This window comes from Microbacterium tenebrionis, assembly GCF_903645325.1.
GTDB lineage: Bacteria > Actinomycetota > Actinomycetes > Actinomycetales > Microbacteriaceae > Microbacterium > Microbacterium tenebrionis.
Window position 1 is genome coordinate 1 of the sequence record NZ_CAHJXQ010000001.1, and the last position, 451,330, is coordinate 451,330.

The following is a 451,330-nucleotide window of genomic DNA, read 5'->3' on the forward strand; positions in this document are numbered from 1 at the left end:
CTCGTCACCTCTGAGGGGCCGCGCGTCCGAGGCAGCCGCAGCAGGCAGGCGACCGGTCGCGAGGCGACCCCCGCGTCGATGGATGCCGCGATCGCCGCGGTCGTCGGCCACGCACTGGCCGCGGTGCCCCTCGACGCCGCGTTCGTCGGAGCTGGCGTCGGGAGCGCGGGGCCTGTCGACCGGGCCACCGGCACGATCATCCCGGTGAACATGCCCGCCGTCCGCGGCTACGGACTGGCGGACGCGGTCCGTTCGGCGGCATCCGTCGTCCTCGGCCACGACGTCGGCACCGTGTTCGGGCACGACGGCGAGCGCGAGCGCCGCCTGGGCGCAGTCTCAGGGCTGGACGGGCGCGACCGGCGAGGACCTGGCGAGGGATGCCGCGGCGGGCGACGCCACCGCCCGTGCGGCGATCGAACGCTCGGCGCGTGCCGTCGGCGAGGCTCTGGCGGATGCCGCGACCCTCGTCGACCTGGACGTGATCGCGATCGGCGGAGGCTTCTCGCGGGTGTCGGACGACTACATCGACCTCGTGCAGTCCGCCCTCACGGCATCCGCTGCGCACGACTACTCGCGCGCTGCCCGCGTGGTCCGCTCCGGCCTCGGAGACGAGGGGCCGCTGATCGGCGCCGCCGCGTTCGTGCTGCGGTAGCGCCCGACACTTCGGGGGCCGAGGCGACGGATGTCGGACCGATAGGCGTGATCCGTCCGACATGCGTGTCGACGGACCCCCAGAGTGTCGGCCGGTCGAGGTCGTAGGCTCGAGCAATGCGCGTACTCGGCCTGCTCTCCGGCACGTCCCACGATGGCATCGACGTCGCCGTCGTCGACTTCGATGAGAGCGACGGGATGCTGCGCGGCGAAGTCCTGCGCACCGGCAGCGTGCCGTACCCGGCCGCGCTGCGCGCCCGTCTCGTCGCAGCGCTCCCGCCGGCGGCCACCACGCTGGCCGAGGTGTGCGAGCTGGACACGCTGATCGGGCAGGCGTTCGCCGACGTGGCACGGGATGCCGCGGCATCCGTCGGCGGCGTCGACGCCGTGTGCTCGCACGGCCAGACCGTCTTCCATTGGGTCGAGGACGATCGCGCCCGCGGAACCCTGCAGATCGGCCAGCCCGCCTGGATCGCCGAGGCGGTCGGCGCTCCCGTGATCTCGGACGTCCGCATCCGCGACATCACCGCCGGCGGGCATGGAGCGCCGCTGGTGTCGTTCCTCGACGAACTGCTGCTGCGCGAGCACGCCGGGGTCTCGGCCGCCCTGAACCTCGGCGGCATCGCCAACATCACGGTCGTCGGCGACGGCCTGCGCGCTTACGACATCGGTCCGGCGAACGCCCTCGTGGATGCCGTCATCAGCGCGTACGGCCTCAACCCGCTCGGTTACGACGAGGATGCCGCGATCGCGCGCGCCGGCGCCGTCGACGACGAGTTGCTGACGGCGCTCCTCGCCGATCCGTACTACGCCCTGCCGGCGCCCAAGAGCACGGGCAAGGAGCACTTCCACCTCGCATACGTGCGCGAGCACGTCGCCGCTCTCGGCCGGGATCTGCCGATCGCGGATCTCGTGCGCACCCTCACCGAGCTCACGGTGCAGACCGTGGCGCGCGATGTCGCCGCCGCCGGCGTCGGCTACCTCGCGGTCTCGGGTGGTGGTTGCCGCAACCCGCTCATCATGGACGGGCTCCGCGCCGCGCTCCCCGGCACCGAGGTCGTGCTCGCCGATGAGCTCGGAGCGTCGGCGGATGCGAAGGAGGCGATCCTGTTCGCCCTGATCGGCTGGTGCACGATGCACGGCATCCCCGCGGTGATCCCCGGCGGCACCGGCGCGCGCGAGCCCCGCATCCTCGGAACGATCACCCCTGGTTCGGGCCCGCTGCGGATGCCGGAGCCGGTCGCCGCGCTCCGCGGCCTGGAGCTCACCGCCGGCTGAGGAACCGCTACCGCGCAGGCGGAGTTTCGGGCGCGAGGTGGCGCGAATCGTTGCTTTGGCCCGAGTATGGCCGCCGTTCGCGACCCCTGCTTGCGCGGGCGGAGCCGGCCTCGAGCGCGAGGTGGCGCGAATGGTTGCTTTACCCCGAGTGTGGTCGCCGTCTACGACCCCTCTCGCGGGACAGTCGCCCGCGCGTCAGCGCTTGTCCTCGTCCCAGGGCCCTTCCCACCAGTTGCCGCCGCGGTCGTCGGACCCGCCGCGACGGCGTGAGCGCACCCACTGCACGATGATCACCGTGAGCGTCGACAGCGTGATGAGGATCAGCACGAGGAACAACACGTCCTGCTGGGTCATGGGCGCTTCCCTTCTGCGGCATCCGCGACCATCTTCGCGATCCGCGCGGACCGCGTCTCGGGACGCCGTGCCAGCGCGATGTTCGTCAGCCCGAACTTCTTCACCGACTTCGGAAAAGCATCCCAGTTCGCGCGGGCGGCGGGAACAGCATCCAGTGCGGCGGCGAACTCATCGGGCTCGATGCCGGCCTCCGGGCCGTCGAGCATCTCCCACGTGCCGTTCGCCTTCGCGACCTCGATCGCTCGGATGCCAGCGGGAGCGAGCTCTCCGGATGCCTCGAGCTCGGCCAGCCGCGCCTTATTCGTCGCCGCCCATCCGCTCGACGGGCGACGCGGTGAGAACCACTGCGCGTTCGCCGAGTCGAACTTCCGCACCGGTCCGTCGATCCACCCGAAGCAGAGCGCCAGGCGGACGGCATCCTCGTACGACAGCCCAGACGCATCACCGCGAACGTTCAGCACCCAGACCCCCGCGGCGGTCGCGTGGTTCTCCTCGAGCCAGGCGCGCCAGGTCGCGGCATCCGCTGCCGTGATCCGCTCGCCGTCGTCGAGAACGCCCATCATCCCTCGACGGTGCGAACCGTCCCGGTGATGGTCGGCAGCAGATCGGCGACAGAGTCGACGATCTCGTCGGGGCGGAAGGGATACTTCTCGATCTCGCGCTGGTCGCTGATGCCCGTGAGCACCAGCACCGTGTGCAGGCCCGCCTCGATGCCGGCGACGATGTCGGTGTCCATGCGGTCGCCGATCATGCCGGTCTTCTTCGAGTGCGCGCCGATCTTGTTCAGTGCAGACCGGAACATCATCGGGTTCGGCTTGCCGACCACGTACGGCTCGCGGCCCGTGGCCTTGGTGATCAGCGCGGCGATCGCGCCGGTTGCCGGCAGCACGCCGTCGGCGCTCGGGCCGGTCGCGTCGGGATTGGTGACGATGAAACGCGCGCCCTTGTTGATCAGGCGGATGGCCTTGGTGATCGCCTCGAACGAGTAGTTGCGCGTCTCGCCGACGACGACGAAATCGGGGTTCGTCTCGGTCATCACGAACCCGGCCTCGTGGAGCGCCGTGAGGATGCCCGCCTCGCCGATGACGAACGCCGAGCCGCCAGGAACCTGCTGCTTGAGGAAGTCGGCCGTGGCCAGCGCCGACGTCCAGATCCGTTCCTCGGGAACCCGCAGACCGCTGGTGCGCAGCCGCGCTGAGAGGTCGCGCGCGGTGAAGATCGAGTTGTTCGTCAGCACGAGATAGGGGATGCCGTTCGCCTCCCACCCGGCGAGCAGTTCGGATGCGCCGGGTATGGCGTCGTTCTCATGCACGAGCACGCCGTCCATGTCGGTGAGCCAGCATTCGATGTCATCGCGGTGTGCCATGTGCTCAGCCTATTGGTCGGTGCGACGCCGCGGTGGTGTTGCCGTCGGATTACGCCGTGAGCCAGATCGCCTCTGCGGCGCCGTCCGGCAGGGCGACGGGGGAGCCGTCGACCTCGATGCCGTCGGCGGTCACGACGACGGTGTGCCCGACGCCGAGTCCGGATGCCTCGATCTCGCGCAGCAGCTGGGGGTCGACGTCGCTGACTCGCAGCACGCGCCCGGTGTGACCGATCTCGGCGGAGGCGAGCAGCACGAAGGGGTCGCGGACGACCGTGCCCGCGGCATCCGGGATCGCGTCGCCGTGCGGATCGAACCGGGGGTGGCCGAGGCGCGCGTCGATGCCCTCGAGCAGCCGTTCGCTGATCGTGTGCTCGAGGACCTCGGCCTCGTCGTGCACCTCGTCCCACGCGTAGTCGAACTCCTGCACGAGCCAGGTCTCGATGAGACGGTGTCGCCGCACCATCTGCAGCGCGCGCGCCTCGCCGGCATCCGTCAGCCGGACGGCGCCGTACGGCACGTGCGAGACGAGCCCTGCGGTGGCGAGCTTCTTGACCATCTCGGTCACGCTCGAGGGGGCGATGCCGAGCTTCGCGGCGAGCTGCGAGGGAGTGATCGCGGCGTCCTGCCATTCGGTGTGCGCGAACACCGTCTTCAGATAGTCGTCAGCTGCGGGGGATGCCACGCTCCCAGTCTAGGTGGGCGCTGTTCACGCCCCCGTGAGCACCAGCCAGAGCAGAGCCCCGTTGAGCGCGATGAGCAGCACGGATGCCACGAAGCCGGAGGCCGTCGTCCACGCCCGGTTCGCCCACGGGCCGAGCGTGCGCCGCTGCGCCGTCAGCGCGACGAGCGGGATGAGCGCGAACGGGATGCCGAACGACAGCACGACCTGACTCAGCACGAGCGCGAGCGTCGGGTCGACGCCGACGCCGAGGATCAGCAGCGCCGGGATGAGCGTGATGAGGCGGCGGGCGAGCAGCGGGATGCGCACGTGCAGCAGTCCGTGCATGATCTCGGCACCCGCATAGGCACCGACCGACGTCGAGGCGAGACCGGAGGCGAGCAGTCCCACGGCGAAGAACGTCGCGACGACCGGCCCGAGACCCGCGGTGAGGGCGGCATGCGCTCCTTCGAGCGAGTCCGTTCCGTCGACGCCGGCGAGGTTGGCCGCCGCGAGCAGCAGGATGCCGAGGTTCACGGATCCCGCGATGATCATGGCGATCGTGACGTCCCAGCGGGTCGCGGTCAGCAGGCGCCGGATGCGGGATGTCTCGGTGCGGGCGGCCTCGGCGGCGGCATCCGCCGGGCGGGTGCGCGAGTTCGCGCCGAAGCGGTCGCGGCTGAGCGCGGAGTGCGCGTAGATCGCGTGCGGCATGATCGTCGCGCCGAGAATGGATGCCGCCAGCAGCACGGACCCGGTCCCCTCGAAGCGCGGGACGATGCCCGAGACCACGCCTGCGGCATCCGGCGGGGCGATGAAGACGCCGGCGAGGAATCCGACGGTGATGATCACCATGAGGCCGACGATCACGAACTCGAACGGCCGGGCACCGCGACGGGACTGCACCGCGAGCAGGATCATCGAGACCGCGCCGGTGATCAGTCCCCCGAGCAGGAGCGGCACGTCGAAGAGCAGATTCAGCGCCACGGCGCCGCCGATGACCTCGGCGAGGTCGGTGGCCATGGCGACGAGTTCGGCCTGCAGCCAGTACGCACGGCGGCCCCAGCGATTGCGCAGCCGGGTGCCGAGGACTTCGGGCAGGCTCTGCCCGGTGACGACGCCGAGCTTCGCGGACAGGTACTGGATGAGCCAGGCCATGACGTTGCCGGCGAGCACGATCCAGACCAGCAGGTAGCCGTACTGCGCGCCGGCGGTCATGTTGCTGGCGACGTTGCCCGGATCGAGGTAGGCGACGCCGGCCACGAGCGCGGGCCCGAGCAGCCACAGGCTCCGCGGGGGAGCGGCGCTGGCGGTCGGAGCATCCACCGTCAGATTTTTAGGCACGCCGAAATCGTAGCCTATTTTTAGGTGCACCGAAATATCCGGGAGCGGCGTGAGGCGGCCGGATAATCTGGCTGGATGGACGAGCAGACGCCCGAGCGCACCACCCACGGCGTCGGACCCTGGCAGGGCGAGCTGCCCGACGGAGACCAGTACGACCCCGAACTGCTCGAACACGGCGACACCCGCAACGTCATCGACCGCTACCGCTACTGGCGCATGGAGACGATCGTCGCCGATCTCGACACGCGCCGGCATCCCTTCCACGTCGCGATCGAGAACTGGCAGCACGACATGAACATCGGCTCGATCGTGCGCAGCGCGAACGCGTTCCTCGCCGACACCGTGCACATCATCGGCCGTCGTCGCTGGAACAAGCGCGGCGCGATGGTCACCGACCGCTATCAGCACGTGGTGCACCACGAGGACGTCGCGTCGTTCGCAGCATGGGCGGCTTCGGAGCGCCTGCCGATCATCGCGGTCGACAACGTCGACGGCGCCGTCCCCGTCGACAAGGCGGATCTGCCCGAACGCTGCGTCCTGCTGTTCGGTCAGGAGGGGCCGGGCCTCACCGACGAGGCTATCGCCGCGGCATCGGGCCACATCGAGATCACGCAGTACGGGTCGACCCGGTCGATCAACGCGAGCGCGGCGGGCGCCGTGATCATGTACGAGTGGTGCCGGAGGTGGGCGTAGCCTGCCTGAGGCACCCGCCGTGCGGAGCGCGGCAGACCGGCGCAGCGCCGGGTGAGGCCCGCGTGCGGGCCGAGCCGGAGGTGGGCGTAGCACCGGCGCCGCGCCGGATGAGGCTCAGTCGCGCTGAACGCCGAACGTGTGTCGCATCAGCGCGTTGACGTCGGCGTCGAGTCGGTCGAGGCGACGGTGAACGCCCTGGATCTCCGTGCGGATGATGCGGACGAACATCGTCGACATGAGCGTCATCATGCCGAACAGACCCGTGGCGAACACGCCGATCAGGGTCCAGACCTGCGGTTCGGTCATCGTCAGCATCCCTTCATCATGCTCGCTTTCCCGCAAGGATGCCAGGGGCGGGCCGACCTCGTTCGCGGATCCCCGCGAACGGGGGGAAGCCCGCGATTCTCGTCGCCTGTGGAGAACGAGTCGGCCCGACTCAGGAGAACCGGCCCGCCACGCTCAGCTCGTCACCGGTGCCGACGCGGATGTCGTGGAGGCGGATGCCCGATCCCTCGTCGTTGAACATCTCGCCCGCGTCGAAGGTCCTCCCGACGACCTCGCGCACGTGTCGCCGCGCGAACAGCAGCGCGACCTTCACCGCGGGGTTGTGGCTGCCGAGCGTCAGCGCCTTCACGGTGACGACCCCGTCGTGAGTGACGGAGACAGTCGCCTCAGCTCGCGCCGATGCGAAGAGCAGCTTCCAGCGCAGACCGGCTGACGCGCTGATCCGGATGTCGTCGCCAGCGCCGTCGACGGCGATGCGCACCCGACCGAGCCGCACCCCGCCTTCCCGCAGTAGCGGACGCATCACCATCGTGACGAGCGGGCCGATGTCGTCGGCGGCGATGGCGAATCGGAATGTCCCGCGCAGCCCGTCGCGCTCATCGTCCGGAGCCAGGGCGTAGCGGCTCTCGGGGAGGCCCGGCTCCGTCGGCTCGGCGTAGGTGATCCAGGCGAGCGGCAGGTCCTCGACGCGGATGTCGATCGTCACGGGCGTCTTTTGAATGCGCATCGGCAGCGCCGTGAACCGCACAGTTCTCGCGATCCCGACCTCGCGTGCCAGCTCGTCCGGCTGAACGGCGTCGCCCGGCCGAGCGCCCGGCGCCGCGTCGCGGTTCGGCGTGATCCGCAGGTCGGCGCGCGTGGCATCCACGGTCAGCTCGCGCAGGTCGAGGCCGTCGAGATCGGCGGTCACACGGACGCCCTCGAGCCCCCGCACCGCGATCTCGTCGACGGAGGCCGAGTGCCGCAGCACCGCCCGCACCCAGTTCTCGACGGTGGCGGAGTCTCCGGGCCAGGCTGCGCTCATGCCACCATCCTGGCATCGTCCGATCGAAGCCCCTACGCCTCCGCCCGCAGCCAGCCGCCCGTCTTCACCCGCCAGCCGAGGGTCGCGAACCGGGCGAGCATGTACACCCCGAAGAACGCCACCGCCAGCCAGGTGACGCCGGCGGTTCCCGTCACACCGGTGAGCGCGACGATGAGCAGCGCGGGCACGAAGGGCACGAGGTTGAGGCCCCCGGCGATCGCCAGGTAGCGGACGTCCCCTGAGCCCATGAGCACGCCGTCGAGCACGAAGACGATCCCGGCGATCGGCTGGGCGACGGCCAGCACGATGAGTGCCGGCTGGATCAGCTCCGCCACGTCCGGGTCACCCGTGAACGCCAGTCCGATCACGCCGGAGAGGGCACCGATGATCAGTCCGACGATGACGCCGAACCAGGCGCCCCAGGCGACCGTGCGGGCGAGGACGTGCTTGACGCCGGGGATGTCACCGGCGCCCAGGCGCTCATCGGCAAGAGCCTGGGCGGCGATCGCCAGAGCATCGAGGGCGAAAGCCGCGGCCGAGAAGATCGTGAAGACCACTTGCCATCCGGCGAGCTCATCGGTGCCGATGCCCGTCGCGACGCCGACCGTGATCAGCAGAGCCGCGCGCAGACTGACCGTGCGCAGGAACAGCCAGCCGCCCGACCGCGCCGATCCGCGCACGCCGTCGCGCTGCGGGCGGACCGATGCCGAGTGCTTGCGTGCGAGGCGCCCGACGACGATCACGTAGGCGGCGACCATGGCCCACTGAGCGGTGACCGTTCCGACGGCGGATCCGGCGATGCCCCAGCCGAAACCGTAGATGAACAGGAGGTTCAGCAGCGCGTTGGCGCCGAACCCGAGGCCGGCGATCCACAGCGGCGTCACGGTGTCCTGCATGCCGCGCAGCAGCCCGGTCGCGGCGAAGACGATGAGCATGGCCGGCAGGCCCCACATGCTGATCATCAGGTAGGTGTCTGCCTGTTCGGCGACCTCGGTGGATGCGCCGAACAGCGAGACGAGCCAGTCCGACGACGTCGCGCCGACGACCGCGAGAACCGCGCCGAGTCCGAGCGCCAGCCACATGCCGTCGATGCCGACGGAGACAGCGTCCTTGTGATCCCCGGCGCCGAACCGGCGGGCGACGGCCGGCGTCGTCGAGTACGCGAGGAAGATCATCAGGCCGACGATCGTCTGCAGCACGGCGCTCGCGATGCCGAGCCCCGCGAGCGGGACGGTGCCGAGGTGGCCGACGAGCGCGGCATCCACCATGAGGAACGCGGGTTCGGCGACGAGCGCGCCGAGCGCCGGGACCGCCAGGCGCAGGATCTCCCGATTGAGGGAGGCGGGGCGGGCGGTCATCCCTCGAGCCTATGGCCTGCCGGCGACACGGATCCGATGCGCGCGTAGGCTGAAAGGACCGGCATCCGGAGGTGGACGATGACTGATCCTCGAGACGCCGCGGCCCGCTATCGGGCGCGGCAGAACGGCGATCCTGCTGCGCACCGAGGACCGCGAGCTCGATGCGACGCTCGACCGATTCTCGCGCGAGACCGACGTCCGTGAGCTGCTCGAGGACTTCAACAAGCGCGTGATCGAGGCGCGACGGCAGTTGCTGGGCGGACCGCCGGTGGTGACGAAGACCCGCGATGTGGATGCCGAGGCGCGGCGCTGGCGGGAGCGCCGGGCGACCCGTGCCGCCACCGACGTTCCGGAACCCGACCTGGCAGCCCGCCGCGGCTTCTTCCGCCGCCACTGATTCGCGCGCATAGGGTGGACGCATGACTGATGTTCTTCCTGCCGGTCTCGCGACCGAAGAGTTCAGCTCCGACATCCGCCCGCAGGACGACCTGTACCGCCACGTCAACGGCGCGTGGCTCGAGCGCACCGAGATCCCCGGGGACAAGGCGCGCTGGGGGTCGTTCCACATGCTCGCCGAGCAGGCCGAGAAGGACGTGCGCACGATCATCGAGGAGGCGCAGAGCGCCGAGCCCGGCACGCTCGAGCGCAAGATCGGCGACCTGTTCACGAGCTTCATGGACACCGCGCGCATCGACGCCGCCGGCATCCAGCCGCTGCAGGAGACCCTCGCCGAGATCGATGCCGTGGACGGCATCCCCGCGCTGCTCGCCCTCGCCGGGGCCTACGAGCGCGACGGCCGCGCGCACCTCATCGGTCTGTACGTCGACGGCGACCCCGGCGACCCGGAGCGATACGTGCCCGTGCTCGTGCAGTCGGGCCTCTCGCTGCCCGATGAGAGCTACTACCGCCTCGACAACTTCGCCGGCACGCGCGACGCCTACCGGGCGCACCTCGAGCGCCTGCTCGCGCTCGCCGGAGTCGCGGATGCCGCCGGCGACGCCGAGCGCTCGTTCGCCCTCGAGACGGAGATCGCCTCGCACCACTGGGACAACGTCGCCAGCCGCGACGCCATCAAGACGTACAACCTGAAGACGTGGGACGAGTTCCAGACGCTCGTCGGCGTCGACCTGGCCGGATGGCGGGATGCCGTCGGCCCGACGAACCCGGATGCCTTCGCCGAGGTCGTCGTCAGCCAGCCGAGCGCCTTCGAAGGGCTCGGCTCGCTGCTCACGGCAGGCCGCCTCGACGACTGGAAGGCATGGCTGCGTGCGCACGCCGTGCACGCGGCAGCTCCGTTCCTCACCGACGACATCGTGCAGGAGAACTTCTCGTTCTACGGCACCGAGCTCACCGGCGTCCCCACGATCCGCGAGCGCTGGAAGCGCGGCGTCTCGGTCACCGAGGGGGCCCTCGGCGAAGCGATCGGCAAGGTCTACGTCGAGCGGCACTATCCGCCGACGGCGAAGGCCGCCATGGACGAGCTCGTCGGGAACCTCATCGAGGCGTACCGGCAGAGCATCACCACGCTCGAGTGGATGAGCCCCGACACCCGTGAGCGGGCGCTCGCCAAGCTCGACGCGTTCACCCCGAAGATCGGGCATCCCGAGGTGTGGCGCGATTACTCGACGCTCGAGATCGACGCCGCCGACATCTTCGGCAACGTGCGCCGCGCCAACGTCTTCGAGCACGACCGCAACATCGACAAGGTGGGAAAGCCCATCGACCTGGGCGAGTGGCACATGCCGCCGCAGATGGTGAACGCCTACTACAACCCGTCGATGAACGAGATCGTGTTCCCCGCCGCGATCCTGCAGTACCCGTTCTTCGACGCCTCGCGCGATGCCGCGGCGAACTACGGCGGCATCGGCGCCGTGATCGGTCACGAGATCGGCCACGGCTTCGACGACCAGGGCAGCCGCTACGACGGCACCGGCAAGCTCGACGACTGGTGGACGGATGCCGACCGCGCGGCGTTCGAGGAGCGCACCAAGGCTCTGATCGCGCAGTACGACGCGCTCGTGCCGGTCGGCCTCGACGAGGAGAACCACGTCAACGGCGCGCTCACGATCGGTGAGAACATCGGTGACCTGGGCGGGCTCGGGATCGCGCTGAAGGCGTACGAGCTGTCGCTCGGGGGAGCCGAGGCGCCGGTCATCGACGGCCTCACCGGCGTGCAGCGACTGCTGCTGAGCTGGGCGCAGGTGTGGCAGCAGAAGAGCCGCGACGCCGAGACGATCCGTCTGCTGACGATCGACCCGCACGCCCCGAACGAGTTCCGCTGCAACCAGATCGTTCGCAACATCGACGCCTTCTACGAGGCGTTCGGGGTGGCCGAAGGAGATGCGCTGCACCTTCCGAGCGACCAGCGCGTGACCATCTGGTGATCTTCGGCGCAAGCCAGGACAGGTTGTCGACGGCCGGGGTTAGGATGGCCTGAGTCGCCGACGCCCCGGCCGGTGCGGCACCTCCCCACCTTCTCGGAAGGACCTCGCGTGGGCACTCCCCCTGAGCCTGCGATGATGCGCAGATCGCAGCGCAGCACCCGTCGTCTACCGCGCCGTGCAGCCATCGGGCGGAGGTCGTTCGCCGCGACGACGCGGGCCCTCGAGGAGCTGGCGGATGCCGGCGCCCACGTGGCGGTGCACGTGATCGACCTCGACAGCGGCTCGCAGGTGCTCGCCGGAGATGACCACCTCACGCTGCCGATCGCCGGGCTCGGCGTCGTGCCGCTGCTCATCGAGGTGGCATCCGGGTTCGAGTCGGGCGCCCTCGATCCGCTCGAGATCGTGGACCGCGCCTCGCCCGATGCTGTGGCGGCATCGGGCCTGTGGCGCAGTCTGCGCGCTCCCGCCCTGCCGCTCAGCGACCTCGCTGTGCTCGCCGCCGCCGTCGGCGACCCCATCGCCGTCAACATTCTGCTGGAACAGGTCGGGCTCGATCGGGTGCGCGAGCGCATCGCCGCGCTCGGCATGCCGCAGACGGCGGTCCTGGACCGTTTCCGTGACGAGCGCGGGCTCGACGACGCGCCGCAGGTCGCCGTCGGCACCGCACGCGAGCTGGCCGGACTCTTCTCGGCCCTGGTGAACTCCCGGGCTGTGGACGCCGCGGTCAGCGCGCAGGTCGCCGAGTGGCTGAGCCTGAACCAGGACCTCAGCCTCGTGGCGGCATCCACCGGCCTCGATCCGTTCGCGCACGACCACGACGCCCACGGTCTGCTGTTCATCAACAAGACCGGGCGCGATCGGGGCGTGCGCGCCGAGGCCGGTGTGCTCGCCGGCCCCCGATCCGGTGTCGCCTACGCCATGATCGTCGGCTTCGACGACCTCTCGATCGCGCACCGGCTGCGTGTGCACGACGCGTTCCGCGTCCTCGGCGTCGAACTCATGGAGTACGCGCACTGAAGCCCCGCCCGTGATCGGACGGGGCTCCGGATCGAGCGATCAGGCGCGCGCGTGCGCGCCCACCCAGGTCCGCTCGTCGCCGGTCCAGCGGTTGACCGGCATCTGCCGCCGGGCCGACTCCATGTGCATCCGGGCGAAGGCCGGTGCGAAGACCTCGTTCACGGCATCCAGGCGATCCTGCTCCTCCCGGATCCGCGGCATGATCTCGCGGAATGCGGCGAGGACCGCGTCCTCGTCGACGAGAGTGAGCCGGCCGTGCTCGACCGTGACGACTCCGTCGACCATGACACGCACGATCGACGATCCGTTCTCGCTGTAGACGAGGTGGTTCTCGAGGCGGTTGGTGGGCAGGAACGCCAGGGTCGTCGTGTCGAACATGACGAGGTCGGCGCGCTTGCCGACTTCGATGGAGCCGATCGTCTGGTCCAGCACCCCGCTGCGGGCGCCGCCGATGGTCGCGGCGTCCAGCACCTCGGGCACGGTCGGCCAGCGCTCGAAGTCCGGTTCGGTGACCTTGTGCAGGAGAGCCGCGGTCTTCATGACCTCCATGAGGCGCGGTGTGTCGCTCGAGGAGCATCCGTCCGTGCCGAGGCCGAGATTCACGCCCGCGTCCTGGTAGTCGCGCCAGGGCAGGATGCCGGACCCGAGCTTGAGGTTCGAGATCGCATTGTGCGAGACGGAGACGCCCGACCGTGCGATCCGCTCGATGTCGTCGCCCGTGACCCAGATGCCGTGAGCGAACGTCGTACGCGGGTTCAGGGCGCCGATCTCATCGAGGTGCTGCACGAGGGTGCGTCCGCCGTAGAGCTCGTCACCGGTCACCGCCTGCGTCTTCGTCTCGAGCACGTGGATGTGCACCTCGGCGTCGAACTCCGCGGACAGGGATGCCGCCCCCACGAGCAGATCGTCGGTGCAGCGCTGCGGGCCGGACGGCGCCAGCATGTACCGGATGCGACCGCCCGCCGTGCCGTGATGCCTGCGGAAGGCATCACGGGAATAGTCGAGGTACTCCGCCGCGGTGAGCGTCGGTGCCTGCCGCACCTGGCGGACGACCTCCTCGGGCAGCCAATCGGCGACGAACGGCAGGGTGTCGACGAACGGCCGGTTGATGATGTGGCCAGAGACATTGGCCCGGATCCCGATGTCGCTGTACGCGCCGGCGACGGCCGCGAGCTGGTCGAGGTCCTGCCCTGGCGTCTCGAGCACATCGTCGATGAGCGTGGTCACGCCCGACTTCATCGACTCCATCGCGAACATGAGCGTGCGCAGCCGGATGAGATCCGGCGGGGTGGGGCTGCCGCCGAGGATGGGGTAGGAGTACGCCATCCACAGCTCCAGCGGCATGTTGTCGTAGCGGCCCTTGTAGAGGTACTCCCACGAGTGGGTGTGCGCGTTGACGAAACCCGGGGTGACGAGCATTCCCGTGCCGTCGATCACGGTCTCGCCCGGTCGCGCTTCGAGGTTCGTGCCGATCTCGGTGAAGCATCCGTCCGCGATGCGCAGGTCACGCCGCACCGGAGTCGCGTGCGTGTTCGCGTCCATGGTGATGATATCCGCGTTGCGGATCAGGGTTGCGGTCATTCGCCCGCTCCGTTCTGTGCGTTCGTGTGCTGTGCGTTCGCATGCTGTGCGGCGTCCGGCGCCGGTGTTGCGGGAGACGCCGCGACCGCGGCCGGGCGGGTGCTGCGGGCGACCCAGTGGCAGATCGGGGCGGCGATCACGGCGACGAGGACGCCCTGGATGGCCGGACTGCCGATGCCCGTGACGGAACCGAACGCGGCTGCTGCCGTGCCCAGCAGATAGGCGATGATGCCGGGCCAGATGAAGGCCGGGACGTTGTCGAGGTCTGTCCCCGGGTCGCGGCGCCGCCAGACGAACAGGAACGTTCCGATGATGACGCCGCCCAGTGGCGGGATCACCGTGCCGAGCGTGACGAGGAACATGGTCATCGAGTCGGCCAGGCCGCTGACGGCGAGGGCGATGCCGATGATGACTCCGCCGATGATGAAGGGGCGCTTGTCGGCCTTGCCGAACAGCTCGGACCCTGCGACGCCGAACGCGTAGGCCGCGTTGTCGTTGGTGGTCCAGAGGTTGAACGTGAGCATGAAGACGCCGAGGCCGGCGAGGCCCATCGTGAACAGCAACGTGGCGAAGTCGGCCTCGTCGAACGCGATCGCACCGATGCCGCCGAACACGAGCATCGCGGTCTCGACGACCAGGAGCGCACCCAGGCAGACCAGGAAAGCGGTGCGCGCGCTGCGGGCGAAGCGGGTCCAGTTGCCGATCTGCGTTCCGCCGGAGATGAAGGTTCCGATCATCATGGTGATCGCCATGCCGGGGGTGATCGAGCTGTCGCCGCTCGTCGCGAAGAGTCCGCCGATGCCGCCGGCCTCGTCGAGGGAGAGCGCGGTGATCCAGATGCACAGGGCGAACATGAGCGGCACTGACACCCACGAGAGCACTTCGATGCCCTTGAACCCCCAGTAGGCGGTGGTCGCCATGAGGAGGCCGCCGAAGATCGCGAGCGGCCACGACTCCGACCAGCCGAGGGCGGATGCGAGGAGGTTCGCGAAGATGCCGACCGTGATCCCGTACCAGCCGATCTGGGTGCCGCCGAGCACGATCGAGGCCCACTTGCCGCCGACCCGACCGAGGGTGAGGCGCGAGATGAGGACCGTGGACAGACCGGTGCGGGCGCTCGCCGCGCCGAGGGTGGAGATGTAGAGGCCGAGCACGGCGGTCGCGACAGCGCACAGGAGTAGGAACGTGCCGAAGCCGAACGCGCCGGCGACCTGTCCGCCGGTGACCATCGTCGGGGTGAAGAAGACGAACCCGCCGACGACGACGAGGACGCCGAACCAGCCCTGTCGAGAGTGTGCGGGGACGCGGGAGAGCGGATAGTCCTTGTCGACGCGCTCGGCCGCGGGCGGGGCTGCGGGTGTGGCGGGAGGTGCGGATGTGGTGGTCATGGCGCATTCCTTTCGGTCACCGCTCATTGGAGTCCTCGAATGTTTCGGCGCTGTTGCAGGAGGGGATTGTGTGGAGGAGATCACCCGTCCGCGCCTGCGGAGGTGGGGGAGAGCACACCTCCGGCAATCTCGGGGAAACGGTGGCGAAACACGACCGCCTTATCGTCGGGTCATGGTCGGGCGGAGAAGGGAAGACGCGGATGCGCTGGTCGGCGACGTCCGCGTCGCGGACCTGCTCGCGTGGGACGGGCCGCCGATGGCGCTCGCCGGACGGCCGGTCGGCCTCGATAGGGTGATCCGCTGGTCGCTGCCGTCGGATCTGCTCGACCCGAGCCCGTACCTGCGCGGCGGCGAGCTCGTGCTGACCTCGGGGATCTCGATGACCGAGGTCGAAGCGCAGCGCAAGTTCGTGGCGGCCGTCTGCGATGCCGGCGCGTCCGCGATCGGCTTCGCCCTCGGCGTCGTGACCGATGAGGTGCCGGCGCCGATCATCCGGACGGCGAACGCCCTGGGCGTCGCGGTGCTGCGGATCCCGGCCGATGTCGCGTTCGTCGAGATCACGCAGCGCCTGGCGGCCGAGCAGCATCGGCAGGAGCAGGAGGCGCGCGAGCGCGCCCGTGTCGGGGCGATCATCGACATGGTGCGCCGCGGGCAGGCCAGCGCCGTCGTCCTCGGAGCCGAACTCGACAACGCGGATGCTGTGCACATCGTCGTCGCGCCCAGCACGATCCGTCTGCCGCTCCCCGAGGGCTCTGTCGTCGGCACGGTCGGCGCGGACACGGTCGCGATCGTGCCGGGCACCATCGGCGGCTTGCTCTCCGCACCGCACGACATCGATGCTGTGTTCGGCTGGAGCGGTCCGATCGCGCAGGAACGCATCGCGATCGCGCTTCGGGAGGCGTTCGCCGCTGCCGCCATCGCGCCCCGGCTGCGGCGACCGGCAGGTCCCCGCGACCTCGCCACGTGGGAGGGGCTGGTGCACCGGCTCACGCCCGACCAGATCGCTCCGTTCACGGAGCACGTGATCACGCCGCTGCGCCGGTACGACGCGCGTCACCGCACGCAGCTGCTGCAGACGGCCGAGGCTCTCTGCCTGAAGGACGGCGGGGTGCAGGCGGCCTCAGCCGATCTGTTCATCCACGAGAACACCCTCCGCAAGCGCGCCGCGCGCATCGAGGAGATCACCGGGCTGAACCCGCTCAACGCCCTCGATCGCGCGGCGTTCCTTGTCGCCATCCTCGGTGGCATGTGAACAAGCCGCTCCGTTCAGCGCCCTGGCACCCCGAACCGCTGCTGGGGGTCCAGTGCCTCGAGCACGGGTTCGAGGGCATCGGCGAGGTGGTCGAGCTGCTCCGGGTTCAGCCGGTCGAGGACCAGTCGGTGCACGGTGGCGAAGTGGTCGGGCGTCGCGAGCACGAGCTGACGGCGCCCCTGCCGCGTGAGCTCGAGCAGGATGCTGCGCCGGTCGTGCTCGCTCTCCTCACGCTGCACGAGTCCGCGCTGCTGGAGTCTGCTGACGACTTTCGAGGCTCGGGGGAGCGTGGCGTTCGTCGCCGCGGCGAGGTCGCTCAGGCGCATCGCGCCGGTGCGCTGCAGGGCGCTCAGCAGCATGAACTCGTAGTGGGTCAGTGACGCGTCGCGTTGCAGCTGAGCATCCAGAGCCGCGGGGAGCAGTTCGGCGGTGCTGATGAGCGCGAGCCATGCTCGGGACTGCTGCGGGGTCATCCGGGGGAGCGATGCGGCCATGTTCTCCATTCTGTCGGGAATAGTTGCCGAGACAAGGGCGTTTCGATGCGTAGTTGCCGAAGCAAGCAAATGCGGCGGCGGAACAACAGACGAAAGGCATCACAATGACCGCGATCACCGTCATCGGAACCGGGAACATGGGCCAGGCAATCGCCGGCATCGCAGCCAAGGGCGGAGCGAGCGTGCAGATCCTCGCGCGCGACATCGAGAAGGCGGGAACCGCTGCAGCATCCATCGGCGCGACCGCCGGGGTCGTGGGCGACGCGATCACGGGTGAGATCGTCGTGCTCGCCGTGCCGTACCCGGCACTCGCCGAGATCGCCGCTGCGTACGGCGAGCAGCTCACCGGCAAGGTCGTCGTCGACATCACCAACCCGGTCGACTTCGCCACGTTCGACGGTCTCGTCGTGCCGGCCGACTCGTCGGCCGCGGCCGAGCTCGCAGCGCTCGTGCCCGGTGCGAAGGTGGTCAAGGCCTTCAACACGAACTTCGCCGCGACCCTCGCCGCGGGTGAGCTGGGCGGCGAGCCGACCGTCGTGCAGGTCGCGGGCGACGACGACGCCGCGAAGAAGCTCCTCGCCGACGTCGTCACTGCTGCGGGCCTGAAGGTCGCGGATGCCGGTGCTCTCAAGCGCGCACGCGAGCTCGAGGCCCTCGGCTTCCTGCAGATGGTGCTCGCCGTGCGCGAGCAGATCGGCTGGACCGGCGGCTTCGCCGTCCGCGCCTGATCCGATCCCCTGACACTTCGGGGGCTTTCTGTACGGATGTCGGACGGAACAGACGGTTCCGTCCGACATCCGTCGTTTCCGCCCCCGAACCGTCGCGGCCGCGTACCATCGTCGGATGGACGACTGGACCCCGCACCGCCGCGACGACGGCGAGCTGCTCGGCTGGATCCGCCCCTCGGGCGACGACTGGGTGGCCGTCGACGTACTCGGACGCACCGTCTCCGACCCGGTCGACTGGCTCGTGGCCGAGGAGGCGCTCGAGGCGCACGGCCTCGCCTGGCTCGCCGAGCCGTGGATGCTTGAGGACGACGGGCGCCCCACCCGCGTCCGCATCGTCGAGGTCACACCTGACCGCGACGGCATCGCCGGCCGCATCGTCGTGAAGGCCGAGGACTACGGCGACATCACGCGCCCGGCATCCGAGCCGATCGTGCTCGCCTGGCCGCTACCCGCCCGGCTGCGGCCGCCGCAGCCCGGTGATCCGGACGGCTTCACGCTGTAGAGCTGCAGGCCCGAGCCGTCAGCTCGGCAGCGAGGGGTGCTTCTCGAGCGGGCGGATCTTCGGGATGAACAGCGACAGCACGAGCGCCACCAGGCCGGCGACGATCGCGAGCCAGAAGCACACCTGGAACGCGTCGTGGGTGGGGACCGCGACGCCGTCGACGTCGATGGTCATGCTGGCGAGCACACCGCCCATGACGGCCGAGGCGCTCGAGGTGCCGACGGAGCGGAACAGGGCGTTGAGGCCGTTCGATGCCCCGGTCTCGTTCGAGGGCACCGAGCGCATGATGATCATGGGCATGGCGGCGAACGTGAAGCCGATGCCGACGCCGATGATGGCGTTCGCGATGAGGATGTGGATCCACTCGCTCGACCAGATGAGCACGTACACGTATGCGATGACGAGCGCGGCTGCACCGCCCGTGAACAGTGGGCGAGGGCCGATCGTGCGCTCCAGCCAGCCGGACAGCGGCGAGATCACCATCATCACGAGGCCCGCCGGCATGACGACGAACGCCGCCGAGATCATGTCGAGCCCGAAGCCGGATCCGGTCTCGACCGGCAGCTCGAGCATCTGCGGGAACGTGACGTTCGATCCGAACAGCGCGAAGCCCATGCCGATCGCCGCGATGTTCGTCAGCAGGACGGCGGGTCGTGCGGCGACGCGCAGGTCGAGCAGCGGGTCGGTGGTGCGCAGCTGATACCAGCCCCACAGCAGCAGGACGAGGATGCCGCCGATCACCAGGCTCAGGCCCAGCGGCGAGGTCCATCCCCACTGAGCGCCGCGCGAGACGTAGAGCAGCAGCCCGGTCAGGCCGATCGCGAGGCCGATGGCTCCGGGGACGTCGAGGCGTCCGGGGGAGAGCAGCACGTCCTCGGGGACGAAGAGGAGAACGAGCACGAGCCCGGCGACGCCGAGCCCGGCGGCGAGCCAGAACAGCGAGTGCCAGTCGGCGTTCAGGGCGAGGTACGCGGCCAGCGGCATCCCGAGCGCGCCGCCGACGCCCATCGTCGCGCTCATGAGCGCGACGGCCGTGCCGAGGTGCTTGGGCGGCAGGATGTCGCGCATGATCGCGATGCCGAGCGGGATGACGCCGGTCACACCGCCCTGCAGGGCGCGCCCGATGATGACACCGACGATCGATCCCGACATCGCTGCGATCACCGAGCCTGCGATGAGTGCGATCATGAGGGCGATCACCACGCGCCGCTTGCCGTACATGTCGCCGAGCCGGCCCGAGATCGGGGTCGCGATCGCGGCGACGAGGAGCGTGATCGTCACGACCCAGCTCGTGTCCTCGCGGGACGCGTTCAGCAGCGTCGGCAACTCCGCCTGCAGCGGAACGACCAGCGTGAACATGAACGAGGATGCGAGTCCGGCGAAGGCGAGGACCGCGACCGTCAGGGACTTGTTCGGGGTGCGCGAGAGGCGTTTCCTGGCTTTGTCGTCGCTGTCTCCCACCTGTCCAGGCTAGTGACGGATTCCGCAGACGGGCGCGAGAGGGGCAGACTGGGTTCGTGCGAACCATCCGTGACCTCGACACCGTTGAACTCATCATCGACGCGCAGGGCCTGCTGGACTCCATCCGCGGCCCCGAGCGCGTCATCGACGCGGGAACGCTGCGCGCCCTGCAGCAGTCCGGCAACTACGTCGTCGGCCTGTTCGACGACGAGGGAGGCCAGGAGCGGATGGTCGGAGCATCCATCGCCTTCTTCGGCGAGCCCGGAAAGCGCCGGATGCACTCGCACATCACCGCGCTCCTGCCCGACTACCGCGGCCGCGGCTGGGGCCGCGAGCTCAAGGAGCACCAGCGCCAGTGGGCGTTCTCGCGCGACGTCGGCCGCATCACCTGGACCTTCGACCCGCTCGTGGCGCGCAACGCGCACTTCTTCCTCACCGTGCTCGGCGCGCGCGTGACCGGCTACTCGGTCAACAACTACGGCATCTTCGGCGGCGGGGATGCCGGTGACGAGAGCGACCGACTCGACGTCGAGTGGGCCCTCGCCGACATCGCCAAGCCCCCGGCGGACGACGCGGTCGTCGCGACGCTCGAGATCCCGGAGGACGTCGAGGGGATGCGCGAGACGGATGCCGCGGCCGCCCACGAATGGCGCACGCGTCTGCGCGGCGAGATGGAGCAGCTGCTCGGTCGCGGGCTGCGCATCGCCGGATTCGACGTGAAGCGCGGGTACCTGTTCACCGAGTGAGCAGTTCTGCTTTCATGGGCGGATGACCTCCGAACCAGAATTCGAACAGCTCCCGGCCGAGTCGCCGTTCCACGCCCGCCTGCCCATCGGCGAGCGGCTGGATGCATCGGCCCTGACCGACGGCCTGCCGTGGGCATTCGAGGAGATCCGGATGCGGCCCCTCGAGCCGATGGTCGTGCCGGAGAAGCCGCGCGGCGGCGAGACGGACCCATCGGAGTGCCGCCCGTGCATGCCGTCCCCTGGAACGATATGGCAGGACGAACACTGGCAGGTCCGGGTGATGTCGGACCCGAGCGGGCTGCCGTTCATGGCGGCGATCTCGCCCCGCGAGCACTGGCTGCTCGAGGATGCCCCGATCGAGGTGCCCGCCGCGCTCGGTCCGCTGATGCAGCGGGTCTCGGAGGCCGTGAAATCGATCCCCGGTGTCGCCCGCTGTCACTTCGGCCGTTGGAACGACGGTTCCGCGCACCTGCACCTGTGGGCGCTCGCCCGACCAGCAGGGATGATGCAGGGGCGCGGCGCAGCACTCGCGTTCTGGGATGACGTTCTTCCGCCGATCCCGCGGGAGATGGTCGAGGACCATGTCCGCATCGTTGCGGAGTCGCTTGCCGCCGGAGGGGGCGTGACCTTCCCCCATCGTTGATCGTCGCGCGGATGCCTTCCTGACCTCCCTCACGTGGGGCTGATCGACAGCAGGGGCGCGGATAGGATTGGAACGCCCATGTTCCTGGGCGCATTCCCCGTCGCATCCGACCATTGGAGCCACCGTGGCCGAACAGTCCCGCCTCGACAAGGTCATCAGCCTCGCCCGCCACCGCGGGTTCGTCTTCCAAGCGGGTGAGATCTACGGCGGTTCGCGCTCCGCATGGGACTACGGACCCCTCGGCACCGAGCTCAAGGAGAACATCCGCCGGCAGTGGTGGCAGACCTTCGTCCGCGGGCGCGGTGACATGGTGGGCCTGGACTCCAGCATCATCCTCCCCAAGCGCGTGTGGGAGGCATCCGGTCACGTCGCGACCTTCACCGACCCGCTCGTCGAGTGCCTGAGCTGCCACAAGCGCTTCCGCGCCGACAACCTCATCGAGGACTTCGAGGCGCGCAAGGGCCGCAAGGCCGAGAACGGCCTTGCCGACGTGCCCTGCCCGAACTGCGGCAACAAGGGCCAGTACACCGAGCCCAAGTCGTTCTCGGGCCTGGTGAAGACCTACCTCGGCGTCGTCGACGACGAGTCGGGCCTGCACTTCCTGCGCCCCGAGACCGCGCAGGGCATCTTCGTGAACTTCTCGAACGTGCTCACCGCGAGCCGCAAGAAGCCGCCGTTCGGCATCGGTCAGGTCGGCAAGGCGTTCCGCAACGAGATCACGCCCGGCAACTTCATCTTCCGCACCCGCGAGTTCGAGCAGATGGAGATCGAGTACTTCGTGCCGCCCGCCGAGGCGACCGAGTGGTTCGAGCACTGGGTCGAGGCGTGCTGGGACTGGTTCATCGACCTGGGCGTCAACCCCGACAACATGCGCCGGTTCGACGTCCCCGAGGACGAGCGGGCGCACTACTCGGCCGGAACCATCGACTTCGAGTACCGCTTCGGATTCCCCGGCAAGGAGTGGGGCGAGCTCATGGGCGTCGCCAACCGCACCGACTACGACCTGTCGAGCCACACCGAGGCATCCGGCCAGAGCCTGACCTACTTCGACCAGGCATCCGGCGAGCGCTACACGCCGTACGTGATCGAGCCGTCCTTCGGCCTCACCCGCTCGATGATGGCGTTCCTCGTCGACTCGTACGTCGAGGAGGAGGTGCCCAATGCCAAGGGCGGCACCGACACCCGCACCGTGCTCAAGCTCGACCCGCGCCTGGCCCCCGTCAAGGTGGCCGTGCTGCCGCTGTCACGCAACGAGCGCCTCTCGCCGCTGGCCCGTGAGGTCGCCGACTCGCTGCGCGGTCGCTGGACGATCGACTTCGACGACGCCGGTGCCATCGGCCGCAGATACCGTCGCCAGGACGAGATCGGCACGCCGTTCTGCGTCACGGTCGACTTCGACTCGCTTGACGACAACGCCGTGACCGTCCGCGACCGCGACACCATGGCGCAGGAGCGCATCGCGATCGACAAGCTGAACGAGTACCTCGCGGAGCGTCTGAAGGGCGCCTGAGGCTCTTTCCCTTCGCCGGGCCCCCGCTGGTCGCAGACGCCCCTCCGGGCTGACGCGAATCAGCGGGGGCCTCGTCGTGCAGGAGGGACCTCGGCGACGGGGGCGCGCGGGGCGTGCGACGATGGCTGGGTGGAGACGACGACCTTCGACGCGACAGACGGATTCCCGCATACCGCCCTGGTAGGCGTGACGGATGCCGAGCGCACCCTCGCCGTGCAGGGCGACCCGCGCGCGGCGCTGCCGCTCGCGTCCGTGTCGAAGCCGATCACCGCGTGGGGCGTGCTGATCGCGGTCGAACGCGAACTCGTCGACCTCGATGAGCCGGCCGGCCCGGACGGGTCGACGCTGCTCAACCTCCTCGATCACACCAGCGGCCTGCCGTTCGAGGGAGAGCAGACCCAGGCGGCCCCGGGCACCCGCCGCATCTACTCGAACGCCGGCTTCGACGCACTCGGCGCGCGCGTCGCGGAAGCCGCAGGGATGCCGTTCGCCCAGTGGCTCGCCGCCGAGGTGACCGGGCCGCTCGGGATGCAGGATGCCGTCGTCACCGGTCGTCCCTCGGCCGGGTACCGTGCCTCGATCGAGGACCTGCTGATCTTCGGCCGCGAGGTGCTGCGCCCGACCTTGATCCCGGTGGAGCTGCGCGATCTCGCCCTCATGGTGTCGCAGCCGGGGCTCAAGGGCGTCGTGCCCGGCTACGGGTCGTTCGACGACAACCAGTGGGGGCTGGGCTTCGAGCTCAAGGGCGTGAAGAGTCCGCACTGGCTCGCCGATTCGTTCGCACCCGAGACCGCCGGGCACTTCGGCGGGCAGGGCAGCTTCTTCTTCGTGGATCGCTCGCGCGATCTGGCGGCGGCATTCCTGTCGGGCGTGCCGTTCGGCGACGAGCACAAGCGCATCTGGCCGCCGCTCACCGAGGAGATCGTCACCCGGTACGGCGGCCGCTGACGCGCGCCCGCGATCGCGCGTCCGCGGCCGTGACCGCTCGTCCGCGATCGCGGGATTGCGTCCGTCCCCGGGCCGCGTGATTCCCCGCCCGATTCACAGACCCCGTCTGAACGACGAGACCTCCTCGTAGCAACGTCGGTACGAGGAGGTCTCGTAGGCATGACGGGGTCTGTCAGCGCTGGGATGCGGGATGCGGGATGCGGGAGGCGGGATGCGGGATGCCGGGATGCGGGGAGTGGGTGGATGCGGGTGCGGGATGCCGGGAGCGGGCCGGCTCAGTCCTGCACGGTGATCAATTCAGCACGGTGATCTGGGCGTACTCGTCCCCGCCGGACTCTGTCCAGGACACGACGTCCTGGAGGATCGGGCGCAGCGCATCCAGGTCGACCTTCTCGAGGTCCTTGATGTACAGGCATCCGACGCCCGTGGTGTGGGGTCCGAGCGCGGCCAGGGCAGCGGCGTGTTTCGACTCGCTTCGCTCGCTCAACCTTGTTGCCCCGTGACGCATCAATGCTCCTTCGTCGCATTGCTCCGCGCCGCCGTAACCTTCATCGCTTTCTTGTGCTCGCGGACCTTGGTGAGCGACTCGGGCGAGACGATGTCGGCGACGCTGCGGAACGAGCCCTCCGTGCCGTAGTCGCCCGCCGCCTCGCGCCACCCCGCACCGGTGAATCCGTACTGCTTCCCGAGCAGCGCCAGGAAAATCTTCGCCTTCTGCTCGCCGAAGCCGGGCAGCTTCTTCAGGCGCCGCAGCACCTCCGGCCCGTCCGGGTCGCCCTGGGTCCACAGCGCCGCGGCATCCCCACCCCAGTCGTCGACGAGGGTCTGGCAGAGCGTCTGCACCCTGGTCGCCATGGACCCGGGGAAGCGGTGCACCGCCGGGGTCTGCTTGAACGCCTGGAGGAACTCCTCGGGGTCCATGCCCGCGATCGCGGCCGCATCGGTCGCGCCGGTGCGCTGCTCGATCTTCAGCGGCCCGGCGAACGCCGTCTCCATCGGCACCTGCTGGTCGAGGAGCATCCCGACCAGGAGCGCGAGCGGGTTGTCCGTGAGCAGTTCGTCGGCTGCCGTGTCGCCGGTGATGTGCAGAGCCATGCCCCCAGTCTGGCACCGTGTGGCAACCCCCCGGAGCGCGGGTCCGTCCCCTGTCCTAAGGTAAGGAGCATGGGGGGTAGGTTCAGCGTCGCCATCGTCGACGACCACGCGCTCATCGGGCTGGCGATCGGCCCGCTCATCGAGCACTCGGACGATCTGGTGTTCCTGGGCGCCGTGCGGTCGGTCACCGCCCTCCGACAGGGCGAACTGCATCCCGACCTCGTGGTGCTCGACCTCATGCTCCGCGACGGGACCACACCGGCCGACAACGTGCAGGTGCTGCGCGACCGCGGCGCGCAGGTGCTCGTCCTGACGTCGGGGGAGGACTGCTATCTCGTCCGAGAGGCGCTGCGCACAGATGCCCTCGGCGTGGTGCGCAAGTCCGCCCCGCCGGCCGCGATCCTCGCGGCGATCCAGCGCGCCGCTCGAGGCGAGCTCGTCGTCGACGCGGAATGGGCCGTGACCGTGGATGCCGACCCCGACCTGGAGAGCGCACCCCTCACGGATCGCGAGCGAGACGTGCTCGCGCTGTACGCCTCGGGCATCGGCGCCAAGCAGGTTGCCACGCAGCTGGGCATCAGTGAGAACACGGTCAACGACCACCTCAAGCGCATCAAGCTCGCGTACCAGCGTCTCGGGCGCCCCGCTCCGACCAAGGTCGAGCTGTATCGCCGTGGCGTGGAAGACGGCTTCCTGCCCGTGCCAGGACGGCGATGAATGGCCGGGCCGAGGCCGGTCGGCGACGCCCTGTGCGCGAGCGTTCGGCCCACCGACATGAACTGCTGACCTCGCGGTTGCTCACCGCCGGCAACGGCGCCGTCTCTGCGGTCGCGGCCCTCGGGTTCGCGACCGTCGTCGTGCAGCCGGACGCGCTCGCCCTGCCTCTCCCGTTCCAGGGGGCGATCCTCAGTCTCTACGGCGCGGCCATCGTCGTGGCGCTCGTTGCCCTGGCGTGCTCGCGGCGCGCCATCCGCATGCTCAACGGCGCCGTGGCCATCGGCTACCTGCTGCTGGTCGCGTCGACGTGGCCCGTCGTCGCGCTCACCCGATCGGAGTCCAGCGGTCAGCTCTCCTGGGTGCTCACCGTCAACGCGATCGCCGTGCTCGCGGCCGTCATCGCCTGGGGGCAGGTGGCGGGCTGGATCGTGCTCGGCGTGCTCGCCGTCTTCGTCCCCCTGCTGAGGTTCGCCCTGGCGGATACGACGGCGAACGCGATCACGAACGATCTGCAGGCGCTGGGGGCGGCAATGCTGCTGTGCGCGCTGGCCGGGGCGGCGCTCGGCCGAGCCCGGCGGGCGGATGCCGCGGCAGCGGCCGTCCGCGAGGCCGACGTGCGCGACGCCGAGAGCTCGGCGCGTCGAGACGTCGAAGCCCGCGCCCAGGCGCTGGTGCACGACGAGGTGCTCGCCACGCTGGCTTTCGCGGCGCGGGCCAGTACCGAGATGCTGCCGGTGCTGGCCGCTCAGGCGCACCGCGCCCGTGCGGCGCTCGCCGCGCTCGCGACTCCGCAGACCGGGACGGTCGCGGTCTCGGCGTTCCGGTCCGAGCTGCAGGATCTCGCGCGCGCGCACGGGGCGGAGTTCGTCGAGGAGGGCGCCGAGGAGCAGTCCGTGGAGGTTCCCGCCGACGTGGCGGCCGCCATGACGGGGGCGGCAGAGCAGGCGCTCATCAACGCTCGGGTGCACGCTCCCGACAGCGAGAGCAGTCTGACGCTGAGACACGACGGCCACGGCCTCCGCGTCGCCGTGAGCGACGACGGGCCCGGGTTCGACAAGCGCGGCGTCACCCCTGGGCGGCTCGGGATCGCCGTCAGCATCCTCGCTCGCCTCCGATCGGTCGGCGGCCTGGCTGAGGTGCACACCGAGCCCGGCCGTGGCGTCGTCGTCGACACCTCCTGGCAGCCGGGAGTGCCAGCCGCTGCCATCCAGCCGCCGCCGGTCGGGCTGCTCCCGGATCGCGACATGCGCCTCGCCGGTGGTCTGTTCGCGGCCGGCCACCTTCTCCTTGCGGCGTGCTCGTTCGTATGGCTGCGCAATCCACTGCCCGGGCTTCTCGCCGGCCTCGCCCTCGCCGCGGCCTTCGTGGTCGTCTCCTGGCGCGCCGATCGCGCCCGCGCCGGCGTCGTCGTCTGCGCCGCAGCGCTCGCGGTCGCCGCCGTGTGCACGATGTTCGCCGGTGTGGCCGTTCCCGACACGGCCGGCATGCCGACCTTCGCCGGAATGTGGCCGCTGGTGGGCGCATCCTTCGTTCTCGGGATGCTGTGCCTGCGCAGTCGTCCACGCACAGCGCTCGTCCTTCTCGTGACAGTCGTCGCCCTGGCCGTGATGGCCGTCGTCCCCGGACCGTACACCGAGATGCGCGCCGCCGTCATGCGCGCGGTGGTCGTGGTCGTCGCGACGACCGCGCTCGCCGTCTCGATCCGCACCCTGGACCGGCACGTTGAACGGGACAGGGCCCTCACGCGGGCGGCGAGCACGGAACGCGCGTGGCTCGCCGAGGGCACGGCCCTCGCCAGGGAGAAGACCGCGAGCTGGGATGCGACGATCGGCCCGCTCCTGGACCGCATCGGCGAGGGGACCGCACTCACCGACGCTGAGGTCGCCCAGTGCCTCGTCCACGAGGGCGCGCTGCGCGACGGATACCGCGCCGGTCGCCTCGACGTCCCCGTCGTCGCGGCCGCCGCCGCGCGGGCGCGGTCGCGCGGCGTCGACGTCGTCCTCATCGATGATGTCGCCGACCGCGACATCGACGATGACGTGCTCGAGCGGCTGCGCGCCTGGCTGGTCGGAGAACTCGACCGGGCGGACGGCAGTTTCATCGCACGCATCCTTCCGGACGGGCGGTCCGCCCTCGCGACGGCATCGTCCGACACCGCATCCACCCGTTTTGGTGGCTGAAAGACCTAGTGCCGCCTGGTCAAAGGTCTATATCGTCGAAGTATCGATGACGGGCCGCGTTGATCTCCTGGTGAGATACCCGCGACGAGGGCCGGCATCGGAATGCTGGGGACGAGGCAGAGCCGGTGACCGAGCAGCAGAGGGAACCGGATCAGCCGTCAACGACCGAAACGAAGCTGCGGTCGATGGGGGTGGCGCTCTGGCATGGCGTGAGTGCGGGCATCTTGGGAATGCTCGTGCTCACCGCCGTGCTGGCGCCGGGCATCGGCGCTGATCAGGCCGTCGCGGCGTGTACGTCGTTCGCGTCGTCGGCGGCAGGAGTGATCCCGTAGATCGTCTCGAGCGCTGCGACGAACTCCGCCCCTCGGCCTTCCGCTGCGAGCTCGTGCGCCCGCGTCGTCGGCGTGTGGGTGAGGACACCTGCGAGATGACGCATCGCCTGCTCGACCCGGCCGTCCTCGTCGCCGCGGGCACGGGCGCGCTCGATCTCGGCCTCCATGAGGGCGAAGATGTGCGAGCGGAAGGCGACGACGGCCGGCGTGACACTCTGACGGTCGCCGAGAACGTTGAAGGTGTCCGCCGCGTCGCGCACGATCGTGCGAGCGGCATCCGTCGCCTGGAGCTCCTCGAGCGGCGCGTGCAGGCGGATCGTCTCGAGATCGAGCAGCGCGACGCCCTCGAGCTGCGCGACGGCGGGGTCGACGTTGCGCGGCATCCCCAGGTCGATGACCAGCTGCGAGCGGGCGTGCGTGCTCGGGGCGTGCACAGGGCATCCGATGGCGACCGGAGCGGACGGCGCCTGCAGGTGCTCCGGACCGAGGACGGGTTCCTCGGCCGCGTTCGTGCAGGTGATCAGCAGGGTCGAGCGCGACGCCACGCGGGCGTAGTCGGCGTCTGCGACAGCCGTGATCCCGTGCTTGTCCGCGAACAGCTCCGCGCGGCCCGAGGGCGAATGCACCGAGATGTCGACGGCCCCGCGCTCGCGGAGCGTGGCGAGGGTGACGGCGGCATACGCGCCGGTGCCGACCAGCAGCACGCGCTCCGCCGACCAATCGGCGATGCGGCTGTCGGCCAGCTCGAGCGACAGACGCACGAGCGAGCGGCCGGCACGGCCGAGCGCCGTGACGTTCTTGACCTTGCGCTGCGCCTGGCTCGCCCGCTGGAACAGCCTCTCGAGTTCGGGAGAGGTCGTGCCGTCCTCGCGCGCGGCCGTGAGAGCGCGGCGCACCTGACCGGCGATCTCGCCCTCGCCGGGGACGACGGACTCGAGGCCGGATGCCACCGCGAACAGGTGCTCGGCGACACGTCGCCCCGAGTGCACCTCGTAGGCGCCGTCGAGCTCTGCGGTGGGGATGCCGGTGGACTGCTCGATCGCCTCGAGCACGGCCTCGACGCCCACGGCGCCGGCGGCTGTGACGGGTTCGTCGACCTCGACGTACGCCTCGAAGCGGTTGCATGTGGAGAGCACGACGGCCCCCTGCACGCACGATGTCAGGCGCAGAAGATTCGGCGCGACGTCGTCAGGGGTGCGGCTCAATCGTTCGAGCATGTCGAAGGAGGCGGTCTTGTGACTCGCCGTCAGACACAGCAGCACGAAATCCATTCTAAGCCCGCTCCGCTGGACGCCCGCCCGCGCCGCCGCTGACAGGCGGTTCATGTGCGCCGGATGGGAGGATGGACCCATGCCTTCCCCTCACGCCCCGTTGCTGCGCGCGCTCGCCGGAGACCGACCCGAGCAGACCCCCGTCTGGTTCATGCGTCAAGCCGGACGCTCGCTCCCGGAGTACCGAGAACTCCGCGTCGGAACCCGGATGCTCGACGCCTGCCTCACCCCGGATCTCGCGGCCGAGATCACGCTGCAGCCGGTGCGCCGGCACAAGGTGGATGCCGCGGTGTTCTTCAGCGACATCGTCATCCCGCTGCGGCTGGCGGGCGTCGACGTCGTGATCGAGCCAGGCCGAGGCCCCGTGTTCGCCGAGCCGGTCCGCACTGCCGCCGACGTCGACCGCATCACGGCGATCGATCCGAACGATCTGGACACCACGGCGATCACCGATGCCGTGCGGATCGTCACCGCAGAACTGGGCGACACCCCGCTCATCGGCTTCGCCGGTGCGCCGTTCACGCTCGCCGCCTACCTCGTCGAGGGCGGGCCGTCGAAGGAGCATCTTCGTGCTCGCGCCATGATGCACACCGATCCGGATGCCTGGGACCGGCTCGCCGGCTGGCTCTCCCGCGTCTCCCGCCGATTCCTCGAGGCGCAGCGCGACGCCGGGGCCGCGACCGTGCAGCTGTTCGACTCCTGGGCCGGGTCCCTGAGCCCCGCGGACTACCGCGCCCATGTCGCCCCGCACTCGAAGGCCGCGGTCGAGGGCCTCGGACTCCCTGTGATCCACTTCGGCGTCGGCACCGGACCGTTCCTCCGCGACATGCGCCTGGACGGAGCGGCATCCGCCGTCGGCGTCGACTGGCGGCAGCCGCTCGACGAGGCCGCCGGCATCCTCGGCCAGGGCGTCACCGTCCAGGGCAACATCGACCCCGCGATGCTGCAGGCCCCGTGGCCGATCCTGGAGGCGCACGTGCGCGACGTCCTCGAACGCGGACGCGCTGCCCGCGCCCACATCCTCAATCTCGGTCACGGCGTGCCGCCGGAGACCGACCCCGATCAGCTCACGCGCATCGTCGAGCTCGCGCACTCATGACCGCCGACACCACGGCTGACCTCGCCGCGCGCGCCGCGCACCGTCACGTCGTCGTCATCGGGGGCGGTATCGGTGGACTCGTCGCTGCGCGCGAATGCGCCAAGGTCGGCATGCGGGTCACCCTGCTCGAGGCAGACGATGAGCTCGGCGGCGCGATCCGCCGGGCGGACCTCGACGGCGTGGCCGTGGATGCCGGCGCCGAGTCATACGCGACCAGGGGAGGTCATGTCAGGACGATGCTCGCCGAGCTCGGCCTCGACGACCGGATCGTCACACCGAACCCGGAGGGCGCCTGGCTCGTCGGAGCGCCCGGCGTCGACGCGGCGCCGCTTCCGAAGGGCGGCATCCTCGGCATCCCGGCGAACCCGTTCGCGGAGGACGTGCGACGCATCATCGGCTGGGGCGGCGCGTGGCGCGCGTACGTCGACCGCCTGCGTCCGCCGCTCACCATCGGCCAGGAGCACAGCCTCGGTGCCCTCGTCGCGAAGCGCATGGGAAGCAAGGTCCGCGACCTGCTCGTCGCGCCCGTCACCGCCGGCATCTACTCGGCGGACCCCGACGACGTCGACACCGAGGTCGCGGCCCCGGGGTTGAACGAGGCCCTCACGAGGGCCGGATCGCTGTCCGGCGGCGTCGCGCAGCTGCTCACCGACCGCGCCGACCGTGCCAGAAAGGCTCCGGGTTCTGCGGTCGAGGGGATCGCCGGCGGCATGAGTCTTCTCATCGATGCGCTCGCCGCCGATCTCGGTGGGCTGGGCGCCGTCATCCGGACGAACGCTGCCGTGGAGACGATCGAACGCACCGATGCCGGGTGGGCGGTCGGTCTCGCGCTCGCCACCCCGCAGGACGATCTCTCAGCGGACGCCGGGCTGCTCGCAGCGGATGCGGATGAGCAGGGCGAGACGATCGCGGCCGACGGCGTCATCGTCGCCACAGAGGAGCCCACGGCACGCGCGCTGCTCACCGCGCACGTCGCCGGCCTGGGAGCGGCCGGTCAGGCGCCGCAGATCGAGATCGTGAGCCTGCTGCTCGAAGCGTCCGCACTCGATGCCTCGCCTCGTGGAACAGGCGTGCTCACCGTGCCGGGCAGCCATGTCGCCAAGGCGCTGACGCACGCGAGCGCGAAGTGGGACTGGCTGCGCGAGTCGGCGGGCAGTCGCCACGTGGTGCGCGTCTCATTCGGCGCCCAGGGCGAACCGGCCGCCACCGGCGCGCTCGACGACGACGCTGCGGCGCGGCTGGCGTTGAGCGAAGCATCCGCCCTGCTCGGGGTCGCCCTGCCGGAGTCCGCGCTCGTCGCCGCGCACCGTGCTCGCTTCACGCAGTCGCAGCCGGCGTCGCTCATCGGGGCGTCGAATCGCCGCCGTGAGATCCGCGCCGCAGTGGCGAAGTCCGCGGGTCTCGGCGCGGTCGGTGCCTGGCTCTCCGGCACGGGCCTGGCGCAGGTCGTTCCCGACGCGACCGCCGAGGCCGACCGTGTTCGCCGCGCGCTTCTCTGGGGTTCAGATGGCCGGCTGTCAACCCCCTGAAGGGTAGATGCCGTTTTCGGCATATGGGGCTACGCTAGAACCCTGGCCTACGGCATCCAGCCGGAGGCTCGACCGGAACCAACGTGAGGGAGCCCCGCATGAAGGGAAAGATCGGAATCGTCGTCGGACTCGGCGTCGGATACGTTCTCGGCACGCGCGCCGGACGCGAGCGGTACGAGCAGATCAAGAAGCAGTGGCTGAAGGTCTGGAACCAGGAGCCCGTGCAGCGACAGGTCGACAAGGCGAAGGCATTCGTCGGGGCGAAGGCCTCGGCCGTTCCCGGAGCGATCTGGAACGGTGTGGTGAAGGTCGCGAAGTCCGTCGGCGACGGCGACACCCCCGGTGAGAAGCTCGACTCGGCGATCGCCACGGGAAAGAAGGCGGCAGAAAACATCGAGGACGCCCTCGAAGACGCCGTCGACGCCGCGAAGAAGACTGCGTCATCGGTGAAGAAGACGACGAACACGCGCTCCACGGGTGCGAAGAAGACCACGACGAACGGGAACTGATATGGTCCGCGGATATCGTGACCGCGCCGACGACAGCCTCCTGACGCTGCTGGGCGATCTGCCCGAGCTCGTCACGAAGCTCGTCAAGGCCGAGATCGACGCCGCGAAGGCGTGGGTGTCGCGCACGGCGAAGGATGCCGGGATCGGCAGCGTCTGGTTCGTCATCGCGCTGTTCTTCCTGTTCTGGCTCGGGCCGCTGATCCCCGTGTTCGCGGTCGCCGGGCTCTCGTCCTGGTGGCCGGTGTGGCTGTCTGCGCTGGCCGTACTCGCCCTGCTGCTCGTGTGCGTGCTGTTGTGCGTCGTGTTCGGGCTGCTGAAGTTCCGCAAGGTTCTGCGCCGTGAGAACCCCGGCCAGGCCATCGCGACCGATATTCGAATCGTTAAGGATGCCGGTGATGACAAGCTCTGACTCCCTGCCCCGCACCGTGGTCCCGGCGGGGATCACCGACCCTGTCGAGTCGGCGCGAGCCGAGCTGAAGGCGGCGCTCGCCGCCATCGAGATCAAGGGCAACGTGCCCCGCCGTCTCGAGAAGGCGTCCCAGCGCGGCATCGCCAGGGCGCGCACGTTCGCGGACCGCAATCCGGCCGGAGCCGTGGCCGCCGTGGTCGGCGTCGCCGCCGTCACCGGCGGCCTCGTCTGGGCGATCGCACGGGCCATCGCCCGCTGAGCCCCGCACGTACCCCACGCCCCACTCCAGCCGGCGCTGCGCGCTGACCGGAGCCTCGGGGCGGGTGGGCCCTGCATTCGCTCCCCGCTCCAGAAAGGGGCAGACTGGGGGCATGTCCGAAGCGAGTGAACAGAACCCGTCCGGTTTCACCCTCTGGGCCGTCTGGCGACGCAACCCCGATGCGCCCGTCGTCGAGACGGACGCCACCGAGCTCGAGACGATCGTCGGTCACATCGAAGACTCCGGTGTCACCGTCCGCGGCTTCTACGACGTCTCGGGGCTGAAGGCCGACGCCGACCTCATGGTCTGGCTGCACGGCGAGACCGCCGAGGACCTGCAGAAGGCTCTGCGGCGAATGCGGCGCACCGAGCTGCTGCGCACCCTGCTTCCCGTGTGGAACGTCATGGGCGTGCACCGCGATGCCGAGTTCAACCGTGCGCATGTGCCGGGGTTCCTCCGTGGTGTCGAGGCCAAGGGCTGGCTGTGCCTGTACCCGTTCGTCCGCACGCCCGAGTGGTACCTGATCGATGAGGCCGAGCGTCGCCAGATGCTTGCCGACCACGGCCGCAAGGGCGCCGCGTTCACCGGCGTCATCGCCAACACCGTCGCGGCCTTCGCGCTCGGTGACTACGAGTGGTTGCTTCCGCTCGAGGCGGACGACCCGACCGAACTCGTCGATCTCATGCGCGATCTCCGCTATACCGATGCCCGTCGCTTTGTGAAGGAGGAGGTGCCGTTCTACACCGGGCGGCGCCTGCGCTTCGACGAGATCGCGGACGTGCTGCAGTAAGCCATGTCGACCTCAACCCGACAGCGTCCGATCCGCTTGGGCACCCGGCGCAGTGCGCTCGCCCAGGCCCAGTCCGGGCACGTCGCCGCAGCCCTCGAGAAGATCTCCGGCCGCCCCGTCGAGCTCGTCCCCATCGTCTCCGAGGGCGATACGAACCGCGCCTCCCTGTCCGAGATCGGCGGGCTCGGCATCTTCGCGACGCGTCTTCGTGAGGCTCTGCTCGCCGGCCAGTGCGACATCCTCGTCCACTCGCTCAAGGACCTGCCCACCGCGATCCCCGACGGCCTCGTCATCGCAGCGACGCCCGTGCGCGAGGACGCCCGCGATGTCGTGATCACGCGCGACGGGACACCGCTGCACCGGCTGCCGGCCGGCGCGAAGATCGGCACCGGCTCGCCGCGACGGATCGCACAGGTGCGCATCCGCGCCCGGCGCGCTGAGGTCGTCGACATCCGCGGCAACGTCGACTCGCGCCTCGCGCGCGTCGAGGCCGGCGAACTGGATGCGGTCATCCTCGCCGCCGCCGGCCTGTCCCGGCTCGGATCCGAGACGGCGCTCCAGCGCGAAGAGCTGGGGCTCGCCGAATGGCCGACGGCTCCGGGGCAGGGATCGCTCGCGGTCGAGACCACGGCGGATGCGGCATCCGATCTGCGCGCAGCGCTCGCCGAACTCGACGACGAGAACACCCGTCTGGCGATCACAGTGGAGCGCGCCGTGCTGGAGGGACTGGATGCCGGATGCCAGGCGCCGATGGCTGCGCACGCGGTCGTCACGGGTGACGCCGTGCGCGTCCGGAGTGTCGTCTACGACCCAGCCGGAGAGCGGCGGATCGGACTCGACGTCACGGAATCCCTGAACCGGGGGTATATTCGGAGTCACGGCAGTGGCAACGAAGCGGATGCTGCCGATGGCGCAACCCTGACTCTCGCCGCACGCGAGCTCGGGATCTCTGTCGCCCGTCGGCTGCTCGAACAAGGGGCGGCCGACCTCGTACCCCGAGAGCAACCGTTATGACCACACCCGAAACCAAGCACGACAAGCCACTGTCCGGCTGGCGCGTCCTCGTTCCGCGAGGAGGCCCGTGGGGCGACGGCGTCGCCGCTTCCCTGCGCTCCCAGGGCGCCACGCCCGTCGTGGCGCCGCTCATCAACTTCGGCCCCACCACAGACCAGGCCGCGCTGGACGACGCGCTCGAGAAGCTCGCCGCCGGCGAGTACGACTGGCTGACGGTCACGAGCGCCACGACCGTCGACGTCCTCTTCGCGCACCGCGCCGTCGTGCCGAAGTCCACGAAGATAGCCGCCGTCGGCGAGACGACCGCAGCGGCGCTCCACGCCGTCGGCTACGAGGTCGCGCTCGTGCCCGACGCCGACAACTCCGCAGCGGGCATGGCCCAGCAGCTCATCGCGCTCGAGCCGGAACCGCGCCGCATCCTGACCCTCCGCAGCGAGATCGCCAAGCCCGTGCTGACCCGCTCGCTCATCGCCGCGGGCCACGACGTGTCGAGCATCGTCGCCTACCGCACCGTCGGCGTGCCGGTCACCGAGCGCATCCGCCGCGACGTCGAGAGCGGCCGCATCAACGCGATCCTCATCACGAGCGGCTCGGTCGCCGAGCAGGTGCGCGAGCAGTTCCCCGACATCCCAGATGAGACCCTGCTTGCCGCGATCGGGCCGCGCACCGCGAACGACGCGCGTCGGGCCGGGCTCCCGATCGCGGTGGTCGCCGACAGGCAGACCGTCGACGCCCTGATCGACGCCGTCGCGCACTTCACGCTTCCGCACGCGGCCGACGAGTTCGCGCCGTGAGTTACGCATCCGCCGGCTTCCCCGAGATCCGACCGCGGCGGCTGCGGCAGTCGCCGGGTGTCCGCGCTCTCGTGCGCGAGACGACGGTCGAGCCGCAGCAGCTGGTTCTGCCGATGTTCGTGCGCGAGGGGCTGAGCGAGGCCGTGCCGATCTCGTCGATGCCCGGCGTCGTCCAGCACTCGCTGGACTCCCTGCGCCGCGCAGCCGTCGAGGCTGCGGAGGCCGGAGTCGGCGGCGTCATGCTGTTCGGCGTCCCTCAGGTGCGGGATGCCACCGGCTCCGGCGCGGACGATCCGGACGGCATCCTCAACGTGGCCACGCGCGCGCTGGCCTCGGAGGTGGGCGATCGTCTCGTCGTGCAGACCGATCTCTGCCTCGATGAGTTCACCGACCACGGGCACTGCGGAGTGCTGGCGGACGACGGCTCCGTCGACAACGACGCGACTCTGGACCGGTACGTGGCGATGGCGATCGCGCAGGCGCGCGCTGGATCGCACCTGCTGGGGCTGTCGGGAATGATGGACGGTCAGGTCACGGCGATCCGTCGCGGACTGGATGCCGAGGGCTTCACCGACACGCTCCTGCTCGGGTACGCGGCCAAGTACGCCAGCGCCTTCTACGGTCCGTTCCGCGAGGCGGTCGATTCGCAGCTGCAGGGCGACCGGCGCACGTACCAGCTCGATCCGGGCAACCGCCGCGAGGGCGTCCGCGAGGCGCTGATCGACGAGGCCGAGGGTGCGGACATCGTGATGGTCAAGCCGGCGATGAGCTTCCTCGACGTGCTGCGCGAAGTGCGCGACGCGGTGCGCGTGCCGGTGTGGGCCTACCAGATCTCGGGCGAGTACGCGATGATCGAGGCGGCCGCCGCGAACGGCTGGATAGACCGCCGTGCGGCCGTGCTCGAGTCGTTGCTGTCGATCCGTCGCGCCGGCGCCGACGCCGTCCTCACGTACTGGGCGACCGAAGCCGCCGGCTGGCTCCGCGAACGCTGAGCCGCCCGGGCGCCCGGGTGGCCTCTCGGGCGGGCCTCGAGAGCCTGACTTTCGCGGGTCGCCCCGCGAAGGCGCGAAGCGCCGAAGACGAAACGGGCTGAGCGACCGAAAGCGAGCCGACGCCGAACCGAAGCACGAACAGGAGCCACCATGACCGACCGCAACGACGAGCTCTTCTCCGCCGCGCGCACGGTGACCCCCGGAGGCGTGAACTCGCCCGTCCGCGCGTACGGTTCCGTCGGCGGGACGCCGCGGTTCCTGGCATCCGCCCACGGCGCGTACGTGACCGATGCCGCGGGCGACGAATACGTCGACCTCGTGGCATCGTGGGGGCCGGCGCTGCTCGGGCACGCGCACCCTCAGGTCGTCGCCGCCGTGCAGGATGCCGCCGCCCGCGGCCTGTCGTTCGGCGCTCCCACCGAGGGCGAGGTCGCACTCGCGCGCAAGATCACCGAGCGCGTCCGCCTCGGCGACCTCGCACCGATCGAGCGCGTGCGCCTGGTCTCCACCGGCACCGAGGCGACCATGACTGCGATCCGCCTCGCCCGCGGCGCCACCGGCCGCGACCTCCTCGTGAAGTTCGCCGGGCACTACCACGGCCACTCGGACGGACTGCTCGCGGAGGCCGGTTCCGGCGTCGCGACCCTCGCCCTGCCCGGTTCGGCCGGAGTCCCGGCCCCGATCGCCGCGCAGACCCTTGTGATCGGATACAACGACCGCGACGCGCTCGAGGCCGTGTTCGCCGAGCACGGCGACCGGATCGCCGCCGTCATCGTCGAGGCCGCCGCCGCCAACATGGGCGTCGTCGCTCCCGAGCCCGGCTTCAACCGGTTCATCGCCGACACCGCGCACGCGCACGGCGCGCTCATGATCCTCGACGAGGTGCTCACCGGATTCCGCGTCCACCACGCCGGGTTCTGGGCGCTGCAGGCGGCGACGGGCGAGGAGTACCTGCCCGACATCATCACGTTCGGAAAGGTCGTCGGCGGGGGGATGCCGCTGGCCGCCCTCGGCGGACGCGCCGACGTCATGGATCTGCTCGCGCCGACCGGCCCGGTCTACCAGGCGGGAACCCTGTCGGGGAACCCACTGTCCGTCGCCGCGGGCCTCGAGACCCTCCGCTTGGCCACGCCCGCGGTCTACGCGAAGGTGGATGCCGCGGCATCCCGCATCGCCGACGCCCTGGACGCCGCGCTCACGGAGGCCGGCGTCGTGCACGCCATCCCCCGGGCGGGCAACCTGTTCGGCGTGGCCTTCGCCGAGACCGCGCCGCGCACCTACGCCGAAGCCCAGGCGCAGGAGTCCTTCCGCTACGCGCCCTTCTTCCACGCCATGCGCGAGCAGCGCGTCGCGCTGCCGCCGAGCGTGTTCGAGGCGTGGTTCCTCACCGCGGCCCACGACGACGAGGCGCTGAGCCGCATCGAGGCTGCGCTGCCGGCGGCTGCGCGGGCCGCGGCATCCGCCTCCCGTCCGGCATAGCTCCGGAGTTTCTTCCGATTTCCGCTGTCTTCGTCGCGCCGCACAGCGACGGAGCGCACTTTCTCCGGAGTTGTGCTCGGCGCGACTGAGGAACCGCACAACGCGATCGTTGTCGGGCTGTGAGGAAGTCGCACGCCGTTTACAGGTCGACGCTGGCAGACTGGACGAATGGTGACCCTGTTCCTGGACCAGACGCAACTCGAGGTTGTGCTCTCTCCGGTCGAGCGTGCGGCCACGTTCCACCGCGAGAACCTGCGGATCGCGCGGGAGACCATCACGAAGGTGCAGCTCACCGATGACGCGTGGACCTGGTTGCGCGGCGTCCCGGGGCCGGGCACGCACCTCCCCGGCATCCTCGCCGCGGGCACCTGGAAGGCGGCTGCGACGACGGACTTCGTCCTCATCCGCCGGCGCCGGCCGAGCGTGGTCATCGATCTCGACGGCGACGAGCAGTTCCAGCGGTTGATCTTCACCACCCGGCACGGACTCGCCCTCACGCAGGCGCTTCGGCTCGATGCATCGGAGGAGCCGGTGGACGTCGTCGAACTCGCGGGAACGGCGCCGATTCCGGTCGTGACGGGACGTCAGCGGCCGGTCATCCGGCCGCGCCCGGTCTGAGCTCAGCCCCGGTCGGACTCTTCGGAGTCGTGCTCGGGCGCGCCCTCTGCTGCGCTCTCATCGGGTGCAGTTCCCTCGTGCGGTGCCTCGCCGTCGGCCGGAGCGTCTTCGGGTGCGGCGTCGTCAGTGGCGGCCTCGTCAGGGGCGGCCTCGTCGAACCCCGGGACGATGTCGATCACGCGGGTGGCGTCGTCGGCATCGGCGGTTTCGGACTCTGCTTGGCCCTCGGCTGCTTCGGGTTCCTCCGCGGCCCCGGCCTCGACGGCCCCGGCCTCGACGGCCTCGACCTCGGCCGCCGCGCCGCTCGGGTCGGTGACCGGGTTCGCGAACATGCTGGCGACAGCGGCGAGACCGGCCAGGCCCGGCAGCGGGCGCTCGTCGGTGGATGCTTCGGAGGAAGCAGACGCTTCGCCCGCCTCCGTGGTCTCAGCGTCGACCAGCGCAGTGTCGTCGTCGCGCGGAGCGTCGTCCAGCGGTGCGTCGTCGTCCTGCGACGCGGCGTCGTCGCGCGACGAGTCGTCCTCCTGCGACGCGGCGTCGAGCGAAGCGAGTCGAAGCCGCTCGTCCTCGTCGGAGGCTTCCCCGGCAGCAGCCGGCTCCGCATCCCCGGCATCCGTCATCTCGAACAGCGTGTCCGCGTCTGTCGTCGCAGCCGGCTCCGGGCGGACGTACCGGTCGTTGACGAGGTCGAGGAAGACGTCCTCGAGCGTCGGACCGCGCTGCTGCAGAGTCGTCAGCGCGACGCCGGCGCGCGCCGTGACGCGACCGATCGTCGCGGCGTCGCTGCCGCGGACGGTGAGGCCGGATCGCAGGATCTCGTACTCGTATCCGGCATCCGCCAGCGCACCCGACAGGGCATCGCGATCGGGAGCATCCACGACGACGGGCCCGCTGCGGGGGTCGGCGAGATCTTCCATGGTGCCGGCGAACTTCAGCTCGCCGCGCGCGATCACGAGGATCTCGTCGGCGATCTGCTCGACCTCCGACAGGACGTGCGACGAGACCAGGACGGTGCGTCCTTCGTCGGCGAGGCCGCGGATGAGCGTGCGCATCCAGCGGATGCCCTCGGGATCGAGCCCGTTGGCCGGCTCGTCGAGCACGAGGACTCCGGGGTCTCCGAGCAGAGCGGTCGCCGCGCTCAGGCGCTGGCGCATCCCGAGCGACAGGGCGGCGATGCGGGTGTCGACGTCGGCATCGAGTCCGACGAAGGAGATGAGCTCGCCGACGCGGCCCAGCGGGATGCCGTTCGCCTTGGCCGTCGTGATCAGGTGGCGCTCGACCGTGCGACGGGCGCGGAAGCCGGGGTCGTCGAGCATCGCGCCGATGACGCGGGCGGGGCTGCGCAGCTCCGCGTAGCGGGAGCCGCCGATCGTGGCCGTGCCGCTGGTCGGCCGCTCGAGCCCGAGCAGCATCCGCAGAGTCGTGGTCTTGCCCGCGCCGTTGGGCCCGAGGAACCCGGTGACGACCCCCGGATTGACGCGCGCGGAGAAGTCCGACACCGCGGCGACCGCGCCGAAGCGCTTGGTCGCACGGTCGAACTCGATCAGCTGTCCGTCTGCCATCAAGTGCCTTTCCTGCATGGGCGTTCTCCCCATCTTGCCGGAAAACACGCAGAATTCCGCATCGACCGAGCGCAGAAACCCCAGAACAGGCCCATGTAACGTGGCCAGGGTGACTGACATCGACGCCGAGCCCACCGTTCTCGTTCGCACCGAGGGTGCGCTGGGGCGGCTCACCCTCAACCGGCCGAAGGCGATCAACGCGCTCGACCTCGACATGATCGGGCAGCTCACCGCCGCCCTCAACGCCTGGCGCGCCGACACCGACATCGACATCGTCCTGCTCGACGGGGCCGGCGACCGCGGGCTGTGCGCCGGCGGCGACGTGCGCGCTCTCTACGACCAGGTCACAGCCGGCGAGGCGCAGAGGACGGCAGATTTCTTCCGTGCCGAGTACGCCTTGAACCTCATGATCTCCGAGTATCCGAAGCCGATCGTCGCGATCGCCGACGGCATCACGATGGGCGGCGGCATCGGCCTCGCCGGCCACGCCGCGATCCGCATCGTCACCGAGCGCAGCCGGCTGGCCATGCCGGAGACCCGCATCGGATTCACCCCCGACGTCGGCGGCACGTATCTGCTGGGCCGGTCCCCGGGACGCCTCGGCGAGTACCTGGGGCTCACCGGGGGCATCATGACGGCGGCGGATGCGGTGTACGCCGGCTTCGCGGATCACTACGTGCCCTCGCAGCGGCTCGACGACCTGCGCGAGGCGCTGCGCAACCGCGCCGATCCGACGAGCCCGTCCGAACTCGTGCTGCTGTTCGATGAGACGCCCGAGGCCTCGGCGCTCGCGGGGGAGCGCGCCTGGATCGACGAGGTCTTCTCCGCGGACTCCGTGGGCGAGATCGCGGATCGGCTCTCCGCACGCGCAGAGGTGTCGGCATCCGCCACCGCAGCCACGCTCGCCGAGCTGTCGCCGACGGGCCTCGCGGTGACGCTGGATGCCGTGCGCGAGGCGCGCGAGGGCACCCTTCGGGATGCGCTGATCGGCGAGTACCGGCGCGTGATGTGGTTCGCGACGCAGCATCCCGACCTCGCCGAGGGCATTCGAGCGCAACTGGTCGACAAGGACCGCTCGCCGCGGTGGCAGCCGGCGACGATCGTGGAACTCGCCGAGGATGCCGGTGCCGGCGCTCGCGGATACGTCCCGGAGACCCCGCTGTTCGGCTGACGACGACGTCGCAGGTTCTTGGACGCGGGTGAGAAATCCGGTCTCATCTGCGGGTCGTTCGCCTTGAGCGGATAATCCTCACGGGGGATGGGCAATGTCGGCGGGTCGTGGCACGCTAGCTTCTGGCCCTTTCGGGCTCTTCTCCAGAAGGACTCCTCCTCCATGCTCGGAAAACTCCTCTTCCGCTATCTCTCCAAGTACTGGCCGTTGCTGGTCGGCGTGCTGGTCTTCCAGTTCGCCAGCGCCCTGGCCACGCTCTACCTGCCCCGCCTGAACGCCGACATCATCGACCAGGGCGTCGCGGCCGCCGACACCGGGTACATCTGGCGCACCGGCGCCTGGATGCTCGTCGTGTCGCTGGGCCAGATCGTCTGCTCGGTCGTCGCCACGTACTTCGCCGCGAAGGCGGCCATGAGCGTCGGCCGCGACATCCGCTCCGACGTGTTCGCGCGCGTGAGTAGCTTCTCGGAGCGCGAGGTGTCGCAGTTCGGCGCCGGCTCCCTCATCACCCGCAACACCAATGACGTGCAGCAGGTGCAGATGCTGGCGATGATGGGCGCGACCATGTTCGTCACCGCGCCGCTGCTCGCCATCGGCGGCATCATCATGGCCGTGCAGCAGGACGTCGGCCTCAGCTGGCTGATCGCCGTCTCCGTGCCCGTGCTGCTGATCGTCGCCGTGCTGATCATCATGCGCATGGTCCCGCTGTTCCGCAAGAACCAGGGCAAGCTCGACCAGATCAACCGCGTCATGCGCGAGCAGCTCACCGGCGTCCGCGTCGTCCGCGCCTTCGTGCGCGAACGCGTCGAGGAGGAGCGGTTCCGCGAGACGAACACCGACCTCATGAAGCTCGGCCGCAACATCGGCTCGCTGTTCGTGCTGCTGTTCCCGCTGTTCATGCTGATCCTCAACGTCACCGTGGTCGGCGTCATCTGGTTCGGCGGACTCGAGGTGCAGAACGGCAACGTCGAGGTCGGCACGCTGTTCGCCTTCATGCAGTACATCGGCCAGATCATGATGGGCGTCATCATGTCGAGCTTCATGGCGATGATGATCCCGCGTGCGGCCGTCTCGGCAGAGCGCGTCGGCGAGGTGCTCGACGCCGAGTCGAGCCTCGAGCGTCCCGAGGACGGCGCAACCGACTTCCCGGTGCCCGGCACCGTGATGTTCGAGGACGTCGAGTTCACCTACCCCGGAGCCGACTCCGCGGTGCTCAGGAACATCTCGTTCGGCGCGGAGCGCGGCCAGACCGTCGCGATCGTCGGATCCACCGGCGCCGGCAAGACGACGCTGGTCTCGCTCATCCCGCGGCTGTTCGACGTCACCGGCGGCACGGTGCGGGTCGGCGGCGTCGATGTGCGCGAGGCCGACATGGACGCGCTGTGGAAGACGATCGGCCTCGTGCCGCAGCGTCCGTTCCTGTTCACCGGAACGATCGCGTCGAACCTGCGCTACGGCCGGTCCGATGCCACGGACGAGGAACTGTGGCGAGCGCTCGAGATCGCCCAGGCCAAGGACTTCGTCTCCGAGATGCCCGACGGGCTCGAGACCCGCATCGCCCAGGGCGGCACCAACGTCTCCGGCGGTCAGCGCCAGCGTCTGGCGATCGCCCGAGCCCTGGTGCACCAGCCCGAGATCCTCGTCTTCGACGACTCGTTCTCGGCGCTGGACCTGACGACGGACGCCAGGCTCCGGCAGGCGCTCTGGCGAGAACTGCCGCAGGTGACGAAGATCGTCGTCGCCCAGCGCGTTTCCACGATCACGGATGCCGACCGCATCGTGGTCCTTGAAGGAGGAGAGATGGTCGGCGTCGGCACGCACGACGAACTCGTCGAGACCAACGACACCTACCGCGAGATCGTCGAGTCGCAGCTGGGGGTGGACGCATGAGCGGCAACGCCCCCACTCCTGGGTCCGACGCACAGGTGGGCCCCACCGAGACGCTGACTCCCGAGGAGCAGTACGAGGCGGAGCTCGCCGAGGCGGCGCGTCAGAACTCCGGCGACTGGGACGCCATCAAGCCGGGCAAGGCCGACAACTTCGGCAAGAGCTTCGCCCGCATGATCGGGCTGCTCAAGCCCTCCGCCGCCTGGTTCGTGCTGGTGTCGTTCTTCGGCGCCGTCGGCGTCGTGCTCACGGTCGCCGCACCCAAGGTGCTCGGCGAGGCGACCAACCTCATCTACGAGGGCTATATCTCGAAGGTCCTCGGCGACAACGGCGTACCCGCCGGAACGACGCAGGAGCAGGTCGTCGAGATGCTGCGCTCGCAGGGGCAGGACGACTTCGCGAACATGGTGGCCGCGTTCAGCGACTTCCAGGTCGGCGCGGGCATCGACTTCGACCGCCTGCGCTGGGTGATCATCGCGGTGCTGGCGATCTACGTCGTCGCGGCGCTCCTGAGCTGGCTGCAGGGCTACGTCATCAACGTGATCATGGTCCGCACCATGTGGCGCCTGCGCGAGTCCGTCGAGGCGAAGATCAACCGCCTGCCGCTGTCGTACTTCGACAAGGTGCAGCGCGGTGAGCTCATCTCGCGCGTCACGAACGACATCGACAACATCACCCAGACGATGCAGCAGTCGCTGTCGGGCGTGCTGACCTCGGTGCTGACCGTCATCGGCGTGCTGGTCATGATGTTCTCGATCTCGTGGCAGCTCGCCCTGGTCGCCCTCGTCGCGCTCCCGCTGATGGGCGTCATCTTCGGCATCATCGGCCCGCGCTCGCAGAAGGCGTTCGGAACGCAGTGGCGCAAGGTCGGGCGCCTGAACGCCCGCGTCGAGGAGTCCTTCTCGGGCCACGCGCGCGTCAAGGTCTTCGGCCGCGAGCAGGAGGCCCTGGAGAGCTTCCAGGCCGAGAACGAGGAGCTGTACCAGGCGAGCTTCAAGGCGCAGTTCCTGTCGGGCATCATCATGCCCGCCATGACCTTCGTCGGCAGCCTGGCCTTCGTCGGCATCGCAGTGCTCGGCGGTCTGATGGTCGCCAGCGGCCAGCTGCGCCTGGGCGACGTGCAGGCGTTCATCCAGTACTCGCAGCAGTTCACCCAGCCGCTGTCGGAGCTCGGCGGCATGGCGGCGGTCGTGCAGTCCGGCACGGCGTCGGCCGAGCGCGTGTTCGACTTCCTCGACGCCGACGAGCAGGAACCGGATGCCGAGGACGCTGCGGCCCTGCCCGACCCCGATGTCGCCGGCCGTGGCGTCATCGAGTTCGAGGACGTGTGCTTCTCCTACACGCCGGACCGTCCGCTGATCAAGGATCTGTCGTTCCGGGTCGAGCCGGGTCAGACCGTCGCGATCGTCGGGCCGACAGGTGCGGGCAAGACGACTCTGGTGAACCTCATCATGCGGTTCTACGAGCTGAGCTCCGGCCGTATCCTCATCGATGGACAGGACATCGCCGGCGTCACCAGGGAGGAGCTGCGCTCGCGCACCGGCATGGTGCTGCAGGACCCGTGGCTGTTCGCCGGGTCCATCCTCGAGAACATCCGCTACGGCCGTGCCACCGCGACCGATGAGGAAGTCGTCGAGGCGGCCACGGCGACCTACGTCGACCGGTTCGTGCGCTCGCTCCCCGACGGGTACGAGACGATACTCGATGAGGACGCCTCGAACGTGTCGGCCGGTGAGCGTCAGCTGATCACGATCGCGCGCGCGTTCGTGTCGCAGCCGTCGATCCTCATTCTCGACGAGGCGACGAGCGCGGTCGACACGCGCACCGAGCTGCTGCTGCAGCACGCCATGGCGGCACTGCGACAGGGGCGCACGTCGTTCGTGATCGCGCACCGCCTGTCGACGATCCGCGACGCCGACCTCATCCTCGTGATGGAGCACGGCGACATCGTCGAGAAAGGCTCGCACGACGAGCTCATCGCGGCGCAGGGCGCGTACTGGCGTCTCTACCGGTCGCAGTTCGAGCAGGCCGCGACCGACATCGACGCCGAAGAGGCGCTGAGCGATTCGGTCCCCGTCGTCGTGACGGGCGAGGCGTCGGATGCCGAGAGCGTCGCTGCGGGGAGCGCCGAACAGCGCGGCGACAACTGACGCAGGAGTGAGGGGCGGGGCGACCGGGAGGGCGCCCGCCCCTCAGCGTTCCGGTCCGGTCACTTCGTGATGACGGTCACTTCGTGATGATGCCGAGCAGCTGCAGCGGGTGCGTCAGGCGCCACCAGGGGCTCGGACCCGTGACCTCTTCGGCGAGCGAGACATCGACGGACTCGGCATCCACGGGTCCCTGCACGGCGAGCGTGCCGACGTCATCGCCCTCGGCCCGTTGATCCATCAGATCGAGGGTCACGGTCGCGGCCGAGGCTGCTCCGTTCCACTGCACGACGGTGGCGTCGTCGTCCGTGACGATGTCGACCGTCGTGCCCCAGTCCGTCTGGACTCTGCCGACGACCGTGCCGGCGGCGACGGTCGGTCCGGCAGCTGTGAGGTCGGCCTCGACCTGCGTGAACAGGGAGCGCGTCGCCGCGAGCCGGCCCTCGTCATCGTCCTGCCCGAGGACGGCCGCGTACAGGTGCACCGTGACGTCGTCGACCGTCACGTCCTTGGCGGTGAGGAGGTTCCAGTCCTCGCCGAGCGTGCCGGTCTTGATGCCGACGACGCCAGCGTCTGCCAGCATCCCGTTGGTGTTCGTCACCACCCCCGCGCCGGGCAGCTCCACGCTCTTCGTGCCGACGATCTCGGCGAAGACGGGGTTCTGCATGGCGCGCTCGCCGAGCTTCAGCAGGGCGGCGGGTGTGGCCGTGTTGCGGTCGTCGAAGCCCGACGGCGTGACGATCGTGATGTCGCTCAGGCCGCGATCGGCGAGCCACGTCTTCGCCGCAGCGGCGAATTGCGCCTCCGACCCCCAGATCTCCCGCGCGAGCCGGTCGATGTAGTTGTTCGCCGATCCGAGCAGGGTCCCCTGCAGCAGCTGGTACTCGGTCAGTACGCCGTCGACGGGAACATCGAGTGCGGACTGGTCCGAGACGCGGTAGTCCCAGTACTCGACGCTGTCGGCGTACGTGAACGCGTATTCCGGTCCCTGTTCGCCCAGCGCCAGAGGCAGTCGGTCGAGCACCATCAGGCTCGAGACCACCTTCGTCACGCTGGCGATCGGCACGGCTCCGGTCGCCGACGCGACGGAGGACACTCCTGCGATCCCGACGCCCGAGCTGCCCCCGGACGGCCACGTGATGTCGGATGCCGCGGCCGGCGCGATCCGGACCTCGACGGCCGCGGCCACCGGGGCGACGGCGTGCAGCGGCCACAGGAGCATGGAAGCGCCGTAGGCGACCGTGCACAGCGCGAGGGTGCCCAGCGGTACGAGCCAACGCGTGCGCAGCAGTCCGGAACGGGTCCCGGCGAGCAGGTCGTCACCGGACGGGCGGGTCGCCGCAGCACCCAGATCGGCGGGAAGCGTGGTCTCGATGACATCGGCTGTCTCGAGCCAGAGGAGTGCGGTCGCGGGCCGTTCGGCATCCGCCCACTGGACGGCAGGCTCTTGATCCTCGGGCGACTCCGGCGGCGGAACGGGAAGCGGCGCCTCGACGGATGCCGGTGCCGAACCGGTGGGGACCGTGGTGCGTTCCCGGTGAGCACGGAAGGCGCGACGGGTCGTCACAGGCGTCGCATCGTCAATGGTCACCTGCCCACGCTACCCAATCCCCGGTGTCGATCTTGTAACGCCGGGCGCGGGAGGCGGGTATGATCGAGGGCACAACCACGGGAGTCCGGGCGATGCCGGGCTGAGAGGGAGCGAGAAGCGCTTCGACCGTCGAACCTGATCCGGATCATGCCGGCGCAGGGAGGAGCTCAGATGAGTACGTCTACACGCACGCCCGCGATCGCCGAGACGGTCGCACCGAGTCGCTGGCGCTGGCGCGTCGTCGACATCGTCGTCGCCGCCGTCCTCGGCGTCGCGATCGGCCTCGTCTTCTGGGGCTGGAACACCATCGGCTACGCATGGTTCAGCGCCGCCGACGCGCTGCCCCCCGGCTTCGGCGGCATCGCGGTGGGCATCTGGCTGCTCGGCGGCGTCGTCGGCGGCCTCGTGATCCGCAAGCCGGGCGCCGCCCTCGTCGTCGAACTCGTCGCGGCCATCGTCTCGATGCTGATCGGCAACGTCTGGGGAGTATCGACGATCCTCTCCGGCATCGTGCAGGGTCTCGGGGCCGAGCTCATCTTCGCGCTGTTCCTGTACCGCCGCTTCGGCATCGTCGTCGCCGGTCTCGCCGGTGCGGGCGCCGGCATCGCCGCGTGGATCTTCGAGCTGTTCTACGGCAGCTCCCCGAACATCCTGAAGTCCCTCGAGTTCAACACGATCTACCTCGTGTGCCTGATCGTGTCGGGCATCGTGCTCGCCGGTGTCGTGGGCTGGCTGCTGGTGCGCGCCCTCGCCGCCACAGGGGCGCTCAGCCGCTTCGCGGCAGGGCGAGAGCGCATCCGCGAGGTCTGAGATGAGCGGGGCTGGGACCACCCCGGCCCGCGTGCAGGCGGCGGGCTGGGGCTGGCGTTACGCGGGCCGCAGGCGTCCGGCGGTCTCAGACGTCACCTTCACGATCGAGCCCGGCGAGCGCGTACTGCTGCTCGGCGCATCCGGCGCGGGCAAGTCGACCCTGCTCGCCGGGCTCGCAGGAGTCCTCGGCGACGCCGATGAGGGTGAGCGGACCGGCTCGCTGCTCGTCGACGGCGCGGCCCCCGAGGCCCGCCGAGGGCAGGCGGGGCTCGTGATGCAGGACCCGGATGCCGGGATCGTGCTGTCCAAAGTCGGCGACGACGTCGCGTTCGGATGCGAGAACCTCGGCGTGCCGGCATCCGAGATCCCCGATCGTGTCGCGGAGGCCATGGAAGCCGTCGGCCTCGCCGTGCCTCTGCAACGCGCGACCAAGGCGCTCTCCGGAGGGCAGAAGCAGCGTCTCGTGCTCGCCGGTGTCCTGGCGATGCGGCCCGGTCTGCTTCTGCTCGACGAGCCGACCGCGAACCTGGATCCCGAAGGGATCGCCGAGGTGCGGGCGAGCGTCGAGCGCGTCGTCGAGGCGAGTGGCGCCACGCTCGTGGTGGTCGAGCACCGCACGCCGGTATGGGTCGATCTGATGACCCGCGTGATCGTGCTCGGCGCCGACGGGGGGCTGCTTGCCGATGGTGCACCGGATCGGGTGTTCGCCGAGCACGGCCAGATACTGGCGGATGCCGGCGTGTGGGTGCCCGGGCTCGACGTCGAGCTGCCTGAGCTGCCGCCGGCGCCTTCGGGCGCGGAGCCGGTGCTCAGTGATTTCGGCGAGCCAGTGCTCGCGGCATCCGGTCTTGCGATCGCCCGCGAACCGCGCACGATCGTGCAGTCCGGGCTCGAGGTGCGGGTGCCGGGCGGTCACGCGACAGTGATCACCGGACCGAACGGGGTCGGCAAGTCGACGCTCGCTCTCACCCTCGCCGGGCTCATCCCGGAGCGGGCGGGCAGCATCGAATCGGCGGAGTCGCTCGCAGGAAAGAGCGGGCGGCGGCCGATCCGCTGGACCTCGCGAGAACTGCTCACCCGCATCGGCACGGTTTTCCAAGAGCCCGAACACCAGTTCCTCACCCAGACCCTGCGCGACGAGCTCGCCGTAGGGCCGAAGGCGCTCGGCTGGACGGCATCCCGAACGGCATTCGTCGTCGACGGGCTGCTCGAACGCCTCCATCTCGCACCGCTCGCCCTCGCGAACCCGTTCACGCTGTCGGGTGGGCAGAAGCGCCGTCTCTCCGTGGCGACCGTGCTCGCGGCATCCCCCGAGGTCGTCGTGCTCGATGAACCGACCTTCGGGCAGGATCGCCGCGGCTGGGTGGAGCTGGTCGCGCTGCTCCAGGAGGAGATCGCCTCCGGGACGTCGGTCATCGCGGTGACGCATGACGAGGGCGTGGTCCGGCACCTCGGCGGTCAGCGTATCGAGCTGAGCCCGCAGGCGGTGCGCGCATGACGGACTCGCGCCTGAACGATTCGCAGGCGGGTGCTGTCGACCTGGAGCCGCGCGCCTGGCTCGATGGCGTCAATCCGGTCACGAAGATCGTTCTCGCACTGCTGCTGTCCGTGCCGCTGTTCGCCTCGATCGACGTCGTCAGCGGACTCGTCGCGATCGCGTTGCAGCTGCTGTGCCTACCGCTCACCGGCCTGCGTCTGCGGACCGTGATCCGGCGCATCCTGCCAATCGTCGTGTTCGCCCCGATCGCCGGTCTCAGCATGCTGCTCTACGCCGAGCCCGCAGGTCACATCTACTGGAGCTTCGGCTTCGCGACGATCAGCGACGACTCGATCTCGCTCGCGATCGCGGTGAGCCTGCGGGTCGTTGCGCTCGGACTGCCGACGATCATGCTGTTCGGGCGCACCGACCCCACCGAGCTCGCCGACGCCCTGGCACAGGTCGCGAAGCTGCCCAGCCGGTTCGTGCTCGGCATCCTCGCCGGTACCCGGATGCTCGGGCTGTTCCTCGACGACTGGCGCACGATGGGCCTCGCGCGCCGCGCGCGGGGGGTGGGCGACAGCGGAGCGATCCGGCGCTTCTTCTCGATGGCGTTCGTGCTGCTCGTGTTCGCGGTGCGCCGGGGGACCAGGCTCGCGCTCGCGATGGAGGCCCGCGGGTTCGGCTCCGGCATCCCGCGCACCTGGTCTCGGCCGTCGAGCCTGCATGGACGGGATGCCGTCGCGCTGCTCGGTGCGCTGGCGATCATGGCCCTCGCGCTCGCCGCCGCCGTGCTCGCCGGCACCTTCCGGTTCGTCTGGAGCTAGTCCTCGTCGAGCCGCTTCACGAGCCGGCGGTACGTGGTCACCCGGTAGGAGGCGTCGACGAGCTCGGAGATCTCCTGCCAGTCGGTGCCGGCGGTGAGGTCGACACCCAGCCAGCCAGACGGCCCGAGATAGGCGGGCAGAACATCAGCGGATGCGCCATCCGGAATCCCTCACATCGGGTCGCCGCGCCGTGCACAGCTTCGGAACCCCGGTGCGACCCGCCGTCGATTAGGCCACCGTCGCGGCGTGTCGAGCGCCGGATCCGAAGTTGTGCTCATGGCAGCAGTGCTCGCAGCGCCTGCTCGAGGATCACGGCGTGGTTGTGCTTCTCATCATGCGCGGCGTAGACGAGGGTGACGGTGTCGTGCATCTTCAGTTCGCCGGCCAGAGCGTCGAGTGCCGCGGCGGACTCGCCGTCGAGCTCGGCGCGGTAGCGGTCGGCGTAGGTGCCCCAGTCATCATCGGATGCCGCATGCCAGGCCTTGCGCAGCTCCGGGCTCGGAGCGGTGTCCTTGGCCCACAGATCGATCGCCGCGCGCTCCTTCGACAGACCCCGCGGCCACAGCCGATCGACCAGCACACGGAACCCGTCGGAGGATTCGGCGGTGTCGTAGGCTCGCTTGCGACGCAGTTCCATGACCCCAGCCAACACCTCCGTGATCGGAATGACCAGAGGTGACACTGAGAACCGCGTATGCTGACACTGAGTTGCAATCCGTTCGAGGGAGAACCATGCAGATCCAGGGATCCGGTGCGCTGATCACCGGCGGAGCCTCAGGGCTCGGCCTCGCCACCGCCCGCGCGCTCGCGGCCGCGGGTGCGCACGTAACGCTTCTCGACCTGCCGTCGTCGGCCGGCGCCGAGATGGCCGCAGAGCTCGGCGGAGCGTTCGCCCCCGGCGACGTGACGAACGCCGAGGACGCCGCATCTGCCGTCGCCGCCGCGAACGAGCACGCGCCGCTGCGCATCGTCGTCAACTGCGCCGGCGTCGCGACCCCGGCCAAGGTGCTCGACCGCGACGGCAACCCCACCGCGCTCGCCGACTTCGAGCGCGTCATCCGCATCAACCTCGTCGGCACGTTCAACGTCGCATCTCAGGCCGCGGCCGTGATCGCGAAGAACGACCCCACCGACGGCGGGGACCGCGGCGTCATCGTGAACACGGCATCCGTCGCCGCGTTCGACGGTCAGATCGGTCAGCCCGCCTACTCGTCGTCGAAGGGCGGCGTGCACGCCATGACGCTGCCGATAGCCCGCGAGCTCGCGCGCTACGGCATCCGCGTGTGCACGATCGCGCCGGGGATCATGGAGACCCCGATGCTCGCCGGCCTCCCGGAGGCGGCGCAGGCGTCGCTCGGCCAGCAGGTGCCGTACCCCGCGCGCCTCGGCAAGCCCGCCGAGTACGCAGCCCTCGTGCAGAGCATCATCGAGAACGGCTACCTCAACGGCGAGACGATCCGCCTCGACGGCGCGATCCGCATGGCGCCCAAGTAAGCATCCGCAGAACCACCACCCAGGGAGACCCATGAGCACCCTCGCCGGAAAGACCATCCTGATGTCGGGCGGCAGCCGCGGCATCGGCCTCGCCATCGCCCTGCGCGCCGCGCGCGACGGCGCGAACATCGCGATGCTCGCCAAGACCGACACCCCGCATCCGAAGCTCGAGGGCACGATCCACACTGCCGCCGAGCAGATCCGGGCGGCCGGGGGCAACGCCCTCCCGATCGTCGGCGACGTGCGCGACGACGATGACATCACCGAAGCGGTCATGAAGACGCAGGGCGAGTTCGGCGGCATCGACATCGTCATCAACAACGCCAGCGTCATCGACCTCTCGCGCTCGCTCGACCTGGGCGCGAAGAAGTACGACCTCATGCAGGACGTCAACGTCCGCGGGACGTTCATGCTCTCCCGCGCCGCCGTGCCGGTGCTGCGCGGTTCGGCGAACCCGCACATCCTGTCGCTCTCGCCTCCGCTGAACCCGACGCCGAAGTGGCTCGGTGCGCACACCGCCTACACGCTCGCGAAATTCGGCATGACGATGGTGACGCTCGGGTTCGCCGCTGAGTTCGCCGAGGACGGCATCGCCGCGAACACGCTGTGGCCGCGCACGACGATCGCGACCGCGGCGGTGCAGAACCTGCTCGGCGGCGACAAGGTCATGGCCGCCAGCCGCACGGCCGACATCTACGCGGATGCCGCGTATTCGGTGCTCACGAAGCCCGCGGCGTCGTACACGGGCCAGTCGCTCATCGTCGAGGATGTGCTCGAGGCCGACGGCGTGACGGACTTCTCCGGCTACGCCGCCATCCCCGGCACGCCCGACGACCGCCTGTTCCCGGACATATTCCTGGACTGAGCAGCCTTCGCTCGCGCTCGGGTCTCGGCGTCAGAACAGCAGGTAGACCGCCCCGACGATCGTCAGACCGATGACGATCCGGTCGAAGAGGCGCTGATCGATCCGCCGGGCGATGCGCAGGCCGATCAGCGCGCCGATCACGACCAGCGGTGCGAGCACGGCATCCATCAGCAGCACCGGGCCGGGGAACAGCCCGAGACCGGCGAGGAACGGCACCTTGACGATGTTCACGATCGCGAAGAACCATGCCGACGTGCCGAGGAACGTCATGACCTGCGCGCGTGTGGCGAGGAAGTACATCGACATCACGGGGCCGCCCGCGTTGGCGACCATGGTCGTGAAGCCGCCGAGCGTGCCGTACGTGCCCGCCAGCAGCAGATTGCCCCGGGGCGATGGCGCAGGAGGAGCATCGCCGCCGTGGAGGTACGAGCAGGGAGCACTGAGGCGAACAGCGCGATCGCGAGTGTGCTGCCGCCCGGCAGCGCGGTCTTCGAGATGCCGATCGTGACGGCGGCCGCCCCGAGCGCCACCCACGCCCAGGGCAGCAGGTCGGGCAGCGTCACCCGCGCACGGCGGCCAGCGCCGCAGCGAACCGAGCGGCGCGCGCCGTGATGTCGTCCCAGTCCTGCGCGGCGATCGACGCCGAGTTCGCGAGGTCGCCTCCCGCGCCCACTGCGACCGATCCGGCGGCGAACCACGCGGCGAGGTTGTCGGGGCTGACGCCGCCGGTGGGCATGAGTGGAGCATCCGGGAACGGTCCGCGCAGCGCGCCGAAGTAGGACGGCCCGCCGAGGGATGCCGGGAACACCTTCACGACGTCGACGCCGAGCCCCAGTGCCCCCATGATCTCGGTCGGCGTCAGCGCGCCGGTCATCACGACCGCTCCGGTGTCGAGCATCGTGCGGGTGAGGTCGGGCAGGGTGCCGGGGCTCACGAGGAACTCCGCGCCCGCCTCCACGGCGGCGTGGGCCTCGTCGGCCGAGGTCACGGTTCCCGCGCCGACGTACGCGGCATCCCCATGGCGGGCGATGAGCTCGCGGATCACCGCCGGCGCATCGGGTGTGGAGTACGTGACCTCGATGCCCGTCACCCCACCGCGGATGATCGCCTCGGCGGTCTCGAGGGCGGACTCGGGGGAGGGGGCGCGGAGGACGGCGAGGACGCCGGAGGTGCGGGCGCGGGCGAGGCGGTCGGTCATCGGGCTCCTTCATCGGGGGATGCCCCATTCTCGCGGACCCCAGCCTGTAATGACAAGTGCCGTGACTCACGCCGCCCCAGGGCCTTTCCACCTCCCAGCCCGTACCCTGGAGGTATGACCGAGAAATCTCCCATCCGCCTGACGGGGCCTGCGAACCCGCAGGTGCGCCCACGCACCGAGGGCTGGACCCAGAAGAAGGATGAGAGCGGTCGTCCACTGCTGCAGTTCGCCAGCCCGAAGCGCGGCAAGCCGCCGGTGCACCTGGCGGATCTGACGCCGGCCGAGCGCATCGAGAAGGTCAAAGAACTCGGTCTGCCGGGCTTTCGCGCCAAGCAGCTCGCGACGCACTACTTCACGCACTACACGTCCGACCCCGCCGAGATGACCGACCTCCCCGCCGCGCAGCGCGAGGAGCTCGTCGCGGGGATGCTTCCGCCGCTGCTCACCGAGGTGCGGCGCCTCGAGACCGATCGCGGCGACACGATCAAGTTCCTGTGGCGTCTGCATGACGGCGCGCTGGTCGAGTCCGTCCTCATGCGCTACCCGGGCCGGATCACGCTGTGCGTGTCGAGCCAGGCAGGATGCGGCATGAACTGCCCGTTCTGCGCCACCGGACAGGCCGGGCTCACCCGCAACATGTCCACCGCCGAGATCGTCGAGCAGATCGTCCGCGCGAACCGCCTGATCGCCGAGGGCGGTCTCGGCGGCAAGAAGGCCGACGACCACAGCATGGAGCGCGTCAGCAACATCGTCTTCATGGGCATGGGAGAACCGCTCGCGAACTACAAGCGCGTGATGGACGCCGTGCGCATCATGGTCGCCCCGCAGCCCGACGGCCTCGGCATGAGCGCTCGCGGCATCACCGTGTCGACGGTCGGCCTGGTGCCGGCCATCAGAAAGCTGGCGAACGAGAACATCCCCGTCACCTTCGCACTGTCCCTGCACGCGCCCGACGATCATCTGCGCGACGAGCTCATCCCGGTGAACTCGCGCTGGAAGGTGGACGAGGCGCTGGATGCCGCGCACGAGTACTACGAGAAGACCGGTCGCCGCGTCTCGATCGAGTACGCGCTCATCAAGGACATGAACGACCACGCCTGGCGCGCCGACCTGCTGGCGGAGAAGCTCAATCAGCGGGGCCGCGGATGGGTGCACGTCAACCCGATCCCGCTGAACCCGACGCCCGAGTCGGTGTGGACGGCATCCGAGAAGGACGTCACCGACGAGTTCGTCCGCCGGCTCAACGACGCCGGCATCCCGACGACCCTCCGCGACACCCGCGGCAAGGAGATCGACGGCGCCTGCGGCCAGCTCGTCGCGACCACCGAGGATGAGGTCGCCGCGGCCGCCCTCTCCGCGGACTGAGGCTTCCGGCTGTCGCTCAGGCGGAGTTTCGTAGCCTCTAGGGATGTCCTATTCCGCGCATCGCCCTGGCCGTATGGGCTCCGACGGGCAGATTTCGATCGACGGCGAAACCCCTGAGGGCTCCGTCACCGACGAGGATCTCGACTTCCTCCGCAGCTACGAGCCCACCGGCAGCGAGGCGTCCGCGACCGGCGACCAGCCGCGCAGGGCCGAACCCGCAGCTGATGAGCTGGGCGACCTCGAGCGGGCGCAGGGCGTGTTCGGACCCACGAAGATGAAGCGCGCGCAGCGCCGCGCCGCGAAGGCGAAGCGCGAGAACAAGCCGCGCACGCGCGGGTCTCGACTGCGCACCATGGCGATCCTCGGCGGCGCGGACGGCGAGATCCTCGACCGTGTTCCCGGTGAGACGCCGCGATTCGTGCAGATGTTCTTCGTGCTCGCAGGTACCGCGCTCGTCTCGGCGATCTCGATGTTCTTCGCCCTCACCACGGGCGTGCAGGCCGCGATGTGGATCGCCGTTCCCCTCGCGATCGTGTGGGCCGGCATCATCTTCAACCTCGACCGGTTCCTGACATCGACCATGACGTCGACGCGCAGCATCGGAAAGCTCATCGGACTCGCGCTTCCCCGAGTCGCCATGGCGGTCCTGATCGGATTCCTCGTCGCCGAGCCGCTGGTTCTGCAGGTGTTCCACAACGACATCAACCGCGAGGTCGCCGCGACGAACATCGTGCAGGCGCAGTCGGACCAGGATGCTCTCGAGAGCGGCCCGGAGAAGAAGGCGCTGGATGCTGCGACCGCACGGGTCGCCGCGCTCGAGAACCAGGCGGCCACGGGAATCGTCGCCGACACCGAGTCGGGTTCGGCATCCACGACCGCCGCGCAGGCCACCGTCGACGACATCACGTCGAAGATGGCCGAGCAGCAGAAGGTCATCGACCAGGCACGCGCGCTCTACCAATGCGAGCTCACCGGTGAAGGCGCGGGCGAGGTCCCCGGCTGCACGGGGGTCAACGGCGAAGGGTCGAGCTCGGATGCCGCCCAGGCGCAGCTCGCGCAGGCCCAGCAGACCTACGATGCGCTGGCCGCACAGCTGCGCACGGCGAACGACGAACTCGCCGCCGCGGAGACCGCCGCCAAGGAGAACACCGCTTCGTCGGAGTCGGCGAACCGCCAGCAGGCGAACGACCAGCTCCCCGCCGCTCGTGAGACGTACGAGCAGGCGCTCGCCGCTTACAACGCCCGCGCCGACTCCGTCGCGCAGGGGAACGCCGGAGCGGTCGGTCTGCTGAGTCAGATCAGCGCCCTGAACCGCCTCGCCGAGGAGGAGCCGACCATCTGGTGGGCGCACTGGCTCATCGCGGCGCTGTTCTTCATGATCGAGCTGCTCCCCGTCATCGTGAAGGTGCTGACGAGTTACGGCGACCCGTCGCTGTACGAGAAGGCGTACGCGATCCGCAAGCAGGTCGATCTGGATCGGGTGACCGCCGAGGGCTTCCGCGATCGGGCGTCGATCGTGACGACAGCGGATGCTGCGGCATCCGACCCATCTCCGGCATCCGAGGCGCCGGCATCTGCTGCCTCGACCGCCGCCCCCTCGACCACCGACGTGCCGACGCAGCCGATCACCCGCGCCGACCTGCGCGAATCGATCGACGCCTGACTCTCGGAGAAGAGTTTCCGGGCCCGGGATCGATTCCGGGCCCGGAAACTCTTCTTCGCTGACGCGCCGGGTGATCTCCCAGGGTGCGCCAATACGGTCGCCGCATGAACGAACCGCGCCGCGCGACCGTCCTCGTCTCGATTCTCGGTGCGGTCGCCGTCGCCGCGTACGCGGTCTGGGGGGCCCTCCAGATCATCGTCCTGACGCCGCTGGCCGCAGTTCCAGGCCGAAGCCTCGCTGGGATCCGGGGCGAGATGGCAGCGGCCGGTGAGTCGCCGTCGGATGCGGGCCCGGTGATGTTCCTCGTGCTCGGCGTCGTCATCGCGGTGGTCGTCGCCGTGCTCGTGATCCGCACCAGCGCGGACCCGCAACTGGCTGCGCTGCTCTTCCTGGCTGTGCTGACGCTCGGCGCTCCCGCGTTGTTCATCGCCTCTTTCGGGCCGGGCATGAGCCTAAGTGACACGTACTTCGTCTCCGGCGGCGTCACGCTGCCCGGCGTCGCGCCATTGTATGTCGTGAGCGTCGCCGCCGCGTTCGGATGCGTCGTGCTCGGGGCGATCGTCAGTGGGCGAAGCGGGCCGGCACGCGTGATGATCTGACATACCGGCGCCGTGCCGGCCGAGTGGCCGTAGCGTTGAGACATGGTCAACTATCGCTATCTCGGTAACAGCGGCTTCAAAGTCTCGGAGATCACTTACGGCAACTGGGTGACGCACGCCTCCCAGGTCGAGGACGACGCCGCGGTGAAGACCGTGCACGCCGTGCTGGATGCTGGCATCACGACGTTCGACACGGCCGACACCTATGCCAACACCGCGGCTGAGGTCATCCTCGGCAAGGCGCTCGAGGGCCAGAGGCGTGAGAGCCTCGAGATCTTCACCAAGGTGTACTTCCCGACCGGGCCCAAGGGCCCGAACGACACCGGGCTGTCGCGCAAGCACATCCTCGAGTCGATCAACGGTTCGCTGAAGCGTCTCGGCACCGACTACGTCGACCTGTACCAGGCGCACCGCTTCGACTACGAGACACCGCTGGAGGAGACGTTCCAAGCGTTCGCCGACGTCGTCCGGGCCGGCAAGGCCCTCTACATCGGCGTGAGCGAGTGGACGGCAGAGCAGCTGCGCGAGGGCCACGCCCTGGCGAAGCAGCTGGGCGTGCAGCTCATCTCGAACCAGCCGCAGTACTCCATGCTGCACCGCGTCATCGAGGGCAAGGTCGTCCCGGCATCCGAAGAGCTCGGCATCTCGCAGATCGTCTGGTCGCCGATGGCGCAGGGCGTGCTCAGCGGCAAGTACCTGCCCGGTCAGCCCGCGCCGGAGGGCTCGCGCGCGACCGATCCGCACAGCGGCGCCCACTTCATCCAGCGGTTCCTGCAGGATGACATCCTCGAAGCCGTCCAGAAGCTGAAGCCCATCGCCCAGCAGGCGGGCCTCACGATGCCGCAGCTCGCGATCGCCTGGGTGCTGCAGAACAAGAACGTCGCGGCTGCGCTGGTCGGAGCATCCCGCCCCGAGCAGCTCACCGACACCGTCAAGGCGTCGGGCGTGACGCTGGATTCCGACACGCTCACCGCGATCGACGAGGCACTCGGCGACACGGTGAACCGCGACCCGGAGGACACGTACTCGGTCTCCCCGAAGGAGCGACTGGTCTGAGTCGATCTGCGATCGCGCTCAGTCGAGCGTGATGTCGACCTGGAGCTCGGAGGTCAGACGCTCCAGGTCGACACGCAAGGCGGCGAGATCGGCGGCTGCCGGGACCGTCGCCGCAACGGACGCCTCGAACAGGCGTCCGCCGGCCATCGCCGCATCCCGGGTCTCGGTCGTCATGTCGTGGATGCTGAGGTCATGAGCGCGGAGCACGGCAGAGACCTCGCGCACGATCCCCGGTCGGTCGTTGCCGAGGATCTGCAGGGTGATGGGCTGATCGCGAGCCGGAGCATCCGCACCCGTGTGCACCGAGACCGTCAGCGTCCCGTCCAGCGCCCGCAGCGCCTGCTGCAGATCCTCCTCCTGCTCGGCGGGGATCGCGACCTGGATGACTCCCGCGAACACGCCCGCGAGCTCGGCGAGCTGGCTGCTCTCCCAGTTGCCGCCATGCGCGTCGACGATGTCGGCGACGGCGGCGACGAGGCCAGGGCGGTCGGATCCGGCGACGGTGAGGATCAGAGTGGTCATGCCGTCATCGTAACCGGGTCAGTCGTTCCAGACCCCGGTGTCGAGGAACCGCTCGAGATGCGCCCGGTGCGGGGCGAGATCCCAGCCCTGATCGGACACCCAGTCGTCCGCATAGTACGTTCCGGCGTAGCGGGCCCCGCCGTCGCAGATCAACGTCACGACGCTGCCGGTGCGTCCGGCGGCGAGCATGCGTGCGATCAGCTCGAACGCGCCGACGAGATTGGTGCCCTGGTCCAGGAGGTCAGGCGATCCCGGACTGCGCCACCTGCCAGGCGATCACGGCGCCAGCGACGGCGGCGAGCACGACGACGACGATGACGGGCACAAGCCAGCGCGCAGCGCGCTTGGGCGGCCGCACGACCGGAGCGGGCTTCGTCAACGGCCCGGGAGTCGGCGCCGGGCGGTCGGTCAGATCGGCGATCGGCGGTACGGAGCCGGTCTCGGGCTTCTGGGTGGCATCGCCCGGGGCGGCGTCATCTGCGGCGTCGACCATCGTCCGTCATCCTCTCCGAGGCGGCACTCGCCTCAGACAGAGACTGTACCCGCCTGGAACGTGCCTCCGCTGCCATCGACATGCAGAAGCGACGCCTGCGACTGCTCCTGACGCAGCTGGAACTCGAACCGCGACCGGTCGCCGCGGTGCAGGGCGATGAAGTACTCGATCGGCGTTCCCGACGCATCCCGGCTGATGCTGCGCAGACGCAGCAGCGCCGACCCGGCGCTGATCCCGAGGTGGTGAGCCTGGTCGTGCGTCGCGACGGTGGCCTCGGCCGAGCGGACTCCGTCCGTCGCCTGGACTCCGTGCTCCGCGAGCAGCCGGTAGAGGGATGCCTCGGACAGGTCGACGTCGAGAGTCAGCGCACCGACCGCTTCCGGCATCCACGTCGTCGACAGCGACCAGGGCTCGCCGTCGACGTGGCGGAGGCGCTCGAGGGCGATGACCGGCGAGCCGACGGGGATCTCGAGGGCCGCCGCGACATCGGCGTCCGCCTCTTCGCGCTCGTGCCGGAGGATGTCGCTGTGCACGTGGCCGCCGCGGCGCTCCACATCGTCGAACAGGCCGATCAGCGTGTGCACGAGAGACTCACTGGTGCGGGGGCGCGAGACGAACGTTCCCTTGCCCTTGACGCGCTCGACCATGCCTTCGTGCTCGAGCTGGGCGAGCGCCTGCCGGACGACCGTGCGCGAGATGCCGTAGCGCTCGCACAGCCGGTGCTCGCCGGGGAGCGGGTCGCCGGGCTGGAGTCCGTCCCGCTCGATGCCGTCGATGATCAGCTGCCGCAGCTGGTCGTACATCGGGGCGGCCGAGTGCCGATCGATCGTGTCGACGGTGGGGGACATCTAGTACGCCACCCCCGCGTGCAGGATCACGTTCGCGTACGGTGTGAACTCGCCGGAGCGGACGAAGGCGCGGGCGTCGTGGGTGAGCTTTTTGAACTCCACGTGCGGCACGAGCTCGATCTCGATGCCGGGGAGGCGTTCTCGCAGCTGCTCCAGCACCTGGGGGCTGTGATCGGCGACCTCGGCAGAGACGGTCGCACCCTCCACGACGAGCTCGGCGAGCACGGTGTCGAGCACGTCGAAGAACGCCGGCGCACCCGGGCGGTAGGCGAGGTCGATCCGATCCGATCCCGGCGGAATGGGCAGCCCCGCATCGGTCACGACGATGAGGTCGGTGTGGCCGGTCTCGCTGATCACGCGGGAGAGCGCGGGATTTATCGTCGTGGACGTCTTTCGCATGGTGGTGGGGCTCCTGTTCAGGATGCGGCGCGCGCAGCGCTCTCGGTGCGCTCGGCGAGGAAGGCGTCGACCTCATGGCGCTCGGGGAGACTCGGCGAGGCGCCCTGCTTCGTGACGGTCAGAGCGCCGGCGGCGGTGGCCAGGCGCACGGCATCCGTCAACGTCGCGCCGTTCGCGAGCGCCGCGCCCAGGTAGCCCGCGTAGGCGTCGCCGGCGGCGGTGGTGTCGACGGCGTCGACGGGCAGCGGTGGGACGATCGTCGTGCCGTCGGGGGTGACGACGCATGAGCCCTGAGCCGCCAGAGTGATGACGGCCGCGCCGACGCCCTGGTCGAGGAACCAGCGGCCGGCCTGCTCTGCGGATACCGCATCGGTCACCTCGATGCCGCTGAGCACCGAGGCCTCGGTCTCGTTCGGGGTGACGATGTCGATGCTCCGCCACACGTCGGCTGCCAGCGGTGCAGCAGGCGCCGGGTCGAGGATGACCGTGAAGCCGAGCTCGCGGCCGCGTCCGGTGATGTGCGCGGTCAGAGCCGACGGCGTCTCGAGCTGCGTGAGCAGCACGGAGCTCGAGCTCGCCAGCGCATCCAGCGCGGTGTCGATCTGCTCCGTGTTCAGCTCGGCGTTGGCGAGCGGGACCATGACGATGTCGTTCTGGGCCGAGGCGTCCACACGGATGTGCGCGATGCCGGTCGGGCCGGGCACGGTGCGCAGATGGGCGAGGTCGACGCCGGCCTCGGTGAGCCCGTCGACGACGAGGTCCCGGAACAGGTCGTCGCCCACGCACCCGACGAAACTGGTGCGAGCACCGGCTAGACCGGCCGCGACGGCCTGGTTCGCACCCTTGCCGCCGAGGAACAGGGTGAACTGATCGCCGAGGATCGTCTCGCCGCGGGCGGGGAGCCGCTGGGAGAAGGTGGTCACGTCCGCCGTGACGCTCCCGACGATGACGACGCCGGTGCGCCCTTCGGTGGGGGAGGTGGGCATGGGGCTCCTTTGACTTCGCCGTTCGCTGTCATTACATTAGCCGAATCCGCACCTGTAACGACAGGTTGCCGGTCCCCTGCGCTCTCGAGGAGTCCCGCATGCCTGTTGCCGCCATCGCTCCGCGTCTGTACGTCGACAGCGCCGACGTCGAACGGGTCTCGCGCCTGCTCGCGGCGCGGGTCGTGCATGGCGTTACGACGAATCCCACGATCCTCGAGCGGGGTGGTTGCTCGGCCGCGCAGATCCCCGAGCTCTACGCCCGGTGGGAGGGCGAGGGCGCGCCCGAGATCTTCTTCCAGACCTGGGGCGGCAGCGCGGCCGAGATGCTCCGCAACGCCGACGCGACCCGCGCGCTGGGCGACCGGGCTGCGGTCAAGGTCCCCGCGACCGCAGCGGGCTTCGCCGCGGCATCCGCCCTCGTCGCCGATGGAGCGAGCGTTCTCGTGACGGCCGTGTACTCCGTCGGGCAGGCGCTCGCCGCGGCGAGCATCGGCGCGCGGTACATCGCCCCCTACCTCGGGCGCCTGCGGGATGCCGGTGTCGACGGCGACGCTCTCATCGCCCGGATGCAGGAGGTCTGCGCGGGCAGCGAGACGAACGTCCTCGCTGCCAGCCTGCGCTCCGCGGACGACATCGTGTCCCTGCGTATGGCCGGTGTGCCGTACTTCACCGCCGCGCCGGACGTGCTCGACGCACTGCTGCAGCACGACGTCAGCGATTCCTCGGCCGCCGAGTTCGAGGCAGCCATGGGGCGGATCGGCGCGTAACTCTCGAGGCTGCCAGGCCGCCCCGAGACAGCGCAGTGATGGTGCAGTCTTGGCGCGGCCCGGGGGATTCGAGGATCAGGCTGTGGCGGCCTGACGCAGCCAGCGCTCGACTCCGGCGATGTGCGCCGTGGCGAGCGAGGTGGCCAGGTTCGGGTCGTGCTGGGCGATCGCGTCGGCGATCGCACGGTGCTCCGACAGTGTCCGTTCGACCGCGTCCTGCTCGGTGAGACCACGCCAGATGCGCGCCCGGACCGTCTGGCCGCTGAGGCTCTCGATGAGGCTGGCGAGATACGCGTTGCCCGCCATGCGGACGATCTCGCGATGGAAGCGGATGTCGTGCGCGACGAGGTCGTCGATGCTGACCTCGGAGCTGACGGCGTCGAGCTCCTGCTGCAGCGCGCCGATCGCGTCGTCGGAGCCGAGCGTGGCAGCGAGGCCCGTCGCCTGGGACTCCAGCATCCGCCGCACGGCGAAGATCTCGAGGAGCGAGTCGTCGTCGTGCATGTCGGCGACGAACGAGATCGCCTCCAGCAGCAGGTGCGGCTCCAAGCTCGTCACGTACGTGCCGTCGCCGCGCCGCACATCGAGCACGCGGATGACCTCGAGCGCCTTGACCGCCTCGCGCATCGAGTTGCGGCTGAGGCCGAGGCGCTCGGCGAGCTCCTTCTCGGGAGGCAGGCGGTCGCCGGGGGAGAGCTCCCCCGACACGATCATCGCCTTGATCTTCTCGATCGCCTCATCGGTGACAGCCATGAGGGCATCCTAGCGATTGATCGGATGTCTGCTCGGGCTGTGTGAGGATGGGGTCATGCGTGTCGTCGACAGCCACCTGCACCTGTGGGATCCCGACGTCCTCACGTACGACTGGCTCCAGGGCGAGCTGGACGGCACCTTCGCCGTGGAGGCGCTGCGCGAGGACCTGATCGACGATGTCGAGCAGCAGGTCGCGGTGTTCGTGCAGGCGGACCCTCTCCCCAAGCAGGCGCTCGCCGAAGTCCGGTGGGTCGAGTCGATCGCCCGGGAAGCCGGAGTGGTCGCCATCGTGGCGGGCGCCCGATTGGACCGCGTGCGCAAGCTCCGCAAGCACCTCGACGCTCTGGCCGAGCACGAACTCGTCGTCGGCATCCGACACCTGCTCCAGGGAGAGGAGGACGGCTTCGCCCGTCGCCCCGCGTTCATCGAAGGAGCTCGCGAGCTCGCCGCCCGCGACCTCACCTTCGACGCCTGCGTCCGTGCGCATCAGATCCCCGACGTCACGGCGCTCGCCGAGGCGGTACCAGGGCTGCGGATCGTGCTCGACCATCTCGGCAAGCCGGCGATCGGCACGCGGGAGCAGCCTCTCGCGCCCAGCGCGCAGTGGATCCGCGATCTGCGCGCGCTCGCGGCCAACCCGCAGGTCTCGGTCAAGCTCTCCGGGCTCCCCGCCGAATCCCAGGGGCAGATCGACGAGGAGCAGATGGAGCCGTTCCTCGACGTCGCCGCGGATGCGTTCGGCGAGAACCGTCTGATGTGGGGCAGTGACTGGCCCGTCTCGTCCTCGACTCACGACGGCAGCCCCGAGGACACGTACTACTGGCCGGGCAATCGCGACGACTGGTGCCACACGGTCCGCAACTGGGCCGAGGCGCGTGGTCTCGACGATGAGAAGCTGTTCTGGTCGAACGCGGTCCGCTTCTACGGCATCCGCTGAGGTTTCGCCGCGGCGCCGGTCACTCGGCCCGCAGGCGCAACTGCGCCATGCCTCCGTCGACCTCGATGAAGGTTCCGGTCGTCGAGCCCGCAGCCGGCGAGACGAGGTAGGCGACGGCCGCTGCGACCTCGTCCGGCGAGACCAGGCGTCCGTGCGGCTGGCGCGCCTCGAGCGCCGCGCGCTCGGCCCCGGGGTCGCTCGCCTGATCCAGCAGGCGCCCGACCCACGGGGTGTCGGCGGTGCCCGGGTTCACGGCGTTGACGCGGATGCCCTCGCGCAGGTGGTCGGCGGCCATGGCGCGCGTCAGTGCCGCGACCGCGCCCTTGGACGCGGAGTACAGCGCGCGCTGGGGGAGGCCGGTCGTCGACGCGATGGAGGCCGTATTGCACACCGCGGCAGACGGCGACTGCCGCAGCCACGGGAGCGCTGCCGAGGTGACCCGTGCGATGCCCGTCACGTTCACGGAGAGCACCCTGGCCCACTCGTCATCGTCGTTCGCGGCGATGTCGCCGACGGCGCCGATGCCGGCGTTGTTGACGACGATGTCGATGCGGCCGAAGCGCTCGGCGACCGCGGCGACCGCGGCATCCACGCTCGCGCGGTCCGAGACGTCGGCCGTGAACGCGGCGAAGCGCTCATCGGCGCCCGACGGGTCGCGGTCGAGGACGGCGATCTGCGCGCCGTCGGCGTGCAGGCGGGCCGCCACCGCGGCGCCGATGCCCGACGCGCCTCCGGTGACGATCGCGACGAGCCCCTCCAGCGGCGCGCTCATCGCTGCGCCTCCCAGGCGGTGAAGGTCTGCCGCTGATGACCCAGACCATCGATCTCGATGTCGACGACGTCGCCGTCCTTCAGGTACGGGAACCGGCCGGAGAGTGCGACGCCCTGGGGCGTGCCGGTGAGGATGAGGTCGCCCGGCTCGAGGGTGACGTACTGCGACAGGTGGTGGACGATCGTGCGGACGTCGAAGATCATGTCGGAGGTGTTCGAGTCCTGGCGGGGCTCGCCGTTGACGAAGCTGCGCAGGTTCAGATCGTCGACGTCGACCTCGTCGGGGGTGACCAGCCACGGGCCGGTCGGGTTGAAGCCGGCCGCGATCTTGCCCTTCGACCACTGACCGCCCGAGACCGCCATCTGGAAGTCGCGCTCCGAGACGTCGTTGGCGACGACATAGCCGGCGATGTGGGCGTCGGCCTCGTCGGGGGAGTCCAGGTACGCGGCTCTGGCACCGATGACGATGCCGAGTTCGACCTCCCAGTCCGTCTTCTCGCTGCCGCGGGGGATCGTCACGGTGTCGTTCGGGCCGACGACGGTGTTCGGAGTCTTCAGGAAGATGATCGGGATGCTGGGCGGCTCGGAGTTCGACTCGGCGGCGTGCTCGGCGTAGTTCATGCCGATGCAGATCACCGCGCTCGGGCGGGCGATCGGGGCGCCGATGCGCAGTTCGGCGGCGTTCTCGAGCTCGGGCAGTTCGCCGGATGCTTGTGCCGAGGCAACGCGAGCGCGGAAGTCGCTCTCCAGGAAGTCACCGTTGACATCGGATGTCACGGCGCGGAGGTCGAGATGGCGATCGCCGTCGATCAGGACGGGAATCTCGGATCCAGGGGCGCCAAGCCGCGCGAACTTCATGGTTCTCCTACTTCGTCGGGGGATCCGCCATGCGGCGGTGCATCTGATTGACAGTATAGACATCGGATGTTTACACTCCAAGGGATCCGTCGAGAATCCCTTCTCGAGAGGATCGGGACTGCACAAGGAGACCATCGCAGTGAGCCGCATCGTCGCACTCGACACGACCGACATCCGCTTTCCGACGTCGCTGAGCCTGGACGGCTCGGATGCGATGAATCCCGACCCCGACTACTCGGCCGCCTATGTCGTGATCCGCACCGATGATGCCGACGGCATCGCCGGGCACTCCTTCGTCTTCACGATCGGCCGCGGGAACGACGTGCAGGTCGCGGCCATCGAAGCGCTCGCCGATCACCTCGTCGGGCGCGAGATCGAGCCGCTGCTGGACGACATGGGCGGAACCTTCCGCGAGATCATCGGCGACTCGCAGCTGCGGTGGCTGGGCCCGGAGAAGGGCGTCATGCACATGGCCATCGGCGCCGTGACCAACGCGCTGTGGGACATCAAGGCCAAGCGCGCGGAGCTCCCGCTGTGGCAGCTGCTCGGCCGCATGAGCCCGGAGGAGCTCGTCGACCTCGTCGATTTCCGCTACCTCACCAACGCCCTCACGCGCGAAGAGGCGCTCGAGATCCTCCGCGCGGGTGCCGTCGGTCGCGAGGAGCGGGAGACCGAACTCCTCGCGACCGGCTATCCCGCCTACACGACCAGCCCTGGTTGGCTCGGCTACTCCGACGAGAAGCTCGAGCGGCTCGCCCGTGAAGCCCTCGCCGACGGCTTCACGCAGATCAAGCTCAAGGTCGGGGACGACCTCGACGACGACATCCGTCGCTTCCGCAAGGCGCGCGAGGTCGTCGGCCCCGACTTCCCCATCGCGATCGACGCCAATCAGCGCTGGGAGGTCTCCGAGGCGATCGAGTGGGTGAACGCCCTCGCCGAGTTCCAGCCGGCATGGGTGGAGGAGCCCACGAGCCCCGACGACGTCCTCGGTCACGCGGAGATCGCCCGTGCGATCGCTCCGATCCGCGTCGCGACGGGCGAGCACGCGCAGAACCGCGTGATCTTCAAGCAGCTGCTGCAGGCGGACGCGATCAGCGTCATGCAGATCGACGCGGTGCGCGTCGCCGGCGTCAACGAGAACATCGCCAACCTGCTGCTCGCCGCCAAGTTCGGCGTTCCGGTCTGTCCGCACGCCGGCGGCGTGGGGCTCTGCGAGGCCGTGCAGCATCTGTCGATGTTCGACTTCGTCGCCGTCAGCGGCGCGCGCGAGGGCCGCCTGATCGAATACGTCGATCATCTGCACGAGCACTTCGTCGTGCCCACCGACATCCGGGGCGGCTCCTACATGGCCCCGACGGCACCGGGCGCGGGCATGGAGATGAAAGCCGAGAGCATCGCGGAATACACCTGGACGGGCGCGCATGTCGCAGCCTGACACGTCGGGGGCCGACACGACAGATGTCGGAAGATCCGCGACGAACGGTCCGACACGTGACGCATCGGCCCCCAGAATGTCGCCGGCCGGCTTCCCGACGCTCGGGTACGGCGCCGCGAACGTCGGGAACCTCTTCCGCGAACTCACCGACGATGAGGCGTGGGCGGTGCTGGATGCCGCATGGGAGAGCGGCATCCGCTACTTCGACACCGCTCCGCACTACGGTCTCGGGCTGTCGGAGCGGCGCCTGGGCGCGTTCCTGCGGACGAAGCCGCGCGACGAGTTCGTGTTGTCGACCAAGGCCGGGCGCCTCCTGCGGACGAACCCGGCTCATGAGCCGGGCGGCCTCGACACGGCTAACGACTTCTTCGTGCCCGACGACCTGCAGCGGGTGTGGGACTTCTCGGATGCCGGGATCCGCGCGTCCCTCGACGAATCGCGCGAGCGGCTGGGCATCGACCGCATCGACATCGTCTACCTGCACGACCCCGAGCGCCACGATCTCGATCTCGCGCTCGCCGAGGGCTACCCCGCGCTGGAGGCGCTGCGCGCCGAGGGCGCGATCGGGCCGATCGGCGTCGGGTCCATGGTCAGCGATGCACTCGCCCGATCCGTGCGCGAAGCCGACCTCGACATCGTCATGATCGCCGGCCGCTACACGCTGCTCGAGCAGCCCGCGGCAGCCGACGTGCTGCCGGCGTGCGTCGACCGCGGCACCGGGGCGGTCGCCGCATCCGTCTTCAACTCGGGCCTTCTCGCGAAGAGCGAGCCGGTCCGCGGCGATCGCTACGAGTACGGCGGCGTCCCCGACGAGATCTGGGACCGTCTGCAGCGCATCGTCGCCGTGTGCGCGGCGCACGATGTCGTACTGCCCGCCGCGGCGATCCAGTACCCGCTGCGCTCGTCCGTCGTGCAGTCGGTGGTCGTCGGAAGCTCCCGCCCCGAGCAGGTGCGGCAGAACGCCGACCTCGCCGTCGCTGAGATCCCGGAGCAGTTCTGGGACGACCTGACCGCCGACGGACTGATCCCGTCGGTCGCCGAGGAGGACTGATGCTCGAAGGAATCAACCCCCTGCTGACCGGTGAGCTGCTGCTGCACCTGGACCGGATGGGCCACTCCGACGCCGTCGTCATCGCCGACGCGCACTTCCCGGCGTGGGCGCTGGGGGAGCGCGTGATCGATCTGCCCGGCACCACGACACCCGAGGTCCTGGCGGCCATTCGCAGCGTGATCCCGCTCGATGACGCCCCTGCCCTCGATCTCATGGAGTCCGCGGACGGCGAGATCCTCTCGGTCCAGCGGGAGCTGATGGATGCCGCGGGCACGGCCGAGCAGACGACGCGCTTCGTCGAGCGCTTCGCGTACTACGACGTCGCCCGCCCCGCCTACCTGATGGTGCGGACGGGGGAGACGCGGAAGTACGGCAATGCGCTGCTGCGGAAGGGCGTTGTCGGCCATGCCTCTGCGTAGCGAGGCCCTAGTTGTACGGGGTCAGGACGTTGGTTGCAGTCGGCTGATCGGGGGGTTGCCTCCGAGGGCTGAGTGGCGTCGTCCAGTGTTGTAGTGCTCGAGCCAGGGGTCAAGTGCTGCGGTGCGGTCGTCGTTCGAGGTGAACGGTTGCCGGTAGGCCCATTCGGTTTGCAGGGTCCGGTTGAACCTCTCCACCTTGCCGTTCTGCCACGGGCAGTGCGGTTTGATGAACTTCTGCCGGATGCCGTGCGCGCCGCAGACGCCGCGCAGCGACCATCGGTAGGCCCAGGCGTTGTCGGTGATCAGCCGCTCGATGCGGGGGATGCCGTGCGCGGCGAAGTAGCCGATGGCGCGTTCGAGGAACGCGGCGCAGGTCGGGCCCTTCTCGTCGGGGAGGACCTCGGAGTATGCGAGCCGGGAGTGGTCGTCGACGACGGAGTGCACGTAGTCGTAGCCGACGACGGTCTGTTTCCGGGCGGCTGTGGAGCCCATCGCTCTGCCGTGCGCCTTCCACCCGCCGCCGTCGGGGATGCGACCGAGCTTCTTCACGTCCATGTGCACCAGCTCGCCGGGCTGCTCGCGTTCATAGCGGACCGCTGTGGTCTTCGACGCGCGGATCCGCTCCCCGGTCATCGGGTCCAGATCGACCAGACGAGGCAGCCCGGACCGGGCGATGATGCGCGACACCGTCCGCGCCGGCACCCCGGTGCGGGCCGCGACCTCGTCACGGCCGACTCGTTCCTTCTTCCGGATCGCGACCACCGCCGCGGCCCTGGCATCGGGGGTGCGGTTGGCGACGTGGTGAGGCCGCGAGGAGCGATCGTAGAGACCGGCTTCACCCTCGGCGCGGTAGCGGTCCAGCCACCGCTTCACGCAGCGTCGGGACACGCCCATTGCCGCGGCGATATGCGCCTGCTTCCACCCGGCACCGGCACGATGGACGATGAGCAGCCTGCCGTGCACGGTCAAGCGGGCATTACGGTGGGACACGAGAACCTCCGAGTTCGTGAAGACGTCAGACATCTCCACTAAGCCCGGAGGTTCTCCCCTTTCACAAGACCGGAAACGCCACCAACCTCATGGCCGGGTACACCTAGTGGCGGTCGATCGTCGCGACCGCATGCATCGCGTCGCGGATGTACCGGTTCGCGTGCGCGGCGAGGTCGTCGGAGTCCTGCCACAGGTTGCGCCAGATGCCGAGCGTGTTGCTGAGCTCGGCGCTCACCACGACCGAGGAGAACGACTCGAACACGACCGGTCCGTCGTACGCGACATCGTGCAGGGCGCGGAAGAAGGTCGCGAAGTCGACGGTGCCCGTGCCGAGGTAGCCGCGATGGCTGTCGCCGATGTGCGCGTAGCCGAGCTTTCCGGATGCGGCGACGTCGTGCACGGGCTGGAAGAAGTCGGACTCCTCGATGTTCATGTGGTACGTGTCCAGGTGAACACTGACATCGCCCGCGACGCCGTCCAGGAACCGCAGTGCGCCGCGGCCGGTGTTGAAGACGTTCGACTCGTAGCGGTTGACGACCTCGAGGGAGAGCCGGACGCCGCGCTCCGCCGCGAAGGCTGCGAGTCCGCTGATCGCCTCCTGGCTGTGTGCGACGCCGCGCTCGGTCACCGGCGCCATGTACTTGCCCATCGCCGAGTAGATGACCCCGCACAGCACGTCGCCGCCCATCGTCGCCACGTGATCGATGCAGCGTTCGAGCAGTGCCCGCCCGGCGGCGACGACTGCCGGGTCGTCGTTGGACAGGTCCGTCGCCGGGGTCAGTCCGAGGGATGCCGTGACGGCGAGGTCGTTGTCGCGCAGCATCCGTCCGGCCAGGGCCGAGTCGAAGGCCGCGGCATCCATCAGAGGGATCTCGATGAGGTCGAATCCCGCGTTCTTCGTGCCCTCGATCGCGCGCCGCAGGCCCGCCTCGTTGAAGGTTCCGGTGAAGACAAGGCCGTGCGCGCCGATGAGCATGTCGATCCCTTCCGGTGCGCATCCGCGCGCACCCGTGACAAAGTTGTTATTACAGGTCTACCATCTGAGACAGCGCTTAGGTACATTTAGGTACAACTTGCGTCGCCGTATCCTGAGCGGCACAATTGATCCGATGTTTGAAATGGATTCCACGACGGAATCGACAGCACGACCTTCAAGGAAGCAGGTGAGCACATGAGTGATCCCATCCTCCGGGTGGAAGGCATCAGCAAGGGGTTCCCCGGGGTGCAGGCGCTCCAGGATGTGCATCTCGAGGTGCGCGCGGGTGAGGTTCTCGTCCTCGTCGGCGAGAACGGCGCCGGCAAGTCGACGCTCATGAAGATCCTCTCGGGGATCTACACGCGGGACGAGGGGACGATCCGCTTCGAGGGTCAGGAGGTCGAGTTGACCGGCCCGCTCCAGGCTCAGCAGCTCGGCATCACGATCATCCATCAGGAGCTGAACCTGATGCCCGACCTGACGGTCGCGCAGAACATCTTCATCGGCCGTGAGCCGGTCTCTGCCGGGATCCTGTCGGAGCGGAAGCTGAATCGTCAGACCGCGGAGCTGCTGGCCAGGCTGAAGATCCGGCTCGATCCGCGCCAGAAGGTGGGCGAGCTGACGGTCGCCGAGCAGCAGATGGTCGAGATCGCGAAGGCGCTGTCGTTCAACGCCAAGGTGCTCATCATGGATGAGCCGACCTCGGCGCTCACCGACAGCGAGGTCGAGACGCTGTTCACGCTCATCGAGCAGCTCAAGCAGAGCGGCACGGGCATCGTGTACATCTCGCACCGGATGGACGAGCTGCGCCGGCTCGCGGATCAGGTGACCGTGCTCCGCGACGGGCAGTACATCGGATCGCTCGAGAAGGACGAGATCAGCATCCCCAGGATCATCGAGATGATGGTCGGGCGTGCGATCGACGAGGGGACGCGTCCGACGCCGCGCGATCACGCCTCGGCGCCGATCGTGCTCGACGTCGTGGGGCTGTCGACGCGGCAGCTGCTGAAGGACGTCTCGTTCCAGCTGCACAAGGGCGAGATCCTCGGGTTCGCCGGGCTCATGGGCGCGGGGCGCACCGAGACCGCACGTGCGGTGATCGGCGCCGATCCGCGCACGGCGGGGACGATCACGATCAATGGCCGGGATGCGCGCATCCACAAGCCGGCGGATGCCGTCCGCCGCGGTGTCGGATACCTCTCCGAGGACCGCAAGCAGCTGGGCCTCATGCTCGAGCAGGATGTCACGTTCAACACGGTTCTCGCGTCGCTGAGCAGCTACGCCGGGGCTATCGGCTGGATGCGCGACGGCAAGGCCAAGAACCAGACCAAGCAGTACGTGCAGCAACTGCGCATCAAGACCCCGTCGGTGAATCAGATCGTCAAGCTTCTCTCCGGCGGCAACCAGCAGAAGGTCGTCATCGCCCGATGGCTGATGCGCGACTGCGACATCCTCATCTTCGACGAACCGACCCGCGGCATCGACGTCGGTGCGAAGGAGGAGATCTACCGGCTGATGCAGCAGCTCGCCGACGCCGGAAAGTCCATCATCGTCATCTCGTCGGAGCTCCCCGAGATCCTTCGCGTAGCCGGCCGCATCGCCGTGTTCGCGAACGGCCGGATCACCGGGACCCTCCGCAACGAGGAAGCCAGCCAGGAGAAGATCATGCAACTCGCAGCCCACGCGGAGGAAGACTGATGAGCACCCCACAGAAGTCCGCCGGAGAGACGACGACTCTCATCCAGCAGGCCGTGAACGAGAACACCGACAAGCGGGACATCGCAGGCTTCCTCAAGCGCCAGCTCCAGCAATCGCTGGCGTTCGGAACGCTCGTGATCCTGGTGATCTTCTTCGCCATCGCGAGCCCGAATTTCTTCACGTTCAGCAACATCGCCACCGTGCTTCTGTCGACCGCGGTGATCGGCATCCTCGCCCTGGGCACGACGTTCGTGATCATCACCGGCGGCATCGATCTGTCGTTGGGAACCGGTATGGCGCTGTGCGCCGTGATGACCGGTGTGATCATCACGAACTGGGGCCTGCCCGTCTGGGTCGGCATCCTCGGCGGCATCGCGACCGGTGTGCTCATGGGGCTCGTCAACGGCGTGAACATCACATTCCTGCGGCTTCCTCCGTTCATCGCGACGCTCGCGATGATGATGATCGCCGGCGGTCTCGCGCTGGTCGTCTCCAACGTCGCGCCGATCTACTTCTCCACGTCCGCCCCGGACTTCAAGAAGATCGCGCTGGGCGTCATCATCCCCGGCATCCCGAACGCCGTCCTCATCACCGCGGTCCTCGCGATCATCGCGGCGATCGTGCTGTCCAAGACGCTGCTGGGCCGCTACACGTTCGCGATCGGCTCGAACGAGGAGGCCACGCGCCTGTCGGGTGTGAACACCCGCCGCTGGACGATCCTCATCTACATGTTCGCCGGCGCCTTCACCGGCATCGCGGGCATCATCATCGCCTCCAGGCTCGACTCGGCACAGCCGCAGATCGGCACCGGATACGAGCTCCAGGCGATCGCCGCGGTGATCATCGGCGGCACCTCGCTGCTCGGCGGCCGCGGCTCGATCCTCGGCACCGTGATCGGCGCCCTCATCATGAGCGTGCTCGTCAACGGTCTGCGGATCATGTCGATCCAGACCGAGTGGCAGAACGTCGTCGTCGGCTTCGTCGTGCTGCTGGCCGTGTTCCTCGACTCGCTGCGCAACCGTCAGCGGACCTGACCGTTCCTTCCCTGTCCACCACCGCCGGCCCCGGCCGGCATCAATCACAGAACAATGGAGTTTCCAATGCGATTTGGCAAGAAGACCGCATTCGCGGCCCTGGTGGCCGCATCCGCTCTCGTCATGGCCGGCTGTGCCGGCGGCGGCGACGTCATCGAAGAGGGTGGCGGAACCGACACCGGCAGCGGCGACGGCGAGATGTACATCGCCCTCGTCTCGAAGGGCTTCCAGCACCAGTTCTGGCAGGCCGTCAAGAAGGGCGCGGAGCAGAAGGCTGAAGAGCTCGGCGTCAGGATCACCTTCGAAGGTCCGGCCGCCGAGACCGAGATCGCCCAGCAGCTCGAGATGCTGACCGCCGCGATCGACAAGAACCCGGACGCCATCGCCTACGCCGCCCTCGACCCGGAGGCGTGCGTCGCCCCGCTCGAGCAGGCGAAGTCGAAGGACATCCCGGTCGTCTACTTCGACGCCCCGTGCAACGGCGACGTGGGCCTGAGCCTGTCGGCCACCGACAGCAAGGTCGCCGGAGCGCTGGCCGCGGAGCACATGGCCGAGCTCATCGGCGGCGAGGGCGAGGTCGGCATCGTCGGCCACTCGCAGATCAACTCCACCGGAGTCGAGCGCCGCGACGGCTTCGTCGAGAAGATCGAGGCGGACTACCCCGACATCAAGATCGTCGACATCCAGTACGGTGACGGCGACCACTTGAAGTCGGCTGACATCGCGAAGGCCATGATCGCCGCTCACCCCGACCTCAAGGGCATCTACGGCACCAACGAGGGCTCGGCCATCGGCGTCGTGAACGCGGCGAACGAGCTGGGCCTCGAGAAGGGCAAGATCAAGATCGTCGGCTTCGACTCCGGCGCCGCTCAGATCAACGCGATCAAGGACGGGACGATGGCCGGCGCCATCACGCAGGACCCGATCGGCATCGGCGAGCAGGTCGTGCAGGCGGCGTACGACGCAGCCAACGGAGACTCGGTCGAGGAGTTCTACGACACCGGTTCGTACTGGTACGACGCCGACAACCTGGACGACGAGAAGATCGCCGCGGTCCTCTACGAGTGATCGTCGTCTGACACGGGCGGCCCCGCACCTTCGGGTGCGGGGCCGCTTCGCGTTCGCGGCTACAGGAATCGTCCCGCCTCGGCACAGATGCAGGACGAATGAACGGATGCAGGGCAGATCCTCGGCCTGTCGCCCTGCATCCGTTCAGGGCCCCGACGTCTGTACCCGGGCCGTACTTCGCCTCAGCGCGACAGCTCGAGCAGCCGCGCGGGGCCTGCGACCAGCATCCGCTCGACGGCATCCGCGCCGATCGCCGACCGCAGCCGCGGCAGGTACCGTTCGCCGAGGTAGGCCAGGCCCGGCATGCCGCCGTAGGCGATGTACCGGGTGCGCCGGGCGACGTCGCCGCCGAGCAGGATGCGGTCGGCGCCGACGTGGCCGACGACGCGTTCGGTCAGGGCGAGCAGTTCGGCGTCGGAGCGCGTGCGGGGGCGGGCGAAACCGTCGTAGCCGAGATAGGCCCCGCGTTCGACGAGCGAGGCGTGCAGGCCCGCATCCGGGTCACGGTCGGCGTGGGCGAGGACGACCCGGTCGGATGCCACGCCCGCAGCATTCAGCAGATCGAGGACCTCGTGCGCCGCGGTGCAGAATTCCAGGTGCACCATGACAGGGGCGCTCGTGGTCCGGTGCGCGGCGGCCAGCGCGTCGAGCGTGGTGCGCTCGAACGGGCTGATGCGCCAGTAGTCGATGCCGGCCTTGAGCATGCCGGCGCGCACCGGGCGTCCGTCCGGCGTCCGCGCGGGTGCACCTGCAACACCGGGGGACACGTGCGCGGCATCCGAGAGCGCCATCCCGTGCTCGAGGTCAGCGATGAACAGTGCGGCGAGCCGGTCGGCACTCCAGGTGCGGGTCGGGTGGTCGGAGGCGTAGTGCGCCTCGCGGTGCCTTCCCGTCGTTGCGACGATGTTCAGGCCCGTCCCGGCGCTGATTCGCGCGAGGGCCTCGGGGTCACGGCCGAGACCGAAGGGCGTGGCATCCACCATCGCGGCGAAGCCGCTTGCCTGCAGGAGCCCGGCCTCGCGGCCCGACGCTTCCTCGTCGTCGAGCTCGTCTCCGGGCAGGAGGGGCGTGACCTGGAAGAGGTGCTCGTGATAGTTCGTCGGCCCCAGCTGAGCGGGATCGATGTCGCCGAGCACCGTGCGGATCATCAGCGCACATCCTCCGCGGCCTGCGCGAGCTGCTCGACGATCTCGGGGGTGAGCTCGAGCTCGAAGACGTCCGCGACGACCTGCGACCATCCGTGGATGAAGTATCGCCAGCCGTCGACGACGTGCAGATTCCGAGCGGCCTCCTGGGCGCGCGCCTGGTGCAGGAACTCCAGCGACCCGCGGTAGTTGAACTCCCAGACGTAGGCGTCGTCGGGGAAGACCGCGTCGTCGGGCAGCGGGGACCCGGGGCGGTCCTTGCCGAGCCCGGTCGCATTGACGATGAGGGAGCCGCGGGGAGCGGCCGCGACGAGGGATGCGGCATCGTCGACGGTGTCCGTCCGCACGTACTCGATGAGACCCTCGCGGGTGCCGTGCTGGCGGTGCACCTCGCGCAAGTGCTCGAGCTTGGCGTCGTCGCGCGCCGTTACGGTCACCTTCGCGGGTGCGTCATCGCGCTCCGACAGCGCCCAGCTGAGTGCCGTCCCCGACCCGCCCGCACCGAGGATGACGACCTCGGCGCCGGTGGTCGCGAAGTGGTCGGCCGGCAGGAAGTCGTTCAGCGCCAGATCGACCGTGATCGGGTCCTTGGCGCGGCCGGACAGGCGCGTGCCGCGCTTGGCGACGCTTGAGATCTCCGAGCACGAGACGGCGAACGGGTCGAGTTCGTCGAACAGGTCGGACGCCGCGGCGTACACGTTCATCTTGTGGGTGGTCACGAGCGCGCCGCGGTGGCGGGGGTCGTCGCGGATCTGCTCGACGAGTGCGCGGTACTGCTTGGGGGAGGCATCCATCGGCAGGTCGTGGCCGATGAGCCGGCGGGTGGGGAGCCCCAGGATGTCGGCCCACAGCGGGAAAACCTTCATGATCGAGGACGAGCCGGTGGTCACGCCGACGAAGCCCATGTAGTCGGCGTCGGGAGCGCTGGTCATGAGGAGCCTTTCACGGGATGGGCGGGCGTGCGACCCGCGAGGACGGCGAGCGCATCGTCGAGCGACATGGAGCCCATGTTGTCGACCGCCTGTGTGGTCTGCGCGCCCAGGTGCGGGGTGACGATCACGCGATCGGCCAGGTCGTCGGCGAGGAGCGCGCTGGATGAGGCCGCGGTGTCGCCGTCGAGAGTATCGGCGGCGTAGCCGGAGACGCGGCCGTCGCGCAGCGCGGCGGCGAGAGCGGACTCGTCGACGAGGTCGGGTCGTGCCGTGTTCACGATGACCGCGCCGGGGCGGATGCCGGCGAGCCGCTGCGCGTCGATGAGGCGCTGCCCGCCGGGGGCGTGCAGCGTGATGAGGTCGGCGGTGCGGAACAGTTCGTCGAGGCCGGTGGGCTCGGCGCCGAGATCGCGGACGCGGCCTGCATCGAGGAACGGATCCGCAGCGAGGATGCGCGGGCCGAAGCCCGACAGGCGCCCCGCGACGCCCTGCCCGATCCGGCCGAAGCCGACGATCCCGACCGTGGCGGCGCCGAGCTCGCGGCCGCGGCGGACGCTCCAGTCGCCCTGTCTGACGCGGCGATCTCCGTCCGGGATGAGCCGGAGCGCGGCGAGCATGAGGCCCACAGCGTGGTCGGCGACGGCATCCGCGTTCGCGCCGGGGGTGTTGGTGACGGGGATGCCGCGAGCGGCGGCCGCGTCGAGATCCACGGCCTCGGTGCCGACGCCGTAGCGTGCGACGACCTTCAAGCGGGGGCCGGCGTCGAGATGCGCGGCGGTGACCGGGCCGGTGCCGGCGATCCAGGCATCCGCGTTCGCAAGGAGCGGGGCCAGTTCGCCGAGGTCGTGGTGCGCGGGACCACGGACGATCTCGTGCCCGGCGGCGGCGGCGCGCGCGACGAGGTCGATGTCGCCGTCCGAGAACGACCGGCTGGTGGCGAGGATGACGCCCATCAGCGCGCGCCTCCCGTGAACCAGGGCGCGAGGGCGTCGTAGGCGGCGGTGAAGCGGCCGTGCCGCTCGGCGTAGACGTCGTGGCGCGCGGCATCCGGCGTGAACTCCGCCGTCACCTCGCTCAGCGCCCTGGCCGCGGCGAAGTCGGCGAGTCCGAGGCCGACCGCCCCGGTCACCGCCGCGCCGAGGCTGTTCGCCTCTTCGACGATCGTGCGCCGCCGCACCGGCACGCCCCACACATCTGCGAGGACCTGCAGCAGCACATCGCTCTGTGCCCCGCCGCCGACGGCGTCGATCCGGTCGATCGTCGCGCCCGACTCGCGGAACGCGTGGATGCTGCTGAGCAGATTGAACCCGATCCCCTCGAGCACGGCGCGGACGAGGTGGCTGCGCGTGTGGTGGCGGCCGATGCCGAGGAACGCGCCGCGGGCGTTCGGGTCCCAGATGGGGGAGCGCTCGCCGAGCAGGTACGGCAGGAAGTAGAGGTCCTCGGTGTCGGCGTCCTCGGCCTCGGCGGTCAGTCGCGCCGTCTCCGGATGCCGGGGATCCGCGGAGAGCGCCTCGGCGATCCATTGGATCGATGCGCCGCCAGCCTGCATCGTCGCGGTCGGCACGAACGACCCGGGTACGACGTTGTCGAATGTGAAGGTGCGCAGGCCGCGGTCGATCAACGGTGCGTCAGCGGCGAACGAGATCCACGAGGAGGTGCCGAGGCACACGTAGGCGCCGTCCTCGGGCGCGACGATCCCGGATCCGACCGCCGCCATCGGGCCGTCGCCGCCGCCCATGAGCACGCGGACCCCGGCGTTCAGGCCGAGGGCGGATGCCGCGGCATCCGTCAGCGTGCCGGCGATCGCGGTCGAATCGAGGATCTCCGGGAACAGCGCGCGGTCGAGGCCGGCTGCAGCCAGCACCTCACCCGACCAGTCGCCCGTGCGCTGGTCGTAGGCGTTCGTGCCGGATGCATCCGAGCGGTCCGTCGCCAGGCGTCCGGTGAGGCCGAGGACGATGTAGTCCTTGGCGACGCAGAACCGCCGCACGCGCTCCCAGACCTCCGGCTCGTTGTCGCGCACCCACATGACCTTCTCGACGGAATAGGTCGGGCTGAGCCGGTGGCCGAGCAGTTCGTAGGCGTGCTCGGCGCCGAGGGCCCGCTCGAGCTCGCGCTGCTGGGCGCCGGCACGGGTGTCGGCCCAGATGATCGCCGGGCGCACCGGGCGTCCCTCTCCGTCGAGCAGCACGGCGCCCATCATCTGGCCGCTCACGACGAGTCCGCCCACATCGCCGGGCGCGGTGTCCGTGCTCGAGAGGAGGTCGCGGGTGGCTCGGACGACGGCATCCCACCAGTCGTCGGGGTTCTGTTCGGCGACTCCGCCGACGGCGAAGTGCGCCGGGTAGCCGACGGTCGTGGCAGCCACGAGCCTGCCGTCGTCGTGGTGCAGCGAGGCCTTGTTCCCGGTGGTGCCGAGGTCGTGGGCGATGATCACAGTTCTTGCCTGCTTCGTTGGTTGCGGTTCCGGATCGTGCTGAGATGGAGTATACCTGTAATTACAAGTCCTGTAGTTACAAGTCGTAGGAGAACATCGTGAGCACCCCCGTCGTGGACGTCCCCGCCCTGCTGGAGATCTCGCCGGAGGGCGGCATCGAGGGGCGGTCGCGCCGCTACGAGAAGTTCCTCGGCGACATGGACGGCGTGTACCGCGACGATCGGGCCTGGCAGGACGCCGTCGGCGAGCGCGGCACGGACGAGCTCGTCTACTGGGTCGACGACCACCGCTACCAGGAGGGGTCCGGAGCACTGATCGTCGGCACGAGCACGCTGCTGCCGGGTCGCTACGGCGAGGAGTTCGCGGTCACGCGCGGCCACCTGCACGCCGTCGCAGACCGCGCCGAGCTGTACTACTGCCTCAGTGGACGCGGGGTGATGCTACTCGAAACGCTCGACGGTCAGAGTTCGGCCATCGAGCTCACGCCGGGCAAGGCCGTCGACGTGCCGGGGCACTGGATCCACCGCAGCGTCAACGTCGGCGACGAGCCGTTCGTCACGCTCTTCTGCTACGCGGCCGACGCCGGACAGGATTATGAGGTGATCGCCGAAGCCGGCGGCATGAAGAACCTCGTCGTGGCGGACGGCGACGGGTGGAAGCTCGCGCCGAACCCGGACCACACCGGGTATCGGGTGCGCTGACGCCTCAGCGCTGCCGGGCGCGATACGCCGCCACGGCGTTGCGGTTCGTGCAGGCGACCGAGCAGTAGCGGCGCGAGCGGTTGCGCGACAGGTCGAGCACGACGCCCTCGCAGTCGTCGTCCGCGCACACCCCGAGCCGGCTGCCCTCGTCGGCGCGGACGACGTCGAGGAGAGCCATAGCCGTCTCGGCGAGGATGCGCTCGGCGAGCGGGCGGTCGTCGGCGACGGCGTGGAGGTGCCAGTCGGCGCCGTCGTGGCGGACGACGTGCGCGTCGAAGACGATGTCGCGGAAGGCGTCGTTGATCTCGTCGACCATGTCGTCGCGCGGGGCGAGGAGCATCCGGCGCAACCGCGGTCGCAGGGCGCGCACGACTGCGAGCTCGTCGGCGTCGCGGTCGATGCGGCCGGTGTACGGGAACTCGGCGAGGAAGGCATCGAAGTCCGCACGGGTGACGAGCGTGTCCGGGTCCTGCGCGCTGTTCGCGAGGTGGACGGCCGCTCGCATCGCCTCGGCCGTGTCATCGGTGAAAATCATGTTGACACCTTACAACCCCGCTCGCTACTGTCATCGATCATGAGGACTTTGACAGATGACACCCGCGTGCGCTCGGGGTTGCGGCTCGGGCTTCCGCTCGCGATCGCGGCGGCCTTCGCGTTCGGGATGTCCGGGGCCTGGGCGCGCGGGCTCATCGACGCCGGCTGGACGCCGGGAGCTGCGGTCACGGTGCGGATCTGGGTCGCAGCGCTCGTGCTGCTGGTTCCGGCGGCCATAGCGCTGCGCGGGCGCTGGATGCTGCTGCGCCGCAACCTCGGAATGATCGCCGCGTACGGACTGCTGGCCGTCACCGCCACGCAGCTGTTCTACTTCCAGGCCGTCGCCGTGATGGACGTCGGACTCGCCCTGCTCATCGAATACACCGCACCGATCGCCGTGGTCCTGTGGCTCTGGATGCGGCGCGGCGAGAAGCCGACCAGGCGCAGCATCCTCGGTGCGCTGATCGCGTTCGCAGGTCTCGTGCTCATGCTCGATGTGCTCTCGGGCCGCAGCGTCGACGTGGGCGGCATCCTCTGGGCGTTCGGGGCGATGATCGGTGCGGCGGCGTACTTCGTGCTGTCGGGGCGGAGCGACACCGGGTTGCCGCCGATCGCGCTCGCAGGGTCCGGGCTGCTCGTGGGAGCCGTGGGGCTCACTGTCGCCGGAGCCGTCGGCATCCTGCCGATCGCCTGGAACACGGATGACGTGACCTACCGGTTCGGAACCGTGTCATGGTTCGTCCCGGTGCTGGCCATCGGGATCATCGCGACCGCGCTCGCGTACGTGCTCGGCATCGCCTCGACGCGGCTTCTCGGATCGCGATTGGCGTCGTTCATCGCGCTCGCCGAAGTTGTCGCCGCGCTGCTGTTCGGGTGGCTGCTGCTCGGCCAACTGCCGAACCTGCTGCAGGGGCTCGGTGCTGTTCTCGTGCTCGCGGGGGTCGTCGTCGTGAAGCTCGGCGAGCCTGCGGCATCCGTCTCGGGCGATCCCGTGCTGGACTTCGCCGAGACCCCTTGATCTCGGGCCGGGGCAGGGCGAGACTTGCCGTGCCGGCGCCTCCCGGCGTCGTCCACGAAACGACGGAAGGACTCGACATGGCACACGGCGACATCACGCACATCGACATCCCGGTCAGCGATCTGGCGAAGGCGCAGGCCTTCTACTCGGGGCTGTTCGGCTGGGAGATCTCGGAGATGCCCGGCTACGAGGGCTACCCGATGTGGCAGGCGCCGAACAAGATCTCCGGCGGCGGCCTCGCGCCGCGCAGCGATGACTTCACCCAGCCGCGCTCCTACGTCGAGGTCGATTCGATCGAGGGGACGATCGCCGCGGCCGTCGCCTCCGGCGCGACGGTGCTGATGGAGAAGCAGCCGATCAGCGAGACGAGCTGGTGGGCGGTCATCAGTGACCCCGACGGGAACTCGATCGGCCTGTACGAGGGCGCGTCCGAGTAGGCCTCTGTATACCTTCGCAACCGCCTGAGGGGCCGCCGCACCCCGGAGCGCGAATTATGTATACAATGATCGTGTGAGCACCACTGTCGAGCGCACTGCCCCCGAGCGCACCCGCGCCAGCGATCGCGCGTATGCGACGCTGCTGGACGAGATCCAGTCCGGCGTGCTCGCGCCTGGCGCCGTGCTCGCCGAGGTCGAGCAGGCGGCCCGCCTCGGCGTCAGCCGCACGCCGCTGCGCGAAGCCCTGCAGCAGCTGAGCGCCGACGGACTCGTCGAGCAGCAGTCGCCCCGCGTGACCGTCGTCGCCGGCGTCGACGCGGATGACATCCGCTCACTGTTCGAGCTCCGTCGTGCGCTCGAGGAATCGGGCGCACGGCTGGCCGCCGTTCGCGGCGACGCCGCGCTGTTCGGGTCTCTGGCCGACGAGTTCGCCCGGGCTGCGGCATCCCTCGACGCCGACACCGGACGCGACAACTACTACGCCCTCATCGCCCGCTTCGACGCCGCCGTCGATGCGGCGGTCGCGAACGACTACATGGCGGCGGCCCTGCGCACCGTCCGCACGCACCTCGTGCGGGTGCGGCGCATGGCCCGCGACAAGCCGGAGCGGCTCGCGGCATCCGTCGCCGAGCACCGGCTCATCGCCGAGGCGCTCGCCGAGCGCGACGGCGACCTCGCAGCCCATGCCACGCACGTGCACCTGCGCAATGCGCTCACGAGCATCCTCGACTCTTTGGAACAGCAGAGCTCCCTGCCGGAAGGAACGAAATGACCGTCAACCACCACGTCCGCGTCTACAAGAGCGAAGAGGACCTGCCCCGTGAGGAGCAGCTGGCCTGGAAGATCGCCGAGGTCGCCGCCGACCCCGTCGCGGTCGAGCAGGACGTCGTCGACATGATCATCAACCGCATCATCGACAACGCGTCGGTCGCCGCGGCATCCCTCACCCGCGCACCGATCGTCGCCGCCCGCGACCAGGCGTTCACCCACCCGGTCTCGACCGGCGGCGCCGGCGCGACCGTCTTCGGCGCACCCCTCGAGAAGCGCACGAGCCCCGAGTGGGCGGCGTGGGCGAACGGCGTCGCCGTGCGCGAGCTCGACTACCACGACACGTTCCTCGCCGCCGAGTACTCGCACCCCGGCGACAACATCCCGCCGATCCTCGCGGTCGCGCAGCATGCGGGCAGTGACGGTGCGGCCCTCGTGCGCGCCATCGCGACGGGCTACGAGATCCAGGTCGACCTTGTGAAGGCGATCTGCCTGCACAAGCACAAGATCGACCACGTCGCCCACCTCGGCCCGTCGGCCGCGGCAGGCATCGGCACCCTGCTCGGACTCGATACCGAGACGATCTATCAGGCCATCGGCCAGGCGCTCCACACCACGACCGCGACGCGGCAGAGCCGCAAGGGCGAGATCTCGACGTGGAAGGCGCACGCCCCGGCATTCGCCGGCAAGATGGCCGTCGAGGCCGTCGACCGCGCCATGCGGGGCCAGACCAGCCCGTCGCCCATCTACGAAGGCGAAGACGGCGTCATCGCCTGGATGCTGGACGGCAAGGATGCCGCGTACGATGTGCCGCTTCCTGCGAAGGGCGAGGCCAAGCGTGCGATCCTCGACACGTACACGAAGGAGCACTCCGCCGAGTACCAGGCGCAGGCGTGGATCGACCTGGCGCGGAAGCTGCACAACGACGGCGTCGACACGTCTTCGATCGCGGCGGTCGTGCTGCACACGTCGCACCACACCCACTACGTGATCGGCTCGGGCGCGAACGACCCGCAGAAGTACGACCCGACGGCATCGCGCGAGACGCTCGATCACTCGATCCCTTACATCTTCACGGTCGCCCTGCAGGACGGCGCCTGGCACCACGTCGACTCGTACGCTCCTTCACGGGCTTCGCGGGCCGACACCGTCGCGTTGTGGAACAAGGTCACCACGCTCGAGGATGCCGAGTGGACGCGTCGCTACCACTCGAACGACATCAGCGAGAAGGCCTTCGGCGGTCGCGTCGAGATCACGTTCGAGGACGGCACGACTCTCGTCGACGAGATCGCCGTCGCGGATGCTCACCCACTCGGTGCTCGTCCGTTCGCGCGGGAGAACTACATCGCGAAGTTCCGTCTGCTGGCTTCCCCTGTCCTGGACGACGCAGAGATCGAGCGGTTCCTGTCGCTCGTGCAGCGCCTGCCCGAACTGAGCGCTTCCGAGGTCGCGGAGCTGTCGATCATCGCGAGGCCGGGCGTCGTGGCATCCGAGGCCGTCACGCGGGGGCTGTTCTGATGCTGTACTCCTCCACTCCGGCGGCCGAGAAGCGGCGGCTGTTCCGCGAGCGGCTTGCGACCGGTGAGCTGCTGCGGTTCCCCGGCGCGTTCAACCCGCTGTCGGCTCGGCTCATCGAGCAGAAGGGCTTCGAGGGCGTCTACATCTCGGGCGCCGTGCTGTCGGCCGATCTCGGTCTGCCCGACATCGGGCTGACCACGCTCACCGAGGTCGCCGGCCGCGGTCAGCAGATCGCGCGGATGACCGACCTGCCGGCCATCATCGACGCCGACACCGGATTCGGCGAGCCGATGAACGTGGCGCGCACGATCCAGACCCTCGAGGATGCCGGGATCGCCGGCGCCCACATCGAGGACCAGGTCAATCCGAAGCGGTGCGGCCACCTCGACGGCAAGGCCGTCGTCGACGCCGATACGGCGGTCAAGCGCATCCGCGCCGCCGCCGACGCGCGGCGCGATGAGAACTTCCTCATCATGGCGCGCACCGACATCGCCGCCGTCGACGGCCTGGAGGCGGCGAAGGACCGCGCGAAGGCGCTGGTGGATGCCGGCGCCGACGCGATCTTCCCCGAGGCGATGCGGTCGCTGGAGGAGTTCGCGGCGATCCGGGATGCCGTCGACGTGCCGATCCTGGCGAACATGACCGAGTTCGGGAAATCGGATCTCTTCTCGGTCGACCAGCTGCGCGATGTCGGCGTGAACATCGTCATCTGGCCGGTGTCGCTGCTGCGTCTGGCGATGGGCGCGGCCGGGCGGGGCCTCGATACCCTGCTGGGGGAAGGACACCTGACCGGCAGGCTCGGCGAGATGCAGCACCGCGCCGACCTCTACGAACTGATCGACTACGAGTCGTACAACCATTTCGACTCCGGCGTCTTCAACTTCACCGTTGACCGCTGATCCAGCGAAACGCACTGCGAAGGAGCACAGCATGACCGACATCAAGAAGGGCCTGGGCGGCGTCGTCGCCGATGAGACGGCGATCAGCAAGGTCAACCCCGAGACGAACAGCCTGCTCTACCGCGGATACCCCGTGCAGGAGCTCGCCGCCACGCAGCCCTTCGAGGCGGTCGCGTATCTGCTGTGGCACGGCGAGCTGCCGACCGATGAGCAACTGGCAGAGTTCCGCGCGACCGAGCGTGCGAACCGTTCCCTCCCCGCCGAGGTCAAGGAGGCGATCGACCGCCTGCCGCTCGACTCGCACCCGATGGACGAGGTGCGCACTGCGGTCAGCGTGATCGGCGCGATCGAGACGGCCGGCATCACCAATGTTCTGGATGCCGCCGGCACGCCTTCTGAGAACCTGGAGCGGAGCCTGAAGCTGTTCGCGGTGCTTCCGGCGATCGTGTCGTACGGCCAGCGGCGTCGTCGCGGCCAGGAGATCGTCGAGTCGCGGGACGACCTCGACTACGCGGCGAACTTCCTGTGGGTGACCTTCGGCGAGGAGCCGGATGCCGTGGTCGTGGATGCCTTCAACCGGTCGATGATCCTGTACGCGGAGCACTCCTTCAACGCGTCCACGTTCACGGCGCGCGTGATCACGTCGACGCTGAGCGACATCTACTCGGCCGTCGTCGGCGCGATCGGCGCGCTGAAGGGCCCGCTGCACGGCGGTGCGAACGAGGCCGTGATGCACATCTTCGACGAGATCGGCACGGCATCTGAGGTTTCTGCGTGGTTGGACACCGCGCTCGCCGAGAAGCGCAAGATCATGGGCTTCGGTCACCGCGTCTACAAGCGCGGCGACTCGCGGGTGCCGACGATGAAGGCCGCACTCGACACTCTTGTCGAGCACTACGACCGGCCGGATGTCGCGGAGCTCTACGAGACCCTCGAGGACGAGTTCGTCTCGCGCAAGGGCATCTACCCGAACCTCGACTACCCGTCGGGCCCGGCCTACAACCTCATCGGCTATGACACGCTCACCTTCACACCGCTGTTCATCGCGGCGCGGGTCACCGGATGGACGGCCCACATCATCGAGCAGCAGGCGTCGAACGCACTGATCCGCCCGTTGTCGGCATACAACGGCGTGGATGAGCGGCACATCGAGGGGTACGTCCCCGACACGGCTGCGGTCGAGGTGCAGGAGCGGCCCGAGGAGGCGGCGGGCTGAATCGGCTCAGCGCCCGAGCCACCCGCGCAGCATCCGCGTCACCCACGGCAGCACCCAGTACGTCATGATCGGGGTGAGCACGACGGTGGTGGCGAGCGCGCGCAGCCAGATCGGCAGCTGATCCCAGCCGGGGACGGGCGCGATGGCGTAGTTGAACGCGACGTTCACCGGGAAGAACCCCAGCCAGATCGACACGGCCTGCTTCCACCGCGGCGGCGTGTGCACGACGGCCACCGTCGTCGTCCCTCCGGTGTCGGGGTTGGGAATCGTGATCGTCCCGGTCGTCGGCTCGTCGAACCATCCCTCGATCCCGGTTCGCCGCTGGACGCGTTCGCTGAGCACGAAGCCCTCGCCCATGGAGAGCCACCCCGCGCGCTCGGGCGAGCGCTCCCACTGCTCCAGATCCTCGTCCGTCGCGAACCGGTAGAGCATGTGCCAGACACGGGAGTCCGCGCCTTCGCGCACCCACCCGGAGCCGAGGAAGCCCGGGTAGCGGTTGGCGAGGTTGACGCCGGTCTGCACCCAGGCGGTGGCCTCGGGGATGCGGTCGGGGTCGACTTCGCGGCGGATGGAGACGGTGATGGGCTCGGACAAGGTGGGTCCTCAGGATGCTGCTGCTCGGGTCTGAGCGGTACGGGGCGGCGGATGCCCGGATACGAGTGTAGATGAGCGGGGGCGGCCCCGGCTGGGCTGCAGCCGAGGCACAATCGAAGGCATGAGCAACGAAGCCGTGATCGTCGACGTCATCCGCACACCCGTGGGCCGGGGCAAGCCGGGCGGGATGCTGTCGGGCGTGCACCCCGTCGATCTCGCTGCAGGCGTGCTGCAGGCGCTCCTGGAACGCAACGGCCTCGAGTCGGCGCAGATCGACGACGTGCTGCTCGGCTGCGTCAGCCAGGTCGGCGAGCAGGCGATGAACATTGCACGGCAGGCGGTGCTCGCGGCCGGCTTCGACGAGCAGGTCCCGGCGACGACGATCGACCGCCAGTGCGGATCGAGTCAGCAGGCGGTGCACTTCGCCGCTCAGGGCATCGCTGCCGGCGCCTACGACGTCGTGGTCGTCGGGGGAGTGGAATCGATGAGCCGCGTGCCGCTCGGGTCCTCGCTCGGCGGGGCCTCGCCGATGTCGCCGCGGATGCGGAGGCGCTATCCGGACGGGCTCGTGAACCAAGGAGTGAGCGCCGAGCTCATCGCCCAGAAATGGGGCCTCGGGCGTGAGGAGTTGGATGCGTTCGCCGCCGAGTCGCACCGCCGGGCCGCGCAGGCGTGGGAGGACGGATTCTTCGATCCCACTGTCGTCCCCGTTGCCGAGGCTCCCGAAGCGCGCATCGACGAGACCGTGCGGGCAGGCACCACCGTCGAGAAGCTCGCCGGGCTCCCGGCATCCTTCCGCACCGACACACTCGCCGAGCGCTTTCCCGACCTCGACTGGCGCATCACGCCGGGCAACTCCTCACCGCTCACCGACGGCGCCTCCGCCGCGCTGATGATGAGTGCGGAGCGCGCGGATGCCCTGGGACTCGCTCCCCGCGCCCGCATCCGAGCTGTGGACGTGATCGGCGACGACCCGATGTTCATGCTCACGGGCCCCATCCCCGCGACCCGGCGCGTCCTCGAGCGCGCTGGGCTCGGCATCGAAGACCTCGACGCGTACGAGGTGAACGAGGCCTTCGCATCCGTTCCGCTGGCGTGGGCGGCCGAGCTCGGCGCGGACCCGTCCAAGCTCAATCCGCGCGGCGGAGCGATCGCCCTCGGGCACGCGCTCGGGTCTTCGGGGACGCGGCTGCTGGGCACCCTGATCGACCACCTCGATGCGACGGGTGGTCGCTACGGTCTGCAGACGATGTGCGAGGGCGGCGGCATGGCCAACGCTCTGATCCTCGAGCGGCTCTGAACCCGTTCAAGTAACGCAAATGGCCCGATCCGCGCCGTGGATGCGGTCATTTGCGTTACTTGAACGCAGCCAGGGCCGCGGCCACACGTCGGACCAACTCATCGGGATGGTTCAGGAGCGGCGACGTGACCTCCAGAACGTTCCACCCGGCGGCGCGCAGCCGGGCGATGCGCTCCACGTCTTGCGCCCAGCTCGCGCCGTGCAGCATCCCCAGGTACTCGATCGCGACCTTGCGCTCGGGGTACGCCATGTCTACGCAACCGAGGAAGCGGCCCCCGTCGTCGAAGAGGTCGATGTTCAGGCGCGGCTCCGGGAGGCCCGCGGCCACCAGGATGATGCGCACAGCACTTTCCCTCGGCGACCACGAGTCCTCGCGGATCAGGTCGAGGGCCGTCCGCAAGCGGGCTGCGCCGCGCCGACGACCGGCTTCCAACAAGGTCCGCAGTTCGTCGATCTCGGCGAGGGGTGGCGTTCCCACGTTCGGCCGCCCGTAGCCCGGACGCCATCTGCGGCAGAAGTAGTCGCCTGCGGCGACGATATCCTTGAGCGCGAGGTGGCCGAGTTGCACCCATGTAGCCGCCGGTGACGGCACGCGCAGACCATCGTGTTCGTCCGGAACCGTGAGGCTTGCATAGGTCTTGTGCCGGGTCACTCCTGCGGTGCGCGGTATGGGCGCGGGGCCGACGGCGCACACGTGCAGTTCAAGATCCTTCGCCTCGGCGATACGGCCGAACGAATCGAAGAAGAGAGGCAGCGGCGCACCCCAGATCGCGGCCGCCGTCTCGTGACTGAAGAGGTGTCCTGTGTGCAGCCGTGGCGCGTACTGGCGTGCACGAGCGATCCGTCCATGGCGTTGACGCTCGTACGGATCGTCGGATGCGGACTCGGACTCGGTGGGTGGCTCCGTCCGGATGCGGACGCCATGGAACGGAGCATCCAGGTCGCTCCCGTTCAAGCGCGAGCGACTGGTTCCATGTCCTCGCGCGAGCGCGGTGGAGAACGCGGTTGGAAGTTCCGTCGGCAGCGGGGTTCGTCGTCCCATCGCTGCAGGTTGGCACGTTTGCTGACCTCGGTGACGGCGTTATCCACAGCCCCTCGTCTGTTCAGGTAACGCAAGTTACCCGATGCAACGCGGAGATCGGGTCATTTGCGTTACTTGAACGCGGTGGGGAGGCAAGACCCCCGCCGACCCGATTCGGCGGGGGTCTTTTCGGGAGCCGAGCTCACCGAGGCGCGGAAAGCTTCTGACTACCCGATCCGGTCTGAGTCGCTCCGCGCACCAGCAGTTGTATGCGTTCCGGGTGACGTTCGGGTGAACCGCACCTGAACGGCGGGGAGCACCTGGGTCGTGCGCACTCAGTCCTCTTTCTGAAAACGCTTGCACATCGGCGTCGGGTGCTGGTACTTTCGCTTCCACGCACATCGTCGTGCCTGCCGCCGATCCCCCACGGAGCCCCAGTGTCGAAGCAGACCGCCGTACGCCCTGCCGCTTTCCTGACCGCGACAGCTCTTGCCGTCTCGGCGCTCGCCGCCGTCGCCCTCGCCCCGGCGCCGGCATCCGCCGCCGACCGCACGGTCGCGCTGGTCGGCAGCCTGCAGTCCGAGCTCGGCTGCACCGCCGATTGGGCACCCGACTGCGCCGAGAGCGAGCTCGCCCCGACCGGGGCCGAGGGCATCTACTCCACCGAGTTCGAGGTGCCCGCAGGCACTTACGAGTACAAGGTCGCGATCAACGACGCGTGGGACGAGGCATACGGCCTCGACGGCGGCGCCGACAACATCCCGCTCACGATCGCGGGGCCGGCGACGCTGCGCTTCACGTTCGACGACAACCTCAAGCGGGTCGGCGTGGAGGTCGTCGATCTGCGCGGCGCCTACACCGCCGACGACGAGGATCTGATCGCCGACCCGGTGCGTCAGGGCGGCGCGGGGGAGCAGTTCTACTTCGTCATGACCGACCGCTTCGCGAACGGCGACGCGTCGAACGACACCGGCGGGCTGACGGGCGACCGCCTCGTGACGGGGTTCGACCCGACCGACAAGGGCTTCTACCAGGGCGGCGACATCGCGGGTCTGCGCGACAACCTCGACTACATCGAGGGTCTGGGCACGACGGCGATCTGGCTCACCCCGAGCTTCGCGAACAAGCCCGTGCAGGGCGAGGGCGCGAACGCCTCAGCGGGCTACCACGGCTACTGGATCACCGACTTCACCCGCATCGACCCGCACCTCGGCACGAACGAGGAGCTCGAGGCGCTGATCGCCGAGGCGCACGACCGCGGCATCAAGGTCTACTTCGACATCATCACCAACCACACCGCCGACGTCATCGACTACGAAGAGGGCGAGTACGGCTACATCGACCAGGCGACGAGCCCCTACACGAACGCCGACGGCGAGGCGTTCGACCCGGCCGAGTACGCCGGCACCGACGGCTTCCCGGCCCTCGACCGCGCGACGAGCTTCCCGTACACCCCGGTCGTCTCCGAAGCCGAGGCTGACGTCAAGGTTCCCGCCTGGCTGAACGACCCCACGCTCTACCACAACCGCGGAAACTCCACATGGTCGGGCGAGTCGGTCACCTACGGGGACTTCGACGGCCTCGACGACCTCATGACCGAGCATCCGACCGTCGTGAACGGCTTCGTGCAGGTGTACGACCAGTGGATCGACCTCGGCATCGACGGCTTCCGCGTCGACACGGTCAAGCACGTGAACTTCGAGTTCTGGCAGAAGTGGACGACCGCCGTCCTCGACTACGCCCACGGCCAGGGCAAGGACGACTTCTTCATGTTCGGCGAGGTGTACGACGCCGATCCCGTCAAGCTCGCCCCCTACGTGCGCGACACCGACATGAACTCCGTGCTCGACTTCACCTTCCAGTCGTCGGCGGTGAGCTACGCCTCGGGCAACTCGGCCAAGGGCCTGCAGACGCTCTTCGCGGGAGACGACCGCTACACCACGCCGGATTCCTCGGCGACGGCGCTGCCGACCTTCCTCGGCAACCACGACATGGGTCGCGTGGGCTCGTTCCTGCGATCCACCGACGCGCCTCTCGAGCGCGACGAGCTCGCCCACGAGCTGATGTTCCTCACCCGCGGCCAGCCGGTCGTCTACTACGGCGACGAGCAGGGCTTCGCCGGCACGGGCGGCGACAAGGACGCCCGCCAGACGCTGTTCGCGACGCAGGTGGCCGAGTACGCGAACCAGCCGCTGGTGACCGGAGAGAACGCCGGCTCAGTCGATCGCTACGACACGGATGCCGCGCTGTATCGTCACATCGCCGAGCTCTCGGCGCTCCGCTCGGAGACCCCTGCGCTCAGCGACGGCGCCCAGATCGAGCGGTACGCGGCATCCGGCGCGGGCGTGTACGCGTTCTCGCGCGTCGACGCCGACGAGAAGGTCGAGTACCTCGTCGCGGTGAACAACGCCGCGACCGCGCAGACGGTCGACCTCACGACCCTCACGGCGGGAGCGTCGTACGCCGTGGTCTACGGCGACGGTTCGCCGATCACGACGGATGCCGGCGCCGGGACCTCCATCACGGTCCCGGCCCGCTCCGCGGTGGTCTGGAAGGCCGGCGCGACCGTCACTGCTCCCGAAGAGGCGGCTGCCCTGTCGGTGAGCGCACCGGCCGCGGGCGCCGGCATCTCGGGGCAGTCCGCCGTGCAGGCCGACATCGCCGACCAGTGGGCGCAGACGAGCTTCGCGTGGCGCGTCGTCGGCTCCGACGAGTGGCACGCGCTCGGCACGGCGGAGGACACCGAGCCCCGGGTCTTCCACGACGTCCGCGGCCTCGCGAAGGGCACGCTCGTCGAGTACCGCGCGATCACGACCGATGCCGCCGGCGACCACGCCGCCGCATCGACGTTCGCCTCGGTCGGCAACGCGGTCACACTCGAGGTCGGCGAGGAGCCGGAGTCGCCGATCGACATGGTCACGGTGGCGGGCAGCCTGAACTCCGAGATGGGCTGCGCGGGCGACTGGGATCCCGCGTGCGAGAAGGCCAAGCTGACGCTGCGCGCCGACGGCGTGTGGGCCGGCACCTTCGACCTGCCCGCGGGCGACTACGAGTACAAGGCGGCCGTGAACGGCAGCTGGGCCGTCAACTACGGCGCGAACGGCGTGCTCGACGGCCCCAACATCGCGATCAGCCACGACGGCGGTCCGATCACGTTCTACTTCGACCCGCGCACGAACGTCGTGCAGTCGACCGCAGAGGGCCCCGTCGTGACGCTCCCCGGCTCGCTCCAGGACGAGCTGGGCTGCTCCGGTGACTGGATGCCCGACTGCCTCGGCACGCTCATGGCCGACGGCGACCACGACGGCGTCTACGAGTTCAGCACCTCCGACCTCCCGACGGGCGCGTACGAGCTCAAGGTCGCGCACGGCCTGAGCTGGGCCGAGAACTACGGCGTCGACGGCGTCCGCGACGGCGCGAACATCTCGTTCAGCGCCGCCGAGGGCAAGGTCACGACCTTCCGGTACACGCTCGAGACGCATATCCTCGAGATCTCCAGCGACGACACGCCGCTGCCGGGAGCAGGACAGCTGCGTGCGCAGTGGATCGACGAGGCCACCATCGCGTGGCCGGCGACCCTCGGTGCGATCGACCGCGCATCGTACGAGATGTACTCGTCCGAAGACGCGTCGGTCGCGGTCGTCGACGACGAGGTCGAGGGAGGCGGTCCCATCGCCCTCTCGGTCGTGGACGGCGGACTCACGTCGGAGCAGCTCGAGCGCTTCCCCGCGCTCGAGGGCTACCTCGCGCTCCGCGTCGACGACGCGGATGCCGCGGAACGGCTGCGCACGCAGCTGGCCGTCGCCCAGCGCGACACGTCGGGCGCGCTGACGGCCTTCACGGGCGTTCAGATCGCCGGCGTACTCGACGATCTCTACGCGGATGCGCTCGACGCGGCCGAGCTCGGAGTCGACTTCTCCGGCAAGGCGCCCGCGTTCCGCGTCTGGGCTCCGACCGCGCAGCAGACGACGCTACTCACGTGGGATGCCGGCTCCGACGACGAGCCGGTGCGTCACGAAGCCGAGCGCGACGACGCGACCGGCGTGTGGGAGGTCGCGGGCGCTGCGGGGCTCGCGGGCGACGAGTACGCCTGGGAGGTCCGCGTCTACGCTCCCTCCACCGGTGCGATCGAGACGAACGTGGTCACCGACCCCTACTCGGTGGCACTGACGCTCAACTCGGAGCGCTCGGTCGCCGTCGATCTGGCAGACGAGGAGTGGCAGCCGAAGCAGTGGCGGACGACCACGGCACCCGTCGTCGAGCGTCCGGTCGATCGAGCGATCTACGAGCTGCACATCCGTGACTTCTCGATCGGCGACGACAGCGTGCCCGAGACCGAGCGCGGCACGTACCTCGCGTTCACGCGCGATAGCGCCGGCACCGCGCAGCTGCGCGAGCTGGCCGACGCCGGCATCAACACGGTGCACCTGCTGCCGTCGTTCGACATCGCCACGATCGAGGAGGACCGCGAGGCGCAGGCCGTGCCGGACTGCGATCTGGCGTCCTACGGTCCTGCTGACGACGCGCAGCAGGCGTGCATCCAGGCCGTCGCAGACGAGGACGGCTTCAACTGGGGCTACGACCCGTACCATTTCTCGACCCCCGAGGGCTCGTACGCGGTCGACGCCGACGGCGGTGCACGCGTGAGCGAGTTCCGTTCGATGGTCGGTGCGCTGCACGGCATGGGCCTGCAGGTCGTGCTCGACCAGGTCTTCAATCACACGGCGGAGTCGGGCCAGGGCGAGCGCTCGGTGCTCGATCAGGTAGTGCCCGGGTACTACCACCGGCTGAACGCCGCCGGTTCGGTCGAGACGTCGACGTGCTGCCAGAACGTAGCCACCGAGCACCTGGCTGCGCAGAAGCTCATGGTCGACTCGATCGTGACCTGGGCGCGCGACTACAAGGTCGACGGGTTCCGCTTCGACCTGATGGGGCACCACTCGACCGCCAACATGCAGGCGATCCGCGATGCGCTCGACGAGCTGACGCTCAAGAAGGACGGTGTCGACGGCCGGGCGATCTACCTGTACGGCGAGGGCTGGAACTTCGGCGAGGTCGCCGACAACGCTCTGTTCGAGCAGGCCACGCAGGGGCAGCTCGGCGGTACGGGGATCGGCACGTTCAACGACCGGCTGCGCGATGCCGTGCACGGCGGCAACCCGGTCGACGGCGCGTCGACGTTCCAGCAGGGCTTCGGCACGGGGCTGGGCACCGACCCCAACGGCAACGCGATCAACGGGACGACCGAGGAGGCTCTCGCCGATCTCGGGCACCAGACCGATCTCGTGAAGCTCGGGCTCGCGGGCAACCTGCGCGACTTCTCGTTCGTCACCAGCGACGGCGAAGTGACGGCCGGAGAGGACATCGACTATCGCGGTGCCCCGGCCGGCTACGCCGACGAGCCCGACGAGGTGATCAACTACGTCGACGCACACGACAACGAGACGCTGTACGACCTGTCCGTTCTCAAGCTGCCGGTCGACACGTCGATGGAGGACCGGGTGCGCATGAACACGCTGTCGCTGGCGACCGTCGCGCTCTCGCAGTCGCCGTCGTTCTGGCACGCCGGAACCGAGCTGCTGCGTTCGAAGTCGCTCGATCGCGACAGCTACAACTCCGGCGACTGGTTCAACCGCATCGACTGGACGGGCCAGGAGTCGACATTCGGCTCCGGACTGCCGACCGCGGCAGCCAACCAGGAGAAGTGGTCGATCATGGAGCCGCTCCTGTCGAACGCCGACCTCAAGCCCGGCGCGGCGGACATCGGCTCGGCTGAGGCGCAGGCGCTCGAACTGCTGAAGGTGCGTCAGGAGGTGCCGCTGCTGCGTCTGGGCTCGGCCGACCTGATCGAGCAGAAGGTCACCTTCCCGAACAGCGGCGCTGACGCCACCCCCGGCGTGATCGTGATGCAGATCGACGATCTCGTCGGCACGGATGCCGATCCCGCACTCGACGGAGCACTCGTCGTCTTCAACGCCTCGCCCGACGCGGTCACCGAGACCGTGGCCGGTCTCGCCGGTCGCGAGTTCGAGCTGACCCCCGCTCAGGCGGACGGCGTGGATGAGGTCGTGGTCTCGACGACGTGGGAATCGACGACGGGAACTGTGTCGGTGCCGGCGCGCTCCGTGGCCGTCCTGGTCGACGACCAGAAGACGCCGCCCACCGGCCCGGGCGATGGCGATGGCGACGGTGATGGCGACGGAAACGGTGATGGCGACGGCAGCGGCGACGGCGATGACTCCGACGCGTGGGGCACGCTCTCACTGTCGGCCGATCGGGTCGAGCAGGGCGGCTCCTTCACGGCGACCGTGACCGGCCTCGAGCCCGGGCAGAAGATCACGGCGACGCTGCACAGCGACCCGCTGGAGATCTCCGGCATCCCCGCAGCCGACGCGTCAGGGCGCGTGAGCTTCGAGGTCGTGATCCCCATCGACTTCGCGCTCGGCGAGCACACGCTCGTGATCGAATCGGGATCGCTGACGCCGCTCGAAGGCTCGATCACGGTCGTCCGCGCGGGCGAGCTCGCCACCACGGGGGCCCAGGCGCCGTGGGGCTGGGCGCTCGGCGCCGTGCTGGTGCTCGTGGCGGGAGGAGTCCTGTACGCCACCCGCCGTCGCGGCGTGTTCGTCGCCCACTGAAACGACCCGGTGCGCACCGCCGCCTGGTGCGCACCGGGTGACCAACCCAGATCTCCGATATACAAGGGCATCCTCGTAATTATCCGGGTGGCAGAGTAATCTGTTCATCACGCCAACGGCGGCGTGAAGGGACAGTGCACAATGACTCGTACGATCCCGCATCTCATAGGCGGATCGCTGACAGCACCCGAGAGCGGCCGCTTCGGCGACGTGTTCGACCCGAGCACGGGAGCCGTCCAGGCGCGAGTGCCGCTGGCATCCTCCGACGAGGTGCGCCGTGTGATCGGGAACGCCGAGGCGGCGCAGCCGGAATGGGCCGCCACCAACGCGCAGAAGCGCGCTCGGGTCCTCATGCGCTTCGTCGATCTCGTGAACCGTGACATGGACGAACTGGCCAAGCTTCTCTCCAGCGAGCACGGCAAGACCTTCGACGACGCCAAGGGCGACATCCAGCGCGGGCTCGAGGTCATCGAGTTCGCCGCAGGCGCGCCGCATCTGCTCAAGGGCGAGTACTCGACGGGCGTCGGAACCGGGATCGATGTCTATTCGCTGCGGCAGCCGCTTGGCGTCGTCGCCGGCATCACCCCGTTCAACTTCCCGGCCATGATCCCGCTGTGGAAGGCAGGGCCCGCGCTCGCCGCCGGCAACGCCTTCATCCTCAAGCCCAGTGAGCGCGACCCATCGGTGCCGGTGCGCCTGGCCGAGCTGTTCCTCGAGGCGGGACTGCCCGAAGGCATCCTCAACGTCGTCCACGGCGACAAGGAGGCCGTCGACACCCTGCTCACCGACGACCGCGTCAAGGCCGTCGGCTTCGTCGGATCCACCCCCATCGCGCAGTACATCTACGAGACCGCCGCCGCGCACGGCAAGCGCGCGCAGTGCTTCGGCGGCGCCAAGAACCACATGATCGTGATGCCCGATGCCGACCTCGACCAGGCGGTCGACGCTCTCATCGGCTCCGGCTACGGCTCGGCGGGCGAGCGCTGCATGGCGATCTCCGTCGCGGTTCCCGTGGGCACAGAGACCGCGGACGCGCTCGCCGCGAAGCTCACCGAGCGGGTCGCGCAGCTCAAGATCGGCCCTTCGCTCGCTGAGGGCGTCGACTACGGGCCGCTGGTCAGCCGCGCTGCGGTCGAGCGCGTCGAGGACTACATCCAGCAGGGCGTGGATGCCGGCGCCACGCTCCTCGCCGACGGCCGAGGCTTCTGCGTCGAAGGCCACGAGGAGGGCTTCTATCTCGGCCCGACCCTGTTCGACCACGTCACCACAGACATGTCGATCTACCGCGAGGAGATCTTCGGACCCGTGCTCGTGATCGCCAGGGCGAACGACTACGAAGAGGCGCTCGCGATGGCATCCGACCACGAATTCGGCAACGGCGTCGCGATCTTCACGCGCGACGGCGATGCTGCCCGCGACTTCACCGCTCGCGTGAACGTCGGAATGGTCGGCGTCAACGTGCCGATCCCCGTGCCGATCGCCTACTTCACGTTCGGCGGCTGGAAGAAGTCCGGGTTCGGCGACCTCAACCAGCACGGCGCCGACGCCTTCCGCTTCTACACGAAGACCAAGACCGTGACGAGCCGCTGGCTGTCTCACGACACCCGTGACGGCGCCAGCTTCGTCATCCCGACCATGCACTGAGCCCACAAGGACGCACCATGACGATGATCACCACCACGACCGCCGAGGAGCGCGAGGCCATCCTCGGCGCCGTGCGCGAATACGCCGAGACCGAACTCTCCCCGTTCTCGAGCGAGCGCGACGAGAAGCACCTCTTCCCGCGGAAGTCGCTGCACCGCGGCGGCGAACTGGGCCTGGGCGGCATCTACGTCCGCGAGGAGAACGGCGGCACCGGGCTCTCCCGGGTCGACACCGTCGCGATCTTCGAGGAGCTCGCGAAAGGCGACCCCGCCGTCGCGTCGTACATCTCCATCCACAACATGGTCGCCTGGATGATCGACACCTACGGCGACGACGCCCAGCAGAGCCGCTGGCTGCCCGAGCTCACCGCCATGGACGGGTTCGGCAGCTACTGCCTGACCGAGCCCGGCGCCGGATCGGATGCCGCGGCGATCGCGACGAGCGCCGTCCGCGAGGGCGACGAGTTCGTGCTCACCGGGGTGAAGCAGTTCATCTCGGGCGCGGGAGAGGCGGCGGTCTACGTCGTCATGGCGCGCACCGGCGACGCCGGCAGCGGTGCCCGCGGCATCAGCGCGTTCCTCGTTCCCGGCGACGCCGAGGGCCTGAGCTTCGGCGCGCTGGAGAAGAAGATGGGCTGGCACGCCCAGCCCACCCGTCAGGTGATCTTCGACGGCGTCCGTGTTGCGGCATCCGCGATGCTCGGCGACGAGGGAACCGGATTCGCGATCGCGATGTCGGCTCTCAACGGCGGGCGCCTCAACATCGCCGCCTGCTCGCTCGGCGGCGCGCAGTGGGCGCTCGACCGCGCCGTGCAGTACGTGCACGAACGGGTCGCGTTCGGCGAGCCGCTCGCCGAGAAGCAGTCGATCCTGTTCGCCGTCGCCGACATGCGCACCGAACTGCAGGCCGCGCGCCTGATGGTGAGGGACGGCGCGCAGGCCGTGGACGAGAAGGCGCCGGATGCCGCGATGCGCTGCGCCATGGCCAAGCGCTTCGCGACGGATGCCGGATTCGACGTCGCCAATCGTGCCCTCCAGCTGCACGGCGGGTACGGCTACCTTCAGGACTACGGGATCGAGAAGGTCGTCCGCGACCTGCGCGTGCACCAGATCCTGGAGGGCACGAACGAGATCATGCGGCTCATCGTGGGCCGTGAGATGCTTCGCCCTGCGGGCTCCGCGTCGATGCGCAGCGCCGTGAGCGAGCCGGTGAGGAGCGCATCATGACCCGCATCGCCTTCCTGGGGCTCGGCCACATGGGCCTGCCGATGGCCCGGAATCTGGTCACGGCGGGTCATGAGGTCGTCGCCTTCGACGTGATGGATGCTGCGCGCGCCGCGGCTGCCGACGCCGGTCTGGTCGTCGCTCCGTCTGGGCCGGATGCCGCCTCCGGCGCTGAGGTCGTCGTCACGATGTTCCCGGCGGGCAGGCACGTGCTCGAGGCGTACCGGGGCGGGCTGCTGGACGCAGCGGCGCCGGGCACGCTGTTCATCGAATCGTCGACGATCGCCGTCGATGAGGCGCGCACGGCGCATTCCCTTGCTGTGGAGGCCGGGCACCGCAACATCGACGCGCCTGTGTCGGGTGGCGTGGTCGGGGCGGAGAACGGGACGCTCGCGTTTATGGTCGGCGCATCCGACGCGGACTTCGAGGCGGCCAAGCCGCTGCTCGAGGCGATGGGCAAGCGCATCGTGCACTGCGGCGGACCGGGGCTCGGTCAGGCGGCGAAGGTGTGCAACAACATGATCCTCGCGGTGTCGCAGATCGTGGTGGGGGAGGCGTTCGTGCTCGGGGAGCGGCTGGGACTCTCGCACGATGCACTGTACGACGTCGCCGCGAACGCCTCCGGACAGTGCTGGGCGCTGTCGACGAACTGCCCCGTGCCGGGGCCGGTGCCGACGAGTCCGGCCAATCGCGACTACCAGCCCGGGTTCGCCGGGGCGCTCATGGCGAAGGATCTCGGTCTCGCGCTCAAGGCGATCGAGCAGACCGGCACCGACGCGAAGATGGGGCGCCTGGCACAGGAGCTGTACGCCGCGTTCGCCTCGGGCGATGGGGCGGGCCGCGACTTCTCCGGCATCATCACCGGCATCCGTGACGGGCGGGTCTGATCGGCATCCGGCAGACTGAACACGACCCCGATGGAGAGGAATCCGATGACCGAGTACGAGACGATCCTGGTTGAGCAGCGCGGACGCGTGGGCTGGATCACGCTGAACCGCCCGCAGGCGCTGAACGCCCTGAACTCGCAGCTCGCCGAGGAGGTCACCGCCGCCGCGACCTCCTTCGACGCCGACGAGGGCATCGGGGCGATCGTCGTGACCGGTTCGGAGAAGGCTTTCGCTGCCGGTGCCGACATCAAAGAGATGGAGGGGATGACGGCATCCGACATGCTCTCCACCGACCACTTCGGAATCTGGCGCGACTTCGCCGCAGTGCGCACTCCCGTGATCGCGGCTGTCAGCGGGTTCGCGCTCGGCGGCGGATGCGAGCTGGCAATGATGTGCGACATCATCCTCGCCGCCGACACCGCGAAGTTCGGCCAGCCCGAGATCAACCTCGGTGTCATCCCCGGCATGGGCGGCACGCAGCGCCTGATCCGCGCCGTCGGCTATTACAAGGCCGCTGAGCTTGTGCTTTCCGGCCGGCTCATGGGGGCCGAGGAGGCCGAGCGCGCCGGTCTCGTGTCACGGGTGGTGCCGGCATCCGATCTTCTCGACGAGGCGACCGCGCTCGCCGACACGATCGCGTCGAAGAGCCTGCCGTCGCTCTATGCGGCGAAGGCGGCGCTGGATGCCGCGATGGAGACGACCCTCACCGAGGGGCTCGCGCACGAGAAGCAGGCGTTCGCGGAGCTCTTCGACACCGTGGATCAGAAGGAGGGCATGTCCGCCTTCCGCGAGAAGCGGGCGCCGAACTTCACGAACAGCTAGGGTCGCCGGCGCGTGCCCTACGCGCGCGCGTGCCGCGGGCATGCCGTGGCCAGGCGCTGCACGCGCAAACGGCTGGCCGTTGGACGCATGGCTGGCGATCGGGGGATGCTTCTCCAGCCGTTCGTGCGAATCGCCGGCCATCTGGGCGCGGACTCACTCGCGAAACGGCGGGGTCGGGGTACCGGCCCGCGAACTCACGCTGGACGGACAGTGCGCAGCGGGGGTCAGAGGGGATCGGGCTGCGGTCGCGGATCCGTGAAGTCGCCCGCGTCCCGGCGGAGACGGGCGACGATGGCCGTGAGGTCGGCGGTGTCCTCGTCGCTCAGCCCCGGATTGGCGAAGACCTGGCTGTTCAGCGCCGCGGTCGCCCGCTCGACGAGATCCCGTCCGGCCTCGGTCAGCGCGAGCATCGCAGCGCGGCCGTCGTGCGGATGCGGCTCGCGCACGACGAGCTCGTCGCGCACCAGACGCTCCGCTGTGCTCGTGACGGTCGTCGCATGCACCTGGAGGCGCGCGACGACGCTCGACAGCGGAAGGCGCCCGGCGCGGCTGAATGCCAGCAGCCGCAGCACCTCGTACCTGGCGAACGACAGGCGGAACGGCTTGAGCGCGGCATCCACCCGCGCCAGCAGCAGCTGCTGCGCCCGCATCACCGAGATGACGGCGGTCATGCCGTCGGCGGCATCCGTCCACCCGTGCGCGAGCCACTGCCGCTTCGCCTCGGCGAGCGGATCGATCGGTAGCGGACGGGGACGGGCCATGGGTCTACGGTATCGGGTGCGCACAGCCTCCACTGAGAACCTCTTCTGAATCTGAGTATCATGGTTTATGACACTCGATTCCACACCCTTCCGCGGTTAGACTCGACTCAGTCGTGAGGAGCATTCGATGAAGATCTTCGTCCTGGTCAAAGAGGTGCCCGACACCTATGGTGACCGCAAGCTGAATCTGGAGACCGGATTGGCCGATCGTGCGGCCGGGGATGTCGTCCTGGATGAGATCACCGAGCGTGCGCTCGAGGTCGCGTTGAGCTACGCCGACAAGAACGATGGCACCGAGGTCGTGGCGCTCGCGATGGCTCCGGAGTCGTCGACGGCATCCATCCGTCGTGCGCTCGCGATCGGTGCGGCGTCGGCGGTGCATGTCGTGGATGCGGAGCTCACCGGCGCCGACCTCGGACTCACCGCCGAGGTTCTGGCTGCTGCGATCCGCCGTGCCGAGCCCGACCTCGTCATCACGGGCAACCTGTCGACGGATGGCTCGGGCGGCATGATCCCGGCGATGCTCGCCGAACATCTCGGTTTCGCGCAGGCGACGGCGCTGAACGCGGTCGAGATAACCTCCGACGGCGTTTCCGGAACGCGCGCCGCGAACGACGGCAACCAGTCGGTTTCGGTGCCGTTCCCGGCGGTCATCTCGATCACCGAGGCTCTGCCGGATGCGCGTTTCCCGAACTTCAAGGGCATCATGGCGGCCAAGAAGAAGCCGCTGGAGGTGCTGTCGCTCGCCGATCTGGGCGTCTCGGCCGACCCGGCCGCAGCGCCCCGCACGATCATGACGACCGTGTCCGAGAAGCCCCCGCGCGCGGCGGGCGTGAAGATCACCGATGAGGGCGATGCCGGCGCACAGCTGGTGGAGTTCCTCGTGCAGAACAGGCTGGTGTGAGCATGTCGTACCCCGCAGATTCGATTCTCGTCCTCGTCGACGTGACCCCCGCAGGCGATGCCGCGTCATCGACGGCGGCGCTGATCGGCGCCGCGTCCCAGATCGGTTCACCGGTCGCGCTCGTTCCCGGTGGTTCGCAGGCGGCGGTGGATGCCGCGGCTGCCGCCGGTGCATCCGTCGTGCTGACGGCATCCGTGGACGCTGAGGCGCTCACGGTCCCGCTGGTCGACGCGGTTCAGGCCGCTTACAAGCAGGTGCAGCCCGACGCCGTGCTGATCTCGAACTCGATCACCGGCCGTGATGTCGCCGGCCGCCTCGCCGTGCGCGAGAAGCTCGCCGTCTCGGTCGACGCGATCGGCGTCTCGCGTGACGACGAGGGCATCGTCGCGCACCACTCCGTGTACGGCGGGGCGTATCTCACGGATTCCGCGCCGACGTTCGGCGCGCCTGTCATCACGATCCGTCAGGGGGCGGTCGACCACCGTGCGGAAGCTGTCGCGTCGCCGACTGTCGAGGCGCTCGAGGTGGCCGCATCCGGTGCCGTTGCGGCGAAGGCCGGTGCGGTCGAAGTCGTCGAGGTCGAGTCCTCTCGTCCCGAGCTGCGCGGAGCGGCGAAGGTCGTCTCGGGCGGCCGCGGGCTGGGCTCGAAGGAGCAGTTCGTGCTCGTCGAGCAGCTCGCCGACGCACTCGGCGCCGCGATCGGCGCATCGCGCGCAGCCGTGGACGCCGGGTACATCCCCTACGCGCACCAGGTCGGTCAGACCGGTGTCTCGGTGTCGCCGCAACTGTATGTCGCGGTCGGCATCTCGGGTGCGATCCAGCACCGTGCCGGAATGCAGACCGCGAAGACGATCGTCGCGATCAACAAAGACGGTGAGGCCCCGATCTTCGACATCGCCGACTTCGGCATCGTCGGCGACCTGTTCACCATCGTTCCGCAGGTCGTCGAGGCGCTCGAAGCGCGGAAGAAGTAACCATGGCGACGCGGATGCTCCGGCGCGGTCTGCCGCGCGTCGCAGGGGGCGACCCCTGGCCCCCGGCCGGGGATGCCCCGGTGGCGGATGCCGCGGATGTTCCGGCTGAGGCTCCTTCGGCGGGAGAAGGCTTCGATTCCCTGACGGTCGCTCAGCCGGTCCCTGAGTCCGTCGAAGGGTCGTCTGCGCAGCCTGCGGCTGCTCCGCTCAACGACCCGCAGGCTCAGCCCGCCGGAGACGTGACTCTGCGGCGGGGGCTTCCGCGCACTCCCGGCGGAGGGCCGTGGCCTCCGGCTGGTGCCGCTGCAACCGTCGACCCTTCGACAGGCTCAGGGATCGACTCCGTTCCCGAGGAGAGTCCTGCGCGTGTCGCCCCGCGAGTGGAGCGAGCCGAAATCGCTTCCGCCCCCGCAGCATCTGGCGAATCCCTGCGCCGTGGTCTGCCGCGCACGCCCGGTGGGGAGCCGTGGCCGCCGGAAGGGACCGCTGCAACTGTCGCAGTCAAGACCGTCGACCCTTCGACAGGCTCAGGGATCGACTCGAAAGGCTCAGGGATCGACTCGAAAGGCTCAGGGATCGACTCTGACCTCATCGAGGCATCCGACATCCCGGCATCCACCGCTGTCTCGACGGTCGACGTGAGCACCCCGTTGCCGTTCCAGCAGACCGTGTTCCCCGGCGCGACCGCGTTCGAGCGCCCGGCGCCGAAGCCGGAGCCCGAGCGCGTCGGACCGTTCACCAGGGCCCAGTGGGCGGGCGCCGTCATCGTCGGCGGGGCCGCGCTCCTGGGCGCCGCGGCGATGGCCGTGCTGCTCGTCCGCTGGCTGCTGAGCTTCGGCGCCCTGCAGGACTTCGTGGCGACGTTCCCCGGCGAGTACCACCTGCCCGAGGGAGCCCCGGTCGGGTTCCCCGGCTGGCTGGGCTGGCAGCACTTCCTCAACGTGTTCCTCATGGTGCTGATCATCCGGTCGGGTCTGCGCATCCGAAACGAGAAGCGGCCCACCGCGTTCTGGACGCCTAAGAACAACCCCAAGGGCAAGGTCAGCCTGACGATCTGGTTCCACCAGGCCCTCGACATCCTCTGGCTCGTCAACGGCATCGTGTTCGTGATCCTGCTGTTCGTGTCCGGGCAGTGGATGCGGGTGATCCCCACCAGCTGGGAGGTCATCCCCAACGCGATCTCCGCCGCACTGCAGTACGTGTCGCTGGACTGGCCCACCGAGAACGGCTGGGTCAACTACAACTCCCTGCAGCAGCTCGCCTACGGCACGACGATCTTCATCGCGGCGCCCCTCGCCGCCGTCACCGGGTTCCGGATGAGCGGCATGTGGCCCAAGAACGCCGAGAAGCTCAGCAAGGCCTACCCGATCGAGTGGGCGCGCGCCGTGCACTTCCCGGTCATGCTCTACTTCGTCGTGTTCATCGCGATCCACGTATTCCTCGTGTTCGCCACCGGAGCGCTGCGGAACCTCAACCACATGTACGCCGCGCAGGGCTCGACAGACCCGAACGCCTACGCCGACAACTGGACCGGGTTCTGGTTCTTCGTGGCATCCCTCGTCGTCATCGCCGCAGCCTGGGTCGCCGCCAGACCTCTCGTGCTCGCCCCCATCGCGAAACTCTTCGGCAACGTCAGCAGTCGCTGACCGCGCACAGACCCCGCGTTATCGACGAGACCCCGCCCTGCCGACGTCAGCAGGACGGGGTCTCGTCGCGAAGACGGGGTCTGTCGAGGCGTCAGGGGCGGACGAAGCGGACTTCGGTCAGCGTCTCGCCGAGGAAAGGCTCGGTGTGCGTCGCGCCGTCGAGGTGGAACCCGTTGCGCTCATAGAAGCGGTGGGCGCGCGGGTTGTCCTCGGCGACCCACAGGTACAGCGGCTGGTCCTGCTCGACAGCAGCATCGAACAGCTTCTGGCCGAGACCGGTGGAGTGCCACTCGTCGAGCAGGTAGATGAAGTACAGCTCGCGGAACGCGGGAGCATCCTTGTCGCGGGCAGGACCCGAGCCGACGAATCCGACGATCTCGCCGTCGACGAGTGCGGCGCGCATCGTGAAGTCGTCACCCTGCGAGGCCCAGTGCGTCCAGAGCTCGGCCATGCGGCGAGGGGAGACGCGCTCGAGCGCAGCCTTGCTGATCAGGTGGTCGTAGGTCTCGTGCCAGCACTTGGCGTGCACGCGCCCCAGGGCCTCCGCATCCACATCACGGACCGGACGGACAATGACTTCAGGCTGGGCTTCGGCGCTCATGCCGCGACTCTACGCGCGCCCTCTGCTAACGGGAAATCGAGAGCGGGTGAACGGGGAATCGGCCGACGCGACTGTGGGAACTCCACAAACGTCTCAGTGCATCGTGCGCCTGTGGCTACCATCAGACATCGTGAACGTGATCTGGCGAACCCTTCTGGTGATGTGGCGAGCGCGCCGCCGAGTCCGACGTGAGGGACGCCTCGCTCCGGCGGAGATCGGCCGCATCCGCGTGACGACGCTGCCCACCGACATCGACATCCTCCGGCACATGAACAACGGCCGCTACCTGTCGCTCTTCGACCTCGGCCGCTGGGATCTGCTCGTGCGCACCGGGATGCTGGACGTGATGAAGCGCAACGACTGGTACGCGGTCGTCTCGTCCGAGACGATCACGTTCCGCAAGTCGCTCGAGCTCTGGCAGCGGTTCGACGTCGAGTCCCGCATGATCGGTCACGACGACAAAGCCATCTACCTGGAGCACCGGGCGGTCGTCGACGGCGAGGTCTACGCGCGGGCGATCATCCGCAGCCGCATGCTCAAGCGGAGCGGCGGCACCCTGTCGCACGAAGAGCTGTTCGCGGCGGTCGGCCGCCCGGAGGGCGTCCCCGAGATCGAGCCGTGGATCCACGACTGGGCCGACGCCACAGCGCTCCCGCCGACGAGGGCCGAGGCCCCCAGCGTGTGGAAGTGAGCCCCGGAACCTGGTGACCCGGCCGCCGACCTATTAGTGTCGAGCGCACAGGCAGGCGATGAGGGAGCACAGGATGTCTGACGAGCGCATGAACTCCGACCCCGAGAAGTACGGAACACCCGACTACCCCGACCCCATCGCCCCCGTCGCCTATCCGGGTGTCACCGGCCCGGCGAACATGGCAGGCGCGCCCGGCAGCATGCACGAGCAGTACCCCGGCTACACCGGGCCATCGCCGTACCCGCCCGCACCGATCACCGCGAGCAACGGACCCGGCGGCATGGCGATCGCCGCGCTCATCGTCGGGATCGCCGCGTTCGTCCTCGGCTGGGTGCCCTTCGCAGGCCTCATCCTCGGCGTCGGCGGCGTCGTGCTCGGCATCCTGGCGCTGCGCGGTCAGCGCGGCAAGGGATTCGGCGTCGCCGGGCTCGTCCTGTCGGGGCTCGTCGTGCTCATCGGACTGATGATGCTGTTCCTCATCTTCATGTGGTTGCCGTTGGCCGTATCCTGAGCGTGTGCTGCCGATACTGACGACTGCGGGGCGCGTGCTGTGGCGGCACTGGCCTGCGCTCATGGCGTGGTACCTCGCCGGCATCCTGGTGCACTATGTCATCATCCAGGTCGCCGGTTTCATCGGGGCCTCATCGGCGACCCTCGGCTTCCTCGTGCTGCCGATCGCGATCCTCGCCCGCCTCGTGAGCCTCGTGGCGATGTTCCTCGTGCTGCGAGACGGACTGCGCAATCTGCAGGAGGTCGCGCCGCTGCCCGAGCCCGTGGCAGAACGGCGCCGCACGTTCCTGACCGCTCTGCTCGCCGGCATTCTGCCGTTCTTCGCGGTGTACTGGGCACAGGGGCTGCTCAGCGAGGACGTCCGGGCCTATTCGCTGCGCGCTCTGGAGGTGCGCAGCGGCATCATCGCGACGTCGATCTTCGACGGTGGCGAGCCGGTGAGCTCCGTCACGGCAACAGCATAGAGTGTCGCCGCCCCGCTGACTGCCCGCGACCTAGGCTGATCACATGTCAGTGTCGCCCGATCACACGGCGTCTCTCGCCGACCGCGCCGTCGAGCTCGCGCAGCGGTGGATCTTCGAAGCATCCGAGGCCGAGGTCGATCCGGCGGCGGGCCGGCTCGCCGCCGTCCTGCAGGACGACAACGGGCTCCCGTTCACCCTCGGGTTCGTCCACGGCGTGATGCGACCGGAGAGCCTGTCGGCCGCCGCGGGGCGCAGCCTGATCGATCGCGATCGTCCCCGAGTTCCTGCCGTGGTACCTGCGCGGCGCGGTGCGTGTGGGCGGGGCGGTGGCACCGGCGCTGCCCTCGCCGGTCGTGCCCATCGCCCGCCGGGTGCTCCGCGAGATGGTCGGGCACCTCGTCGTCGATGCGCGGCCGGCCAAACTCGGCGCGGCGATCGAGAAGCTGCGCGAGAGCGGCGCCCGCCTGAACCTCAACCTGCTCGGCGAGGCCGTGCTCGGGGAAGAGGAGGCGAAGCGCCGGCTCGACGGCATCCACGAGCTCGTCCGTCGCGACGACGTGGACTACGTCTCGGTCAAGGTCTCGTCCGTCATCAGCCACGTCTCGATGTGGGCCTTCGACGAGATCGTCGACCGCGTCGTCGAACGGCTCACCCCGCTCTACATCACCGCGGCGAAGACCGCGACATTCATCAACCTCGACATGGAGGAGTACCACGACCTCGACCTGACGATCGCGGTGTTCACGCGCATCCTCGAGGACCCGCGGCTGCAGCTGCTCGAGGCCGGCATCGTGCTGCAGGCGTACCTGCCCGATGCTCTCGGCGCCTATCGCGAGCTCGCAGCATGGTCCAGGGATCGCATCGCGCACGGCGGAGCAGCCATCAAGGTCCGCCTCGTCAAGGGCGCGAATCTGCCGATGGAACGCGTGGATGCCACGATGCACGGATGGCCGCTGGCCACCTACGACACCAAGCTCGACAGCGACGCCAACTACATCCGGGTTCTCGATGAAGCCCTGCGTCCGGAGAACGTCGAGGCCGTGCGGCTGGGCATCGCCGGACACAACCTGTTCGGCATCGCGTACGCCTGGTTGCTCGCGGGGGAGCGCGGGGTGCGCGGGCGCATCGAGTTCGAGATGCTGCTGGGCATGGCCCAGGGCCAGGTGCAGGCCGTCTCGCGCGAGGTCGGACATGTGCTGCTCTACGTTCCGGTCGTGAAGCCCGCGGAGTTCGACGTCGCCATCAGCTATCTCGTGCGCCGGCTGGAGGAGAACGCCGAGAACGACAACTTCCTCTCGGCCGCGTTCCACCTGCACGACGACGAGAGCCTGTTCGCGCGCGAGCGCGACCGGTTCCTGCGAGCGCTGGATCGCGCCGACGACCCGACGCTCCGCACGGCGCCGTTCCGCACGCAGAACCGGCAGACGCCCGTCCACGAGTCGTTGCGTCCGTCGGCTCCGACGACCGTCGACGACGGCGACCTGACCAAGGCCGTGCTCGGCATCGCCCGCGGCTCGGGTACGAGTTCGAGCGGCGACGCGTTCGTCGAGACCGCCGTCTACGCGCCGCGCGAGATCGAGGTGGGGTCCGCCGGTGCGCCGGGCTTCCAAAACACCCCCGACAGCGATCCCGCCCTGTCGGCCAACCGGGAGTGGGCACGCGGCATCCGGGCGAACGTCGAGGCATCGACGGCAGGCGACGTCACGCTGCGCGCCGCGCTCGTCGATGACGAGGGGCTGCTCGACGAGGTCATCCAGAAGGTGACCGCCGCCGCGCCCGCGTGGGGCGCCAGGCCGGCTGCCGAGCGCGCCGAGACGCTGCTGCGCGCTGCCGCTGCCCTCGAGTCGCGTCGCGCCGAACTCATCGAGGTCGCGGCATCCGAGACGGGCAAGGTGCTCGCCGAGGCCGACATCGAGGTGAGCGAGGCCGTCGACTTCGCGCGCTACTACGCCGCGAAGGCGCGCGAACTGGATGCCGTGTCCGGCGCCGCGTTCGAGCCGGCACGCCTCACGGTGGTCACCCCGCCGTGGAACTTCCCGTTGGCGATCCCCGCCGGCTGTGTGCTCGCGGCGCTCGCCGCAGGATCCGGCGTCGTGTTCAAGCCGGCACCGCAGGCGCGGCGGTGCGCGGCGGTGATCGCCGAGGCTCTGTGGGAAGCCGGCATCCCGCGCGACGTGCTCGCTCTCGTCGACATCGCAGAGGGCGATCTCGGGCAGCAGCTGATCTCGCACGAGGCCGTCGATCGCGTCATCCTCACCGGGTCATGGGACACCGCGGCCCTGTTCCGGTCGTGGCGTCCGGACCTCCCGCTGCTCGCCGAGACCAGCGGCAAGAACGCGATCGTCATCACGCCGTCCGCCGATCTGGATCTCGCCGTTGCCGATCTCGTCAAGAGCGCCTTCGGCCATGCCGGGCAGAAGTGCTCGGCCGCATCGCTGGCGATCCTCGTCGGCCCGGTCGGGCGATCCAAGCGCTTCGCGCGGCAGCTGGTGGATGCCGTCCGTTCGCTGCACGTCGGCTGGCCGGCGGATGCCCTGAGCGAGGTGGGCCCGGTGATCGAGAAGCCGCAGGGCAAGCTCGCCTGGGCCCTCACCGAGCTCGAAGGAGACGAGCAGTGGCTCGTCGAGCCGGAGCCTGTCGTCGGCGATGAGACCGGACGGCTGTGGCGACCTGGCGTGCGCGTCGGCGTGCAGCCCGGATCGCGCTTCCATCTCAAGGAGTTCTTCGGCCCTGTGCTCGGGATCATGCACGCTTCGAGCCTGGAGCGGGCCGTCGAAATCCAGAACGCCGTCGACTACGGGCTGACCGCCGGCCTGCACACGCAGGACCCGCAGGACCTCGCAACCTGGCTCGACCGCGTGCAGGCCGGAAACCTGTACGTCAACCGGGGTATCACCGGCGCCATCGTTCAGCGTCAGCCCTTCGGCGGCTGGAAGCGCTCGTCGGTCGGACCGGGTGCGAAGGCGGGAGGGCCGAACTACCTGATCGGGCTCGGCACCTGGCGGGCGAGCAGCCGGGGCGCGACATCCAGCACGCTGCACCTGCGAGGACTCGACTCGCGGATCACGGATCTCATCGAGGCGGCCCAGCCCTCCCTGGACTTCGAGAGCTTCGAGTGGTTGCGGCGCGCGGCGCTGTCCGACGCCCTGGCCTGGGATCGCGAATTCGGCCGGGTGCGCGATGTCTCCGGGCTGGGCGTGGAGCGGAACCTGTTCCGCTACCGGCCGCTGCCGGTCATGATCCGGGCGGTCGGAGGTGCCGGATGGCACGAGCTGCTGCGCGTGGTCGTCGCCGGCATCCGCACCGGGTCGAAGTTCTTCCTCTCCACTCCGGTCGGGCTGCCCGCCGAGGTGCGCCGCACGTTGTCGGAGCTGCGCGTCGCCGTCGCGGTCGAGAGCGACGACGAATGGATCGCGAGGATGGCAGCCGAGCCCGAGAACGAGATCCTCGAGGGGGATGCTCCGCCGCGGGCGTCCCGCGTGCGCCTGGTGGGCCCGCGCGATGCCGTGGCGGCTCTGCATCGCGCGCTCACGACCGCCACGGGCGGCGATCCCGATCTCGCGGTGTACGACGGCGAGGTCACGTCGGCCGGCCGGATCGAACTGCTGCCGTTCGTGCACGAGCAGGCCATCGCCATCACCGCGCATCGCTTCGGCAATCCGGACGACTGGAGCGCCGACATCATCTGACGCACGATGTAAAAGATTCTTGACATGGCTGCTGCTGCGGCGGCGTCGTCATCACGATCCTCTGGGGGATCGTGGCCGGCATCCGCGATCGTGATGGCGCGATGACCGGTGACATCCGCGACCGCGACATCAGTCGCCTGGGCGGACGCGTGGAGTCTTCGTTCTTCACGATCGCCGGGCTCGGCGTGATCGCGCTGTGCGCCGTCGGCGCCGACGTCTTCTGGATTGCGAACACCATGTTCCTCGGCTTCGCGGTGGCGGCCTTCACCGGCGGCATCGCCCGCGTCATCGCCTACCGCCGCGGACTCGTCTGATGGTCAAGCCCACGCTCGTCACCAACAGCATCCGCTCGCGCCGCGAGGAGGTCGGCATCACGCAGGCCGACCTCGCCGGCCGCATCGGCGTCACCAGGCAGACGCTGATCGCCATCGAGCAGGGCAAGTACTCGCCCACGCTCGAACTCGCCTTCCAGATCGCCCGAGCCTTCGGGGTCGGCATCGACGATCTCTTCCAGTACCCGGAGGACTGACGTATGAACATCGCGATCCCGGTCACCATGCCCGCCTGGCTGCGCGAGACGGATGTGTCGAGCATCCCGGCATCCTTCGACGCGATCATCGACATCGCACGCGACCTGCCGCTGCGCCGCCTGCGCAGGCTCCTCACCCCGACCGGCGCCATCGCGATGGTCGGCGGGGAGGGCGGGCGCGTGCTCGGCCCCATCCCGCGGATGCTGCGGGCGATGCTCCTCTCGGTCGGCTCTCGCCGGCGCATCCGCATGGTCATGGCCGTGGCGAAGCGCGAGATCGACGAACAGCTCGTCGCGCTCGCCGCGGACGGCCGCATCACCCCGGTCATCGAGCGGGTTCTGCCCTGGGATGCCGCGGTTTCGGGTCTGGAGCGCCTGGAATCGGGTCGCACGGTGGGCAAGGTCGTGGTGCTCGGGCGGGAGTGAGTTCCGTCGCGGCGGTGGCGGATGCTCAGGGGCGGATGCCAGAATATGAACTGGCGTGCCCTGAGCGCATCTTCCCCGAGTACGGGTCGAACTTCCGCCGGGCCCCTGGACAGCGTCCGCCGCGTCCCCCCTTCCAAGGAGCACCATGTTGACGCCTGAGACCACGCTTTCCGCAGCTGCGACCCGTACCGCGCAGCATCGCCGCTACCTGATGTGCCGCCCGGAGCACTTCACGGTCAGCTACAAGATCAACCCGTGGATGGAGCCCGCCAAGCCCACCGACACGGCCAAGGCCATTGCGCAGTGGCAGAAGCTGTACGACCTCTACCTCGAACTCGGCCACGAGGTCGAGCTCATCGAGCCGCTCGCCGGATACCCCGACATGGTCTACACCGCCAACGGCGGATTCCTGATCGACAACCGCGCGTACGTGCCGAAGTTCTACTTCGAGCAGCGTGCCGGCGAGGCGCCCGCGTTCGCCGAGTGGTTCCGCGCCAACGGCTTCGACACCGTGGAGCCCGAAGAGGTCAACGAGGGCGAAGGCGACTTCCTGCTCGCCGGCGACACGATCCTCGCCGGCACCGGCTTCCGCTCGGCCGGCGACAGCCACCGCGAGGTCGCCGAGGTGTTCGGCCGCGAGGTCGTCACCCTCACACTCATCGACCCGCGCTTCTACCACCTCGACACCGCACTCACCGTGCTCGACCCGGTCATCGGCGCAGAGAACGGCGGGCCCGAGAAGGCCAACATCGCCTACCTGCCCGGCGCGTTCGACGACGCGAGCCGCGCGATCCTGGAAGAGCGCTTCCCCGACGCCATCCTCGTCTCGGATGAGGACGGCGCAGTGTTCGGCCTGAACTCCGCCAGCGACGGCTACAACGTCATCATCTCGCCGCGCGCCACGGGGTTCGAGAAGCAGCTGCGCGAGCGCGGCTACAACCCCATCACCGTCGACCTGTCCGAGCTCCTGCTCGGCGGCGGCGGCATCAAGTGCTGCACGCTCGAACTGCGCGGTGCACTGAGCGAGAGCGGTGCGAAGTGACCACGGCGGAGACGCACGTGGCCGTCGAGGCGCACGTCGCGGAGAACTACCACCCGCTGCCCGTCACCATCTCCTCCGGTGAGGGCGTGTGGGTCACGGACGTCGACGGCAAGCGCTACCTCGACCTGCTCGCCGCCTACTCGGCGGTGAACTTCGGGCACCGGCATCCCTCGCTCGTCGAGGCGACCGTACAGCAGCTCGGACGCGTGACTCTCACCAGCCGGGCGTTCATGAACGACCGGCTCGAGCCGTTCGCCGAGGCGCTCGCGCGCCTGTGCGGCAAGGAGCTCGTGCTGCCGATGAACACCGGCGCCGAGGCCGTCGAGACGGGCATCAAGGTCGCTCGCGCCTGGGGCTACCGCGTCAAGGGCATCCCCGCGGGCAAGGCGCGCATCGTCGTCGCCGCCGGCAACTTCCACGGCCGCACGACGACCATCGTCAGCTTCAGCGACGACGACACCGCGCGCGACGGGTTCGGTCCGTTCACGCCCGGCTTCGACGCCGTGCCCTACGGGGATGCGGATGCCATCGCCGCCGCCATCACCGACGAGACCGCAGCGGTCCTCGTCGAGCCCATCCAGGGCGAGGCCGGCGTCATCATCCCGCCGGAGGGCTACCTGAAGCGCATCCGCGAGATCTGCGACGAGAAGAACGTGCTGTTCATCGCCGACGAGATCCAGGCGGGCCTCGGCCGCGTCGGCGAGACGTTCGCCTGCGACCGCGAGGGCGTCGTCCCGGACCTGTACCTGCTCGGCAAGGCTCTCGGCGGCGGCATCCTGCCCGTCTCCGCCGTCGTGGGGAACCGCGACGTCCTCGGTGTCATCCGCCCCGGCGAGCACGGCTCGACGTTCGGCGGCAACCCGCTCGCCGCCGCGGTCGGACTCCGTGTGGTCGAGATGCTCGAGACCGGCGAGTTCCAGGATCGCGCCCGCCAGCTCGGGGAGCACCTGCGCGCAGGGCTCGAGAAGCTCATGGGCGACGGCGTCACCGGCATCCGCGTCGCGGGCCTGTGGGCCGGTGTCGACATCGACCCGGCACGCGGCACCGGACGCGAGATCAGCGAGAAGCTCATGGAGCGCGGCGTGCTTGTCAAGGACACGCACGGCCAGACGATCCGCATCGCGCCGCCGCTGGTCATCCGCGCGACCGAGATCGACTGGGCGCTCGAGCAGCTGCGCGTGGTCCTCGCGGGCTGACCCACTTTCAAGTAACGCAAATGACCCCATCCGCTGCCCGGATGGGGTCATTTGCGTTACTTGAGCGCCGGGAGGGCTACCTCACCGGCGGGGCCTCGTCGTCGCCGCGGGAGGGGACGTCGTGGTCGTCGTACCCGGACAGTTCGTCCGACGACACCAGATCGTCGACGTCGAGGGGGGCAGGTCCCGAGTCCGCGCTGCGCTCCGCATCGAGGATCGCCTGCGGAATGCGGATGGGCGTCGCGGGCGACACCGGCATGCCCAGCCGCTTCTGCAGCTGGCGCAGCCAGCGCGGCTGCGCACCGATGATCCCGCGCTCATCGCGCGACTCGACCTCGAGGCCGTAGTAGTCGCCGATCTTGTCGATGAGCTGTGCGCGTTCTGCTCGCGCGTATGCACGACGTTCGCGCGTGAACGCGACGATCGTCGACCAGCAGATCAGCAGCATGACCACGCTGAACGGCAGGGCGATCGTGATAGCGGCCGTCTGCAGGGCCGTAAGCCCGCCGGCCAGCAGCAGCGCGATCGCGAGCGCCGCGGTGACGGCGACGAAGAAGGTGCGGATCCAGCGCTTCGGGTTCTGCTGGCCGCCGGTGGCGATCATGCCCATCACGAGGGCGCCCGAGTCCGCCGAGGTGATGAAGAAGATCGCGATCAGCAGCAGCACGCCGATGCTGACGATGCTGCTTCCCGGCACGTGCTGGAGCATCTCGAACAGCGCGCCCTGCAGGTCGACCCCGCCTTCGCTGTTGCGGAGGATGCCCGGGTTCTCCAGCTCCATCGCCAGGGCGGACCCGCCCATGACCGCGAACCAGAGGATGCCGATCACGGTCGGCACGAGGATGACGCCTGCGACGAACTGGCGAACCGTGCGCCCCTTCGAGATGCGGGCGATGAAGATGCCGACGAACGGCGCCCACGACATCCACCATCCCCAGTAGAACGAGGTCCAGCTCGCCTGCCAGGCCTCGCCTGCCTCGCCCTGGAAGGCGCTGACGTTGAACGAGAGCCCGATGAAGTTCTGGATGTAGTAACCCATCGACTGCACGAAGTCGCGCAGCAGGAACTCGCTCGGGCCGACCACGAGCAGGTACAGCACGAGCAGCCCGGCGAAGACGAGGTTGAACGTCGACAGTCACTTCATGCCCTTCGTGACTCCCGAGAGCACCGAGGCGAGCACGAACACCGAGATGATGAGGATGACGACGACCTGGGTCGCCTCGTTCGGGTCGGCGATGCCGGCGACGTCGAGGCCGGCGCTGATCTGGATCACGCCGAGGCCGAGCGAGGTGGCCACGCCGAATAGGGTGCCGACGAGGGCGATGACGTCGATGAGGTGCCCCCAACCGCCCTCCACGCGCTTGCCGAGAAGCGGCTCGAGCGTCCACCGGATCGAGATCGGGCGGTGCCGGCGGTGGATAGCGTACGCGAGGGCGAGCCCGATGACGACGTAGATCGCCCACGCGTGCACGCCCCAATGCAGGTAGGTCTGACCGAGGGCTGCCTGCGCGAGCTGCTCCGGGGTGCCCGAGACGCCGGGCCGCGGGCTGACGAAGTGGGTCAGCGGCTCGGCGACGCCGTAGAAGACGAGGCCGATGCCCATGCCCGCGGCGAACAGCAGCGAGAACCAGCTGAGCATCGAGAACTCCGGCTCGTCATCGTCCTTGCCGAGCTTGATGTCGCCGAACTTGCTGAAGCCGAGGAACAGGCTGAACGCCACGAAGACGGCGGCGATCAGCACGTAGTACCAGTTGAACGCGTTGACGATGCCGGTCTGGACCGCCTTGAACAGGCTCTCGGCGACACCGGGGACGATGAGCGTGAACGCGACGAAGGCGATGACGATCACCGCGGCGGGCCAGAACACCCAGCGCTGCACGGGAGGCAGAGACCGGTGGGGCGGTGCCGCAGCATCCGTCGCATCCGAGACGGTGGATGCCGCGGCATCCCGGTTCTGTGCTTCCCCCGAAGAGCTCATGGCTACACGGTACCGAGAAGCCCCCGGGACCGCAGGATCAGTCGGCGCGTTCCGTGCGGATCGGGGTGGTCGCTGCGGCGACCTCGTCGCTGAACTCCACCGGATCCACCGGAGCGATCGTGATCGGCCGGGTCTCGTCGAGCGTCAGGCGGAACCGCGCGCCGGTCTCGCGGCGCAGTCGGCCGGAGGCGATGATCCACGTCAGTCCGACGCCCGCGGCGACGAGCCCGGCGACGCCGCCGAAGATGATGGCCGCGCGCGGACCTGCGGCATCCGTGATCCATCCGGCGATGGGGGCTCCGATCGGGGTCGAGCCCATCACGACGGCCATGTACAGGGCGAGCACGCGCCCGCGCAGCGCCGGGTCGGTCGTCGTCTGCACGTACCCGTTCGCCGTGGTCAGCATGGTGACGGTCGAGAACCCGACGACGACGAGGACGGCGGCGTACGTCCCGTACGTCGGCATGGCCGACGAGACGATGGATGCCGCGCCGAAGAGCCCCGCCGCGACGATCAGCACGCGCACGCGCGCCCGATCGCGCCGGGCCGCGAGCAGTGCTCCTGCCAGCGAGCCGATCGCGAGGATCGAACTGAGGATGCCGTACCCGTCAGCCTCTCGGTCGAACTCGAGCGCCATCGTGGAGGCGTAGATGGGGAAGTTCATGCCGAACGCGCCGATGAGGAACACCATGACGAACACGACCTTGAGGTCGCTGCGCGCCCAGACGTACCGGAAGCCCTCGGCCAGACCGCCGCGGCCGCTGTTCTTCGCGCGGGGGATGAGCTCGCCGCGGCGGATCAGCATCAGCGCCACGAGCATCGCCAGGAACGTGGCCGCGTTGACGACGAACACCCACCCGGTGCCGACCGCGACGATGAGCAGGCCGCCGACGGCCGGTCCGATCAGGCGTGCCATGTTGAAGGAGGCCGAGTTCAGGGCGACGGCGTTCGAGGCATCCTCGAGGGTCACCATGTCGGACACGAACGCCTGACGCGCCGGGGCGTCGAACGCGTTCGTGATGCCGAACGCGAGGGCGAAGCAGAACATCAGCGGCAGCGTCATGACGCCGGTCAGCAGCAGGGCGGCGACGCCGAGCGCGAGGAGCATGAGCACCGACTGGGTCAGCAGCAGGATGCGCCGGCGGTCGAACCGGTCGGCGACCCAGCCGGTGAGGCTGACGAGCACGAGCGGCGGACCGAACTGCAGCGCCATGGTCACGCCCATCGCAGTCGCGTCGTTGTCGGTGAGCTCGGTGAGCACGACCCAGTCCTGGGCCGTCGCCTGCATCCATCCGCCGATGTTGGAGACGAGGGCGCCGAGGAACCAGATGCGGTAGTTGATGTTCGTGAAGGAGCGGAACATGGCGCTCATCGTTCTGTCACCTTCCGCATGAGGGCCGAGGCTTCGCGCAGGGTGCGCAGCTCCTTCGCCGTGAAGTCGAGTTCGGCCAGGGCGTCGGCGAGGGCGGCGTCGCGCTTGCGCACGGTCGCTGAGACGATCTCGATTCCGGCATTCGTGATCTCGATGTAGACCCGGCGGCGATCCTCCTCGGAGGGTACTCGGACGACGAGGCCCGCCTCGGCGAGGGCGTCGACGCTGCTGGACATGCTCGGAGCGCTCACCCGCTCGCGCTGGGCGAGCTCGCCGATGGCCATGCGGCCGTGCGCTTTCAGATTGGCGAGGACGGCGAAGTGCGCGTCGCTGATGTCGTCGCGGGCGCGCTCGCGGCGCAGCCGGCGTGCGAGCCGGAACGTGGCGAGGCGCAGATCGGTGGCGGTGTCGTGGAGGAGGTCGTCATCGTGGGTCATTACTTAGGTAGTCTAACTAAGTTTTCGGGGGAACGGGGTGCAGTATGGGGGAGGGCGGACCCGAGATCCACGTCCTCATCCGCCCGCGCGCGGGCGGATTCCGCTACGACGCCGACGAGATCGCCGTGTCGGTGCGCGACGTCGAACAGGCCGTCGCAGCCGGAGCGACCGGTGTCGTCATCGGGGATCTCGACCCGGCGGGCGGGCTCGACACGGATGCGCTCGCACGTCGACGTCACCGCGGACCCGGTCGCGACGCTCGAGCAGGCGATCGATCTGGGTCTGCGCCGCGTGCTCAGCTCCGGTGGAGCATCGACGGCGCAGGGCGGCATCGACACCCTGCGCGCGATGGTGGACGCGGCTTCCGGGCGCATCGAGGTCATGGCAGGCAGTGGCGTGAATGCGGCATCCGCCCCGGCGCTCGCCGCCGTCGGCGTGGACGCGCTGCACTTCTCGGCCAAGCGCACGATCGCCGCTCCCTCGGACGGATCGGTGGCGGCGAGCATGGGCGGGCACGACGTCACCGACCGCGACGCCGCATTCGCCGTGCGGAAAGCCCTCGGCCTCTGACGCGCGAGGCTCCGCGACCCTAGACTCGACGCATGCCCCAGACCTCGGAGTTCACCGACGCGCACGGCGTCGCGATCGTCTACGACGTTCACGCGGCCGAGGGGGTGCCCCGAGGCGTCGTGCAGCTGCTGCACGGCGTCGGCGAGCACGCGGGGCGGTACGGCAAGCTCATCGCCGCCCTCACCGCGGCTGGATTCATCGTCTACGCCGACGATCACCGCGGGCACGGGCGCACCGGCATCCGTCAGCACGGAGGACCTGCGAAGCTCGGGCACCTCGGCAAAGGCGGTCTGCGTGCGGCGAAGGATGCCGTCTGGCAGCTGACCGGGATCATCAAGGACGAGCACCCGGATCTTCCCCTCGTGCTGCTCGGACACTCGTGGGGGTCGTTTCTCGCGCAGATGCTCGTGAACGAGCATCCGGAAGCCTGGGATGCCGTCGTGCTCTCCGGCTCGGCGCTGCGCACGATCCGCGACCTGAACGCGGCACCGCTGAACGCCAAGTGGGAGGACAAGGACGCCACCGGGTACGAATGGCTCAGCCGCGACAAGGCCGTCTGGGCGGAGTTCGACGACGACCCGCTGACGACCAACGTGCCGCTGCTGAAGCTGTTCGGGCCGATCGAGGCGTTCAAGCTCTACGGACGGCCGGCGAAGGACCTGGGCCGCGACATCCCGATGCTGCTCATGGTGGGGCGCGACGATCCGGTCGGCGGTCCGCACAGCGTGCACAAGCTCGCGGACGAGTACCGCTCGCGCTCGGGTCTGACCGACGTCACGACGCTCGTGTATCCGGATGCCCGTCACGAGATCTTCAACGAACTGCAGCAGCAGGAGGTCCGCGCCGACCTGCTCGCCTGGCTCGACAAGCACATCCCGAGCCGCTGACGCCGCGGGTGGTTAAGCTGGTCTCGTGCATGGTGAGTACAAGGTCCCCGGTGGAAAACTCGTCGTCGTCGACGTCGAGGTCGCTGACGGCAGACTGACGGACTTCCGGCTCGCCGGCGACTTCTTCCTCGAGCCGGACTCGGCTCTCGACGACATCAATGCCGCCGTCAACGGCCTACCCGCTGAGTCCGACGTCACGGTCATCGCCGACGCCGTGCGGGCGGCCCTGCCCGCAGGTGCCCAGCTGCTCGGCTTCAACCCCGAATCCGTCGGGACCGCCGTGCGCCGCGCACTCGTGACCGCTCCGGGCTGGCGCGACTTCGACTGGGAGATCGTGCACGAGAAAGCCGTCTCGCCGCGGATGAATCTCGCGCTCGACGAGGTGCTCACCTCACGGGTGGGAGAGGGGCGACGGCGTCCGACGCTGCGCATCTGGGAGTGGGACGAATCCGCCGTCGTCATCGGCTCCTTCCAGTCGTACCGCAATGAGGTCGACCCCGAAGGCGCGGCCAAGCACGGCTTCGACGTCGTCCGCCGCATCTCCGGCGGCGGGGCGATGATGATGGCGGCAGGCCAGATCATCACGTACTCGCTGTATGTGCCGGCATCCCTCGTGCAGGGTCTGACGTTCGCGGACTCGTACGCTTTCCTCGACGACTGGGGTGCTGCAGGCGCTGCGCTCGCTCGGCATCGATGCGACCTACCAGCCGCTCAACGACATCGCGAGCCCTACGGGAAAGATCGGCGGCGCCGCGCAGAAGCGCCTCGCCAACGGCGGCGTGCTGCACCACGCGACCATCTCGTACGACATCGACGGCCAGGTCATGACCGAGGTGCTGCGCATCGGGCGCGAGAAGCTCAGCGACAAGGGCACGACCTCTGCCGCCAAGCGCGTCGACCCGCTGCGCACGCAGACCGGACTCAGCCGCGCCGAGATCATCGATCGCTTCACGGACACGTTCCGTTCGTTGACGAATGCCGAGGACGGCGCGATCACGCCCGACGAGTACGCGGATGCCGAGGCGCTCGTCGAGTCGAAGTTCTCGACCGAGGCGTGGCTGCACCGTGTGCCGTGAGTGAGGCAGCATCCGCCGACCCTTCGACCCCTGAGCCCGTCGAAGGGTCAGGGACCGGCGCCGTCCGGATCATCGAGGGCGACAACCTCGACGTCGCGCGCACCCTGCCGTCCGCATCCTTCACGCTGATCTATCTCGACCCGCCGTTCAACACAGGCCGCGCCCAGGAGCGGCGGGTCGTCACCGCCCGGCGGACATCTGCGGATGACGAGCCGGGCGGCGAGGTCCGGCACGGGTTCCATGGGCACGAGTACGAGCGGGTGCGCGGGATGCTGCGCACGTACGACGACCGGTTCGACGATTACGGCGACTTCCTCATGCCGCGGCTCGAGGAGGCCTGGCGGCTGCTCGCGGACGACGGCACGCTCTACCTGCACCTCGACTACCGCGAGGCGCACTATGCCAAGGTCATGCTCGATGCCGTGTTCGGGCGCGACGCCTTCCTCAATGAGCTCATCTGGGCGTACGACTACGGCGCGAAGTCGCGGCGGCGTTGGCCGACCAAGCACGACACGATCCTCGTGTACGTGAAGACGCCCGGAGGGCACGTGTTCAACTCGGACGACGTGGACCGCGAGCCGTACATGGCTCCGGGGCTGGTCACCCCCGAGAAGGCCGCGCGCGGCAAGCTCCCCACGGATGTCTGGTGGCACACGATCGTACCGACCACGGGTCGGGAGAAGACCGGCTACCCGACGCAGAAGCCGGAGGGGATCCTGCGCCGGATCGTCCAGGCATCCAGCCGTCCTGGCGATCGGGTGCTCGACCTGTTCGCCGGCTCAGGGACGACGGGGGCCGTGGCATCCGCGCTCGGCCGCGATGCCGTGCTCGTGGACGACAACCCGGAGGCCATCCGCGTGATGCGCGAGCGGATGCCGCACGCCGAGGTCGCCGGTCCTTGAGGGCAGGCCCGCCCGATGCGGCGGGTTGGTCGGACAGCACTCGCATCCCCCGGCATCCGCCGCTGAAAGAAGAGTTGCCCGCGCCCGAGAGGTATTGGAGGCGGGAAACTCTTCGTTCAGGACGCGGGAGACTCTGGGCGTGCCGGTCACGGATGGCGTCGAGCTGTACTGCGACGCCAGCAGAGCGCAGTCGAAACGATGTCAGACGAGCGGGAGCACGCTGTCGTAGGCATCCTCCGCGATGTCCGCACCGTCGCCGCCGAACACCCGCGCGATGCCGGGAGCGCTCGACCATGCAGGCCAACCCGGGTTTCCGCCGACGATGAACGCCACGGCCGCGGCGTGCATCTCATCCGCCAGCGCCTGCGGCGGGTGCTCCCCTGCAAGGTTCGCCACCCTCTCGCGGTCGAGCCCGTCGAACCAGAACGGCACATCGAGGCAGTGGCACGCCCAGCCCAACGCCTGCGACACCCACGAGAACCGGTATGCCCAGGTGCCGGCATCCGCGTCGCCGCCGCTGCGTCTGCTGCGCGCCTCGGCGACGCGCGGAACGAGCGCGCGGAACACGTGGTCGCTGATGAAGCGGCCGATCATCGCCGCCCCGCCCTTGCGGCGCTGGGCGCGATTGGCGGCCAGGTATGCGCGGCGGACGCACCATGGTCGCAGGAACGGCAGCAGCAGGAGCCAGGACGGCAGCCAGCGGATCCTGGCACCCTCGCGCTCGGCGACCATCGTGAACTCGTCGTCGGCCGCACCGATCAGCAGCGGCTTGTCGGCGCCCACGCCCTCGGCGAGCGAGTCGACGGCCGGGCGCCGGATCAGCTCGCCGTCGATCATCGGCCCCCACGGCAGCCCGTCCTCCAGCAGATCAAGCACCATGCCGATGCCGGTGCGGGGCGTGGCGGCTTGGGGTTGCAGCTGTCGGATGCGGCGCTCGGTGAGCGTGCGCAGCCCGTCGACGTCCGCAGAGACGCCGCCCAGATCGGCCAGCCGCCGGCCGCGGGCCTTCGCCGTGGCGAGCGGCACGTCGGCGAGAGCGCCCGAGAACGACATCGCCCGGTGGAAGAGGTGCTGCGTCTGCGGCATCCCGAGCAGCGTGAGCACCGCGCCCCCGCCCGCCGACTGCCCGCCGATCGTCACGCGGGACGGGTCTCCGCCGAAGGCGGCGATGTTCTGCTGCACCCACTCGAGCGCGGCGATCCAGTCGAGCACGCCACGGTTCGCCGGAGCTCCTTCGATGTGCCCGAAACCGTCGAAGCCGATGCGGTACGAGATCGTCACGGTCACGACGCCGTCGCGGTTGAAGCGTGCCCCGTCGTACCAGGGGCTCGCCGGCGACCCCTCGGTGTAGCCGCCGCCGTGGATCCAGATCAGCACGGGGAGGGCGCCGTCGAGGGCAGGCGTGAAGACGTTGACGTTCAGCGTGCTCTTGCCGGGGATCGCGGGCTCCGGGATGAGGTTGTCGACGCCGGTGATGCGCAGCGGCGTGGCGCCGTAGGCGGTGGCATCCAGCGGGTCGGTCCACGGCTGGGGCGGTACCGGGGCCGCGAATCGCAGCTTTCCGACCGGCGGCTTCGCGAACGGGATGCCGAGGAACGCGGCCGACGCGTCCGGCGTGCCGTGGTCGCGCCAGAAACCGCGCACCGGGCCCGAGGCCGTCTCGACGACGGGGGAGTCGGTCACGCGATGCCTCCTTCGATCAAGAGCGCGTGCTTCGCAGAAATGCACGAACTTCGCACGAATCTACGGAATTCCTGCGAGATGAGTGCAGATCTGCGAGCGAGGCGCACAGCTCAGTCCGCGCTGCCGGTGGGTGCGGCCGTGAGCGCCCTCGTGTGCCGCCGCTCGTGCAGCACCAGTCCTGGTCGTTCCTCGACCTTGGCCCCGCCGTCGGCGTTCCAGCCGTGGCGCTCGTAGAACGCGGCAGCCCGCTCGTTGCCGTCGAGTACCCACAGGTATGCGGTGGCGTGCCCGGCATCAATCAGTTCGCGTTCGACGGCCGCGATCATCGCGTGTCCGATCCCTGACGACCACGACTCGGGCAGCGCGTAGATGCCCCACAGCTCGCCGGTGCCCGGGGCATCCGCATCGCGCGCGGCGCCGAAGCTCGCCCACCCGACGATGCGCCCCTCGTGCTCGGCGACGAGCGTCCGCGAGGCGCGCGACATATCGCCGAGGATGCCGCGCCACCCCTCCGCGCGCTGCTCGACGGACAGCCCGTCGAGCACCTCCTGCGGCATGAGGTCGCGATATGCGGCCTGCCACGAACGGACGTGCACCTCGGCGACGCCGTCCGCGTCTGCGGGAACAGCCGGGCGGACGATCATGACTCAGCCCGCGTTGCGGCGGGCCTCCCAGCCGGTCTGCACCATCTCGTCGACCGTGTAGCGCATCTGCCAGTCGAGGTCGCGGGCGGCGAGCTCGCCGGTGGCGACGATGCGGTCCGGGTCGCCGGGGCGGCGGGGCCCGATCTCGGGGACGAAGTCGATGCCCGTGACGCGCACCATGGCGTCCATGATCTGCTTCACCGACAGGCCGTCGCCCGAGCCGAGGTTGTACGCGGCCTCGATCGGCTCGCCGGATGCCAGGCGCTTGGCGGCCTCGACGTGGGCTGCGGCGATGTCGCCGACGTGCACGTAGTCGCGCACGTTCGTGCCGTCGGGGGTGTCGTAGTCGTCGCCGTTGATCCGCGGGGTCTCACCCGCGAGCAGCTTCTCGAACACGATCGGGAAGAGATTGTGGGGGCTCACGTCGTACACGGTCGGATCGGCCGAGCCGACGACGTTGAAGTACCGCAGCGAGGTGTGCCGCAGGGGTGCGGCGGACTCGGCCGTCGCGATGGCCTGGTCGCGCAGCATCCACTCGCCGATGAGCTTGGACTCGCCGTAGGGGCTCGCGGGCCGCTTGGCGGTGTCTTCGACGACGAGCTCGACATCGGGCGTGCCGAACACCGCGGCCGAGGAGGAGAACACGATATTGCTGACGCCCGCGGCATCCATCGCCTCGAGGATCACGCGGGTGCCCTCGACGTTCTGCGCGTAGGTGTGCAGCGGGCGCTGCACCGAGACACCCGCGTACTTGAACCCGGCGACGTGGATGACGCCCTCGGCCGCGTGATCGCGCAGCGTCTTCTCGACGAGATCGCGATCGAGGATGCTGCCCTCGACGAGGGTCACGTCCTCGGGCACGAACGACGGGATGCCGGAGGAGAGGTCGTCGAGGACGACCGGGGTGAGCCCGGCTGCTGCGAGTGCGCGCACGACGTGCGCTCCGATGTAGCCGGCGCCGCCGGTGACGATCCAGGACATGTGCTCTCCTCGTGCTCGATTCGCAGTGTCTCCATCCTCGCACTCTGCCAACCGCGCGACGTGCGAGCCCGCGCCGTGACGGGTGTGCTCCGCGCGCTCGCTAAGCTCCGAGGATGACGACTGTTGTGATGGCTCCCGACAGCTTCAAGGGGACGATCTCGGCCGCGGAGGCGGCCAGGGCACTCGCTGACGGCTGGCGCCGCATCGATCCGGCTGCGGTGATCCTGTCGCGCCCGATGGCGGATGGCGGCGAGGGGACCGTCGATGCGTTCGCCACGGCTGTTCCGGGTGCCCAGCGGATGCCGATCGCCGTCGACGGTCCGGCCGGGACGCCGACCGATACATCCTGGCTGCTGCTGCCGCCGACGCCGGACTCCCCCGCCGGCACCGCCGTGATCGACATCGGTTCGACGTCGGGCATCGAGATGCTCGACGAGCTGCGTCCCTGGGATGCCGACACCTCTGGCTTCGGACAGGCGATCGTGGCGGCCCTCGACCACGGCGTCTCCCGTCTGGTGCTCGGCATCGGGTCGAGCGCATCGACCGACGGCGGCGCGGGTCTGCTCAGTGTGCTCGGCGCTCGATTCCTCGACGAGTCCGGCGCACCCGTAGCGCCCGGCGCGCGCGGTCTCCTCGACGTCGCGGCCGTCGACCTGACAGGGCTGCGTCCGATCCCCGACGCCGTCGTGCTCACCGACGTCACCAACCCGCTGACCGGCGATCGCGGCGCCGCGGCCGTGTTCGGTCCGCAGAAGGGCTTCGCGGCGGATGCCGACATCCGACGGGTGGATCGCTCGCTCGCCCGCCTGGCAGGTCTGATCGGCGTCGACCCGAGCCTGCCCGGGGCCGGCGCCGCCGGTGGTGCCGGTGCCGCCCTGATGAGATGCGGCGCGCGGATCGAGCCCGGTGCAGCCGAAGTCTCCCGTCTGATCGGACTGGCGGATTCCGTCACCGGTGCCGACGTCGTCATCACGGGCGAGGGCTCCTATGACGGGCAGTCCGGAGACGGCAAGGTCCCCTCGTACGTCGCCGGGATCGCCGCAGCCGCAGGAGCGCGCGCCGCGGTCGTGGCCGGTCGCATCGCACCGGAGGCGGACACCGGCCTGTTCGCGGCAGCCGTCTCGCTCACCGATCTCGCCGGCTCCGCTGAGGAGTCCCTCGGTGAACCCGCCCGGTGGCTGAGAGCCGCCGGTGCGGACCTCGCTCGGCGGCTCTAGCCGCCCAGCGCCTCAGCAACGACCGCTCTGGCCTCCTCCTGGACCTCAGCGAGGTGCTCGGGGCCCTTCAGGCTCTCGGCGTACAGCTTGTAGACGTCCTCGGTGCCGGACGGGCGCGCCGCGAACCAGGCGTGCTCGGTCTGCACCTTCAGGCCGCCGATCGCGGCGCCGTTGCCCGGCGCGTGTGACAGCTTCGCGGTGATCTCCTCGCCGGCGAGCGTCGTCGCCGTGACGGACTCGGGTGTGAGCTTTCCGAGCTTCGCCTTCTGCTCGGGCGTCGCCGGGGCGTCGACCCGCTGGTAGGCGGATGCCCCGAATGCCTGCTCGAGCTCGGCGTAGCGCTCAGACGGGGTCTTGCCCGTGACGGCGATGATCTCGGCCGCGAGCAAGCACAGCAGGATGCCGTCCTTGTCGGTCGACCACACGGATCCGTCGCGGCGCAGGAACGATGCGCCGGCGGACTCCTCGCCGCCGAACGCGACGGAGCCGTCGAGGAGGCCGGGCACGAACCACTTGAATCCGACCGGGACCTCGAGGAGTCTGCGCCCGAGCGACTCGGCGACGCGGTCGATGATCATGGACGACACGAGGGTTTTGCCGACCGCGGCATCCCGTGGCCAGTCCGCGCGGTGCGAGAACAGGTAGTCGATCGCGACGGCGAGGTAGTGGTTCGGGTTCATGAGCCCGGCATCCGGAGTCACGATGCCGTGCCGGTCGGCGTCGGCGTCGTTGCCGGTGAGGACGTCGAAGTCGCCCTTCTTCGCGACGAGGGACGCCATGGCGTTCGGCGAGGACGGATCCATGCGGATCTTCTCGTCCCAGTCCAGGGTCATGAAGCGCCACGTGGGGTCAACCTCGGGGTTGACGACGGTCAGCTCGATGCCGTGCATCTCCTTGATGAGCGCCCAGTAGTCGACCGAGGCTCCGCCGAGAGGGTCCGCGCCGATGCGGACGCCGGCCTTCTTGATCGCCTCGATGTCGATGATCGTCGGCAGATCACGGACGTACGCGTCGCGGAAGTCATAGTTCGGCAGGGCATCCCAGTCGATGTCGGCGAAGCTCTGCGCCTTCACGCCGTCGAGGCCGCCCTCGATCAGCTCGTTCGCACGGTTCGCGATCCAGCTCGTCGCGTCGGTGTCCGCGGGGCCGCCGTGCGGAGGGTTGTACTTGAAGCCGCCGTCGCGCGGCGGGTTGTGCGACGGCGTGACGACGATGCCGTCGGCCCGGCCCGCGGCATCCGCGTCGAGGCCCTTGTTGTACGTGAGGATCGCGTGGCTGAGCGCGGGCGTCGGCACCCACGAGTCGCGGGCGTCGACGCGGATGTCGACGCCGTTCGCGACGAGCACCTCGATCGCGCTGCGCTCGGCGGGGAGCGAGAGCGCGTGCGTGTCGCGGCCGAGGAACAGCGGGCCTTCGATGCCCTGCTGGCGGCGGTAATCGACGATCGCCTGGGTCGTGGCGAGGATGTGGTTCTCGTTGAAGCTGCCCGACAGCGACGAACCCCGGTGACCGCTCGTGCCGAACACGACGCGCTGCGCGGGGTCTGACGGATCCGGATGCCGGTCGTAGTACGCGGCGATCAAGGCGTCGACATCGATGAGGTCACTTTCCTCCGCGGGGAGGCCGGCACGACTGGTCATGGGAACAGTCTGCCCCGATCCGCGCGCCAGCGCATCATCCGCAGGGCTAAGGTGAAACGCGTGACGGAACGGCGCACCTACAGCTACCTGGGTCCTGCGGGCACCTTCACCGAAGCAGCACTGGACCAGGTCGCCGAGGCCCGAGGGCAGGAGTGGCGGCCCGTGCACAACGTCGGCGAGGCGCTCGCGGACGTGCTCGAGGGGCGCAGCCACGCCGCGATGATCGCGATCGAGAACTCGATCGAGGGCGGCGTCTCGACGACGCAGGATGCTCTGGCGACGCTTCCGGGTCTGCGGATCGTGGGCGAGTACCTGGTGAAGGTGAACTTCGTTCTCGTGGCCCCGCGTGGCACGACGCTCGAGGACGTCACGGTGATCGCCGCGCATCCGGTCGCGTACGCGCAGTGCCACGGCTGGCTCGGCGAGCACCTGCCGAACCACGCCCATGTGCCTGCGGCGAGCAATGTGGCATCCGCGATCGGCGTCCTCGACGGATCGTCGCCTGCGCAGGCCGCGATCGCTCCGCCCGGAATCGTGCAGCACTACGACGTCGACGTGCTTGCGTCCGAGATCGGCGACAGCACCTCGGCCGTGACGCGCTTCGTGCTCGTCACCCGCACCACCATGCCGCCCGAGCCGACCGGCGCCGACAAGACCTCGCTCATCGTCGAGCTGCCCGACGACCACCCCGGCGCGCTGCTCGACATGCTCGAGCAGTTCTCGACGCGCGGCATCAACCTGTCGCTCATCGAGTCGCGTCCGATCGGCGACGCGCTCGGGCGCTACCGGTTCGTGATCGACGCGGACGGCCACGTGGCCGACGAGCGGATGGCGGACGCGCTGCTCGGTATCCGCCGGTTCAGCCCGCGCGTGGTGTTCCTGGGGTCGTACCCGAGGGCCGACCGGAAGATCGTGCAGTATCCGGATCGCTACGCCGACGAGGTCTTCGTCGAGGCGCGCGACTGGCTGCGCGGGCTCATCACCGGCGAGCCCGAGGTCTGACCGTCGGTCAGTGCTCCTGGTACCGGGGCCAGGAGCTGCCCGGCGACATGTGCGAGTACAGGGCGCCCTTGGCGACTTCGAGACTCGGATAGCGCCCCGTCTCGGCATCCGCTGCGGCCATCACGACGATGTAGTCGTCGTCCTCGTGGCGGATGCTGCCGACGACCCCGTTCGATCCGTACGCGACCCAGAGTCCGCGCGTCTGCGTTGCGCTCATGAGAGCCCCCTTCCGACTCGATACTGCTGACCGTACTCCCGCACCGACGTTTCGGCCAGAGGCTGGTCAGAGTGCGGCGGAGATCAGCTCGAGGGTCTGCGCGCGGCCGGTCGCGGCATCCATCGCCTCGGTGTCGTAGGCGCCGGCGACGGGGGAGAGCATGACTTCGTCGACGCCGAACTTCTCCGCGAACTCGCGCAGCTCGGCGGCCACCGACTCGCCGGTGCCGACGAACCAGCGCGAGCGCGCGGCTTCGATCACCTGGTCAGTTGCGGGGTCGGATGCCGCGGCGAGGGCCTCGTCGACGGTCTCGAGCGCGATGAGCGGCTTGTTCAGGCGCAGGCGGGCCATCATGCGCAGCTGCGGGAGTGCCCTCTCCTCGGCCTCTTCAGCGGTCGGTGCGGCGACGGCGTTGACGGTGAGGAATGTGCGGGGCGTCGGGTGCGCCTCGCTCGGCTGATATCCGGTGCGGTACAGGTCGAGGGCGCGCTCGAGTCCCTGGCCCGAGAAGTGATTCGCGAACACGTAGGGCAGGCCCTGAGATGCCGCGAGCTGGGCGGAGTAGTCGCTGGAGCCCAGCAGCCACACCTCGGGTGTGCCGGTGGCCGCCGGGGTGGCGTGCACGGTGTACTCGCCGCCCGACGTGAAGCGCAGGCTGGCGCCCTCGGCGCCGAGGAGCAGCGCGATGTCCTGCACGTGGCGGGGGAACTGCTCCACGTCGCTGGTCGTTCCGGCGGTGCGCAGCAGCTGGGTGATCACCGGGTCGCTGCCCGGAGCGCGGCCGAGACCGAGGTCGATGCGGCCGGGCGCGATGGCCTCGAGGGCGGCGAACTGCTCGGCGACGATGAGCGGAGCGTGGTTGGGGAGCATGACGCCGCCCGAGCCCAGGCGCATCGTGGTCGTGCGCGACGTCGCTGCGGCAATGAGCACGGGGGGAGTGGTGGATGCCACGGCAGGCATGTTGTGGTGCTCGGCGAACCAGTAGCGGCGGTAGCCGAGCCGGTCGGCGGTCTCGGCGAGGGCGAGGGAGGCGGCGATCGCCTCGGAGCTGGTCTGACCGGTTCGCACCGGAACGAGGTCGAGCACGGACAGGGCGGGGGCTGCAGCAGTCATCATCTCTGATAACCGGGCGGCGGGCCCCGGCATTCCCCCGCGTAGTCGTTCGGCATGGACGCCACGCTGTTCTCGGTTCTCGGTTCTCGTCGGCTCGGTGGTCGTGGCGGCGATCGCGCGGTGGCGGGGGTGGCCGGCGCCGCTGCTCGTGACGGTCGTGGCGCTCGCGGCATCCTTCCTGCCCTTCATCCCCGAGATGGAGATCGACGGGCACGTGCTGCTGAACATCGTGCTGCCGCCGCTGCTGTACTCGGCGGCGCTGGACGTCTCGTTCGTGGGGTTCAAGCGCAGCCTGCCGCAGATCCGGCGGCTGGGGATCTGGCTGGTGCTGCTGACGGCGGTCGCCGCCGGACTTTCCACGCCCCGACGGCGGTCGGGTCACTCAAGGAAACGCGATCATCTACGTGACGGACGCCATTGAGTGGGAGTGCTGGCTCGGCGTTTGCAATCCCAAGCGCACTATGGCCATCAAAGTCGTGATCGAGAACACTCGCGTAAGTGATGGCTACCACAAAGGCCTCATCACCGCATATTGTATGGGCGTGACGGCTTGCCCCCAATGGGTGATCAACGTAGCTGGCTAGCGGATGATCCGGCATGGGAGTGGAACCCCTCGATCTGGCGCTTGTCCGCGAGGTCCAAAGCGCATGGGATGACGCTCTCGGGACGCCTCTGATCCCCGAAGGCCTGCAACTTCTATCGCTCTGCAGCAAAGGCAACAGGCTCGAAGTACAGACTTCCGATGCCAGGGGCGTCCGATTCGGCTTTTCCGTGGAAGTTCCCGATGGGTTGGCGTTTGGTGCCAGCACGGAGACCGGCACTTTCAAGAATTGGGCCGTTTGGGAAGTAATCGTCCCTCTCGCCGAAGAGATTGAGACGGATGCGGCGCATCGCGTCTCTCCGGACGCCGCCGGCATCAGGTGGGTGTCCGCCACTTAGCCTCGATCCACCGATGAGCCCGTGGCGCGTGGCGTCGGCTTGATCGGCGTGGAGTGACGTGCCGCGGGCAGGGTTGAGTTCCGGGCGTCGCATCCCGGTCGTCCACTGAGTCTCGGTTGTGCCGCGGGCGCGGCGGTGGTCAGGTGGCCGTGGCTGGTGGTGGCGCGTGGGTTGCCGTGAAGAGCCGGGCGAACGCGGTCTGCCAGGGCCAGGCCTCGGGCAGGTGCAGGATGATCCGCCGCGCGGACCGTGCCAGGCGTGCCGGGACGGAGATGAGGGCGCGGCGGATCGTCGCGGTCGTCGCTCTGGCGAGTCGCCCGGCCTGGTCTGCGATGAGTCCGGCGGCGCGGGTGAGGTTGAACGCGATCACGGCGAGGACGAGCCAGGCGCTGTTCGCGGTGAACACCCCGGACGGCAGGTGAGCGAGTGGCCCGGCCTTCAGATCGGCGTGGATCTGTTCGTTTCAGTCTGGCCCGGAGTCATGCGGCCTCCCGGCCACGCTCACGCTGCGACTCGCAGGTTGTTCGTATACCACGGCTTGTACGCATCAGGATTCCGCTGCCGCCGAGCCGCGGCTGCTACACGCTGACGCTCACGGACCTCGTCCGCATGAGCGTCCCGATATTGCTGGGCGTCATCTCTCAACATCTCCGGATGCCGTTCCCGGCAACGCCGCTTGTACTCGCGAACCATATCCGGATGCTGCTCCCGGAATCGGCGGCTCCGCTCTCTCTGCAACTCCGGGTGCTGGGCGTGGAGCTCGCGGCTCCGAGCGATTTTGCGTTGCCGCCGCGCCTCCCGTGCTCGGCGTCGCTAGCGCTGTCCACGCTCACGTTCCGCGCCCCTCAGGATCGGCCGCGCGCAAAGTCCTCCGCTTGGCAGCAAGATCGTGGGCCGCCCCGTCGGCGGAGGACACGTGATCGCTGCGTCCGGAGCCAGCGCGCTGCTCGCATCGCTCGTCGTTGCGACCGACAAGACACTGCGAACGTCCACTGCAGAGACCTAGAGAGCCAGCCGAAAGACCGGCCGGGCGGCCCCTGAGGCACCGCGCGTGTCGCAGAAAGCGGGGATCCCCACGAGGAGTTTGCTGACCGCATGCGCCAGAGAATAGGCGACTTCGCAATAATCGGGACTACCAGTAAACCATCGACTGTTGCAGTGAATGCAACTGTCTACACCTGCTGGCGAGGACTACTGGGATTTCTCAGGCCTTGATGCTCTGACCGTATCAGCGGAATGTCGGGAACCTGTCCGTTCGACTTGACTCGGTGATGCATCCTGTCGTACTTTGTTGCATCTAATGCAAGAGTTTGGTGGTTCCCCTGCGTCACTTCGACTGCTCACGTCGACGTCGAACATCGCGTTGGCGAACCCGGAGCAGCAGATCTTCGATGCGATGGTGGAGGGGTGGCGCAGCCAGCAGCGTTCTCGCGGGCTGCGTGAGCAGACCATCCAGAATCGACTGGCGACGGTCACGCGGTTTCGCGACTTCGTCGACAAGCCGCCGTGGAAGTGGACCGTCGCAGACGTCGATGAGTTCACCGCCGATTCGATGGGCCGGGTTCGAGCGTTGTCGACGCTGCGGAACAACCACGGTTCAATCCATGGATTCTGCGAGTACTTGACGAGCCCGTTGTATGACTGGATGGAGATCTGCGAGCGAGAGTTCGCGGAGATTCCGTCGCAGGTGTGCTTGCCATGGAACACCGTCGCGCATCGGTTCGAGTTCGAGGGTGATGGAAAGCGTCGCCCGTTGGCCTATGACGAGGTGGAGTGTCTCTTCGACACGGCTGATGCGCGCGTGGAGACACTGGTCGGGTCCGGGCGCAAAGGGGCGCTCGGCGCGCTACGTGATGCGCAGCTGTTGAAGACGGTCTACGCGTTCGGGTTGCGGCGCACAGAAGCGGTGATGCTCGACACGGTTGACTTGCACTACACCGCGAAGATGCGGCAGTGGGGCCGCTATGGCGCGATCCACGTACGGTGGGCGAAGGCCGCGGGAGGTGGCGCGCCACGACGACGTACCGTGCTGCTGGTGCCGGAGTTCGATTGGTGGGTGCCGGGCATGGAGCAGTGGGTGGAGCAGGCGCGCGATCGTTTCGCCCCGGGCAGTGATCTTGACGCGCTGTGGGTGACGGAACGCCGCACCCGACTGTCGGCCGGCTATCTCGACCGGCGGTTCGCGGAGCTGCGGGACGAGGCCGGCTTGTCAAAGGCCCTGACTCTGCACAGCCTCCGGCATTCGTACGTGACGCACCTGCTCGAGTTCGGCTACGCCGACCGATTCGTCCAGGAGCAGGTCGGGCACATGCATGCTTCGACGACCTCGATCTACGCCTCCGTCAGCTCGGACTTCAAGAACCGGGTACTCGCGGACGCATTGAAGGCCCTCATCGAAGGAGAAGCAGATGACCGTTGAGCTCGAGACCGCATGGAACCTCCGCAGCGTGATGGCCTCGCGCGGGATCTTCCAGACCTCCAAGCTGAAGCCGTTGCTCGAGGAGCGGGGCGTCGACCTGTCCCGGGAACAGGTGTACCGACTGGTGACGCAAGCACCGCAGCGGGTTCGCATCGACGTGCTCGCCGCGCTGTGCGACGCGTTGGAGTGCTCGCTCGACGACCTCGTGCAGGTCACCCGCCGGGAGGCTGCGGCCCCGGTCGCGGTGGGTGAAGACGCGACGCGGGGTGCGATCGGCGATCTGCGGCCCGTGCGGGCCACGATCCGTCGCCCGCGCTCGAAGTAGGCCGCGGTGGCGAAGCCTCCGCAGGAGCCCAGGGTTGCTGAGGTCGCCGGGCTCGTCCACGCGATCGCGCCGGAGATCCCGGTGGAGCGCCTTGTTGAGATCGTGGCTGAAGTCGCACCCGTGCCGCTCACCCAACGGCGTCTCGAACTCGCACTCCTCAAACAACCTGGAGTCCTCGAAGGGCGACACCGGAACGTACCGGTGACGGTGCAGGATCTGGCCCACGCTCTCGTGAACGAGGGTGCCGGGCGGGTCGTCTTGCCTACATGCGATTCCTGTGGACGTGCCGTTCGGATGCCTCACAAGACGCAGACCGGCGGTCGCCACTGCTCGCGCTGTGAACGGAATGCCCGATCGGTCGCGTGTGCCAGATGCGGACGAGTTCAGCCCGTGCAGCGCACCGTCGATGGGCAACGGTTCTGCCGGGACTGCTGGCGAGCCGATCCGCGGTCGTTCGGCGACTGCTCGCGATGCGGGCAGAACGCCACGATTATCGTCCGTCGCCCCGCGCTCGTCTGTCTCGCGTGCTACACCGCGCCGGTCAAGATGTGCGAGCTCTGCGGGGAGCCGGGCCGCGTAGCGACGCACCTGGACGGCCGACGGGTCTGCGCCCGCTGCTACTACGCGATGCGACGCCCCCAGCCGTGCCCGGAGTGCGGGCGGAAGGTGTTCCTCACTGGCTTCATGAATGGGCACAAGGTCTGCGCCGAGTGCGCAGGAGCTCCCGTGACGATGGCATGCCCGGGATGCGGGACGATCGAAGAGGTGCGCAAGCACCGGCTATGCGTAGAGTGCCAGCGACCTATCGCCACCCAGCAACTGCTTGCTGACGACAGCGGAGAGATCCGCCCCGAGCTGCACCCGCTCGCGGAGTACCTGGTGACGCACCACGGCAGTGCGATCTCCCTCGAGCGGTGGCTGTACAAGAGCCGCTGTGCGGTCGTCCTCCGTGAGCTCGCCGATGGCACGCTGCCCCTCACCGCGGACGCGATCATGACCAGAGCGCACGCCGGCCAGTCCGTGGCATTCCTGCTCTCGCTCCTCATCCGCTCAGGCGTGCTGCCCGATTTCGACATCCAAGCGGCGAGGTTCGAGCACTGGTTCCAACGGTGGCTTCCGACCGTCCCCCATCCCGAGGACCGGCTCCTCCTACGGCGGTACTGCACCTGGGAGCTGCTGCCGTCGGGCAGATCACTCAGGGGCAGACCAGCTACGGCCGTCCGATCCGGCTCCACCTATCAGAAGGTGCGTGCGGCGCTGAAGCGGTGCGCGGCCCTCCTGCAGCAGATCCGCGCGAGCGGCGAAACGCTGACGACATACCCGCAGCGATCTCTCGACGGCTTCCTCACCGGTTCGCCCTCACAACGGGATGCCCTCGCGCCGTTCACCCGGTGGCTGCGACGGCACCGCCTGAGCCGCCTCCGGGTCGAGTTCCGCAGCCATCGCCTCGAAGGGCGCGACTACGCCGCCGACCATCGGTGGACGATGGCACGCGCGTTCATCACGCGAGACGACATGGATCCCGTGACGCGAGTCAGCGGATTGCTCGTCCTGTTCTACGGGCTCCACCTGACCCGCACCGCAGCGATCACCCGCGCACAAGTCGATACGACCGCGCGCTCCATGACGCTGACGGTCGGAACTGAACCGATCGAGCTGCCCGAAGTCCTCGCCGAAGCAATGGTCCAGCTGCTCGACGGCAACCGCTCCGACACTTGGCTCTTCCCGGGCAGGAACCCGGGCCGACCGATCACCCCCGGGCCGCTCAGCCGTCGACTCCGTCAAGAAGGACTCCTCGCCGGCAGCGCTCGTGTCACCGCGCTGATGGACCTCACCCGACAACTGCATCCTCGAATCGTGTCCGACCTGCTCGGCATCACGGCGTCATCAGCTGCCGCCTGGGCACGCCTCTCCGGGGGCGAATGGTCCGACTATCCCGCGCTGCGCTCAACCTCGACCTGAGCACCAATGGCCTCCCGCTACGCTTGCGCCTCCAGTGGGTGAATTATCGGACAGACCCCCGGGCTTGGCTACAGATAGCGGCAGACCTGATCCGAGCTGCACGTGTCGGGCTCGACGTGCTCGGCCTGGTCGCGGAGCCCGGCGAGGGTGTCGCGCAGGTCGTGGAGCTGCCTGAGCTGCTGGTCGATATCGGTGAGGCGTGCGTCGAGGAGGTCGCGGACGTGGCTGCAGGGCGCTTGGCCGTGGTCGCGGATGTGGAGGATCTGCTGGATCTGGGCGAGGGTGAGTCCAGCGGCTTGGCCGCGGTGGATGAAGTCGATTCGGGCGATGGTCTCGGCGGTGTAGTTGCGGTAGCCGCTGGGCGTGCGCCCGGCCGGCGGCAGGAGCCCCTGGTCCTCGTAGAACCGCAACGTCTTCGCCGTGGTGCCGGCCGCGTCGGCGAGCTCTCCGATCCGCATTCCCCGCCCCCCTTTTCGCTGGTCGCAAATTTCGTGCTTGACCTTCCCCTGTGGTGGAAGGTTCATGATGAGTGTATCAGCGGGATGTTCCAAGATGTCCAGGGAGGAATAAGGATGCCATCGAGGTTTGATCTGGCCGTGATTGGGTCGGGTGGCGCGGCATTCGCCGCGGCGATCCGCGCCACCACACTGGGAAAGTCGGTGGTGATGATCGAGCGCGGCACGTTGGGCGGCACGTGCGTGAACACGGGGTGCGTTCCGTCCAAGGCGCTACTCGCGGCCGCCGAGGCCCGCCACGTGGCCGCGGATGCGGGCTCCCGGTTCCCGGGGATCGCCGCCACCGCTGGCCCGGTAGACATGCACGGGCTGGTGGGTGGCAAGCAGGACCTGGTCGAGGCGATGCGGAGTGAGAAGTACATCGACGTGGCAGAAGCCTACGGCTGGCCGGTCCGCCAGGGCGAGGCGGCGTTCGCCGGCACGCCGGATGCGTCGGTCCTCGAGGTCACCGCCGCGGACGGCACCGTCGAAACCATCGAGGCCGCCCACTACCTCATCGCCACAGGCTCCCGCCCGTGGGCTCCTGCCATCGAGGGGCTGGACGGCGTCGACTTTCTCACCTCGACGTCGGCGATGGAGCTGTCCGAGGTGCCTGACTCGCTGCTGGTGCTCGGCGGGGGCTATGTGGCGCTGGAGATGGCACAGTTGTTCGCCCGGCTCGGCTCGAAGGTGACTCTGCTGGTGAGGTCCCGGCTGGCGTCGAAGGAGGAGCCGGAAGTCTCCAAGGCGTTGCAGGAAATCTTCGCCGACGAGGGCATCCGAGTGGTCCGCCGCGCCATCCCCACCCGCGTCACCCGCGACCCGGGCACCGGCCAGATCGTCGCCGCGGCCGAGGTCTCGGGCGGCGTGCAGGAGTTCCGTGCCGACGAGATCCTCGTCGCGCTCGGCCGCGCCCCGGTCACCGACGGGCTCAACCTCGAGACCGTGCAAGTGAAGACCGGCGAGGCCGGAGAGGTCGTGGTCACCGACCAGTTGCAGTCCTCCAACCCTCGCGTCTGGGCGGCTGGGGATGTCACCGGGCACCCCGAGTTCGTCTACGTCGCAGCCCGGCACGGCACATTGGTCGCCGAGAACGCCTTCACTGACGCCAGCACGTCGGTCGACTACACGCGGATGCCGCGGGTCACATTCACGAGCCCTGCCGTCGGCGCGGTCGGGATGACCGAGAAGGAGGTCATCGCGGCCGGGATCCGCTGCGACTGCCGTGTCCTGCCACTGGAGTACGTGCCCCGCGCGCTGGTGAACCGGGACACCCGCGGGTTCATCAAGATGGTCGCCAACGCGGACACCGGCGAGATCCTCGGCCTGACCGCGGTCGCCAAGGACGCCGGCGAACTCGCCGCCGCAGGTGTCCACATCCTCGGCAAGACCATCACCGAGGTCGCCGACGCGTGGGCCCCGTACCTGACCACGGCCGAAGGCATCCGGATCGTCGCCAAGGCCTTCACCACCGATGTGTCGATGCTGTCCTGCTGCGCCTGACCGCGCGCCAGACAGCGGATCCACCCCATCAGAAACTGGAGCCTCGCCATGACGCCCCTCACTACCGACCTGACCGATCGGCTCGCCCGGTCCGAGGAGACAGCCCTGCTGGTTCCGCTCCTGCGGCTGCTTGTCGCCGGTGACCCGGTCACCATCGAGCAGCTCGCGACCGCCACCGCTCTCACCGCCGACGAGGTCCGCACCCGCCTCGCCGCGTCACCGGACACCGAGTACGACGACCAGGGGCGGATTATCGGTCAGGGCCTGACCCTGCGCCCCACCACCCACCGGTTCACCGTCGCCGGTGAGGAGCTCTACACCTGGTGCGCCTTCGATACCCTGATCTTCCCCACGCTCCTCGATCGGCCCGCCCGGGTCGAATCGATCTCCCCGGCCAGCGGCGACACGATCCGCGTCACCGTCGACTCGACCGCCGGTGTCACTAGCGTGGAACCGGCGACCGCGGTGGTGTCCTTGGTCAGCCCCGAGGCCATGCACTCGATTCGCTCCTCGTTCTGCAACCAGGTCCACTACTTCGCTTCCCGCGAGGACGCCGCCGGATGGCTCACGGAACACCCGATGGCCCAAATCCTCACGGTCGCCGATGCCTTCGAGGTTGGCAGCACCCTGATCACCGAGATGCTCGAGCGCCCCCGGACCGGTGCCGACGAACTGTCTGGAAGCTGCTGCGGTCCCGAGACCTGCTGCTGAGACGGCACCACGAGAGGACAGAACACCAATGCCTCCCAACCAGGACGACCAGCGAGGCGGCCGTGGCCTGCTCCTTGGGGCCGTCGCCGCACTGCTCGTGGTCGGCTGCTGCGCCCTCCTTCCACTTCTCGTCGTCGGAGGCACGATCACAGGGATCGGCACCCTCCTCCGCAACCCGTGGGTGATCACGGGCGGTGCCGCACTCCTGATCCTCGCGGTGGTTGCAAGCATCGTGATGACAGCGCGTGCCAGGCGACACCGCCGCGAAAACGACCCCGACTGCTGCCCGCCCCTTCGCCCGACCATAACGAAGACAGACCCGAGGCGAAGGGAAACCGGAACCAAATGATCATGGCCATTAGACCCCGGCATACGGCCCGCCCGATAGGCCCCTAGCCAGCAGGCAAGTCGCCGATCAACGCGCGCGAACTCTGATGTGAAATCTAAAGGTCATCCGCATGGTCCCGGATCAAGCCGTCACGCGGCGGCGACGTCCTGCGCGGTCACGTGCTTGCCTTCCGCGTCGACGCGGCGCGCAGGCCGTTGAGGATCACGATCACCTCGGCGATCTCGTGCACCAGCACCACCGCCGCAAGCCCCAGGACGCCAAAGAGGGCGAGCGGGAGCAGGGCGGTGATGATCAGCAGCGACAGGATGATGTTCTGGTTGATGATGTGCCGCCCCCGACGGGCATGGGCGAACGCGCGCGGGAGAAGCCGCAGATCGTGACCGGTGAAGGCCACGTCGGCCGACTCGATCGCGGCGTCGGAGCCCGTCGCGTCCATCGCGATCCCGATGTCCGCGGCGGCCAGCGCAGGGGCGTCGTTGATGCCGTCGCCGATCATCGCGACCGGCCCCTTCGCACCGAGCTCTGCGATCGCGGCGGCCTTGTCTTCGGGGCGCAGCTCGGCGCGGACGTCATCGATCCCTGCATGCGCAGCGAGGGCGCGGGCGGTGCGGGCGTTGTCGCCGGTGAGCATGGTCACCCCGATGCCCTGGGTCGCGAGGGTGCGGACCACTTCAGGGACCTCGGGGCGCAGCTCGTCGCGGACGCCGATCGCGGCGACCGGGACGCCGCCGCGGTGGACGATCACGACTGTCATGCCCTGCTCCTCCAGCCCCGCGACCCGGTCGCCGAGGGTCCCGGCGTCGAGCCAGCGCGGGCTGCCGACGGTGATCCGCGCGCCGGCGAGCTCGCCCTCGATGCCGTGCCCGGCCTGCTCGGTCACGCCCTCCGCCGCAGGGGCATCCGGCGCTGCGGCGGTGATCGCGGCGGCGAGGGGGTGGGTGCTGTGCTGCTCCAGAGCGGCCGCCCACGCCAGCGCCTCCGCCTCGCTCACACCGTCCACGGTGAGGACGGCGGTGACGGCGGGCTCGTTGCGGGTGAGGGTGCCGGTCTTGTCGACGGCGACGTGGCGGATCACGCCGAACCGCTCGAACGCGGCACCGGACTTGATGATCACGCCGAACTTGCTCGCCGAGCCGATCGCCGCGACCACGGTCAGCGGCACGGAGATCGCCAGTGCGCAGGGCGATGCCGCGACCAGCACGACCAGGGCGCGGGTGATCCACAGCTCCGGGTCGCCGAGCAGCGAGCCGATGATCGCGACCAGGGCGGCGAGGATCAGCACGCCCGGGACGAGAGGGCGGGCGATGCGGTCGGCGAGGCGGGCGCGGTCGCCCTTCTCCGCCTGAGCCTTCTCCACGAGGTCGACGATCGTGGTCAGTGAGTTGTCGGTGCCTGCCGCGGTCGTTTCGACCTCCAGTGCCCCGGCGGTGTTGATTGCGCCGGCGGAGACGGCATCGCCGGGTTCGACCTCGACCGGGATCGACTCCCCGGTGATCGCGGACGTGTCCAGGCTGGAACGTCCCGTGCGGACGACGCCGTCGGTCGCGATCCGCTCACCCGGCCGCACCAACATCAGCTGCCCGACAGCCAGATCCTTCGCGGCGACCTCGACCGAGACGCCGTCGCGGCGGATGGTGGCGGTCTCCGGGACGAGCTTGAGCAGTGCCCGCAGCCCGCCGCGGGCACGGTCCATCGCCTTGTCCTCCAGCGCCTCGGCGATCGAGTACAGGAATGCCAGCGCTGCGGCCTCCTCGACGTAGCCGAGGATCACCGCGCCGAGCGCGCTGATGGTCATCAGCAGCCCGATGCCGAGCTTGCCCTTGAAGAGGTTCCGGATCGCGCCCGGCGTGAACGTCGACGCGCCCAGCAGCAGGCCGATCCAGAACAGCACCAGCGCAGGGATCTCCATCCCGGACCACTCCAGCGCCAGACCGGTGAGGAACGCCACACCGGAGAAGACCGGGACCATGATCCCGCGGTCCCGCCACCAGGGGCGCTCCGCCTCCTCGGCCTCTTCGCCGACTGCGGTCTCAGGCTCGTCGTGCTCGCAGCCGCACGCCGCGCTCACGCGCCCGCTCCCGTCCCGCAGCAGCCCGGCACCGTGCACGAAGCGTCCATGCAGGGCGCGTGCTCGTCCACCGCGAGCGTCACGTCCACCAGCGCGGTCAGCGCCGCCGCGAGGTGCGGGTCCGCGATCTCGTAGCGCGTCTGCCGCCCTTCCGGCTCGGCGACCACGATGCCGCAGTCGCGCAGGCAGGTCAGGTGGTTCGAGACGTTCGAGCGGGTCAGCTCCAGCTCACGCGAGAGCACCGCCGGGTAGCTGGGGCCGTCGAGCAGGGTCATCAGTATCCGGGAGCGCGTCGGGTCCGCCATGGCCCGGCCGAGCCGGTTCATGACGGCGAGACGTGGAGCAATGGTCAGCATGCACTGATCATACAGTGTTGACTGAACTAATCCCAGGATGAATAGTGCACCCTGCGACATGCGGCCCTACCAGTAACGGTCGAAGACGGGCTGCGCGAGGTGTGGCCGCTTGTCGCCGATGATTTCGCTCGCGTTTGGGATCTGCCGAGGGCGCCGCATCCACTCAGGTAGTTGCGGACCTCACAGTCCGGCATCCGACCCGCGCAACGGCGCCAGCCCGATCATCCGGAGCTGAGCCCCGCGGTCTTGTGTTGAGCGCAATCGTGTGCTGTACACGGCATAGCTCCCGGGCCTCTGATCTGGGAGACTGGAGACATGGTCACCGCCGTGCTGTTCGATTCTGAGGCGATCGCTCGCGTCAGTGAGCGTTTCGGTGTGCGCCGGCTCCGTGTGTTCGGCTCGGTGCTGACGGATCGGTTCGATTCGGAGAACAGCGATGTGGACTTCCTCGTGGACTTTCACCCGAATCGCGAGGACCGCCTGGACGACTACCTCGGCCTGAGAGACGCGCTTGCCGAGATCGTCGGTCGCGACGTCGACCTCGTCGTCGCCGACGCGGTGCGGAATCCCTACTTCAAGAAAGCCGCCTTCGGGAGCGCGCAGGACATCTATGCGGCTTGAGAGCGCCAAGCTGCTCTGGGATGCGGGCCACGCCGCACACGCCGTGCGCACATTCACCGACGGCGTGACCAAGGAGCAGTTCTTCACCGATCTCCTTCTGCGTTCGGCCGTTGAGCGGCAACTCGAGATCCTGGGCGAGTCGCTCGTCCGTCTCCGCCGCGACGACTTCGGGGCGGCTGGACGGATCCCGGAACTCCACAAGATCATCGGTATGCGCAACGTCATCGCACACGAATACGGCGACATCGACTACGAGACGGTTTGGGTCGCCGTCACGAAGTACATCGGACCGCTGATCTCCGACCTCGATCGCCTACTGGCAGAAGCCGACCCTCCCAACTGATATGTCGTCCGGTCTGGGCCGAAGCTCGTGAACACGCAGAGCCGTGTCACGGCATCCGCCGCGCCGACTCATGTCCGTGGCATCCGTCAAGATAGTCGTATCCGACCCCGGGAGAATCATGACGGCACTCGTGCGGGCGCACGCGCTCTCGCGCCTGCTCGACGAGCACGTCGCGTGGCGCATGCTGCGAGCGGACATGGCGCCCGTCATCGTCGCCATCCTCAGCGACCACCTCGGCGGCGAGGAGCGGCGCATCGAGAGCGAGGACCTCTACGAGCGCATCGACGCAGACCTCGACGAGCTGCGCGCTCACGGATTCGATCTGCCCGGCACGGCGAAGGCGTACTGCGCGCAGTGGCGGGCATCCGGTTACCTCGTGCGGCGCCCGGCGGAGACCAGCCGGGGCGAGACTTTCGAGCTGTCGCCGGCTGCGCTGACGGCGACGCGCTTCCTCGCCCAGCTCGCGCAGCCGCGGCAGTCGGCCACGGAGTCGCGGTTGACGAGCATCGCGGCGCAACTGCATCGGCTCGCGGTCGACTCCGATCCGGACGCCCGCACGCGCATCGCCCGACTCGAAGAGCAGCGTGCTCAGATCGACGCCGAGATCGAGGCGATAGGTCGCGGTGAGGCGCCTCCCCTCGATCAGGAGCGCGCTGTCGAACGGGTGCGCGACGTGCTCGCGATGGCGGAGGACATCCCGAGTGATTTCGCCCGTGTGCGCGCCGAGTTCGAAGGACTCAACCGTGACCTGCGCGCCCGGGTGCTCGAGTCGGATGCCGCGCAGCGCGCCGTGCTTGACGACATCTTCCGCGGCGTGAACATGATCGACGAGTCCGACGCCGGGCGCAGCTTCAGTGGTTTCGCAGGGCTGGTGCTCGACCCGGAGCGCGGCGAGGAGTTTGAGGAAGACATCCGCCGCGTGCTCGAGCGCGACTTCACGAACGCGCTGAGCGCGGCCGAACGCCGCTTCCTGCGCCGACTGCTGCGAACGCTGAAAGAGCGCAGCGGCGAGATCCACGACGTCATCACCACTTTCGCCCGAGGCCTGCGCCGTTACGTCCAGTCGCAGGAGTACGAGCGCGACCGCGTGCTGCGTCGCGAGCTGCGCGGCGCGCTCGCGACCGGTCGCGCGGCGAGCGGCCGGATCAAGCCCTACAAGCCGACCCGGGTCGGCCTGTCGCTGTCGGCCGTGCCGATGCACAGCGCCGGGTCGCTCCGGCTGCACGACCCCGCCGCGTATGACGCTCCTGAGGAGGTCGTCACACACGAGGCCGCAGCCGTGAGTATCGAGGAACTCCGCGCGCTGGCCCGCGAGACCGAGATCGACTTCGACGAGCTCACCGGCAACATCAATGCGGCACTGCAGGACGTCGATGAGATCTCGATCGCCGAGGTGCTCGCGCGCTTTCCGGCCACACAGGGCGTGGCCAGCGTCGTCGGTCTGCTGGCGCTCGGCGCGGCCCAGGGGGCGGCGAGCGCATCCGAACACGTCGAGTGGGTGGGGTCGGATGCCGTAGCACGTGCTGCATGGATACCCAGTTATCGCTTCACCGGGAGGGTGCTGTGACCGAGAAGGACGGGATGCCGGAGACGGCGACGCCCGAAGAGCGACCAGGTCGGAACCAGGGGCGTGGCCCGGAGACACCGGGACCCTGAGCATCGACGCGCGGCGCGCACTGCTCAAGCTGATCCAGGGGCCGTATCTCTCGGCCGCGCGAGCGCCCGGCCCGTGGTCGGCGCTGCTCGCCGACGAATCGCGCATCCGCTCGCGGCTGCACGACCTCTTCCTCGATCTCGTCCTCGATCGGGATGCCGGCTTCGCCTTCGTGCGCAACGCGGCGACAGGGGAGCAGGAGGCCCCCGTCGCCGTCCGCTCCGAGCAGCTCACCTTCATCGACACGGCGATGCTGCTCGTGCTTCGTCAGATGCTGCTCAGCGGCGAACAGGACGGACGGGTCATCGTCGGGCGAGACGACGTCTTCGAGCAGCTCGCACCGTTCCGTACCGCTGATCGCGATGAGACCGACTTCGCGAAGCGGCTCAACGCCTCGTGGCTGAAGATGCGCAACAAGCTGCGGGTGGTCCACGCGCTCTCGGACGAGCGCGTCGAGATCTCCCCGGTGCTGCGGATGCTGGTCGACGCCGACCAGGTGCGCACCATCGCCGCCGAGTACGAGCGCATCCGCGCGGGCGAGAGCGCCCCATCCGCGCAGTCAGGAGCCGATGACGAGGAGGCGGACGATGACGTTGCTTGATCTGGGCCTCGAGCAGGCGGATGCCGATGAGCAGAGTCCTGGCCAGTGGCGCCTCGCGCGCATCGAGGTGGTCAACTGGGGCACGTTCGACGGCGCCCACCGCATCGACGTGTCCCGCAAGGGGCACCTGATCACCGGAGCATCCGGATCGGGCAAGTCATCGCTGCTCGACGCGATCGCGGCCGTCCTCACGCCCGAGCGGTGGTTGCGCTTCAACGCGGCTGCGCAGGACGCGTCGTCGCGCGCCGACGACCGCGGCCTCGTCAGCTACGTGCGCGGTGCCTGGACGAAAGAGGCCGACGAACTCGAGGATCGCGCCGTCAGCGCCTATCTCCGCCCGCGTGCGACGTGGAGCGGCATCCTGCTGCGCTTCGAGAACCAGGGCGATGCGCCGGTGACCCTCGTTCGACTGTTCCATCTGCCGGGCTCGTCCACCGCCCGTGCCGAGCTCAAGGACGCGTTCGTCCTGCTGCGCAGCGAGGTCGTCCTCACCGACCTCGCCCCGTTCGTCGCGAAGGGCATCGAAGCGCGCAGGCTCAAGGCTGCGTTCCCCGACGGCGTCGTCTCGACGGGCAGCCACGGCGGCTTCTTCACGCGGATGCGACGCCTGTTCGGCATCGGCAGCGACAACGCCCTGCACCTGCTGCACAAGACGCAGTCGGCGAAGAACCTCGGCAACCTCGACACGCTGTTCCGCGCCTTCATGCTCGATCGCCCCGGCACCTTCGATCAGGCCCGCACTGCCACCGAGCAGTTCCGCGAGCTCAACGCCGCGCACGTGCACGTGGTCGAACTGCGCCGTCAGGCCGAGCATCTCGAACGCGTCGAGGAGGCGATGGTCGAGTACGAGCGCCAAGCGCAGGCCGTGACCGAGCTGCAGCATCTCATCGAGGTGCAGGAGCCGTTCCAGGACCGTATGCATCTGAAGCTGGCCCAGGCTCAGCGCGAAGAGCAGACGGCGCAGCTCGCGAGGGCCGCCGAGCGTGCGGCTGCGGCCGGCGCCGCACGCGGCGAGGCCGAAAGCATCCTCAACGAGGCGCGGATGCGGGAGGCCCGGCTCGGCGGAGGGGATGCCGGCCTCATGCGCCGCAGCATCGATGATGCGCGCCGCGAAGCCGACCGCATCCGCGACCATGCCGAGCGATTCGCCTCCGAGCTGCGTGCCGCCGGCATCGAGCACGCACCGACGGATGCCGCCGAGTTCGCCGCTCTGCAGGAATCCGCGCGCGCCGACCTCGCCGTGGCTCCCGAGGCCGACGACAGCCACGCCGTGCACGAGCGGCATGCCGACGCGCGCCGTCGGGTGGCCGAGCTCGACGAGCAGCTGACGGCGCTGAGGAATCGCCGCAGCAACATCGAGCCGCGACTGATCGCCGTGCGCGAGTGGCTGGCGGGCGAGCTGCGCGTCAGCGAGAAGAGCCTTCCGTTCGGTGGCGAGCTGATCGACGTGCTCCCCGAATTCGCGGAGTGGACGGGTGCGATCGAGCGCGTGCTGCGTCCTCTCGCATCGGCTCTGCTGGTGCCGGACGGCGACCTCGTCCGCGTCCGGCGGCTCATCGAGAAGCGCTCGCTCGGGACGCGGCTGGTGATCGAGGCGGTGCCGAGGGAGGCCGCCGCGCCTCGACCGTCCACGGCTCGCGACTCGTTGCTGCACCGCATCCGTGTCTCCGACGGCCCGTTCCAGACGTGGATGCAGTCGCGGCTCTCCGAATCCTTCGACCTCTCCTGCGTCGCCGGACCCGACGATCTCGACGACGTCGAACGCGGCGTGACCATCGGCGGCCAGATCAAGACATCCTCGCGCCGGTACGAGAAGAACGACCGGGTGGCGATCGACAACAGGGAGCACTGGGTCCTCGGATCCGACAACCAGGCGAAGATCGATCACCTCCTCGATCGCCGCGCCGATGCGCAGCGCGAGCTCGACCGTGCGCGTGCCGTTCGCGATGAGCACGTGGCCGTCGGGCAGGCCGCACTGACCAGGCGCCTTCTGCTGCAGCGGGTGATCGAGCGCGCCTGGACCGAGTTCGATGCCACGGCCGCAGATCAGACGATCGCCGACCGCGAGGCGGAGCTCGCGCGGCTCACGGCGAAGAGCCACGATCTCGCGGACGCTTCGCATGCCGTCGCAGATGCCGAGGAGCACAAGCGCGTCGCCGATCGGGAGGCGGATGCGGCGAATGCCGCGCGGGCGCTCGCCGAGAGCGCTCTGAACGCCTCGGACGATCTGATCCAGCACCTCGCCGGGCGGCTCGACGGCGTCACCGTGTCGGATGACGATTCCGCCCTGCTCGAAGCCCGCTACCGCTCGGTCCAGCGGCGCATCGACACCGCGAACATCGCGGAGATCGGCGCGAAGGTGGTCAAGGTCCTGAACGCCGCGGCGCAGGAGGCCGACGAGGCGCGCTCGCGCTCGATGGCCTCGTTCGCCCGGCTGACCGTGGACTTCCAGCGCACGTGGCCGACGGCGGCGCCGAACCTCACGCCGGAGATCGAGGACCGCGCCGGCTACCGCGCACTGCTCGACGGCATCCGCACCCGGGGTCTGCCGACGCACGAGGAGAACTTCCGCCGACTGCTGCGGGAGAAGTCGCGAGACTTGATCGGGCATCTGCTCAGCGAGATCCGGGATGCGCCGAAGCAGATCGAGGAGCGCATCGATCCGGTGAACGCGTCGCTGGGCCGGTCGCTGTTCGACGCCGACCGCTACCTGCGGATCCGGGTGAGGACCAAGCGCTCGCCCGAGGCCGCCGAGTTCATGACCGAGCTGAAGGGGATCGTCGACGGCTCGTGGGACCAGAACGACCTGCGCGCTGACGAGCGGTTCGCCGCGCTCAAGCGCATCATGGACCGGCTCGAGTCGGCCGAGAACGGTGAACGCGCGGACTATGTGTGGCGCCAGCGCTGCCTCGACACCCGCGAGCACGTGACATTCCAGGCGCAGGAGGTCGATCGCGCCGGGCGGGTGCTCAGCGTGCACGATTCGAGCGCCGGCCTCTCAGGAGGGCAGAGGCAGAAGCTCGTGATCTTCTGTCTCGCCGCAGCGCTGCGATACCAGCTCACGGACGACGACCAGGACATCCCCACCTATGGCACGATCGTGCTCGATGAGGCGTTCGACAAGGCCGACAGCCAGTACACCCGTATGGCGATGGACGTGTTCCACGAGTTCGGGTTCCACATGATCCTCGCCACCCCGCAGAAGCTGCTGCAGACGATCGAGAGCTACGTCGGAGCGGTCACCTCGGTCTCGAACCCGACACGCAGGCAGTCGCTGCTGTCGAACGTGCCGTTCGAACAGGTGAACTGATGCCGGTCACGGTCGCGGAAGCTCGAGCCCGAGCGGCCAAAGCGGTTGAGAAGGGGCGGCGGGAGTGGGCGGCGCGTGCGGACGGCGATGATGCGGTGCTCGACATTCCATTGAAACCGCCGACGGAGGCCGCTGTGCTCGCCGGTCCGCGCGCGGCGAGCGAATGGGCCGACTCCTGGCGTGCCGTGGACGGAGGCGACATTCTGGTGCGCTGGGCGCACAAGAACTGGCCCAGCGTCGGCAGGCAAGAGCTTCCGGAGCGGCTGACGCTGTATACGGCGGACGCGATCGCGCGGTTCGCCGGACGCGACGTGAACCGGGACTGGGCGCGGATGCGCGACCGCGCCGCGATGCTCCGCGAGAGATTCGGCGCTCACGATGAGATCGTCGCGGCGATCCGGGCGCGCGGCACCGCCATCGATCGTCTGACGGGCGTCGACTTCGCGCTTCTGCTCGAGGTGCTGGCCTGGCTGCGCCAGCATCCATCCTCCGGCTATCGCCTCAGGCAGGTGCCGATACCCGGGATGCACACCAAATGGCTCGGTGCCCACCGGGCGATGGTCGAGTCGCTGTATGCGGCTATCAGCGGCGAACAGGATCTCGGTCTTGTGCCGTCGCCGGAGAGGCTGCGGATCAGAATTCTCGACCCCGGGATGCGGCCCGGAGGTCTCATCGACGTCACCGCGCCTCTCGAGGAACTCGCCGCGCTGGCGATCCAGCCCCGTGCGATCATCGTCTGCGAGAACCTCGAATCGGTGCTGGCTCTGCCCGAGTGGCCGGGCGTCGTCGCCGTCCACGGCGGCGGGTACGCGGTTCCGATCCACCGACTGCCCTGGGCGCTGTCGGCGCGGGTACTGTACTGGGGCGACTTGGATGCCGACGGGTTCGCGATCCTGCATCGGTTGCGTTCGAACGGCGTGGATGCGGTAAGCGTGCTCATGGATGAGGGCACGCTTCTCGCGCACCGAGAGCTGTGGGTACCCGACCCGAACGGTGCCGCGGCGCGCACGCTGCCGTCGCTCAGCCCGTCGGAGCAGACGGCCCTCGAGAGGATCGCTGCGGAGAGCGGCGTTCGTCTCGAACAGGAGCGCCTTCCTTGGCCGATGGCGCTGGAAGCGTTGCGCGCGGCGGTGGGGCGGTCGCTGGGGAACTGAGTTCTCCACAGGCATAGGAATCTTTGTTCGAATGTCTGTGGCCTCCGAGAGTACGAGATATGGCAACGTTCACCGATGTCGCGGCGTTGATCCCCACCCTGTGCGGTGGCGGCGTCGTAGTCGATGATGCTGCCGCTGCGCAGGGTGTGCTGATGCTGATGCCGGATGCCGATGTGGTCGCGATTCTGCGTGAGGCGGCGTCAGTGGCGAAGCAGCTGGAGCAGATCCAGGTCGCGGCATCCGGTGTGATCGCGGTGCGGTCCTCGCGGGAGCGGGGCCATTCCGGGTTGTCGCAGTCGCGTGGGCATCGGTCGGCGGCGTCGCTGATTCAGGATGTGACGGGGTCGACGAAGGCGGATGCGAATCGGAAGGTGCGGGTGGGTGAAGCGCTGCTCGACAACGAGCTCGAGGAACAGTTACCCATCGGGGAGGGCGTGCCGGAGTCTCGGCCAGCACCCCGCGCCTGGCATCAGCCGCTGCGCGACGCACTCCGCGATGGTCGGGTGACGTCGGCGCAGTTCGATGCGATCAAACGCGGGCTCGGAGACCCGCCCCTGATCGATGCGAACTCGGGCGATGAATCGAGTGACGGTCTGGATGCTGCGGCGCGGGCGGATGCGCAGGATGCTGCGCGTGCGGCGTGGTCGCAGGCGGCGGAGCAGTTGGTCGGTGAGGTGTCGGAGCGGACAGTGGAGGAGTTGTGGCAGGCGGCGCGGACGGTGCGTGACCTGCTCGACCCGGAGGGTGCGGAGGCGCGGTATCTGGCGCGGTTCGACGACCGGTCGTTCCGCACCTATCGCGGGCAGGACGGGCAGAAGCGCGCGAGCATGGTGTTCGAAGACGACGGGGACCTGTTCGTCGAGACGATGATGGCGGCAGCGCTGCGTCCACGTCGGGGCGGACCGCGGTTCGTCGACCCGGACGAGAAAGCGCAGGCCGCGTCGCTGGCGGATGATCCGCGCACGACGGACCAGCTCGCGTACGACCTGCTCATGGACGTGATCCGGGCCGGCGCCCTGGCCGACGCGGAGTCCGTGTTCGGCGCACGCCAGCCGGGTGTGCGTCTCGTGCAGGTCATCGACGCCGACGGTGCACCGGCCACGGTCGCGCACAGCGAGGACGGACTGGTCTCCATTCCCGGAGCCGCCGTCGCGCAGCACATCTGCGACAGCGGGACCGTGCCCGTCGCGGTCGATTCGTGCGGAAATCCACTCGATGTCGGCCGCGAGCATCGTCTGTTCACGCCGAAGCAGCGCATCGCGCTCGCGATCCGTGACGGCGGATGCCGGTGGCGGGGCTGCGACCGGCCCTCCTCGTACTGCGAAGCGCATCACATCGACGAATGGCACCGAGATCAGGGGCGCACGGACATCGACCGCGGGATCCTGCTGTGCCGATATCATCACATGACTCTGCATCACGGCGGGTGGTGGATCACCCGCGACGGCACAGGCGACTTCGTCCTCCATCACCCCTCGGGTGAGACGTTCCCCATGCGACCACGCGCCGCGCTGAGCTACGCGTGGGGCGGGATCGACCCACCCCCGAAACGCTTCCGACCCGCCGCCTGAGTCAGCGCTGGTTGCGGGGATGCTGCCGCGCCGCGCGCTCGTTGCCGCGCTTGTAGTTGCCGGTCCAGCGAGCCATCGCACCCTGCGGATCCGCCTCGGCATCCGCCAGGAACTCCGCGGCACGCGCACCGCGCAACACCGTCGCCTTGCGCCCGTGGTGAGTGATGAGGATGCTCCCGTCGCCGCGCTCCTCGAAAGCGAACCCGCCCGGCGTGCCCATCAGATGCCACCTCCGGTGGTGTGCCCCGCCGGCGCCAGCACGAGAAGCTCGCCCACTTCGCACTGCAACGCGTCGCAGATCGCTCGCAGCGTCGAGTACCGGATCGCCCGAGCCCGATCGTTCTTCAGCACCGACAGATTCACGATCGAGACGCCCACCCGCGCGCTCAGTTCCGTGAGTGTCATGCCCCGCTCGGCGAGCAGCTCATCGAGCCGGCAGTGGATGCCGGTCTCCTCCTCGTCCGAAGCCGCCGGGGTCATACCAGCCCCTCCGTGTCCTTCTGCAGCCGTGCGCCGTCGGCGACCATCATCCCGACGATCGCGATGATCACACCGAGGAGCAGCAGCGTCACATCGACGCGATCGAGCACCCACAGCACATCCCACTGCGGCAGCACGATCAGCTCCGGACCGTCAGCAGTCAGCGTGCCATCGGCGTCGGCCGACACTTCGTACCCGAGCGCACGGACTGCCGCGTCCACGGCCCAGGCGTGCAGCTGCGGGGCGATCGCGCCCGCGAGCATGGTCAGCACGCCGACTGAGCCGAGACCCCATGCCAGCATCCGCACGAACGGCCTGCCGCGCAGCATCCGCACCGCGAGCATCACTGCCAACGCGCCACCGGCGATGATCACCAGGACGCCCAGCCCCTCCGCAGTCGCCTGCAGCACGCGCGGCAGCAGCAACGGCTGGTCGCTGACGATGACGACCTCGCTGTAGTCGACACGGTCGGCCTCGCTCAGCGCTCCGGTAGAGCTGATCGACGGCTCCCGCCCGGTGAGCAAATCGCTGCGTCCGGTCCAGTAGCTCGTGAAGAAGCCGGTGATCCTCGGGATGCTGCTGATCGCCGAACCGATCAGCAGCATCCCGCCGAGTACCAGCGCGACGATCAGTGCGCCGCTGCGCCCCGGCCGAGAAGCTGTCGTGTTCATCAGACGAGCCCTTCCGTCTCGCGCTGCAGATGCGCGCCGTGACGCAGGACCGCCCCGAGAGCAGCGAATGCGAGGCCTGCTGCGATCGGCCAGAACGGGAAGTTCACGACGAAAGCCTCCTGCGGCCACCAGGCGGCGAGCACGTCCTCCACGCCGGCCACCTCCTCATAGCCTCCGCTGGAATACGAGAGCAGCTCTGCCGACGCCATGCTCCCGGCGATGTCCGAGAGCACCTGAGCGGCGACGCCACCTGCGCTGATGATGACCGCGATCACCATCGATGCCTGCGTCAGGACCGGAGCGAAGGCGCGCCCGCGGATCAACTGGAAGCAGGCGAGAGCGACCATGCTGGCGATCGCACCCGGCAGGATCCACCACAGCGCCTGGCCGATCGCCCAGCAGATGCGCGCCCCGAAGCTCAGACCGTTCACGACCACATCGGCGGACACGAACCCACCGCCCTCGCGCGTCGCCGTCGTCCCCTCCACGAACGCGCCGTCGGGTAGCGTCGGCCAGTACGTCTGCGTCGGGACGGTGATCGGCACCGCCGTCTGAACCAGCGTCGTGATCGTCGTGACGATCGCGCCGACCAGTGCGATTCCCGCCCACAGCACCGCGACGGCAAGAGTCACGCGAACGAGCGAGTGGGCGTCATCCGGCGCCATGCGCCGGCGCGCACTCGGACGGAGGAACACGACGATCACCGCGACGCACAGCGCGACGACGAGCGCAGCAGCGGCGACCCACAAGAGCATGCCCATCAGAAGCCTCCATATCGATATTCGTTGTTATCGATGTTCGTTAACATAACGACTCTCGATAACTCCGTCAAGGGCCGGGTATGCCGACGGCGAACACGGCCTTGTGCACCTCGCCTGGTCGTTACTCTCGTAAACAAGCACTCCCGGACCGGAGAGTGCCCAAAGGAGTTGACATGTTCGAGAGATTCACGGACCGAGCCCGTCGTGTGGTCGTCCTCGCCCAGGAAGAGGCGAAGATGCTCAACCACAACTACATCGGCACGGAGCACATCCTGCTCGGCCTCATCCACGAGGGTGAGGGCGTCGCAGCCAAGGCCCTCGAGAGTCTCGGCATCTCCCTCGACGCCGTGCGCGAGCAGGTGCAGGACATCATCGGCCAGGGTCAGCAGCAGCCCACCGGCCACATCCCCTTCACGCCGCGTGCGAAGAAGGTGCTCGAGCTGAGCCTGCGCGAAGCGCTCCAGCTCGGTCACAACTACATCGGCACCGAGCACATCCTCCTCGGCCTCATCCGCGAGGGTGAGGGCGTGGCCGCTCAGGTGCTCGTCAAGCTCGGCGCCGACCTGAACAAGGTCCGCCAGCAGGTCATCCAGCTGCTCTCCGGCGCACCGGGACGCGAGCCCGCCGCCGTCGGCGCGCAGGCGCACGAGAACGCGCAGAGCGGAGCCCAGGGCGGATCCGCCGTCCTCGACCAGTTCGGCCGCAACCTCACCCAGGCCGCGCGCGACAACAAGCTCGACCCCGTCATCGGGCGCGAGAAGGAGGCCGAGCGGGTCATGCAGATCCTCTCGCGCCGCTCCAAGAACAACCCCGTCCTGATCGGCGAGCCCGGCGTCGGCAAGACCGCCGTCGTCGAGGGCCTCGCGCAGGCCATCGTCAAGGGCGATGTGCCCGAGACGCTCAAGGACAAGCAGCTCTACTCGCTCGACCTCGGATCGCTCATCGCCGGATCCCGCTACCGCGGTGACTTCGAGGAGCGCCTGAAGAAGGTCACCAAGGAGATCCGCACCCGCGGCGACATCATCGTCTTCATCGACGAGATCCACACCCTCGTCGGTGCGGGTGCAGCAGAGGGTGCGATCGACGCCGCCAGCATCCTCAAGCCGCTCCTCGCGCGCGGCGAGCTGCAGACGATCGGCGCCACCACGCTCGACGAGTACCGCAAGCACTTCGAGAAGGATGCCGCGCTCGAGCGCCGCTTCCAGCCGGTGCAGGTGAACGAGCCGAGCCTGCCGCACGCGATCAACATCCTCAAGGGACTGCGGGACCGCTACGAGGCGCACCACAAGGTCCAGATCACCGACGGCGCACTTGTCGCCGCGGCGAACCTCGCCGACCGATACGTCTCCGACCGCTTCCTGCCCGACAAGGCCATCGACCTGATCGATGAGGCCGGCGCCCGCCTGCGCCTGAGCATCCTCTCCAGCCCGCCCGAGCTGCGCGAGTTCGACGACAAGATCGCCGCCGTCCGCGAGCAGAAAGAAGCAGCCTCCGAGGAGCAGGACTTCGAGAAGGCCGCAGCCCTCCGCGACGAGGAGAAGAGCCTCCTCGCCGAGCGCCTGCGCCTCGAGAAGCAGTGGCGAAGCGGCGACGTCGCCACCCAGGCGGTCGTCGACGAGGGTCTGATCGCCGAGGTGCTCGCCCAGGCGACCGGCATCCCGGTGTTCAAGCTCACCGAGGAGGAGTCCAGCCGCCTCGTCTTCATGGAGAAGGCGCTGCACCAGCGCGTCGTCGGCCAGGAGGAGGCCATCGCGGCCCTCTCCCGAACGATCCGCCGCCAGCGCGCCGGCCTCAAGGACCCGAAGCGCCCCTCGGGCTCGTTCATCTTCGCCGGCCCCACCGGCGTCGGAAAGACCGAGCTCGCCAAGGCGCTCGCGGAGTTCCTCTTCGATGACGAGGCAGCGCTCATCTCGCTCGACATGAGCGAGTTCGGCGAGAAGCACACCGTCTCGCGCCTGTTCGGAGCCCCTCCCGGATTCGTCGGATTCGAAGAAGGCGGCCAGCTGACCGAGAAGGTCCGCCGCAAGCCGTTCTCGGTCGTGCTGTTCGACGAGATCGAGAAGGCCCACCCCGACATCTTCAACTCGCTCCTGCAGATCCTCGAAGAGGGTCGCCTGACCGATGGCCAGGGCCGGATCGTCGATTTCAAGAACACTGTGATCATCATGACGACGAACCTCGGCTCGTCCGCGATCGCCGGTGGTCCTGTCGGATTCCAGATCGAGGGCAACGCGCAGACCAGCTACGAGCGGATGAAGGGCAAGGTCGACGAAGAGCTCAAGCGCCACTTCAAGCCCGAGTTCCTCAACCGCGTCGACGACGTCATCGTCTTCCCGCAGCTGTCGAAGGACGAGCTCGTGCAGATCGTCGATCTGTTCGTCAAGCGCCTCGGCGAGCGTCTGCTCGACCGCGACATGACGGTCGAGCTGACGCAGGCTGCCAAGGAGCGGCTCATCGACATCGGCTTCGACCCGGCGCTGGGCGCCCGCCCGCTGCGTCGTGCGATGCAGCGCGAGATCGAGGACCTGCTGTCGGAGAAGATCCTGCACGGCGAGCTGAACCCCGGCGACCACGTGAAGGTGGATGCCGCCGACGGCAAGTTCCTGTTCGAGACCGGCCCGCGCGGCGAGAAGGTCGCGGTCGGCGTCGACACCTCGGGCGGCGCGATCACTGCGACCCCCGATCTGGCGGCGGCCTCGGGCGACTGACGACAGCTCACTGAGCGACGGAGGGGCGGATGCTTCGGCATCCGCCCCTCTCGCGTGTCCGGACCGTGTGCACAACTTCGGACCCGAGGGGCGACACGCCGCGGGTCCGTTCCCTCCGGCGGCGTGTCACACACGGCATCCGAAGCTGTGCTCCCTCGACGCGGCGCTCGGGGTCTTGCCGCGGCGAGTTCTAGGCTTGAGGGGTGAGCTACACCGTCCGATCCGCGCGCAGCGCCGACATCCTCGGCATCCACCAGTTGCTGGCGCCCCTGGTCGAGCGGCGCATCCTGCTGGGCAAGGACCTGGCCGTGCTGTACGGCGCGGTGCAGGAGTTCGTCGTCGCCGAGCAGGACGGGCAGCTGATCGGATGCGGCGCCCTGCACGTCATGTGGGAGGACCTCGGCGAGATCCGAACACTTATCGTGCGCGACGACAGGCTGCGTCACGGCGTCGGTCGTGCGATCGTGGAGGCTCTCGAGGAGCGCGCCCACGAGCTCGGGCTCACCCGGCTGTTCTGCCTCACCTTCGAGGTCGACTTCTTCACCCGTCGCGGGTTCTCGCCGATCGGGGAGCAGGTCGTCGACCCCGACGTCTACTCGCAACTGCTGCGCAGCCCGGATGAAGGCGTCGCGGAGTTCCTCGACCTCGCCCACGTGAAGCCGAACACCCTCGGCAACACCCGGATGCTGAAGAACCTGTGACGGTGCGGACCTGATGACACCCAGCAGAGCGGTCTATCGGCGCCGGCGCCTCGCCTTCTTCACGATCCTCATCCTCGTCGTCGCGGCCATCGCGGCCGGAGCATGGCTGCTCATCGCCCAGCCGTGGGCGGGCGCGGACACGCAGGCAGCCCCGACCGACTCGCCGTCCGCCAGCCCGAGCGCGACCGGATCCGAGACTCCGGCACCAGACGGGTCGGAGTCGCCGGAGCCCGAGCCGACGGCATCCGGACCCGCGCCGTGCCGCGCCGCCGACGTCGTCGTCGAAGCGGTCACGGATGCCGAGGGCTATCAGGCCGGCACGAATCCGAAGCTGTCGATCTCACTGAAGAACGCCAGCTCCTCGGACTGCACGATCGACGTCGGGTCGGCGACCCAGGCGTTCACGATCTCCAGCGGAGACGACATCTGGTGGCGATCCACGGATTGCCAGGAGAATCCCAGCAGCATGGTCGTGACGCTCGCAGCGGGCCAGGAAGTGACCAGCGCGGAGCCCATCACGTGGGACCGCACACGCTCCGATACCTCAACGTGCGAGCAGGAGAACCGGCCGCGAGCACCCGGCGGCGGCGCCTCGTATCACGTCGCCGTATCGATCGGCGGATTCGACGCCACGACGACGCGGCAGATCTTCCTTTACTAGCTGGTGCTCATTCTTTGGGATACCATGGAATAGCTCTCGGTACATACCGGTGTCAGCCATCCCCAGTGGCGTCGTATTCAGCGTCCCCAGCGCTTCGACATTTCGCCGGTCGAGAGCCCGCGGGCCCTTCCGAGTCATCCAATCCCCAATAGATTGCTCGGGAGGGCCCCTCTTTTATGCTGGAGGCATGGCGTCCAAGAAGTCCCCCAAGCCCCGCCCCGAGGAGTTCCGCTCCGAGGCCCTCGCCGCGGCGCTCGAGAAGCAGGATGTCGCCGCCGTCGCGCTGGCCCTGCGTCACGGCAACACGGTCGTACCGCTGCTGCGCGCGGGTGCGCGCGACAACCCTCTCGACGGGGGCGAGGTGTGGACCTTCCGCGACCCGAACACCGGAGAGGTCGCGCTGCTGCTGTTCAGCGACGCCAAGAACAAGCCCGCCAACCTGCCGCCCGACATCGGCATCTACTCGCCGGCATGGCTCGAGAAGTTCCTCACCACGCACCGCGAGACGATCACGACCGTCTTCCTCGACATCGCGGGCCCGCATCCCATGCAGGCCTCGCCGGATGAGCTGCTGAAGGCGCTGGCGTAGTTCAGAACGGGGGAACCGCGTCCTCGTGGCGACGCGGAGCAGTGGGCGCTGACCGGCGGCTGCGCACGCGCACGGCATCGAGCGCATCGGCCAGCTTCTCGGATCGTTCGTCGACGACCTGCGTGTAGCCGAGCCTTGCCGCCTCGTTGCGTCGCTGGCCGGCCTGCGTCACCGGACGGATCTCACCGGCGAGCGACAACTCGCCGACCGCCGCGACGGTGCGCGGCACCGAAACCCCGGTGATGGCGCCCGCTACAGCGATCGCGATCGCCAGGTCGGCCGCCGGTTCCGTGAACCGCACACCCCCGACCGTCGACACGTACACATCCAGTTTCGAGGTCGGGATGCCGCCCCGCTTCTCGAGAATCGCCAGCACCATCGCGACCCGCGCGGCATCCAGTCCCGACACCACCCGGCGCGGGTTCGGGGCGGCCGTGTCGACCGTCAGCGCCTGCACCTCGACGGGCAGGGCGCGACGCCCCTCCATCGCGATCGCGACGCAGGTGCCGGGTTCGGTCGAGCCGTGCCCCAGGAACAGCCCGGACGGATCGGGCACCTCAGCGATGCCGTCGCCGGTCATCTCGAAGCATCCGACCTCGTCGGTCGGCCCGAACCGGTTCTTCAGCGCGCGGATGAACCGCAGCGCGGTCTGCCGGTCGCCCTCGAAGTGACACACGACATCGACGAGGTGCTCGAGGATGCGGGGTCCGGCGACCTGCCCGTCCTTCGTGACGTGCCCGACGAGGATGACCGGCAGGTGCCGCTCCTTCGCCACGCGGATCAGCGTCGCGGCGACCTCGCGCACCTGACTGGGCTGGCCGGCGGCGCCGTCGGACAGCGAGGATGCCACGGTCTGCACCGAGTCGACGATCACGAGCTCGGGCTTCACCTCGTCGATGTGCCCCAGGATCGTCGCGAGGTCGGTCTCGCTCGCGAGATACAGCTCGTCGTGCAGGGCACCGGTGCGCTCGGCGCGCAACCGTACCTGCGCCTGCGACTCCTCGGCGCTCGCGTACAGCACGCGCCGCCCGCCGCGAGCGGCCTGAGCGGCCACCTCGAGCAGCAGCGTCGACTTGCCCACGCCCGGCTCGCCGCTGAGCAGGATTGCCGCACCAGGCACGATGCCGCCGCCGAGAACACGATCGAACTCGCCCACGCCGCTCGATCGTCGAGGCGTGTCGGCGGTCGTGATCTGAGTGATCGGCCGGGCTGCGCGCGCCGACCCGGGGGCGACGGCGCTCACCCGCGGCACACCGGCGGTGGACACTTCTTCGACCGTTCCCCACTGCTGACACTCGCCGCAGCGCCCGACCCACTTCGACGTCGTCCACCCGCATTCGGAGCATTTGAAGGGGGCGGGAGCGGGACGACGGGTTGCCATGCGACAAGGCTATCGATGGCATCCGACATCCCTACCGCCGCAGAGCGATTATTCACGGCCCGAGAATCACGGGCTGATCAGGAACTCGCCATAATTGAGGTATGGCTACCGCCCGGCCCGCATGCGGCCCGATCTCGACCTTCTCCCGGGTGCAGATCCTGCACCTGGTGCAGTCGCGATCCCGACGCACGATCGGCGAGCTGTGCGAGGCGACGGGGCTGCACCAGAACACGGTGCGCGAACACCTGCAGCGCCTGATCGACGGCGGCTACGTGCTCGCCGAGACCGAGCACCGCACGACCCGTGGTCGCCCGCGCACGCTGTACAGCGCGGCCACCGGCGCCCCCGAGGCATCCAGCCCGATCGCCCGTGACAAGGTCAGCGCCGCCGCCCGCCGCGGCGACCTCATGCGCCGGGCGCTGCCGTCCACGGCATCCGATCTCGGCCGCGAGGCCACCTATCAGCTCGACGCCCTCGTCGAGCACCTCGAAGAAAGCGGATTCGAGCCCGTCATCGACGACGGCCGGCTCACCATCGACCTCACCCCGTGCCCGCACGCCGCGGCGCGACCCGAGGACCGCCCGGTGCTGTGCCGGGTGCACCTGAGCCTCATGCAGTCTGTGCTGACCGAGGCCGGCGGCCCGCTGTCTGCCGACTTCGTGCGCGACCCTGCGCTGCCTGAGGACTGCGTCGTGCAGTTGAGAGACACCGCGGCCTGACGGCCATGCGTGATTCGAGAGAGGACATATCGTGATGGAGTGGCTGGATCCGCTGGCACTGGCCAGGTGGCAGTTCGGTCTCACGACCGTGTACCACTACCTGTTCGTCCCGCTGACGATCGGCATGGCGCTGGCCGCCGCGATCTTCCAGACCGCGTGGGTGCGCACCGGCAAGGTCCACTACCTGCACCTGACCCGGTTCTTTGGGAAGATCTTCCTCATCAACTTCGCCATGGGCGTGGTGACCGGCATCGTGCAGGAGTTCCAGTTCGGTATGAACTGGTCGGACTACTCGCGCTTCGTGGGCGACGTGTTCGGCGCCCCGCTCGCGTTCGAGGGGCTGCTGGCGTTCTTCTTCGAGGCGACGTTCATCGGTGTGTGGATCTTCGGCTGGGACAAGCTGCCGCAGAAGCTGCACCTGGCATCCATCTGGTGCGTCGCGATCGGCAGCACCCTGTCGGCGTACTTCATCATCGCCGCCAACGCCTTCATGCAGAACCCGGTCGGCTACGAGTACAACCCCGTCACGAACCGCGCCGAACTGGTCGACTTCTGGGCGCTGCTGACGAACCCGGTGGCGCTCGCCGCGTTCCCGCACACGATCTTCGGTGCGTTCATGTTCGCGGCCGGTGTCATCATCTCGGTATCGGCCTGGCACCTCTACCGAGGCCAGCACCTCGACACCATGCGCGTCTCTCTGAAGTTCGGTCTGTGGGGCATGCTCGTCTCGACCGCCGGCGTGGTGCTCTCGGGCGATCAGCTGGGCCTGGCGATGTACGCCGCCCAGCCGATGAAGATGGCCGCCGCCGAGGCGACGTTCAACACCGTCTGCGGGGCGGATGCCTCGTTCAGCCTGTTCACGCTCGGCACGCCGGACGGCTCGTCCGAGCTGTTCTCGATCCGCGTTCCGTACCTGTTGTCGCTGCTGTCGACGCACAGCTTCGACGAATGCGTGCACGGCATCAATGATCTGAACGCAGAGTACGCCGAGACATATGCCGATCTCGGCATCGACAACTTCGCTCCGGTGCTGTGGATCACCTACTGGGCGTTCCGCTGGATGATCGGCCTGGGCCTGCTGCACGCGTTCATCGCGTTGGTCGGCCTGTGGGTCACCCGTAAGGGGGCGAAGCGACCGGTCGCGAAGTGGATGTGGAAGATCGCCATCTGGTCGTTCCCGCTCGCACTGCTCGCCAACATCGTCGGGTGGGTGTTCACCGAGATGGGCCGCCAGCCGTGGATCGTGTTCGGGCTCATGAGCACCCGCGACGGCGTCTCGCCCGGCACCTCGGGCCTCGAAGTGCTCATCTCGCTGATCTCGTTCACCGCGATCTACGCCGCGCTCGCGGTGGTCGAGGTCCGACTGATCGTGAAGGCCGCGCAGAAGGGGCCAGACGCCGACGAACAACCCGCTGACGAGACGGCCCAGCTGCCGTCGACTGTGTACTGAGAGGCGACCATGGATCTCGCAACGCTCTGGTTCGGAATCATCGCCTTCCTCTTCGTCGGATACTTCGTGCTCGACGGCTTCGACTTCGGCGTGGGCATGTCGCTGCCGTTCCTCGGCGGCGTCGGCAAGAACCGCGACGACGTCACGCGCCGGCAGATCATCAACACGATCGGCCCGGTGTGGGATCTCAACGAGACCTGGCTCATCGTCGCCGGTGCCTGCCTGTTCGCGTCGTTCCCGGAGTGGTACGCCTCGCTGTTCAGCGGCTTCTACCTCGCCCTGCTGCTGATCCTGCTCACGCTCATCATGCGCGGCGTCTCGTTCGAGTACCGGCACCAGGGCAAGTCGGAGCGCTGGAAGGCCGGCTTCGACCGCATGATCGTCATCGGCTCGGCCGTGCCCGCGTTCCTCTGGGGCGTCGCGTTCGCCAACATCGTGCAGGGCGTCGCGCTCGACGAGAACCACGTCTACACCGGCACGCTCTTCGATCTGCTGAACGTGTACGCGCTGCTGGGCGGACTCACCACACTCCTGCTGTTCTTCACTCACGGAGCGACCTTCATCGCACTGAAGACCGACGGACAGTTGCGGTCGGATGCGCGCCGTCTGGCGTTCCGGGCCGGCCTGATCACGCTGGTGGTCGCCGCTGCGTTCCTGGTCTGGACGGTCGCCGCGCACTTCTCGATCGCCGTGCTGGTCCTCGCCGCGCTCGCCGCCGTGTCGCTCGTGCTGTCGATCGTCTCGAACCTGCGCGGCCGCGAAGGCTGGGCGTTCACGTTCGGCGCGCTGACGACGCTGTTCGCGGTGGTGACGCTGTTCGCGGCGCTGTTCCCGAACGTGCTGCCGTCGACCATCGACCCGGCGTTCAGTCTCACGATCGAGAACGCCTCGAGCACGGAGTACACGCTGACGATCATGACCTGGACGGCGCTGGTCGCCCTGCCGCTGGTGCTGCTCTACCAGGGCTGGACGTACTGGATCTTCCGCAAGCGCGTCACCCGGGCGCAGATCGAGGGGGCCCCGATCCACGCGTGAAACCCGTCGATCCGCGCCTTCTGAAGTACGCCGGCGCCGCGCGAGGATTCTTCGTCCTCGCGGCGGCGATCGGCGTTGCACAGACCGTGGTTGTGATCGCGTTCGCCTGGTTCTTGACGGATGCTGTGACCGGCGCGCTCGAGGGGCGCTCTGTCGCGTCTTCTCTCTGGTGGATGCTGGCGCTCGCGCTGCTGCGCGGCGCGCTGATCGCGGCATCCGACTTCGCGGGGATGCGTGCGGCGGCGGCCACTGGGACACAGCTGCGTCGGGCGCTGATCGGCGCCGTCGGGCGGCTGGGCCCCGGATGGCTCGCATCGCGGAATCAGGCGGCGCTCGCCGTCACGGCGGGGCACGGGCTCGAGGCACTGGACCAGTACTTCGCGAAGTACCTGCCGCAGCTCGTGCTCACCGTGATCGCGACGCCTGTGATCGTCGTGGTGATGTGGTGGCAGGACTGGCCGAGCGGCCTGACCGCGATCATCACGCTGCCGCTCATCCCGTTCTTCATGATCCTCATCGGCATCGCGACGCGCACGGTGCAGCGCAAGCAGTGGCAGACGCTGCAGCATCTCGCCGCTCGGTTCGCCGACACCGTGCAGGGGCTGGCGACGCTGCGGCTGTTCGGCCGCGAGCACCGGGCGGTGGCGCAGATCGAGGCGACGGCGGATCAGTACCGCCGCGAGACGATGAAGGTGCTGCGCTTCTCGTTCCTGTCGGGCTTCGCGATGGAACTGCTCTCCTCGCTCGCGGTCGCGCTGATCGCCGTGGCGGTGGGGTTCCGGCTACTCGCCGGAGACCTGTCGCTCGAGGTGGGGCTGTTCGTGCTTCTGCTGGCACCGGAGGCGTTCCTGCCGATCCGTCAGGTCGGGGTGCAGTTCCACGCGGCATCCGAGGGCGTCGCGGCGACGGAGGACGTCTTCGCGGTGCTGGACGAGGCAGGGGAAACGTCGTCTGCCACCCCGCACAACTCCGGAGCCTTCTTGCAGAACCCTGGATCCGTGGCTTCGGTTCGCCGCACAGAGGCCGTTTCTCCGGAGTTGCGCGCAGAGAACCTCCGCGTGCGCGACCTCGCACCGGTCTCCTTCACCGCGCGCCCGGGCACCGTGACGCTCATCGAGGGGCCGAGTGGCTCAGGCAAGTCCAGCCTGATCGCAGCTCTCCGGGGCGCCGCACCATTCGCGGGCACAGCGACGCTCGGCGGACGTGACATCCGCGAGCTCGCCCCGGCGGACTGGATCGCCTGGGCGGGGCAGGGTCCGGGCCTCATCCGCGGGACGATCGCCGACAACGTCGCACTCGGCTCGACGGCGGATGCGACCGGCATCCGCCGTGCTCTCGACGCCGCCTGCGCTGAGGACCTCGACGCCGACCTCGAACTCGGCGTGCAGGGGAGCGGGCTGTCCGGCGGTCAGGCGCAGCGCGTCGCGGTCGCCCGCGCGCTGTACCGTCACGCGCAGAGCCCGGACCGAGTGCTCGTGCTCGACGAGCCCTCCAGCGCTTTGGACGCCGATACCGAGGCGCGGCTGTGGGCGACGCTGCGCGAGCGGGCGGATGCCGGAGCGGCCGTTGTGCTCGTCTCGCACCGCCGCACCGCCCGCGACATCGCCGACCAGGTCGTCTCGTTGGGGGTGAACGCATGAGTCGGGCCACGACTCGCGCCCGCGGCATCCTGCGCCTGGCGCAACCGCCCGTACGTCGGTTCGTCCCCGGTCTCATCTGGGGTGTCTTCTCGGCCGTCGCCGCGGTGTCGCTGCTCGCCGTCAGCGGCTGGCTCATCGTGAGCGCCTCGATCGTCGACTCGCTCGTGCCGCTGTCGGTCGCGGTGGTCGGTGTACGCTTCTTCGCCGTCTCGCGGGCGGTCTTCCGCTACCTGGAGCGGCTGTCCGGTCACGACGCAGCCCTGCGTCAGCTCGCGACGACCCGATCCGACATGGTGCGCAGGCTCATCCCGCTCTCGCCGGCCGGGCTCGGCCGCACCGACCGCGGGCGCGTTCTCTCGGCACTCGTGGATGACGTCGAGAATCTGCAGAACCTGCCCCTGCGGGTCGTTCAGCCGCTCGCGGTCGCCGGCATCGTCGCCGTCGGTGCGGTCGGGTTCGTCGCGTTCATCTCGCCGCCCGCCGCGCTCACGCTCGCCGTCTGCCTCCTGGCGGCGGCTGTCGGCGCGATCGGACTGGGCTGGGTGTTCGGCGCCCGCGCCGAGGAGCGGGTCTCTCACGAGCGGGCCGAGCTCTCGGCATCCCTGGTCGACTACTTCGGCAGCCTCGACGTGCTGCTCGCCTACGGCGCGGAGCCGGCGGCCCGCGAACGCATCGAGCGCGCCGACGCGGCGGTGCGCCGCACGGTGACGCGGGCATCGCTGGCGCAGGCGATCGCTGCCGGCGTGGTGTCGGTGCTCGCCGGCGTGGCGTCGGCGTGGGCGGTCGCTGCGGCATCCCCGGGTCTGGCGACCGGTGCGATCGACGGCCCGTGGCTCGCGGTCGTCGTGCTCGTGCCGATGGTCGTGTTCGAGGTGTTCGGCACGGTCCCGGTGGCTGCAGCAGCGTGGCGGAGCGTGCGGGCGAGCGCCGAGCGTGTGGTCGATGTGCTTCCGGCATCCGTGCCGGAGGAGCTGCGGGCGGATGCCGGCAGCGATGACGTGCCGCCGGGAGCAGCCGTGCGCTTGCGCGACGTGCGGGCCTCGTGGCCGGGCGGAGCGCCGGCGCTCCGCGGCGTCACGCTCGACGTCGCGCCGGGGGAGCGGGTGCTCGTCACGGGCCCCAGCGGCGCCGGCAAGAGCTCGCTCGCCGCGGTGCTCGTCGGGTTCCTGCGCGCCGAGGGCGAGTTCACGATCGGCGGGACGGATGCCGCGACCCTAAGCGGACCGGCGCTCCGGCGCACGATCGGGCTGTGCGAACAGCATCCGCAGCTCTTCGACGAGGACATCCGGCAGAACCTGCTGTTCGCGCGCGACACGGCCACCGACGACGACCTGCTCGCCGTGCTCGAGCGCGTCGGGCTGGGGGACTGGGTGCGGGGCGCGGAGGTCTGGACGCCCGCGTCGGCGATCGGGGCGCGCTGGTGTCGGGCGGTCAGGCGCAGCGCATCGCGCTCGCCAGGGCGCTGCTGCGCGGGTTCCCCGTACTGGTCCTCGACGAACCGACGGCCGGCGTCGATCCCGAGGCATCCGACGCGCTGCTGCGCGATCTGCTGGGGGCCGCGGGCGACCAGTCGGTGATCCTGATCTCGCACGTCGCGCCGCCCGAGGGGACCGTCGATCGGGTCGTGCGGATCGAGGCCGGCCGCACTGTTTGAGCCGCGGGCCGCGCAGACAGCCCGACGGCGCGCGCGGAGGGGGCGCATTGTGCGGCTATTTCAACGCGATGGCGACCGTTTGCGCCCCCTCATCGCGTGCAGCGGTGCGGCGGCTCCCGAGAGGGGGCGTGTTCGGCGCTCACGTACAGGGTTTGTCGGCCGTTCGCGACCCCTGCCGCGGTCGCAGGGACCTCAGTAGAGCTCGACCGGGGGCTCCATGACGATGCCCTGCGCCTCGAAGGCGCGCCGGCGTTCCTCGATGCGTCGGTGCTGCTCGAGCCGGGCACCTTCGATCAGCGCCGGGTCGATCGGAACGCTCTCGACATGCAGGGTCCCGTCGTTCTCGGCGATGTAGGCGTCGAGCTCGGGGCCCGAAGTGAGGGACGTGATGAGCGAGTAGCGCGGCGTGCTGCCTCGGTGCCAGACCGCGTGCCAGAAGCGCTGCGTGTCGACGACCATGCGGGTGCCGGCGGGCAGGGGAAGCCGCTGCTCGGTCGCCGGGTCGAACCGGTCCTCGCGGAGGATGAGCAGCGAGTCCGAGTCGTCGGTGAGGTTGACGTAGGAGCGGACGACCCAGCCCGTTCCGTCCTCGTTGAGACGGTTGTTGTCGTCCTGGTGGAGGTTGTAGATCGCATCGGCGTAGGTGTTCGGCTGCAGCTCGATCACGCGGCAGCGCCCGACGTTCACGCCCGGTTCCTGAGCGAGTCGGGTCAGCGTCGGGGCCTGCTCGGTCTGCGAGGCGATCCAGACGCCGTCCTTGTCGGTGCGCGGCGGGGTCTGGTTCCAGAATCCGTTGCATTCGATCTCGCCGGCGTAACTGGCCAGGGGTGCGAAGCGGGTGACGCCGGACGAACGCCATCCGACGTACTCCAGGCCCAGCCATTCGGCCGGATCGATCGGGCTCGCGAGAGGCGAGAGGACGACGTAGCCGGTCTCGGCCAGGGCCGCCGACGTGATGAAGCTCATGGGAACAACCTCCGTAAGGTCATCCTAACCAGCGCGCGCTCGCGTGACGAGATGGGTCGCCGGGGATACTCGGCGGGAGGGGGTGGGATGCCGCGATGCCTCGATTCGCGCGCATCGACGCGGTGTCGTAAACTGATCCACGGTGACGTGTCCGAGCGGCCGAAGGTGCAACTCTCGAAAAGTTGTGTAGGGTAACCCCCTACCGTGGGTTCAAATCCCACCGTCACCGCCAGATCGAAGGCCCCGACTCTCCTGGAAAACGCTGGGAAGTCGGGGCCTTCGTCGTTGCCGGCGTCAGGGGTGGGAACATGCTGGTGCGACCTCGACTGCCGGATCCAGGCCAAGATGGCGGCCTGCGGCAGTACGCGGTGAGGGAGTCCTCGTAGCCGGCATCCGGACCACGCGCCGACGCGCGCTGCCGCCCGGTTGCGGCTCCTGCGCCTCGCAGGCGCCGAATCGTCAACCGAGCACGACGGCCGGATATGCCGAGGCCGCGACGATCGCCGAGTGAGGACAACTCGCGCGCGGAGGTCGTCGCCCGTCACGGCGGCTGAGACCGAAGGCTCCGGCTCACTCGATCTGCTTGTAGCCTCCCCAGCCGGCGCTGATGAGCGTGCGGGCCTTGAGCTTGCCGGTGCCGTCACCGGGGTAGAGGTAGAGCTCGCCGGAGGTCGTGCGGGCGATGATGTCGGCCTTGCCGTCGCCGTTGTAGTCGACGCCACCGGTGATCGCGGTGATCGATCCCCAGCCGCTGCTGACCGTCACGCGGGCGTTGAAGCCGCCGGCCTTGCCCTTGTAGAAGTACAGGTTGCCGTCATTCGAGACGGCCATGATGTCGCCGAGCCGGTCACCGGTGAAGTCGCCGCCGGCGAGCATCCGTATGCCGTTCCAGCCGCTGCCGACCGTGATGTGCGGTGCGGCGAGCGTACCGGCGCCACTGCCGCGGTAGATCGTGAGGACGCCGGATGCCGACACCCCGAGCACGTCGTACAGGCCGTCGCCGGTGTAGTCGGCGCCCGAGGTGACATGCAGCATGTCGTACCAGCCGCTCTCGAGCCGGCTGTACCCGTTGAAGCCGCCGCCCGGGGCGCCGGCGTAGTACTCGAGCAGGCCGTCACTGCGCACGGCGAGCAGATCCGCACGGCCGTCGGCGTTCAGGTCCGTGTACGTCAGGTGACGGTACAGGCCCCAGCCGCTCGTGACGATCGATGCTCCGCCGAACCCGCCGCTGCCGTTGCCCGGCCGCACCTGCAGGTCGCTGTCCGAGGCGAGGCCCAGAAGGTCGGCCTTGCCATCGCCGGTGTAGTCGGCCGTGCCGATCGGGCCAGGGGCAGCCGTCCGCAGACCGGGGAACACGAGCGGCAGCGGGGCGCCGCGCGCCACCGTCGACAGGCACGTGAACCCCTGATTGATCGCGGTGTAGACCGAGCCGTTCCGCCACACCTCGAAGTGCAGGTGCGCGCCCGTCGAGTTCCCGGTGCTGCCGACGACCCCGATCTGCTGGCCGCGTGTGACGCTCGCCCCCGGGGCGACCGTCCCCTGAGAGACCATGTGCGCGTAGCGCGTGACGTAGCCGCCGACGTGCTCGATGTCGACGAAGTACCCGTAGCCGCCGCTGTAGGCGCGCGTCTTGATCACGCCGTCGTACGCGGCGAGGATCGGCGTGCCGCCCTGACCCGAGATGTCGATGCCCTGGTGCGTCGGCCTGCCGGTACCGCAGCCATCTGCGACCTTCGAGCGGATGGTGCCGGATGCCGGGATGATCATCTGCCCGTCCGTCGCCGCCGAAGCAGGGACTGCGGCGGTCACCTGCGGCGCCACGAGTCCGATGAGCACGGCCACTGCTGCGACCATGGCGAGTCGCGCCAGACGCCAGCGTGACCTTCGTCTCATCCCGAGCTCTCCCCGACTCGCGCGGCTGCGTGAGTGCAGCATCCATCGAGGTCACGGTACCAGCGCGGCGGCGTGCGCGCCGTCAGGCCTCACCCGGCCGGTGCCGCGGCCGAGACCAGCTCCTCCTCCGCATGCAGGCCGCGCCCGCCGCGGAACCGTGCCGCCGGGTGCGTGTCCGCCACCCGCGGACCGTCGCCGTGCACGCGCTCGCAAAACATCCCGCATGAGCGTTCAGCGCGTGCGGCGGTAGCGGATGTGCGTCGTCAGCGGCGAGTGCAGCACTCCGACCGGTTCCCAGTCGAAGCGCGAGCCGTCGAAGATGCGCTCGCCTGAACCCAGCAGCACCGGAGCGATGTCGAGCGTGAGCTCGTCGATGACGGTACTCGATGGGCGCCTCAGTCAGCGGGACAACGCCAGCGCCGTCAGCTCAGCACGCGTGCTGGCCCCGACCTTCCGCCTCCGGCCGTGACCAGGCGGAGCACGTCCTGTTCCCGCAGAGTCAGTGTCACACCGTTGACCAGCGGCTCGGCATCCGAGGGGGGATCCAGAGGGATCCGAACCTCCACCGACGATCCCCAGCCCGGTGTAGCATCCACGCTCAGCACGCCGTCGAGCGAGGCGACTCGCTCAGTGATCGGGCGGAGCGACTCGTCGTGCACGGTCAGGTCGCCGCGCCCGTCATCACGGATGCTGACCAGCAGATTCAGCCCGTCGCAGTCCCACTGCACGCGCACCCGATGTGCGTCGCCGCCGTCGACCAGCCCCAGGATGGTGTTGCGCACGATCGCACGCCCGGCGTGGGCGACCTCGCTGGGCAGCGCCCTTCCCGTGGACGGCGGCTCCACGAACTGGATCTCCAGCGAGCCGAATCGCTCCAGCGGTCGAAGATCGCTCCGCAGCCGGGCGAACGCCCCGACGACGGGTTCGAGGATGGAGCGGCTCTGTTCGTCGGCCGCGGTCCGCAACCGCACCAGCGCCGCGGCTGCGGTCTCGATCGCTGACGTCCGAGCGGAGCTGTCGTCGAGTCGAGGCGACCGCAGAATCGCCAGCAACGACTCGAGCTCGAGCGCGTGTCGGTCAGCCTGGTCGGCGACCGTCTGGTCCTGTTCGCCGGATCCGCCGCTCACGCCGACGGCGCCGACGACCACGCCGTCCCGCACGAGCGGGATGCCACCGGCGAAGATCGCGACCTTGCCGCCGTTCGTGTTCTGGATGCCGAAGAACTGCTGGGTCGGCTGGGAGTTGTCTCCCAGGTCCTTCGTCGAGATGTCGAAAGCCTTCGACGTCCACGCCTTGTTGATCGAGATGTTCACGCTGCCGATCCAGGCGCCGTCCTGCCGGACGTGCGCGACGAGATTTCCGCCGGAGTCGACGACGGCGATGTTCATGGGCTGGCCGATCTCGGTGGCCTTCTTCTCGGCGGCCGCGATGACGCGGCGCGCGTCTTCCAAGTTGACAGTGGACATGATCACTCTTTGATGTATCCGTTGGGGTTGAGGACGTACTTGGTGGCGGCTCCGGCATCGAACTCCGCATAGCCCTGGGGTGCCTCGTCCAGGCTGATCGCCTTGGCGTTGACGGCTGCGGCGATGTGCGCCCTGTCGTGCAGGATCGCCATCATCAGCTGCCGGTTGTACTTCATGACCGGGCACTGTCCGGTGGTGAACGACAGCGACTTCGCCCAGCCCGTTCCGAGATTGATCGAAAGCGACCCGACCTTGGCCGCTTCGTCGACGGCACCGGGATCGCCCGTCACGTAGAGCCCGGGGATGCCGATGGCGCCGCCCGCGGCCGTGGCCTCCAGGAGGGAGTTGAGCACGGTCGCCGGAGCCTCCTTCGCCTTTGCGCCATGGCCCTCGCTGCGCGCCTCGAAGCCGACGGCATCGACCGCGGCATCCACCTCCGGCAAGCCCAAGAGCTGATCGAGCTGATCGGGTACGGGCCCCTTACCGACGTCGATCGTCTCGCATCCGAAGCTGCGCGCCTGAGCGAGGCGGTCCTCGTTCAGGTCGCCGACGATCACCACCGCAGCGCCCAGCAGCTGAGCGCCGACGGCCGCGGCGAGACCGACGGGCCCGGCCCCCGCGATGTAGACGGTAGAACCCACCCCGACACCAGCCGTGACGGCACCGTGGAAGCCGGTCGGGAAGATATCGGAGAGCATCGTCAGGTCGAGGATCTTCTCGAGCGCCTGATCGCGGTCGGGGAACTTCAGCAGGTTCCAGTCGGCGTACGGCACCAGCACGTACTCCGCCTGGCCGCCGACCCATCCACCCATGTCGACGTAGCCGTAAGCGCTGCCCGGCCGGTCGGGATTGACGTTCAGGCAGATTCCGGTCTTGCCCTCCTTGCAGTTGCGGCAGCGGCCGCAGGAGATGTTGAACGGCACCGACACGATGTCGCCGACCTTGATGAACTCCACATCGGGGCCCGCCTCGACCACCTCGCCGGTGATCTCATGGCCGAGGACCAGTCCTTCCGGAGCCGTCGTGCGGCCGCGCACCATGTGCTGATCCGACCCGCAGATGTTCGTCGCGACGGTGCGGAGGATCACGCCGTGCGGGATCTTCCGTTCGTGCGGAGGGTTCCGCACGTCCAGACTGACTCAGCCGCGCCGAAAGGCGATACCTACTCTCGGACCGTTCTCACCTACCCGATCAGGTAGGTTCCGGCGACTCGTTCCACGCGGTGATCGGAGTGCGGGCGCGCCGGGTGATGAGGTCGCGGATGCCGAGACCGACGAGGAACGGGATGAGAAGCGTGCCGAACGCCCACAGCGTCTCGCGACGCGTGACCGCTGACGACGCGTCGGGGAGCTGTACTCCGACGAGCCCCATTCGTTAACCCCGACCGAGTACAATGTCGCCCGCTGTGGCGCGGCCCACGGGGGCGGCCCGATCGGAGGAACCTGATGGCCAAGAAGACCAAGGCGCACAAGTCGGCAGAAGCGGCGCTCGACGCCGCGTCGGCAGCCGCGAAGGACGCCAAGAAGCTCAGCAAGACGCTCGCCAAGAAGGATGCCAGGAAGCTGCGCGGGTTCGTCGACGAGGCGAAGGATGCCGCGTCGCCGTCGAAGAAGAAGCTCGTGAACAAGCCGCGCAAGGTCGAGAAGGCCGCGGTCGAGGCGACGGCGCGCCTGACGAAGACCGCCGGCAAGCTCGAGGCGAAGGCCGCTGAGAAGACCGCGGCGAAGAAGTCCGCCGAGAAGAAGGCCGCCGAGAAGGCATCGGCGAAGAAGAGCGCTTCGAAGAAGCCTTCCGGGAAGGCGGCCCGGCAGAGTGCCCCTGCGGCGGCGGATGCGACCTCCTCCGCACCGAAGCCCGATGCCGCCACCACTTCCACCGTCGCATCGACGCCGACGACGGCCCGCAAGCCTGCGACACCCGCGACTACCGCGAAGCCCGCCTCCACCGCGAACCCCGCCTCGGCTCGCAAGCCCGCTCCGGCCCGCAAGCCTGCGGCATCCGCTCCGGCATCCGGCCTCGACGGCCTGACCGTCGCCGCCCTCCGCGATCGCGCCCGCACCGAGGGCCGCACCGGGTACTCGCGCCTGACGAAGGCGCAGCTCATCGCGCTTCTGAGCTCCTGAAAGAAGGCGCAGTGCAGGACGGATACGACCGGGGCGAGCTCGCTCCGGCCCCTCGTACGCTCATCGACATCCTCCGCGACACTGCGGTGCGGCATCCCGATGCCTCGGCGATCGAAGACGCCGACGGCGCGATCAGCTACGCCGAACTGATCGCCCACGTGAACGTCACCGCCGCGCGGCTGCGCGAGCAGGGCGTCCAGCGCGGCGACCGCGTCGGCGTGCGGATGCCATCCGGCGAGCGCGCCCTGTACCTCTCGATCCTCTCGATCCTCGCGGCCGGGGCCGCCTACGTGCCGGTCGATGCCGACGACCCGCAGGAGCGCGCCGACCTCGTCTTCGGAGAAGCGAACGTGCGAGGAGTGATCGGCGCGGGCGGCGTGTTCCACCCCGCCGACGATGCGCGGGGCAAGGGGCGGGGGCTGTTCTCCGATGCCGACCCGCACCCCAGCACGAACGCCGTCCCCGTCGTCGAGCCTCCCACCACCGAGGACGACGCTTGGATCATCTTCACCTCGGGTTCCACCGGAACGCCCAAGGGCGTCGCCGTCTCGCACCGCTCTGCCGCCGCGTTCGTTGACGCCGAGGCACGCCTGTTCCTGCAGGATGCCCCGCTCGGACCCGGTGACCGCGTGCTGGCCGGACTCTCGGTGGCCTTCGACGCCTCGTGCGAGGAGATGTGGCTCGCCTGGCGCTACGGTGCCTGCCTCGTACCCGCACCCCGCGCGCTGGTGCGTTCCGGCGAAGACCTCGGGCCGTGGCTCGTCGGCCACGGCATCACCGTCGTGTCCACCGTGCCGACGCTCGCAGCGCTCTGGCCGCAGGACACCGTCGAGAACGTGCGGCTCCTGATCTTCGGCGGCGAGGCGTGCCCGCCCGAACTCGTCGCCCGCCTGGTCGGCGAGGGCCGCGAACTGTGGAACACCTACGGTCCGACCGAGGCCACCGTCGTCGCCTGCGCCGCGCTCATGCGGCCGGACGAGCCGGTGCGCATCGGCCTGCCGCTGGACGGCTGGAAGCTCGCGGTCGTGGATGGCAACGGGCAACCCGTCGCCGACGGCGAGGTCGGCGAGCTCATCATCGGCGGCGTGGGCCTGGCCCGCTACCTCGACCCGGCCAAGGATGCCGAGAAGTACGCCCCCATGTCGACACTCGGCTGGGAACGCGCTTACCGGTCCGGTGACATGGTGCGCGCCGATCCCGAGGGCCTGATCTTCCAGGGCCGCGTCGATGACCAGGTCAAGATCGGCGGCCGACGCATCGAGCTCGGCGAGGTCGAGGCGGCCCTGCAGGCGCTGGACGCCGTCAGCGCCGCGACCGTGGCGGTGCGCAAGACGGATGCCGGGGTCGCCCTGCTCGTCGGCTACGTCGTGCCCGACGAGGGTTTCGACCGCCAGCGCGCCCGCGCTCAGCTCGCCGAGTCGCTTCCCGCGCCGCTCATCCCGCTGCTCGCCGTCGTCGACGACATGCCCGTGCGCACCTCGGGCAAGGTCGACAAGGCCGCCCTGCCATGGCCGCTCACCGATCCGGATGCCGGCGACTCGACGTTGTCCGGAACCGCCGCGTGGCTCGCCGAGCAGTGGTTCGCCGTGCTCGGCACCACACCGACCGAGGACGACGCCGGCTTCTTCCAGCTCGGCGGCGGGTCGCTCGCCGCGGCTCAGCTGGTTTCGCGCATCCGATCGCGCGCCCCCGAGTTCACGATGGCCGACGTCTACGATCTGCCGCGCCTGCGTCAGATGGCGGATGCCGTCGACGAGGAAGCGGTCGACGAGGGCGAGCAGACGTTCACCGCGGCCCCGCCCACCCCGCGGCGGATGCAGTGGGTGCAGACGCTCCTCGGCGTTCCGCTGTTCATCCTGACGGGCGTCCGCTGGATCACCTGGCTGCTCACGGCATCCTGGATCCTCCGGCTCGTCCCCGGGTTCGAGTTCCTGCCCGCGGCGCCCGCGTGGGTCATCATCCTGCTGCTCGTCGTGTTCGTCTCACCGTGGGGCCGCATGGGCATCGCCGTGGTCGCCGCACGGCTGCTGCTCGCCGGCGTCCGCGGCGGAGACTATCCGCGCGGCGGCGGGGTGCACCTGCGCCTCTGGCTCGCCGAGCAGATCGCTCACCAGGTGGATCCGGTCGGGCTCGCCGGGGCGCCCTGGGTCATCCAGTACGCCCGCGCGCTCGGCGCCCGCATCGGCAAGGGTGTCACCCTGCACTCGCTGCCCCCGGTCACCGGCATGCTGCACATCGGCGACGGCGCATCGGTCGAACCCGAGGTGGATCTGGCCGGCTACTGGATAGACGGCGCCACCGTGCGCATCGGCGAAGTGCGCATCGGCCGTGATGCCACGATCGGCGCGCGCAGCACCCTTGCTCCCGGCGCCAAGATCGGGCGGAATGCCGAGATCGCACCCGGCTCCGCCGTGTTCGGCCGGGTCCGCGCCGGCCAGCGCTGGGCGGGCTCGCCCGCGGTGCGTGTCGGCGGCAAGAGCACGCCGTTCGCCCCGGAGGCGCCGCCGCGCCGCCGGCGGTGGCTGTGGGCGTACGGCGCCGCATCCGCAGCGCTCGGGCTCCTGCCGTTCGTCGCGTTCGCCGCCGGGGCGCTGCTGGTGGCATCCGGCATCCGTCACGCCGACTCGTTCGGAGCCGCCATCGCCGCGACCTTCGCGTGGCTCGTCCCCGCCGTCCTCGTCACGGGCGTCGTGTTCGCGGCCGCGGTCGTGCTGTTCGTCCGGCTGCTGGCCATCGGCATGACCGAGGGGGTGCACCCCGTGCACAGCCGCGTCGCCTGGCAGGCGTGGACGACCGAGCGCCTCCTGGACTCTGCCCGCACGATCCTGTTCCCGATCTACTCGAGCCTGTTCACGCCCGTGTGGCTGCGGATGCTGGGTGCCGACGTCGGCCGCGACGTCGAGGCATCCACCGTCCTGCTCATCCCCGGCATGACGACGATCGACGACGGCGCGTTCCTCGCCGACGACACCATGGTCGCCACCTACGAGCTGAGCGGCGGGTGGATGCGGCTCGCCAGGGCCCGCATCGGCAAGCGCGCGTTCCTCGGCAACTCCGGCCTCGCCGCCACCGGGCACCGCGTTCCGAAGGACGGCCTCATCGCCGTGCTCTCCGTCGCGCCCGAGAAGGCGAAGGCGGGGTCGTCGTGGCTCGGGTCCCCGGCCGTCCGGCTGCGACGCGTGGTCAACGACTCCGACCTCGAGCGGACCTATCGTCCGCTGCCGTCGCTGCGTCTCGCACGGACGCTCTGGGAGCTGTGCCGGATCATCCCGGTCCTGCTCACCTGCGCGCTCGGCATCGCGGTGTTCTACACGCTCGCCTGGCTCGCGGTCAGCTGGGGGCTGCTCGCAGCCGTCCTGCTCTCCGGCATCGTCATGATCCTCGCCGGCGCGATCGCCGCCGGCCTCGCCACCGCGGCGAAATGGATCTTCGTCGGCCCGATCCGTGCGGGGGAGCATCCGCTCTGGTCGAGTTTCGTGTGGCGCACCGAGGTCGCCGACACGTTCACCGAGATGCTCGCCGCGCCCTGGTTCGCGAACGCAGCCGCCGGAACTCCGGCGCTCGTCGTCTGGTTGCGCACGCTCGGCGCGACGATCGGCCACGGCGTGTGGACTGACAGCTACTGGCTGCCCGAGCCCGACCTCGTGAGCCTCGGCGACGGGGCCACCGTCAACCGCGGATGTGTGGTTCAGACGCATCTGTTCCATGATCGAGTGATGAGCATCGACACCGTGACGCTTCAGGAGGGCGCGACGCTCGGGCCGCACTCGGTCGTCCTGCCCGCCGCCACCATCGCGACGGCGGCGACCGTGGGACCGGCATCCCTCGTCATGCGCGGCGAGACCGTCCCGGCCGGCAGCCGCTGGAGCGGCAACCCGATCGGACCGTGGCGCGCCGTCAAGGTGCGTGCCTACCAGGCGGACGGCGCATGACCGTCGATCCGTACACCCCGCAGAGCGGCGACGCGAACATCCGCGTCGAGCGCTACGAGCTCGACCTCGACTACAAGGTCACGACGAACCGTCTGTCGGCGACCGCGACGCTCGACGTCCGCTTCGTCGAACCGGCCGCCGCCTTCTCTCTCGACCTCGTCGGGCTGCGCGTGAAGAAGGTGCGCGGTGCGGGCCGCTTCACCCAGAACGATCGCAAGGTGAAGATCGCGCTCGCCGCCCCCGCCGTCGCCGGCGATGTCGTGCGGGTCGAGATCGTGTACGCCGGGGCGCCCAAACCCCGTCGCACCCGATGGGGGACCCTCGGCTGGGAAGAGCTCGAGGACGGCGTGATCGTGGCCTCGCAGCCCACGGGTGCGCCGACCTGGTTCCCGTGCAACGACGTGCCGTCCGACAAGGCGACCTATGCGCTCCGCGTCGTCACCGACCCCGAGTACACCGTCGCGTCGTCCGTGCCTGCCGTGCGCGGAACCGAGCGCGGGCGTGCGGTGTGGGAGTTCGAGATCGCTGCGCCGACGCCGACGTATCTCGTGACGTTGCAGATCGGCAAGTACATGCAGGAGGGCACCGACCTCGCAGGCATCCGGGGCCGGCTGTTCTATCCGCGTCCGCTCGCCGACCGCGTGCACGAGGACTTCGGCGAGCTCGGGCGTATGATGGCCGTCTTCGAGGAGGCCTTCGGCCCGTACCCGTTCCCCGGATACACCGTGGTCGTCACCCCGGACGAGCTCGAGATCCCGCTCGAGGCGCAGGCGATGGCCGTCTTCGGCGCGAACCACATCGACGGCGAGCACAGCCTGGAGCGCCTGGTCGCGCACGAACTCGCCCACCAGTGGTTCGGCAACAGCGTCGGGCTCCGGAACTGGCGCGACATCTGGCTCAACGAGGGCTTCGCCTGCTACGCGGAGTGGATCTGGTCCGAGGCGTCCGGCGGAGCGACCGCGCACGCCAAGGCGCTCGCGCACCACGAACGTCTGTCCGTGCGCGGCATCAGCGCCCTGCTCGCCGACCCCGGTGCGGACGAGATGTTCGACGACTGGGTCTACAAGCGGGGGGCGCTCACGGCGCACGCCCTGCGGCTGACGATCGGAGACGAGGCGTTCTTCGCGCTGCTGCGGGAGTGGACCGCGCGGAACGCGCACAGCACGGTGCAGACGCGCGACCTGCTGATGCTCGCGGAAGAGATCAGCGGCATCCCGCTGGCCGGTCTCTTCGAGGCGTGGACGAGCAGCACCGACCTGCCCTCGCTGCCCGCCTCGGCGGAGCGATCCGATGCCGCCGCGCCTCTCACCGAGCCGATCCTCGGCCTTGACCGGACCGCTCGACGATCGCGACGCTGATGACGAAGCCCGTCGGCGCCGGCGCGTCGGCGACGTGGAAGGTCGTCCCGTCGAGCGCGGCGCGGCGCGTCCACGGTGCTTTCGCCGCGCGCTGCAGGCGCACCCGGTCCGGTGCGATGCGCAGTCCGAGGCCGGCGGCCTTCACGACAGCCTCGATCGCCGTCCAGTCCCTGATGTCTGGAGCCGGTTGCGGCGCGAACAGAGCGGCGAGGTCGTCCAACGCGCCGCGGCCGCGGTCGACTTCGACGTCGACGCCCAGGGATGCGGCATCCCGCGCCGCGGCGATCGCGGCGACCGCCAGTCCGCCCGCGTAACTGATGCTGACGACCGCGCGTCCCGATGCCGTGCGCAGCGGCCCGTGACCGGCGGAGCCGCAGTTCGGGCAGCGCTGAACGATCTCGTCGGCGGTCGCGTCGTCGCCCGTCTCTCTGCCTGCGGGGAGGGAGGACAGCAGCTCGGTGAGCAGACGCCGCGATGTCGCTCGCCGATCGTCAGCGGCATCCGCCCAGGCGATCCGCACCGGACCGACGGCTGCTTCGGACAACGGCATGCGACCTCCCGGGCTCAGCCTACGCGGCCCGGGAAGATGGTTGACCTTGCTCGACAGTTGCGCAAACGCAACTAACGGAGTATGGTTGACCGAGTTCAACTTTCTATCGCAGGAGAACTCCGCTTTTGACATCCACACCTTCCTCCGCATCGGAGACCACGCGCTCGGCGCGGGAAGTGTTCACCGCGATCTCCGGCCTCATCGTCGGCATGTTCGTGGCCGTCCTCTCGGGCACGGTCGTCTCGACCTCGCTGCCGGTCATCATCGCCGACCTCGGGGGCACGCAGTCCCAGTACACCTGGGTCATCACCGCGAGCCTGCTGGCGACCGCCGTCTCGACTCCCATCTGGGGCAAGCTCGCCGACCTCGTCGACCGCAAGATCCTCGTCCAGCTCGCCCTCATCCTCTTCACCGTCGGAACGGTGATCGCCGGCTTCTCGACCGACACGAACATGCTGATCGTCGTCCGCGTGGTCCAGGGCATCGGCGTCGGCGGCCTCATGTCGCTCGTGATGATCGCCGTGGCCCTCATCATCTCGCCGCGCGAGCGCGGCAAGTACATGGGCGTCGTCGGCGGCATCATGGCCCTCGGCACGATCGGCGGACCGCTGCTGGGCGGGTTCCTCACCGACACGTGGGGCTGGCGCTCCAACTTCTTCGTCGGCGTGCCGTTCGCGATCATCGCGCTCGTGCTGCTGCAGTTCACGCTGCACCTGCCCAAGCCGCAGCGCGCGGAGGTGTCGATCGACTACTTCGGCATCGTGCTGCTCGCCGTCGGCGTCTCGACCCTGCTCATCTGGGTCTCGATGGGCGGCAGCCAGTTCGAGTGGGACTCGATGACCAGCATCATGCTCGCCGTGATCGCAGGCGTCGCGATCGCGGCCTTCATTACCGTCGAGTTCTTCGTCAAGGAACCGATCGTGCCGATGTCGCTGTTCCGCAACCGCACCTTCACGCTGTCGGTGATCGCCTCGATCGCGATCGGCGTCTCGATGTTCGCCACCTCGGTGTTCCTCGCGCAGTACTTCCAGCTCGCGCGCGGCGCCACACCGACCGAGTCCGGCCTCATGACGATCCCGATGATCATCGGTCAGATGGGCGCCTCGATCATCATCGGTCAGCTCGTGAGCCGCTTCGGCAAGTGGAAGGGCTGGATGATCACCGGCGCGATCCTCGCGACCATCGGCGTCAGCCTCATGGCCACGCTCCGCTACGACACCCCGTTCCCGCTCGTCGCCACGTACATGTTCGTGCTCGGCGCAGGGCTCGGCATGGTCATGCAGAACCTCACGCTGATCGTTCAGAACGACACGTCGCCGACGCAGCTGGGAGCTGCATCCTCGAACGTGAACTTCTTCCGCACGATCGCGGGCACCATCGGCGTCACGATCATGGGCTCGCTGCTCTCGACGAGCGTCGCCACCTATGTGAAGGACGGCATGTCCGGCTTCACGCCGAGCTCGCCCGACGAGATCGACGCGCTGAAGCACCTGGCATCCGGCAACGTGCCGAAGGTGGGGGAGCTCCCCGACGCGATCCGCGTGATCGTCGAGAGCGCCTACGGCCACGGCATCGCCGACGCCTTCATCCTCGCCATCCCGCTCGCGGTGATCTCGGTCATCGCCATCGCGTTCATCAAGAACAAGCCGCTGTCGACCAAGAACGCCGCCGAGCAGCTGCGCGACCAGGCCGAGGAGTCGGTGCTCGAGGTCGGCGAGGCCGAGGTGGGGGCGACGATGTCGACCGGCACGATCCGCATCGCAGGGGCCGCGAGTGCGACTCCCTCCACCGGCCCCGTGACCGTGCTCGAGCGCGAGCGCGAGCGCGAGCGAGAGGACGAGGAGCGAGGGCGCTGAGATGAGCGCTGCCGGAGCCGCGGTCCCCGCCGACGTCGACGACGCTCTGGCGGAGTTCCAGGGTCATCTGAACCTGATCTTCGCCAGGGCGCGGGCACTCTGGAAGGAGTCCGCGGCCAGGATCCACCCCGAGCTGCAGCCGGCCGGCTACAAGCTGCTGACCTTCATCGCCCGCGAGGGCAGCACCAACGCCCACCTGCTCGCCGAGCGCTTCGAGATGGACAAGTCCGTGGTCAGCCGTCAGGTGCGGATGCTGGAGGACCTCGACCTCCTCGCATCGCGGCCGGACGACCACGACGGCCGCCAGCGCGTGCTGACCGCGACCCGCACGGCCTGCGTGGTGCTCGCCGACATCCGCCGCGAGCATGCGGACCGGCTGCACGAGTCGCTCGCCGGCCTCACCGCGGACGAGATCCGCGCCGCATCCAAGGTGTTCCGCCATCTCACCGAACTCTGAACCCCGCACGCGCGTCGCCCCGCCGTCTTCGAAACGGCGGGGCGACGCCCATAAACTGGCGGATGTGACCGAAGCGACCGCCGACCCCGCCGCGGAGCCCGCGGACGAGGATGAGCGTCTCGACCGGGCCGTCACCCGGGTCGAGCAGGGGCTCGGCCGATTGTTCGCCCGCATCCGCGTCAGCTGGCGGGATGCCGCCGCCATCGTGCACCCCGACCTGCAGCCGCTGGGCTATCAGGTGCTCGTGTCGATCGCGACGGGCAAGGCCACCTCGGCGGGTGCCATCATCGAGCGCCTGCAGACCGACAAGTCGGCGGTGAGCCGCCACGTGCGCCAGCTCGAGGAGCTGGGCCTCGTCGAGAGCCTTCCCGACCCGGAGGACCGCAGGGCGCGCGTGCTCGTCGCCACCGACCTGGCGCAGGAGCGCATCGCCATCGCGCGGGCCGGTTACGAGGGGCGCATCAAGGATCGCCTGCACGCCTGGTCGGCCGACGACCTCGATCGCTTCGTCGAGCTGCTCGACTCGCTGGGCGGCTGATCGCGCGGGGTCACTCCGCCGGTTCGGGTTCCGCGAACGCCGTCTTGCGGATGCCGATCCACGAGACGATCCCGCCGGCGGCCATGAGCGCCGCGGTCACCCAGGCCGCGCTGTGGAAGCCGTCGAGGTCGAGCGTTCCGCCGACGATCGTCGACAGCATCGCCACCACGATGAGGCCCGCGACGCGCGAGATGGCGTTGTTGACCGCCGAGGCGATTCCGGAGCGTCTCTGGTCGATCGCGCCGAGCACGGCCGAGGTGAGCGGAGCGACGGTCAGCGAGAGCCCGAGTCCCAGCACGATCATCGACGGCAGGACCTGCCACCAGTAGCTGAACTCCGGGGCGACCGTGAGCAGCAGCAGGGCGCCGGCGGCCATGAGCAGAGGGCCGACGGTCATGAACAGTCGCGGACCGAGCCGACCCGCCCAGGCGCCCGCCTGCGAGCTCAGCAGGATCATGAGGATCGTGATCGGCAGGCTCGCCAGGCCCGCCGCTGTCGCCGGGAGCCCCGCTCCCTCCTGCAGATACACCCCGATCACGAAGCCATTGAGCGACAGGGCCGCATAGATGAAGAGCGTCGCGAGGTTACCCCAGGCGAAGTTGCGGGCGCCGAACAGCGACAGCGGCATGAGCGGGTCCGGGGACTGCCGCTGGCGGACGAGGAACCCGACGAACATCGCCACGCCCACGAGACCCGGGATCCAGATCGCCGGCGACCCCCAGCCGAAGTTCGGCTGCTCGATGAGGGCGAACACCACGGCGCCGAGACCGACCGCGCACAGGATGCCGCTCCACCAGTCCACGCGCACGCCGCGAGGATGGTCGGGCAGCCGAAGTCGCGCGAGCAGGAACAGCGTGACGCCGATCGGGACGACGTTGATCACGAAGACCCAGCGCCACGACAGCAGGTCGACGAACAGCCCGCCCAGCAGCGGGCCGGCGACCTGGGCTCCGGTGGTGAAGGCCGTCCAGACGCCGATCGCCCGCGACTGCAGCTCGCCGCGCATCGTCGCCATGATCAGGGCGAGCGAGCTCGGCACGAGCAGCGCTCCCGCAGCCCCCTGCAAGGCGCGCGCGATGATGAGGGTGAGCGGTTCGGGCGCCGCGGCCACGGCGACGGATGCCACGCCGAAGGCGATGAGGCCGATCCGCATGATCCGCACCCGCCCGTAAGCATCCGACAGGGACCCGGCGAGCAGGATCAGGGCGCTCAGCGTGATGAGGTACGCGTCGACCACCCACTGCTGCGTGGCGATGCCGCCGCCGAGCTCATCTCGGATCGCAGGCAGGGCGACCGTGACGACGGTGCCGTCGAGGAAGGTCACGAACGAGGCGAGCGCAGCGATCGTGATCACGAGCCGCTGCATGGCTGAGAAGGCTGGCACGAGGATGACACTACGCCCTGGCTGGGACCGAGGGTCGGGCTTCGCGAGATCACCCTCGACGCACGACGACGACGGGATTACCCTGGCGACAGGCGGGTTGATCAGCCCGTCATCCCGGCGCGAGTCGCGTGGAGGCTCGACCACGATGCGGAGCGAGGTGTGCGGATGGACTCGATGATGATGGGCGCCATGTCCCACGACATGAAGTCGATGAGCGGCATGGAGACGATGGACATGGCCGTCATGCAGGCGTGCATGGATGCGTGCTCGGCGTGCGAACAGGCGTGCACGGTCTGCTCGACGCAGCTGATGGACTGCGCCCCGGCGTGCATGAACTGCGCCGACATGTGCAACACGATGATGCGCTCGATGATGCGGATGCAGGGCATGACCCCCGCGGTCATGATGTCGATGCTGGATGCCTGCATCGCGATGTGTCAGCTCTGCATGGATGCCTGCATGGAGCACGCCGATCACAGCGAGGTGTGCAAGATGTGCGCTCAGTCGTGCAAGGCCTGCATGGACGCGTGCATGGACATGAAGAACATGATGATGAAGGCCGCCTGACCCTTCGACAGGTTCGACACGCGGGTCGTTGAGCGAGCGGAGCGAGACGAAACGGGCTGAGCGAGCCGCAGGCGAGTCGAAGCCGAGACTCCGTCAGATCGCGACGTTGAAGCGCACGCGCCCGACAGCGAGCACGTGATATCGCGTGTGCAGCGCGACAGGCGCGCCGGGCTCGACCTCCAGCGCCGCGCCCTGGGCGCTCCACAGTGCCCACTCCGCGCCGTCCAGGGTGCGAACGACCACGGCGCCCGCGGCGGCATCCGTGCTCTCGACGATCCCGTCGACCCACTCGCTCGGCGTCGCGGCCGCGAGGCGGGCCTGGATCAGGTGCAGCGCGTGCCCCGGAGCGAACGAGGAGCAGACGTCGCCGTGGTCGCACATGCACGCCGCACGCTCGCTCACCTCGAGGGCGGATGCTGTGCGGTGCGCGGTGGACATGATGGGACTCCTGGGTCGGGGAGATGCACGTCGGGTGACGTTCCCGCAAGAGTACGGGCCGGCCCGTGCACGGCGGAACGGAGGCGTCACCGGGGGAAACATTCCGGGTGCGCTCACCGCGGCCGGTGCGCCTCCAGGGCATCGCGCAGCGCCGTGAGGATGGCTTCGATCGCCTCGCTGCCGCGCGAGGACGAACGGGTCGCCGCGAAGATCTCGCGCACGGGGCTCCCCGGCAACTCCAGCAGCCGCACGGCATCCCGGCCGCCCGTCCAGATGAGATCGGGCAGCATCGCCGCTGCGTGCCCGGCGGCCGCGAGTCGCGCGTGCGCGGTGAGATCGGTCGCTTCGTACCGCACATCCGGCTCGAACCCCGCGGCCCGGCACTGCTGCACGGCCCATCGGCGAACGGCTGCGCCCTCGGGCTCCATCGCCCATGCGGCGTCGTGCAGATCGGCGAGTCCGGTGGCGGGCGAGTCCAGTGGCACGACGAGCCGCACGGGGTCGTGACCGAGGAGCGTGCGCTCGATGCCCGGCCGCAGCTCCCGGGTGTGCCCGGGATACTGTTCGGCGACCACGAGGTCGAACGCGTGCGCCTGCAGTTCGAACAGTCCCTCCTCGGGCGCCATCTCGACCATCTCGAGTCGCAGGCTGGGCATGCGTTCGGCGAGCAGCCCCAGCGCTGCCGGGACGAGTGCTTCCGCGGCCGTCGACATCACGGCGATGCGCACGCGCGCCGGTGCATGCTGCGAGGCCGACAGCTCGGCTCGTGCAGCCTCATCGAGCTCGATCGCACGGGCCGCATGTGCCGCGAGCAGCCGCCCCTGAGCTGTGAGCCGCAGTCGCCTGCCGTCGGGTTCGAGCAGCGCGACGCCGGCCTCGCGCTCGAGCAGCGCGAGTTGCTGCGACACCGTCGACGGGCTGTACGACAGCGCGCGGGCGACGTCGGAGATCGTCCCGCGCAGCGCCAGTTCGTGCAGCAGGCGCAGCCGTCTCAGCTCGAACACGACCCCTCCTTCAAGGATTCGATGAAACCGAATGGTATCGATCATGAATGTGCGCTTTTCACGCATGATATCGCGGTTCACACTGAGAGCAGGTCGCGTGGCTCCGCCGCGCCCGTGAGTGAGGAAGCACCATGACCAGGACGACGGAAGTCCGCACCGGCAACGCCGATATCGCAGAGCTCGCGGACGACGCGATTGAGCTCGTGAGGACCTGGCTCGTGGAGAGCCGCGAGATCCCCGCCGACACGGCAGCCGCACGCCTCGCCGGAGTCCTCAGCGATCCGCACGGGCTGGACTTCACCGTCGGTTTCGTCGACGGGGTGGTGCGCCCGGAGGACCTCTCCGTCGCCGCACGCAACCTCCGCGAGCTCGTCCCGCTGACCCCGGCCTTCCTGCCCGCAGCCCTGCGCGGCCTCATCCGGCTGGGCGGCGCGCTCGCCCCCGCGTTCCCCGGCATCGTCGTGCCGATCAGCCGCCGCGTGCTGCGGAGCATGGTCCGCCACCTCATCGTGGACGCCACCGACTCCAAGCTCGGCAAGGCCATCCGCCGCATCCGCTCGGACGAGGGCGTGCATCTGAACGTCAACCTGCTCGGCGAAGCCATCCTCGGTCAGGACGAGGCGGCCCGGCGCCTGGAGGGCACGCGCCGCCTGCTCGAACGCGACGACGTCGACTACGTCTCGATCAAGGTGTCGTCCACGGTCGCGCCGCACAGCCCGTGGGCATTCGGCGATGCCGTCGCGCACGCAGCGGACGCGCTCCTGCCGCTGTACCGCATCGCCGTCGCGAGAAACAAGTTCATCAACCTCGACATGGAGGAGTACAAGGACCTCGACCTCACCATCGCGGTCTTCACCAGCATCCTCGACCGGGACGAGTTCCGCGGACTCGAGGCCGGCATCGTCCTGCAGGCCTACCTGCCCGATGCTCTGGCCGCCATGATCCGCCTGCAGGAGTGGGCGGCCGCACGCGTCGACGGCGGGGGAGCGCCGATCAAGGTGCGCGTCGTGAAGGGCGCGAACCTCCCCATGGAGCAGGTCGACGCCGAGACCCATGACTGGCCGCTCGCCACCTGGCACAGCAAGCAGGCCTCGGATGCCTCGTACAAGGCGGTGCTCGACTACGCGCTGCGCCCCGAGCACGTCCGGAACGTCCGCATCGGCGTCGCCGGTCACAACCTCTTCGACATCGCCCTGGCCTGGTTGCTCGCGAACCGGCGGGGGATCGTCGGCCCTTCGCAGGCAGCAGGATCGGCGGGCATGAGGAACGACCTGCCCATCGAGTTCGAGATGCTCCTCGGGATGGCCTCGGCGCAGGCGACCGTCGTCCGCCGCACGGTCGGCTCCCTCCTGCTCTACACGCCGGTCGTCCACCCGGCCGAGTTCGACGTCGCGATCGCCTACCTGATCCGTCGCCTCGAGGAGGGGGCCTCCACGGACAACTTCATGTCGGCCGTCTTCGAACTCGACGACGAACCCGCACTGTTCGCCCGCGAACGCGACCGCTTCCTGGCCTCGATCGCGTCGATGCCTCAGGACGTCCCGGCTCCCAACCGCACGCAGGACCGTGGGCGCGCCGCCGCGCCCGCCCCGTCCGACTCCTTCACGAACACCCCCGACACCGACCCGAGCCTCGCGGCGAACCGCGCATGGGGCGACGGCATCCGCGCCCGTATGGAATCCTCGACGCTCGGCGACGCCACCGTGAGCGAGAACACGCTGTCGGATGCCGCGGCGCTGGACGCCGTCATCGCCCGGGCCGTTGCCGCCGGCGCATCCTGGCGGGAGCTCGGTGCCGAGGGGCGGGCCGCGATCCTGCATCGCGCCGGCGACGTGCTCGAGGCGCGCCGTGCCGACCTCCTCGAGGTCATGGGCTCCGAAGCCGGCAAGGTGCTCGAGCAGGGCGACCCGGAGGTCTCCGAGGCCATCGATTTCGCGCACTACTACGCCGAGAGCGCCAAGCGCGCCGAGGCGATCGAGGGCGCCGTTCACAAGCCGGTGGGTCTGACCGTGGTCACCCCGCCGTGGAACTTCCCCGTCGCGATCCCTGCAGGCTCAACGCTCGCCGCGCTCGCCGCGGGGTCTCCGGTCATCATCAAGCCTGCGCGCCAGGCGCGTCGTTCCGGCGCGGTCATGATCGAGGCGCTGTGGGAGGCGGGGGTTCCCCGCGATGTCCTCCAGTACGTGCAGCTGGACGGTCGCGAACTCGGCCGGCAGCTGGTGTCGGACCCGGCCGTGGAGCGGGTCATCCTCACCGGTGGCTACGAGACCGCCGAGCTGTTCCGCAGCTTCCGCCCCGACCTTCCCCTGCTCGCCGAGACGAGCGGCAAGAACGCGATCATCGTCACCCCGAGCGCCGACCTCGACCTCGCCGCCAAGGACGTCGCCTACTCGGCGTTCGGGCACGCAGGGCAGAAGTGCTCCGCGGCATCCCTCGTGATTCTCGTGGGGACCGTGGCGACCAGCGAGCGCTTCCGCCGGCAGCTGATCGACGCGGTCGGTTCGTACAAGGTCGGCGACCCCAGCGACGGCGCGAGCCGCATCGGACCCCTCATCGGTCCGGCGGAGGGCAAGCTGCTGCACGCCCTGACCACGCTCGAGCCGGGCGAGAAGTGGGTCATCGAGCCGGAGCGCCTCGATGAGGCCGGGCAGCTGTGGAAGCCCGGCATCCGCGAGGGCGTCGCCTCCGGCAGCCCCTTCCACCTCACCGAGTACTTCGGTCCGGTGCTCGGCATCATGACGGCGGGGACCCTCGCCGAGGCGATCGACCTCGTCAACGCCATCGACTACGGCCTGACGAGCGGTCTGCACTCCCTCGACGAGGACGAGGTCGCGCAGTGGCTCGCCTCCGTCCAGGCGGGGAACGTCTATGTCAATCGCGGCACCACCGGCGCGATCGTGCAGCGCCAGCCGTTCGGCGGCTGGAAGAAGGCGGCCGTCGGCGCGGGCACCAAGGCGGGCGGCCCGAACTATCTCGCAGGTCTCTCCGACTGGGACGACGCTCCGGTCACCGCGGATGCGCCCACCGATGCCCTCTCGACCGCAGCGCTCGCCGCGGCATCCGATCCGGGCGCCGAGGGGACGGGCTGGTTGGCCGGGGCTCTGGCGACGGACGTCGCGGCATGGCGCGACGAGTTCGGCGCCGTGCGCGACGTCACGGGCCTGAAGACCGAGCAGAACGCGCTGCGCTACCAGGCCGTGCCCGTGACGATCCGGATCGAGGATGCGGAGACCGCGCACGCGGTCCGCGTGCTCGCCGCCGGCCTGCGCACGGGATCGCGCCTGAGCGTGAGCACGGCGACCGAGCTGCCTGCGGCGGTGCGGTCGTGGTTGGCGGCTGCAGGTGTCGTCGCGGTCGTCGAGTCCGCCGATGCGTGGGCCGCCCGCGCCGGACGGATCGCGGAGACGGGCGGGCGGATCCGTCTCGTCGGCGGCGACCTCGCCGCTGTCGTGGCCGCGACCGGCGGGTCGCCCGCGGTCGCCGTATACGCCGGAGCCGTCGTCAGCGCGGGCCGGATCGAGCTGCTGCCGTACCTGCGCGAGCAGGCGGTGTCGATCTCGTCGCACCGGTTCGGCACGCCGCGGCGCTATGAGATCGCGGCGCTGACGTCGAGCTGACGCGGCAGGGACAGGCGTAGACTCGCCGGGTGCTGTTCACAGAGAGCGCCCGGCGGGCGCGGAAGGCGGTCGCAGGCGCACATCGCGCCGGCGGCAGAGGCTGATCATCAGCCGGAGGCGGAACCCCGTCGCCGGCAGATCGTCGTACCCGGCATCCGTCTGAGTGATGCCGACTTCGATCTCACGCCAGAACAGAAAGCATCACCATGGGTCCCATCGACGAGCGCGCCATCCGCGCATCCTTCATCAACGCCTCCCGCAAGGAGGCCTCATCGCTCGCCCTTCCCCCGGGCTTCGCCGAGATCGACTTCGACAAGCTCGACTATCTCGGCTGGAGCGACCCGAAGTTCGCCCGCCGGGCTTACGTCGTGGTCGAGATCGACGGCGTCCACACCGGAGTGCTGCTGCAGCGCGCCGAGCAGAGGGTCGCATCCCGCGCCCAGTGCTCGTGGTGCGACGACGTCACGCTCCGCAACGACGTGCAGTTCTTCGCGGCGCGCAAGGCGGGACCTGCCGGTCGCAACGGCGACACCGTCGGCACCCTCGCGTGCTCGGAGTTCGGCTGCTCGCACACGGTTCGCCTGCTGCCGCCGCTCGCATACGAGGGATTCGACCGCGAGGCGGCCAGGCTCGCCCGCATCGAACGGCTCGGCGAGAACGTGCGGGCCTTCGTCGGAGCCGTCGCCGGCTGAGCGTCAGCCCAGTGCATCCCGGACGGCCAGCACGCCGCTGAGCGCCTCCTGATGCGAGGTGCTCAGCGGTGACAGCCCGAGCCGGATGCCGTCGGGGAACCGGAAGTCCGGGATCACCCCGTCCGCCCACAGCGTCTTCGTCACCTCGGCGAAATCCGGGTGGCCAATCGTGACGTGGCCGCCGCGCGCAGCCGCATCCCGCGGGCTGAGGAGCCGCACGCCGAGCGGCGCGAGCTCCTCGTCGTAAGCCTGCACGACCAGATCCGTCAGCGTCTTCGACTTCTCGCGCACGGCGTCGATGGTCGCCTGCTCGATGAGGTCGAGCATGCCCTGCATCGCCAGCATCCCGAGCACGGGCGGCGTGCCGCTGATGAACTGGCGGATGCCGTCGGCCGGCGCATACGCCGAGCTCATCGCGAACACGTCTCCGGCGCCCATCCATCCCTGAACGGGCTGGCGCAGCACGCCATGATGACGGGCGTTGACATACCCGAACGCGGGGGAGCCCGGACCGCCGTTCAGATACTTGTACGTGCAGCCGACCGCGAGGTCGGCACCGCACGCGTCGAGCTCGGTCGGGATCACGCCGACCGAGTGGCAGAGGTCCCAGAGCATCAGCGCGCCGGATGCGTGCACGGCATCCGTGATCGCCGCCATGTCGGCCAGCGCGCCCGAGCGGTAGTCGACGTGGCTGAGCACGACGAGCGCGGTGTTCTCGTTCACGACCGCCTCGATGTCGGCGACCTGCACGCCGGCGACCGGGTCGGCAGCGACCCAACGCAGCGTCATCCCGCGCTCGGCTGCGACGCCCTCGGCGACGAACCGGTCGGTGGGGAAGTTGCCCTCCTCGATGACGATATCCGAACGGTTTGGACGGGCGTCCACAGCCGCGCGCATGAGCTTGTACAGCAGCACCGTGGTCGAGTCCGCGACGACGGTCTGCCCGGCGGCAGCGCCCAGGCACAGGGCGCCGATGCGGTCGCCGAGTCGGGTCGGCAGGTCCATCCACTCCTCGTCCCACGAGCGGATGAGGCGCGTGCCCCAGTCTTCGCGGATGAACGCGGCGAGGCGGTCGGGCAGTTCGCGCAGCGGGCGTCCGAGCGAGTTCCCGTCGAGGTAGGCGCTGACGCCGGGCGCGTCGACGAATGCATCACGGTGCGCGGCGAGCGGATCGCGGGCGTCGAGCTTTCTGGCTTCGGCGAGGAGATCGGTCATATCAGGCCTCCAGGTCGGCGGGGGTGAGCGGGCGGGCGAGCAGCGGGTCGGGGCTGTCGCCGGGGATGAACAGTGCCCGCGCTCCGTCGACCGGTGCGAAGGCGCGGATCAGATCGTCGCCGTCGATGCCGGCGTCGCGCAGGGCGCGACCTCGCGCTCGCTGAGACCGGCGGGCGTATCGCCGTTGCCCATGTCGGTGCCGTACAGCACGACGCCACCGGCGGCGTGGAACCGGCGGACGTTGTCGATCGCCGTCGCATACGCCCGGCCGGTGTGGATCGCGAGCGTCGAGATCCACTGCACGGATGCCGCCTGCTCAGCGATCTCGTCATCGGTGAGCCGTTCGGTGAAAGGAGCATGCGCGAGCAGATCGGCGCCGAGCCGTGCCGCTCGCTGCGCCTGGCCGGGTCCTTCGGCGTGCACGACGACAAGCAGCCCGTGGGATGCCGCGAGTTCGAGGATCGCCGTGAACAGGTCGTCGGAGAACACCGGGCCCGCCGTGCTGTTGCTCGCGACCTTGATGCAGTTCGCGCCGGCATCCGCCATCTCCGCGACGGCCGCGGCTGCGGCATCCGCGTCGCCGATCTCGCGCACCGAACCCGCCGGCGCCCAGGCGCGGTCCGACGGGTAGCCGCCCGGGGGCGTCAGGAATGCCCCGGCGAAGGCGATCTGCACCCCGCCCCCGCCGGATAACTCCGGAGATTCTCCGTCGAACGGGGCTGCTTCGGCAGCCGAGAGCTGTGTTGACGTCAGCTCTCCGGAGTTGTGCGAGGCGACGCTCCGCGACAGCCCGGCGATCACCTCCGGGTTCCCGCCGAGGTCCACGACCCGACCCAGCACAGAGCCCGCGAGCAGCGATGCGTCGACCAACTGCAGGTGCACGTGGTGATCGGTGAATCCGCCGACCACGAAGCCGCGGGCGACCCGGCGCATCAGGCCCCGATCTCGGTGCGCACCGTGTACAGCTCGGGGAAGAAGGTCAGTTCGAGCGCCTTCTGCAGGAACCCGACGCCGCTCGAACCACCGGTCCCGGGCTTCATGCCGATGGTGCGCGCGACGGTCTTCAGGTGCCGGAACCGCCAGAACTGGAAGTTGTCTTCGAGGTCGACGAGATCCTCGCATGCCTCGTACAGATCCCAGTGCGTGCGCGGGTCCTCGTAGATCTCGCGGATCGCCGGCACGAGGGACGGGTGCGGGCGGTACGGTTCGCGGACGTCGCGCTCGAGGATCTCTGCCGGGATCGGGATGCCGCGCCGCGACGCGTAGCGCAGGAACTCGTCGTACAGCGTGGGCCGCTCGAACTCCGCCGTCAGCAGGGCCAGGTTCGCGGGGTGGTCGCGGAAGACTGAAAGCATCCGCTCGTTCTTGTTGCCCAGCGCGAACTCCACGGCGCGGTACTGCACCGACTGGAATCCGGACGAGTTCCCCAGCGCTCCGCGGAACTGCGCGTATTCGGTCGGGGTGAGGGTCGCGAGCACGGACCACTGCTGGGTCATGACGTCCTGGATGCGCTTGACGCGCGCGACGCGCTTGAGTGCTTCGCGCAGGTCGTCGCTGGCGAGCAGCGTGCGCGCGGAGGACAGCTCGTGCAGCATCTGCTTCAGCCACAGCTCGGTGGTCTGGTGCTGGATGATGAACAGCATCTCGTCGTGGTGCTCGGGAACACTGACCGGATGCTGCGCCGAGAGCAGCTGATCGAGGCCGAGATAGGACCCGTAGGTCATGCGTCCCGACAGATCGGTGACGATCGTGTCCTCGAGCCGCCGTTCGTTTCCGGCCGTATCGTCCGCTTCGGTGCCCATGATCCTCGAGGATATCCTGAACGATCGGTCAGGCGTCAGCAGCATCGCCGTGCACGTCCCGGCCGCGGGTGCCGTGTTCGTCGGCGATGCGCTGACGACCAGGCATGTGCTGACCGGACATGAGGGAGCGCAGCCGGCGCCGTTCACGGACGAGCCTGCCGAGGCGCTCGCATCCCTCGATCGGCTCGCCGCCGTTTCGGCATCATGGGTGCTGCCCGGCCACGGCGCCCCGTGTCGGGGGAGCCCGGCCGAAGCCGCGGCCGCGGTTCGGGCCGCCGCCTGACGTCGAAGCCGGCTCAGCGGCCGGCGAGCACCTCGGCCGTCGTTGCGAGCGTCAACTGTGGCGGATACAGCCCCATGACGTGCAGCGCCGCGGCGTGGTTCTCGGCGGTCGAGCCGGCGCAGGCGTCGGTGGCGATTGTGACGCGCGCCCCCGCATCCGCCGCGGCCAGCGCCGTGGAGAGCACGCAGCAGTCCGTCGAGACGCCCGCGAGAACGAATCGTCCGCCGCGGCCGACGATCGCCTCCAGTTCCGGGCCCCACTTCCCGAACGTCGGCAGGTCGAGCGTCGGCCGGGTGGACAGCGTGGCGGCGTCCGGAACCAGATCGAAGAGCGGGTCGCTCGGCGGCTGGTCGGCGAACGGCCACGCGGCGAAGTACTCGCCCCATGACGTGGAGCGGTCTGCGGTCGGCATCCATCGCGTGACGATCACACGCTCGCCGAACGCGTCCGCGAGCGTGCGGATGCGCGGCATCGCCTCGGCGAAGAACGGCGATCCCCAGTCCGAGTCGGGCGACGCGAAGATGTTCTGCGGGTCGATGACGACCAGCCACTCCTTGGTGGGCTCAGGCCGCGAGGAGCTCATGCTTCCTGCCGCCGGATCTTCGCCGCCCGGGCGAACCACGTCACGAGGAACGACAGCACCAGCGCGAAGAAGACGCCGAGGTTCGCGTATGCCCAGTCGCCGTCACGCCCGCCGATGGCGAACAGCAGGTATCCCTGCCAGTTGTTCCACGCGGCATCTTCGGCGAAGTTGTTCACGACGAGTCCCCAGCCGATGACCGACGTGACGACCATCGTGATGATCGAGGTCCAATCCCACGCGCCGTAGCGGCCGCGGGCATCGAACAGAGCATCTTCGTCGTAGTCCTTGCGGCGGCGCAGGATGTCGGCGATGAGGATGCCGGCCCACGACGCCAGCGGGACGCCGAGCGTGATGAGGAACGACTGGAAGGGTCCGAGGAAGTCCGTCGCGAAGAACACCACCCAGATCGTGCCGAGCGTGAGGATGACCCCGTCGATCGCTGCTGCCGACGGCCGCGGGATGCGGATGCCGAGGCTGATCAGCGTCAGACCCGACGAGTAGATGCCGAGAACCGCGCCCGAGACGAGCGCGAGCACGGCGGTGAGCAGGAATGGCACGAGCACCCAGATCGGCAGGAGCGTCGCGAGTGCTCCGATCGGGTCGGCGCCGACAGCCGCCATGAGGTCTTCGTCGGATCCGGCGAGCAGCAGACCGAAGACGACGAGCAGCACGGGTGCGATCGCGCCGCCGAACGTGTTCCAGAAGACGATCGCGCCGTCCGATGCCGTGCGCTTCTGATACCGCGACCAGTCGGCGGCGATGTTGATCCAGCCGAGGCCGAAGCCGGTCATGACCATGACGAGCGCGCCGATCACGGCGCCGATGCCGCCGGCGGGCAGGGCCATGACCGCGGCGAAGTCGATGTGCGGGATCGTGAGGATGACGTAGAGGATCGTGACGGCACCGGTGATCCAGGTGAGCACCGACTGCATCTTCATGATCGTGTGATAGCCGAGGACGGATGCCGCGACGATGAGCGCTGCGACCACGACGGTCGCGATGATCTTCAGTGCGACGCTGTCGCCGTCGCCGCCGAGTTGCGTGATGACGGTCGCAGTGGCGAGCACCGCCATGATGGCGAGGAACGTCTCCCACCCGATCGACGTGAGCCACGACACGATGCCGGGCACCTTCTGACCGTGTACGCCGAATGCGGCGCGGGAGAGCACCATCGTGGGCGCCGAGCCGCGCTTGCCGGCGATCGCGATCAGCCCGCACAGCGCGAACGAGATGACGATGCCGATGATCGACACGATCGTCGCCTGCCAGAACGAGATGCCGAAGCCGAGCACGAACGACCCGTACGACATGCCGAACACCGACACGTTGGCCGCGAACCACGGCCAGAACAGGTCGCGCGGCTTCGCCGTGCGCTCGGATTCGGGAATCACTTCGATGCCCGCGCGCTCGATCAGTGCCGGCGCTGCTGCGATCTTCTCTGACATGCCCCCATATTGGCACTGCGGCGGTGACCGCGGGGCGCGACCGTTCGGCAGGCTCAGGGATCGACCGTCAGGCGGAGAAGAACGCCTCCGCGACGCGGGTGAGGTCGTGCAGGTCGGTGACGCCTGCGAGCTCACGGGCCGAGTGCATCGACAGGATCGGGATGCCGACGTCGACCGTGCGGATGCCCAGGCGCGTGGCAGTGATCGGGCCGATCGTCGACCCGCACGGCACGCTGTTGTTCGACACGAACTCCTGCGATGCGACCCCGGCGCTCTCGCACCACGACGCCCACGCGGCTGCGCCTACGGCATCCGTCGCATAGCGCTGGTTCGCGTTGATCTTCAGGATCGGACCCGACCCCAGCAACGGCTGGACGACCGGGTCGTGCTTGAACACGTAGTTCGGGTGCACCGAGTGCCCGACGTCGCTGGAGAGGTGCCAGGATGCCGCGTACGCGCGGCGCTGCTCGGTCGCATCCGCGCCAAGGCCGGCATACACGCGCGACAGCACATCCTCGAGGAAGGGACCTGCGGCTCCTGAGCGCGATGCGGAGCCGAGCTCCTCGTGGTCGAATGCCGCGAGGACGGCGATGCTGCCGGCGTCATCCTTCAACGTGGAAGAGAGGGCCACGACGCCGGCGTGGACGGATGCCAGGTCGTCGAGGCGGCCGCTGGCGAAGAACGCGCTGTCCTTGCCGAACACGGCTCCGCGTGCCGAGTCGGCGACGACCGCGTCGAATCCGCGGACGTCTGCGGCGTTCACACCGGCGGATGCCGCGAGCTCGCCGAGCAGGTCCTCCTCGAGCGGATCGCCGAGCCCCCAGACCGGCTGCGTCTGCATCTGCTTGTCGAGGGACAGAGCCTTGTTCGCCTCGCGGTCCAGGTGGATGGCGAGCGCGGCGAGGCGCAGCGGCGCTCCGGTGTCGGCGAGCACGACAGCGCCGTCGGCGAGCGCGAGGCGCCCGGCCAGGCGCGGCTCGCGGTCGAACCAGGAGTTCAGCGCGGTCCGCCGTACACCTCGACGCCCGCCTGCGCCACCCGCGTGAGCCGGTCGTCGGCTGCGGCTTGAGCTTGAAGCCGGGGGAGTCGGTGTGCGCGCCGAGGATCTGCGCGGGCATGGTGGGTGCGGCATCCGCCGGCACGACCCAGGCGATCACGGCTCCGTCGCGGACGACGACGAACCGCCCGCCCGGCTGCGCCGGCCAGTCCTCCAGCTCGTCCAGCCGGGTGAATCCGACCTCCTCGAGGCGGCGCGCCACCTCGGCGGCAGCGTGATAGCTCGAGGGCGATGCGGAGACGAAATCGGCGAGGTCCTCGGCATGAGCGAGGGCGGCGGGAGTGACGACCATGGGTTCGATCGTATCGGCGTCGCATGCACCACCTGCTGTTCACAGCGGGGTGTTATGGTGTCGCGCGACAGTGCCTAGGGTTCCGGGGCTTACGCCCGACTGGTCCGAGCGGCACCACGGCGGGCCTACGTGGGCCGGTCGTCATCTGACAGGACTAAAAGCCCGGAGGAGCCCGTTCGTCGCGCCCGCTGACGGACAGAAGGCTCCCATGTCTGCACTCGCTCTCGTCCTCGTCTTCTCCGCCGCCGTCGCGCACGCCGTGTGGAACGTCATCGCCCACGGCATCAGCCGTGCCGGCATCCCGTTCCTGTGGTGCGGGGCTGTCGCCGGCGCCGTTATCTGGGGCATCGCCATCCCCTTCACGGGCGGGGTGCAGCAGAGCGATCTGACCGGCTTCCTCATCGGCGTCGGCGTCTCGGGAGTGCTGCACGTCGTCTACATGCTCGTGCTCCAGCACGGCTACCGCGTGGGCAACCTCTCCACGGTGTACGCGACGGCGCGGGGGAGCGGTCCGTTCCTGGCGGTGATCGCGGCCATCGTCATGCTGGGGGAGCGGCCGTCCGGGTGGGCCCTGGTCGGGGTGGCGGCCATCATCGCCGGAGTTGTCGCGCTCGGCCTGGTCGATCGCCCGTCGCGCGGCGACACCCGTCGGTGGGTCGATCCCTCGCTGGTGTTCGGTCTGCTCACCGGCGTCGCGATCGCGACGTACACGATCTGGGACACCCACGCCGTCCGCGCATGGCACCTGGCGCCCATCCCGTACATGGTCGGGACGTGCGTGATGGAGATCGTCATCTACTCCGTGATGCTGCGCGGGCGGTGGCGTGAGACGGCGGCGTTCGCCCGATTCCAGTGGCGGCGGATCGTCGTGTTCGGGTTCCTGTCCCCGCTGTCGTACATCCTCATCCTCGTCGCCGTCACCCTCGCGCCCGTCGCGCTCGTCGCACCGCTGCGCGAGGTCAGCGTCGTGCTGGTGAGCCTGTTCGGCGTGGTCGCGCTGAAGGAGAGCAGGCCGGTGGCGAGGCTGGGGGCATCCGGGATCGTCGTGGCCGGGATCGTACTGCTCGCGCTCTGAGCGCGCGAGGTGGTGCGGTCAGTGGAAGCTGACGAGTCCTGCCTGTGCGGCGGTGACGAGGATCTGCACGCGGTCGCGCACATGCCACTTCGACATGATGCGCCCGAGGTGTGCCTTGACCGTGCCCTCGGAGACGATGAGCGCACGCGCGATCTCGGCGTTGGACATGCCCTGAGACAGGCACTCGAGAACCTCGGTCTCGCGCTCGGTGAGCGCTTCGAGCTCATCGGCGCGGGCGCCGGTCGGCGCCTCGTCGCGGACGTGCTTGATGAGGAGCGACGCGATCGAAGGGGACAGCGAGCTGGCCCCGCTGTGCACCTCGCGGACGGCGGCGAGGATGCTGTCGGCGCTGGAGTCCTTGAGCATGTAGCCGGATGCTCCTGCGCTCAGCATCGGCAGAACGGTGTCGCTGCCGTCCAGAGTCGTGACAGCGAGGATGCGCACGTCGGGCCAGCGCTCGGCGATCCTGCCCGTGGCCTCGATGCCGTTCATCTCGGGCATCTGCACATCCATCATCACGACGTCGGGGCGGTCCTTCTCGACGAACGCGATCGCCTCGAGCCCGGTCTCCGCCTCGCCGATGACGTCGATCTCGGGATCGCGTGAGACGAAGTGCGAAAGCGCGGTGCGCACGAGGGGATCGTCGTCGACGATGAGGACACGGATCTGCGGCATGAGGGAAGCCTAACGGGGGGTACTTGTGCCCAAGGCGCCTACATAGACGTTTGGCTATCAAAAAGTAAACGAGAGTCAGATGTGCTCTCGGATCCCCACCGAGAGGATGAATACAGACATTCGACGAAAGACGTAATTTAGGTGGTGAACACTATGTCGTTTTGGGAACAGCTTGCTCGCGCACTTGGCATCATCCGCTAGATTACCTGGCGAATAGGAGATAGTGAACCTATGCGCCTCACATCAGCCAAGGACAATCCGGGCCTCCTTCGGCTGACACGCGAAGAATCGCTGAGCCTCCCCGAGCGGGTGACGATGCTCGCGGTCATCGGGGTCCTGGTCATAGGCGATGTCATCGGCATCATCTTCACGCCCGGCGCGGATGTGCCGGCGCTGCTCCTCAGCGTCGCAACCACCTCTGCATTCGCCCTCTTTCTGTGGTCGCCGTGGATTGCCACGGCCACACTGGGGATCGTGTTCGGGTTGTCGTTTCTGACGGGAACCGAGTTCACCGTGATCCTCGCTGCAGCGGTGGCGGCTGGTCTCGTGATGAGGCTGGGCAGTACCGCACTGATATTCACGTACCTCGGTTCCTTCCTGGTTGCTACGGCGATCGTGGCCTACGGCGATCTGGGCACCCCGGTCAACGTCGGCATCTACCTGATCATCGCGACCGTGGCGGGTGCGATCGGCTTCGCGCTGCGCGTCGCCTCCGCACGCGGACATCGCCTCGAGGAGAAGCTCGCCGTCCAGGCCGAGCAGGAACGCCAGGCCGTCCTCGCCGAGCGACGATGGATCGCCGGCGAGCTCCACGACAGCATCGCGCACCATCTCACGGTGGTGGCTCTGCACGTCCAGATGCTCGACGACCCCAAGATCAGTCGTGACTCGCAGGAAGCGATCAGCGCCGCCGCGCGCAAGGCGATGGCCGACCTGCGATTCGTGATCGAACTCGCCGACGACGGCCCCCGCGCTTCGGTCGTGCAGACCGGTGACCTCGCCGAGGCCATCGATGAGGCCCGCACCGAGATCGAGGCTGCCGGGCACCCGGTCGTCACCGAAGGCGATCCCCGCGACGGACGCCTGCCCCGCATCGCCGAGATCGTCCTCGGCCGCATCGTCCGCGAGTCGGCGACCAACATCCTCAAGCACGCCGGTGCCGGCGAAGTCGTCATCCGCCTCGTGGTGGATGACGAGGCTGCCGCGCTGACGATCACCAGCCCGCTCCCGCACACCCCGCGACGCGACCTGCCCTCGAGCGGGACCGGCCTGAACCGCATGGCCGAGCGCGTCATCGGAGCCAGTGGCCAGTTCAGCGCGCAAGCCGTCGATGGGCAATGGCGAGTGTCCGCCAGGCTTCCCGTCACCTGAGCCGCCGAGGCATTTCTGGTCGAACGTCCAATGCGGAATCGACATTCGTGCCTTATGGGTCGCCCCAGTGAGTTCTACGTTCGGAGTACCCCAGAAATAGCGTCCCCAGCGCTGACCGCGGGCGCGGACGATCTGAAGCATCGCGCTCGCGGTTTTTCTCTGCCTTGACGGCCCGCCGCGAACGTCGTCAACGCCCCGCGGCCGCTCGGTTCAGCCCGTGTTCATGCCGCGAGGACAAGGGCGACAGTCGGGTAAACGCCAGGGAAACTCTTCCCGGTTCGGCGCGGGGCTCCGAGATTCGGATGCCACAGTGGATCTCACTTCCCCTCGCTCCGAAAGGTCATCATGACGCGTCCACCCGCGCCTGCGGACTCAGCCGACCTCGTGGTCGTCGGGGCCGGCATCGTCGGGCTCGGCACCGCGTACGCGGCGGTCCGGCGCGGGCTCCGTGTGATCGTCGTCGATCGCACCGAGAAGCCCGTCGGTGCGACCATCCGCAATTTCGGTCACCTCTGCATCGGCGCTCAGACAGGCCTGGCACGCGAGCTCGCCGACATCGCGCGACCCGTCTGGCTGCACCTCGCCGCGGCCACCGGGTTCTGGCTCCGCGAATCCGGGACGCTGATCGCAGCGCGGGATGCCGACGAGCTCGCCGTCCTCGAACGCGCCGCCGACGACGGCGGAGTGAACCTGCTCTCCGCGGACGAGCTCCGCAGCAGCGCTCCGATCCGCGAAGGCGCCGTGGTCGGCGGTGCCCGCATCGCCGCAGACCTGCAGACGAATCCGCGTGAGGCCGCCGGCGCGATCATCCGGCATCTCGCCGAGCTCGGCGTCGAGTTCCGCTTCCGCACCGCCGTCACCGCGGCATCCGGTACGCGCGTCGAGACCACACACGGATCGATCAGCGCCGGACGCGTCGTCGTCGCCGTGAACCACGATGTCGACCAGCTGCTCCCGGAGGTCGCCGAGCGCGTCGGCGTCGTCCGCTGCGCTCTCGACATGATGCGCGTGAGCGCGAGCATGCCGCGTCCGCTGGAGGCGCCGCTGCTGACGGGATGGTCGCTGCTGCGCTACGGACGCTTCGCCGCGTACCCCGAGACCGCACGCCTGCGCGACCGCATGCACGCGGAGCGCCCCGACCTCGCCGCCCTCGACCTGAACCAGATGTACACGCAGCTGCCCGACGGCACGCTCATCCTCGGCGACTCGCATGCCCGTGGCATCCAGCCCTCGCCGTTCCAGCCCGAGTCGGCATTCGAGGCGTTCCTGGACGAGGCGCGTGCGCTGCTCGACCTCGGCGACCTCCGGATCGTGGAGCGCTGGCAGGGCGTCTACGCATCCGGCCCCGACGAGTTCCTCATGGAGGAACCGGAGCCGGGCCTGCACGTCATCGGCGCGACGACGGGAATCGGCATGACCACCGGTTTCGGACTCGCCGAGCACACGATCGCCGCAGCATACGAGCGAGCACCGCAGCTCGCAGAAGAAGGAGCATCATGACCGCCATCGAACTCGTCGTCCTCGACATGGCAGGGACGACCGTCCGAGACGACGGCGTGGTGGAGCAGGCATTCCAGCGCGCGGCCGCGCGCACCGGCGTCGCCGATCGGATGCCGTGGCCCGAGGCGCTGCAGTACGTGCGCGACACGATGGGCATGTCGAAGATCGACGTGTTCACGCACCTCGCCGCCGGCGATGTCGCCGCAGCCACCGCCGCGACCGCGGCCTTCGAGGGCGCCTACGCCGAGACCATCGCCGAGCAGGGCGCTGAGGAGATTCCCGGCGCAGCCGATGCGATCCGCGCCCTGCGCGACGCCGGCCTCTCGGTCGTCCTCACGACGGGCTTCGCCCCGGTCACGCGCGACGCGCTGATCGACGCACTGGGTTGGGGCGACCTCGTCGACCTGGCGCTGTCGCCGATCGACGCCGGTCGTGGGAGGCCGGCCCCCGACCTCGTGCTCACCGCACTGCTGCGCACCGGCGCATCCTCGGTGCAGGCCGTGGCCGTGGCCGGAGACACCGCGAGCGATGTCGAGACCGGTCGCAGGGCGGGTGCCGGCTTCGTCGCCGGCGTCCTCTCGGGGGCGCACGACCGTGGTGCGCTCGCCGGCGCCGATGTTGTGCTCGAGAGCGTGGTGGACCTTCCGGCAGTGCTCGCGGAGCGCGGTCTGGTCCGTTCCGTCCTCGCAGTCCGGACGCCGTGACATGCGTGTTCTGGCTCCGCATGAGGAGCGACACGACGTCACTTTGAGGCCGGCCGCGATCGCGAGGGTGTGGCTCGGCGCAGGGCAGGCGCACGAGACGGTCGCCGTGCCGGGAGTCGCGCTAGGGCCCGCCGATGCTCTCGTCGCCGTCGAACTGTCGACGGTGTGCGGTTCGGACGTGCACACCGTCGCCGGGCATCGCCCCGCTCCGACGCCGCTGGTGCTCGGGCATGAGAGCGTCGGCCGCGTCATCGCGGTCGGCGACGACGGCGTGAAGACGGTCGACGGATCCGATCTGCGCGTGGGCGACCGCGTGGTGTGGTCGGTGACGGTGTCGTGCGGCGCGTGCGATCGGTGCAGCGCGGGTCATCCGCAGAAGTGCCGCTCACTGCACAAGTACGGGCACGAGCGGATCGGCCCTCGCTGGGAGCTGACCGGGGCGTTCGCCACGCACGTGCACCTGTGTGCGGGCACTGCGATCGTCCGGGTTCCCGAGGCGCTGCCGTCCGCGGTCCTCGCGCCGGCGTCGTGCGCGGCGGCGACGGCGTGGGCGGCCGTGGGTCGTGGCGCGGCCGGTCGTGATCTGGAGGGGCGTCGCGTGCTCGTGTACGGCGCGGGCCTGGTCGGGCTGTCGGCGGTCGCCATCGCGGCGGATGCCGGCGCCGAGGTGACGGTCGTCGACCCGTTGCCCGCGCGCCGCGCGTTTGCCGAGCGGTTCGGCGGGACCGCGGCGACCATCGCATCCGAGCCGGCCGACATCGTGATCGAGGCATCCGGTCACGCCGTCGCCGACGCCTTCGCCGCCGCGGACGTGGGCGGAACGGTCGTGCTGGTGGGGAGTGTCTTCCCGGCAGATGCGGTGCCGTTTGACGCCGAGTCGGCCGTACGGCGACTGCTCACCGTCACCGGCGTGCACAACTACACCGCGCGGGAGCTCGCGGCGGCGACGGCGTTCCTCGCCGGCACCGGACGCGCGTATCCGTTCGCGGATGCCGTCGGTGCCGTATTCCCGCTCGACGATGTGGATGCGGCTATCGCCGCGGCATCCGTTCCCGACGCTCCGCTGCGGGTGGCCGTCAACCCGCGCTGAGGTCGTGGCCCCTCGCCTTTCAAGTAACGCAAATGACCCGATATCGCGCGGCGATCGGGTCATTTGCGTTACTTGAACTGGTGGTTCACCCGGCCAGCGCGTGCGTCCACGGCGGACCGGACGGTGCCTGCGCGGCGATCGCGTCGCTGAGCGCCGAGCGGAACGCGACCACGGCGGGGTGCGCCGACCGTCCCGTGCGTGCAGCGGTCTGGAGCACTCGGTGCGGCTGCCCTGGGAGCCCGATGAGGTCGATCCCGGACAGGTGGTCCGGCGCGAGCAGCGCGGCCATGAACGCGGCGGCGAGCCCGGAGCGCACGAGGTGGGCGTGCACGAGCGGGTCGGGGGAGTCGAAGCGCACGTGCGGTTCGAACCCGGCCCGGCGGCAGAGCGTGCGCGCCCAGACTCCGGTCGGGGTCGAGACCGGGTCGAGCGCCCAGGGGATCTCCGCGAGATCGGTCAGGGTGCGCGGCCGGACCGCGTGCGGGCCGTGCGAGGGCAGTGCGAGGCAGATCGGGTCGACGAGAAGATCCGCGCGGTCTATCCCGGCTCGGATCACGGGAGTCTCGTCGGGGTACTCCTCGCCGATGATGAGGTCGAAGGCGGTGGAGCGGAGGCCGTCGTAGGCTTCGCCGACCTCGCGCTGGGTGACGTCGATCTGCAGATGCGGATGCCGTTCGGCCATGAGCTGCAGCGTGCCGGGCAGCACGGCGAGCACGACGCTCTGGAACGACGCGACGCGCAGGGTCCCGGTGATTTCGGGCTGGGCGGCGGCGAGCTCCGATTCGGCGAGTTCGAGGCGGTCGAACACGGCCTCGGCGTGCTCGACGAGAGCGATCGCCGCCGGCGTCAGCGTCACGCCGCGACCGATGCGCTCGAGCAGTGCGACGCCGCTCTCGCGTTCGAGCTGCGCCAGTTGCTGTGACACCGCCGACGGCGTGTACGACAGGGCCTGGGCGGCGGCCGCGATCGTGCCGCGCACGTGGAGTTCGCGGAGCAGGCGCAGACGGGGAACACTGAGCATAAGTACAGCTTATGAGTTCACGTTAGAGACAGTTGCTGGATTGAACGATGGTCCGAGATCAGACTGGATGCATGACCTCGACGACCACCACACGCACACCGACCGGCGCGGCTCTGGTGCTCGGCTCGTGCGTGTCGCTGTCGTTCGGCGCGGCGCTGGCCACAGAGCTGTTCCCGACCCTCGGAGCGTGGGGTGTGACGGCGATCCGTCTCGGCATCGCCGCCGTCATCCTGCTCGTGGTGATCCGGCCTGCCGTGCGCGGGTGGGATCGGCGTCAGTGGAAGGCGGCGATCACGTTCGGCGTCGCGCTCGGCGGCATGAACGCGGCCTTCTACGCGGCCATCGACCGCATCCCGCTGGGCCCGGCCGTGGCGATCGAGTTCCTCGGCCCGCTCGTTCTGTCGGCGATCCTGACCCGACGTCTCGCGGACACGGCCTGGCTCATCCTGGCGGTGTCGGGCATCACGCTGCTGGGAGTCGACGGGCTGATCGGCAGCGACGCGCTCGACCCGATCGGGATCGGCTTCGCGCTGATCGCCGCCGCATTCTGGGCGTTCTACATCCGGGCCTCCGCACGCGCGGGTGCGGTGATCCCCGGGCGCGGCGCGCTCGCTGTCGCATTCGTCGTGGCATCCGTCCTCATGCTCCCGTTCGGCGTGCCGGCGGCGGTCGTCGCGGTCACCGATCCGACGCTCGTGCTGCTCGCGATCGGCACGGCGCTGCTCGGATCGGTGATCCCGTACACGCTGGAGTTCAGCGCACTGCGGCTGCTGTCGCAGCGGGTGTTCGGCATCCTGCTCAGCCTGGAGCCCGCGACGGCGACCCTCGCCGGCTGGCTGCTGCTCGGGCAGAAGGCGAGTCCGCTCCGTCTCGCTGCGATCGCGCTGGTGATCGCAGCCAGCGTCGGGGTGAGCCTGGTGCGTCCCCGCCGCCGGATCGCCCCTGCGGCTGCTGTCGCCTCCTCGCTCAAGTAACGCAAATGACCCGATATCGCGCGGCGATCGGGTCATTTGCGTTACTTGAAGGCGGGCTGGACCGGCAGCGGGTAGCGCCGCCGCAGGATCACCCGCTGCACGAGGGTCCACGCCACCGTCACCGTCAGATACAGCGATGCGGCCAGCGGCACAAACACCGCGAAGACCGCGGTCAGGTAGTGCAGGGCGTTCATCATGCGCAGCAGCCCGGGGGAGGAGAGCGGGGAGTCGTCGACCGGCGTCGGGCGGAAGGCCCGCCGCGTGAGCTCGGCGACCGCGATCATGATCGCGATGAGCGCCACGTAGACGAGGAGCGTCGGCAACGAGAACGGCCCCGCGACCAGCACGTGCACGAGGCTCGTGCCCAGCGACGCTCCGAACAGGTCGTGGCTGAGCAGGTCGTTCGCATGGCCGGCGGTGTCGGTGCGCAGGAACAGCGTGTAGAGGATGCCGACGACGGGGGCCTGCAGCAGCACGGGCAGGCATCCGGCGAAAGGTGAGGTGTTCTCGTCCTTGTAGAGCTGCATCGTCTCGCGCTGCAGCCGCTCGGGATTCTTCTTGTGGCGCTTCTGGATCTCGCGCAGCTTCGGGGCGAGGCGGGCGCGGGCCTGCTCGGCCTTCGCCTGCGAGATGCCGACGGGGATGAGCAGGGCGCGGATGAGGAGGGTGACGAGGATGACGGCGGCCGCGGATGCCGCGGTACCGGCGAGAGGTTCGAGCGCTGCGGAGAGCGCGGTCAGGGCGCCGTAGGCGGCGTCGAGGATCGCCGCGATGGGTGGGAAGGCATAGATGTCCAAGGGAATGTCCGTTCACAGAGTCGGGATGGTCGGCTGATGCCGTGCTCCCGACCCGAACGGACGGTCACACGGCGCGCGCGACTCCCGGCGCCCGCGGACGCGGGTGGCCGTCGGCATCCGGATCGCTCTGTGCGAGCAGGACGGATGCTCCGATGGCGCGGAGCGGATGCGGTGCAGAGCCCTGGCCGGTCGGCACGAGGCCGAGCGTGATCGCCGTGACGAGGGCGGTGACGGCGAGGAGCGCCACGGCCAGGGTGAGACCCGCGAGGTCGAGTGATGCGAGATCGGGCATCGCGACCAGTCCTAGCGCAGACAGGATCAGCTGCAGCAGCTGCTCGATCCCGTCCGTCATGTCACAGAGGGTACCAGCGCGTGGCTGCGGCGTAGCTTGGGGAGCATGAGCGATCTGCGCGAGGTCCTGGGCATCCGGCATCCGATCCTTCTCGGTGCGTTCGGCGGGCTGTCGTCCGTGGCGTTGACCGCGGCGGTCAGCGAGGCGGGCGGGCTCGGCGCGTACGGACTGTACGGGTACGACGGCTCGCGGATCCGTTCGACGGCTGCGGCGCTGCGAGAGGCCACGGACAAGCCGTTCGTTCTCAACATCTGGCTGCCGACCGGGGACGAGGTGGAGCCCGGGCCGCAGCACACGGTGTTCGCGCAGGCGCTCGAGCCGTTCTACGAGGCGGTCGGCGTCGAGGTGTCGGCGCGCCCTGCGCAGTACCTGCCCGCGCTCGAGGAGCAGCTCGAGGCGATCTGGGATGCCGCGCCCGCTGCGCTCAGCGTCGTCTACGGGGTGCCGTCGGCGGATCTCGTCGCCGAGGCGCACGACCGTGGCATCCGGGTGATCGGCACGGCTACCACCGTCGCCGAGGCGGTCGCGCTGGAGGAAGGCGGCGTCGACGTCGTCGTCGCGTCCGGAGCTGAGGCGGCGGGACACCGAGTGTCGTTCCTGCGGCCGGCGGAGGATTCGCTGGTGGGCACGTTCGCGCTCGTGCCGCAGGTGGTGGATGCCGTCGGCGTCCCCGTCGTCGCCGCGGGCGGCGTCGCCGACCGGCGCGGAGTTGCGGCAGCGCTCGCGCTCGGGGCGGCAGGAGTGCAGGTGGGCACCGCGTTCCTCGCGACGCGCGAGTCGGCGGCGACCGAGGCGCATCGTGCGGCGATCCGTCAGGCGGCGGCGGACGAGACGGTGCTGACCCGCGCGATGAGCGGACGCCTCGCGCGCGGAGCCCGCAATCGCGCGGTGCGGGCGATCGAGGCGAGCGGCACGATCGCGCCGTTCCCGATGCAGAACTGGCTCACCGGCAAGTTCCGCGCAGCGGCGGGTGAGCAGAACCTCGGCGAGCTGCAGTCGCTGTGGATGGGGCAGGCCGCAGGGCTGTCGCGGCTCGACACGGCGGACGAGGTGTTCGCGGAGCTGGCTGCGGGGCTCTGAGGCGCGGCCGTGCGGCGGCGCCGAAAGCGGCGGGTCAGCGTTTCGGCGGGAATCGGTTTCGACAGGGGGTTTCGGCGGGGCGGATCTCGGCGTGTTGCGCGCCTCGTCGTTGTCGCCGACGAGACTGCCTGAAACGATCGTTTTCGGCTGGCCGATCACACGTCTTTGAATGGAAACTGCCGACCGATGGACAATCTCCGGAGCTGCGGACATGAACTAGGTAAAGACTGTCCTGCAACGAAGAGAGCTCATGATGAATGACACGGACTTCGAGCGCGTGCTCCGCGAGTCATCCCCGCAGGTGGGGACTTCAACGAATCTCGCTCCACACCAGGATCGGATTCTGCGCGAGGCACGTGTTCGCCACGGTCGGCGGCTGCGGGTGTGGGCAGCAAGTCTGGGTGTGTCAGCACTCCTGGTCGGCGGTGGTTCTGCGGCGATGGCCGGTGCTGGAATGGAGACCCCCTGGGGGTGGGTCGCGGACAATGTCTTCTCTTTCTCCAACGGCGCTGACATGTGCTTCGCCGGTATGCAGGTGCATTTTGAGGGCGTTAGCGCAGACTCCGACATCGTTCTGGACGCCCGAGACTTCGTGAGTTCACTCGACCTAGAATCGCTCGACACTAGCCTGGCCGAGGCCGAGTTGCGAGATGGAAACGGCGCCGCCCTCGACGAGGATGGGAACCCGTCACCGGTCACGATGAGCGAGGCGATGATCAAGCAACAGGTTCTCTCGCAGACGGTCTCGAGAATGATGTGGGAATACCTTGAGGCGAAGGGATACCCCACCGACCCGAGCCCGGTCAGCTTCTACACGCGTTCCGCGGGTTGCAACGAATGACGGCCAGGGATGACCGGGCCAGCTCGTTCGACGACGCGGTTACCACTAACCGGGATGCGTTGTTGGCGTACTTTCAACGGCGGTTGTCGAACCCGGCTGACGCCGCCGAAGCGTTTGGTGAACTGCTTCTTACGGCTTGGAGGGCACGACGACGGATGCCGGAGGGTGAGACCGAAACGCGCATGTGGCTCTACGGAATCGCCCGTAACGTGCTTCGGAACGCACACCGCACACTCGCGCGTCGCTCAGCTGCCGTGGAAAAGCTCAAAGAAGACTTCACCGCCGCCGCTTACGAAGTAGAACCGCCCCATGGAGAAGTATGGGAAGCCATCGCGACACTGCCAGCCGAAGATGCAGAGCTGTTGCGCCTCGTCTACTGGGACGGGCTGAACTCGCACGAAGCGGCACAGATTGTTGGCATCAACGCCTCAACCGCTCGCTCGCGCCTGTCGAAGGCGAGAGCCACGATCCGCACGGTCCTCGAGCAAGCCAACGCACCGGCAGGAGAACGCCATGTATGAACCGCGACCCGACGACGTCATACTCCCTCCCACACAACCGATCGACCTTTCCTGGCTCATCGCGCACAACGCTGAGTCCGTCGAGGACAAGTGATCGCCGCCGACTGAGTGCCACTACGAAGTACGTTCGAGGGATGAGGACACGGCCAGGCGTGACACGCAGAACCGAAGAGGAGCCGATGAGCTTCTCGCGCTCTGAGTTTCTTAAAGGTGCTCTCGCCGCGTGGCTATGGTTCCTTGTGATCCACCAGGCGCTCTTGCTCGTGCCCACGGGTGGCTACGGATTCGTCGCGTTGTGCCTCACTCTTCCGTGGTCATTCGGCGCGCTCGTGATCGGTTCGCCGCTAGCGTTCTCACTCGGTCAGGCGTTGCGGCGTCAACGCCGATCATGGGTGCACATCGTCGCGTTCGCATTCTTCGGGCTCATCATCGGCGTACTCACCACAGCTCTCGCTACGTGGCTGTCAGGTGAAAGCACGCAGTATGGGTGGTTTCTGTTCGCCTCGCTAACAGCGGTCTCCGCCTGCCCTGCCGTTGTACTCGGCTGGTGGCACGCCGCACGGCACGCCCGCAAATCGGATTCCGAGAAGGCGACGAAAGCCGCAGACATCGACGCGGAATACGAAGATTCGCTCTGAGGTAGTTCGACGTCGACTCTCTGCTGCGCAGCAATTACGACAGGCGTTTGTGACGCCGACCTCTTGTCCGCGCCGTAAACGATCGTTTTCGGCGGGTGCACATCCTCGTCGCTAACGTGCCCACCATGGTCCTCACCGCAGCCCAGCGAGCAGGTCTGACCCAGATACTCGATACAGCGGCCGATCTTAACCGCTGGCGTCTCAGGACTCATCGCGTCGAGGAGCCCCGGCGCGGAAGTGAGCTCGATGGCTGACCGAACGTCGTGGTGATGTGACCGCAATCCGAACTACAACCGCGACGATCAACCTCGCTGAGATCATCGTCGCCGCAGCTGACCACGCGTTCCTGGACCGGACGTCGCGCGACGCCGCCCGGCGGTCGTGGCGTGAGATGAGCGCTGACGCTCACGTTCTTGGTTGGTCGCTCTTCCAGCGGACAGCCTTCGGACCGCGGCACTCTCGACAGTTTGCCGGCCAGAATCGCGGGTCACCCCCCGCGATTGGGAGACACGCCCTAGCTCTGGGCCTCGCCGAGGCGCGCTTCGGGCGTGAGGTCGGCGCGGAGACCGCCGCCGGTCGCAGCCCGAGCAAGAGCGCGACCCAGCGCAGGTGCCTGCTTGAACAAATTGTGACCGGCCACAAAAAGGACAGAGCCTGCCTCCCACACGGCCACGCCGTCCTCACTCCACGGGAGATCGGTCACCCAGCAGTGAAGGAAGTCGCGCGGCTCCGGGTGGAGACCGGGCAGCGCCCGTGTCACGTATTCGCGTGCGCGTTCGTCCAGCGATCTAATCGCCGACGGGTCGATGAAAGTTCCGTCGTCGCGGACGCCGACGGTTTCGCTGAGTCCGACCGAATAGCTGCTGTTGCCCGGTAGCGGCGTCGCGTAGACGCCGACTTCGCCGAAGACGCCGCTGCTGTCCTGCAGGCACGCCACTCGTGCCGGGGCGGCGGCTTTCACATCGAAGGTCAGCCTGACGTGTGCGGCAAGCCGAATCGGCAGCGACAGGCCGACGCTGCGTGCCAGGCGGGCGGTTTCGCGGCCGGCGCACACGACCACCTTGGAGTAGACAGCCCGGTCGGTGACGCTGCGCACCTCGACCGTCCCGTCGGCGCGGGGATCGATCGAGATGACCTCACCGGTGGTGACCGCATCTGCGAGGGCACCCGTGAGTGCCGTGATCGCGGCTCGGGTACGGATCGCGCCGCCCGACTCGTCGAGCACAGCTGGCCCCGAATACCCAGCAAGCAGCGGCATCCGCTGGGCGACCTCGGCCGCGTCGATCTCGTGCGCTTCCACGCCGCCGACCTGGTCGAGCACCCGCAGCCGCGCCAGGGCGCTGTCTCCGATCGCCAGGACACCGTCTGATGAGACCAGCTCGACGTCGAAGTGTTCGGCCCACTCATCCCATACGCCGCGGCTTTCGCGCGCGAAAGCGACGAGTCGCGGGTCGTCGTGGGCATGCCGGAAGATCCGCGACTCGCCTGCGGACTGACCCGTCCCGGGCACACCAGCCTCGTACAAGCGCACCGGTACGCCCTGCTCCCGTAGCGCGTACGCCGTCGACAGACCGACGATCCCGCCCCCGATCACTGCTACCTCGGGTGAACGCGTCGTGGCAACGCCGTCGTCAGTTCCTGTCATCGCGGTTCCCCGATCTGTTGGTGATTAGCGGTAGGACGCAAGAGAAGGGGCCGCTGCCACGACGTCAGCGGGCTGTGCAAGCCCGAAGCCACCGCGCGCAAACGACCCCTCCTTCCTGGGCCAGTACTCCCGGTCTGTGGTGTCAGGCGGGGAGTTTGGAGCCCAGGACGTCGAGCTTCTCGATCGTCGGCTCGCTGAACAGTTTGCCCGTCTGCTCGCCGAGAGCGGTCGCAACTGCGCCGGACAGGTGCGCGTCGCGGCCGGCGTCATCGGGGAACACGTCGAAGATCCCGAATGAGGACGGGCCGAGACGGATGGCGAACCACGCGGTGGTCGCCTGCTCGTCCTCAACAAGCGCACGGCCGCTGTCAAGGAACTCCTTCACGTCGTCCTCCTTCCCGGGCAACGCGTCGAACTTGACCAGCAATCCCTTGGTCACACTCATGACTTCTCCTCTTCCTTTGTCGTGGTGCCCGCGAGTTTGGTCACTATCGCCCCGGAGAACGCCGGCAGATCCTCCGGCGAACGGCTGGTGATCAGGTTCCCATCCACCACGACGTCCTGATCGACGACGTCCGCACCAGCGTTGCGCAGGTCCGTGCGGATGCTCGGGAACGACGTCAGGGTGCGACCGGCGGCCACGCCGGCCTCGATCAACGTCCACGGTCCGTGACAGATCGCCGCCACGGGCTTGCCGCTCTCGACGAACTCGCGAACGAAGGAGACGGCGTCCTTGTCGACCCGGAGCTGGTCGGGGTTCACCGTGCCGCCGGGAAGCAGCAGGGCGTCGAAGTCGCCCACCGAGGCGTCGGCGACCAACCCGTCGACGGTGAACGTGCCCGCTTCATCCAGGTCGTTCTCACGGGCCTTGATCTCGCCGTCGTGGATCGAGAGGACCTCGGTCTGAGCGCCAGCCCGCTCCAGTGCTTCGCGGGGTTGCTCGAGCTCAACGCGTTCGACTCCGTCGGCGGCGAGGATCGCGACCCTCTTGCCCTGAAGATCAGCTGCCATTTCAGTTTTCCTTCTTTCCGTTTGACATGCCGGGCTTGATGAGAACCTTGGTCCAACCCTTGGACCTGGCGTCGAAGTTCTTGTAGGCATCGGCAGCCTGGTCCAGCGAGATCTCGTGGGAGACGATCCACGAGGGGGTCGCCTTGCCGGCCGCGATCAGGTCCCGCAGCTGTCGGTTGTACCGCTTGACCGGGGCCTGTCCGTTTCCCATGGTCTGCCCCTTGAACCAGTGTGTGCCGAAATCGATGGCCGCCTTGCCCTGCTTGGCCAATTCGTCCTTGGCCCCCGGGTCCTGGGGGACGAACACGCCGACGGTGCCGATTCTTCCGGTGAAGCGGACCGAGTTGATGAGCATGTTCAGGGTGGCGGCGTTGTCCTCGTTGCCCTGGGGATCGTGGGCCTGGTAGCCCACGCATTCGCAACCGCGGTCAGCTCCGAGCCCCATCGTCTCGTCCAGCACAGCCTGCACGGGGTCGACCTTGGAGTCGTCGATGGCAATCGCGCCGATCTGCTCGGCCAGCGCGAGCCGGTCAGGGTGGCGATCGACCACCATCACCTTTGCGGCACCCTTGATCGTCGCGGACAGGGCGGCCATCAGCCCGACCGGACCCGCCCCGGCGATCACGACGCTGTCACCGGGGATCACGCCGGCCATCTCGGTGGCGTGGTAGCCGGTGGGGAAGATATCGGAGAGCATGACGTAGTCGTTCTCCTTCTCCTCCGCATCCTCGCCCAGGCGCAGCGCGTTGTGATCACCGAAAGGCACCCGGAGCAGTTCTGCCTGGCCACCGCCATAGGGACCCATGTCGGCGAACCCATAGGCCGCACCAGCGAGTGATGGGTCGGGCTGAGTGGTGAGGCAATAGTTGGTCAGGCCGCGTTCGCAGTTCTTGCAGAACCCGCACGAGATGTTGAACGGCAGCACAACCCGGTCGCCGACCCTGATCTTCTCCACGCCACTACCTACCTCGATGACCTCCCCCATGTTCTCGTGACCGAACGTCCGGCCTACTTCGAAGGAGGTCCGCCCCTCGTACATGTGGAGGTCCGAGCCGCAGATGTTCGTCGTCGTCACCCTGACCAGGACGTCGGTGGGTCGCTCGATCTTCGCGTCCGGGACGTCCTTCGTGCTGACCTGACGGGGTCCCTCGTACACCACTGCTTTCATGTCTGCTCCGATCCGATTGCGTTGCTCGATGTCTTTCTCGCAAGGCCTCTCCGACGCCGGCCCCTCGCTAGACAGCCAACGCCCCCAGGAACCACGAGTCAAGGGGTTCGCCTTGAGTTGATGTGTAGCGATCGAGCCGGGATAATGCCCGGGTCCGCTGCGCGATCCCAGGGCATACGCGCTGTACGCGCTTGCGGTGGTCGCGCCATTCGTCCTTGTGCTCGTTGACGTTGACAGCGCTTCTGATGATGAGGCGGTACCGCAAAGGGGTAAGCGTCACGACCGCGGTCGTCAGCGCGGCCCTGTGTCGACCAACGCGGCTGTGCGAATCAGCGGCGAGTTGCGCGCCGCTTGCGCTGGCTGGGCAGGAAGCCGAGCGCCAGTGGAACAATGACTCCGAGGGCGCAGACGATGGCGATGATCGGGGTACTCATACGGCCGATCGTCCCATGGATAGTCTTGAAGGACCTGACGCTGCCAGCCCAGGATTCGTAACCGGCGCACGCAGATCGCGGGCGTGAACCAATGACGAAGTGATCTTCGGAATCGGCAGCCATCGCGCCAGCGTAGTGGACGCCCGACGACCCCTCAGACATCAGTCTGACTGAGCACGACCCTACTCGAGCAGGGGGTACTCGCTGGTCGGATGCGGCGTAGCCAGCACCGCGGTCAGCGCCACGAGAACGACCGCTGTGCCCAACGCCACGATGACCCACGCCGTAGCATGCCGAGCACGCGTCGGATCGCCGCCCCGCAGCCCCGTCACCAGGGCGGACGACAGCAGCATGAGCCAGACGACGAGCGCGATGATGCCCGTTCCGATGCCGATCGACCGCTCGGAGTCATCGGAATCGGAATATTCGATCATCGTGAGGCCCGGGCCCGCCAAAGTGAGACCGGACAGGCCGAGCATCAGAGCGCCGAACAGCCCGGCAAGCGTCGTTGCGATCGCGAGGGAGACACTGCCGACGATCCGCACGGACCCGTACTGGCAGGGGCTGAGCGCGTCAGATCATCGATCGCCGAGGAATGCGTCCACCGTTGCCGCGAACTCGGGATGATCCTGGGGCCGGTGCTCGTTCCCCCGCAGTTGCACGTGCTCGGCACCCCGCTCCGTCAGAACATCGGCGATCGCTTCGTATTCCGAGTTCCATCCGCCGGTGACGACGAGCGTCGGTACGCCGGCGATCGCGGATGCCTCAACGCCGAAGCCCCAGGGAGGCTGCTTGGCTTCGAACCTCGCCGCTGCATCCCGTTCGGCATCCCATTGCGAGCGCTCGGCTGGGCCGCCGAACATCAGGGGACGCACGATCGACCACCAGCCGAACAGGTCACCGGCGGCGGACAGGGCTCGGGCGCGGGTGATCGCCTCGACGTGACGTTCGATCGCCGGGGTGCCTCTGGCGATGTCGTAGAGTCCGGGCTCCAAAAGCACGAGTGCGCGCAGTGCGAGCACCTCAGCCTGCAGGGCGAGGAAGACGGGAACGGCGCCGGCGGAGTGCGCGAACACGGTCGAATCCCGCGGGGTCAGGGCTGTGAGCGAATCGACGTTCTGCTCCATCGGCCCGGTGAAGTCGAGACTCGCGAAACGCGACTCCTCGCCCTCAGCCGAAGGCCAGGCGTCGCGCCCCTGACGGCCTGCGCCGTGAACGTATACTCGCATCCGCCCAGCGTAGACGCATGTCTCCGCGAGGTCTCGGACCGCACCGTGTTCATGGACGGCGGCGTCGTCGTCGAAGAGGCTGCGCCCACCGAGCTGTTCGGTTCGCCCACGAGCGACCGGCTGAAGGACTTCCTCGCGAAGGTCCTGTAGTCGTTACAGGATGACGGTCGAGCGGCCGTGCACGATCACGCGGTCCTCCGCGTGCCACTGCACGGCCCGCGCGAGCACCAGACGCTCGACGTCGGCGCCGCGGCTCTGCAGCTCGGCAGCCGACTCGGAATGCGTGACGCGCGTGACGTCCTGCTCGATGATCGGACCCTCGTCGAGGTCGGCCGTGGCGTAGTGCGCCGTCGCACCGATGAGCTTCACGCCGCGCTCCTTGGCGCGCGCGTACGGGTTCGCGCCGATGAACGCCGGCAGGAACGAGTGGTGGATGTTGATCACCGGGGCGCCGACCTTCTCGATGAAGTCGTCCGTGAGGATCTGCATGTAGCGCGCGAGCACCACGAGGTCGACATTGCCCTGCAGCAGTTCGAGCTGGCGGGCCTCCATCGCCTCCTTGGCGTCCTCTCCGGTGCCGCGCGGAATGTGCACGAACGGCACACCGAACCCGCGGACGGCCTCGGCCAGGTCGGGGTGATTGGAGACGACCATCGTGATGTCGACGTCGAGCTGGCCGCGCTGCTGGCGCCACATCAGCTCCATGAGGCAGTGGTCGTACTTCGACACGAAGATCGCGACGCGCTTGCGACGCGACGTGTCGTGCAGCGACCACTCCATGCCGAACCTCTCGGCGACCTCGTCGATCGACGCCTCGAGGGCCGGGCGGGCCGCGGAGAGCCCTGGGAGGTGGATCACCGTGCGCTGGAAGAAGCGCCCGCCCGCGGCATCCGTCGAATGCTGATCGAGCGAGATGATGTTCGCGCCGTGCTGAGCGAGGACGTTCGCGACGGCGGCGACGATTCCGGGCTGGTCATCGCAGGCGATGAGCAGGCGTGCGGTATCGGTCTGAGGCATGGATGCTCCTTGCAGGGGTGTGCATCGATTCTGCCGCGTCGGTGGTCGAGGCGGCGAATCGGTAGCCTGGGCGGATGACGACGACCGCAGCGCTGCTGGATGCCGCTCGGGTCGCGCTCGCGGGCGTTGCGAAGGAAGCCCTCGGTGAGGAGCGCTCTTCGCGCTGGCGCGGCGAGCGCATCGTACGGATCGGCCAGGCCTGGCACGTGGGCGTGCTGCTGCTCACGGACGACCGCGTGCTGGCGACGGGGGAGGTCCTCCGTGCGGCCGACCCTGGACGCCGCGGATACACGGCGGAGTCGGCGCGCGAGCGCGCGGCGCGACGTCAGATGGCGCTGCGAAGCGGGTTCCGCGAAGGCGAGGTCGTGCACGTCGGGTGGTCGGTCATCGAGCTGGATGCCGTGGATGCCGGCGGTGCGTCCGGCCCGCTGGCGATGCGCGACGGCGTGGTCTCGGTGCGGTGGTCGGGGGATTCGTGGCGACCGCTGGAGGGGTATCTCAGCGAGCAGGTCGAGCTGCTGCTCGCTCGGTGAGCGTTTCCGCGAAGCGGCGCAGCAGGTCGGTGCCGGTGGGCGCCGAGGCGAGTACGCGCTCGGCCGTCAGATCGTACTCGTGCGGGTCGAAGTAGCCCGTCGTGCGGTAGTAGGCCATGCGGTCGACGAAGTCCTGCGGTGTGACCTCGGGGTGGAACTGCGTCGCGTACAACCCGGCCCCAGCGCGGTACGCCTGCACGGGGCAGTCCTCGTTCGTGGCGAGCAGGACGGTTCCGGGCGGAGGCTCGATCGAGCCCTCCTTGTGCGCCGTGAGCACGGTCATCGAGGGCGCGGACGGTCCGAACACCGGGTCGTCCGCGGCGGCGGCCGTGATGTGGATGCTCGTCGCGCGCGTCGACTCCGAGACCGCCGTGCCGACGGTTCCTCCCAGCATCCTCGTCGCGACGCCGATGCTGTAGCAGGTGAACATCGCCGAGAGTCTTCCGTCGACGGCATCCTGCGCGAGCGCCTCGAGGTTGTTCTCGACGCGACGCTGCAGGTAGTCGCGCTCTTCGGTGACCACGTTGAACGGCGATCCGCCGATGACGACGCCGTCGTAGCGATCCGCGACCGACTCGTCCAGGGGCCGGTCCAGCAGATCCCAGCGATCGAGACCGGGTACGCCGAGGGCGCGCCGGAACGACCGGTGCTCGGCATCCGCCGCGCCCTGCTCCGGCCTCACGCAGACGTACAGGATCGAGGCCACCAGAGAATTCTATTCGGCGCCGTGGGAATATTCGACGCAACCCCGCGTTGAAGTTGAGCGTAGTACACTCAAGTTCCGTATCTGAGTGAACAGCACTCAACTTTCAGGAGGCCCTCGTGGCAAACGACTTCAGCGACACCGGTGCCGGCTCGTTCGACGAGTTCCTGGCCCGGTATCTCGCCGGCGAGCAGGCTCGGCAGTCCCGGTCGATCGACCTCAGCCGGTTCCTCACCGCGCGCACGCAGCGCATCCTGCAGCGCGCCGGCCGCTTCGCCCTCGAGCGCGGCCAGACAGAGCTCGACGCGCTGCACGTGCTGCGCATGATCGTCGAGGACGACGCCGTCGCGCGTGCGATCGAGAACGTCGGTGCAGATCCGGCGCAGATCATCCAGGCCGTCGAGTCCCGGCTGCCGCTGCCCGGTGAGCCCGCCGGTGTCGAGGCCGCGACGATCACATCGAGCGCCAGCCGCGCGCTCTTCCACGCGTACCAGGTCGCCCGCTCCTCCGGCGCCACCTACATCGATCCCGAGCACGTGTTCTTCGCGCTCGTGCTCGGACAGGACGTGCCCGCGGGGCAGATCCTCGCCCGCGCCGGAGTCACGGCCGAGGCGCTCACCCAGGGCGTGCGCGAGCACGTCGCTGCTCCCGTCGGCGGCGACGCGGCCGGAGCAGAGGCGCCGGCATCCGACTCGCCGATGCTCGACACCTACGGTCTCGACCTGACCGCTCGGGCGCGCGAGGGCGCGCTCGACCCCGTCATCGGCCGTGCCGACGAGATCGAGCAGACCATCGAGATCCTCAGCCGGCGCACCAAGAACAACCCGGTGCTCATCGGCGAGGCCGGCGTCGGCAAGACCGCGATCGTCGACGGCATCGCCCAGGCGATCGTCGACGGCACGGTGCCGGCGCAGCTGAAGGACCGTCGCGTCATCGCGCTCGACCTGCCCGCCATGCTCGCCGGAGCCCGCTACCGCGGCGACTTCGAAGAGCGCCTGACCAAGACCATGGACGAGATCGCAGCCCGCAAGGACGAGATCATCGTCTTCATCGACGAGGTGCACACGGTCGTGGGCGCGGGCGGCGCCGGTGACGGTGCGATGGATGCCGGCAACATCCTCAAGCCCCGCCTCGCCCGCGGCGACCTGCACATGGTCGGTGCGACCACGCTCAAGGAGTACCGCCAGATCGAGAAGGATCCGGCGCTGGAGCGCCGCTTCCAGCCGGTCAAGGTCGACGAGCCGTCGACCGCGGATGCTGTACTGATCCTCGAAGGTCTCCGCGGCGCGTACGAGGACCACCACAAGGTCTCGTACACCGATGCTGCTCTGCAGGCGGCCGTCGCCATGAGCGCGCGCTACCTGCCCGACCGCGTGCTGCCCGACAAGGCGATCGACCTGATCGACCAGGCCGGTGCCCGGCTGCGGTTGAAGCTCGGCGTGCCCGTCGACACGTCGGACCTGTTCGCCGAGCTCGCCGAACTCGAGGCGCGCAAGAACGCCGCCGTCTCCGCGGAGAAGTACGAGGAGGCGTCGCACCTGCGCGACGAGATCTCGGCTGTCCAGGCGCGCATCGACGCGGCATCCACCGGGCGCACCGATGTCGCCGAGCCGATCGTCGACGAGCGCGAGATCGCCGAGGTGATCTCGCGGGCGACCGGCATCCCGGCCAGCCGCCTCACCGAGGGCGAGCGCGAGCGCCTCGCCGACCTCGAGACCGAACTGCACGCCCGCGTGATCGGGCAGGACGACGCCGTCGCCGCCGTGGCCCGCGCCGTCCGTCGCAGCCGCACCGGCATGGGCGATGCCCGCCGTCCGGTCGGATCGTTCCTGTTCCTCGGCCCCACCGGTGTCGGCAAGACCGAGCTGGCCAAGGCCCTCGCCGACCGCCTGTTCGCCGACGAGAACGCCGTGATCCGCTTCGACATGAGCGAGTTCGGCGAGCGGCACACCGTGTCGCGGCTCGTCGGCGCCCCTCCGGGATACGTCGGCTTCGACGAGGCAGGGCAGCTCACCGAGCGCGTGCGGCGCAACCCGTACTCGATCGTGCTGTTCGACGAGATCGAGAAGGCGCACCCCGACGTGTTCAACCTGCTGCTGCAGGTGCTCGACGACGGGAGGCTCACCGACGGTCAGGGCCGCACGGTCGACTTCCGCAACACGGTGATCGTGATGACCTCGAACATCGGCTCGGAGTTCCTCGCCTCCCGCTCTGGCGCCCTCGGGTTCGTGTCGAGCTCGGATGCCTCGGCGAATGGGTTCGCGTCCGCGGCCGACCTGAAGGCACGCGTGATGGGAAAGCTCCGTGAGGCGATGCGTCCGGAGTTCCTGAACCGCATCGACGAGATCGTGCTGTTCCAGAAGCTCTCGCGTGACGAGCTCGGCGAGATCGTCCGCCTGATGCTGGGCGCGACGACGGCGCGGCTCGCATCGCGGCAGATCGCCGTCGAGGTGACGGATGCCGCGGTCGACTGGCTCGGCGAGCACGGCTACGAGCCCGAGTACGGGGCCCGGGCGCTGCGCCGGCTGATCCAGCGCGAGCTCGACGACCGGATCGCCGACCTGCTGGTGTCGGGGGACCTCGCCGACGGCGGCTCCGTGCGGGTGGATGCCGCAGGCGACGAGCTCCGCGTCGAAGTGCCGGTGCTCGTCGGCTAGCGGGAGGAGTTCGCGGTGCGGCCGCGGACGATCCCGATGAACGTCTCGACGTCCTCCGTCGTTCGATCTCGCAACCAGGCGAGACCGACGGAGGACGTCGGCGCATCCAGGAGCGGCCGGTACCCGGCATCCTTGCGCTGATGCAGGCGCGCGAGCGACATCGGCACGACGACGATGCCGACGCCTGAGGCGGCCGTGGCGACCGCATCGGCGGTCGTCGGCAGCTGAGGGAACTTCGGCTCGGCCGTCGGGAGCCCCAACGGGCCGAGCACGTCGTCGGCCGGCGTGATCAGAACCTCCCCGGCGAGGTCGTCGGCTGTCAGCTCGTCGGCGGCCATCAGGTGCGATTCGGCGGATGCCACGACCACCGTGACCTCCTCGTAGAGCGGGATCACGTGCAGCTCGTCGGGGTCATCGACAGGGCGGCGGACGAGCGCGGCATCCAGCCCCTCCAGCGCCGCGCGCTGCGAGGTTGCCTCGATCGGCACGAGCTCGAGCGAGACCCGTGGCATCCGCTGCTTCCAGGTGTCGATCCACTTGCCGGGCGTCGCCCCGGGGACCGCGCCGAGGCGGAAGGTGCGGGGCTGGGGAGCGTCGGATGCCATGTGTTTCAGGCTACTCGGACGTTCACACCGAGTTCACGGGGCATCTCTACCCGCGCACGTCGTCGGGCCTGTCTTGGATCGTCACGTCGGCCGCTCTGCCGACCACCTCACCCTGCACCCGCACCTTCGAAAGGTTCCTCCATGCAGTCCACCCTCAAGCGCGGTCTCGCGATCGCCGCCGACCAGATCGACATCGCTCAGATCTCGGCATTCACCTACTACCAGTCGCAGAACGCCGGCGCCGAGATCGAGCCGATCGGTGCGCAGATCACGCAGGAGGGTGCCGAGCCCGGCTACTACTCCGTCGCCGTGAAGAACCCCGCCGCGACCGACGTGACGTCCCTCGAGGACTTCGCCGACCGGCCGGTCTGCTTCGTGAACCCGACCTCGACCTCGGGCTTCGCCGTTCCCATGGGCGGACTGCTCGAGGCGGGCGTCACCGTCTCGGAGGACAACCGTCTCTTCGGCGAGGAGCACGACCTCAACGCCCGCAAGGTCGCCGAGGGCACCGACTGCCAGGTCGGCTTCGCGCAGGACATCGACGCCGACCCGCTGATCGAGTCGGGCGACCTCGAAGAGGTCACCCGCGTTCTCGTTCCTGCCGCACCGATCGTGATGCAGACGGCGCTCCCGCAGGACGTCAAGGACCAGCTGACCGAGGCCCTCGCCGACAGCACGCAGTCCGACCTGACCGATGCCGGCGTCGAGCTCAACGAGTTCCTCACCGACGGCTGGTTCGGCTTCGGAAAGGTCGACGACGCGTACTACGACCTGATCCGCACGCTCTGCTCCGAGATCGCCGACGAGGTCGAGGCCTGCCGGGCCTGACCCCGCTCTCCGACCACGTAGACAGAGCCAGGAGCCATTGACATGACGAACAGCGACACCCCCGCCGTCCGGATCGCCGATCTGGGCAAGACCTACCCCGGAGCCAAGGCCCCGGCGCTCACGGGGGTGTCGCTGTCCGTCGAACCGGGGGAGATCGTCGTCCTGCTCGGGCTCTCCGGCTCGGGCAAGTCGACGCTCCTGCGTCACGTGAACGGACTCGAGGTCCCCACCGCGGGGACCGTCACCTCTCTGGGGCAAGAGGTCGCGGCGCTGCGCGGGCGTGACCTGCGCGCGCTCCGTGGCCGGATCGGCTTCATCTTCCAGCAGTTCGAGCTCGTGGGCGCGCTCCCGGTGCTCGAGAACGTGCTCACGGGCGGGCTGTCGTCGCTGCGCGGCCCGCGCGTGGGCATCTTCACCTACCCCCGCGCCATGCGCGAGAAGGCGCTCGGGCACCTCGACCGCGTCGGGCTCCTCGAGTTCGCCTATCAGCGAGCCGACCAGCTCTCCGGTGGGCAGCAGCAGCGCGTCGCGATCGCGCGCGCACTCATGCAGGACCCCGAGATCCTGCTCGCCGACGAACCCGTCGCATCGCTCGACCCCGAATCCAGCGGCCAGGTCATGTCGCTCATCCGCGAGATCGCCGCCGAGCGATCGCTGACGGTCATCTGCTCGCTGCACCAGGTCGACCTCGCCCTCAGCTGGGGCGACCGCATCGTCGGCCTCCGCGCCGGCGAGGTCGTGCTCGACACCCGCACCGAAGGTCTCAGCCGCGAGCAGGTCATGGAGATCTACGGTCGCGTCGCGACCACGACCGGCGAGATCGAGGCCCTCGAAGAGGAGCTCGCCGAGGCCCGCGAGCAGATCCGCGAACGCGAGGCCGAGCGCAGCGCCGGACGCGAGCGCCTCGCCGAGGACTTCGCGAACGAGGAGCCCGCGTGACCACCGTCGCCTCTCGGCCGGTGCCCGGCCTCGCCGAACGCATCGCGAACGTGCCGCGCCCGGCACCGCGTCTGTCGACCGTCGTCTCGTACGGGGTCATCGTCGCGATCCTCGCCCTCGGGGTCTGGTCGTTCATCGGCCTCGACTACAGCCTGAAGAGCCTCGACACGACCGGCAAGAACATCGCCCGGTTCCTCGGCATGGCAACGCCCATGCAATGGCCGGGGTGGGAGGTCACCGGTGAGCGCCTCGCCGATGGGACGACGGCATACGTGACGACCTGGGTCGGCTTCGAGCCGATCTGGGAGATGCTCCTCACGATCGTGATCACTCTCGCGCTCGTCGTCGCCGGTACCGCGCTCGCCGCAGTTCTCTCGGTGCCCGTCGCATACGGCGCGGCCCGCAACACGACACCGCACGCGCTCGTGATGGCGGTGTGCCGCGGCATCGGCGTCATCGCCCGAGCAGTCCCTGACGTCGTGTTCGTCGTGATCTTCGCGTTCCTGTGGTTCAACTCGGGAACCCTGCCGGCGATCGTCGCGATCGGCCTGCACTCCGTCGGCATGATCTCGAAGATGTTCGCCGACGCCATCGAGCAGATCGACGAGGGCCCGCGGCTCGCGATCCGGTCGGCCGGCGGATCGAAGGCGCAGGAGTTCTGGTCGGGCGTCGTGCCGCAGGTGCTGCCCGCCTGGGTCGCGGTCACGCTGCACCGCGCCGACATCAACCTGCGCGGCACCGTCATCCTCGGTGTCGTGGGCGTCGTCGGCATCGGCTACGAGCTCGACGAGGCGCTGCACGGCGGACCGGCGGGCATGCGCCGCGTCATCCCGCTCGTGGTCATCATCATCGTGCTGTGCGTACTGTTCGAGATCGTCTCGTCGCTGCTGCGCACGCGTCTGCTCGGCGTCCAGCCGACCGGCAGGGGACTCGGCGACACGGTCGCGCGGGCCGTCTCACGTCGCCAGGCGGGCGAGGCGGATGCTGTGAACACCGCCACGATCCGGATGCTCGACCGCAACGCCCGTATCGAGGCGGCCATGCACCGGCCCTGGGACCGCAACCGCCTCGGCAACACGCTGTGGATCTGGATCGGCGTGCTCGTCGTCGTCGCGGCGTTCGTCTACGCCGCGCCCGACGTGACGAAGATGCTCGCGCCGTCGTGGAACGAGCTCGTCGACCCGGAGCGCGATCGTACGATCTGGCCGCCGCACTTCGGCAGCCGCAGCTGGGCGGACGTCATGGCCGCCGTCATCACGACCATCCAGATCGCGTTCGCCGCGACGCTCATGGGCGCGATCATCTCAGCCGTGGTCGGGCCTCTCTCGGCACGCAACGTCGCCCCGAACAGCTGGGTGCGCAACACCTTCCGCGGCATCGCACTCGTGATCCGCGCGATCCCGGACCTCGTCGTGGCGATCCTGTTCATCATCGCGGCCGGCATCGGACCGCAGGCCGGCGCACTGGCGCTGGGCATCGGAGGCGTGGGTCTGCTCGCCAAGCTCATCGGCGACTCGATGGAAGAGGTGCCGAACGGCCCGGAACGCGCCCTGGCCGCCGGCGGAAGCACCCGCACCCAGGTGTTCTTCTCATCGACGATGCCGATGTCGGTGGCCGCGATGGTCAGCCACCTCATGTACCTGCTCGAGCAGAACATCCGCTCGGCGACGCTGCTCGGCATCGTCGGAGCCGGCGGCATCGGCTTCCTGCTGCTGAACGCGCTGCAGGGGCGTCACTTCGATGAGGTGCTCGCGTACGTGCTCGTCATCATCGGCATGGTCGTGCTCGTCGAGAGCGCGTCGATCCTCATCCGTCGTGCACTGAAGTAGCTCGAATCACCAAGGCTGCGCCGAGACAGCGTCGAATCGACGCAGTCTCGGCGCGGCCTTGCAGTCTCGTGAGATGGGTGCGCGGCGATCAGGCCGCCAGCCACAGGCCCTTGCGGTCGGTGGCGATGCGGAGCCCTGCAGCGACCGTCTCGTCATCGCCGATCTTCGCTCCACGCGCGATGCGCGCCCCCGCGCCGATGTCGGTGCGGACGCCGATGTGGGCCCCGTCTCCGACCGAGGCGCCCTGGCCGATGTGCGCATGGGCGTCGATGTACGCGTTCTCGCCGATCACGGCATCCGGTTCGATCCACGCCCCGCGGACCACTCGGGCTCCCGCGCCGACGCGGGCCCCCGGTTCGATATAGGCGCCGACTTCGACAACGGCCTTCGGATGCACCTTCGCGCCGTGCGCGACGAGACCGCGGCCGTTGACGTGCTTGCGGTAGCGCAGCGTCGTGCCCTGGTCGTCCTCGATATCGATGTAGTTCTTACCCAAGATTCCTCCCAGTCCGGAACTTCCCGGATATATCAATAACCACGGGAGTGCGCTTTTCATTCCCCATTGGGGATGAGCGGTCCCTGATGCCCGTCGAAGGCTCAGCGCTGGCAGTTCGGGCACCAGAAGGTGACGCGTTCGCGGGTCGGATCGGCTCCCTGCGCGCCGCGTCTGATGCGGGTGCCGCAACGGCGGCAGGGGCGATCCGCCCGCCCGTACACCCAGGTCGTCTGACCGGGCCTGTTCACTCCGGTGAAGGTGCGGTCCGGGCGGTCGCGGTTGGCGCGGATCGTGCGTGCGCCGAGAAGGATGAGGGCGGCCGTGTCGACCTCGGCAGCCGGTGTCGTCGGCAGGATGCCGCGCAGGAACAGCAGCTCGGCGGCGTATTCGTTGCCGAACCCGGCGACGTTGCGCTGATCGAGGAGGGCGACATGGATGCTGCGGGCGTCGCGGCCCACGCGGGCGGCTGCTTCCGCGGCGTCCCAGTCGTCGGAGAGCGGGTCGGGGCCGAGATGTCCCACGAGCTCGTCCTCGTCGCGCGTGCGCACGAGCTCGATGTCGGCGATGTCGACGCCGACGGCTTCGCGCTCGGCGGTGCCGACGATCGCGCGAGCCTTGAAGGCCGGATGACGCCATCTCTCGCCGGGACGGTAGACGAACCAGGCGCCGTCCATGCGCAGATGCGAATGCAGCGTGTACTCGCCGATGCGCAGCAGGAGGTGCTTGCCGCGTGGGACGCAGCCGTGGATCGTCTCGCCCGTGAGGTCGGCGGTCGCTGCCCGCGGCACGCGGAGGTCGAAACGGGTGACCTCCTGCCCCCCGAGCGCGTCGTCGAGACGCCGAGCGGTGCGGAAGACGGTGTCGCCCTCAGGCACGCGGACTCGCTGGGGGCGGAGGTGGTGCGGGCGGGGTCGCATTCGGCTGCGTTGCTGCTGGGATGACGGCCGTTCGCGCCCCCTGGCCGGGGGCTTCGGCGCTGGCGTCTGCCGGAGGGGGCGCAGATGGTTTGGTGCGCCGCCCCTTGGCCACCTCTTGCGCCCCCTGACCGCCGTAGGCAGCGCGTCGACGCAGATCGTGTGCGAGCAGCGTCGAGCCCGCGACCGCGGCGGGCATCGTGACGATCGCACCGAACGGTACGAGGAAGCACAGTTGCGTCGCTACGCCGAAGCCGATCACACGGGCTCGGCCCGTGCGCAGCATCCCGGATCGCGAGTGCCCCGTCACGCCGCGCGCGTCGAACGCGCGGCCGGTGAGTTCGCGGGCGAGCAGGCGGCCGTTGAGGATGACGCCGATGATGGATGCCGTGACCCCGCCGACCACCGGGATGAACCCGATCACGAGGGTGAGCAGGGCGACGAGGACTCCCATCGTGATGAGCCGGATGCCCTCGCCGACGGTCGACCAGAAGCCGGACTCGCCGGTCGGGTCCTCGCCGAGTGAGCGCTCGACGCCCTTCCAGATCCGCTGGTAGAACGGGTCGCCGATCGTGAGAGTGAGGGCGGTGAAGACCGCGGCCGACAGCGCGAGAGCCGCGACGACGATCACCGCGCCGAGCCCGAACCGCAGGATGCCCTGCCAAGGCGCCGTCCACCCGTCGGCGAACGGCGTCATCCAGTCGGTGATGTCGCCGAGCCAGATCAGCAGCGGAACGATCGCGGCGAGCAGGACCGCCCAGGCGATGAACGCGGGGATGAGACCGAGGGCGAGGAGCCTCGTGTGCGACTTCCACATGCGGAACCCGCGCAGCAGTGTGCCGACGCCGGCGGCGAACTCGCGCATCATGAGTCCAGCGTAGGCGTGTCGATGCCGGTCATCGCCCCGCCTACAGCACCTTGCGCAGGGTGAAGCCGCGCGGGGTCGCGACGAATCCGGCCTCCTGCAGAGCCGTCGCGAACGGGGTGCCGTAGATCGGCTCGCCGTTGATCTTCTCGACGGTGAGGGTGTCCAGGCGCCGGGCGCGTGCGGTGGCGACGAGATCGGATGCCGCAGCACGTAGCGCCTCCGGGTCGTCATCGAACGCGAGCACTGTGCGGCCGCCGCGTTCGAGGTAGAGCACAAGCGCGCCGTCGACGAGGACGACGAGTCCACCGGCCTTGCGCCCGGGGCGATGCGACACGCCCTCGCGCCGCGGCCACGCGAGCGCCGCGCCGTACGGGTTCGCCGGGTCCGTCGCCGCGAGGGTGATCGCGCGCAGCGGTGCGGGGTCGGGCAGGTTCGCGAAGGTGCGCAGACGGTCGACCGTCGTGGATGCCGCGAACTGCGCGGCGCCCAGCCTCTCGATGACGTAGCCGCGGCGGCAGTGGCCGGCCTCCTCGAAGCCGGCGAGGATGCGGTACGCCTGCGCGAAGCCGCCCGGCGTCCCCTCGGACTGCACAGCGCCGCGAGTGACCACGCCGTAGCGGTCGAGGAGAAGACCTGCCGATACGGTCGCCCGGCGGCTCGCAGCGGCGCCGCTGTCTGCCCGGTCGGTCATCAGCAGCGACCACCGCCCGCCCGTCGCGGTCGGTCGCGGGGGCGCGGTCGACCCACCGCTGAACGATACGCTCCCCAGCGAAACCCCGCGGAACGTTCGCGTGCGCGGTGCCCGCCGCACGGACTTGTGCGCCTGCGATCCGCCGGCGAGCAGGGTGCGCACCGGCGCGAAGGTGTCGTTGGTCACCCGTCCCGCCCATGTCAGGTTCCACAGCGCCTCGAGCACGGACTGCTCGTTCTCCGCCCCTGCCATCTCCTTGAGCTGCGAGGCGAAGTACGCGCCGCCATGGCCGAGTGCCTCCAGCAGGGCGCGCTCCAGGTCGCCGCTCCCGCCGGACGCAGAGTCGTCTGGGGCCTCCGGGATCGGCAGGGTGAACGGGGCGAGATCGGCGGGATGCAGCGACACCCAGCCGTCGCGCCCCGGCAGCGTGCCGTGCCCGGCCCACACGACTTCGCCGCTGGAGGTCAGTTCATCGAGCATCGCGGGGGAGTAGTCCCGGATCCGCGACGGCAGCACGAGAGACTCCCACGCGCTTGCCGGAATCGGCACTCCGGCGAGCTGCTCGACCACGGCAAGCACACCGTCGACACCCTCGAGCGGACGCGACAGATGCTGCCAGTCGGGCAGGAATCGGGCGTACGCCTCGGGGGCGACGGGCTCGACGCTGCCGCGGATCGCTGCGAGCGAGCGCATCCGGAGGCGTCGCAGCACCTCGGTGTCGCACCACTCGTTCTCCGTCGCACTGCCTGCGGCATCGGGCAGGAAGTAACCGCTCGTGATGCGCCCGGCCTGCTCGAGCCGCTGCAGCGTGTGCCGTGCGACGGCGGCTCCGAGACCGAAACGCGTGGCGACGGCATCCGTCGTGAACGGGCCGTGCGTACGCGCGTGGCGCGAGACGAGGTCGCCGAGCGGGTCGGCGACGGGTTCGAGGAACGCGACGGGGATGCCGGTGGGCAGGGCCGCGCCGAGCGCATCGCGCAGGCGCCCCGCGTCTTCGATCGCGGCGACATGGGATGCGCCGGCGATCGTGACGGGGATCGCGCGGCGGGCGGAGATCAGGGCGTCGAGGTGGGCGGACGCCGTCGCTTCGTGCTCATCCTCCGGCTCGAGGCGCGCGGCGACCTCGGCAGCATCGAGCGGACCGAGCGTGCGGAGCAGATCGGCGACGCCCTCGAGTCCGCGGGCACGACGCGACGGATCGAGCCGCTGCGCCTCGCGCTCGAACTGCGCGATGACCTCGGGATCGAGCAGCTCGCGCATCTCGACGGTGCCGAGCAGCTCGCCCAGCAGCGCCGGGTCCACCGACAGCGCGGCGGCCCGGCGCTCGGCGAGTGGCGAGTCGCCCTCGTACATGAACGCGCCGACGTACCCGAAGAGCAGATCGCGCGCGAATGGCGAGGGCTGCGCGGGTTCGGTCTCGACCAGCCGCACGCGGCGCTCGGCGATCGCAGTGGTGAGCCTGCGCAGCGACGGCAGATCGTAGACGTCCTGCAGGACCTCGCGCAGGGTCTCCAGGATCACCGGGAACGTCGGATGCCGCCGCGCGACCTCGAGCAGCTGCGCCGACCGCTGCCGCTGCTGCCACAGGGGCGTGCGCTTGTTCGGATTCATCCGCGGCATGAGCAGCGCTCGCGCGGCGCACTCGCGGAACCGTGAGGCGAACAGCGCCGACCCGCCGACCTCGTCCGTGACGATCTGCTCCAGCTCGTCGGCGTCGAACACGAACAGCTCGGCGCCGGGCGGCTCGGCGTCGGCATCCGGAATCCGGACGATGATGCCGTCGTCGCTCGCGACAGCCGAACCATCGACACCCAGGCGCTCGCGGACGCGGGCGTTGATGGCCAGCGCCCATGGCGCGTGCACCTTCATGCCGTACGGGGAATGCAGGATGACCCGCCAGTCGCCGACCTCGTCGCGTCCGCGCTCGACGGTCAGGTTCCGGTCGGTCGGCAGCGTGCCGGTGGCTTCGCGCTGCTCCTTCAGATGCGCCAGCAGATTCCCGCGGGCCTGCTCGTCGAGGCCGGCGTCGATCAGACGCTGCGCGGCCTTCTCCGCAGGCGCGGCATCCACTTCGCGCGAGAACGCGCCGAGCGCCTCACCGAGCTCGTACGGGCGGCCGATCCCGTCGCCGTGCCAGAACGGCACCTTTCCCGGCTGCCCGTACGCGGGCAGCACGTTAACACGATCGTGCGTGATCTCGGCGATCCGCCAACTCGTCGTGCCGAGGGTGAAGACGTCGCCGACGCGCGATTCGTAGACCATCTCCTCATCGAGCTCGCCGACCCGGCGGCCGGCGCCCTCGCCCGCGACGAAGACGCCGAACAGCCCGCGGTCGGGGATCGTGCCGCCGCTCGTCACCGCGATCCGCTGCGCGCCGGGGCGGCCGGTGAGGGTGCCGGCATCCCGGTCCCACACGAGGCGCGGGCGCAGCTCGGCGAACTCGTCGGACGGGAACCGGCCCGCCAGCAGGTCGAGGGTCGCCTCGAACGCGGAGCGCGGAAGCGACTGGAACGGCGCAGACCGCCGAACTGTCTCGAACCACTCCTCGACGCTGATGACGCCCTGCGCGCACGCAGCGACGGTCTGCTGCGCGAGGATGTCGAGCGGATTGCGCGGCACGGCGATCGCCTCGATCTTGCCTGCCAGCATCCGCTCGGTGACGATCGCGGTGTGCAGCACGTCGCCACGGTGCTTCGGGAACAGCGCGGCGCGGCTCACCTCGCCGACCTGGTGGCCGGCGCGTCCGACGCGCTGCAGACCGGATGCCGCAGACGGTGGAGCCTCGACCTGGATCACGAGATCGACAGCGCCCATGTCGATGCCGAGCTCGAGGCTGCTGGTCGCGACGACGCAGCGCAGGACGCCGGACTTGAGCTCTTCTTCGACGAGGGCCCGCTGCTCCTTCGAGACCGAGCCGTGGTGCGCCTTGGCGAGTACGGGATCGGCGCCGGCCGTGGAACCGGCCTGGGCCATCATGGCGGCCGGAGGCGCCGGTGCGTCGGGGAGCGGAACCCCGATGCGTTCGGAGTAGATCTCGTTCAAGCGGCCGGTGAGCCGCTCGGCGAGGCGGCGGGAGTTCGAGAACACGATCGTGGATTTGTTCTCGAGGATGCGGTCGACGATCGCCTCTTCGACATGCGGCCAGACCGATCCGGTGACTTCGGTGTACTCGGCCGCGTCGTCGTCTGTCGGCGGTGCACCCGGGGGCGGAGGCGGATTCGTCATGTCGTCCATGGGAACGGACACCGACAGCTCGAACGTCTTCGAGGCCTTCGGTGCCACGATCTCGACCGGCGCCGACCCGCCCAGGAATCGGGCGACCTCGTCGATGGGACGCACAGTCGCCGACAGCCCGATGCGCTGAGCCGGGGCATCCGCCCCTGCTGCCCGCCGCAGTGCGTCGAGGCGCTCCAGGCTCACGGCGAGATGCGCGCCGCGCTTCGTGGCGGCGACCGCGTGCACCTCGTCGATGATCACGGTGTGCACGCCGCGCAGGGTGTCACCCGCCCGGCTCGTGAGCATCAGATACAGCGACTCGGGCGTCGTGATGAGGATGTCCGGCGGATTCGCGACGAGCTTGCGCCGGTCGCTCGAGGTCGTATCTCCCGAGCGGACTCCGACGGTGACGCCGGGGGCGTGGATGCCGAGGCGGCGGGCCGACTGGCCGATGCCGACCAGCGGCGACCGGAGGTTGCGCTCGACGTCGACGCCGAGCGCCTTCAAGGGCGAGATGTAGAGGATGCGGGTGCCTGTGCTGTCCGCGGCATCCGCCTTCTCGCGGAACACGCTGTCGATCGCCCACAGGAACGCCGACAGGGTCTTGCCAGAACCGGTCGGCGCGACGACGAGGGCGTGCTTACCGGCAGAGATCGCCTCCCACGCTCCGGCCTGCGCGTTCGTGGGCGCGGCGAACGCACCCCGGAACCAGTCTTGTGTGGCCGGGGTGAAGCGATCGAGAACGCGGTGCGCTGAGCCTGTCGAAGAGTCACCCACACGTCCATCTTCGTGCAGGCGTCCGACATGCGCTCTCGACAATGTCCGTGCAGGGGTGGATGGTGGTGTCATGGCTGACCACACGACGAACTACAGCGGCACGTTCATCGAGGTATCCGAGGACTGTCCGATCGACCACGGAGTGGAGCCGCCGATCGCCGAGAACCTGTCGATCGCGGCGCTGCACTACCGGCTCATCTCCGAGAAGCCCTATGGCCGCACGTCCGACGACGTCATCTTCGAGACGCATGCCCTGCGCAAGGGCATCGATCCGAACGACCAAGACGCCAGAGCGGAGTTCTTCTCGAAGGGCCAGCCGTGCCTGCGGTCCTCACCGCTCGGCAAGAGGTACGGCTGGGGCACGCATCACGACGCGGAGGGGCGCGTCGCCCTGGTGCCGCGGGATTCCGAGGAGTACGCGGCGCTCGCCGCCGACCCCTCTCTCGCGCACACCAGGGCGATGCGCAGCAGCCGCGCTAAATAGTCGGCGCCACGACCTCGGTCAGGTTGCCATCGGCGTCGAGCTCGAGGATGAGATCGAGGTCGAGCCGGGCGAGGAACCCGTCGTCGTGGCTCACGACGAGCACCGCGCCACGGTAGGCGCGCAGCGCCTCGACGACCTGGTCGACCGTGTTGAGGTCGAGGTTGTTCGTCGGCTCGTCCAGGACGACGAGGTGCGGAGCGGGATCGGCGAGGAGCAGCGCCGCCAGAGCCGTGCGGAAGCGCTCGCCGCCCGACAGCGTGCCCACCGGCCGGTCGGTCGCATCACCGCGGATGAGGAACCGGGCGAGCCGGTTGCGCAGCTCCTTCTCGGGGATGTCCGGCGTAGCCAGAGCCACGTTCTCGATCACCGATCGCGACTCGTCGAGCCCGTCGACGCGCTGCGGCAGGTAGCCGATGCGGTCGGTGTGCGCTGTCACCTCGACAGAGGTTGCCGCCGTTTCTCCTGCACAACTCCGGAGAAACTCCGGATCGGTCGAGTCTGAGGCCGAATCGACACTGATCTGCGAAGAAGCTCCGGAGTTGTGCAGGGCGCCGCCCGCCACCAGCCGCTGCAGCAGCGTGGTCTTGCCGACGCCGTTGCCGCCGATGAGCGCGACGCGCTCCGGTCCCTGAATGACCCAGGATCTCTCGGCGTCGCAGATCGTCGCGATGCGGCGGCTGCGCGACACCTCGGGTTCGGGGAGCTCGATCTTCATCGAAGCGTCGCCGCGCACCCGCCGCCCTGCCGCATCGAGCGCGTCGCGCGCGATGCTCTCCTTCTCGGCGACCTCGGTGCGCAGCCTCCCAGCCGACACCTGCGCGGCCATCTTCCGCCCGTTGGCGATGATCTTGGGCACGCGCTTCTCGACGTGGGCCTTGTTCGCGACCGTGGCGCGTCCGGCGAGCTTCGTCTCGGCCTCGATGCGCTGCCGCTTCTCCTTCTTGAAGGCTTGCTTCGCGTCGCGTTCGGCCTGCACAGCGGCGCCCTGCTCGGCATCCAGCCAGGCCCGCCATTCCGAATACGGTCCGCCGAACACCGTCAGTTTGTGCGCGTACAGTTCGGCGGTGGCATCCATCAGCTCGAGAAGCGCCACGTCGTGACTGACGACGATGAGCGTGCCCTTCCAGGCGCGCACCATCGCCGCGAGCTTCGTCCTGGCATCCCGGTCGAGATTGTTCGTCGGCTCGTCGAGCAGCGTGATCGACGCACGGCGCAGCCGGATGCCGGCGATCGCGACGAGCACCGCCTCACCGCCGGACAGCTCTCCGATCCGGCGATCGAGGAACGTCGGATCGAGCCCTGCTCCGGCTAGAGCTGCCTGTGCGCGAGCCTCGATGTCCCAGTCGTCGCCGACGGCGTCGAAGTGCTCGGGGTCCACGTCGCCGCCCGCGATGGCGCGGACGGCGTCGAGCGCCTCAGCGATGCCGAGCAGGTCGGCCACCCGCCGATCTGTGTCGAGCGTGAGTCGCTGCGGCAGGTAGGCGACCTCGCCCGAGGTCGTCAGCGACCCCGACGTCGGCGCGAGGTCGCCGGCGATCAGGCGCAGCAACGTGGACTTGCCGGAGCCGTTGCGGCCCACGAGGCCTGTGCGCCCGGCGCCGAACGAACCGTCCACGCCGGCGAGGGCCGTGGATCCGTCCGGCCAGGTGAAGGTGAGTCGGTCGAGCGTGACCGAGGAGTGAGGGGTCGATGCCTGCATGCGTGTCTCCGTGTTGTGCGGGTGCACTGACACCGGTCGCCCATCGACGCCGAGAGACGGCGGAGGCGGAACCGCAGGGGAAGGAGTCGTGTCAGCGCGCGGAAAGATGGGCGCGGGAGCGACGACTCAGATCAATGAACTTCCAAACACGGCGGACAGGACTCGTCGATGCTACCCGGGCGTGTCGCATCGTGCAACACCCGGGCGTGTCGGATCTCCGTCGTGCGGCGGATGCCGTCGCCGACGCATCGCCGTACCGTGGAGACATGGGCGACGAGCAGATGAGCGGTCACGAGGTCCGTCAGCGGATGAGCTGGGGGATCGGAATCGCTCTCAGCATGGGCGCCGGCGTGGCGATGGGCTCCGCGCTGGACAACATGGGCGCCGGGATCGCGATCGGCGTCGCCATCGGGATCGTGTTCGCCGTCGCGTTCGGCGCAGCCGGGAGCCGGCGGCGTGCCGCGGATGACGGCGGGGGTGCCGACGCGGAGGAGCCGGACGACGATCAGACCGGCGACGACGAGCCCGACTCAGCTCGCTGAGTCGTCCCGCCACTTCTCGAGGAACACCCGCACGTCGGCGAGCTCTTCCTCCGAGACGCTGTGCGTGAGGCCGGGGTAGACGCGGCCGGTGAGATCGGCGTGATCCGGGAGCCACTGCGACGTGTGGTCGATGAGCGGCTGCGGGATGACGTCGTCGTGGGTGCCGCGACCCCAGAAGACATGCGGCCTCGTCGTCTGGATTTCTTCGTCACCCGGGAGGTCGCCCGGTGTCGCGTACCCGCTGAGCGCGACGATCGCACCGAAGCGCCCGGCATCCAGCCTCATCGCCTGCAGAGACACCGCGGCGCCCTGCGAGAAGCCGAGAAGTGCGATCTTCGGGGCCTCGGCGGCGTGCTCGTCGAGCCAGCGCAGCAGCGCCTCGGCCGCGGCCGTGGTTGCGGCAGGACTCCGACCCTCGAGGCCCTCGATGGGATACCAGGACCGGCCCGACATCGGAAACGGCGGGGTCAGGGGCGCTGCGACCGAAGCGACCGCGATCCCCTCGGGGAGGAACGGGCGCAGCGCGAACAGATCGTTCTCATCCGAGCCGTAGCCGTGCAGGAGCACGAGAAGGGGCAGGCCGTCGCGGTCCGCGGGCGCCCAGCGCGTGGCATCCGCATCGATCGTCAGGGAGTCGCTCACGCGTCCATCCTGCCAGCGCAGACCGACACTGGTAGAAATGGAGCATGGCGGTGCGCACACCAGATCCAGACCCCGACGGCGAGGGCGACGACCTCTCGCAGTTCAGCGAGCCGCCGGCCGGTGCGGGCAACCCCGCCTGGCTGAGCGAGTTCGAGCTCGCCGAGGCGCGGCGTCGCCTGCCGATGCTGTACGTCGAGGCGATCCCCGTGCGGACCGACGGTACCGGGCAGGTCACCGAACTCGGCATCCTGCTGCGATCGACCCCGCTGGGGGAGATGACGCGCACGATCGTGTCGGGGAGGGTGCGGTTCGGCGAGACCGTCCGCGACGCGCTCTTCCGCCACATCGAGAACGACCTCGGACCGATGGCGTTCCCGCTCCTGCCGCCGCAGCCGGTGCCGTTCACCGTCGCCGAGTACTTCCCGATCCCTGGGGTGAGCGCGTTCCACGATGATCGGCAGCACGCGGTCTCGCTTGCATATGTCGTGCCGGTGACGGGGACGTGCGAACCGCGTCAGGATGCACTCGAGGTCACCTGGTTCTCGCCGGAGGAAGCGGCGTCCGACGCGCTCTCCGACGAGATGGAGGGCGGGCGCGGCACGCTGATCCGCAACGCCCTCGCGAGCCTCGGCCTGCTGCGCTGACGCCCGCACACGGTCTGGCGCGCTCGCGCTTACGCCTCCCGCGCTCGTCGATCCCCGCTTATTTCATCGAGACGGGGTTTGCAGCACGAGACGGATGCTGGTGGCACGGGTTTCATGCTGCAAACCCCGTCTCGTGATCAAAGGGCGGCCGTCGCTCCTAGGCGCCGGTCGTCAGCCGCCCCAGCGCCTCGATGAAGGCGTCGACGTCGGACTCCTGCGTGTCGAAGCTGCACATCCAGCGGACCTCGCGGCGGGCGGCATCCCAGTCGTAGAACCGGAAGACCTCGCGCAGCTGGTCGGCGACCCCGGCCGGAAGCGTCGCGAAGACGCCGTTGACCTGGGTCGGCTGGGTGAACTCGACGCCGCGGATCGTGCCGGCGGCGAGACCAGCCTCGATTCCGGCGCGCAGACGCGCGGCCATCGCATTGGAGTGGCTGGCGTTGCGCTTCCAGAGGTCGCCCTCGAGCAGGGTGATCAGCTGCGCCGACACGAAACGCATCTTCGACGCGAGCTGCATCGAATACTTCCGGCTGTAGATGAGCCCGTCGGATGCCTCGGGGTTCAGCACGACGATCGCTTCGCCGAGCATGGCTCCGTTCTTCGTGCCGCCGAAGCTGAGCACGTCGACGCCGACGTCGCGCGTGAAGGCCGCGAACGGCAGGTCGAGGGCGGCGGCGGCGTTCGAGATGCGCGAGCCGTCCATGTGCAGCTTCATACCGCGCTCGTGCGCGTGCTCGGCGAGGGCACGGATCTCGTCCGGTTTGTAGAGCGTGCCGAGCTCGGTGGACTGCGTGATCGAGACGACCAGCGGCTGTGCGCGGTGCTCGTCGCCCCAGCCCCACGCCTCGCGGTCGACGAGCTCGGGGGCGAGCTTGCCGTCGTGGGCCTCGACGGTGAGCAGCTTCATGCCGCCCATGCGCTCGGGGGCGCCGCCCTCGTCGACGTTGATGTGCGCGGTGGATGCCGCGATCACCGCGCCCCAGCGCGGGAGCATCGACTGCAGGCCGACGACGTTCGCGCCGGTGCCGTTGAAGACGGGGAACGCCTGGATGCCGTCGCCGAAGTGGCTGCGGAAGACCTCCTGCAGCCGCTCGGTGTACTGGTCCTCGCCATAGGCGATCTGGTGGCCGTCGTTCGCCGCGGCGATGGCCGCCAGGACCTCGGGGTGGATGCCGGAGTAGTTGTCCGATGCGAAGCCCCGGATCGCGGGGTCATGCAGTGTGCTCACCGGACAAGCCTACTTGCGAAGTTTCGGGGGAACCCCTGTCCAATGTCGGTCCCCCGAATTAGTGTTCTCGGCATGGAACGCACAGCCGCGAGGCGAGCATTCGTCGGCGTCCTCGTCAACACGTTGATCGCGAACGTGACGACGAGCTTCCTATGGTTCGCGCTCACGTTCTGGGTGTACATCGAGACCAGATCTGTGCTCGCCACGGGCATCATCGGCGGTGCGTACATGCTCTTCGTCGCCGTCTTCGCGATGGTGTTCGGAACAGTCGTCGACAGGCACCGCAAGCACGCCGTGATGCTGCTGTCGAGCATCGTCTCCGCCGTCGCGTTCGGCGTCGCAGGGGTTCTCTTCGTTTTCTTCACGGAAGAGCAGATCCTCGATCTCGGCGCCCCGTGGTTCTGGGTGTTCGCCGCGGTCATCCTGTTCGGCGGCGTGATCGAGCAGCTTCGCAACATCGCGCTGTCGACCACCGTGACGCTGCTCATCGAAGAGGACAAGCGCGCCAACGCCAACGGCCTGGTCGGCACGGTGCAGGGCATCGCGTTCCTCGTGACGAGCGTTTTCTCGGGGCTGTCGATCGGCTTCCTCGGCATGGGATGGACGCTGGTGATCGCGATCGTCTTCATGGCTGTGACGTTCGTGCATCTGCTGTTCGTCCGCATCCCCGAGGAGGAGCCGCAACCCGACCCGAACTCGTCCGGCGCGCTCGACTTCCGCGGCAGCGTGCAGGCGATCCGGATGGCGCCGGGGTTGTTCGCCCTCATCATCTTCTCGACGTTCAACAACCTCATCGGCGGCGTCTACATGGCGCTGATGGACCCCTACGGTCTGACGCTGTTCAACGCGCAGCTCTGGGGCATCGCGCTGGCCTTCGGCTCGACGGGCTTCCTCATCGGCGGGGCGCTGGTGGCCAAGTTCGGGCTCGGCAAGCGGCCGGTGCGCACCATGCTGCTCGTCGTGATCGCGATGGGCCTGCTCGGGGCGGTCTTCATGCTGCGGGAGTGGTGGCCGCTGTACGTGGTGGGGATCTGGATCTACATGATGCTCGTGCCGCCGGTCGAGGCGGCTGAGCAGACGGTGATCCAGAAGGTCGTGCCGTTCCGGCGGCAGGGGCGCGTGTTCGGCATGGCTGCGGCGATGGAGGCCAGTGCCGCCCCGATCACGGCGTTCCTCATCGCCCCGATCGCCGAGTTCCTCATCATCCCGTTCATGGACAGCCCTGCCGGTCAGCGCCAGTGGGGCTGGCTGCTGGGCGAGGGTGAGGCGCGCGGGATCGCCCTGGTGTGCCTGTTCGCCGGGCTGATCATGGTGGTCGCCGCAGGGCTCGCGTTCTTCACGCGCTCGTACCGCAAGCTCACGCTGCTGTACGAGCAGGCTCCGGAGCAGGAGATCCCCGACGGGTCGGGGGCGGATGCCCCACCCGTCGTTCCCGGCATCCCGCCGGGGCGCCGCGACTGAAGCCGGGCACGGATCAACCCAGGTTGATCACGTGATCGTTCAGGTCGTCGGCGGGGGAATCCCATAGTCCAGTCGCAGCCGTCGCGAGCACCTCCGGTTCGAGCGCCTTCGCGCGGAAGACGACGGATGCCGCACGCAGCGGCGTCTCGGCATCCCGCGCGCTCTTCGCGAACCCGTGCGCCACGGCGCGTGCCCATGCCTCGCTCGCCGCCTTGACCGCCGCGTAGTTCGCGCCGCCGGCTAGGGGACGGGCCACCGCGGTGGATGACACGATCGCGAAGCGTCCGGCATCCGACGCCTGCAGCAGCGCATCGAACGCGCGCGACGTCGCGCGCACGGCCTCGAGAGCCGGCATGAGGGCGGCGAAGTCCTCGTCGGATTGTCCTCCGAGTCCGCCGCTCCCACGCCAACCGCCGACGAGCGGGAACACCCCGTCGACGGCGCCGAGCGCCCCAGCGAGTCTTGTCATGTCTTCGAGTGAGGTCGCATCCGCGACCACGGCCTCTGCGCCGGCATCCCGCACGGCGGCGAGTCCGGACTCCGATCGTCCGGTCGCGATCACGCGGGCACCGGCATCCACCAGCGCCCGCGCGATCGCTTTCCCCGCAGCGCTCGTTCCTCCGGCGAGCACGATCGTGCGTCCCTCAGCAGTCATCGCGCGCCTGCCTCGTCGCGGCCGAGCGCGAATTTCGCAGAACGACAGCAATCACGCACGAATCGCGCGGAAACATGCGAAGTCGCTGCAGTTCTGCGACGAACGAGCACGCCCTCGTCACCCATCGGTGCCGCGGATCCCCGACGTCGACGCGATGACGTCGCGCATCTTCTTCTCCAGCGCCTCGAAGAACATCGACAGCGGGAACTCGTCGTCCAGCACCGCGTCGGTGTAGCCCTTGGGTGCGCCGGCGAGCACCTCATCCGGCAGCCCGCGGGCCCAGACGGATGCCGGGTTCGGCGCCACCACAGAGCTGACGAGCTCGTATGCGGCAAGCCAGTGCGCGGTCTTCGGGCGGTCGATCGAGCGCCAGTACAGGTCGTCGATCGCCTCTCCGAGCGCGATCACGGCCTCCGGAACCCCGTCCCAGTCGAACGCCAGCCGGGTGTCGGTCCAGTGCAGCACGCCGCGCTGGTGCAGCCAGGCGAACAGCAGCTGCCCGCCGAGCCCGTCGTAGTTGCGCACACGCGACCCGGTGATGGCGAAGCGGAAGATCCGGTCGAAGATCACGGCGTACTGCACGAGGCCCGCGTGCTCGAGCATCTCCTGCTCGGTGGCGGTCAGGTCATCGCCTTTCGACAGGCTCAGGGACCGAAGGCGGCGCTGGATCGCGACGGACTCGCGGAATGCGGTCAGGTCGCAGCGCAGCTCCTCGAGCGAATACAGGAAGAACGGCATCCGCTGCTTGATCATGAACGGGTCGAAGGGCAGGTCGCCGCGCATGTGCGTGCGGTCGTGGATGATGTCCCACATCACGAACGTCTTCTCGGTGAGGTCCTGGTCATCCAGCATCCGCGCCGCGTCTTCGGGCAGCTCGAGCTTGGTGATCTCGGATGCCGCGCGCACCACGCGGCGGTAGCGGGCTGCCTCCCGGTCCTGGAAGATCGCGCCCCACGTGAACGGCGGGATCTCCCGCATCGCGACGGTTTCGGGGAACAGCACGGCCGAGTTCGTGTCGTAGCCCGGGGTGAAGTCGATCAGGCGCAGTGAGACGAACAGCTTGTTGCCGTAGTCGCCCGCCTCGAGCTCGCCGATGAAGTCCGGCCAGATGGTCTCGACGATCAGCGCCTCGACCAGTCGGTCGCTCGACCCGTTCTGGGTGTACATCGGGAAGACCACGAGGTGCCGGATGCCGTCGACCCGGTGCTCCTGCGGCTGGAACGCCACGAGTGAGTCGAGGAAGTCGGGAACATCGAAGCCCGATGCGGCCCAGCGGTCGAAGTCCGTCACGAGTGCGGACAGGTATGCGGCGTCGTGCGGGAACGCGGGGGACAGGGCACGGATGCCGCCGACCACGACGCCGCGCGTCGCCACGTCGCAGAGATCACCGCCGGCATCCGGGATCGACCCGTCCTTGACCTGCAGGTCGCGGATCGCGACGGCGGCGTCCTTCAGCATCCGCCACGCGGCACTCGACTCGGCGTGCGCAGCGTCCTCGACGACCTCGGGCTCGCCGATGATGGCGGTGTTCTGCAGGGGAGTGGTCATCGGGACCTCCGATCCGTGACGTGGCGGAAAATATCCGGCGAAAGTGCGTGAGTACCGATACTATTCCACCCATGGAGGATGCTGTCGACCGCCGGATCATCGCCGAGATCTCTGAGGATGCTCGGGCGACGCTTGCCCAGTTGTCGGAGGCCGTCGGCCTGTCGACGTCGGCCGTGCAGTCGCGACTCCGCCGTCTGGAGTCCCGCGGTGTGATCGCCGGGTACCGGCCGATCCTGGATGCCGAGGCGGTGGGCAAGCCGCTGTCCGCGTTCATCGAGATCACCCCCCTCGACCCGGGCCAGCCCGACAACGCCCCCGAGCTTCTCGAGCCGATGCCCGAGATCGAGGCGTGCCACTCGATCGCCGGCAACGCCAGCTACATGCTGTTCGCGCGCGTCGCGTCGCCCAGGGCGCTGGAAGAGCTGGTCAACGGCATCCGTACCGTTGCGAACGTCAGCACCCGTACGACGGTCGTGCTGCAGACGTACTACGAGAACCGTCCGATCGCCGTCGCCACGGAAGAGTAGGGCCACAGGCGCCAGGACTAGAATTTTCCTTCGTGGCAGCATCCTCCAAGCGCAAGAAGAAGGTCGGGAACCGCAGGCCGGTTCGAACCAGCGGGAACCCCGCCAAGCGTCCGATTGTCGAGGCCCCGCCGATCACCGCGCGCGACTGGATCGGCGCGGCTCGTCTGCGCACGCTACCGCTGGCCATCGCCCCCGTCGTCATCGGCACCGGCGCGGCCCAGCTCGGAGGCCGGGAGCTGCACTGGGTCATCGCGCTGGCCTGCCTCGCAGTCGCCGTGCTGCTGCAGATCGGCGTGAATTTCGCCAATGACTACAGCGACGGCGTCCGCGGCACGGATGCCCACCGCGTCGGGCCAGCCCGCTTGACGGCATCCGGCCGTGTCGACCCGCGCACGGTCCTCATCATCGCCCTGTCGTTCTTCGCACTCGCCGCCCTCGTCGGGCTGGCGATCGTCATCCGCACCGGGCAGTGGTGGATGCTCGCGGTCGGTGCCGTCTGCATCGTCGCGGCGTGGTTCTACACCGGCGGCAAGCGGCCGTACGGCTATTTCGGCCTCGGCGAGGTCTTCGTCTTCGTCTTCTTCGGCCTCGTCGCCACACTCGGCACCACATGGGTGCAGGCGTTCCAGCTGCCGCAGGAGGCCTGGATCGGGGCGGTCGCAGTGGGACTCTTGGCCTGCGCCGTTCTGCTGGCGAACAACCTGCGCGACATCGATCAGGACCGCCGGGTCGGCAAGCGCACGCTCACCGTGCTGATCGGACGCAGGGCGACCCAGATCGTCTACACCGTGTTCCTGCTCGTGCCGTTCCTGCTCTCGAGCAGTCTGGCGCTGCTCTACCCGATCGCCTGGCTCGCGCTGCTGGCCCTGCTCGCAGGGCTGCCGGCCATCCTCATCGTGTGGACGTACCGCCAGCCGAAGGAGCTCGTGGTCGCGCTCGGGCTCACATCGCTTTGTGCGCTCGCGTACGCGTGCGCGCTCTACTGGGCGTTCGTCGGCTGAATCAGCTCTCGCGCTGTGCGCCCGAGTCGCCGGATGTCGGCGCGTCGAGCGCGGCATCTTCGGCGTCGGCATCCTGCGCTGCCGCGCTCTGCCGGCCGGGACCGCGCGACTCGCGCCGCTCGTAGATGTCGGCGGATGCTCCGGAGAGGGGCTTGCGCAGGAACAGCACCGACAGGCTCATGCCGATGAGCGCGGCGAAGATCGCGGTCAGCCACCAGTACTCGCGCATGATCGGGAAGAAGAACCACATGATCGCCAGCGGCACGAGGAACGCCAGCAGCCGCAACACGGAGTAGACGAGAATCGGCGGCAACTTCATCCCTCCAGTGTAGGTCGGCGCGAAACATGGCGACATTCAGCGTCGCTTTCCGAGATCTTCCGTCCGAACCTGGTCGCCTGCATCCACGCCCGGTAGCGTCGAAGACATCGCGACGGTCCGGGTGGTTCCGGGCTCCGGTTCATACCCGGAAGCGCAGCGGGTTCGAATCCCGTCGTCGCGTCGACGCCCGCCCAGGCTCACCGACCCCGCATAGGAGAACCGGCCTAGACTGGAGGCGTGGCGAGAGTACTGATCGTCGGGGGCTTCCTGGCCCTCGTCTTCTGGGTGTTCAGCATCGTGGACTGCGCAGTGCAGCCGGCGACGCGGCACCGGGGCGTGCCCAAGGCCGCCTGGATCGCGATCGTCGTCCTCATCCCCGTGCTCGGCGGCATCCTGTGGTTCGTCCTCGGACGACGCCGTCGCAGCGACCAGGAGAGCATCCGCTCCGTCGCGCCCGACGACGACCCCGAGTTCCTGCGCAGCATCAGCAAGACCGAGCAGGATGAGCGCATCCGCCGGCTGGAGGAGGAGCTCGCCCGCCTTGACGACGAGACCGACGGCCCCGCCGCCGACTCGCGTTCATGACGGCATCACCGGCAGCGGATGCCGCGGCATCGCTCCTCGCCGAGCTCGTCGCTCACGGCGTCCGCGATGTCGTGATCTCGCCGGGTTCCCGATCGCAGGCGCTTGCGCTCGCCGCGACCCATCTCGCCCGGCAGGGGTCCATCCGCGTGCACGTGCGCATCGACGAGCGCGTGGCGGGCTTCACCGCTCTCGGCCTCGCCCGTGAGACGCGGGTGCCGGCTGCCGTCGTCTGCACCTCGGGCACGGCCGCCGCGAATCTGCTGCCGGCGGCCATGGAGGCGTTCCATTCCGGGATCCCCCTGCTGCTGCTGACCGCTGACCGACCGCCTGAGCTGCGCGGCGTCGGCGCGAACCAGGCGACGATCCAGCCCGGCTTGTTCGGGGCGTTCGTGCGCTGGCAGCATGATGCGCCGGTGCCCGGCGATGGTTCGTGGGGTGGTCTCGGCGCGCGTGCCGTCGCCGCGGCCATGGGAGCGGATGCCGAACAGGTGGGCCTGCCGGGTGTCGCGGGCCCCGTGCATCTGAACCTCCCCGCCCGCGAACCGCTGTCGACGGCACTGCCGGACGACTTCACGGCAGCGCCCGGGGCGGCCCCGACGGCGGATGCCGGCGAACCGATCGTGCTCGAGCACGGGCCCCGCACCGTCGTCATCGCGGGTGCGGATGCCGGACCCTCGGCGGAAGACGTCTCGCACGCCGGATCCTGGCCCCTGATCGCCGAGATCGTCAGCGGGTCCCGGTTCGGCAGGTACGTCGTACACGGCTACCGGGAGCACCTGCGCGATCCTGACCTCGGCGGACGCATCGAGCGCGCCGTGGTGCTCGGCCACCCGACTCTCAGCCGCGAGGTCGCAGCCCTCCTGAAGCGCGACGACGTCGAGGTCGTCGCCGTCGCGGCGGCGAGGCGCTGAACCTCAACGGACGCTCGCGGGCAGCGGCATCCGTCACCATCGCTCGCGGCGACGCCGACCGCGCCTGGCTCGGTGAATGGATGCAGGCGTCCGCCGCATCCGTCGTCGACCTCAGCGAGAACGCCCCCGACCAGGACGGCCTGCACTCCACGAACCTCTCGGCCCGTCGCGACGCCATGCGCGCCGAGCTCGCGGCCGTACGCCGCCCGCTCGATCGCGAGCTGCTGGTGGATGCCGTGTGGCGGGCGACCTGGCCGCACGACCGGCTGATGTTCGGTTCGTCCCGGCTCGTCCGGGTCGCCGACGCCGTGCTCGGCGGCAAGAAAGTGCCCGTGCACGCGAACCGCGGACTCGCCGGGATCGACGGCACGATCGCGACCGCCACCGGCATCGCGCTCGCGAGCCAGGCGGACGGCGCAGCCGGCGTCACCCGCGTGATCCTCGGCGATCTCGCGTTCCTGCACGACGTCGGCGCCCTCCTGCTGCCGCCCGACGAAGTAGAGCCGCGTCTGCAGGTGATCGTCGGCAACGATGGCGGCGGGACGATCTTCGACGGACTCGAGGTCGCGGCATCCGCACCGCGCGAAGACCTCGACCGCGTGTTCTACACGCCGCACACCGCGCAGCTCGAGCAGCTGGCCGCAGCATACGGGTGGGGCTATCAGCGCATCACGACCCGCGCGGCCCTCGACCAGGCACTGACCTCTCCGGTCGCCGGTCGCCAGCTCATCGAGGTGCCGCTGCCGCGCTGACGCCTCCGGCGGCCGCGCCCTCCGTTGGGCACAACTTCGGATGCCGCGGCCGACACTCCGGGCTGATGGCCCCGGCCCTGGCGTGTTCGTGCTCCCATCCGAAGCTGTGCACGGGGTGGACCGGTCTGTGATCCGAAGCTGTGCACGGGGTGGATCGGGGGTGTGATCCGAAGCTGTGCTCGGGCAGGATGGGCAGATGGGCAACCGAGGCTGGACCGACGAGGCATCCGAGATTCTGCGCGTGGGGGAGGGATTCCGGCTGTCGGACGTCGATCCGGGCAGCCACCCCGGCTACGCGGGAGGCAAGAAGAGCGCCGAGAAGGAGCTCGCCGTCGGGATCGAGGCGCTCAGCGAGCTGCAGGAGCGCCTGTTCGCGGCGAGTCGCACCGGCAACGCGAAGGACGCCGTGCTGCTCGTGCTGCAGGGGATGGATTCCGCGGGCAAAGGCGGGATCGTCCGGCATGTCGTCGGCGGGGTCGACCCGCAGGGCGTCGAGCTCGCGGCGTTCAAGGCGCCGACGAAGGAAGAGCTCGAGCACGACTTCCTCTGGCGCATCGAGAAGCGACTGCCGCAGCCCGGCTTCATCGGCGTCTTCGACCGCTCGCACTACGAGGATGTGCTCGTCGGCAAGGTTCGCGCGCTCGCGCCGGCGGACGAGATCGAACGCCGGTACGACGCGATCAACGCGTTCGAGGCGCGGGTCGCGGCATCCGGCACGCGCATCGTGAAGGTCATGCTGCACATCTCTCGGGAGGAGCAGAAGGAGCGACTGATGGAGCGCCTCGAGCGCCCCGACAAGCACTGGAAGTACAACCCCGGCGACGTCGACGAGCGGATGCTGTGGCCGCAGTACATGGCGGCGTATCAGACCGTCTTCGAGCGGACCTCGACCGAGGCCGCGCCCTGGCACGTGGTCCCCGCGGACAGCAAGTGGTACGCCAGGCTCGCCGTGCAGGAGCTGCTGCTGACGGCCGTGGAGGACATCGACCCGCAGTGGCCGGCCGCCGACTTCGACGTCGAGGCCGAGAAGAAGAGGCTTGCCGCCACTTAGGCCAGCGCGTCGACGAGCGGGCGGAACTTCACCCGGGTCTCGAGCAGCTCGGTCTCCGGGTCGCTCGCCGCGACGATCCCCGCGCCCGCATACGCCGTCACCGCGATGGCCTCCGGCCCTGCCGTGAACTGCGCGCAGCGCAGCGCGATCGCCCACTCGCCGTTCCCGTCGCCGTCGATCCAGCCCACCGGGCCCGCGTATCGACCGCGGTCGAACGGCTCGATCTCGCGGATCGCCGCCACGGCGGCCGGCGTCGGCGTACCGGCCACGGCCGCTGTCGGATGCACGGCCCCGACGAGGTCGAGCGCGGACTCGCCTTCGGAGAGTTCGGCCTCGACATCGGTGGCGAGGTGGAACAGGTTCGGCAGCTTCAGCAGGAACGGCTGCTCACTCGCCGCCATCGCCCGCACGTGCGGGCGCAGCGACTCCAGCAACGACTGCACGGCGTACTCGTGCTCGTCGATGTCCTTCGTGCTCGACGCCAGATGAGCCGACGCGGCGGCATCCTCGTCGGCATCCGCTCCGCGCCCGATCGTGCCGGCCAGCACTCGTGCGGTGACCGTGCGATCCTGCACGGTCACGAGGGTCTCGGGGCTCGCGCCGATCAGGCCGTCGACCGCGAACGTCCACGTGTCGGGATACCCCGTCGACAGCGCCCGCACGAGTCGGCGCAGATCCGATCCGGCCGGAATCGTGCCCGCCAGATCGCGGGCCAGCACGATCTTGCTGGCCTCGCCGCCTGCGATCCGCGTCAGCGCCGCGCGGACGGACCGCTGATACCCCTCGGGCGACTGCGCGCCCGGCCCGACGGTCCCCGCCCAATGCGGCCCGTACGCTCGTGATTCGAGCGCGGCGTCGGGCTGGTCCTGCGGCAGGTCGTCCCCGGCCTGCGCGATCCGGGTGATCCACCCGCGCCCCTGGTGCCTGCCGAGGATGATCGAGGGAACGAGGAGGATGCTGTCGGCATCCGAACCCTCATCGAACGTCAGCGCCCCGAACCCGACCAGTCCGGTGCCCGGCAGGCCGACGGGGTCGTCGACCTCGGCGTTCTCGGAGAGCGCGCGCCAGGCATCCGCCATGATCGTGCTGCGCAGCGCTCCTTCGCCGGCGGGCACCCGGATGGATGCCAGCACCGTGTCGCCGACGGCGACGATCCCGTCACCTCGGCGGAGCCACGCGAGCGGCCGATCGGGGTCGGCATACGCCAGCAGGTCGTCGACCGGATCGAATTCTCGGGTCTGCACGATCAGGCGGTGGGTCACATACCCAGAATAGTTCGCACCCGCGCCCCGGCAGGCGTGCCGCGTAGTGTGGGGGAGTGAGCACGCGTCCCGCACCCGGAACCGAGATGATCTTCCAGTGGCGCAAGTGGGACGGCTCGCCGCACTGGCGCCATGAATGCGTGTACCTGGGCGCGGATGAGTGGGGCGACTGGGTCGGTCAGCCGATCGGCTGGCACAGCATCCGCCCGGGTGCGGAGTTCTACGCCGAGGCGTCCAACGTCACCCTCGTGCCGCCGTCGGGCGACTTCGCCCTGACGGTCAATCGCGACCATCCGATCGGGATGCGCGTCTACATCGACCTCGGCTGGGACGTGCGCTGGACCGACGACCCGCTGCTGGCGACGGGCATCGACATGGATCTCGACGTCATCCGCCTCGAGAATGAGCGGGATCCGGTCGAGGGTCCGAGCGGCACCTGGGTGGACGACCGCGACGAGTGGGCCGAGCACAGCATCCGGTACGGCTACCCGGCGGATGTCATGAGCCGCCTCGAGGCGCTGACCCTCGACCTCGAAGACCGAGTCCGGCGTCAGGTCGCGCCGTTCGACGACGCGACCGCCGACCGCTGGCTCGACCGCCTGGAAGCGCTCGGGCTCGAGCGATCTAGACTGGACGCGTGAACGAGCCCAACCGCGCCGACCTCGGCAAGGACCCGAAGCGCGTCAGCGGCATGTTCGATCAGGTCGCCCCCGGATACGACCGGACCAACACCGCCATGACCTTCGGCAACGATGCGTTCTGGCGCGCGGCGACGACCCGTGCCGTGGCCCCGAAGCGCTACGAGCGGATTCTCGATCTCGCTGCGGGCACGGCATCCTCCTCGGCATCCCTCGCTGCCAGCGGAGCAGACGTCGTCGCCGCGGACTTCTCGCCCGGGATGCTGGCCGAGGGCAAGCGCCGCCACGGTCACCTGCCCAACCTCTCCTTCGTGGAGGCGGATGCCATGAACCTCCCCTTCGGCGATGACGAGTTCGATGCCGTCACCATGTCGTACGGCCTGCGCAACGTGCAGCAGCCGAAGAAGGCGCTCGCCGAGTTGTTCCGCGTGACGAAGCCCGGTGGACGCATGGTGATCAACGAGTTCTCCACCCCGCCCGGCCGAGCCTTCCGCGGCCTGTACCGCTTCTACAACGCGCAGGTCCTCCCGCGTGTCGCGCGCCTCGCCGGCACCAACGGCGACGCCTACGACTACCTGAACGAGTCGATCGCCGACTGGCCGGACCAGAAGCGGCTGTCGGCGTGGATCCGCGAGGCGGGATGGACCGAGGTGCACTACCGCAACCTCTCCTTCGGCATCGTCGCCCTGCATCGCGCGGTCAAGCCGGCGGCGCCCGGCGCGATCAACCCGCCTCGTGCGACGAGCGCGGCCTGAGCCGCGGGTAGGGTGGAGATCGTGACTTCGAACCCCGCCGCACCGGGTTCGCGCCTCGCGAGCCGACTCGGCTTCAGCGACCGTGTTTTCGTCGGCCCGGCCGCGCGACGCGTCGTTCGCCAGATCGAAGACGGGCTCGACCTCGTCGAGTCCGGGCTCGCCGATGAGTTGCACGTCGCGGACTCGATCGCCGACGCCTCGGCACGCTATCTGTACGAGGCCGGCGGCAAGCGCATCCGTCCCGTGCTGACGCTCCTGACCGCACAGCTCGGCGAGGGCAACATCCCCGCCGTGATCGACATCGCCAAGGCGCTCGAGATGACCCACCTCGGCTCGCTGTACCACGACGACGTCATGGACGGCGCCGACCGCCGCCGCGGGGTCCCGGCCGCGCACGCGGTGTGGGGCAACAACGTCGCGATCCTCACCGGTGACATCCTGTTCTCGCGGGCGAGCCAGCTCATGTCGAGAAACGGCGAGCGCGCGATCCGGCTGCAGGCCGACACGTTCGAGCGCCTCGTCCTCGGGCAGCTGCACGAGACCGTGGGTGCGCAGGAGGACGACGACCCGATCGAGTTCTACATCCAGGTGCTCGCCGACAAGACCGGATCCCTCATCGCCGCGGCCACGCAGGGCGGCGCGATCTTCTCGAACGCCCCGGCCGAATATGAGGAGCCGCTGCGCGTCTACGGCGAGAAGGTCGGGGTCGCGTTCCAGCTCCTCGACGACGTCATCGACCTCTCCGCCGATCCCGCTGAGACCGGCAAGGTCCCCGGCACCGATCTGCGCGCCGGCGTGCCGACGATGCCGTACCTGCTGCTGAAGGCCGAGACGGATGCCGCATCCGCCGCGCTCGCCGCGCGCATCGACGACGGCGTGGCCCGGATCTCCGACGGAGCCGACCCCGCCATCCTCGACCAGCCGCTCGCCGAACTGCGCGACCACGCCGTCACGCAGAAGACGCTCGAGCTCGCGCGTGCCTGGACCCGCGACGCGACCGCGGCGCTCGCCCCCCTGCCCAAGGGCACGGTGCGCGACGCCCTGATCCGCTTCGCCGAGACTCTTGCAGACCGCAGCAGCTGACCGATCCGCGCAGCTGCAGCATCCGAAAGGACACCCATGACCAAGCTCAGGCTTGCCATCGTCGGCGCAGGCCCCGCCGGAATCTACGCGGCGGACATCCTGCTGAAGACCGAGCGCTCCTTCGACGTCTCCATCGACCTGTTCGAGCAGCTCCCCGCACCCTACGGCCTGGTCCGCTACGGCGTGGCCCCCGACCACCCCCGGATCAAGGGCGTGATCAACGCCCTGCGCGACGTGCTCGACCGCGGCGACATCCGCATCTTCGGCAACGTGCGCTTCGGCGAGGACATCACGCTCGACGACCTGAAGAAGCACTACAACGCCGTGATCTTCGCCACCGGCGCCATCCGCGACTCGGCCCTCGACATCCCCGGCATCGACGCCGAGGGCTCGTTCGGCGCCGCGGACTTCGTCAGCTGGTTCGACGGCCACCCCGACGTGCCCCGCGAGTGGACCCTGGACGCCGAGTCCGTCGCCGTGCTCGGCAACGGCAACGTCGCGCTCGACGTCGCCCGCATCCTCGCCAAGCACGCCGAGGATCTGCTGCCCACCGAGATCCCCGACAACGTGCACGCCGGCCTCGAGGCGTCGAAGATCACGGATGTGCACGTGTTCGGCCGTCGCGGCCCCGCCCAGGTGAAGTTCACCCCGCTCGAGCTGCGCGAGCTCGGCGAGCTGCGCGATGTCGACATGGTCGTCTACGACGAGGACTTCGACTACGACGAGGCTTCCAAGGACGCCGTCGCCAGCAACAAGCAGGTCAAGGTCATCGACCGCATCCTGCAGCAGTGGCGCACCCGCCCGTCGGTGAACAACGCCGGGGGAGAGGCCTCCCGACGCCTCCACCTGCACTTCTGGGCCAAGCCCGTCGAGATCAAGAAGGATACAGATGGCAGGGTCGCGGCCATCGTCTACGAGCGCACGCAGCCCGATGGCTCGGGCGGCGTGACCGGCACCGGCGAGTTGCGCGAGATCGCGATCGGCCAGATGTACCGTGCGGTCGGCTACTTCGGCTCGCCGCTGAAGGACGTGCCGTTCGACAAGAAGCACGGCGTGATCCCGAACCGCGAGGGCCAGGTCATCGCGAAGGACTCCAACCAGCGCGTTCCCGGCATCTACGCCACCGGCTGGATCAAGCGGGGGCCGGTCGGTCTGATCGGCCACACGAAGTCCGACGCGATGGAGACCGTGCAGCACCTCGTCAACGACCAGGGCTCGTGGTGGCAGCCGGAGGACCCGTCCGAGGCCGCTATCCCCGCGCTGCTCGAGTCGCGCGGGGTCCAGTGGACCGACCTCGACGGCTGGCACCGCCTCGACGAGCACGAGATCGCCCTCGGGGGGCCGCACGACCGCGCCCGCATCAAGGTCGTTCCGCGCGACGAGATGGTCCGCATCTCCCGCGGGGAGTAGCGAGTCGAAGCATCCCGCCCGCGGCTAGACTGACGCCATGACCGCGTGGCTGCTTGACGTCCTCGGGGACGAGTTCGAGCAGACCACGCTGCCGCTCGGAGAGGATCACGAGGGTGAGGTCGTCGCGACGCTGGTGCGTGCTCTGCCGCCGGCGCCGCCCGAGCCGCCGAGCGGCTGGGAGCGGTTCGTCCGTCGTCTGCGCGGGATGCCGCAGGCGGACCCGCCCCCGATGCTCGACGGGGTCGACGTGCTCTACGTGCACGGCTGGTCGGACTACTTCTTCCAGAAGCGGCTGGCCAGGTTCTGGACGTCTCAGGGCGCCCGATTCTTCGCCCTGGACCTGCGCAAGTACGGCCGCAGCCTCCGTGACGGCCAGACGCCCGGCTACGTCACCGATCTGAAGACGTACGACGAGGACATCGCCGCGGCGCTCGAGGCGATGCGGTCGGATGCCGTCGGCGATCGTCGGCTGGTGCTCATGGGACACTCGACCGGTGGCCTGGTGCTGAGCCTGTGGGCATCGCGTCATCCGGACGCTGCGGATGCCGTGATCCTGAACTCGCCGTGGCTGGAACTGCAGCTCGCGCCGCTGCGCGCCGCGATCATCCCGATGATCGAGCTGCAGGCGCGGCTGCGCCCGATGGAAGCCGCTCCGCAGATCGACCTCGGCTTCTACGCCCGTGCGCAGGCGGCGGTCGCTGACCCCGACGACCTGATGGAGACGAATCCGACGTGGCGCCCGGTGCCCGCGATGCCGGTGCACGCCGGCTGGCTCCGCGCGATCACGCGCGGTCATCGAGCCGTCGCCGACGGCCTGACGATCACCGCGCCGGTGTGCGTGCTCCTGTCGAAGCGCTCGGCGCTGCCGACGAGGTGGTCGGACGAACTGACCTCGGCCGACACGGTTCTCGCCGTCGACGGGATCGCGCAGCGGGCGCTCGGGCTCGGATCATCCGTGACGATCGAGCGCATCGACGGGGCGCTGCACGACGTGTTCCTGTCGCGCAAGGACGCGCGCGATGACGCCTACGCGCGGCTGGAGCGCTGGGTGACCGGGTGGGCGGCGGCTCAGCGGTAGTTGATGAACTGCAGGTCGATGTCGAGGTCTGAGCCCTTGAGAAGCGCGATCACGGCCTGAAGGTCGTCGCGGCTCTTTGACTGCACGCGCAGCTCGTCGCCCTGGATCTGGCTCTTGACGCCCTTCGGGCCCTCATCGCGGATGATCTTCCCGATCTTCTTCGCGTTCTCGGACGAGATGCCGTCCTTGAGCGTCGAGACGATCCGGTACTCCTTACCGCTGGCGAACGGGTCGCCCGACTCGAGGCTCTTGAGCGAGATGCCGCGCTTTATGAGCTTGGACTGGAACACATCGAGGACGGCCTTCGCGCGCTCCTCGGTGTTCGCCTTGATGAGGATCGACTCGCCGCTCCACTCGACCGAGGCGCCGGTGCCCTTGAAGTCGTAGCGCTGCTCGACCTCCTTGCGGGCCTGGTTGAGGGCGTTCTCCGCCTCCTGGTGGTCGACCTTGCTGACGATGTCGAACGATGAGTCTGCCATGGCGCCATCCTATCGATTCGCTGTTCGCCCCACGATTCTGAAAGCGCGTCCATGCTCGCGGCCCGGTCGCCCGCTTCTGTTACAGCTTGGTATCGGCCGCTTCTGCGATTGCCAGACCGGGCGCCTGCCATGCATACTGTAAGCGCTTGCAGTTCTGCGAGCACCTAACGCATCAAGAGAGGCACACACCAATGAAGGTGAACAAGAGGGGCATCCTCGCGTTCGGCGCCGTCGCCGCCGTTTCCACGCTCACGCTCGCCGGCTGCGCTGCAGGTGGAGCAGAGAACAACTCCGGTGGCGACGAGTCCACCGATTCCTCGCTCACGGTCTGGGTGGATGCGGAGCGCGTCGACGCGCTCCGGGGCGCTGCTGACGCGTACGAGGAGAAGACCGGCGTGAAGGTCGAGATCGTCGGCAAGGATGTCGACACCATCAAGGACGACTTCATCCAGCAGGTTCCGACCGGCAAGGGCCCCGACATCACCATGGGCGCGCACGACTGGCTGGGCGAGCTGTCCACCAACGGCGTCGTGGCTCCGCTCGAGCTCGGCGACTCGGCATCCGACTACCTCGATGTGGCCCTCCAGGCCTCGACGTACGACGGCTCCGTGTACATGCTCCCGTACGCGGTCGAGAACATCGCCGTGCTGCGCAACGCCGACCTCGTCGCCGAGCCCGCCACCGACTTCGCCGACATGATCGCCAAGGGCAAGGCCGCGGGCCTCGACCAGCCGTTCGTCGTCGAGCAGGGCGCCGAGGGCAACCCGTACCACCTGTATCCGTTCCAGACGGCCTTCGGTGCCCCCGTCTTCGGCACCGACGCGTCCGGCAGCTACGACGCCGCCGATCTGCAGCTCGGCAGCGAGGGCGGCACCGCCTTCGCCCAGTGGCTCGGGGAGCAGGGCGCCGCGGGCGTGCTGAACACCGACATCGACGGCGAGATCGCCAAGCAGCAGTTCCTCGACGGCAAGGCAGCCTTCTGGCTGACCGGCCCGTGGAACGTCGGCGCCGCGGTCGACGGCGGCATCAACGTCGAGATCGACCCCGTCCCGAGCCCCACCGACCAGGTCGCCTCGCCGTTCGCCGGCGTCAAGGGCTTCTTCGTCAGCTCGGAGTCCGACAACAAGGTCGCTGCGAACGACTTCCTCGTGAACTACCTCGGCACCGAGGACGTCCAGCTCGAGCTGTTCAAGGCGGGCAACATCCTCCCCGCCCTCACCGCTGCGGCCGACACCGCGGCATCCGACCCGATCATCGCCGGTTTCCAGACCGTCGGTGCCGACGCCGTCCCGATGCCCGCCATCCCGGCCATGGGCGCCGTGTGGGAGTTCTGGGGCGTGGCCGAGGCCGCCATCATCAACGGAGCCGACCCGGCCGCGACCTGGCAGAAGCTCGCCGACGACGTCGCGGCAGCGATCAAGTAACACCAGTGAGCCTGTCGGGGCGAGCGCAGCCGCGCTCGCCCCGACAGCGTGATGACGGGATGAACATGAGCGACACCACCGAGGCGGAGCAGACCCCGCCCCCGACCCGGCGCCAGCGTCAGGCTGCGAGCATCGCCGAGGCGGCGTCCGGACGCATCGGCTGGATGCTGCTGAAGATCGTGCTCCTCGCGATCGTCGATGCGATCGCCCTCTACGCGGCCTTCGTGCTGTTCACCCACCACGAGTGGGTCGTGCTGGCGCTCGTCGTCCTCGTCACGCTGCTCGTCAACTACATCTACTTCTCGCGCAAGGCGGTCCCCGCGAAGTACCTCACGCCCGGCGTGATCTTTCTGATCGTCTTCCAGGTGTTCACGCTGCTGTACACCGGCTACATCGGATTCACGAACTACGGAACCGGTCACAACGGGTCGAAGGATCAGGCCGTCGCCGCCCTCATGCGCTCGGCGCAGGAGCGCGTCGAGGATTCGCCCGCCTACCCGGTCACCGTCGTGGAGCAGCTGGGCACGCTCGGCCTGCTCGTCACCGACCCGGATGACGGCGACGTCAGCGTCGGAACGAACGACCAGCCGCTCGCAGACGTCGACGGCGCGACGATGGACGGCGGCAAGGCCACCGCGGTCGACGGATGGGCCTCTCTCAGCTTCGCGGAGGTGCTGGCCCGCTCGAACGAGATCGAGCAGCTCTCGGTGCCGTTCAGCGACGACCCCAACGACGGCGCCATCCGCACGCCCGACGGGCAGAACGGGTACCTGTACGTCTCCTCGCTCGAGTACGACGAGGCCGCCGGCACCATGACCGACACCGACTCGGGCACCGTCTACGAAGACATCGGCACCGGCGCGTTCACCTCGGCGGACGGCGAGGAGCTGCTGCCCGGCTGGCAGATCACCGTCGGCTTCGACAACTTCGTCCGCGCGGTGACCGATGAGTCGATCCGCGGGCCGCTCATCTCGGTCACGATCTGGACCTTCGTCTTCGCCCTGATCTCGGTGGCGTCGACCTTCTTCCTCGGCCTCCTGCTCGCGCTGGTGTTCAACAACACCCGGATGCGTTTCCGCAACGGCTACCGCATCCTGTTGATCCTGCCCTACGCGTTCCCGGCGTTCCTGTCGGCCCTGGTGTGGGCGGGCATGATGAACGAGAGCTTCGGCTTCATCAACCAGGTGATCTTCGGCGGAGCATCCATCCCCTGGCTGACCGACCCTGTCCTCGCCAAGGTCTCGGTGCTCATCGTGAACCTGTGGCTCGGCTTCCCGTACATGTTCCTGGTGTGCATGGGCGCTCTGCAGGGCATCCCCGAAGAGGTCAACGAAGCCGGTGTCATGGACGGCGCGAACCCGTGGCAGATCTTCCGCCAGATCAAGCTGCCGCTGCTGCTGGTCACCGTCGCGCCGCTGCTGATCTCGTCGTTCGCGTTCAACTTCAACAACTTCAACCTGATCTACATGCTCACCAACGGCGGCCCGCGGTTCGACGACGTGTCGATCCCGGTCGGCCACACCGACATCCTGATCTCGATGGTCTACAAGGTCGCCTTCACCGGCCAGACCCGCGACTACGGTCTGGCATCCGCCTTCACGATCATCATCTTCATCGTCGTCGCTGTGATCTCGATCATCAGCTTCCGCAAGACCAAGGCGCTCGAGGAGCTGAACTGAGATGACCACCACGACCCCCACCAAGGTCCGCCGGCGCTCGTTCGGCGCCTGGTTCGCCGACACCGGATGGCGTCACCTCGTCGCCGTCGTCGTCAGCATCTTCGCGATCTTCCCGCTGCTGTACGTGTTCTCCGCGTCTCTGAACCCGCGGGGCACCCTCACCGGATCGAACCAGCTGTTCTCCGCCGTCGGCATCGACAGTTACGTGCGCATCCTCACCGATCCGCAGAACCCGTATGCGAAGTGGTTCCTCAACACGCTGATCATCGCCGTGGTGACCGGGTTCGTGACGGTGTTCATCGGGGCCTGCGCCGCATATGCCTTCTCGCGCATGCGCTTTGCAGGACGCCGCGTGGGGCTGGTCACGATCGTCGTGGTGCAGATGTTCCCTCAGCTGCTCGCCGTCGTCGCGATCTTCCTCCTCATGACGACGCTGGGGGACTGGTTCCCCGCGATCGGCCTGAACACGCACACCGGCCTGATCCTCGTCTACCTCGGCGGCGCGCTCGGTGTGAACACGTACCTCATGTACGGCTTCTTCAACACGATCCCGAAGGAGCTCGACGAGGCAGCCCGCATCGACGGCGCCGGTCACGCGCGCATCTTCTTCACGATCATCCTGCGCCTGGTCGCACCGATCCTCGCGGTGGTGGGGCTGCTGAGCTTCATCGGCACGGTCAACGAGTACGTGGTCGCGAGCGTCATGCTCATCGACCCCGAGCAGCAGACGCTCGTCGTGGGTCTGACCAAGCTGGTCTCGAACCCGCGCTACGCGGACTGGTCGGCGTTCTCGGCGGGCGCCGTGATGGCGGCCATCCCCGTGATGGTGCTGTTCCTCTTCCTGCAGAAGTACATCGTCGGCGGGCTCACGGCGGGGGCGACGAAGGGCTGATGGCGCCGCTGCGCTCTCCCTCGCGTGTCCGTCCGGCGGCCGCCGGGCACCGGTCGTACCGTGGAAGCATGGCACGGGCGGACGGCAGCAACATGGCGCTGAGCTGGATAGCGGGCGTGATCTGCACCGCTGTCGTGGCGGCGCTGTTGTGGCTCGCCGTTCCGATGGGGCCGGTCATGGTGCAGTTCGTCGGCGACACGCTCCGCTCGGTCGCGCCGGGCACGGCAGAGACCCCCTGAGCGTCGCCGCGCCGCGCGATCGCGGGTCGGACGACACGTCGGCACGCCTCCGCTTCGGGGCGCCGACGCGACGATATCCTCGCACTGCACATTCCGACGAGAGGCGCCCCCATGAGTGACCCCGAGGTCCCCCAGCACGAGCAGAAGTCCGACGTCGACGACGTCGTCGACAGCGCGAACGCCGGCCTCGCCGAGGCCGAGGCGGCGCGCGCTGACGTGAACGGAACGCCGGCCGCAGATGCCGACACCACGCAGAATGCCGTCCCGGCGGATGCCGCGGACGCCACCACGACGCACGATGCCACCGCGACGCAGAACGAAGCGACGGCGGACGCCGTCGACCCCGACCTCGCCGCCTTCGAGGCCGCAGAGCGCGACCACCCCGGAACCTTCGCCGCACCGGCCTCGGCATCCGATGAGGGCGGTTTCCGTCCTGTAGCCGCCGAGCCTGCGGCGTCCGTCGCTCACGACGATTCGATCGCCGACACCGCGTACCGTCCGACCGTGCAGGACGACACCGACACGCGCGTGGTGCCGTCCGAGCCCGTCGTCGGCGCAGCCGCCCCCGCGGTGGTGTCCGTGCAGCAGCAGCCCATCTTCGTGCAGGCCCCCGAGCCGCCGCGCGAGCGCGGCAACCGCGGCACGGCCGGCGCGATCGGTCTGCTGGCGACGCTCGCGTTCGCCGTGCTCTACCTCGCCGCTCAGCTCGGCTTCGGTGCGCTCGCCGGCGACGTCACGGCGGACAACCTCGCCGATGCCGCCCTCGCGCCGCTGATGACGTGGGGCTTCTGGACGCCCGTCGTCGTGTTCTTCATCGGCTTCTGGCTCCTCGGCGCGATCATCAACCGCGGCCGCTGGGGTCTGTGGGTCGTCTTCGGCCTGCTCGTCGGCGTCGCCGCCTATCTCGGGTACATCCTCGGCCAGCTGTTCGAGGCGCCGTTCTGGCTGATCACGGCATCCGAGGCATCAGAGCTCGTCGGGCAGCAGCTGTTCACCCCGCTCGCCCTCGCCGCCTTCGTGCTCGGGCGCGAGCTGACCATCTGGTTCGGTGCCTGGGTCGCCCGCAGCGGCGCCCGCAAGACCGAGCTCAACGACGAGGCCCAGCGCGAGTACGAGCGCACGCTCGAGGCCGGTCCTCAGCTGTCCAGGTAACCGCATCATGTCTACGCCAGACCCCCGCGGCCCGGTGCCTGCGGGGGTCTCGGCCGTTCTGGCGACGGCCATGACGACGATCGGGTTCTTCGCCCTGGCCGTCTTCGGCCTCGGCGCACTGAGCATCGCGACGGATGCCGACGTCATCGCCGTCCCCGGGCTCGGGCAGGCCCCGGGCATCGTGGGCATGGTCGCGGCGGTCGCCGTGTTCGCCGGCGTCCTCTGGCTCGCCGTCCGGATCGCTCGCCCCCGGTTCCGCTCCGTCTGGACGATCGCCCTGGCCGCGGCCCTCGCGCATCTGCTCCTGGTCGGCATCGCCGCCCTCGTCGTCAGGGGCGAGTTCGTCACGGCGCTGGCGGTCATGGGAGGACTGATCACCGGGGGAGCGAGCCTCGTGGTCCTCGTCGCGGCGGCGGTCGCCGGCTGGGCGGGGGTCGCGCTCCGGCGCACGCGCGCGTCTCACCCGCGCTGGCCGTGGGAGAAGGACGATCCCGATCATCCGTGACGCGGATGCCATAAATCTCCGGTCCGCGCACGGTTCGCCGTACCCTTGACCTGTGGAGCGCTCGCTGGAGACGCAGGTCGACCAGGCCGTGGAGGCCTGGCTGCGTTGGGTGCCGCGCTGGGAGCCGGCCACCCACCGCGGCCGCGTCGCGCCGTGCCGGCGCTGCCTCGGCTCGCCGATCCTCTCGGCCGTGGGCATCGGATCGAACGTGCCGCACGGCGTGCAGCACGGTCTCTCCACCCGGATCAAGACCGTCGTCGACCACGCGGTCGCCGAGTACACCGCACGCAATCTGCCGATGCTCCAGGCCGAACTCGATCAGCAGGCTGCTCGCAACCGCGCGCGCAGCTATCGTCCGTCCGAGGACCTCGACCCCGAGTACGAGGGGATGCCGCTGGACCCGGATCCTGTGCCGGGCGCTCCGTTCCTGTTCACGATCGCCGCTCTCGCCGACGATGACGTGGCCGAGCTTCCGCCTCTGCCGCCGCTGTCGGACGAGGCGAAGGCGGCGCTGCGTCAGGAGGTCGGTCTCGCCGACGAGTACGCGAACATGATCGGGCGGGAGATCTGCGGGATGCTCCTGCGGCATCGTCTGGCCGTGCAGGGTGCGATCTCGCAGTACGTGGAGCCGCAGATCGAGGCGCTGCTGGCGGAGCTGACCCAGGCGCTGGACTCGCCGTTCGATCCGGAGACGCCGTAGCACCGCATCCGATCTCATTTGACCGCTTGCGTTACGCGGGATTACACTTGGTCAGGTGTGTGCACGTCTCTGCGTGCCTGCACACGGGCTCCGGTCCATACCGGTCAGCCCCCACGGCATACCCACCACACCAAAAGCTCGCCTGATCGGGCGCGCCGGTGGGTCATGATGTGAAACCCATCACGCTGTCACCGTGCAGCACTATGAGGAGAGAACGTGCCAACCATTCAGCAGTTGGTTCGCAAGGGTCGTTCGCCCAAGGTCACCAAGACCAAGGCGCCCGCCCTGAAGTCGAACCCCCAGCAGGCCGGGGTCTGCACCCGCGTCTACACCACCACCCCGAAGAAGCCGAACTCGGCGATGCGCAAGGTCGCTCGTGTGAAGCTCCGCAACGGCACCGAGGTCACCGCCTACATCCCCGGTGAGGGCCACAACCTGCAGGAGCACTCGCTGGTGCTCGTCCGCGGTGGTCGTGTGAAGGACCTCCCCGGTGTGCGTTACAAGATCGTCCGCGGCGCCCTGGACACCCAGGCTGTCAAGAACCGTAAGCAGGCTCGTTCCCGCTACGGCGCGAAGAAGGGTTGAGTTAGATGCCTCGTAAGGGACCGGCCCCCAAGCGCCCCGTCGTCAACGACCCCGTATACGGCGCTCCGATCGTCACCTCGCTGGTGAACAAGATCCTCGTCGACGGCAAGAAGTCGCTGGCCGAGTCGATCGTCTACGGCGCCCTCCGCGGCGTCGAGGCGAAGAACGGCCAGGATGCTGTCGCCACCCTCAAGAAGGCGCTCGACAACGTGCGCCCCACCCTTGAGGTCCGCAGCCGCCGCGTCGGTGGCTCGACGTACCAGGTGCCGGTCGAGGTCAAGCCTCACCGCGCCAACACCCTCGCGCTGCGCTGGCTCGTCAGCTACGCCAAGGGTCGTCGCGAGAAGACGATGACCGAGCGTCTCCAGAACGAGATCCTCGACGCGTCGAACGGCCTGGGCGCTGCAGTCAAGCGTCGTGAGGACACTCACAAGATGGCCGAGTCGAACCGCGCGTTCGCTCACTACCGCTGGTAAACAGCTTCGCCGGGGTCGATCCCCGAGCCTGTCGAAGGGCTCGATCCCGGCACCCCCTCTCTTCGCAGTCGCACTGCTAGACAGAAAAGGACACTCCTGTGGCACAAGACGTGCTCACCGACCTGAGCAAGGTCCGCAACATCGGCATCATGGCGCACATCGATGCCGGCAAGACCACCACCACCGAGCGCATCCTGTTCTACACGGGCGTGAACCACAAGCTGGGCGAGACGCATGACGGCGCCTCGACCACCGACTGGATGGAGCAGGAGAAGGAGCGCGGCATCACGATCACGTCTGCCGCCGTGACCTGCTTCTGGAACAACAACCAGATCAACATCATCGACACCCCCGGTCACGTGGACTTCACGGTCGAGGTCGAGCGCTCGCTGCGCGTCCTCGACGGTGCCGTCGCCGTGTTCGACGGCAAGGAGGGCGTCGAGCCCCAGTCCGAGACCGTGTGGCGTCAGGCCGACAAGTACGGCGTTCCGCGCATCTGCTTCGTCAACAAGATGGACAAGCTCGGTGCCGACTTCTACTTCACCGTCGACACGATCGTGAACCGCCTGGGTGCGAAGCCCCTCGTGCTGCAGCTCCCGATCGGTGCCGAGAACGACTTCGTCGGCGTCGTCGACCTCATCGAGATGCGCGCGCTGGTGTGGCCGGGTGACGCCAAGGGTGACGTGACGATGGGTGCCTCGTACGAGGTGCAGGAGATCCCCGCCGACCTCCAGGCCAAGGCCGAGGAGTACCGTCAGCAGCTGCTCGAGACCGTCGCCGAGACCGACGACGAGCTCCTCGAGAAGTTCTTCGGCGGCGAAGAGCTCACCATCCCCGAGATCAAGGGCGCCATTCGCAAGATGGTCGTCGCGAACGAGATCTACCCCGTGCTCTGCGGCTCGGCGTTCAAGAACCGCGGTGTCCAGCCCATGCTCGACGCCGTCGTGGACTACCTCCCCAACCCTCTCGACGTCGGCGCCATCCAGGCTCACGACCCGAAGGACGAGGAGAAGATCATCGAGCGTCGCCCCAGCGCGGACGACCCGTTCTCGGCCCTCGCGTTCAAGGTCGCGGTGCACCCGTTCTTCGGTCGCCTGACCTACGTCCGCGTGTACTCGGGGCACCTCGAATCGGGTTCCGCCGTGATCAACTCGACCAAGGGCAAGAAGGAGCGCATCGGAAAGATCTTCCAGATGCACGCCAACAAGGAGAACCCGGTCGACTCGCTCACCGCGGGCAACATCTACGCCGTCATCGGCCTGAAGGACACCACCACCGGTGACACCCTCGCCGACCCGGCCGCCCCGGTCGTCCTCGAGTCGATGACGTTCCCCGAGCCCGTCATCGAGGTCGCGATCGAGCCGAAGACGAAGGCCGACCAGGAGAAGCTGGGTGTCGCCATCCAGAAGCTCGCCGAAGAGGACCCGACGTTCCGTACGGAGCTCAACCCCGAGACCGGTCAGACGACCATCAAGGGCATGGGCGAGTTGCACCTGGACATCCTCGTCGACCGCATGAAGCGCGAGTTCCGCGTCGAGGCGAACGTCGGCAAGCCCCAGGTGGCATACCGCGAGACCATCAAGAAGGCCGTCGAGAAGCACGACTACACGCACAAGAAGCAGACCGGTGGATCGGGTCAGTTCGCGAAGATCCAGTTCACGATCGAGCCCCTCGAGGTCACGGCTGAGAAGACGTACGAGTTCGAGAACAAGGTCACCGGTGGCCGCATCCCGCGCGAGTACATCGAGCCGACGAACCAGGGCTTCCAGGACGCCATGGCCACGGGTGCCCTCGCCGGCTACCCCATGGTCGGTGTCAAGGCGATCCTGATCGACGGTGCGTCGCACGACGTCGACTCCTCGGAGATGGCGTTCAAGATCGCCGGCTCCATGGGCTTCAAGGAGGCCGTGCGCCGCGCGAACCCCGTGCTGCTCGAGCCGCTGATGGCCGTCGAGGTCCGTACTCCCGAGGAGTACATGGGCGACGTCATCGGCGACCTGAACTCGCGTCGTGGCCAGATCCAGTCGATGGAGGACGCCACCGGCATCAAGATCGTGCGCGCTTCGGTGCCGCTGTCCGAGATGTTCGGCTACATCGGCGACCTGCGCTCGAAGACTTCGGGCCGCGCGGTCTACTCGATGGAGTTCGACTCGTACTCCGAGGTCCCCAAGGCCGTCGCGGACGAGATCATCCAGAAGACCAAGGGCGAGTAAGCCCTTAGCCGACCGGCCCCTTCGCGGGGCCGGTCGGACAACACACAACTTCACAAAGCACTCTCTACTAAACTGAGAATCAAACCCCGTAGAGAACCGGTCACAATCCAGTGCCCGGCAATCTCTACACGAACGTCCTGAGGAGGACCCAGTGGCCAAGGCCAAGTTCGAGCGGACCAAGCCGCACGTCAACATCGGAACCATCGGTCACGTTGACCACGGCAAGACGACGCTGTCCGCAGCCATCTCCAAGGTGCTCGCCGACAAGTACCCGTCGGACACCAACGTTCAGCGTGACTTCGCTTCCATCGACTCGGCGCCGGAAGAGCGCCAGCGCGGTATCACGATCAACATCTCGCACATCGAGTACGAGACCCCCAAGCGTCACTACGCGCACGTTGACGCCCCCGGCCACGCCGACTACGTCAAGAACATGATCACCGGTGCTGCTCAAATGGACGGCGCCATCCTCGTGGTCGCCGCCACCGACGGCCCGATGGCTCAGACCCGTGAGCACGTCCTGCTCGCCAAGCAGGTCGGCGTTCCGTACCTGCTCGTCGCGCTGAACAAGTCCGACATGGTCGACGACGAGGAGATCCTGGAGCTCGTCGAGCTCGAGGTCCGCGAGCTGCTCGCCGGCCAGGGCTTCGACGAGGACGCTCCTGTCGTCAAGGTCTCGGCGCTCAAGGCGCTCGAGGGCGACGAGAAGTGGGTCGACTCGATCCTCGAGCTCATGCAGGCCGTCGACGACAGCGTTCCGGACCCGGAGCGCGACCGCGACAAGCCGTTCCTCATGCCGATCGAGGACGTCTTCACGATCACCGGTCGTGGAACGGTCGTCACCGGCCGCGCCGAGCGTGGAACCCTCGCCATCAACTCCGAGGTCGAGATCGTCGGCATCCGCCCGACGCAGAAGACCACGGTCACTGGTATCGAGATGTTCCACAAGCAGCTCGACGAGGCATGGGCCGGCGAGAACTGTGGTCTGCTGCTCCGTGGCCTCAAGCGCGAGGACGTCGAGCGCGGCCAGGTCGTCGTGAAGCCGGGTTCGGTCACCCCTCACACCAACTTCGAGGGCACCGCCTACATCCTCTCGAAGGAAGAGGGCGGCCGTCACAACCCGTTCTACACGAACTACCGTCCGCAGTTCTACTTCCGCACCACCGACGTCACCGGCGTCATCACGCTGCCCGAGGGCACCGAGATGGTCATGCCCGGCGACACCACCGACATGACGGTCGAGCTCATCCAGCCGATCGCCATGGAGGAGGGCCTCGGCTTCGCCATCCGTGAGGGTGGACGCACCGTGGGTGCCGGTACGGTCACCAGCATCATCAAGTAAGCACCAGCTTCCTCGTAAAGAGGGTCGAGCCGAAAGGCTCGACCCTCTTTTTCGTTCCCGCGAGCGAAGATTTCCGTCAGATTGACGTTCGGCAGTGGCATCTGCCCTTTGTTATCCGTTAATATAGCCAGAAGGCCATAGCAGACGCGTGCGCAATAGACTTTTGACTATAGTTGGGGTGAACGTTCGTGGGTGCTGGGGCGAGGGCCGGTCTGTGGAGTGCGCGCGCGGTCGCCGCAGCCTCCGTCGTCGGAGCCCTCGTCATCGGCGGTTTCGTGCCGTCGGCGGTCGCCGCAGACGACACGCCAGCGCCGGTGCCGGCGTCGACGGCCCCGGACCAGTCCGATGACGCGGCCGAGCCGTCTGAGCCCGCGGCTGAGGAGTCCAGGCCCGCCGACGAGTCCGCGCCTGTCGACGAGTCCATTCCTGGCGGCCAATCCGCACCGGGGACCACTCCCGAGGCGAGTGATGAGCCGTCCCCTTCGCCGAGTCCGACGGTGACGCCGTCCGTTGCCCCGAGTGGGACGGCGCCCGACACGGGCGTCACGAAGCCGCGCAGCCTGTCTCGCATGGCGGTACTCGCCGCCGTTGCGAAGGCTCCCACCGAGGTGTGGACCGAGGAGTTCGATACGCAGGCATCCCATCGGGGAACCGTCATCAGGCTGGATCAGGTGCGGTTCTCGAACAATTACACGGCCGATGCCTTCTGGCTCGACTACGCGAAGTGCAATGGCGTCGTGGTCGACTACACCGTCTCTACCTACCCCGACGGCGTCTGCGCTTCTTCCAACACGAACAATCAGACCAATGCGCGAGTGAACGTACGCCGACTGGCCGATGTTCTCGGCCAAGTCGGTGCGGGACTCACCCGATCCACGGCGAGCACCCAGCGGAATCGAGTGCTGGTCGAGTGGACCGACAGCGGTCAGGGTGCAGCGGGTGCGAACCGCGTCTTCCAGCGCACCACGAGCCTGGGACTATCGCAGACCTTGGCGCGCTACTATGCGGCATCCATCGACATCGCCGAAGCCTCGTGCGGTACAACCTCGCAGCGTTCGCAGCTCACGCTCGCGCTCACCGCTACGGGCTCCCCGGTGACCACCACGGCGATCACGGCGTGCACTGATTCGCGCGCTCTGCCGTACACCTCGCCGTTGCCGTCCGGCTTCAGAAACTGGGTGTTCGGCGGAGACAGCGTGCGGGCCGGCCGCTTCACCTCGGACACCGCACTGCTCATCCAGCCGAACCAGCTCGAGATGCTGCGCCCGACGGTGCGCAACCTCAACAACAACAGCGGCGGCAACGACTTCGCGATCGACAACCTGCGGATCGTCGACGTCACGCCCACGCTCGGCAAGGCGTTTAGCCCGGCGACTATCACTGCCGGTGAGAAGTCCACCCTCACGTTCACGATCACGAACACCTCCGAACTCGCGGCGAAGCCCGACATGTCGTTCACGGACGCCCTTCCCCGCGGTCTGGTGGTCGCGCCGAACCCGGCGGTGAGCGGTACCTGCCGGAGCATCACGGGCGCGGAGCTCGCATACTCGGGCAACCCCGGCGCAACGTCGATCTCGCTGTCGGGATTCGATTTCGCATCGGGCGAGGCCTCCTGCACAGCCACGATCGACGTCACCGCAGCCCAGCAGGGCACCTACGCCAACGGGTCCGGCAACCTCACAACGATGCTCGACGTGACCCAGACTGCGACTCTCACCGTGCTGCCGAAGGCTACCCTGACCCTGGTCAAGAGCGCCGGCTCGGCGACGGCGACCGCCTGGACGCTGTCGGCGACCCCGACGAGCGGCGCCGCACTCACGGGCGCGACCGGCTCTGCCGGAGTCACCGACGTCGTCGTCGCTCCGAACAGCCAGTTCCAGCTCTCCGAGACCGGTGGCCCGGCCACCTACGTGCAGACCGGGTGGAGCTGCAAGGACAAGGCAGGAGCGTCGGTCGCCGTGGCCTCCGACAAGAAGGTCACGATCGCGCCCAATGCGGAGGTCACCTGCATCTCGACGAGTGCAACCGCACGGATCACCCTCATCAAGCAGGTGCTGAATCCGCCCGCCGGCGTGAAGGAGGGCGCGTGGACGCTGACGGCGACGCCGGCGGCGCTCACCGGGCTGACGTCGTCGAGCGTCCTGGGAAGCAGCACGGGAACGGCGATCGACGTGCGGCCGGGCCACGCCTACACGCTGAGCGAGGCCACAACAGCGGCGAACACCCCGCGCACCTGGTATCAGACCGTGTTGCAGCAGTGCACTGACGCGAGCGGAGCGAACTGCACGGAGGTGGGATCGTCCATCACCGCCCCGGCGGTCGGCCAGAACGCCTACTACCGATTCGTCAACGCGCAGGCGCCTCAACTCTCGCTGCCGCTCACCGGCGGTCCCAGCGCCGATGCGTTCCTGATCGCCGGCGGGGCGACCATCGCCGTCGCCCTCGTCGCCGCTCTCATCGCACGCCGCCGTCGCCGCCAGGAGTCGGTCGCCTGATGGAACAGCATCGCATCCGTCCTCATCCACCCAGCAGACGCGCCGCCGCCAGGCAGCGCCCCGCCATCCGCAAGACCAACATCAACACCACATCGATCTCGGGGGAGAAAGATCACATGAACACCACCATGAAGCGGGTCACCACCGCACTCGGTGCGATCGCGCTCGGTGCGATCGTGACTCTGGCGGGCGCGGTTCCCGCGAACGCCGTCGACATCACCAACAGCACCCCGGTCTCGCTGACCATCCACAAGCACGAGAAGACTGCGACCAACGGCACGACCACCGGCACCGGCAAGGAGGCCAACGCGTCGGTCGCAGGCGCCGGCATCGACGGGGTGTCGTTCTCGGTGCAGCGCGTCGGCTCGATCGACCTCACGACGGACGCGGGCTGGAAGGCGGCCGCCACGATCCGCGCGAAGGTCGCTGCGGGCGAGTCGGCGACGCAGGCGGTCTCGGGCTACACACTCGGCACGGCGATCACCGGCACGACGGCGACCGTGAACGGCGAGAAGGGGTACCTCAAGTTCGATCAGTCCAACGGTCTGACGAAGTCGATGTACCTCGTCACCGAGGTCAGCGCCCCGAGCAACGTCACCACGAAGGCCGATCCCTTCCTCGTGACGCTGCCTCAGGCCGACACCGCGTCCGACAACTGGATCTACGACGTCCACGTCTATCCGAAGAACGGTGTGAGCTCGCTCACCAAGACGGTCGTAGCGCCCACCGCCGCTGAGACGGCTGCCGGCCGCGATCTCGTCCGCTGGAACATCAACACCACCGTGCCGTACCTGCCCACCACCTCGCAGGCCACGGCGATGACTTCCTTCGTCGTCTCCGACACGATCGATCCCGCCAACCTCGCGTTCGTGACCACGCCGCCTGCAGGTGTCGCGGCCTCGACGGCGACCCTCGTCAACGCGGCGGGCACGAGCGTGGCGCTGACCGTCGGCGCAGCGAACACCAACGACGTCACCATCGCCGCCAGCGGCGCGACGCAGCTCAAGGCAACGTTCAACGCATCGGGTCTCACGAAGCTTCAGGCGAACCAGGGCGGCACCGTGACGTTCTCCGTGCTCACGCGCGTGATCAACGTGCCCGCGAACGGTCAGATCGCCAACACCGCCGGCACGTCGATCAACGGCGTCACGAACGGTGCGTTCGATGGCGTGCAGACCGGTCCTGTCATCTCTGCCACGACCCCGTTCGCGAACCTGACGATCTTCTCCTATGCAAAGGGGACGAGCACCACTCCGCTCGGCGGTGCCGTTTACGTGCTGCAGGACGCGTCGGGCAACCCCGTGATCGTCAACGGTTCGGCAGTCACCGGCACGGCCGACCCGGCCACCGGTCAGGTCACGTTCAAGAACGTCCCGGCGGGAGACTATAAGGTCGCCGTCACGACGTCCGTGCCCGGCTACACTGTCGACGGTGCCAGCGAGCGTTCGGTGACGGTCGTAGCCGGCACACAGGTCATTCCCAGTGACCCCAAGGCCGCGGGGAACAACTACGTGCCGGTCCCGTTCACGCAGGTGCCCGCGTGGGCGCTGCCCCTCACCGGTGGCGACGGCGGCCTGTGGTTCGGCATCGGCGGTGCCGCACTCATCGCGATGGCCATCGGCGCTGCCGTGATTATCGGCGGACGGCGGCGTCCGGCTGCCGTGGTCGCGACCGTCGAGGCGTAACCGACGAGCAGATTCGGCCGGCCGCTGCGAGCGCAGCGGCCGGCCGAACGCATGACCGACGAGACCGAGGAGAGCGATGTCCGATGATACGGGTGCCGTCCGGCACACACGGCGTCGCCGCAGTCGTTCCGCGGATCGTCGCCCGCAGCTGCCGATCTTCATCGCCGTGATCGCCTTCGCGGGGCTGCTGCTGCTGCTGTATCCCACCATTGCCGCGTGGTTCACGCAGTACGAGCAGTCCATGGAGATCGATCAGTACTCAGGCACGGTCCGCAACCTGGGGCCCGGTGATCGCACCGGCGAGCTCGATGCCGCCGATGCCTACAACGACTCGCTGACCGACGGCTCGTCCATCGTGGCTGCGAACGAGCGCAAACCGCTTTCCGGAGACGACGCGGCGCTCCACGACGTGTACGAGTCCCTCCTCGACGCGGATGGGCAGGGTCTGATGGCACGACTGCGGATTCCATCCATCGAGGCCGACCTGCCGATCTTCCACGGGACGACCGACGATGTGCTCGAGAAGGGCATCGGACATCTCGAGGGCACGGCTCTGCCGGTGGGCGGCGAGGGAACACACGCCGTGCTCACCGGACACCGCGGCCTTGCGACGGCCGAGCTGTTCGACCATCTCGACCAGGTGAAGATCGGCGACACGTTCACGATCGAGGTTTACGGCGAAGTCCTCACGTACCAGGTCACGAGCACGACTGTGGTCGAACCGCAGGACACGCAGACCCTCTATCCCCAGGCCGGTGAGGACCTCCTGACGCTCATCACCTGCACGCCGCTCGGCATCAACAGCCACCGCATTCTCGTGACGGGGGACCGGGTGCTGCCGACGCCTGTCGAGGATCTTGCGTCCGCTGGAGAGCGTCCGGAAGTCCCGAGGTTTCCCTGGTGGGCGGTCGGACTCGGCGGATCGATCGTCGTGCTCGCTCTGTACGTCTGGGTCGCGAGGCGACCGCACCGAAGTGAAGCGGCGCGTACCCCCGTGATCCCGGGGACTACCGGATCGGCGGCTGGACGAGCAGAATAGGTATGCCGCGCAACAGCCGGCGCATCCGATCGAAGGGGGCACCCGCATGGGCATCGACGACATCGTGAACAAGGGCAAGGGCCTGTACGAGCAGAACAAGGAAAAGGTCGACGGAGCTCTCAAGAGCGACCAGGCCGAGGACATCAGCGACAAGGTCCTCGACGGCGTAGCCGACTTCGCCAAGAAGATCGCCCCCGGAGCATCCGAGAAGATCGACGAGATCCGCGACGCGGCCGACAAGTCGATCGGCAACGAGTAAGAGAATCCTCGAAGGCGGCGCACCATCGGGTGCGCCGCCTTCGCAGTGTCCGCGTGGCATCCGAGCGCGACACGCCCGGGTTTGCGCAAGTGAAATCCGGCATGGCAGAATAGACAGGTTCCACATTCCGGCGGTGCGCAGTGCGCGCCTGACGGATCACTGCCAGGGCAGTGCATAGACGGCATCCGTTCTCCCGAACATGAGGATGCAGGGTTCTAGGCCGCGGGCAGCAGAACGACACCACCTCCACCAGGAGGTTCTGCCGTGCGCCGAGAGGTGCGCGGGCTGACAGAAGAACAGTGGTGCGCATCCCTTCGACAGTCATGTCGTCGGGGGAGTGCCTGGCGCGAACAGCGCCGACGTGCGTCCAATGCCCCTGGGTCACCCGATCCAGGCCGGTACGACGCCTTAAAGAGAGTGAGCAGACAATGGCGGGACAGAAGATCCGCATTCGCCTGAAGTCGTATGACCACGAGGTCATCGACACGTCGGCGCGCAAGATCGTCGACACCGTGACCCGTGCGGGCGCGACTGTCGTCGGCCCCGTGCCGCTTCCGACGGAGAAGAACGTGGTCGCCGTGATCCGTTCTCCCCACAAGTACAAGGACAGCCGCGAGCACTTCGAGATGCGCACCCACAAGCGTCTGATCGACATCGTCGACCCGACGCCGAAGGCTGTCGACTCGCTGATGCGCCTCGACCTCCCGGCCGACGTCAACATCGAGATCAAGCTGTAAGGGGTCTGGAATGGTTGACATCAACGCAAAGATTTCGAAGGGGATGCTGGGCACCAAGCTCGGCATGACCCAGGTGTGGAACGCGGACGGCAAGCTCGTCCCCGTCACCGTCATCGAGCTGGCTCCGAACGTGGTCACCCAGGTTCGTACTCCCGAGAAGGATGGCTACAACGCCGTTCAGATCGCGGCCGGCCAGATCGACCCCCGCAAGGTGAACAAGCCCCTCACCGCCCACTTCGAGGCTGCCGGCGTCACGCCGCGCCGCCACGTCACCGAGATCCGCACCGCGGATGCTGCTGACTACTCACTCGGTCAGGAGATCACGGTCGACGGCGTGTTCGAGGCGGGCCAGCTGGTCGACGTCGTCGGCACCAGCAAGGGCAAGGGCACCGCGGGTGTCATGAAGCGCCACAACTTCAAGGGCGTCTCGGCATCGCACGGTGCACACCGCAACCACCGCAAGCCCGGTTCGATCGGCGCATCGTCGACCCCGAGCCGCGTCTTCAAGGGAATGCGCATGGCCGGCCGTATGGGTGGCGAGCGCGTGACCGTCCTCAACCTGACGGTGCACGGCATCGACGCCGAGAAGGGTCTGCTGCTCGTCAAGGGCGCCGTCCCCGGTGCTCGTGGCCGCGTCGTCTACGTCCGCAACGCAGTGAAGGGGGCCTAGTCCATGACTGACTCGACTCTCGCGCTCGACGTCCTCAAGGCCGACGGCAAGAAGGCAGGCTCCATCGAGCTGCCCGCCGCGCTCTTCGACGTCAAGACGAACATCCCGCTCATCCACCAGGTCGTCGTCGCGCAGCTCGCGGCGGCTCGCCAGGGCACGCACTCGACCAAGCGTCGTGGCGAGGTCTCCGGCGCCGGCCGCAAGCCCTTCAAGCAGAAGGGCACGGGTAACGCCCGCCAGGGCTCGATCCGCGCGCCGCACATGACAGGCGGTGGCATCGTCCACGGCCCGAAGCCGCGTGACTACTCGCAGCGCACCCCCAAGAAGATGATCGCCGCCGCCCTCCTGGGCGCGCTCAGCGACCGTTTCCGCGGTGAGCGCCTGCACGCCATCGAGTCGTTCGGCATCGACGGCGTCCCGTCGACCAAGGCCGCCGCGAAGTTCCTCGCGACCGTCGCCACGTCCAAGAACATCCTGGTCGTGACCGAGCGCAACGACGAGCTGACCACCAAGAGCATTCGGAACCTCTCGAACCTCCACGTGATCAGCTTCGACCAGCTCAACGCCTACGACGTGCTCGTCTCCGACGACATCGTCTTCACCCAGGCCGCTCTCGAGGGCTTCATCGCCTCCAAGACCGGCGCAACCGAGGAGGTCTCGGCATGACCGAGCAGAACGGCGCCCTCCAGACGGCGTTCAACAAGGACCCCCGCGACATCATCCTGAAGCCGGTCGTCTCTGAGAAGAGCTACTCGCTGATCGACGAGGGCAAGTACACGTTCCTCGTCGACCCGCGCGCGTCGAAGACCGAGATCAAGCTCGCCATCGAGAAGATCTTCGATGTCAAGGTCGCGTCGGTCAACACGATCAACCGCGTCGGCAAGGCCCGTCGCACCCGCTTCGGCACCGGTAAGCGCAAGGACACCAAGCGCGCCATCGTGAGCCTGAAGTCGGGCACCATCGACATCTTCACGGCAATCGGCTGATCCGGGGGATAAAGGACAATCATGGCTATTCGCAAGTACAAGCCCACGACCCCGGGTCGCCGTGGCTCGTCGGTGGCTGACTTCGCCGAGATCACTCGATCGACGCCCGAGAAGTCGCTGCTGCGCCCGCTCTCGAAGACCGGTGGTCGCAACAACCAGGGCCGCATCACGACCCGTCACATCGGTGGTGGCCACAAGCGCCAGTACCGTGTCATCGACTTCCGTCGCAATGACAAGGACGGCGTCAACGCCAAGGTCGCTCACATCGAGTACGACCCCAACCGCACCGCGCGCATCGCGCTGCTGCACTACTTCGACGGCGAGAAGCGCTACATCCTCGCGCCGAACAAGCTGAAGCAGGGCGACATCATCGAGAACGGTGCATCGGCTGACATCAAGCCGGGCAACAACCTTCCGCTGAAGAACATCCCGACCGGTACGGTGATCCACGCGATCGAGCTCCGTCCCGGCGGCGGCGCCAAGCTCGCGCGTTCGGCCGGTGCATCCGTCCGTCTCGTCGCGAAGGACGGCCCGTACGCGCAGCTCCGCCTGCCCTCGGGTGAGATCCGCAACGTCGACGCACGCTGCCGCGCCACCATCGGCGAGGTCGGCAACGCCGAGCAGTCGAACATCAACTGGGGCAAGGCCGGCCGCAAGCGCTGGAAGGGCGTCCGCCCGACCGTCCGCGGTGTTGCGATGAACCCGGTCGACCACCCGCACGGTGGTGGTGAGGGCAAGACGTCCGGTGGACGTCACCCGGTCACCCCCTGGGGTCAGGCTGAGGGTCGTACCCGTCACGCCAACAAGGAAAGCGACAAGTACATCGTGCGTCGTCGCACCGCCGGCAAGAAGCGCAAGTAGGAGTAGAAGAAGATGCCACGGAGTCTCAAGAAGGGCCCCTTCGTCGACGAGCACCTGCTTCGCAAGGTCGTCGTGCAGAACGAAGCCGGTACCAAGAACGTCATCAAGACCTGGTCTCGCCGGTCCATGATCATCCCGGCCATGCTGGGTCACACGATCGCGGTCCACGACGGTCGCAAGCACATCCCTGTGTTTGTCACCGAGACCATGGTCGGTCACAAGCTGGGCGAGTTCGCGCCCACCCGCACCTTCCGCGGCCACGAGAAGGACGACAAGAAGGGCCGTCGCCGCTGACGCGGGGACGATAGAGGAGAGAGAAATGGTGGAGTCCATCGCACGCGTGCGACACATCCGCGTGACCCCTCAGAAGGCTCGTCGTGTCGTCGCGCTCATCAAGGGCAAGCAGGCCCAGGAAGCTCTGGCGATCCTCAAGTTCGCCCCGCAGAGCGCCAGTGAGCCGATCTACAAGCTTGTCGCGTCGGCCATGGCCAACGCGCAGGTGAAGGCGGATCGCGACGGCGAGTTCCTCGACGAGCAGGACCTGTACGTGGCCAACGCGTACGTCGACGAGGGCACGACGCTCAAGCGTTTCCGCCCCCGCGCTCAGGGTCGCGCTTTCCAGATCAAGAAGCGCACGAGCCACATCACGGTCGTGCTCTCGACGCCCGAGGCCGCTGCTGCGACCGACGGCGACAGCAAGAAGAAGGCGAGCAAGTAATGGGCCAGAAAGTAAACCCGTACGGCTTCCGCCTCGGAATCACCACGGACCACGTGTCCCGTTGGTTCTCGGACTCGACGAAGCCGGGCCAGCGTTACGCCGACTACGTGGCCGAGGACGTCAAGATCCGCAACCTCCTGAAGACCCAGCTCGACCGGGCCGGCGTCTCCAGCATCGAGATCGAGCGCACTCGTGACCGCGTCCGCGTCGACATCCACACCGCCCGTCCGGGCATCGTGATCGGTCGTCGTGGCGCCGAGGCCGAGCGCATCCGCGGCGACCTCGAGAAGCTCACCGGCAAGCAGATCCAGCTGAACATCCTCGAGGTCAAGAACCCCGAGGCCGACGCTCAGCTCGTCGCACAGGGCATCGCCGAGCAGCTGTCTGCTCGCGTGGCGTTCCGTCGTGCGATGCGCAAGGGTCTGCAGGGCGCTCAGCGCGCCGGCGCCAAGGGCATCCGCATCCAGGTCTCCGGCCGCCTCGGCGGCGCGGAGATGAGCCGCTCGGAGTTCTACCGCGAGGGCCGTGTGCCGCTGCACACGCTGCGCGCGAACATCGACTACGGCTTCTACGAGGCGAAGACCACCTTCGGCCGCATCGGCGTGAAGGTCTGGATCTACAAGGGCGACCTCACCAACAAGGAGCTCGCTCGCGAGCAGGCCAACCAGAAGCCTTCGCGCGACCGTGGCGGCGACCGCCGTCGTGGCCCGCGCAACGAGGCCCCTGTTGCAGAAGGAGCGTCGGCATAATGCTCATCCCCCGTAAGGTCAAGTTCCGCAAGCAGCACCACCCGGGTCGCTCGGGTCAGGCTACCGGCGGCACGAAGGTCTCCTTCGGAGAGTTCGGCATCCAGGCCCTCACCCCCGCTTACGTGACGAACCGTCAGATCGAGGCTGCTCGTATCGCGATGACCCGTCACATCAAGCGTGGTGGAAAGGTGTGGATCAACATCTACCCCGACCGTCCGCTCACGAAGAAGCCCGCCGAGACCCGCATGGGTTCCGGTAAGGGTTCCCCCGAGTGGTGGGTCGCAAACGTCAAGCCGGGTCGCGTCCTCTTCGAGGTCGCCGGAGTCAGCGAGGAGCTCGCACGCGAGGCCCTGACCCGAGCCATTCACAAGCTGCCGCTCAAGGCACGCATCATCAAGCGCGAGGAGGGCGACGCGTAATGGCGATCGGCACCAAGGAGCTCGCTCCGGCAGAGCTCGACACGTTCGAAGACCAGCGCCTCGTTGAGGAGCTGCGCAAGGCCAAGGAGGAGCTGTTCAACCTCCGTTTCCAGTCGGCCACCGGCCAGCTGGAGAGCCACGGCCGCATCCGCGCCGTCAAGCGCGACATCGCACGCCTGTACACGGTGATCCGCGAGCGCGAGCTCGGCATCCGTGCGACACCGGCTCCGGTCGAGGCTCCGGCCAAGAAGGCGACCAAGTCGAAGGCGAAGAAGACCGAGGACACCTCGGCCGACGCCGAAGGGAAGGCTGAATAATGGCCAAGAAGGAAGCTGAAGCTCCCGTCTCGCACGACGTGCGCGACGAGGACGCTCGCGGTTACCGCAAGACGCAGCGCGGCTACGTCGTCAGCGACAAGATGGACAAGACCATCGTCGTCGAGGTCGAGGACCGCGTGAAGCACCCCCTGTACGGCAAGGTCATCCGCCGCACGGAGAAGCGCAAGGTGCACGACGAGAACAACTCGGCCGGCATCGGCGACCTCGTCGTCATCAGCGAGACCCGTCCGCTCAGCGCCACCAAGCGCTGGCGTCTGGTCGAGATCGTCGAGAAGGCCAAGTAAGCCCTCGGCTTGCTTAAGGAGTAATAGTGATTCAGCAGGAATCCCGCCTCAAGGTCGCCGACAACACCGGCGCGAAGGAGCTGCTCACGATCCGCGTTCTCGGTGGCTCGCGCCGTCGCTACGCCGGTCTGGGCGACACCATCGTCGCCACCGTCAAGGACGCGATCCCGGGCGGCAACGTGAAGAAGGGCGATGTCGTCAAGGCGGTCATCGTCCGCACCGTGAAGTCCACGCGCCGTCCCGACGGCTCGTACATCAAGTTCGACGAGAACGCCGCCGTCATCCTGAAGAACGACGGGGAGCCCCGCGGCACCCGTATCTTCGGCCCGGTCGGTCGTGAGCTTCGTGACAAGAAGTTCATGAAGATCGTCTCGCTCGCCCCGGAGGTTATCTGATCATGGCGAACATCAAGAAGGGTGACCTGGTTCAGGTCATCACCGGCGCCAAGCAGGAGCGCGGCGGCGACCGCGGCAAGCAGGGCAAGGTCCTCGAGGTCCTCGCCGAGCAGAACCGCGTCATCGTCGAGGGCGTGAACTACATCACCAAGCACACCCGCGTCGGACAGACGCAGCGTGGCACCAAGACGGGCGGCATCGAGACTCTCGAGGCTCCCATCCACATCTCGAACGTCGCACTCGTCGACCCCGAGACCAAGAAGCCGACCCGTGTCGGCCGCCGGGTCGAGGAGCAGACCAAGGACGGCGTCAAGCGCACCGTTCGCGTGCGCTACGCGAAGAAGTCAGGTAAGGACCTCTGATGAGCACCGACACTGCCGCGCCGGCTGGCAAGATCCAGCCGCGCCTGAAGCAGAAGTACAAGGCCGAGATCCAGCAGAAGCTGCAGGATGAGTTCGGCTACCAGAACGTGATGCAGATCCCCGGCCTCGTCAAGGTCGTCGTCAACACCGGTGTCGGTGAGGCGGCTCGCGACAGCAAGGTGATCGATGGCGCGGTCGACGACCTCACCAAGATCACCGGCCAGAAGCCGATCGTCACGAAGGCCCGCAAGTCCATCGCGCAGTTCAAGCTGCGCGAGGGCCAGGCCATCGGCGCGCACGTCACCCTCCGCGGCGACCGTGCGTGGGAGTTCATCGACCGCCTGGTCTCGCTCGCTCTGCCCCGCATCCGCGACTTCCGCGGACTGTCGGCCAAGCAGTTCGACGGACACGGCAACTACACCTTCGGTCTCCAGGAGCAGAGCGTGTTCCACGAGATCGATCAGGACAAGATCGACCGCGTTCGCGGCTTCGACATCACGGTCGTCACCTCGGCGAAGACGGATGACGAGGGTCGGGCTCTGCTCCGCCACCTCGGCTTCCCGTTCCAGTCGGAGGACGCCAAGGCGTGACGCTTCGAACCCCCGCCCGTCCGGGCGGGGGTTCCGCGTGCCTTACAATTGAAGATTGTGTGTTCACGAAGGTCGGCGTCTGTGTAACGGGCGTCGAAACCTCATGATCGAAAGAAGAAGAATATGACAATGACAGACCCGGTCGCAGACATGCTGACCCGTCTGCGCAACGCGAACTCGGCGCACCACGACACTGTGTCGCTCCCGTCGAGCAAGCTCAAGACGCACATCGCCGACATCCTCCAGCAGGAGGGCTACATCGCCGGCTACGAGGTCACCGACGCCCGCGTCGGCCAGAACCTCACCCTCACGCTGAAGTACGGCCCCAACCGTGAGCGTTCCATCGCGGGCATCAAGCGCGTCTCGAAGCCCGGTCTTCGCGTCTACGCGAAGTCCACGGAGCTCCCCAAGGTCCTCGGCGGCCTCGGCGTGGCCATCCTGTCCACCTCCTCCGGTCTCCTCACGGACCGTCAGGCCGAGCAGAAGGGCGTGGGCGGAGAAGTTCTCGCCTACGTGTGGTAATTCGACATGTCGCGTATCGGACGACTTCCCATCGAGATCCCCGCGGGCGTGACCATTTCGGTCGACGGCCGTGCGGTCGCGGTGAAGGGCCCCAAGGGTGAGCTCACCCTCAACGTGGCCAGCCCCATCGAGGTCGCGGTCGAGGACAACCAGGTGGTTGTCACCCGTCCCGACGACGAGCGCGAGTCGCGGTCGCTCCACGGCCTGACCCGCACGCTCATCAACAACAACATCATCGGCGTCACCCAGGGCTACACCAAGGGCCTCGAGGTCGTCGGCACCGGCTACCGCGTGCAGCAGAAGGGCAGCTCGGTCGAGTTCGCCCTCGGCTTCTCGCACCCGGTCCTGATCGACCCGCCCGCGGGCATCACCCTGACGGTCGAGGGCACCAACAAGCTCACGGTCAGTGGCATCGACAAGCAGGCTGTCGGCGAGGCAGCTGCGAACATCCGCAAGATCCGCAAGCCCGAGCCGTACAAGGGCAAGGGCGTGCGCTACGCCGGCGAGGTCGTGCGTCGCAAGGCCGGAAAGGCTGGTAAGTAATCATGGCTGTGAAGTCGAAGTCCGACGCCCGCGCGCGTCGTCACGCCCGCCTTCGCAAGAAGATCGAGGGCACCGAGGCGCGTCCGCGTCTGGTCGTCAACCGTTCGGCCCGCCACGTCTTCGTCCAGCTGGTCGACGACAGCAAGGGCCACACCGTCGCCTCGGCATCCACGCTCGAGACCGAGCTGCGCTCGTTCGACGGTGACAAGACCGCCAAGGCCCGCAAGGTCGGCGAGCTCGTCGCCGAGCGTGCGAAGGCCGCCGGTGTCACCGAGGTCGTGTTCGACCGCGGTGGAAACCGCTACGCCGGTCGCGTCGCGGCCATCGCCGACGGCGCCCGCGAAGGGGGGCTGGCACTGTGAGTGACAACAAGGAGAACGAAGTGACCGAAACGGCTGCTGCGGCTCCCGAGACGGCCGCTGCCACCGAGGCAGCCGAGCCCGCTCGCGAGCAGCGCGAAGGCCGCCGCGGCGGCCGTGACCGCAACCAGGGCGGCCGCGACCGCAACTCGCGCGACCGCGGCGACAACCAGTTCCTGGAGCGCGTCGTCACCATCAACCGCGTCTCGAAGGTCGTGAAGGGTGGACGCCGGTTCAGCTTCACCGCTCTCGTGGTCGTCGGTGACGGCAACGGTCTGGTCGGCGTCGGCTACGGCAAGGCCCGCGAGGTGCCCCTGGCGATTTCCAAGGGTGTCGAAGAGGCCAAGCGGAACTTCTTCCGCGTGCCCCGCGTCGGCACCACGATCCCGCACCCGGTGCAGGGCGAGGCCGCTGCCGGCGTCGTGCTGCTGCGTCCGGCCGCTGCCGGTACCGGTGTCATCGCCGGTGGTCCCGTCCGCGCCGTGCTCGAGTGCGCCGGTGTCCACGACGTCCTGTCGAAGTCGCTCGGCTCGTCGAACACGATCAACATCGTGCACGCGACCGTCGAGGCCCTCAAGAGCCTCGAGGAGCCGCGCGCCGTCGCCGCTCGTCGTGGTCTCGACTACGACGCCGTCGTTCCGGGCATCATCATCCGCAACGAGGCAAAGGCCGCCGCTGCGGCTGCTGCGAAGGTAGGTGCCTGATGGCCGCCCGTCTGAAGGTGACCCAGATCAAGTCCAAGGTGAGTGAGAAGCAGAACCAGCGCGACACGCTGCGCAGCCTCGGTCTCAAGCGCATCGGTGACACCACCGTTCGCCCCGACGACGCGCAGACGCGCGGCTACGTCAAGACCGTCGCCCACCTCGTCAAGGTTGAGGAGATCGACTAATGGCTGAGAAGAACGAGGCCGTGGAGGCGGAGAAGGCCACCAAGGCTCCCGCCAAGAAGGCCGCCGCTCCCAAGGCTGCTGCCGAGAAGAAGCCGGCCGCCAAGAAGGCTCCGGCGGGGGCTGCTGCCGCAGCCAAGGCCCCCAAGGCCGAGGCTGCCCAGAAGCCCGCTGCGTCGGCGGATGCTTCGGCATCCCGCCCCGGCGTCCTCAAGGTCCACCACCTGCGTCCCGTCCCCGGCGCCAACACCGCGAAGACCCGTGTCGGTCGCGGTGAGGGCTCGAAGGGCAAGACCGCCGGTCGCGGCACCAAGGGCACCAAGGCCCGCAACACCGTTCGGGTCGGCTTCGAGGGTGGGCAGATGCCGCTGCACATGCGCACCCCGAAGCTGCGCGGGTTCAAGAACCCGTTCCGCGTCGAGTACCAGGTCGTGAACCTGGCCAAGCTCGCGGAGCTCTACCCCCAGGGCGGCGATGTCACCGTCAGCGATCTGGTCGCCAAGGGCGCCGTTCGCAAGAACGAGAAGGTCAAGGTTCTCGGCGACGGCGACATCGACGTGAAGCTCACCGTCTCGGTCGACAAGGTCTCGGGTTCTGCCGAGCAGAAGATCGTGGCTGCGGGCGGATCCGTCAAGTAACCGCGTCAGAGAGGGGTCGGAGATTCTCCGGCCCCTCTCTGCGTTACGCTGGTCTTTCGGCCGTCCGTCGCGGACCGGCTACCCCTTTCTGGAGGAACGCCCTTGTTTAGCGCTATCGCGCGGATCTTCCGCACCCCCGACCTGCGTCGGAAGATCGGTTTCACTCTGGCGATCATCGCCATCTACCGGCTCGGCTCTCACGTGCCTGCTCCGTTCGTGCACTTCCCGAACGTCGAGGAATGCCTCCGCATCAACGCAGGCACAGAGGGCCTGCTGAGCCTCGTCAATCTCTTCTCCGGCGGCGCGTTGCTGCAGCTGTCGATCTTCGCCCTCGGTGTGATGCCGTACATCACGGCGACCATCATCACCCAGCTCCTGCGCGTGGTCATCCCGCACTTCGAGGCGCTGCACAAGGAGGGGCAGGCCGGCCAGGCCAAGCTCACCCAGTACACCCGTTACCTCACGATCGCACTCGCGCTGCTGCAGTCGACGACCCTGGTGACGGTGGCCCGCAGCGGCCAGCTCTTCGGCACGACCGACGTCGCGGCCTGCCAGCAGCTGCTCACGAACGACGTGTGGTGGGCGCAGCTGCTCATCATCATCGCCATGACCGCCGGTACTGGCCTCATCATGTGGTTCGCCGAGCTCGTCACCGAGCGCGGCATCGGCAACGGCATGTCGCTGCTCATCTTCACCTCGATCGCCGCGACCTTCCCGGCCGCGATGTGGACGATCTTCGAGACCAACGGGTTCGAGACGTTCCTGCTCGTCCTCGCGATCGGCATCGTCGTCACCGGGCTCGTCGTCTTCGTCGAGCAGTCGCAGCGACGTGTGCCGGTGCAGTACGCCAAGCGCATGGTCGGCCGGCGCACGTACGGCGGCACGAACACCTACATCCCGATCAAGGTGAACATGGCGGGTGTCATCCCGATCATCTTCGCCTCGTCGCTGCTGTACATCCCGATGCTCGTCGCGCAGTTCAACACTCCGCAGGACGGCTCGGAGCCGGCCGCATGGGTGGTCTGGGTCTCGCAGTACTTCACGACGGGCGATCACCCGCTCTACATGATCGCGTACTTCCTGCTGATCATCGGGTTCGCCTACTTCTACGTCGCGATCACGTTCAACCCCGTCGAGGTCGCCGACAACATGAAGAAGTACGGCGGCTTCATCCCCGGCATCCGTGCCGGGCGTCCGACGGCCGAGTATCTCGACTACGTCATCACCCGCATCACGTTCCCCGGTTCGATCTACCTGGGTCTGATCGCGCTCATCCCGCTCGTCGCCCTGGCGACGGTCGGCGCCAACCAGAACTTCCCGTTCGGCGGTGCGTCGATCCTCATCATCGTCGGTGTGGGTCTCGAGACGGTCAAGCAGATCGACGCACAGCTCCAGCAGCGCCACTACGAAGGGCTTCTCCGTTGACAGCATCCGCACGACTTCTCATCGTCGGCCCGCAGGGCTCCGGCAAGGGCACGCAGGGCGTGCGCATCGCGGAGGCCTTCGGCATCCCGGTCGTCTCGACCGGTGACATCTTCCGCGCCAACATCAAGGGCGGAACCGAGCTCGGCCTCCGGGTCACGGCGATCCTCGATCGCGGCGACCTCGTCCCGGACGAGCTGACCGGTGAGATCGTGCGGGACCGCCTGTCGCAGGATGACGCGCAGTCGGGCTTCCTGCTGGACGGCTACCCCCGCAACGCGGCGCAGGTCGGTCATCTCGACGAGTTCCTCAGCGCACGCGGCGAGGCTCTGGATGCCGTCATCCTGCTCGACGTCCCGCGCGAGGAGAGCATCGCCCGGCTGTCGCTGCGCGCACAGGAGCAGGGCCGTTCGGACGACACCGAAGAGGCGATCGCCCACCGACTGGACATCTACGAGAACGAGACCGCCCCAATCCTCGCCGTCTACGGCGAACGCGGGATCGTCGACCGCATCGACGGCATCGGCTCGCTGGACGAGATCACCGAGCGCATCACCTCGGCTCTGGCTGCGCGCGGCCTGACGCTTCCCGCCTGACACTCGCCGCCTGACGTGTTCCGCCGCTCGATCTACAAGACACCCGCCCAGCTGCGGGCGATGGTCGAGCCCGGCCTCATCACCGCGGCGTCGGTGGATGCCGCGGGAGCGGCCATCGCGGCCGGCGTGACGACGGCTGCGGTCGACGAAGCGGCCTCGTCTGCAGTGCTCGCGCGCGGCGCCGAGTCGAACTTCAAGCTCGTGCGCGGATACCACCACACGACGTGCATCTCGGTGAACGAGCAGGTCGTGCACGGCATCCCGGGTTCTCGGGTTCTGGAGCCGGGCGACATCGTCTCCGTGGACTCCGGAGCGCAGTACCAGGGCTGGAACGGCGACAGCGCACGGACGTTCATAGTGCCCGATCCGTCGCGCCCCGATCTTGTGGCTGCACGTTCGGAGCTGTCGCGGGTCACGGAGGGCTCGATGTGGGCGGGGATCGCGGCGATGGCGTCGGCTCGTCATCTCGGCGACATCGGCGCGGCGATCCAGGACTACATCGAGGCGCAGGGGGAGTACGGCATCCTCCGCGAGTACGTCGGGCACGGCATCGGCCGCAAGATGCATGAGGCGCCGAGCGTGTTCAACTACCGCACTCCCGACCTCGGTGCCGAGGTGAAGCCCGGGCTCGTGCTCGCGATCGAGCCGATGGTGACCGCCGGGTCCGACCAGACGTTCGTCGAGGACGACGACTGGACGGTGTCGACGGTCGACGGCAGCGACGGCAGCCACTGGGAGCACTCCGTCGCGGTTCACGCTGACGGCATCTGGGTTCTGACGGTCGCGGACGGCGGCGCCGCCGGCCTCGCCCCCTTCAACGTCACCCCCACCCCCATCCCGTAGCCTCGCGCCCGCGCATACTCGCGCCCTTTTCCGCCCGCTTCCTCGCGCCCTCTTCCGCCCGCGCCCTTTAGCGAGACGGGGTTTCTGGCGCGAAACGGGTGTGGGTGACACGGGTCTCATGCTGCAAACCCCGTCTCGTGTGCGGGGACGTGCGGGAAACGTGCGGAGTGACTCGTTCTGCACAGCGATGGTGTGGCGGACGAGGCTGTGGTCAGCCGGTAGAGGGCGCCACGCGCGGGCAGAATGTGCGGATGCCGTTGCTCATGTCCGACCGTGCCCAGCTCGTATCGCCCTTGCCGATCCATTCCCGCGAGGAGGTTCGGATGCTCGGCATCAGGCTGCACCCGTCGACGTGGGTACGCATTCGCAAGGGGTTGTATGTTGAGCGCGCGGCATTCGAGAAGCTGTCGCCTTGGGATCGGTACGCGGTCCGCGTGCACGCCTACGTGCGGATGCATCCGACGGCGGTGCTCTGTCTGGAGTCGGCGGCACTGGTCCACGGCATCCCCGGGTTCGACGAACCGAAAGACATCCATGTCTTCGATCCGGACCTGCCCAAGACCTGGCGTCACGCTGACGCGCTCACGCATACGAGCGTCGACCCCCGCGAGATCGTCGTGGTCTCCGGCATCCGCGTGACCGGCTTGCGTGACACGATCGTCGATCTGGCACGGGTTGCGCAGCCCGCCCACGCGCTCGCGATGGTGGACGCCGCGATCTCGCCTGTGCAGGGCGGGGGTGCCGAGCTGGGCGATCTCATCGAACGTGCTGAGGATCAGCGCAACCAGCGAGGCAGGACGCGGATGCGGTGGGTCTTCGAGAACGCGGACGAGCGAGCGGAGTCACCGCCGGAGAGCGTCAGCCGCGCCGTGATGCTCTGGAGCGGGTACGAGGCGCCGGAGCTGCAGCGGGAGTTCTCGTACGACGGATTCCGCGATCGTTCGGACTTCTACTTCCCTTCCTGTCGTGCGATCGGTGAGGTCGACGGGTGGAGCAAGTACGAACTCGAAGAGCCTGAGAAGGCTGGCGAGCGGCTGAAGGAGGAGAAGCGCAGGGAGGGCCGGCTACGGCGGCGGGGGCATCCGTTCGCGCGATGGGAGCCGCGTGACGTTTGGCAGGTGGCTCCGATGTGCCTGGCGCTCGATGCCATCGGCATCCCCGTGGTCGAACCGCCCCAACCTGCGATGCTCGCGACTCTGCGCCGCAACCCGCGTGCCAAACTCCGGCCCCGCCGCTGAGCCATTCTCCCTCTGGCGCGCGAGACGGGGTTTGCAGCACGAAACCCTTGTCAGCAACACACGTCTCGTGCCACAAACCCCGTCTCGCGGAAATGCACGGGGAGGGGAGAGGAGGAGGATGGGGAGCGGCGGAGCTCACAAGCGGGGCATAGGATTGCGCGGGAAGATTGAGCATCCCCTTGCACTGACCCGCTCACAGCGCGGGCATCGAAGAACGGAAGAGCATGGCTGCTGCCGCCAAGAGCAACACCAACTGGTTCGCTATCGGAATCTCCGCCGCTGTCGTCGTCGTCCTCGTGGCCCTCGGCGGCCTCGTCGTGTTCCTGAACAACCAGGCCACGTCCCCGGGCACCGCACCCGAGAGCGCGATCGTGAACGAGGAGACCGGCGCGATCACGTTCGGCACGGGCGACACCGAGATCGACACGTTCGTCGACTTCATGTGCCCGATCTGCGGCGACTTCGAGGACACCTACGGTGCCGCCCTGCAGGACGCTGCGGCGAACGACGACATCACGCTGAACCTGCACCCGATCTCGATCCTCGACCGCTACTCGCAGAACACTGAGTTCTCGACGCGTGCCGCGGCATCCGTGTACTGCGTCGCCGCCGAGGCCCCCGACTCCGCGCTCGACTACTTCAACCTGCTGTTCGAGAACCAGCCGGCCGAGAACACGGCAGGGCTCACCGATGACGAGCTCGCGGCGTTCGCCGATCAGGTCGGGGCAGGCGCCGCCGCGGACTGCATCGCTGACGGCACGTACAAGCGCTTCGTCACGTCGCAGACGAACCAGCACGACATCCAGGGCACGCCGACCGTCGAGATCGACGGGGAGCGCATCGAGAACTCCGAGATCGGCACCCGTTTCGCCGACATCCTCGGCTGATATCCACGATCCCGCGACGGGCCGCTCCATCCGGGGCGGCCCGTTCCCGTACCCGAGTTGCCGGGCGACACCATAGCGGATAAGATAGACCGTTGGTGCCCTGCGCCCTGTTTCGGCGTGTCCGTCAGTGCGGGCATCACAATCATCCATCCACCGCAGATCGACCGATCTGCAGAAGCGTCAGCGAGGCTATGGCTAAGAAAGACGGTGTCATCGAGATCGAGGGTGTCATCTCCGAGGCTCTGCCCAACGCGATGTTCCGCGTTGAGCTCACCAACGGACACAAGGTGCTCGCCACGATCTCCGGAAAGATGCGGCAGAACTACATCCGCATCATCCCCGAAGACCGCGTGGTCGTGGAGCTCAGCCCCTACGACCTGACCCGCGGCCGCATCGTCTACCGCTACCGCTGATCGGTCGAGAAGTAACACCCCAGGCGCTTCCGCCTGCCCGGTGAAGACAGCGAACAGGAAACATCATGAAGGTCAACCCCAGCGTCAAGCCCATCTGCGATCACTGCAAGGTGATCCGCCGTCACGGCCGCGTCATGGTGATCTGCAAGAGCAACCCCAGGCACAAGCAGCGGCAGGGCTGATCACTCTTCAGATCTGACACACAACTCCATACGAAACAGGCAGGGTCAAGAAGCCGTGAAAGCGGCCGACACCTCGGGACAGAGGCCCGGGTCCACATCCTGCTCCACACCTCTACTCAACTCAGGAGAACCGCATGGCACGTCTTGCCGGCGTTGACATCCCGCGCGACAAGCGCGTGGTGATCGCCCTTACCTACATCTACGGCGTCGGCCGTACCCGCTCGGTCGAGATCCTCAAGGCCACTGAGATCGACGAGTCGATCCGCGTCAAGGACCTCACCGACGACCAGCTCGTCGCACTCCGCGACTACATCGAAGGCAACTACAAGGTGGAGGGTGACCTGCGCCGCGAGGTCGCCGCAGACATCCGCCGCAAGGTCGAGATCGGCTCCTACGAGGGCCTCCGCCACCGTCGTGGCCTCCCGGTCCGCGGTCAGCGCACCAAGACCAACGCCCGTACCCGCAAGGGCCCGAAGCGCACCGTCGCCGGCAAGAAGAAGGCCCGCTAAGCAGCGGCCAGGGAATAGGAGAACACTTTCATGGCTGCACCCAAGGCCGCCGCGCGCAAGCCGCGCCGCAAGGAGAAGAAGAACATCGCGCTGGGCCAGGCCCACATCAAGTCGACGTTCAACAACACCATCGTCTCGATCACCGACCCGTCCGGCGCTGTCATCAGCTGGGCATCGTCGGGTGGCGTGGGCTTCAAGGGCTCGCGCAAGTCGACCCCGTACGCCGCTGGCATGGCGGCCGAGTCGGCCGCCCGCCAGGCTCAGGAGCACGGCGTCAAGAAGGTCGACGTCTTCGTGAAGGGTCCGGGCTCCGGCCGCGAGACCGCGATCCGCTCGCTCACGGCCGCCGGCCTCGAGGTCGGTTCGATCCAGGACGTCACCCCGCAGGCGCACAACGGCTGCCGCCCGCCGAAGCGTCGCCGCGTCTGATCTGCTGCAGCGAGGGATGCTCCGGCATCCCTCGCTCTGCCCGTCGCGGGCACTGACTTCCACAACTCAAGACCTCACCCACCACATGTCATATAGCGGGCATGTGATCGAAAGGAACACAGAGTGCTCATTGCACAGCGTCCCACACTGACCGAGGAAAAGATCGCCGAGAACCGCAGCCGGTTCATCGTCGAGCCGCTCGAGCCCGGCTTCGGCTACACCATCGGAAACGCGCTGCGTCGCAGCCTGCTCTCGTCGATCCCCGGCGCTGCTGTCACCAGCATCCGCATCGATGGTGTCCTGCACGAGTTCAGCACCATCCCCGGCGTGAAGGAGGATGTCACCGAGATCATCCTCAACATCAAGCAGTTGGTCGTCTCGTCCGAGCGCGACGAGCCCATCACCGCTTACCTGCGCAAGACCGGTGCGGGCGAAGTGACCGCCGCTGACATCTCGGCTCCGGCCGGTGTCGAGGTCCACAACCCCGAGCTCGTCATCGCGACGCTCAACGACACCGCCAAGTTCGAGCTCGAGCTCACGATCGAGCGCGGCCGCGGCTACGTTTCGGCGACCCAGAACCGCAACGAGTACGCCGAGGCCGGGCAGATCCCCGTCGACTCGATCTACTCGCCCGTTCTCAAGGTCAGCTACCGCGTCGAGGCGACCCGTGCCGGTGAGCGCACCGACTTCGACAAGCTCGTCCTGGACGTCGAGACGAAGAACAGCATCCTCCCGCGGGATGCCGTCGCCTCGGCCGCGAAGACCCTGACCGAGCTGTTCGGCCTCGCCCGCGAGCTGAACGTCGAGGCCGAGGGCATCGAGATCGGCCCGGCCCCTGTGGAGCCCGTGCTCTCCAGCGAGCTGTCCATGCCGATCGAGGACCTCGACCTGTCGGTCCGCTCCTACAACTGCCTCAAGCGCGAGGGCATCAACACGGTGTCCGAGCTCGTGGCGCTGTCGGAGACGCAGCTCATGAACATCCGCAACTTCGGCCAGAAGTCGGTCGACGAGGTGCGCGACAAGCTCATCTCGCTCGGTCTGTCGCTCAAGGATTCGGTGCCCGGTTTCGACGGCGCCCACTTCTACGGCGCAGGCGAAGACGAGTCCTTCTGACCTTCCCGAATATCTGACCAGGAGTTAGACGAATATGCCTAAGCCCAACAAGGGACCCCGCCTCGGAGGCGGCCCCGCCCACGAGCGCCTGCTGCTTGCCAACCTCGCATCGGCGCTGTTCACCCACAAGTCGATCAAGACGACCGAGACCAAGGCCAAGCGCCTGCGTCCGCTCGCCGAGCGCATGATCACGTTCGCCAAGCGCGGCGACCTGCACGCGCGTCGCCGGGTGCTCTCGATCCTCGGCAACAAGGACGCCGTGCACGTCCTCTTCGCCGAGATCGCTCCGCTGGTCGCCGAGCGCGAGGGCGGCTACACCCGCATCACGAAGGTCGGCAACCGCAAGGGCGACAACGCCCCTATGGCCGTGATCGAGCTCGTCCTCGAGCCCGTCTCGCCGAAGGCGAAGAAGGCCGCCCCGAAGGCTGAGAAGGCTCCCAAGGCCGAGAAGCCGGCTGCTGACGCCGGTGCCGAGTCGCAGGAGGAGGGCGCAGCCGCTGAGGCCGTGGCCGCCGCTGCGCTCGTCGACGGTGAGTTCGGTGCGGACTCCGCCGCTCCTCTCGAGGACGGCTCCGCTCCCGAAGGCTTCGACATCAAGGGCAACAAGGACTCCATGAAGTTCCACCGCCCAGATGGCCAGTGGTACGAGCAGACCGTCGCCGAGGTGTGGTTCCGCACCGCTGAGGCCGCTGAGGCCGCAGGCTTCACCGAGGCCGGCAAGTAACACGCCGCCGAGAAGGCCCGCCATCCCGTTGAGGGACGGCGGGCCTTCTCGCGTCTCCCGGCGCAGGAGCAGGATGCTCCGAGCGATAGGCTTGCGCGAGTGAGTGAGATTCAGGATGCGAGGGTGCGCGGCCCGCGCGCATACCTGACCTTCATCGTGATCGGCATGCTGGCCGGTCTTCTCTCGGGCTTGTTCGGCGTCGGCGGCGGCACCGTCATCGTGCCGCTCCTCGTCCTGATGCTGCACTTCGACCAGCGACTCGCCGCCGGAACGTCGCTGGCAGCGATCGTCCCCACCGCGAGCGTCGGCGTCATCTCGTACGCGGCCAGTGGATCGGTCGCCTGGATCCCCGCACTGATCCTCGCCGCCGGCGCGGTCGTCGGCGCCCAGATCGGAACGCGACTGCTGCCCCGAATCTCGCAGCGCGCACTGCGCTGGGGATTCGTCGTGTTCCTCGTGATCGTGATCGTCAGCCTGTTCGTCGTCATCCCGTCGCGCGACGCGGTCTTCGAACTCGGCTGGATCAACGGCATCGCCCTGGTTCTGGTGGGTGTCGGCACTGGCGTCATCGCGGGTCTCATCGGCGTGGGCGGAGGCGTGGTCGTCGTCCCCGTGCTCATGCTCGCGTTCGGCACGAGCGACCTCGAGGCCAAGGGCACGTCCCTGCTGATGATGATCCCCACCGCGATCTCGGGGACCTTCGGCAACCTCCGTCACCGCAACGTCGACCTGGTCGCAGCCGGGATCATCGGACTGTCCGCATGCACGATGACCGCGCTCGGCGCCTGGCTCGCCACGCTCATCGATCCGTTCGTCGGCAACATGCTCTTCGCCGCATATCTGGCGTTCATCGCGATCCAGATGGCGATCAAGGCCCTGCGCTCGCGTCCCCGCCGCGGTTGACGCGGCATCCGCTCGGTAGACTTGACCGGTGCCTGTGAACAACGATCTCGTCGGCCGGGAGTTCCCGCCGACCCCGCCGTATCTGGTCGGCCGTGAGAAGGTGCGCGAGTTCGCCCGCGCAGTCTTCGCCGACGCCCCGCTGCACACCGACGTCGAGGCGGCCCGCGCGCTCGGCTACGCCGATGTCGTCGCACCGCCGACCTTCGCGATGGTCATCCAGGACATGACGCTGCAGCAGCTGCTTGCCGAACCCGACTCGGGCATCGAGCTGGCGCGCACCATCCACGCCGAGCAGCGGTTCGCGTACTCGCAGCCGATCGTCGCGGGCGATGAGCTGACGGGGCAGCTGAAGGTCACCGGCATCCGCATGATGGCGGGCAATGCCATGATCACCAGCGAAGCCGAGATCACGGATGCGGACGGCGCCCACGTCGTCACCGCGACGAGCGTGCTGCTGGTCGGATCCGACGACGCGGAGGCTGCGGCATGACGTACGAGGTCGGAGACGTGATCGCCGAGCGCACCGTCCATCTCACCCGCGAGTCCCTTGTCCGCTACGCCGGTGCGTCGGGCGACTTCAACCCGATCCACTACCGCGATGACGTCGCGGCAGCCGTCGGGCTGCCCGGCGTCCTCGCCCACGGGATGCTGACGATGGGTCTGGCCTCGTCCGTCGTCGTCGCCGCGCTCGGCGACACCACGAGCATCACCGACTACGGCGTGCGGTTCACCCGCCCCGTCGTCGTCGACCCCGAGGACGGCGCCGACGTATCCGTGCTCGCGAAGGTCGGCGCGGTCGACGAGGCATCCGCGCGCATCGATCTGACGGTGAAGCACGCCGACACCACGGTGCTCGTCAAGGCGCAGCTGCGCGTCGCGCTCTGATGCCCGAGATCGCGCCCGCTCGCCTCGCGGACCTCACGACGCTGCGCACCGGCGCCGCCCCAGAGCGGATGCTGGATGCCACGACCACGGATGAGCTCGTCGAGTCGCTCCGCGACACGTGGTCGCGCGGGGATGAGTGGTTCGTGCTCGGCGGCGGGTCGAATCTCTTCGTCGGCGACGAGCCGTTCGAGGGCACCGTCATCCGCATCCTGACGACGGGCATCGAACGGCTCCCGTCGCCGCACCCCGGCCGCGTGCGGCTCCGGGTCGAGGCCGGACACAACTGGGACGACCTCGTCGCCTACACGGTCGTCCACGGTCGTGCGGGCATCGAGGCGATGAGCGGCATCCCGGGCACCGTGGGAGCCGCCCCCGTGCAGAACGTGGGTGCGTACGGACAGGAGATCCAGGAGACCCTCGTCGAGGTCGACCTCATCGACGAGTCCACAGGCGAGGTGCAGACCGTGCCGGCATCCGAACTCGGACTGGGCTTCCGCACGTCGGTGCTCAAGCATCACTACGGTGGAGCGCCGATCCGCCGAGCCGTCATCCTCTCGGTGACGCTCGACCTCGCGGAGGTCGGCGAGGCGGGACGGCCGATCGGCGGCGAGCAGCTGCGGCGCGCCCTGGGGATCAGCGGCGACGAGCGCGTCTCGCTCGCGCACGTCCGCGAGCGGATCCGTGCGACCAGAGCGGCCAAGGGGATGCTGCTGAACCCCGACGACCCCGATACGGCCAGTGCCGGGTCGTTCTTCCAGAACCTCATCGTGCCCGAGACGGTCGCCGCCCAGCTCCCGCCGGAGTGCCCGCGCTGGCCGGTCGAACCCGATCTGGATGCTGCGACCGTGATCCCGCTCGAGTCGTTCGACGGCTACGTTCCGCCCGCGAAGACGACGCGCTCCGACGTCAAGGTCAGCGCCGCGTGGCTGATCGAGAACTCCGGCATCCGCAAGGGATTCCGACTGCCGAGCTCGCGAGCCGGTATCTCGACCAAGCACGCGCTGGCGCTCACCAACCGCGGCGGAGCGACAGCGGGCGAGCTGGCCGAGCTCGCCCGGTACATCCAGGCGCGGGTGCACTCGGAGTTCGGTCTGCTGCTGCAGCCCGAGCCGGTGCTGGTGGGCGTCGAGTTGTAGGACGAAGCGGGGGAGTAGTCTCGCTGGCATGAGCGGACTCGTAGCCTACCTCTTCTTCCCCGGCACCGCCGCCGAGGCACTGACCTTCTACCAGGACGTCTTCGGCGGAGAGCTGCAGCTGTTCACGTATGAGCAGTTCGGTCGTACCGACGGACCGGGCGATGCGATCGCGCACGGCGCGCTGAACGGTGCGGTGCAGGTCTTTGCCTCGGATGCCGCTGGCGACGAGGATGCCGTGCACATCGTCGGCGCGATGTTCTCTCTGCTCGGCACCGCCGATGCTGAGACGCTGCAGCAGTGGTTCGCCGCGCTCGGTGACGGGGGCACGATCACCGACCCGCTGCAGAAGCGCCCGTGGGGCGACTACGACGGGCAGGTCACGGATCGCTACGGCATCCGCTGGCTGATCGGGTACCAGGAGTCCTAGCGCCCGCGACGCGCGGTTAGGCGAACAGGCGCTGCAGGCGCTGCACGCCTTCGAGCAGGTGGTCGTCGCCGAGGGCGTACGACAGGCGCAGGTATCCGGACGGGCCGAACGCCTCGCCCGGGACCACGGCGACCTCGGCCTCATCGAGGATGAGATCGGCCAGCTCGAGCGACGTGGTCGGAGTGCGCCCGGCCCAGGTGCGGCCGAGCAGCCCCTGCACGTCGGGGTAGGCGTAGAACGCGCCGAGCGGATTCGGAACGCGCACGCCGTCGATCTTCGACAGTTCGGAGACGATGAGCTTCCGGCGACGGTCGAAAGCCTCGCGGAACTGCTCGGCCTCGGTCTGCGGCCCGCTGAGGGCTGCGATCGCCGCCTTCTGCGCGATGTTGTTGACGTTGCTCGACAGGTGCGACTGCAGGTTGCCCGCGACCTTGATGGCGTCGGCGGGGCCGACCATCCAGCCGACGCGCCAGCCCGTCATCGCGTAGGTCTTGGCGACGCCGTTGACGAGGATCGTCTGGCCGGCGACATCCGGCACCGCCTCGACGATCGAGGTCGCCTTGACGCCCTCGTAGGTGAGGTTCTGGTAGATCTCGTCCGAGATGATCCAGATGCCGTGCTCGAGCGCCCACTCGCCGATCGCGCGGGTCTCCTCGGCGGTGTACACCGAGCCGGTCGGATTCGACGGCGACACGAACACCAGGACCGTCGTACGTGAGGTGCGCGCGGCCTCGAGCTGCTCGACCGTCACCTTGTAGTCCTGGTCTGCCCCGGCGAAGACCTCGACCGGGATGCCGTCGGCCAACCGGATCGCCTCGGGATAGGTGGTCCAGTACGGAGCGGGCAGGAGCACCTCGTCGCCCGGGTTCACGACGGCCTGGAACGCCTGGTAGACCGACTGCTTGCCGCCGTTGGTGACGATCACCTGGCTGGGGGAGACCTCGAGCCCCGAGTCGCGCAGCGTCTTGGCCGCGATCGCCTCGCGCAGTGCCGGGAGGCCGGGGGCTGGGGTGTACCGGAAGTTCGCGGGATCCTTCAGCGCGTCGGCTGCGGCATCCACGATGAACTGCGGCGTCGCGAAGTCGGGCTCGCCGGCGGCATAGGAGATGACCGCCTTGCCCTCGGCCTTGAGCGCCTTGGCCTTGGCATCGACCTTGAGCGTCGCCGACTCGGCGATGGCGGACAGCTTGCGGGAGAGAGGTGCGCGTTCGGTCACACCTCAGATGCTACTCGGGCCGGTCCGAAGCCCTGAGACATGCTCTGGTTGTGATACTGAGTCCCAGCTATGATGGTTCTCAGTCTCGTACCGTCTACTCAGGAGTGAACGATGAGCGCAGCCACCCCGTACGTCCCCCCGATCGCGGACTACGCCTTCCTCTACCGCGAGGCCTTCGGGCGAGACATCGTCGCCGCGGCATCAGGTGGAGCGATCACCGCGGACGACGCCGTCGAGATCATCGCAGGCGCCGGCGAGTTCGCGACGGAGGTGCTCGCGCCGCTCGACCGCGCGGGCGACCGGATCGGCGCACGCCTCGAGAACGGCGAGGTGCACCTGCCCGACGGATTCGCCGACGCTTACCAGGCGCTCATCGAGGCGGGCTGGGTCAGTGCGACCGCGCCGGAGTCCGCAGGCGGCGACGGGCTGCCCGAGTCCATCGGAGCCGGCCTCGGTGAGATCTGGAACGGCTCCAACATGGCGTTCGCGCTGTGCTGGATGCTCAGCGCAGGGGCGATCCACGCGCTCGACGCCGCGGCATCCGATGAACTGCGCGAGACCTACCTGACCAAGCTCGTCAGCGGCGAGTGGACCGGGACGATGAACCTCACCGAGCCCGAGGCGGGCAGCGACCTCGGAGCGATCCGCACGACGGCGACTCCGCGCGAGGACGGCACGTACGCGATCAGCGGCCAGAAGATCTTCATCACCTGGGGCGACCACGACGTCGCCGAGAACATCGTGCACCTGGTCCTCGCCCGGACCCCTGGTGCGCCGGACGGCGCCAAGGGACTCTCGCTCTTCGTCGCACCGCGCACGCTCGTGAACGCGGACGGCTCGCTGGGGGCGCGCAACCGCGTCGAGACCGTCGCGATCGAGCACAAGATCGGCATCCACGCGAGCCCCACCTGCGTGCTGTCCTACGAGGACGCCACCGGCTACCTCGTCGGAGAACTCCACGGCGGCCTCGCCGGCATGTTCGTGATGATGAACTCGGCCCGCGTCGGCATGGGCCACCAGGCGACCGGCATCTCCGACCGTGCATACCAGGGCGCTGCGGACTACGCCGCCGGCCGTCTGCAGGGGACGGTCCAGGATCGACCCGCCGGCACGCCGATCGCCGAGCACCCCGACGTGCGCCGCATCCTGCGCTCCATGTCGAGCCAGGTGTTCGCGATGCGGGCACTCGCCGTGCACGTCGGCGACCTGTTCGACCGCGCCCACGACGACGCCGACCTGCTGCCCATGGCCGAGCTGTTCGTGCCGATCCTCAAGGGGTGGACGAGCGAAGAGGCGCTGCGCGTCACGAGCGACGGCATCCAGGTCTACGGCGGCATGGGATTCGTCGAGGAGACCGGCGCAGCCCAGCACTACCGCGACGCGCGCATCATCCCGATCTACGAGGGCACGACGGCGATCCAGTCCAACGACCTCATCGGGCGCAAGGTGCTGCGCGACGGCGGCTCGACCGTCGGTGCCCTCTTCGCGCAGATCGACGAGACCATCGCCGCGCTGCGGGCGGCCGAGGGTGCTGTGGCGGTTCGCGTCGCGGACCGTCTCGCGCGCGCCGTGGATGCCGCGCGGCGCGCCACCGACGCACTGCTCGCCTTCGGCCCGGGGCGGGATGCCTCGGCCGTCAGCGTCCCGTATCTCATGCTGCTGGGCACGCTCGCGGGCGGCTGGATGCACGCGCTCGCCGTGGTCGCAGTCGCGGCGCACACCGAACCCGCGGAGGCGGATGCCGCACGCCTCACCGACGCGGACTTCTATGCTGCGCACCACCTCGCCCGTGTGCACGCGCTCGCCGAGACGGTGGCGGCGGGCGAGATCGCCTAGCCGACGCCCGCTGTCACGCGAGAATCGCCCTGCCGCACGAGACTCGTGCGGCAGGGCGATTCTCATCGTGCAAGGCGATTCTCGCGAGCGAGGGCCGCCTCGAGGTCAACCCTCCTCTACGAGGTGCTTCGAGTAGGCCGACAGCGTCAGGAACGCGGGGAACTCCGCCCCCAGCGACACCTCGCGGAAGATGTCGGCCGCCTCGTCGAAGCGGTCGCCGGCCGAGCGCGTGGTCTGGGCGAGCACCTCGGTGATCAGGCCCTCGACGTACTCGGCGGTGATGCGGGTGCCGTCGTCGGTCGACCGGTCCTGGTGGATCCACTGCCACACCTGCGAACGCGAGATCTCGGCGGTCGCGGCATCCTCCATGAGGTTGTCGATCGCCACGGCGCCGAGGCCCCGCAGCCACGCCTCGATGTATCGGATGGCCACGGAGACGTTGTCGCGCACGCCCTGGGCGGTGATCGGGCGGCCGATGCGCAGGTCGAGCAGATCGGATGCCTTCACGTTCACGTCGTCGCGCTGGCGGTCGACCTGGTTCGGGCGGTCGCCGAGCACGGCGTCGAACTCGGCCTGAGCCGTGGGGATGAGATCGGGGTGCGCGACCCAGGTGCCGTCGAAGCCGTCGCCGGCTTCGCGCTTCTTGTCGGCGGATACCTTCTCGACAGCTGCCGCCGTCACCTCGGGGTCGCGACGGTTGGGGATGAACGCGCTCATGCCGCCGATCGCGAAGGCGCCGCGCTTGTGGCAGGTCTGCACCAGCAGCTCGGTGTACGCCCGCATGAACGGCACCGTCATGGTGATCTCGCTGCGGTCGGGCAGCACGAAGCGTGCGCCGCGACCGCGGTAGTTCTTGATGATCGAGAAGATGTAATCCCAGCGCCCGGCGTTCAGCCCCGCGCAGTGGTCGCGTAGCTCGTACAGGATCTCGTCCATCTCGAAGGCCGCCGGCAGCGTCTCGATCAGCACCGTCGCGCGGATCGTGCCGTGCTTGATGCCGATGTACTCCTCGGCGAACGTGAAGACGTCGTCCCAGAGCTTGGCCTCTTCGCTGGACTCGAGCTTCGCGATGTAGAAGTAGGGGCCACGGCCGCCATCGATCAGCGCCTGAGCGTTGTGGAAGAAGTACAGCCCGAAGTCGACGAGCGAACCGGATGCCGCCATGCTGCGGCCCGTGCGGTCGATGAACGTCAGGTGCTTCTCGACGAGGTGCCAGCCGCGCGGGCGCATCACGATCGTCGGGGTGCGCTCGGCCGTGACCTCGTAGCGCTTGCCCTCGGGGGAGGTGAAGCTCAGTTCACCGCGGATCGCGTCGCGCAGCGACAGCTGGCCGCCGATGACGTTCTGCCAGGTGGGGCTGGTGGCATCCTCCTGGTCGGCGAGCCACACGCGGGCGCCGGAGTTCAGCGCGTTGATCGTCATCTTCGGGTCGGTGGGGCCGGTGATCTCCACGCGGCGGTCCTCGAGGCCCGGGCCGGCGCCGGCGACGCGCCAGTCGGCGTCCTCGCGGATGTGCCGGGTGTCGTCGCGGAACTGCGGGTCGTGGCCGCTGCCGATCTCGAAGCGGCGGCGCAGACGGTCGGCCATGCGGTCGTGGCGGCGGTTCGCGAAGCGGTGGTGCAGCTCGGTGAGGAACGCGATCGCCTCCGGCGTGAGGATCTCGTCGAACCGGTCGCGTACGGGACCTGTCACCGTCAGGGCGGGGCCCTGCTGGATGGTCTGGGTCGGAGCGGTGGTCGGAGGAGCGGTGGGAGTGGTCATGATCTGGATCCTTGCGTTGAGACGGTTGCTGGTGTCTGTCGGCCCGGATGCTCTGGTGTAAGCGATGGGCGATCGAGGCGTGTCACCTACTCTGCGTGAAGTTCGAGCGCTACGAACGCCATTCTCGGGGTGAAGAATTTCAAAACTTCTGCTTTCGTGACAGAATCAGCCGCATGACCGCCGTTGACGCCGCAGAAGACACCGACGCCCTCACGATCGGCCGCCGCATCCGGCAGCTGCGCACCGCCCGGGGCATGACGCTCGACGACCTCGCCTCGGCCGTCGACCGCGCCCCGAGCCAGATGTCGATGATCGAGACGGGCAAGCGCGAACCCAAGCTCACGCAGCTGCAGGGGATCGCACGCGCCCTCGGCGTCACCATCGACGCCCTGCTCGAGGGCGAGCCGCTCGACGAGCGCAGCGCGGCCGAGATCGCGCTGGAACGCGCGATGAAGGGGCAGACCTTCCAGGCGCTGGGCATCGAGCCGTTCCGCATCGCGAAGACGGTGCCGACCGAGGCGCTCAAGGCCCTGCTCGCGCTGCACGGCGAGATCGACAGGCTGAAGGACGAGCGCGCGGCGACGCCGGAGGAGGCCCGCCGCGCCAATGTCGAGCTGCGCCATCTCATGCGCAGCCAGGACAACTACTTCGAAGACCTCGAGGAGCATGCGTCGCGCATCCTCACTGCCGTCGGGCATCCCGGCGGGCCGCTGACCCAGCGCACGGCATCCGAGATCGCCGCGTATCTCGGGTTCACGCTGCACTACGCGCCCGACCTGCCGCAGACCACGCGCTCGGTCGCCGACCTGGCCAACGGGCGGCTCTACCTCTCCACCAGCATCCAGGCCAAGGGCGACGCCCGCACGTCCGTATTGCAGGCCCTGTCGAGCCGGATCCTCGGTCACGCCGAACCGCACAGCTACGCCGAGTTCCTGCGCCAGCGCGTCGAGACGAACTACCTCACCGGGGCGTTGATGATCCCCGAGTCGCACGTCGTGCAGTCCCTGAAGGACGCCAAGGAGCGCAGGGCGATCTCGATCGAGGACCTCCGCGACGCGTACTCGGTCTCGTACGAGACGGCGGCGCACCGCTTCACGAACCTCGCCACCCGGCACCTCGACATCCCGGTGCACTTCCTCAAGGTGCACGAGTCCGGCACGATCACGAAGGCGTACGAGAACGACGACGTGAACTTCCCGACCGACCGCCTGGGCGCGATCGAGGGACAGATGTGCTGCCGCCGCTGGACGAGCCGGGTCGTGTTCGACGAGGACGACCGCTTCAACCCGTACTACCAGTACACCGACACGGGCAACGGCACGTACTGGTGCACCGCCCGCGTCGAGGCGTCCAGCGAGGGCCTGCACTCGGTGAGCGTCGGGGTGCGCTTCGACGACACCAAGTGGTTCGTCGGCAGGGACACCCCGCACCGCGGCGTCTCGAAGCACTCGGTGGAGGTGTGCTGCCGCCGTGCACCCGCCGACCTCGAGGAGCGCTGGCGCGAGCAGTCCTGGCCGAACGTGAAGACCCCGCGCACGCTGCTGGCGACCCTGCCGACGGGGTCCTTCCCCGGCGTCGACACGACCGACGTGTACGAGTTCCTCGAGGCGCACGCCCCGCGCTGAGCCGGAAGTCGGGCGCAACGCCGGGGCGGAAGTCAGACCCGCCGGGTCAGGTAGACGTCGATCTCGTCTTCCTCGTACGGCTCGAAGCCGTACCGCTCGTACAGGCGCCGTGCCGGGCTGCCCTGCAGCACGTTCAGGCGGTAGGCGCCGGGCTCGCGCAGGACGACGTCGAGGATGCCGCTGCCGATGCCGCGGCCCTGCACGGCGGCATCCAGGTAGAAGTGCTCGATCCAGGTGGCGTCCTCGGCGACGCGGAGGGCGATGGATCCGGCATCCCGGCCGTCGACGACGATCACGCGGGTGCAAGCTGGGTCGAACGCCGCGCGAAACCGCTCCCGCACCCGCACCGGGTCGAAGCGTCCGAGCCGTTCGAGGTCGTCGCGCAGCACGTTCGCACGCAGCTCGACGATCCAGTCGGCATCCTCGATCCGGCACGGGCGCAGCGTCCAAGTCACGCAAGCAACCCTAACGATGCGCGCGCGTCGCGCTAACCTGGCGAGGTCGTGACTTCAGGAGGGGATGCCATGACCGCCGAGCCGGACGCAGAATCCGATGCGCGCCTGTGGAGGGACGAGTTCCGCGCGATGGTCAGCGGGGTCAGCCTCGTGGTCCTCATCGCAGCGATCGCGCTCGCCGTGTGGGGCGTCTTCGATTCGATGACGGATGCCGATGGAGACCGGTTCTGGGGCAATTTCATCGTCGCCTCCCCGGGGATCTATGCGGGCTGGTTCATGCTCGAGGTCGCATGGAAGCGGCTCGCTCACGTCGGCACCGTGCTGCTGCGGCTCATCTCCGCCTGCATCATCGCTCCGGCGCTCGTCGCGATCCCCGTCGGCGTGATACAGGCGATCGCCGTGGCATTCCCCGGTGTTCGCGACACGATCACGGAGGCCACGAGTCTCAACGGAGGGTTCCATTACTGGTGGGACGAGGGCTTCGCCACCCAGTTGCTCCTCGTTCCGCTCGCCGGCTACGCAATTGGCATGTGCATCCCGCTCGCCGTCGCCCTCATCATCGCGCTGCCGGTGATCTCGATCCGTGCTCCGCAGATCGTAGCGCAGGGCTCGCACATCGAGAAGGTCGAGGGGGCGAAGCAGTTCTCGACCACGGCGTTCGTGTTCTGCGGTCTGGGAGCGATAACGCTGGGCATCATCCTGTGGGTGTTCGGCGAGGGGCGCAGCATCGTGGAGTTCCCGGAGTACCTCGGGCGCTTCATCCGCACCATGGAGCAGGGCTACGTGTACTGGGAGGACGGCATGTGGCTGCTCGGCGTCGTGTCCGTCGTGGTCGGGGTGGGGCTGATGGGCTGGGGCGCGTCCGCGTGCTGTTCGCGCGGGGTGCCGCCGCGCGAGGCTGATCGCAGAGGAGACGAGGTTTGCAGCACGAGACCCGTGTCACCGGCCGCCGTCTCATGCCGCAGACCCCGTCTCAGGCGATCGGCGAAGCCTGCAGCAGCGCCCACAGCTCGGCGCGCGCCGGAAACACCGACAGATCGAGGCCGAGGAGGCGCGACGCCTGTGCGACGCGCGAACGCAGGGTGTGGCGATGGATGCCGAGGGCGGATGCCGCCGGATCCAGACGCGCATCGTGCTCGAGCCAGACGCGCAGCGTGTGCTCGAGGTCGGGGTCCGCAGCGCGCAGCGGCGCCAGCCGGGACTGCGCGACGAGCCCGGCGTCGTCCGTGCGCAGCGCGGCGAGGATGCCGGATGCCGACGCCTCCGCAAAGCGGGTCACGCCCGACCCGCCGCGGCGCAGCGCGCTGAGCGCCTGCCCGTGCGCGTGCGCGAACGCGGTGTAGTCGACACCGTCCGACGCGCCGATGCGGATGCCGAAGCGTTCGGCGGCCTCGTCGAGCAGCGCGGTATCCGTCTCGGGAAGGCACACGACCACACCCTCCTGCGAGCTCGCCAGGAACGCGCGGGAGCCGCGCTCAGCCCGCCGCCGCTCCCACCACTCCTCGAGCGCCCCTGGTACGGCATCCGGTGCGACGGCCACGATGACCGGCGGCGTGGGCAGCGTTCCGAGCACCTGCCGGGCGAGAGCGTCGTCGTCAGCGAGGAGCGACACCAGCAGCTGGGAGTGCAGGCGCCGGCGGGTGTCTTCGAGTTCCTCGGTCTGCTCTCGTGCGAGGCCGGCCATCGCGATCACCGAGGCGACGACGGCGCGTGCCTCCGAATCCAGGCCCGGCGCGGCGATCGCGATCGCACCGCGCAGGCCCCGCGAACGTCCGAGGGTGAACAGCTGCAGGGCGTGCCCGTCGAGCACGACGGACCGGCCTGCTTCCGCGCCCCGGGCGAGGACGTCCGAGACGTGCCCGTCGAGCTCGGCGCGGGCGGCGGGGGAGATACCGCCGGGGGGATGCTCCAGCGTCAGCGCGCCCGCGGCGTCGAACATCGCCACCCAGGCGTCGAGTCGTCGGCCGAGTTCGGCGATGATCGCGACGAGTCCGTGCGGACGCAGCGCTGCAGCGGCGAGTGCGCGCTGCGTGTCGAGCGCCCAGCTGCGGCGGGCGAACGCCTGGGCGGCGACCGCCTCGGCGTGAGCGCGGGCGACGGCGATGAACGGCGTCGCGTACGGCACCTCGAGCAGGGGCATCCCGGCGCTTGCGCATGCCTCGACAAGGGCAGCAGGCACCTCAGGATGCCGCACGCCGGTGCCGAAGCCGAGCCCGGCGACGCCGCGCGCGGCGAGCCGATCGACGTACTCCGCGGGGGACGTCTGCCCGTCGAACTGGCCGCCCGTCGTGAGGAGCGCGAGGTCATCGGCGAGGAACGGCGTCGGGTCGGCGAGGTCCGTGGAGTGCACCCAGCGCAGCGGGCGATCCAGCGCGTCGTCGGGACCGGAGACGAGCCGGAGGGCGAGTGCGGGTGCGGAGAGCAGTCCGCGGAGAGTGGTGTCCGACACGGATGTCCAATCGGGTGAACAGCTTGCCGAAATTATACAGTTCGGCGAATGCATCCGGGAATCGGTCGGAATACGCTCGCGATATGAGCCTTCTCGACACCCTCCCCGCCGGCGGACCGACCCTCGCCCAGGAGCGCCGCCTGGTTACTCCACTGCCGGGCCCGCGTTCGGCCGAGATCCTCGCCCGCAAGGCGGATGCCGTCCCCGCCGGCGTCGCGCACACGGTGCCGATCGCCGCGGTCGCGGCCGGTGGTGGCATCGTCGTCGATGCCGACGGCAACTCCCTCATCGACCTGGGCTCGGGAATCGCCGTCACCTCGGTCGGCAACGCGCACCCCAAGGTCGCCGCAGCCGTCGCCGCGCAGGCCGCGCAGTTCACGCACACCTGCTTCATGATCTCCCCCTACGAGTCGTACATCGAGGTGGCCGAGGCGCTGAACCGACTCACCCCCGGCGACTTCGCGAAGAAGACCGCGCTGTTCAACTCCGGCGCCGAGGCCGTCGAGAACGCGATCAAGATCGCCCGCAAGCACACCGGTCGTCAGGCCGTCGTCGCCTTCGAGCACGGCTATCACGGTCGCACGAACCTGACGATGGCGCTGACCGCCAAGGCGATGCCGTACAAGAGCGGATTCGGTCCGTTCGCCCCCGAGGTCTACCGGGCGCCGCTGTCGTACCCGTTCCGCGACGGCCTGTCCGGGGCGGATGCCGCGACCCGCGCCATCACGCAGATCGAGAAGCAAGTCGGCGCCGACAACCTCGCGGCCGTCATCATCGAGCCGATCCAGGGCGAGGGCGGGTTCATCGTCCCGGCGGACGGATTCCTGCCCGCGATCGCGCAGTGGTGCCGTGCGAACGGCGTGGTGTTCATCGCCGACGAGGTGCAGACCGGCTTCGCCCGCACCGGCACGATGTTCGCCTCGGAGCAGTTCGACATCGAGCCCGACCTCGTCACCACCGCCAAGGGCATCGCCGCCGGCCTCCCGCTCGCCGCCGTCACCGGCCGCGCCGAGATCATGGATGCCGCGCACGCCGGAGGCCTCGGCGGCACCTACGGCGGCAACCCCATCGCGTGCGCCGCGGCGCTCGCCGCGATCGACGTGTTCGAGAACGACGGGATGGTCGAGCGCGCCCAGCAGATCGGCGCTCTGCTGCGCGAGCGTCTGAACGCCCTGGCCGCCGCGGACTCCCGCATCGGCGACGTGCGCGGACGCGGCGCGATGACGGCGATCGAGTTCGTCGAGCCGGCCACGAAGGCACCGGATGCCGCCCTCGCCGGCGCTGTGGCCAAGGCATGCATCGCCGAGGGCGTGATCGTGCTGACCTGCGGCACGTTCGGCAACGTCATCCGCTTCCTGCCTCCGCTGTCCATCGGCGACGAGCTGCTGAACGAGGGCCTCGACGTCCTCGCCGGCGCCCTCGCCGCCGCCTGATTCGTCCCGCAACGCCCGAGAACCTGGAGTGTCCATGAGCATCACCGCATCCGACGAGAAGACGCTGCTCGACAGCATCCCCACCGGTCTGTACATCGGCGGCGAGTGGGCGCCCGCGACCGGCGGCCGCACCTTCGACGTGCACGACCCGGCCACCGGGGCCGTCATCCGCTCGATCGCCGACGCGACCGCGGAGGACGGCATCCGCGCCCTGGACGCGGCGGCCGCCGCGCAGGACGAGTGGGCGGCGACGCCCGCCCGCACCCGCAGCGACATCCTGCGCCGTGCATTCGACCTCGTGCAGGAGCACAAGGAGGATCTCGCGCTGCTGATGACGCTGGAGATGGGCAAGCCCCTCGCCGAGGCGCGGGGCGAGGTCGCCTACGGCGGAGAGTTCCTGCGCTGGTTCAGCGAGGAGGCCGTGCGCATCAGCGGCCGTTACGGGCAGAACCCCGAGGGCACGGGGCGCATGATCGTGTCGCAGCGCCCGGTGGGCCCCTCGTTCTTCATCACCCCGTGGAACTTCCCGTTCGCGATGGCCACGCGCAAGATCGCCCCGGCGCTCGCTGCGGGCTGCACGGTCGTCATCAAGCCGGCGGCACTGACGCCGCTGACGACGATCCTCTTCACGAAGCTCCTCGAGCAGGCCGGGCTCCCCGCCGGCGTCGTCAACGTCGTCCAGACCTCGTCGTCATCGAAGCTCTCGGCGCCGATCATCGCCGACCCGCGGCTGCGGAAGCTGTCGTTCACCGGGTCGACCGAGGTGGGCCGCAAGCTCATCGCGCAGGCGGCCGACGGCGTGCTCCGCGTCTCTATGGAGCTCGGCGGCAACGCGCCGTTCGTCGTCTTCGAGGACGCCGATCTCGACAAGGCGGTGGAGGGCGCGATGCTCGCCAAGTTCCGCAACATCGGGCAGGCCTGCACCGCCGCGAACCGTTTCATCGTGCACGCCTCGGTCGCCGACGAGTTCGCCGACCGGATCACCGAGCGCGTGAAGGCCATGAAGATCGGCCGGGGAACCGAGGACGGCGTCGCGATCGGTCCGCTCATCGATGCGGATGCCGTCGACAAGGCCCGCGCGCTCGTCGAGGACGCGGTCGAGCGCGGCGCGACGGTCCGCACCGGCGGCAACGCCGTCGAGGGCGAGGGCACGTTCTACGAGCCCACCGTCGTCACCGAGGTGGCAGCGGGCAGCGACATCCTCCGCGAGGAGATCTTCGGCCCGGTGCTCGCCATCGCGACCTTCGAGGCCGAGGCGGATGCCGTGCGCCTGGCGAACGACACCGAGTACGGTCTGGTCTCCTACGTCTTCACGGAGGACCTGGCCCGCGGACACCGCATGATCGACGCCCTCGAGACGGGCATGATGGGCCTGAACGTGGGCGTGGTCTCCAACGCCGCAGCTCCGTTCGGCGGCGTCAAGCAGTCCGGTGTCGGACGCGAGGGCGGCTTCGAGGGCATCCACGAGTACCTGTCCACGAAGTACACCCTGATCCCGAACTGAACCACCCCGCACACCCCGCGAGAGGACGAGGATGACCGACTACGACTACGCCGTGACCAACCCCGCCACCGGTGAGACCGTCGCCACCTACGAGACCGCGACGGACGCCCAGATCGAGGATGCCGTCGCCCGCGCTCACGCCGCGGCATCCGCCTGGGGAGCGACGCCACCGGCCGACCGCGCGGCGGTGATCCGCCGCATCGCCGAGCTGCACCGGGAACGCAAGGACGATCTCGGCGCGGTCATCGTGAAGGAGATGGGCAAGCCCATAGCCGCTGCGGTCGGCGAGGTCGAGTTCGCCGCGGACATCATCGAGTTCTACGCCGACAACATCGAGCGGATCACGGGCGACCAGCCGCTCGACATCCTCGGCGACGGAACCGCGGTGATCCGCCGCGCGCCGCTGGGCGTGCTGCTGGGCATCATGCCGTGGAACTTCCCGGCGTATCAGGTCGCCCGGTTCGCGGCTCCCAACCTGGCGATCGGGAACACGATCATCCTCAAGCACGCCCCGCAGTGCCCCGAGTCGGCGGCCATGATCGAGGGGATCTACGCGGATGCCGGGCTCCCCGACGGCGCGTACGTCAACGTGTATGCGACCAACGAGCAGGCGGCGACGATCATCGCCGATCCGCGCGTGCACGGCGTCTCGGTGACCGGATCCGAGCGCGCGGGCGCGGCCGTCGCCGAGGTCGCCGGTCGCAACCTCAAGAAGGTCGCGCTGGAGCTCGGTGGTTCGGACCCGTTCATCGTGCTCTCGACGGATGACCTAGATGCCGTCGTGCAGAACGCCGTCGACGCACGCCTCGACAACAACGGTCAGTCCTGCAACGGCGCCAAGCGGTTCATCATCGCCGACGATCTCTACGATGCGTTCGTCGAGAAGTTCGTCGCCGCGCTCGCCGCCGTCGATGCCGCCGACCCGACGCAGGAGGACACGATCCTGGGGCCGCTCTCGTCGCTGGCCGCGGCCGAGCGCCTGCAGGATCAGGTCGATCGCGCCGTCGCCCAGGGCGCCACGCTGCTGACCGGCGGCACGCGCGAAGGCGCGTTCTTCGCGCCGACCGTGCTGGCCGATGTCACCGCCGACATGGACGCGTACCAGGAGGAGCTGTTCGGCCCGGCCGCCGTCGTCTACCGCGCGGCCGACGAGGCGGACGCGGTCGCGATCGCGAACGGCACCCCGTTCGGGCTCGGATCGTACGTCTTCACGACGGATGCCGAGCAGGCCGAGCGCGTGGCCGACGGCATCGAGGCCGGCATGGTCTACGTCAACCTCGTCCTCGCCGACAGCCCCGAGCTGCCCTTCGGCGGCGTCAAGCGCAGCGGCACCTCGCGCGAGCTCGGTCTGCTCGCCGCGGACGAGTTCGTCAACAAGAAGCTCATCCGGAAGGCCTGAGCGGGGGCGCGTGCGCGCTCGCGCTAGCGTTGTCCCCATGAAGCCCGAGCGCATCACCCGCACGCAGTCCGTCGTCGACGGGCTGCTCGACGAGATCATCGCCGGGCGACTGGTCGCGGGGGAGACGCTGCCGGCCGAGGCCGATCTCGCCGCTCTCCTCGGCGTCTCCCGGCTGACGCTGCGCGAGGGGGTGCGCCTCCTCCAGGCGCAGGGCGTCATCGTGCCTGTGCCGGGCAGCCGCCACCGCGTCGCGCCGGTCGACGAGTGGACGGGGCTCGAGGCCGTCGTCCGGTACTCGCGCAGCGGGGGAGCGCGCCGGCGCTCGTCGCTGGATCTGCTCGACATGCGAGTGATGTTCGAGACCGGGGCGGCCGAGCTCGCGGCTCCTCGCGCCACGGCCGAGCACATCGCCGAGCTCCAGATCCTGCTCGAGCGCATGCGCACCGCGCACGATCAGGGCGACGTCCCGGGGTTCGTGAATGCCGACCTCGCCTTCCACGACGTGATCTTCGCCGCCGCCGACAACAGGATCCTCGTGGCATCCGTTCGTCCGCTGACCACGATGCTGCAGGACTCGCGCAGTGAGACGAGCGCCGTACTCGAGATCCGCGAGCATGCGCTCGTGGAGCACGCCGCGGTGCTCGAGGCGATGCGCACGCGATCGGCGGATGCCGCCCGCGAGGCCATGGCGAGCCACATGCGCCAGACGCGCGACGACCTGCTGCACTATGTGCTCGGCGAGTAGGCGCTCGCGCAGTAGCGCGCTCGGTGAGTAGGCGGCCGAACACTGTTGCGTGGGGGAGATATCCGGCGTACCCTCGTTATCTGATATCGGATAACCCGCTCCGATCTCCTCAGATCCTCTGAACGAAGGAGTTCTCGTGCACATCGACGCGCTGCTCGCCGGCATCCCGGGCCCGGTCGATCTCAGCGCGGCAGAGGTCCGCGCATCCCTGGATCCGAACGGGGTCCTCGTCGTGCTCGACGATGACCCGACCGGCACGCAGTCAGTCGCGAACCTCCCCGTGCTCACGCGCTGGGAGCACGAGGACCTCGCCGGCGCCCTCGCGACCGGTGCCCCCGCCGTGTACGTCCTCACCAACACGAGGTCGCTCGACGAGGCGGAGGCCGCACGGCGCAATCGCGAGGTCGTCTCCGTGGCGCTCGCAGCCGCAAAGGATGCCGGCAAGCACGTGACCTTCGTCTCGCGAGGCGACTCCACCCTCCGAGGTCACTTCCCCCTCGAGACCGACGTGCTCGCAGCCGAGATCGTCGCGCACGGCGGGGAGGCCCCGGCCCTCACGCTGTTGATCCCCGCCTTCCCGGACGCCGGACGCATCACGGTCGACTCGGTGCACTACTGGGTCACCGGCGACGAGGCGACACCGGTGGGCGAGACGCCGTTCGCGCATGACGCGACCTTCGGCTTCACCTCCTCGGATCTGCGCGACTGGGTGGCCGAGAAGACCGAAGGGCGCATCCCCGCCGGCGAGGTGGCCGCCCTCACTCTCGAGATCATCCGCGCCGGCGTCGAGTCCGTCGGGTCCTTCCTGCGCTCGGTGCCGGTCGGTTCCGTCGTCGCCGTCGACGTCGTCGAGGAGAGCGACATGCGCGTCCTCGCGCTCGCTCTGCACAGCCTCGATCGCGACGTGCTGCTGCGCGTCGGTCCTCCGTACGTGCGGGCGCACATCGGCCAGGAGATCGCCGAGCCGGTCTCGGCCGCCGACATCCCCTTCGCGTACGACCACGGCGGGCTCGTCGTCGTCGGCAGTCACGTGCCGCTCACCACGGCCCAGCTCGCCGAGCTCCGCCGCCAGCGCCCCGACACGGTCACGATCGAGCTCGATGTGCGGCAGCTCATCGACGACCGCCGCGACGCGCATCTGGATGCTCAGGCCCACGCGGTCGCCGAAGCGCTGGCATCCGGCTCCGTCATCGTGCACACCACGCGCGAGCTCGTCACGGGCGCCGACGGCGACGCCAGCCTCGAGATCGCCCGCCAGGTCTCCAGCGGCGTGGTCGACCTCGTGCGCCGTGTGCTCGCGATCGCTCCGCCGCGATTCATCATCGCCAAGGGTGGCATCACCTCCAGCGACGTCGCCAGCGAGGCGCTCGAGATCCGCCGCGCCACCGTGCTCGGACCGATGCTCCCCGGCATCGTCTCGCTGTGGCAGCCGCAGACCGGCCCCGCCGTCGGCATCCCGTACATCGTCTTCGCCGGCAACGTCGGCGACACCGACTCCCTGGCCCGCGTCGTCGCGACGCTCGCCGACGCAGAATGAACCCGAAAGGAACGCAGATGACCTCCACTGTCGCCGTCATCGGTCTCGGAGCCATGGGGCTCCCGATGGCCTCCCGTCTCGCCCAGCGCTTCGAGGTGCGCGGCTTCGACATCGCCGAGGCCCGTGTCGCCCTCGCCGCCGAGCAGGGCGTGCAGCCCGCCGGCTCCGCGGCCGAGGCGGTCGCCGACGCCCAGGCCGTTCTCGTCGCCGTCCGCACCGGTGCTCAGCTCAACGAGCTCCTGTTCGGCGAGAGCGGGCTCGCCTCGCACCTCGCGGACGGTGCGGTCGTGATCCTCACCAGCACCGTGGGCACCGACGGGATCGGCGCCATCGCCGAGCAGCTCGCCGAGCACGGTGCGCAGCTCGTGGATGCTCCGCTCTCGGGCGGACCCGTCCGCGCAGGCGAGGGCGACCTGCTCATCGTCGTCGGCGCGGCGCCCTCGGCGCTCGAGGTCGCTCGCCCCGTTCTCGACCAGCTGGCCTCGACGCTGTCGATCGTGGGCGACAAGCCCGGTGACGGCCAGGCGCTGAAGACCGTGAACCAGCTGCTGTGCGGCGTGCACATCGCCGCCGCCGCCGAGGCGCTGGCCCTGGCCGACGCCCTCGGCCTCGACCGCGAGAAGACGCTCGAGGCGCTGACCGCCGGGGCTGCGAACTCGTTCATGCTCGGCAATCGTGGCCCGCGCACCCTGCAGGCCTACGACGACGAGGGCGCCGAGGTGCTCAGCCGCCTGGACATCTTCGTGAAGGACATGGGCATCGTCGGAGACGCCGCCCGCGCCGCGCACCTGTCCACTCCCGTCGCGAACGCCGCCGAGCAGCTGTTCCTGCTCGGCGAGGCGCAGGGACTCGGTGCTCACGACGACTCCGCCGTCATCCGCGTGATCGCCCCCGAACGACTCTCCTGACACCGAACCCCACCACTCGGGCGCACCCGCGCCCATGAAACCGAAAGAAGAGATCCAGAGATGCTTCCTCTTCCCGCGCTGATCGCCATCGGCGTCGCAGGCCTCGCGCTGCTGCTCCTGCTGATCATCCGCTTCAAGATGCAGGCGTTCTACGCCCTCATCCTCGTCTCGATTCTCGTCGGCCTCGCCGCGGGCCTGCCCATGACGACGATCCCGGCCTCCGGTGGCACCCCGGAGCAGCTCGGCATCATCCAGGCGATCATCGCCGGAGTCGGAGGGACGCTGGGGTCGGTCGCCGTGCTCGTGGCGCTCGGCTCGATGCTCGGCAAGATCATCGAGCTGTCGGGGGGAGCGGAGTCGCTCGCGGGCAAGTTCACGAAGTGGCTCGGCCCGAAGCGGGTCGGCATCGCGCTGGTCATCGCCGCCGGCATCCTGGCGATCCCGGTGTTCTTCGACGCCGGCTTCATCATCCTCGTGCCGATCATCTTCGCCTTCTCGAAGATCGCAGGCCTCAACCCGATCAAGTTCGGGCTTCCCGTCGCGGGCATCATGCTCGCCGTCCACGTCGCCGTCCCGCCGCACCCGGGCATCGTCGGCGGATCGACGATCCTCGGCGCCGACCTCGGCTGGGTGCTGATCTTCTCGCTGATCATCTCGATCCCGCTGGCGGCGCTGTCGTTCTGGGTCGGCAAGGTCATCAATCGACGTGAGTTCGCCATGATCGAGGCGACCAAGGAGATGTTCGACAGCTTCGGAACCGAAACGCCCTCGGCCAACGCCGGCCTCCGCGACGGCGAGAAGGCGCCCAGCGCGTTCACCGTCCTGGGGCTCATCCTGCTGCCCCTCGTGCTCATCATGCTGGGCACGACCGTCGCTCCGGCGTTCGAGGCCGGCAGCTTCTGGAACGGCTTCCTCGCCATGATCGGTCAGCCGATCTTCGCGCTCATGGTCGCGATCGCCGCGGCGATGTTCTTCCTCGGCGTCCGCCGCGGATGGTCGCCCGCGAAGCTCGGCGAGGTCATGGAGTCGGCGCTGCCGTCGGCCGCGGTCATCATTCTCGTCACCGGTGCAGGTGGAGCCTTCGGGCGCATCCTCACCGAGACGGGCATCGGCGGTGCGGTCGCCGAGCTCATGGCGGGCAGCGGGATGCCGGTGCTCCTGGCCGCGTTCCTCATCTCGCTCGTCATGCGAGCGGCCCAGGGGTCTGCAACCGTCGCGATCACGACGACGGCGGGTCTGCTGCTGCCGACCGTCGCGGTGCTCGGCCTGGACCCGATCCACATCGCTCTCGTCGCCGTGGCGATCGGCTACGGCGCGCTCGGCCTGAGCCACGTCAACGACTCGGGCTTCTGGGTCGTCACCCGCTACCTCGGTCTGTCCGTCAAGGACGGCCTGCGCACATGGACGCCGCTGACCACCGTCCTCGGCATCGCCGGGTTCCTCCTCACCTGGCTCACGTACGCCCTGATCCCGATGGCGTAGACCTGGGAGTCCTGCGGGGAGGGGGCGGTTCGGCGCGGTCACGACGCCGGGCCGCCCCCTCGCCGTGCGACAGGCGTACGCTCGGAACCATGGCCACCGTCGCAGAGAACATCGTCCGTACCCTCCGGGCCAACCGGATCGACCGGGTCTACGGCATCCCCGGGGACTCGCTCAACGGATTCACCGACGCCCTTCGCAAGGACGGCACCATCCGCTGGCTGCATGTGCGTCACGAGGAGTCGGCCGCTTTCGCCGCCGCAGCGGATGCCGCCATCACCGGCAACCTCGCAGTCGTCGCGGGCTCGTGCGGCCCGGGCAACCTGCACCTCATCAACGGGCTGTTCGACGCCCAGCGGTCACGGGTGCCCGTGCTCGCGATCGCCGCGCACATCCCGACCACCGAGATCGGGACCGGCTACTTCCAGGAGACGCATCCGCAGGAGCTGTTCCGGGAGTGCAGCGTGTACGCCGAGTACGTCGCCGATCCTGCGCAGATGCCGCGTCTGATGGAGATCGCGATGCGCGCCGCGATCGAGGAGCGCGGGGTCGCCGTGCTCGTGATCCCGGGCGACGTCGCACTCGCCGAGATCGAGGACGACCGCGCCGTCGTCATCGAGCGGGCGCATCCGGTCGTCGTGCCGAGCCCCGCCGAGCTCGAGAAGACGGCAGAGCTGCTCAATGCGTCGAAGAGGATCACGATCCTCGCCGGCGCCGGGGCTGAGGGCGCGCACGATGCGGTCGTCGCGCTCGCCGACCGGCTCGCAGCTCCCGTCGTGCACGCGCTGCGCGGCAAGGAATTCATCGAGTACGACAACCCGTTCGACGTCGGAATGACGGGCCTGCTCGGATTCGCCTCCGGGTACCGGGCGATGGAGTCCGCCGACACGCTGCTCGTGCTCGGATCGGACTTCCCGTACGCGCAGTTCTATCCGGACGATGCGACCACCATCCAGGTCGACATCCGCGGATCGCAGCTCGGCAAGCGGCATCCGCTCGATCTCGGTCTCGTCGGCGACGTGCGGGCGACCGCCGAGGCGCTGCTCCCGCGCATCGCGGCGAAGACCGACCGCTCGCACCTCGACGATGCCGTCGCTCACTACCGCAAGACGCGCACGAAGCTCGACGAGCTGGCCGTGCCCGCCAAGGGCAGGAACCCGATCCACCCGCAGTACCTCGCCCGCCTCCTCGACGAGAAGGCGTCGGACGACGCGATCTTCACAGCCGACGTCGGTTCTCCCACGGTCTGGGCGGCGCGCTATCTCACGATGAACGGCCGCCGCCGGCTGATCGGATCCTTCACGCACGGCTCCATGGCGAACGCCCTGATGCACGGCATCGGTGCGCAGGCTGCGCAGCCGGAGCGTCAGGTGGTCGCGCTCGCCGGCGACGGGGGACTGGCGATGATGCTCGGAGAACTCATCACGCTCACGCAGAACAGGCTGCCGGTCAAGACGATCGTCGTGAACAACTCATCCCTGAACTTCGTCGAACTCGAGATGAAGGCGGCCGGGTTCGTCACCTACGGCACCGACCTCGACAACCCCGACTTCGCAGCGGTCGCCCAGGCGCTCGGCATCTTCGCGCGCCGCGTCGAGCGCAGCGAGGATCTTCCGGATGCCGTCGCCGAGGTGCTCGCGCACGACGGGCCGGCCCTGCTGGACGTCGTCACCGAGCGCCAGGCACTCTCCATGCCCCCGGCGATCACCGCCGAGCAGGTCAAGGGCTTCGCGCTGTACGCGATCCGCACCGTCATGTCGGGTCGGGGCGACGAGCTGCTCGACCTCGCCCGGGCCAACTGGTGGCAGCTGTTCTGAGGTCCACCGGGTCCCTGAGCCGGTCGAAGGGTGCCGCCGGTTCGCCGGGCCGCGCACCATGCCGTACACTGGACAGGCAGTTGTCTGCATCCTTTTCTCGTGCCTCCAGGCGCGAGGGGGGGCGCAGACCCAGGGCCTCCCGGGGCTCTAGGGCGGTAGCTCAATTGGCAGAGCAGCGGTCTCCAAAACCGCAGGTTGCAGGTTCGATTCCTGTCCGCCCTGCGCGTCAGCGCCACGCTGGCACACGAAAGGTACATTCAGGATGGATCAGGACGAACCGCGCGGCGAGATCGTCGCGGCAGGCGGCGCCGCCGGTGTGAAGAGGCTCGGCTTCTTCGGGCGGATCGCACTGTTCTTCCGCCAGGTCATCGGCGAGCTGCGCAAGGTCGTCACGCCGACCCGCAAGGAACTGTTCAAGTTCACTGCGGTGGTGCTGGTGTTCGTCGTGATCGTCATGGCCTTCGTGTACGGTCTGGACACCGCGTTCTCGTGGCTGACGTCACAAGTCTTCGGAGTGCCGCAGTAAGCGATGCTCCTGCGGCACCGTCCGCACTGAATGGAAAGAAACAACGTGTCTGAACGATATTCCGACGACGCCGACTGGGCGACCGCAGCGGAGCAGTCCAGCGAGGACGACGAGGCGCAGGAGGGCAACGTCCTCTCCGCCGAGGAGAAGGCGTCCTCCGCAGCTGAACGAGAGGCCGTGCACATCGAGGGCGACGACGAGAGTGCCGACGATGAGGGCACGGAAGACATCGACATCGACGACCCGGAGGCGGACGCGATCGTGAACGACGCTCTCAACCTGGACGAGACGGCAGAGACCGAAGCTGCCGCCGAAGTCCTCAACGACTCGACGGCCGAAGAGGCCGCCGACCTCGAAGCTGCTGCAGCCGACGAGGTCACGCCCTACGACGGCCCGGACGTGAACGGCGACGAGGACCGTCCGTCGGAGGAGGACTCCGAGGAGGACCCGTACGAGGCCTTCCGCATGGACCTGCGGATGATGCCGGGCAAGTGGTACGTCATCCACTCCTACGCTGGCTTCGAGCGCAAGGTGAAGGCCAACATCGAGCAGCGCAAGTCCACGCTCGAGGTCGAGGACGACATCTACCAGGTCGAGGTCCCGATGGAGGACGTCGTCGAGATCAAGAACGGCCAGCGCAAGATGGTCACCCGTGTGCGCATCCCCGGCTACGTGCTCGTGCGCATGGAGCTCAACGAGGACACCTGGTCCGTCGTCCGTCACACCCCGGGTGTGACCGGCTTCGTCGGCAACGCCCACAACCCGACGCCGCTGCGCTTCGAAGAGGCGTTCAACATGCTCAAGTCCCTCGTCGAGGTCAAGGACGTCTCCACCGCGAAGAACGTCCAGTCCAAGGGCGGGGTCGCCGTCGCGCGTCCTGCCGTCGCCGAGGTGGACTTCGAGATCGGCGAGACCATCACGATCAAGGAGGGCTCGTTCGCAGGCCTCCCCGGTTCGATCAGCGAGATCAAGCCTGAGAGCGGCAAGCTCACGGTGCTCGTGTCGCTCTTCGAGCGCGAAACCCCGGTCGAGCTGTCGTTCGACCAGGTCACGAAGATGATCTGAACAACGCTTTCGGAACGGCCGTCCTTCGGGGCGGCCGTTCTGCGTTTCCGGCATCCTGCCCGGATCAGGTAGACTTGCTTGGTTTGTGTGCGCGTTCAGGCGCGCCCGCATGCAGCACCGCGATCCGGAGATGCCGGATCCGCGGGAGAGGGATGCTCCGGCATCCGCTCGATGAAAGGAACAGAGAATGGCACCCAAGAAGAAGGTGACCGGCCTGATCAAGCTCCAGATCAACGCCGGCGCCGCGAACCCGGCGCCGCCGATCGGCCCCGCGCTCGGTCAGCACGGCGTGAACATCATGGAGTTCTGCAAGGCGTACAACGCCGCGACCGAGTCGCAGCGCGGCAACGTCATCCCCGTCGAGATCACCGTCTACGAGGACCGCAGCTTCACGTTCATCCTGAAGACGCCGCCGGCCGCAGAGCTCATCAAGAAGGCCGCAGGCGTGCAGAAGGCCTCGGCCACGCCGCACACCGTCAAGGTCGGCAAGATCACCAAGGACCAGGTCCGTCAGATCGCTGAGACCAAGCAGGCCGATCTGAACGCGAACGACATCGAGGCCGCCTCGAAGATCATCGCCGGCACCGCCCGCTCCATGGGCATCACGGTCGAGGGCTGAGGGGAATAATCATGGCAAAGTCCAAGGCTTATCAGGCTGCCGCCGCGAAGATCGAGGCAGACCGCTACTACACCCCGACCGAGGCAGTCGCCCTCGCGAAGGAGACCGGCTCGGCGAATTTCGACTCGACCGTCGAGGTCGCGCTGAAGCTCGCCGTCGACCCGCGCAAGGCGGACCAGATGGTGCGCGGCACCGTCATCCTCCCGCACGGGACCGGAAAGACCGCCCGCGTCATCGTCTTCGCCACCGGCCCCGCGGCCGAGGCGGCGATCGCCGCTGGTGCCGATGAGGTCGGCGGCGCCGAGCTCATCGAGAAGGTCGCCGGCGGCTGGACCGACTTCGACTCGGCAGTCTCGACCCCTGAGCTCATGGGCCAGGTCGGACGTCTCGGCAAGGTGCTCGGTCCCCGCGGCCTCATGCCGAACCCGAAGACCGGCACCGTGACCCCCAACACGGCCAAGGCCGTCGAGGAGATCAAGGGCGGAAAGATCGAGTTCCGCGTCGACAAGCACGCCAACGTTCACTTCGTCGTCGGCAAGGCCTCGTTCTCGGCTGAGCAGCTGGACGAGAACATCGGCGCTGCTCTTGAGGAGATCGTGCGTCTGAAGCCGTCGAGCTCGAAGGGCCGTTACATCCAGAAGGGCGCTGTGTCGACCACGTTCGGCCCCGGCATCCCGCTGGACGTCAACGCCATCTGACGCTGACACGAACGACAGGCCTCCACCGATCCGGTGGGGGCCTGTCGTCGTTGCGGGGGCACGCCGGCGGGCCCGGGATTCCGCGGCCGGCGGGCGCGACACGCCAGGGAAACGGCCTCGATTTGCCCGGACCCCGGATCCCGCGTAAGTTATTACTTGTTCGCCCCACAGGGAAGCGGAGAGGCTCAGAGCCTCACCCCCCTCAAGCGGAGAACCACCTCCCGAATCTCTCACTTGAGAGTTCTGACGCTTGCGTCTAGAATGGGAGATCCCACCTCTTCTGCGGTTCATCTCGACCGCGCAGCGGATCTCAGATCCGGTCGGCGCGTCGATTTGACAGGCCGGATGAGGCTGGTAAAATAGAGAAGTTGCCCTGCGGGCCTGGTTGTGATGACTGGGTCGTGGGTGCGTCCGATCCTTGAGAACTCAACAGCGTGCACTTGTCAAATGCCAAATAACCTCGACTCTGCTTCGGCAGGGTGAGATTCCTTTGGATCAAAGACCAACCCTTTCGGGGGTTGGCAACGGATAGTCAGCAATGATTTATCTCTTTGGTCAGTTTCAAACTCGCAGCCTTGACCTTATTCCGGTTTTGGTTTGCTTCTTTTTTTACGGAGAGTTTGATCCTGGCTCAGGATGAACGCTGGCGGCGTGCTTAACACATGCAAGTCGAACGATGAAGCCCAGCTTGCTGGGTGGATTAGTGGCGAACGGGTGAGTAACACGTGAGCAACCTGCCCCTGACTCTGGGATAAGCGCTGGAAACGGCGTCTAATACTGGATACGAGTAGCGATCGCATGGTCAGTTACTGGAAAGATTTTTTGGTTGGGGATGGGCTCGCGGCCTATCAGCTTGTTGGTGAGGTAATGGCTCACCAAGGCGTCGACGGGTAGCCGGCCTGAGAGGGTGACCGGCCACACTGGGACTGAGACACGGCCCAGACTCCTACGGGAGGCAGCAGTGGGGAATATTGCACAATGGGCGGAAGCCTGATGCAGCAACGCCGCGTGAGGGATGACGGCCTTCGGGTTGTAAACCTCTTTTAGCAGGGAAGAAGCGAGAGTGACGGTACCTGCAGAAAAAGCGCCGGCTAACTACGTGCCAGCAGCCGCGGTAATACGTAGGGCGCAAGCGTTATCCGGAATTATTGGGCGTAAAGAGCTCGTAGGCGGTTTGTCGCGTCTGCTGTGAAATCCCGAGGCTCAACCTCGGGCCTGCAGTGGGTACGGGCAGACTAGAGTGCGGTAGGGGAGATTGGAATTCCTGGTGTAGCGGTGGAATGCGCAGATATCAGGAGGAACACCGATGGCGAAGGCAGATCTCTGGGCCGTAACTGACGCTGAGGAGCGAAAGGGTGGGGAGCAAACAGGCTTAGATACCCTGGTAGTCCACCCCGTAAACGTTGGGAACTAGTTGTGGGGTCCATTCCACGGATTCCGTGACGCAGCTAACGCATTAAGTTCCCCGCCTGGGGAGTACGGCCGCAAGGCTAAAACTCAAAGGAATTGACGGGGACCCGCACAAGCGGCGGAGCATGCGGATTAATTCGATGCAACGCGAAGAACCTTACCAAGGCTTGACATATACGAGAACGGGCCAGAAATGGTCAACTCTTTGGACACTCGTAAACAGGTGGTGCATGGTTGTCGTCAGCTCGTGTCGTGAGATGTTGGGTTAAGTCCCGCAACGAGCGCAACCCTCGTTCTATGTTGCCAGCACGTAATGGTGGGAACTCATGGGATACTGCCGGGGTCAACTCGGAGGAAGGTGGGGATGACGTCAAATCATCATGCCCCTTATGTCTTGGGCTTCACGCATGCTACAATGGCCGGTACAATGGGCAGCGATACCGTGAGGTGGAGCGAATCCCAAAAAGCCGGTCCCAGTTCGGATTGAGGTCTGCAACTCGACCTCATGAAGTCGGAGTCGCTAGTAATCGCAGATCAGCAACGCTGCGGTGAATACGTTCCCGGGTCTTGTACACACCGCCCGTCAAGTCATGAAAGTCGGTAACACCTGAAGCCGGTGGCCTAACCCTTGTGGAGGGAGCTGTCGAAGGTGGGATCGGTAATTAGGACTAAGTCGTAACAAGGTAGCCGTACCGGAAGGTGCGGCTGGATCACCTCCTTTCTAAGGAGCACTGCAGAACTTCGGTTCTGACAGAGCCGGTTCCGGAACACACGTTTCCGGCCGGAGCTCATGGGTGGAACATTTGACTTGGCATCATGGATGCATGGTTTTCGTTAGTACGCTGCTTCGGCGGTTGGAACGGGGAGGTCATGGGGATGTGGTGTATGCACGCTGTTGGGTCCTGAGGGACCGGAACCGGGTTCGTCTTCTTCGGAGGGCGGATCTTGGGACTGTACCTCTGGGCCCCTTTCTGGTTCACCGGTTGGTGAGTTGGTGGGGGTACCGCCCGTACTTTGAGAACTACACAGTGGACGCGAGCATCTTCAGCATCGCAGCCGGCCCTTTTAGGGTGGGTTGTGGTGTTGTGAAAGATGATCTTAAAGATCATTAGTCAATTTCAATTTTGACGATTCGAACTCATGTTTTGTTTCAAGTCTTTAAGAGCAAACGGTGGATGCCTTGGCATCTGGAGCCGAAGAAGGACGTAGCAATCTGCGATAAGCCTCGGGGAACTGATAAGCAAGTTTTGATCCGAGGGTGTCCGAATGGGGAAACCCCGCTGGGCGGCGTGCCGACCTAGTGACTCCCGCCTGAATATATAGGGCGGGTAGAGGGAACGTGGGGAAGTGAAACATCTCAGTACCCACAGGAAGAGAAAGCAACCGCGATTCCGTTAGTAGTGGCGAGCGAAACCGGATCAGGCTAAACCGAGTGTGTGTGATATCCGGCAGGAGTTGCATGTTCGGGGTTGTGGGACTCACCTGTCATCTCTGCCGAGGTGGCGACGTTACAGAAGCGTATAGACGAACGGTCTTGAAAGGCCGGTCATAGAGGGTGCCAACCCCGTAGTCGAAATGCGTGTTCTGGCGTGGAGAGTATCCCAAGTAGCACGGGGCCCGTGAAATCCCGTGTGAATCTGTCAGGACCACCTGATAAGCCTAAATACTCCCAGATGACCGATAGCGGACAAGTACCGTGAGGGAAAGGTGAAAAGTACCCCGGGAGGGGAGTGAAATAGTACCTGAAACCGTTTGCTTACAAACCGTTGGAGCCTCCTTAGTAGGGGTGACAGCGTGCCTTTTGAAGAATGAGCCTGCGAGTTAGTGATATGTGGCGAGGTTAACCCGTGTGGGGTAGCCGTAGCGAAAGCGAGTCTGAATAGGGCGATTCAGTCGCATGTCCTAGACCCGAAGCGAAGTGATCTATCCATGGCCAGGTTGAAGCGCGTGTAAGAGCGCGTGGAGGACCGAACCCACTTAGGTTGAAAACTGAGGGGATGAGCTGTGGATAGGGGTGAAAGGCCAATCAAACTTCGTGATAGCTGGTTCTCTCCGAAATGCATTTAGGTGCAGCGTTGCGTGTTTCTTGCCGGAGGTAGAGCTACTGGATGGCCGATGGGCCCTACAAGGTTACTGACGTCAGCCAAACTCCGAATGCCGGTAAGTGAGAGCGCAGCAGTGAGACTGTGGGGGATAAGCTTCATAGTCGAGAGGGAAACAACCCAGACCACCATCTAAGGTCCCTAAGCGCGTGCTAAGTGGAAAAGGATGTGGAGTTGCTTAGACAACCAGGAGGTTGGCTTAGAAGCAGCCACCCTTGAAAGAGTGCGTAATAGCTCACTGGTCAAGTGATTCCGCGCCGACAATGTAACGGGGCTCAAGCACGCCACCGAAGTTGTGGCATTGACATTTTTGGTAGGCCTTCGTGGTCCAGCCGTGTTGATGGGTAGGAGAGCGTCGTGTGGCCGGCGAAGCGGCGGGGTGACCCAGCCGTGGAGGCTACACGAGTGAGAATGCAGGCATGAGTAGCGAAAGACGTGTGAGAAACATGTCCTCCGAAAGACCAAGGGTTCCAGGGTCAAGCTAATCTTCCCTGGGTAAGTCGGGACCTAAGGCGAGGCCGACAGGCGTAGTCGATGGACAACGGGTTGATATTCCCGTACCGGCGAAGAACCGCCCAAGCTAATCCAGTGGTGCTAAGTATCTGAATCCTCATGACCGGATCCCTTCGGGGTGATGGGGTGAGGCCTAGCGTACGACCCCATGCTGGTGCGGTTAGCGTATTAACAGGTGTGACGCAGGAAGGTAGCCCAACCCGGGCGATGGTTGTCCCGGGGCAAGTGCGTAGGCCGAGTCATAGGCAAATCCGTGACTCATGTGGCTGAGACACGATGCGGATAAAAAGTGGGTGATCCTATGCTGCCGAGAAAAGCATCGACGCGAGGTTCTAGCCGCCCGTACCCCAAACCGACTCAGGTGGTCAGGTAGAGAATACCAAGGAGATCGAGAGAATCGTGGTTAAGGAACTCGGCAAAATGCCCCCGTAACTTCGGGAGAAGGGGGGCCATCCACTTATTAGGACTTGCTCCGAAAGGGTGTGGTGGCCGCAGAGACTAGTGGGTAGCGACTGTTTATTAAAAACACAGGTCCGTGCCAAGTCGCAAGACGATGTATACGGACTGACGCCTGCCCGGTGCTGGAAGGTTAAGAGGACCGGTTAGCCGCAAGGCGAAGCTGAGAATTTAAGCCCCAGTAAACGGCGGTGGTAACTATAACCATCCTAAGGTAGCGAAATTCCTTGTCGGGTAAGTTCCGACCTGCACGAATGGCGTAACGACTTCCCAGCTGTCTCAACCGCGAACTCGGCGAAATTGCACTACGAGTAAAGATGCTCGTTACGCGCAGCAGGACGGAAAGACCCCGTGACCTTTACTACAGCTTGGTATTGGTGTTCGGTGTGGCTTGTGTAGGATAGGTGGGAGACTGTGAAGCGTGGACGCCAGTTCACGTGGAGTCGTTGTTGAAATACCACTCTGGTCACTCTGGATATCTAACTTCGAACCGTGATCCGGTTCAGGGACAGTGCCTGGTGGGTAGTTTAACTGGGGCGGTTGCCTCCCAAAAAGTAACGGAGGCGCCCAAAGGTTCCCTCAACCTGGTTGGCAATCAGGTGGCGAGTGTAAGTGCACAAGGGAGCTTGACTGTGAGACTGACAGGTCGAGCAGGGACGAAAGTCGGGACTAGTGATCCGGCAGTGGCTTGTGGAAGCGCTGTCGCTCAACGGATAAAAGGTACCTCGGGGATAACAGGCTGATCTTGCCCAAGAGTCCATATCGACGGCATGGTTTGGCACCTCGATGTCGGCTCGTCGCATCCTGGGGCTGGAGTAGGTCCCAAGGGTTGGGCTGTTCGCCCATTAAAGCGGTACGCGAGCTGGGTTTAGAACGTCGTGAGACAGTTCGGTCCCTATCCGCTGCGCGCGTAGGAAGTTTGAGAGGATCTGACCCTAGTACGAGAGGACCGGGTTGGACGAACCTCTGGTGTGTCAGTTGTTCCGCCAGGAGCACCGCTGATTAGCTACGTTCGGGATGGATAACCGCTGAAAGCATCTAAGCGGGAAGCCGGCCTCAAGATGAGACTTCCATGGACCTTGTGTCCGAGAGGCTCCCAGTAGACGACTGGGTTGATAGGCCAGATGTGGAAGCACGGCAACGTGTGGAGCTGACTGGTACTAATAAGCCGATGACTTGATAACACCCTTATTTTCATCAGTTCGAATTCTTTCTGATGCCGCGTCCACTGAGTGGTTCTCGATGTACGGTCGAGAACCGCAAACGAGAACAATGTTTTTCGTTATGCGTATGATTGAAACATCAATAGTGTTTCGGCGGCCATAGCGTGAGGGAAACGCCCGGTCACATTCCGAACCCGGAAGCTAAGCCTCACAGCGCCGATGGTACTGCAGGGGGGACCCTGTGGGAGAGTAGGACACCGCCGGACTCCTTTTAGTCAAAATGGCCACCCAACGCAGGGTGGCCATTTTGCGTTAATAGCCGCAAGGCGAACAAGACCAGAGAGGTCTCTCACACATGTCGCGTCGCGTCACCGCAGCATCCGTTCTCGCCATCGCAGCGCTGGCCCTCGCCGGCTGCACGAGCACGGGTGAGACGGCGCCGGAAGGCGGCGACGAGTACGGTCTCGTCACCCCCGGTACGCTGACGGTCGCGACCGAGGGCACGTACCGTCCGTTCAGCTTCCACGAGGGTGACGGCACCGGTGCTCTCGTCGGCTACGACGTGGAGATCATCGAGGCGGTCGCAGAGCAGCTCGACCTCGAGGTCCGTTTCGAAGAGACGCAGTGGGACGCGATCTTCGCCGGCCTCGATGCCGGGCGCTTCGACCTCATCGCCAACCAGGTGACCATCAACGACGAGCGCGAGGCGAACTACCTCTTCAGCGAGCCGTACACGGTCTCGCCGGGTGTCATCGTCGTGAACGCCGACGACGACTCCATCTCGTCCTTCGACGACCTCGACGGCAAGACGACGGCGCAGTCGCTCACGAGCAACTGGAACGAGCTCGCGGTCTCCAGCGGCGCCAAGGTCGAGAACGTCGACGGCTGGGCGCAGGCGATCTCCCTGCTCAAGCAGGGTCGCGTGGATGCCACGATCAATGACAAGCTGACCTTCCTCGACTACGTGCAGACCGAAGGCGACACCTCGGTCAAGATCGCCGCCGAGACCGATGAAGCAGGGCTGTCGGCGTTCGCGTTCACCCAGGACAAGCAGGCTCTCGTCGACGCGATCGACGGAGCGCTCGACGAACTGCGCGCCGACGGCTCGCTCGCCGAGCTCAGCGACAAGTACTTCGGCGCCGACGTCACCGAGTAGTCATGGACCTGTGGGATGTGTTCCTCAGCTCGTTGGGGCCCATCGCCCTCGCCGGGCTCGTGAGCACGATCCCGCTTGCACTGATCTCGTTCGCGATCGGTCTCGCCCTCGCGCTCGGTACCGCACTCATGCGGATCTCCGAGCACCGCATCCTCTCGCTGATCGCGCGGGTGTACATCTCGGTCATCCGCGGCACGCCTCTGCTGGTGCAGTTGTTCGTCATCTTCTACGGGCTCCCGTCCATCGGCGTGGTCGTCGATCCCTGGCCGAGCGCCGTCATCGCCCTGTCGCTGAACGTCGGCGGCTACGGCGCTGAGGTGATTCGCGCGGCGATCCTGTCTGTCCCGAAGGGGCAGTGGGAGGCCGCGTACACGGTCGGGATGGGGCGGACGCGCACGCTGACGCGCGTCATCCTGCCGCAGGCGGCTCGGGTGTCCGTGCCTCCGTTGTCGAACACCTTCATCTCGCTCGTGAAGGACACCTCGCTCACCTCGCTCATCCTCGTGACCGAGCTCTTCCGCGTCGCCCAGCAGATCGCCGCGTTCAACTACAAGTTCATGGTCGTGTACCTGACCGCAGCGCTCGTGTACTGGGTGTTCTGCCTGGTCCTCTCGGCCGGGCAGAACCTGCTCGAGAGGAGGCTCGATCGCCATGTCGCCGTCTGAGAGCGCAGCTCTTCCGAGCCGCGCAGGCAGCCCGCTGCTCACAGCCCGTGGTCTGCACAAGAGCTTCGGCTCGAACGAGGTCCTGAAAGGTCTCGACCTGACCGTGCACCGCGGCGAGGTCGTCGTGCTGATCGGTCCGAGCGGTTCCGGCAAGACCACGGTGCTCCGCTCGCTGAACGGGCTCGAGACGCCGGATGCCGGCATCCTCACCGTCGAAGGGGGACCGGAGATCGACTTCGCCGCCCGACCGGGCAAGGCCACGCGCTTCGCGCTGCGCGACCGTTCGGCGATGGTGTTCCAGCACCACAATCTCTTCCCGCACTTCACCGTGCTGCAGAACGTCATCGAGGGGCCGTGGCGCGTTCAGGGGCGCCCGAAGGACGAGGCGATCGCGGACGCGCGGATGCTCCTGGCCCGCGTCGGCCTCGCCGACAAGGAGACCGCCTACCCGCACGAGCTCTCCGGCGGTCAGCAGCAGCGCGTCGGCATCGTCCGGGCCCTTGCGCTGCGCCCCGACCTGCTGCTGTTCGACGAGCCCACCAGCGCCCTCGATCCCGAGCTCGTCGGTGAGGTGCTCCTCGTCATCAAGGAGCTCGCCGACGAGGGCTGGACCATGGTGGTCGTCACCCATGAGCTCGCGTTCGCCCGTGAGGCCGCGGATCACGTGCTGTTCCTGGACGGCGGCATCGTGCTCGAGGAGGGGCCGCCGGAGCAGCTGTTCACGGCTCCGCGGCACGAGCGCACCCGACGCTTCCTCGCGAGGATCCTGCGCCCGCTCGACGGCGGCGACGACCTCAGCCGCTGACCGCCTGCACGACGAGGCTCACGGCGATCGCGATCATGATGACGGCGATCGCACCGTCAAGGATGCGCCACGCGCGCGGGGTGTCGAGCCAGCGGCCGAGATGGCGGGCGCCGTACCCGAGGGCTGTGAACCAGAGGATGCTCGCGCACACGGCTCCCGCGGCGAAGACCCACCGCGCGTCGCCGTGCGTCGCTGCGATCGAACCGAGCATCAGGACGGTGTCCAGATACACGTGCGGGTTGAGCCAGGTCAGGGCGAGCACCGTGAGCGCGACCGGTGCGAGGCGGACGTCCGGCTGCGGCCGGGAACCGGCTTCCGTGTGCAGGCCAGCATCGGAGCCGCGCAGTGCGCGCCGGGCGGCGAGCAGCCCGTACGCGAGCAGGAAGGCGGCGCCCAGCCACTGCGCGACCACGACGAGCCACGGCATCCGTTCGATGACGAATCCGAGGCCCGCGACGCCCGCGACGATCAGCACCGCGTCGGAGAGTGCGCAAATGATCACGACGGCGAGGACGTGCTCCCGCCGGATGCCCTGGCGAAGCACATAGGCGTTCTGCGCCCCGATGGCGATGATGAGGGAGAGGCCGAGGCCGAGACCGGAGAAGAACGCGAGCACCCTTCCACGCTAGAAGACGCTGTGCATAAGCACCAGCGAACGATTCTCACCTTCCATTAGCATGACTTCATGGCGTCGATCGCTCCGGAACTCGCATCCACGGTGGCCGCGATCGTCGACGGCGGCAGCCTCGAAGCGGCTGCGCGGGCGCTCAGCATCACTCCGTCGGCGGTCAGCCAGCGGTTGAAATCCCTCGAGCAGCAGCTCGGCCGGGTGCTCGTCGTCCGAGGGCGCCCGGCGACGGCCACGCCCTCGGGCGAGGCGGTCGTCCGCATGGCCCGGCAGATCGCGCTCCTCGAGCACGAGACGCTCGCCGGACTCGGGCTCGACGCCGCGGACGGGCGGGCGAGCGTGCCGTTGGCCGTCAACGCCGACTCCATGGCGACGTGGTTCCTCGCGCCGCTCGCGCGGCTGAGCGAGACCCACGACATTGACTTCGACCTGCACAGAGACGACCAGAACTTCACCGCTCGACTGCTCGAATCCGGCGAGGTCATGGCGGCCGTCACCGCGGAGTCGACCCCGGTGACCGGTTGCTCCGTCGCGCCGCTGGGCATCCTCGTGTACGAGGCGGTCGCGACGCCGGCGTTCGTCCGACGCTGGTTCGCCGACGGCGTCAGCGATGACGCGCTGCGCCGGGCGCCGTTCGTCGACTTCGATCGCCGGGACGCGCTGCAGCAGCAGTGGCTCGCTGCGCGCGGCATCGAGGCTGAGGGCGTGCCACGGCACTACGTACCGGCATCGCACGACTTCGCCGCGGCGGTCGCCCTGGGACTGGGTTGGGGGATGCTGCCCGGCCCGCAGCTCGCCGACGCGCTGGCATCGGGGGCCGTCGTTCCGCTCGGGGGTGAACCGATCCGGGTGCCGCTGCACTGGCAGCAGTGGAACCTCCGCTCCGCACTGCTCGACGCCGTCGCCGCCGAGGTCGCCGCAGAGGCCGGGGCCGTGCTCGAGCCCTACCGGCACTGATCGCGGGCGGTCCGGTCGGGGCGGGTCAGTCGGCCAGGGCGAGGGCGCGGAAGACGTCGCGCTCGCGAAGGGCCTCGCGACGGGACGGCGTCTCGGGATGCGCGGTCGGCGGCCGGTTGCCCGTCGTCCGGTGGTAGAGCTCGTCGATCAGGCGGGTCGCGAGGCCGACGAGCTGGTCGATCTCGCGCTCGTCGCGGTCGATCCACACACAGCGCGGCTCGTCGTCCACCGGGCGGAAGTCGTCGTGCTCCTCCCAGACGAACAGCGTCCGGTCGGCGCCCAGAACGTGCTGCTGCCACCACACCTGGCGCAGGTACGTGCGCGGGATCGTGCGCCAGTTCTTGTTGGTCGTCTTGATCTCGGCGAGCAGGATGCGCCCGCCGGCATCCTGGACGATGCCGTCCGGAGTGGCGAGATGACGGTGCTCGACCTCGGCGCGGAAGAGCGCGGATGACGGGCGGATGCCGTGCGTCGCGGCCACCCATGCGGCGATCTCCGGCTCGCGCCGACGTCCGTGGTCGGTGTAGGCGTTGCCGCCGAAACGGGCTCCGCCGCCGAGCTTGGCGTCTGCCGCGCGGATGATCGACTTCTCACCGGAGAGCCCGGCGACATCCGTCGCGGTGATGCCGCGTGCTCGCGCCCGGAGCCAGGCGACCCTGTCGCGGGAGTCCGCGACGATTCGAGCCTGAAGTTCCGGGGTCACCTCTCGAGGCTACCTCCCGCCGCGGACCTCCGAGGCTCTGCCGCGCCGGGTGGCAGGCATGCGAGGCGGTCCCGTCAGCCCACGTAGGGCCAGTGCGGCGGTCCGGTCGACCCCGCCGCGTACTCCTCGAGCGGCACCTCGTCAGCGCGCCAGGCATCCAGGATCGGCTGCACGATCCGCCAGCACTGCTCGGCTGCGTCCCCGCGCACGGACAGCATCGGGTCGGCGTCGAGGATGCCGGAGAGCACTTCGGCGTAGGCGAGCAGCTGCCCGGCGCCGAGGTCGGCCGACAGCGTCACCCGCTCCAGCACGAGCGGGTCGTCCGCGCCGTTGAGGTTGAGTTCCAGCGACACCCGGTCCGGTCCCAGTGAGAGCCGCAGCACGGCACCTTCGGCGGAACCGCGCAGCCCCTCCGGTACGTGCCGCACGGCGCGGAAGCGCACGACGATCTCGCGGGCCGGGTCGCCGATCGCCTTGCCGGAGCGCAGTGTGAACGGTACGCCGGCCCAGCGGGCATTGCGCACTTCGAAGGTCGCCTGGGCGAGCGTCTCCGTGCCGCGCTGCGGATCGACATCCGTCTCGTCCACGTACGACGGCTTGTCGGAGCCGTCGACGCTTCCTGCCGTGTACCGCGCTCGCCACGATGACGTCGTCGGATCGTCGTCCCACACACGGGTCGCACGCAGGACGGCCGAGGTCGCCTCCCGGAAGTCGGCTTCGCCGATCGTGGCCGGCTGCTCCATCGCGACGACCGCGAGCACCTGCAGCAGGTGGCTCTGGATCATGTCGACGAGCGCGCCGGCTCCGTCGTAGTACCCCGCTCGTCCCTCGAGACCGAGCTTCTCGTCGTACACGATGCCGACCGATTCGATGCTATCGGCCGACCACAGCGGTTGGAGAAGGCGGTTCGCGAAGCGCGCGCCCAGCAGGTTCAGCGTGGTCGACTTGCCCAGGAAGTGGTCGACGCGGAACACCTGCGTCTCGGGGACCAGCGCTTCCAGACGCTCGTTCAGCGCTCGGGCGCTGGCCTCATCCGTGCCGAACGGCTTCTCGAGGGCGAGCATGGCGCCCTCCGGGAGCATGTCGGCGGTCATCGCCTCGCAGGCGCGCGCGGCGATCGCCGGCGGGACGGCGAAGTAGAGGGCGACCTGACCGTCCAACCCCTTCAGCAGCCGCTTGAGATCGGCGGCCTTCGTGATGTCGGCCCGGTGGTACTCGACCTCGACGCGGTCCAGGGCGGACTCGGCATCCACCGTCGCGAACGATGCGCGCACCACTTCGGCGAGCCGATCCGTCGTCCATTCCTCGATGCCGGCGCCGATCACGCGGACCGTCCGGTCCTGCTCCGTGACGAGCAGCTGGCCGAGAGCGGGGAGGAGCAGTCGCGAGGCGAGATCGCCCGTGGCTCCGAAGACGACGAGGGTTGTCGCAGCATCCATGCGCCCACGCTAACCCGAGGTCGTGCGCCGCGGCCAGGGTTTGCGCGTCAAATGAGGGCAGACGCGCACCGAGCGGATTTGGGAAGCCGGGTGCGGTGAGGTACAGTTGTCCTAACCGAAGACCGCTGGTCATCGGCGTGCGCGCAAGCGCAGGCCGATTGAAGCACTGCACTGCAGGGGCCCGCGCAGGGACATGATCGTTTCTCCAGGTATCTGGATTCCACGCTCCGTCGCTTGCGCCGGAGCGTTTCTGTTTGCATGCGGCGGTTCAGGTCGGTGCCCCACGCACGTGCGGCATCTCGTACCCACCAAGGAGTGACCATGGCGCAGAAGGATGCATCGGTTGCCGAGCTCACGAAGTCATTCGAGAACTCGAACGCCGTCCTGCTGACCGAGTACCGCGGTCTGACGGTTGCCCAGCTCAAGGAGCTGCGCAACAGCATCCGTCAGGACGCTGAGTACGCCGTGGTGAAGAACACGCTGACCAAGATCGCGGCCAACAAGGCTGGGATCTCCGCGCTGGACGACGACCTCAAGGGTCCGTCGGCCGTCGCGTTCGTGCACGGCGACTTCGTCGCCACCGCGAAGGCTCTTCGTGATTTCGCCAAGGCCAACCCGCTTCTCGTGATCAAGGGCGGCGTGTTCGAGGGCAATGCCCTCACCGCCGACGAGGTCAACAAGTACGCCTCGCTCGAGAGCCGTGAGGTTCTGCTGGCGAAGGCTGCGGGCATGATGAAGGCGACGATGGGCAAGGCTGCCGCGACCATCGACGCGCTTCGCGAAAAGCTGGAGACCGCACAGGCCGCGTGAGCGACCCGCGATCTCGTTCCACAAACCCCACCAATCTAGGAGATACATCATGGCGAAGCTCACCACTGAGCAGCTGCTCGAGCAGTTTGCAGACCTGACCCTCGTCGAGCTCAGCGAGTTCGTGAAGGCGTTCGAGGAGAAGTTCGACGTCACCGCTGCTGCCCCCGTCGCCGTTGCCGGCGCCGGCGCCGCAGGCGGCGACGCCGCTGCCGAGGAGGAGAAGGACTCGTTCGACGTCATCCTCGAGGCTGCCGGCGACAAGAAGATCCAGGTCATCAAGGCTGTCCGCGAGCTCACCTCGCTCGGCCTCGGCGAGGCCAAGGCCGTCGTCGACGGTGCTCCCAAGGCCGTCCTCGAGGGCGCCAACAAGGAGACCGCTGACAAGGCGAAGGAGGCCCTGGAGGCCGCCGGCGCCACGGTTACCCTCAAGTAATCGCGTTTTCGCGCAGCACGAAGGCCCCGGGGCATGCCCCGGGGCCTTCGTCGTCCCAGCACTCGGGTTCAGATGGTTGCGTTGTCGTGACCTTCCAATGGTTGTGGGAGCGCTCTCGGGGGAATAGGTTGGCAGCAGGTGGTCATCGCTGACCCCAGCGCAGGAAGATCTCCTGCGTCACTCTAGGAGGCACTCATGAGTCAGTCCAAGCGGCGCGTCCTGCTCGCGTCCCTTGCAATTCCGACGGTTCTGGGGCTCACGCTCGTTGGCTGCGCCGAGGGCGGGTCCGGCGACGGCGGCGGTGACGCCACGAACAAGACCGTCCGCATCTCCGGAGGCATCACGGGAACAGAGGCCGACGACCTCAACGCGTCGTTCGACAAGTTCACCGAGGATACCGGCATCAAGGTGCAGTACACCGGTGACAAGAGCTTCGAGGGCAACATCGTCACCAAGGTGACCGGTGGCGACGCGCCCGACATCGCCATCGTCCCCCAGCCCGGCCTGCTCAAGACTCTCGTCGACACCGGCAAGGTGCTGGCGGCACCCGAGGCAGTCGAGTCCGCCGTCGACGAGAACTGGTCCGCGGACTGGAAGAACTACGGCACGTTCGACGACACGTTCTACGCAGCGCCGATGCTCGCCAACCTCAAGGGCTACGTCTGGTACTCGCCGACGAAGTTCGCGGAGTGGGGTGTGGAGGTTCCGGAGACCTGGGACGACATGATCGCTCTCACCGACACCATCAAGGAGAAGTCCGGCGAAGCGCCGTGGTGCGCCGGATTCGCCTCCGGCGATGCCTCCGGGTGGCCGGGAACCGACTGGATCGAGGACCTCGTCCTGCGCCAGTCCGGCCCCGACGTGTACGACGACTGGGTGGCCGGCGACGTGAAGTTCACCGACCCCGAGATCGCCGACGCCTTCGAGGCCGTCGGCTCCATCCTGAAGAACCCGGACTACGTCAACGCGGGCTTCGGCGACGTCAAGAGCATCAACTCCACCGCGTTCGCCGATGTCGCGGCCAAGGTCGCCGACGGCACCTGTGCTCTGACGCACCAGGCATCGTTCCTGTCGGCGAACTTCCTCGACGTGAAGAACGCCGATGGAGAGACGCCGACCGTTGCTCCCGACGGCGATGTCTACGCGTTCATCATGCCCGGTGAGACGGCAGGGGAACTGCAGGTCGAGGGCGGCGGCGAGTTCGTCGCCGGCTTCTCGGACGATGAGGCGACCCAGAAGGTGCTGGAGTTCATGGCGTCTCCCGAGTTCGCTGATGCCCGTGTCGAGCTCGGCGGTGTGATCTCGGCCAACAAGAACGCCGACGCGAGCCTGGCATCGAGCGAGTTCCTGCAGGAGGCCATGGCGATCATGCAGGATGACTCGACGGTCTTCCGCTTCGACGCATCCGACCTCATGCCGTCCACGGTCGGCTCTGGCTCGTTCTGGAAGGGCATGGTCGACTGGATCGACGGCAAGGACACCACCCAGGTGCTCTCCGACATCCAGGCTGGTTACGAGAACTAGCAGTGCCTATTCTCGAGATGTGACGGTTCGCGGGACCGGGCTTCCAGCTCGGTCCCGCGAACCGCTCGAGCCCAGAGCCGTACTCATAAGGAGTGTCCATGTCGCACACTGCCGCCGACGAGGCGCCTGTCGCGGAAACGCACGCGACGAACGAGGTGTCCGCGAGACTGCACGGCACCGACGCTCGGGGGCGCAGGATCACGCGCGTCGTCGTGATAGCAGCGTTCGTCCTCATCGCAGCACTGGTCTTCCTCCTGCTCATCAGCCAGCCGGTTGAGGACCCGCAGCGCATCACGATCGGCTTCTCGCTCAACAGTCTGTTCGTCTGGATGGGCGGGCTGCATCCGCTGGTGCAGATCCCCGTCGTTCTCGTGCTGTTCGGCGTCGCCGTGGCGGTCCTGCTCGTGCTCATCGAGTACGCACCCCGGCCCGGCCGCGGCTATTTCGTCATGCGCCTGGTCGCCTGCCTGGCCATTCCCGCACTGGCGTTCCTGCTACTGCGCCCGTACTCCAACGCCGTGCTGTACGTCGTCGCGATCGCGCTGCTCGCCGGTGGCCTGCTGTTCTTCGCCGACTACCGCTCCCGTCAGGGAGCCGGGTACCTTTTCCAGCTGATCCTGTTCATGGCGCCGGCCACGATCATGCTGCTGATCGGGCTCATCTACCCGGCGATCTCGACGTTCGTCAAATCGTTCTTCGACAAGAGCGGCGCGAACTTCGTCGGCCTCGACAACTACTTCTGGGTGTTCACCAACCCCACCGGAACGGCGTCGGTCATCAACACACTCATCTGGGCGCTGCTGGCCCCGACTATCGCTGTAGGCATCGGCCTGGCCTACGCGGTGTTCATCGACCGGGCGCGCGGCGAGAAACTGCTGAAGGTGCTCGTGTTCATGCCCGTCGCGATCTCGTTCGTCGGCGCCGGCATCATCTGGAAGTTCATGTACGACTACCGCCAGGGCGACCAGCTGGGCCTGCTCAACGCGATCGTGACGATGTTCGGAGGCGATCCTGTCAACTGGCTTGCCGTGAAGCCGATCATCAACACGCTCATGCTGCTCGTGGTGTTCATCTGGACCCAGACCGGGTTCGCCATGGTGATCCTGTCCGCGGCCATCAAGGCCGTGCCGGCGGAGCAGATGGAGGCGGCCGAACTCGACGGCACGAACGCCTGGCAGCGGTTCACGAACGTCACGGTCCCCGGCATCCGCTCCTCGCTGATCGTCGTACTCACCACGATCACGATCGCATCCTTGAAGGTGTACGACATCGTCGCCGTGATGACCGGCGGCCGTGACGACACAACCGTCCTCGGCTTCGAGATGGTGAACCAGCAGCAGCGCTTCCAGAGCTACGGGCACTCCTCGGCGCTCGCCGTCGTGCTGTTCATCTTCGTGCTGCCGCTGATCATCTACAACGCCCGATCCATGCGCAAGCAGAGGGAGATCCGCTGATGAGTGCCACGCAAGCCGTCGTCACGGATACGCGCACCAAGCGGCAGGTCGCACGCGACACGCGCCGCAACGAGGCGATCGCGCACAAGAAGCTCACCTCGAAGGGCGCCACCCTCGCCGCCGCGATCATCGCGATCTTCTGGACGATTCCTACCTTCGGACTCCTGGTCACCTCGTTCCGACCCGGCGCCGACACGCAGTCGACCGGATGGTGGACAGTCTTCACCGACCCGGAGTTCACCTTCGAGAACTACATCGAGGCGCTGAATGCCGGAGGCACGTCGACGACGCTGGCATCCGCATTCGTGAACTCGCTCGCGATCACGATCCCGGCAACGGTCTTCCCGATCGTCATGGCCGCGCTCGCGGCCTACGCCTTCGCGTGGATCGATTTCAAGGGACGGAGCATGCTCTTCGTCTTCGTGTTCGCCCTGCAGATCGTGCCGCTGCAGATGGCGCTGGTCCCGCTGCTCAGCCTGTTCTCGGACGGACTCACCGTCGGCGATGTGATGATCTTCCCCGGGTTCGGGCTGAACGATGTCAGCTACAGCTTCGCGCGGGTGTGGATCGCGCATGCCATCTTCGCGCTGCCGTTGGCGACATTCATGCTGCACAACTTCATCGCCGAGATCCCCGGCGAGATCGTCGAAGCCGCTCGTGTGGACGGCGCCGGCCACGGACAGGTGTTCTTCCGGATCGTCCTGCCGCTGGCCATGCCCGCCATCGCATCCTTCGGCATCTTCCAGTTCCTGTGGGTGTGGAACGACCTGCTCGTGGCGACGATCTTCGCCTCGCCGGGTGCCCTGCCCATCACCCAGGCGCTGAACTCGTTGTCGGGGACATGGGGGAACAGGTGGTTCCTGCAGTCGGCGGGAACATTCATCTCGATCATCGTGCCGCTGATCGTGTTCTTCGCCCTGCAGCGCTTCTTCGTACGCGGTCTGATGGCTGGCGCGACGAAGGGGTAACAGGAGCCCGCACCGGCACGTCGCCGTCTACGCTGGGGCACATGCAGTACGCCGAGCACATCGCCGACCTCGTCGGCAACACCCCTCTCGTGAAGCTGCAGCACGTCACAGAGGGTGTGGAGTGCACGGTGCTGGTCAAGCTCGAGTACCTCAACCCCGGCGGATCCGCCAAGGACCGCATCGCGCGACGCATCATCGATGCGGCCGAGGAGTCCGGCGACCTGAAGCCCGGCGGCACGATCGTCGAGCCGACCAGCGGCAACACCGGCGTGGGCCTTGCTCTGGTCGCCCAGCAGCGCGGTTACAAGTGCGTGTTCGTCCTACCCGACAAGGTGGGCGAGGACAAGATCGACGTGCTGCGGGCGTACGGCGCAGAGATCGTCATGACGCCGACGTCGGTGCCCGCCGACAGCCCCGAATCGTACTACAGCGTCAGCGATCGGCTCGCGGCGGAGATCCCCGGCGCGTTCAAGCCGAACCAGTACGAGAACCCGAACGGGCCCCGGAGCCACTACGAGACGACCGGACCCGAGATCTGGCGCGACACCGACGGCCGCATCACCCACTTCGTCGCGGGCGTCGGGACGGGCGGCACGATCACCGGAACGGGGCGCTATCTGCGCGACGTGTCGGACGACCGGGTGCGCATCGTCGGCGTCGATCCCGAGGGAAGCGTGTACTCAGGCGGCACCGGGCGCCCGTACCTCGTCGAAGGCGTGGGCGAGGACATCTGGCCCGGGGCATACGACGCGACGGTTCCGCACGAGATCGTCGCGGTGGACGACGCCGAGTCGTTCGCGATGACGCGCCGGCTCGCGCGCGAGGAGGGGATCCTCGTCGGCGGATCCAGCGGCATGGCCGTCGCCGGCGCGCTGCGGGTGGCCAAGGACCTCCCCGCGGATGCGGTCATGGTCGTGCTGCTGCCGGACGGCGGCCGCGGGTATCTGTCGAAGATCTTCAACGACTCGTGGATGCGCTCGTACGGCTTCGCCGACGTCTCCGAGGGCGAGACTGTCTCCGAGGTCCTCGAGATGCGTCGGTCGGCGCGGCAGTCCCAGGGCGTCGGCGGTATCCCCGATCTGGTTCACGTGCACCCCAGCGAGACCGTGCACGACGCGATCGCCACGATGACCGAGTTCGCCGTCTCGCAGCTGGTCGTGCTCAGTGCCGAACCGCCCGTGATGATGGGCGAGGTCGTCGGCACGGTCGACGAGCGCGGCCTTCTGGACCTGCTGTTCCGCGGTGACGCGAAGCCCACCGACGCGGTGGGCGCGCACGTCGGTTCGCCGCTGCCCCTCATCGGCATCCACGCGACCGTCGAGCAGGCGCGGACCGCGCTGGCCGAAGCGGACGCGCTGCTGGTGACCGTCGACGGGCGCCCGCACACCGTGCTCACCCGGCAGGACCTCGTCGGCTACCTCGCGCGCTGACGCGAACCGTAACGCAGCAGCCGGGATCCGGGGCCGGACGTAGGCTGAAGGCATGTCCGATCACGCCTTCGCCACCCGCGCCATCCATGCCGGTCAGGAACCCGACCCGGTCACCGGAGCGATCATCCCGCCCATCTACCAGTCGTCCACGCACGTGCAGGATGGCATCGGCGGATTCCGCGGCGGCTACGAGTACAACCGGGCGGGAAACCCCACGCGCACCTCGCTCGAGACACAGCTCGCAGCGCTCGAGGGCGGCGTCAGGGCGCTGTCGTTCTCCTCGGGCCTCGCGGCCGAGGACGCGCTGCTGCGGGGCATCCTGCGCCCCGGCGACCACGTCGTGCTCGGCAACGACGTCTACGGCGGAACGTACCGCTTGCTGACCAAGGTGCACGCGGCATGGGGCATCGACTCGACGATCGTCGAGCTCGGCGATGCCGACGCCCTGCGCGGAGCGCTGCGCCCCGAGACGAAGATCGTCTGGATCGAGACGCCCAGCAACCCGCTGCTGAAGGTCGTCGACATCGCGAAGACGGTCGAGATCGCCCACGCCGCTGGCGTCCTCGTCGTCGTCGACAACACGTTCGCGTCGCCGGCCCTGCAGAACCCGCTCGCCCTCGGCGCGGACTTCGTCGTGCACTCGACCACGAAGTATCTCGGCGGGCACTCCGACGTTCTCGGCGGGGCGGTGATCTTCGGCGACGACCGGTTCGTCGATCCGGTGAAGTTCCAGCAGTTCGCCGTGGGCGCCGTCTCCGCGCCGCTCGACGGCTGGCTGACGACCCGCGGCATCAAGACCCTCGCCGTGCGCATGCGTCAGCACAGCGCCAACGCGCAGGCCATCGCCGAATGGGCGGCGGCTCGGCCGGAGTTCGAGACCGTGTACTACCCGGGTCTCGCCTCCCACCCCGGTCACGAGATCGCCGCGTCGCAGATGAGCGGTTTCGGCGGGATGCTCTCTCTCGCACTGGCTGCAGGGCCGCAGGCCGCTCGTGCCTTCGCCGAGTCGACCGAGCTGTTCCAGCTCGCGGAGTCGCTCGGCGGCGTCGAGTCGCTGATCGGCTACCCGCCGGACATGACGCACGCGTCCGTGCGGGGCACGGAGCTCGCCGTCCCCGAGAACGTCGTGCGTCTGTCGGTCGGGATCGAGGACATCGCGGATCTGATCGCCGATCTCGAGCAGGGTCTCGATCGCCCCACACGCTGAGCGGCGTCCCCCGCGTGCGCCCGGTATCGGGCACAATGGCGGGATGATGCGTCCGGTTCTGCTGTGGTGGGGGAGCGGCGCGCTCCTCGTCGCTATCGTGCTCGGGGTCGTGGTGACCTGGGGCGGCGTCGGAGCCACGGCCGTGGATGTGGCGTGGAACACGCTGATGGGTCAGATCCGCACCCCGGTCCTCCTCGACATCGCGCACGCGCTCGACCGCATCGGCGGAGGGTGGGTCGCGACGTACCTGATCCCGCTCGTGGTCATCGCGGCTCTGCTGCTCGCTCGACGATGGCGGGCCGCCGTGTTCGCCGCAGCGACGATGCTGATCAGTGTGGCTGTGGTGCAACTGCTCAAGAGCGTGTTCGGGCGCGCCCGGCCCGAGGACATGCTTGTCCTGTCGGACTACGGTTCATTCCCGAGCGGGCATACGGCGAACGCCGCGACGCTCGCGACGCTCGCCGTCGTGTTGTTCCCGCGGTTGTGGGTGCTCATCGTCGCCGTCATGTGGGCGCTCGCGATGGCACTTTCGCGCACCCTCGTCTCCGTGCACTGGCTCAGCGATACGCTCGGCGGAATGCTGGTGGGTGCCGGCGTCGTGCTGCTGCTGGGCGGATTCGCGCTGACGTGGGCGCGCTCGCGCGGACGCGAGCCCGACCTGCCGGGGCGGGAGCCGCCGCGGTGACGATCCTCCGCCCCTATCGTTCCGAGGACCGCGAGGAGGAGCGGATCACCGAACTCGCTTACGTGCGCGGAGTCGGGCCGGAGCCGTACGCCGCCGAGTATCCCGCGCACCTGCACATCGATCTGCTGCCGGAGGCGCCGGGGCAGGGGGCGGGGCGCCGCCTCATCCAGACGCTGTTCACCGAACTGCGTCGCCGCGGCGTGCCGGGCCTGCACCTGGGCATGGACCCGGCGAACACCTCAGCCGCGGCGTTCTATGAGCGTCTCGGGATGCAGCGACTGCCTGGCGCGGACGGTTCGCTGGTCTACGGCATCCGGCTCGCTGCGCTCGTACCGACCCGAATCCGCAGCACTGGATAAATGAATGAAGGGCCCCCGCTGCGCGGACGCCCTTCATTCATCTGGCGGTGACGGCGGGATTCGAACCCGCGGTTGCTTGCACAACACACGCTTTCCAAGCGTGCTCCTTCGGCCGCTCGGACACGTCACCAGGGAACAACCTGAACAGTCTAGCCGATCGCGTCGGGCACCCGTGACGCTCCCAGGCTCGCGCGGGACGCCCGGATAGGCTGACCGCATGATTCGGCAGTCGCCTCGACGCACGGTCCCCCGCCACGGACTGCAGAAGCCATCCCGGGGGCGGCGGCTGCTCAAGGCGCTCGGCATCGGCCTCGCCGTCGTGCTCGTCGCGGCGATCGGCGTGACCGCGTGGCTGTACATCGACCTCAGCGGCACCTTCGGCGAGGACGCCGTCGAGCTGCAGGGCGAACAGCCCCCGGCGTTCTCGGAGTTCGAGGGCAGCGCGAACATCCTCGTCGCCGGCACCGACAACTGCGAACCCGAGTACGCGGCCCAGTTCGGCGACCGCTGCACCGACGCCGAAGACGGTGTCCGCAGCGACGTGCTCATGGTCGTCCACATCTCCGAGCCCCCGCGCCGGGTCACGGTCGTGAGCTTCCCCCGCGACCTGCTCGTGGACATCCCCTCCTGCACGGACGCGAACGGCAACGAGACGTACGAGGCGTACGGGCAGATGATCAACTCGGCGTTCGGCACCGGAGGCCTGGCCTGCTCGGTGGCGACGGTCGAGAACCTCACCGGGCTCGACATCGGGTACGCGGCATCCATCAACTGGGGTGGTGTGATCGATGTCACCAACGAGATCGGCGGCGTCGAGGTGTGCCTGGCGAGGGCCATGAAGGATGCCGATTCCGGCATCGACCTGCCCGCAGGCACCCACGAGCTCAAGGGTGCCGAGGCTCTCGCGTTCCTGCGCGCCCGCAAATCGACCACCGACGGCAGCGACACCGCGCGCATCGGCAACCAGCAGCTGTACATGTCGAGCCTCGTTCGCAAGATCACCAGCGAGCAGGTGCTCAGCGACCCGGCGCTGCTTCTGCGCCTCGCCAGGACGATCCTCTCGGCCGTCGACCCCAGCACGAGCCTGACCAGCCCGGTCACACTGGCACAGATGGGGCTCGCGCTGAAGGACATCCCGATCAGCGACTACGTGTTCGTGCAGTACCCCGCGACGACCTCCGTCGTCGACGCCAACCGGCTCGACCCGCTCCCTGACGCCGCTGCAGCCCTCTTCGATGCGCTCGAGAGGAACGAGCCGCTGGCGCTCGCCGACGAGGGCGGCGAGACTCCGGACCCCGAGACGCCGGCCCCGGAGGCGCCCGAGACGGGCACGCCCGCGCCCACGGCTTCCGCGACGCCGGACCAGGAGCCCGTCACCCTGCCGGGGGAGGTGACCGGCACCACCGGCGACACCGAGGGATGCGCAACCGGCCGCGTGTACTGAGCTCGAAGCGGGTCCCGAGCCGCGCCGCCTACAATCTCCAGGTGAGCACACCCAAGATCGTCCTGTTCTACGTCTTCGCGCCCCTCGCCGACCCCGATGCGATCCGGGTGTGGCAGCGCGACGTCGGCGAGATGCTCGGACTCCGGGGCCGCGTGCTCATCTCGCAGCACGGCATCAATGGAACGCTCGGCGGCGACCTCCGTGCGTTGAAGAAATGGGCGCGCTCGTTCCGCTCCTACGGCCCGTTCAAGACCGTGGATCTCAAGTGGGGCGAGGGGACCGGGCTCGACGCCGACGGTCTCAGCGTGGACTTCCCGAAGCTCAGCGTGAAGGTGCGCGACGAGATCGTCTCGTTCGGGGCGCCGGACGAGCTCCGTGTCGACGAGCACGGCGTCGTCGGAGGCGGCATCCACCTCTCGCCCGAGAGCCTCCACGACCTCGTCGAGTCGCGCCATGACGTCGTCTTCTTCGATGGTCGCAACGCGCTCGAGGCCGAGATCGGCCGGTTCCGCGGCGCGGTCGTCCCCGACGTCGAGACGACCCGCGACTTCGTGCGGCTGCTCGACTCGGGCGCGTACGACGACCTCAAGGGCAAGCCGGTGGTCACGTACTGCACGGGTGGCATCCGCTGCGAGGTGCTCTCGAGCCTCATGGTCTCGCGCGGGTTCGGCGAGGTGTACCAGCTCGACGGCGGGATCGTCCGCTATGGCGAGGAGTACGGGGACGACGGCCTGTGGGAGGGGTCGCTGTACGTGTTCGACAAGCGCGGCTCGGTCGACTTCAGCGATCACGCGGCCGTCGTCGGGGTGTGCGCCGGGTGCGGAGCTGCGACCAAGCGCACCGCGAACTGCCCGGATGCGTCGTGCCGGAGGCAGTTCGTCGTGTGCGAGCAGTGCGATGCGGTGCCGTGCGCGCAGCACGGTGCCGTTTCGACTCGCTGACGCTCAGCGATCCCGCCTGACGACGAGCGAGCGGGGGAGCAGGCGCGCGGTGACACGGTCGCGCGTGTCGACGCTCCGCCGGAGCTGCGCCGTCACCCGGCGAACAGTCCGTGAGAGATCGCCGGTCGCGGTCGCGACCCTGGCGTAGCTCGACCGCTCCACGGCGTCCACGAGCACGTCGACCGCCGCCGGATCGGCACCGCGCTCGACGAGCGTCGCGCCGCGCATGCGCGGAGTGTCGGCATCCGACACCGAGACGCCCAGGTCGACGAGCGTCGCGCGCACTTCCTGCCATGCCGCCGCCGCGTCGCCGTGTCGGGCGCGTCCGGAGCGCGCGGCGCCGACGCCGAGACGCACGAGCATGGGCACGAGCAGCAGGAACAGGATGCCGGCGCCGACGAGGACGACAGGCCCCGGGTCCACCCGCTGCAACGAGTCGCCACCCGGCGTCTGCGACGCCCCCGGGTCCTGCTCGGCGCGCGGAGCGGTCGACGGTTCGCTCGACGGAGTCGCCGACGGCTCCGGCAGCGTCGGGTCGGACACCGAGCCGCCCCCCGTGTTCGCGGGGAGGAAGCCGGTCGGGTTGCCGAGCGACGCGGTCGGCTCGAACGGCACCCAGCCGATGCCGGCGAAGTGCACCTCGGGCCAAGCGTGCAGCTGATCGCTGCTGACCGCGTAGATCGTCTCGTCGCCGCGCTTCTCATCCGTCATCGATCCGGGCAGGTAACCGACGACGATCCGCACCTGCATGTCGAGGGCCTCGGCCATGAGGGCGAACGCCCCGGAGAAATGGATGCAGTAGCCCGAGCGGACCTGGAGGAACTCCTCGACGGCATCCGTGCCCGTCCCGTCGAAGTCGCCGTCGACAGGGGCGTCGAGCGAGTACGTGAACTCGGAGCGGAACCAGCTCTGCATCGCGATGAGCCGGTCGTAGTCGTTGGTGGCGCCGGCGGTCACCTCGCTCGCCGTATCGGCGATGAAGGCGGGAACCTCGATGTCCGCCGGTGTCGCCCCGGCGGCCTGGATCTGCTCGAGCGTGGGGGCGACGACCTCGGAGGTGACGGTGTAGTCCTCGTCGGCGGCATCCCTGATCGCCGAGGTCACGGTGCGGTTGTCGGGCATGATCTGCCATCCGGATGCCACGCCGACGATCTTCGTGGCCGCATACGGAACGGGCAGCCAGGAGCCGGAGATCCCGGTGACGCGGATCGACGTGCGGCTCTGCACCGTCTCGATCTGCTCGGTCCAGTCGGGGTCGCCGAATCCGTCGGTCACAGCCTGCACGTCGCCGTCGTCGGACGACCAGGTCGAGCCGTCGAACTCCGACAGGGTGGCGATCCGCAGATAGGGGGCGGATGCCGCGCTCGTGGCCAGCGTCATCACCGTGAAGGGCGTGGGGCGGCGCAGGTCCTCACCGAGGCGCAACGACGGATCGAGCTGGGTGCTCGTGCCGACCCCCACCCAGGTCGACGAGATCGGGAGCACCGGGGTGACGACGAGTGCGGCGGCGATCGCCGCAGCGCCCGTTGTGACGGCGAGACCGACGGATGCGCGTCGTGGGCGCCGCCCGTCGTGGCGGACGCTGTGCCGCAGGAGGAACAGCGAGATGACCGCGAGCATGACGAACCAGGGCACGTTCGCGTCGCCGAGCGCGACGATCATCGGGATCGCGCCGATCGCGGTGATCAGGATGATCGCAGGCAGGGCGTAACGCGCCGAGATGAGCTGATCGAGCAGGATCGCGGCGAGGGCGAAGCCGACGGCGAGCATGGTGCGCAGACCCGGGGTGTCGGCCAGCGGCGCGGTGCCGAAACGGACCTCGTCGAGCGCCTGGACGGCGAGCCGCCCGAATGCGGAGGCGGTCGTGCCGGTGGGGATGATGCCGAGCAGTGCGCCCTGCGGCACCAGCAGCAGCGTGAGCGCGCCCGTGCCGACGACCAGCTGCGCGAGGAACGGCAGTGCGCCGTCGGCGAATCGGCCGCCGCGGATCAACCGGACGACCATGCCCGTCGCGACGATCACGACGATCACCGTCACGCTCAGGATCGACCAGGGCCCGGCGACGACGACGGAGGTGTACGGCCACAGGAGCACGACCGCGGCGCAGACGGACAGAACGGCGGCGGCGAGCGTGCGGTCGCGGGGGCGCATCCGTCGCTCGTAGTCGACCGCCGGGCGACCGGCCGCGCGGGGCTCAGCGCGGAACATGCCCACCCCCGGGTGCCACGTGGCCGGCGATGGCGTGATCCCACGCGGCGGACACGTCGTCGAGCTCGCCGGTGTACCAGCCGGTGGCAGCGGCGGCTTCCAGTGCGCCGGGCAGGGGCTCGGCGGCGAGGAGGATCGGGGTCCCCGCGCCGCCGTGGCGCCGCAGCGCGGCATCCTCTTCGTCGATCCGGCCGGTGATCATCCCGGGCGGGCCGGGAGGGGCCCCGTCGAGCAGCGAGACGAGGTCGCGCGTCTCGCCCTGCGGTGTCACCATCGCGAGGGCGACGAGGAGGGAATCCCGATCGTCCTCATGGCCGCGCAGTGTTCCCAGCGTGCTCCCCGCGGAGTCCCGCACATCGACGCTGTACCCCTCCTGCACCAGGTGCAGGGCGGTCGAGGCGCAGGCGGACACGGCCGCTTCGAAGCCGGGGTCGACCTCATCCGAGTGCGGGCCCCAGCGCCGGCTGGCGCGGTCGAGGACGACGATCGCGTCGGGGCTGGACTCCTCCTCTTCCTGACGCACCATGAGGTCGCCACGATGGGCGGTGGCGCGCCAGTGGATGCGCCGCATGGAGTCGCCGGAGACGTAGAGCCGCGGAGACAGGTTGTCGCTGCCCTGGCCGAGCCGTGCGGATGCCGTGTGCGCGGTACCCCCCGCGGCGCCGGTGTCTCCGGTCAGCGGTGCGAGCGGGACGACCTCGGGGACGACGGTCACTGTTCCGGTGTCGCCGAAGTCCTGCAGGCGCTGTGCGAAGCCGAACGGGTCGATCGTGCGCAGCGACAGCGGGCCGACGGCCCAGACGCCGCGTCGCACTCCGGTCATCGTGTAGCGGATGCTCGTGCCGTTGTCGGTGGGGAAGTCTCCCTCCGCGTCGCCGGTGACGGCATCCGGCAGTTCGTCGCGCCAGGTGCCGAAGGGCACCCGCAGCGCGCGCAGATCGAACCGCACGGCGACCTGCGACGTCTCGCCGACCGTGAGGAGGTCGGTCGAGATGCGCCGGGTCACCGAGCCGCCCCGCCGCGGCACGTGCACGACGAGGATCCCGAGGATGAGGAGCGCGAACAGCAGCACGGCGACGTACAGCAGGACGGGCGCCGCCAGCAGGTTCGCGGCGATCGCCAGCAGGACGCCCGTCAGCAGTGTGGCGAGGCCGCGCACGGTCAGGGGTCTGCGCGATCGCATGTCGTCAGGCTCGGGCGATCAGCGGCACGCGCACGCGATCCACGATCTGGCGCAGCGCCGCCTCGACCGGTTGCGCGCCCGACCGGTGCACGCCGCGGGCCGGGAGCAGGCGGTGCGCGAAGACCGGGATGATGAGGGCGGTGAGGTCGTCGGGGATGACGAAGTCGCGTCCGTCCAGCGCCGCCCACACCTTCGCCGCGCGCACGAGCTGCAGCGTCGCCCGCGGGCTCGCGCCCAGGTGCAGGCTCGGGTCGTTGCGGGTCGCCTGGGCGAGGGCGACGGCGTACTCCTCGACGGCGGGGGAGACATGCACGGAGCGCGCCCATCCGATCATGCGGGTGATGGTCTCGGCATCCGCCACGGGTCGGATCGAGGAGAGCGGGTTCACGCTGTCGCGCTGGCGGAGCATGAGGGCTTCCGCGGCGGCATCCGGGTATCCCATCGAGATGCGCATCATGAACCGGTCGCGCTGCGCCTCGGGCAGGGCGTAGGTGCCCTCCATCTCGAGGGGGTTCTGGGTGGCGACGACGAGGAACGGATCGGGGAGCATGTGCGTGCGTCCGTCGACGGTGACCTGGCCCTCCTCCATCGCCTCCAGGAGCGCCGACTGCGTCTTAGGCGAGGACCGATTGATCTCGTCGGCCAGCACGATCTGGGCGAACACGGCGCCGGGCTTGAACTCGAACTCGCGGTCGACGGGGTTGTAGACGCTCACGCCTGTCACGTCGCCCGGCAGGAGGTCGGGGGTGAACTGGATGCGGCGGACCGTGGCGTCCACGCTCGCGGCCAGTGCACGCGCCAGCATCGTCTTGCCGACGCCGGGCACGTCCTCGATGAGCAGGTGCCCTTCGGCGAGCAGGCACACGAGCGCGCTGCGCACGGCGTCCTCCTTGCCGTCGATCACCTCGCTGATGGATGCCAGGATCGCCGACGTGTGCGTCGCGAACTGCTCGGCGGTGATCGGGCGCTCTGCGCCGTCGAACGGGTCGGGATCGTCCATGCGCTGCCTTTCGCCCGCCGTCGGGTTTCCCTCCGATCGTATCCCGGCCAGGGGCAAGAGGCTCGGCGGTTCTTCGGGCTCGGCCTGAGCAGGTAGACTGGCATGCGGCTCTCCGCGTGGCAGCATCCAGGCCAATTCCCCCAGGACGGAAACGTAGCAAGGGTAACCGGGCTCTGCTGGGTGCGCGGAGGGTCTTTTCTTCTGCCAGGATGCCGTTCGCGCCCCACAGGTTCACCTGGGAGAATCCTCGTGTGAGCACTCCCGTCGACTCCCGCTCCAGCGCCGTCTCGCGGTTCGCGTCGCCGGCGCTGCTGGTGGCGCTGATGTGGGCGATCCAGTTCGCCGATGCGATCCTGCCCGGCTCGTTCACGGGCTTCGGGCTGCGCTCGTGGGACACGGGAAGCCTGCCCGGACTGGTGCTGGGGCCGCTGCTGCACGCGAGCTGGCCGCATCTGATCGGCAACACGCTCCCGCTTCTCGTGCTGGGATGCCTCGTGGCCGTGGAGGGCGCAGCACGGTTCTGGCTCGTCACCGCGCTCGTCGCGCTCGTCGGCGGGGCCGGTACGTGGCTCGTCAACGCGCCGGGCACGCTCACGGTGGGCGCGAGCGTCCTCGTGTTCGGGTACTTCGCGTACGTCGTCGTCCGGGCGGTCTCACCGCGGCCGATCGCGCACCGGCTCGCCTACGCGCTCGTCGCGCTGGTCGTCATCGTCCTCTACGGCGGGTCGATGCTGGCCGGCATCCTCGGCGCAGGGCCCGGGGTGTCGTGGCAGGCGCACCTGTTCGGTGCTGTCGGCGGTGGACTCACCGCTCTCGCCGGCAGCGCTCGCGACGGAGCACGGCGGGCGTGAACGTCAGGACGAAGCGTCGGCGTCGCGCGCGCCGATGGGGATGGCTCCCCGGCGTCCTCATCGGCGCGGCGACGCTCATCGCACTGCTCGTCGTCCTCGTGCCGCTGGCGGCTTCCCGTGATCCGCTCGCGCTGTGCGCGACCGAACCCTCGACATTCCCCGATTCCGGTGCCGGGTGGGACCGGGAGCAGCTCGAGAACGCCGCGATCATCGTCGCAACCGCACGCGATCGCGGATTTGAACGCGACGGTCAGATCCTCGGCGTCATGGCGGCGATCGGCGAGAGCAGCCTGCGCAACATCGACTACGGCGACTGGGAGACCTCCGGAGTCACCAACCCGGACGGCTCGCGGACCAGCAGCATCGGCCTTTTCCAGCAGCAGGACTGGTGGGGGAGCGTCGGGGAGCGCATGGATCCGGCGACCGCCGCCGGCCTGTTCTACGCGCGCCTCGGCCGCCTTGCCGGATGGCAGGAGCTCGAGCCGACGATCGCGATCCACCGGGTGCAGATCAACGCCGACCCGCAGCACTACGCTCCGTTCCAGGAGCGTGCCGCCGAACTGGTGGATGCGCTGTCTGGACCCTGTCCCGGGTGAGCGCGTCGCAGCTCTCAGATGGCCGTGCGGGATGCTCTCCGTCGGGTGCGAGCTTCGACAACCGACGAAACTCATCCCGCATCGTTCGGAGGATGAGGATCTAAGCTGGATGCGTGGCGCGGAGCATCTACATCACATCAGCCGAAGGCCATTCCGGAAAATCCACGATCGCTCTGGGCGTTCTGGATGCTTTGATGCGCGTCTCACCGCGCGTCGGCGTGTTCCGGCCCATCACCCGCTCCACGGATGAACGCGACGATGTGCTCGAGGTCATGCTCGCCCACGACGGCGTGAATCTCGACTACGAGGACTGCGTCGGCGTCACCTATGACGACGTGCGCGAGGATGCCGATGCGGCGCTCGCCACGATCGTCGACCGCTTCAAGGCCGTCGAATCGCTCTGCGACGCCGTCGTCATCCTCGGCAGCGACTACACGGACGTCGCCAGCCCCGCCGAGCTCGGCTACAACGCGCGCATCGCCGCGAACCTCGCGGCCCCGGTGCTGCTCGTGCTCTCCGGACGCGACCAGCAGAAGCGCGCCGAGCAGCTCGGAACGACGACCCCCCGCACGCCCGCCCAGATCGGGCAGATCGCCGCCCTCGCGGTCGCCGAACTCGCCGCCGAGCGCGCGGAGCTGTTCGCCGTGATCGTCAACCGCGCAGACCCCGACAACCTGCAGCAGACGATCGACGCCGTGCACACCGAGCAAACGCCCGTGTGGGCGGTGCCGGAGGACCGCGCCCTGGTCGCCCCCTCCATGCGCGACATCGTCCACGCCGTCGACGGGCGTCTGATCAAGGGCGACGGCGACCTGCTCGACCGCGAGGCGTACGACGTCGTCATCTCAGGCATGTCGATGGTGAATGTGCTGCCCCGCATCACCGAGCGCGCCGTGCTCGTGATCGCCGCCGACCGCACCGAAGTGCTGTTAGCGGCGCTGCTCGCCTCGGCATCCGGCACGTTCCCCGAAATCGCCGGCATCGTCCTCAACGGCCCGTTCGAGCTGCCGGAGCCCATTGTGACTCTCTTGGACGGCTTCGAGGTGAACCTGCCGATCGTCGCGACCGACCTCGGAACGTTCGACACCGCCGCCAGGATCATGGGCACGCGCGGACGGATCGCGGCATCCGACCGCCGTTACGAGTCCGCCCTCGCCCTGTTCCAGAACCACGTCGACATCAACGAGCTCACGATCGCGATGGGGCTTGCGGAGTCTACTGTCGTCACCCCGCTCATGTTCCAGTACGGGCTCATCGAGCGCGCCCGCGCCGACCGCAAGCGCATCGTGCTGCCCGAGGGCGACGACGATCGCATCCTGCGCGCGGCCGCGACCCTGCTGGCCCGCGATGTCGCCGATCTGACCATCCTCGGTGACGAGGGCGAGATCAGAGCCCGCGCGACGGCGCTCGGCATCGACCTGTCGCGGGCGCAGATCCTCAGCCCGACTGATCCCGAGCACGTCGAACGATTCGCCGAGGAGTACGCGCGGTTGCGCGCGCACAAGGGCGTCACCCTGAGCCAGGCCGCGGACACCGTCACCGACGTGTCGTACTTCGGCACGATGATGGTGCACCTGGGGCTCGCCGACGGCATGGTGTCGGGGGCCGCGCACACCACGGCGCACACCATCCGACCCTCGTTCGAGATCATCAAGACGAAGCCCGGCGTCGACGTCGTCTCGAGCGTGTTCTTCATGGCGCTCGCCGACCGCGTGCTCGTCTACGGCGACTGCGCCGTCATCCCCGACCCCACCAGCGCCGAGCTCGCCGACATCGCCATCTCGTCGGCGCAGACGGCCCGGCAGTTCGGCATCGAGCCGCGTATCGCGATGCTGTCGTACTCGACGGGGGAGTCCGGCTCCGGCGCGGACGTCGACAAGGTCCGCGCGGCGACCGCCCTCGTGCGAGAACGCGCTCCCGAGCTGCTCGTGGAAGGTCCGATCCAGTACGACGCAGCCGCGGATGCCGCCGTCGCGAGGGCCAAACTGCCGCACTCGGCGGTCGCGGGACGTGCGACGGTGTTCATCTTCCCCGACCTCAACACCGGCAACAACACGTACAAGGCCGTGCAGCGCTCGGCGGGAGCCGTCGCCATCGGGCCGGTGCTGCAGGGGCTGAACAAGCCGATCAACGACCTGTCGCGCGGCGCTCTCGTCGATGACATCGTGAACACGGTCGCGATCACCGCGATCCAGGCGCAGGGAGGTGACGCGTGAGCGTCGTGCTCGTGATCAACAGCGGCTCGTCGTCGCTGAAGTACAGCCTCATGGACATGGAGCGCGAAGTTCCGCTCGGCGAAGGGCTGATCGAGCGCATCGGTCAGGACACCGGCGAGATCTCGCACACGGTGCGCCGGGTGGCGGATGCCGGCGAGCCTGCTCCGACGACGCTGGATGCCACGCACCGCAGCCGACGGCCCATCGCTGACCACGACGAAGCCGTGCAAGTGATGCTCGACCAGTTCTCGGAGCACGGACCGCAGTTGGCGGAGTATCCGCCAGCGGCCGTCGGCCACCGCGTCGTCCACGGCGGGGCGCGCTTCTTCGCGCCGACGCTCATCGACAATCTCGTCGAGATCAACATCGAAGACCTCTCGGTGCTCGCGCCGCTCCACAACCCCGGCGCGGTCGCCGGCATCCGCGCCGGTCGGCGATCGTTCCCCGGGGTCCCGCACGTCGCGGTCTTCGACACGGCGTTCCACCAGAGCCTCCCGACCGCCGCTTACACCTACGCGATCGACCGTGCGGTCGCCGAACGGCACCGCATCCGTCGATACGGATTTCACGGCACCAGCCACAAGTTCGTCTCCGAGCAGGCGGCCGCGTTCGTCGGGAAGCCGCTGGACCAGCTGAAGCAGATCGTCTTCCACCTCGGCAACGGCGCCTCGGTCACCGCGATCGACGGCGGCCGATCGGTGGAGACCTCGATGGGCATGACGCCCCTCGAAGGACTCGTCATGGGCACCCGCTCCGGCGACATCGACCCCGCCGTCGTGCTGCACCTCGGACGCGTCGCCCAGCTGGAGAGCCGTGAGATCGACGAACTGCTGAACAAGCGCAGCGGCATGCTCGGGCTCGCCGGACGCATCGACATGCGCGACATCCTCGCCGGCGTCGAGGCGGGCGAAGAGGCGGCGACCCTCGCGTTCGACGTTTACACCCACCGCCTCCGAGCGTATGCCGGCGCGTACATCGCCCAGCTCGGCGGCGTCGACGTGATCTCGTTCACAGCCGGCGTCGGAGAGAACGCGGCCAGAGTCCGCGCCGAAGCGCTCGCGACCCTCGGATTCCTCGGCATCGAGATCGACCACGACCGCAACGAGCGGCGGCAGCCCGGCATCCGCCGCATCTCCACGGATGCTTCGAAGGCCGACGTCCTCGTCGTGCCGACGGACGAGGAGCTCGAGATCGCCCGCCAGGCGCTGAGTCTGACATGATCTCTGTGCGTCCGACCGAACCCACCCCCGAACCGATGGGAGAACCGCGTGTCTGAGAGCCTGCCTGACCTGCGCCGCGCAGACGGCGTCCTGTTCGATCTCGACGGCGTGCTGACGCCCACGGCCGAGGTGCACATGCGCGCCTGGAAGGCCGTCTTCGACGGCGTCTTCGCCCAGTGGGGCATCACGCCCGAGTACACAGATGCCGACTACTACGCCTACCTCGACGGCAAGAAGCGCTACGACGGCGTCGCGAGCCTGTTGCGCAGCCGCAACGTCGAGATCCCCTGGGGGGATGTGACCGACGAGCCGACGGCGGACACGATCTGCGGCATCGGCAACCGCAAGAACGCCGCCTTCGCCGCCGCGCTGCGGCGCGACGGCATTGCCCCGTACCCCGGCTCGCTCGAACTGATCCGCCAACTGCGCGATGCCGGCATCCCGCAGGGGGTCGTCTCGAGCTCGAAGAACGCCGAAGAGGTGCTCGAGAGCGCGCACATCCGCGACTTCTTCACGGTCGTCGTCGACGGGAAGGTCGCAGAGCGGGATGCTCTGGCGTCCAAGCCCGCCCCCGACATGTTCCGGGCCGGCGCCGTCGCGCTCGGCGTCAACCCGGCCGACAGCGTCGCCGTCGAGGATGCCCTCTCCGGAGTGGCATCCGCCGTCGCGGCAGGCTTCTCGACCGTCGTCGGCGTAGACCGCGGAGCCGGCGCCGAAGCGCTGCGCGCTGCCGGCGCCACACACATCGTCGACGACCTCGGCCGACTGCTGCTGACCCCACACACCGACGACCGTCAGGACAACGCATGATCGATCGCGAACGCTTCCCCGTCGACCCCTGGCGGCTGACCGAGACCCGCTACAGCGAGGACGGCGTCTCGGAGACGATCTTCGCCGTCGGAAACGGCTACCTCGGGCTCCGGGGCAACCACATCGAGGGCCGCGGAGCCCACGAGCACGGAACGTTCATCAACGGGCTGCACGAGACGTGGCCGATCCGCCACCCCGAGCAGGCCTATGGATTCGCCGAGGTGGGGCAGACGATCGTCAACGCCCCGGATGCCAAGATCATGCGCGTCTACGTCGACGACGAACCGATCTCGTTCGACGAGGCCGAGGTGCGCGAGTACGAGCGCGCGCTGGACTTCCGCACCGGCGTGCTCTCGCGCAGCTTCGTGTGGGAGACACCGTCGGGCAAGCGCATCCGCATCCGCGACGAGCGCCTGGTCAGCTTCGAGGAGCGCCACCTGGCGATCCTGCGCCTCGAGGTGACCGTCGAGAACGCCGACGCCCCCGTGACGATCAGCTGCCAGCTGCTGAACCGCCAGGACGGCGGCGACGTGTACGCGGGCACGCCGACCGAGGCGAAGTCGGCGACCTTCGATCCGCGCAAGACCGAGAAGATCACCGAGCGCGTGCTGCAGCCCGCCGAGTACTGGCAGGACGGACTGCGTTCGGCGCTGTCGTATCAGGTCGCCAATTCCGGCATGACGGTCGCCGTCGTGGCCGACCACGTCATCGCCACGGACAACGACTACAGCGCCCGCACGCTCATCGAGCCCGACGTCGCCAAGAACGTGTTCCGCGTGCAGGCCAAGGCCGGCATCCCGACCACGCTCACCAAGCTCGTCAGCTATCACACCTCGCGCGGCGTACCCGCCCGCGAACTCGTCGACCGCTGCCGCCGCTCCCTCGACCGGGCGGCCGTCGAGGGCATCGACGTCCAGTTCGATCGTCAGCGCGACTGGCTCGCGGCGTTCTGGGAGCGCTCGGACGTCGTCATCGAAGGTCACGACGACATGCAGCAGGCCGTGCGCTGGTGCCTGTTCCAAGTGGCGCAGGCCGCCGCGCGCGCGGACGGTGCCGGCGTGCCGGCGAAGGGCGTGTCCGGCTCCGGTTACAGCGGGCACTACTTCTGGGACACCGAGATCTACGTGCTGCCATTCCTGACCTACACGACCCCGCGGTGGGCGCGCAACGCGCTGCGCGCCCGTGTGCTCATGCTGCCCGCGGCCCGGCGCCGCGCGGCGCAGCTGAACGAGGCGGGGGCCCTGTTCCCCTGGCGCACGATCAACGGCGAAGAGGCGTCGGCTTACTACGCGGCGGGCACCGCGCAGTACCACATCAACGCCGACGTCAGCTTCGCGCTGGGCAAGTACGTCCGCGCCACCGGCGACGAAGACTTCCTCCGCCGTGAGGGCGTCGACATCGCCGTCGAGACGGCTCGTCTGTGGGCGACGCTCGGATTCTGGCGTGGCTCGAACGGTGACGCCGCCTTCCAGATCCACGGAGTGACCGGGCCCGACGAGTACACCACCGTCGTCAACAACAACCTCTTCACGAACGTCATGGCCCGCTTCAACCTGCGCTTCGCCGCCCGTGCGGTCAGGGAGATCCGGGAGGACGACCCGCGGGCGTACGCGGCGCTCGTGGAGCGCACGGGGCTGGATGTCGGTGAGCCCGATGCCTGGGACCGAGCGGCCGAGGCGATGTTCATCCCGTTCAGCGAGAGCCTCGGAATCCACCCGCAGGACTCCCTGTTCCTCGAACGCGAGGTGTGGGATCTCGAGAACACGCCGAGCGATCAGCGTCCGCTCCTGCTGCACTTCCACCCGCTGGTGATCTACCGGTTCCAGGTGCTCAAGCAGGCAGATGTGGTGCTGGCGCTGTTCCTGCAGGGGAACCACTTCACCGCGGAGGAGAAGCTCGCCGACTTCGATTACTACGACCCGCTGACAACCGGGGACTCGACTCTGTCGGCTGTCGTACAGTCGGTGCTCGCCGCCGAGGTCGGGTACCAGGACCTGGCGCTGGAGTACTTCCGCCAGTCGCTGTTCGTCGACCTCGGCGACCTGCACCACAACGCCTCTGACGGCGTGCACGTGGCGTCGGCCGGCGGCGTGTGGACCGAGCTGGTGTCGGGCTTCGGCGGCATGCGCGACCACCGCGGTGAGCTCAGCTTCGACCCCCGGCTGCCGGCCGACTGGCCGTCGCTGTCGTTCCCGCTGCAGTGGCAGGGCTCGGCCCTGCAGATCACCGTGACCCGCGACGAGCTGCGCGTGCACGTGCGCACAGGGGAGCCCGTGACGTTCACGGTGCGCGGGGCGGAGTACTGGGCCGCCGTCGGCACCGACGCGGTCGTCGCGCTCGCGGATCAGGGCCCCGTGCTGCCGGATCGCCCGCGGCTCGGCCAGTTCGAGGACGCGCGTCGTGAGGACGGCACGCGGATCTCGGCATCCGTTCCCGTCGTCACCAACGCGATCCCGCTGATCGGCGCGTACGAGGACTGATCCTCATGGCCGGACCACGTCCACAGCGATCTCGGTCGAGAAGGGCGCGTGTCGGTGGCACGCCGTAGGCTGGGACGGTGACCACAGCCCTGTATCGCCGCTACCGGCCCGAGAACTTCGCGGAGATGATCGGGCAGTCGCAGGTGACCGATCCGCTCATGACGGCTCTGCGCAGCGACCGGGTCGGGCACGCCTACCTGTTCTCCGGCCCGCGCGGGTGCGGAAAGACCACATCGGCGCGCATTCTCGCCCGGTGCCTGAATTGCGCCGAGGGCCCGACGGACACGCCCTGCGGCACCTGCCCGAGCTGTGTCGAGCTGTCGCGATCCGGCGGCGGGTCGCTGGACGTCGTCGAGATCGACGCCGCCAGTCACAACGGCGTCGACGACGCCAGAGACCTGCGCGAGCGCGCCACGTTCGCCCCCAGCCGCGACCGGTTCAAGATCTTCATCCTCGACGAGGCGCACATGGTCACCCCGCAGGGGTTCAACGCCCTGCTCAAGCTCGTCGAGGAGCCACCGGCGCACGTCAAGTTCATCTTCGCGACGACCGAGCCCGACAAGGTGCTCGGCACCATCCGCTCGCGCACCCACCACTACCCGTTCCGTCTCGTCCCGCCCGCGGCGATGCTCGAATACGTCGAGAAGCTCTGCGGTGAAGAGGGCGTGAAGGTCGCACAGGGCGTGCTGCCGCTCGTCGTGCGCGCCGGCGGCGGATCGCCCCGTGACACGCTCTCGCTGCTCGACCAGCTCATCGCCGGCTCCGACGGCGATTCGGTGTCGTACGAGCGCGCCGTGTCGCTGCTCGGGTACACGCACGGCGCGCTCCTCGACGAGATCGTCGACGCGCTCGCCGCGGGGGATGCTGCAGCCGCCTTCCCTGCGATCGACCGGGTCGTGCAGACCGGCCAGGATCCGCGCCGCTTCGTCGACGACCTGCTGGAGCGCCTGCGCGACCTCATCGTCATCGCCGCCGTCGGCGACGGGGCCTCTGCCGTGCTGCGCGGTCTCGCCGAGGACGAGCTGGCGCGCATGCGCGCGCAGGCGAACGCCTTCGGCGCCGCGCGCCTGTCGCGGACAGCGGATGTCGTCAGTGCCGCTCTGGACGACATGACCGGGGCCACTTCGCCCCGCCTGCACCTCGAACTCATGATCGCCCGCGTGCTCAGCGCCGCCGGGCAGGGGTCTGCGGATGCCGGCTTCGACTCGGCCAGGCTCGCTCAGTCCGTTTCGTCTTCGGCGCCTGCGGCGCCTTCGCTCGACGCCCCGCATCAGGCTCCCGCACCGTCCGCTCCCGCACCGTCCGCTCCCGCACAGGCCGCTCCCGCTGAGGCCGCTGAAACTTCTGCACGGGTCGCCCCGCGAGCCGAAGGCGGGACGAAACGGGCTCCGCGAGCGGAGCGAGTTGAAACCTCGACCCCGGCATCCGACGCGCCCGCGGCGCCGGCCCCCGCCCGGTCCGGCCCGGTCGACATCGACCGCATCCGTGCCGTGTGGCCGGCGGTGCTCGGCAGGCTCGAGAGCGTCAGCCGCACCTCCTGGCTGCTCGTCACCGCCGTGCAGCCGCTCGACTACGAGGCAGGCACCGAGGTGCTCACCGTCGGTTTCGCGAGTCAGCAGGACCTCGCCAAGTTCAAGGGGCAGACACCCGGCAACGGCGCATCCGATCACCTCCGCGCGGCCATCGAGCAGGAGCTCGGCGTCAAGGTGAAGTACCGGCCGGCTCCGTTGCCGCCGACGGCGTTATCCGAGGCGGCTGCAACCGCACCCGTCCGCACCGCCCCGGCTCAACCTGCTCCGTCTCGGCCCGCGCCGTCTCAGGCCGCGCCGTCGACGCCGAAGGCCGAGAGCGCGCCGCCGACTCCGGTCACCGATTGGGCGGTCGCCGCGATTCCGGCGGATGCCCCGGCATCCGCCCCGCAGCCGCAGTTCCCCGTCGACGACGAGCCGGCCGATGTTGAGGCATCCGGACCGCCCTCGCCGCAAGACGGGCTGGTCGACCGCGACGAGCCGCCGGTCCCCGATGACGATGAGTCGCCGCCGCCCGACGACGAGCCGCCGTACGAGCCGTCGCACGAGGCTCCCACCGCCACGGCTCCGGCCGCGCAGGCTCCGTCCCCGCAGGCGCCGGCTCGCCAGGCGCCCGCGATCACGGAGCGTTCGCCCGGCGGCGTGCAGCGGTACGGCGAAGCAGTGATCCGCCAGGTGCTCGGCGCGACCTTCGTGCGCGAAGAGCCCTACGAGCCCCCGATGAGGTTCGCCTGATGTACGACGGCATCGTTCAGGAGCTCATCGACGAGTTCGGTCGGCTCCCCGGGATCGGGCCGAAATCCGCCCAGCGCATCACGTTCCACATCCTGCAGACGCCGTCGTTCGACGTCGCCCGTCTCGCCGAACTCCTCACAGAGGTGCGCGCGCGTGTGCGGTTCTGCGAGATCTGCGGCAACGTCTCCGAGCAGGAGCGGTGCGCGATCTGCCGCGATCCGCGTCGCAACCCGGCCCTCATCTGCGTCGTCGAGGACGCCAAGGACGTCTCGGCGATCGAGCGCACGCGCGAGTTCCGCGGTCTCTACCACGTGCTCGGCGGTGCGATCAGCCCGATCGCCGGTGTCGGACCAGACGACCTGCGCATCGCCCAGCTCATGTCGCGGCTCGCCGACGGCACCGTGCAAGAGGTGATCATCGCCACGAACCCGAACCTCGAGGGCGAGGCGACGGCCAGTTACCTGAGCCGCCTGCTGCTCACGATGCAGATCACCGTGTCGCGACTGGCGTCCGGCCTGCCCGTCGGCGGCGATCTGGAGTACGCCGACGAGGTCACCCTCGGGCGCGCGTTCGAGGGCCGGCGCACCCTGTGAGCGCGCGAGGCGCCCGGCGCCCGCTCGTGACCGCGTGAACGCTCAGGGCGGGTTCACCCGCAAGGGATGGATCCTGTTCGCCGTCATGGCGTTCGTGTGGGGGATCACCTACCTCTTCATCAAAGAGGCCGTGCACTCGATCACGCCGCCGGCCGTCGTCGCCGGGCGCACTCTTCTCGGCGGGCTCGTGCTGCTGCCCTTCGCGCTCCGCAGCGGCGCGCTGAAAGCCGCGTGGAAGCACTGGCCGTGGGTGCTCGCCTTCGGTCTCGTCGAGATGGCGGGTCCCTTCCTGCTGCTCAGCCACGCCGAGACGCAGCTGCCCTCGGGCCTGACCGGGCTGCTCGTCGCGACGGTCCCGCTGTTCGCCGTCATCATCGCGCTGCTCCGGGGCGATCGCACGGCGCTCGCCCCCGTGCGTCTGGGCGGGCTGCTGCTCGGGTTCGTCGGCGTCGCGGTCGTCGTCGCGGGCCCCGGACTCTTCCCGAGCGAGTCGGCCAGCGTCGTCGCGATCGGCGAGATCCTGCTCACGGCGGTGCTGTATGCGATCGCGCCGTTCATCATCGCGCAAAAGCTGTCGGACGTGCCCTCGATCGGCACGATCACCCTCGCCCTGTTCGCGATCGGCCTGGGCTATCTGCCCGCGGCGCTGCTGACCCAGCACGAGATGCCGACGCTCCGATCGGGCATCTCGCTGGTTCTGCTCGGCGTCATCTGCACAGCCGTTGCGTTCGTGGCATTCTTCGCCCTGATCCGCGAGGTGGGTCCGGTGCGCGCCCCGCTGTTCACCTACGTGAACCCGATCGTCGCGATCGTCCTTGGCACGATCTTCCTGGCGGAGCCCATCACGCCAGGGCTCCTGATCGGCTTCCCGCTGGTCATCGTCGGATGCTGGTTCGCGGGCACCGGCGGAAGGCTGCGCCCTCGCAAGGAGACGCTGCCTCCGCCGCAGATGCCCTGACCGCGCCCGAGCAGGCCGTCACTTCTCGCTGCGGATGCGCGAGAACAGCGAGATCAGCAGCAGCACGAAGCCCGCGCCGACGAGCATATGGCCGAGGCCGGCGATCCCGGCGATCATCTTCGACGATTCCAGGCCCCGCACCTGCAGCATCCCGTGCCAGATCAGCATCGACGAGGTGAGCACGACGCCGGCGTTGTAGATCCAGAAGAACCAGCGGAACAGCCTGCTCGTCGACACGGCGAAGGTCTTCTCCAGAACGAGCACGATCAGGAGCACGATCATGCCGAGCGTCAGGATGTGCGTGTGGGCGAGGCCGAGCTGGCCCGCCATGCCCTCCTCGAAGCCGTTCAGCTTGGTGAACTCGCGGTAGAAGACGCCCGCGGCCAGGCCCAGCACGGTGTACACCGCCACGGCGGTGAGGAGCTGGAGCTGTGCGGAGCGCGTAACGGCGCGCGACGTTGTCGTGGTGGTGTCTGTGGTCATGGACCCAGCCTCCGCTCGCGCGGCCCCCGCCGGATCCATCGAAAGATCGATATCGGCTCCGGGTGTTCCGGCATCCGCTGCGAGAGAATCGGAGCATGTCCTCGTCGCCCGCTTCCGCAGCGCCGGGCGCCGATCCGGCACGGCAGCGGATGCTCACGGTCGCGCGGTTCGCCCTGCACCTGATCACGGCCATCCTGTCGGCGGTCACCGCGTTCCGCGCGATCGCGACCGGCGTGCCGTTGCTGCCGGCCATGCTCGCGGCCGGTGCGTTCCTCGCCTGGTACGCCACCGGCGCAGCGTTCGCCCGCGGTCGGTTCAGCACGTGGTGGCTCGCGGGGCTCGGCGTCCTGTGGGGCGGGATGCTGCTGATCTCCGCCGAGTTCGTCTGGCTCTCCTTCCCGCTGCTGCTGCTCGCGGGGCACGTGCTGCGGCGCTGGAGGTCTGTGGCGTTCGCGCTGCCGGTGCTCGTCGCGGCGATCGCGGCTCCCATCGTGCATCAGGTGCCGATCACCTTCGCGCACATCGCCGGTCCGCTGCTGGGCGGCGGCTTCGCCCTGGCCATCTCGCTCGGCTACGACGCGCTGCTGCGGGATGCCGCCGAGCGCGAGCGCCTGATCGCCTCGCTCGTGCGGACGCAGGACGAGATGGCCGCCGTGCAGGAGGAGCTCGCCCGCACCCAGCGCGACGCCGGAGCCGCGCAGGAGCGCACGCGCCTGGCGCGCGACCTCCACGACACGATCGCGCAGGAGCTCAGCTCGATGGTGCTCATGGCGCGGAGCGGCGACGCGGAACGCCTGCCCGAGATCGAGTCGCTCGCGCAGCACTCGCTCACCGACCTCCGCCGCATCGTCGCCGCTCTCGCGCCGGCCGAGCTGGAGGGTGCGGCGCTCGCCGCGGCGATCGAGCGAATGCTGGATGCCGTGCGCCGCGACACCGGCATCGAGACGTCGTTGCATGCCGACGCCGACCTGCCGCCGCTGTCGACCGCCCACGAGGTCGCGTTCCTCCGGGTCGCGCAATCCGCGCTGGCCAACGTCCGCCAGCACGCAGGGGCAGCAACCGTGAGCGTGGCATTCGCGGCGGATGCCGGGACGGTCACCATGACCGTGACGGACGACGGCGACGGCTTCACCGTGGGCGAGACGGCCGGGTCGACGACGTCCTACGGGCTGTCGGCGATGCGTTCGCGGCTGCGGGAATTCGGCGGAGCGCTGGAGCTGCGCTCAGCGCCGGGCGAGGGCACGACCCTCGTGGCGGCGCTGCCCGCGTTGCCTTCTCCCCCAGGGGCGTTGCCTTCTCCCCGGGCAGGGGACGGGCGATGAGCGCGAGCATCCTGCTGGTCGACGACCATCCCATCGTGCGGGCAGGGCTGCGCTCCGTCATCGAGGCGCGCGGCTTCACCGTCGTCGGCGAGGCGTCGACGGGGGAGGAGGCCGTGGCGCTGGCATCCGCTCTGCATCCCGACGTCGTGCTGTGCGACCTGCGTCTGGGGTCCGGCACGGACGGTGTCGACACGACCGCGCAGCTGCGCCGGATGCCGAACCCGCCGGCCGTCGTCATCCTCACAACTTTCGACCACGACGCGCAGATCATCCGGGCGATCGAGGCGGGCGCGGCCGGCTACCTGCTCAAGGACGTCGACAACGACACGATCGTCTCAGCCATAAGCGACGCCGCCGCGGGCGCCATGGTGCTCACTCCCGGCGGCGACAGCCGGATCATCGCCGCTCTCCGCGCCCCGCGCGTGACCCTCACGGACCGTGAGCGCGACGTGCTGATGCTCGTCGACGAGGGCGCGGGGAACAAGGAGATCGCGTCGCGACTGTTCATCTCGGAGTCCACGGTGAAGACGCACGTCGTGCACCTGCTCGAGAAGCTCGGCGTCGCGAGCCGGGCGGCGGCGGCAAGCGAGGCGCGGCGGCTGGGGCTGCTCTAGCCGTCACATGCGTCAGGGCGCATACGCGTCGAACGTAGAATGACGCGTGGGCGGATCTGCCCGACATCCCTGGGAGTGAACGTGGCCCTCATTGTGCAGAAGTACGGCGGCTCGTCCGTCGCCGACGCCGAGAGCATCAAGCGCGTCGCGAAGCGCATCGTCGACACCCGGCGCGCCGGTCACGACGTCGTCGTCGCGGTCAGCGCCATGGGCGACACCACCGACGAGCTGCTCGACCTCGCGAACGAGGTCGCCCCCATTCCCGCGCCGCGCGAGATGGACATGCTGCTCTCCAGCGGCGAACGCATCTCGATGGCGCTGCTGGCCATGGCGATCCACTCCATGGGCTTCGACGCCCGCTCCTTCACCGGCAGCCAGGCCGGCATGATCACCGACGACCACCACGGTTCGGCCCGCATCGTCGATGTGACGCCGGTGCGTCTGCGCGAGGCGCTCGACGAGGGCGCGATCGTCATCGTCGCCGGTTTCCAGGGGTTCAACCGCGACACCCGCGACATCACGACGCTCGGACGCGGCGGCTCCGACACGACCGCTGTCGCGCTCGCCGCGGCCCTCGACGCAGACGTCTGCGAGATCTACAGCGACGTCGACGGCATCTACACCGCAGACCCGCGTGTCATCCCGCGGGCGCACAAGCTCGACCACGTCTCCAGCGAGGAGATGCTCGAGCTCGCGGCCAACGGCGCGAAGGTGCTGTACATCCGCGCCGTCGAGTTCGCACGCCGGCACGGCGTGCTCATCCACGCGCGCTCGACCTTCTCGTCGAGCGAGGGCACTTATGTTCTGGGCGAGGGCATGAAGAACCCCCGCGAAAATCAGGGAGAAGTCATGGAAGAACCGATCGTCGCGGGCGTGGCCACCGACAAGGGCCAGGCCAAGATCACCGTGACCGGTGTGCCGGACGTGCCGGGCAAGGCCGCCGAGATCTTCAAGATCGTGGCGAAGTCCGGCGCGAACGTCGACATGATCGTGCAGAACGTCTCCGCCGCCGCCACCGGCCTCGCCGACATCTCGTTCACCCTGCCCAAGGCCGACGCAGCCTCCGCGCTCAAGGCGCTTGCCGCCGAGCAGTCCGAGGTGGGCTTCCACAGCCTCGTCCACGACGACCAGATCGGCAAGCTGTCCGTCGTCGGCGCGGGGATGCGCGTGCACTCGGGCGTCTCGGCGACCCTGTTCGAGGCGCTGTCGACCGCCGGCATCAACATCGAGATGATCTCGACGTCCGAGATCCGCATCTCGGTCGTCCTGCGCGACACCGACCTCGCCGACGCCGCTCGCATCGTGCACACCGCCTACGGCCTTGATGCCGAGGACGAGGCTGTCGTGCACGCGGGCACCGGCCGCTAGCATCCACCGTTTCGACACCCGGGGGCAGGAGGATGCCCCCGAATCAGGACGTTCTGCCCCGAATCCTCCGGATCCCGGTCGCTGTTCCTGATTTCGGGCCGGATCGTCGGCCTCAGTAGACTCGCCCACACACCATCAGCAAGGACGATCATGACCCGCATCGCAGATTCCGGACACTCCGTCGCCATCGTCGGCGCCACCGGCCAGGTGGGCACCGTGATGCGCGAGATCCTCGCGGAGCGCTCCTTCCCGATCCGCGAGCTGCGGCTGTTCTCGTCGTCGCGGTCTGCCGGCACGACGATCGACTTCGGCGGCGTCTCTGTCATCGTCGAGGACGTCGAGACCGCTGATCCTGCCGGCATCGAGATCGCCCTGTTCTCGGCCGGCGCGACCGCGAGCCGCGCGTACGCCGACCGCTTCGCCGCAGCCGGCGCCGTCGTGATCGACAACTCCAGCGCGTGGCGCAACGACCCCGAGGTGCCTCTCGTTGTCAGCGAGGTCAACCCGCACGCCATCGACGAACGTCCGCGCGGCATCATCGCGAACCCGAACTGCACGACGATGGCCGCGATGCCGGTGCTGAAGCCCCTGGCCGAGGCGGCCGGCCTCGAGCGGCTCATCGTCTCCACCTACCAGGCCGTGTCGGGCTCGGGTCTCGCCGGAGCGCAGGAGCTGCTCGGTCAGGTCGAGGGCGTCCTCGCCCAGGGCGACACGCTGCGGCTCGTGCACGACGGCTCTGCCGTCGACTTCCCCCAGCCGGAGAAGTACGTTGCCCCGATCGCCTTCGACGTCATCCCGTTCGCGGGGAATCTCGTCGACGACGGCGACAACGAGACCGACGAGGAGAAGAAGCTCCGCAATGAGAGCCGTAAGATCCTCGAGCTGCCCGACCTCCGCGTCGCGGGCACCTGCGTGCGCGTGCCGGTCTTCACCGGGCACTCGCTGTCGATCCACGCCGAGTTCCGCGACGACATCACCCCCGACCGCGCTCGGGAGATCCTGGCATCCGCGCCCGGCGTCGTCCTCGAAGAGGTGCCGACTCCGCTGCAGGCCGCAGGCAACGACCCGAGCTACGTCGGCCGCATCCGCGCCGACCAGTCCGCGCCCGAGAACAAGGGGCTCGTGCTGTTCATCAGCAACGACAACCTGCGCAAGGGAGCGGCGCTGAACGCCGTGCAGATCGCCGAGCTCGTCGCCGAGCGCCTCGCTTCCTGAGAACGCCTGGCATCGCGCCGGCGTCGCCGCACGCTTGCAGGGACATCGAACGGATGCAGGGCGAAACCACGACGTTTCGTCCTGCATCCGTTCACCGCCCCTACATCCGTCCCGAGGTCGAGGGGTGCTGTGAGGCGAACTAGGATGGACGGGTGACTGAATCCGTCGACGTCGTCCTCATCGGTGGTGGCATCATGAGCGCCACCCTCGGCACTCTGCTGCACGAACTCCAGCCGGACTGGAAGATCGTCGCCTTCGAGCGACTGAGCGATGTGGCCCAGGAGAGCTCGAACCCGTGGAACAACGCGGGCACCGGCCACGCGGCCCTCTGCGAGCTGAACTACATGCCGCAGAACGGCGACGGGCCGCTCGACCCGGCCAAGGCGATCTCGATCAACGAGCAGTTCCAGCAGAGCAGGCAGTTCTGGTCGTCTCTGGTCGAGAAGGGCGTGCTCGACGCGCCGTCGAGCTTCATCAACGCCACCCCGCACATGACCTTCGTGCGCGGTGAGAAGGACGTCGCCTACCTCAAGGACCGCTACGAGGTCCTCAAGGAGCAGCCCCTCTTCGAGGGCATCGAGTTCAGCGAGGACTCCCGCGTCATCAACCAGTGGGCGCCGCTGCTCATGCAGAAGCGCCGCAAGGGCGAGCCGTTCGCAGCGACGCGCGTGCCCGCGGGCACCGACGTCGACTTCGGCGCTCTCACCAAGCAGCTCTTCGACCACCTGTCGGACTCCGGCGTCGACGTGCGCACGAACCACGAGGTCCGCTCGCTGAAGAAGCAGAAGGACGGCAGCTGGACCCTGAAGTACCGCAACAGCCTCGGGCGCACCCCCGGCCGCATCAACGCGAAGTTCGTCTTCGTCGGCGCCGGCGGCTGGGCCCTGAAGCTGCTGCAGCGCTCCGGCATCCCCGAGATCAAGGGCTACGGCGTCTTCCCGATCGGCGGGCAGTTCCTCAAGACGACGAACCCGGCCGTCGTCTCGCAGCACAAGGCCAAGGTCTACTCGCAGGCATCCGTCGGGGCCCCACCGATGTCGGTTCCGCACCTGGACACCCGTGTGGTCGACGGCGAGGCGTCGCTGCTGTTCGGACCGTTCGCGACGTTCAGCCCGAAGTTCCTCAAGAACGGCTCGATGCTCGACCTCGTCACGCAGGTGCGCACCCACAACCTGTGGCCGATGCTGCGCGTCGCGTTCGCGAACCCCGACCTCATCACGTACCTCCTCGGCGAGCTCGTCAAGACGCACCGCAAGAAGGTCGACAGTCTGCGCGTGTTCATGCCCACGGCGAAGGACGAGGACTGGACGCTCATCCAGGCCGGTCAGCGCGCGCAGGTCATGAAGAAGGACCCGAAGAAGGGCGGCATCCTGCAGTTCGGCACCGAGGTCGTCTCGGCCGCCGATGGCTCGATCGCCGGACTCCTGGGTGCGTCCCCCGGCGCGTCCACGGCGGTGCCGATCATGCTCCAGCTGCTCAAGAGCTGCTTCCCCGAGCAGTACGCCGGCTGGGAGCCGACGCTGCGCGAACTCATCCCGACGTACGGCCACACGCTCAACGACGACCCGGCGGCAGCCGAGAAGTCGATGGCGGCGACGGCCGACGCCCTGGGCATCTCGAAGTGATTCCGCGCCGTGGCGAAGCTGTACTTCCGCTACGGGGCGATGAACTCCGGCAAGTCCACGGCGCTGCTGCAGGTCGCGTACAACTATGAGGAGCGCGGTCAGCACGTGCTGCTGGCCAAGCCCGAGATCGACACCAAGGGCGCATCGCAGATCGAGAGCCGACTCGGCGTCACGCGCGAGGTCGACTTCCTGATCCCCGCGGGCGGCGACGCTCGTGCGCTGTTCCGGGACGAACGCGAGCGGATGCTGCGGCGCGGCGCCGAGGGACTCATTCCCGCCGAGCCCGTCGACGTCGCGTGCCTGCTCGTCGACGAGGCGCAGTTCCTGTCCGCGCAGCAGGTCGACGATCTGTTCCGGATCGCCGTCGAGGACGGCATCCCCGTCATGGCGTACGGGATCCGCAACGACTTCCTCACCCACGCGTTCCCGGGCTCCGCGCGGCTGCTCGCGATCGCTCACTCGCTGGAGGAGATGAAGACGATCTGCCGCTGCGGCCGCAAGGCCGTCTTCAACGGCCGCGTCGTCGGCGGCCGCTTCGTCTTCGACGGCGACCAGGTCGCGATCGACGAGGCCGCCGGCGGGGGAACGGCGCCAGACGTGGTCACCTACGAGTCGCTGTGCGGCAACTGCTACCTCGAGGAGTCCGGCGGCCGCCTCGGCTGAGCGCCCTTGCGTGGTCTGACCACATGGGCTACGCTGTGGTCAGACCACAGGAGGATGCTCATGGCAGAACGCGCCTGGCAGACCGTGCTCGAGCACATCGAGCGGGACCTGCTCGAGGGTCGCCTCGGCCCGGGCGACCGTCTGCCGTCCGAACGCGATCTCGCCGCCGATCTCGGCGTCGGGCGCTCGAGCGTCCGTGAGGCGCTGCGGGTGCTCGAGGTCATGGGACTCATCCGCACCGCGTCGGGCTCAGGGCCCTCCTCCGGCGCGATCGTGATCGCCACGCCCTCCGGGGGCATGTCTGCGCTGCTGCGCCTGCAGGTGGCCGCACAGGGCTTCCCGCTGGCCGATGTCGTGAAGACCAGGCTCGTGCTCGAGGACGCGGTCGCCGCATCCCTCGCCTCCGCCGATGTGCGCAACACCGCCGACGCCCACCGCATCCTCGACGCCATGGATGCCGACGGACTCGCCGCAGGGGAGTTCCTCGCACTCGATGCGCAGCTGCACCTCGCGCTCGCCGAATCGGCCGGCAACGCGGTGATCGCGTCCATGATGGCGGGGCTGCGCACGGCCGTCGAATCGTACGTGCTCGCCGGATCCGAGCTGATCGAGGACTGGGATGCCATGGCCGATCGTCTGCGCGCGGAGCACCGCGCGATCGTCGCCGCCGTCGACGCGGGCGATGCGGATGCTGCGCGCACCCGCATCCACGACCACATCACCGGCTACTACACCGCCACCGGGCTCACACCCGCCGGCACCGACTGAGAGGAACGCCATGGTCCAGCGCCAGCTGCCCAATCCCGCCGAGCTCCTCGAACTCATGAAGTTCAAGAAGCCCGAACTCGACGGCCGGAAGCGCCGACTCGACGCCGCGCTGACGATCAGCGACCTGCGGACGATCGCCAAGCGCCGCACGCCCAAGGCCGCGTTCGACTACACCGACGGCTCGGCCGAGGGCGAGATCTCGCTCGCCCGCGCCCGTCAGGCGTTCGAGGACGTCGAGTTCCATCCCGGCATCCTCACGCCGGCACCCGACGTCGACACCTCCGTCGAGATCCTCGGAGGGCCGAGCGCACTGCCCTTCGGGATCGCGCCGACCGGGTTCACGCGTCTCATGCAGACCGAGGGCGAGGTCGCCGGCGCCGGAGCGGCCGCGGCCGCCGGCATCCCGTTCACCCTCTCCACGCTCGGCACGACCTCGATCGAGGGCGTGAAGGCGGCCACCCTTCGACAGGCTCAGGGACCGGTTCCCCCGCGTAACTGGTTCCAGCTGTACGTCATGCGCGACCGCGAGATCTCCTACGAGCTCACGCGCCGGGCCGCCGCCGCCGGATTCGACACCCTGCACTTCACGGTGGACACCCCGGTCGCAGGAGCCCGCCTGCGCGACAAGCGCAACGGGTTCAGCATCCCGCCCCAGCTGACGCTCGGGACGATCATCAACGCGATCCCGCGCCCCTGGTGGTGGTTCGACTTCCTCACCACGCCCAAGCTCGAGTTCGCCTCGCTCAGCACGACGGGCGGCACGGTCGGAGAGCTGCTGGATGCCGCGATGGACCCGACGATCAGCTACGACGACCTGGCCGTGATCCGCGATCTCTGGCCCGGGAAGATCGTCATCAAGGGGGTGCAGACGGTCGAGGACGCCGTGCGCCTGCGCGATGTGGGCGTCGACGGCATCGTGCTGTCCAACCACGGCGGGCGTCAGCTCGACCGGGCTCCCGTCCCGTTCCACCTGCTGCCGTCCGTGCGCACCGCGGTCGGTGACGACTTCACCGTGATGATCGACACCGGCATCATGAACGGCGCCGACATCGTGGCATCCGTCGCGCTCGGCGCCGACTTCACCCTCATCGGCCGCGCCTACCTCTACGGCCTCATGGCCGGCGGGCGGCAGGGCGTCGATCGGGCGATCGCGATCCTGCGCACCGAGATCGAGCGGACCATGCGTCTGCTCGGGGTGGCGTCGCTCGCCGAGCTCGAGCCGCGGCACGTGACGCAGCTGCAGCGCCTGGTGCCGGTCGCGCGGGACGCCGCGGAGTCCGCCGCGCGGTAACAGACCTCTCATCAGCGACGAGACCTCTCCGTATTCACGTGGTTACGGAGAGGTCTCGTCGCTACGGAGAGGTCTGTGATCGCGGCGTGGTGACCGACGTCATCGCGGCGCGGCGACCGTGAGCGTCGGGAGCAGGGCGTCGAGCTCGTCCGCCGTGTGCTGCCAATCGTCGACCGCCACAGAGGGCACACCGAGCGCGAGCACGGGGTAGTCGTTGCCGCCCTCGTCGAGACGGTCGCCGTAGAAGAGCATGTCTTCGAGCGGGATGCCGGTGTTCTCGGCGAGTGCGGTCATGCCGTACGCCTTGTCGATGCCCGCTCTCGTGATGTCGATCGACGTCGAACCGCCGGCGCGCACCTCGAGCCCGGGAAGACGAGAGGCGACCGCATCACGCAGCCGCAGGCGCTTCTCGCCCGAGGGGTCCCAGGCGTGCTTGGCCTGGCCCGGCGCCTGCTGTCCGAGTGCGGAGAACGTGATCTGCGAACCGCGGTCCTCGAGGATCTCGCCCCACGGGTCCGGCTCCCACAGCCCGAGCCGCTCAGCCTCTTCGCGCAGCGCCAGCAGGGCCGCCGCCTTCTCGTCATCCGACAGGTCGTGCGCGTAGACGGCGACGAAGTCCGAGCCGTCGTGGCGCAGGTAGCGGGTACCGCACGTCGGGAGCAGATGCAGGCGCGCGAGCTCGGACGCATCGGCATCCCCGAGATGGGCGATGACCTGGGAGCGGAACTGGGTCTCGTTGCCGCCCGAGATGATGGCGACGTCCACGACGCGCAGGAGCGCGCGCAGCTGCGCGGCGATGCGCGGGTCGATCGCGCTCTTGGACGGTGCGAGCGTGTCGTCGAGGTCGAAGGCGACCAGGCGCGGGGCTGTCGGGCGAGAGGCAGTCATGATGTCTCCAGGATACGGAAGAAGGCCGCCCCAGAGGGCGGCCTTCCTGCAACGTCGGGGTGACAGGATTTGAACCTGCGGCCTCTTCGTCCCGAACGAAGCGCGCTACCAAGCTGCGCCACACCCCGTTGCAACCGTTCGAGTCTACAGGGAAATATCTGCAGCGCCGAATCGGGGGCCGTGCCGTGATCAGGCGGGCGTGTCCCGTGCGGTCAGGGTCAGCAGCGTCGCCTCCGGGCGGCACGCGAACCGCACCGGGGCGTAGATCGAGTGGCCGATGCCGGCGCTGACGTTCAGCGGGATGCTGCGCCCGCCGTGCGTCCACGCGCTCAGGCCCTTGGCCTGCTTCAGGGGGATGTCGCAGTTCGCGACCAGGGCGCCGTAGAACGGCAGGCACACCTGGCCGCCGTGGGTGTGGCCGCCGAAGATCGCCTGCGCGCCGAGGTCGGTGAACCGGTTCAGCACCCGCTGGTACGGGGCGTGCGTGACGCCGAGCAGGGGAGTGGCGGCATCCCGCTCGCCGAGTCGTGCGATGGCGCCGGGGAGCGCATCGAGATCGTCCCACTCGCGGTGCGCGTCGCTCACGCCGAAGAAGTCGAGACGCCGACCGCCCACCTGCACGCTCGCGGCGGTGTTGTTGAGGTCTGCCCACCCGAGCTCGTCGCTGAGGAAGGCATCGAGAGCGGCCGTGTCGAGAAGATCGGGATCGGCGTGGCTTTCCGATGGACCGGAGAAGTACAGCAGCGGATTCTTCGGGGTCGGCTCGTGCACGTCGTTGGAGCCGTGGACGAACACACCGGGTACCCCGGCGAATGGCTCGAACGCGCGGCGCAGACCTGCGAGTCCGTCGCGGTGGCCCAGGTTGTCGCCGGTGTTGACGATCAGGTCGGGCTCGAGGTCTGCCAACGATGCCAGCCACTGCTGCTTGCGGCGCTGCCACGGTGCCATGTGCGCATCGGAGATGTGCAGCACGCGCAGCGGAGCGGAACCGGGCGGGAGCGCCGCGGCCGTGGCCTCGCGGACCGTGAACAGATAGCGTTCGATGCCGATGCCCCACACGGCGCACGCGACGCCGACGGCCCCCACCGCGCCGAGCGCGGTGAGGGCCGGATGGGCCGGCCTACGGCTCAATCGTTCCCCGCGCACCGCACCGCCACGGTGGACCCGGCGGGCGCGTCCCCGCTCGCGGGGTTCTGCGCGGCCACATCGTCACCGTTCTTGCAGCCGTTGGCATCCACTGAGAATCCGGCATCCTCGATCGCCTTCTTCGCCTGTGCGAACTTCGACCCGACCACGTTCGGCACCGCGGCGGCCTTCGGCGTGCCGCTGCTCGGCGAGATAGTCACTGTCGTGCCAGTGGTGACGCGGCCCGCCCCGGGGCTCTGCTCGGCGATGAGGTCCTTGGCGACGTCACTGTCGACGGCCGCGCCGACAGTCACGGAGAAGCCCGCGTTCCTCAGCGTGTTCGTCGCCTCGTCGATCGACATGCCCACGACGCTCGGCAGGTTCACGTAGATCTGACGGGTGAGGTTCTTGTCCGGCTGCGGGAATGCGTCGCCGCCGCCGAGAGCCTGGTTCGCGGCGCTCTGCATGTCGCGGGCGACGAGGTAGCGGATGTTCTCCAGCAGGTTGCCGTTGTACATGTAGCCCCACATGTTCGCGTCGCCCTGGGTGCGGCCGACGAAGACGGCGGTGGTCGCCTTCGTGCTGGACTCGATCATCATCGTGGTGATCTTGTTGTGCGATCCGGTCTTGCCGATCACGGGCGTGCCGTCCCACGGGTTCGCCTGCGTACCGGTTCCCCCGGAGGCCATGACGCCCTGGAGAGCGTAGGCCGCGGTGGCCGCGACCTCGGGAGTGATCACCTGCGAGCAGTCCGCCTGCGGGACGTCGAGCTCCTCACCCTTCTGGTTGACGATCTTGTCGACAGCACGGGGAGCGCAGTAGACGCCCTTGTTCGCGACCGTGGCGTACGCGCCGGCCATCGCGAGAGGGGAGATGAACTTCGACCCCAGTACCGAAGCGAACGGCCCGTTCTCCTTCTCGTACGTCTTCGACCCGTCCTTAGCGATCGTCACTCCCATGCGGTCGGCGACTTTGTTGATCTCGCAGAGATCGAGCTTCGCCGCCATCGCGAAGTAGCCGGAGTTCAGCGAGTTGCGCGTGAACACCATCGGTGTGCCCCGATAGCCCGGAGCATCCCGGAAGTTCCCGACGCTCTTCGTGTCGAATCGCCCGCCCTCGCCGGTGCACGAGTCGGTCATCGTCAGCACCTGGTTGTTCCCGTTGACATTCTCGTTGACCGAGTGCCCCTTCTCGAGCCAGTCGATCAGCGTGAACAGCTTGTACGCCGACCCCACCGGGAAACCGCCTGACCCGCCGTGCGCGTTGTCGGAGGCGTATACGAGGCTCGAATAGGCCTGGTCGTCCGTGTTGGTCTCACGGAATTCGGTGTTCTGCGTCATCGCCAGCACGCGGCCGGTCGCGGGCTCGACGGTGACGCCCGCGGCACCGAAGTACTGGTTATCGAAGTTCGGCGGAACGCGGTCCTTGAGCGCCGCGACGGCGGGATCCTGGATCCGCAGATCGAGCGACGTGTAGATCTGCAGCCCGTCGCGCTGCAGTGCGCGCGTGCGCTCCGCACGGCTGTCGCCGAGGGTGTCATCCTCGAGGAGGAGCGACTTGACGTACTGGCAGAAGTAGGCATTGTTGCCGGCCGCGCCGCAGCCCTGCGTGGGGGCGTTGATGTTCGGAACGATGTCGGACGCGTCGGCTTCATCGAACTGCGCCTGAGTGATCTTGCCGTCGGCCAGCATGCGGGTCAGCACGTAATGACGGCGATCCTTGGTCAGCGACCAGCCGTCCGCCTCGCCGTTGACGGCCTCGCCGGCGTCGTTGGTCGTCGTGCCGTCCTTGAGGTCGATGCGGAAGGTGTTCGGGTTCTGCACGATGCCGGCGAGCGTCGCGGCCTGGGCCACGGTGAGATTGGCGGCGCTGGTGTTGAAGTAGTAGCTCGCCGCGGCCTCGATGCCGTAGACCGTGCCGCCGAAGCTCGCGATGTTGAGGTACCCGAGCAGGATCTCGTTCTTCGAGTAGTCCTTCTCGATCTGGATGGCGTAGCGCATCTCCTGCAGCTTGCGCTCGATGCCATCCGTTCCCGTCGCGTTCGTGGCATCCAACCAGCACTGCGCGGTCTCGTCCTCGTACTTCTGCTGGGCATCTTCCCCTTCGCCGAGGAGGACGCCCTGTTCGCACTGCTGCACGAGGACGTTCTTGACGTACTGCTGACTGATCGTCGAGGCGCCACGCGAAGACGTTCCACGAAGGTTGTCGATCACGGCCTTCACCGTCGCGCCGATGTTGACGCCGCCGTGCTCGTAGTAGCTCTTGTCCTCGCTGGAGAGGATCGCGTCGTACATGACGGGGCTGATCTGGTCGAACTCGACCTGCTGGCGGTTCTGATCGAAGAAGGATGCAAGCTCGACGGGGTTGCCGTCGGCGCCGGTCGCGTAGACGGTGCTCGGCTCCATCGGCTCGTCCGGCTTCAGGTAGGACGGCAGATTCTCGAACAGATCGAGGGCGCTCGAGCCGGCGGCGCCGGCCACCGCGAGAGCCGGAGTGACCGTGGCTGTGATCAGGATGCCGGCGACGGCGCTCAAGCCGACGAGGCCGAGCAGACCGCCGAGCACGCCTGATGCCGTGCGATTCTTCTGGGGCATACGCTTGATGGTAGGGGAGTTCCCTGAATAACCGCCCTTGACGCACGGATGCCGGGCGTCACCGACGCCAGGAGTGCCATGACAACGTGGGAGTACCTCACCACCCCGCTGCTGATCCACAACACCGCCGCGATCCTCAACAACTGGGGTAAGCAGGGGTGGGAGCTCGTTCAGGTCGTCCAGGGCCCTGAAGGCGGGCTCGTCGCCTACTTCAAGCGCCCGGTGACCGCAGACGGCTCGAACACCGCCGGTCTCGCCGCGGCGGAGCAGGCCGCCCGCCAGTTCGACGGAGGTGTCGCATGAGCATCGCCGCACGCCTCGCAGAACTCGGGATCGAGCTGCCGGAGGTCGCGCCTCCTGTCGCTTCCTATGTCCCCGCCGTCGTGCACGGCGGTCTCGTCTACACCTCCGGTCAGCTCCCGTTCGCTTCGGGTGAGTTGCCGGCGACGGGCAAGGTCGGTGCAGAGGTGCCCGCAGAGGATGCCAAGGGCTATGCCCGCACCTGCGCCCTGAACGCGCTCGCCGCGGCGGCGTCCGCAGCCGGAGGTCTGGAGAAGATCGGCGGCGTGCTGCGCGTCGGCGGGTTCGTGGCATCCGCCCCGTCGTTCACCGGGCAACCGGGCGTCATCAACGGAGCGAGCGAGGTGCTCGGCGAGATCTTCGGCGATGCGGGACGGCATGCTCGTGCCGCCGTCGGCGTCGCGGTGCTGCCCCTGGACACCCCCGTCGAGGTCGAGGTGACCTTCACGCTGGCGTGACGCTGCGCCGCTGAATCCTCAAGGCCGCGCCGAGACAGCGTCGAATCGACGCAGTCTCGGCGCGGCCTTGCAGTCTCGTGGCTACTTCACCTGGCGCCGGCGGCCTCCGTCCGTGTCACCTCATCAGACGCGCGCCCGGCGTCGCGTCCGGAGCGATGAGCCGATCAGCGCGCCCGCTCCGAGCACGAGCAGTGCTGGCCCGACCCAGAGCGCCGGGCTCAACTCGCCTCCGGTCGCGGCGAGTTCATTGCGCTGCACGGTCACCGCGGCAACGACGGTGAGGCCGATGTCGTCGAAGCTGAGGATGAGGTGGTGCTCCCCGTCCGTGACGCCGGTGAGGTTGAAGCTGCCGGTGATGGCGGCGCTGTCCCACTGGACAGTGCCGAGCGATACCGGGGTCGATCGCATGTTGCCGATGATCGACGACCGCGAACCCTGCATCTTCGTCAGGAATGAGGACATCAGGTCGAACGCTTCACTGCGCTTGTCGGTCAAGCCGGCCAGTCGCAGCACGTCCATCTGCTGAGCGTTCGTGACGGCGTCGAGTTCGATGCGCGCGTTGCGACGAGGTCGGCGCGGCCGTTCTCACCTCGGTGGAGTCCGACGTCGCCGAAAGGAGAACGTGCGACTCCTCGGCCGGGCGTGCGGCCGCGATCGCAGTGGCCAGCGACTCATCAGTCGGCCCGGCGACGTATGCGTTCAGGGCCGTGATGGCCGCGTTGAGCGTGACCACGCGGGCGTTGCGTTTCTGCACATCTGCGACCTGAGAGGAAAGCTGCTGGTCGAGCAGCTTGACGCGCTGATCCTGGACGGCGTGCAGAGCCCCTTCGAGATCGAACGCGGTGAGCGAGATTTCGTTCACGGTCACACCCGGCAGCCTGGAGACCACCGGCGACAGCAGCTGGGACGCGGCGGCCGCCTCGTTCGTAGACGGCCGCTCCGCGAGGCCGAGCGCCTGTCCCGAGCCGTTGAGGAGAGGGAATGTGACATTCGGTGTGGCCGCCGCGGCCGCGAGCAGGTCGGCAAGCTCGGGCTCCGAGATGCCGCTGAAAGCGCCGGTGAGGCCGACATCGTCCGGGCGCTGGAAGACCGCGATGTAGGCCTGCTGTACCGGGTCGGTGGTGGGGGGGGTGTCGGTGTCGGGGTGTCTGTGGGGGTGGGTGTCGGTGTCGGGGTGTCTGTGGGGGTGGGTGTCGGTGTCGGGGTCTCGGTGGCTGTAGGTGAGGGGGTCGGTGCCGCGGTATCCGAGATGAGCGCGAAGGAGCGGGTCACATCGACGAGGCTGGGACTCTCTTCGCCTCGGGGAAGCGCGAAGGCGGGATTGTCCGACGGCTGCGCATCCGCGAGCGTGAATCCCGTGGCCGGCTCGAAGCGGATGCTGTAATCGTCGGTGGAGGTCGTCGGCAATGAGCCTGATCGGAATGTGCCGTCTGCGGCGACGGCGACGCGCTGCACTGCCGTGCCGCCACTGAGGATGGTGACGCTCGCGCCCGAGAGGTCGGCGAGAGGGGAGGCATCCGATGTCGCGGTCACCGCGCCGCTGATCTCACCGAAGGAGCCCTCCAGCGGGAGGGTGACGGGATCTCCCAGCGTGGGGTTGAACTCCCTCCTCACCGCGGGTTCGAGGAGGTCGCCGACAGCGCCGGGCCAGGATGCCTCGGCGATGAAGCTGGTGTCCGTCGCGGGTATGCGCACCGACACGGTTCCGTCTGCCGAGGTGGTGCCGGTGGCGATGACCTGGTCGAGCTCGCCGGTGGAGAGCACGGTCACCGTCGCGCCGCCGAGCGGAGCGGATGCCGTCCCGTCGGAGAGAGTCGTCGTGATGAGTATGTGGCCTGCTTCGGACTCCGCGGCGCTGGCGATCGCGGGCAGCCCCACCAAGACAAGGCCGGTGGCTACGGACAGCACACCTGCGGTGCGTAGCGGGGAGAGCAGATTCCGACGTCGTCGTGCCGCGGTGTGAGCCATGGTGATCCCTTCTGATGGTTCATGGCTAAGTATGGACTCAGTCCAAACTTTTACGCAACCCAGGAATATTGACCTAATCTGGGATGAAGGGAGAGGAGGGACGGCGATGACGGAAGGGCTCCGCGAGAAGAAGATGCGCGTCGCGCGTCGGGCCATGGAGGAGGCCGCAGTCGGAATCGCCTATGAGGAAGGCGTTCACGCCGTGACGGTCGACCGCATCTGCGAAGAGGCGACGGTGTCGCGCAGCACGTTCTTCAACTACTTCCCCTCGCTCGAGCATGCGATCTTCGGATCCGCTCTGGTCTACGACCCTGTGCTCACCGAGCGCATTTTGAGCGCGCACCGAGACGACCTCGTGATCGCCGCCTCGCGGATCGTGATGGAGACCGTCCGCGGGCAGGGTGGCGACGAACTCCTGCGCAAGCGGTTCGCACTTTTTGCCCGAGAGCCGGGCACGACGACGACGGTGTCGTGGGCGGCCGGGACGAGTCGCGCCGGACTGCAGGACGTGATCCAGAACTGGCTCGATGCGCATCCGGCATCGGCTCGCCTGACGGACGCCGATCACGCCACCGAGGCGCGGATGATCGTGAACTTCTCCATCACACTCGGCGACGAGGTTATGCGGCTGGTGGGTGAGGACGGCGGGGACTTCCCGTTCGACCCCGCCGTGTTTCGCACGGTGCGCGAGCGGATGAGGGCGCTGAGCGTACCCGCACGGTGAACCCCCGCACCGCGATCAGCGGCACGAGGTGTTCGGACCGCCGCTACTTGACCTGTGCCGAGATGATGCTCATGACCGCGGTGTCGGCGAGCGTGGTGGTGTCTCCCACTTCACGGCCCTCGGCGACGTCGCGCAGCAGCCGTCGCATGATCTTGCCCGAGCGGGTCTTGGGCAGCTCGCCCACGATGTAGACGTCGCGCGGGCGGGCGATCGCGCCGATCTGCTCGCCGACCCAACTGCGCAACTGTGTGGCAAGGCCCGCCGGATCGTGGGCTGCGAGGTAGCTCTCCTTGATGATCACGAAGGCGACGACGGCCTGCCCCGTGGTCTCATCGGATGCGCCGACCACCGCGGCCTCGGCCGTTGCCTCGTGAGCGACGAGCGACGATTCGATCTCGGCGGTCGAGAGTCGGTGCCCGGAGACGTTCATGACGTCGTCGACGCGGCCCAGCAGCCAGAGGTCGCCGTCGGCGTCGAGGCGGGCGCCGTCGCCGGCGAAGTAGTAGCCCTGCGTCTCGAACTTCTCCCAGTAGGTCTCCTTGTAGCGCTCCGGGTCGCCCCAGATGCCGCGCAGCATGCTCGGCCATGGCTCGGTGATCACGAGCAGACCGCCGTTGCCGTTTCCGACCTCTTCGCCGGATTCGTCCACGACGTCGATGGAGATGCCGGGGAGCGGCACCTGCGCTGAACCGGGCTTGGTCGCCGTGATGCCGGGGAGGGGAGAGACCATGATCGCGCCTGTCTCGGTCTGCCACCACGTGTCCACGATCGGGGCGCTGCCGCCGCCGATGACCTCGCGGTACCACATCCACGCCTCCGGGTTGATGGGCTCGCCGACCGAACCGAGCACGCGGATCGACGACAGGTCGAACTTCTGCGGGATCGCGCGCCCCGTCTTCATGAACGAGCGGATCGCCGTGGGCGCGGTGTAGAAGATGCTCACGCCGTACTTCTGGATGATCTCCCACCAGCGCCCCGGGTGCGGGGTGTCGGGCGTTCCCTCGTACAGCACCTGGGTGGCGCCGTTCGCAAGAGGACCGTAGGTGACGTAGCTGTGCCCGGTGATCCATCCGATGTCGGCCGTGCACCAGTAGACGTCGCTCTCGGGCTTCAGGTCGAAGACGTTCCGGTGCGTGTAGGCGGCCTGGGTCAGGTATCCGCCGGAGGTGTGCAGGATGCCCTTCGGCTTCCCGGTGGTTCCGGACGTGTAGAGGATGAACAGGGGGTTCTCCGCCGGGAACGGCTCGGCGACGTGCTCGGCGGATGCCGTGGGGACGACGTCGTGCCACCACACGTCACGTCCCTCCACCCAGTCCACCTCGTTCTCGCCGCGCTTGACGACGAGAACGTGCTCGACCGTCTGCTGCTCGCCGAAGCGGTCGTCGCTGAGCGCCTGGTCGACGGCGGGCTTGAGGGGAGAGACCTTGCCCTTGCGGTAACCGCCGTCGGCGGTGATGACGACCTTGGCCCCGGCGTCGTCGATCCGCGAGCGCAGGCTCTCGGCGCTGAATCCTCCGAAGACGACCGAGTGGATCGCGCCGAGCCTGGCGACCGCGAGCATGGCGGCCACGGCCTCGGGGATCATCGGCAGATAGATCGCGACCCGGTCTCCGGCGCCGACGCCGAAGCTCTCGAGCACGTTGGCGACGCGCTTGACCTCGTCGGTCAGCTCGGCGTACGTGATGCGCCGTTCGTCGCCGGGCTCGCCCTCCCAGAGCAGGGCGACGCGGTCGCCGTTGCCCGCCTCGACATGCCGATCGAGGCAGTTGTACGCGACGTTGAGCTCGCCGTCGTCGAACCACTTGGCGAACGGAGGTGTCGACCAGTCCAGCACGCGGGTGAAGGGCGTGTGCCAGTGCAGCAGCTCCCGTGCCTGATCGCCCCAGAAGCCCTCGCGGTCGGCCGCTGCGCGCTCGTACAGGTCCGGCTTCGCGACCGCGGACGCGGCGAACTCGGCGGACGGCGGGAACTGACGGCTCTCGTCGAGGAGGTGATCGATCTGGCTGCTCATGGACGCGCTCCTTTGCGGTGGACGAGGTCGTGCACAGGTCACGACTGTGAGGTGAATCTAGTCTCGCGCCTGCCGTGCCAGTACCTCCGAAAGTGGGTAGGCGGGCACAGCGCAGTCGTTCTGCACCGGGCTGCACGCTGCACTGATTGCGCACAGGCCGCGGGTTTCCGCCCCCGGCGAGGATGCTGTCGCGCCTACCGTCGGGGCATGCCGCAGCCGTTCGTCATCCGTCCCCGCGCATCTGCCGTGGTGCACGCAACCGGCGAGCGTGCACCGCTGCCTCCCGAGCTGGATGCCGCGCTCGGCCCGCTCGCGGAGCACTGCGCCGATCCCCTCGTCACCGACCTGTTCGTCAACGGCACCGACGGACTCTTCGTCGATCGCGGGTCCGGAGCCGAGGGCGTGCGCGACTGGGCGGCGTCCGAGCGCGAGGTGCGAGATCTGGCCGTCGCGCTGATCGGCGCCGGCGGCAGGCACTTGGACGACCAGTCGCCCTGCGTCGATGTGCGGCTCGCCTCCGGCATCCGCGTGCACGCCGTGCTGTCGCCGGTGTCGGCGTCAGGGACGGCGGTGTCCATCCGCATCCCGCGCGTCGGGGCGAGCGATCTCGACGCGCTGGCCGCGCTCGGCGCCTTCGACGCGCCGCAGCGGGCATGGCTCGAGTCGCTCGTGGCGGCCAGGGCGAACGTCCTCATCACGGGCGGCACGGGCACGGGCAAGACGACGCTGCTCTCCGCGATGCTGCGCGCCGTTCCTGCCCGCGAACGGATCGTGACCATCGAGGATGTCGCGGAACTGCGCCCGGAGCATCCGCACCACGTCGCCCTCGAAGCACGGCAGTCGAATCTCGAGGGCGCCGGCGCCATCACGCTCGCGCGCCTCGTGCGGGAGTCGCTGCGCATGCGCCCTGATCGTCTGGTAGTCGGCGAGTGCCGCGGCGAAGAGGTGCGCGAGCTGCTGTCGGCGTTGAACACCGGGCACGACGGCGGTGCGGGCACGATGCACGCCAGCGGCATCGCCGACGTGCCTGCCCGTCTCGAGGCGCTCGGCGCGCTCGCCGGGATGGATGCCACGGCTCTGGCCCGTCAGGCCGTCAGCGCCTTCACCGTCGTCCTCCACCTCGACCGTGATGCCGGCGGCATCCGCCGTCTCGAACAGGCCGGCCGGTTCCTGCTCCGAGGCGAGCGACTCGACATCGAGGTCGTGCAGCCATGGTGATCGGGCGCCGCGGGTCCGCAGCCGTCGACACCGCCGAGGCGGCTGCCGTCGCCGTCCGGACGCTCGCCGTGCTGCTGCAGGCGGGATCGGTGCCGCTGAACGCCTGGCGCCACCTCGCCGACTCCGGCGATGCGAGTGCGCGCCGGGTCGTCGATCGCTGCGGCGAGGGGCTCCCGCTCCCGGCGGCGATCGAAGCCGAGGGCGGAGCGTGGCGCGACGCCGCCGCGGCGTGGGAGGTCGCGACGACGGTCGGCGCACCGCTCGCGGAGGTGCTGCGCTCCCTCGCCGAGAGCATGCGGGATGCGGCGTCTGCTGCCGACGACGTGCGGATCGCCCTCGCGGAGCCGGCGGGAACCGCGCGTCTGCTGCTGTGGATGCCGCTGGCGGGGCTGCTGCTCGGATTCGCTCTCGGGTTCGACACCCTCGGCATCCTGTTCACGCATCCGATCGGCATCGCGTGCCTGGTCGCCGGGCTCCTGCTCGTGCTCGCGGCCCGGCTCTGGACGCGGCGCCTCCTGCGACGGGCGCAGCCGGAGCCGGGGAGCCCCGGGATGCACGCCGAGCTCGTGGCCGTCGCACTGTCCGGCGGGGCGTCGATCTCCCGGTCGCTGCAGCTCGTCGACGACACCCCCGCGCGAGACCACCTGCAGGGCGATCGCACGGCCTCGGTGCTCGATCTCTCGCGTGCCGCCGGCGTCCCTGCAGGCGAGCTCCTGCGTGCGGCCGCCGCGCAGGAGCGCCACGACGCCCGGGTGCAGGGGCGACTGCGAGCGGCGAGGCTCTCGTCACAGCTGCTGATCCCGCTGGGCGTATGCACTCTCCCCGCATTCCTCCTGCTGGGCGTCGCACCCCTCATCCTCTCCGTCCTCTCATCCACCCCGCTGCCGATCTGACGGCGGCACACACAGAAAGAAGGAACACATGAACACCGTCCCCACCCTCACCAGACGCCGCGCGGCGTCGCTGTTCACCGACGAGTCGGGAGCGGCGACCGCCGAGTACGCGATCACGACGATGGCGGCTGTCGCGTTCGCGGGACTGCTCGTCGTGATCATGCGCTCGGACGAGGTGCGCGGCATCCTCACCGACCTCGTGCGCCGAGCCCTGACTGTCTCGTGAGCGCATGCGCGGCTCCTCCCACGACTCCGAGCGCGGCTCCGTGGCCGCCGAGCTCGCCCTCGCCCTGCCCGCCGTCGCGCTGACGCTACTGCTCGGTGCCGGCGCGCTCGGCGCCGCAGCGCAGCTCGTCGCCGTGCAGGATGCTGTGGCCGATGCCGCTCGGCTCCTCGGCCGCGGCGAGAGCGCAGCGGCTGCGGAAGCCGCGGTGGCGGCATCCGTCGACGGCGCGCGCGTCAGCAGCCACACCCGCGACGAGTTCGTCTGCGTCAGCGCGCGGATCGATGCCCGGCTCGGACGGATCATCAGCATCCCCCTGTCGGCCTCGAGCTGCGCGCTCGCCGGGGGACTGTGATGGCGGGCACGGCGCTGTCGGCCTCCGTGCTCGCGGTGTCCGCAGCCCTCGCTGTCGGGCTCGCCGCGGTCGGCGGTGCGGCGGTGACCGCGCAGCGCGCGGCAGGGGCGGCCGACGCGGCGGCGCTCGCCGCAGCGGATGCCGCCTCCGGAGCCGTGATCACGGACGCCGAGCCGTGCGCGCTCGCCGCGCGCGTCGCCGCAGCGTCCGGAGCGGTGCTCGTCGAGTGCACGCTCGACGGACTCATGGCGACGGTGCGCGTGGAAGCGGCGTACGCTGGACTTGCTGCCGTCTCCCGAGCCCGCGCAGGGCCGCCCGAGGGATTCTGACGGCATCGACCCGAGACCCGCTCACAGTTCTGCTGTGAACACGCCACGACAGTGGTGTGTATGGTGTGCTTCGAAGAAAGGATGCACCCTTGGCTGAAGGCAAGAAGCTCGTCATCGTCGAGTCCCCGACGAAGATGCGGTCGATTCAGGGATACCTGGGCGACGACTACGAGGTGCTCAGCTCCGTCGGCCACATCCGCGACCTCGCTGATAAGAAGGACATCCCGGCCGCCGACAAGAAGGCCTACGGCAAGTACTCGATCGACATCGAGAACGGCTTCGACCCCTACTACGTCGTCTCCGACCGCAAGACGAAGACCGTCGCCGAGCTCCGGCGCGCGCTGAAGAGCGCCGACGAGCTCCTGCTCGCCACGGATGAGGACCGCGAGGGCGAGGCCATCGCGTGGCACCTCCTCGAGACGCTCAAGCCCAAGGTCCCGGTCAAGCGCATGGTGTTCCACGAGATCACCAAGGACGCGATCCAGGCGGCCGTCGGGAACACCCGCGAGCTCGACCTCGCACTCGTCGACGCCCAGGAGACCCGGCGCATCCTCGACCGCCTCTACGGCTGGGACGTCTCGCCCGTGCTCTGGTACAAGGTCAAGACTGGCCTGTCGGCCGGACGCGTGCAGTCAGCGGCGACGCGCATGATCGTCGAGCGCGAGCGCGAGCGCATGGCCTTCGTCTCGGCCGACTACTGGGACGTCGAGGCCTCGGCATCCAGCGGCAGCTCGTTCCGCGTGCGCCTCGTGCGCGTCGACGGTGGGCAGCTCGCTCGAGGAACCGACTTCGACGACACCGGAAAGCTCAAGAAGGCCGTCGTCGTCCTTTCCGAGAAGGACGCGACAGCCCTCGCGCACGCCGTTGACGCCGCCGGCGCCGGCACGGTCACCAAGGTCGAGGCCAAGCCGGGCACGCGCAGCCCGTACGCCCCGTTCACGACCTCCACCCTCCAGCAGGAGGCCGGTCGCAAGCTCTCGATGAGCGCCAAGCAGGCGATGAGCGTGGCCCAGCGCCTGTATGAGAAGGGCTTCATCACCTATATGCGAACCGACTCGGTGGCGCTGAGCACCCAGGCGGTGCAGGCGGCGCGCAGCCAGGCGGTCGCGCTGTACGGCGACAGCGCCGTGCCGCTGAAGCCCCGGGTGTACAAGTCCAAGAGCAAGAACGCGCAGGAAGCGCACGAGGCGATCCGTCCGTCGGGCGAGAACTTCCGCAAGCCCGCTTCCGTGTCCGGCGAACTCGACCGCGAAGAGCTGCGCCTGTACGACCTGATCTGGAAGCGCACGGTCGCCAGCCAGATGGCCGACGCCAAGTACGAGACCACGACCGTCACGATCGCGGTCGATGCCGACGGCCGCAACGCCGAGTTCACGGCATCCGGAACCGTGTACACGTTCAAGGGCTTCCTCGAGGCGTACGAGGAGGGCAAGGACGAGAAGCGCGGCGACGCCGACGCGGACTCGAACCAGTCTCTCCCTGCCGTCACCGTCGGCGACAAGCTCGCGATGTCGGATGCCGAGGCGAAGGGCCACAAGACGACGCCGAAGCCCCGCTATACGGAGGCCTCGCTCGTGAAGGCGCTCGAGGAGCACGGGATCGGCCGCCCGTCGACGTTCGCCAGCATCATCGGCACGGTCATCGACCGCGGCTACGCCACCAAGCGCGGCCAGGCGCTCGTGCCGACCTGGATGGCGTTCAGCGTCGTCCGGCTGCTCGAGGAGCACTTCTCCGACCTCATCGACTACGACTTCACCGCCGCCCTCGAGGACGACCTCGATGCGATCGCCCGCGGCGAGCAGAAGCGCGTCGAATGGCTGCACTCGTTCTACTTCGGCTCGGATGCCCACGTGGGTCTGCGTCAGGTCGTCGACAACCTCGGCGAGATCGACGCTCGCGCACTGAACTCGACGCGCATCACCGACAACGCCACGCTCCGCTTCGGCAAGTACGGCCCGTACCTCGAAGTGGTCGACCCGGCCAAGCCCGATGAGCGCGGACGCATCGTGAACGTCCCCGAGGACCTCGCGCCCGACGAGCTCACCGCCGAGAAGGCGCAGGAGCTCATCGACGCACCGGTCGCCGGCGACCGCGTCCTCGGCGAGAACCCCGAGAACGGGCGCGTCATCGTCGTCAAGGACGGCCGCTACGGACCCTACGTGCAGGAGAACCTGCCCGAGGAGGACCCGCAGATCGACGAGGCCACCGGCGAGGTCGTCGAAGCGCCGAAGAAGAAGACGGCGAAGAAGGACGCACCCAAGCCTCGGACCGGGTCGCTGTTCCGCTCGATGTCGGTCGACACGGTCGATCTCGACACCGCGCTGAAGCTGCTGAGCCTCCCGCGTGTCGTCGGCACCGACCCCGAATCGGGCGACGAGATCACCGCGCAGAACGGCCGGTACGGTCCGTATCTGAAGAAAGGGACGGACTCGCGGTCGCTCGAGAACGAGCAGCAGATCTTCGACGTGACGCTCGATGAGGCACTGGCGATCTACGCGCAGCCGAAGTACGGCGCCGGCTCCCGCCGGGCGTCCAGCGCGCTCGCCGAGTTCGACGCCGACCCGGTCAGCGGCAAGCCGATCCGCGTGCGCGATGGACGCTTCGGGCCGTACGTGACCGACGGTGAGACGAACGTGACGATCCCGCGCGGCCAGAAGCCCGAGGACGTCACCTTCGAGATCGCTGTCCAGATGCTCGCCGACAAGCGCGCCAAGGGCCCGGCCCCCAAGCGCGGGCCGAAGAAGGCCGCGGCCAAGGCCCCGGCCAAGAAGGCGGCGACCAAGAACACGGCGGCCAAGAACACGGCGGCCAAGAACACGGCGGCCAAGACGGATGCCGAGAAGGCGGCCGCCCGTTCGGCTGCGGCGAAGAAGGCCGCCGCGACCCGTGCGGCCAACGCCGCGAAGGCGAAGGCGTGACGAGGCGCTCCGGCCTCTGGATCACGCTCGAGGGCGGCGACGGCTCGGGCAAGACGACGCAGGCGGAGCGCCTCGAGCACTGGCTCATCGAAGAAGGGCGCACCGTCGTGCGCACCCGCGAGCCGGGCGGCAGCGAGGTCGGGCAGCTGATCCGGGAGATCGTACTGCACCACCGCGGCGACATCGCCCCGCGCGCCGAGGCCCTGCTGTATGCCGCCGACCGAGCCCACCATGTCGCGACCGTTGTGCGACCCGCGCTCGAACGCGGCGAGATCGTACTGCAGGACCGCTACCTCGACTCGTCAGTCGCCTACCAGGGAGCGGGCCGTGTTCTCGATGCCACCGAGGTCCGCGACCTGTCGCTGTGGGCCGCCGACGGTGCGCTTCCCGATCTCACGCTGCTGCTCGACCTCGATCCGGCGGCGGCGCGGGCGCGCCTCGATTCGGCCGACAAGCCGTTCGACCGCCTCGAGGCCGAGAAGGTCGACTTTCACACGCGCGTCCGCGCGGCGTACCTCGCGCTGGCGGATGCCGAGCCCGAGCGATTCCTCGTCGTGGATGCTGCGGCATCCCCCGACGAGATCGCCGAGGCGATCCGCGCCCGCGTCGCCGCGATCCTGCCTCCCGCCGCCTGACCGCGAGGGCGGGCGGACGCGCAGGTACTGTCGGCAGTGACGGATAGGCTGAGACCATGACCGCGACCCTCGCCCCGTTCCCCTGGGCGGACGTGTGGGGGCAGGAGGATGCGGTCGACGCGCTGCGGTCGGCGGCAGCCGATCCTGCGGCGCTGTCGCACGCCTGGCTCATCACCGGTCCGCCCGGATCAGGCAGGTCGACCCTCGCCTATGCGTTCGCCGCGGCGCTCATCGCCGACGGGCCCGAGGACGAGCAGACCATGCGGCAGGTCCTCGCCGGCACGCACCCCGATCTCACGGCGCTGCGCACCGACAAGGTCATCATCACGATCAAGGAGGCGCGCGCTCTCGTCGAACGGTCGTACTTCGCGCCATCCGCCGGCCGATATCGCGTGATCGTCGTCGAAGATGCCGATCGCATGGTCGAGCGCACCTCCAACGTTCTCCTCAAGGCGCTCGAAGAGCCTCCCGAGAAGACCGTCTGGGTGCTGTGCGCCCCGAGCGAGGCCGATCTGCTGCCGACCATCCGCTCCCGGGTGCGTCCGCTGCGGCTGCGCGAACCCGACGTCGCCGACGTCGCCCGACTCATCGTCGAACGCACCGGAGCCTCTCCCGAGGTCGCTGAGCAGGCCGCCCGCCATTCGCAGCGCCACATCGGCATGGCCCAGCGGCTCGCGACCGACGACGCGGCCCGCCCCCGGCGCGACAGCACCCTGCGATCCGTGCTCTCGGTGCGCGGCGTCGGGACGGCGGTCGAGGTCGCCGGCGAGATCATCCAAGCCGCGACCGACGACGCCAAGGCGCTCACCGCCGAACGCGATGCGACAGAGCGAGCCTCGCTGCTGCGCACCGTGGGCATCGCAGAGGGGCATGAGGTTCCCCCTGCCGTTCGCGCACAGGTCTCAGCGCTGGAGGACGATCAGAAGAAGCGCGCGACGCGCAGCCTGCGCGACGGCATCGACCGGGTCCTCACGGACCTGCAGTCGATGTTCCGCGACGTGATGATGCTGCAGTACGACCGCGGCGACGACCTCATCAACAGCGAGCTGCGCACCGAGCTCACCGCACTGGCGTCGGCCTGGCCCGTGGCCCGTACCCTGGTCGTGCTCGACCACCTTGCCGAGACCAGGGATTCCCTGGAGCGCAACGTCGCACCGACGCTGGCGCTGGAGAGTTTGCTCGTGACGATCGCGAGCGGGAGGAAACCGTGAACACTCGACAGACTTCTCGCCTGCGACGGCTCGCGACGATCACGGCCGGGCTGGTCGCGGCGTCCATGATGCTGAGCGGATGCCTGTACTCGATGATCCCCGAAGGGGCCCAGCCCCGCCCCTCGGTCACGAACACTCCCGACACCGAGGGCGTGCCGGCCGAACTGCTGCCGTTCTACGAGCAGACGCTGGAGTGGACGGCCTGCGACCGGGGAGGCGCGACCTTCGACTGCACGTACGTCACGGCGCCGCTCGACTGGGAGAACCCCGGCGACGGTGAGATCCGGTTGTCGGTCGTGCGCCATCAGGCCAGCGGCACGCCGGTCGGATCGCTGCTGACGAACCCGGGCGGACCGGGAGCCAGCGGCCGGGACTTCATCCTCGACAGCTTGAGCTACGCCGTCAGCGCCGACCTCGCCGACGCATACGACGTCATCGGATTCGACCCCCGCGGCGTCGGCGATTCCACCGCGGTGCGCTGCTTCGACGCCGCCGGCATGGACGCGTACCTCTACGACATCCCGGCGGCGCCGCGCGGCACGGACGAGTGGGAGGCCGAATTGACCGAGCGCAACAAGGCGTTCGCCGAAGCGTGCGACGCGAACAGCGACGGCATCCTGCCCTTCATCACCACTGTGAACTCCGCCCGCGAAATGGATCTCATCCGCGCGGTCCTCGGCGACAAGCAGCTCAACTACCTGGGCTATTCGTACGGCACGTTCCTCGGCGCGACGTACGCGAACCTCTATCCCGAGAAGGCGGGGCGACTCGTGCTGGACGGCGCGATCGACCCGGCGGTCTCGGGCATCGAGGTCGGCACCACGCAGGCCCTCGGCTTCGAATCCGCGCTGCGCGCGTACATGCAGGACTGTCTAGACTCCGGGTCGTGCCCGTTCAATGGAACGCTCGACGAGGCGATGGCCGACCTCGGCGCTCTGCTCGCCGCCGTCGACCGCACCCCGCTCGAGAACGGCGACGGCCGGATGCTCGGCGCCGACTCCCTCATGACCGCGATCATCGCCGCGCTCTACTCCGCCGACAGCTGGCCGTACCTCACTCAGGCGCTCGACGAGGCTCTGCAGGGCGATCCGTACACGGCGTTCGTCCTCGCCGATTTCTACAACGCCCGCGAGGACGGCGCCTACCTCGACAATTCCAGCGAGGCGTTCCGCGCCTACAACTGCATGGACTACCCGGTCGAGGACGACCAGGCCGCCCAGGACGCGGCGGACGCGAAGATCGCTGAGGGCGCCCCGACGATCGCGCCGTACTGGAGCGGCCCGGACCCCTGCGAGGTGTGGCCGTACCCGCCCACCGGAACCCGCGGAGAGATCCATGCCGCCGGCGCAGGCCCCATCCTCGTCGTCGGCACGACCAACGATCCCGCGACCCCGTACGAGTGGTCGGTGTCGCTGGCGGACCAGCTGGAGGAGGGCGTGCTCATCACCCGAGTGGGCGAGGGGCACACCGGCTACAACAAGGGCAACAGCTGCGTGGATTCCGCGGTCGACGCGTACTTCCTGGACGACACCGTGCCCTCCGGCGACGTGAAGTGCGAGTGAGCGCCCCTGGCGTGGCACGACGCATCGGGTGATTTCGCGGTGACGGTGCGGACAGGGTAAGATTCTTGATCGTGCCGCTTTCGCAGCGCACGCCCCGATAGCTCAGTGGTAGAGCATTCCACTCGTAATGGAAAGGCCGTCAGTTCAATCCTGACTCGGGGCTCCACAGGTCCCGTGACGCGTCCCGCGTCACGGGACCTTCGCTTTCGTCCGAGCGCCCGCGTACGCTCGAGACATGGGCAGAGCACTTCTCATCGTCGACGTGCAGAACGACTTCACCGAGGGCGGGGCGCTCGCGGTGACCGGAGGGGATGCCGTCGCATCCGCGGTCTCGGAGCTCCTCGCCGCGCACCGAGCCGAGTACGACGTCATCGTGGCGTCGCGCGACTGGCACGACCCGGCCGGCGACAACGGCGGGCACTTCGCCGATGACCCCGACTACGTCGACACCTGGCCGGTGCACTGCGTCGCGGACACTGACGGCGCCGCCTACGATCCGCTGCTGGTGACCGAGGCCGTCACGCACCATGTGCGCAAGGGGCAGGGCGCCCCGGCGTACTCGATGTTCGAGGGCGTGACGGACGACGGAGCGACGACGGCCACGATCCTGCAGGACCACGGCATCCTCAGCGCGGACGTCGTCGGCATCGCGACGGATCACTGCGTGCGCGCTACTGCACTCGACGCGATCGCGCACGGCGTGCACGTGCACATCCTCACCGACCTCGTCGCCGGAGTCGGGGCGGAGTCGAGCGCGGCGGCGCTGGGCGAGCTCGCACACGCCGGCGCGGAGCTCGTCGAGAGTGGTTCGCGGCGGTGACGGCACGCTTGGACAGCGGCGACCTGGCGTGGATGCCCGGGCAGGCATGAGCGGGTCCCGCCCTTCCACGATCGCCCGCGTCGTTGATCACGAGCTCGTGATCAAGAAGTCGCGCTTCATCGCCCGGATCGCACCGGTGTCGTCGCCCGAGGATGCTGATGTCGTGATCGCCGCGGTCAGGAAGCAGTCGTGGGATGCTCGGCACCACTGCTCGGCGCAGATCACGGGCCCGCTGGGCGAACGCGCGCGCTCATCGGACGACGGAGAGCCGTTGGGGACGGCGGGAGTACCGATGCTCGAGGTTCTGCGCCGACGGGAGCTGACCGACGTCGTGGCGGTCGTGACGCGCTACTTCGGCGGCGTGAAGCTCGGCGCCGGAGGGCTGGTGCGCGCATACTCGTCATCCGTGTCGGAGGCTCTCGACCTCGCGACCGTCCTCGACCGGCGGATGCTCACCGCCGTCGAGGTGAACGTTCCGCACGTCGACGCGGGACGCTTCGACAATCTGCTGCGCGAGTGGGTGCACAGGCGGGGTGGGGCTCTCGACGAGCCCGTCTATGCGGCGGCGGCGTCGTTCGTGGTGTGGGTGCGGCCGGAGGTGGTGCCAGAGCTGGCCGCGGCGATCGCGGAAGCCTCGGCGGGGGCGGGGACGGGCCCGCCGGCCGGTGTCGAGAAGCTCATCGACGTGCCCAGGGGTGCGTCATGAGCGGTCACGTCCCCGGCTGCACCGTGACGGTCAGGGCGATCGGCGGCAGCTGGGACGTCGGGCTCAGGTCGATGCGGCGAACGCCGCAGTCGGCGCAGACGACGTAGAGGATCGTCCCCTCGCTCGTCGCGTGCCGGGACTCCACGTCCCAGCCGTGCTCGTGCGTGCCGTCATCGACGAGCGGCTCGAGATCGTCGACAAGACGGACCCCGATGCGCGAGCCACGCTGCTGAACACGCGCCTTGCCGAATCGGCCGCGTACCCGCGGTTGACGAACCATGACGGGGAGGGATGGCACCTGCACTACCGCGACGATGTGTGCCGTCGATGCCGTTCGTTCTGCGAGCGATCATCAACCTCGGAACGGCGCTGCATCTCGTGACGCGGGGGATGGACAGGCATCGGTCGATGCCAGGCTCCACCGTGCACCAACGTGGTCGCCGATGTGACGCGCAACGGCCGGCAGAGGTTCTGCTCCGTTCGCTGCGCGAACCGTGCGGCCGTGCGTCGTCACCGCGCGCGCGGCGTCTGAGCTCCGGGGCCGTCGACGCTGCCACCGAGCGCCAGTTCGCGCGAGACGACTTTCTGTTGAAGTCGGTCAACGGCGTGACCTCCTGGCAGGTGCCGCATCTCTTCATGCGCAGACGGTATCGCTGAGGTCTGACTTTGTGCGGTGGGCCCCATGGGGCTCGAACCCATGACCCGCGGATTAACATGCCACTTCGGCTTTCGCCGCCGTCCCCATGGACGTTCGTGGTCTGGACTGTCCCTTCACCCTGGCTTGCGCTTTAGGTGCCACCCGTCCAGTCTCTACACCTTCCGGACTCGCGTCCGGCTTGGCTCGGGATTGCCATCTGGTCTCCCAGGAAGGGTTCCCCGACTTTGAGTGGTGTCATCCCCGGAGTTTCCCCCGAGGCGCTCCTATTTATGTTGAAGTCCGATGCTCTGCCAACTGAGCTAGAGGCCCGCGTATGCGAGTCTATCGGTTCTTCTCGTGACCGGGCCACGCACCGGCGGCGACGACGAGCGCAGCCGTCCCGGTCTCGAGGGTGGGTGCATCCGGTCGACCGGTACGCGTCCATGTCGGCGCGGAGCAGCACTGTCGCGCCGTCGCCGTTCCTCAGGATGCCGACGACACCCGTGCCGCTCGGATGGACTCGTAGCCGATCAAGATGCCGGTAGGACGGCTCACTCGGATGCCCTTCCTCGTCGAGGCTGACCCTTGGCGTGCGGGATGCGCCAGCGGAAGCGCAGCGAGAGCACTCGGAAGGCGAACACGACGGCCGCGGCGATCGTCACCGTGGCCAGGTTCGGAAGCGCCGTGAACCAGGCACCGGCCACGATCGTGGCTCCGATGAACGCCGGGACGGCGTACAGGTCGGAAGAATTGAACAGCTGCGGGTCGCGGTTCGCGACTACGTCGCGCAGGAGGCCGCCGCCGACACCGGTGGTGACGCCGAGCAGCGCCGCGGCGACCGGGTTCATGCCGGCTTCGAGCGCTTTCACCGTCCCGGTCGTGCAGAACAGCGCGAGCCCCGCCGCGTCGAAGATCAGCAGCGGCCGCGAATAGCGATCGATGCCGTGGGTGAGGAAGAACACCAGTGCGGCAGCGGCGACGGGCGCGGCCAGATGCACGGGTTCGGCGAACGCCGTCGGCGGCACCCCGATGATGAGGTCGCGGATCACGCCGCCGCCGAGCCCGGTGAGGCTGCCGAGCAGCAGCGACCCGACGATGTCGTACCCGCGTTGTGCGGCCAGTAGGGAGCCTGAGATCGCGAAGAAGAAGACGCCGACCAGGTCGAGAGTGAGTGCCCAGTTCATGAGGACGCGCCGAGTCCGGTCGATGAGCACATGAGGCCAGGATATGCGGCGCGGTGAGAGCTTCTGCACTTACACACGGATGCGGCCGTCTGCAGCTCTTCGCCGCAGACGGCCGCACCGCGCCAATGCCAGACTCCCCCGTCTGGCAGGTCCGCTCACTCAGCCGGCGGCATGAGGACCGAGTCGATCAGGTAAACGGTCGCGTTGGCGGTCTGCACCCCACCGCAGATGACGTTCGCGTCGTTCACCATCCACATGTCGCCCTCACCGGTGACCTCGAGGTCGGCACCCTGCACAGTCTTGTGCGTGCCGGCGATGTCAGCCGGCTCGATCTGACCGGGAACCACGTGGTACGTGAGGATCGACGTCAGGGCGTCCGAGTCGGTCTTGAGCGAATCGATCGTGGCCGCGTCGATCTTGGCGAACGCGTCGTCCACCGGGGCGAACACCGTGAACTCATCGCCGTTGAGCGTGTCGACCAGGTCGACGTCGGGGTTGAGCTGACCGCTCACCGCCGAGACGAGGGTCGTCAGCATCGGGTTGTTGGATGCCGCGACCGCGACGGGGTCCTGGGACATGCCCTGGATCGAGCCTGCTCCATCGGGAACCTCTTCCGCGTATGCCTCGCAGCCGGGGCCGACCAGGTTCGCAGCCGGGTCCATCGTCTCGGGCGCAGCCTCTTCCGACGATTCGGGCGCCGAAGACTCCATCGATTCGTCCGTCGAGTCGCCGCCGCTCATGGAACATCCCGCCAGCACGAGCACGCTGGCGAATCCGAGCGACAGTGCTGCGGTCATCTTCTTCTTGGTGCTGAACATCTCTCTACCTCCGGGTTCGGAGCCGCGACATCTCCGCGGCGTTGACTGGTGTTCGGAACCCGCGGCGCTTCGGATGGGAAGAATCTCAGAATTTTTCTCATCAATCCGAACGGGTCCCCACGCCGAAGAACTCGCAACAGAAGCGAGGAGCTCATGGACCTGGTACTCATCGGCCTGCTTGGAGGGCTCATCACCGGCATATCGCCGTGCATCCTGCCCGTCCTGCCGGTCATCTTCCTGACCGGAGGCGCGCAGTCCGCGAGCTTCGACGGCGACGGCGAGGTGATTCCAGCACGTCGCAGTCGCCCGTACCTCGTGATCGCCGGACTCGTTCTGAGCTTCACGCTCGTCACGCTCGTCGGATCATTGATCCTGGGTCTGCTGGGACTCCCGCAGGACGTGCTGCGCTGGGCCGGCATCATCGTGCTGATCATCATCGGCGTCGGGCTCCTCATCCCGAAGTTCGAGCAGCTGCTCGAGAAGCCGTTCCAATGGCTGCCGCGCAAAGAGGTCAAGAATCAGGGGAGCGGCTTCGGAGTCGGGCTCGCTCTCGGAGCCGTATTCGTGCCGTGCGCCGGGCCTGTGCTCGCCGCGATCATCGTCGCCGGATCCACCGGCCAGATCGGCCCTGGAACCGTGCTGCTGACTGTATCGTTCTCGATCGGCGTCGCGATCCCGCTGCTGGCCTTCGCGCTCGCCGGACGCAGCGTTGTCAACCGCATCCGTGCTTTCCGCACCCGCGAGCGGGGGCTACGTATCGCCGCCGGCATTGCGATGATCGCGCTCGCCGTCGGGCTCGTCTTCAACGTGCCGCAGACGCTGCAGCGGCTGCTGCCCGACTACACCGCCCCGCTGCAGCAGGAGCTCACGGAGAACGACGCCGCAGAGGAGGCCCTAGGCCTCGGTGGCCTCGTGAACGCTGAGAACCGCGACCTCGACAAGTGCACGAACGGCGCGGACGAACTCGAGTCCTGCGGCACGGCGCCGTCGATCCGCGGGATCGAGCAGTGGCTGAACACGCCGGAGGGCGAGGCGATCGACCTCGAGGACCTTCGCGGCCAGGTCGTGCTCATCGACTTCTGGGCGTACTCGTGCATCAACTGCCAGCGATCGATCCCGCACGTCGTCGGGTGGGACGAGACCTATCGTGACAGCGGGCTGCAGGTCATCGGCATCCACTCGCCGGAGTACGCGTTCGAGAAGGATGCGGGAAACGTCGCAGCCGGCATCCGCGATTTCGGGATCGAGTACCCCGTCGCGCTCGACAACAGTCTCTCGACCTGGACCAACTACCGTAACCGCTACTGGCCGGCGCACTACCTGATCGATGCCGAGGGCACAGTACGGCACATCTCGTTCGGCGAGGGCAACTACGAGGCGACCGAGAAGATGATCCGGGAGCTCCTCGTCGACGCGGATCCCGACGTCGAACTTCCGGCCGAATCCGGCGTTGCGGATGAGACACCAGCGCTCGGCTCGACCACGCCGGAGACCTTCCTCGGGTCGTCCAAGGACGTCAACTACGGCGGCGATGACAACTACAGCGCCGGAACGTCGGAGTTCGTTTTCCCCTCGGATCAGGCGGAGGACACATTCGCCCTCGATGGCACTTGGGAGATCGCCTCGCAGTACGCCGCCCCGGCAGGTTCGGGTGCCGAGGTGCGCCTCAACTATCGCGCCTCCGAGGTGCGGATGGTGCTCGCAGGCTCGGGAGAGGTCACCGTGACCACCGATGACGGCGAGAGCCGAGCGATCGACGTCTCGGGAACCCCGCGGTCGTATCGCCTGCTGCAGAGGGACGCGGGGGCCGGACAGCTGACGGTGAAGATTCCCGAGGGCATTCAGGCCTATTCGTTCACCTTCGGATGAGCCGACCAACGGTGAGTGGTCAGGATGAGGGGCGTTGATACGGCATGCTTGTGGAGATGGTGATCGACGGCGTGGACGTGCCGGAGGACGGTTCGGCGGGAGATCCCGTCGCCGACCTTCTGGTCAGCGTCGCGCGCGGAGACCAGCGAGCATTCGCCGAACTCTACGATCTGCTGTCCTCTCGCGTCTTCGGGCTCATCCTCCGTGTGCTGGTCAACCGTGCGCAGAGCGAGGAGGTACTGCAGGAGGTCTTCCTGGAGATCTGGCAATCCGCCGGCCGCTTCGCTCCGAACAAGGGGCAAGGACGCACCTGGGTTCTCACGATCGCCCACCGCAGGGCGGTCGATCGTGTGAGGGCGTCGCAGTCCAGCTCGGATCGGGACGTCAGGGCAGGATTCCGCGACGTTTCGGTCGCGCATGACAGCGTCGCCGAACAGGTGGAGCTGAGCATCGAGGGCGATCGCGTCGTCACGGCGCTGAGGACGTTGCCCGAACCGCAGCGCGAGGCAATCGTGCTGTCGTACTACGGCGGTTACAGTCAGAGCGAGATCTCTGTGCTCATCGGAGCCCCGCTGGGAACGGTCAAGACGAGGATGAGAGATGGACTCTCACGCCTGAGGAACGAGATGGGGGTGAACGCATGAACGAGAGCGAGTTCGCGGAGCTCGCGGCGGGCCGGGCCCTGCACGCGCTGTCGGATGCCGATGAGCGCCGATATGCGGACGCCCTCGCCGCGCACCCGGAGTGGGCCGCGATCGCCGAGCACGACGCGGAGACCGCCGCGCTGCTGGCCGACGGTTCTCCTGCCGTTGCACCACCTGCCGGCGTCCGCGACGCGCTCCTCGCCCGGATCGCGGTGACCCCGCAGGGGGAGCCGACTTCACCGACCGGGGTTGCGCCCGATGCTGGGGGCGCTCCCGCAGCGCCGGCGAGCCGCTGGAGCCGTCCCCTGTTCGCGCTCGCCGCATCCGTCGTCCTGATCGTGGGGCTGGGCATCACGGCCGCTGTCGCGATCGCGCAGCTCACCCAGCCGGCATCCGTCGTCGCGCTCGAGAAGATCGCAGCCGCCCCCGACGCTCAGCAGGCCACGGTCGAGATCGGATCCGGTGCGGAGGCGACCGCGCATTGGTCGGCATCGGTCGGCAGCGCCGTACTCGTCACGGACGGGCTCGCGGGGCTGGACGAGGAACAGACCTATCAGCTCTGGCTCGTCCGGGGGGACGAGGCGCTGCCGGCCGGACTGTTCGAGACGGATGGCGGTACGGCGACGGCACTGCTTGACGGCGCCATGCACGAGGGCGATGTCATCGCCGTGACCGTCGAGCAGGCGGGTGGATCGCCGACCGGGCAGCCCACGACGGATCCGATCATCGCGATCCCGACCGCCTGAGCACGAGTACCCTGGACGGATGCCCGAGCAGTTCCACCGCCCCGTCCGCAGGCCCTCCGCGGCCTTCGACAACCTGGTCGGTTCGCCCGATTCGGCCGAGACCATCCGGGTCGCGCATGCCACGGCATCCGCTCTGCTCACGCGCGCACGCGAGGACTCCAGCGGCGAGAGCGCGGAGCGCCTGATCGCGTTCACCGCCCAGCACGGCATCGACGACATCGCCGAGCTGTGGGCGCAGGCACCGGCCGTCTCGCTGCCGGGAGCGCTGTGGCGGCTGTACCTGCTTCAGCTCGCGATCCACACCGATCCGCAGACCTCTGCGCTGCTGTACGAGCGCGGCCGTGTCGAGCTGGGATCCGCGGATGCCGTCGTCGCCGGCGCGCCTGTGCCCGCGAGCCCGGAGGAGCTCGTCGCCCTGATCGACACGATCCTGCGCGGAGTCTTCCGCGGTGACTTCTCGATCGCGCTGGAGCGCGCGGCGGCATTCTGCCGTGTGCAGGTGTCGGGCGCCACGCACGTCGCGGACGACTACGAGGCGACCGAGCCCGACCGGGCGTCCGAGCTCACCGTACGGGCACGCCGGTTGAACAGCTACGCGGCCGACCTGATGGCGGCCGCCGGGCTGTGGCGGTCCGGCGGCCTGACCTGACCGTCCGCCCCTCGCACCCGCCCCCGTGCGTGCACAGCTTCGGATGCCGGAGGCGACACTGTGCACAGCTTCGGATGCCGGAGGCGACACGCCGTGCGACCGCCCGGGCCGGCGGCGCGTCGTCGTTCACATCCGAAGTCGTGCACGGCCAGGGCCGATGTGGGGATCGGCTGGGGGCAGGAAAGAGAAAGACCGGGCCGCAAGAACGCCTCTCGGCGGAAGGCCGCTCTAAGCGGCAGAAGTTGGAGCCCGGGGTTATGCGGCCCGGCCACTCCAGTGTAACGTCCCCGCGCCCTGGGTATTCCTGAGTGGCCGTAGAGTCTTCTCATGGCCCAGCGCTTCGCTCTGATTCTCGACCCAGCCGATGCCGCTGAGGAGCGCGCCGACTTCTCCGGCACCTTCACGGTGGTGGATGCCGGAGCACCGGCGCTGAGCGTGAGCGAACTGAGCACCCAGCGAGGCGACGGCGTGTTCGAATCGATCGGCGTGATCGATGCGCACGCGCAGGAGGTCGTGCCGCACCTCGAGCGCCTGGCGAACTCCGCCCGGATCTGCGATCTGCCGGCGCCGAACCTGGAGCAGTGGCGTCAGGCGGTTGCCGTCGCCGCTGCGGAATGCCCCGCCGGCGAGTGGGTCATCAAGCTGATCCTCAGCAGGGGAGTGGAGCACGGACCGACACCGACCGCCTGGGTGACGGCCGCACCGGCATCCGACTTCTCGGAGGTGCGTAGGGCGGGAGTCTCCGTCGTGACGCTGGATCGCGGCTACCCGCTCGACGTCGCCGAACGCGCGCCGTGGTTGCTCCTGGGGGCCAAGACGCTGTCGTACGCCGTGAACATGGCGGCGCTCCGCGAAGCGCACCGCCGCGGCGCCGATGATGCGATCTTCCTCTCCAGCGACGGTTACGTGCTCGAAGCCCCCACGGCATCCCTCATCCTGCGGCTCGGCGACCGTTTCGTCACGCCGGCGCCGAGCGGCGGCATCCTGCAGGGCACGACGCAGCTCAGCGTGTACGAGTACTTGGAGGGTCGCGGTTTCGAGGCGGGGTACGAACAAGTGCCCGCGTCGCGGATCGCCGAGGCGGATGCCGCATGGCTCGTCTCGAGCGTCCGTCTGGCCGCACCCATCACGGCCGTCGACGGCCGGCCCCTGTCCGTCGACCACGCCCTCACGACGGACCTGAACCAGTACCTCCTCTCGCCCCGCGACTGACGGCACCGTTCGCCTCCGGGGCGTGCACAACTTCGGATGCCGGGGGCGACATGCCGAGCCTCGCACGAGAGCCGCGGCGTGTCGAACGCCCGGTCCGAAGTTGTGCACGGGGAGACGGGGTCAGACGGTGTGGCGAGTGGCCATGGCAGCGAGGATCGCGCGTTCGACGGCATCCCAGTCGTGGACGATCATGGCGTAGTCGAAGCGCAGCGTCACGTAGCCCCAGGCGGCGGAGTTCGCGTCCCTGACGAGATCCTTGTGCCGATGGCCCTCGCTGTCGTGGTTCTCCTTGCCGTCGGCCTCGACGATCAGCCATCCGTCGATGAGGAAGTCGACCTTGCCGGTGCCGAAGACCCATACCTGGCATTGCAGGTCCCAGCCGTGATGCCGTATTCGCAGCCGGATCAGCGATTCCAGACCGCTGTCCGCGTCGTCGCGGGAGAACGTGATCAGATCCTGGCCCCGACGATCGATCAGGCGGTGCAAGCGTCGCAGAGCCGGCGCGGAGATGAGACCCTTCCTGCGTGCCGACTCCAGCGCGACGAAGAAGCTGTCTGCGCCGCGGCATCCGTAGACCTGCAGGAGCACTCGTTCGACTGCGGGCAGGCCGAAAGCGGACGGGGCGTCGGCGTGATCCCAGTGCGGTGTGCAATCGCACTCGGCCTTCTCGCCGTGCCCGTACTGATGGCGGTCTCCGCGCATCCACACGTGCACGCCGTCGACATCGTCGAGTACCCAGAGGCCGAGATGACGGGCTGCGGTCTCACACGCGAGCGAACCGCCGTGCGCGGCAGCATCCACCGCATCCGTGCACGCGTCCAAGCCGGCGTAGACGCCTCGGCGCACCCGACGGAGGAGTCCGACGGAGTGCTGCGACTCTATCTCGCGACGCTTGAAGTCAGCGCGCAGTTCGGCATAGGTCCAGATCGCCGGAGCCGAGGTCTCGCACATGAGGTCGAGCCTGCGGCATCCGTCCGTTTCTCTGCGTCGTGATTTGCGCGTTCCGTGGAGCATCCGCCCGCTCGCCACGCTGTGCAGAACAACTCCCCCCGGGCACAACTTCGGATCTGAACGGCGACACGCCGCCGATCAGAGCGATCGTGCGGCGTGTCGTATGCGGCATCCGAACTTGTGCACGGATACGGATGCGGATGCGGATGCGGCGGTGAAACGGCCCGGCTCAGCCGAAGCGGCCGGAGACGTAGTCCTCGGTCGCCTGAACCGACGGGGTCGTGAAGATCGTGGCGGTGTCGTCGTACTCGATGAGCTTTCCGGGCTTGCCGGTTCCGGCGATGTTGAAGAACGCCGTGCGGTCGGAGACGCGCGAGGCCTGCTGCATGTTGTGCGTCACGATCACGACGGTGTACTGGGTCTTGATCTCGGCGATCAGCTCCTCGATCGCGAAGGTCGAGATCGGGTCGAGCGCCGAGCACGGCTCGTCCATGAGGATGACGTCGGGAGAGACGGCGATCGCACGGGCGATGCACAGACGCTGCTGCTGACCGCCCGAGAGCCCGGATCCCGGCTTCTCGAGGCGGTCCTTGACCTCGTTCCAGAGGTTCGCACCGCGCAGCGACTTCTCGACCAGGGCGTCCTGGTCGGACTTGGCCATGCGCGTGTTGTTCAGCTTGACGCCCGCGAGCACGTTCTCCTTGATCGACATCGTGGGGAACGGGTTCGGACGCTGGAAGACCATGCCCACCTGACGGCGCACGAGCACGGGGTCGACGCCCGAGCCGTACAGGTTCTTGCCGTCGATGAGCACCTCGCCCTCGACGCGCGCGCCGGGGATGACCTCGTGCATGCGGTTGAGGGTGCGAAGGAACGTCGACTTGCCGCAACCGGACGGACCGATGAACGCCGTCACGGTGTTCGGCTTGATGTCGATGCTGACGCCCTCGACGGCGAGGAAGTCGCCGTAGTAGACGTTGAGGTCGTTGACTTCAATGCTCTTGGACACTGGAATCCTTCTTGTCGGGTCGGAGGGCCGCTCAGCGGCCGGTCTTGGGCGCGAACACCTTCGCGATGATTCGGGCGACGAGGTTGAGGACCATGACGACCAGGATGAGCGCCAGAGCAGACGCCCAGGCCCGATCGATGAACGCCTCGGCGGGGATGCCGGGATACTTGGCCTGCATGTACGTGAAGACGGGGAGCGTGGCCATCTGGCCGCTGAACAGGTTCGTGTTCAGGCTCTGGACCATGCCGACCGTGAGCAGCAGTGGCGCGGTCTCGCCGATGACGCGGGCGATCGCGAGCACGATGCTCGTGGTGATGCCGGCGATGGCCGTGGGCAGGACGACCTTGAGGATCGTCAGCCACTTCGGCACACCCAGGGCGTAGGCGGCCTCACGGAGCTCGTTGGGGACGATGCGCAGCAGCTCTTCGGAGCCGCGCACGACCACGGGGATCATGAGCACGGACAGCGCCAGCGAGCCCATGATGCCCATGCGGGTACCGGGGCCGATGAGGAGGGCGAACACCGAGTAGATGAACAGACCAGCGACGATCGACGGGATGCCGGTCATGACGTCGACGAGGAACGTGATGCCGCGCGCGAGCTTCTTGCCCGCGCCGTACTCGACCAGATAGATCGAGGTCATCAGACCGATCGGCACCGAGATGATCGTGGCGGCGAGCGTGATGAGCAGCGTTCCCCACAGGGCGTGGACGGCGCCGCCTCCCGCGCCGACGACGTTGCGCATCGACATGCTGAAGAAGTCGGCGTCGAAGCGCACGAGACCGTTGACGACCACGGTGTACAGCAGCGAGACCAGCGGCAGGAGGGCCACGACGAACGCGGCGGACACCAGGGCGGTCATCAGGCGGTCGGTGGCGTGGCGACGGCTCTCTGCCACGGTGGAGACGATGAAGATCAGCACCATGTAGAGCAGCAGACCGACCACGAGTGTCATGGCGATGTTGAAGTCGGCGGGGTCTCCGCCGCTGTTCGCGAATGCGAAGATCGTGGCCGCGATGGCGAGGCAGACGACCAGCAGCGCCCATGGCGCCCACTTGGGCAGGTGGCCTGCGGTGTTCGAGGAGGTGACGGAGGCGGGGGCGACGGCAGTGGTGCTCATGTCAGTTGGCTCCCGAGAACTCGGCGCGCCGCGAGACGATCCAGCGTGCGATGAAGTTGACCGCGAAGGTCACGATGAACAGGATCAGACCCGCGGCGATCAGGGTGTTGACGCCTTCGTCGTGCGCCTCGGGGAACCGCAGGGCGATGATCGCGGGGATCGTCGTCGGGTTCTCGGGGTTCAGGAGGTTGAAGGTCACGATGCCGAGCGGGGAGAGCACCAGGGTCACGGCCATGGTCTCGCCGAGGGCGCGGCCCAGGCCCAGCATGGCGCCCGAGACCATGCCGCTGCGTGCGAACGGCAGCACCGCCATGCGGATCATCTCCCAGCGCGTCGCGCCGAGCGCGAGGGCGGCCTCTTCGTGGAGGCGCGGCGTCTGCAGGAAGACCTCGCGGCAGATCGCGGTCATGATCGGGAGGATCATCACGGCGAGCACGAGGGATGCCGTGAGGATCGTCTTGCCGGTTCCCGACGGGGTCCCACCGAAGATCGGGATCCAGCCGAGGTTCGTGTTGAGCCACTTGTAGAACGGCACGAGCATCGGGGCGAAGGTGAGCGCGCCCCAGAGGCCGAAGACGACCGAGGGGACGGCGGCGAGCAGGTCGATGATGTAGCCGAGGACACCGGCGATCTTGCGCGGCGCATAGTGCGAGATGAACAGCGCGATGCCGATCGCGAGCGGCGCGGCGACGATGAGTGCGATGGCGCTCGCGTACAGCGTGCCGAAGACGAAGGGCCAGACCCAGGTGATGAAGGACTGGCCTTCGAGGATGTGGTTGTTCGAGGTGTCGGCCTTGAAGGCGGGAATCGACTGGACGATCAGGAACACCGCCACGGCGGCGAGGGTGACGAGGATGATGATTCCGGCCGCGAGCGCCGTGCCGGAGAAGACGCGGTCACCCACGCGCTTCACGGATCGGGGCGCCGCAGACGGGCGGGTGGTGTCGGGTCCCGTCGTTGTGGTTGTCATCTGAGCGGCTCCACGGTTTCAGAGAGAAGAGCTGGTGTTCGGGTCTTCATGCGGGTGCCCCCGCGGCGCTTGTCGATCCGTTCGATGAGCGCCACGGGGGCGTGTGACTGTCTCAGTGCGAGCTGAGAGTCGGGTCTTACTCTGCGACGATCGCGTCGATCGCGGCGTTGACCTTCTCGCGGAGGTCGTCCGAGATCGGGGCACTGCCGGCGGCCTCGGCCGAGACGTCCTGGCCCTCGGCCGACGCGACGTACTGGAAGTAGGCCTTGACGAGCGAGGCGACCTCGGCGTCCTCGTAGTTGACGCAGCCGATCAGGTACGAGACCAGGGCGATCGGGTACGAGCCGGCGGGCGCTGCGGCCGGGTCGACGGCGAAGGCGAGGTCGTGAGCCGAGCGGCCTTCCTCGATCGGCGAAGCGGCGACGAGAGCCGAAGCGGCCTCGGCGGAGTACGAGACGTACTCGCCCTCGACCTCGATCGCGACCTGGCCGAGGCCGGAAGCCTGCGAAGCGTCGGCGAAGCCGATGTAGCCCACGCCGTTGGTGATCGCGTTGACGACACCGGAGGTGCCGTCGGCTGCCTCACCGGTCGAGAGCGGCCACTCGTCGCTGGCCTCGTTCGTCCACACGTCGGGTGCGACGGCCTCGAGGTAGGTGGTGAAGGTCTCCTGCGTGCCCGAAGCGTCGGCGCGGTGGACCGGGACGATCGCCTGGTCGGGCAGCTCGACGCCCTCGTTCTGCGAGGCGATGGCCGCGTCGTTCCAGTTGGTGATGTTGCCGGCGAAGATGCCCGCGATGGTCGCACCGTCGAGGTTCAGGGTGTCGATGCCGTCGAGGTTGAAGGCGACGGCGACGGGCGAGATGTAGACCGGGACCTCGACGATCTCGTCATCGGTGCAGGCGCCGAAGCCACCGGCGGCGATCTCGTCGGCGCTGTACGCGCGGTCAGAGCCGATGAAGTTCGAGGAGCCGGCGATGAAGTTCTCGCGACCCGTGCCGGAGCCGGTCGAGGTGTAGTTGACGGTGGCGTCGGGGTTGGCGGTCTGGAACGCGGCGACCCAGGCCTGCTGAGCGGCCTCCTGCGAGGAAGCGCCGGTGGCCTCGATGGTGCCGGAGACGGTGGACTCGGGAGCATCCGAGCTGCCGCCTTCGGGGGTGGCCTCGTTCGCGGCGCAGCCGGCGAGTGCGAGAGCGGCGACGGCGCCGATGGCGCCGATGCGAGCGATTCGGGAGATCTTCACTGTGGGATCCGTTCGATCGTGGATGGGTTGAGGCCCGGTGCAGGGCACACAGTGACGCTAGGCGCGGCGGTTAACGAGAATCGACCCCGCGGGTAAACGGGAGGTGAACGGAATCGGGCCCGTTGGGGCGGATGCCGGTCACGCCTTGGGGACGTGGGTCTCGATCGAGATGATGCCCGAACCGGGGTTCGTGGCCGACAGATGCGCGACGGAGAACGCGGCGACTTCGAGGGCCGACGCGCTGCCGACGTACGACCCGTGCATCGTCCCGGTGGCGAGGGCGAGCTCGGAGAGGATGTCGGGGAGCACCGGCCCGTGGCTGCAGATCACGGCGGGCTTGCCCGAGCGCACGCGCTTGCCGATGACGGTGCGGACGTCCGAGACGCCGTCCTCCCACGCATCCTGGCTGATGAGCTGGGTCTCCACCGGGCGCCGGTCGAGTGCTCGGGCCAGCGGCGTGACGGTCTGAACGCAGCGGACCGCGTCGCTGGTGACGATCTTGCGGATCCCGAATGCGCGCAGCGGCGCGACGATCGCCTCGGCCTGTTCCTTGCCCCGGGCGGTGAGCGGCCGTGCGGCATCCGGTCCGTCCCAGTCCGACCTCGACGCCGCCTTCGCGTGCCGCAGCGCGATGATCGGGAACGTGCGCAGCGCGCCGTCCGACACCAACCGTTCGAACTCGTCCAGGATCTCGAGGTCCACCGGATAGCTGAGGTTCTTGCGCGCCTTCTTCAGGCTCACCCACTCGAGCGCGGCGATCTCGCGGTTGGGGACGAAGGTGGACTTGCGGATCGCGTCGTCCGTCGCCTCCGCGGCCCAGTAGTGGACGACCTTCTGTCGCTTCGGGCGCATGAAGTAGCGGCTGACACCCACCGGAACGCCGAGGTGCACCCGGATGCCGGTCTCCTCGTGCACCTCGCGCACGGCCGTCTGCGCGAGCATCTCGCCGGGGTCGACCTTTCCCTTGGGCAGGGTGACGTCGCGGTACTTGGTGCGGTGGATCAGCAGGATCCGGAGCTTGCCCTCGGTCTGGCGCCACACGACCGCACCGGCGGCGTACACCGCCTTGTCGTCGCGGACGACCTGCACCGTCTGCGTCATCGCACCGAGCGGGAACGGCGACGGCGACGGATCTGGCTCATGGTCTTATCCTGCAGATCGACCAGCGGCTTGCCGTCCGCATCAACGGAGTGTCGCTCCCAAACCCCGTCGGCGCCGAGGTGCCATGTGCTCGTCCTGTCGTCCATCGCGAGGTCGAAGAAGTCGAGCAACTCCGATACGTGGTGCTCGTCCGTGACCCGCACGAGCGCCTCGACGCGACGGTCGAGGTTCCGGTGCATCATGTCGGCGCTGCCGATGAACACCTGCGGGTCGCCGTCGTTGTCGAAGGCGAAGATGCGGGAGTGCTCGAGGTAGCGCCCCAAGACGCTGCGGACCGTGACGTTGTCGCTCACGCCGGGCAGGTCGGTCTTGATGCTGCAGATGCCGCGGACCCAGATGTCGACCTTCACCCCGGCCTGGCTGGCGCGGTAGAGGCCGTCGATGATCTCCTCGTCGACCATCGAGTTCACCTTGATGCGGATGTGCGCGGGCTTTCCGGCGACGGCGTTCTTGCGCTCGTTGTCGATATGGCGCAGCAAGCCCTTGCGCAGGTGCAGGGGCGCGACGAGGAGCCGCTTGAACTTCTTCTCGATCGCGTATCCGGACAGCTCGTTGAACAGGCGCGTGAGGTCCTTGCCGACCTGGGCGTCTGCGGTGAACAGCCCGAAGTCCTCGTAGATGCGACTCGTCTTGGGGTTGTAGTTGCCCGTTCCGACATGTGAGTAGTGGCGCAGCTGCCCCTCCTCCTCGCGGATCACGAGCGCGAGCTTGCAGTGGGTCTTCAGGCCGACGAGGCCGTAGACGACGTGCACGCCGGCCTTCTCGAGCTTGCGCGCCCAGACGATGTTGTTCGCCTCGTCGAACCGCGCCTTCACCTCGACGAGCGCGAGGACCTGCTTGCCCGCCTCGGCCGCGTCGATCAGGGCCTGAACGACGGGACTGTCGCCGGAGGTGCGGTAGAGCGTCTGCTTGATGGCGAGCACATGCGGGTCGCGCGCCGCCTGCTCGAGGAACGCCTGCACGCTCGTCGCGAACGACTCGTACGGGTGGTGCACGAGGACGTCGCCCTTGCGGATGGCCGCGAACACATCGGCCCGATTGCTCGAGCCGGTCGGCTGGAAGGCGACCGGGGTCGTCGGCAGGTGCGGCGGGTAGCGCAGGTCGGGGCGATTGACCTTGGACAGCGAGAACAGGCCGCGCAGGTCGAGCGGGCTCGGCAGCCGGTAGACCTCCTGATCCGTGATGTCGAGCTCCTTGATCAGCAGATCGAGGGTCACATCATCCATGTCGTCGGCGATCTCGAGGCGGATCGGCGGGCCGAAACGGCGGCGCAGCAGCTCGGCCTCGAGAGCCTGGATGAGGTTCTCGCTCTCGTCCTCCTCGATCTCGACGTCCTCATTGCGGGTGAGGCGGAAGGCGTGGTGGTCGAGCACCTCCATCCCGGGGAACAGATCGTCCAGATGGTTGGAGATGAGGTCCTCGAGCGGGAGATAGCGGGCGATCTCGCTCGTGCTGGGCACCTCGACCAGACGGGGAAGCATCGGCGGCACCTTGAGGCGCGCGAACTCCTGGCGCCCGGTGCGGGCATTGCGGATGCGGATGGCGAGGTTCAGCGAGAGCCCCGAGATGTAGGGGAACGGATGCGCCGGGTCCACCGCGAGCGGCATGAGCACGGGGAACACGTGGAGTTGGAAGTACTCCGTCAGCGCGGCGCGCTCGGCGTCGTCCAGGCTGTCCCACTCGGTGATCTCGATCCCGGCATCCGCGAGCGCGGGGCGGACGAGCTCGGTCCAGGCCTTCGCGTGCCGCAGCTGCAGTGCGTGCGCCACGCGAGAGATGTCGGCGAGCACGTCGGACGGCGCGCGTCCGACGTTCGTGGGGACGGCGAGGCCGGTGACGATGCGGCGCTTGAGACCGGCGACGCGGACCATGAAGAACTCGTCGAGGTTGCTCGCGAAGATGGCCAGGAAGTTGGAGCGCTCGAGCTCGGGGATCATCGGATCCTCGGCGAGTTCGAGGACGCGCTGGTTGAATGCCAGCCAGCTGATCTCGCGATCGTGATAGCGGTGGTCGGGCAGCAGCGAGTCCGGCGCCTCGATGGCGTCGAAGTCGTCGTCCTCGGCGTCGCCGAGACCGGCATCCGTGATTGCAGCATCGATCATGGACTACATCTTCGCACCGCCAGGTGACGTGCGTGTGAACGAGTCGCCCGCCGCGTCAGGATGCGGATGCGCTGACTGCCTCGTCGTCATGCACGTTGAACCGGTAGCCGACGTTGCGGACGGTGCCGATGATCTGCTCCTGGTCGCCGAGCTTGGCGCGCAGGCGCCGCACGTGCACGTCGACCGTGCGCGTGCCGCCGAAGTAGTCGTAGCCCCACACCTCGCTGAGCAGCTGCTCGCGCGTGAAGACGCGGGACGGGTGCGTGGCGAGGAAGTGCAGCAGCTGGAACTCCTTGAACGTGAGATCCAGCGGGCGTCCGCGCAGCTTCGCCGAGTAGGACTGCTCGTCGATCGTGACACCCGAGGCCTGGACCCTTGTGGGAGCGGCCGTGGATTGCGCCTTCGCGATCGCCAGGCGGATCCGCGCGTCGGTCTCGGCGGGGCCGGCGTCGAAGAGCAGGACGTCGTCGATGCCCCAGTCGTCGGACAGCGCCGTCATGCCCCCCTCCGTGACGACGAGCAGCAGCGGTGCGTCCTGCCCGGTCGCGCGCAGCAGGCGGCACAGGGACTTGGCTCCTGCGAGGTCGGTCCGCGCGTCGACGACGACCACGTCGCTGTCGGGGGCGTCGACGAGCTGAGCCGGCTCGGCGGGGATCCTGCGCACCTGATGGGCGAGCAGTTCGAGCGCGGGCAGGACCTCTCCGGAGGGGACCGAAGACAGAACCAGGATCGAAGCCACGCGTATTCCTTTCGGGTGACGGGACCGCCACCCAGACCGGCGGCCTGCACGGCGCCGTGCGCCCATGATACCGATGCGTCACAATGGAGGCATGTCCGAACCCGCCCTCGCGCCCCGCAACGCCCTCGTCGGAGTCGTCATCGTCTGGGCCGTGGCGCTCGTCGCGGCGGTCGTGATCGGCATCGCCGTTCCCGAGGAATGGCGCGTGCCGTGGCTGCTCATCGGGTTCGGCGGAGCCGTGCTCCTCTCGTTCGCGCTGCAGCTGTGGTACGGCCAGACGAAGGGGTTCATCTTCCGGGTCGCGGCCAGCACGATCGGCGCGATGCTGCTTCTCGGCGTCGTCTCGGCCGGATTCGGTCTCGCAGCGCTGATCCCCGCGTGAGCGCTGCGCGGTAGAGTGGTGCCATGGATCTCGTCGCCCTCGAATTCTTCTTCATCGGACTCCTCGGTCTCGCGAGCCTCGCGATCGTGTTCGTCGCCGGCGTCGTGCTGCGGAACCTGTTCCGCGGCCAGCGCTGAGCCCGGCTGACTCCGAGTCGTCATGCTCGAGCTGCCGACCGATCTCCCCGCCGATCTCGCACCGCTGAGTTGGCTCATCGGCGTCTGGGAGGGCACCGGTGTCATCGAGTACACCGCGGGCGAGCATCATTTCCAGGGCGAGTTCACGCACCGGGTGAGTTTCAGCCACGACGGAACCGGCCATCTGAACTACTCCGCCACGGGCTGGATGAACGATCAGCAGGGCGACGCGCATGCGCCCCTGGTCGCCGAGACCGGTTTCTGGCGTCTGTCGCGTGCGGCGACGGAGGCGGATGCCGGGCCGGCACTTCTTCCGCCGATGCGCGAGGCGCCCGCGCGCACCGTCGACGACGTCGAACAGTTGCGTGCGGCGTCCGGCGGGTTCCCGATCGAGGTGTCGCTCGCCCACTCGGACGGCGTCCTGGAGCTCTACCTCGGCGAGATCAACGGCCCGCGCATCGACATCGCGACAGATGCGATCGTGCGCCCCGCCGGCGCCAAGGAGTACGGCGCGGCCAGCCGCATGTACGGCCTCGTCGATGGACACCTGCTCTGGGCCTGGGATATTGCGGCGCTCGGCGCCGGGATGTCCTCGCACGCCTCGGCGCGCCTGGCCAAAGTATGATCGTGTCCCTTCTGCACGACGCGCTCGCCGCGCGAGACGGAGCCGTCGAAGAGGATGGCGTGATCACGCACTTCGGCGATCCGATGCGCGAGCAGCGCCGTCTCGTCGACGGTTCGGCGGTCGCGCTGCTCGACGACCGCGTCGTCATCGAGGTGGCGGGTGAGGACCGTCTGACGTGGCTGGACTCGATCACCTCGCAGGCGCTCACGCGGCTGGGAGCGGGGGAGAGCACCGAACTCCTCGTGCTCGACCCGCAGGGGCGCGTCGAGCATGCGGCCGGTGTGCTCGAGGACGGCGCGACGGCGTGGCTCATCGCCGATGCCGCAGACGCCGCGCCGCTCGCGACGTGGCTGCAGCGCATGGTGTTCCGCTCGCGGGTGACCGTGACCGTCCGCACGGACCTCGAGCTGCTCGGCTTCTTCGCCGGCGGTGCGGCCGAGGCTGCGGTGGCCGGGATCGCGGCGTCCCCGAACTCCACACCACTGGTGTGGGCCGATCCGTGGAGCGTCCTCCAGCCGGGCGGCTATCAGTACGCGCAGGTGGCGGAGCATCCGTCGGCCGAATATGCCTGGCGGGTCGCAATCGCTGACGCGGATGCCGCGGCATCCGCCCTGCCCTCGCTCGAAGCCGCAGGTGTGCTCGCGGCCGACGCGCTCCGCGTCGCCGCGTGGCGTCCTCGGTGGTCGGCCGAGGTCGACGAGCGATCGCTCCCGCACGAGTCCGACTGGATCCGCAGCGCCGTGCACCTGAGCAAGGGGTGCTACCGGGGGCAGGAGACGGTCGCGAAGGTGCACAACCTCGGGCACCCGCCGCGCAGACTCGTCGCCCTGCACCTCGACGGCAGCGACGATCTGCTGCCTGCCCGCGGCGACGCCGTCGTCGCAGGCGACGATGAGGTCGGCACGATCACGTCGGTCGCCCGCCACTTCGAGGACGGACCCATCGCGCTGGCGATCCTCTCCCGTCGTGCGCCCCTCGGCGACCTCGTCGTGCGGACGGACGGCGGCGACATCGCCGCAGCGCAGCAGGTGATCGTGCCGGCCGACGCCGGCGCCACCGCCGACGTCCCCCGGCTGACGCGCCTGTCCCGGAGGCCAGCAGGTCAGGATCCGCGCAGGGCCTGATCGATCGGAGCCACGGAGCTCCACGCGACGGTGAGTTCGCCGAGCCTCCAGCGTGCGCGTCCGCCGAGCACCGCCCACCCCTGGTCCTTCAGCGCTTCGACGGCAGCGATGAAGCGCTGCGTGGCGCCGAACGTCGACATCGGGGAGGCTCGGTCCCATTCGCGATCCAGGGCCACGAGCAGATCGTGGATGCGCTCACCGGGAACATTGCGGTGGATCAGAGCCTTCGGCAGACGCTCGGCGACGATTCCCGGATGCTCCAGCTCGGCCAGTCGCAGCGAGATCGTGAAGCTGGACGGTGCGCCGCTGCCGTCGACGTCCACCCAGCTGGCGATACGGCCGATCTCGTCGCAGGTTCCCTCGATCAGCACACCGCCGGGGGACAGCCGGTCGCTCATGGTCTGCCAGGCGGAGCGGACGTCGGCCTCGTCGTACTGGCGCAGCACGTTCATCGCGCGGATGATCGCCGGTCGTCTGCCTCCGAGGATCGGCACCTCGAAACCGCCGCGTGCGAACGACACCGGCAGGTCCGCCGCGAACGGCGTGACGCCCGCTCGCACCTCGGCGAGCTGATCGCGCGCCGTCGCGACGCGCGCGGGGGCGAGCTCGAAGCCGACGACCTCGACGTCGGGGCGCACTTTCCGCAGCCGCGTGGCCAGCTCGAACGCGGTCACACCGCTGGCCCCGTACCCGAGATCGACGACCAGTGGATCAGCGGCACGCCGCAAGGCGGCGCTCGCCGCGATCGCGCGGTCGTTGCGCCGCAGCCGGTTCGTTCCGGTCGTGCCGCGCGTAGGGCGACCGAGCGGAGAAGGGGCCATGAAGCCATTCTCCCAGAGCCATAGACTGGAGCCATGACCCGCACCCTCATCCTGCTCCGCCACGGCCAGAGCGAGTGGAACGAACTGAATCTGTTCACCGGCTGGGTGGACGTCCGCCTCACCGAACAGGGCAAGGAAGAGGCCCGCCGCGGCGGCGAACTCCTCGCCGAGTCGGGGCTGCTCCCCGACATGCTGTACACCTCGGTTCTCAGCCGCGCGATCCAGACCGCGAACATCGCACTGGACTCGGCCGACCGGCTGTGGATCCCGGTCAAGCGCTCATGGCGGCTCAACGAGCGCCACTACGGTGCGCTCCAGGGCAAGGACAAGGCGCAGACCCTCGAGGAGTTCGGTCCCGAGCAGTTCCAGCTGTGGCGCCGTTCGTTCGATGTGCCGCCGCCCCCGCTCGACGACGACAGCGAGTTCAGCCAGGTCGGAGACGCGCGCTACGCCGGCATCGACGGCGAGGTCCCGCGCACCGAGTCGCTCAAGATCGTCATCGACCGTCTTCTGCCGTACTGGCACGACGAGATCGTCCCCGACCTCGAAGCGGGCAAGACCGTGCTGGTCACCGCGCACGGCAACTCGCTGCGCGGGCTCGTCAAGCACCTCGAGGGCATCAGCGACGACGACATCGCCGAGCTGAACATCCCCACCGGCATCCCGCTGGTCTACGAGCTCGACGACCAGAACGTGCCCGCCGGTCCCGGTCGCTACCTCGACCCGGAGGCCGCTGCCGCAGGCGCAGCCGCCGTCGCGGCGCAGGGCAAGAAGTAGCCCGACGCCCGCACAACGACGAGACCCCGCGTGAACGACGAGACCTCCTCCTGCTGACGTCAGCAGGAGGAGGTCTCGTCGTTAGGACGGGGTCTCAGGCCTCTGCGGCGGGCGCGTGCGCCTCGGCGGCGGCGGTGATGTCGTCGTCGCCGACGGCCCAGTCGCCGGTGGCGAGGTAGACGACCTTCTTGGCGACCGCGACGGCGTGGTCGGCGAAGCGCTCGTGGTAGCGGCTGGCCAGGGTCGCGTCGACCGTCGCCGTGGGCTCGCCCTTCCAATTGTCGCTGAGGACCTTCTCGAACACGCGCGCGTGCAGCTCGTCGACCTCGTCGTCGGCGTTGCGGATGACGTCAGCAAGGCGCAGGTCCTGCGTGCGCAGCAGTTCGGACAGCGTGCGCGAGATCTCCACGTCGCGCTCGCCCATCTTCGTGAAGGTGCCCTTCAGGCCCTTCGGGATCGCGCGCTCGGGGAAGCGGAGGCGTGCGAGCTGAGCGATGTGCTCGGCCATGTCGCCCATGCGCTCGAGCGACGCGCTCACGCGCAGCGCGAACACGACGATGCGGAGGTCGCGGGCGACCGGCTGCTGACGAGCGAGGATCTCGATGGCCAGTTCATCGAGGCTGACGGCCAGTTCGTCGATCTGCGCATCGTCCGCGATGACCTCCTCGGCCATCGCCACGTCGCTGTTCGCGAACGCCCGGGTGGCCTTGTCGATCGCGATCGTGACGAGGTCGGTGATCTCCACGAGGCGGGACTGGATCTCCTCGAGGGACTGGTGGAAGACTTCGCGCATGAGCGGCGCAACCTTTCGTTCGGAAATCGGGCGGTTCGGCCCGCCGATGGACGGGCGAGGCGGCATCCGCACCCGCTCAGCGATTCTGTGCGCCGAAGGTTAACGAACGGTGCCCGTTATGTGAATACTACTTCTCGGCTGCTTCAGGTGGCGCGGAATCATGCGGAAGCGGAGGTGAACGGGCCCTACGCTTGAGGCATGACCACGGGAAGCATCGCGCTGATCGCGCTGGCCGCCGGCCTGCTGATCGGCGTCGGGCTTTCGGCGATCATCGTGTGGGCCTACCGGGCCAGGGCGCAGGTCGTCGAGGCCGCTTCGACTCTCGTGCCGCAGGGGACGGAGGACGTCCTCGACAGCATGGACGATGCCGCCTGCGTCGTGGACGCATCGGGACTCGTCCTGGCCACCTCCCACCCGGCTGCCCGTTTCGGGATCGACGTGGGCGCAGTCCTCGAGAACACCGAACTGCGCCAGCTCGCCCGGGCCGTGCGGTCCAGCGGCGTCGCAGCGACCGAGACGATGCGCATCACCCGCTCAGGCGTCGGTCTCGATCCTCGCCTGGTGTCCGTCCGCGCGAGCACCCTCGGCGGACAGCTCACCCTTCTCATGATCCGCGACGTCACCGAGCAGGAGCGCCTCGACCAGATGCGTCGCGACTTCGTCGCCAACACGAGCCATGAACTGAAGACGCCGGTCGGCGCGGTCAGTCTGCTCGCCGAGGCCATCGAGTCCGCCGCGGACGATCCTGCACAGGTGCGCATCTTCGCGTCGCGGATCTCGGCTGAGGCGACCCGCCTGGCCCAGCTGACCGGACGCATCATGAGCCTGTCGCGGCTGCAGGCATCCGACGGGGTCGCGGATTTCAGCGTCGTCGCGTTGGACGAAGTGATCACGGCATCCATCGAGGGCCACGCCGTCCAGGCCGATTCGGCCGGCGTCGAGCTCGTCAGGGGCGGCGATCGCGGAGCGCATGTGCGCGGCGACGCGCAGATCCTCATCGAGGCCGTCGGCAACCTCGTGGCGAACGCGATCCTCTACTCGCCCCGGGGATCGCGGGTCGGGGTGGGGGTGACGATCGAGGGGGAGACCGTCGAGATCGCCGTCTCGGACCAGGGCATCGGCATCACCGAATCCGACCGGGAGCGCGTCTTCGAGCGCTTCTACCGTGCCGACGAGGCGCGGTCGCGGCGCACCGGAGGGACGGGACTCGGCCTGTCGATCGTCAAGCACGCGACGCAGCGGCACGGCGGGGAGGTGCGGCTGTGGTCGCGCCCCGGCCGCGGCTCGACGTTCACGATGGTGCTGCCGCGCATCGATGCGACCGCACCGGATGCCGAGAAGAAGACCAAGAAGAAGAAGAAAAAGAAGAAGCGTGCGCGCACGGCTCTGGGGACCGAAGCCGCGCGCATCCGAAACGGAGAGAACGCATGACCCGCATCCTTCTCGTCGAGGACGAGCCAGACCTCGCCGACCCTCTCGCCTATCTGCTGCGCCGCGAGGGCTATGAGGTCGAGATCGCCGAGGACGGTCCGGGCGCGCTCGGCGCTTTCCGTGAGCGGGGAGCCGACATCGTCCTGCTGGATCTCATGCTGCCGGGGATGCCGGGCACCGAGGTGTGCCGGCAGATCCGCTCCACCTCCGCCGTGCCGATCATCATGCTCACGGCGAAGGACTCCGAGGTCGACATCGTCGTAGGACTCGAGCTCGGCGCGGACGACTACATCACCAAGCCCTACTCCTCCCGGGAGCTGCTCGCGCGCATGCGGGCCGTGCTGCGCCGGGTCGTCCAGGCCGAGAGCGATCTGGACGAGCGCGTGCTCGACGGCGGCCGCGTCTCACTCGACATCGACCGCCACACGGTGACGGTCGCCGGCTCCGAGATCAACATGCCGCTCAAGGAATTCGAGCTGCTCGAGGTCCTCATGCGCAACTCCGGCCGCGTGCTCACCCGCGGTCAGCTCATCGACCGGGTGTGGGGCAGCGACTACTTCGGCGACACGAAGACGCTCGACGTGCACATCAAGCGCATCCGCTCACGCATCGAGGAGAACCCCGGCGAACCGGTCATGCTCGTGACCGTCCGCGGTCTGGGCTATCGCTTCGAGGGCTGAGCCCGACACGGAAGAGGCCGCCACCCGGATGGGTGGCGGCCTCTTCTCGGTCTTCGATCCGAGGTCAGTCGGTCGGCACGAGGTCCGCGTAGTAGGGGAGGGTTCCGTCGAGCACCGGGACCTCTGCGGTCGCGCCGGTCGCGTCTCCGGACTGGAAGTACATTTCAACGGTCGCACCCGGCTTGACGCCGAGGTCGTCGATGCGCAGCGGCTCGGCGTCCGCGCCCAGGCTCAGCGTGTCTCCGGCGCCCACGCGCACCGTGAGCGGGGCGAGCCCCTCGGCCTCGATCGTCAGGACCTCATTCTGGTCGGTGTCGTTGACGATGGCGGCGACGAGGTTGCCGACGGAGCCGTCCTCGTTGGCGATGATCATCGCGTTGCGGATCTGCAGCGGGCCGTCCGAGTCGGGGATGTTGATCCCGTCGGAGGCCGAATACTGGATCTCGGTGGACTGCGGGGTGATGAACGTGCACCCGGTCGCGCCGAGCAGAACGAGGGCGCTGAGGGCGGCAGACGCTACAAGGCGCGATTTCACGGATCCTCCTGGAGCTGTGGGATATCCCGTCCATTCTACGGGTATCGCCACGGGCAGCAGGGACGCCGCGGGGGCAAACCTTAGCGCATGTCGCCTGTGGTATTCTGGAGGTTGCCGAAAGGACACGATTTTATGCTTTTTGAGGTTGGCGAGACGGTCGTCTATCCGCACCATGGGGCCGCGACGATCATCGAGGTCAAGGATCGCGTCATCAAGGGCGAGACGAAGAAGTATCTGAAGCTCAACGTCACCCAGGGCGACCTGATCATCGAGGTTCCCGCAGAGAACGTCGACCTCGTCGGCGTGCGCGATGTGATCGGCCAGGAGGGCCTCGACCACGTGTTCGAGGTTCTGCGCGCCCCGTTCACCGAGGAGCCGACGAACTGGTCCCGCCGCTACAAGGCGAACCTGGAGAAGCTCGCATCGGGCGACGTGATCAAGGTCAGCGAGGTCGTGCGCGACCTGTGGCGCCGCGATCAGGACCGCGGACTGTCCGCGGGCGAGAAGCGGATGCTGGCGAAGGCCCGTCAGATCCTCATCTCCGAACTCGCACTCGCTGAGAAGTGCGACGAGGACAAGGCCGGCACTCTGCTCGACGAGGTCCTCGCGTCGTAGTCTGAGAGCGTGACTCTCCTTCCTGCGCCGACGACGGCGATCATCGTCGTCGCGGCCGGTTCCGGCACGCGCCTGGGGGCTTCGGCGCCCAAGGCGTTCGTCGGCATCGATGAACGATCCGTACTGCGTCACGCGCTCGACGGCGTGTTCGCCGCGTCTCCGGCGCAGGTGATCGTCGTCGCCCCGGCGGGGCACGAGGGGGATGCCGAGAGCGAGCTGCGCGCAGCGGCCGGCGATCGCGTCGACCTCGGCCGCGTCGTCGTCGGCGGCCGGACCCGTCAGGAATCGGTCGCCGCGGGTCTGGGCGCGCTGTGGGGCGACATCACCACCGTGCTGGTCCAGGACGCCGCCCGCGCACTGACGCCTCCGGAGCAGATCGACGCGGTCGCTGATGCCGTGACGGCGACCACTGGGGTCATACCGGCGCTGCCCGTCGTGAACACGCTCAAGCGGGTCTCGGGCGACGACGTCGTCGAGGCGGTCGACCGTGCAGAGCTCGTGGCGGCGCAGACACCGCAGGGCTTCCCGCGGGATCTGCTCGAATCGGCGTATGCCGCGGCGCTCGCGGCGGGTGGGGAGTACACCGATGACGCAGCCGTGTTCGCGGCGGCCGGGCATCCGGTCACCCACATCGCAGGATCACCTCTCGCCTTCAAGATCACCCTGACCGCCGACCTCGACCGTGCACGGCAGCTCGTGGCGCCGGCCCAGCAGGCTCCCGCGATCCCGCGCGTCGGCGTCGGCACGGACGTGCACGCGTACGGCGGCGGCGGCGATCTGTGGCTGGCAGGTCTCGAGTGGCCGGGGGAGCCGGCTCTCTCCGGCCATTCCGACGGAGACGCCGTCGCCCACGCCATCGTCGACGCGCTGCTCGGAGCCGCCGGACTCGGCGACATCGGCGAGCATTTCGGCACGTCCCATCCCGAGTACGCAGGAGCGCACGGAAGCGTATTCCTCGCCCGGACGCGCGAGATCCTCGAGCGCGCAGGGTTCACGATCGGCAACGTCTCGGTGCAGATGCAGGCGAACAGGCCGCGCTTCAGCGGTCGCCGTCTCGAGGCGCAGAACGCCCTGTCGGCAGCGCTCGGGGGAGCGCCCGTGTCGATCACCGCCACGACGACCGACGCGCTCGGCTTCGCAGGCAGGGGAGAAGGCGTCGCCGTCACAGCGGTCGCGCTGGTGCTGCCCGGTACGCTGGAGCAGTGACAATCCGCCTCTACGACACCCGCGCGCAGCAGCTGCGCGACTTCGTGCCTCTCGACCCCGAGAACATCACGATGTACGTGTGCGGACCCACAGTCCAGTCCGGCCCGCACATCGGGCACGTGCGCGCGGCGCTGAGCTTCGACATCCTGCGCCGTTGGCTGTCGCACCGGTACGGACGGGTGACCTTCGTGCGCAACGTCACAGACATCGACGACAAGGTCATCGCCAACGCGACCGATGCAGAGCCCTGGTGGGCGCTCGCCTACCGGATGGAGCAGGAGTTCGCGGCCGCATATGCCGGCGTCGGCATCCAGCCCCCGACGTACGAGCCGCGCGCGACGGCATCCGTGCCGCAGATGCAGGAGCTGATCCAGGTGCTCATCGAGCGCGGGCACGCCTATCCGGCGCCCGACGGTTCGGGCGATGTGTACTTCGACGTGCGCTCCTGGTCGTCGTACGGAGAGCTGACGAATCAGTCGGTCGAGGCCATGGAGGCCGCGCAGGATGCGGACCCGCGCGGCAAGCGCAACCCGCAGGACTTCGCCCTCTGGAAGGGCGCCAAGCAGGGCGAGCCCGCGGATGCCACATGGGCGTCCCCGTGGGGTGCCGGTCGCCCCGGGTGGCACATCGAATGCTCGGCGATGGCGAAGCGCTACCTCGGCTCCGACTTCGACATCCACGGCGGCGGACTCGACCTGCGCTTCCCCCACCACGAGAACGAGCTCGCGCAGTCGACGGCGGCAGGCGACGGCTTCGCCCGCTACTGGGTGCACAACGGGCTCGTGACCGTCGACGGGCAGAAGATGTCGAAGTCGCTCGGCAACTTCACCCTCGCAGCCGATGTGCTCGCCGAGCACGAGCCGCTCGTGGTGCGGTATGCGCTCGCGGCGGCGCACTACCGTTCGACCCTGGACCTCTCCGCGGCGTCGTACGCCGAGGCCGAGGCGGCACTCGGCCGCATCGAGACCTTCCGCCAGCGCGTGCTGCGCGTTTCCGACGCGGACCCCGTGGCCGCCGCGCCGGGTGCGCTCCCGGGGGCCTTCGCCGCCGCGATGGACGACGACCTCGGAGTGCCGCAGGCGCTCGCCGTCGTGCACGACACCGTGCGTGCGGGCAACGCTGCTCTGGATGCCGGTGACACGGCAACGGCGGTCGAATCCGCGCGCTCGCTCACGGCGATGCTCGCGGTCCTCGGGTTCGACGGGCCCGGCGCGTCCATCGCAGGGGGCACCGAGGCATCCGCCCTGGACGCGCTGGTGCAGGAGATGATCGCCCAGCGCGCACAGGCGCGCGCCGACAAGGACTGGGCTGCGGCCGATCGCATCCGCGATGCGATCGCCGCGGCAGGAATCACGCTGGAGGACACTCCGGCCGGAACTCATTGGAGCATCGATGGCTAAGCCAGGAAACCCCTCAGCGGGCAAGGGCAAGAAGAAGGGTCCCACCAAGGGCACCGGAGGACTCGGTCGCAAGGCGCTGGAAGGCCGCGGACCGACGCCGAAGGCGGAGGACCGCGCGTGGCACGTCGCCGGCAAGCGCAAGGCTGCGGCCGAACGCTATGCCGCCGCGGGCGGACGCGGCCGGCCAGGGCGGCAGACGTCCGGCGGCAACCCGAACCGCACCGCCCGCGCCAAGGACAACACGTCCGACACCGAGACGGTCACCGGGCGCAACTCCGTACTCGAGGCGCTGCGCACGCGCATCCCCGCGACCGCGATGTACATCGCTCAGCGCGTCGAGATGGACGACCGCGTCAAGGAGATGCTCTCGATCGCGACGCACCGCGGCATCCCCGTCCTCGAGGTCACCCGCCAGGAGCTCGACCGCATGGCCGGATTCGACGGCGTGCACCAGGGCGTCGCGCTGAAGGTTCCGCCCTACGAGTACGCGCACCCGCAGGATCTGCTCGAGAAGGTGATCGATCGCGGCGAGGTCCCGCTGTTCGTGGCGCTGGACGGCATCACCGACCCGCGCAACCTCGGGGCGATCATCCGCTCGACCGCGGCTTTCGGCGGGCACGGGGTCATCCTCCCGCAGCGCCGCTCAGCCGGCGTGAACTCGGCCGCGTGGAAGACGAGCGCCGGGGCCGCTGCCCGCATCCCGGTGGCCATGGCGACCAACCTCACCACCCAGCTCAAGGAGTTCAAGAAGCAGGGCGTGTTCGTGCTCGGTCTCGACGGCGACGGCGACGTGTCGCTCCCGGCGCTCGAGCTGGCCGACCGGCCGGTGGTCGTGGTCATCGGCTCCGAGGGCAAGGGGCTGTCGCGCCTCGTCACCGAGAACTGCGACCAGATCGTCTCGATCCCGATCTCGGCGGCCACAGAGTCGCTGAACGCCGGCATCGCGGCCTCGGTCGCGCTGTACCAGATCTCCACTTTCCGGGCGGCCGGGCGGAACTGATCCGCAGACCGCGGAATACTTGCCACGGCAGGTTGTTGCTCCCGGGGAGCGCAATCGCGCCCCATCCACGAAGGGAAAACCATGGCACGCATCGCCGTCATCGGAGGAACCGGCTACGCCGGATCGAACATCGTTGCAGAGGCGGTGTCGCGCGGACACTCCGTGGTCTCCGTCGCACGGTCCGTCCCGAGCGAGCGCGTCGAGGGCGCCGTGTACCTCGAGGGCAACATCCTCGACGTCCCGGGACTGCTCGCGCAGCTCGGCGAGGTCGACGTCGTGATCCAGGCGCTCTCGCCGCGTGGCGACATGACCGGCAAGGTCCGCGCGGCGACCGCTGAGCTCTATGCGGCCCTCCCCGAGAACGTGCGCCTCGGCGTCGTCGGCGGTGCGGGCGGAAGCCTCGTCGCCCCCGGTGGCCCCCGCGTGATCGACGCGGGCTTCCCGGAGGAGTTCAAGCCCGAGGCTCAGGAGGCCATCGGCATCCTGGAGGATCTCCAGGCGAATGCCGACGGCAACGACTGGTTCTTCGTCCATCCCGCCGCCGGCTTCGGCAATTGGGCGCCGGGAGAGCGCACCGGGACCTACCGCGACGGCGGACAGGTTCTCGTGACCGACGAGAAGGGCGAGTCCTTCATCTCCGGCGCCGACCTGGGCGTCGCATTCGTCGACGAGATCGAGAACCCGAAGCACCACCGCGAGAACTTCGCCGTCGGCTACTGACTGCGAGTTTCACCACCGCTCTCAGACCAGGTCGCGCCAGTCGACCTCGTCGTCCTCGTCGTCCTCGTCGGGCACAGGAACCGCTCCGGTGACCACGGGGATCGACACGGTCTCGGTCGGCGGCCCCATGATGGTCGCCTCGTCGCGCCGGTGCCGCAGCACGTCGTTGATGTACGAGGTGAGCACTTCGGCGAGCGGGATCGAGCGCCCGTGGCCCTGGGAGAGGTACCACCGGTGCTCGAGCACCTGGTGGAACACCTCGGCGGGTTCGAGCTTCGCCCGCAGCTCGTAGGGGATCGCCCGCACGACCGGCTCGAACACGCGCGTGAGCCACTCGTGCGCGTACATCTCCTCGTCGGCCCACTCCTTGGTCGAGCGGGCGCGGAACTCGTCGAGGTCGTTGAGCAGGCGCCGGGCCTGGTTCTCCTCGACGTCGAGACCGGTCAGCCGGATGAGGCGGCGCTGATGGTGGCCGGCATCGACGACTTTGGGCTGGATGTGCACGACCGTGCCGTCCGTGGTCGTCGCCATCGACATCTCGTCGATGTCGAACCCGAGGGCGTTGAGGCGTTCGACACGCTCGGTGATGCGCCAGGTCTCGTTCGCCGAGAACGATTCCTCGGCGGTCAGTGCTGCCCACAGCGAGTGGTAGGCCGAGACGATGCCGTCGGCGATCGCGACGGCATCCACGCCGTGCTCGAGGCGCCCGCCGGCGGCGAGGTCCATGATCTCGCCGGCGATGTTCGTGCGGGCGAGGTCCAGGTCGTAGAGACGCTGGCCTTCGGTCAGACCCTCCTCGTGCAGCTCGCCGGTCTCGGCATCAACGAGGTAGGCGGCGAACGCGCCCGCATCGCGACGGAACAGCGTGTTCGACAGCGACACGTCGCCCCAGTAGAAGCCGACGTTGTGCAGGCGGACCAGCAGCAGCGCCAGCGCGTCGACGAGACGCGTCGCGGTGTCCGGGCGCAGCACGCGGGTGAACAGGGCGCGGTACGGCATCGAGAAGCGCAGGTGCGAGGTCACCAGAGCTGCAGGCAGGGCATCTCCTGCGGAATCGGTGCGTCCGTCGATCACGGCTACACGGTCGACGCACGGCACGTCGAGCCGTGCGAGGCTGCCGAGCATCTCGTACTCGCGCTTGGCCATCTCGGCCGTGGTCTCCTTCACCGCGACGACACGGCCGGAGAGATCGGCGAAGCGCACCAGGTGGCGGGAGAGCCCTTTGGGCAGCGAGACGATGTGTTCGCTCGGCCATTTTCCGAGCGGCACCGACCAGGGAAGCCCCAGCAGCCCGGGGTCGACCGTGCTGGCGGTGATCCGCAAAGCGTCTTGCATGGCCCTCCTGGATGCCGGGGAAGACGACGCGGCGCGGGTGACCTGCTGGTCAGCCCGCGCCGCGCGTGTGACGAGGTTACGAGGCCGAGACGACCGGCTTGTCGTTCAGGCGATCGCCCGACTCGAGGTCGAAGGCGTGCACGTGGCCGGGGTTGGCGGCAAGCGTCACGGTCTCGCCCGCGTTCGGGTGGTTGCGGCCGTCGACGCGCGCGACGATGTCGGTGCGCTTGCCGTTGATTTCGGTGTGGCCGTAGAGGTAGCCGTCGGCGCCGAGCTCCTCGACGAGGTCGACCGTCACCGACAGGCCCTTGCCGTCTGCGGGGCCGACCGTGATGTCCTCGGGGCGGACGCCGACCGTGACCTGCGAGCCCGTGGCGCGGCCGACGGTGTCGCGGTCGAGCGGGACGACCTCGGTGCCGAACCGCACGCCGCCGTCGGCGAGGTCGGTGGTGAACAGGTTCATGGCCGGCGAGCCGATGAAGCCGGCGACGAAGACGTTGTTCGGCTTCTCGTACAGGTCGCGCGGGCTGCCGACCTGCTGGAGCAGGCCGTCCTTGAGCACGGCGATGCGGTCGCCCATGGTCAGAGCCTCGGTCTGGTCGTGGGTGACGTAGACCGTGGTGACGCCGAGACGGCGCTGCAGCGAGGCGATCTGGGTGCGGGTCTGCACGCGCAGCTTGGCGTCGAGGTTCGACAGCGGCTCGTCCATGAGGAACACCTGCGGCTGGCGGACGATGGCGCGGCCCATCGCGACGCGCTGACGCTGACCGCCCGAGAGCGCCTTGGGCTTGCGGGTCAGATACTGCTCGAGGTCGAGGAGCTTGGCTGCCTCGAGGACGCGCGCTGCGCGCTCCTCCTTGGCGACGCCGGCGATCTTGAGCGCGAAGCCCATGTTCTCGGCGACCGTCATGTGCGGGTAGAGCGCGTAGTTCTGGAAGACCATCGCGATGTCGCGGTCCTTCGGCGGCACGTCCGTGACGTCGCGGTCGCCGATGAGGATGCGGCCCTCGTTGACCTCTTCGAGGCCGGCGAGCATGCGCAGGGACGTGGACTTGCCGCATCCGGAGGGGCCGACCAGGACGAGGAACTCGCCGTCTCCGACCTCGAGGTTGAGCTTGTCGACGGCCGGGCGGGTTCCGCCAGGGTAGAGCCGAGTGGCGTTGTCGAAAGTCACCGATGCCATGATGTTTCTCCTTCACCGGCAGGTACGTGCCGGACGATCCGTTGTGATGGAAGCGGTGGAGAGACCCCACCGTGGCCCGTCGTCGGGCCGGTTTCAGTATGGCACGAAGCGCCCCGTCTGGGTATTTCCCAGCCTGGCTGGATACCATCGAACACGGTCCGGAGCACACACGCAGGCCGTGTGTCCGACGGGTGCCGGGGAACCCGTCCCCGCCCAGATCTTCAAGAGGAACGATGTCGAGCGACGAAACGCCGAACGTCCCCACCCCTCGCACGTCCCGTGAGGCGGTCCGGGAGAAGGCCCAGCAGGTGCACGCCAAGCAGTCGCGTGCCCGCATCATGCGACGCATCATCATCGGTGCCATCGCGATCGTGGCCGTCGGAGCCATCGGCACCGCCGTCACGATGGCGATCAGCTCGAGCGTCTCGAAGCCCGTCCTGAGCCCGAAGGGCCTCGACGGCGACGGCATCGTCGTCGGCAGCGTCAGCGACATGTCGGCGGAGACCGTCCCGACCACACCCGTGCCGGAGGAGAGCGGTGCGGGCGAAGCGACCTCGGAGCCGGCGCCCACGGCGACGCCCACCACGGCCCCCGTCGACGTGCACATCTATGTCGACTACCTCTCGCCGGGCGCGGGAGACTTCGAGCTCGCCAACACCCGCCAGCTCGCCGGGTGGATCAACGAGGGCGCCGTGACGGTGACCTACCACCCGGTGGCGATGCTCACGGCCAGTTCCAACGGCACGAAGTATTCGCTTCGCGCGGCTGCCGCTGCAGCCTGCGTCGCGACGCATTCGCCCGACAAGTTCTACGCGTTCAACCACGAGCTCCTCGTGGACCAGCCCGAGGTCGACAGCCCCGGCGGCACCGACGCCGAGCTCGCCGACTTGGCCGTCGCGGTCGGCGTCGACAGCGCCAAGGTCGTGCGCGCCTGCATCGAGGATCAGGACTACATCACCTGGGCCAAGAACGCGACCTCGCGTGCTCTCGAGGGTCCGCTGGACGGATCCGACGACCTCGTCCTCACCAGTGCGCCGATGATCGTCGTGAACGGCGAGGCCTATGTCGGGTCGCTCAAGGACCCGGCCGAGTTCTCGCAGTTCGTGCTCACCGTCGCCAGCGAGACCGAGCCGACGCCGGAGCCGACGACGACGTCGTCGCCCACGCCCACCGAGGCCCCTGCGTCGTAGTTACCGACTCGCGCGTCCGGCTCGCTAAGCTGGACGCCGTTCGCCGACTTAGCTCAGCTGGTAGAGCACCTGTCTTGTAAACAGGCGGTCGCGGGTTCGAGTCCCGCAGTCGGCTCCGTAGTTCTCCCGGCGTCAGCGCTCGCTGTTCGGCCGGCGTCCGCGCCGCGGGCGATCGTGCCAGGCCGCGATGGCCTCCGGCGTCAGGTCATCGCGATCCCAGAGGTATCCCGAGACGTTCCCGATCGGGTCGATGAACGCATCGCTCGCGGGCGAGGCCTCACCGGCGTCCCGGCGTCGCATCGTCTGCCGCAGCGACACCGGCGTCACGCCCAGGAGCTCGGCTACCTCTTCGATGGTCGCGTAGCGCGCCGCGAAGCGCGGTTCCGTCGTCCCGTCGCGCAGTGCGCGGGGACGCGGGCGGTCGTCTTCGGACCCCATGATCTCTCCCGATCTGTGCAGTCAGACCACGATAGCCGACCACTACGATGGCGCCATGGGCGATGCCGTCTCCCGTCTCGATGTGCCAGGGACGTACAACTTCCGCGAGGTCGCGCCCGGGGTACTGGCGCCCGGCGTGCTCTATCGTTCGGATGCGCTGCACCGGCTCGACCGAGCAGGCCGGCGACGCATCCGCGAATTCGGCATCGGGACCGTGCTCGATCTGCGATCGACCATCGACCGCGGTGTGAGCGGTCGTGATCGTCTGCGCGGCACGGGCGCCGTCCGGGTCGGCATCCCGATCGACGGCACACCCCGGCGGATCGATCTCGACACGATCAGCCTCTCCGGTGTATATCGGACGATCGTCTCCCGCCATCGCTCTGCGCTGGGGCGCATCGTCCGAGAGATCGCGGCGTCCGACGGCGCCGTCGTCGTGCACTGCACCGCGGGCAAGGATCGCACGGGTCTGGTCGTCGCGCTCGTGCTGGAGGCGATCGGCATCGACCGCGCGGTGACGCTTGCCGACTACGCCGCGACGGCGGCGAACCTCGAGGGGGAGTGGACGGAGCGGATGCTGCGCAAGGCGCGCACGTTCCGTGTACGGATCACCGACGAGGTCGTCGCGGTGCTCACCGGGTCGCCGTCCCAGGTCCTCGCCGACGCCCTCGACTGGATAAACGACGAGTACGGCGGCGTGTCCGCGTATCTGGCCGGCGCCGGCGTCGACGACAGTGTGCTGACGGCGCTGAGGGACAAGCTCCTCAGCGCTCGTCCGCCCGCGGCGCAGCGCTGACCCTGCCGGCGACGTCGGCGGACGCGATCAGCGCCTCGTCGATGAGTTCTCGACTCGGGGCTCCGGTGAGCCAGTCCGCACTCATGGCCGGCGGGATGAGCACCGGCATCCGGTCGTGGATCTCGACGAGGTGATCGGGCGCCGGAGCCATGACGATCGAATAGCAGGTGACCCACTCGCCGTCCGGGGTCCGCCCGCGCTGCGTGACCGCGGCCATGCCGAACAGGGCGCCCTCGTCCACGCGGAACTCGTGCCAGACCCGCTCGGGCTTGCGCATCTCGAACCACCCGGTCGTGGGCACGATCGCGCGGCCGCGCATCTTGCCCGGCTGATCCTGCAGACGCTCGGAGCGGGTGTTGATCGAGGGGAACTTCGACGGCTGTCCGCCCACGAGGAACCCCCACCACGCCGTCTCGAGCGCGGCGGGCCCGTCGTCCGCCGGCACGATGAGCGGGTTGAGGTTGCGCAGATTCCTCCCGGTCGGTCGCAGCGTCTCGCCATCGTTCGCCTGCGCCCACGAGCGCAGTCCTTCGAGAATGTCGGCGTCGGCCTCGGCCAGGAGCTCGACATCGGTGAAGCGTGGATCCAGCCCATAGCTCGCGCACATGCCCGTCAGCGTACCCGCCGCCGCAGACATCGGCGCCGCGCATCCTCGGGTACTGTGCTGAGGTGACCCCGAACCGCCGACTGCCCGCCCCGGTCGCACTCGGCGGGGCCGTCGCCATCGGGGTGATGACCGCTATCCAGGCGCGGGTCAACGGCGTCCTGGGCGTGCGCCTCGGCGACGGCATCGTGGCCGGGCTCGTCTCGTTCACGGCGGGGCTGATCATCCTCGTCGCCGTCACGGTCGCAGTCCCGTCGTCGCGAGCAGGCGCCGCACGCCTGTGGAACGGTCTGCGCACCCGGCACGTGCCCATCTGGATGCTGTGCGGCGGCGCGTGCGGCGCACTCACCGTCTCCACGCAGGGGCTCACCGCCGGTGTCCTCGGCGTCTCGCTCTTCACCGTCGGCGTCGTCGCGGGGCAGACCGTGAACGGACTGATCCTCGATCGCCTCGGCGTCGGCCCCTCAGGCGTCGTCGCCGTCACACCGGGCCGCGTGCTGGGCGGGCTGTTCGCGCTCGCAGCGGTCGGGATCTCCCTCAGCGGCGACGCTCTCGCACGCGCACCCTGGTGGCTGCTCGTGCTTCCGTTCGCGGCCGGCGTCGGGATCGCCTGGCAGTCGGCGGCGAACGGTCGGCTCGCGCAGCGGGTGGCGTCGCCGGTGACGGCGACGCTCGTGAGCTTCGCGGGCGGCACAGCCGTCCTGGCACTCGCCGCCGCGCTCAGCGTGGCGTTCACCGGGATGCCGCAGGCCCTGCCCGCTGAGCCGTGGCTGTACCTCGGCGGGGTGCTGGGCTTCGCCTACATCTTCCTCGGCGCGACGATCGTCGCTCACACCGGTGTGCTGCTGCTCGGCCTGGGTTCCGTGCTCGGGCAGCTCGTCACCTCGGTGATCATCGACCTGCTGTGGCCGGCCTCCGCGGGCCCTGCACTGTGGCAGCTCCTGGCGATGATCGGCGTCGCGGTGGCATCGGTGATCGCGGCGCTCCCGTGGCGGCGCCGCTGAACGCTAGCCCTTCGGGCGCTTCTTCGGCGCGTCCGGCTTCTTCGACTTCTTCGACGGCATCCGCGTCAGGAACGCCTCGGCGTCGATCGTCTTGCGCCGTTCGGGCCGGGAGCGCTCCGGTTTGCCGCCGACATAGAGCCAGCCGAGCAGTTCCTCGTTCTTCTCGAGGCCGTGCGCCTTCGCGACCGCGCGGGAGCGCGTGTAGTGCCCCGTGCGCCACAGCACGCCCCAGCCGGCTTCGTCCAGGAGCAGACTGAGCGTGTGCGCGACGCCCGCGGCGACGGCCTCCTGCTCCCAGCGCGGAACCTTGGAGCTCTTGCGGAAGCTCGCCACCACGGCGATCAGCAGCGGCGCCCGCAGCGGCTTCGTAGACGGGCGCGAGCGCTCGGCCTTGCCGATCGCCTTGCCGAGCCGGTGGCGGTCATCCCCGCGCAGCTCGATCAGGCGCCACGGCCGCAGCGACGAGTGGTCCGCCACCCGGCCCGCCGCGGAGATCAAGCGGACGAGATCCTCGTGCGATGGCGCATCATCGGTGACCTTCGACCAGGATCGCCTGGTCAGCGCCGCATCGAACGCGCTCAAGCTTCGGGAGTCTCGGGGCTGAAGTTCAGAGCCAGGGAGTTCATGCAGTACCGGTCGCCGGTGGGCGTGCCGAACCCGTCGGGGAACACGTGGCCGAGGTGCGAGCCGCAGCTCGCGCAGCGGACCTCGGTGCGCTGCATCCCCAGGGTGTTGTCCTCGAGCAGCTGTACCGCGTCGGGTCGGATCGACTCGTAGAAGCTCGGCCAGCCGCATCCGGAGTCGAACTTCGTGCCGCTCTTGAACAGTTCGGCGCCGCACGCGCCGCAGGTGTACAGCCCGGCGCGGGACTCGTCCAGGAGCTCGCCGGTCCAGGCGCGCTCGGTGGCGGCTTCGCGCAGAACCGCGTACTGATCGTCGCCGAGCTCTTCGCGCCATTCGGCGTCGGTCTTCTTCACGCTGTAGTCCATACGTCCTCCTGAGTCGCTTCCATTGTCCCCCGTCCACGAGGCAGGAGGGCCATCATGACGAGAGGTGACGACGGCGGAGGGAGAGAATGGAGCCATGACGGATGCTGTTCGCGAACGCTACGAGCGCTTCGCGCGCGACGAGGCGCCGGGCCGGTCGGACCTCTACACGGAATGGGCGCGGGGTGCGGCATCCGATCCCGAGGTGCGAGCGATCCTCGCGCGCATCCCTGAGAACCGGCGCCAGCCGCCCCTCGTCTTCGCCGTCACCCGGATGCTGGGCGCACCGCTCGACGGATACCCGGTCTGGCGCGCCTTCGTGCGGGCGAATGCGGACGCCGTCGTCGCGGAGTGCGCCGCGCGCAGTGTGCAGACCAACGAGCCGCTTCGTCTCGCCCCGCTGCTGCCCGTTCTCTCGGAGATCGACGGCCCCATCGCGCTGCTCGAGCTCGGAGCGTCGGCCGGCCTGTGCCTGTACCCCGACCGCTACTCCTACCGCTTCGTCGACGAGGACGGACTGCTGCGGGCGAGCCTCGACCCGTCGGGCGGCGTCTCGTCGGTCGTGCTCACCAGCGAGGTCCGCGGTGCCATGATGCCGGCCCTGCGGATGCCCGAGGTCGTGTGGCGCGCAGGCATCGACCTCGCACCCCTCGACGCCGGGGATCCGCGCGATCGCGCCTGGCTGCAGGGTCTCGTCTGGCCCGGCGAGACCGGGCGCGAGGAGCGGATCGCCGCGGCGCTCGACATCGCGGCATCCGATCCTCCGTCGATCGTGAAAGGGGATGCATCGCAGGTCGCAGCGGTGGCGGCATCCGCCCCGCCGGACGCGACACTCGTGATCACCACGCCCGGCGTGCTCGCGCACATTCCGCGTGCGCAGAGGCTGGCGCTGATCGACCGCGTGCGCGGTCTGCCCGCCCGCTGGATCACGATCGACGCGCCCGCGCTGCACGAGGCATGGAACCCGCCCGTGGACGCCTCGACCTGGCCGGGCTTCGTCGTCGCTCTCGACGGCGACGTGCGCGCCGCGGCGGATCCGCTCGGCGGCTGGTGGGAGTGGCGCGCGAGCGCAGGGCCGTCGCGCGCCTAACCTGGACCCATGCTCGGAGACCTCACCGATCGCGATCGCGCGATCCTCGCCCTGGAGGCGGCCTGGCCGCGCCACGGCGGGAGCAAGGAGGAGGCGATCCGCAGCACGCTCGGCATGAGCCCCGCACGCTACTACCAGCTGCTGGGCCGGCTCATCGACACCGAGCAGGCGCTCGAGCACGACCCGCTCCTGGTCCGGCGGCTGCGCCGGTTGCGCGAGCATCGCGCAGATCAGCGCAGTGCGCGGATGCGCGGTTTCGCCGGGTAACATCAACGGGTGCCCCAGCCCGTGAGAGACCGCTTCGACGACATTTCCCGAACCTCAGGACGTGTGGGGGCGCATCGCGCCGAGGCACCGGGCATGAACGGCTGGATCGTGCTGCTGTGGTCGGTCGTCGCAGCACTCGTCCTCATCGTCGCCGGCATCTTCGTCGCTCTCGTGATGATGGGGCGGATCACGCTGTTCCCGGTCGCCGAGGATTCCGCGGCGCCTCTCCCGGAGGAGACCGGGGTTGTCGACACGAGCTACTCCGTCCTCATCCTCAACGCCACCGCCGAGGAGGGGCTCGAAGAGCAGGTGCGCGAGACCCTTATCAACGCGCAGTGGCCGGATGAGCTCATCAGCTACGGCCCCGCGGGGCAGCAGGACTTCGCCGAGACCACCGTGTACTGCGTCGCCGACGACGAGCGCGAGGCGGCGCTGGGCCTCGCCGATCTCATCGGGGGAGCCCTGGTCGACCAGAGCGACATCTACGCCGATCCCAATGACCCGGAGCAGAAGCAGCTCGTCGTCGTGATCGGTCTGGACCGCTCGAGCACTCAGCCGGAATCCACCCAGACGCCCGCCGAGTAGACGCCGCCCTCACGGCTTGCACTCGATGGGGTCGAGTGCCAGAATGGGCGTTAGCACTCTCTTCCTCTGAGTGCTAAACCGAACGCATACGTCCAGGAGGGACGACAAAACTCATGGCAAAGATCATCGCTTTCGATGAGGAGGCCCGCCGCGGCCTCGAGCGTGGCCTGAACATCCTCGCCGACGCTGTCAAGGTGACCCTCGGCCCGCGCGGTCGCAACGTCGTGCTCGAGAAGAAGTGGGGCGCCCCCACGATCACGAACGACGGTGTGTCGATCGCCAAGGAGATCGAGCTGGACGACCCGTACGAGAAGATCGGCGCGGAGCTCGTCAAGGAGGTCGCCAAGAAGACCGACGACGTCGCCGGTGACGGAACCACCACCGCGACCGTCCTCGCCCAGGCGCTCGTGCGCGAGGGCCTGCGCAACGTCGCCGCCGGCGCCGACCCGATCTCGCTCAAGCGCGGCATCGAGAAGGCTGTCGCCGCGATCACCGAGGAGCTGCTCTCCAGCGCCAAGGAAATCGAGTCCAAGGAGCAGATCGCCGCCACCGCGTCGATCTCGGCCGCTGACAGCGAGATCGGCGAGCTGATCGCCGAGGCCATCGACAAGGTCGGCAAGGAGGGCGTCGTCACCGTCGAGGAGTCGCAGACCTTCGGCACCGAGCTCGAGCTCACCGAGGGCATGCGCTTCGACAAGGGCTACCTGAACCCGTACTTCGTCACGGACCCCGAGCGCCAGGAGGCCGTGTTCGAGGAGCCCTACATCCTCATCGCGAACTCCAAGATCTCGAACATCAAGGACCTCCTCCCGATCGTCGACAAGGTGATCCAGGACGGCAAGGAGCTCGTCATCATCGCCGAGGACGTCGAGGGCGAGGCTCTCGCGACGCTCGTGCTGAACAAGATCCGCGGCATCTTCAAGTCGGCTGCCGTCAAGGCTCCCGGCTTCGGCGACCGCCGCAAGGCCCAGCTGCAGGACATCGCGATCCTCACCGGTGGTCAGGTCATCACCGAAGAGGTCGGCCTCAAGCTCGAGAACACCACGCTCGACCTGCTCGGCCGTGCGCGCAAGGTCATCATCACCAAGGACGAGACGACCATCGTCGAGGGCGCCGGTGAGGCCGACCAGATCGAGGGTCGCGTGACCCAGATCCGTCGCGAGATCGAGAACACCGACAGCGACTACGACCGCGAGAAGCTCCAGGAGCGCCTGGCGAAGCTCGCCGGCGGCGTCGCCGTCATCAAGGCCGGAGCTGCGACCGAGGTCGAGCTCAAGGAGCGCAAGCACCGCATCGAGGACGCCGTCCGCAACGCGAAGGCTGCCGTCGAAGAGGGCATCGTCGCCGGTGGTGGCGTCGCGCTCATCCAGTCCGGCACGAAGGCGCTCGACGCCCTCGAGCTGTCGGGCGACGAGGCGACCGGCGCGAACATCGTCCGCGTCGCCATCTCGGCTCCGCTGAAGCAGATCGCGATGAACGCCGGCCTCGAGCCGGGTGTCGTCGCCAACAAGGTCGCCGAGCTGCCGACCGGTGAGGGCCTCAACGCCGCCTCCGGCGAGTACGTCGACATGTTCGACGCCGGCATCATCGACCCGGCCAAGGTGACCCGCTCTGCTCTGCAGAACGCGGCATCCATCGCCGGTCTGTTCCTCACCACGGAGGCCGTCGTCGCCGACAAGCCCGAGAAGGCCGCGGCTCCGGCCGGCGACCCCACGGGTGGCATGGACTTCTGATAAGCCCAGTCCGTACAGAAGCGCCCCGGCCGTCACGCCGGGGCGCTTCTGCGTTCCGTCGGGGCGGTCAGTGCCGGAACAGGCTCGCGGAGTACTGATCGGCGTCGGAGTACTGCGTCGCCGCGGATCCGAGCGCTGTGCCGATCGAGTCGAGGACCTGCTCGACGTGCAGCTGGGCGGCCGCCCACTGGTCGCTGCATCCCTGGAAGGCGGCCGATGCCGCACCGGTCCAGGACGACTGCAGCTGGGTGAGCTGCGCCTTCAGTGCCTGTGATTCGCTGCGCAGTCGCTCCATCGTGGCTCGTGTCTGGCCGTGCGCTGCGAAGACCGCCTCGGTGTCGACTGTGAAGACGGACATGAGAACTCCTCTCGTAGGGAGCTCTCACGCTAGAGGAGCGGTCGTCCGGGCGTTCTGCGCGAACGCGGGACCCGTGGACGGACGGCCGCGGCGCGGGTATGTGCAGAACGGGTCAGACGTCGTCAGGAGACAGCCGCTCGATCGGCTGGGTGTCTTCGAGCAGATGCTCGGGCGTCGCCTGCGCAGGCGCGAGCGGGAGGGTCACGGTGAACGTGGCACCGCCGCCGGGCGTCTCATCGACGCGGACGCTTCCCTTCAGAGCCGACATGATCGACGCGACGATCGCGAGCCCGAGGCCCGATCCACCGGTCTCCCTCGCCCGGGAGGTATCTGCGCGCCAGAAGCGCTCGAAGATCTGCTCGCGGATCTGGGGCGGGATGCCTTCGCCGTGGTCGACGATCGAGATACTGGCCGTGCCGGCGACGCGGTCGGCGTCGACGACGAGCTCGATCGGCGCATCCTCGGGTGAGAACCGGCGGGCGTTGCCGAGCAGGTTCGCGATCACCTGGCGCACCTTGTTCTCCTCGCCGAGCACGATCGGGGGCGTCGGCACCGGGACATCCTCCGCCTCGGTGAAGTCGATCTGCGGCATCGGCTCGGCGGTGCGCGGGCGCCGCCGCAGACGCGCGAGCGCGCCGGCGCGCGGCTTCGGAGCCGGCGGGTGCAGTTTCGGCAGTGCGGGCCGGGTGCGAGCAGGTGCCGCCGTGCGCGCATCCGCGGTCCTGTCGACGACGGTGATCGTCCTGTTCGGCGCGGCGGCGCGGACGTCGAGAGCGGCATCCCTGGCGATCGGGCGCAGGTCGAGCGGGTCGAGCTGGAGCTCTGGCTGTTCGTCGAGCCGGGCAAGGTCCAGCAGGTCCTCGACGAGGACGCCCATCCGGATGGCCTCCTTCTCGATGCGCTCCATCGCCCTGGCGGTGTCCTCCTCGCCGCGGATGGCGCCCATCCGGTAGAGCTCCGCGTAACCGCGGACGCTCACGAGGGGTGTGCGCAGCTCGTGACTCGCATCGCCGATGAACCGTCGCATGTGCTGGACGGTGCGGTCGCGCTGGGCGAGCGAGCGGTCGATGCGCTCGAGCATGGTATTGATCGCGAAGTTCAGGCGCCCGACCTCGGTGCTGGGCTCGAGGTCCGTGAGCCGCTGGCTGAAATCGCCCGAGGCGATGAGCATGGCCGCCGATTCGACCTGTCCGAGCCGGCGGAACGTGAGCGTGACGAGTCCGCGGGTGAGGAGCGCGGCGAGCAGGATCGTCACCAGCGCGACCGTCGTGTACACGCCGAAGTACTGCGCGATGATGGAGTCCGCCTCCGCGAGGGGGAGGGCGACGAACTGCACGTACAGGGTGCCGTCGGCGCCCGGCACCACCCCGACGGCGCCGCGGAACTCGTGGCCGTCGGCACTGCGCAGCGGGATCTTCTCGCCGTCCAGCGCGTGCGCCTGCTCGAGTGCGAGCGATGCGTAGAAGGCGGGGGCGGCGTCGCCGGTCGCCCCGCCGGCCCTCGCGAGGAACGTGCCGTCGGCTGCGTACACCGTGAAGGTGTAGTCGGCTGATCGGGGCGCGTTCTCGGAGAGCACGAGCTTCTGCTCGCCGTCGACCGTCTCGACGTCGAACCACCGGCTGACGAGGTCGCTCGCGGCGAGCGAGGGCAGCTGGGACTCGATGTTCTGGATGAGCGAGCTGCGCAGCAGCGGCACGGTGCCGATCCCGGCGATCACGAGACCCAGGGCGAGGACCGCCACGGTGACACCGGTGACCTTGGCGCGCAGGCTGATGCGTCGCCACCAGCTGGTGATCGCGTCAGGTTTGTGCGCCATGCGCGCTCCCTTCGCGGTCTACTTGCCCACCTTGAGCATGTAGCCGAAGCCGCGCTTGGTCTGGATGACGGACTCCTCGGTGTGCGGGTCGATCTTGCGCCGGAGGTATGAGATGTAGCTCTCGACGATGCCCGCATCGCCGTTGAAGTCGTACTCCCACACGTGGTCGAGGATCTGCGCCTTGGACAGCACGCGGTTGGGGTTGAGCATGAGATAGCGCAGCAGCTTGAACTCGGTGGGGCTGAGCTCGATCTGCTCCTTGCCGACGAAGACATCGTGGGTGTCCTGATCCATCGACAGCTCGCCGGCGCGGATGATCGACTCCTCGTCGGCCTGCATCGTGCGGCGCAGGATCGCCTGCACGCGGGCGACGATCTCGTCGAGAGCGAACGGCTTGGTCACGTAGTCGTCGCCGCCGGCGTTGAGGCCCTCGATCTTGTCCTGCGTGTCGTCCTTGGCGGTGAGGAACAGGATCGGCGCGGTGAACCCGGCTCCCCGCAGGCGCTTGGTGACGCTGAATCCGTTCATGTCGGGGAGCATGACGTCGAGGATGATGAGGTCGGGCTCCTCCTCGAGGACGGCCGAGATCGTCGCGGCGCCGTTGGCCACCGTCTTGACCTGATAACCGGCGAAGTTCAGACCGGTGGACAGCAGGTCTCGGATGTTCGGCTCGTCGTCGACGACCAGGATGCGTGCATCAGTCATGCCCCCATTATGGTGACTTCAGCCATGCGGGGGCTGATTGTCTTGCGGAGCGCCCGTATTGTCGTGTTGTCGTGGACGGTCATGCGGACCGCGAGAGCGATGGATGCCACCCCCGGGGCGCCAGGGTCGACGGTGAGCCGGTGCGGATATGCGGGTTCCCGCCGTCGGCCCGCTCCTGTTCGTGGTCTACTTCGGCTCTCTCGGCGTCGCGATCGCCGCGTCGATCGTGTGATCAGGCCGCGGCCAGCGCGTCCGCATCGAGGATCGTGTAGCTGTAGCCCTGCTCGGCGAGGAAGCGCTGGCGGTTCTGCGCGTAGTCCTGGTCGACGGTGTCGCGGGCGATGAGCGTGTAGAAGCTCGCCGTGTGCCCGGACTCCTTCGGGCGCAGCAGGCGACCGAGACGCTGGGCCTCCTCCTGACGTGACCCGAACGAGCCCGAGACCTGGATCGCGACGGACGCCTCGGGAAGGTCGATGGAGAAGTTCGCGACCTTCGACACGACCAGCAGCTCGATCTCACCCTCGCGGAACTGCCGGTACAGCTCCTCGCGCTCGTCCACCGGTGTGGCCCCGGTGATCTGCGGCGCGTTCAACGCCTCGGAAAGCGTCTCGAGCTGGTCGAGGTACTGGCCGATCACGAGGATGCGCTCGCCGGGGTGCTTCGCGATCAACTCGCGAACGGCGTCGATCTTCGCCGGGGCGGATGCCGCGAGGCGGTAGCGCTCGTCATCCGTCGCCGCCGCGTACTCGAGCCGGTCGTCGGCGGGCAGGTCGACGCGCACCTCGTAGCAGGCCGCGGGCGAGATGAAGCCCTGCGCCTCGATCTGCTTCCACGGCGCATCGAAGCGCTTGGGTCCGATGAGGCTGAACACGTCGCCCTCGCGGCCGTCCTCGCGCACGAGCGTCGCCGTCAGGCCGATGCGCCGCCGCGCCTGGAGGTCGGCGGTCAGCTTGAAGACCGGCGCGGGCAGCAGGTGCACCTCGTCGTAGACGATGAGGCCCCAGTCCATCTCATCGAGCAGAGACAGGTGCGCGTACTGGCCCTTCCGCTTCGCCGTGAGGATCTGGTACGTCGCGATCGTGACCGGCTTGACCTCTTTCGCCTGCCCCGAGTACTCGCCGATCTCCTCCGGGGTGAGGCTCGTGCGCTTGAGCAGCTCGTCGCGCCACTGTCGGGCAGAGACGGTGTTGGTCACGAGGATCAGCGTGGTCGTCTTCGTCGCGGCCATGGCGCCGGCGCCGACGATCGTCTTGCCCGCGCCGCAGGGGAGCACGACGACGCCCGAGCCGTCCTTCGAGAACGCGTCGACGGCATCCTGCTGGTAAGGGCGGATCTGCCAGCCGCTCTCGTCGAGCTCGATCTCGTGCGGGGTGCCGGGTGTATAACCGGCGAGGTCCTCGGCGGGCCAGCCGATCTTCAGCAGCTCCTGCTTGATCTGGCCGCGCGCCCAGGCGTCGACGACGAAGGTGTCGGCGGAGGGGTGGGAGATCAGCAGGGGCTGGATGCGCTTGTTGTTCGCGACCTGGGCGAGGACAGCCGGGTCCGTCGACCGCAGGATCAGGGTGCCCTCGTCGTCGCGCTCGATCACGAGACGCCCGTAGCGGTTCACGGTCTCGCGCAGATCGACCGACACGGAGGGCGGCACGGGGAACCGCGACCAGCGATCGAGGACCTCGAGCATCTCTTCGGCGGTGTGCCCGGCGGCACGAGCGTTCCACAGGCCGAGCCGGGTGATCCGGTAGGTGTGGATGTGCTCGGGCGCGCGCTCGAGCTCGGCGAAGATCGCCAGTTCGTGGCGGGCCGCCTCGGCGTCGGCGTGCGCGACCTCGAGGAGCACGGTGCGATCGCTCTGGACGATCAGGGGGCCATCGGACATAGCTTTCGAGTCTACCGTTCCCCGGTCGCCGTGGCCCCTGATCCTGCCGAAGGGTCGATCACGCGGGCAGAGCGGATGCTGCGCACGGGCAGGGTGCGCTCCACGTCCGCCGCCCGATCGCGTCCGCGCAGGCGGCCGCCGCCGAGCCCGCTGGCCTCCAGCTGCAGTTCCCGCGCCGTGCCGTCGGGCATCTCGATCTCGACGAGCAGGACGGCCTTGGAGCGCACGGCCGCCTCGAGCTCGCGGTCGAGCCATGCGGCATCCGCATCGGGTCCCTGGCGCTCGCGGAGCCGGGCGATCAGCGGCAGGTAGTCCGGGGCGGCCGGAGGAGCGTGGCCGGGGGCGGGGTTGCGGTCCACGACGAGGGGCGTCCGTCGTCGCCGACGATCATCGCGGGGTAACGGGCATCGGTCAGGGTCCAGTACACGGTGTCCCTGCCGGCCCTCGAGGTGAGGCCGTCGGCATCCCTGGCGAGCGCCAGCGGGCGCAGCGCCTGGTCGACGCCCATCGCGTCCAGCAGGGTCGCGTCGACGCTGGCGACGCGTGTGCGGCCCGACGCATCCGTGAACACCCGCACCAGGCCGTGGCGCTGATCGGTCTGGGTGACGAGGTACTCCAGTGGCTGAGGGATGCCGGTCAGAGAGATCTCCGCGAGGAAGTCGAGGATCGAGGCGGCCGTCTCGCCGGAGGTCAGCGCCTGCGCGACGGAATCCGCGGTGAACCGGTACGACGATGCCTGCGCGGCCGACTCGCGCACAGCGATCCGGCGCAACCGCACATCGAGGGCGGGTTGCAGCGGCCCCGGCGCGATCGCCGTGAGGTCGTTCTGCAGGAAGATACGGTCGACCTCGGTGGGGAGCATCCGCTGGAGGGATGCCGGGTCCGCCGGTGCTCCTTCGCGCAGCGGAACGGCCCACTCGGGCTCGGAACCGTCGTCGGCGATGAGTCCCAGCAGTCGAGCCCGCTCCGCGATCGCGGAGCACTGCTCGGGCCACGCGGTGCTCCAGGGGTACTGAGCAGCCCAGGCCGTGGTCGGGAGCCACCCGTCCCCGTCGCGCAGACCTCGGGGGAGCGCCGCGCGGAACGCCTGGACGAGTCCGGTCCATCGCGCAGACGCGGACTCACGCAACCAGGAGTCGGCCGACTCGGTTGCGACGAGGCGCCGGTCGAGCGCCGCGAGGAGTCCGGCATCCACGGCGATCGCGGCGAGGTCGTCGAGGGTCTCCGGTGCCGTGCCCGTCGCGGCGATGCGGCGCTTCTCGCCCGACGCGAGTGCCCCTCCGGTCAGGAGGGCGAGCGGCGTATCGGAGGCGAGGAGCACGAGGTCGGCGAGCGCGGCCACCGTCGTGAACGCGCGCTCCGCGGCGCGCGCCGCCGCGCTCTCATCCGACGGCTCAGGGGGCGGGGTCTCGGATGCCGTGGGATCCTGCCGTGCCGTGACGGCCTCCGCCACCGGAGGGGCGGGCGTTCCGTCGGGGCGCAGCAGCGCCAGCGCGATCAGCGGTCCGGCGTCGTCGCCGGCGTCGTCACCGTTCACCGACCGGCGCAGAGCGACGGCCTCGGTCAGGGGCAGCCGGGGAAGGGCGCGCTCGATCGATGCCGGCTCGAGCAGAGCCTCGGCGGCATCGAAGAAGTCCGACCAGGCGACGTCCGCCCGCACGCCGCGCGCCTCGAACAGGGCGGCCAGCTGCGCGTCGGGCGCTTGGGCCAGCCACACGGCGAGCGGGCGTGCGTGCGTGCTCATGTCACGAGCGCCTCGCGGCCCGTCCCTTCCGCACGAAGCTCATCACGAGCAGTGCGATGATCATCACGAACGCGAGCGGGAGACCCCAGAGCGGGATCGCCGCGACGACCGGCCAGACGCCCTCGCTGAACGAGGCCTGGTCCATTCCGGTGGCGCTGCCGATGATGATGGCGAAGAAGCAGATCACCGAGAGCGCGGCCAGCGTCAGCGCCGTGAACGCCAGGATGCGATCGATTCGACCGACGGGAGCCTCCGGCCCGGATTTCTGCGTGCTCATCCGTCTCAGCCTAGCCCCTGGAACACCGGTAGGCTGGGGTGTGGCCGCGCATGAGCGGGCCTTTATATCGGCACCATCACCCAGCGAGGTTCTCCTATGCCCACCGGCAAGGTCAGGTTCTACGACGACGAGAAGGGTTTCGGCTTCATCGCCACAGATGACGGCCAGGACGTCTTCCTCCACGCCTCAGCCCTGCCCGCCGGCGCCACCGTCAAGTCGGGCGCCCGCGTGGAGTTCGGCGTCGCCGACGGCAAGCGCGGCCTGCAGGCGCTCTCGGTGCGCGTGCTCGAGGCTCCGGTGAGTCTGTCGAAGGCCAAGCGCAAGCCCGCCGACGACATGGCCATCATCGTCGAGGACCTCGTGAAGCTCCTCGACGGCATCGGCGGCGACCTGCGGCGCGGCCGCTACCCTTCCAGCAGTCACGGTCGGAAGATCGCGGCGGTTCTGCGCAAGGTGGCCGATGACCTCGACGCCTGAACCCCCTGCCGAAGAGTCCTCTGCCGAGGTGGATGACCGCCTGATCGGCGCGCACGCCCTCGCCCTCGCGGCTCTGCAGGAGATCACGCCCGCCTCGACGATCGGTCCGGCCGCCGGATACGTCGCCGAGGAGGACGGCTCGGTCTCGCTGCGGTTCGAGAACCGCCTGCCGGGCTACCCGGGCTGGTACTGGACGGTCACGGTCGCCCGTGTCGACGACGCCGAGCCCACCGTGCTCGAGGTCGAGCTGCTCCCGAACGAGGGTGCGCTGCTCGCACCGGAGTGGGTGCCGTGGGCGGAGCGTCTCGCGGAGTACCGAGCGCACCAGGCCGAGCTCGCCGAGCAGGCAGCGGCGGCAGCCGAGGGCGGAGACGCGGATGCCTCGGATGACGACGCCGCCGCGGACGACGACCTCGACGAGCTCGATGAGGACGACGACGCGGACGAGCCCGACATCCTGCATGCGGGCGACCTCGACGGCGTCGACATCGACGAACTGGACGAGTCCGGCGCGGACGACGCCGACTCCGACGAAGTCGACGACGCCGATGACGTGGACGACGCCGACTCCGACGAAGAGGAGTGAGCGCCGGATCAGGCGCCGCTGTTCTCCAGCACGTAGTCGATCGAGCGGATGAGCTGACGCACATCGTCCGGCTCGATCGAGACGAACGTCGCGATGCGCAGTTGATTGCGACCGAGCTTGCGATACGGCTCGGTGTCGACGATCCCGTTTGCGCGCAGCGTCTTCGCGATGCCTGCGGCGTCGATGCTGTCGTCGAAGTCGATCGTGACGACGACGGGGGAGCGGTGCGCGGGGTCGGTGACGAACGGCGTCGCGACCTCGGATGCCTCAGCCCAGTCGTACAGTGCTTGCGATGACTCCGCCGTGCGACCGCCCGCCCAGGCGAGCCCGCCGTTGTCGTTGATCCACTGCAACTGCGAGTCCAGCAGGTGCAGGGTGGTCAGTGCGGGGGTGTTCAGCGTCTGGTTCAGACGGGAGTTGTCGACAGCGTTCTTGAGGCTGAGGAATTCGGGGATGTAGCGGTTGGACGCCGCGATCCGCTCGATCCGCTCGATCGCGGCCGGGGACATCGCCGCGAACCAGAGTCCGCCGTCGGAGCCGAGGTTCTTCTGCGGGGCGAAGTAGTAGACATCCGTCTGCGTGACGTCGAAGTCGATGCCGCCGGCGGCGCTGGTCGCGTCGATCACCGTCAGCGCCCCGTCGGCTGCGACGCGCTCGATCGTGGCTGCGACACCGGTCGAGGTCTCGTTGTGGGGCCAGGCGTAGACGTCGATGCCCTCGATGATCTCGGCCTGCGCGCGTGAACCGGGCTCGGCGGCGCGGACGTCGGGCGCTTCGAGCCACGGGGCCGCGCGGCCTTGGCGAACTTCCCGCCGAACTCTCCGAAGGTCAGGTTCTGGTGCGTCGCTCGATGAGGCCGAAGGCGGCGGCATCCCAGAACGCGGTCGAGCCGCCGTTGCCGGTCACGATTTCGTACCCGTCCGGAAGACGGAACAGGGTTCCCAGCTGCTCGCGGACGCTGCCGACGAGGTTCTTCACGGGCGCCTGGCGGTGCGAGGTGCCGAGGATGCTCGCCCCAGCGGTGACGAGCGCCTCGAGCTGCGCCGGGCGCACCTTCGAAGGACCGCAGCCGAATCGGCCGTCGACGGGCAGGAGGTCACGCGGAATCTCGATCGCCATGGGTCGATTCTAGGTGCGCGTGCGGAGTGCCGATCGCCGTGTGACCTCGTCCGACCTCGCGCGAGGAATGTAGGCTTGCCTAAGAAGACCCGGAGGGCCAGATGACGGACTTGATCGACACCACGGAGATGTATCTCCGCACCATCCTCGAGCTCGAGGAGGAGAACATCGTTCCGCTGCGCGCTCGCATCTCCGAGCGCCTCGGGCACTCCGGGCCCACCGTCTCGCAGACGGTCGGCCGCATGGAGCGCGACGGCCTCGTCGTCGTCTCGGAGGACCGCACGCTCGAGTTGACGGATGCCGGGCGCCGCAAGGCCGTCGATGTCATGCGCAAGCACCGCCTGGCCGAGCGCCTCCTCTCCGACGTCATCGGTCTGGACTGGGCGTTCGTCCACGATGAGGCCTGCCGCTGGGAGCACGTCATGAGCGAGCAGGTCGAGCGCCGCCTCGTCGAGCTGCTCGGCCACCCCACCGAGTCGCCGTACGGCAATCCGATCCCCGGCCTCGACCAGCTCGGCGATGCGCCGGCGCGTCAGTTCGAAGAGGGCGTCATCGGGCTCGTGCAGAAGCTCAACGCCGCCGGAGAGCCCGTCGAGGGCACCGTCCGCCGGCTTGCGGAGCCCGCCCAGGTCGACCCTGAACTGCTGCAGCAGTTGCGCGACGCGGGCGTCGTCCCCGGTGCTCGCGGCAACTACCGCTACAGCGAGGGCTACGTGCTCATCGAGATGGAGGGGGCCGAAGAGGGCCTCGAACTTCCCGTCGAGCTGGCCTCGCACATCTTCCTCGTGGGTGAACCCGCCTGACCGCTCTCGGAAGATTGCCAGCCCTGCAGGGGTGACACGATCGTTATCTTCCGGTAACCTCGGACAGGTCGTCGGCGGAGAAGCCCGCCGATGACAGCCCCCGCGAGGATCGCCTTCCCGGCTCGTCGTCCTCGCGGTCACATCGCACGAAGTACCCGAGCTAGTGCCACGAGAGCAGAGTGCTGACGAGCCAGCGCACCCGAGCGCTGAGGCGCAGGAGGACACCTTTGGCCGAAGTCATCGAACCGATCACGACATCTGAACAGAGCCTGAAGCGCCGGCGCACCGTCGCGCCGCGCGAGGCCGCCCGCAAGATGGTCGCCCCGATGCGTTCGATCGCGATCTTCGGCGCCGTCGGTGCGCTGGTCGCCGCCGGCGCGCTCCCCGCCTACGCCGCGTCGTCCGGGTCTGGATCCGCTGACGCCACAGCCACGCTGCAGCAGGTCGCGGTCGGCGACGCGCAGTCGCTCGTCGTGGCATCCCAGGCGACGGCATCGCCGCTTGACCGCTCGACCTACTCCGCGACCACCCCCGAGGAGATCGCCGAGAAGAAGGCCGAAGAGGCTGCGAAGGCCCGCGCGGCAGCCGCCGCGGCAGCGGCGTCCGCGTCCGCGTCCGCATCCGCCGGGGCGCGGACGTTCGACGTCGGCAACTATGCGCTCGTCTCCCCGGGATCCGGTGAAGTGCGCTACCCGCTCCCTCGCGGTTCGTACACCGAGGGTCGCACGATCGGCGGCGGGCACAACGGCGTCGACATGCTCGCGCCTCAGGGCACGCCCATCTACGCCGCAGCGGCGGGCGTCGTCCGCGCCTCGGCCGAGAGCATCGGCGGCTACGGCGTCGCCGTGATGATCGACTCGGTCGTCGGCGGGCAGAGCCTCGCGACCACCTACGGTCACATGACCTACGGGTCCCGTCAGGTGCAGGCAGGCCAGACGGTCGTGGCCGGGCAGCTCATCGGCTTCGTCGGCAGCACTGGTCGTTCGACGGCGACCCCCCTGCACTTCGAGGTGTGGGTCAACGGCAGCCTGTACGAGCCGTACGCCTGGCTCGCCGCCAACGCCGGCTGAGTCTCCGGCTCGCTTTCCGCCTGGGCGACACGCGCCCGAGTGTTCACCGACCGTTTCGTCATCTCGCGGCCTGATGGGCTAGCCTGTTCCCGTCGTCGCACGGACGGGAGAAGCTGATGGAAGGAACTCCGGGCATCCGCACCATGGATGCACTCGGTCGTCACGTCCTTCGGCATTGCCCGCAGGGATGCACCGAGCTTGTCGTGTGCGCGAGGCGTCGTCCATAGGACGGCGCCTTTTTTCGTCTCTGCGTGTCGTCTGTCGCCCTCGCGGCGTCATTGGTTCGAGAGTGCCGGGAAGCCGTCCCGGCGGATCGAGAGGATGACGATGCGCACACTAGTTCTGAACGCGGGCTACGAGCCGCTGGCTGTGGTCTCGTTCAAGCGAGCACTCGTGCTCGTGATGAATCACAAGGCGACCGTGATCGAGCGGGTGGAGGACGATCCCGTCCGGGCGTCGGGCGGGCCATACGACAGACCAGCCGTCATCATCCTGTCCCGATACGTCCGCGTTCCGATGAGCCGGCGCGTGCCGGTCACGCGGCGGGGAGTGCTCCGCCGTGACAATCACCGGTGCGGATACTGCGGCAAGGCGGCATCCACGATCGATCATGTCCTGCCGCGCTCGCGCGGGGGAGCGGACTCGTGGGAGAACCTCGTCGCCTGCTGCCTGCGCTGCAACAACGTCAAGAGCGATCGCACGCCCCAGGAGATGCACTGGGAACTGCGATTCACGCCTCGCCAGCCGAACGGCAACAGCTGGACCGTCCGCGGAACCGAGCGCAGCGACCCGTGCTGGGAGCCGTACCTCGCGCTCGCCGCGTGACGCCACGCGCGTCAGTATCGAGGCGGATGGTGAGCGATCCGTGTCGGGCGGTCGGCTCGTGAAGCGCTGCCGCCCGAGACCGCCTCGTCGAGCTCGGCGAGGAGTTCGTTCAGCGTGCGGTAGCGCGACCGCGACGGGCACGGGCTGCGGAGCCACAGCACGTCGTAGGTGCCGATATCCGTGCGGTCGACGTAGGCGATCAGCCGCGAGGCATCTGACACACTCCGCGCGGGATCGCAGATGCGCCAGGACTTGCGGCTGATCGCGATCACCTCCCACTCGGCGCCGCGGTGGGGGAGATCATCGGTGGTCATCGTCACAGGATCTCCTCGGGCGGCTCGGTCGTTCCTCATGATTCTTGCTTCAGGCGGTACGTCGGCCAAGGGGGTTGACAGCGCAGGGACCGTCCGGGGCGCACAACTCGTCGTCGGCGTCAACCCCTCGCGGAGGTGCATCGACTGTGGAAACGTGGGCATTCCGAACGAGGAGGACCGCACATGAACTCTCGCAACGAGCGCCAGCCCTATCAGCCCACGACGACGCACGCCGGGTGGGGCGAAGGCGACCCCCATCTGACCGTGACTCGAGAGGATGATCGCTTCGTCTTCGCGCTGACGGCCGACCTCGTACGGATCGGATCGGCGGCTGACAACGAGCTCCGTCTCGATGAGACGGATCCCGTGCACGCCGAGATCGCGCACGACGATCGGGACGAGTACGTGCTCACGATGCGCGGCGAAGGAGAGACGAGTGCACGCACGGACGTCGCGGCCACCGGCACAGACGACGATTCGATGATCCTCCGGACCGGAGCGAGATTCACGGCGGGGCCGTGGACTCTGGTCTTCGGTCGAGCGGAGTCCTCCGATCACGGACGACCCTACGGTGGACGCGTCGGCGGGGAGTTCTCCGACCAGCGCGAACAGCCCTCGCGCCCGGACTACGCGCAGGGCGCTCATCAAGCGTCGGACGACGACCGTCCCCCGCAGGGCGGCGCCGACGAAGTCAAGGACGGATGAGAGGAGAAGCGGATGCCACGCGGAGCGAACTCACGATTGAAGGATCCCGAGCTCTATGAGGAGCTTCGAGACGACGGCGCATCGAAGGAGAAGGCTGCCCGGATCTCGAATGCGACGGGCGGCACCAAGAAGGGACGCTCGGAGGTCGGACGGCGCGGGGGCAAGGCCGGCGACTACGAGGACTGGACCGTCGACGAGTTGCGCAAACGGGCGAAAGAGCTTGGGCTGACCGGTTACTCCGGCAAGCGCAAGGCTGAGCTGATCAGCGCCCTGCGCAATCACTGACACCCAGCACAGGAACGATCCATACGGTGGCGCGGACAGCGTGATCCATCGACGAGGATGCAGACTGCCCGGGACGGACGTCAGTTGCCGTTGCCCGCCGCCGGGGCCGAGGCGCCGCCGAGCAGACGTATGATCGCGATCTCGGCGCTGGTGATCTCGGGACTCCCGCCTACGGGGTGGGGATGAGTCGCGTCAGCGGGTGGCTAACGAATCGGCAGCGGGTGTCCGTGGAGCGCCGGAATCCGCGGGTTCCGGCACGACGTGCAGTCCAGTGGGGGAGTTGGCCGTGAAGGCCAGCGCGTCGACCCATGCACGGTTGATGGCTGGTCGCCGGCTGCCGTAGTACTTGAAGACCAGGGCGCTGCCCGCGTGCAGCCAGACCGTGGTTCGACCGCCGCCGATGCTCACGTCTTCGCGCCAACTGAACGGGAAAGGCTCGCCACGACGCAACTTCGCGCTGATCACGAGCTGCACGTGCGCGAGTGCCCTATCTTCCAACTCGTGCTTGACGTTGCCCTCGTAGATGAACTGACCCATGCGAACGCGCTCCCTGGTTGCGCACGATTCGTCGTGCACCGCTGGCGCTTCGCGCTCAGACGGACTTGTGCCTCCTCGACAGCATAGGTGCGTTTCGCCGAGCATCGGCTCGTTCGGATCGTCCGGCCACGAGCCGATCGGAGGCTCAGGAGTCCGTCGCCGCATCAGGCTCGGTCAGGGGTCGCCCGATGACGCCGATCCCCACGGCTTCATGGCTCGGCTCCGCGTCGTCATCCACGGGCTGGCGGGGTTCGTCGCCCGGCTCCTTCTCCGTGCTCGGCTCCTGCATCTTATCCGTGGTGGGCTCGGTCACCGGCTTCTCGCCATCGCTCCCGGCGCCCTCGCTGTCTGCGCGCTGGTCAGTCATCAGCTCCTCCTTGATCGCGTTGTCCTGGTGAGGCCATCGTCCCGCGCTGGCGCGCAAAGGGGTACCCCCGTTGACAGCGACGCCAGGAGCGGGGTAGCGGCGAGCATCACGCTCGCGGTGCCGAAGCGGAGAGTGCCCCTGGAGGGACTCGAATGCGAATCGAGCAATTCGCATCCCGGCATAGACCGACAGACTCCGCGTAATTACGCGGATTTTGGAAGTCGCGACGACATCAAACTACGTCCGAAAACCGCTAGTTGGAAACAGGATGCGGCCAAAAGGCGGCCACGCCGCGGCTCTGAAGACCTGTCCTGAAGGGGCGCTCAGATGTATGCCGAAATGGGATGCGTTCAGACGCGAGATGGCCGAATTGTCGAAGGCCATTTTTTGAGCAGTTTGTCGCTGATTGCTTGCCATGGGTGAGCAACTCGCACATTTGACGTTTCGCGCGGCGCGTTGCTGTTACCGGTCGATCGATGGGCCGGAAGGTGATCCTGGAGGCTGGTGGGGCCGCATCTGTTCGTCGTTGTCGGCGCGCATCCTGTTGTGTGTCTCGCGGGTGATCAGGTCGACGGCGAGGCCGGCTTCGCGCGCCCGGGCCATCATGCGCGTGGCGGTGCTGACGCTTACGCCGAGCTGCTCCGAGACGAGCTTGAGGGGCGCCAGGTTCACCGTCGCCGCGATCCGGTACAGCGTCACCGCGTCGCGCACCGTCTCCTCGTAGGTGCGATCGGTGCGTGACTTCACCTCTGCCAGGTACTCGCGGAGAGGTTCGCTCTTGCTCTGCGCTCGGGTCACTTCGACCACGCGCATCGATGAGACCGCGACGAGGTACTGCACCCGTACGTCACGGAGGGCGGCCGCTGTCACCTCCGCGCCCTCCTCCGCGCGATCGAGGCGGACCGATGACGCGACGGTGCGGCGCAGCTGCTCGTCGAACACCACGCGGAGATGGATGGCTCCAGCGACGTTCGGCTCGCCGGTGGCGACGACATCCCATGCTTTCGGGATGCTCACGCCGTCGCTGACATCGATTCGCTCGTTGTCGGTCACCTCGACTGCCACGTCACTCATGCCGTGAGCCTTTCACGAATAAGGCCGGATGAGCAATACATGTCGCGGATTGCTCACGACAGGAGTACGGTGTGGGCAAGTGCTGACATGCATTGCTCACGATAGGAGAAGGACATGAACAAGACAGACACTTCACTCGCCCTGACGATGAAGGATGCTGCCAAGCTCGTCGGCGTCGACTACCGCACCATCAAGCTCGGCATCGAGAACGGCACCATCCCCACGGTCCAGCTCGGGCCCCGCCGGATGATCCCGCGTGTCCCGCTGCTGCGCGCGTTTGGCGTCGACGTCAGGTAGTCGCGCGACAACAGTGCTGCCTGCCGCCCGGTAGCCAGCGGTACAGCGCGATCCCCGAACGGGCAACGCCCGGAAGTGGGTCCCGCTTGTGCGTCGGAACCCCTACAAGTCAGAGCGCGTTTATCGCCGCAAATATGGCATAGACGGCTGCAGCCAGTAGAGCAGCCGTGCCGATCACTCGAGTCCAGCCTGAGACCCGCGGATAGACCTTCGGGGCCTTGCCTGAATACAGATTGAGTCCCGCGGTTACATCGGCGACCATCACAAGGATCGTGCCGAGCGCTCCGACCACCACTGCAACGAGATTCAGTGGCGCCGGGTCCATGTCCGTGAGATTGAGGCAGATGAATACCAGGGCGCCCGAGAGGAATGCGACGTACAGGGCGACGCGAATAGCACGGCCAATCTTGCCGATCGCAAGCTCGGGGTCGACTTCGTTTGCCGGGGCGGTGGGGTTGGGCACACGTCATCCTATCGACGATTCGATCCCGAGACGGGCATCCGTGTGTCGTCGGGGCCTCTCAGGGCGCGTCTAGCCGAGCTTGCCCGGGCCGAGGGAGCCATCAACGGCGAGGGCAAGCCGGTTGAGTCACCGATCACCTCGTGGAGGCTAACGGACTCCTGGTCTGCGGCGCGCTGAGCGCCCGCGGTCGACTCAGCCATCGCGGTTGGGGTTCGGGCGAGAGACGCCGCGTTGCGGTTGATCGCAGGGTTGTTGCACGTGTGGGCAACAGGTTGATAGTCACCTTCACGTGCACTATTCGCAGCCGCGCGACATCGGCCTCGCCGAATCAGCCGGAAGAGCCCCGACGTTCGGCCGGGACCCTTCCGGGAGGTCACTCGTCGTGCGGACGTGCGGTCTCGATGAAGCGCTCGCGCGGTGGTTGACCGCCGGTACCGAGAATCGTTTCTTGCCCTTCCGTCACGCGCTCGAATGCCGCATCGTCCGTTTCCGGCTTGGGCGGCCAGGAGCCATCGTTGTTGTTCGCCATGTCACCTCCTCTCACAGCCCACGTGAGATAGCGACGGCCGCAAGGATGAGGCTGACACCCAGCAGGCCAAGGCCCGCCTTGACCAGCCGCATGCGCAGTGAGATCCACGCTTCTCGCCGTTCGATTAGTGCCAGGTACTGGTCAACAAGGTAGAGGTTGGCCGAGTCGACGTCCGTCTCGAGCAGCCGCTGCCGAACTCTCGCTGGTTTCAGCTCCTCGATCGACTTCGGGAAGATTGTGGCGATACCGAATCCCGCCGCCGCGATGTTCACCACAAGCGCCAAGAGCACGCCGTACGACATCGGCGTTGCCACCAGGAGCCCGGCGAAGACCGCTGACGAGGCGATGAGCACGCCGGAGCGAGATTCCGCGTTCGCCATCCTTCGGTCCTGGCTCGCGAGACGCCGCTCGAGCTCGCCGAGCAACAACGCGAACTGTGCAGCGTGGTCAACCATCGGCTCGGACGCCGAGAACTGACCCACCTCTGGAGCGGCTTGACCACTACTCCTGCGCAAGCGGGACCACAGAGTCATCCTTACAGCATCCCAGAACGCGTTGGAACTGCGCATGTCGGGCAGGCGCACCCTTTACGGGTGGACGAACTTCGAACATCCCAATCCCCAATCGGGCGTCGCGCGATGATGAGGTTCCGCCATGCGCTCGACCCGCAGGACGCGAGTGCGATGCCTGAATCGACGAAGTGACGAAGCGCAGGGTGCCATGCTGTGTCGACGATGCTCGAGGGTGAACCACGGGAGCAAAGAGGGTTAAGCAGAGTGTCGCCGCTGACAACGGGGCGTCGTGCGAAAGATTTGGGGGATGCTCTTGGAAATCGTCCACTACTGGCTCGAGGTCTCGTACTACGTACTCGGCGGACTCGGGCTGTTTCTGCTTGCCCTTAGCACGCTCCTCTTCACAACCTCGAAGCGCGGCATCCCGCAACTTCGCGGTGGTGTCAGTCACCGACACGTGGGAGATGGGCCGGCGGAAGCTTGCAGCACAAGCCTTGCAGCACCGGGCAGGTGTGACTGGTCGGCCTACATCGAGTTAACGAATATCGGTGCCGAGTTTCTAGTCTTGCAGCACGGCGGCATTCGTACTGCTGACGGCGGAACCTCATTCGACGGGGAGAATGTCTGGCGGGTCAGTGGCGAAGGGCGGCACGGCCCGTTCAGTCTCGCGCCTGGAGAGATTGCGACGAGATGGGTCAAGCAAGGCCAGGATCCCGCGAGCATGACGGATGTTTCGCAGGTGAATCTGCTTGTTCGCCCACGCTTCAAGAAAACACTCGAGGAGGCTTATATGCGAATCGGTCCCAAGGGATCGACAAACAAGGTGACGTTCGGAACGTCCTGACGTCTGGTATGAGATATTCGGCTGGGAATCGCCCACGACGGATCCTCATGCGCCCACGCTTAGTCCGTACAGCTTGCGCATCGATGCTGCTTTTTGCCGGGCGCAGCAGAGCTAGGCAGTACGCTCGGTAGGACACCCCAGATTTTGGGCGCGAGTCCTCCACGGTGACATCGTACCCACTATTTTTCGGGACCTAGGCGATCCTGTTGCCTTCGAACGCTTGCCGGTGTCTACCGAGCAAGCCGCGGCATGTTTATGACCAGCCGCCCACCACGCTCGCTCGTCGTGCTGATTGCGCCCAGGCTCCTCAGGCGCTCCGCCAGCGCAAGGTGTGCAGCATCCGCGTCAAAGGATGGACGCTTGCCGTTGTGCTCTGTCAGCTCCGCATACTTGCCGCCAAGTGCCTGCAAGACTGGTCGAATTTCCGCCCACGTTAGCTCGGCACGGTGCAACTCGAGAAGACCGACAACTGTCGCGCTGGCGACACGGTTTTGAGCGAGCCTGAGTATCTGGTCGATGGTGATCGCGCGCCCCGTCCGGACCGCAAACCGCCCGGCACCAGACAGCACGCTTGTCGAAGCGCCGTCGGTGAACTCGGCGAATCGCTCGATGATTGCGTCCTTCATGACAGGGGTCACATCGTTGTGCTCGAGCACTGATACGAGGACCGTCGGCGGAATCTCGGTGGGCGAGACAAAACCGAGTGCCTGTTTCGACTTTGAGAGGGCAAAGACGAGTCCGCCAACATCCCCCGGCACCAGCGCTGCGAACGCAGAGGCGGCGTCTTCGAGGTCGTTACCCGCAATAAGGTGGCCGACAAGCTCACCGATCTCGCGGGGTACTTCGTCCGGCTCGATGTAGGACTCCAACTCCAGACTCTTCACGAGCGCGGCGCGAAGCGCCGCGCTCGGTATAAAGTTGCGTGCCTTCAATATCTCCAGCGAGAGCGTGGCCTTCGCGTCCCCCTCATCCTGCGCCGTAGTTTCGATTCCCGCCGCTGCCGACAATAGGGCACCGAGGTGCTCGTCGATGTCGTATTGGTCGACGTAGGCAGCGACGTTGGGGACGGTCAGCGGGAACCGACCGCCATGCTCGGCGAGGCTCGGCCACGTCGCACTTGGAACAAGAGGCAGCTCGGCCACAACGCAGACGTCCGAAGCCCGCCGGACGAACTCGTTGACCTGATCGGGCGCAGACGCGTGCACATCACCGACTCGCGCTGCGAAATGATCCGAATCAGTCGCTGTGACCTCATCTGAAGCGAGCGCATCTAGGTAGGCGTGAATGTCTTGAATTGCGCTGCGGTACACCTTTTCATTCGTCGCCCACACAGTATCGAGGTCGAGGCCGAGGTCAGGGTCCCCAAGGGCGAGCAAGAGGTTCTGGCGCGTGACCGTGTAGGTGCCTCTCGAAACAATCTCAGTCCGCACGCTCGCCCCGAGCGGCGCGAGATCCTTGAGCTGCAGCTCAGCGCGTGCGACCAGGTCCGCAAGGGACGACGCGCGTGCCGGGCTTGTGGAGTCGGAGGAAAAGGTGTCGAGCGACGCGTAGGCGTCGTTCAGGATGGCGCTCACGTCAGCGTTGAGCGTGAATTCAAGGTCGGGCGGCAGCGAATCCAGTGCCACGTTCACGAGGCTCATGCGACGTTCATCGTCGATGATCTCGTCCTCGACGATGAGAACTAGTGTGTCGATCCATCGCTCCGCTAGGAGCGACACGAGTTTCGCATGGAAAACACCGCGCTGAAGATAGAGGTGCAGGAACGCTCGCTGCTCTGCGTCGGATTGCGTGAGGCGCGAAACGAACTCGTCCAGACCTTCGTGGTCGCTACCAATGATGTAGTCAAGGAGCGCGATGTTGTGTGCCGCCCGCTGCGCGAGAACTTCGGGCCGTTCTCGAAGTACCGCCTCGGCGTCCTGCGCAGTCAGTGCGAATGTTGGATCGCTGCGGTGGCGGTTCACTCGCTTCATGAGGAAGTTCGTTGCGTTGGCACTGACCCGCGACGCGTGGAACGTCGAAGTGTAGAGCGTGAAGTCCTCGTCGATATGGCCCGTGCGCACCAGCTCGACGGCGAGCTCGGATTTGAGCGTGTCCGTCACCGCTTGCTCGAAGCTTATCGCCTTCTTTCCGATGGTGACCTTGTAGTTGTGCGCCGCCATGAGGCCTGACATCTCAGCGCCGATAAGCCAGTCGCGCTGATTGGTGTCTGCCGCGATCGCGTCGGTCGCGCGGGTGCGTTCCGCCTCAGTCCATTCGCTCGTGCGGAGCGCCTCGCCGACGATTGACTCGAGATCGGCGTGCGGCACCTGCATCGAATGGTGGTTGTACTGGCTGCGGTACGTCACAGTGATCGCGTCCTCGGCATCGGCGATTCTCTCCCAGAGAGAATCGGTGGAGAGATCGTCGCTACTGACGACAGCGCCCTGGTACGAGTACTGGAGTCGACTTCCACCCTGGAGACGCATCATCTGATCGATGTACTCGGTGAATGCAACTCCGAGCCGTGCACCGCGCCCACCGGGTGGCCGGAGCGCTCTGAGCGCCCTTCGATTCTGGCCAATCCGAGTATCGAGTTCCTTCACGTTGTCGTTGACGAGGTCACGGTAGTACGCGTAGACGGTGTCCAGATCGCTGCGCCCGTATCGGATTGCTTCAAAGTCCGCCAGGTGAGTGCTCTTGTAGAGCATCATCGCGAACACGCCGTTTTCGCTCAGATCGAGCGAACCTTTTTCGATGACTTGGCGCTTGAAGATGAGGAACTCGTTGCGGATGTTCTTGATGAGACGCATATCCGCCACGTGTCGGGCCGTTAGGTCGATGAGCTCAGGCGACACGGAGTGATGGACATCCTCCAGGACATCGGCAAGCAGATCGCGCGCGCTGCGGTGGGTGATGAAGGGCACAACGGGGATGACGAGATCGAAGAACTTGGTTCTGTTCGCGCGAGCCACCTGCACTTCCGCCGCATCGTCTCGCCCCGCATCCGCGTCCCCGACATCGTCAGTCGCGGCCTCTTCATCCGCGGCGCGCGCACCGAGCTCGTCGAAGACGCTGTCCTTGATCGCGTAAATGAAGCGCACGTTGCGCCCGTTAAGCTGTCGTGCGCTGTTCAGAATCGCGTTGAGCGAGCGGAGTGTTTCGAAGATGCCCGCGTCGTCGAACCTATCGATGTCCTCGAAGATAACGATGTTCCGCTTGATGTTCTCGAAGTAGTACACGATCTCGTCGAGATACTCGTCGAAGTACGTCGCCGACTCGGGCGAGAGTGCGATCCCTGCGTCACCGGCAGTCAGCTGGCTGATGTGGAGACGGTTGTAGGTGAAGTACCGCAGGCCGAACAGCAGGAGTAGAAGCGCCAGAAAGACGACCGCATGCGGGAGAAGCGACAACTCCTCGGGCAACTGTACGAGCGCTGATAGCCTCGCGGTCCATCCGAGCAGGAAGAAGGCGACGGTGACGGGCACCGCGATCAGTGCGGCAAGCGCCAGCTCTCGCCAGAACTTGAACTTGGAGACACGGTGATACTTCGACCCCGGAAGCTTCGATGGATCCTGGCTGTAGAGGAGTTGCTTGACGATTTCCTTCTGGATGCGATTCGTCTTGGACTCAACCCTGCTGTGCGATCCCTCCGCATCGTCATTCTCGTGTCCGAGAGATGAAAGCGAGATGGCGATCGCACGACGTCGGTGGCGTCGGCGCAGCTCGGCCAGGATGCTGCTCTTACCAACGCCATAGCTCCCTGTTAGCGCGATGTTGCGCACGCCCGTCTCGCGGTCGGTGAGCTTCAGACCAGCCTCGATGGCATCGACGTAGACCTCGTGACTGTCCCCGTCGTAGCGAGGGGTGAGCGGTACGAGCGCTATCGGCGAGTTCTCGGCGGTCGACTTTCCCCACTTCCTCGCGGCCTTCGCGGCGCTCTCAAGCAGATCAGCGATGCGCCGTTGCAGCTTGTTCTGTTGTGTCTCCATACTGCGCCTGATTATGACAGTGACCCCGCATAGGTCAAAGCATGTGCAAGATCATCACCGACGCGAGCGCGAGCACACGCGTAGAAAGGACTACCGACTGGACCAGCCCTCCCTAAGAGTCGAGTGATGGCGAACCTGAGCCTGAGCGCATCACGGCTGAGGGGTGCTGGCGGGGAAGACACCTGACGCTTTCGCCATCCTAGTCGGGTTCCTGCTGGCCTTTCTCGACGCTTTGGCAGTTGCTCGTACATCGGTCTCCCAGCGTGCGGATGCCGGTCGACCAGGGGAAACCGAGAGCTCGTCGACTCGAGGCATTAGCGCGATCAAGTGGTCTTCCGGCGACGCTGCCACCATGGAGATGTTCGGATTTCCCTCAGCACAGCAGCCTCGGAAGCTTCAGTCGTTTTGATCCGCTGTGCGTCGCGAACGCGATCGGGTCCAATCGTCGCGATGGCGAGGCCAACCACGTACGACACGACGCCGATACCGACGGTTGTCCAGCCAATCCAGAGCGCCACGCCATCGGCGATCTGCGCGACCACGCTACCGATCACGAAGGCCAGGCATCCGATCGCGACGATACCGAAGCCGGCGACGGTGAGCCGGGCGCGCTGCTTTCGCGTGAGCTCCGCAACGGCCAGCTCGACGAAGTAGTAGTCCACCCGGTCGGCCGCAATCTTCGCCTGATGCTCATTCCGCGCATTGTTCAGCACCTTCACCCAGAGGTCGTAGCGAACTGATGCGCTGACTTGATTGGTGATCGTGATGGCTACCGTCGCGAGGGCAGCGGACCCGGCGAGCACCGTGCCAATCACCATCCAGTCCATACCCCTGATTATGGCGGCCGATGCGACCATCTCGGTTCCTCAGGACACGACAATCGAGCACATGACAAAGCGGTCCTTCAAGCAAATCGGCGACGATGTTCCGGTAGCGATGCTGAGGCACCGCTTACATCGCACGTATGGCCCGCCCGAGCGCTCTCTCGCTAGGTGTACTGACCCGGATCGTTGTTGACGTAGGAGAGACCTCCGTAGTCGAGTTGGAGCTGTCTAGGTTCCCTCGAGTCCACGGAGGTCTCTCGTGTCCCACGCTAATGCCCGGCTGACTCCGGCCGGCAGGTTGATCATGGTCCAGCGCATCGAGTCGGGGCGTGCGGTCGCGCATGTTGCCGCGGAAATGGGGATCTCCCGCACGACTGCGTGGCGGTGGTGGCGCAGGTTCCGGGAGTGCGGCCCGGCGGGCCTGATCGATCGTTCCAGCGTCGCCCGCTCCCACCCTCGCCAGACCAAAGCGTGCGTGGAGGCGAGGGTGCGGATCATGCGGCACCTCACTCGGCGTGGGCCGGTGTTCATCGCTGACAAGCTCGGCTTGCAGGCCTCAACGGTCGGTAGGGTGTTGCGCCGCCACCACGTGCCGTTGCTGCGGGAGCTGGACCCGGTCACGGGGTCCGTGATCCGCGCGACCCGCCGATCCGCGCAGCGTTACGAGCATGATCATCCCGGGTCCCTGATCCACGTCGATGTGAAGAAACTCGGCCGTATCCCCGACGGCGGCGGATGGCGTCTGCATGGCCGCGGGCAACGTCCTGCGCGCAAGCGGGGCCTGGGTTACGACTACGTGCACACCGTCATCGACGACCATTCCCGAGTTGCTTACGCGGAGATCCACGACGACGAGAAAGGCACCACCGCGGCGGGCGTCCTCGACCGCGCGATCGCGTTCTACGCGCGCCTCGGCGTCACAGTCGAACGCGTCATCAGCGACAACGCGTTCGCTTACCGCCACTCGGCCGCGTTCAAGGCCGTGGTCGACGCGCACGGCATCCGACAGCGGTTCATCAAACCGCACTGCCCCTGGACCAACGGGAAAGTCGAACGCCTCAACCGCACCCTCGCCACCGAGTGGGCCTACGCCCGCCCCTGGAGCTCGAACGACGACCGAAAAGCAGGGTTGACGACCTGGCTCGACTACTACAACCTAGACAGGCACCACCTCGGCATCGGAGGCCGCACCCCCATCGACCGAATCAACAACGGTCGAGGTCAGTACAGCTAGGCGCCCGCCAATCGGTCGCCTCTGCATCCCTGCCCGCACCCGGCACCCTCACCCAGACGCCGCAACGTGGGTGCCGCGTAGTCGGGACCGTGGACCCCAGGTGCACCATGTCGAACCTCATCGCAGTGTTCGAATGCCTTTCGCGGAGCCATCACGTCACGAGTAGGTGGGTGTCGCCCACGAAAGCCACGGCGACACCCGCTCAGCGACCACGGCGCCGGGTGCGATGAGGATGAGGGAACACCAACGGCTACGCATCAGCGCCCGGACATCCGCCGAATCACCGACGCATACGCATCCAGCGCATCGAAGATGCCGCGATGCTGCCAAACCCGACCGCGGCTCCTCCCCGTGGTCTCGGTGAGAACCTCGCGTTCGGTGAGTGAATCGAGCGCGCGAAGCGCGGTCATCTCGCCGAGACCGAGCGTGTTCTTGAGGTACTTGACGTTCACCGCCGGCTGACCCATCAGGCGAGGGAGGATCTTCCACGCCGCGGCATCCGCCCGAATGCCCGCCATCTTCTCCCGCGACTCCTCGAGCTGCTCGACGAGAGCGTCGACGAGCTGCGTGCCCGTCGTTGCCGCGATCCTGCTCGCCCCCGCGAACCCGCGAATGATCGGACCGGCGTCGCCGCCGCGGAACGAGCTGAGTGCATCGAAGTAGCGCTGGACGTCAACGAGGAGGCCGGCCGATATCGGCACAGCGGTCGATCCGACGAGTCCCTTGTTCCGCAGGATCGACTGCGCGAGCGCGCGGCCCGTGCGGCCGTTGCCATCTGGGAACGGGTGGATCGTCTCGAACTGTGCGTGCGCGACAGCGACCTGTACGAGAACCGGCATGTCCTGGCGCTTCGCGAAGCTGACGAGATCCCCGATCGATCCGGGAACGCGGTCGTGATGTGGCGGAACGAAGTCGGCGAGGCGAGGGCCGGCTTCGCCCCGTCCGATCCAGACCTGCTCGGCACGGAATCGGCCCGCGTCCTCGGGAGGGAAGCCCGAGTGGTGGAGCATGAGCGCCTTGTGCATCGCCAGAATGGAGTCCTCGCTGATGTCATCGGCCAGCTGCAGAGCGGCCTCCATCGCGCGGACGTTGCCCACGACAGTGAGCGCGTTCGTCTTGTCGCCCTCGTCGATCTCCGCGAGAGCGAGCTGCTTGGCCGACGTCGTCAGCTGCTCGATCTGGGAACTCGAGGCTGACTCGGTGCGCAGCAGGATCGCCGTCATCGGCCCCAACGCGGGGTTACCGGTGCCGAGCTTCCGCTGCGCGTGATGGTCGAATTCCACCAACTGGCGAGTCGCGTCCTCGACATCCGCCGAATCCTCGCTCGAGAGGACAGTCGACCACGCCGCTATGGCTGGAGTGACCGCAGCGTCGTATGGTCCGGTCTGTCGCTCCACCTCGGCGCGTGAGTGAATCTCGGGCGCGCGCGGCACCCAATCGTAGGTCTCGTGGGTCACCGCATCGATGGGGACGAGATCGCCCGTAGGTGTGACCATCCCCGTAGTTTACCAACAGATACAGCGATAAGTGTTAGTAACCGAGCTCCTCGCCAACGGATGCTGCGGGCTCACGTAGCGTCGGTCAGTTCCGTGCGCTCCCAGCCTTCGGTCTCCGCAGCGTGCGAGGCGGCACCTTCGCTCGACGCGTCGATCGCAGACTTCAGCAGGTCGAGACGCCATCGCCTGTCCTCAGCATCTGCGAGATGCGCGAGGTGCGCGCCGAGCGTGAGCCCGTTACGCGCGGCTTGCTCTTTGAGGCGGTCGCGGAGCTCGTCGCTGACTTTGATGGTCGCAGTCATACGCAAAGTATGACCGACGAGCGATCAACTGCAGCGAGAGCCCGATGAGCGCAGGCCATGAGTTCGGCACCTAGACCCCGATCCAACTCACCGAACCTGGCGCCTCGACGACAGGCCCTGTCGCGTCCTTGTCCCGTGCTGCACGCCGCAGCTCCGCCTCCGCCGCGCGCACGGCATCCTGCATCGTCAACTCCTGCGTCCCCCGCTGCATCGATTCCACGAGGCGCTCGCGCGCCGCGGCATCCGTGGGTGCCACCACGACCGCGAGGTTGTGCACCCGTCCGCGCGTGAGGCCGACGTACAGTCCCGCGGCATCCACATCCGGTCCGACGACCGAAGCATCCGCGGTGTCGCCCTGCACTCCGTGCACGGTGGACGCGTAGGCGAGCTGCAGATGCTCGCGCGCGTACTCGGCAGAGATGCGTGCCACCTCGCCACTGTCGCCCACAGAGACAAGGGACACCTGTTCGTCGTGGATGCCGCGCACGATCCATTGCGCGCGATTCTCGACACCCGTATACCGGTCGTTGCGGCGGGTCTGGACGGTGTCGCCGATAAGGATGCGCTGCTCCCCCATGCCCCAGGCGACGATGCCGGCGTCGAGCTCGCCCCGAGCGATTCTCCGCTGCTGGATGGCGTCATTGATGGCATCCGCCTCGGCATTCGAAGCGGATACCAGCGTCACCCGCTTGCCGTGCGCGTGCCACTCGAAGTACGCCTCGATCATCCGCTCACGCGCCGCGTCCTGATGATCGACCCTCGCGACGTGGCCACGCTCGACGAGCTCAGCGGCGACCGGCAGCGCATGCTCGCGGTCACCCGCGTCCCGGAGTCGCAGCGTGAGCGCCGCGTAGGCGGGATCGCGGAACCGATGCACCGTGTCGAGCTCGACCGCGGCGTTCGCGTGCCGGATCGCAGACCCCATCGCCCCTGCGTGACCGACCGGCAGCGCCTGATGCGTGTCACCGACGAACGCCAACCCGACGCCGCGCTCGAGCGCGAGTTCGACGAGCGCGTTCGCCGCCTGCAGGTCGACCATGCCGGCCTCGTCGACGACGATCCGATCGCGCGGATGCAGCGGGAACCGTGCCGGGCCGGCATATGCGACTCCGGTGGTCGGATCGGCCTCGCCGACCCGAAGCCGCGTCCAGACCATCGCGCCCGCTTCATCGGCTCCCCACCGGTAGCCGTGATCCAGAATCAAGGCGTGGATGCTGGATGCCACGGCGCCGACCTCGCGGAATGCCACCGACGCGGCCTTGCGCGTGGGAGCGACGACGAGCATCCGCCGTCTTTGGGTGGAGAGCGCTGCGAACGTGGCCCGCAGCATCGTCGTCTTTCCCGCCCCGGCGGGGCCGGTCACCGTCACGAGCCCGTCCGTGCCGGCGATGGCGCCGGCCGCGACGCGTTGTGAGGCATCCAGCGTCGAGAGATCCTGCTCCGGCGCGAGCCGGCTCAATTCGGTCGGCAAGAGCGAGCGGCCCGGCCGCGCGATCGCATCCAGGCGGCCTGCGAGACGCACCTTGGCGCGCACGGTCTCGGTTGCCATGAAGGCCTTGACGTGCGGCGGCGGGTCGTCCGGAACGAGCCGATAATCGGCACGGATGGCGCGCGCTGTGAGCTCGGCGATCACGGCGTCGAGCTGGTCACGATCCACGACGACGCCTGTTCGCGAGAGCGCGCGGATCGCACCGGCGCGGAGGTCGAAGCTGCTGAATCGTCCGCCGCAGCAGGTGGATCGCTCGTCTGCATCGACGACCGACTGCGCAGCGAGCAGGTCCAGATCGACGACATGCAGGTCGGTGGCATCGACCTGTATCGGCGCGCGCGGGGTCGTGAGGTTCGGGGCGATCGCCGTGATCTCGTCGCGGACGTGCGCCTCCCAGGAGGCCTCATCGAGATCATTTGGCTTGTTGGCCGGGCAATGGCCCAGGCGCGCCGATCGATCTGTTGGAGTGCTTCGATGCTGGGTGCCGAGCCTCCGTGCGCCGCGGACCACTCCGCGAGCAGGCGTGCACGGTTCGCCTCGATCTGAGCGGACCGACGCGAGAGCGGACGCACGGCGCTGGCGAGTTCGGCGATCTCGCCGGTCTCGTCGAGGGTGTATCCGTGCCGGGCGAGCGCGGCGATCCAGGCGGGATCGGTGCGGGCGGCGAGCTCGCCCTCGGCGTTGACGACGGTGTGCAGTTTCATCGCGACGCGCGAGTCGAGGTTCGACCACTTGCCGTCGGCGCCGAGCACCTTGATGTTCAGCCAGAGGTGACGGTGGATGTGCGGGTCGAGCGCACGCGAGCGCCGATGCTGCAGCTCGACGACTTCGATGCGGGTGATCTCCTCGCGGATGAGTCCGCCGTGCCCGCGCCGCGCGTTGAGCTCGGCCTGCCAGGTGAGCAGGATGCGTTCCCGCAGCCGGTCCTGGAGCGCCTCGAATTCGGTGGCGAGTTCGGGATGCAGCAGCGCGGCAATGCTGTACGACTTCGGGTGATTGAGCGTTCCGTCGAGAAGCAGGTCGGCGTCGGGGCTCGGTCGCTGATGGCCGCGATCCTCGCCGGTGATCGGGTCGTGGCCGGTGAGCCAGACGCGGAGGCCGCCGGCAGTGAGTTCGTCGGAAGCGATGACGCCGTTGTCGACGATGAACCGGGAGATGGTCGAATCGGATGCTGCGCTGTAGGCCTCGAGGGCGTCGACACCGGTCGCGTGCTGAAGGTGGGCATCGCACGTGCCCTCGAGCGCGTAGGAGATCGCGTGTCGAACCCCGCGGGATTCGACACCTCGTTTCCAGCGCTCGAGGCCTCCTCGCATGCCGCCAGGATAGGTCGCGTTTTGCCGATTATCCAGGTATTTTTGCAGTCTGCAGGTACGTGTGGGTGAGTGCTTTTAAAGGGTGTCGGTCACCCTGGGTGCCTGCGTGCATTGCACTTGCTGTTCGCCTGTTTGAGGCGGGTTGACTACGAGCCGCCGGTGCCGCTTTCAGGGGCAGCCGAATACTCACCACGTCCGTTTCGGCGTGAATCGGAATTCCTCATTCGCACGCAGGCGGCTGAGCGAGAATTGAAGCGGATTCAGCGAACCAGACGCGCGATGGCCTGGGACGCCTCGCGCACCTTCTCTTCGGCGATGTCTGCGCCGGCGCGTGCGGCATCTGCCACGCAGTGGCGCAGGTGGTCTTCGAGGAGCCCAACGGCAACGCTTTGCAGGGCGCTGGTCAGAGCGGAGATCTGAGTGAGGATGTCGATGCAGTACTTCTCGTCCTCGACCATGCGGTGGATGCCGCGTGATTGTCCTTCGATGCGCTTGAGGCGGGCAAGGTAGCGGTCTTTGTCGGTGATGTAACCGTGCTCGCCATGGTCACAGGACGTTCCGGGATCGAGGGTGTCAGTCATCTGAATCTCCTCTATGGGTGTCGTCATCGATTCAGGATGGCGCGGGTCGTGGTGTCGGGCCGCAGATCGAGTCGGCGCAACAGCTGTGCGTTGAGGGCGACGACGATCGTGGACAACGACATGAGGATCGCTCCGACCGACATCGGAAGCACGAAGCCGATGGGGGCGAGGATGCCGGCGGCGAGGGGCACGGAGATGAGGTTGTAGCCGGCGGCCCACCACAGGTTCTGCTTCATCTTCCGGTACGAGGCTCGGGACAGTTCGATCACGGAGAGCACTGAACGGGGGTCGTCGCTGGCGAGGATGACGCCGGCGGAGGCGATCGCGACATCTGTGCCGGCACCGATCGCGAGACCGACGTCGGCCTGCGCGAGGGCGGGGGCGTCGTTGACGCCGTCACCGACCATCGCGACCTTCCGCCCCTCGTTCTGGAGCTCCTGAACCTTCGCCGCCTTGTCTTCGGGGCGGACCCCGGCGAAGACGCGGTCGATGCCGAGGTCCTGGGCGACGGTGTGCGCGACGGCTTCGGCGTCGCCGGTGATCATCACGACCTGAACGCCGAGTGCGTGGAGGGCGTCGACGGCTTCGCGGGATTCCGTACGCACCTCGTCGGCGAGCTTCAGAGCTCCGACAACGCGGCCGTCCTGGGTGACGTGGAGGATGATGGCGCCATCTGCACGCCACTGATCGGCGACCGGGAGCTCCTCCGCGCTCTCCTCGACGAGCAGGTGCGGTCCACCGACCCGAACAGTTGTCCCCTCGACCGTCGCGGTGACGCCCACAGCGGGCGACGATGTGAAGTCCGCACTGCGCGGGACGGTGAGCTGCTTGTCGGCGGCGGCGCGGACGATGGCCTTCGCAAGGGGGTGCTCGCTGTCGGCTTCCGCGGCTGCGGCCAGGGCGAGAACCTGGTCGGGGTCTGTGTCGTCGACGGCGGTGACCTCGGAAACGACGGGCTCGCCCTTGGTGAGGGTGCCGGTCTTGTCGAATAGGACCGTGTCGACGGTATGCATGCTCTCCAGCGCGAGGCGGTCCTTGACGAGCACGCCTCCGCGCGCTGCGCGTTCGGTGGCGATGGAGACGACCAGCGGGATGGCCAGGCCCAACGCGTGCGGGCAGGCGATGACCAGCACCGTAATCGTGCGGATGACAGCAGCGTCGGGGAACCCGATGAGCGTCCACACGATCGCGGTGATCGCCGCAGCACCGAGAGCGAACCAGAACAACCACGCGGCCGCCCTGTCGGCGAGACGCTGTGCGCGGGACGAGGAACTCTGCGCCTCCGTCACGAGACGTTGGATGCCGGCCAGGGTCGTATCGTCGCCGGTCGCGGTGATCTCCACCCGAAGCCCCGAGTCGGTGGCCACGGTTCCCGCCGTGACCTGGTCGCCGATGCTGCGCTCCACCGTGCGGGATTCGCCAGTGACCATCGACTCGTCCATCGATGCGCGTCCATCGACAATGCGTCCGTCCGCGGGGACACTCCCACCGGGTCGCACCACCACGACGTCACCGACGATGAGTTCGGCAGGTGAGACCGTCACGACCCGGTCGCCCTCGACACGTTCCGCCTCATCCGGCAGGAGTGCGGCGAGGGAGTCGAGGGCAGACGTGGTCTGCGCGAGGGAGCGCATCTCGATCCAGTGCCCCAACAGCATGATGACGATGAGAAGGGCAAGCTCCCACCAGAAATCGAGTTCATGGTGCAGGATGCCCAGCGTCGCACCCCACGAGGCGACGAACGCGACCGTGATGGCCAGACCGATCAGGAGCATCATCCCCGGCCGACGAGAGCGGAGCTCACTGATCGCGCCGACGAGGAATGGCTTGCCACCCCAGGCGTACATGATCGTGCCGAGGACGGGCGACACCCAGGCAAGGCCCGGAATGTCGGGGAGGGTGTAGCCGAGGATCATCGCGAACATGCCGGAGAG

Annotated in this window: 437 protein-coding genes, 7 tRNA genes, 3 rRNA genes, 1 other RNA gene, 10 pseudogenes and 1 riboswitch (1 of these 459 cut by a window edge); of the genes and pseudogenes, 295 read left to right on the top strand and 163 right to left on the bottom strand. The window is 68.6% G+C overall.

Annotated elements, in window-relative coordinates:
• Positions 1-188: hypothetical protein (locus tag HWX58_RS14890; RefSeq protein WP_250646013.1), on the bottom strand; the 188-nt coding region annotated here is incomplete at its 3' end.
• Between the two features lie 164 nt (positions 189-352).
• Between HWX58_RS14890 and HWX58_RS14895 the strand changes: the two are divergent.
• Both HWX58_RS14895 and HWX58_RS00010 read left to right on the top strand, forming a co-directional pair.
• Positions 353-652: pseudogene (locus HWX58_RS14895) on the top strand (ROK family protein); the annotation flags it as partial.
• Between the two features lie 116 nt (positions 653-768).
• The gene (locus tag HWX58_RS00010; RefSeq protein WP_175984917.1) at positions 769-1,929 is read left to right on the top strand and encodes an anhydro-N-acetylmuramic acid kinase; all 1,161 of its coding nucleotides are present in this window, start codon (positions 769-771) and stop codon (positions 1,927-1,929) included.
• Positions 1,930-2,124: 195 nt separating this feature from the next.
• Here the strand turns inward: HWX58_RS00010 and HWX58_RS00015 are convergent, their stop codons facing one another.
• From HWX58_RS00015 to HWX58_RS00035, 5 genes are read right to left on the bottom strand one after another with little or no spacing between them, the layout of a single operon-like run.
• Positions 2,125-2,283 (bottom strand): hypothetical protein, encoded by a 159-nt coding sequence (locus HWX58_RS00015; RefSeq protein ID WP_175984918.1) that lies wholly within the window; start codon positions 2,281-2,283, stop codon positions 2,125-2,127.
• Positions 2,280-2,846: a YdeI/OmpD-associated family protein gene (locus HWX58_RS00020; RefSeq protein WP_227529544.1), complete on the bottom strand. Its 567-nt coding sequence runs from the start codon at positions 2,844-2,846 to the stop codon at positions 2,280-2,282. Before HWX58_RS00020 ends, HWX58_RS00015 begins: the two co-directional genes overlap by 4 nt.
• Positions 2,843-3,649, bottom strand: a complete 807-nt coding sequence (locus HWX58_RS00025; RefSeq protein WP_175984919.1) for an HAD-IIA family hydrolase — start codon at positions 3,647-3,649, stop codon at positions 2,843-2,845. The genes HWX58_RS00020 and HWX58_RS00025 overlap by 4 nt, the downstream gene beginning before the upstream one ends.
• Positions 3,650-3,698: 49 nt before the next feature.
• Positions 3,699-4,331, bottom strand: coding sequence for a metal-dependent transcriptional regulator (locus HWX58_RS00030; protein ID WP_175984920.1), 633 nt, complete (start codon positions 4,329-4,331; stop codon positions 3,699-3,701).
• 24 nt (positions 4,332-4,355) lie between these two features.
• Positions 4,356-5,651, bottom strand: a complete 1,296-nt coding sequence (locus HWX58_RS00035) for an Nramp family divalent metal transporter (RefSeq protein WP_250646014.1) — start codon at positions 5,649-5,651, stop codon at positions 4,356-4,358.
• A 75-nt stretch (positions 5,652-5,726) separates the two neighbouring features.
• Here HWX58_RS00035 and HWX58_RS00040 point away from each other — a divergent pair, with 75 nt between their 5' ends.
• Positions 5,727-6,344, top strand: a complete 618-nt coding sequence (locus HWX58_RS00040) for a TrmH family RNA methyltransferase (protein ID WP_175984921.1) — start codon at positions 5,727-5,729, stop codon at positions 6,342-6,344.
• A 114-nt stretch (positions 6,345-6,458) separates the two neighbouring features.
• Here the strand turns inward: HWX58_RS00040 and HWX58_RS00045 are convergent, their stop codons facing one another.
• The 3 genes from HWX58_RS00045 to HWX58_RS00055 all read right to left on the bottom strand — a co-directional run bounded on the left by HWX58_RS00045 (position 6,459) and on the right by HWX58_RS00055 (position 9,011).
• Positions 6,459-6,650: a hypothetical protein gene (locus tag HWX58_RS00045; RefSeq protein WP_175984922.1), complete on the bottom strand. Its 192-nt coding sequence runs from the start codon at positions 6,648-6,650 to the stop codon at positions 6,459-6,461.
• A 130-nt stretch (positions 6,651-6,780) separates the two neighbouring features.
• Positions 6,781-7,653, bottom strand: a complete 873-nt coding sequence (locus tag HWX58_RS00050; protein WP_175984923.1) for a hypothetical protein — start codon at positions 7,651-7,653, stop codon at positions 6,781-6,783.
• 32 nt (positions 7,654-7,685) lie between these two features.
• Positions 7,686-9,011 (bottom strand): MATE family efflux transporter, encoded by a 1,326-nt coding sequence (locus tag HWX58_RS00055; RefSeq protein ID WP_175984924.1) that lies wholly within the window; start codon positions 9,009-9,011, stop codon positions 7,686-7,688.
• Positions 9,012-9,240: 229 nt separating this feature from the next.
• On the opposite strand from HWX58_RS00055, the gene HWX58_RS15320 reads away from it, so the two are divergent.
• The 3 genes from HWX58_RS15320 to HWX58_RS00070 all read left to right on the top strand — a co-directional run bounded on the left by HWX58_RS15320 (position 9,241) and on the right by HWX58_RS00070 (position 12,412).
• Positions 9,241-9,408, top strand: a complete 168-nt coding sequence (locus HWX58_RS15320; RefSeq protein WP_175984925.1) for a hypothetical protein — start codon at positions 9,241-9,243, stop codon at positions 9,406-9,408.
• 22 nt (positions 9,409-9,430) lie between these two features.
• Positions 9,431-11,395, top strand: coding sequence for a M13 family metallopeptidase (locus HWX58_RS00065; RefSeq protein ID WP_175984926.1), 1,965 nt, complete (start codon positions 9,431-9,433; stop codon positions 11,393-11,395).
• A gap of 108 nt (positions 11,396-11,503) precedes the next feature.
• Entirely contained in the window at positions 11,504-12,412 is a 909-nt protein-coding gene (locus HWX58_RS00070) for a serine hydrolase (RefSeq protein WP_250646015.1), read from the top strand.
• A gap of 39 nt (positions 12,413-12,451) precedes the next feature.
• On the opposite strand, the gene HWX58_RS00075 is transcribed toward HWX58_RS00070, so the two are convergent.
• Together HWX58_RS00075 and codB are read right to left on the bottom strand one after the other, a co-directional pair.
• Positions 12,452-13,993, bottom strand: a complete 1,542-nt coding sequence (locus tag HWX58_RS00075) for an amidohydrolase family protein (RefSeq protein WP_175984927.1) — start codon at positions 13,991-13,993, stop codon at positions 12,452-12,454.
• Complete coding sequence (gene codB, locus HWX58_RS00080; protein ID WP_175984928.1) at positions 13,990-15,381, bottom strand: cytosine permease; 1,392 nt, start codon at positions 15,379-15,381, stop codon at positions 13,990-13,992. Before codB ends, HWX58_RS00075 begins: the two co-directional genes overlap by 4 nt.
• Positions 15,382-15,553: 172 nt before the next feature.
• Between codB and HWX58_RS00085 the strand changes: the two genes are divergently transcribed.
• A complete protein-coding gene (locus HWX58_RS00085) occupies positions 15,554-16,633 on the top strand; it encodes a PucR family transcriptional regulator (protein WP_175984929.1) in 1,080 nt (359 codons plus the stop codon).
• A 14-nt stretch (positions 16,634-16,647) separates the two neighbouring features.
• On the opposite strand, the gene HWX58_RS00090 is transcribed toward HWX58_RS00085, so the two are convergent.
• Entirely contained in the window at positions 16,648-17,127 is a 480-nt protein-coding gene (locus HWX58_RS00090) for a MarR family winged helix-turn-helix transcriptional regulator (RefSeq protein WP_175984930.1), read from the bottom strand.
• 104 nt (positions 17,128-17,231) lie between these two features.
• Here HWX58_RS00090 and HWX58_RS00095 point away from each other — a divergent pair, with 104 nt between their 5' ends.
• Both HWX58_RS00095 and HWX58_RS00100 read left to right on the top strand, forming a co-directional pair.
• Entirely contained in the window at positions 17,232-17,855 is a 624-nt protein-coding gene (locus HWX58_RS00095; RefSeq protein WP_175984931.1) for an NADPH-dependent F420 reductase, read from the top strand.
• A gap of 115 nt (positions 17,856-17,970) precedes the next feature.
• Positions 17,971-18,357 carry a hypothetical protein gene (locus HWX58_RS00100; RefSeq protein ID WP_175984932.1) on the top strand — a complete coding sequence of 129 codons (387 nt, stop codon included), beginning with the start codon at positions 17,971-17,973 and terminating at the stop codon, positions 18,355-18,357.
• Positions 18,358-18,375: 18 nt separating this feature from the next.
• Here the strand turns inward: HWX58_RS00100 and HWX58_RS00105 are convergent, their stop codons facing one another.
• Positions 18,376-19,818 carry an MFS transporter gene (locus HWX58_RS00105; RefSeq protein WP_175984933.1) on the bottom strand — a complete coding sequence of 481 codons (1,443 nt, stop codon included), beginning with the start codon at positions 19,816-19,818 and terminating at the stop codon, positions 18,376-18,378.
• Positions 19,819-19,874: 56 nt separating this feature from the next.
• Between HWX58_RS00105 and HWX58_RS00110 the strand changes: the two genes are divergently transcribed.
• The 4 genes from HWX58_RS00110 to HWX58_RS00125 all read left to right on the top strand — a co-directional run bounded on the left by HWX58_RS00110 (position 19,875) and on the right by HWX58_RS00125 (position 23,665).
• Positions 19,875-20,564 carry a GNAT family N-acetyltransferase gene (locus HWX58_RS00110; protein WP_175984934.1) on the top strand — a complete coding sequence of 230 codons (690 nt, stop codon included), beginning with the start codon at positions 19,875-19,877 and terminating at the stop codon, positions 20,562-20,564.
• A gap of 22 nt (positions 20,565-20,586) precedes the next feature.
• On the top strand, positions 20,587-21,207 hold the full coding sequence (locus HWX58_RS00115) for a hypothetical protein (protein ID WP_175984935.1): 621 nt from the start codon (positions 20,587-20,589) through the stop codon (positions 21,205-21,207).
• A gap of 124 nt (positions 21,208-21,331) precedes the next feature.
• Complete coding sequence (locus HWX58_RS00120) at positions 21,332-22,717, top strand: glycine--tRNA ligase (RefSeq protein ID WP_175984936.1); 1,386 nt, start codon at positions 21,332-21,334, stop codon at positions 22,715-22,717.
• A gap of 129 nt (positions 22,718-22,846) precedes the next feature.
• Positions 22,847-23,665 (top strand): serine hydrolase domain-containing protein, encoded by an 819-nt coding sequence (locus HWX58_RS00125; RefSeq protein ID WP_175984937.1) that lies wholly within the window; start codon positions 22,847-22,849, stop codon positions 23,663-23,665.
• A 292-nt stretch (positions 23,666-23,957) separates the two neighbouring features.
• Here the strand turns inward: HWX58_RS00125 and HWX58_RS00130 are convergent, their stop codons facing one another.
• Entirely contained in the window at positions 23,958-24,152 is a 195-nt protein-coding gene (locus tag HWX58_RS00130) for a hypothetical protein (protein ID WP_368356390.1), read from the bottom strand.
• 20 nt (positions 24,153-24,172) lie between these two features.
• The gene (locus tag HWX58_RS00135; RefSeq protein ID WP_175984938.1) at positions 24,173-24,760 is read right to left on the bottom strand and encodes an HhH-GPD-type base excision DNA repair protein; all 588 of its coding nucleotides are present in this window, start codon (positions 24,758-24,760) and stop codon (positions 24,173-24,175) included.
• A 69-nt stretch (positions 24,761-24,829) separates the two neighbouring features.
• On the opposite strand from HWX58_RS00135, the gene HWX58_RS00140 reads away from it, so the two are divergent.
• Positions 24,830-25,477, top strand: coding sequence for a LuxR C-terminal-related transcriptional regulator (locus tag HWX58_RS00140; RefSeq protein ID WP_175984939.1), 648 nt, complete (start codon positions 24,830-24,832; stop codon positions 25,475-25,477).
• A 32-nt stretch (positions 25,478-25,509) separates the two neighbouring features.
• On the top strand, positions 25,510-27,657 hold the full coding sequence (locus tag HWX58_RS00145; protein WP_175984940.1) for a sensor histidine kinase: 2,148 nt from the start codon (positions 25,510-25,512) through the stop codon (positions 27,655-27,657).
• 274 nt (positions 27,658-27,931) lie between these two features.
• Here HWX58_RS00145 and HWX58_RS00150 read toward each other — a convergent pair whose 3' ends face one another.
• Positions 27,932-29,260, bottom strand: a complete 1,329-nt coding sequence (locus HWX58_RS00150; protein ID WP_438268228.1) for a glutamyl-tRNA reductase — start codon at positions 29,258-29,260, stop codon at positions 27,932-27,934.
• A 52-nt stretch (positions 29,261-29,312) separates the two neighbouring features.
• Here HWX58_RS00150 and hemE point away from each other — a divergent pair, with 52 nt between their 5' ends.
• From hemE to HWX58_RS00205, 11 genes are all read left to right on the top strand, one after another.
• Positions 29,313-30,359 carry a uroporphyrinogen decarboxylase gene (gene hemE, locus HWX58_RS00155; protein WP_438268229.1) on the top strand — a complete coding sequence of 349 codons (1,047 nt, stop codon included), beginning with the start codon at positions 29,313-29,315 and terminating at the stop codon, positions 30,357-30,359.
• Positions 30,356-31,888 (top strand): protoporphyrinogen/coproporphyrinogen oxidase, encoded by a 1,533-nt coding sequence (locus tag HWX58_RS00160; RefSeq protein ID WP_175984943.1) that lies wholly within the window; start codon positions 30,356-30,358, stop codon positions 31,886-31,888. Before hemE ends, HWX58_RS00160 begins: the two co-directional genes overlap by 4 nt.
• A gap of 98 nt (positions 31,889-31,986) precedes the next feature.
• Positions 31,987-32,397, top strand: a complete 411-nt coding sequence (locus HWX58_RS00165) for a hypothetical protein (protein ID WP_175984944.1) — start codon at positions 31,987-31,989, stop codon at positions 32,395-32,397.
• Position 32,398: 1 nt separating this feature from the next.
• Positions 32,399-32,806: a phage holin family protein gene (locus tag HWX58_RS00170; protein ID WP_175984945.1), complete on the top strand. Its 408-nt coding sequence runs from the start codon at positions 32,399-32,401 to the stop codon at positions 32,804-32,806.
• A complete protein-coding gene (locus tag HWX58_RS00175) occupies positions 32,793-33,065 on the top strand; it encodes a hypothetical protein (RefSeq protein ID WP_175984946.1) in 273 nt (90 codons plus the stop codon). Before HWX58_RS00170 ends, HWX58_RS00175 begins: the two co-directional genes overlap by 14 nt.
• A 112-nt stretch (positions 33,066-33,177) precedes the next feature.
• Complete coding sequence (hemQ, locus tag HWX58_RS00180) at positions 33,178-33,855, top strand: hydrogen peroxide-dependent heme synthase (RefSeq protein WP_175984947.1); 678 nt, start codon at positions 33,178-33,180, stop codon at positions 33,853-33,855.
• Between the two features lie 3 nt (positions 33,856-33,858).
• On the top strand, positions 33,859-34,869 hold the full coding sequence (gene hemC / locus HWX58_RS00185; RefSeq protein ID WP_175984948.1) for a hydroxymethylbilane synthase: 1,011 nt from the start codon (positions 33,859-33,861) through the stop codon (positions 34,867-34,869).
• Positions 34,866-35,663, top strand: a complete 798-nt coding sequence (locus HWX58_RS00190) for a uroporphyrinogen-III synthase (protein WP_175984949.1) — start codon at positions 34,866-34,868, stop codon at positions 35,661-35,663. Before hemC ends, HWX58_RS00190 begins: the two co-directional genes overlap by 4 nt.
• Positions 35,660-36,655 carry a porphobilinogen synthase gene (hemB, locus tag HWX58_RS00195; protein ID WP_175984950.1) on the top strand — a complete coding sequence of 332 codons (996 nt, stop codon included), beginning with the start codon at positions 35,660-35,662 and terminating at the stop codon, positions 36,653-36,655. Before HWX58_RS00190 ends, hemB begins: the two co-directional genes overlap by 4 nt.
• A 150-nt stretch (positions 36,656-36,805) precedes the next feature.
• Entirely contained in the window at positions 36,806-38,134 is a 1,329-nt protein-coding gene (locus HWX58_RS00200) for a glutamate-1-semialdehyde 2,1-aminomutase (RefSeq protein ID WP_175984951.1), read from the top strand.
• 168 nt (positions 38,135-38,302) lie between these two features.
• Complete coding sequence (locus HWX58_RS00205; RefSeq protein ID WP_175984952.1) at positions 38,303-38,752, top strand: hypothetical protein; 450 nt, start codon at positions 38,303-38,305, stop codon at positions 38,750-38,752.
• A 2-nt stretch (positions 38,753-38,754) separates the two neighbouring features.
• Here the strand turns inward: HWX58_RS00205 and HWX58_RS00210 are convergent, their stop codons facing one another.
• On the bottom strand, positions 38,755-40,314 hold the full coding sequence (locus HWX58_RS00210; RefSeq protein WP_175984953.1) for an ABC transporter ATP-binding protein: 1,560 nt from the start codon (positions 40,312-40,314) through the stop codon (positions 38,755-38,757).
• Positions 40,315-40,423: 109 nt separating this feature from the next.
• Here HWX58_RS00210 and HWX58_RS00215 point away from each other — a divergent pair, with 109 nt between their 5' ends.
• The 3 genes from HWX58_RS00215 (at position 40,424) to HWX58_RS00225 (ending at position 45,522) form a co-directional block, all read left to right on the top strand.
• Positions 40,424-41,485 carry an enoyl-CoA hydratase/isomerase family protein gene (locus HWX58_RS00215; RefSeq protein ID WP_250646016.1) on the top strand — a complete coding sequence of 354 codons (1,062 nt, stop codon included), beginning with the start codon at positions 40,424-40,426 and terminating at the stop codon, positions 41,483-41,485.
• A gap of 162 nt (positions 41,486-41,647) precedes the next feature.
• Positions 41,648-43,375 carry an ABC transporter ATP-binding protein gene (locus HWX58_RS00220; protein ID WP_175984955.1) on the top strand — a complete coding sequence of 576 codons (1,728 nt, stop codon included), beginning with the start codon at positions 41,648-41,650 and terminating at the stop codon, positions 43,373-43,375.
• Positions 43,372-45,522 (top strand): ABC transporter ATP-binding protein, encoded by a 2,151-nt coding sequence (locus tag HWX58_RS00225; RefSeq protein ID WP_250646017.1) that lies wholly within the window; start codon positions 43,372-43,374, stop codon positions 45,520-45,522. The genes HWX58_RS00220 and HWX58_RS00225 overlap by 4 nt, the downstream gene beginning before the upstream one ends.
• Positions 45,523-45,598: 76 nt before the next feature.
• Here HWX58_RS00225 and HWX58_RS00230 read toward each other — a convergent pair whose 3' ends face one another.
• Positions 45,599-47,110 carry a D-alanyl-D-alanine carboxypeptidase family protein gene (locus HWX58_RS00230; RefSeq protein ID WP_175984956.1) on the bottom strand — a complete coding sequence of 504 codons (1,512 nt, stop codon included), beginning with the start codon at positions 47,108-47,110 and terminating at the stop codon, positions 45,599-45,601.
• A gap of 67 nt (positions 47,111-47,177) precedes the next feature.
• Positions 47,178-47,289: riboswitch (TPP riboswitch) on the top strand.
• Between HWX58_RS00230 and HWX58_RS00235 the strand changes: the two genes are divergently transcribed.
• From HWX58_RS00235 to HWX58_RS00245, 3 genes are all read left to right on the top strand, one after another.
• Entirely contained in the window at positions 47,282-47,920 is a 639-nt protein-coding gene (locus HWX58_RS00235; RefSeq protein ID WP_175984957.1) for an ECF transporter S component, read from the top strand. It overlaps the preceding riboswitch by 8 nt.
• Before the next feature lies 1 nt (position 47,921).
• A complete protein-coding gene (locus HWX58_RS00240; RefSeq protein ID WP_175984958.1) occupies positions 47,922-49,418 on the top strand; it encodes an ABC transporter ATP-binding protein in 1,497 nt (498 codons plus the stop codon).
• Positions 49,415-50,224: an energy-coupling factor transporter transmembrane component T family protein gene (locus tag HWX58_RS00245; protein ID WP_175984959.1), complete on the top strand. Its 810-nt coding sequence runs from the start codon at positions 49,415-49,417 to the stop codon at positions 50,222-50,224. Before HWX58_RS00240 ends, HWX58_RS00245 begins: the two co-directional genes overlap by 4 nt.
• Before the next feature lie 274 nt (positions 50,225-50,498).
• Here HWX58_RS00245 and HWX58_RS00250 read toward each other — a convergent pair whose 3' ends face one another.
• The gene (locus HWX58_RS00250) at positions 50,499-50,861 is read right to left on the bottom strand and encodes a DUF488 domain-containing protein (RefSeq protein WP_175984960.1); all 363 of its coding nucleotides are present in this window, start codon (positions 50,859-50,861) and stop codon (positions 50,499-50,501) included.
• Positions 50,862-50,956: 95 nt separating this feature from the next.
• Here HWX58_RS00250 and HWX58_RS00255 point away from each other — a divergent pair, with 95 nt between their 5' ends.
• Both HWX58_RS00255 and HWX58_RS00260 read left to right on the top strand, forming a co-directional pair.
• Positions 50,957-51,718: an SDR family NAD(P)-dependent oxidoreductase gene (locus tag HWX58_RS00255; RefSeq protein ID WP_175984961.1), complete on the top strand. Its 762-nt coding sequence runs from the start codon at positions 50,957-50,959 to the stop codon at positions 51,716-51,718.
• Between the two features lie 31 nt (positions 51,719-51,749).
• Positions 51,750-52,583: an SDR family oxidoreductase gene (locus HWX58_RS00260; protein WP_175984962.1), complete on the top strand. Its 834-nt coding sequence runs from the start codon at positions 51,750-51,752 to the stop codon at positions 52,581-52,583.
• 30 nt (positions 52,584-52,613) lie between these two features.
• Here HWX58_RS00260 and HWX58_RS00265 read toward each other — a convergent pair.
• Together HWX58_RS00265 and HWX58_RS00270 are read right to left on the bottom strand one after the other, a co-directional pair.
• Positions 52,614-53,140: pseudogene (locus HWX58_RS00265) on the bottom strand (TSUP family transporter).
• A 2-nt stretch (positions 53,141-53,142) separates the two neighbouring features.
• A complete protein-coding gene (locus tag HWX58_RS00270) occupies positions 53,143-53,781 on the bottom strand; it encodes a bifunctional 4-hydroxy-2-oxoglutarate aldolase/2-dehydro-3-deoxy-phosphogluconate aldolase (RefSeq protein ID WP_175984963.1) in 639 nt (212 codons plus the stop codon).
• 114 nt (positions 53,782-53,895) lie between these two features.
• Here HWX58_RS00270 and rlmN point away from each other — a divergent pair, with 114 nt between their 5' ends.
• The 4 genes from rlmN (at position 53,896) to HWX58_RS00290 (ending at position 58,464) form a co-directional block, all read left to right on the top strand.
• Positions 53,896-55,146, top strand: coding sequence for a dual-specificity RNA methyltransferase RlmN (gene rlmN / locus HWX58_RS00275; RefSeq protein WP_175984964.1), 1,251 nt, complete (start codon positions 53,896-53,898; stop codon positions 55,144-55,146).
• Positions 55,147-55,189: 43 nt separating this feature from the next.
• Complete coding sequence (locus HWX58_RS00280; protein WP_175984965.1) at positions 55,190-56,809, top strand: DUF4407 domain-containing protein; 1,620 nt, start codon at positions 55,190-55,192, stop codon at positions 56,807-56,809.
• Positions 56,810-56,913: 104 nt separating this feature from the next.
• Complete coding sequence (locus HWX58_RS00285; protein ID WP_175984966.1) at positions 56,914-57,408, top strand: hypothetical protein; 495 nt, start codon at positions 56,914-56,916, stop codon at positions 57,406-57,408.
• 42 nt (positions 57,409-57,450) lie between these two features.
• Positions 57,451-58,464, top strand: coding sequence for an aldo/keto reductase family protein (locus HWX58_RS00290; protein WP_175984967.1), 1,014 nt, complete (start codon positions 57,451-57,453; stop codon positions 58,462-58,464).
• An 18-nt stretch (positions 58,465-58,482) separates the two neighbouring features.
• On the opposite strand, the gene HWX58_RS00295 is transcribed toward HWX58_RS00290, so the two are convergent.
• Genes HWX58_RS00295 through HWX58_RS00320 form a run of 6 tightly spaced genes read right to left on the bottom strand, consistent with a single transcriptional unit; the run spans position 58,483 to position 61,712 of the window.
• Positions 58,483-58,986 (bottom strand): glycine cleavage system transcriptional repressor, encoded by a 504-nt coding sequence (locus tag HWX58_RS00295; RefSeq protein ID WP_175984968.1) that lies wholly within the window; start codon positions 58,984-58,986, stop codon positions 58,483-58,485.
• Between the two features lie 18 nt (positions 58,987-59,004).
• The gene (locus HWX58_RS00300; RefSeq protein ID WP_250646018.1) at positions 59,005-59,175 is read right to left on the bottom strand and encodes a hypothetical protein; all 171 of its coding nucleotides are present in this window, start codon (positions 59,173-59,175) and stop codon (positions 59,005-59,007) included.
• Between the two features lie 52 nt (positions 59,176-59,227).
• Complete coding sequence (locus HWX58_RS00305; RefSeq protein ID WP_175984969.1) at positions 59,228-59,479, bottom strand: hypothetical protein; 252 nt, start codon at positions 59,477-59,479, stop codon at positions 59,228-59,230.
• A 32-nt stretch (positions 59,480-59,511) separates the two neighbouring features.
• The gene (locus tag HWX58_RS00310; RefSeq protein ID WP_175984970.1) at positions 59,512-60,327 is read right to left on the bottom strand and encodes a GntR family transcriptional regulator; all 816 of its coding nucleotides are present in this window, start codon (positions 60,325-60,327) and stop codon (positions 59,512-59,514) included.
• A complete protein-coding gene (gene rbsD, locus HWX58_RS00315) occupies positions 60,328-60,726 on the bottom strand; it encodes a D-ribose pyranase (protein WP_175984971.1) in 399 nt (132 codons plus the stop codon).
• 17 nt (positions 60,727-60,743) lie between these two features.
• Positions 60,744-61,712 (bottom strand): ribokinase, encoded by a 969-nt coding sequence (locus HWX58_RS00320; protein ID WP_175984972.1) that lies wholly within the window; start codon positions 61,710-61,712, stop codon positions 60,744-60,746.
• A 98-nt stretch (positions 61,713-61,810) separates the two neighbouring features.
• Between HWX58_RS00320 and HWX58_RS00325 the strand changes: the two genes are divergently transcribed.
• The gene (locus HWX58_RS00325) at positions 61,811-62,479 is read left to right on the top strand and encodes a transaldolase family protein (RefSeq protein ID WP_175984973.1); all 669 of its coding nucleotides are present in this window, start codon (positions 61,811-61,813) and stop codon (positions 62,477-62,479) included.
• Positions 62,480-62,554: 75 nt separating this feature from the next.
• Here HWX58_RS00325 and HWX58_RS00330 read toward each other — a convergent pair whose 3' ends face one another.
• Entirely contained in the window at positions 62,555-63,232 is a 678-nt protein-coding gene (locus HWX58_RS00330; protein ID WP_175984974.1) for a FadR/GntR family transcriptional regulator, read from the bottom strand.
• Positions 63,233-63,287: 55 nt separating this feature from the next.
• Between HWX58_RS00330 and HWX58_RS00335 the strand changes: the two genes are divergently transcribed.
• Positions 63,288-64,169, top strand: a complete 882-nt coding sequence (locus HWX58_RS00335; protein ID WP_175984975.1) for an amidohydrolase family protein — start codon at positions 63,288-63,290, stop codon at positions 64,167-64,169.
• A gap of 19 nt (positions 64,170-64,188) precedes the next feature.
• On the opposite strand, the gene HWX58_RS00340 is transcribed toward HWX58_RS00335, so the two are convergent.
• Together HWX58_RS00340 and HWX58_RS00345 are read right to left on the bottom strand one after the other, a co-directional pair.
• Entirely contained in the window at positions 64,189-64,941 is a 753-nt protein-coding gene (locus tag HWX58_RS00340) for an SDR family NAD(P)-dependent oxidoreductase (RefSeq protein WP_175984976.1), read from the bottom strand.
• Complete coding sequence (locus tag HWX58_RS00345; RefSeq protein ID WP_175984977.1) at positions 64,938-65,798, bottom strand: fumarylacetoacetate hydrolase family protein; 861 nt, start codon at positions 65,796-65,798, stop codon at positions 64,938-64,940. The genes HWX58_RS00340 and HWX58_RS00345 overlap by 4 nt, the downstream gene beginning before the upstream one ends.
• 139 nt (positions 65,799-65,937) lie before the next feature.
• Here HWX58_RS00345 and HWX58_RS00350 point away from each other — a divergent pair, with 139 nt between their 5' ends.
• The 3 genes from HWX58_RS00350 (at position 65,938) to HWX58_RS00360 (ending at position 68,703) form a co-directional block, all read left to right on the top strand.
• Positions 65,938-67,233 carry an L-fuconate dehydratase gene (locus tag HWX58_RS00350; protein WP_175984978.1) on the top strand — a complete coding sequence of 432 codons (1,296 nt, stop codon included), beginning with the start codon at positions 65,938-65,940 and terminating at the stop codon, positions 67,231-67,233.
• Between the two features lie 76 nt (positions 67,234-67,309).
• Positions 67,310-68,284, top strand: a complete 975-nt coding sequence (locus HWX58_RS00355; protein ID WP_175984979.1) for an aldo/keto reductase — start codon at positions 67,310-67,312, stop codon at positions 68,282-68,284.
• A complete protein-coding gene (locus HWX58_RS00360) occupies positions 68,284-68,703 on the top strand; it encodes an RbsD/FucU family protein (RefSeq protein ID WP_175984980.1) in 420 nt (139 codons plus the stop codon). Before HWX58_RS00355 ends, HWX58_RS00360 begins: the two co-directional genes overlap by 1 nt.
• A 21-nt stretch (positions 68,704-68,724) precedes the next feature.
• Here the strand turns inward: HWX58_RS00360 and HWX58_RS00365 are convergent, their stop codons facing one another.
• Positions 68,725-69,693: an IS481 family transposase gene (locus tag HWX58_RS00365; RefSeq protein ID WP_101852925.1), complete on the bottom strand. Its 969-nt coding sequence runs from the start codon at positions 69,691-69,693 to the stop codon at positions 68,725-68,727.
• Positions 69,694-69,796: 103 nt separating this feature from the next.
• Complete coding sequence (locus HWX58_RS00370; RefSeq protein ID WP_175984981.1) at positions 69,797-70,669, bottom strand: sugar phosphate isomerase/epimerase family protein; 873 nt, start codon at positions 70,667-70,669, stop codon at positions 69,797-69,799.
• A 195-nt stretch (positions 70,670-70,864) separates the two neighbouring features.
• On the opposite strand from HWX58_RS00370, the gene HWX58_RS00375 reads away from it, so the two are divergent.
• The 3 genes from HWX58_RS00375 (at position 70,865) to HWX58_RS00385 (ending at position 74,469) form a co-directional block, all read left to right on the top strand.
• Positions 70,865-72,367, top strand: coding sequence for a sugar ABC transporter ATP-binding protein (locus tag HWX58_RS00375; RefSeq protein ID WP_175984982.1), 1,503 nt, complete (start codon positions 70,865-70,867; stop codon positions 72,365-72,367).
• Entirely contained in the window at positions 72,367-73,401 is a 1,035-nt protein-coding gene (locus HWX58_RS00380) for an ABC transporter permease (RefSeq protein ID WP_175984983.1), read from the top strand. The genes HWX58_RS00375 and HWX58_RS00380 overlap by 1 nt, the downstream gene beginning before the upstream one ends.
• 66 nt (positions 73,402-73,467) lie before the next feature.
• Positions 73,468-74,469 (top strand): ABC transporter substrate-binding protein, encoded by a 1,002-nt coding sequence (locus tag HWX58_RS00385; protein WP_175984984.1) that lies wholly within the window; start codon positions 73,468-73,470, stop codon positions 74,467-74,469.
• 182 nt (positions 74,470-74,651) lie between these two features.
• Here HWX58_RS00385 and HWX58_RS00390 read toward each other — a convergent pair whose 3' ends face one another.
• The 4 genes from HWX58_RS00390 to xylB are packed head-to-tail and all read right to left on the bottom strand — an operon-like array spanning position 74,652 to position 78,986.
• Positions 74,652-75,617, bottom strand: a complete 966-nt coding sequence (locus tag HWX58_RS00390) for a phosphotriesterase family protein (RefSeq protein ID WP_175984985.1) — start codon at positions 75,615-75,617, stop codon at positions 74,652-74,654.
• Positions 75,617-76,546 (bottom strand): shikimate dehydrogenase family protein, encoded by a 930-nt coding sequence (locus tag HWX58_RS00395; protein WP_175984986.1) that lies wholly within the window; start codon positions 76,544-76,546, stop codon positions 75,617-75,619. The genes HWX58_RS00390 and HWX58_RS00395 overlap by 1 nt, the downstream gene beginning before the upstream one ends.
• Complete coding sequence (locus HWX58_RS00400) at positions 76,543-77,499, bottom strand: phosphoglycerate dehydrogenase (protein ID WP_175984987.1); 957 nt, start codon at positions 77,497-77,499, stop codon at positions 76,543-76,545. Before HWX58_RS00400 ends, HWX58_RS00395 begins: the two co-directional genes overlap by 4 nt.
• A complete protein-coding gene (gene xylB / locus HWX58_RS00405) occupies positions 77,499-78,986 on the bottom strand; it encodes a xylulokinase (protein WP_175984988.1) in 1,488 nt (495 codons plus the stop codon). The genes HWX58_RS00400 and xylB overlap by 1 nt, the downstream gene beginning before the upstream one ends.
• A gap of 98 nt (positions 78,987-79,084) precedes the next feature.
• Here xylB and HWX58_RS00410 point away from each other — a divergent pair, with 98 nt between their 5' ends.
• On the top strand, positions 79,085-79,687 hold the full coding sequence (locus tag HWX58_RS00410) for a glucose-6-phosphate isomerase family protein (RefSeq protein ID WP_175984989.1): 603 nt from the start codon (positions 79,085-79,087) through the stop codon (positions 79,685-79,687).
• A 4-nt stretch (positions 79,688-79,691) separates the two neighbouring features.
• Here HWX58_RS00410 and HWX58_RS00415 read toward each other — a convergent pair whose 3' ends face one another.
• Positions 79,692-80,222: a CGNR zinc finger domain-containing protein gene (locus tag HWX58_RS00415; protein ID WP_175984990.1), complete on the bottom strand. Its 531-nt coding sequence runs from the start codon at positions 80,220-80,222 to the stop codon at positions 79,692-79,694.
• 39 nt (positions 80,223-80,261) lie between these two features.
• Between HWX58_RS00415 and HWX58_RS00420 the strand changes: the two genes are divergently transcribed.
• The 6 genes from HWX58_RS00420 (at position 80,262) to HWX58_RS00445 (ending at position 86,077) form a co-directional block, all read left to right on the top strand.
• Positions 80,262-81,239, top strand: a complete 978-nt coding sequence (locus HWX58_RS00420; RefSeq protein ID WP_175984991.1) for an EamA family transporter — start codon at positions 80,262-80,264, stop codon at positions 81,237-81,239.
• A 77-nt stretch (positions 81,240-81,316) separates the two neighbouring features.
• Positions 81,317-81,676, top strand: a complete 360-nt coding sequence (locus HWX58_RS00425; RefSeq protein ID WP_175984992.1) for a VOC family protein — start codon at positions 81,317-81,319, stop codon at positions 81,674-81,676.
• A gap of 73 nt (positions 81,677-81,749) precedes the next feature.
• Positions 81,750-82,448, top strand: a complete 699-nt coding sequence (locus HWX58_RS00430; protein WP_175984993.1) for a GntR family transcriptional regulator — start codon at positions 81,750-81,752, stop codon at positions 82,446-82,448.
• Positions 82,445-83,962 (top strand): MmgE/PrpD family protein, encoded by a 1,518-nt coding sequence (locus HWX58_RS00435; protein WP_175984994.1) that lies wholly within the window; start codon positions 82,445-82,447, stop codon positions 83,960-83,962. The genes HWX58_RS00430 and HWX58_RS00435 overlap by 4 nt, the downstream gene beginning before the upstream one ends.
• Positions 83,962-84,861, top strand: a complete 900-nt coding sequence (gene prpB / locus HWX58_RS00440; protein WP_175984995.1) for a methylisocitrate lyase — start codon at positions 83,962-83,964, stop codon at positions 84,859-84,861. The genes HWX58_RS00435 and prpB overlap by 1 nt, the downstream gene beginning before the upstream one ends.
• A 31-nt stretch (positions 84,862-84,892) precedes the next feature.
• Entirely contained in the window at positions 84,893-86,077 is a 1,185-nt protein-coding gene (locus tag HWX58_RS00445; RefSeq protein ID WP_175984996.1) for a bifunctional 2-methylcitrate synthase/citrate synthase, read from the top strand.
• Positions 86,078-86,083: 6 nt separating this feature from the next.
• Here HWX58_RS00445 and HWX58_RS00450 read toward each other — a convergent pair whose 3' ends face one another.
• Positions 86,084-86,671, bottom strand: coding sequence for an antibiotic biosynthesis monooxygenase (locus HWX58_RS00450; RefSeq protein WP_175984997.1), 588 nt, complete (start codon positions 86,669-86,671; stop codon positions 86,084-86,086).
• A gap of 121 nt (positions 86,672-86,792) precedes the next feature.
• Between HWX58_RS00450 and HWX58_RS00455 the strand changes: the two genes are divergently transcribed.
• Complete coding sequence (locus HWX58_RS00455; RefSeq protein WP_175984998.1) at positions 86,793-87,971, top strand: thiolase family protein; 1,179 nt, start codon at positions 86,793-86,795, stop codon at positions 87,969-87,971.
• Positions 87,972-88,026: 55 nt separating this feature from the next.
• Here HWX58_RS00455 and HWX58_RS00460 read toward each other — a convergent pair whose 3' ends face one another.
• On the bottom strand, positions 88,027-88,926 hold the full coding sequence (locus HWX58_RS00460; protein WP_175984999.1) for a putative endonuclease domain-containing protein: 900 nt from the start codon (positions 88,924-88,926) through the stop codon (positions 88,027-88,029).
• A gap of 503 nt (positions 88,927-89,429) precedes the next feature.
• On the opposite strand from HWX58_RS00460, the gene pulA reads away from it, so the two are divergent.
• The 5 genes from pulA (at position 89,430) to HWX58_RS00485 (ending at position 100,206) form a co-directional block, all read left to right on the top strand.
• A complete protein-coding gene (gene pulA, locus HWX58_RS00465) occupies positions 89,430-95,630 on the top strand; it encodes a pullulanase-type alpha-1,6-glucosidase (protein ID WP_175985000.1) in 6,201 nt (2,066 codons plus the stop codon).
• 141 nt (positions 95,631-95,771) lie between these two features.
• Positions 95,772-97,274 carry a CoA-acylating methylmalonate-semialdehyde dehydrogenase gene (locus tag HWX58_RS00470; RefSeq protein WP_175985001.1) on the top strand — a complete coding sequence of 501 codons (1,503 nt, stop codon included), beginning with the start codon at positions 95,772-95,774 and terminating at the stop codon, positions 97,272-97,274.
• Between the two features lie 17 nt (positions 97,275-97,291).
• Entirely contained in the window at positions 97,292-98,500 is a 1,209-nt protein-coding gene (locus HWX58_RS00475; protein WP_175985002.1) for an acyl-CoA dehydrogenase family protein, read from the top strand.
• A complete protein-coding gene (gene mmsB / locus HWX58_RS00480) occupies positions 98,497-99,384 on the top strand; it encodes a 3-hydroxyisobutyrate dehydrogenase (RefSeq protein ID WP_175985003.1) in 888 nt (295 codons plus the stop codon). Before HWX58_RS00475 ends, mmsB begins: the two co-directional genes overlap by 4 nt.
• 45 nt (positions 99,385-99,429) lie before the next feature.
• Positions 99,430-100,206, top strand: coding sequence for an enoyl-CoA hydratase (locus HWX58_RS00485; protein WP_175985004.1), 777 nt, complete (start codon positions 99,430-99,432; stop codon positions 100,204-100,206).
• Positions 100,207-100,430: 224 nt separating this feature from the next.
• Here the strand turns inward: HWX58_RS00485 and HWX58_RS00490 are convergent, their stop codons facing one another.
• The gene (locus HWX58_RS00490; RefSeq protein WP_175985005.1) at positions 100,431-100,967 is read right to left on the bottom strand and encodes a MarR family winged helix-turn-helix transcriptional regulator; all 537 of its coding nucleotides are present in this window, start codon (positions 100,965-100,967) and stop codon (positions 100,431-100,433) included.
• Between the two features lie 127 nt (positions 100,968-101,094).
• Here HWX58_RS00490 and HWX58_RS00495 point away from each other — a divergent pair, with 127 nt between their 5' ends.
• The 3 genes from HWX58_RS00495 to HWX58_RS00505 are packed head-to-tail and all read left to right on the top strand — an operon-like array spanning position 101,095 to position 104,491.
• Positions 101,095-101,871 (top strand): electron transfer flavoprotein subunit beta/FixA family protein, encoded by a 777-nt coding sequence (locus HWX58_RS00495; protein ID WP_175985006.1) that lies wholly within the window; start codon positions 101,095-101,097, stop codon positions 101,869-101,871.
• A 2-nt stretch (positions 101,872-101,873) separates the two neighbouring features.
• Positions 101,874-102,845, top strand: a complete 972-nt coding sequence (locus HWX58_RS00500; RefSeq protein WP_175985007.1) for an electron transfer flavoprotein subunit alpha/FixB family protein — start codon at positions 101,874-101,876, stop codon at positions 102,843-102,845.
• Between the two features lie 2 nt (positions 102,846-102,847).
• Entirely contained in the window at positions 102,848-104,491 is a 1,644-nt protein-coding gene (locus tag HWX58_RS00505) for a cytochrome b/b6 domain-containing protein (protein ID WP_175985008.1), read from the top strand.
• Positions 104,492-104,582: 91 nt separating this feature from the next.
• On the opposite strand, the gene HWX58_RS00510 is transcribed toward HWX58_RS00505, so the two are convergent.
• Entirely contained in the window at positions 104,583-105,092 is a 510-nt protein-coding gene (locus HWX58_RS00510; RefSeq protein WP_175985009.1) for a GNAT family N-acetyltransferase, read from the bottom strand.
• A gap of 130 nt (positions 105,093-105,222) precedes the next feature.
• Here HWX58_RS00510 and HWX58_RS00515 point away from each other — a divergent pair, with 130 nt between their 5' ends.
• From HWX58_RS00515 to HWX58_RS00525, 3 genes are all read left to right on the top strand, one after another.
• Positions 105,223-105,783 carry an acyl-CoA thioesterase gene (locus HWX58_RS00515; RefSeq protein ID WP_175985010.1) on the top strand — a complete coding sequence of 187 codons (561 nt, stop codon included), beginning with the start codon at positions 105,223-105,225 and terminating at the stop codon, positions 105,781-105,783.
• Between the two features lie 73 nt (positions 105,784-105,856).
• Positions 105,857-106,294, top strand: coding sequence for a DUF4190 domain-containing protein (locus tag HWX58_RS00520; protein ID WP_175985011.1), 438 nt, complete (start codon positions 105,857-105,859; stop codon positions 106,292-106,294).
• A gap of 4 nt (positions 106,295-106,298) precedes the next feature.
• Positions 106,299-106,757 (top strand): hypothetical protein, encoded by a 459-nt coding sequence (locus HWX58_RS00525; RefSeq protein WP_175985012.1) that lies wholly within the window; start codon positions 106,299-106,301, stop codon positions 106,755-106,757.
• 46 nt (positions 106,758-106,803) lie between these two features.
• On the opposite strand, the gene HWX58_RS15490 is transcribed toward HWX58_RS00525, so the two are convergent.
• Entirely contained in the window at positions 106,804-106,968 is a 165-nt protein-coding gene (locus tag HWX58_RS15490) for a hypothetical protein (RefSeq protein ID WP_438268230.1), read from the bottom strand.
• 115 nt (positions 106,969-107,083) lie between these two features.
• On the opposite strand from HWX58_RS15490, the gene HWX58_RS00530 reads away from it, so the two are divergent.
• The 6 genes from HWX58_RS00530 (at position 107,084) to rocD (ending at position 113,639) form a co-directional block, all read left to right on the top strand.
• The gene (locus HWX58_RS00530; RefSeq protein ID WP_438268231.1) at positions 107,084-110,446 is read left to right on the top strand and encodes a proline dehydrogenase family protein; all 3,363 of its coding nucleotides are present in this window, start codon (positions 107,084-107,086) and stop codon (positions 110,444-110,446) included.
• 71 nt (positions 110,447-110,517) lie between these two features.
• A complete protein-coding gene (locus tag HWX58_RS00535; RefSeq protein WP_175985013.1) occupies positions 110,518-110,760 on the top strand; it encodes a hypothetical protein in 243 nt (80 codons plus the stop codon).
• Positions 110,760-110,975, top strand: coding sequence for a helix-turn-helix transcriptional regulator (locus HWX58_RS00540; protein ID WP_175985014.1), 216 nt, complete (start codon positions 110,760-110,762; stop codon positions 110,973-110,975). Before HWX58_RS00535 ends, HWX58_RS00540 begins: the two co-directional genes overlap by 1 nt.
• Before the next feature lie 3 nt (positions 110,976-110,978).
• Entirely contained in the window at positions 110,979-111,401 is a 423-nt protein-coding gene (locus tag HWX58_RS00545; protein ID WP_175985015.1) for a zinc-binding dehydrogenase, read from the top strand.
• A 145-nt stretch (positions 111,402-111,546) separates the two neighbouring features.
• A complete protein-coding gene (gene ddaH / locus HWX58_RS00550; protein ID WP_175985016.1) occupies positions 111,547-112,443 on the top strand; it encodes a dimethylargininase in 897 nt (298 codons plus the stop codon).
• A complete protein-coding gene (gene rocD / locus HWX58_RS00555) occupies positions 112,440-113,639 on the top strand; it encodes an ornithine--oxo-acid transaminase (RefSeq protein WP_175985017.1) in 1,200 nt (399 codons plus the stop codon). Before ddaH ends, rocD begins: the two co-directional genes overlap by 4 nt.
• A 76-nt stretch (positions 113,640-113,715) precedes the next feature.
• Here rocD and HWX58_RS00560 read toward each other — a convergent pair.
• From HWX58_RS00560 to HWX58_RS00570, 3 genes and pseudogenes are all read right to left on the bottom strand, one after another.
• Positions 113,716-115,617: pseudogene (locus HWX58_RS00560) on the bottom strand (BCCT family transporter).
• Between the two features lie 37 nt (positions 115,618-115,654).
• Positions 115,655-116,980, bottom strand: a complete 1,326-nt coding sequence (locus HWX58_RS00565) for an MFS transporter (protein WP_175985612.1) — start codon at positions 116,978-116,980, stop codon at positions 115,655-115,657.
• Positions 116,981-116,985: 5 nt separating this feature from the next.
• Positions 116,986-117,426, bottom strand: a complete 441-nt coding sequence (locus HWX58_RS00570) for a MarR family winged helix-turn-helix transcriptional regulator (RefSeq protein WP_175985018.1) — start codon at positions 117,424-117,426, stop codon at positions 116,986-116,988.
• Positions 117,427-117,470: 44 nt separating this feature from the next.
• Here HWX58_RS00570 and HWX58_RS14910 point away from each other — a divergent pair.
• The 5 genes and pseudogenes from HWX58_RS14910 to HWX58_RS00590 form a co-directional block, all read left to right on the top strand.
• A pseudogene (locus HWX58_RS14910) lies at positions 117,471-117,590 on the top strand (copper homeostasis protein CutC); the annotation flags it as partial.
• 7 nt (positions 117,591-117,597) lie between these two features.
• A complete protein-coding gene (locus tag HWX58_RS00575; RefSeq protein ID WP_250646019.1) occupies positions 117,598-117,996 on the top strand; it encodes a copper homeostasis protein CutC in 399 nt (132 codons plus the stop codon).
• Positions 117,997-118,028: 32 nt separating this feature from the next.
• Positions 118,029-118,883, top strand: a complete 855-nt coding sequence (locus HWX58_RS00580; protein WP_175985019.1) for an alpha/beta fold hydrolase — start codon at positions 118,029-118,031, stop codon at positions 118,881-118,883.
• A gap of 25 nt (positions 118,884-118,908) precedes the next feature.
• Positions 118,909-119,959 (top strand): annotated as a pseudogene (lplAB, locus tag HWX58_RS00585) (lipoate-protein ligase LplAB).
• The gene (locus HWX58_RS00590; RefSeq protein WP_175985020.1) at positions 119,956-120,861 is read left to right on the top strand and encodes a DNA-methyltransferase; all 906 of its coding nucleotides are present in this window, start codon (positions 119,956-119,958) and stop codon (positions 120,859-120,861) included. Before lplAB ends, HWX58_RS00590 begins: the two are co-directional and overlap by 4 nt.
• A 201-nt stretch (positions 120,862-121,062) precedes the next feature.
• Here HWX58_RS00590 and HWX58_RS00595 read toward each other — a convergent pair whose 3' ends face one another.
• The 3 genes from HWX58_RS00595 to galE form a co-directional block, all read right to left on the bottom strand.
• Complete coding sequence (locus HWX58_RS00595) at positions 121,063-122,544, bottom strand: carboxylesterase/lipase family protein (protein WP_175985021.1); 1,482 nt, start codon at positions 122,542-122,544, stop codon at positions 121,063-121,065.
• Positions 122,545-122,654: 110 nt separating this feature from the next.
• Positions 122,655-123,188, bottom strand: a complete 534-nt coding sequence (locus HWX58_RS00600; RefSeq protein ID WP_175985022.1) for a GNAT family N-acetyltransferase — start codon at positions 123,186-123,188, stop codon at positions 122,655-122,657.
• Between the two features lie 3 nt (positions 123,189-123,191).
• Positions 123,192-124,169, bottom strand: coding sequence for a UDP-glucose 4-epimerase GalE (gene galE / locus HWX58_RS00605; RefSeq protein WP_175985023.1), 978 nt, complete (start codon positions 124,167-124,169; stop codon positions 123,192-123,194).
• 113 nt (positions 124,170-124,282) lie between these two features.
• Between galE and HWX58_RS00610 the strand changes: the two genes are divergently transcribed.
• Positions 124,283-125,386 carry a glycerate kinase gene (locus tag HWX58_RS00610; protein WP_175985024.1) on the top strand — a complete coding sequence of 368 codons (1,104 nt, stop codon included), beginning with the start codon at positions 124,283-124,285 and terminating at the stop codon, positions 125,384-125,386.
• On the opposite strand, the gene pgm is transcribed toward HWX58_RS00610, so the two are convergent.
• Complete coding sequence (pgm, locus tag HWX58_RS00615; protein ID WP_175985025.1) at positions 125,383-127,026, bottom strand: phosphoglucomutase (alpha-D-glucose-1,6-bisphosphate-dependent); 1,644 nt, start codon at positions 127,024-127,026, stop codon at positions 125,383-125,385. The genes HWX58_RS00610 and pgm overlap by 4 nt on opposite strands.
• Before the next feature lie 51 nt (positions 127,027-127,077).
• Between pgm and pheA the strand changes: the two genes are divergently transcribed.
• Positions 127,078-128,028, top strand: coding sequence for a prephenate dehydratase (gene pheA / locus HWX58_RS00620; RefSeq protein ID WP_227529451.1), 951 nt, complete (start codon positions 127,078-127,080; stop codon positions 128,026-128,028).
• Between the two features lie 7 nt (positions 128,029-128,035).
• Here the strand turns inward: pheA and HWX58_RS00625 are convergent, their stop codons facing one another.
• On the bottom strand, positions 128,036-128,245 hold the full coding sequence (locus tag HWX58_RS00625) for a methyltransferase (protein ID WP_175985027.1): 210 nt from the start codon (positions 128,243-128,245) through the stop codon (positions 128,036-128,038).
• Between the two features lie 66 nt (positions 128,246-128,311).
• Positions 128,312-129,358 (bottom strand): LLM class flavin-dependent oxidoreductase, encoded by a 1,047-nt coding sequence (locus HWX58_RS00630; RefSeq protein WP_175985028.1) that lies wholly within the window; start codon positions 129,356-129,358, stop codon positions 128,312-128,314.
• 103 nt (positions 129,359-129,461) lie between these two features.
• Between HWX58_RS00630 and HWX58_RS00635 the strand changes: the two genes are divergently transcribed.
• On the top strand, positions 129,462-129,779 hold the full coding sequence (locus HWX58_RS00635; protein ID WP_250646020.1) for a cation:proton antiporter domain-containing protein: 318 nt from the start codon (positions 129,462-129,464) through the stop codon (positions 129,777-129,779).
• Positions 129,780-130,436: 657 nt separating this feature from the next.
• On the opposite strand, the pseudogene HWX58_RS00640 reads toward HWX58_RS00635, so the two are convergent.
• Positions 130,437-130,757, bottom strand: a pseudogene (locus HWX58_RS00640) (transposase); the annotation flags it as partial.
• 903 nt (positions 130,758-131,660) lie between these two features.
• On the opposite strand from HWX58_RS00640, the gene HWX58_RS00645 reads away from it, so the two are divergent.
• The 3 genes from HWX58_RS00645 (at position 131,661) to HWX58_RS00655 (ending at position 135,003) form a co-directional block, all read left to right on the top strand.
• Positions 131,661-132,716 (top strand): tyrosine-type recombinase/integrase, encoded by a 1,056-nt coding sequence (locus tag HWX58_RS00645; RefSeq protein ID WP_175985029.1) that lies wholly within the window; start codon positions 131,661-131,663, stop codon positions 132,714-132,716.
• Entirely contained in the window at positions 132,706-133,041 is a 336-nt protein-coding gene (locus HWX58_RS00650; RefSeq protein ID WP_175985030.1) for a helix-turn-helix domain-containing protein, read from the top strand. Before HWX58_RS00645 ends, HWX58_RS00650 begins: the two co-directional genes overlap by 11 nt.
• Before the next feature lie 732 nt (positions 133,042-133,773).
• Positions 133,774-135,003, top strand: a complete 1,230-nt coding sequence (locus HWX58_RS00655) for a hypothetical protein (protein ID WP_250646065.1) — start codon at positions 133,774-133,776, stop codon at positions 135,001-135,003.
• Between the two features lie 68 nt (positions 135,004-135,071).
• Here HWX58_RS00655 and HWX58_RS00660 read toward each other — a convergent pair whose 3' ends face one another.
• Entirely contained in the window at positions 135,072-135,461 is a 390-nt protein-coding gene (locus HWX58_RS00660) for a heavy metal-responsive transcriptional regulator (protein WP_017828519.1), read from the bottom strand.
• A 114-nt stretch (positions 135,462-135,575) separates the two neighbouring features.
• Between HWX58_RS00660 and merA the strand changes: the two genes are divergently transcribed.
• Genes merA through HWX58_RS15535 form a run of 3 tightly spaced genes read left to right on the top strand, consistent with a single transcriptional unit; the run spans position 135,576 to position 138,060 of the window.
• The gene (gene merA / locus HWX58_RS00665; RefSeq protein WP_031205421.1) at positions 135,576-137,000 is read left to right on the top strand and encodes a mercury(II) reductase; all 1,425 of its coding nucleotides are present in this window, start codon (positions 135,576-135,578) and stop codon (positions 136,998-137,000) included.
• A 48-nt stretch (positions 137,001-137,048) separates the two neighbouring features.
• On the top strand, positions 137,049-137,711 hold the full coding sequence (merB, locus tag HWX58_RS00670; RefSeq protein ID WP_017828517.1) for an organomercurial lyase MerB: 663 nt from the start codon (positions 137,049-137,051) through the stop codon (positions 137,709-137,711).
• A 28-nt stretch (positions 137,712-137,739) separates the two neighbouring features.
• Positions 137,740-138,060 (top strand): MerC domain-containing protein, encoded by a 321-nt coding sequence (locus HWX58_RS15535; RefSeq protein WP_081603833.1) that lies wholly within the window; start codon positions 137,740-137,742, stop codon positions 138,058-138,060.
• Positions 138,061-138,214: 154 nt separating this feature from the next.
• On the opposite strand, the gene HWX58_RS00675 is transcribed toward HWX58_RS15535, so the two are convergent.
• Positions 138,215-140,128 carry a heavy metal translocating P-type ATPase gene (locus tag HWX58_RS00675; protein ID WP_175985031.1) on the bottom strand — a complete coding sequence of 638 codons (1,914 nt, stop codon included), beginning with the start codon at positions 140,126-140,128 and terminating at the stop codon, positions 138,215-138,217.
• Positions 140,125-140,484, bottom strand: coding sequence for a Cd(II)/Pb(II)-sensing metalloregulatory transcriptional regulator CmtR (gene cmtR / locus HWX58_RS00680; RefSeq protein WP_175985032.1), 360 nt, complete (start codon positions 140,482-140,484; stop codon positions 140,125-140,127). Before cmtR ends, HWX58_RS00675 begins: the two co-directional genes overlap by 4 nt.
• Positions 140,485-140,799: 315 nt before the next feature.
• Here cmtR and HWX58_RS00685 point away from each other — a divergent pair, with 315 nt between their 5' ends.
• The 7 genes from HWX58_RS00685 to HWX58_RS00715 all read left to right on the top strand — a co-directional run bounded on the left by HWX58_RS00685 (position 140,800) and on the right by HWX58_RS00715 (position 149,738).
• Positions 140,800-141,105 (top strand): nucleotidyltransferase family protein, encoded by a 306-nt coding sequence (locus HWX58_RS00685; RefSeq protein ID WP_175985033.1) that lies wholly within the window; start codon positions 140,800-140,802, stop codon positions 141,103-141,105.
• Positions 141,095-141,448 (top strand): HepT-like ribonuclease domain-containing protein, encoded by a 354-nt coding sequence (locus HWX58_RS00690; RefSeq protein ID WP_175985034.1) that lies wholly within the window; start codon positions 141,095-141,097, stop codon positions 141,446-141,448. Before HWX58_RS00685 ends, HWX58_RS00690 begins: the two co-directional genes overlap by 11 nt.
• A 118-nt stretch (positions 141,449-141,566) precedes the next feature.
• The gene (locus tag HWX58_RS00695) at positions 141,567-143,015 is read left to right on the top strand and encodes a DUF3375 domain-containing protein (protein ID WP_175985035.1); all 1,449 of its coding nucleotides are present in this window, start codon (positions 141,567-141,569) and stop codon (positions 143,013-143,015) included.
• Positions 142,969-143,703 (top strand): DUF4194 domain-containing protein, encoded by a 735-nt coding sequence (locus HWX58_RS00700; RefSeq protein WP_250646021.1) that lies wholly within the window; start codon positions 142,969-142,971, stop codon positions 143,701-143,703. The genes HWX58_RS00695 and HWX58_RS00700 overlap by 47 nt, the downstream gene beginning before the upstream one ends.
• Positions 143,690-147,013, top strand: coding sequence for an ATP-binding protein (locus tag HWX58_RS00705; protein WP_175985036.1), 3,324 nt, complete (start codon positions 143,690-143,692; stop codon positions 147,011-147,013). The genes HWX58_RS00700 and HWX58_RS00705 overlap by 14 nt, the downstream gene beginning before the upstream one ends.
• Positions 147,013-148,167, top strand: a complete 1,155-nt coding sequence (locus HWX58_RS00710; protein ID WP_175985037.1) for a Wadjet anti-phage system protein JetD domain-containing protein — start codon at positions 147,013-147,015, stop codon at positions 148,165-148,167. Before HWX58_RS00705 ends, HWX58_RS00710 begins: the two co-directional genes overlap by 1 nt.
• Positions 148,168-148,226: 59 nt before the next feature.
• Entirely contained in the window at positions 148,227-149,738 is a 1,512-nt protein-coding gene (locus HWX58_RS00715; protein ID WP_175985038.1) for an HNH endonuclease signature motif containing protein, read from the top strand.
• A 1-nt stretch (position 149,739) separates the two neighbouring features.
• On the opposite strand, the gene HWX58_RS00720 is transcribed toward HWX58_RS00715, so the two are convergent.
• From HWX58_RS00720 to HWX58_RS00735, 4 genes are read right to left on the bottom strand one after another with little or no spacing between them, the layout of a single operon-like run.
• The gene (locus HWX58_RS00720) at positions 149,740-149,958 is read right to left on the bottom strand and encodes a hypothetical protein (protein ID WP_175985039.1); all 219 of its coding nucleotides are present in this window, start codon (positions 149,956-149,958) and stop codon (positions 149,740-149,742) included.
• Entirely contained in the window at positions 149,958-150,218 is a 261-nt protein-coding gene (locus HWX58_RS00725) for a helix-turn-helix domain-containing protein (RefSeq protein WP_175985040.1), read from the bottom strand. Before HWX58_RS00725 ends, HWX58_RS00720 begins: the two co-directional genes overlap by 1 nt.
• Entirely contained in the window at positions 150,215-150,889 is a 675-nt protein-coding gene (locus HWX58_RS00730; RefSeq protein ID WP_175985041.1) for a hypothetical protein, read from the bottom strand. Before HWX58_RS00730 ends, HWX58_RS00725 begins: the two co-directional genes overlap by 4 nt.
• Positions 150,889-151,650 (bottom strand): hypothetical protein, encoded by a 762-nt coding sequence (locus HWX58_RS00735; protein WP_175985042.1) that lies wholly within the window; start codon positions 151,648-151,650, stop codon positions 150,889-150,891. The genes HWX58_RS00730 and HWX58_RS00735 overlap by 1 nt, the downstream gene beginning before the upstream one ends.
• Before the next feature lie 173 nt (positions 151,651-151,823).
• On the opposite strand from HWX58_RS00735, the gene HWX58_RS00740 reads away from it, so the two are divergent.
• The 4 genes from HWX58_RS00740 (at position 151,824) to HWX58_RS00755 (ending at position 156,309) form a co-directional block, all read left to right on the top strand.
• Positions 151,824-154,358, top strand: a complete 2,535-nt coding sequence (locus HWX58_RS00740) for an ATP-dependent Clp protease ATP-binding subunit (RefSeq protein ID WP_175985043.1) — start codon at positions 151,824-151,826, stop codon at positions 154,356-154,358.
• Between the two features lie 203 nt (positions 154,359-154,561).
• Entirely contained in the window at positions 154,562-155,059 is a 498-nt protein-coding gene (locus HWX58_RS00745; protein WP_175985044.1) for an amino-acid N-acetyltransferase, read from the top strand.
• A gap of 13 nt (positions 155,060-155,072) precedes the next feature.
• Positions 155,073-155,720: an RAD23 family protein gene (locus HWX58_RS00750; protein ID WP_250646022.1), complete on the top strand. Its 648-nt coding sequence runs from the start codon at positions 155,073-155,075 to the stop codon at positions 155,718-155,720.
• A 187-nt stretch (positions 155,721-155,907) separates the two neighbouring features.
• Complete coding sequence (locus HWX58_RS00755; protein WP_175985045.1) at positions 155,908-156,309, top strand: SseB family protein; 402 nt, start codon at positions 155,908-155,910, stop codon at positions 156,307-156,309.
• A gap of 1 nt (position 156,310) precedes the next feature.
• Here HWX58_RS00755 and radA read toward each other — a convergent pair whose 3' ends face one another.
• On the bottom strand, positions 156,311-157,690 hold the full coding sequence (gene radA, locus HWX58_RS00760; protein WP_175985046.1) for a DNA repair protein RadA: 1,380 nt from the start codon (positions 157,688-157,690) through the stop codon (positions 156,311-156,313).
• Between the two features lie 101 nt (positions 157,691-157,791).
• Here radA and HWX58_RS00765 point away from each other — a divergent pair, with 101 nt between their 5' ends.
• The 5 genes and pseudogenes from HWX58_RS00765 to cydC all read left to right on the top strand — a co-directional run bounded on the left by HWX58_RS00765 (position 157,792) and on the right by cydC (position 164,188).
• Positions 157,792-158,409: a helix-turn-helix transcriptional regulator gene (locus HWX58_RS00765; protein ID WP_175985047.1), complete on the top strand. Its 618-nt coding sequence runs from the start codon at positions 157,792-157,794 to the stop codon at positions 158,407-158,409.
• Positions 158,410-158,443: 34 nt separating this feature from the next.
• Positions 158,444-159,859, top strand: a complete 1,416-nt coding sequence (locus HWX58_RS00770; RefSeq protein ID WP_175985616.1) for a cytochrome ubiquinol oxidase subunit I — start codon at positions 158,444-158,446, stop codon at positions 159,857-159,859.
• Between the two features lie 9 nt (positions 159,860-159,868).
• Positions 159,869-160,894, top strand: coding sequence for a cytochrome d ubiquinol oxidase subunit II (gene cydB, locus HWX58_RS00775; protein ID WP_175985048.1), 1,026 nt, complete (start codon positions 159,869-159,871; stop codon positions 160,892-160,894).
• Positions 160,891-162,534, top strand: a complete 1,644-nt coding sequence (cydD, locus tag HWX58_RS00780; RefSeq protein ID WP_175985049.1) for a thiol reductant ABC exporter subunit CydD — start codon at positions 160,891-160,893, stop codon at positions 162,532-162,534. Before cydB ends, cydD begins: the two co-directional genes overlap by 4 nt.
• Positions 162,531-164,188, top strand: a pseudogene (gene cydC, locus HWX58_RS00785) (thiol reductant ABC exporter subunit CydC). The gene cydD and the pseudogene cydC overlap by 4 nt, the downstream one beginning before the upstream one ends.
• A gap of 192 nt (positions 164,189-164,380) precedes the next feature.
• On the opposite strand, the gene HWX58_RS00790 reads toward cydC, so the two are convergent.
• Complete coding sequence (locus HWX58_RS00790; protein WP_175985050.1) at positions 164,381-165,154, bottom strand: cupin domain-containing protein; 774 nt, start codon at positions 165,152-165,154, stop codon at positions 164,381-164,383.
• A 141-nt stretch (positions 165,155-165,295) separates the two neighbouring features.
• Here HWX58_RS00790 and HWX58_RS00795 point away from each other — a divergent pair.
• A tRNA-Ser gene (locus tag HWX58_RS00795) sits at positions 165,296-165,386 on the top strand.
• A gap of 338 nt (positions 165,387-165,724) precedes the next feature.
• Here the strand turns inward: HWX58_RS00795 and HWX58_RS00800 are convergent.
• The 4 genes from HWX58_RS00800 to HWX58_RS00825 form a co-directional block, all read right to left on the bottom strand.
• Positions 165,725-167,047: a VCBS repeat domain-containing M23 family metallopeptidase gene (locus HWX58_RS00800; RefSeq protein WP_175985051.1), complete on the bottom strand. Its 1,323-nt coding sequence runs from the start codon at positions 167,045-167,047 to the stop codon at positions 165,725-165,727.
• A 422-nt stretch (positions 167,048-167,469) separates the two neighbouring features.
• Positions 167,470-168,513 (bottom strand): heme-binding protein, encoded by a 1,044-nt coding sequence (locus HWX58_RS14915; RefSeq protein ID WP_250646023.1) that lies wholly within the window; start codon positions 168,511-168,513, stop codon positions 167,470-167,472.
• Between the two features lie 2 nt (positions 168,514-168,515).
• Positions 168,516-169,640 (bottom strand): formaldehyde dehydrogenase, glutathione-independent, encoded by a 1,125-nt coding sequence (fdhA, locus tag HWX58_RS00820; protein WP_250646024.1) that lies wholly within the window; start codon positions 169,638-169,640, stop codon positions 168,516-168,518.
• A 64-nt stretch (positions 169,641-169,704) separates the two neighbouring features.
• The gene (locus HWX58_RS00825) at positions 169,705-169,884 is read right to left on the bottom strand and encodes a hypothetical protein (protein WP_175985052.1); all 180 of its coding nucleotides are present in this window, start codon (positions 169,882-169,884) and stop codon (positions 169,705-169,707) included.
• Positions 169,885-169,958: 74 nt separating this feature from the next.
• Between HWX58_RS00825 and HWX58_RS00830 the strand changes: the two genes are divergently transcribed.
• The 3 genes from HWX58_RS00830 to HWX58_RS00840 are packed head-to-tail and all read left to right on the top strand — an operon-like array spanning position 169,959 to position 175,926.
• Positions 169,959-170,636 carry a hypothetical protein gene (locus HWX58_RS00830; RefSeq protein WP_175985053.1) on the top strand — a complete coding sequence of 226 codons (678 nt, stop codon included), beginning with the start codon at positions 169,959-169,961 and terminating at the stop codon, positions 170,634-170,636.
• 11 nt (positions 170,637-170,647) lie between these two features.
• A complete protein-coding gene (locus HWX58_RS00835; RefSeq protein ID WP_217702926.1) occupies positions 170,648-174,568 on the top strand; it encodes a Pls/PosA family non-ribosomal peptide synthetase in 3,921 nt (1,306 codons plus the stop codon).
• Positions 174,565-175,926 carry a M1 family metallopeptidase gene (locus tag HWX58_RS00840; RefSeq protein WP_175985054.1) on the top strand — a complete coding sequence of 454 codons (1,362 nt, stop codon included), beginning with the start codon at positions 174,565-174,567 and terminating at the stop codon, positions 175,924-175,926. Before HWX58_RS00835 ends, HWX58_RS00840 begins: the two co-directional genes overlap by 4 nt.
• Here HWX58_RS00840 and HWX58_RS00845 read toward each other — a convergent pair.
• Positions 175,874-176,476, bottom strand: coding sequence for a 4'-phosphopantetheinyl transferase family protein (locus HWX58_RS00845; RefSeq protein ID WP_175985055.1), 603 nt, complete (start codon positions 176,474-176,476; stop codon positions 175,874-175,876). The genes HWX58_RS00840 and HWX58_RS00845 overlap by 53 nt on opposite strands.
• Positions 176,477-176,652: 176 nt before the next feature.
• On the opposite strand from HWX58_RS00845, the gene HWX58_RS00850 reads away from it, so the two are divergent.
• From HWX58_RS00850 to HWX58_RS00860, 3 genes are all read left to right on the top strand, one after another.
• Positions 176,653-178,332, top strand: coding sequence for an MDR family MFS transporter (locus HWX58_RS00850; protein WP_250646025.1), 1,680 nt, complete (start codon positions 176,653-176,655; stop codon positions 178,330-178,332).
• Between the two features lies 1 nt (position 178,333).
• Positions 178,334-178,789 carry a MarR family winged helix-turn-helix transcriptional regulator gene (locus tag HWX58_RS00855; protein WP_175985057.1) on the top strand — a complete coding sequence of 152 codons (456 nt, stop codon included), beginning with the start codon at positions 178,334-178,336 and terminating at the stop codon, positions 178,787-178,789.
• Positions 178,790-178,853: 64 nt separating this feature from the next.
• Complete coding sequence (locus HWX58_RS00860; RefSeq protein ID WP_250646026.1) at positions 178,854-179,327, top strand: MarR family winged helix-turn-helix transcriptional regulator; 474 nt, start codon at positions 178,854-178,856, stop codon at positions 179,325-179,327.
• 10 nt (positions 179,328-179,337) lie between these two features.
• Here HWX58_RS00860 and HWX58_RS00865 read toward each other — a convergent pair whose 3' ends face one another.
• Entirely contained in the window at positions 179,338-180,693 is a 1,356-nt protein-coding gene (locus HWX58_RS00865; protein WP_175985620.1) for an MFS transporter, read from the bottom strand.
• 273 nt (positions 180,694-180,966) lie between these two features.
• Between HWX58_RS00865 and HWX58_RS15540 the strand changes: the two genes are divergently transcribed.
• Positions 180,967-181,278 carry a four-helix bundle copper-binding protein gene (locus HWX58_RS15540; RefSeq protein ID WP_508619497.1) on the top strand — a complete coding sequence of 104 codons (312 nt, stop codon included), beginning with the start codon at positions 180,967-180,969 and terminating at the stop codon, positions 181,276-181,278.
• Positions 181,279-181,371: 93 nt separating this feature from the next.
• Here HWX58_RS15540 and HWX58_RS00875 read toward each other — a convergent pair whose 3' ends face one another.
• The gene (locus HWX58_RS00875; protein WP_250646029.1) at positions 181,372-181,716 is read right to left on the bottom strand and encodes a hypothetical protein; all 345 of its coding nucleotides are present in this window, start codon (positions 181,714-181,716) and stop codon (positions 181,372-181,374) included.
• A 113-nt stretch (positions 181,717-181,829) separates the two neighbouring features.
• Positions 181,830-182,720, bottom strand: a complete 891-nt coding sequence (locus HWX58_RS00880) for a LysR family transcriptional regulator (protein WP_175985058.1) — start codon at positions 182,718-182,720, stop codon at positions 181,830-181,832.
• A gap of 131 nt (positions 182,721-182,851) precedes the next feature.
• On the opposite strand from HWX58_RS00880, the gene HWX58_RS00885 reads away from it, so the two are divergent.
• Together HWX58_RS00885 and HWX58_RS00890 are read left to right on the top strand one after the other, a co-directional pair.
• A complete protein-coding gene (locus HWX58_RS00885; RefSeq protein WP_175985059.1) occupies positions 182,852-186,337 on the top strand; it encodes a bifunctional proline dehydrogenase/L-glutamate gamma-semialdehyde dehydrogenase in 3,486 nt (1,161 codons plus the stop codon).
• Positions 186,338-186,543: 206 nt separating this feature from the next.
• The gene (locus tag HWX58_RS00890; protein WP_175985060.1) at positions 186,544-187,029 is read left to right on the top strand and encodes an FBP domain-containing protein; all 486 of its coding nucleotides are present in this window, start codon (positions 186,544-186,546) and stop codon (positions 187,027-187,029) included.
• A 3-nt stretch (positions 187,030-187,032) separates the two neighbouring features.
• On the opposite strand, the gene HWX58_RS00895 is transcribed toward HWX58_RS00890, so the two are convergent.
• From HWX58_RS00895 to HWX58_RS00905, 3 genes are all read right to left on the bottom strand, one after another.
• Positions 187,033-188,244, bottom strand: coding sequence for a kynureninase (locus tag HWX58_RS00895; RefSeq protein ID WP_175985061.1), 1,212 nt, complete (start codon positions 188,242-188,244; stop codon positions 187,033-187,035).
• Between the two features lie 108 nt (positions 188,245-188,352).
• The gene (locus HWX58_RS00900) at positions 188,353-189,177 is read right to left on the bottom strand and encodes an amidohydrolase family protein (protein WP_175985063.1); all 825 of its coding nucleotides are present in this window, start codon (positions 189,175-189,177) and stop codon (positions 188,353-188,355) included.
• Positions 189,177-190,046, bottom strand: coding sequence for a tryptophan 2,3-dioxygenase (locus HWX58_RS00905; RefSeq protein ID WP_175985065.1), 870 nt, complete (start codon positions 190,044-190,046; stop codon positions 189,177-189,179). The genes HWX58_RS00900 and HWX58_RS00905 overlap by 1 nt, the downstream gene beginning before the upstream one ends.
• On the opposite strand from HWX58_RS00905, the gene HWX58_RS00910 reads away from it, so the two are divergent.
• On the top strand, positions 190,045-190,329 hold the full coding sequence (locus HWX58_RS00910) for an MBL fold metallo-hydrolase (protein ID WP_250646030.1): 285 nt from the start codon (positions 190,045-190,047) through the stop codon (positions 190,327-190,329). The two genes, HWX58_RS00905 and HWX58_RS00910, sit on opposite strands and share 2 nt — an antisense overlap.
• Positions 190,330-190,342: 13 nt before the next feature.
• Here HWX58_RS00910 and HWX58_RS00915 read toward each other — a convergent pair whose 3' ends face one another.
• The 3 genes and pseudogenes from HWX58_RS00915 to HWX58_RS00925 all read right to left on the bottom strand — a co-directional run bounded on the left by HWX58_RS00915 (position 190,343) and on the right by HWX58_RS00925 (position 193,706).
• Positions 190,343-190,912 (bottom strand): cysteine hydrolase family protein, encoded by a 570-nt coding sequence (locus HWX58_RS00915; protein ID WP_175985068.1) that lies wholly within the window; start codon positions 190,910-190,912, stop codon positions 190,343-190,345.
• A complete protein-coding gene (locus HWX58_RS00920) occupies positions 190,909-192,357 on the bottom strand; it encodes a purine-cytosine permease family protein (RefSeq protein WP_175985071.1) in 1,449 nt (482 codons plus the stop codon). The genes HWX58_RS00915 and HWX58_RS00920 overlap by 4 nt, the downstream gene beginning before the upstream one ends.
• 67 nt (positions 192,358-192,424) lie before the next feature.
• Positions 192,425-193,706, bottom strand: a pseudogene (locus HWX58_RS00925) (M18 family aminopeptidase).
• A 208-nt stretch (positions 193,707-193,914) separates the two neighbouring features.
• On the opposite strand from HWX58_RS00925, the gene HWX58_RS00930 reads away from it, so the two are divergent.
• Positions 193,915-194,781 carry an EamA family transporter gene (locus HWX58_RS00930; RefSeq protein WP_175985074.1) on the top strand — a complete coding sequence of 289 codons (867 nt, stop codon included), beginning with the start codon at positions 193,915-193,917 and terminating at the stop codon, positions 194,779-194,781.
• Between the two features lie 18 nt (positions 194,782-194,799).
• Here HWX58_RS00930 and HWX58_RS00935 read toward each other — a convergent pair whose 3' ends face one another.
• On the bottom strand, positions 194,800-195,456 hold the full coding sequence (locus tag HWX58_RS00935) for a response regulator (protein ID WP_175985076.1): 657 nt from the start codon (positions 195,454-195,456) through the stop codon (positions 194,800-194,802).
• 231 nt (positions 195,457-195,687) lie between these two features.
• Between HWX58_RS00935 and HWX58_RS00940 the strand changes: the two genes are divergently transcribed.
• The 4 genes from HWX58_RS00940 to HWX58_RS00955 all read left to right on the top strand — a co-directional run bounded on the left by HWX58_RS00940 (position 195,688) and on the right by HWX58_RS00955 (position 200,121).
• Positions 195,688-196,827: a sensor histidine kinase gene (locus HWX58_RS00940; protein WP_175985078.1), complete on the top strand. Its 1,140-nt coding sequence runs from the start codon at positions 195,688-195,690 to the stop codon at positions 196,825-196,827.
• 345 nt (positions 196,828-197,172) lie between these two features.
• The gene (locus HWX58_RS00945) at positions 197,173-198,327 is read left to right on the top strand and encodes a TIGR03364 family FAD-dependent oxidoreductase (protein ID WP_175985081.1); all 1,155 of its coding nucleotides are present in this window, start codon (positions 197,173-197,175) and stop codon (positions 198,325-198,327) included.
• On the top strand, positions 198,324-199,031 hold the full coding sequence (locus HWX58_RS00950) for an HAD family hydrolase (protein WP_175985083.1): 708 nt from the start codon (positions 198,324-198,326) through the stop codon (positions 199,029-199,031). The genes HWX58_RS00945 and HWX58_RS00950 overlap by 4 nt, the downstream gene beginning before the upstream one ends.
• A 43-nt stretch (positions 199,032-199,074) precedes the next feature.
• Complete coding sequence (locus HWX58_RS00955) at positions 199,075-200,121, top strand: alcohol dehydrogenase catalytic domain-containing protein (RefSeq protein WP_250646031.1); 1,047 nt, start codon at positions 199,075-199,077, stop codon at positions 200,119-200,121.
• A gap of 85 nt (positions 200,122-200,206) precedes the next feature.
• Here HWX58_RS00955 and HWX58_RS00960 read toward each other — a convergent pair whose 3' ends face one another.
• Positions 200,207-201,142 (bottom strand): LysR family transcriptional regulator, encoded by a 936-nt coding sequence (locus HWX58_RS00960; RefSeq protein WP_175985089.1) that lies wholly within the window; start codon positions 201,140-201,142, stop codon positions 200,207-200,209.
• Positions 201,143-201,213: 71 nt separating this feature from the next.
• On the opposite strand from HWX58_RS00960, the gene HWX58_RS00965 reads away from it, so the two are divergent.
• Positions 201,214-202,116 carry an EamA family transporter gene (locus HWX58_RS00965; RefSeq protein ID WP_175985092.1) on the top strand — a complete coding sequence of 301 codons (903 nt, stop codon included), beginning with the start codon at positions 201,214-201,216 and terminating at the stop codon, positions 202,114-202,116.
• Between the two features lie 41 nt (positions 202,117-202,157).
• Here HWX58_RS00965 and HWX58_RS00970 read toward each other — a convergent pair whose 3' ends face one another.
• Both HWX58_RS00970 and HWX58_RS00975 read right to left on the bottom strand, forming a co-directional pair.
• Positions 202,158-202,913 carry a YidC/Oxa1 family membrane protein insertase gene (locus HWX58_RS00970; RefSeq protein WP_175985094.1) on the bottom strand — a complete coding sequence of 252 codons (756 nt, stop codon included), beginning with the start codon at positions 202,911-202,913 and terminating at the stop codon, positions 202,158-202,160.
• A gap of 64 nt (positions 202,914-202,977) precedes the next feature.
• A complete protein-coding gene (locus tag HWX58_RS00975) occupies positions 202,978-203,265 on the bottom strand; it encodes a DUF6412 domain-containing protein (RefSeq protein WP_175985096.1) in 288 nt (95 codons plus the stop codon).
• Between the two features lie 45 nt (positions 203,266-203,310).
• Between HWX58_RS00975 and HWX58_RS00980 the strand changes: the two genes are divergently transcribed.
• The 4 genes from HWX58_RS00980 (at position 203,311) to HWX58_RS00995 (ending at position 206,345) form a co-directional block, all read left to right on the top strand.
• Entirely contained in the window at positions 203,311-204,345 is a 1,035-nt protein-coding gene (locus HWX58_RS00980) for an NAD(P)H-dependent flavin oxidoreductase (RefSeq protein WP_175985098.1), read from the top strand.
• A gap of 250 nt (positions 204,346-204,595) precedes the next feature.
• Positions 204,596-205,186 (top strand): hypothetical protein, encoded by a 591-nt coding sequence (locus tag HWX58_RS00985; RefSeq protein WP_175985101.1) that lies wholly within the window; start codon positions 204,596-204,598, stop codon positions 205,184-205,186.
• Positions 205,183-205,707: an RNA polymerase sigma factor gene (locus HWX58_RS00990; protein ID WP_129392174.1), complete on the top strand. Its 525-nt coding sequence runs from the start codon at positions 205,183-205,185 to the stop codon at positions 205,705-205,707. The genes HWX58_RS00985 and HWX58_RS00990 overlap by 4 nt, the downstream gene beginning before the upstream one ends.
• Positions 205,708-205,886: 179 nt before the next feature.
• A complete protein-coding gene (locus HWX58_RS00995; protein WP_175985103.1) occupies positions 205,887-206,345 on the top strand; it encodes a hypothetical protein in 459 nt (152 codons plus the stop codon).
• Positions 206,346-206,859: 514 nt separating this feature from the next.
• On the opposite strand, the gene HWX58_RS01000 is transcribed toward HWX58_RS00995, so the two are convergent.
• The 7 genes from HWX58_RS01000 to purU form a co-directional block, all read right to left on the bottom strand.
• Positions 206,860-207,990 (bottom strand): NAD(P)/FAD-dependent oxidoreductase, encoded by a 1,131-nt coding sequence (locus tag HWX58_RS01000; RefSeq protein WP_175985105.1) that lies wholly within the window; start codon positions 207,988-207,990, stop codon positions 206,860-206,862.
• Positions 207,991-208,132: 142 nt separating this feature from the next.
• Positions 208,133-208,435, bottom strand: coding sequence for a putative quinol monooxygenase (locus tag HWX58_RS01005; RefSeq protein WP_175985107.1), 303 nt, complete (start codon positions 208,433-208,435; stop codon positions 208,133-208,135).
• Positions 208,432-209,001, bottom strand: a complete 570-nt coding sequence (locus HWX58_RS01010; protein ID WP_175985110.1) for a type 1 glutamine amidotransferase domain-containing protein — start codon at positions 208,999-209,001, stop codon at positions 208,432-208,434. The genes HWX58_RS01005 and HWX58_RS01010 overlap by 4 nt, the downstream gene beginning before the upstream one ends.
• Position 209,002: 1 nt before the next feature.
• Complete coding sequence (locus tag HWX58_RS01015; protein WP_175985623.1) at positions 209,003-210,169, bottom strand: glutathione-independent formaldehyde dehydrogenase; 1,167 nt, start codon at positions 210,167-210,169, stop codon at positions 209,003-209,005.
• Positions 210,170-210,785: 616 nt separating this feature from the next.
• On the bottom strand, positions 210,786-211,148 hold the full coding sequence (locus tag HWX58_RS01020) for a hypothetical protein (protein ID WP_175985112.1): 363 nt from the start codon (positions 211,146-211,148) through the stop codon (positions 210,786-210,788).
• Between the two features lie 33 nt (positions 211,149-211,181).
• Positions 211,182-211,832 (bottom strand): hypothetical protein, encoded by a 651-nt coding sequence (locus HWX58_RS01025; protein WP_175985114.1) that lies wholly within the window; start codon positions 211,830-211,832, stop codon positions 211,182-211,184.
• 153 nt (positions 211,833-211,985) lie between these two features.
• The gene (gene purU / locus HWX58_RS01035) at positions 211,986-212,849 is read right to left on the bottom strand and encodes a formyltetrahydrofolate deformylase (protein ID WP_175985115.1); all 864 of its coding nucleotides are present in this window, start codon (positions 212,847-212,849) and stop codon (positions 211,986-211,988) included.
• 74 nt (positions 212,850-212,923) lie between these two features.
• Here purU and HWX58_RS01040 point away from each other — a divergent pair, with 74 nt between their 5' ends.
• Positions 212,924-213,382: a glutaminase gene (locus HWX58_RS01040; RefSeq protein ID WP_175985117.1), complete on the top strand. Its 459-nt coding sequence runs from the start codon at positions 212,924-212,926 to the stop codon at positions 213,380-213,382.
• Here the strand turns inward: HWX58_RS01040 and HWX58_RS01045 are convergent.
• Positions 213,348-214,088 (bottom strand): glutamine amidotransferase-related protein, encoded by a 741-nt coding sequence (locus tag HWX58_RS01045; protein ID WP_175985119.1) that lies wholly within the window; start codon positions 214,086-214,088, stop codon positions 213,348-213,350. The two genes, HWX58_RS01040 and HWX58_RS01045, sit on opposite strands and share 35 nt — an antisense overlap.
• 116 nt (positions 214,089-214,204) lie before the next feature.
• Here HWX58_RS01045 and HWX58_RS01050 point away from each other — a divergent pair, with 116 nt between their 5' ends.
• The gene (locus tag HWX58_RS01050; RefSeq protein WP_175985121.1) at positions 214,205-216,742 is read left to right on the top strand and encodes an ATP-dependent Clp protease ATP-binding subunit; all 2,538 of its coding nucleotides are present in this window, start codon (positions 214,205-214,207) and stop codon (positions 216,740-216,742) included.
• Here HWX58_RS01050 and HWX58_RS01055 read toward each other — a convergent pair.
• Positions 216,739-217,347: a LysR substrate-binding domain-containing protein gene (locus tag HWX58_RS01055; RefSeq protein WP_175985123.1), complete on the bottom strand. Its 609-nt coding sequence runs from the start codon at positions 217,345-217,347 to the stop codon at positions 216,739-216,741. The two genes, HWX58_RS01050 and HWX58_RS01055, sit on opposite strands and share 4 nt — an antisense overlap.
• A 141-nt stretch (positions 217,348-217,488) precedes the next feature.
• Between HWX58_RS01055 and HWX58_RS01060 the strand changes: the two genes are divergently transcribed.
• From HWX58_RS01060 to HWX58_RS01070, 3 genes are read left to right on the top strand one after another with little or no spacing between them, the layout of a single operon-like run.
• A complete protein-coding gene (locus HWX58_RS01060; protein WP_175985126.1) occupies positions 217,489-218,175 on the top strand; it encodes a phosphate/phosphite/phosphonate ABC transporter substrate-binding protein in 687 nt (228 codons plus the stop codon).
• Positions 218,176-218,217: 42 nt separating this feature from the next.
• Positions 218,218-219,114, top strand: a complete 897-nt coding sequence (phnC, locus tag HWX58_RS01065) for a phosphonate ABC transporter ATP-binding protein (RefSeq protein WP_175985128.1) — start codon at positions 218,218-218,220, stop codon at positions 219,112-219,114.
• Positions 219,111-220,943 (top strand): PhnE/PtxC family ABC transporter permease, encoded by a 1,833-nt coding sequence (locus tag HWX58_RS01070; protein WP_175985130.1) that lies wholly within the window; start codon positions 219,111-219,113, stop codon positions 220,941-220,943. The genes phnC and HWX58_RS01070 overlap by 4 nt, the downstream gene beginning before the upstream one ends.
• 88 nt (positions 220,944-221,031) lie before the next feature.
• Here the strand turns inward: HWX58_RS01070 and HWX58_RS01075 are convergent, their stop codons facing one another.
• The 4 genes from HWX58_RS01075 to HWX58_RS01090 form a co-directional block, all read right to left on the bottom strand.
• Positions 221,032-221,439 (bottom strand): transferase, encoded by a 408-nt coding sequence (locus HWX58_RS01075; RefSeq protein WP_175985131.1) that lies wholly within the window; start codon positions 221,437-221,439, stop codon positions 221,032-221,034.
• A 101-nt stretch (positions 221,440-221,540) separates the two neighbouring features.
• Positions 221,541-222,314, bottom strand: coding sequence for a DNA-formamidopyrimidine glycosylase family protein (locus tag HWX58_RS01080; protein ID WP_175985133.1), 774 nt, complete (start codon positions 222,312-222,314; stop codon positions 221,541-221,543).
• Positions 222,307-223,221: an EI24 domain-containing protein gene (locus tag HWX58_RS01085; RefSeq protein ID WP_250646033.1), complete on the bottom strand. Its 915-nt coding sequence runs from the start codon at positions 223,219-223,221 to the stop codon at positions 222,307-222,309. The genes HWX58_RS01080 and HWX58_RS01085 overlap by 8 nt, the downstream gene beginning before the upstream one ends.
• 40 nt (positions 223,222-223,261) lie before the next feature.
• Positions 223,262-227,977 (bottom strand): ATP-dependent helicase, encoded by a 4,716-nt coding sequence (locus tag HWX58_RS01090; RefSeq protein WP_175985135.1) that lies wholly within the window; start codon positions 227,975-227,977, stop codon positions 223,262-223,264.
• Here HWX58_RS01090 and HWX58_RS01095 point away from each other — a divergent pair.
• Positions 227,976-228,389, top strand: a complete 414-nt coding sequence (locus HWX58_RS01095; protein ID WP_175985137.1) for a DUF6157 family protein — start codon at positions 227,976-227,978, stop codon at positions 228,387-228,389. The genes HWX58_RS01090 and HWX58_RS01095 overlap by 2 nt on opposite strands.
• Here the strand turns inward: HWX58_RS01095 and HWX58_RS01100 are convergent.
• A complete protein-coding gene (locus HWX58_RS01100; RefSeq protein ID WP_175985140.1) occupies positions 228,382-230,088 on the bottom strand; it encodes an ATP-binding cassette domain-containing protein in 1,707 nt (568 codons plus the stop codon). The genes HWX58_RS01095 and HWX58_RS01100 overlap by 8 nt on opposite strands.
• Before the next feature lie 206 nt (positions 230,089-230,294).
• Here HWX58_RS01100 and HWX58_RS01105 point away from each other — a divergent pair, with 206 nt between their 5' ends.
• Positions 230,295-230,630, top strand: coding sequence for a glycine zipper domain-containing protein (locus tag HWX58_RS01105; RefSeq protein ID WP_175984913.1), 336 nt, complete (start codon positions 230,295-230,297; stop codon positions 230,628-230,630).
• On the opposite strand, the gene HWX58_RS01110 is transcribed toward HWX58_RS01105, so the two are convergent.
• The gene (locus tag HWX58_RS01110) at positions 230,619-231,272 is read right to left on the bottom strand and encodes an alpha/beta hydrolase (protein WP_175985142.1); all 654 of its coding nucleotides are present in this window, start codon (positions 231,270-231,272) and stop codon (positions 230,619-230,621) included. The two genes, HWX58_RS01105 and HWX58_RS01110, sit on opposite strands and share 12 nt — an antisense overlap.
• Positions 231,273-231,316: 44 nt before the next feature.
• Here HWX58_RS01110 and HWX58_RS01115 point away from each other — a divergent pair, with 44 nt between their 5' ends.
• Positions 231,317-231,916, top strand: coding sequence for an NUDIX hydrolase family protein (locus HWX58_RS01115; RefSeq protein ID WP_175985144.1), 600 nt, complete (start codon positions 231,317-231,319; stop codon positions 231,914-231,916).
• 157 nt (positions 231,917-232,073) lie between these two features.
• Here the strand turns inward: HWX58_RS01115 and HWX58_RS01120 are convergent, their stop codons facing one another.
• Entirely contained in the window at positions 232,074-233,144 is a 1,071-nt protein-coding gene (locus tag HWX58_RS01120) for a threonine aldolase family protein (protein ID WP_175985146.1), read from the bottom strand.
• Between the two features lie 72 nt (positions 233,145-233,216).
• Between HWX58_RS01120 and HWX58_RS01125 the strand changes: the two genes are divergently transcribed.
• Positions 233,217-234,605: an MFS transporter gene (locus HWX58_RS01125; RefSeq protein WP_175985148.1), complete on the top strand. Its 1,389-nt coding sequence runs from the start codon at positions 233,217-233,219 to the stop codon at positions 234,603-234,605.
• Positions 234,606-234,618: 13 nt separating this feature from the next.
• Here the strand turns inward: HWX58_RS01125 and HWX58_RS01130 are convergent, their stop codons facing one another.
• Both HWX58_RS01130 and HWX58_RS01135 read right to left on the bottom strand, forming a co-directional pair.
• Complete coding sequence (locus HWX58_RS01130; RefSeq protein WP_175985150.1) at positions 234,619-235,260, bottom strand: SDR family NAD(P)-dependent oxidoreductase; 642 nt, start codon at positions 235,258-235,260, stop codon at positions 234,619-234,621.
• Positions 235,261-235,377: 117 nt separating this feature from the next.
• Positions 235,378-236,808 (bottom strand): DUF6421 family protein, encoded by a 1,431-nt coding sequence (locus HWX58_RS01135; RefSeq protein ID WP_175985152.1) that lies wholly within the window; start codon positions 236,806-236,808, stop codon positions 235,378-235,380.
• A gap of 71 nt (positions 236,809-236,879) precedes the next feature.
• Between HWX58_RS01135 and HWX58_RS01140 the strand changes: the two genes are divergently transcribed.
• Positions 236,880-237,335: an Lrp/AsnC family transcriptional regulator gene (locus HWX58_RS01140; protein WP_175985154.1), complete on the top strand. Its 456-nt coding sequence runs from the start codon at positions 236,880-236,882 to the stop codon at positions 237,333-237,335.
• A 32-nt stretch (positions 237,336-237,367) separates the two neighbouring features.
• Positions 237,368-238,336, top strand: coding sequence for a 1,4-dihydroxy-2-naphthoate polyprenyltransferase (locus HWX58_RS01145; RefSeq protein ID WP_175985156.1), 969 nt, complete (start codon positions 237,368-237,370; stop codon positions 238,334-238,336).
• A gap of 1 nt (position 238,337) precedes the next feature.
• On the opposite strand, the gene HWX58_RS01150 is transcribed toward HWX58_RS01145, so the two are convergent.
• On the bottom strand, positions 238,338-238,655 hold the full coding sequence (locus tag HWX58_RS01150; RefSeq protein ID WP_175985158.1) for a DUF4229 domain-containing protein: 318 nt from the start codon (positions 238,653-238,655) through the stop codon (positions 238,338-238,340).
• 108 nt (positions 238,656-238,763) lie between these two features.
• On the opposite strand from HWX58_RS01150, the gene HWX58_RS01155 reads away from it, so the two are divergent.
• The 4 genes and pseudogenes from HWX58_RS01155 (at position 238,764) to HWX58_RS01170 (ending at position 241,954) form a co-directional block, all read left to right on the top strand.
• A tRNA-Met gene (locus tag HWX58_RS01155) sits at positions 238,764-238,836 on the top strand.
• 56 nt (positions 238,837-238,892) lie between these two features.
• Positions 238,893-239,240, top strand: a complete 348-nt coding sequence (locus tag HWX58_RS01160; RefSeq protein WP_175985160.1) for a PLD nuclease N-terminal domain-containing protein — start codon at positions 238,893-238,895, stop codon at positions 239,238-239,240.
• A pseudogene (menD, locus tag HWX58_RS01165) lies at positions 239,237-240,903 on the top strand (2-succinyl-5-enolpyruvyl-6-hydroxy-3-cyclohexene-1-carboxylic-acid synthase). The gene HWX58_RS01160 and the pseudogene menD overlap by 4 nt, the downstream one beginning before the upstream one ends.
• Before the next feature lie 196 nt (positions 240,904-241,099).
• Entirely contained in the window at positions 241,100-241,954 is an 855-nt protein-coding gene (locus tag HWX58_RS01170; protein ID WP_175985162.1) for a polyphosphate kinase 2 family protein, read from the top strand.
• Here HWX58_RS01170 and HWX58_RS01175 read toward each other — a convergent pair.
• Entirely contained in the window at positions 241,951-243,216 is a 1,266-nt protein-coding gene (locus HWX58_RS01175) for an isochorismate synthase (protein ID WP_227529361.1), read from the bottom strand. The genes HWX58_RS01170 and HWX58_RS01175 overlap by 4 nt on opposite strands.
• A 56-nt stretch (positions 243,217-243,272) precedes the next feature.
• On the opposite strand from HWX58_RS01175, the gene HWX58_RS01180 reads away from it, so the two are divergent.
• From HWX58_RS01180 to HWX58_RS01200, 5 genes are read left to right on the top strand one after another with little or no spacing between them, the layout of a single operon-like run.
• Positions 243,273-243,857, top strand: a complete 585-nt coding sequence (locus HWX58_RS01180; RefSeq protein ID WP_250646035.1) for a DUF402 domain-containing protein — start codon at positions 243,273-243,275, stop codon at positions 243,855-243,857.
• Complete coding sequence (locus HWX58_RS01185; protein WP_284690590.1) at positions 243,854-244,609, top strand: ubiquinone/menaquinone biosynthesis methyltransferase; 756 nt, start codon at positions 243,854-243,856, stop codon at positions 244,607-244,609. Before HWX58_RS01180 ends, HWX58_RS01185 begins: the two co-directional genes overlap by 4 nt.
• A 21-nt stretch (positions 244,610-244,630) precedes the next feature.
• Positions 244,631-245,692, top strand: a complete 1,062-nt coding sequence (locus tag HWX58_RS01190; RefSeq protein ID WP_175985164.1) for a polyprenyl synthetase family protein — start codon at positions 244,631-244,633, stop codon at positions 245,690-245,692.
• 36 nt (positions 245,693-245,728) lie between these two features.
• Entirely contained in the window at positions 245,729-247,102 is a 1,374-nt protein-coding gene (locus HWX58_RS01195) for an FAD-dependent oxidoreductase (RefSeq protein WP_175985167.1), read from the top strand.
• Between the two features lie 37 nt (positions 247,103-247,139).
• Complete coding sequence (locus tag HWX58_RS01200; RefSeq protein WP_175985169.1) at positions 247,140-248,180, top strand: alpha/beta hydrolase; 1,041 nt, start codon at positions 247,140-247,142, stop codon at positions 248,178-248,180.
• Here HWX58_RS01200 and HWX58_RS01205 read toward each other — a convergent pair.
• The gene (locus HWX58_RS01205) at positions 248,171-248,659 is read right to left on the bottom strand and encodes a YajQ family cyclic di-GMP-binding protein (protein ID WP_175985170.1); all 489 of its coding nucleotides are present in this window, start codon (positions 248,657-248,659) and stop codon (positions 248,171-248,173) included. The genes HWX58_RS01200 and HWX58_RS01205 overlap by 10 nt on opposite strands.
• Before the next feature lie 191 nt (positions 248,660-248,850).
• Here HWX58_RS01205 and HWX58_RS01210 point away from each other — a divergent pair, with 191 nt between their 5' ends.
• The 51 genes from HWX58_RS01210 to HWX58_RS01460 all read left to right on the top strand — a co-directional run bounded on the left by HWX58_RS01210 (position 248,851) and on the right by HWX58_RS01460 (position 287,108).
• Positions 248,851-250,083, top strand: a complete 1,233-nt coding sequence (locus HWX58_RS01210) for a sugar ABC transporter substrate-binding protein (protein WP_175985172.1) — start codon at positions 248,851-248,853, stop codon at positions 250,081-250,083.
• Positions 250,084-250,148: 65 nt separating this feature from the next.
• Positions 250,149-251,762, top strand: a complete 1,614-nt coding sequence (locus HWX58_RS01215; protein WP_175985174.1) for an ABC transporter permease subunit — start codon at positions 250,149-250,151, stop codon at positions 251,760-251,762.
• A 1-nt stretch (position 251,763) separates the two neighbouring features.
• Entirely contained in the window at positions 251,764-252,654 is an 891-nt protein-coding gene (locus tag HWX58_RS01220; protein WP_175985176.1) for a sugar ABC transporter permease, read from the top strand.
• A 68-nt stretch (positions 252,655-252,722) separates the two neighbouring features.
• Positions 252,723-252,893: a hypothetical protein gene (locus tag HWX58_RS01225; protein ID WP_175985178.1), complete on the top strand. Its 171-nt coding sequence runs from the start codon at positions 252,723-252,725 to the stop codon at positions 252,891-252,893.
• 111 nt (positions 252,894-253,004) lie between these two features.
• On the top strand, positions 253,005-254,045 hold the full coding sequence (locus HWX58_RS01230; RefSeq protein WP_175985180.1) for an ABC transporter: 1,041 nt from the start codon (positions 253,005-253,007) through the stop codon (positions 254,043-254,045).
• 7 nt (positions 254,046-254,052) lie between these two features.
• Entirely contained in the window at positions 254,053-254,550 is a 498-nt protein-coding gene (locus tag HWX58_RS01235) for a DUF6121 family protein (RefSeq protein ID WP_250646036.1), read from the top strand.
• Positions 254,551-254,602: 52 nt separating this feature from the next.
• Positions 254,603-255,250 (top strand): spermidine/putrescine ABC transporter substrate-binding protein, encoded by a 648-nt coding sequence (locus tag HWX58_RS01240; protein WP_175985182.1) that lies wholly within the window; start codon positions 254,603-254,605, stop codon positions 255,248-255,250.
• A gap of 216 nt (positions 255,251-255,466) precedes the next feature.
• Positions 255,467-255,835 carry a 30S ribosomal protein S12 gene (rpsL, locus tag HWX58_RS01245; protein WP_017201609.1) on the top strand — a complete coding sequence of 123 codons (369 nt, stop codon included), beginning with the start codon at positions 255,467-255,469 and terminating at the stop codon, positions 255,833-255,835.
• A gap of 5 nt (positions 255,836-255,840) precedes the next feature.
• The gene (gene rpsG, locus HWX58_RS01250) at positions 255,841-256,311 is read left to right on the top strand and encodes a 30S ribosomal protein S7 (RefSeq protein ID WP_017201608.1); all 471 of its coding nucleotides are present in this window, start codon (positions 255,841-255,843) and stop codon (positions 256,309-256,311) included.
• A 98-nt stretch (positions 256,312-256,409) separates the two neighbouring features.
• Complete coding sequence (fusA, locus tag HWX58_RS01255) at positions 256,410-258,524, top strand: elongation factor G (RefSeq protein WP_175985185.1); 2,115 nt, start codon at positions 256,410-256,412, stop codon at positions 258,522-258,524.
• A 151-nt stretch (positions 258,525-258,675) separates the two neighbouring features.
• Positions 258,676-259,866 carry an elongation factor Tu gene (gene tuf / locus HWX58_RS01260; protein ID WP_175985187.1) on the top strand — a complete coding sequence of 397 codons (1,191 nt, stop codon included), beginning with the start codon at positions 258,676-258,678 and terminating at the stop codon, positions 259,864-259,866.
• 188 nt (positions 259,867-260,054) lie between these two features.
• A complete protein-coding gene (locus HWX58_RS01265; RefSeq protein WP_175985190.1) occupies positions 260,055-262,361 on the top strand; it encodes a DUF7933 domain-containing protein in 2,307 nt (768 codons plus the stop codon).
• Between the two features lie 116 nt (positions 262,362-262,477).
• Complete coding sequence (locus HWX58_RS01270; RefSeq protein WP_175985192.1) at positions 262,478-264,046, top strand: SpaH/EbpB family LPXTG-anchored major pilin; 1,569 nt, start codon at positions 262,478-262,480, stop codon at positions 264,044-264,046.
• Between the two features lie 76 nt (positions 264,047-264,122).
• On the top strand, positions 264,123-265,085 hold the full coding sequence (locus HWX58_RS01275; protein WP_175985194.1) for a class C sortase: 963 nt from the start codon (positions 264,123-264,125) through the stop codon (positions 265,083-265,085).
• 46 nt (positions 265,086-265,131) lie between these two features.
• Positions 265,132-265,344 (top strand): hypothetical protein, encoded by a 213-nt coding sequence (locus HWX58_RS01280; protein ID WP_175985196.1) that lies wholly within the window; start codon positions 265,132-265,134, stop codon positions 265,342-265,344.
• Positions 265,345-265,772: 428 nt separating this feature from the next.
• On the top strand, positions 265,773-266,081 hold the full coding sequence (gene rpsJ, locus HWX58_RS01285; protein ID WP_085018734.1) for a 30S ribosomal protein S10: 309 nt from the start codon (positions 265,773-265,775) through the stop codon (positions 266,079-266,081).
• A gap of 10 nt (positions 266,082-266,091) precedes the next feature.
• Positions 266,092-266,751, top strand: a complete 660-nt coding sequence (gene rplC, locus HWX58_RS01290) for a 50S ribosomal protein L3 (RefSeq protein WP_175985197.1) — start codon at positions 266,092-266,094, stop codon at positions 266,749-266,751.
• Between the two features lie 3 nt (positions 266,752-266,754).
• Positions 266,755-267,417, top strand: a complete 663-nt coding sequence (rplD, locus tag HWX58_RS01295) for a 50S ribosomal protein L4 (protein ID WP_175985199.1) — start codon at positions 266,755-266,757, stop codon at positions 267,415-267,417.
• Positions 267,414-267,737, top strand: a complete 324-nt coding sequence (gene rplW, locus HWX58_RS01300) for a 50S ribosomal protein L23 (RefSeq protein ID WP_175985201.1) — start codon at positions 267,414-267,416, stop codon at positions 267,735-267,737. The genes rplD and rplW overlap by 4 nt, the downstream gene beginning before the upstream one ends.
• A 21-nt stretch (positions 267,738-267,758) precedes the next feature.
• Positions 267,759-268,598, top strand: coding sequence for a 50S ribosomal protein L2 (gene rplB, locus HWX58_RS01305; RefSeq protein WP_175985203.1), 840 nt, complete (start codon positions 267,759-267,761; stop codon positions 268,596-268,598).
• Positions 268,599-268,610: 12 nt separating this feature from the next.
• The gene (gene rpsS / locus HWX58_RS01310; RefSeq protein ID WP_120229702.1) at positions 268,611-268,892 is read left to right on the top strand and encodes a 30S ribosomal protein S19; all 282 of its coding nucleotides are present in this window, start codon (positions 268,611-268,613) and stop codon (positions 268,890-268,892) included.
• A 25-nt stretch (positions 268,893-268,917) separates the two neighbouring features.
• A complete protein-coding gene (gene rplV, locus HWX58_RS01315) occupies positions 268,918-269,316 on the top strand; it encodes a 50S ribosomal protein L22 (RefSeq protein ID WP_175985206.1) in 399 nt (132 codons plus the stop codon).
• Entirely contained in the window at positions 269,316-270,065 is a 750-nt protein-coding gene (rpsC, locus tag HWX58_RS01320) for a 30S ribosomal protein S3 (RefSeq protein ID WP_175985208.1), read from the top strand. The genes rplV and rpsC overlap by 1 nt, the downstream gene beginning before the upstream one ends.
• The gene (rplP, locus tag HWX58_RS01325; protein ID WP_175985209.1) at positions 270,065-270,484 is read left to right on the top strand and encodes a 50S ribosomal protein L16; all 420 of its coding nucleotides are present in this window, start codon (positions 270,065-270,067) and stop codon (positions 270,482-270,484) included. Before rpsC ends, rplP begins: the two co-directional genes overlap by 1 nt.
• On the top strand, positions 270,484-270,801 hold the full coding sequence (gene rpmC / locus HWX58_RS15235) for a 50S ribosomal protein L29 (RefSeq protein WP_175985212.1): 318 nt from the start codon (positions 270,484-270,486) through the stop codon (positions 270,799-270,801). The genes rplP and rpmC overlap by 1 nt, the downstream gene beginning before the upstream one ends.
• A complete protein-coding gene (rpsQ, locus tag HWX58_RS01335; RefSeq protein ID WP_175985214.1) occupies positions 270,801-271,106 on the top strand; it encodes a 30S ribosomal protein S17 in 306 nt (101 codons plus the stop codon). Before rpmC ends, rpsQ begins: the two co-directional genes overlap by 1 nt.
• A 26-nt stretch (positions 271,107-271,132) precedes the next feature.
• Positions 271,133-271,501: a 50S ribosomal protein L14 gene (gene rplN / locus HWX58_RS01340; protein ID WP_053097479.1), complete on the top strand. Its 369-nt coding sequence runs from the start codon at positions 271,133-271,135 to the stop codon at positions 271,499-271,501.
• 2 nt (positions 271,502-271,503) lie between these two features.
• Positions 271,504-271,863, top strand: a complete 360-nt coding sequence (rplX, locus tag HWX58_RS01345) for a 50S ribosomal protein L24 (RefSeq protein WP_175985216.1) — start codon at positions 271,504-271,506, stop codon at positions 271,861-271,863.
• Positions 271,863-272,453, top strand: a complete 591-nt coding sequence (gene rplE, locus HWX58_RS01350; protein ID WP_175985218.1) for a 50S ribosomal protein L5 — start codon at positions 271,863-271,865, stop codon at positions 272,451-272,453. The genes rplX and rplE overlap by 1 nt, the downstream gene beginning before the upstream one ends.
• Positions 272,454-272,576: 123 nt before the next feature.
• The gene (gene rpsH, locus HWX58_RS01355; RefSeq protein WP_175985220.1) at positions 272,577-272,975 is read left to right on the top strand and encodes a 30S ribosomal protein S8; all 399 of its coding nucleotides are present in this window, start codon (positions 272,577-272,579) and stop codon (positions 272,973-272,975) included.
• Positions 272,976-272,981: 6 nt separating this feature from the next.
• Positions 272,982-273,518, top strand: a complete 537-nt coding sequence (gene rplF, locus HWX58_RS01360) for a 50S ribosomal protein L6 (protein ID WP_175985222.1) — start codon at positions 272,982-272,984, stop codon at positions 273,516-273,518.
• A gap of 2 nt (positions 273,519-273,520) precedes the next feature.
• Positions 273,521-273,880 carry a 50S ribosomal protein L18 gene (gene rplR, locus HWX58_RS01365; RefSeq protein WP_175985224.1) on the top strand — a complete coding sequence of 120 codons (360 nt, stop codon included), beginning with the start codon at positions 273,521-273,523 and terminating at the stop codon, positions 273,878-273,880.
• Entirely contained in the window at positions 273,877-274,581 is a 705-nt protein-coding gene (gene rpsE / locus HWX58_RS01370; RefSeq protein ID WP_175985226.1) for a 30S ribosomal protein S5, read from the top strand. Before rplR ends, rpsE begins: the two co-directional genes overlap by 4 nt.
• Entirely contained in the window at positions 274,581-274,766 is a 186-nt protein-coding gene (gene rpmD / locus HWX58_RS01375; RefSeq protein WP_017201575.1) for a 50S ribosomal protein L30, read from the top strand. The genes rpsE and rpmD overlap by 1 nt, the downstream gene beginning before the upstream one ends.
• Entirely contained in the window at positions 274,766-275,401 is a 636-nt protein-coding gene (gene rplO, locus HWX58_RS01380; protein WP_175985228.1) for a 50S ribosomal protein L15, read from the top strand. The genes rpmD and rplO overlap by 1 nt, the downstream gene beginning before the upstream one ends.
• Positions 275,402-275,503: 102 nt before the next feature.
• On the top strand, positions 275,504-276,826 hold the full coding sequence (secY, locus tag HWX58_RS01385) for a preprotein translocase subunit SecY (RefSeq protein WP_175985230.1): 1,323 nt from the start codon (positions 275,504-275,506) through the stop codon (positions 276,824-276,826).
• Positions 276,823-277,419 carry an adenylate kinase gene (locus tag HWX58_RS01390; RefSeq protein ID WP_175985232.1) on the top strand — a complete coding sequence of 199 codons (597 nt, stop codon included), beginning with the start codon at positions 276,823-276,825 and terminating at the stop codon, positions 277,417-277,419. Before secY ends, HWX58_RS01390 begins: the two co-directional genes overlap by 4 nt.
• 15 nt (positions 277,420-277,434) lie before the next feature.
• Entirely contained in the window at positions 277,435-278,262 is an 828-nt protein-coding gene (gene map, locus HWX58_RS01395) for a type I methionyl aminopeptidase (RefSeq protein WP_175985235.1), read from the top strand.
• Between the two features lie 323 nt (positions 278,263-278,585).
• Positions 278,586-279,500, top strand: a complete 915-nt coding sequence (locus HWX58_RS01400; protein WP_250646037.1) for a type IV toxin-antitoxin system AbiEi family antitoxin — start codon at positions 278,586-278,588, stop codon at positions 279,498-279,500.
• 224 nt (positions 279,501-279,724) lie between these two features.
• Positions 279,725-280,387: a DsbA family protein gene (locus HWX58_RS01405; RefSeq protein ID WP_175985239.1), complete on the top strand. Its 663-nt coding sequence runs from the start codon at positions 279,725-279,727 to the stop codon at positions 280,385-280,387.
• Between the two features lie 191 nt (positions 280,388-280,578).
• A complete protein-coding gene (gene infA / locus HWX58_RS01410) occupies positions 280,579-280,800 on the top strand; it encodes a translation initiation factor IF-1 (RefSeq protein WP_028496510.1) in 222 nt (73 codons plus the stop codon).
• A gap of 65 nt (positions 280,801-280,865) precedes the next feature.
• Entirely contained in the window at positions 280,866-280,982 is a 117-nt protein-coding gene (rpmJ, locus tag HWX58_RS01415) for a 50S ribosomal protein L36 (RefSeq protein WP_005050492.1), read from the top strand.
• Between the two features lie 134 nt (positions 280,983-281,116).
• On the top strand, positions 281,117-281,491 hold the full coding sequence (gene rpsM / locus HWX58_RS01420; RefSeq protein ID WP_067354346.1) for a 30S ribosomal protein S13: 375 nt from the start codon (positions 281,117-281,119) through the stop codon (positions 281,489-281,491).
• Between the two features lie 30 nt (positions 281,492-281,521).
• Entirely contained in the window at positions 281,522-281,920 is a 399-nt protein-coding gene (gene rpsK, locus HWX58_RS01425; protein ID WP_033106075.1) for a 30S ribosomal protein S11, read from the top strand.
• Positions 281,921-282,043: 123 nt separating this feature from the next.
• Positions 282,044-283,033 (top strand): DNA-directed RNA polymerase subunit alpha, encoded by a 990-nt coding sequence (locus HWX58_RS01430; protein ID WP_175985241.1) that lies wholly within the window; start codon positions 282,044-282,046, stop codon positions 283,031-283,033.
• A 34-nt stretch (positions 283,034-283,067) separates the two neighbouring features.
• Positions 283,068-283,757, top strand: a complete 690-nt coding sequence (gene rplQ / locus HWX58_RS01435) for a 50S ribosomal protein L17, sunset domain variant (RefSeq protein ID WP_175985243.1) — start codon at positions 283,068-283,070, stop codon at positions 283,755-283,757.
• Positions 283,758-283,856: 99 nt separating this feature from the next.
• Entirely contained in the window at positions 283,857-284,660 is an 804-nt protein-coding gene (locus HWX58_RS01440; RefSeq protein WP_175985245.1) for a sulfite exporter TauE/SafE family protein, read from the top strand.
• 28 nt (positions 284,661-284,688) lie between these two features.
• Positions 284,689-285,150: an FAS1-like dehydratase domain-containing protein gene (locus HWX58_RS01445; protein ID WP_175985247.1), complete on the top strand. Its 462-nt coding sequence runs from the start codon at positions 284,689-284,691 to the stop codon at positions 285,148-285,150.
• Positions 285,147-285,545 (top strand): MaoC/PaaZ C-terminal domain-containing protein, encoded by a 399-nt coding sequence (locus HWX58_RS01450; RefSeq protein ID WP_175985249.1) that lies wholly within the window; start codon positions 285,147-285,149, stop codon positions 285,543-285,545. The genes HWX58_RS01445 and HWX58_RS01450 overlap by 4 nt, the downstream gene beginning before the upstream one ends.
• Positions 285,545-286,681, top strand: coding sequence for a UDP-N-acetylmuramate dehydrogenase (locus HWX58_RS01455; protein ID WP_175985251.1), 1,137 nt, complete (start codon positions 285,545-285,547; stop codon positions 286,679-286,681). Before HWX58_RS01450 ends, HWX58_RS01455 begins: the two co-directional genes overlap by 1 nt.
• A 28-nt stretch (positions 286,682-286,709) precedes the next feature.
• Positions 286,710-287,108, top strand: coding sequence for a VOC family protein (locus HWX58_RS01460; RefSeq protein ID WP_175985253.1), 399 nt, complete (start codon positions 286,710-286,712; stop codon positions 287,106-287,108).
• Between the two features lie 16 nt (positions 287,109-287,124).
• Here HWX58_RS01460 and HWX58_RS01465 read toward each other — a convergent pair whose 3' ends face one another.
• Entirely contained in the window at positions 287,125-288,324 is a 1,200-nt protein-coding gene (locus tag HWX58_RS01465) for a pyridoxal phosphate-dependent aminotransferase (RefSeq protein WP_175985255.1), read from the bottom strand.
• Positions 288,325-288,435: 111 nt separating this feature from the next.
• Here HWX58_RS01465 and HWX58_RS01470 point away from each other — a divergent pair, with 111 nt between their 5' ends.
• Positions 288,436-290,160 carry an acyl-CoA dehydrogenase family protein gene (locus tag HWX58_RS01470; protein ID WP_175985257.1) on the top strand — a complete coding sequence of 575 codons (1,725 nt, stop codon included), beginning with the start codon at positions 288,436-288,438 and terminating at the stop codon, positions 290,158-290,160.
• 105 nt (positions 290,161-290,265) lie between these two features.
• On the opposite strand, the gene aceB is transcribed toward HWX58_RS01470, so the two are convergent.
• Positions 290,266-291,921, bottom strand: a complete 1,656-nt coding sequence (gene aceB / locus HWX58_RS01475) for a malate synthase A (protein ID WP_175985259.1) — start codon at positions 291,919-291,921, stop codon at positions 290,266-290,268.
• 173 nt (positions 291,922-292,094) lie between these two features.
• On the opposite strand from aceB, the gene HWX58_RS01480 reads away from it, so the two are divergent.
• The gene (locus HWX58_RS01480; protein WP_175985261.1) at positions 292,095-293,546 is read left to right on the top strand and encodes a helix-turn-helix domain-containing protein; all 1,452 of its coding nucleotides are present in this window, start codon (positions 292,095-292,097) and stop codon (positions 293,544-293,546) included.
• Positions 293,547-293,578: 32 nt separating this feature from the next.
• Here the strand turns inward: HWX58_RS01480 and HWX58_RS01485 are convergent, their stop codons facing one another.
• From HWX58_RS01485 to HWX58_RS01490, 3 genes are all read right to left on the bottom strand, one after another.
• Entirely contained in the window at positions 293,579-294,001 is a 423-nt protein-coding gene (locus HWX58_RS01485) for a GNAT family N-acetyltransferase (RefSeq protein WP_175985263.1), read from the bottom strand.
• 305 nt (positions 294,002-294,306) lie between these two features.
• Positions 294,307-294,441 (bottom strand): hypothetical protein, encoded by a 135-nt coding sequence (locus HWX58_RS15240; RefSeq protein WP_284690591.1) that lies wholly within the window; start codon positions 294,439-294,441, stop codon positions 294,307-294,309.
• A gap of 533 nt (positions 294,442-294,974) precedes the next feature.
• Positions 294,975-296,450, bottom strand: a complete 1,476-nt coding sequence (locus HWX58_RS01490; RefSeq protein ID WP_250646038.1) for a PucR family transcriptional regulator — start codon at positions 296,448-296,450, stop codon at positions 294,975-294,977.
• A gap of 83 nt (positions 296,451-296,533) precedes the next feature.
• Here HWX58_RS01490 and gabT point away from each other — a divergent pair, with 83 nt between their 5' ends.
• The 19 genes from gabT (at position 296,534) to HWX58_RS01585 (ending at position 318,450) form a co-directional block, all read left to right on the top strand.
• Positions 296,534-297,883: a 4-aminobutyrate--2-oxoglutarate transaminase gene (gene gabT, locus HWX58_RS01495; RefSeq protein ID WP_175985267.1), complete on the top strand. Its 1,350-nt coding sequence runs from the start codon at positions 296,534-296,536 to the stop codon at positions 297,881-297,883.
• 34 nt (positions 297,884-297,917) lie between these two features.
• On the top strand, positions 297,918-299,387 hold the full coding sequence (locus HWX58_RS01500) for an NAD-dependent succinate-semialdehyde dehydrogenase (RefSeq protein WP_175985269.1): 1,470 nt from the start codon (positions 297,918-297,920) through the stop codon (positions 299,385-299,387).
• Positions 299,388-299,418: 31 nt separating this feature from the next.
• Positions 299,419-300,786, top strand: a complete 1,368-nt coding sequence (locus tag HWX58_RS01505; RefSeq protein ID WP_175985271.1) for an aldehyde dehydrogenase family protein — start codon at positions 299,419-299,421, stop codon at positions 300,784-300,786.
• A 37-nt stretch (positions 300,787-300,823) separates the two neighbouring features.
• Entirely contained in the window at positions 300,824-301,531 is a 708-nt protein-coding gene (locus HWX58_RS01510) for a FadR/GntR family transcriptional regulator (RefSeq protein ID WP_175985273.1), read from the top strand.
• A gap of 136 nt (positions 301,532-301,667) precedes the next feature.
• Entirely contained in the window at positions 301,668-303,068 is a 1,401-nt protein-coding gene (locus tag HWX58_RS01515) for a four-carbon acid sugar kinase family protein (protein WP_175985276.1), read from the top strand.
• Positions 303,069-303,085: 17 nt separating this feature from the next.
• The gene (locus HWX58_RS01520; protein ID WP_175985280.1) at positions 303,086-303,976 is read left to right on the top strand and encodes an NAD(P)-dependent oxidoreductase; all 891 of its coding nucleotides are present in this window, start codon (positions 303,086-303,088) and stop codon (positions 303,974-303,976) included.
• A gap of 60 nt (positions 303,977-304,036) precedes the next feature.
• Positions 304,037-305,458 (top strand): GntP family transporter, encoded by a 1,422-nt coding sequence (locus HWX58_RS01525; protein WP_175985282.1) that lies wholly within the window; start codon positions 304,037-304,039, stop codon positions 305,456-305,458.
• An 89-nt stretch (positions 305,459-305,547) separates the two neighbouring features.
• Complete coding sequence (gene poxB / locus HWX58_RS01530) at positions 305,548-307,272, top strand: ubiquinone-dependent pyruvate dehydrogenase (RefSeq protein ID WP_175985285.1); 1,725 nt, start codon at positions 305,548-305,550, stop codon at positions 307,270-307,272.
• 149 nt (positions 307,273-307,421) lie between these two features.
• Positions 307,422-307,494: transfer RNA gene (locus HWX58_RS01535), tRNA-Trp, on the top strand.
• Positions 307,495-307,534: 40 nt separating this feature from the next.
• On the top strand, positions 307,535-307,798 hold the full coding sequence (gene secE, locus HWX58_RS01540) for a preprotein translocase subunit SecE (protein ID WP_175985287.1): 264 nt from the start codon (positions 307,535-307,537) through the stop codon (positions 307,796-307,798).
• 45 nt (positions 307,799-307,843) lie between these two features.
• Positions 307,844-308,863, top strand: a complete 1,020-nt coding sequence (nusG, locus tag HWX58_RS01545; protein ID WP_175985289.1) for a transcription termination/antitermination protein NusG — start codon at positions 307,844-307,846, stop codon at positions 308,861-308,863.
• A gap of 187 nt (positions 308,864-309,050) precedes the next feature.
• Entirely contained in the window at positions 309,051-309,482 is a 432-nt protein-coding gene (gene rplK, locus HWX58_RS01550) for a 50S ribosomal protein L11 (protein WP_175985292.1), read from the top strand.
• A gap of 11 nt (positions 309,483-309,493) precedes the next feature.
• Positions 309,494-310,180, top strand: a complete 687-nt coding sequence (gene rplA / locus HWX58_RS01555; RefSeq protein ID WP_175985294.1) for a 50S ribosomal protein L1 — start codon at positions 309,494-309,496, stop codon at positions 310,178-310,180.
• A 608-nt stretch (positions 310,181-310,788) separates the two neighbouring features.
• Positions 310,789-312,311: ribosomal RNA gene (locus HWX58_RS01560) — 16S ribosomal RNA — on the top strand.
• Positions 312,312-312,738: 427 nt separating this feature from the next.
• A 23S ribosomal RNA gene (locus HWX58_RS01565) occupies positions 312,739-315,845 on the top strand.
• Positions 315,846-315,973: 128 nt separating this feature from the next.
• A 5S ribosomal RNA gene (gene rrf / locus HWX58_RS01570) occupies positions 315,974-316,090 on the top strand.
• The 16S, 23S and 5S rRNA genes sit together here, the layout of an rRNA operon.
• A gap of 89 nt (positions 316,091-316,179) precedes the next feature.
• The gene (locus tag HWX58_RS01575) at positions 316,180-316,980 is read left to right on the top strand and encodes a transporter substrate-binding domain-containing protein (RefSeq protein ID WP_175985296.1); all 801 of its coding nucleotides are present in this window, start codon (positions 316,180-316,182) and stop codon (positions 316,978-316,980) included.
• 2 nt (positions 316,981-316,982) lie between these two features.
• The gene (locus tag HWX58_RS01580) at positions 316,983-317,645 is read left to right on the top strand and encodes an amino acid ABC transporter permease (RefSeq protein ID WP_175985299.1); all 663 of its coding nucleotides are present in this window, start codon (positions 316,983-316,985) and stop codon (positions 317,643-317,645) included.
• On the top strand, positions 317,632-318,450 hold the full coding sequence (locus HWX58_RS01585) for an amino acid ABC transporter ATP-binding protein (RefSeq protein WP_217702927.1): 819 nt from the start codon (positions 317,632-317,634) through the stop codon (positions 318,448-318,450). The genes HWX58_RS01580 and HWX58_RS01585 overlap by 14 nt, the downstream gene beginning before the upstream one ends.
• Here the strand turns inward: HWX58_RS01585 and HWX58_RS01590 are convergent.
• A complete protein-coding gene (locus tag HWX58_RS01590) occupies positions 318,440-319,066 on the bottom strand; it encodes a LysE/ArgO family amino acid transporter (RefSeq protein WP_175985301.1) in 627 nt (208 codons plus the stop codon). The two genes, HWX58_RS01585 and HWX58_RS01590, sit on opposite strands and share 11 nt — an antisense overlap.
• A gap of 69 nt (positions 319,067-319,135) precedes the next feature.
• Between HWX58_RS01590 and HWX58_RS01595 the strand changes: the two genes are divergently transcribed.
• The gene (locus HWX58_RS01595) at positions 319,136-320,035 is read left to right on the top strand and encodes a LysR family transcriptional regulator ArgP (protein ID WP_175985303.1); all 900 of its coding nucleotides are present in this window, start codon (positions 319,136-319,138) and stop codon (positions 320,033-320,035) included.
• Between the two features lie 25 nt (positions 320,036-320,060).
• On the opposite strand, the gene HWX58_RS01600 is transcribed toward HWX58_RS01595, so the two are convergent.
• Positions 320,061-320,738, bottom strand: coding sequence for a YqaJ viral recombinase family protein (locus HWX58_RS01600; RefSeq protein WP_175985305.1), 678 nt, complete (start codon positions 320,736-320,738; stop codon positions 320,061-320,063).
• 74 nt (positions 320,739-320,812) lie between these two features.
• Entirely contained in the window at positions 320,813-322,177 is a 1,365-nt protein-coding gene (locus tag HWX58_RS01605; RefSeq protein ID WP_175985308.1) for a glucose-6-phosphate dehydrogenase, read from the bottom strand.
• A gap of 321 nt (positions 322,178-322,498) precedes the next feature.
• Between HWX58_RS01605 and rplJ the strand changes: the two genes are divergently transcribed.
• From rplJ to HWX58_RS01650, 9 genes are all read left to right on the top strand, one after another.
• Positions 322,499-322,987 carry a 50S ribosomal protein L10 gene (gene rplJ / locus HWX58_RS01610; RefSeq protein ID WP_175985310.1) on the top strand — a complete coding sequence of 163 codons (489 nt, stop codon included), beginning with the start codon at positions 322,499-322,501 and terminating at the stop codon, positions 322,985-322,987.
• Between the two features lie 49 nt (positions 322,988-323,036).
• Positions 323,037-323,420 carry a 50S ribosomal protein L7/L12 gene (rplL, locus tag HWX58_RS01615; protein ID WP_175985313.1) on the top strand — a complete coding sequence of 128 codons (384 nt, stop codon included), beginning with the start codon at positions 323,037-323,039 and terminating at the stop codon, positions 323,418-323,420.
• A gap of 195 nt (positions 323,421-323,615) precedes the next feature.
• Positions 323,616-324,944: an ABC transporter substrate-binding protein gene (locus HWX58_RS01620; protein ID WP_175985316.1), complete on the top strand. Its 1,329-nt coding sequence runs from the start codon at positions 323,616-323,618 to the stop codon at positions 324,942-324,944.
• A 98-nt stretch (positions 324,945-325,042) separates the two neighbouring features.
• Complete coding sequence (locus tag HWX58_RS01625) at positions 325,043-326,398, top strand: carbohydrate ABC transporter permease (RefSeq protein WP_175985319.1); 1,356 nt, start codon at positions 325,043-325,045, stop codon at positions 326,396-326,398.
• Entirely contained in the window at positions 326,398-327,366 is a 969-nt protein-coding gene (locus HWX58_RS01630; RefSeq protein WP_175985321.1) for a carbohydrate ABC transporter permease, read from the top strand. Before HWX58_RS01625 ends, HWX58_RS01630 begins: the two co-directional genes overlap by 1 nt.
• Positions 327,367-327,407: 41 nt before the next feature.
• Positions 327,408-328,796: a cystathionine beta-synthase gene (locus HWX58_RS01635; RefSeq protein WP_175985324.1), complete on the top strand. Its 1,389-nt coding sequence runs from the start codon at positions 327,408-327,410 to the stop codon at positions 328,794-328,796.
• Between the two features lie 52 nt (positions 328,797-328,848).
• Positions 328,849-330,003, top strand: a complete 1,155-nt coding sequence (locus HWX58_RS01640; protein ID WP_175985326.1) for a cystathionine gamma-synthase — start codon at positions 328,849-328,851, stop codon at positions 330,001-330,003.
• Between the two features lie 43 nt (positions 330,004-330,046).
• Entirely contained in the window at positions 330,047-330,688 is a 642-nt protein-coding gene (locus tag HWX58_RS01645) for a phosphatase PAP2 family protein (protein ID WP_175985328.1), read from the top strand.
• A complete protein-coding gene (locus HWX58_RS01650; RefSeq protein WP_175984914.1) occupies positions 330,685-331,047 on the top strand; it encodes a GNAT family N-acetyltransferase in 363 nt (120 codons plus the stop codon). Before HWX58_RS01645 ends, HWX58_RS01650 begins: the two co-directional genes overlap by 4 nt.
• 42 nt (positions 331,048-331,089) lie before the next feature.
• On the opposite strand, the gene HWX58_RS01655 is transcribed toward HWX58_RS01650, so the two are convergent.
• A tRNA-Ser gene (locus HWX58_RS01655) sits at positions 331,090-331,177 on the bottom strand.
• Between the two features lie 87 nt (positions 331,178-331,264).
• On the opposite strand from HWX58_RS01655, the gene HWX58_RS01660 reads away from it, so the two are divergent.
• Both HWX58_RS01660 and trhO read left to right on the top strand, forming a co-directional pair.
• Positions 331,265-332,491 (top strand): LCP family protein, encoded by a 1,227-nt coding sequence (locus HWX58_RS01660; RefSeq protein WP_175985331.1) that lies wholly within the window; start codon positions 331,265-331,267, stop codon positions 332,489-332,491.
• A gap of 41 nt (positions 332,492-332,532) precedes the next feature.
• Complete coding sequence (gene trhO, locus HWX58_RS01665) at positions 332,533-333,432, top strand: oxygen-dependent tRNA uridine(34) hydroxylase TrhO (RefSeq protein WP_175985333.1); 900 nt, start codon at positions 332,533-332,535, stop codon at positions 333,430-333,432.
• Positions 333,433-333,435: 3 nt separating this feature from the next.
• Here the strand turns inward: trhO and HWX58_RS01670 are convergent, their stop codons facing one another.
• The 3 genes from HWX58_RS01670 to HWX58_RS01680 are packed head-to-tail and all read right to left on the bottom strand — an operon-like array spanning position 333,436 to position 337,823.
• Positions 333,436-335,640, bottom strand: a complete 2,205-nt coding sequence (locus HWX58_RS01670) for a transglutaminase TgpA family protein (RefSeq protein WP_175985336.1) — start codon at positions 335,638-335,640, stop codon at positions 333,436-333,438.
• Positions 335,627-336,823 (bottom strand): DUF58 domain-containing protein, encoded by a 1,197-nt coding sequence (locus HWX58_RS01675; protein WP_175985338.1) that lies wholly within the window; start codon positions 336,821-336,823, stop codon positions 335,627-335,629. Before HWX58_RS01675 ends, HWX58_RS01670 begins: the two co-directional genes overlap by 14 nt.
• A gap of 4 nt (positions 336,824-336,827) precedes the next feature.
• Positions 336,828-337,823 (bottom strand): AAA family ATPase, encoded by a 996-nt coding sequence (locus HWX58_RS01680; RefSeq protein ID WP_175985340.1) that lies wholly within the window; start codon positions 337,821-337,823, stop codon positions 336,828-336,830.
• Between the two features lie 103 nt (positions 337,824-337,926).
• Between HWX58_RS01680 and ffs the strand changes: the two genes are divergently transcribed.
• The 10 genes from ffs (at position 337,927) to HWX58_RS01730 (ending at position 349,811) form a co-directional block, all read left to right on the top strand.
• An RNA gene (gene ffs / locus HWX58_RS01685) (signal recognition particle sRNA small type) lies at positions 337,927-338,023 on the top strand.
• A 51-nt stretch (positions 338,024-338,074) separates the two neighbouring features.
• Positions 338,075-338,674: a rhomboid family intramembrane serine protease gene (locus tag HWX58_RS01690; protein WP_250646039.1), complete on the top strand. Its 600-nt coding sequence runs from the start codon at positions 338,075-338,077 to the stop codon at positions 338,672-338,674.
• The gene (locus HWX58_RS01695) at positions 338,671-339,270 is read left to right on the top strand and encodes a hypothetical protein (RefSeq protein WP_175985342.1); all 600 of its coding nucleotides are present in this window, start codon (positions 338,671-338,673) and stop codon (positions 339,268-339,270) included. The genes HWX58_RS01690 and HWX58_RS01695 overlap by 4 nt, the downstream gene beginning before the upstream one ends.
• A 113-nt stretch (positions 339,271-339,383) precedes the next feature.
• A complete protein-coding gene (gene pta / locus HWX58_RS01700) occupies positions 339,384-341,486 on the top strand; it encodes a phosphate acetyltransferase (RefSeq protein ID WP_175985343.1) in 2,103 nt (700 codons plus the stop codon).
• The gene (locus tag HWX58_RS01705) at positions 341,483-342,706 is read left to right on the top strand and encodes an acetate/propionate family kinase (RefSeq protein ID WP_175985344.1); all 1,224 of its coding nucleotides are present in this window, start codon (positions 341,483-341,485) and stop codon (positions 342,704-342,706) included. The genes pta and HWX58_RS01705 overlap by 4 nt, the downstream gene beginning before the upstream one ends.
• A 48-nt stretch (positions 342,707-342,754) precedes the next feature.
• Positions 342,755-343,516, top strand: coding sequence for an HAD family hydrolase (locus HWX58_RS01710; protein WP_175985345.1), 762 nt, complete (start codon positions 342,755-342,757; stop codon positions 343,514-343,516).
• Positions 343,513-345,996 (top strand): glycoside hydrolase family 65 protein, encoded by a 2,484-nt coding sequence (locus HWX58_RS01715; protein ID WP_175985346.1) that lies wholly within the window; start codon positions 343,513-343,515, stop codon positions 345,994-345,996. Before HWX58_RS01710 ends, HWX58_RS01715 begins: the two co-directional genes overlap by 4 nt.
• A gap of 77 nt (positions 345,997-346,073) precedes the next feature.
• On the top strand, positions 346,074-348,260 hold the full coding sequence (locus tag HWX58_RS01720) for a DNA polymerase III subunit gamma and tau (protein ID WP_175985347.1): 2,187 nt from the start codon (positions 346,074-346,076) through the stop codon (positions 348,258-348,260).
• The gene (gene recR / locus HWX58_RS01725) at positions 348,260-348,853 is read left to right on the top strand and encodes a recombination mediator RecR (protein ID WP_175985348.1); all 594 of its coding nucleotides are present in this window, start codon (positions 348,260-348,262) and stop codon (positions 348,851-348,853) included. The genes HWX58_RS01720 and recR overlap by 1 nt, the downstream gene beginning before the upstream one ends.
• Positions 348,854-348,887: 34 nt before the next feature.
• The gene (locus HWX58_RS01730) at positions 348,888-349,811 is read left to right on the top strand and encodes a DMT family transporter (RefSeq protein WP_175985349.1); all 924 of its coding nucleotides are present in this window, start codon (positions 348,888-348,890) and stop codon (positions 349,809-349,811) included.
• Between the two features lie 18 nt (positions 349,812-349,829).
• On the opposite strand, the gene HWX58_RS01735 is transcribed toward HWX58_RS01730, so the two are convergent.
• Positions 349,830-350,294 carry a DUF2871 domain-containing protein gene (locus tag HWX58_RS01735; RefSeq protein WP_175985350.1) on the bottom strand — a complete coding sequence of 155 codons (465 nt, stop codon included), beginning with the start codon at positions 350,292-350,294 and terminating at the stop codon, positions 349,830-349,832.
• A 95-nt stretch (positions 350,295-350,389) separates the two neighbouring features.
• On the opposite strand from HWX58_RS01735, the gene HWX58_RS01740 reads away from it, so the two are divergent.
• The 8 genes from HWX58_RS01740 to HWX58_RS01775 all read left to right on the top strand — a co-directional run bounded on the left by HWX58_RS01740 (position 350,390) and on the right by HWX58_RS01775 (position 359,160).
• On the top strand, positions 350,390-351,616 hold the full coding sequence (locus HWX58_RS01740) for a sensor histidine kinase (protein ID WP_175985351.1): 1,227 nt from the start codon (positions 350,390-350,392) through the stop codon (positions 351,614-351,616).
• Complete coding sequence (locus tag HWX58_RS01745; protein WP_175985352.1) at positions 351,613-352,230, top strand: response regulator; 618 nt, start codon at positions 351,613-351,615, stop codon at positions 352,228-352,230. Before HWX58_RS01740 ends, HWX58_RS01745 begins: the two co-directional genes overlap by 4 nt.
• An 81-nt stretch (positions 352,231-352,311) precedes the next feature.
• Positions 352,312-353,598: an aspartate kinase gene (locus HWX58_RS01750; RefSeq protein WP_175985353.1), complete on the top strand. Its 1,287-nt coding sequence runs from the start codon at positions 352,312-352,314 to the stop codon at positions 353,596-353,598.
• A gap of 150 nt (positions 353,599-353,748) precedes the next feature.
• Positions 353,749-354,813 (top strand): aspartate-semialdehyde dehydrogenase, encoded by a 1,065-nt coding sequence (locus HWX58_RS01755; protein ID WP_175985354.1) that lies wholly within the window; start codon positions 353,749-353,751, stop codon positions 354,811-354,813.
• Positions 354,814-354,965: 152 nt separating this feature from the next.
• Entirely contained in the window at positions 354,966-356,438 is a 1,473-nt protein-coding gene (locus HWX58_RS01760) for a malate:quinone oxidoreductase (RefSeq protein ID WP_175985355.1), read from the top strand.
• A gap of 9 nt (positions 356,439-356,447) precedes the next feature.
• Complete coding sequence (locus HWX58_RS01765) at positions 356,448-357,101, top strand: thymidine kinase (RefSeq protein ID WP_175985356.1); 654 nt, start codon at positions 356,448-356,450, stop codon at positions 357,099-357,101.
• A 60-nt stretch (positions 357,102-357,161) separates the two neighbouring features.
• Positions 357,162-357,869 carry a FadR/GntR family transcriptional regulator gene (locus HWX58_RS01770; RefSeq protein ID WP_217702928.1) on the top strand — a complete coding sequence of 236 codons (708 nt, stop codon included), beginning with the start codon at positions 357,162-357,164 and terminating at the stop codon, positions 357,867-357,869.
• Positions 357,870-357,879: 10 nt separating this feature from the next.
• A complete protein-coding gene (locus HWX58_RS01775; protein ID WP_175985358.1) occupies positions 357,880-359,160 on the top strand; it encodes an alpha-hydroxy acid oxidase in 1,281 nt (426 codons plus the stop codon).
• A gap of 99 nt (positions 359,161-359,259) precedes the next feature.
• Here HWX58_RS01775 and HWX58_RS01780 read toward each other — a convergent pair whose 3' ends face one another.
• From HWX58_RS01780 to HWX58_RS01795, 4 genes are all read right to left on the bottom strand, one after another.
• Positions 359,260-360,048, bottom strand: coding sequence for an HAD-IIB family hydrolase (locus HWX58_RS01780; RefSeq protein WP_175985359.1), 789 nt, complete (start codon positions 360,046-360,048; stop codon positions 359,260-359,262).
• A 54-nt stretch (positions 360,049-360,102) separates the two neighbouring features.
• Positions 360,103-360,176: transfer RNA gene (locus tag HWX58_RS01785), tRNA-Pro, on the bottom strand.
• Positions 360,177-360,237: 61 nt separating this feature from the next.
• A complete protein-coding gene (locus tag HWX58_RS01790) occupies positions 360,238-361,179 on the bottom strand; it encodes a metallophosphoesterase (RefSeq protein WP_175985360.1) in 942 nt (313 codons plus the stop codon).
• On the bottom strand, positions 361,176-363,767 hold the full coding sequence (locus tag HWX58_RS01795; RefSeq protein ID WP_250646040.1) for a transglycosylase domain-containing protein: 2,592 nt from the start codon (positions 363,765-363,767) through the stop codon (positions 361,176-361,178). Before HWX58_RS01795 ends, HWX58_RS01790 begins: the two co-directional genes overlap by 4 nt.
• 78 nt (positions 363,768-363,845) lie before the next feature.
• Between HWX58_RS01795 and sp36 the strand changes: the two genes are divergently transcribed.
• On the top strand, positions 363,846-364,070 hold the full coding sequence (gene sp36 / locus HWX58_RS01800) for a Sp36 family protein (protein ID WP_175985361.1): 225 nt from the start codon (positions 363,846-363,848) through the stop codon (positions 364,068-364,070).
• Positions 364,067-364,525 carry a RidA family protein gene (locus tag HWX58_RS01805; protein ID WP_175985362.1) on the top strand — a complete coding sequence of 153 codons (459 nt, stop codon included), beginning with the start codon at positions 364,067-364,069 and terminating at the stop codon, positions 364,523-364,525. Before sp36 ends, HWX58_RS01805 begins: the two co-directional genes overlap by 4 nt.
• A gap of 123 nt (positions 364,526-364,648) precedes the next feature.
• Here the strand turns inward: HWX58_RS01805 and HWX58_RS01810 are convergent, their stop codons facing one another.
• Complete coding sequence (locus tag HWX58_RS01810) at positions 364,649-365,044, bottom strand: cytochrome c-type biogenesis protein (RefSeq protein WP_175985363.1); 396 nt, start codon at positions 365,042-365,044, stop codon at positions 364,649-364,651.
• Positions 365,001-365,387: a hypothetical protein gene (locus HWX58_RS01815; protein WP_175985364.1), complete on the bottom strand. Its 387-nt coding sequence runs from the start codon at positions 365,385-365,387 to the stop codon at positions 365,001-365,003. Before HWX58_RS01815 ends, HWX58_RS01810 begins: the two co-directional genes overlap by 44 nt.
• 801 nt (positions 365,388-366,188) lie before the next feature.
• Here HWX58_RS01815 and HWX58_RS01820 point away from each other — a divergent pair.
• Both HWX58_RS01820 and HWX58_RS01825 read left to right on the top strand, forming a co-directional pair.
• Positions 366,189-366,488: a hypothetical protein gene (locus HWX58_RS01820; RefSeq protein WP_175985365.1), complete on the top strand. Its 300-nt coding sequence runs from the start codon at positions 366,189-366,191 to the stop codon at positions 366,486-366,488.
• Between the two features lie 111 nt (positions 366,489-366,599).
• Positions 366,600-367,217, top strand: a complete 618-nt coding sequence (locus HWX58_RS01825; RefSeq protein ID WP_175985366.1) for a TetR family transcriptional regulator — start codon at positions 366,600-366,602, stop codon at positions 367,215-367,217.
• A 43-nt stretch (positions 367,218-367,260) separates the two neighbouring features.
• Here the strand turns inward: HWX58_RS01825 and acs are convergent, their stop codons facing one another.
• The gene (gene acs / locus HWX58_RS01830) at positions 367,261-369,228 is read right to left on the bottom strand and encodes an acetate--CoA ligase (protein ID WP_175985367.1); all 1,968 of its coding nucleotides are present in this window, start codon (positions 369,226-369,228) and stop codon (positions 367,261-367,263) included.
• A 207-nt stretch (positions 369,229-369,435) separates the two neighbouring features.
• On the opposite strand from acs, the gene HWX58_RS01835 reads away from it, so the two are divergent.
• The 12 genes from HWX58_RS01835 to HWX58_RS01890 all read left to right on the top strand — a co-directional run bounded on the left by HWX58_RS01835 (position 369,436) and on the right by HWX58_RS01890 (position 380,098).
• The gene (locus HWX58_RS01835) at positions 369,436-370,446 is read left to right on the top strand and encodes a TadA family conjugal transfer-associated ATPase (RefSeq protein WP_175985368.1); all 1,011 of its coding nucleotides are present in this window, start codon (positions 369,436-369,438) and stop codon (positions 370,444-370,446) included.
• Entirely contained in the window at positions 370,440-371,339 is a 900-nt protein-coding gene (locus HWX58_RS01840) for a type II secretion system F family protein (RefSeq protein WP_175985369.1), read from the top strand. Before HWX58_RS01835 ends, HWX58_RS01840 begins: the two co-directional genes overlap by 7 nt.
• Positions 371,340-371,367: 28 nt before the next feature.
• Complete coding sequence (locus HWX58_RS01845; protein WP_175985370.1) at positions 371,368-371,565, top strand: DUF4244 domain-containing protein; 198 nt, start codon at positions 371,368-371,370, stop codon at positions 371,563-371,565.
• Positions 371,566-371,569: 4 nt separating this feature from the next.
• Positions 371,570-371,917 carry a TadE family type IV pilus minor pilin gene (locus tag HWX58_RS01850; RefSeq protein ID WP_175985371.1) on the top strand — a complete coding sequence of 116 codons (348 nt, stop codon included), beginning with the start codon at positions 371,570-371,572 and terminating at the stop codon, positions 371,915-371,917.
• Complete coding sequence (locus HWX58_RS01855) at positions 371,917-372,246, top strand: Rv3654c family TadE-like protein (RefSeq protein WP_175985372.1); 330 nt, start codon at positions 371,917-371,919, stop codon at positions 372,244-372,246. The genes HWX58_RS01850 and HWX58_RS01855 overlap by 1 nt, the downstream gene beginning before the upstream one ends.
• Positions 372,247-372,335: 89 nt before the next feature.
• On the top strand, positions 372,336-375,164 hold the full coding sequence (topA, locus tag HWX58_RS01860; RefSeq protein ID WP_175985373.1) for a type I DNA topoisomerase: 2,829 nt from the start codon (positions 372,336-372,338) through the stop codon (positions 375,162-375,164).
• Positions 375,161-375,799, top strand: coding sequence for a dTMP kinase (gene tmk, locus HWX58_RS01865; protein ID WP_175985374.1), 639 nt, complete (start codon positions 375,161-375,163; stop codon positions 375,797-375,799). The genes topA and tmk overlap by 4 nt, the downstream gene beginning before the upstream one ends.
• A gap of 56 nt (positions 375,800-375,855) precedes the next feature.
• Complete coding sequence (locus tag HWX58_RS01870; RefSeq protein ID WP_175985375.1) at positions 375,856-377,010, top strand: DNA polymerase III subunit delta'; 1,155 nt, start codon at positions 375,856-375,858, stop codon at positions 377,008-377,010.
• Positions 377,007-378,572 (top strand): alpha/beta hydrolase, encoded by a 1,566-nt coding sequence (locus HWX58_RS01875; RefSeq protein WP_250646041.1) that lies wholly within the window; start codon positions 377,007-377,009, stop codon positions 378,570-378,572. The genes HWX58_RS01870 and HWX58_RS01875 overlap by 4 nt, the downstream gene beginning before the upstream one ends.
• Before the next feature lie 91 nt (positions 378,573-378,663).
• Positions 378,664-378,738, top strand: a tRNA-Thr gene (locus tag HWX58_RS01880).
• A 69-nt stretch (positions 378,739-378,807) separates the two neighbouring features.
• The gene (locus tag HWX58_RS01885) at positions 378,808-379,392 is read left to right on the top strand and encodes an isochorismatase family protein (protein WP_175985376.1); all 585 of its coding nucleotides are present in this window, start codon (positions 378,808-378,810) and stop codon (positions 379,390-379,392) included.
• Between the two features lie 46 nt (positions 379,393-379,438).
• Positions 379,439-380,098 (top strand): IMPACT family protein, encoded by a 660-nt coding sequence (locus tag HWX58_RS01890; protein ID WP_175985377.1) that lies wholly within the window; start codon positions 379,439-379,441, stop codon positions 380,096-380,098.
• A 4-nt stretch (positions 380,099-380,102) separates the two neighbouring features.
• On the opposite strand, the gene HWX58_RS14935 is transcribed toward HWX58_RS01890, so the two are convergent.
• Positions 380,103-380,378 carry a hypothetical protein gene (locus HWX58_RS14935; protein WP_250646042.1) on the bottom strand — a complete coding sequence of 92 codons (276 nt, stop codon included), beginning with the start codon at positions 380,376-380,378 and terminating at the stop codon, positions 380,103-380,105.
• A gap of 120 nt (positions 380,379-380,498) precedes the next feature.
• On the opposite strand from HWX58_RS14935, the gene HWX58_RS14940 reads away from it, so the two are divergent.
• Positions 380,499-380,630 (top strand): CGNR zinc finger domain-containing protein, encoded by a 132-nt coding sequence (locus HWX58_RS14940; RefSeq protein WP_284690596.1) that lies wholly within the window; start codon positions 380,499-380,501, stop codon positions 380,628-380,630.
• Between the two features lie 656 nt (positions 380,631-381,286).
• Here the strand turns inward: HWX58_RS14940 and HWX58_RS01900 are convergent.
• Complete coding sequence (locus tag HWX58_RS01900) at positions 381,287-381,919, bottom strand: trimeric intracellular cation channel family protein (RefSeq protein WP_175985378.1); 633 nt, start codon at positions 381,917-381,919, stop codon at positions 381,287-381,289.
• A 155-nt stretch (positions 381,920-382,074) separates the two neighbouring features.
• A complete protein-coding gene (locus tag HWX58_RS01905; protein WP_175985379.1) occupies positions 382,075-382,737 on the bottom strand; it encodes a fasciclin domain-containing protein in 663 nt (220 codons plus the stop codon).
• 153 nt (positions 382,738-382,890) lie between these two features.
• On the opposite strand from HWX58_RS01905, the gene HWX58_RS01910 reads away from it, so the two are divergent.
• From HWX58_RS01910 to HWX58_RS01930, 5 genes are all read left to right on the top strand, one after another.
• Positions 382,891-384,606, top strand: coding sequence for a cytochrome c biogenesis protein DipZ (locus tag HWX58_RS01910; protein ID WP_175985380.1), 1,716 nt, complete (start codon positions 382,891-382,893; stop codon positions 384,604-384,606).
• Between the two features lie 44 nt (positions 384,607-384,650).
• The gene (sigK, locus tag HWX58_RS01915) at positions 384,651-385,250 is read left to right on the top strand and encodes an ECF RNA polymerase sigma factor SigK (protein ID WP_175985381.1); all 600 of its coding nucleotides are present in this window, start codon (positions 384,651-384,653) and stop codon (positions 385,248-385,250) included.
• Positions 385,247-385,996 carry an anti-sigma factor gene (locus HWX58_RS01920; RefSeq protein ID WP_175985382.1) on the top strand — a complete coding sequence of 250 codons (750 nt, stop codon included), beginning with the start codon at positions 385,247-385,249 and terminating at the stop codon, positions 385,994-385,996. The genes sigK and HWX58_RS01920 overlap by 4 nt, the downstream gene beginning before the upstream one ends.
• A 19-nt stretch (positions 385,997-386,015) precedes the next feature.
• The gene (locus tag HWX58_RS01925; RefSeq protein ID WP_175985383.1) at positions 386,016-386,645 is read left to right on the top strand and encodes a DNA-directed RNA polymerase subunit beta; all 630 of its coding nucleotides are present in this window, start codon (positions 386,016-386,018) and stop codon (positions 386,643-386,645) included.
• Positions 386,646-386,972: 327 nt separating this feature from the next.
• Complete coding sequence (locus HWX58_RS01930) at positions 386,973-387,857, top strand: aminodeoxychorismate lyase (protein ID WP_175985384.1); 885 nt, start codon at positions 386,973-386,975, stop codon at positions 387,855-387,857.
• A gap of 120 nt (positions 387,858-387,977) precedes the next feature.
• Here HWX58_RS01930 and HWX58_RS01935 read toward each other — a convergent pair whose 3' ends face one another.
• The 8 genes from HWX58_RS01935 to HWX58_RS01970 form a co-directional block, all read right to left on the bottom strand.
• Positions 387,978-388,808, bottom strand: a complete 831-nt coding sequence (locus tag HWX58_RS01935; RefSeq protein ID WP_175985385.1) for an endonuclease domain-containing protein — start codon at positions 388,806-388,808, stop codon at positions 387,978-387,980.
• 229 nt (positions 388,809-389,037) lie between these two features.
• Positions 389,038-389,817 (bottom strand): phosphate ABC transporter ATP-binding protein PstB, encoded by a 780-nt coding sequence (pstB, locus tag HWX58_RS01940; protein ID WP_175985386.1) that lies wholly within the window; start codon positions 389,815-389,817, stop codon positions 389,038-389,040.
• A gap of 31 nt (positions 389,818-389,848) precedes the next feature.
• On the bottom strand, positions 389,849-390,937 hold the full coding sequence (gene pstA / locus HWX58_RS01945; RefSeq protein ID WP_175985387.1) for a phosphate ABC transporter permease PstA: 1,089 nt from the start codon (positions 390,935-390,937) through the stop codon (positions 389,849-389,851).
• Between the two features lies 1 nt (position 390,938).
• On the bottom strand, positions 390,939-391,907 hold the full coding sequence (gene pstC, locus HWX58_RS01950; protein ID WP_175985388.1) for a phosphate ABC transporter permease subunit PstC: 969 nt from the start codon (positions 391,905-391,907) through the stop codon (positions 390,939-390,941).
• A 136-nt stretch (positions 391,908-392,043) separates the two neighbouring features.
• On the bottom strand, positions 392,044-393,147 hold the full coding sequence (locus HWX58_RS01955; RefSeq protein ID WP_175985389.1) for a phosphate ABC transporter substrate-binding protein PstS: 1,104 nt from the start codon (positions 393,145-393,147) through the stop codon (positions 392,044-392,046).
• A gap of 138 nt (positions 393,148-393,285) precedes the next feature.
• Positions 393,286-394,248 carry an NUDIX hydrolase gene (locus HWX58_RS01960; protein WP_175985390.1) on the bottom strand — a complete coding sequence of 321 codons (963 nt, stop codon included), beginning with the start codon at positions 394,246-394,248 and terminating at the stop codon, positions 393,286-393,288.
• The gene (locus HWX58_RS01965) at positions 394,245-396,410 is read right to left on the bottom strand and encodes an RNA degradosome polyphosphate kinase (protein ID WP_175985391.1); all 2,166 of its coding nucleotides are present in this window, start codon (positions 396,408-396,410) and stop codon (positions 394,245-394,247) included. Before HWX58_RS01965 ends, HWX58_RS01960 begins: the two co-directional genes overlap by 4 nt.
• 55 nt (positions 396,411-396,465) lie before the next feature.
• Positions 396,466-397,149: a winged helix-turn-helix transcriptional regulator gene (locus HWX58_RS01970; protein WP_175985392.1), complete on the bottom strand. Its 684-nt coding sequence runs from the start codon at positions 397,147-397,149 to the stop codon at positions 396,466-396,468.
• Positions 397,150-397,240: 91 nt separating this feature from the next.
• Between HWX58_RS01970 and HWX58_RS01975 the strand changes: the two genes are divergently transcribed.
• From HWX58_RS01975 to ygfZ, 3 genes are all read left to right on the top strand, one after another.
• Positions 397,241-397,531 carry a hypothetical protein gene (locus tag HWX58_RS01975; RefSeq protein ID WP_175985393.1) on the top strand — a complete coding sequence of 97 codons (291 nt, stop codon included), beginning with the start codon at positions 397,241-397,243 and terminating at the stop codon, positions 397,529-397,531.
• A gap of 159 nt (positions 397,532-397,690) precedes the next feature.
• Positions 397,691-398,293 carry a nitrobindin family protein gene (locus HWX58_RS01980; RefSeq protein ID WP_175985394.1) on the top strand — a complete coding sequence of 201 codons (603 nt, stop codon included), beginning with the start codon at positions 397,691-397,693 and terminating at the stop codon, positions 398,291-398,293.
• Positions 398,294-398,304: 11 nt separating this feature from the next.
• A complete protein-coding gene (gene ygfZ, locus HWX58_RS01985; RefSeq protein ID WP_250646069.1) occupies positions 398,305-399,417 on the top strand; it encodes a CAF17-like 4Fe-4S cluster assembly/insertion protein YgfZ in 1,113 nt (370 codons plus the stop codon).
• Here ygfZ and HWX58_RS01990 read toward each other — a convergent pair.
• Positions 399,396-400,238: a class I SAM-dependent methyltransferase gene (locus HWX58_RS01990; protein WP_175985396.1), complete on the bottom strand. Its 843-nt coding sequence runs from the start codon at positions 400,236-400,238 to the stop codon at positions 399,396-399,398. The two genes, ygfZ and HWX58_RS01990, sit on opposite strands and share 22 nt — an antisense overlap.
• A gap of 33 nt (positions 400,239-400,271) precedes the next feature.
• Here HWX58_RS01990 and HWX58_RS01995 point away from each other — a divergent pair, with 33 nt between their 5' ends.
• The gene (locus HWX58_RS01995) at positions 400,272-401,015 is read left to right on the top strand and encodes a phosphoglyceromutase (RefSeq protein ID WP_175985397.1); all 744 of its coding nucleotides are present in this window, start codon (positions 400,272-400,274) and stop codon (positions 401,013-401,015) included.
• 94 nt (positions 401,016-401,109) lie between these two features.
• Here the strand turns inward: HWX58_RS01995 and phoU are convergent, their stop codons facing one another.
• Positions 401,110-401,808 (bottom strand): phosphate signaling complex protein PhoU, encoded by a 699-nt coding sequence (gene phoU, locus HWX58_RS02000; protein ID WP_175985398.1) that lies wholly within the window; start codon positions 401,806-401,808, stop codon positions 401,110-401,112.
• Between the two features lie 198 nt (positions 401,809-402,006).
• Here phoU and HWX58_RS02005 point away from each other — a divergent pair, with 198 nt between their 5' ends.
• Entirely contained in the window at positions 402,007-403,239 is a 1,233-nt protein-coding gene (locus HWX58_RS02005) for a sensor histidine kinase (RefSeq protein WP_175985399.1), read from the top strand.
• Positions 403,236-403,919, top strand: a complete 684-nt coding sequence (locus HWX58_RS02010) for a response regulator (RefSeq protein WP_175985400.1) — start codon at positions 403,236-403,238, stop codon at positions 403,917-403,919. The genes HWX58_RS02005 and HWX58_RS02010 overlap by 4 nt, the downstream gene beginning before the upstream one ends.
• A 64-nt stretch (positions 403,920-403,983) precedes the next feature.
• Here HWX58_RS02010 and HWX58_RS02015 read toward each other — a convergent pair whose 3' ends face one another.
• Complete coding sequence (locus tag HWX58_RS02015) at positions 403,984-404,454, bottom strand: DNA modification methylase (RefSeq protein WP_175985401.1); 471 nt, start codon at positions 404,452-404,454, stop codon at positions 403,984-403,986.
• Between the two features lie 132 nt (positions 404,455-404,586).
• On the opposite strand from HWX58_RS02015, the gene HWX58_RS02020 reads away from it, so the two are divergent.
• The 5 genes from HWX58_RS02020 to HWX58_RS02040 all read left to right on the top strand — a co-directional run bounded on the left by HWX58_RS02020 (position 404,587) and on the right by HWX58_RS02040 (position 409,395).
• Positions 404,587-405,069 carry a CarD family transcriptional regulator gene (locus HWX58_RS02020; RefSeq protein ID WP_175985402.1) on the top strand — a complete coding sequence of 161 codons (483 nt, stop codon included), beginning with the start codon at positions 404,587-404,589 and terminating at the stop codon, positions 405,067-405,069.
• A 9-nt stretch (positions 405,070-405,078) separates the two neighbouring features.
• Positions 405,079-406,275, top strand: coding sequence for a 2-C-methyl-D-erythritol 4-phosphate cytidylyltransferase (gene ispD, locus HWX58_RS02025; RefSeq protein ID WP_175985403.1), 1,197 nt, complete (start codon positions 405,079-405,081; stop codon positions 406,273-406,275).
• Positions 406,272-407,675, top strand: a complete 1,404-nt coding sequence (cysS, locus tag HWX58_RS02030) for a cysteine--tRNA ligase (protein ID WP_175985404.1) — start codon at positions 406,272-406,274, stop codon at positions 407,673-407,675. The genes ispD and cysS overlap by 4 nt, the downstream gene beginning before the upstream one ends.
• Positions 407,668-408,675, top strand: a complete 1,008-nt coding sequence (rlmB, locus tag HWX58_RS02035; protein WP_175985405.1) for a 23S rRNA (guanosine(2251)-2'-O)-methyltransferase RlmB — start codon at positions 407,668-407,670, stop codon at positions 408,673-408,675. The genes cysS and rlmB overlap by 8 nt, the downstream gene beginning before the upstream one ends.
• An 81-nt stretch (positions 408,676-408,756) precedes the next feature.
• Positions 408,757-409,395, top strand: a complete 639-nt coding sequence (locus tag HWX58_RS02040) for an NAD(P)-dependent oxidoreductase (RefSeq protein WP_175985406.1) — start codon at positions 408,757-408,759, stop codon at positions 409,393-409,395.
• Positions 409,396-409,416: 21 nt separating this feature from the next.
• On the opposite strand, the gene HWX58_RS02045 is transcribed toward HWX58_RS02040, so the two are convergent.
• Positions 409,417-410,730: a DUF4032 domain-containing protein gene (locus HWX58_RS02045; RefSeq protein WP_175985407.1), complete on the bottom strand. Its 1,314-nt coding sequence runs from the start codon at positions 410,728-410,730 to the stop codon at positions 409,417-409,419.
• 76 nt (positions 410,731-410,806) lie between these two features.
• Entirely contained in the window at positions 410,807-411,913 is a 1,107-nt protein-coding gene (locus HWX58_RS02050; protein WP_175985408.1) for an ABC transporter ATP-binding protein, read from the bottom strand.
• Between the two features lie 233 nt (positions 411,914-412,146).
• Here HWX58_RS02050 and HWX58_RS02055 point away from each other — a divergent pair, with 233 nt between their 5' ends.
• Both HWX58_RS02055 and HWX58_RS02060 read left to right on the top strand, forming a co-directional pair.
• Positions 412,147-413,103, top strand: coding sequence for a DsbA family protein (locus HWX58_RS02055; RefSeq protein WP_175985409.1), 957 nt, complete (start codon positions 412,147-412,149; stop codon positions 413,101-413,103).
• A gap of 42 nt (positions 413,104-413,145) precedes the next feature.
• Positions 413,146-413,218, top strand: a tRNA-Thr gene (locus HWX58_RS02060).
• 17 nt (positions 413,219-413,235) lie between these two features.
• Here HWX58_RS02060 and HWX58_RS02065 read toward each other — a convergent pair.
• Positions 413,236-413,541 (bottom strand): hypothetical protein, encoded by a 306-nt coding sequence (locus HWX58_RS02065; protein WP_175985410.1) that lies wholly within the window; start codon positions 413,539-413,541, stop codon positions 413,236-413,238.
• Positions 413,542-413,596: 55 nt separating this feature from the next.
• Here HWX58_RS02065 and HWX58_RS02070 point away from each other — a divergent pair, with 55 nt between their 5' ends.
• On the top strand, positions 413,597-414,337 hold the full coding sequence (locus tag HWX58_RS02070) for a tyrosine-protein phosphatase (RefSeq protein ID WP_175985411.1): 741 nt from the start codon (positions 413,597-413,599) through the stop codon (positions 414,335-414,337).
• On the opposite strand, the gene HWX58_RS02075 is transcribed toward HWX58_RS02070, so the two are convergent.
• Positions 414,306-414,944, bottom strand: a complete 639-nt coding sequence (locus HWX58_RS02075; RefSeq protein WP_175985412.1) for an SOS response-associated peptidase family protein — start codon at positions 414,942-414,944, stop codon at positions 414,306-414,308. The two genes, HWX58_RS02070 and HWX58_RS02075, sit on opposite strands and share 32 nt — an antisense overlap.
• A gap of 62 nt (positions 414,945-415,006) precedes the next feature.
• Here HWX58_RS02075 and HWX58_RS02080 point away from each other — a divergent pair, with 62 nt between their 5' ends.
• A complete protein-coding gene (locus tag HWX58_RS02080; RefSeq protein WP_284690592.1) occupies positions 415,007-415,945 on the top strand; it encodes a DMT family transporter in 939 nt (312 codons plus the stop codon).
• A 3-nt stretch (positions 415,946-415,948) separates the two neighbouring features.
• Here the strand turns inward: HWX58_RS02080 and HWX58_RS02085 are convergent, their stop codons facing one another.
• Together HWX58_RS02085 and msrB are read right to left on the bottom strand one after the other, a co-directional pair.
• Positions 415,949-416,527: a nitroreductase family protein gene (locus HWX58_RS02085; RefSeq protein ID WP_175985413.1), complete on the bottom strand. Its 579-nt coding sequence runs from the start codon at positions 416,525-416,527 to the stop codon at positions 415,949-415,951.
• Complete coding sequence (gene msrB, locus HWX58_RS02090) at positions 416,524-416,934, bottom strand: peptide-methionine (R)-S-oxide reductase MsrB (RefSeq protein WP_175985414.1); 411 nt, start codon at positions 416,932-416,934, stop codon at positions 416,524-416,526. Before msrB ends, HWX58_RS02085 begins: the two co-directional genes overlap by 4 nt.
• A 94-nt stretch (positions 416,935-417,028) precedes the next feature.
• Between msrB and HWX58_RS02095 the strand changes: the two genes are divergently transcribed.
• The 4 genes from HWX58_RS02095 (at position 417,029) to groL (ending at position 420,606) form a co-directional block, all read left to right on the top strand.
• Positions 417,029-418,021, top strand: coding sequence for a DUF2332 domain-containing protein (locus tag HWX58_RS02095; RefSeq protein ID WP_175985415.1), 993 nt, complete (start codon positions 417,029-417,031; stop codon positions 418,019-418,021).
• Positions 418,022-418,030: 9 nt separating this feature from the next.
• Complete coding sequence (locus HWX58_RS02100) at positions 418,031-418,288, top strand: DUF3263 domain-containing protein (protein WP_175985416.1); 258 nt, start codon at positions 418,031-418,033, stop codon at positions 418,286-418,288.
• Between the two features lie 93 nt (positions 418,289-418,381).
• Entirely contained in the window at positions 418,382-418,873 is a 492-nt protein-coding gene (locus HWX58_RS02105; protein ID WP_175985417.1) for a LytR C-terminal domain-containing protein, read from the top strand.
• Positions 418,874-418,986: 113 nt separating this feature from the next.
• Complete coding sequence (gene groL / locus HWX58_RS02110) at positions 418,987-420,606, top strand: chaperonin GroEL (RefSeq protein ID WP_175985418.1); 1,620 nt, start codon at positions 418,987-418,989, stop codon at positions 420,604-420,606.
• 67 nt (positions 420,607-420,673) lie between these two features.
• Here groL and HWX58_RS02115 read toward each other — a convergent pair whose 3' ends face one another.
• The 7 genes from HWX58_RS02115 to HWX58_RS02145 form a co-directional block, all read right to left on the bottom strand.
• Entirely contained in the window at positions 420,674-420,964 is a 291-nt protein-coding gene (locus HWX58_RS02115; protein ID WP_175985419.1) for a WXG100 family type VII secretion target, read from the bottom strand.
• 112 nt (positions 420,965-421,076) lie between these two features.
• A complete protein-coding gene (locus HWX58_RS02120; protein ID WP_175985420.1) occupies positions 421,077-422,780 on the bottom strand; it encodes a sensor histidine kinase in 1,704 nt (567 codons plus the stop codon).
• Between the two features lie 18 nt (positions 422,781-422,798).
• On the bottom strand, positions 422,799-423,485 hold the full coding sequence (locus HWX58_RS02125) for a response regulator transcription factor (RefSeq protein WP_175985421.1): 687 nt from the start codon (positions 423,483-423,485) through the stop codon (positions 422,799-422,801).
• Between the two features lie 232 nt (positions 423,486-423,717).
• Entirely contained in the window at positions 423,718-425,361 is a 1,644-nt protein-coding gene (locus HWX58_RS02130) for a DNA repair helicase XPB (protein ID WP_175985422.1), read from the bottom strand.
• Positions 425,362-425,372: 11 nt separating this feature from the next.
• Entirely contained in the window at positions 425,373-425,720 is a 348-nt protein-coding gene (locus tag HWX58_RS02135) for a hypothetical protein (RefSeq protein ID WP_175985423.1), read from the bottom strand.
• On the bottom strand, positions 425,660-427,105 hold the full coding sequence (locus HWX58_RS02140) for a helicase-associated domain-containing protein (protein ID WP_175985424.1): 1,446 nt from the start codon (positions 427,103-427,105) through the stop codon (positions 425,660-425,662). Before HWX58_RS02140 ends, HWX58_RS02135 begins: the two co-directional genes overlap by 61 nt.
• 1 nt (position 427,106) lies before the next feature.
• On the bottom strand, positions 427,107-427,382 hold the full coding sequence (locus HWX58_RS02145) for a multidrug ABC transporter ATPase (RefSeq protein WP_175985425.1): 276 nt from the start codon (positions 427,380-427,382) through the stop codon (positions 427,107-427,109).
• 96 nt (positions 427,383-427,478) lie between these two features.
• Between HWX58_RS02145 and HWX58_RS02150 the strand changes: the two genes are divergently transcribed.
• Entirely contained in the window at positions 427,479-427,859 is a 381-nt protein-coding gene (locus HWX58_RS02150; protein ID WP_175985426.1) for a cold-shock protein, read from the top strand.
• 28 nt (positions 427,860-427,887) lie between these two features.
• The gene (locus HWX58_RS02155; RefSeq protein ID WP_368356402.1) at positions 427,888-428,445 is read left to right on the top strand and encodes a DUF3027 domain-containing protein; all 558 of its coding nucleotides are present in this window, start codon (positions 427,888-427,890) and stop codon (positions 428,443-428,445) included.
• An 8-nt stretch (positions 428,446-428,453) separates the two neighbouring features.
• Here the strand turns inward: HWX58_RS02155 and serC are convergent.
• A pseudogene (gene serC, locus HWX58_RS02160) lies at positions 428,454-429,564 on the bottom strand (phosphoserine transaminase).
• Positions 429,565-429,665: 101 nt separating this feature from the next.
• Between serC and HWX58_RS02165 the strand changes: the two are divergent.
• From HWX58_RS02165 to HWX58_RS02175, 3 genes are all read left to right on the top strand, one after another.
• Positions 429,666-430,367 carry an iron-dependent transcriptional repressor DtxR gene (locus tag HWX58_RS02165; protein WP_175985428.1) on the top strand — a complete coding sequence of 234 codons (702 nt, stop codon included), beginning with the start codon at positions 429,666-429,668 and terminating at the stop codon, positions 430,365-430,367.
• A 227-nt stretch (positions 430,368-430,594) separates the two neighbouring features.
• Entirely contained in the window at positions 430,595-431,437 is an 843-nt protein-coding gene (locus HWX58_RS15245; protein ID WP_284690593.1) for a M23 family metallopeptidase, read from the top strand.
• Positions 431,438-431,764: 327 nt separating this feature from the next.
• Entirely contained in the window at positions 431,765-432,262 is a 498-nt protein-coding gene (locus HWX58_RS02175; RefSeq protein ID WP_175985634.1) for an HNH endonuclease, read from the top strand.
• 11 nt (positions 432,263-432,273) lie between these two features.
• Here the strand turns inward: HWX58_RS02175 and HWX58_RS02180 are convergent, their stop codons facing one another.
• Positions 432,274-432,576 (bottom strand): hypothetical protein, encoded by a 303-nt coding sequence (locus HWX58_RS02180; protein WP_175985429.1) that lies wholly within the window; start codon positions 432,574-432,576, stop codon positions 432,274-432,276.
• Positions 432,577-432,759: 183 nt separating this feature from the next.
• Between HWX58_RS02180 and HWX58_RS02185 the strand changes: the two genes are divergently transcribed.
• Together HWX58_RS02185 and HWX58_RS02190 are read left to right on the top strand one after the other, a co-directional pair.
• Positions 432,760-433,281 carry an FHA domain-containing protein gene (locus HWX58_RS02185; RefSeq protein ID WP_175985430.1) on the top strand — a complete coding sequence of 174 codons (522 nt, stop codon included), beginning with the start codon at positions 432,760-432,762 and terminating at the stop codon, positions 433,279-433,281.
• A 12-nt stretch (positions 433,282-433,293) separates the two neighbouring features.
• Complete coding sequence (locus tag HWX58_RS02190; protein ID WP_175985431.1) at positions 433,294-433,566, top strand: DUF7218 family protein; 273 nt, start codon at positions 433,294-433,296, stop codon at positions 433,564-433,566.
• Positions 433,567-433,758: 192 nt separating this feature from the next.
• On the opposite strand, the gene HWX58_RS02195 is transcribed toward HWX58_RS02190, so the two are convergent.
• The 3 genes from HWX58_RS02195 to HWX58_RS02205 all read right to left on the bottom strand — a co-directional run bounded on the left by HWX58_RS02195 (position 433,759) and on the right by HWX58_RS02205 (position 435,544).
• The gene (locus HWX58_RS02195; protein WP_175985432.1) at positions 433,759-434,103 is read right to left on the bottom strand and encodes a DUF7882 family protein; all 345 of its coding nucleotides are present in this window, start codon (positions 434,101-434,103) and stop codon (positions 433,759-433,761) included.
• A 145-nt stretch (positions 434,104-434,248) separates the two neighbouring features.
• The gene (locus HWX58_RS02200; RefSeq protein WP_175985433.1) at positions 434,249-434,470 is read right to left on the bottom strand and encodes a hypothetical protein; all 222 of its coding nucleotides are present in this window, start codon (positions 434,468-434,470) and stop codon (positions 434,249-434,251) included.
• 462 nt (positions 434,471-434,932) lie between these two features.
• Positions 434,933-435,544, bottom strand: a complete 612-nt coding sequence (locus HWX58_RS02205) for a hypothetical protein (RefSeq protein WP_175985434.1) — start codon at positions 435,542-435,544, stop codon at positions 434,933-434,935.
• A gap of 114 nt (positions 435,545-435,658) precedes the next feature.
• On the opposite strand from HWX58_RS02205, the gene HWX58_RS02210 reads away from it, so the two are divergent.
• Complete coding sequence (locus tag HWX58_RS02210) at positions 435,659-435,841, top strand: MerR family transcriptional regulator (RefSeq protein ID WP_250646043.1); 183 nt, start codon at positions 435,659-435,661, stop codon at positions 435,839-435,841.
• Between the two features lie 109 nt (positions 435,842-435,950).
• Here the strand turns inward: HWX58_RS02210 and HWX58_RS02215 are convergent, their stop codons facing one another.
• The 3 genes from HWX58_RS02215 to HWX58_RS02225 all read right to left on the bottom strand — a co-directional run bounded on the left by HWX58_RS02215 (position 435,951) and on the right by HWX58_RS02225 (position 437,315).
• Positions 435,951-436,304: a hypothetical protein gene (locus HWX58_RS02215; RefSeq protein WP_175985435.1), complete on the bottom strand. Its 354-nt coding sequence runs from the start codon at positions 436,302-436,304 to the stop codon at positions 435,951-435,953.
• A 373-nt stretch (positions 436,305-436,677) separates the two neighbouring features.
• Complete coding sequence (locus HWX58_RS02220; protein WP_175985436.1) at positions 436,678-436,833, bottom strand: hypothetical protein; 156 nt, start codon at positions 436,831-436,833, stop codon at positions 436,678-436,680.
• Positions 436,834-436,844: 11 nt separating this feature from the next.
• Positions 436,845-437,315 carry a hypothetical protein gene (locus HWX58_RS02225; RefSeq protein ID WP_175985437.1) on the bottom strand — a complete coding sequence of 157 codons (471 nt, stop codon included), beginning with the start codon at positions 437,313-437,315 and terminating at the stop codon, positions 436,845-436,847.
• A gap of 337 nt (positions 437,316-437,652) precedes the next feature.
• On the opposite strand from HWX58_RS02225, the gene HWX58_RS02230 reads away from it, so the two are divergent.
• A complete protein-coding gene (locus tag HWX58_RS02230; protein WP_175985438.1) occupies positions 437,653-438,189 on the top strand; it encodes a hypothetical protein in 537 nt (178 codons plus the stop codon).
• A 230-nt stretch (positions 438,190-438,419) separates the two neighbouring features.
• On the opposite strand, the gene HWX58_RS02235 is transcribed toward HWX58_RS02230, so the two are convergent.
• Entirely contained in the window at positions 438,420-442,157 is a 3,738-nt protein-coding gene (locus HWX58_RS02235) for a YobI family P-loop NTPase (protein WP_175985439.1), read from the bottom strand.
• Between the two features lie 323 nt (positions 442,158-442,480).
• Positions 442,481-442,984: a hypothetical protein gene (locus tag HWX58_RS02240; protein ID WP_175985440.1), complete on the bottom strand. Its 504-nt coding sequence runs from the start codon at positions 442,982-442,984 to the stop codon at positions 442,481-442,483.
• Between the two features lie 256 nt (positions 442,985-443,240).
• Between HWX58_RS02240 and HWX58_RS02245 the strand changes: the two genes are divergently transcribed.
• Complete coding sequence (locus HWX58_RS02245; protein WP_175985441.1) at positions 443,241-444,215, top strand: IS481 family transposase; 975 nt, start codon at positions 443,241-443,243, stop codon at positions 444,213-444,215.
• A 257-nt stretch (positions 444,216-444,472) separates the two neighbouring features.
• On the opposite strand, the gene HWX58_RS15250 is transcribed toward HWX58_RS02245, so the two are convergent.
• The 6 genes from HWX58_RS15250 to HWX58_RS02270 form a co-directional block, all read right to left on the bottom strand.
• Complete coding sequence (locus tag HWX58_RS15250; RefSeq protein WP_175985442.1) at positions 444,473-445,711, bottom strand: Fic family protein; 1,239 nt, start codon at positions 445,709-445,711, stop codon at positions 444,473-444,475.
• A 71-nt stretch (positions 445,712-445,782) separates the two neighbouring features.
• Positions 445,783-446,013 carry a hypothetical protein gene (locus tag HWX58_RS02255; RefSeq protein WP_175985443.1) on the bottom strand — a complete coding sequence of 77 codons (231 nt, stop codon included), beginning with the start codon at positions 446,011-446,013 and terminating at the stop codon, positions 445,783-445,785.
• A gap of 70 nt (positions 446,014-446,083) precedes the next feature.
• Positions 446,084-447,670 carry an ATP-dependent DNA helicase gene (locus HWX58_RS14955; RefSeq protein WP_250646044.1) on the bottom strand — a complete coding sequence of 529 codons (1,587 nt, stop codon included), beginning with the start codon at positions 447,668-447,670 and terminating at the stop codon, positions 446,084-446,086.
• Positions 447,643-448,815, bottom strand: coding sequence for a relaxase domain-containing protein (locus tag HWX58_RS14960; protein ID WP_250646045.1), 1,173 nt, complete (start codon positions 448,813-448,815; stop codon positions 447,643-447,645). Before HWX58_RS14960 ends, HWX58_RS14955 begins: the two co-directional genes overlap by 28 nt.
• Before the next feature lie 260 nt (positions 448,816-449,075).
• Positions 449,076-449,396 (bottom strand): metal-sensitive transcriptional regulator, encoded by a 321-nt coding sequence (locus HWX58_RS02265; protein ID WP_175985444.1) that lies wholly within the window; start codon positions 449,394-449,396, stop codon positions 449,076-449,078.
• Positions 449,397-449,419: 23 nt separating this feature from the next.
• A protein-coding gene (locus HWX58_RS02270) for a heavy metal translocating P-type ATPase (RefSeq protein ID WP_175985445.1) crosses the window boundary here: on the bottom strand, positions 449,420-451,330 show its 3' portion. It continues 297 nt past the right edge of the window; the window shows 1,911 of its 2,208 coding nt (coding positions 298-2,208); its start codon lies off the right edge, out of view; the stop codon is at positions 449,420-449,422.

What these genes read in the sequence shown, in the direction of transcription:
- HWX58_RS01460 (WP_175985253.1), top strand. Translation starts at nt 286,710, where the DNA reads ATGAGCGGACTCGTAGCCTACCTCTTCTTCCCCGGCACCGCCGCCGAG.
- HWX58_RS01995 (WP_175985397.1), top strand. Translation starts at nt 400,272, where the DNA reads ATGACCCGCACCCTCATCCTGCTCCGCCACGGCCAGAGCGAGTGGAAC.
- rplF (WP_175985222.1), top strand. Translation starts at nt 272,982, where the DNA reads ATGTCGCGTATCGGACGACTTCCCATCGAGATCCCCGCGGGCGTGACC.
- HWX58_RS01015 (WP_175985623.1), bottom strand. Translation starts at nt 210,169, where the DNA reads ATGAAAGCAGTGGTGTACGAGGGACCCCGTCAGGTCAGCACGAAGGAC.
- HWX58_RS02195 (WP_175985432.1), bottom strand. Translation starts at nt 434,103, where the DNA reads ATGGGTCAGTTCATCTACGAGGGCAACGTCAAGCACGAGTTGGAAGAT.
- HWX58_RS01745 (WP_175985352.1), top strand. Translation starts at nt 351,613, where the DNA reads ATGAGCGCGAGCATCCTGCTGGTCGACGACCATCCCATCGTGCGGGCA.
- HWX58_RS00260 (WP_175984962.1), top strand. Translation starts at nt 51,750, where the DNA reads ATGAGCACCCTCGCCGGAAAGACCATCCTGATGTCGGGCGGCAGCCGC.
- HWX58_RS01980 (WP_175985394.1), top strand. Translation starts at nt 397,691, where the DNA reads ATGCTCGAGCTGCCGACCGATCTCCCCGCCGATCTCGCACCGCTGAGT.
- HWX58_RS01680 (WP_175985340.1), bottom strand. Translation starts at nt 337,823, where the DNA reads ATGGACGATCCCGACCCGTTCGACGGCGCAGAGCGCCCGATCACCGCC.
- HWX58_RS00285 (WP_175984966.1), top strand. Translation starts at nt 56,914, where the DNA reads ATGAACGAACCGCGCCGCGCGACCGTCCTCGTCTCGATTCTCGGTGCG.
- rpsM (WP_067354346.1), top strand. Translation starts at nt 281,117, where the DNA reads ATGGCACGTCTTGCCGGCGTTGACATCCCGCGCGACAAGCGCGTGGTG.
- HWX58_RS01890 (WP_175985377.1), top strand. Translation starts at nt 379,439, where the DNA reads ATGAGCGGGTCCCGCCCTTCCACGATCGCCCGCGTCGTTGATCACGAG.
- HWX58_RS00415 (WP_175984990.1), bottom strand. Translation starts at nt 80,222, where the DNA reads ATGATTTTCACCGATGACACGGCCGAGGCGATGCGAGCGGCCGTCCAC.
- HWX58_RS00685 (WP_175985033.1), top strand. Translation starts at nt 140,800, where the DNA reads ATGGTCACCGCCGTGCTGTTCGATTCTGAGGCGATCGCTCGCGTCAGT.
- HWX58_RS01140 (WP_175985154.1), top strand. Translation starts at nt 236,880, where the DNA reads ATGGAGGATGCTGTCGACCGCCGGATCATCGCCGAGATCTCTGAGGAT.
- HWX58_RS00990 (WP_129392174.1), top strand. Translation starts at nt 205,183, where the DNA reads ATGACGGCCAGGGATGACCGGGCCAGCTCGTTCGACGACGCGGTTACC.
- HWX58_RS01990 (WP_175985396.1), bottom strand. Translation starts at nt 400,238, where the DNA reads ATGGCCCCTTCTCCGCTCGGTCGCCCTACGCGCGGCACGACCGGAACG.
- HWX58_RS01235 (WP_250646036.1), top strand. Translation starts at nt 254,053, where the DNA reads ATGTCTACGCCAGACCCCCGCGGCCCGGTGCCTGCGGGGGTCTCGGCC.
- HWX58_RS01840 (WP_175985369.1), top strand. Translation starts at nt 370,440, where the DNA reads ATGGTGATCGGGCGCCGCGGGTCCGCAGCCGTCGACACCGCCGAGGCG.
- HWX58_RS00500 (WP_175985007.1), top strand. Translation starts at nt 101,874, where the DNA reads ATGTCGTACCCCGCAGATTCGATTCTCGTCCTCGTCGACGTGACCCCC.
- HWX58_RS00065 (WP_175984926.1), top strand. Translation starts at nt 9,431, where the DNA reads ATGACTGATGTTCTTCCTGCCGGTCTCGCGACCGAAGAGTTCAGCTCC.
- HWX58_RS02150 (WP_175985426.1), top strand. Translation starts at nt 427,479, where the DNA reads ATGCCCACCGGCAAGGTCAGGTTCTACGACGACGAGAAGGGTTTCGGC.
- HWX58_RS00390 (WP_175984985.1), bottom strand. Translation starts at nt 75,617, where the DNA reads ATGATCCGCACGGTGCTCGGCGACATCGATCCCGCTCAGCTGGGGCCG.
- HWX58_RS00095 (WP_175984931.1), top strand. Translation starts at nt 17,232, where the DNA reads ATGACCGCGATCACCGTCATCGGAACCGGGAACATGGGCCAGGCAATC.
- rplE (WP_175985218.1), top strand. Translation starts at nt 271,863, where the DNA reads ATGAGCACCGACACTGCCGCGCCGGCTGGCAAGATCCAGCCGCGCCTG.
- HWX58_RS01885 (WP_175985376.1), top strand. Translation starts at nt 378,808, where the DNA reads ATGGGCAGAGCACTTCTCATCGTCGACGTGCAGAACGACTTCACCGAG.
- HWX58_RS02190 (WP_175985431.1), top strand. Translation starts at nt 433,294, where the DNA reads ATGCCACGCGGAGCGAACTCACGATTGAAGGATCCCGAGCTCTATGAG.
- HWX58_RS01215 (WP_175985174.1), top strand. Translation starts at nt 250,149, where the DNA reads ATGAGCGACACCACCGAGGCGGAGCAGACCCCGCCCCCGACCCGGCGC.
- HWX58_RS01960 (WP_175985390.1), bottom strand. Translation starts at nt 394,248, where the DNA reads ATGACGCAGACGGTGCAGGTCGTCCGCGACGACAAGGCGGTGTACGCC.
- HWX58_RS15540 (WP_508619497.1), top strand. Translation starts at nt 180,967, where the DNA reads ATGGATGCGTGCTCGGCGTGCGAACAGGCGTGCACGGTCTGCTCGACG.
- HWX58_RS00425 (WP_175984992.1), top strand. Translation starts at nt 81,317, where the DNA reads ATGGCACACGGCGACATCACGCACATCGACATCCCGGTCAGCGATCTG.
- HWX58_RS00435 (WP_175984994.1), top strand. Translation starts at nt 82,445, where the DNA reads ATGACCGTCAACCACCACGTCCGCGTCTACAAGAGCGAAGAGGACCTG.
- HWX58_RS01595 (WP_175985303.1), top strand. Translation starts at nt 319,136, where the DNA reads ATGGCGTCGATCGCTCCGGAACTCGCATCCACGGTGGCCGCGATCGTC.
- rplQ (WP_175985243.1), top strand. Translation starts at nt 283,068, where the DNA reads ATGCCTAAGCCCAACAAGGGACCCCGCCTCGGAGGCGGCCCCGCCCAC.
- HWX58_RS01625 (WP_175985319.1), top strand. Translation starts at nt 325,043, where the DNA reads ATGTCGCACACTGCCGCCGACGAGGCGCCTGTCGCGGAAACGCACGCG.
- HWX58_RS01965 (WP_175985391.1), bottom strand. Translation starts at nt 396,410, where the DNA reads ATGATCGATGCTGCAATCACGGATGCCGGTCTCGGCGACGCCGAGGAC.
- cydB (WP_175985048.1), top strand. Translation starts at nt 159,869, where the DNA reads ATGGATCTCGCAACGCTCTGGTTCGGAATCATCGCCTTCCTCTTCGTC.
- HWX58_RS00475 (WP_175985002.1), top strand. Translation starts at nt 97,292, where the DNA reads ATGACGATGATCACCACCACGACCGCCGAGGAGCGCGAGGCCATCCTC.
- HWX58_RS01095 (WP_175985137.1), top strand. Translation starts at nt 227,976, where the DNA reads ATGGCTGACCACACGACGAACTACAGCGGCACGTTCATCGAGGTATCC.
- hemC (WP_175984948.1), top strand. Translation starts at nt 33,859, where the DNA reads ATGTCGACCTCAACCCGACAGCGTCCGATCCGCTTGGGCACCCGGCGC.
- HWX58_RS00660 (WP_017828519.1), bottom strand. Translation starts at nt 135,461, where the DNA reads ATGCGGATCGGAGAGCTCGCCGACGCGGCCGGCACCACGGCGAAGACG.
- codB (WP_175984928.1), bottom strand. Translation starts at nt 15,381, where the DNA reads ATGACCACCACATCCGCACCTCCCGCCACACCCGCAGCCCCGCCCGCG.
- HWX58_RS01405 (WP_175985239.1), top strand. Translation starts at nt 279,725, where the DNA reads ATGGCTGCTGCCGCCAAGAGCAACACCAACTGGTTCGCTATCGGAATC.
- HWX58_RS00395 (WP_175984986.1), bottom strand. Translation starts at nt 76,546, where the DNA reads ATGACCAGCGCTCCCGACGCCGACTACATGGGCTTCGTCGGCGTGACC.
- HWX58_RS00055 (WP_175984924.1), bottom strand. Translation starts at nt 9,011, where the DNA reads ATGACCGCCCGCCCCGCCTCCCTCAATCGGGAGATCCTGCGCCTGGCG.
- HWX58_RS01835 (WP_175985368.1), top strand. Translation starts at nt 369,436, where the DNA reads ATGCCGCAGCCGTTCGTCATCCGTCCCCGCGCATCTGCCGTGGTGCAC.
- HWX58_RS00735 (WP_175985042.1), bottom strand. Translation starts at nt 151,650, where the DNA reads ATGGGCATGCTCTTGTGGGTCGCCGCTGCTGCGCTCGTCGTCGCGCTG.
- cmtR (WP_175985032.1), bottom strand. Translation starts at nt 140,484, where the DNA reads ATGCTGACCATTGCTCCACGTCTCGCCGTCATGAACCGGCTCGGCCGG.
- HWX58_RS00140 (WP_175984939.1), top strand. Translation starts at nt 24,830, where the DNA reads ATGGGGGGTAGGTTCAGCGTCGCCATCGTCGACGACCACGCGCTCATC.
- HWX58_RS02125 (WP_175985421.1), bottom strand. Translation starts at nt 423,485, where the DNA reads ATGACTGATGCACGCATCCTGGTCGTCGACGACGAGCCGAACATCCGA.
- prpB (WP_175984995.1), top strand. Translation starts at nt 83,962, where the DNA reads ATGCTGTACTCCTCCACTCCGGCGGCCGAGAAGCGGCGGCTGTTCCGC.
- HWX58_RS00355 (WP_175984979.1), top strand. Translation starts at nt 67,310, where the DNA reads ATGTCGCCGGCCGGCTTCCCGACGCTCGGGTACGGCGCCGCGAACGTC.
- groL (WP_175985418.1), top strand. Translation starts at nt 418,987, where the DNA reads ATGGCAAAGATCATCGCTTTCGATGAGGAGGCCCGCCGCGGCCTCGAG.
- HWX58_RS01780 (WP_175985359.1), bottom strand. Translation starts at nt 360,048, where the DNA reads ATGACTGCCTCTCGCCCGACAGCCCCGCGCCTGGTCGCCTTCGACCTC.
- HWX58_RS00980 (WP_175985098.1), top strand. Translation starts at nt 203,311, where the DNA reads ATGAGCGATCTGCGCGAGGTCCTGGGCATCCGGCATCCGATCCTTCTC.
- HWX58_RS00090 (WP_175984930.1), bottom strand. Translation starts at nt 17,127, where the DNA reads ATGGCCGCATCGCTCCCCCGGATGACCCCGCAGCAGTCCCGAGCATGG.
- HWX58_RS00540 (WP_175985014.1), top strand. Translation starts at nt 110,760, where the DNA reads ATGGTCAAGCCCACGCTCGTCACCAACAGCATCCGCTCGCGCCGCGAG.
- rpmC (WP_175985212.1), top strand. Translation starts at nt 270,484, where the DNA reads ATGGCGATCGGCACCAAGGAGCTCGCTCCGGCAGAGCTCGACACGTTC.
- HWX58_RS02185 (WP_175985430.1), top strand. Translation starts at nt 432,760, where the DNA reads ATGAACTCTCGCAACGAGCGCCAGCCCTATCAGCCCACGACGACGCAC.
- HWX58_RS00150 (WP_438268228.1), bottom strand. Translation starts at nt 29,260, where the DNA reads ATGGATTTCGTGCTGCTGTGTCTGACGGCGAGTCACAAGACCGCCTCC.
- HWX58_RS02175 (WP_175985634.1), top strand. Translation starts at nt 431,765, where the DNA reads ATGCGCACACTAGTTCTGAACGCGGGCTACGAGCCGCTGGCTGTGGTC.
- HWX58_RS01225 (WP_175985178.1), top strand. Translation starts at nt 252,723, where the DNA reads ATGGCACGGGCGGACGGCAGCAACATGGCGCTGAGCTGGATAGCGGGC.
- HWX58_RS00940 (WP_175985078.1), top strand. Translation starts at nt 195,688, where the DNA reads ATGCGCCTCACATCAGCCAAGGACAATCCGGGCCTCCTTCGGCTGACA.
- HWX58_RS00210 (WP_175984953.1), bottom strand. Translation starts at nt 40,314, where the DNA reads ATGGCAGACGGACAGCTGATCGAGTTCGACCGTGCGACCAAGCGCTTC.
- HWX58_RS00600 (WP_175985022.1), bottom strand. Translation starts at nt 123,188, where the DNA reads ATGATCGTCCGCCCGGCTGTTCCCGCAGACGCGGACGGCGTCGCCGAG.
- HWX58_RS00205 (WP_175984952.1), top strand. Translation starts at nt 38,303, where the DNA reads ATGGTGACCCTGTTCCTGGACCAGACGCAACTCGAGGTTGTGCTCTCT.
- HWX58_RS02230 (WP_175985438.1), top strand. Translation starts at nt 437,653, where the DNA reads ATGCTCTTGGAAATCGTCCACTACTGGCTCGAGGTCTCGTACTACGTA.
- rplP (WP_175985209.1), top strand. Translation starts at nt 270,065, where the DNA reads ATGCTCATCCCCCGTAAGGTCAAGTTCCGCAAGCAGCACCACCCGGGT.
- HWX58_RS01850 (WP_175985371.1), top strand. Translation starts at nt 371,570, where the DNA reads ATGCGCGGCTCCTCCCACGACTCCGAGCGCGGCTCCGTGGCCGCCGAG.
- HWX58_RS01210 (WP_175985172.1), top strand. Translation starts at nt 248,851, where the DNA reads ATGAAGGTGAACAAGAGGGGCATCCTCGCGTTCGGCGCCGTCGCCGCC.
- HWX58_RS00975 (WP_175985096.1), bottom strand. Translation starts at nt 203,265, where the DNA reads ATGACGGACGGGATCGAGCAGCTGCTGCAGCTGATCCTGTCTGCGCTA.
- HWX58_RS02065 (WP_175985410.1), bottom strand. Translation starts at nt 413,541, where the DNA reads ATGGGGTCCGAAGACGACCGCCCGCGTCCCCGCGCACTGCGCGACGGG.
- HWX58_RS01525 (WP_175985282.1), top strand. Translation starts at nt 304,037, where the DNA reads ATGCTTCCTCTTCCCGCGCTGATCGCCATCGGCGTCGCAGGCCTCGCG.
- HWX58_RS00485 (WP_175985004.1), top strand. Translation starts at nt 99,430, where the DNA reads ATGACCGAGTACGAGACGATCCTGGTTGAGCAGCGCGGACGCGTGGGC.
- HWX58_RS14960 (WP_250646045.1), bottom strand. Translation starts at nt 448,815, where the DNA reads ATGCGAGGAGGCCTCGAGCGCTGGAAACGAGGTGTCGAATCCCGCGGG.
- HWX58_RS01775 (WP_175985358.1), top strand. Translation starts at nt 357,880, where the DNA reads ATGGTCCAGCGCCAGCTGCCCAATCCCGCCGAGCTCCTCGAACTCATG.
- secE (WP_175985287.1), top strand. Translation starts at nt 307,535, where the DNA reads ATGGATCAGGACGAACCGCGCGGCGAGATCGTCGCGGCAGGCGGCGCC.
- rplW (WP_175985201.1), top strand. Translation starts at nt 267,414, where the DNA reads ATGACCGAGCAGAACGGCGCCCTCCAGACGGCGTTCAACAAGGACCCC.
- pgm (WP_175985025.1), bottom strand. Translation starts at nt 127,026, where the DNA reads ATGACCAGTCGTGCCGGCCTCCCCGCGGAGGAAAGTGACCTCATCGAT.
- HWX58_RS00345 (WP_175984977.1), bottom strand. Translation starts at nt 65,798, where the DNA reads ATGAAGTTCGCGCGGCTTGGCGCCCCTGGATCCGAGATTCCCGTCCTG.
- HWX58_RS00050 (WP_175984923.1), bottom strand. Translation starts at nt 7,653, where the DNA reads ATGAGCGCAGCCTGGCCCGGAGACTCCGCCACCGTCGAGAACTGGGTG.
- HWX58_RS00995 (WP_175985103.1), top strand. Translation starts at nt 205,887, where the DNA reads ATGAGCTTCTCGCGCTCTGAGTTTCTTAAAGGTGCTCTCGCCGCGTGG.
- HWX58_RS00610 (WP_175985024.1), top strand. Translation starts at nt 124,283, where the DNA reads ATGACGACTGTTGTGATGGCTCCCGACAGCTTCAAGGGGACGATCTCG.
- HWX58_RS00900 (WP_175985063.1), bottom strand. Translation starts at nt 189,177, where the DNA reads ATGCGCCGGGTCGCCCGCGGCTTCGTGGTCGGCGGATTCACCGATCAC.
- rplK (WP_175985292.1), top strand. Translation starts at nt 309,051, where the DNA reads ATGGCACCCAAGAAGAAGGTGACCGGCCTGATCAAGCTCCAGATCAAC.
- HWX58_RS01870 (WP_175985375.1), top strand. Translation starts at nt 375,856, where the DNA reads ATGACCGCGACCCTCGCCCCGTTCCCCTGGGCGGACGTGTGGGGGCAG.
- HWX58_RS00625 (WP_175985027.1), bottom strand. Translation starts at nt 128,245, where the DNA reads ATGAGCGCAACGCAGACGCGCGGACTCTGGGTCGCGTACGGATCGAAC.
- HWX58_RS00565 (WP_175985612.1), bottom strand. Translation starts at nt 116,980, where the DNA reads ATGTTCCGCTCCTTCACGAACATCAACTACCGCATCTGGTTCCTCGGC.
- HWX58_RS00845 (WP_175985055.1), bottom strand. Translation starts at nt 176,476, where the DNA reads ATGCCGTTGTCCGAAGCAGCCGTCGGTCCGGTGCGGATCGCCTGGGCG.
- HWX58_RS00630 (WP_175985028.1), bottom strand. Translation starts at nt 129,358, where the DNA reads ATGACTGCTGCAGCCCCCGCCCTGTCCGTGCTCGACCTCGTTCCGGTG.
- HWX58_RS00190 (WP_175984949.1), top strand. Translation starts at nt 34,866, where the DNA reads ATGACCACACCCGAAACCAAGCACGACAAGCCACTGTCCGGCTGGCGC.
- HWX58_RS00325 (WP_175984973.1), top strand. Translation starts at nt 61,811, where the DNA reads ATGCCTGTTGCCGCCATCGCTCCGCGTCTGTACGTCGACAGCGCCGAC.
- HWX58_RS02220 (WP_175985436.1), bottom strand. Translation starts at nt 436,833, where the DNA reads ATGGCGAACAACAACGATGGCTCCTGGCCGCCCAAGCCGGAAACGGAC.
- merA (WP_031205421.1), top strand. Translation starts at nt 135,576, where the DNA reads ATGCCATCGAGGTTTGATCTGGCCGTGATTGGGTCGGGTGGCGCGGCA.
- HWX58_RS01060 (WP_175985126.1), top strand. Translation starts at nt 217,489, where the DNA reads ATGCAGTCCACCCTCAAGCGCGGTCTCGCGATCGCCGCCGACCAGATC.
- HWX58_RS00505 (WP_175985008.1), top strand. Translation starts at nt 102,848, where the DNA reads ATGGCGACGCGGATGCTCCGGCGCGGTCTGCCGCGCGTCGCAGGGGGC.
- HWX58_RS00015 (WP_175984918.1), bottom strand. Translation starts at nt 2,283, where the DNA reads ATGACCCAGCAGGACGTGTTGTTCCTCGTGCTGATCCTCATCACGCTG.
- rbsD (WP_175984971.1), bottom strand. Translation starts at nt 60,726, where the DNA reads ATGCGAAAGACGTCCACGACGATAAATCCCGCGCTCTCCCGCGTGATC.
- HWX58_RS00010 (WP_175984917.1), top strand. Translation starts at nt 769, where the DNA reads ATGCGCGTACTCGGCCTGCTCTCCGGCACGTCCCACGATGGCATCGAC.
- HWX58_RS01090 (WP_175985135.1), bottom strand. Translation starts at nt 227,977, where the DNA reads ATGACACCACCATCCACCCCTGCACGGACATTGTCGAGAGCGCATGTC.
- HWX58_RS00240 (WP_175984958.1), top strand. Translation starts at nt 47,922, where the DNA reads ATGAGCGGGGCTGGGACCACCCCGGCCCGCGTGCAGGCGGCGGGCTGG.
- HWX58_RS01010 (WP_175985110.1), bottom strand. Translation starts at nt 209,001, where the DNA reads ATGGCAGCTGATCTTCAGGGCAAGAGGGTCGCGATCCTCGCCGCCGAC.
- HWX58_RS01810 (WP_175985363.1), bottom strand. Translation starts at nt 365,044, where the DNA reads ATGGACGTGCTGCGACTGGCCGGCTTGACCGACAAGCGCAGTGAAGCG.
- HWX58_RS00790 (WP_175985050.1), bottom strand. Translation starts at nt 165,154, where the DNA reads ATGAGCTTCATCACGTCGGCGGCCCTGGCCGAGACCGGCTACGTCGTC.
- HWX58_RS00400 (WP_175984987.1), bottom strand. Translation starts at nt 77,499, where the DNA reads ATGGGCGTCATCCTCGCCACCAGCCGGTCGTTCTCGGACGGCGACATC.
- rplX (WP_175985216.1), top strand. Translation starts at nt 271,504, where the DNA reads ATGGCGAACATCAAGAAGGGTGACCTGGTTCAGGTCATCACCGGCGCC.
- HWX58_RS02165 (WP_175985428.1), top strand. Translation starts at nt 429,666, where the DNA reads ATGACGGACTTGATCGACACCACGGAGATGTATCTCCGCACCATCCTC.
- HWX58_RS01230 (WP_175985180.1), top strand. Translation starts at nt 253,005, where the DNA reads ATGAGTGACCCCGAGGTCCCCCAGCACGAGCAGAAGTCCGACGTCGAC.
- HWX58_RS00170 (WP_175984945.1), top strand. Translation starts at nt 32,399, where the DNA reads ATGGTCCGCGGATATCGTGACCGCGCCGACGACAGCCTCCTGACGCTG.
- HWX58_RS02115 (WP_175985419.1), bottom strand. Translation starts at nt 420,964, where the DNA reads ATGTCCGTCTTCACAGTCGACACCGAGGCGGTCTTCGCAGCGCACGGC.
- HWX58_RS01805 (WP_175985362.1), top strand. Translation starts at nt 364,067, where the DNA reads ATGAGCATCGCCGCACGCCTCGCAGAACTCGGGATCGAGCTGCCGGAG.
- rplV (WP_175985206.1), top strand. Translation starts at nt 268,918, where the DNA reads ATGGTGGAGTCCATCGCACGCGTGCGACACATCCGCGTGACCCCTCAG.
- HWX58_RS01450 (WP_175985249.1), top strand. Translation starts at nt 285,147, where the DNA reads ATGACGTACGAGGTCGGAGACGTGATCGCCGAGCGCACCGTCCATCTC.
- HWX58_RS00175 (WP_175984946.1), top strand. Translation starts at nt 32,793, where the DNA reads ATGACAAGCTCTGACTCCCTGCCCCGCACCGTGGTCCCGGCGGGGATC.
- HWX58_RS01135 (WP_175985152.1), bottom strand. Translation starts at nt 236,808, where the DNA reads ATGACCACTCCCCTGCAGAACACCGCCATCATCGGCGAGCCCGAGGTC.
- mmsB (WP_175985003.1), top strand. Translation starts at nt 98,497, where the DNA reads ATGACCCGCATCGCCTTCCTGGGGCTCGGCCACATGGGCCTGCCGATG.
- HWX58_RS00985 (WP_175985101.1), top strand. Translation starts at nt 204,596, where the DNA reads ATGATGAATGACACGGACTTCGAGCGCGTGCTCCGCGAGTCATCCCCG.
- sigK (WP_175985381.1), top strand. Translation starts at nt 384,651, where the DNA reads ATGCTTGTGGAGATGGTGATCGACGGCGTGGACGTGCCGGAGGACGGT.
- HWX58_RS01935 (WP_175985385.1), bottom strand. Translation starts at nt 388,808, where the DNA reads ATGTGCGAGACCTCGGCTCCGGCGATCTGGACCTATGCCGAACTGCGC.
- rplB (WP_175985203.1), top strand. Translation starts at nt 267,759, where the DNA reads ATGGCTATTCGCAAGTACAAGCCCACGACCCCGGGTCGCCGTGGCTCG.
- HWX58_RS01825 (WP_175985366.1), top strand. Translation starts at nt 366,600, where the DNA reads ATGACGGAAGGGCTCCGCGAGAAGAAGATGCGCGTCGCGCGTCGGGCC.
- HWX58_RS01635 (WP_175985324.1), top strand. Translation starts at nt 327,408, where the DNA reads ATGCAGTACGCCGAGCACATCGCCGACCTCGTCGGCAACACCCCTCTC.
- HWX58_RS01820 (WP_175985365.1), top strand. Translation starts at nt 366,189, where the DNA reads ATGAAGCTGGTGTCCGTCGCGGGTATGCGCACCGACACGGTTCCGTCT.
- HWX58_RS01645 (WP_175985328.1), top strand. Translation starts at nt 330,047, where the DNA reads ATGATGCGTCCGGTTCTGCTGTGGTGGGGGAGCGGCGCGCTCCTCGTC.
- hemE (WP_438268229.1), top strand. Translation starts at nt 29,313, where the DNA reads ATGTGCGCCGGATGGGAGGATGGACCCATGCCTTCCCCTCACGCCCCG.
- HWX58_RS02210 (WP_250646043.1), top strand. Translation starts at nt 435,659, where the DNA reads ATGAACAAGACAGACACTTCACTCGCCCTGACGATGAAGGATGCTGCC.
- HWX58_RS00100 (WP_175984932.1), top strand. Translation starts at nt 17,971, where the DNA reads ATGGACGACTGGACCCCGCACCGCCGCGACGACGGCGAGCTGCTCGGC.
- HWX58_RS01925 (WP_175985383.1), top strand. Translation starts at nt 386,016, where the DNA reads ATGCCCGAGCAGTTCCACCGCCCCGTCCGCAGGCCCTCCGCGGCCTTC.
- HWX58_RS00830 (WP_175985053.1), top strand. Translation starts at nt 169,959, where the DNA reads ATGGCCAAGAAGACCAAGGCGCACAAGTCGGCAGAAGCGGCGCTCGAC.
- HWX58_RS01055 (WP_175985123.1), bottom strand. Translation starts at nt 217,347, where the DNA reads ATGGCATCCGACGCTCCCCAGCCCCGCACCTTCCGCCTCGGCGCGGTC.
- HWX58_RS00855 (WP_175985057.1), top strand. Translation starts at nt 178,334, where the DNA reads ATGAGCGCTGCCGGAGCCGCGGTCCCCGCCGACGTCGACGACGCTCTG.
- HWX58_RS00945 (WP_175985081.1), top strand. Translation starts at nt 197,173, where the DNA reads ATGACGCGTCCACCCGCGCCTGCGGACTCAGCCGACCTCGTGGTCGTC.
- HWX58_RS00930 (WP_175985074.1), top strand. Translation starts at nt 193,915, where the DNA reads ATGTCTGCACTCGCTCTCGTCCTCGTCTTCTCCGCCGCCGTCGCGCAC.
- HWX58_RS01040 (WP_175985117.1), top strand. Translation starts at nt 212,924, where the DNA reads ATGACGACGACCGCAGCGCTGCTGGATGCCGCTCGGGTCGCGCTCGCG.
- HWX58_RS00695 (WP_175985035.1), top strand. Translation starts at nt 141,567, where the DNA reads ATGACGGCACTCGTGCGGGCGCACGCGCTCTCGCGCCTGCTCGACGAG.
- HWX58_RS01975 (WP_175985393.1), top strand. Translation starts at nt 397,241, where the DNA reads ATGTCCGAACCCGCCCTCGCGCCCCGCAACGCCCTCGTCGGAGTCGTC.
- HWX58_RS00840 (WP_175985054.1), top strand. Translation starts at nt 174,565, where the DNA reads ATGACCGTCGATCCGTACACCCCGCAGAGCGGCGACGCGAACATCCGC.
- HWX58_RS02055 (WP_175985409.1), top strand. Translation starts at nt 412,147, where the DNA reads ATGTCGAGCGACGAAACGCCGAACGTCCCCACCCCTCGCACGTCCCGT.
- HWX58_RS00750 (WP_250646022.1), top strand. Translation starts at nt 155,073, where the DNA reads ATGACACCCAGCAGAGCGGTCTATCGGCGCCGGCGCCTCGCCTTCTTC.
- rpsK (WP_033106075.1), top strand. Translation starts at nt 281,522, where the DNA reads ATGGCTGCACCCAAGGCCGCCGCGCGCAAGCCGCGCCGCAAGGAGAAG.
- HWX58_RS00040 (WP_175984921.1), top strand. Translation starts at nt 5,727, where the DNA reads ATGGACGAGCAGACGCCCGAGCGCACCACCCACGGCGTCGGACCCTGG.
- rpsS (WP_120229702.1), top strand. Translation starts at nt 268,611, where the DNA reads ATGCCACGGAGTCTCAAGAAGGGCCCCTTCGTCGACGAGCACCTGCTT.
- HWX58_RS01195 (WP_175985167.1), top strand. Translation starts at nt 245,729, where the DNA reads ATGACCAAGCTCAGGCTTGCCATCGTCGGCGCAGGCCCCGCCGGAATC.
- HWX58_RS02020 (WP_175985402.1), top strand. Translation starts at nt 404,587, where the DNA reads ATGCTTTTTGAGGTTGGCGAGACGGTCGTCTATCCGCACCATGGGGCC.
- HWX58_RS14935 (WP_250646042.1), bottom strand. Translation starts at nt 380,378, where the DNA reads ATGGTTCGTCAACCGCGGGTACGCGGCCGATTCGGCAAGGCGCGTGTT.
- HWX58_RS00220 (WP_175984955.1), top strand. Translation starts at nt 41,648, where the DNA reads ATGCTCGGAAAACTCCTCTTCCGCTATCTCTCCAAGTACTGGCCGTTG.
- HWX58_RS00825 (WP_175985052.1), bottom strand. Translation starts at nt 169,884, where the DNA reads ATGGGGCTCGTCGGAGTACAGCTCCCCGACGCGTCGTCAGCGGTCACG.
- HWX58_RS00800 (WP_175985051.1), bottom strand. Translation starts at nt 167,047, where the DNA reads ATGAGACGAAGGTCACGCTGGCGTCTGGCGCGACTCGCCATGGTCGCA.
- HWX58_RS01620 (WP_175985316.1), top strand. Translation starts at nt 323,616, where the DNA reads ATGAGTCAGTCCAAGCGGCGCGTCCTGCTCGCGTCCCTTGCAATTCCG.
- HWX58_RS00300 (WP_250646018.1), bottom strand. Translation starts at nt 59,175, where the DNA reads ATGCTCGCCGCCGGACGCACCGGCAGCGTCGTGACGTTGATCTGCGAC.
- rplA (WP_175985294.1), top strand. Translation starts at nt 309,494, where the DNA reads ATGGCAAAGTCCAAGGCTTATCAGGCTGCCGCCGCGAAGATCGAGGCA.
- HWX58_RS01900 (WP_175985378.1), bottom strand. Translation starts at nt 381,919, where the DNA reads ATGAACTGGGCACTCACTCTCGACCTGGTCGGCGTCTTCTTCTTCGCG.
- HWX58_RS00290 (WP_175984967.1), top strand. Translation starts at nt 57,451, where the DNA reads ATGGTCAACTATCGCTATCTCGGTAACAGCGGCTTCAAAGTCTCGGAG.
- HWX58_RS01205 (WP_175985170.1), bottom strand. Translation starts at nt 248,659, where the DNA reads ATGGCAGACTCATCGTTCGACATCGTCAGCAAGGTCGACCACCAGGAG.
- HWX58_RS01455 (WP_175985251.1), top strand. Translation starts at nt 285,545, where the DNA reads ATGCCCGAGATCGCGCCCGCTCGCCTCGCGGACCTCACGACGCTGCGC.
- HWX58_RS00740 (WP_175985043.1), top strand. Translation starts at nt 151,824, where the DNA reads ATGTTCGAGAGATTCACGGACCGAGCCCGTCGTGTGGTCGTCCTCGCC.
- HWX58_RS02050 (WP_175985408.1), bottom strand. Translation starts at nt 411,913, where the DNA reads ATGGCATCGGTGACTTTCGACAACGCCACTCGGCTCTACCCTGGCGGA.
- HWX58_RS00580 (WP_175985019.1), top strand. Translation starts at nt 118,029, where the DNA reads ATGCCCCAGACCTCGGAGTTCACCGACGCGCACGGCGTCGCGATCGTC.
- HWX58_RS01910 (WP_175985380.1), top strand. Translation starts at nt 382,891, where the DNA reads ATGGACCTGGTACTCATCGGCCTGCTTGGAGGGCTCATCACCGGCATA.
- rpsC (WP_175985208.1), top strand. Translation starts at nt 269,316, where the DNA reads ATGGGCCAGAAAGTAAACCCGTACGGCTTCCGCCTCGGAATCACCACG.
- phoU (WP_175985398.1), bottom strand. Translation starts at nt 401,808, where the DNA reads ATGCGCGAAGTCTTCCACCAGTCCCTCGAGGAGATCCAGTCCCGCCTC.
- pstC (WP_175985388.1), bottom strand. Translation starts at nt 391,907, where the DNA reads ATGACAACCACAACGACGGGACCCGACACCACCCGCCCGTCTGCGGCG.
- HWX58_RS01000 (WP_175985105.1), bottom strand. Translation starts at nt 207,990, where the DNA reads ATGACAGGAACTGACGACGGCGTTGCCACGACGCGTTCACCCGAGGTA.
- HWX58_RS02180 (WP_175985429.1), bottom strand. Translation starts at nt 432,576, where the DNA reads ATGACCACCGATGATCTCCCCCACCGCGGCGCCGAGTGGGAGGTGATC.
- HWX58_RS01470 (WP_175985257.1), top strand. Translation starts at nt 288,436, where the DNA reads ATGAGCGCAGCCACCCCGTACGTCCCCCCGATCGCGGACTACGCCTTC.
- HWX58_RS01150 (WP_175985158.1), bottom strand. Translation starts at nt 238,655, where the DNA reads ATGAAGTTGCCGCCGATTCTCGTCTACTCCGTGTTGCGGCTGCTGGCG.
- HWX58_RS00330 (WP_175984974.1), bottom strand. Translation starts at nt 63,232, where the DNA reads ATGGCTGTCACCGATGAGGCGATCGAGAAGATCAAGGCGATGATCGTG.
- sp36 (WP_175985361.1), top strand. Translation starts at nt 363,846, where the DNA reads ATGACAACGTGGGAGTACCTCACCACCCCGCTGCTGATCCACAACACC.
- HWX58_RS02240 (WP_175985440.1), bottom strand. Translation starts at nt 442,984, where the DNA reads ATGGACTGGATGGTGATTGGCACGGTGCTCGCCGGGTCCGCTGCCCTC.
- HWX58_RS02105 (WP_175985417.1), top strand. Translation starts at nt 418,382, where the DNA reads ATGAACGGCTGGATCGTGCTGCTGTGGTCGGTCGTCGCAGCACTCGTC.
- HWX58_RS00245 (WP_175984959.1), top strand. Translation starts at nt 49,415, where the DNA reads ATGACGGACTCGCGCCTGAACGATTCGCAGGCGGGTGCTGTCGACCTG.
- HWX58_RS00765 (WP_175985047.1), top strand. Translation starts at nt 157,792, where the DNA reads ATGGCTACCGCCCGGCCCGCATGCGGCCCGATCTCGACCTTCTCCCGG.
- HWX58_RS00910 (WP_250646030.1), top strand. Translation starts at nt 190,045, where the DNA reads ATGATCCTCGAGGATATCCTGAACGATCGGTCAGGCGTCAGCAGCATC.
- HWX58_RS01640 (WP_175985326.1), top strand. Translation starts at nt 328,849, where the DNA reads ATGTCCGATCACGCCTTCGCCACCCGCGCCATCCATGCCGGTCAGGAA.
- HWX58_RS00545 (WP_175985015.1), top strand. Translation starts at nt 110,979, where the DNA reads ATGAACATCGCGATCCCGGTCACCATGCCCGCCTGGCTGCGCGAGACG.
- HWX58_RS00385 (WP_175984984.1), top strand. Translation starts at nt 73,468, where the DNA reads ATGCGATTTGGCAAGAAGACCGCATTCGCGGCCCTGGTGGCCGCATCC.
- rpsJ (WP_085018734.1), top strand. Translation starts at nt 265,773, where the DNA reads ATGGCGGGACAGAAGATCCGCATTCGCCTGAAGTCGTATGACCACGAG.
- HWX58_RS00650 (WP_175985030.1), top strand. Translation starts at nt 132,706, where the DNA reads ATGACCGTTGAGCTCGAGACCGCATGGAACCTCCGCAGCGTGATGGCC.
- HWX58_RS00965 (WP_175985092.1), top strand. Translation starts at nt 201,214, where the DNA reads ATGACCTCGACGACCACCACACGCACACCGACCGGCGCGGCTCTGGTG.
- HWX58_RS00920 (WP_175985071.1), bottom strand. Translation starts at nt 192,357, where the DNA reads ATGTCAGAGAAGATCGCAGCAGCGCCGGCACTGATCGAGCGCGCGGGC.
- HWX58_RS00520 (WP_175985011.1), top strand. Translation starts at nt 105,857, where the DNA reads ATGTCTGACGAGCGCATGAACTCCGACCCCGAGAAGTACGGAACACCC.
- HWX58_RS02140 (WP_175985424.1), bottom strand. Translation starts at nt 427,105, where the DNA reads ATGAGCACGCACGCACGCCCGCTCGCCGTGTGGCTGGCCCAAGCGCCC.
- HWX58_RS01005 (WP_175985107.1), bottom strand. Translation starts at nt 208,435, where the DNA reads ATGAGTGTGACCAAGGGATTGCTGGTCAAGTTCGACGCGTTGCCCGGG.
- HWX58_RS00490 (WP_175985005.1), bottom strand. Translation starts at nt 100,967, where the DNA reads ATGGCCCGTCCCCGTCCGCTACCGATCGATCCGCTCGCCGAGGCGAAG.
- rlmB (WP_175985405.1), top strand. Translation starts at nt 407,668, where the DNA reads ATGGCTAAGCCAGGAAACCCCTCAGCGGGCAAGGGCAAGAAGAAGGGT.
- HWX58_RS00045 (WP_175984922.1), bottom strand. Translation starts at nt 6,650, where the DNA reads ATGACCGAACCGCAGGTCTGGACCCTGATCGGCGTGTTCGCCACGGGT.
- HWX58_RS02010 (WP_175985400.1), top strand. Translation starts at nt 403,236, where the DNA reads ATGACCCGCATCCTTCTCGTCGAGGACGAGCCAGACCTCGCCGACCCT.
- HWX58_RS01920 (WP_175985382.1), top strand. Translation starts at nt 385,247, where the DNA reads ATGAACGAGAGCGAGTTCGCGGAGCTCGCGGCGGGCCGGGCCCTGCAC.
- HWX58_RS00730 (WP_175985041.1), bottom strand. Translation starts at nt 150,889, where the DNA reads ATGAACACGACAGCTTCTCGGCCGGGGCGCAGCGGCGCACTGATCGTC.
- HWX58_RS01630 (WP_175985321.1), top strand. Translation starts at nt 326,398, where the DNA reads ATGAGTGCCACGCAAGCCGTCGTCACGGATACGCGCACCAAGCGGCAG.
- rpsQ (WP_175985214.1), top strand. Translation starts at nt 270,801, where the DNA reads ATGGCCAAGAAGGAAGCTGAAGCTCCCGTCTCGCACGACGTGCGCGAC.
- rpmD (WP_017201575.1), top strand. Translation starts at nt 274,581, where the DNA reads ATGGCCGCCCGTCTGAAGGTGACCCAGATCAAGTCCAAGGTGAGTGAG.
- HWX58_RS01755 (WP_175985354.1), top strand. Translation starts at nt 353,749, where the DNA reads ATGACCCGCATCGCAGATTCCGGACACTCCGTCGCCATCGTCGGCGCC.
- HWX58_RS00495 (WP_175985006.1), top strand. Translation starts at nt 101,095, where the DNA reads ATGAAGATCTTCGTCCTGGTCAAAGAGGTGCCCGACACCTATGGTGAC.
- HWX58_RS00295 (WP_175984968.1), bottom strand. Translation starts at nt 58,986, where the DNA reads ATGACCACTCTGATCCTCACCGTCGCCGGATCCGACCGCCCTGGCCTC.
- HWX58_RS01170 (WP_175985162.1), top strand. Translation starts at nt 241,100, where the DNA reads ATGGGCAACCGAGGCTGGACCGACGAGGCATCCGAGATTCTGCGCGTG.
- rplD (WP_175985199.1), top strand. Translation starts at nt 266,755, where the DNA reads ATGACTGACTCGACTCTCGCGCTCGACGTCCTCAAGGCCGACGGCAAG.
- HWX58_RS01520 (WP_175985280.1), top strand. Translation starts at nt 303,086, where the DNA reads ATGACCTCCACTGTCGCCGTCATCGGTCTCGGAGCCATGGGGCTCCCG.
- HWX58_RS01795 (WP_250646040.1), bottom strand. Translation starts at nt 363,767, where the DNA reads ATGCCCCAGAAGAATCGCACGGCATCAGGCGTGCTCGGCGGTCTGCTC.
- HWX58_RS00420 (WP_175984991.1), top strand. Translation starts at nt 80,262, where the DNA reads ATGAGGACTTTGACAGATGACACCCGCGTGCGCTCGGGGTTGCGGCTC.
- HWX58_RS00270 (WP_175984963.1), bottom strand. Translation starts at nt 53,781, where the DNA reads ATGACCGACCGCCTCGCCCGCGCCCGCACCTCCGGCGTCCTCGCCGTC.
- HWX58_RS00705 (WP_175985036.1), top strand. Translation starts at nt 143,690, where the DNA reads ATGACGTTGCTTGATCTGGGCCTCGAGCAGGCGGATGCCGATGAGCAG.
- HWX58_RS00470 (WP_175985001.1), top strand. Translation starts at nt 95,772, where the DNA reads ATGACTCGTACGATCCCGCATCTCATAGGCGGATCGCTGACAGCACCC.
- aceB (WP_175985259.1), bottom strand. Translation starts at nt 291,921, where the DNA reads ATGACCACTCCCACCGCTCCTCCGACCACCGCTCCGACCCAGACCATC.
- HWX58_RS00655 (WP_250646065.1), top strand. Translation starts at nt 133,774, where the DNA reads ATGGCATGCCCGGGATGCGGGACGATCGAAGAGGTGCGCAAGCACCGG.
- HWX58_RS00280 (WP_175984965.1), top strand. Translation starts at nt 55,190, where the DNA reads ATGTCCTATTCCGCGCATCGCCCTGGCCGTATGGGCTCCGACGGGCAG.
- HWX58_RS01400 (WP_250646037.1), top strand. Translation starts at nt 278,586, where the DNA reads ATGCTCGGCATCAGGCTGCACCCGTCGACGTGGGTACGCATTCGCAAG.
- HWX58_RS01100 (WP_175985140.1), bottom strand. Translation starts at nt 230,088, where the DNA reads ATGCAGGCATCGACCCCTCACTCCTCGGTCACGCTCGACCGACTCACC.
- HWX58_RS01930 (WP_175985384.1), top strand. Translation starts at nt 386,973, where the DNA reads ATGGCCCAGCGCTTCGCTCTGATTCTCGACCCAGCCGATGCCGCTGAG.
- HWX58_RS00370 (WP_175984981.1), bottom strand. Translation starts at nt 70,669, where the DNA reads ATGCTCATCGGCGCGCACGGCCTTGTCTTCACCGGAACCTTCAACGAG.
- HWX58_RS01715 (WP_175985346.1), top strand. Translation starts at nt 343,513, where the DNA reads ATGATCGATCGCGAACGCTTCCCCGTCGACCCCTGGCGGCTGACCGAG.
- HWX58_RS02145 (WP_175985425.1), bottom strand. Translation starts at nt 427,382, where the DNA reads ATGAGCACGCAGAAATCCGGGCCGGAGGCTCCCGTCGGTCGAATCGAT.
- HWX58_RS02070 (WP_175985411.1), top strand. Translation starts at nt 413,597, where the DNA reads ATGGGCGATGCCGTCTCCCGTCTCGATGTGCCAGGGACGTACAACTTC.
- HWX58_RS01200 (WP_175985169.1), top strand. Translation starts at nt 247,140, where the DNA reads ATGACCGCGTGGCTGCTTGACGTCCTCGGGGACGAGTTCGAGCAGACC.
- HWX58_RS00375 (WP_175984982.1), top strand. Translation starts at nt 70,865, where the DNA reads ATGAGTGATCCCATCCTCCGGGTGGAAGGCATCAGCAAGGGGTTCCCC.
- HWX58_RS01845 (WP_175985370.1), top strand. Translation starts at nt 371,368, where the DNA reads ATGAACACCGTCCCCACCCTCACCAGACGCCGCGCGGCGTCGCTGTTC.
- HWX58_RS02095 (WP_175985415.1), top strand. Translation starts at nt 417,029, where the DNA reads ATGACGGATGCTGTTCGCGAACGCTACGAGCGCTTCGCGCGCGACGAG.
- HWX58_RS01675 (WP_175985338.1), bottom strand. Translation starts at nt 336,823, where the DNA reads ATGCGATCGCGCAGACCCCTGACCGTGCGCGGCCTCGCCACACTGCTG.
- HWX58_RS00715 (WP_175985038.1), top strand. Translation starts at nt 148,227, where the DNA reads ATGGCAACGTTCACCGATGTCGCGGCGTTGATCCCCACCCTGTGCGGT.
- HWX58_RS00020 (WP_227529544.1), bottom strand. Translation starts at nt 2,846, where the DNA reads ATGATGGGCGTTCTCGACGACGGCGAGCGGATCACGGCAGCGGATGCC.
- HWX58_RS01480 (WP_175985261.1), top strand. Translation starts at nt 292,095, where the DNA reads ATGACCGCCGTTGACGCCGCAGAAGACACCGACGCCCTCACGATCGGC.
- HWX58_RS00895 (WP_175985061.1), bottom strand. Translation starts at nt 188,244, where the DNA reads ATGACCGATCTCCTCGCCGAAGCCAGAAAGCTCGACGCCCGCGATCCG.
- HWX58_RS02120 (WP_175985420.1), bottom strand. Translation starts at nt 422,780, where the DNA reads ATGGCGCACAAACCTGACGCGATCACCAGCTGGTGGCGACGCATCAGC.
- pstA (WP_175985387.1), bottom strand. Translation starts at nt 390,937, where the DNA reads ATGAGCACCACTGCCGTCGCCCCCGCCTCCGTCACCTCCTCGAACACC.
- HWX58_RS00235 (WP_175984957.1), top strand. Translation starts at nt 47,282, where the DNA reads ATGAGTACGTCTACACGCACGCCCGCGATCGCCGAGACGGTCGCACCG.
- HWX58_RS02265 (WP_175985444.1), bottom strand. Translation starts at nt 449,396, where the DNA reads ATGACTGACACCCTCGATCCCGGAACGTCCTGTGACCATGGCGAGCAC.
- HWX58_RS00225 (WP_250646017.1), top strand. Translation starts at nt 43,372, where the DNA reads ATGAGCGGCAACGCCCCCACTCCTGGGTCCGACGCACAGGTGGGCCCC.
- rplO (WP_175985228.1), top strand. Translation starts at nt 274,766, where the DNA reads ATGGCTGAGAAGAACGAGGCCGTGGAGGCGGAGAAGGCCACCAAGGCT.
- HWX58_RS00720 (WP_175985039.1), bottom strand. Translation starts at nt 149,958, where the DNA reads ATGGGCACGCCGGGCGGGTTCGCTTTCGAGGAGCGCGGCGACGGGAGC.
- HWX58_RS00885 (WP_175985059.1), top strand. Translation starts at nt 182,852, where the DNA reads ATGACCAGGACGACGGAAGTCCGCACCGGCAACGCCGATATCGCAGAG.
- HWX58_RS01605 (WP_175985308.1), bottom strand. Translation starts at nt 322,177, where the DNA reads ATGGATGCTGCGACAACCCTCGTCGTCTTCGGAGCCACGGGCGATCTC.
- radA (WP_175985046.1), bottom strand. Translation starts at nt 157,690, where the DNA reads ATGGCAACCCGTCGTCCCGCTCCCGCCCCCTTCAAATGCTCCGAATGC.
- HWX58_RS01670 (WP_175985336.1), bottom strand. Translation starts at nt 335,640, where the DNA reads ATGTTCCGCGCTGAGCCCCGCGCGGCCGGTCGCCCGGCGGTCGACTAC.
- HWX58_RS00905 (WP_175985065.1), bottom strand. Translation starts at nt 190,046, where the DNA reads ATGGGCACCGAAGCGGACGATACGGCCGGAAACGAACGGCGGCTCGAG.
- HWX58_RS15250 (WP_175985442.1), bottom strand. Translation starts at nt 445,711, where the DNA reads ATGGTCACACCTACGGGCGATCTCGTCCCCATCGATGCGGTGACCCAC.
- HWX58_RS01580 (WP_175985299.1), top strand. Translation starts at nt 316,983, where the DNA reads ATGGACCTGTGGGATGTGTTCCTCAGCTCGTTGGGGCCCATCGCCCTC.
- HWX58_RS00725 (WP_175985040.1), bottom strand. Translation starts at nt 150,218, where the DNA reads ATGACCCCGGCGGCTTCGGACGAGGAGGAGACCGGCATCCACTGCCGG.
- gabT (WP_175985267.1), top strand. Translation starts at nt 296,534, where the DNA reads ATGAGCCTTCTCGACACCCTCCCCGCCGGCGGACCGACCCTCGCCCAG.
- HWX58_RS02235 (WP_175985439.1), bottom strand. Translation starts at nt 442,157, where the DNA reads ATGGAGACACAACAGAACAAGCTGCAACGGCGCATCGCTGATCTGCTT.
- rplJ (WP_175985310.1), top strand. Translation starts at nt 322,499, where the DNA reads ATGGCGCAGAAGGATGCATCGGTTGCCGAGCTCACGAAGTCATTCGAG.
- HWX58_RS02005 (WP_175985399.1), top strand. Translation starts at nt 402,007, where the DNA reads ATGACCACGGGAAGCATCGCGCTGATCGCGCTGGCCGCCGGCCTGCTG.
- rpmJ (WP_005050492.1), top strand. Translation starts at nt 280,866, where the DNA reads ATGAAGGTCAACCCCAGCGTCAAGCCCATCTGCGATCACTGCAAGGTG.
- HWX58_RS00380 (WP_175984983.1), top strand. Translation starts at nt 72,367, where the DNA reads ATGAGCACCCCACAGAAGTCCGCCGGAGAGACGACGACTCTCATCCAG.
- recR (WP_175985348.1), top strand. Translation starts at nt 348,260, where the DNA reads ATGTACGACGGCATCGTTCAGGAGCTCATCGACGAGTTCGGTCGGCTC.
- HWX58_RS02075 (WP_175985412.1), bottom strand. Translation starts at nt 414,944, where the DNA reads ATGTGCGCGAGCTATGGGCTGGATCCACGCTTCACCGATGTCGAGCTC.
- HWX58_RS01500 (WP_175985269.1), top strand. Translation starts at nt 297,918, where the DNA reads ATGAGCATCACCGCATCCGACGAGAAGACGCTGCTCGACAGCATCCCC.
- rpsH (WP_175985220.1), top strand. Translation starts at nt 272,577, where the DNA reads ATGACAATGACAGACCCGGTCGCAGACATGCTGACCCGTCTGCGCAAC.
- HWX58_RS00890 (WP_175985060.1), top strand. Translation starts at nt 186,544, where the DNA reads ATGGGTCCCATCGACGAGCGCGCCATCCGCGCATCCTTCATCAACGCC.
- HWX58_RS01575 (WP_175985296.1), top strand. Translation starts at nt 316,180, where the DNA reads ATGTCGCGTCGCGTCACCGCAGCATCCGTTCTCGCCATCGCAGCGCTG.
- HWX58_RS01585 (WP_217702927.1), top strand. Translation starts at nt 317,632, where the DNA reads ATGTCGCCGTCTGAGAGCGCAGCTCTTCCGAGCCGCGCAGGCAGCCCG.
- HWX58_RS02040 (WP_175985406.1), top strand. Translation starts at nt 408,757, where the DNA reads ATGGCACGCATCGCCGTCATCGGAGGAACCGGCTACGCCGGATCGAAC.
- acs (WP_175985367.1), bottom strand. Translation starts at nt 369,228, where the DNA reads ATGAGCAGCCAGATCGATCACCTCCTCGACGAGAGCCGTCAGTTCCCG.
- HWX58_RS01510 (WP_175985273.1), top strand. Translation starts at nt 300,824, where the DNA reads ATGAAGCCCGAGCGCATCACCCGCACGCAGTCCGTCGTCGACGGGCTG.
- HWX58_RS00935 (WP_175985076.1), bottom strand. Translation starts at nt 195,456, where the DNA reads ATGCCGCAGATCCGTGTCCTCATCGTCGACGACGATCCCCTCGTGCGC.
- rlmN (WP_175984964.1), top strand. Translation starts at nt 53,896, where the DNA reads ATGACCGAGAAATCTCCCATCCGCCTGACGGGGCCTGCGAACCCGCAG.
- HWX58_RS01130 (WP_175985150.1), bottom strand. Translation starts at nt 235,260, where the DNA reads ATGACTGCTGAGGGACGCACGATCGTGCTCGCCGGAGGAACGAGCGCT.
- HWX58_RS01115 (WP_175985144.1), top strand. Translation starts at nt 231,317, where the DNA reads ATGGCGGTGCGCACACCAGATCCAGACCCCGACGGCGAGGGCGACGAC.
- HWX58_RS02205 (WP_175985434.1), bottom strand. Translation starts at nt 435,544, where the DNA reads ATGAGTGACGTGGCAGTCGAGGTGACCGACAACGAGCGAATCGATGTC.
- HWX58_RS00445 (WP_175984996.1), top strand. Translation starts at nt 84,893, where the DNA reads ATGACCGACATCAAGAAGGGCCTGGGCGGCGTCGTCGCCGATGAGACG.
- HWX58_RS00135 (WP_175984938.1), bottom strand. Translation starts at nt 24,760, where the DNA reads ATGGCTCTGCACATCACCGGCGACACGGCAGCCGACGAACTGCTCACG.
- galE (WP_175985023.1), bottom strand. Translation starts at nt 124,169, where the DNA reads ATGTCCTGGATCGTCACCGGCGGCGCCGGCTACATCGGAGCGCACGTC.
- HWX58_RS01025 (WP_175985114.1), bottom strand. Translation starts at nt 211,832, where the DNA reads ATGCGAGTATACGTTCACGGCGCAGGCCGTCAGGGGCGCGACGCCTGG.
- HWX58_RS00200 (WP_175984951.1), top strand. Translation starts at nt 36,806, where the DNA reads ATGACCGACCGCAACGACGAGCTCTTCTCCGCCGCGCGCACGGTGACC.
- HWX58_RS00250 (WP_175984960.1), bottom strand. Translation starts at nt 50,861, where the DNA reads ATGGAACTGCGTCGCAAGCGAGCCTACGACACCGCCGAATCCTCCGAC.
- HWX58_RS00335 (WP_175984975.1), top strand. Translation starts at nt 63,288, where the DNA reads ATGCGTGTCGTCGACAGCCACCTGCACCTGTGGGATCCCGACGTCCTC.
- HWX58_RS01905 (WP_175985379.1), bottom strand. Translation starts at nt 382,737, where the DNA reads ATGTTCAGCACCAAGAAGAAGATGACCGCAGCACTGTCGCTCGGATTC.
- HWX58_RS00455 (WP_175984998.1), top strand. Translation starts at nt 86,793, where the DNA reads ATGAGCAACGAAGCCGTGATCGTCGACGTCATCCGCACACCCGTGGGC.
- rplR (WP_175985224.1), top strand. Translation starts at nt 273,521, where the DNA reads ATGGCTGTGAAGTCGAAGTCCGACGCCCGCGCGCGTCGTCACGCCCGC.
- HWX58_RS01270 (WP_175985192.1), top strand. Translation starts at nt 262,478, where the DNA reads ATGAACACCACCATGAAGCGGGTCACCACCGCACTCGGTGCGATCGCG.
- HWX58_RS02130 (WP_175985422.1), bottom strand. Translation starts at nt 425,361, where the DNA reads ATGTCCGATGGCCCCCTGATCGTCCAGAGCGATCGCACCGTGCTCCTC.
- HWX58_RS00950 (WP_175985083.1), top strand. Translation starts at nt 198,324, where the DNA reads ATGACCGCCATCGAACTCGTCGTCCTCGACATGGCAGGGACGACCGTC.
- HWX58_RS14915 (WP_250646023.1), bottom strand. Translation starts at nt 168,513, where the DNA reads ATGTCCACTGTCAACTTGGAAGACGCGCGCCGCGTCATCGCGGCCGCC.
- HWX58_RS00165 (WP_175984944.1), top strand. Translation starts at nt 31,987, where the DNA reads ATGAAGGGAAAGATCGGAATCGTCGTCGGACTCGGCGTCGGATACGTT.
- msrB (WP_175985414.1), bottom strand. Translation starts at nt 416,934, where the DNA reads ATGGACTACAGCGTGAAGAAGACCGACGCCGAATGGCGCGAAGAGCTC.
- purU (WP_175985115.1), bottom strand. Translation starts at nt 212,849, where the DNA reads ATGCCTCAGACCGATACCGCACGCCTGCTCATCGCCTGCGATGACCAG.
- HWX58_RS02100 (WP_175985416.1), top strand. Translation starts at nt 418,031, where the DNA reads ATGCTCGGAGACCTCACCGATCGCGATCGCGCGATCCTCGCCCTGGAG.
- HWX58_RS00075 (WP_175984927.1), bottom strand. Translation starts at nt 13,993, where the DNA reads ATGACCGCAACCCTGATCCGCAACGCGGATATCATCACCATGGACGCG.
- phnC (WP_175985128.1), top strand. Translation starts at nt 218,218, where the DNA reads ATGACGAACAGCGACACCCCCGCCGTCCGGATCGCCGATCTGGGCAAG.
- HWX58_RS00915 (WP_175985068.1), bottom strand. Translation starts at nt 190,912, where the DNA reads ATGAGCTCCTCGCGGCCTGAGCCCACCAAGGAGTGGCTGGTCGTCATC.
- HWX58_RS02045 (WP_175985407.1), bottom strand. Translation starts at nt 410,730, where the DNA reads ATGCAAGACGCTTTGCGGATCACCGCCAGCACGGTCGACCCCGGGCTG.
- HWX58_RS01125 (WP_175985148.1), top strand. Translation starts at nt 233,217, where the DNA reads ATGGAACGCACAGCCGCGAGGCGAGCATTCGTCGGCGTCCTCGTCAAC.
- HWX58_RS00025 (WP_175984919.1), bottom strand. Translation starts at nt 3,649, where the DNA reads ATGGCACACCGCGATGACATCGAATGCTGGCTCACCGACATGGACGGC.
- HWX58_RS00770 (WP_175985616.1), top strand. Translation starts at nt 158,444, where the DNA reads ATGGAGTGGCTGGATCCGCTGGCACTGGCCAGGTGGCAGTTCGGTCTC.
- merB (WP_017828517.1), top strand. Translation starts at nt 137,049, where the DNA reads ATGACGCCCCTCACTACCGACCTGACCGATCGGCTCGCCCGGTCCGAG.
- HWX58_RS01280 (WP_175985196.1), top strand. Translation starts at nt 265,132, where the DNA reads ATGGGCATCGACGACATCGTGAACAAGGGCAAGGGCCTGTACGAGCAG.
- poxB (WP_175985285.1), top strand. Translation starts at nt 305,548, where the DNA reads ATGGCCACCGTCGCAGAGAACATCGTCCGTACCCTCCGGGCCAACCGG.
- HWX58_RS00570 (WP_175985018.1), bottom strand. Translation starts at nt 117,426, where the DNA reads ATGACCCACGATGACGACCTCCTCCACGACACCGCCACCGATCTGCGC.
- HWX58_RS00320 (WP_175984972.1), bottom strand. Translation starts at nt 61,712, where the DNA reads ATGCCCACCTCCCCCACCGAAGGGCGCACCGGCGTCGTCATCGTCGGG.
- HWX58_RS00085 (WP_175984929.1), top strand. Translation starts at nt 15,554, where the DNA reads ATGGTCGGGCGGAGAAGGGAAGACGCGGATGCGCTGGTCGGCGACGTC.
- HWX58_RS15535 (WP_081603833.1), top strand. Translation starts at nt 137,740, where the DNA reads ATGCCTCCCAACCAGGACGACCAGCGAGGCGGCCGTGGCCTGCTCCTT.
- HWX58_RS01275 (WP_175985194.1), top strand. Translation starts at nt 264,123, where the DNA reads ATGTCCGATGATACGGGTGCCGTCCGGCACACACGGCGTCGCCGCAGT.
- HWX58_RS00340 (WP_175984976.1), bottom strand. Translation starts at nt 64,941, where the DNA reads ATGAGCGCGCCGCTGGAGGGGCTCGTCGCGATCGTCACCGGAGGCGCG.
- HWX58_RS00755 (WP_175985045.1), top strand. Translation starts at nt 155,908, where the DNA reads ATGGCGTCCAAGAAGTCCCCCAAGCCCCGCCCCGAGGAGTTCCGCTCC.
- HWX58_RS00160 (WP_175984943.1), top strand. Translation starts at nt 30,356, where the DNA reads ATGACCGCCGACACCACGGCTGACCTCGCCGCGCGCGCCGCGCACCGT.
- HWX58_RS01855 (WP_175985372.1), top strand. Translation starts at nt 371,917, where the DNA reads ATGGCGGGCACGGCGCTGTCGGCCTCCGTGCTCGCGGTGTCCGCAGCC.
- HWX58_RS01740 (WP_175985351.1), top strand. Translation starts at nt 350,390, where the DNA reads ATGTCCTCGTCGCCCGCTTCCGCAGCGCCGGGCGCCGATCCGGCACGG.
- HWX58_RS00960 (WP_175985089.1), bottom strand. Translation starts at nt 201,142, where the DNA reads ATGCTCAGTGTTCCCCGTCTGCGCCTGCTCCGCGAACTCCACGTGCGC.
- HWX58_RS00115 (WP_175984935.1), top strand. Translation starts at nt 20,587, where the DNA reads ATGACCTCCGAACCAGAATTCGAACAGCTCCCGGCCGAGTCGCCGTTC.
- HWX58_RS00875 (WP_250646029.1), bottom strand. Translation starts at nt 181,716, where the DNA reads ATGTCCACCGCGCACCGCACAGCATCCGCCCTCGAGGTGAGCGAGCGT.
- HWX58_RS00690 (WP_175985034.1), top strand. Translation starts at nt 141,095, where the DNA reads ATGCGGCTTGAGAGCGCCAAGCTGCTCTGGGATGCGGGCCACGCCGCA.
- HWX58_RS00510 (WP_175985009.1), bottom strand. Translation starts at nt 105,092, where the DNA reads ATGAGCGCCGAAGCCCAGCCTGAAGTCATTGTCCGTCCGGTCCGTGAT.
- infA (WP_028496510.1), top strand. Translation starts at nt 280,579, where the DNA reads ATGGCTAAGAAAGACGGTGTCATCGAGATCGAGGGTGTCATCTCCGAG.
- HWX58_RS01505 (WP_175985271.1), top strand. Translation starts at nt 299,419, where the DNA reads ATGACCGACTACGACTACGCCGTGACCAACCCCGCCACCGGTGAGACC.
- hemQ (WP_175984947.1), top strand. Translation starts at nt 33,178, where the DNA reads ATGTCCGAAGCGAGTGAACAGAACCCGTCCGGTTTCACCCTCTGGGCC.
- HWX58_RS01735 (WP_175985350.1), bottom strand. Translation starts at nt 350,294, where the DNA reads ATGACCACAGACACCACCACGACAACGTCGCGCGCCGTTACGCGCTCC.
- ddaH (WP_175985016.1), top strand. Translation starts at nt 111,547, where the DNA reads ATGTTGACGCCTGAGACCACGCTTTCCGCAGCTGCGACCCGTACCGCG.
- HWX58_RS00305 (WP_175984969.1), bottom strand. Translation starts at nt 59,479, where the DNA reads ATGGTCGACGCCGCAGATGACGCCGCCCCGGGCGATGCCACCCAGAAG.
- HWX58_RS01220 (WP_175985176.1), top strand. Translation starts at nt 251,764, where the DNA reads ATGACCACCACGACCCCCACCAAGGTCCGCCGGCGCTCGTTCGGCGCC.
- HWX58_RS01770 (WP_217702928.1), top strand. Translation starts at nt 357,162, where the DNA reads ATGGCAGAACGCGCCTGGCAGACCGTGCTCGAGCACATCGAGCGGGAC.
- HWX58_RS00865 (WP_175985620.1), bottom strand. Translation starts at nt 180,693, where the DNA reads ATGCAGCGGCTCGTGATCACGATCGCTGCGCTCGCCTCGTTCGTGACC.
- HWX58_RS00255 (WP_175984961.1), top strand. Translation starts at nt 50,957, where the DNA reads ATGCAGATCCAGGGATCCGGTGCGCTGATCACCGGCGGAGCCTCAGGG.
- rpsG (WP_017201608.1), top strand. Translation starts at nt 255,841, where the DNA reads ATGCCTCGTAAGGGACCGGCCCCCAAGCGCCCCGTCGTCAACGACCCC.
- HWX58_RS02255 (WP_175985443.1), bottom strand. Translation starts at nt 446,013, where the DNA reads ATGACTGCGACCATCAAAGTCAGCGACGAGCTCCGCGACCGCCTCAAA.
- HWX58_RS00310 (WP_175984970.1), bottom strand. Translation starts at nt 60,327, where the DNA reads ATGTCCCCCACCGTCGACACGATCGATCGGCACTCGGCCGCCCCGATG.
- HWX58_RS02200 (WP_175985433.1), bottom strand. Translation starts at nt 434,470, where the DNA reads ATGACTGACCAGCGCGCAGACAGCGAGGGCGCCGGGAGCGATGGCGAG.
- HWX58_RS00710 (WP_175985037.1), top strand. Translation starts at nt 147,013, where the DNA reads ATGCCGGTCACGGTCGCGGAAGCTCGAGCCCGAGCGGCCAAAGCGGTT.
- rplL (WP_175985313.1), top strand. Translation starts at nt 323,037, where the DNA reads ATGGCGAAGCTCACCACTGAGCAGCTGCTCGAGCAGTTTGCAGACCTG.
- HWX58_RS01660 (WP_175985331.1), top strand. Translation starts at nt 331,265, where the DNA reads ATGATTCGGCAGTCGCCTCGACGCACGGTCCCCCGCCACGGACTGCAG.
- HWX58_RS01085 (WP_250646033.1), bottom strand. Translation starts at nt 223,221, where the DNA reads ATGATGCGCGAGTTCGCCGCCGGCGTCGGCACACTGCTGCGCGGGTTC.
- HWX58_RS00360 (WP_175984980.1), top strand. Translation starts at nt 68,284, where the DNA reads ATGCTCGAAGGAATCAACCCCCTGCTGACCGGTGAGCTGCTGCTGCAC.
- rplC (WP_175985197.1), top strand. Translation starts at nt 266,092, where the DNA reads ATGGTTGACATCAACGCAAAGATTTCGAAGGGGATGCTGGGCACCAAG.